This window comes from Paenibacillus sp. LS1, assembly GCF_026013365.1.
Classification (GTDB): domain Bacteria; phylum Bacillota; class Bacilli; order Paenibacillales; family Paenibacillaceae; genus Paenibacillus.
Map to the genome: position 1 here is coordinate 1,787,816 of NZ_JAPDOE010000001.1, position 377,809 is coordinate 2,165,624.

Sequence of the window (377,809 nt, forward strand, 5' to 3'; positions counted from 1 at the left end):
TCTCCATCCAACCTTTATGCTTTCCAGTTCCAGTTGATTTCCATGTTTTAGACTACGACGCAATGTGTCGAACGCTCGCTTACCGACCGCCTGCGGTCCGTTTTCCTCCGACTCGTCGATATAATCCTCCGCAGCCACTAGCGTATAATCCGTCAGTTGACGCGCTTCAAATTGCGCATTGGAGATTAATGTGTGTATCAGTTTATTTGCAGTTTTCATCCGAATCAGAATGGAAGGTGATGACGTTACCGGCACGTGACAACCTAACGGGTTACAAAGTTCGGGTGTACCTGTTCCAGCGGCCAATACCACGACATCCGACCCCACAAAACCCTTGGACGTATGAACACCAATCAGGCGGGAACCCTCCTGCTGCAGCTGTGTAACGTTGGTTTCGAACTGAACTTTTGCTCCGAACGCTTGCGCTTTGCTCAACAACAGCTCCGTTACCGCTATAGGGTCCAGCGCACCTTCTTCGCTCACAAAAACCGCTTCATCCGGATATTCCTTCAGATTCGGTTCCAATGCCTCAAGCTGCTCCCGGTTTAATTTTTGAGAGCGATGTTGCTCCCTTAGAGGCGGAGTGTCCCAAGTTAGCGCTCCATGCCAATGAATTTTCAGTTCGGACAGCTCTTGCTGAAGTGTGTGATATGCTTCCACAGCTGCATCATACAAATGCCAGTATTCCGGAGCTACCCTATGAGTCATATGTATCCAGGCAAACGATTTTTCTGTGACTTCACGCGCCGCGGCGGGGTGTCGTTCAATAACAGTGACATCTTGATTTCGTTTAGATAGATGATAGGCCATACACGCCCCAACAATCCCTGCACCAACAATCACAATTTTTTGTTTATTCAAAACCAACTCTCCCTTGTCACCCTATCACCTCAAGGAATCCATTTTCCGAAGTTTGGATGGGTTTTCTCCTATTTCGTTGATTAGACATTCTCCACTAACTTGATCATCTCGTCCAATTGCCCATCGACCGCGAGCGGTGTGTACATCCACCATTTGTCGTAGGATACCTTATGTACGTTTTTATTACGAACAACATTTAAGTTCCTCCATACTTCCGAACGACACAGCTTGCGAAAGGCGGCTTCGGCATACGGGTTTTGCCCATTGACCATGATAAACAATCGCTCCGCGTCATAATGGTGAAGTTCTTCGAATGGAAGCTTTTCCGAGAAGGCGTTATGACCATTATAGTCATTAATAAATTGCTGCACGAGCGGATGAGGCTTCAACTGAAGGGAGCGGTACAGCACATGCCCCATGTTCCGGTCGCCTGCCACGCGAAAGCCTGTATCATCGATCACTAGTGCCGCATACGTATCTTGCAATCCGATAGTGGCACAGAGACGCTCCTTTGTCTGGGTAACTTTAAGCTGATGTTGTTCCATCCATTCTCTGCTTCTCTTACGTTTGTTAACAACGGCAGATACGCTGTCTAACTGTTGGTATACGTCCTGAGATTGCCAGGGGATGCGTACCACTTCGGCGATCGTGGAAAATTGTTCGTATTCCCCAGTCGTCATATGCTCATATCCCAAAATGAGATCAGGCTCCATTTCTCGAATCGCCTCAAGATCGTATGGTGCCCACACAAACGGTTTCATCTCAGGCAAATACGGGCGAACGTACTCGTTGCGAAATAAATGATAATCCGGTGCTCCGATCGGTGTCATGCCAAGTGCAAGCAAATGGGAGGTGAACAGCAGACCGATAACACGCGGCTCATGTTTCTTGATATAGACGCTGGGAGACACGCCTTCTTGCTGTTTGAACCTGCGGCTGAAATAAAATTCGTCCTTGAATCCAACCTGTGTGGCAATGGAGTGCATGTCCCGGCTTGATGATCGCAGCAAACGTTTGGCATGATCTACTCGCACGCGATGCAAATAATCCATTGGGCTTGTTCCTGTTACCTGCCTGAAAATATGGCTATACTGCCTCGTGCCTACGCAGGCGATAGCAGCCAATTCTCCCACCTTCCAGTTGTGCTGGTAATTCTCTTCCATATGAGTGATCGTCCGCAGCACAGCCTCCTTGGTATTCGCTGGCTGATTCACACAAGCCTTGACCGCAAATTGAAAGATCGCTTCCTGCAGCAAAATTCCCCGCCTAAAGCGGCTCATGCCCATATCGGTCGTCCGTAGCTCAGCTATTTGATCCAGTAGTTCCATCAGATTGGCCAAAGGCTGAATTGCAACCACTCGGTTTCCGATCATTGCCAGTGGATGTTCCTCTGGTTCTCCTTCCCAGTCTGCATCAAACTCCAGCTTATGCGCATGCACGATATGTCCAGGCTGATGTTCCCACTCCAAGATCGTTCCGGGGAGAACCAGAATACTGCTGCTTGGAACAATCGGAAGGCGTTGTCCGTCCACAACGGCAACGCCTTCTCCCTCATCAATAACCCACATTGCATAATTGTCGGGTGCAAACATCGTGCGTTCTATACCCGAATAAAACGTATATACATCAAGCCCAATCCAACGTAAACGCACGTTATCCATGGGCAAATCGAAGTTCTGCCACTCCACCGTATGTCACCTTTTCCTAAATGAAAACAATTCTCATCTACACTTATTGTACGACAATTCAGATATGCAGAAAAGCCCCCTTGATCCAGGGAGCTTTTACACCAGTTCTTCATTATTGCTTATGTTGTTTGAACAATTCCACCGCTTCATCCAGCAAAGCATCCGTGGAGAATAACGTGTACGACCACCATTTGTCATGTGGCACAATGAAGACGTTGCCGTTTTTGACAGCAGGGAGGTTTTTCCACAGGCTAGATTCCTGCATTTTCTCATAAAATTCTGTCGAACCCGGTTGGGTATCATTGACCTTAATGATCAAATAATCCGCGGTAAGCTCCGGCAATTTCTCCAGTGACTGCGGCTCCGTGTACACGACGAATCCATCGCTTTTATCAACCTCTTCCTGAACCCATGGCATACGCTTTAATCCAAGCAGATCGTGCAATACGAACCCCATGTTTCGGGTGCCAGCGACTTGGAATGAATCCTTGAAGATTTCAACAGCCGCCACCGTCTGGTCTGCTCCAACAAGGTTACTCATTTCTGCTTTGCGTTCTGCTACTTTGGTCTCGTGTTTCGTTATCCATTCTTCAGCTTCCGCTTTTTTGCCCACGATATCGCCAATATATCTCAGTTGATCGTACAGATTATCTTCCCATGGATAGATCACCGTTGGAGCGATTTTCTCCAATTGTTCGATCACATCCGATTCAACAAAGGAGGATGCGATGATCAGATCAGGCTGAAGTGCTGTCACTGCTTCCATATTCGGTGGGTAGTCTCCGGCGATTTCAACTTCGCTGGCTGCATTTTTCAAATAATAATCCTGATCGATTTCATATTGAAGTCCACCTACTGGCGTAATGCCCAGAGCCAACAGTTGCGTTGTTGCACTGATAGAAAAAATGCGCTGCGGCGTCACGGGAATCTCTTTTGTTCCGGTAGGATCCGTGAAAGATTTCGTTTGGGAAGCGTTGGAGGATGCCGTCTCTTCCTGACTCGCAGTTCCTGCGTCCGTTGATGACGAAGCCGTCTGACTTCCGTTAGCCGTACCGCTATCGGCCTGTGTGCCACATCCCGCCATAATAAAAACCAACAGCAATATCATTGCCGCAAACATCATGCTATACGTACCTCTTCGTTTCATTGAATGAATCTCCTCGCTTTGCAGTATTCAGTAATGAGAATCAATATCACTTAGAATAGAATACCGGACATCCCTCTTCTTTGCACATGGAGAATTCGGCGATTTTCTTTAGATCATTGAGAGGTCATGACAGAATACACACACCTATGTACCAACGAAGTCTGCAATCTGATCCAATAGCGCTATGCCATACTAGTTGTGCTCACAAATAAACAGGGACCTCTCACCATGATCGTAAGGGGCCCCTGTCTATGAACTTGTTATATAGTTAATTTCCGTTAAGTGATGGTAAGGCCGCCGCTTGCATATCCGGCTACGGTTGTAGCCACATCAATTCCGGCTGTTACGGAAGCTGAGAAGACCATAAGCAGGCGGTCACCTGCAGCTACCGGAATATTTAGTCCCGTAGTCAATCCGCTGGATATTGTGCCCAGTGCTAAAATGCCAGTCAGTGGAGGAGCCAAGGTTGCTAATGCCCCCGGTACAGCTGTAAAGGAGTTATTAGGTGCAGTGGAACGGAATAATTGTGCAGTTATAGTTACTGTAGATCCAACCAAGCTAAGTCCAGCTGTCGTGCTGAAATAACCGGCCAGTGAAGTAATCGTTCCTGCACGCGATGCCGAGAAAGCAAAGTTAAGCAACGTGCCCGCAGCGCCTGTGAGATCAATAATTCCTCCGTTAACACTTACTCCTGTAGCACTGTTGCCAAAACCAACTAAGCTGGAAGTATTCAAAAGTCCACCCAAAACTGTAGTCAACACCACTGGAAGTCCTGATGCATAAGGAATAATTGCTCCAGAACCTGTTGCACCCGTAGCTCCCGTTGTACCTGGCGTACCTGTCGCTCCTGTCACTCCCGTTGTACCTGGCGTGCCTGTCGCTCCCGTTACTCCCGTTGTACCTGGCGTGCCTGTCGCCCCCGTTACTCCTGTTGTACCTGCTGTGCCTGTCGCTCCGGTTGTACCCGCTGTGCCTGTTGCTCCTGTTACTCCCGTTGTACCTGGTGTGCCTGTCGCTCCTGTTACTCCCGTTGTACCTGGTGTGCCTGTCGCTCCTGTCAATCCGGTTGTACCTGGCGTGCCTGTTGCTCCTGTCACTCCCGTTGTACCCGCTGTGCCTGTTGCTCCTGTCACTCCGGTTGTACCCGCTGTGCCTGTTGCTCCTGTCACTCCGGTTGTACCCGCTGTGCCTGTTGCTCCTGTCACTCCGGTTGTACCTGGCGTGCCTGTTGCTCCTGTCACTCCCGTTGTACCTGGTGCGCCTGTTGCTCCGGTTACTCCCGCTGTACCTGGTGTGCCTGTTGCTCCGGTTACTCCCGCTGTACCTTGTGCGCCTGTTGCTCCGGTTACTCCCGCTGTACCTTGTGCGCCTGTTGCTCCGGTTACTCCCGCTGTACCTTGTGCGCCTGTTGCTCCTGTCACTCCCGCTGTACCTGGTGTGCCTGTTGCTCCTGTCACTCCCGCTGTACCTGGCGTGCCTGTCGCTCCCGTAGTTCCGGTTGCGCCTGTAGCTCCGGTGACGCTTGGGGTTTCACCCAGCAATTCGGAAGAAACCAACCGATGGGCTGTTACCAAAGCGCCTGTGCTGCTCTTACCCCATACGGATACTTGAAGAGGATCATTAACCGTCGCTGATGTTGTAAAAGTAAACTCGAAGGCATCAAAATTGGCATAATAATTGTTGGTAATTACTTGATTGGGTGTGATGTCAAGAGATTCACTGACATACAAAACTCTTATTCCACCATCTAGGTAATACCCTTGTATTTGTACGGTTGAGGCTGTCACATCACTGCGGTTATCTATTCTGACGGTAACTGTCTGAGTCGGTCTTACACCGCTAACAGCATTATTTTCAATCGGCCCTGTTGATAAAAAGCTCATCGCTACATCTCCTTTTTTGAGTAGATTTTATCGGCTAGATGTTCTTGACTGTTTTTTCGTGCTCTACAACACGATGTGCATCAACCAATTGTCCGGAAGCTTGTTTTCCCCAAACCGAGATCCCTACTTCTTCAACACCTTCCGTACTTGTTTCAAAGACAAACTCAAAAGCATCTAAATCTGCAAAATAATTTCTGGTTACTGCTTCATTAGCCGCAATACTGAGCACTTCACTCACATACAGCGTTCTTGTTGTGCTTAGCACATACCCCCGAACGGATACTGTTATAGAGTCCACTGTAGCCCGATTTACCAATCTAATTGTTACCTGTTGTGTCGGTCTAACCCCGGAAACCGGATTGTTTTCAATCGGCCCAGTTGATAAAATAGCCATTTTCCCCATCCCACCTTTTATGAACCTCTTACTCTAGCAGTATTTGGCATTAAGCTCACTTGATAGTAATATTCATACTCTAAATCAACGGTGTGGACAAAACACAGGGGACAATTTCACCATTATGCTAGTGAAGGTTGAACAACAAGTAAGCGAGTATTTTGTTTTATAACCCAAATCGATTCCAGAAAAAAAACAAACGACCGTTCCCCCATTAGATCTCAGGGAAACGGCCGCAGCTTAAGACGCTTTTTATTATTCGTGTTTACTTGATGAGGTTATGAACAGGATGATGGGATGTACTACATTAATATCTTCCGCGAGCTCCATTTCCTATCTAAAAGACTCATCCTTCGTAATTAAAGATTGCCGGAATAGCTGGCTCAGCTCCAGGAACTGATCTACCTCCAAACGGTGTACTGGTCTGAGCTCTTCGCTGCTTCTGGCTCTGGAATGAAGCGTAAGCTTCAGCCCTTCTTGTTGCAGCAAATACTTCGCATTGACCGGATAATGTCGTCCCTCAAACAAGTGAAGTGGACCGAGCAAGGTCTGTAATCGTTCGGCTCTTGGTTGATTCTGCTGCCAATTTTCGATGATCCATACGTACAAGTCCGGATGAAAGTTAGTTAGAATGCCACTGTAGCCGTGTGCACCTGCTTGCAGCGATCTAAGATACGAAGTGCCGTTAGCGTTATAAATTTTGAGCGGTGTCCCTTGAACGGCTGCGACCTTCTGACGAATCTGTTCCAGATCACAGCTTGTTTCCTTGAGAAAGAAAAAACGGCCGCTATCTGCGCACCACTTCAGCAATTCCGGAGACAATAAGCGATGGTAAGGAATTGGACATTCGTACAGCCCCAGCTTCACATCTGGTAGCCGTTCCATGATGGTGCTCAGATTGCGTTTCCACACCTCATCGTCGTCATCGGGACCTGCTATACGGCTTGTCACAAGAATGACAGCATCGACACCTGTCTGCGCAATTGCCGTTAACTCCGTAATTTGCTCCTCCAAATCATCCGAATTATGACCGGAAGCAACAACCGGCACTCTCCCTTTTGTTTTCTCCACCACGAATTTGGCCAAGTCTACTCTCTCTTGTAGCGATAGATGGAGCATTTCACTAGAAAGACAAACCGCGAATAGACCGTGCACACCTTTATCCAAATACCACTCGATTAATTCTTCTAATGCCGTATAGTCAATCTCATTGTCCTCCGTAAACGGAGTGAGCATAACTGGCCACACGCCGTCCGGGAATAAAGTATCGTTCAACATACTGCCTCCTCGCTGACGCCAATTCCATTCTCAGAGATGGCGACCTCCTGATATAATAAGTTCATACCTATCCCCATTATAAAATTGTAAATGCTATTATCGAATGACATAATAACGCCATTTCATGACATCATGTCGCCATGCGTGTCGTGCTGGAGAGAGTGTGGGTGAATCGGAATGGACATCGTTCAATATCAATTCTCGAATTTTTCCAAAATCCATAACGTCGATCTGAAATTGTACTATTGCGGCACAGAGCAATGCTTGCCTGGGCATGAGGTAGGCCCTATGGTGCGTGATTATTACAAAATCCATTATATCCATAGCGGTAAGGGGCGTTTCCAGACTGGAGGCCGAACGTACACGTTAGAAAAAGGGCAAGGATTCCTGATCAGTCCAGAGAAGCTGGCGCATTACCAGGCCGATGATAATGCTCCATGGACATACTCCTGGATCGCATTCAACGGCATGCAGGTGGAACGCTATCTCAAGCGATCATCCTTATCCAACGAACAGCCGGTATTTTCGTCCAATCGGGACGAGTATATTCAATCCTGCTTTTTGGAGATGTTCAAAGCAACGGAGCATAACCTGACAGACGAACTTCGGCTGTTGGGCGCCCTCTATTCCTTCCTGTCTGTCATATTGGACCCAGCTTCCATGCCCGTTACCTCACCGGGTGCGAGAGGCCAATATGTGGAACAAGCCATTTCATTCATCGAGCACAACTATGCGACGGATCTAAGTGTCGAACAATTGGCCGTACGCTTGAAGATCAATCGCAAATATCTGTCCAAAATCTTCAAGGACACCACCGGGTTCACACCTCAACAGTACATGATTCAATACCGGATGAATCGCGCCAGCGAACTTATTCAGAAGTCTTCCCTTTCGATGAATGAGATCGCATGCAGCGTCGGGTACAAAGACCCTTTCCAATTCTCGCGTATGTTCAAAAAAGTGATGGGTGCAGCTCCACGAGATTACCGCAACGAAAAAAAGGAGTAACCTGTCCGAATCGTCCGTACGATTCTCCAATCACTTCAATTGTCAGGTTCTGACGATCAAGTCAGAACTGTACGTCCAGGTCGTCACCGTCATGATCAATTGAAAAAGCCCGCACCATATGGCGCGGGCTTTTTCCCGAATATACTCGGATCAAACTTTTCCGATACTTTGCTTTATTCAGCAATCATCTTAGGGAACTCATCCAGCAACATATCGCTCGTCAGCATATCTTCATAATTCCATTTGGACTCGATAAAAGTAATTTTCCCGCTTTGCACAGCAGGGAGTTTTTTCCAAAGTGGTGTTTCCAGCAGTTCCTTGAAGGACGATTCGGCTTCATCATTCTCAGGATACAATACAAACAGATGGTCACCTACCAGCATCTCGTGCATCAGCTCAGGTGATATCTCAATGAACGGGGAGCCTGCAGCTGGCTCAATACCTTTCACCTTCTCAGACATCTTATAGCCTTGCGGCTGGTACAACAGTTCAGGTACTCCGCCTGTTTTCATCAGATACATCGTCCGATCCCAATAATACATCAGCACCACAGCTGTTTCGCCTTCAGCGACTTGGCCTTGATCCCGTATCTCACTCCACATCTTCTCTGCTTTGACATTATAATCAGCCAGCAGTTGCTTGGCCTCATCCTGTTTGCCTACAATTTCCCCGATTACCGGAAGACGCTCGTTCAATGGCAGATTCTGATCAAAGACAACAGTCGGTGATATTTTGGATATTTCATCATACTGCTTATCCAGTACATAACCCAGCATGGTCAGATCAGGTTCCAGGGACAGGATTTTCTCAAAACTCGTGGGAAAGCCAATGTCCTCTGCTGGTGTGATCTCTTTATCCTCATATGCCGAATTGGTAATAAATCTACGGTCGATCCCGACAGGCTGTACACCCAGCGCAAGAAGATCTCCAATGGAATTGCCCTGAAGCACAACACGTTGCGGTTTCTCCGGTATACTGACTTCATGTCCCTGGTTGTCCGTGTATAGCCTTTCGGAAGGCGTTGTACTGGCCTGTTGACTCGTTTGTGTTCCTACAGTGGATGTAGAGGTTGTGCTTGCAGTCCCCCCGGCAGGTGCGCAAGCGCTGACCATAATGGTCAGGCATAACAGCATGACAGCCCCCAATGATACTTTGGTATTTCTGTACATCGATAAATCGTTCCTCTCCATATGTTGATAATGATTATCATATTCATTACCAATATAACCTTGTCTTCTGCGTTCTGCATTAGACAATCTAAGCCTGGTTATAGGACGATCCATTCTTTTGGTTTGATCACGAGCTTCTGACCTATAATTACCGGGTGTTACTCCGACCGTTTTCTTGAAAATGCGGATAAAGTAAGATAAATCCGTGTAACCCACGCCCGACGCCACTTCCTGTAAAGAAGCCTCTGTTTGTTCCAGCAATTCACACGCTATTTCCATTCGAACTTGAATCAGATAATCAATGAGACTGTTTCCGGTCTTCATTTTGAACTGTTTTGCCACATAAGGAGCACTATAGTTAAGCCGCTCAGCAACCGTGGATAACGTTATTGATTCCCTGTAATGTTCACGGATGTATTGAGTGGCTTGCTCAACTAGATCAGGTTTAACATTAGCTTCCGTATGTATCTTCCATTGTCTCTCGACTTCGTACGCAAACTGATACAGCTGCGATTTCACATGCAATCGTTCCAGTGAGTTAGGCTTCAGCCATATGTGAAGCATTTTCTTAAGTTGAAGCAGTAATTCCACCGAATCATAGGGAGCAAAAGCATATTGCCTTTGAAATGGACTGCTGCTCTCAAATTGCCTTTGGACAGACGGTAGAGCCGTGTTGGAGAGAGAAGTTTTATATAACACCAGATAGTATTCCATTCTCTCTCTAACCGGACCGATGTCCAGACGCCCTCCCTTCCCACTATGGATAATATAAAAACGTTCAACATCATGCTTCACACCATCGAGCCGAAAACAAGCGGTACCACGAGCAATATATAAATATCCAGATGCAGGAAAGCGGTAGGAGCTCAACGCTTCACCTGGATTCAGAAACTTATAGCGAATATCCATGAGTTGGATATTGGCATAATCCCATAACATTAAGTCATCTTCGTTCAAAATAATTTCCCCCTTTCCTATGGGAAGTATAATTGATAACGATTATCATTTACAACAAAATTTTAACTGCTACATCCTTCGTTTAGTTCAAAACGAAAGATTTTCGATTTCATAGATATATCGACATTCAACATATCTTCATTCAAGCTTCATTCTTTCCCTCTCACTTCTATAGTAAGATGATGTGGACTTACCCATGAACTAGATACTGCAATTCCACAAGGAGGATTTCCATATGAAAAGTTATCTTGTGTTCGGTGCAAGCAAAGGATTAGGAGATGCCTTCGTCAGAGGTGTGCCCGAACAGGGCGATAAAGTCTGGGTCGTTTCTCGAAGCAGACCGGAAAGCCTGGACTTGAGTGATGGTGTACAGCGGATATGGATACAGGCAGATCTTTCTGAGTTGAATGCCGCCACCATTGTTACGGACCAGTTGAAGAATGAACCTTTGGATGTACTCATATACAATGTAGGCATTTGGGAGAAGGAAGGCTTCGAGGATCACTATACGTTTGATAAAGACGAGCCTGCGGACATCAGTCAGCTGATCCATGTCAATATCACTTCAACCATCGTATGTATTCAGGTATTATTGCCTCATCTACGACAATCTGCAGCGGGCAAAATTATTCTCATTGGTTCAACAGCGGGTCTGAATAATGCCAATAGTACACAAGTATCTTTTGTCGCCTCCAAGTTTGCCATTCGAGGAATCACAGAGGCTTTAAGAGAACATACCAGACATGACGGCATCGCCGTTACATGTATTAATCCCGGAGAACTGGCAGCGGAGATCCCTTATGAAGAAGGACCGGATCGAGCTCTGGCTGAGTATGACGGAACACGTATTCCGCTTCAGGATATGGTTTCTATCGTTCGTTGTATCGTGAATTTATCCAAAGCAACCTGTGTAAAAGAAATCAACATGCCAGCACTAACGGATATGAACACCTAGCTAGAATAAGAATATTCCTATACTTAACGATGCAGAAAAAAGCCCGCTTCTCTTCAATGAGAGCGGGCTTTTGGCACAGTTTAACCATCAATACTCTATATTTTAAACCCTTTTACAAGGTCGTTAAGACGTATAGCACTTTCCTTCACTTGATCCGACTGACTCGTTACTTGCAATGATTGCTCGGTAGAGGACACCATATGTTCAGCAATATGCTGACTTGATGCAGCGGATTGCTCACTAGCCGTCGCAATCTCATGAATGGCTCTCACCAACGTCTCAACGGTTTCATTCACCTGACGCGCCGTCGTGTGGAGATCATTCACTGTGTTGGCTTGTTCAACTGCATGAGTGTAATACTCATCTGCCGTATCTTCCAACAATTTATAATCATTCCCCACCTGATTGAACATAAAGGTAAGCATTTCCTTCGCGCTAGAAGACAGAAGAGCGACAGACGCTGTAACTTCACTTGTAACATGCCGAATCTCGTCTGCCGCTTGTCTGGAGCCATCTGCCAATTTGCGGATCTCCTCAGCTACAACGGCAAAACCACGTCCTGCTTCACCTGCACGAGCCGCTTCAATGGAAGCATTCAATGCGAGCAAGTTGGTCTGCGAGGTAATATCCAGAATGGACTGGGACAGAACACCGATCTGGTCCACTGCATGGGCACGCTCCAACGCATCATTCATCTTCACGCTTGCACTTGTATACATATCCTGGGCTGCCTTACTAGACACGCTAGCCTCCTGCTTCAGAACCTCAGCTTTGCCGCTAGTAACACTAGCAGACTCGGCCTTCTCCTTGGTACGGGCGGAGATGTATTCAGCCGCTCGAAGGACCTCATTAACGGATTGATTCATATTTTCAGTATATGCAGAAGTCTCTTCCATCGTTGCCGACAACTCTTCTACCGTTGCAGACACCTCACGTATGCGCTCATTGAGTTCCGACATATTTTGATTCGTGAGGTCACTCATCTCATTGATCTGCTGAGACTCATTCACCACACTTGTAATTACATTCGAAGTGGAACCCGTCATTTTATGAATGGCACGGGCAATGACACTAATTTCATTCTTACCTTGAAGCAACTGGGGAGCAATGGTAGCTGCCAGGTTGCCTTGTGTAACCTCTTCACAGTAGCTATTGATTGCACGCATCCGACGACGAATATTTCGAATCGTCAGATAGGACATAATGACCAAAACAGCCAGTGAAGTGAGGAGAACTATACCAAGAAACAGGGCTGCATCTCGAATGGTATCTTGGGTTTGCGCATATAATTTCGCAGATTCTTCTTCATTATATGTACTTAACTTCGTAACCGTTTCCACAATAGCTGTACTGCTTTTATTAATTCGATCTCTCTCATCATCATCGTAGGTTCCCGTTGTTTTCTTGACGTTCATAATCTGTTCAATGTCCTGGTCGTAAATTTCCAGCTTCCCCTTGAGATCATTAAAGATTTCTTGTTCTGTTGCATCAAGAGTTCTTGCGGAAAACTCGTCCATCCCACCCATAACATTTTTCTTATTCTTCTGAACTTGCTCATATTGCTTGTCCGTATATTCTTGTTTGTCGAGAAGCTTCGTATAATTGGCTCTCATGTTATAGAAATCAGCCTTAATCTCCAAAATATTGGTCTGATGCAAGAATCGATCTGTATATAACGCGCCCTGTGCCAGTCTTACGTCATTCATGCCAAATATGCCGAATAAAAATAATACAACGAGTCCAATCAAACTAACGGCGATCATTAATATCAAGGTTGTCGTTATCTTCAGCTGTTGAATCCCACTCCCCCTTGATTTACTACTCCCTGATTTCTTAGCCATACATACTCCTCCGGTTCTCCATAGGTCTATATTTCACAACGTGATACTTATAGTATCGGTGCATAGTGGTCTCAATTGTTAGCTGCATGTGAAGTTCTGCATTCTTCTTTCCCCAATATGATGTTACTTCCACGCCTTTCTCGATCCAATCCTATTCCCATTTCTGTTGATTTTTTTTCGTTTAGCCTACAGGAATCTACATAAATATATATATTATTCCGACATATAATTAGGCGCTTTTAGCTTAATACACATCTGGGGAGATGGAACATGTCAAACATTTTAAAGAAGCGGGGACTAAAGAAAGCACGAACATCCAGCATCGCGAACACATTATCCATTGTGCTATTGGTCATTATCGTTGTCGTCTTTGCCGTTCTGGGGACGTTCATGTATTCAAGCACACAAAATATTCTGGTCAAACAACAAGAGTCTATGCTTCAGACCAAGACACAAGCGATTGTAAGTGAGTTCGATGCATTATTCAAAGAAAAAGGTTCACTGGTCAAACAAATGTCTACCAATAAGTTGTTTCGGCAATACATAGAAACGACCGAATCGGCAGAGGTCGCGGCCAGTTCCACATACGCAGCGGAAACTCAGGAAACGCTCGCAGCCATCGTGAAGGAAGAGCCTTCGTTCGCTGATGCCTGGATCGCAGGTTTGGGAGGTAAAGGCTTCTGGCTACAGAATGATGGTGCGGCTTCCGCCCCGGATTTTGATATCCAAACACGCCCATACTATAATCCGGCTGTAGCCGCAGACGGGTTATATTTCTCCGATCCGTACATTGATCTGGCAACAGGCAGTGTGCTCATGGGCATATTTTATCCAATCAAAGATGACAATGGTCAGCTCATCGGTTTTGCCGCGGCTGATATTGCATTCAAGGATATCCCGGCGATAATGGAGAGCTACTCACTGGGGAGCACGGGTTATTCCATTCTACTTTCCAAGACCGGAGATATTCTTTACCATCCGGATCAGGAGAAAGTGTTGAAAGAAAAGATTACGGACACTACTGGCGATATTGGGGACATCGGCAAGAAGATGATCGCTGGAGAGTCAGGTGTGCAGCTAATTAATGACAATGGGGAAAGTCGTTATATCGGCTACGCAACCAGTAAAGATACAGGGTGGTCCGTAGGTCTGACCATATCCGAGAAAGAAGTTCTTGCGGAATTAAAAACATTCACATGGATTACGCTTGGCGGATTCGCCGTTGCTACCATCCTGCTCGTGATCATCAGTTATATTACACTCCGTTATCTGCTCAGAGCAATTCCACAACTGCTTGCCAAGATCAAGCTGATTGAACAAGGGGATCTGACAGTTCAGCTGGATGCGAAGTCCAATAATGAGATCGGTCAGATTGCTCAGGGCTTGAATTCCATGGTGCAGAAGATTCAAGGAATGTTACAGATGGTCGGCAGCTCGGCTCATGTCCTGAACCAGTCTTCTAACGATCTGCAATCGATATCTTCAAGAACGGCAGGGACCATGAACGATACGTCTACAGCCATCAATGAGATTGCCAATGCGACCAATTATCAATCGATTGAGACGGAAAATATTTTACGCAAAACAGGTTCATTATCGAATCAAATCGATGAAATCGCGACGGATGCTCAAGCGATCGAGACGATGGTGCAGACATCTGTTGATCAGAGCGGCCAAGGACTCTTAGTCGTTGAACAACTCTCCAAATGGGCTGAGGAAAATCACAATTCAACACAGGCAATGTCCTCCATTATTCAGGAGATTGATCTGAGCCGTAATGAAATATCCAGTTTTGTGGACACCGTAAAACAAATTGCTTCACAGACCAACCTGCTGGCACTCAATGCATCGATTGAAGCTGCACGTGCTGGTGAACAAGGCAGAGGTTTTGCTGTCGTGGCCGAAGAAGTGCGCAAGCTTGCGGAACAAACTGCACAGGCTACAGAGGAAATCAACAAGAAGGTACGTGTGATTGAAGAGAAAACCAACATCTCGGTTGAACATACCGTGCGCGGCATGAAAATTGCGGATGAAAATGCCAAATCCGTAGAGGACACGAAACAAGTCTTCTTTAGTATTAACAAGGACCTGGAAGATTTGAAATTACGCATGGTCCAGATTACGGGCAATACAACCAATGTTCATAAGCATAAAGATGAGATTTTCCAAGCGCTGGAGATTATCTCGTCCACTACAGAAGAGAACTCTGCTTCAACAGAAGAAGTTAGCGCCAGCACACTGGAACAATTGGATAGTATTGAACAGGTGGCTGATCTTTCGAAGCAGTTGAATCAGTTATCCAATAAATTGCAAGACGAATTGAGCCAGTTCAAGGTCGAATAGTACAAGTGACGGTCTCCACCCTCTTCTCATTTGCGCCTGATCCATTTATTATAAATAGATATGTGTGTACGAAGAGGATTGGAGGAATACATCATCATGAACTTTGCTAAACGTATGGACCACTTCAGTGAAGGGATCTTCACCCGGTTGCTGGAGATCAAACGCCAGCGCCTGGAGAATGGGCAACCGGTCATCGATCTCAGTGTAGGTACACCGAATATTCCACCTGCGAAGCATATCATCACTGCACTTTGTGAAGCTGCTGCTGACCCGTTGAACTATATATACGCGGTGAATGACCAGAGTGAGCTGTTGCAAGCTACAAGTGAGTGGTACAAGCAGCGCTATGAGGTCGAATTGGACCCGAAGACACAGGTCTGTTCCTTACTCGGTTCACAAGAGGGACTGGCACATATCTCCCTCTCTATCGTGGACGAAGGAGATCTCGTTCTGGTACCTGATCCCTGTTATCCTGTCTTCGCCGATGGGCCTTTATTGGCCGGAGCAGAGCTGTATTATATGCCGCAAAAAGAAGAGAACGGATATGTTATTCAGCTTGAGGATATTCCGGAAGATATCGCTCATCGAGCGAAATTCATGCTGGTCTCCTACCCCAACAATCCGACAACAGCGATGGCACCGAATCAGTTCTATCTCGACTTGATTGCCTTTGCCAAGAAGTATGATATTATCGTGCTCCACGATAATGCGTACAGTGAACTTGTATTTGATGGAAAGTCATGTGGAAGCTTCCTCGCGTTTCCTGGCGCCATGGACGTTGGTGTGGAATTCAATTCCTTATCCAAAACCTATGGCCTGGCCGGAGCCCGAATCGGTTTCTGTGTGGGCAATGCAGCTATGGTCTCCATGTTGAAAAAGCTAAAATCCAATATGGATTACGGCATGTTTCTACCGATCCAAAAAGCAGCGATTGCTGCCATAACCGGAGATCAATCCGAGGTTGAACGGGTCAGAGCGATCTATGAACAGCGCAGAGACATCCTCTGTGAGGGCTTCAGCAATCTCGGTTGGCCTATCGCCAAACCTGAAGCGACCATGTTCATCTGGAGCCGGATTCCGGCGCACTACGACAGCTCTGAGCAATTCGCCATGGATCTGGTTACACATGCGGGAGTCATCGCAACACCAGGAAGTGCCTTTGGCCCTTCAGGTGAAGGTTATGTGCGATTCGCCCTCGTTCAGGATCATGAGATATTACAGCAAGCCGTACAGTCAGTCGATGACAGCGGGATTCTGAAATCCAGCTAACGACAGCACGATTCACATGTGCTCAACCCAAAATCCCCTCAAGGTACACAGGGAGTAAGAGCTTCACGCTTAATAACGTGACTCTCTATTCCCTGTAGACCTGAGGGGATTTTTTCATCTCCGGAGGACTAGACATTCTTTAGGTGATGCTTTGTGTGTTGTGCCAGCTAACGAGATCATAAGATCGTGAGATGAATGGTACCACTCGACAACAAGAAGCCTGCTCGGGGAGCAGGCTTCTTGTTTCAACGAATTATACAGACTTGCGCCAGTTAGAACGATACATGAGATACAGGAAGTACGGTGTTCCGATGAGCGCAATGAGTATGCCTGATGGAATTTCTGTCGGCGCCATGACGGTTCTGCCGATCGTATCGGCGAGTACCAGCATGACTGCACCCGCTAATGCGGATAAGAACATGGATTGTCTTAATTTGTGCCCCGTCAGTAACCGCACCATATGTGGTGCAATCAGACCGATAAAACCAACAGTTCCTACACAAGCAACAGCACCTGCTGCAAGTAATACACCAACTGTCATGGCCAGCAATCGTGTACGGCGTACACCCAGACCAAGCCCAGATGCACTATTGTCGTCAAATACCAACAGTTCGAATCGACGTGCCAACCACCAGGCCACAGGTACCAGAATAACTAAAAATAATCCGATAACTTTAACCTGTTCCCAGGTACGAGCATAGGTGCTTCCTGTCAGCCAGATATATCCGCTGCTACCGTATACCGCACCACGGACAATCAAAATCTGAATACCTGCTCCAGCAATGGCAGACATCGCGATCCCCAGCAACACAACCGCAGATGGATTCAGCCCTTTTTTCCAGGATAGGGAGAACACAACTACTGCAGCGATAGCTGCACCGACGATTGCTGCAATCGGCAGCAAGTAATCTGGAAGACCCGGCAATAAGATGATGACCATCATCGCTCCAAGCCCTGCACCAGAGGATACGCCAACAATTGAAGCATCTGCCAGCGGGTTACGTACCGCCATCTGAATGAGCACACCGCTAATTGCCAGTGCTGCCCCCGCACCTGCGGCAACAAGTGTACGTGGAATCCGAAGCTGAACCAACGCGGAGAACAGTCCATCCGACTGGAATAGACTCGGCAACAGATCAGCCATTGGAATCCGCATACCACCAAACATTGTACTAAGCAAGATTAGCACGACGGTAACGACTGAAAATAATACAGCTATCGGGCCAAATGCAAAACGACGTGCAGGTGCTCCTGTGCTCATCGAAGTGGACATGCCTGAGCCGTTCGCTGCCTTCATGCGTGTAAGGACAAGCCATATGAGCCACGGTGCACCAATGATCGCCATAACCGCACCTGTCGGCAGCTCCATGCTGGAGTTATGCACCATTTTGGCAAGTACATCCGCCCCAACCAGAAGTGCTGCTCCCCATATGAACACACCTGGTAACAGCAATCGGTTGGAACGTACACCACTCAATCGAACCAGATGTGGCGCAACCAGTCCCACGAAGCCAATCGGTCCAATTACACTGACGATGACTGCAGCCAGCAATACCGCGAGAATTAAACCACCCGCACGAGCCAATCCAACCTTTTGCCCCAATGAAGAAGCCGTTGATTCATCCAGCTCCAGCATATCCCACTGTCTGGACAAAATTAACGCGAGAAGGGTAATGCCAATCACCCAAGGCCAAGCATAGGACACACCACTCCAGTCATTCTGGACAAGTGTTCCGGAGCCCCAAAGAAACAACCCTTGCGTCTCCATGGAGAAAAAAATATGTAATGCGCTTGTAAATGAACCCAGCACCATCGATACAATCATACCGGACAACGCAAGCCGAACAGGGCTTGATGTTCTTCCGCCGCCCATGAAATAAGCCGCAAATGCTGCCAGCAGACCACCAAGAGCTGCGAAGAGAAAGGGCGACTGACTTAACAGGCCTGGAAAAGCAATAACTCCCAGCACCACCACAAAGTACGCTCCTGCATTAATGCCCAGCGTATCTGAAGCAGCCAATGGATTACGAGTAATCGTTTGCAGCAAAGCGCCCGCAACAGCCAGTGCGCCGCCTGCAAGAATACCAATCACTGTACGTGGCATACGCAAATCCCAGACCATATTGTGCTCTAATGTATCCTGTCTGCCTGTAAGTGCATCCCAAACGACATGCAGAGGAATGGACGCCTCTCCATAACACAGACTTACAAAAAAAAGCACGATGAGAGCGGTTAGACCGCCCCCATATATGCTTATTGTGCGCCAATTCATAGTTGGCTTAGATCCTTGAACCGAACTCATTTGGTAATCGCCTCTACTACGCCATCAACCAATACTTTGGAGGAGATTGGTCCACCAAATGTCCATGTTGTGCTATCCAGTTGATAGGTGCGTTTGTCCTTCACGAAGTTCAGTCCATTCCATACAGAGTTATCTTTCATGGCTGTGCCAAAAACGTCATCGTCTGGTTGGGTGATGTAAATGAAGTTACTGTCCTTTACAGCAGTCAAAGACTCAATGCCTACTGTGGAGAAGCCATAGTTTTCAATTTTGTCCGGCTTCCAATCGTTAACCAGACCGATTTTGTCCAATGTACCAATCACAACGGAGTTATCGGTAAACATGCGCAGGCTAACTGCATTTTGATAAGTGAACGCTTGTGTCAGTGCAAAGTTGAAGTTTTCTTTACCCGCAGCAGCCAGTTTTTCTTTGGCTTCTACATAGTGCTGATCGAGATCACTAAGAACTTCTTTTGCTTTGTCTTCTTTGCCCAGAGCTGTTGCAATGTTATTAAAGATCTCTGTCATCTTGTCATAATCATAACCGTTACCATCATACGGATCATATTCAATCGTTGGAGCAATCGCGTTAAGCTGATCGTAGACCGCCGTATTATTATCTGCATTAGCAATGATGAGATCTGGCTTCAATGCAGCAATAGCTTCCAGATTCGGTTCACTGCGTGTTCCGATATCCGTTACACTATCATCCAGTGCTGCTTCGGATGTTACCCATACTTTATAGTTAGCGTTATCTGCATTACCTACTGGTTGAACACCCAGGGCAACGACATCTTCCGTATATGTCCATTCAAGTGTAACGACACGCTCTGCTGGCTTGTCCAGCTTAAGTTCTCCACGTTTATGTTTCACGGTAACAGGACCTGCGGTCTCTTCAGCTGGAGCACTACCCGAATCAGTACCTTGACTTGTATCTGTTGTAGTCGTGGTTTTACCACAACCCGCCAAAACCAGCACAAATGCCAGCATAATCAACAGTCCGTTTAACCCTTTTTTCATATCTTTATCTCCCCTGTTTGTATGCATTTATATGATAACAATTATCATTATCACTATTGGATTATGCCGTAGGAATGGATTTTTGTCAATGCAAAGTACCCTATGATTCAGATTCTCCGAATCAAAGGAAAAGGGAATGCCATCAGGCACTCCCTTTCGCACAGGTAGATCAAATGGATGTTTAACTGAGCTGCATCGTTGTGATGCACGTATCATCGTTGTCATATGTAGATAGTTGCGTCTCAGCAACTTTTCCATCATGAAGTATACGAATGAGATATGTTCTGTCTCTGGGCACCCATAGATCCATAAATCCGTTTGCACCAGACTTTATCACGGAATCCTTCATCAAGGTGTTGCCCTCGGAATCGTGAATGGTTACATTGAACTCCTCATTGCTCAGTTCCCCCTGACAGCCAGTCAAGCTATGAATTGCACAGGGATGGGTCTGGTCCACATAAGGCGCAATGGAAAGGAAAAATTCTTTTTCAGGCAAATCGTATGTAGTAGTCTTTTTATCTTGATCAGTGACAATTAACTCTTTAGCATTAATGGAGGCAGATTCCGGTGTCTCTTTGCCTGTGCTGATATCTTCCACCAATTTTCTGATGTTGGATGCACTGACTGTACCCGGCTCATCCTTGCCCGCATTGCTTGCAAACAGGTAGGTTCCGATCACAATCACAACTGCAACACTTGCAATGATCCATATTTGTTTTTCATCTGGAGTCCATCTCCTCGTCCGTTTTGGTTTATTATAAGGGAGAACACAGTGATACGGACAGTTTACGACACCAAAGTCACCATATATTCACATTTTTGTATTGTAGTACGAGTTATCTGCAGACTGTGCACTGTATCATTGATAAGTAAGGGAGGTTGTGTATATATGCTTAAGTCTCCATCCGTATCTGACACTGATCGAAGAGTACACAAATCCAAACTGGCTCTGAAGAAAGCCCTTCTGGAATGGATGTCCCGTAAACCATTGGCCAGCATAACCATCACCGATATTGTCAAATCCGCCGATCTGAACCGCAGCACATTTTATAAGCACTATGTATACAAAGAAGACCTGTTTGATGAATTGTTAAATGACGTGATTGACGATCTAAAATCAGCCTATCGAGCACCCTATCAGCATTTTCGAGATTTCGATATGAAGGACCTTAACGCCTCAGCAATTCAAATTTTCGACCATGTGCTGGCTCATGCCTCCTTCTATACATTACTGGTTCATTCTAACGTGCTATCGGATTTCAGGGATACACTCTATATAACACTTAAGAACTTGTATCTGGAGGATGTAACCGATCTGTCGCCTGATCCACGGTTGGATAAGGAACTTCTCGCCTGTTATCAGGCCAATGCGGTTCTTGGTTTAGTAACAGGTTGGGTGCAAAGCAACTTCAAATACAGTGCCTCCTATATGGCGGAACAACTGTTGGAATTCACACGCATGAACCGATCCCAAGAAATTTATCGGTCTAATCTCCATTCTGCAACGAATCCAACATGATACTGTTACACTTAAAAGAGGTACTGTCTCCCTTGAAGCTTGAGAATACAGTACCTCTTTACTATGTCTGAACACTTATTTTAGTTAGTTACTGATCCAGCCACCATCTACAGGCAACTCAACACCTGTAATGAATTTGGATTCATCGGATGCCAAAAACAGGTAGGCGTAAGCGATATCCATAGATTCACCAGCATGTGGAGGCAGTGGTGCAAGATTTTTGTAATGCTCCCCCATCTCCACCTGGGATTTGATGCCTGCTTTCTCCACCATACCCGTAAACACAGCACCCGGATGTACGGAGTTCACACGAATATTGTCTTTGGCAAACCACTGTGCCCCGTGTTTGGTCAATGAACGTACAGATCCCTTGGAAGCACTATAAGCCGCGCCCTGGGCATCCGCGATTCCACCAATGATTGCTGCAATGGAAGAGGTATTAACGATGGAACCTTGTCCATTCTTCTGCATATAAGGAATGACTGCCTTCATGCCGAGCCATACACCTGTACCATTAATGGACATGACCTTGTCCCAATCCTCTAGCTCAGCTTCCAAAATGCCTTTGGCCATATGAATTCCGGCATTGTTGACCAGAATATCTATTTTGCCGTATTTCGATACGGTTTCTTCCACAACAGCGTTCCAGGACTCTGGGCTGGACACATCCAGCTTCAGCGCAATGGCTTCCCCGCCAGCGGCTACGATCTGTTTAACCTTTTCCTCCAAAGCTTCGACTGCCACATCGGTAGCCACTACCTTGGCTCCTTCTCTTGCAAATAATTGAATACCTGCCAATCCCATGCCACTTGCGGCTCCAGTTATGATTGCAACTTTTCCAGTTAATCTGCCCATTTCATATCATCCTTTCCTATTACGATGAATGCCTCATGATGACACCCAACCTGCTAACACCTTTAGTATACGGATGAAATGAAAGCTCTTTCAATCAGCAAATGGACAGGTTTCTGTTGGTTAACCGATAGTTTGGGCCTCCTTATATCTGTTATGTCAAAGTTAATCCACAAATCTAAACCAATCTGTTGTTTTCATCTCTCATACTGCTGTATTCTATCTCAACGTGCCATAATCCGCTCAGCCATTTCCTCGGCCTGTAGCACCGCAGACAACGGGTCAGAGAGAAAATATCTATTCCAATCAAGGTTAATAATCCGGCAGTGATCTGTCTCGATAGATTTCTGCCATGGTTTGCCTGAAGCTTGGTCAAGACCATGCCTCGGACCATTATCCAACACCAACAGGTAGTCCTCCACGTACCCTCCTACCGCACTCCGCGCAATATCCAGGTACTCCAGGCCCGGCTCCAACAGTTCCTGACGAACCTTGCCTGCCGGCTTCAAGTTCAGTAATCCATAGGCTGCCTTCCCCCCACGAGTTCCCGTATTTCCCACAAGGGTAATATGTTCTCCCCAATTCGGATCAATGACGGTAAATGTCTTCTCTGCGGATACTTTGCCTGTGATCGTTTGCTGCAAAGTATGTACTCTCCGCACGTATTCCTTAATCCATGTTTCGGCTTCTGTCCGGCGATTCAGTATACGTCCCATCTCTCGAATCTCCTCCGCGACAGAGCCATTACCACTCCCTCCATAGACCACCGTAGGTGCAATTCGGGCATAGGAAGCGTAGGCAGCAGGATTCCAGGTGATAATCAGATCCGGCTCCAGTTCAAGTACTTTTTCGAGCGAGATAAAATTATGATTGCCGATATCCTGTACTTGGTCATAGATATACGGCTCCAGCATTTGGTTGCTTTCAATGAGTGAATGTGGCGCTCCAAGAGGTGTTACCCCCAATGCCAGCACTTCTCCCAAATTCCAGTCGACGACAACACGGCTAGGCTTGTTCGGTACCGTAATCTCGCCCATACTTGTGGTAAGCATCCGAGTTCTGGCTCTTGGCAACGTGGCGGCCGAGGACTTCCTCACTTGGACTCCTTTCAAATCTATAATCTCCTGATTTGGCCGGGTCTGGTTAGCTTCAACTATGGGTAACATTCTTCCGTTCCATCCCGAAGCTACATCTGGAATACTGCTTTCTCGACGCTTTCTGTAAAACTCAGGAGAAACCCCATAATGTTTCTTGAAATAGCGACTTAGTGTATAGCCGTTCTCATAACCTACTCTCTCCGCGATTTCCTGTAAGGTCCCTTTCGTACTCACCAGTAGTTTCAATGCCTGTTCCATCCTAATCTGTGACAGCACACGACTGGGACTCGTGTTCAATTGAAGCTGAAACAATTGGTTCAGATACCTCGGACTGCAATCCAGCATGTCAGCTACCTGTTCCATCTTGAGTGGTTCCGCGTAGTGACGGTGCAGATAACGCACTGCCTGATCTACCCGATCCAGTTTCGTACGTTTCTTCCTCTGCTCTTGCATTTGTTTCAGCATCTCGGCGAGCCATTGGTAGAACAACGCCTTGGTTTGAATCCGGCCTGCTGACTGTAGTTCATTCCACTGTCTGTATATCAACTGCATGCTTTCAATTAATGGCAATGGATACGTTGGTTCAAAACCAAAACTGACTTGCAAAGACTCCGCCCCAGTATATGTTCGGGATCTTTCAGCATTTGGCTTCTCTGACTCTGGTGACGAATACGACAACACATGTATTTCCATTGGTTTCTTAGCCTCACAATCCAGACGCATTCCTTTGGAGGCGTGCAAAATATAGGTCCCTTTAATGTGATGCATCGCCTGACCAAGCCAGATCTTCCCCTTGCCATTCGTTATTAATAAAAAAGCATTCGAGGGAAACGTCCACGTATTAGAATCTTCACTGGTGTTAACCGTCATGATTCGAATATCCAGTAATCGGATCGTTATATGCTCCCATAATGCCCCGTATTCTTCTATGTTCATCGTCATGGACCTTTCTTTATTTCCTCGTTACCACATCCAAAGCTTTGACTCATCATATATGATAATCATTCTCAGTTCAACCTGTTGATTCTGTTCTGAAATGGTTATGCTTCCACTTCCGAATCGGTTATTGTGCAATCGTAAGTTTCCCTCTAGAGTTATATAAATGAAAATCATTATCAATTAGAAAGAGGGTTCGTCATGTTGTTTAAGAAATCTTGGTATCGAATGGCCCTGCCGGTTTTGCTGATCATGGCCATATTCATTAGTGGTTGTACCCAAAAAGAGACGGTGGAACCCGTCGCCACAGAAGCAGAAAACGCCACACCACAGACAAGAACACTCTCTACGATGATGGGAGACGTCACCGTACCCCTCAATCCCGAGCGGGTTGTCGTTGACTGGAACATAGGACATGTTCTGGCTGTCGGCGTAACCCCCGTTGGTGTGCCGGGCAGCCTGCTGGATTATGGAATGTTCCTGCGTGATAAGCTTGTAGATAGCGCAGATTTGGGTAACCACAGTGAGGTCTCACTTGAGAAAATGGTAGAGCTGGAGCCAGATCTGATTATCACATGGGACCAGGAGAAATTTCAGACCTATTCCAAAATCGCTCCGACTGTCGTATTCGTACCAGATCAGTATGATTCCATGGAAGCCGAAGTGACCGCCATGGGCGAGATTCTGAATCGACCTGAAGAGGCCATAGCGTGGAACGAATCATTTAAACAACGGATCACAGCTGCTCAGGCCAAAATCAAAGATGTGATTCCGGACGGCGCCACCTTTACCGTTGCCGATTTTAACTTTTTGAAAAATCCAGCCATTATCGGCAACAGCGCTAATCGTGGTGGGAGAGCAGCCTATGAATTGCTAGGACTGACTCCAGCACCTAAGGTGAAGTCAGATCTTCTGGACCAAGGTAAAGAAAACCTGGAAGCGAGCGCGGAGGTATTCGGAGAGTACGTGGGTGATTACCTGTTGATGATGGTTACAGAGGGCACGAAGGATCACTCCCTCTTGCCCAACGTCTGGGACAATCTACCTGCGGTACAGAACAACCATATCTTCAAACTGGATATCCATAAATATTTCACCGCTGATCCCTACACCTCCATTCTGCAAGCCGAAGAGATCGCAGATCGACTCGCAAGTGGACAGACTGAGCTGAATTAGAGCGAGTCTTCAAATTTAGTGAGACCCGAAACCGAACCTGAACGTGTTCAGCGTAGGCAAGCACACTGAATCCTGAGTGTGCAAGAACGTGCTCTTCAAGTGAGAGAGAGCGCTAACGAACCTGAGACGTCTTATTCAAGGATTTGAGGCGCCTGCAAAAATCTAAGGAACCTGAGACACTCTATATCCAATTAACAAGCCGTTTTCAGCGTTTTTATAAGGGGATTTTGGTAGATAAGGTGTCTGATGTTCCTTACAATTTAAAGAGAGGGCTTAAAGGCATAATAAGATGTCCTGAGTTCCTTAGAAAATCATCTATCCATTCGCCAAGATCGGCAGTCTGGGATTCAAGACTCTTTATCCATCTCAAAAAAGGTTACACAAACAGCGCCCACTAGAACGATTAAGGTGGCGCTGTTTTATTTGGTATGAATATGTAGGTGTGGTCAATAAGCATAAGCCGAATACTATATTTAATCCCACAAATAAGTGTTTATATTTCAAATTCCAAAACTTAAAATTTGAGCAACTATCTTAAAATCTTGCTACTACTGACAAGAGTCTTACGAGAATCCTTGCTCACCTGCAAAACGGGGATGGACATCAGCACAAGACAACTCCTCATTAGAAAATCGAATCCAGACATAATCATCATATAACACGCCATGTGTTTGTTTTACGATCTCCGAAGCTACATAATCATTTAGACCCATCGATTGCAAAATTTTATCAGCATGGTGTCTGGTGCGAGGGAAGCATCTGGATTCAAAGTAATCCAGTACATCCCCAACGGTTACCTTGGATTTGCTTGGAAAAGGGAGAAAAACAGGAGATACACTTTTATCTTGCCATACATCAACCGTTTGATTACTATAATCCAACTTCACTTTGGCAATCACCTGGTCATGCTCCAAGACCTCAAACTCAAGAGGAGAAGATATAAATTTGTTTATTTTTTTCATCTGCTACCTCCCATAGTGATCTTTCATATTTCTTTGTTATGATTATATCATTTCTTCAACTTGTATTTCAGTTCCTTACTGCACCATTCTATAAAAAAAAGCCCGACGCAATTTCGAGAAAATCTCGACGTTGTTCGGGCTTCTTCAGATTGCCTTCCATCCGTACAAACCTACCTAGGTATTGGAGAGCGCTTTGTTTTTCTCATAAAACCGGGCATTGTGAGAAGATACACCCGCCATATCGGAAGCAGCAGGTTCCAGATACGTCTTGGCACTGTTGACTGCGAGCACCGCATCGTTAAAAGCACCTGCGATCAGTCGAACTTTGCTTCCATAAGTGATGAAATCACCTGCTCCGAATATGCCTGGAATGTTGGTACGCATGCGCTGATCAACGGACACGCCGTAATCTTCCCGCGCCAGTCCCCATTGCACAAGGTTACCGAAATCACGGTCATACCCATGGCTTACGACAACTTCATCCACTTCAACAAGTGTGATCTCACCGGTTTCCACATGAGCCAGCTCAACACGCTCGATTTTGTCACCTGTACCGTATAAGCGAGAGATGCTAAATGGCGTCATGACGTTCGCTTGAGCTTTCATCTGGGCAACTGGCGACTCATGTCCGGTAAATTCATGACGTCTGTGTGCCACCGTAACTTCACTTGCTATTTTGCCCATTTCATTCGCCCAGTCAACTGCGGAATCGCCGCCGCCCGAGATCAGAACACGCTTACCGGCAAATCGGGACAGATCAGTTACGGTATAGTGCAGATTCGTCAGCTCATACCGATTGGCACCCTCGACATCCAGCTTTTGCACCTGCGTCATGCCTCTGCCCGCACATAACAGGATAGTACGTGTGTAGTGACGTTCGCCTGTTTTGGAAATGAGTACAAATACACCATCCTCACGTCGTTCAAGCTCTGCTATTTCCTGCCCAAACACAATCGTTGGATCGAACGTTCTCGCTTGTCTCTCCAGCGATTCAATCAGCTTCTCACAGCGAATCGGATCAACCCCGCCCACATCCCAGATCAGCTTCTCCGGGTACGTACGCATGAATCCGCCCAGTTCCTGTTTGGCTTCGATGATCTTGGTACGCATGGCTCTCATGCCACTATAAAAGGAGGCGTACATTCCAGCAGGTCCCCCACCAACGATGGTAATATCATAAATATGCAATTGAGGCTCTACAGTCATCTAAGGCACCAACTTTTCAACAACATAGTCCATCAATTTTACAGAACCAATCGGACCCACACCGGATACGAATTGGCTTGTTTTCAACGGGAAGACATGATCATTCTTCACAGCCTCCAGATTCGCCCACACCTGGCTTGCTTTCAGATCTTCCATAGATTTCTTGTTGTCATAGCCTACGAGGGTTCTGTCCTCCAGGAAAATATAATCCGGATTCATCTCAGGCAAGAATTCCAGTGAGAACTGGCTAAACCAATCTGTAGAGTCTTTGATCGCTTCAGGACTATTCAGGCCCAGGATATCATAGAAGAAAACACTGCTGCTTCCTCCTTTGGGACCCATGAAACGGTAACGATTGTGCTCTACCCGGAGAACCAATACGGTCTTGTCTCCAAGAGCTGCCGCAATTTTCTCTTTCGCCTGTTTAGCTTTCTCGTCGAATTCAGCCAGTACTTTGGCAGATTCCTCGGTCTTATCGAATATGGCAGCAAGCTTCGGCATGGCACGCTTCATTTCACTGTTGGCATCCAGTGCCACCGTTGGAGCGATTTTGGATAACTCGTCATATACGCCCTGTTCCATACCTTCGCCAGCAGTAAGGATCATATCCGGTGACAACGCCAGCAACTGCTCATAGTTATATTGATATTGCTCGACTTCCATGACCTGAACGCCATGTTCTTTCAAATAAGCAGGGCGGTATTCCGCTTCAACCTCGGGAGTTAACAAAACGATTTGGGGTGTGACACCCATCTCTATCAGATACTCGGCATAGATCGAATCGAACACAACCAGATTTTGAGGATGGGTCGGAATCGTTACTTCTCCAAACTGATCCTGCACCACTTTAGTCCCACTTTCATTCGCTGCTTCTTCCGTTGTACTTGCTTCTCCTTCAGTCTGGGCACCTGATGTTCCAGCTGTAGCGTTCTCTTCCTTGGTTCCATTGGAACATGCCGCCAGCATAATACTGATCACCAACAGCATAATGCCCAACCCTTTAAATCTTCGTGACATGATATACTTCGCCCCTTATATACGTTGATAATGATAATTATTATCAAATAGTATCAAATAAGAAGTGTTGCTTCCATAGCATATCGTGCGTATTCAGTTGGATTATTGTGCTCTCTCATGAAAAGGTTCCGTAAGATGGCGAATGATCTGATTTAGAATCAGAGTGTGTCCCGTAATTCCGTGACCGTCTACCCACAGGTGAGTATCTACGTAAAATACCCGATTATTTTTCACAGCCTTCAGGTCATTCCATTGCGGGCTCTCCCATAGTTTCCTCATATTCTCTTCAGCACTAAAGTGCTGCATGATCCGCTTCTCCACAAACAGATAATCGGGATTGGCTTGTGTGAGCAGTTCAAGCGAACAAGGGTTAAACCATGCTGTACCTGAATCCAGTGCTTGCGGCAGTGTTAATCCAAGCTGTTCATATAACAATTGTGATACCCCGTGTGAACGCCCACCCAGATATCGATAACCAAACGCTTCTACCCTCAGCAGCATGACTGTGGATGCGGATTGAATGATGGGTTGTAACTGTTGCTTAGCTACACTGACCTCATGTTTCATCTGCTCATGCAGTCGATGAGCTTCTTCTTCTTTGAGAAACCAGGCTGCCAATTGATCGAGCATTAGTTCCACATCTTGATGAAGTCCGGTAAGAATCGGTGCAATTGTGCGCAGCTCCCTTTTGACCTCTTCCGTTAATACGTTTCCAATCAACATCTCCGGTTGAACTTGTCGAACAAGTTCTATCTCCACCTCATACTGTGTAACCTCCAGCATCTGCACTCCATGCGCTATAAATTGTTCCCGATGATGTGGGGACAGCAGGATTGGGGTAACCACTACGGCATGAGGGATAACTCCGAGATGAATCATCATTTCGCCGCAGATGGGAGACAATGATACGATCTTTCGCTGCGTCATCGTCTGTCTATATTGCTTAGGTGATACGCCAGTCAGTTGTTTGAAGCGCCGGCTGAAGTAATGTGCATCTTCAAACCCAGACTTTTTGGCAATATCTTGAGAGGTTGCTGTAGTTAATAACAGTTCTTCCTGAGCGCGATAGATCCGGTAGTGGGCCAGATAATCTAGAGGTGGCTTACCATATCGTTCACTAAATTTGCGGGAATAATGCCATGGACTAATGCCAGCAATATGAGCTAACTGCGTACGAGTAATCACCTGATCATAATGCTGCTGCATGTAGTCAATGGAGCGAAGTATGCCGTGTTCTGGCTTCAACTCGTTATCCGGCTGTTTCCGATACAGATTTCTTAACAATTCATATAACAAATGCTGTTTCCCAACCCATCCTGCACTCTGATCCTGTGTATCCTCTTCACTCCAATGGTGAATGATGCTTGCCAAACTTCCACCCGATAGTTGCACCTTTTGATATGCCTCTCCTGACGGTAAACGCCATTCGAACTTCTGGGCTTCTCGTCGCTCATGCAGCACCGAATATGTATCGAACTGAACATGCCAGCCTGCCAAATCCAGATTACCACCTTCAATGACCTCCATTACGGAGTTCTCTTCGAGCGCAATTAATTCTCCAAAGGAGACGTGAACACGGTGTCCGTTTATATTCCAGACCGCTTTTCCATCAATAATAAATATCAAGGTGTGACTGAAAAAGTGGTGCAGTTCGCCTTTCGTTATCCATGCATTGGTTAATGCCTTCGTCGACTTCCACTGAGCGATCCATTCCATGTTGTCAGACATATCGTTATCCTTTCAAAGAGATTCATCATCCCGATCTATACGTTCCACTATATCAAAATACATGACAACTCCATAACCAACAAGCTATGGCTTGAATAAAATGGTGGGCAGCTACTGAGCATTTCATACTTGTATTACTCAGATACAAAAACACAAAAAGCCTGTACCATCAGGCACAGGCTCTTTCTTATAAATTTTAATAAGTACTTTGCAATAGTACGTTTTACGTATTACTCCATGCTAGCTTTCGGTGATGTCTGTCCCAATGTCTGACCTTTTCCTGCCATCCAATACGTCAGTCCACCTGAGACCACAAAAGCAATAACCACACCAATGCAGGTGTGTAACAGATTCAGGCTACTCTCTTCGATGAAGAGCGGTAGGCTGATCAAGCTCGGATTGCCAACGATAGCAAATGCCTTGACAGATAACAACCCGAAATACAGTCCACCCGCGGCTCCACCAAGCAATGCCGCGTAGAAAGAGGATCTTTTTCTCATGTTGACCGCGTACAATGCAGGCTCTACGACTCCCAACAGTGCTGTTCCAGTAGCCCAGAAAGCCAGTCTTCTGGATACTGGCTCTTTCGAGCGCAGTCCGTTTGCAAGCGAGGCCCCTGCTTGTCCAACAATCGCCACCATCATAGCCGCAATCACCATGGAACCACCATCCATAACCATTTCATTAATGATGATGGCAAGTACCCAGTAGTGTAATCCCATAACTAACATCAGCGAGAAGACCGCTCCCAATAACATTACCGTCACCACTGGAGCGTTAGCTAACAGTGAATCCAATGCCTCTGGCAGATATTCATCGACCCAGGTGCCGACTGGACCGAGGATCATTAAGACCAATGGGACAAGAATCAATAACGTCAGGAATGGTGCAACCATCCCTTTGGAGAATTTTGGACTTATTCGTTGAACGGCTTTTTCCAGATAGGAGGCTGCACAGATCGTTAGAATGACCCAGATGGTAGTAGTGTAAAAAGCCGGCTGGGACACGAGTGGCAAGCCCAGGAAATGGACGTCTTGTTCACCTGACATCATCATGGTCATCTCCGGATGGAACATCAATCCACCAATAGATGCAGCAACATAGATATTGCTCTTCAACCGATACGCTGTGCTGATTGCTACCAATACAGGCAGTAGATAAATCACACTATCTCCTATAATCCTGAATATCGTAAAGGTCTGGCTGTCCATCAGTGCAGAAGAATCCGCTGAACCGTACGTATCCATTAACGTAATTATAGCAAGTAAAATCTTAATAACGGCGGCTCCGAGAAACGCAGGCATCAAGGGCCTGAACACATCGGATACAAAATGTAAGATCGAGAATCTGTTCTTCTTCGTGTGTCCCGCTTCCTGCAACGCTTTCCCTGTTGAATCCCAAGCGTCCATACCCAGTAACGTATTGTAGATCAGGGAAGATTCATCTCTTATTACCAGATGACACTGCTCACCTGTTACCCGAATATCTGCTACAACATCTGCGGAGGCAAGAACCGACATGTTCAATTGGGTACTGTCCTTCAGTAGCAACGTCGTTGTACCCTTATTGTGTTCTACAAGTTTGATGTTCTCCTTGCCACCTGCGAGTTTCAACCAATCTTCAATCTGTGTGTCATGCATGATGTACAATCTCCTCATGTTACGGTAAACCCGTGTTTTATGATGTGATACGTTCTAATATGCCTCTATCTATATAGACATTTCCATGAAAAAACTTCAATAGGATAATAAAACTAATTTTCCTTACATTGCATGTTCGTTTATACAAGGTACATTGACCTACTAAGGTTGAAAAAGCAAAACAGCCTACTCGTATGTAGGCTCTTCTCCATCTTTATTTATAAGTCATACTCGCCGTATTCACAACCGACATTCGCAGTCATCAGATGATCGATAAGTATCACGCTACCCTGCTGCTTTTTATACAATTTGATCTCTCCCCGCCCGGTTCCACCATTCCACAGCCGATTGTGAAGTTTCTTCCCGTTCGGAGCTTCGTAATTCACCAGCAACATCTCGTTCTTCGGACATGAAATTTCAATCTCAATGGCGTATCCGCTATTTTGCGAGGACACGTTCCAGACAATCTCATCATCGGTTTCATGGCAGTCGAACTTCGTGCGGGTAAACGTCCAGAATTTGGAGAAATTGAATTCATAGCTCTGACCCTCATAATAAAAATCAATCAACAGCTTGCGATCCAATGGAACGCCAAACACTTTGGGTTTACCTCCTCCTACATCAAAAACGGAGTTTTCCAGCCGTCTGCCACTGATCTTGCTGATCAGATTACAGCTGCTGAGCCAGACCCAAGGGCTTGTAAAATCCCCACCCCAGTTTTTATCCGCATATCCATATGAAGTTTTAGGGGAAATAGTATAGATCACACCATCCAGTATGACGGTTCCCTCATATTCCGTCTTCATTCCTTCGGCGTGCCAGAACATCTCAAAGGCATTCATCGCTCGAAACATACTCGCGGCACCATATCCAACATGGAATGCAACCTGTTTGTCGATCTTAAGATCCCAGCTCATCTGCCCACTATCGCTCATATACTCCGGGTGCTTCTCACATTCTTCCTTCGATAGGGCTACCGAGCCCTTCATGCTTGTTTCGGATAACGTACAATCTCCTACAACCAAATCAAGCTGCTCCGAACGCATCTTCATATGATCGATACCATAGAAGCGGTGGATTTGTTTCGCATTTTCGCCCCAATGTCCTGCCTTGATCATGACATACGAAGGCTTGTTCGTTGTGCCCGGCAGCTGTCCAAATACGGGGTGTTCTCCACCCAACGCAGGGTTAATAATAAAATACTCAATAAAAAATGATTTTTCTTCCCCTGTCTGTTCATTCTTGCCTGTAAAAGAGTGCCACCACCAATCATAACCTCTGGATGCCAGTGGTCCCTTCTCCAACATGTATCGATTTCTGCGTTTGTCCTGTTTATTCATATGGGATGACCTGCCTTACGGAGGGATAGATTTCGTTTTACACTATAATGATTATGTATGCTACTGTTGATCCCATCCTAACTGAAGACCTTATCATATGCAATAATACGCTCCATGTTGTATCCTCATAGCAAAGAAGTCGTGCTACGCACGACTCACCTATATACTTTACTGTATCCTTTTCCCCTTATGACAGTGCCAACATCGCGTTCATATCTTCTTCTGCTGTTGTAATTAACTTCAGACCAAACATATCCACGAGCACATCCAAGACACCTTCCGATATGAACTCAGGTGGTTTCGGTCCAATCCGAATGTCCTGAATGCCTAGGCTGAACAAGCCGAGCAGGATCGCAACTGCTTTTTGTTCAAACCAAGACAGGACGATGCTGACAGGCAACTCGTTCACGGTACAGCCAAAAGCATCCGCCAAAGCCATGGCAATCTTCACCGTGGAACCGGAATTATTGCATTGACCCAGGTCGATATAACGCGGTATGCCGGTATCTCCAACCGTACCATAATCCACATCATTGAAGCGGAACTTGCCACAGGATGTTGTCAGAATAACGGTGTCATTCGGCAACGATGTGGCCAATTCACGATAGTAGTTGCCACCTTTGCCTGGTGCATCACAGCCTGCAATAACGAAGAATCGACGGATATGACCGTCTTTCACCGCCTGAATAATCTCTGGCGCAAGTCCAATCACGGTCTCATGATGATATCCTGTTGTTAAGACTTGCTCAGACTGTACATTAGCCGCAGGCAGTGACAATGCACGTTCAATCAGAGGTGAGAAGTCATCCTCTGTAATTTTGGCAACGCCCTCCAAACCCGCCACTTCGTATGAGAAAAAGCGATCTGCATATGTGCCCTTGATCGGCATAACACAGTTCGTCGTTGCCAGAATAGCACCCGGGAATTGTTCGAACAGTCTGCGCTGATCGTACCATGCTTTACCGATATTGCCCTTGAGATGGGCATATTTCTTCAGCGCAGGATAACCGTGCGCAGGCAACATTTCCGAGTGAGTATAGATGTTAATTCCTTTTCCTTCCGTTTGACGCAGTAACTCCTCCAATGCATACAGATTATGCCCTGTCACCACGATGCACTGTCCTTCGATCTGGTTCTGGCTAACCGTAATCGGTTGCGGTACACCAAAACGGTCCGTATGCGCACGATCCAGCACGTCCATAATGCGGATTGCTGCATTACCAACCTTCATTGCCATCTCCAGATGTTCTTGTACATTAAAATTCGAGTTCGTCAATGTCATATATAATGCCTCATGTGTAATCCGATCCACCTCAGGATCAGAATATCCCAACTGGCGTGCGTGTGTCGCATAAGCAGCGATGCCTTTTAACGCAAAGATCATCGTATCCTGCAAACTTGCGATCGTTTCATTTTTACCGCATACCCCAACGACGGTACACCCGCCACTCGGCGTCTGTTCGCATTGATAACAAAACATATGGATTCCCCTCCAAACATAGATTTAACACGCTTCGTTATAAAATAGCCTAACAGACCCCGATAGGAGCGAGTGTGATGGTGCACACAGTTTCTGATCCAACATCTATATATCGTTCTCTGAGACTATCATCCAATCCATACCCTTCCTCCCAACATATGCTATCCAATAGACCAATCTGTCTTATCAGCCAGGTTGTCTAAATGCAGAGGGGGAATGTACTTTGAATAAACCTGTTTCGATCTCGCGGACGTATCCACGTCTGGCCGTGTATAGTCAAGAGAATTTCAGAGGATTACGAAGAGTATACCGTGGTAACTTGGGTATTGCCGATGTTGACGCTGTCCTAACCGGGATTGAGAGTCTGCGATTCTTCTCAACCAATCCGAACGCCACGCTTGTGCTGTTTGATCGGTCACGCTTTCGTGATAATTTCTATATATTGCGGGGAAATCGCAGCATTCGCGAACTGGATGATATCCTCAGAAGAGGTGACGTGGAGTCATTAATCGCTACGAATCAGCGGTTAACAGCCGCTCAGGTTCGCCGAATCCAGCGTACAGGAAACCTGCCTCCAGGTTATCGTCTGATCTAAACTTTTCCCATTGTTATAACCAGTTCTAAGTTCCATTCCAGTGATGTCTGTTATGTCTGTGCATCACTGGAAATAATAACATTGGAAAAGAAGCATATCTCGGCTCATTCTGAAAAATACTGTGTACATAAAAAATATGGAAATGAAACGATTCTAGATTTTACCCGTAAGGGTAATACACAGAGAGAAATCTAATATTCAAGGAGCTGGTCAATTGCAACATTACAGACACAGTGCAGAGGAAACCCTTCAGGATGTGCAAAGTTCCTCCAAGGGACTCACGACCTCCGAAGCTGCGAAGAGACTTGAAACCGAAGGATATAACGAGTTAAAAGGCAAAGATGCAACGCCTGTCTGGAAACTGTTCCTCGAAAATTTCAAAGATCCGATGGTCATCGTGCTGCTGATTGCAGCCGCGGTACAGGTTGTACTTGGACATCTGATTGAATCGTTGATCATATTCCTGGTTATATTGCTCAACGCGGTAATCAGTGTTGTGCAGACCAAAAAAGCCGAGAGCTCGCTCGACGCGCTGAAACAAATGTCTGCTCCCGAAGCCAAGGTCATTCGTGACGGCCAGAAAAAGACCATTCCAGCGAGGGAGCTCGTTCCCGGTGATATTGTTATGCTGGACGCAGGTGATTATGTCCCGGCAGACGGGCGTATACTGGAATCAGGCAGTCTGAAAATCAACGAAGGTATGCTGACCGGAGAATCCGAAGCTGCGGAGAAACACGCCGATGCCATCCCGGATGAGGCTCCTATTGGAGATCGGCGCAATATGGCCTTCAGTGGCTCACTGGTCGTATATGGACGTGGCATGCTCGTCATTACGGGTACGGCACTCAAAACCGAAATCGGCAAAATTGCCGAACTGATTGAAAATGCCGAAGCCAAGAACACGCCACTACAACGCAAGTTGGAATCATTCAGCAAAAAACTGGGCTTTTTCATCCTTGGCTTATCGATTCTCATCTTTGCCATTGAAGCGGGTCGTGTATGGTTGACCGAAGGTACGGAGAATATTGGACCATCCATTGTGAATGCACTGATGTTTGCCGTAGCTGTTGCAGTTGCTGCCATTCCTGAGGCGCTATCCTCCATTGTGACTATCGTATTGTCACTCGGAACGAACAAGATGGCCAAACAGCATGCGATCATTCGCAGACTGCCAGCTGTGGAAGCACTCGGTTCTGCCAGCATTATCTGTACGGACAAAACAGGAACGCTAACTCAGAATAAAATGACTGTCGTGGATTATTACATTCCCCATGGCACCAAGGACGAATTCCCGGATGATCCCGATCAGTGGTCGGAAGAGGAACGCCGTTTGTTACATATTGCAGTGCTCTGCAATGATTCGAATATTAACCAGGAAGGCAAGGAACTGGGTGACCCCACCGAAGTAGCCCTCATTGCCTTCAGCAACCGGGTGAACAAGGATTACAATGAAATCCGTGACCAGTTCCCGCGTGAAGCCGAGCTTCCTTTTGACTCGGATCGAAAGCTCATGAGTACGGTGCATACCTTCGAGGGACAGACGGCTTTGCTGACCAAAGGTGGACCGGATGTGCTGTTCAGTCGCTGTAGTCATGTATTTATCAACGGTGAGGTTCAGCCCCTCAGACCCGAGATTCGCACACAGTTTGAAGAAAAAAATGAGGCCTTCTCCAAACGTGCCTTCCGTGTGCTGGCCTATGCGTACAAAAAATTTGATGATAAAAACCAGGTCACCATTGATGACGAGCATGATCTGACACTTGTGGGTCTGACAGCGATGATTGACCCACCGCGTGAAGCGGTATACGGCTCTATTGAAGAGTCCAAAAAAGCGGGCATTCGCACGATCATGATCACCGGAGATCACAAAACGACGGCTCAGGCCATCGGTGTGGATATCGGCCTTGCCGAACCGGATGATCTCGCCATTACCGGCGCCGAACTGGACAAAATGTCTGATGAAGAGCTGGATCAACAACTTGAACACATCTCAGTATACGCCAGAGTATCACCTGAGAATAAAATCCGGATTGTGCGTGCATGGCAACGTAAAGGCAAGGTTGCAGCGATGACCGGAGATGGGGTCAATGATGCACCTGCGCTGAAACAAGCTGACATCGGCGTAGCAATGGGCAGCGGAACAGATGTTGCCAAAGATGCGGCTGCCATGATTCTGACGGATGACAACTTTGTCTCCATCGTGAATGCGGTCAGTGTTGGGCGGATGGTATTTGATAATATCAAAAAAGCCATCGCATACCTGTTCGCCGGTAACCTCGGTGCCATTATCGCCATTTTGTTTGCCTTGATCGTCGGCTGGGTTAATCCATTTACGGCCCTTCAGCTGCTGTTCATCAATCTGGTGAACGACTCCCTGCCTGCCATTGCTTTGGGTACAGAGAAACCCGAGCCAGATGTCATGCGGCGTAAACCACGCGATATCAACGAAGGCATCTTCGCAGGCGGAACCCTGCAAGCTGTGATTACACGTGGTGTCCTGATTGGTGCGGCTGTTATTGTATCCCAATATATTGGACTTGGCATCTCGGAGGAAATCAGTGTGGCTATGGCCTTCACAACCTTGATTCTGGCACGCAGTCTGCAAACATTTGCAGCACGTTCCAATACACAGACCATCTTCCAGGTGGGCTTCATGACCAATAAATTCGTGCTTGGCTCCATTCTGGTATGTCTCTGTCTCTATGCAATCACACTGATTCCAGGTGTTCGCGGTGTCTTCGCCATCCCGGATACATTCGGCTGGAATGAGTTCCTGATTGCAGGCGGACTTGCTCTTGCTGCAGTCATTCTCATGGATGTCATCAAGTGGATTCGCAATCGCGGCAAACAAGTTACTGTAGCGTAAAATCTGCAGTTATAACATGCACAAACAGGCGCCCGTTATCGGAGCGCCTGTTTCTGTATCTAATTATCCCTGTTTGATGCGAAAAGCAATCCATCGTCCATCGACGTCCTCGATCACAAACTCCTTGTTATTGTAGTCTGTATGTTGGAAGCAACGAACAATGTTTACACCGGCGTTACTGAATTCCTGTTGAAGCTCCTCCTGGTTCTTTGTAATAAAATATGCATCATATCCATAGCCATATAATTCTCTGTTGGGTATAACTTTCTGTCCATTGCTTTGGGTTAAAATAATCTCGGTCAGATCACGATACAGACAAATATGAGGTTCCGCGGCATCATGATAATCGACCACCCGAAACCCCATCTTTTCTTCATAAAACTGCGCGGTTCGCTTCATATCAAGCGTCGGAAATACGCTGTGGGACATTAATAATAAGTGAGTCATACTGTAGTCTCCTTCAAAATCTCTTCAAAACATGATTATGTAATCCAACCATCACAATAACCAATTTCAGGGAATACGTCTATGAATTTTCGATCTATATAGAATGAAACAATAATTTGATTTACTTTTACATGACTTATAAAACGGACATACAGTATGACATTATTGCCATATAACTAAATGAAGAGTAAAATGATATATTGCTTTTCAATATTGCTCCACTGAATCCATAGACAGGAATGGTACCGTGAAAGATAAAATTGTCATGCCACTCTGGACATGTTGCCTGTTCATCGTTGTGATGAATACCACCATGTTCAATGTTTCTTTGCCAGTCATTATTCATGATCTGCAGATTACCTCGGACCTGGGATCTTGGGTCATCTCAAGTTATTCAATTGGTTACGCCCTGTCGACGGTGATTTACAGTCGATTGTCAGACCGTATCCCGGTACGCAAACTGTTAACGGTCGGGCTTCTGATCCTGGGGTTATCTTCATTGCTGGGGTTGTTCGCGCATAACTTTGCGGTCCTGTTACTGACACGTATTCTGCAATCTGCGGGTGCAGGAGTTATGGCCGGGCTGGGTCTCGTCATTGCAAGTCGTTACATCCCGGTGGAACGACGCGGAGCTGCCATCGCGCTGATCTCATCAGGTAGCGCCATGGCTTTTGGACTTGGCCCCATTGTAGGCGGACTCATTAGCGAGTACTGGGGCTGGAACGGACTTTTTGCCATAACGGTGCTTGTCCTGCTCGCCCTGCCCGTATTGCTCTATTTCCTCCCACGGGAAACGGTCAAAACAGATCAGCCGTTTGATGTTATTGGCGCCATATTAACCGTCATTAACGCCACTACACTTCTTGTCGCAATCACCCAGCAATCCTGGTTCTGGTTTGCCATCGGCGTTATCTCGCTTATTGCACACCTTTTGTATATTCGGAAAGCGACACTTCCGTTTGTGAATCCACAAGTGTTCCGAACGCCAGGATACACCCGGTTAATCCTGATCGGATTCTGTGTGCTGGTCGTGAATCTGGGCAATCTGTTTTTGATGCCACTTGTGCTCGCTGATCTATATGGGCGCTCTTCGCTCGCCATTGGTTTGCTGATTGCTCCTGGAGCTATTGTTGCAGCATTTTGCACCCGTTTCGTCGGACGCTGGATCGACCGTTATGGCAATATGCGATTTATGATCATCGGACACATTCTGCTGGCAGCTGTCCTTGCCTTATTCATGCTCGGACTTGATCAGTCTGCCTTGATCATTACCAGTGGTTATCTCTTTTTCTCGCCGGCACTCTCAGCCTCCATGGCATCATTGAATAATGAAGCGTCACGTGTGCTGCCCAAATCGCAGATCGGTTCCGGTATGGGCATGTTACAACTGATTCAATTCTTCGGTGGTTCGGTGTCTGTAGCCGTGTGTGGGCTGTTGCTTCACAGCATTCCAGGGGTCTCGGTAGAGGAAGCTTATCATGTGGTGTATGCATGTCTGTTGCTCGTCTGCGTTGTTTCACTCGGATTGACCGTCTGGCACAGCAGAGCTTCACGCTCAGGCATTAAACCTGTCACATTGGACAGTTAATCATTAAGTTCAAAACAAAAAGGCCCGCGCCAAGCGCGAGCCTTTTGTAGTTTGGAACATAATTTCTGTTTTTTTCTCAAAGTAGATCACTCCATGAACTTACCGGTTACTTTCCTTATCTCATCCAAAAGCAACATCCCAACTATTTCCCGTCCAGGGCGGACTTCCAGGCCTCCATGATGCTAATAGGTGCTTTGCTGCTGATCTCGCCGCCGCCTTCTTGCGTCCAAAGTGGTGGATAATACGCAAACACTTGTCCTGTCTGGAGCTGAGACATATCCTCTTGCCAACCTTTCCAGCGAAAGGTCTGATAGAACTGCTCCAGATCGCCATTCGCCAGCCAGTTGATGAAACCTGAATATGCCAGTTCTGTCGATTCCCATTCGAGTGTATCCGGTGCAAAATAATATATGTGTCCCGTGCGGCCATACTTGCCTGTATCCAGTCCGAAGAAACCGCCTGCTGCATCATATGCGACGACCATCATGCCTTCCAGTACGTCTACCCAAGGTTGCTCACTCACACCATTCCAACTTGTGAGACTCCCAGATGTACTGTCACCACCCGCACCCAGCAGCGTGATCCAGCCATGATCCACTACAATGCCTTCTGTCTCATAAGCAACAGCCCCCAGATAGGATTTGGTGCTTATTTGCAGACGATAGAGCGTATCCCCTCCAGCCTCCTGCTTTGCTGGAACATACTCATATGTATTTTCACCGCTATCCAAGAGTTCCTTGAGTTCTTCCCAAGCGTGATTCTCCCGATCTACTAATTCAGCTATCGTTAATGTATTCATGAGCAGTCTCCTCGCTGATTTTATAAGAGCATATCATGGGTTATTAACCCGTTCAAATCTGCTATAATCTAGCTTCAAAGCTAAATACAAGGGGGAAACGATTTGACTCGCTTAGTTTTACTTATGATTCCAATTCTGATGCTGCTCGTATCCGGTTGTCAGGATCATAGCCAGTCCATGAAGGCACCAGTTTCTGTTCAAAAATCTGATCCTCAGGTCATCCATTACATATCCCCTCAAGGAAACGACTCGAACAAAGGAACCATTCAATCTCCATGGAAAACATTGCAGCACGCTGCCGACCATGCTTCACCAGGAAGCACGATCTATTTGCGTGAAGGGGTCTATCATCAGAAAGTCAAAATCACCAGGAGCGGTCATTCCTCCAGTAATCCGACCCTATTTTCCAGTTATCCTCAGGAGAAGGTTATCCTTGATGGTAAAGATCTGTCCGTTCGGGGGATCGAAGGGTTGATTGAAATTGAAAATGCCAGTAATATCACGATTCAGAATCTCGAAATTCGTAACTTCACAACCACACAAGGGGGCCAAGTCCCAAGCGGGATCTATGTCCACGGAGCAGGTGAGCACATTCAGCTGTTAGGTAACACCATACACGCGATTGCTAGTTATGCACCTCCTGAAGGTCCCGATTTACGGGGCAGGGATGCCCACGGCATTGCCATATATGGCACAGAGCACCCTCAAGCATTACGCGATATCATCATCAAGGATAATGAATTGTATGATCTAACACTCGGTTCGAGCGAGTCACTCGCAGTTAACGGCAATGTTGATACGTTTGCCATACAGAACAATGTCATCCATGATTCCGACAATATCGGTATTGATCTGATCGGGTACGAGGGTACGTCCGAGGACGACACGTACGATCAGGCTCGGAACGGCATTGTACAAGGCAACGAAGTATACGATATTACGTCCAATAACAACCCCTCCTACGGTAAAGACCTGCCCAATGATAGCAACTCGGCGGGCGGTATCTATGTAGATGGCGGGAAAGATCATATCATCGACCAGAACCGGGTATATCGGAGCGACATCGGAATCGAGATTGCCTCGGAGCATGCCGGACGTTCAACAAGTAACATTACCGTGCGGGATAATCTGATTTATTCCAACAGATTGACGGGTATTGCCATGGGAGGTTATGACGAGGAACGAGGAGCTACCGAGGATAGCAAGATTATGTACAATACGCTGGTCGGGAATGATACGCTGAATGCAGGCAATGGACAGTTATTCATGCAATCACGGACGAAGAACAATACGTTCATGCGTAACATTCTCGTATCGGGCAGCTCGGAAGTACTAATATACAACGAATATACTAGCAATACCGGCAATGTGTTTGACCATAATGTCTATTACTCACCAGGTGAGCAGGAAGATGCCCTGTGGGTTTGGAAAAATAAAGCCTACTCCGGCATCGCCGCCTACATTAAGGGATCTGGCAACGATGCACACTCTCTATATGTGAACCCGGCATTTATGGATATGTCCAACGAAGATTTCAGTCTTCAGACGAATTCTTCGGCAAAGTCGTATGGCTACCTCGCTCCGCGTTAAAATAATGCTAAAGATCCCCCTGTTCCATTAGGACGTGTCTCAAAACTCGCTGAATTGCATTTTCGGAGTTTCCAGACACGCCCTTGTTCATTCTGTTTCAGACAAATAAAAGAAGCCTGTGCATGTGGGATCATCTCCCTCATATTGCATAGGCTCCTTATGGTTTTCTTTTGATCTAATCCAACCCTTAACTTCTTACCATCTGGGCTGCATGTGTTACCCGGTTTCGTCCTCCGGTTTTGGAGGCATACAGGGCGTTGTCCGCTTTTTGGAACAAGGACTTTTCCGTATCTTCCTCTACCACAGTGGCCACACCAATACTCACGGTAATGTTATATTCGCCCCAATCGGCTGAAGCAACCTGTGACCGATATCGCTCTGCGATGCCTCTCGCCTGCTCCTCTTCACAATCCGAAAGGATGATGACAAATTCCTCTCCGCCGTAACGCGCCACCACATCCGTACTGCGCGACACCGATTGCAACAGCCCCGCCAGATTGCCGAGCACCAGATCTCCGATCGGATGACCGTACGTATCATTAATGCTTTTGAAATGATCAATGTCCACAACCAGAAGAGAGAAATAACGTTGTTTCTCTTGGAACATCAGTAAGCTTTCAACCATTTTTTCCTGGAAAAATCTGCGGTTCTTCAGTCCTGTCAGCAAATCTGTGGAGGCCAGCGTCTCCAACTGATCATTCACTTTGATAAGGGCCTGCTCTTTAATCTTATATTCCTCGTGTAATCGTTCAAGCTCCTTGTTCGCTTCTTGGGTCGCCTGATACAGCTCCTGTAGCTTCGTTTTGGTATGCAAAATATCCTTCTCATGTTCGATTCGCTTACGCATGACTACAACGACACAATCTACCACGCTTTCCCCGTTACGGGTCTGACGAACACCGTTAAGCAGCACGGGAACAGCTTGTTGATCACGGGTACGAAACGTGAAGTACATCTCGTCCACATGTCCATATAACTGGATGTAGGGATAGAAATACGTATGGAAAAACACCTTGTTGCTCACCGACATGGTGGACTCAATATGTTGCCCCACAAGCTCATCGCGTTCATATCCAAGCATCGTAAGCAAGGTTTGATTGATCGTTTGTACGATGCCCGAATCGGAGATAGAGAAGTATCCACAGGGAGCCAGATCTAATTGTATATCCATGGAATAACGCCTTTCTGCCAAGTTTTATGCGCTCGTCAAATAATCCTTAATCATGCGGATCGTTTCTTCCGGTTGACTTAGATGCGGATAATGCCCCTTGGCCGTCATCTGTTGCAACCTGCTATTCTTCAGATGAGCGTGTAAGTACGCCCCTACTTCAACCGGAGCAATGCTGTCTTCGGAACACTGAAGAATCAGCGTTGGCACAGTTGCCTGATCCAGATCAATACGACAATCAGATAAAAACGTCACTTCGGCAAATTGTCTCGCAATATGCGGATCTCTCGAACAGAAACTTTTCTCCAACTCTTCCGTCAGATCTTTCCGTTCCGGGTAGTTCATCACAATGGGTGCCAGATAACTCGCCCACCCAATAAAATTCATCTGCATCATCTCAAGCAATTCATCAATATCATTCCGATCAAAACCTCCATAATAATTCGGAAGATCATTCACGTAACGTGGGGAGGGTCCCAACATGACGATTTGTTTGAAATATTTAGGGTTCTGAATCGATGCCAGCATGCCAATCATACTGCTGACGGAATGCCCGACAAATATGGTATCCCTTAGTTCGAGTGCTTCCATAATCTCCAGCACATCCTGGGCGTATCCTTGGAGGTTGCTATATTTGCCAGCATCATAATAGTTAATTTGAGATTCACCAGATCCAACATAATCAAACAAAATTACACGGTAGTTCTCCGTAAAACTTGGAACAATGTAACGCCACATATCCTGATCGCATCCAAAACCATGTGCAAATACAATCGTTTGGCTACCTGAACCAAGCACTTTAACATTATTTCTTACAAGCACATCAATTGTCATTTCATATCACCTCTCTGAGGTAGTACTCACTTGAGTCAATCTATCTGATTATTATATCGGAAAATGTTGGGATATGGATTAAAAATGTTTAATCACTTCTCTCATGCCTAAAAAATTAAATAAGAGGGGCATCCCGCCAGCCATGTTGATGACTTTTGGGACAGCCCCTCTATTTCTTTATTTCACAGTTAGGATCACACGTTGATAATGCTTCAACTGATGCTCTCCATCATCCTGTACTTCGGCGACGATATGAATGGTATCGCCTGATTTGGCATCGTTAGGAACGGTGAATGTCACCGCTTCGGTGTCACTTCCCTGCAATTTTATCGTATCCACCTGCTCATCCTTGGCAAGGTCTCGATGCAATCCAAGCAACAGGTCGCCCGCCATTTCTGGCTGAACTTTATTCTGTTCCACTTTGGAATCCTCATATGTGTCCGCTTCGAAATATCTCCACCACGTATAGGTCAGTTGATCACCATCCGGGTCTGTGCCTTCCGCGTGAAGAGTAACTTTCTCCCCTGGACTAACACTCAGGTCCAGCCCTTCCTTAATCGTTAATGACGGATTATGGTTGGCACCTTCGTAAGTGCCTGCAACTGCCCAGTCTGCACGTGCTGCAAAATCATCCTGCACATCGTCAAACCATCTCATCAGAGAGTATTCGGCTTCATAGCGTTTGGTGTAAGGATCGTAATCAAGCACATTGTTTCTAAACAGCTTGTCGTTCACGACGCCAAAGCGTCCACCCCAACCGCCGTAGGAAGGGTCTTCCATACTGCGCAGCCCATTATCGATCAGATAGAAGAAGGATGGAGAATCTCCCTCGGATATAAAATCATATTTGTCATATTGCGGATTGTTCTTGAGATATTCAGCACTTCCGCGCTGTTCTTCGGCCAATTCGCCTTCGATCATCTTGCCGTCACCCATCGACGCATACATATCCATCAGCTTGCCATGTCCGTCCAGAATGTTCTTGACCATCCAGTCGCCATGAAGCTTACTGTTCACTTCTTCGGCATGCATCTTCCATGCATAGGCAAAATGCCAGAAGTTCGATTGGTCGTTGAGAATGCGGATATCCGGCCAATTCTTCGCAATGTATTCGTTGTAGCTATCATCCTGATCGAGAATGATGTAGAGGACCAGTTTGTCGCTGACTTTTTTGCGAATCGTATCCCACTCAGCCGTGTCTTTGTACTGTTCCTCAATCGATTTCAGCGCTCGGGCTGTGGTATTGGTACCACCCCATGTTTGAACAATCAGATCTCGGGAATCATCGTCGAGAAAAAGAGTTTCGAGGAATTCGGAACCTTCGGTTTCCTTCTCCATCTCCCCTTTATCGGAAATATTCCCGATCTTGGTCATCGCTCGAAGCTGTTCCGGCTCCGGGTAACCCTCCGCATGTTTGGACAAGTTCGGATAGATCTCGCCATAGGCATCGATCATGTCGTACACCCACTGTGTGCCTGTCCAGCGGAACGGTTTGATCCCCGCTTCCTCGTCTCCAGCATAATGATACACGGAGCTGGTCAGTACAATGCCGGCAAGGTCCATCTCATTCGAATACAACAGGAAACGAATGACCGAGTTCATATCATCCACTTCACCGTCGGTTGTAATCACCGTTCTGCCTTTGGCAGCTTGGTTGGTTGCAGGCTCCTGAGTTTCGTTTTCCGTCTGCTCTGTCGTCTGATTCGGTGTGTCACTCGCGGCTTGTGGCGCCTTGGATGCGCATCCACTAATCACCAGTATGATACTGAGACAACCCGCGGCAAATCCATTTAACCATTTTCTCTTGTTCATAATGCTCCCCTTTCTTGTGTACAGCGTGATGTTGGTGTCGGGATAAGTACGTCCTCTGTTTTTCTATCCTTAATATGGACCGTAGAATGCAAAAAAACCCGAACAACAATACGAATGGCACAAAGTCCACGCATAGTGTGTTCAGGTTTTGCCTGCCCGAAGCAGTAACAATCCTTATTTGAATGAAATTATATCATGTTCACGAATTATTGTAAACGCATTCAAACGTTTTTTTCGAATTTATCTTTGATATAGTATAATGCTTATAGCCAAGATTCAACTCGATCGGCGTAGTACTAAATCAATTTTCCAGGAGGAATCAGACACCATGCAACAACTGGATGCGGCCTTGATCCGTTTTGTGGAACAGCAGGATCTATATAATGAAGCTTATGGACTTTTCCAAAATCATGATCTGCGTCCTCGCGAACTACATCACCATCCGGAAGTCGATTCGCGAATATCTCTTTCTCCAGAACTTCAGTACCTGTACAGTCATTATGAAATGATGGATGCCAGCGCTGAAGGTACACTCAAAATGAAAAATGCCGCCGTCGAGATCGGTGATGCAGCGCTGATCTCCTTTGTTGCACCTGAACATCTGCACCGTCAGCAACGAGGTTACCGCTGGATTGGCATGAATGAACCCTATGAAGAATCTTCCACTTGGCCAAAAAACCACGTCGTCATCGCAAATGTGAACGATGATCCGATCATTGTAGATGTGGAAGCACCGAACTCTCCCGTATATGCCGCTTTTACAGGTGGAGAAGCCAATCGTGTCGCTGATTCGCTGTCTGATTTTTTCAGTGCACTCGCTATCCTGATCGAAGCGGCACGGAGCTATGCCGGGGAAGTGAAAGATGAAGAAACCTATGAAACCAAGCCCGAGTATCTGGAGCATGTGGAACCGCTAATGAATGATCTGTTGGGAGAAGAGCATACTTCACATCTTTTCGAGTATCTGTCATTTTGTTAAATCATTGTCTTAAAGGAATTGGAGGCACATCGATATGAACTATGTAGCTTTGTTGCGAGGTATTAATGTAGGCGGGAACAATAAAATTAATATGAAGCAGCTGAAAGAAACGTTTGAACAAGCAGGCATGCTGGATGTCGTTACCTATATCAATTCTGGCAATATTATTTTTGCCGATCATCAGGAACGTGCCGATGCGAATGCGGAGATATCGCTTTTGTTAGAGCAGGCCATCGCCGCCGATTTTGGCTTACAGATCAGGGTGATGGTTCGGAATATGGATGAAATTCAAAGCGTTATTCAGGCGCTGCCAGCGGAATGGGCTAATGATGACACCGCCAAAAGTGACGTACTGTTCCTTTGGGATGAGATCAATGAGCCCTCCGTGCTGGACAAGCTGCCAATCAAACCGGAAATAGGCACGCTGATCTATGTTCCCGGAGCCATTTTATATTCGGTCAGCAGAGAAGATGCGTCCAAAAGTGGCATGAACAAGCTTGTGGGGTCCAAAGTCTATGCCTATATGACGGTTAGAAATGTGAATACCACACGTAAGATCTATGCTCTAATGCAGGCAGCCGCTGCTACTTCGCGTTGAATGGGACGCCGGATCCAGCTTCGCAGCAGCTTGCCTCTATGGCAATATTGTAGCTAAACATGCAGCTAACTAAAGAGATCCGGCTACCGATTGGGGCTGGTTCTTTCTCATTCCCAGCATCATGATTGCCATTAAAAGAACCAGAACAGCTACGAGCATAAACGGAATATGTTTGTCCACCTGGTAAAGTGTCGTTGTAAGTATCGGAGTAATGACGGCGGATATCCCTTGAATCGCTGCTACCAATCCCGCTGCACCTCCCTGCTGTTCTTTGCTGACTGCGAGCGAAGCACCTGCCATGAAGCCCGGCATCATTAGACCCGAACCCATACCGAACAGGAAGAATGAGAAATAATACATGGGCAACTGGTTGGATACAAGAAACAGGATCATGCTTGCGATCAGAAAAAGTGAACCCATCAAAATCATCGGACGTGGCTGCCATTTCAACCACTTCATTTGAATGACCTGCATGATCAACATGGCTGCTCCGGAGAACATGAGTCCAAACGAAACCATTCGGGCCGTCGCCGCTGGAGATAGAGCCAGTTGATCCTGAAAATAAAATCCCCCGACAACCTGCAATGTCATGATGCCAATCATCGTAACCAAGCCGGCAGCAAGGTACATTCGTAGACCGCGTTGGAATGGGTTGACTTTTGGCGGCTTTGCCTGAATGACGGGTTTGGCTGCTGGAATTAACAACAAAGCGATAATAAACGCAGCGATCGCTATAAAAATGCCAAAATAAAGCGGCCACAGCAGACCGATGATCGTAAATGCTCCTGCAATGGCGGGTCCAAATACAAGGCCGAGTCCATTGGCAGCGCTGATAATCGCCATCCCGCTTCCCCGCTCCTCCCCTTCTGTCACATCACCCATATAGGCTTGAGCAGAAGAGAGTACGGCCGGAATAAACATGCCGATCAGACTGCGCGTCACAATCAGAAGGGTAAGCAACACACCTCCTCCAATCCATGCATTCAATCCCCCATACAATGCCAGGGCAAATAATGCACAGCTAACAGACATCCCTATGAACCCAATCAATATGATGGGTTTTCTCCCCTTCAGATCACTGAATCTGCCCCATACCGGAGCCATGACCGCCATCATAATGGACCCAAGCGAAATAATAAGACCGGAATGACTTTCTTTCATGCCCAACTCGCGAATAAGCGGCGGCATAATGGGTGCAATCAGCATCAGACCCAACATCGCTGCAAATACGCTAAAAAAAATACTTCCTCTGATTCGGTTCACGCTTATACACTCCTCTATATTTCAGTACAGTATCCACTGTACCTGGAGTATACAAGGCCGAGAGAATCCCCACTGCCTCTATACGGAACAATTCACCGCAAGCCGGATTTATTAATAAATCTTCTTCATCTCTGAGGGCTTCACACCGAATTTGCGATAAAATTGCTGCGAAAAGGCACTGACATTGCTGTAACCGACCGCAATGGCGGCCTCGGTGACGTTGTTATCTTGATTGCGCAGCAACTTCATGGCGTTGTCGAGACGAACCTGACGCAAATATTCGAAGACCGTGCTTCCGAAAAGTGCCTTGAACCCTTTTTTTAATTTAAAATCGTTAAGTCCCACTTGTCTGGACAATGCTAGCAAGGACGGAGGATCTACCATGCAAGCCTCCATAATCTCCCGAGCCGTATGTAACTTCCGGATATCCTCTCTGGAGAACCCCGCAGGAATTGGCGCCAGATCAAACAGTTGGATCATGAATCGATTCAAGATCTCCAAGGCTGTCGCTTCCATCATTAAGGATGATCGATAACTGTTGTTTAGTTCCACAATCAAACTGTCGATCATCGTTCGTATCCGGCTATCCAGTTGAAAGACAATCGGCTTGAACACCTTTCGCCCCAATACCTGATTAAAAGCAATCGGCTTGAAACTGCCCAGTTGGGCCGCTGCATAATTGAACAGAGAAACCGGAATCCCCAGAGAAAAAGAAGTATACGGCTCCCCGGCTGGAGGATGAAACCAGGCTTCAAAATCATGCATGAAAATGAGGGCCCCCTGCCCAATGGATAACGAATAATCCATGCCGGAAATATCAACATGCCGTTGACCCGACAAGGCAAATTGCAGCTCCACAATAGGCGTCTCGGAAGCAAAATACGTTGGATACGGCTGATGATATTCAACCTGGGAATATAAAATCTCAATGCCACTGTATGTCGTTACTCTTTTAATATTGCCACTGCCCGCCTTGGGAGAGAGCAGATACGTATATTCATCCTGTTGACTGTAAGGTTCCTGGGTCAGGTAATGCTGATATACTACGCCTAATGCATCATCCGTGTGCATGGGTATTCACCTCGCCTATATCTTGATCAGACTCATCCGTAAAGAAAGCCTAAATTAATTGATAATAATTCTCAATTAATTCTACCGCAATTTCATCTTTTCGACCAGTCCCATGTGTATCAAGGTTACTGCCTGATTGCCCTTCAAGTGACAAACTATTTTATGCGTTAACTTACATATCCAATTTGGTAAAATATCTCTTGTCTAACCTTTTACACAACTTGACCTACATTTTTACCGTCCCTTAACGCTACTTTCTTATACTGAAGCAGTTGTACATGCCATCACACACGAAACGATAAAGGGGATCTGGAACATTGAAAAAGAGAAATCAATGGCTTGCCGTTCTGTCGATGACTGCCATTCTAACCGCAGGAGCAACAAGCTACACATCCATGATTCATGCTGCTGACGCAAGTAAAACCACCAATGATCATGTCGTACTGCGTACAGCCATCCAAAATATGCAGGGTACGGTCACATGGAACGGAAGCAGTCGCAGTGTTGATATCCAGATCGCAGATACCAAAGTACAACTTCCTGTAGGAACGTCCTCAGCCACCATTAATGGTGTGAAAATTCCTCTGGACACTAAAAGCTACATCACCAACGGGACAACCTATGTATCTTCCCAGACGCTAAAATTAATCACGGATCAATTGATCCTGAAACAAAATAAAACCGGTTTTGAACGGACCGCCTCCTTCCAGATGCCTGGTGGCAAAGCAGAAATATCAGCCTCTACGCCAGATGGACAGCGCCTGCTCGTAACCGAAGCGGACAATGGCAGCATTTCCGTACTGGATATTGCTGACCTGAAAAACATCAACGTATTGAAGACGGTCAGTTTCCATGACCTCTACGCCAAAGCTGAAGTCACGAGCGTAACCGTGTCCAAAGATGGCAAATACGGTCTGGCTGTTATTCGCACAGGTGATACGGACATTGAAGCGAACAAAGGGTTGCTTGCCATTGTGGATCTGACAACCTACAAAACCGTCAAAACCTATGAACTCGGTATCGGTCCTGACTCGATTGCACTGTCACCTGACGGTCTGCACGCGGTGATCGCGATAGAGGATGAAGAGCTGAATAAAGCTGCCGATGAAATTGACTATGCCAACACCAAACGTCCGGGTAGCATTATGGTTGTATCTTTTGCTGGCGGGAACGTATTGGAGGGCGAGATCACCAACTTGCCGGTATCTCTGGACAATGTTGAAGGTGCCATCTACCCGCATGATCCACAACCGGAGTATGTTGCCATTAGTCCGGATAGCAAGACAGCAGCCATCACGTTACAGGAGAACAACGTCGTTGCCATCGTAGATCTGGAGACCAAAAAGATCAGCTCCATCTTCGCGCTAGGTACCACCTCACATCAAGCCGATCTGAAAGATGACGGTATCGTTCAGTTTAAAGAGACATTGACCGCTCGTTATGAACCGGATGGTATTGCTTTCTCGGCAGATGGTAAATACCTGCTGACGGCCAATGAAGGGGACTTGGGCAAGAATGAATTTGAGGATGGTGTAAAAGCAGGCGGACGTAATATTGCTGTCTGGGATCTGCAAGGCCAACGGATGTACGATAGCCAGAATCTCATTGAGAAAGCAACCGCCATGGTTGGCTTGTATCCGGATGATCGCAGTCCCAACAAGGGAAGTGAAGTGGAGAATTTAACCGTTGCTACTGTAGATGGTACAACATATGCCGCGGTAGCTTCCGAACGGGCAGATGCCATTTTGTTCTTCGATCTTGCTGATCCGGTCAATCCGGACTATCTGGGTCTGATCCCTACAGCCGGAGAGTCGCCGGAGGGAATCCATCGGGTAAATGGACGTAGCCTGTTTGTAAGTGCAGATGAAAGCACGGGAACACTTAGTTTTTTTGCCAAGAAATAGATCGAGCGCCCTTGGTAAGCAAAGGCTGAAATGAATGGTTTCACGTTGTATTGAGTAGGAGGGGGCGTAGAGCCCCTGTCCTCTCATGCTGTTTTACATGCTATTCCACGTATCCACATATAGTAGTACACACGATTATCAACGCTTCATATTTTCCAATTCCCGCCTGTTCCGCTCTACTTCCTCTTGTAATACGCGTACTTCCATCCTTAATGCGGATACTTCCTCTTTGACGCCAGACCGCTTCATCACAAGATAGAAAGCCAGATATAATACAAGACCAATCATGATAAAGAAAATTAATAGCGTTATAATCCCAGCAATAGCAAAATTACTAGCTCCATCCATAATGTACGTTTTCTCCTTTCCTATTTTTTATTAATTTATATTTACAAAAATACCATATTTAAGCATAACGAACAGTATAAAAAGCCAAGAGAGCATACTCCCTTGGCTTTCATTCTATCTATATATACCTTCCTATCCGGTAATCCTTATTCCCAGAAGAAACGACCTGCGAACACTTTTTCCGTCAACAGTTTGTATGTTTCTTCAGGCAATTCTTTTTTCATCTTCGCCATCACGGCTTCTTTGTCTTGATTATATTGTGTGGACATGCCAATCTCTGCCGTTGTATTGCTTGCATCTAGACGCATAATTGGTGCTTGGGCATCTTTCGTCCAAGGTGTCCATGCCGCCAGATCAGGGGACCCACCCGTACTTGGATTGCCTGTGTACAGGAACTGCTTCAGATATGCTGCCATCGCGGTGGACAACTGATCACGTCCTGGTTTGTTCGTATCGCTAAAGTACCCCTCAGGGAAATAGGCTGCAATTCCGTCTGCGTGCCCTGTATAGAAGTCCATATCCGCACCATGTGGTGCGCCCAGTAACGTGAGCAAACGCTCAGAGATGACCCCAGGTTGTGTACCCCAGGCAAAACGATACGCATATACCGGTGGCTGACCTGTTTCATTCGTCAATTGCTCCGCTACACGCTCTGCATTAAAGCCTGCATAAGCTTCGCTACCGTATTTCAGAGCAGCAGCGTATTGCTCCGCCTTGGTTTTATCGGTAAACAGAGTGCCATCCGCAATGGAAGGAGCGAAGTTCGGATCACCGAAGGCAAAGCCGGAGAATTCCGTTTCCAGGCTACCGAGCAATACAGGAACTTTCGTGTAATTGCCGTTATTGATAGCGTCAAAGCCTTCTTTTGGAATCACCGTACCATCCCGGAACAGATGCGGGAATGGTTCCATACGGATTGCGGTTGCGCCAAACGCTGTGACCAGCTTGTCCGCAGGCAGTGCACGCAGGTAGCTCTCCAACTGTGCCTGAGATTGCTTGCTAATCCATGCTTTTGCTTCTACTGCGTTAGCCGCTTTCCCCTCTTGCACGAGCAACTTCACGAGTACATCCTCAGATTTTTGCTCGCCTTCTTCCGGTGATGCTGTCGTCAATCCTCCGCTGAAAGCAACTGCTTTTTGATACAGTCCTTTGCCAAGTGGAGAGATCAGAGTTGCCAGCACATCACGTGCACCCGCAGATTGTCCAGCTAATGTAACATTGCCTGTATCTCCGCCAAACCCTTCAATATTATCCTGTACCCACTCTAGTGCACGGAATGCATCTAGCAGACCGTAGTTACCGGAGTCATCCAGGGCATTGCCTGTTTTCAGCGCTGCATTCTCGAAGAATCCGAGGGCTCCCAAACGGTAGTTCACTGAGATAATGATGCTGTTGGTACTCCGTGCAAGCTGTTCACCCTGAAAATCTTTGCCTGATCCGGTCATATTCCCGCCGCCGTGCAGGAACACCATCACCGGAAGTTTCGAACTGGTTGTGTCGGGACGCCAAATATTGAGATACAACGAATCCTCGCTACCTACAGTATTTTTACCGGAAATCTGTAAGCTGTTCGCTGCAAATTCCTTAGCCGATCGCGTTCCTGTCCATGCTTCCGGTTCTTGTGGAGCTTTCCAGCGCAGTTCACCTACCGGAGGCGCCGCGTAAGGAACACCAAGCCAGCCGAGCGTGCCATATTGCTCATAGGTTTTGCCATCAATCGCACCATATTTGGTCTGTTGCAGTGTTTGAGGTTGGAACGCCCCGGCTTCTTTATATTTCAACCAGCTCTGCTCCAAGGTTCCGCTGCCATTCTTGAGCTGCGTCTGCAACGCCTGTGCGGTTGCCTCTGCCATCATGCGATTGGTAAGTTGACTCGCACCCTTCCCTTGAAGAGCCTTGATTCCTTTACCAGCCGCATAGGTGGATGCCGCTCCTTGCTCATAATCCGTACCCGCTTCATATCCAAGCACCTTCAGCAACATTCCGGCGTAACCTTCCGCTGTAAGCGGTGCATTAGGTTCAAACTTCTTCGTTCCTGTTACGATCTCAGCTACATACGGATGCTGCTTCAAGTATCCAACGACCGGTTGCAGTACTTTGCCTGCCTGAGCCGCATCATCATACGTTTCCGTTCCCTGATAAGCGAGTGCTTCTTTCTCCAATCCGGACAAACGCAAGTAAAGTACTGCGGCCTGAATGCGTGTAGCCTTTTTGTTCAGATACGCCGCATTAACACCTTGACCGCTGCCGCGAATAAGTTCGGATTGGATCAGCTTGTCCATCGCTGCTGAAGAAGAGGATGCTGTATTTCCTGCTGCATAAGCTGGTAAAGCGGATACACATAACCCCAGAATTGTTGCTACGGCAATCGAACGTTTAATGGTTTTCATGTCATAAATCTCCTCGCTGTCCAATAGTGTGTGATGGGATAATTTCATTGGAAATGATCATGTGAAATGCGTATCTGAGAATCAGTATTCCAATGTCTGGATGAGTCTATATCTCTATTTAGGAAAAATTAAACTGGCTGCGCTCCTTTCTGCTCAAAATTTCTGCTACGGCGCTTGCGGACATGCCATCAGGCATTTTTCTATATAAAAAAACCTGAACCGAAGGCAAACAGACATCGCTTTAGCGTGGTCTACTGCCCTCAATTCAGGTTTTGCCTGCAATCAGTAACAACCCTGAGGAATGAGGTTCATTCCATATGAAAATGTAAACGCAATCAATCGTTTGATGATGAAAGAACCAACGAATGAACTGACACAGCTATTGCCCTAAACGCGGTTACAATCCTGTTGTTATGGTGATGTTAGCACATAATGAAAGCGTTCGCAATATCTTTTTTTTTGAATTATCTTTAAATGATTTCTGACAGGGTTAACACTAAAAACCCGCATTCTCATGCGGGTCTGTACTTAGCTTACATCATGATTTATCTGGACCGCTAACTCTCCAACCATTGATATCTGCATCTGCCATCCTATAGATTCGTCGTTTACAGTGTTCGTGCCAACTTCTCCAGCAGTTCTACCGCAGGGGCCAATACCGCTTCATCAATATCAAATTCAGGATGATGATGCGGCGCAGGTAACTCGCTGCCAACAATCATATACGTGGCTTTGCCACCTTGCTCCTGTACTCGCCGGATCATATAGCTGGCATCCTCGCTGCCGAGAGCAGCACTATCCGATATAGCCTCCGCATGGGTGAACCCTGTGATGCCTTCTGCTTGCTGAACCGCAAGCGCTGCAAGTTCCATATCACATCGAATCGGAATAGCACTTCCGACCACCTCAACTGTAGCTGTCAGTTCGTGCATGGCTGCGCTATGCTCAATGATGTGCCGCACGCGACGCTCCAGCTCCCGATTGGTTTCTTCACTCGTCGAACGCGTCTCAATAACCATACGGGCATGCTCAGCAATAATATTGGCCCCTGTTCCACCTTCCAGAATGCCTACATTGATCCGAGTATCTGCCGAGCTGAACCGGGGAAGTGCATGAATATTGAGCATGGCGGTCGCTGCCCCCAGCAGTGCGTTCCGTCCTTCCTCCGGTGAAGCCCCTGCATGGGAAGATACCCCGGTGAAGTGTGCTTCCAGCTTGGTCGTTGCCAGGAATCCGGCAGACGCACCTCTGATATGACCGGATGGCACACCGGTACCCAAGTGCATACAGAACAGGCGATCTACCTGTTCCAGCATTCCTTTTTCGACCATGGCATATGCCCCGCGTACACCTTCTTCGGCAGGCTGGAACAGCAGCCGGATCTTGCCGGCAAACTTCCGGTTACTCAACCGTTCTGCAAGCGCCAGCCCAATCGTTGTATGTCCATCATGCGCACAGGCGTGCATAATACCTTCATGACTGGAACGAAATTGTGCCGCTTGCGGCGCATGTTGTTCCAACTTGCTCTCACGGATCGGTAGTGCATCCATATCGAAGCGGAACGCCGTCGTTGATCCCTCCTGCTCTCCCTGAAGTTCAGCAACAACGGCGGTGAATCCACCTCTCATCTGCTCCACAATCACTGAATCTGCACCTTCCCGGAGGGCACGCTGATATGCATCTTCCAACACTTCCGGCTTGGGCAGACCCCGCCGTGATGTGTCGTCAATCGCATCTTTTCCATAAGTGACGCTATACCCCAGTTCCTTCAGCACCTGCACCACTTTGGTTGCCGTACGAAATTCCATAAATCCCAGTTCAGGATGTGCATGCAGATCCCGGCGAAGCGCGATAATATCCATCATGTGTCATTCCCCTCTCTCTCCAACCTCTTTCTTATTTCATCGTGCATACCGTTCTACACTACTCATTCAACGTTATAAGTCACTAAGCCTGCTTCTGCTGATCTCCTACAATCTTGCGTTTACTCCCTGTTCCATGGGTTATAATCTTTAATTATATACAGAACCGGAGATATAAAAAAACAAGCCATAGGTGAATTCACCTATGACCTGCTCTGATATGACGTGATTTGGCGTCACACTTGTAGAATGATATCCTCTCTATTCCTGCAGCTTGCTCACTTGCTCAATCAGGCTATCCAGCCCTTTGTCGACCAGGTACGGTCCATAATTCCAATAGTTGCGAGACACATTAATGATACGATGATTTTTGATCGCAGGAATACTCTGATACACCGGTTCCTTGAATAGTTCCATCATCTGCTCCATCTCTTCATCGTCCATCTGGGTGAAGAAGTAGTCTGCAGGTTTATCCGCCAACTTCTCCAATGAGAGCACGGTTCCACCATCTGCATAGGCTTTGTACTGTTCAGGCATATCAAATCCGAAATCCTGGTATATCAGCTTGCCCAATGTGCCGCCTTCTCCTCCCAGTAATACCTCCTTATTGTAGATGACGAAGGACATGGCCGTGGTTCCCGGTTCAATATTGATGTTCAGTTCATCCCGAATCCCCTTCAATTTATCTTCAAACGCAGCAATCCATTTCTCCGCTTCCTCTTTCCGATCCATAATCTCGCCCATCGTTCTCAGCGTGTTGATGACATCCGGGTCACCGCCCCAGGCTACTGTAATCGTCGGCGCAATTTTCTCATAAGTACCGATCACTTCCGTGCTTGTATAATCCGGTACGATGATCAGATCTGGCTCCAGATCCGAGACCACTTCTACGTTCCCCGTTCCTGATCCAATATCCGATACATCAGCCATTTCTTCCGGGTACAGATCCAGCGTTTCCTTGTTCGCACCCGCCGGCTTCATTCCGAGTGGAAGTAAATACCCACCATATGTGATCACAACCGGTTTGGCAGATTGGGCCGGAATCTCAACCGTTCTCCCCGATGCGTCGGTATACATTTTGGTTGCAGGCAATGAAGCATCTTCATTTGCTGTTGGCTGTGGATCAGCCCCTCCCCCGCAAGCTGCTAATAGCAGGGATAAACTAAATAATAAACTGACTGCCAACGTAGGCTTAAAACGAACATTCAAGTCATTCACGCTCCATGTGTTGTATTGATAATGATTATCGTTATTATCAATATAGCGTTGTGCGAGCTCTCCAGCAATGAACGATTCCGACTTCTTGTTGGTACGATTTGAACCTTTAAGCAGATGGCTGTGCATTTTATATTGAGCAGGTGTTTCTCCCATCATCCGTTTGAAGATTCGGCTAAAGTAGTACAGGTCTTTATATCCGACGCTCTCAGCCACATCACGAATCTGAGCATCTGTCTCTGTTAGCAATACTTTGGCTCGGTTCATGCGGGTTTGGATGACGTATTCCATAGGGCTACATCCGAATTTGCGCTTAAATACCCGTGCCAGATAGTGACTGCTGTAATGAAATTGGGCCGCCATATCCTCCATGGACACGGGATGCGCGTAGTGCTCCTGAATGTAAGCTGCAATCTGCTCGGTCAACTCCGGAGGTTCAACCACCTGTTCTCCTGCCAGCTTCCATTGACGAAACTGTTCGTATACAAACTGATACAACAATCCTGTGACCTGCAGCCTGTCCAACTCTTCGCCGCTTGCCCAGCATTCATGCATTCTCTCCATAATGGGAATTAGCGATAATGGATATGTTGCTGCAAAATGATACTGCTGCGTGCAAAATTCATACTCCTGTTGTACGTTATCCGCTCTCGATGGGTGGGTACCCGCGAAGCTTGGCTGGGGTTTATATAGAATAAGATAATATTCCAAGGGGATATCCAGACATTGGATATGTAAAGTTGTGCCTTTGCCACCATGCAGTACCTGCGTCTGGGTGGCCCTGAGCTTTTCTTTGCCAAAATGAACAATGGCTTCTCCTCTGAACATCAGCAAAAAAGCATGGGCTGGCAGAACATACGGCTTAAGGACCTGTCCCGGCTTCAAGACCAGATGACGAATGTCCATGAGCTTCACCTGATTTTTATTCCACCACTGAATGGCTTCTGACCATTCTTTCATTACATACCACCTCAAAGCCGATCATTAGACGAGGGTCATTCCCTAGTCCGATTTTCTCCTTAACATACAAGAGTGATCCTCATTTTGTCCAGTTACCTGAATTCTAGCATTCTTCATTAATCGTAAAATTTACATATAGTTAATCCATTTCATACGTTGATTTAGCAATTGTTGTATACACTTGTTTTTGGGTACCAAACTATACATATATTCTAGGAGGATGCATTCATGTTAAACCGGTTTAATGTCCGTGCAGCCAAAATGATGCTCGCGGTGACAACGATTGTTACGGCTACACTCGGAGGAAGCAGTGCAGCGTGGGCTGTCGAAGACACGACCTCAACGACATCTGCATCACCGATTAAAAATGTCATTATACTCATTCCTGACGGCATGGCTAACGATGCGACTGCTTTGGCTCGTTGGTACAAAGGCTCGTCCCTAACACTGGACTCCACGGCAAGCGGCATGGTTCGTACACACTCCGCTGATGCGCCGATTGCGGACTCGGCTCCTGCCGGAACAGCTTTTGCAACAGGTTATAAATCGCATACCGGATTTGTCGGTGTACTGCCGGATAAGGCTACGATGCCTGGACAGAAAGCAATTGCGTCTGGAGATGCAAGAAAACCTGTTGCTTCTGTGCTGGAAGCATCCAAACTCGCCGGTAAAGCAACCGGAATTATAGCCACATCCGAGATTATGCACGCTACACCAGCGGACTTCTCTGCCCACTATCCTGACCGTAAAAACTATGATGCACTCAGCAAACAACAAGTCTACAATGGCATCGATGTTGTGTTGGGTGGAGGTAGCAAATATCTTGAGCCAGCCGGACGTAAAGACGGCGAGAATCTGGTTTCTTCCATCAAAGCACTGGGTTACGATTACGTCACTACACCGGAGGCAATGAAAGCCTCCGATTCAAATAAACTGTGGGGCATGTTCGCGCCAGCAGGCATGGCTTATAATATGGACCGTGATCCTGCGAAGCAGCCGAGCCTTGCCGAGATGACATCCAAAGCCATTGAAGTTCTGTCCAAAGACGAAGACGGCTTCTTCCTGATGGTCGAAGGCAGCAAAGTGGACTGGGCAGCTCATGCCAATGATCCCATTGGTATTATCAGTGACGTGCTCGCTTTTGATGATGCCGTAAAAGTAGCGATGGATTTTGCCAAAGCCGATGGAGAAACTGCCGTTGTGGCTGTTACGGACCATGGGAATGGTGGACTCACCATTGGTAACAACGCAACTAGCGGCACTTACGATAAAGAGCCGTTGTCCACATTTATCGGACCTTTGAAAAAGGCCAAGCTGACAGGCGAGGGCGTTGAAGCGAAGCTGAATGCCAAGCGTACAAACATCAAAGCAGTGATGAAACAATACTATGGCATTACGGACCTGACTTCCGAGGAGATTGCCACCATTAAAGCGGCCGAGCCAGGCAGTCTTAACTATGCAATCGGTCCAATGATCAGCAAACGTGCAGGGATCGGCTGGACAACCGGTGGTCATACTGGTGGAGATGTCGTGTTGTACACGTATGCTCCGAACAATGACCGTCCATTCGGTGTGATTGACAACACGGATGTCGCCAAATATATGGCTCGTGTACTGGATCTGGATCTCGACAGCGTGAGCAAACAATTGTTTGTACCAGCCAAACAGGCATTTACAGCCAAAGGCGCGACGTACAAGCTGGATCTGACTGACGTCCAAAATCCGAAGATTCTCGTTACAAAAGGTAACACCAAGTTGGAACTGCAAATCTACAAAAATATTGCACTGTTGAACGGCAAAAAGACAGCCTTGGAAGGTGTCATTGTTTACAACGGTGTAGAAGCCTTTGTTCCACAGATGGCCGTGGATCTCATTCAATAAAAAAGAGCCCTCGCATGGGTGTGCAGAAATCTCTTTTGAATTTTTTCAAGCTGCCGAGTACGTTCGGCAGCTTTTTTAGGTTTTTGTTAATTTTTATATTCCCTTCAATACTTCGTGCTCTATACTTAGTTTCTTACTTGATACCATGACAGATGAAGCCATTTCCTGTTTTTCACTTAAAATCCGATGCACGATCTCTTCAACCGAACCTTTTTTGGTAATACCTTGCGTGTCCGTAACAATAGGATAATATACCGTTACTGGCTTGTCCTGCCCGATTCGGTATACGCGGTCTGTGGCCTGATTCTCAACTGCGGGATTCCACCAGCGCGTGTAATGGATCACATGATTGGCTGAAGTAATGGTCAGTCCTGTTCCTGCAGCTTTCGGAGACAAAATCATCACATCGAAGCCAGCGTTACTGTTAAAGCGATCCACTTGCTCTTGTCTGCGATCGGTCATGCCGTTAATAATCATCGGTGTGATCTCAAAGCAGTCACGTACCGTTGTTCGTAAAATGTCCTGCATCTTGATATATTCGGTGAAGATAAGGACTTTTTCCCCTTTTGCTTTGACTTGACGAATCAGTTCCACCGTTTCTCTAAGCTTGGGTACTTGATGGTACGGTATATTCATGTATTGGTTAGCAATCAATCCCGGATGAGAGCTCAACGCTTTTAGTTTTTGAATAGCCTGCAAACCGTCCATCGTTTTATTTTTGACCAAGGTGATTACTTCGCTATACAAACGTTCCTGTTCCGTTCCCAAAGGCACATTGGTAATGACAGCCTGCTTGGTCGGCAATTGATCCCCGAGTTCTTCTGATTTCGTGCGGCGCTTGTACACCATCGCAATTCGACCCAGAAGCTGCTGCTCGACATCAGTGTCTCTTGAGTCTGTAGTAAGCTTGTTTACAAATTCTTCCTTGAACTGACTGAGACTGCCCAATAATCCTGGCTGCACATAATCCATGATAGACCACAACTCACTCAATCCGTTCTCCACAGGGGTTCCTGTCATGGCGAGACGGAATTTGGACTTCATCGCTTTCAGCACCTTGGAGGCAGACGTTGAGGGATTTTTGATGGCCTGTGCTTCATCACAGATCACCGCCTGCCAGTTCACTTGTCCAAACGACAGTTGATCCTTCACTAAGGTATGATACGTTGTTACCGTGATGCCAATGTGCCTCAGTTCCACCGCATCCTTCAACCGCTCCGTTCCCCGATGAAGGTACAGCGACTTCAACAAGTAGGGAGCAAATTTGCGTACTTCCTTCTCCCAGTTGTCCATGAGTGTCTTGGGCACCACAACTAATGTTGGCGTAAGTCTTCCGATTTCCTGGAGATAGGACAGGAAAGAAATCACTTGTATCGTTTTCCCAAGCCCCATATCATCAGCCAATAGACCTCCCAATTTGCGATAATGGAGTGATTTCATCCATACGAATCCATCTGCCTGGAATGGTTTCAGGGAAGCATTAAATGCTTCAGGCGGCTGGTTTGAGAACACTCCCAGATCCTGCATCTCTTGCTGCGCTTGCAGAATCGGCTGATTAAACTCCAGTTGACTGATGTTCTCGTAAATCTCCAACACATACGGCAGCTTCGTTATATCTACCAAGTTACCTTCACTTAACATTTCTCGTTTTGCCGTATCCGTAGTGTCTACAAAGGCCTCAGCATCTTGCGGTAATTTAAGCCAGCTGCCATTCCATTCTATGTATTCCTCACCTTGCTCCTTGGCCTTTGAGATCAAATCCAACATGTCAGAAGCTTCCCACGTTTGCTGTACTTCCCCAGTCTCGTCTTGCGCGGAAAAGCCAAAATCCAGTTCGAACCATCCTCGCTCTTGTTCAGTTGCATGCACAAATGGCTGGGCTTTATAGACTCGAATACCTAGTGACTTTACCCGTTCACCAAACAGGGACAAATCTATACCTTCCATTTCAGGTACATATGCTTCAGGATTTTCAGCAAATTTCGGGATATCCGCTCCTTGAATCTTTGGTAATTCTCGAATACGATCGGCATGATCTACAACTGAGGGCTTCACAAATACTTTTCTCCGCTGACGATCCACGGCATAACGACTAGCGGAAGAACCCATTTCATTTAACAAATCAGGGCTAATTGGATCTGATGAGTGGTACTCCGGATGAAACGAAACACCTTCCGAATTGTATTCCAATCCAAGATCCACTTTATCAACAAACAGATATTCCTGATGCAGCAGATAGTCATCCATAGGATATTCATGATGTATTGCCCAATGACGAACTTCCGCAACATAGCTGAAGATACGTTCCTGATCCAATGGATTAGGAGCCTGATCAATCAGCTGTTGAAATTGATATTGCTCCGAATCCATAAGCAATACCTGCTGATCGGGTAACACCAGCCATGGCCCAATCCTTTTTGCAGTTCGCTCCAAATGACTCCACGAACCACAAGCCTTTTCCAGCACGAATTTAAAATGAGCCGTTCCCACTGCGCTCTCGTGGCCTAACTTCAGGTCAAGCTTCTTCGATGCAGGAATGCCCAATCTCTCCCGCAGTTCTGGTGGTACATCGTCAAATTTATCTGTATTTAATACATAATTGCTATCTTGTTTATCCAAATATCCCTCGAACCACATGTCTTCGAGAGTCTCTAACAGCTCAGCGTTACTGATCTGTCGAAGTTCGGAGATTCTTAGACCAAGTGGAAATTGTAGTGCCTTTTCTTCTCTGACAATGGAATACAATAGCCCGTTCTGAACCATTTCCTTCTCAACCTGTATGTCCGAAACTATAGAATCTGTCGACTTTCGACGCTTGCTCAAGAAACCAAAGAGACCTGCCATCTGCCTTCGCCTTCCTATTCTCTAAAATCTTCCGTTTAAATACTGTCTCATATAGCTATCGAACTTATCGTCCCAGCTTCGACCATGATGACCCAATTTCTCTATAAATAGCTGGACACCTGCTCGACTGGATTCAGGTACTTTAAGCATGCTTTCTTTATTGCTGCGGCTCCTGCTGTTTCTAAAAGTCGGTGATGTGCTTATCGGACGAATGATTTTCTCAAATCCTTCACGATGATAGAAATAGGCCGCCCCCATCTGACCGTATTCAACCACAACGAAGTTATCGAAGTGTATAAAAGCGATCATGGGATCCTGGATAAGCTCTACGTCCTGCATATAATCAATGAATCTTTTCCAATAGTTCAATCGTTGGTTATCTTGGTCGTTTTCGAATAGAATCTGCAGTTTCTTCTGGATAAGCCAGCGTTTGACTTCTTCAAGAGCACCGGAACTTAGGAATTGCCAATCCGTGACGCGTTCCCTGGGATCTCTCAACCTGGCTACGGCCTGCTGAACAATTGCGACATGAAATTGAGTGTATTTACGTGGCTCAAAATAGTTTTTAATGAGCTGTTTGTATTCGTGCATTGAATAATTCTCTAGCAGTCGAACAATAAAATCGGTTCCATCCCGATTAATCATATGATCTTGCGAGAGTCCCTGCTCCAATATTTTTCGCATCAAAGTCGATTCCAACTTGGATTCTTGTTCGATCTTTAAAGCATGGAATGCGTCTGTCGTTTTGGTTCCCATCAGCAGGAGAGCAGAAGTAATCCCCTGTACAACACCAGACTTGTGGTACATCACATTATCCATATGGTACTGGATCTTATCGTCAAGCAACATAAACCCAAACTGGTCGACTTGATAGATTGAGCGCAAAAGATCCAGCAAGTAAGGTTCTTCATATTGATGCTGGAAGATTACCCATGCGGTCTTTCCTACTTCCACAGAGTAACGCGCTGTTAAAATACGATTAATTTTCTGCCTTGTATCCTGATTTTCATTAGGAAATGGATATTCGCTATAGATCAGCATTAACACTTCCATTTTCTTCAGTGAGTGCGCCAATTCCTCAACATTTTCCATGGGGGTAGCGCGAATGATCTCTAGCAATTTCGGAAGCAACATTCTACTGCGCTGCCGGATAATATCCGCCTGTTTGTTTTTGTATTTCCGTTCCATTTTAATTCTTTCTTCGGTAAGCAGTTGTGGTTTAAACGAGAATTGATAAAAGTATTGATTAATTTCCATCTCTCTCACCTAACCCTTGAAGTTGATCCAATAGTTGATCGTCTTTCAAACGGAATTTGAATTCCACTCGTCTGGACTTATTTGCATCAATTTTCCCATCTTTCTTCAAGATCGGTATACTAAAGGAACGACCATTGGCCGTAATGACTGATTTTAGCTCTTCTTTATATTGGAAATCCGGGAAATTAGGCTGAAATACTTGCTCAACAACAGAAAGTGCGCGGTCTTGTGAAAGCTTCAGATTATATAGGTATCCGCCAGCGGTATCCGTATGGCCTTCTACGATAATTTGCGATATTTCATCGCGAAAACGGTCGGACAATAGAATATTGATATACTGCGGAATGAACTGTTCCAAATACGTTCTTCCTTTAGCCGAAACTTGACTGCTATTCGAGTCGAAGAACACCCCACCAGAGAAGCGGATTGCTCCTGTCTGGGGATCGACTTCCAGAGCTAGGTCCGAATCTTTAAATGCTTTGATTAATTCCTGAATAATTTCCGATTTGACACCGATGACTTCCTCAATCATCTGATTTTTTTCATTAATTGCTGCTTCTTTCTCTTCATATGCCGATTGCGTATTATATATGGTAATCATGAGTACGAGGGCAAAAATGACAAGCAACGCCGACATTAGATCGGTATAAGATACCCAAAAACTCTCCTTTTCACCTTCATGCGCTCGTGACATATGCCGCTCATTGCGAAATCCTCTAGCCAAAATGCATCATCACCTTACTCTGAAGTTACCGGATTCATGATCCGTTTGGATTGACGATTAATCTCCAACACCGTTTGCTTCAATGTCTGCATGGCATCAGGCAAATCGATCAGACCTTCCTGAATCGCATCCACGCCACTCGCCAAGTGCTGAACTGACTTGGTTAGTTCTTGGTCAAATTGAGTAAACGTGTTTTGAAGACCACGATGCATATCGTCTGTAAACTGATTCATGGAAACTTCCAGATGCTTGTTCGTCTTGGACATCGATTCGCTTGCCGAAGTCCACACTTGCTGCAAATGTTCCACCCGTTTATCCATGCTTTCCAGTTGTTCCGCCAATTGATCTTGTACTCTGGTTGATATATTTCCCACTGCTTCACGTTCATGTTGAATTTCTCTCATCAGGGATTGCATATCTTCTTGGATATGAACAAACTCTGTATTATTATTTGTGAATTTACCAAAGATAAGTTCCAGTTCCTGATTCGACCTTTGACTAAGTTCAGCTTGCTGAGATAATGTAACAGCCAGTGATTGTTGACTCTGTGTGATACTGGATATCCGCTGTAAATTCTCTTCTAAACGTTGCTGGAAAGTAACCTGTAATCCCGTTTGGGTCACAATTGACTCCACATTTTCTTTAAGCGTGTTCATATGACTTTCAAAATAACTATTAAACGTATTGCGTTCTTCCGTCATCTTGTCTAGTAGATCTGCCGTGACCTTCTGAAGTTCGCTGTTTTTCTCCGTTGTTTCGTTCAATTCGGATACGGTTCTCTCTAAAACTGTCTGATAATCCGTAATCCGTTCCGTATAATTATGAATTTGTTCCGTAAGAACGGTGGTCTTGTCCACCATCGCTGACTGTCCAGCAGCCGAATCCTGCATGGATTGCACAAGCGCACCCATTTCCTCATGCACTTTTTTCTGCCATTCCACGGTATTGTTCAATGCTTCTCCCAGATTCTTCATATGATCTCCAGTTAGTTCATTCAATTGAGTAACGAATTGATTTACCATCTGCTGCATACCCTCCGATTGGTTCACCGTGGTTGTCTGCATTAAATCTGTCATCATTTTCTCAGTTCGTTCCATCTGAGGTGCGAGTGATTTCTGAATGGAATCCGCCACACCGTTAACCATATTCGGTATAAGTACATCTGACAAAAAAGACTGAAAATCCTGCATCTGCTTCTCTTGTCGTTGGTCCATGCTGAATAGCAATGTGCTTTGATCTTGAGTCGGAAATGCCTCGTCAAGCTGTTGGCGAATACTTCCAAATGCATTAGTGAGATTTGGATAAAAAATTCCTTTGTCGATTAACTGCCATATGAGAGAAAGCAGAACTCCCGCAATCGATGACGCAAATTTAACCTTCATCCCCGTAAGCAATGAGCTAATTCCGTCTTGCATCGTGCTTGAGTCACCATTGACATGCACTTGAGATACACCAAATGCAATCCCAAGGAAGGTGCCTACAATTCCCATGGAGAGGAAAATCCCTGCAACAACTTCTGCAAACTTTCTTTTTCCAAATTTATGTACTAGAGGCTCTTCAAAAAAGAAGTCATATACATCTGGTGTGTAGAGTATGCCTTTCTGTTGATAACTCATATACTTAACATAGAAACTCTTCCATGCGGGGAGTAAATGTCCCTTGATGTACTTATTGTCCTGATTCTCCATCCAATCATTGAAGCTATGAAACTTTGCTGTCATTTCAGTAATATTAGATAGTTCCTCAAGCTTGGCCTTGATGTCAGATTCAGCTTTTTTGCTGTTCCAGTAAGGTATGAGGACAAAAAACAAACATAGTACGAAAATCGAAACCATTAAAGCAATGTAACCCCATGCGAATTCTGTAGATGTGAAAAATGTTGCCATAGCTCCTCCTTAAGATATATAGTAGTTAACTAAATTACGGTCTTCACTTGGTACTAAATTTAAATACCCAACTCAAAGTATGGCTGTTATACTTCAATATTTTTCTTGCAAACCAAGATTATCATAATTTTCAAGTTCATTATACCTATTTTTTCCTATAAGAGAAAATAATCTTAAAAATAAATAGTCCAAACGAACCCTTCTTAATAGTAACGTGTGTCTATATTCATTCAACTTTAAGCCTATCGTATAATGAACGTAACAAAAATACATATCATACACGAAAAAGGAGAGATTCACCCATGTTGATCAAATTAAACTGGATTACGCTGAGGGTCAGTAATTTGGAAGCTTCGCTCGGGTTCTATCACGACATGCTCGGACTTCCCATTCAGCGCAGATTCGAAAGCCGTGGACGGCAGATTGCCATGCTGGGCATGGAGAATGAAGCCAAGCTGGAGCTTATTGAAGGCAGTGAATCCATTCTTAAACCAGAGGCCGGCGTGTCGATTGGCTATGAGGTGAACTCGTTGGAGGAAGCCATGGAACGACTGGCAGAGCTGAATATCCCGATTTTACGCGGCCCCATCCAGCCCAATTCGCATCTGCGGTTTATTTACATTACAGATCCAGATGGTTTCGAGGTACAACTCGCAGAGCATGCCTAATTAGGCGGGTGTGCATAAGTGTGCGTATCACGATGACCAGTTGTGTGTGCATGTGTGAAGCTAAAACTGCATACATGCACACACTACCTCAAAATGGTGTGGTATCGGTAAGCTTTATGTCTGTTTACAGCTTCATGCGGCGCATGAGCGGCACACCTACGCGGTTCAACAACCGATCAAGCAGTAGCCAGCACCAGCGTCTGCCCCAAGGAAGATGGCGCTCATAGACAGCGGAATACTCGAAATCCGCCACAGCACCACGATTGCGTTTGAACTGCGCAGCCCCGGCGCTCTCATGCAACAGATGACCGTTCTCGCGAGCCTGTCCAATCAGACAGGCCGATAACATGCGGTATAGTCCGATGGACTGGGGTAACGCCGTATCGTAACCAAACAGCGGTGTTGTCATAATTCCATTTCGGCAGAAATAACCCATCACCGCGTCCAGACGCCCATCCTTTTGCAATCCGTAGAGCCTGAGTGTCCCTGATGCCATCGCAGCAGCAACGAACTGCTCGGTGAATTGTGGATTGTGATAGGAGTATTTTTCAAGGTATAACAGCTTGTACAACTCTGCGATTCGCGGAATATCTGCATCCGTCATATCTGCTGCGGAGACAAATTCATATTCATGCTTGTCCAATAATTCGTAATCCCGCTTCAGCAGCCAGCGCGACTTCGAGTTGCCAAAATTCGGATCATGCGCTCGGTACAGATAGATTTGTCGGCTGGGAATGAGTCGACACCCCGCTTCCTTTAGTCTCGCTGTCAGATCGGGATGAAGTCCCGGGCACAAGGAGCGAAACACAATGACATGCTCAGGGTATCGCTCTCGTACCGCTGCAAGCAAACACGCCGCGTGCTCACCGGACATGGCTGGATACAGATTGGTGGACAACAGCCAGTTGTTCACATGCACGACTTTGTTGATCTGCGATTGCTTCATTCCCCAACCGATTAAACTGAGCAGCGCAGAAAGACCTTTTTCCAACATGGGCTTCTGCAACATGGTCAATTCCTGCTTGGCGTAACTCACGTAATGGGTATATGGCGAACAGACATAAGCATTATCATACTCCGTATCATTCACGGTTAGCGGAATAACGAGATCATCAATCCGGGCGAGCAGCAATGTCGTTTCCACGTTGGACATATAGCTTCGGGACTCTTGCTGCATCATAGGTTCCAGATAAGCTCTGGCATATCTGCCATCCTCCGTATTGGGCCAGTCCATGTCTTTGAACGAATTCTGATCATAAAGACGCACGCGTTCAGCGCGGTTATCATTCCTAACTTCATATGTACGGTCATCGCAGGCCGAGCTGTCTTTCATTCCTTTATTCTTCAACCTTATACTCCCCCATGAGGTAACATCTTCTCTTTAACTACCCATTTCAGGTCCAGTGCCCTTGCCTATTCTATCCGGGATAATTGCTCTGCAAGCTGACGATAAGCCGGTCCGTCTTCTCTCTCGCTGACCTCATCTTCATCCATCTCCAGCCAGTAGTCCGCATCCAGCAGTTCTGCCATATCCAGCCGCGTAATCTCTGCACATTCAGGATGTTCACATGCTGCAATCATCGGCTCAGGACTATCGTCCCAGTTGTATCCGTTCACGATGGCATGCAGAAGTACAGCTGAATCCAGTGCACGGATTTGGGCAACCGCCTTTTCTGAAGACTCCTCGTACAAAATTTCATCTACAACGCTTTGCTCCACCTGGGTCAGCTTGAGTCTGACCGCACCTTTGGTGTCCAGTAACATATCTGCTATGTCCGGATTACGTCTCGCTGCATTCCAGGCACTGGCCTGAATTCCAAGGGGAGCGTCCAGTTTGACTCCATGTTCAATTAATAGCTGAATGGCTTCAATCTGCTTGAACTTCACGGCTTTTTTCAGCGCGGTATCCCCAAGCTTGTCCTCTACTTCCAGGTCCGGACCAGATTCCAGAAGACACCGGATCGCTTCAGTCGGCATACGATTTGTCAAAAAGAGCATCAGCGGTGTACGCCCACGATTATCCTGTTCGTTGATATCCAATACACCGACGGCTGCTCTGACTTGTTCCACATCTTTGGATTTGCTAATCTCCAACCAATTCATGGTTCGTTCTCCTCCATCCTCTTCATACTCTACACAACACTGTATAGGAAAAAAATGTCGGCATCAAGCTGTACTCCATATGAAAAAAGCCCGTCCAGTACGCAAAATACGCACCGACAGGCCCTTATCTATTTATTATTAAAGTTTATTTTCAACGGAAGAAGCCTGATGATCCGAGACTAGCTCATTCAGATCCACAATCAGTTGCTCCAGTTCTCCGAAGCTCTCCACCATCTTCTGTGTCAGGTTGCGCTGTTCTTCCATGCTTGCCAGAATCTCTTCTGTCGCTGCACTCGATTGCTCCGTTACACTCGATATCTCGGAAACCTCATTCACAACTCTGGTAGAAGATTCCTTCATCGTAGCAGAACTAATCTCAATATCTGTCGCTTGATTCAATACATGTTGAGAGTTGCTGTTGATCGTACTGAACACTTCATCTGCCGTTTGCACACTGTCTCTTCCTTGTTGTAACGAAAGACGAATGCGCTCGAATCGATCCGTCAATGCCTGCGTCTGTCCTTTCAATCGAGACAGTATGGTTGCAATATCACTCGCTGATTGACCCGAGTTCTCGGCTAGCTTTCGAACTTCCTCTGATACCACGGCAAAGCCACGTCCATGCTCGCCTGCACGTGCCGCTTCAATGGCTGCATTGAGCGCGAGCAAGTTCGTCTGACTCGCAATATCCGCTATGCTGTTCAGCATAAGCGTCATGGATTCACTTTCCTCGTTGAACTTTCGCATGTCACTTGCCGTTGTATTGATCGTGTCATATAGCTCTTGCATCTGAATGTTGAGCTGGTCCATCTGTACGCTTCCTGTTTGCGTGCTCGTTGCCATACTTGTGGATAACTCTTTCATCTGCTGGGAGTATGATGCAACGTCCTTGATATGCTGATCCGACACAGACAAGGATTCGGAAATCTCAGCTACACTGGTCGCCTGGAACTCAACGCCTTTGGCAACTTCACTGAAACCAAGCGTCACCTCATTCGTGATAGAACCAGTCGCATCCACCTTTTGCTTCAATTGATCCGTATAACGAGACAAACCTTCGACGGATTCCTTCACACGTTCCAGCATGGTTTCCACTCTCTGTTTGGAGTGCTCGACCTCATTCTGACGCACTTCACTTTCATGGAATAGCCTTTGATTCAGCTGTGAGACCAACATCAAAATGGCTCCCGTGAGAGCGAATAGCCCCACATTGACGATATTACCTATTAGCTCAACAGAATCAACGGTATTCATAACAAATAACTGAAGAACACTGTTGACTAGTAATACCGAAAATCCAAACACAAAAAATTTCTTGTTAGGAAATAAAAGTAGAACTGCGGTTATGACCAAACTTAACGCAAAATTGACCGTTCCCCAACCGACATAAACTCCACATATTGTAAGTAATACGGTAATCAGCCATGGAATGAGATGAATATGTTTCTTTTTCGCATTAGCGTATGTAATCCAAACTACAAAAATTAAAGCTACTCCATTGGAAACAAATAACTTCGGCATTATAAAGGCCAGAGCCATGCCAATGGCAATGATAATCCACAAAATGATACCGATTAATTTGTTCCTTTTCCAAATAATTTCGTCCATACGATCCATGCATACCCCGTCCTTTTATGTAGGTTAAATGTGAGTTGTAGGGCCTTACTGTACTACTTCTTTTAGTCTTTGGTCCTGCTTATGCGCAAATCGCAAATACGCAGCGCCTTAACATAGTACATATTGACTTCATAAGTATGAAATCAGCGCTACTTTAAGTATATCGGTATTCAAAATTCAAAATTAATATGAAATGTAAAATGATATGCAGACATATCACTTTACAAACAAAAAAGGCCTGTCTTATACGTTAAAGCGTACAGGACAAGCCTTTTGGTCATGATATGGATGTGCAGCAACTCTTACTTTCCGAATACAAGTGTGGTATTGGATGAGCCTGCATACTTGGTGACGAACTCACGCGCGTAGCTGGCACTTTCTACCTGATAACTATAATTGGAGCTCGGTCTCCAGTTCGTTTTAGGAGAAGTCGGGCTATTCAGAGCCGGCGTACTGCCCGTATCCGTAAACTCACCATTTCCTTTGTCATCCAGGATGCCGCCCTTTTCAGCGCCAGCACCAAAGTAGTTGTTTTCGGAATAAATCCGTGCTTTTTCACCAATTGTGATGGCCTGATTAAAGTTGTTGGCATAGTTGTTTTTGAGATGGAAGTAACCATATCTTAAAAGTCCAGGACCACGTACATATAAATTTTCGAAGTAATTATTGGACATCGTCACATGAGGTACGCCATTGTAACTGCTGTTACCATCATTCGGATGACCGAGGATAACGCCATACTTATGGTTCGCAAATTTGGAATTGCTAATCGTAATGTAGTCAGCGCGATCACCTATATACAGAAGCTTGTCCAGATCACTTCCGCCAGAGCTATAACTGTGGCCAGCGAATGTCACATGATCGATCCAGTAATTGGAGCCAGAAGTGATGTACACCTGGATATCATCATTCGCATTAATATTGGAAGCATGTTCAAAGGTCAAGTTCTGAAAAATCACATTGCTTGAACTGCTTGTAGATCTGAAATGAATATTCGTTAATGTATGTTTGTCAAAGGAACCTACAAGTGTCTTGTTCGCTCCAAATTCAACCTTTTGCAGGGTGGATGAAGAAATATTCTGTTCAACAACGACAATTTTGGCTGTCGAGCCCGCCATATGTGTTCTCAGGTCATTAAGATTACTTACGTAAACCACCTGACCGTTCTTGCCACCTGTTGTGGCTGCCTTGGATACGCCACTTTCATTCTTCGCACTGCCTGCAAAACCGGTTAATCCGTTTGTACCTGTGTTCGGATAACTGGACGCGCCATATGTAGACGGAGCCGCTGAGATCGTTAACAACAATAGAGTTACCGCGAGTAAAAGCATCGAAAATTTCTTCAAAATTTCACCATCCTTTATAATATTATCCTCGAAGACAACTCGATTATATCGTGTAACTTTGACTGTGACAATACAATAATTGCAAAAAGACAACAATTATCACTTTTACGCAACAGCAGATCAGATATAGTGAAAAACGTAAAATTCAGTCTTTCTTGCACACAAAATAGAGCCTCTAATTAGCGGCTCTATAACCGAGTTCTTTTAGTTACAGCTTGGTCACTGACGAAAAACCCTTATGTGCATAATAATATGTCACGACTTCTGATAGCTGCGGCGGAAAGCGCCGGGTGTGATTCGTTCCAGCTTCTTGAAGATGGCTCCATAATAGCTGGTAGATTCGAAGCCGACTTGACGAGCAATATCCTCCATCCCCCGTTGCACATTATCGAGCAGCAGTTCCTTGCTCTTGTTGACTCTTACCTGATTAACATAGCTGATGGGACGAATGCCTGTCGTCTTCTTAAACAAATGACAGAAATATTCCGGGGTGACACGGATCAGTCCTGCCAGCGTGGGCAAAGTAATCTCTTCAGCATAATGCTGTTCAATATAGTCCAGAACCGGCTTTATTCGCTCATACTGCTGCCCGACGGTATCGCTGCCCTCAACAGAAACGCGTTGAATAATCTCTGTCAGTAAGGTATAGAGAATGGCGGAGCATGCGTAATTGCTTAATGTCTGCTCTTGTGGTGCTAAGGCAGCTTGCAGCAGCTCCCGCATGCGGGATAGAAGGTATTCAGGCGATGCAAGCGTGTATACGCATGTGTCGACAATGCCCACGGTTTCAAACAGGCTCGCTGACCCGCTGCCATCGAAAATGATCCAGTCGACTTCCCAACTCTCGGATAGCGCATAGTATTCGTGCTTCTGTCCAGGGAACAACAGCATGCCCATACCTGGCTTGACGATATGTTCCGTTTCACTTAGCTTAAGCTTGCCTACACCGCTGCGACATTGTATCCATTGATAATCCTGAATGCCTTGGTCTCGGCGTATATGCTCCTGTTCATGATGCAGACCGATGCCAAGCAGATAAAAAGGGAGCAGCTTGTCTCGGGCAGATAATACCGGGAAATTGCGATTGGGAAGAGGCATGCAACTAACTCTCCTGTTATCTTAATATTGTTATATCATATTAATTATTTAAGATATTCACTCCAATTAATATAGCATATAATCGCAATATATTGATAAATGAAGGAGATAACAGGATGACAATTAAGATCGGAATTGATTATTATCCAGAGCAATGGGCTCCGGAGTTATGGGAGAAAGATGCCGTACTTATGCAAGAGACAGGGGTTGCTGTTGTGCGAATGGCAGAGTTCGCCTGGAGCCGAATGGAACCGACTGAGGGTAATTATCAGTTTGAATGGTTGGATGCGGCTATAGAAGTATTCGCTTCGCGTGGCATGGAAATTGTGTTATGCACCCCAACCAATACCCCCCCGAACTGGATGACAACCCGTTATCCGGATGTGCTACCCATGGATGAGCAACGCCACATTATCCGGCCAGGTGTGCGTGGACATCGTTGCAACAACAGCCCTTCCTTGAGAATGTTGGGCTCTAGATTTGTGGAAGCGATATCACAACGCTACGGTAAGCATCCCGCCGTCATCGGCTGGCAAATCGATAACGAGATGCACTATCAGGAATGCCATTGTGATACATGCAATCGTGCATTTGTCGCTTGGCTGCAAAAGCGTTATTCCAATCTGGAGGAATTGAACCGGGAGTGGGGTACGGTCGTCTGGAGTGGGGAGTACAGCAGCTGGGCTGAGGTAACAACGCCGCTCGGTACCAGCAAACCGATGAATCCTTCTTATCTTCTGGAGTACAAGCGGTTTTGTTCCGACAGCGTAGGCTATCTGTTGGGATGGCAGCTTGAGATTTTACGTCGTAAGTGTCCAGATCAATTCGTGACGCATAACATGTGGCAATATCCGAATAGCCTGGACTATTATCCTATGCACAACGAATTGGACTTCGTCTCTGTCGATTATTATCCGAATGAGCTGTATCGCGATTATGGCGATCGGTTTCCGAGGAACGGAGCGCTTACACTGGACTTGGTTCGCGGCATCAAACGCCGGAATTTCTGGGTAATGGAACAGCTTAGCGGAGCACAGGGCGCCTGGATGCCGATTCAGCGCACCCCGTATCCTGGACTGATCCGAGCTCGCTCCTGGCAAACAATCGCACGCGGTGCAGATATGGTCGTCCATTTCCGCTGGCGGAGTGCTACCGTCGGAGCCGAACAATTCTGGCACGGGCTGATTGACCACAGCAATGTTCCTGGACGCCGATTCAGGGAATTCGCGGAGCTTACTCGCGAGGTGAACCAATTAGGAGAACTGCTGGCCGACTCAACCATTGTTACCCAGGTTGCGATTCTGCATTCGCATGATCAGCATACGGCGCTTTCCCTTCAGCCGCAGGCGGAAGGGGGAATGCACTATATAGACAACTTGTCCTCTATGCATAATGCATTTCTGAAAATGGGCGTCGGTACAGACGTTATCAATTGGACTGAGGAGCTCGACGGCTACAAGTTGGTCATTGTCCCTTCCCTCTTTCTGTTAAGTGAAGAAGTAGCACAGCGACTGGAGAGATTCGCAGCCAAGGGTGGTACGGTTGTCCTCACCAATCGGACTGGCGTGAAGAACATGAGGAATGTATGTGAGATGTTGCCTCTGCCGGGGCTACTGGCGGAAGCGGCGGGTGTTGTCGTAAGTGAATATGATGCCATCGGCAACAGTGAGCATCGGATACGGAACGCGGAGGGCAAGACATTCGCTGCGAAACAATGGTGTGATCTACTGGAACTGCGAGGGGCAGAGCCGATCGCCTGGTATGACAACGACTTTTACGAGGGTGTACCGGCGGTTACTGTCAATAAGCTTGGTGAAGGTGAAGTGTATTATGTCGGCACTTGGCCAGAGCCATCGTATTTCTATCAGCTGTTTGAAGACATATTGAAGGAAAAGGAATTGGCGCCCAAAATCCAGTTGCCGGAAGGTGTCGAGCTGTCGATTCGAACGAAGGGGGAGCAAAACTTCCTGTTTCTGATCAATTTGACGAATGAGCAACGAGAGATTACGCTGGACGTTCCTTATCGCAGCTTGTTGACCAGCGAGAGATTGGATCAGAAGTTGACCCTTCCAGCTCTGGGAGTAGATATTCTAACTGTATAAGATCAGCAGCTTTTCTTATTTAAGAAGGGATGTCTCACAAGGCTTACAACCTTGAGGGACATCCCTTCTCTGCTTTCACTAACGTCCAACAATTCGAATAAGTGTTTTTCCAGTTAGTTTGTATTATTTGATTTTGATTTTCAGTTCATCCTTCTTGGCTTCTTGTAAATCATCATAGACCTTATCTGGTTTGCCACTAATTTTTAATACCATGGACTCTGGATGGTCCAACAGATTGCTACTAAAAGAATACATCATTCCATCTTCCGTTCCGCTGCCGCTTACCATGGATAACTTGGTCTTCTTCCCATTACTGGAGGTCGAAATGATCTCGATAGGCCGAACGACCTCGCTGATCGACAACTTCGTTTTGTAATCAATCTCTTGATCAGGTGCATGGACAAATCTGACCCGAGTTATCAGCGGAGACACCTCCACCTCCGACAACAAGACCTCATAGCCTCCAAGAGCAAAAGTCCGATTAACGTTAATTATTTCCGTTTTGGGGATAGAAAACTTGGGATCCAGAGGGAAAGAAACATTCATTTTTTTGGAGAATTGATATTTTCGTTCCTTCTCCCCGTTGCCTGTATAATCTACCACATCTGGTACAACTGAAGACAGCTGGAATTGTAGATTCACTTGCTCAGGCAATGGTTTATTTCGATTTCGATCAATTGTACTTCGACCATACACTATATGCTTATCCTTCGAAAAATACACACCGCCTGAGCTTCCGTTGTCAAGCAAATCGCCTGTCGATGCATCCGTCATCTTCATATTGACAGTCGAATACATCTCCTGCGAAGCATCCGTTTTGGCAGTATACAATACCGTTATTCTATTCTCATCTGCCATAACTGCATTCACAGTAAACGCATATATGCCCGATGTAACCGTCTGATCTACAAGTTGCACATACCCATTATTAATTGCTGATGTTATCGTGGTTTTTTCCACATCGGTTGCCAACTCACGAAAGGGTTCAAGTACTCCCCAATGGGTCACAGGCTCAGTATATGTTGCCTGCTCTTGACCATAACTCCCAAGCGGACCTAAGAGAAACCAACCCGCAGCCAGAACCGTGACCAGCACTGCCGTAATCCATTTGATACGAATGCTCCTACCTGATCTTCTTTTTCTAGCCTTCGCGAGACCGCGTTGAATTGCCACAGTCGTATCCGCCGGATTCCATTGCTGTTTCTCTCTTTTCACCTGATATGCATCTGCAAGAAGTGCTTTCTCCTCCGGGTTAGTGGTCATGCCAATCCCTCCTATTCTTCATCAACTTGCGCAACTGCTGGAGTCCCTTGTGCTGCCAGGTCTTGATCGTCCCTTCTGGTTTGCCGAGGATCGAGGCAATATCCGTCAGTGTCATGTCGTTATAATATTTCAGCAATAATACATGGCGATATTTCGGTTTCACCTTTTGCAAAAGAGATTCCATAACAATTCGGTTATCATCCACACTGATCATCCAAGACGCCGGAATGCTGCCCTCCAGATCCTCCTTCGCCAGAGGGGTCGCCCGCTTGCGGCGCCTCTGCTCATCGATGCAGACATAGATCAGAATCCGAATGATCCATGACTTGAACGCCTTCTCATTGTTCAGCGTACGACGTTTGATCCAAGCCCGGCACGTCATCTCCTGTACCGCTTCCAGCGCATCTTGCTGGTTACGCAGATAACTGTAGGCAATGCTAATGAGCGTATCTTGATGTTCCATAATGGATTGCACAAATTCCGTCTCATCTTCGGTCTGTACATATATCCTCTGGTTCATCTCTGCTTTTGTTTCCACCCCGCATCCCTCCTTCTCTCTCTTTCTGTAGTATAAGACGGGTGAATGAAGTAAACGGTTTTTAATATTTGTTCATCAAAAAAAGCTCCGCCATCATCATGAGGGAGCTTGATTACATAGCACTTCGGCCGCCGATATACAGAATTCCGTACACGTATGAACAATCCAAGATCAACTGACTTACAGGTTGCCGGTGACTTCGATCCCGTCGGCCAATTGCAGATGATTTCTCACCCAGGTGGTAAACTGATTCAAAAAAATCCGTAATTCAGGCTCTGCAACCACCTGTTGATCCAACTCTGATAAAATCCCCACCCACACTTCCTTTGTAATCGGATTCTCCCAGCAGGGATCAAGTACCTTCATCTCTTCTCCAGTTCGCGGGTCAGTTAAGGGAAAGGCACGATCCAATGCTGGACGAATATAGTCAAAGTCTTCATTATATATGAACAGCATGTCTTCCATCTCTACTTCAACCGATTCTTGTATGTATAAAGGGGATAAAACAAAACCTACATTCCGCTGTGGGCCTTGATACTGATACATGAGCGCAGGAATAGTCCTCTTTGATTTTTTAGCCATATATGATCCTCCTGTTTCAGGCAAATCTCCTACCCATCAGAGCTCAAACCAGATCAAACCACCATCTACCTGCCTGCTTTCTTGCTCCATCTGCTGCATCCAGCTCCGTGCCTCTTCACCCCATATATGAAACAAACAGTAGATATACAACTCTCCGTCCGCAATCTCTTCCACGTCTGAAGCCTCTTCGATCCACACTTCCAGTGCTCTAGGCCAGGAAGGATCTTCACGGTTCAATACAAAGCCGTTGGCATGGTGTTCAAGACTATATATGTCGGTAAACGTTAATGCATCTGCCAGAAGCTTCACAACTTCAGATAAAATTGCAGGCTGCGTTGTTCTGATCCCATATTCCCAGCCCATATGTATAACCTCCTTCAGACTTCGTTCGCTCCAGATGATTGCTTTTGTTCGTGCATTTGATGGATTGAACGATCCATCCACAACTCATACCAGTCCAGAAAATGCAGTCGATGGGTATTTCCTCCATAGTGATCGGGGTAAATTCCGGTTCGGTTCGCCCGATCATCAATCCATATCTCTCCGTAGGAAGCTCCTTTGACGATCAGGTTGACGGAAATTCCGCAGCCGTAATCGCTGATGCGCAACATGCCTGCTGACCATTTTGGATCAAGATATTCATGTTCCAGCGCCTCCCATTCCTCTTCTTCCTTGCTGTCATCGAACCAGTCATAGTTCCAGTTCCAAGCTTCCGTGAATTGAAAAGGGTCCGAGATCGCATTCAGCTCATCATCATAACCCAGCACAGCGTATACGCCGTCATCCGGGTTTTCCAGACCATAATAAGGTCCTGCACCACCCGTTCCCATATGAAGAAGCCATACCTTATACTCCTCCGGCAACTCAATTCGCCATTTCTGTTCAAATTGCGTGACATCCCTCTGCGTCCACACAGGCGCCATTTCATATTCATGGTTTTCTGCACCAAACAGGTCCAGCTCCGGGTCCAGACTTCGGAGAGTGCTCAACTTTTCACGCATACGTTCCAGTTGTACATTGTACATGGCCTACTTTCCTCCTTTGCTACTCCATTACGTTTGTTCCACGGCGTACCCGCGTTGCTGCAACTCTTTTAGTGCTGCTACCACATCTCGCTCAGGGCACAACTGCTTGATCAGACTGGCAGTCACCGGTTTTTCTTCATATACTTCAGCTACGGCTTCCAATGGAAGATCCTGCAAGTCGTAGTACCCTTTTGCCCAATCAACGTAATCTTCCGAGTTTTTCTCTATATATCCAAGTAAAAATGCTGCACCACCTCTGGCGTCCGCTTCGTCTTCCTCGGTCATCGCCAGCTGAATCCAGTTACCAACCTTCCACTGTAAGTCGTACCCTTCCTGCCATAGGCAAAAGGTCACATCCTCCATATCCAACGTTTCCTCATGACTTCGCAGTACAGCCATCAAGGTCTCTGGTACTTCATCGTACATGCCTGGGTAGATCTCACCATCCTCACGCGCATGCGGGCTTAAAGGTGACTCATGATCATATCCCTTGATTAACGTACCTGAATTCGTAAACAAGATATGCAGATGATCACCTGCACCGTTATTAATGCTTCCCCACGCCTCACCTGGCTGAAGCTCAGCTTCATAATGATGAACACGTAGCCATTCTTCCTCCGAAAAGATAATATCCAATGCAGCAAGTATTCTCATCCGTTTACACAAGCTATCTGCATTCATCATGGTTGTGTCATTCCAATCCTGCATATGAAATGCCTCCTGTTCACATATGTACACTACATCCGAATTAATTCATCCAAGGTGTTATTTCCCTGTATACTTGGTGTCATGACAATCACGATCCGACTAGCTTCTCTGGATATGATGCAAGCATAGTTTCCGGGCTTTAACTGAAAAAGAACCCCTTCACACGCCTCATCCGGTTCCAGTTCGCCGCCACTGACATCATCTGCTGCTCCCAGATAAACGTGCCCAGATGGAACTTGCAAATGATACACTTTTCCACGTTCTGCTACACGGTCTGGATCTACATCTACCTCTACATCCTCTAGGCTCCATTCCACATCATATACTCCATCCGCACCCAGATTAAGGAACAGACAATGGCCTGCATTCACCTCAGCCAGCTCATCCTCCGGAATGGACCACCAATCCGAAGTATCCTTGACACGATGCTTTAACGCCGCCAGATCATACAGGCACAATGTTGCCGTGTCTGTAACCATTTGAAATTTTCCTCGCATATTCATCCGCCCCTTCTGTCTGATTCAGGTCTGAACTCAGAACCATATCCCATCATTATATCAAGCCATGTACATACGAAAAAGGAACCCATGAACCATCTCTGCTTTCGCAACTCTTCATTTCTGGTTCCAAACGGTCGATATAAGCATAACTGACTTTTTTGAACTTGATGGAGGAAGCCATGTCAATTAACAATAGAAAAGAACCCTTTCGCTACACATTGAAGGAACCGATCAACTTTGAGATCTATATTCTCAGCATCAATGGGGTCAACACACCACCGAAACCCATTCAGGCTGAGCTGTGTGATATCAGTCGATCCGGCTGTCAGCTGTCATTTCCGTTATCCCTTCCTGTAGAGAATAATGATATTCGGATTGGAATGAATATGTTGCTATTTGAAGACCCCCTATATATGGAAGGCACTCTCCGCTGGGGTCAAGAAAAAAACACCTCATGGCACTATGGTGTCCAACTCGAAATGCAGGACGGTAACCAGGACCGTCTCTCCCGAGAGATGCGAATGCTTGCAGGACAAGGCAAAATTATTGTGAAATAGTGAACTAGCCATATAGCCTGATAACAAAAACAAAAAAAACAGCCCAATCAAATTGGACTGTCGCATGTTGAGACTCTTTATGCCGCTTTACTGGCTGTCACTGGTTGTTCCATTTTGGACCAGTTCACTGTTTTTTCAAGCAATAATGATACCAACACTCCCATCACGAGACCATTGCTTATAATGGGAATGAGATACATGGGCAACGTTTGAAAGGCTTCTGCAGGAATGTTCATTACAGCAACTCCAGTAAGTACCGGCAACGCTACACGATAGATCGTTTTAGAATTAAACGTTGTACCTTCAAGCGTTCTTAATGCCGTGCCGAACATCTGCAGATAGGCCACGAACAGAACAGCACTGCCGACGCTTGGTGGTATTTGTGCAAAAAAGGCCGTAACCGAAGGTGTAAGACCCATCATACATAACAAGCCGGCTCCAATAATAAAGGCAGCCCGGCGCAGAATGCGAGTACTCTCTAGGAACCCGATTGAAGATGCAAATAAACCAAAGGGCAGCACACCCACACAGGCTGACAACATCGTGAACAGACCCGTTAGCGCATAGGACCGCTGATATTGACGGCTTGTTGTCTCTGCCCGATATAGCTTCTCTACTGTGCTTAATGTGGTGATCGAATTCGTCATATTCACCAGCCCTACGAAGAAAGCAGTAATGACAATGCCCGGTTCCCATCTGGGTGCTCCCCATGGAAACAACGTTAGGCCTGTTGCGATCTGATTCGGCTGTCCGCTATGCTGTCCAGGGAACAATAGACTATAAGCGATCCAGCCTGCCACAATCCCAATTAAGATTGCGTAGTTCCCCAGTTTCCCCCTGCCCTTCAATTGAATCCATGCCACCAGAAATGCAATGACAACGGATAATGCGGCAACTGGCAGATCGAAGCGGCCAAACTCCGTATATCCAATCATGCCTTTGAAAAAATTCATGGTCAGCTGAATCGTCATCAGAAACAGCATGGCACTCTTCACCATAGGTGTGAACAGCTTTTGCAGCACTTGCGCTGCCCCCAGCCAGCCCAGAACCATCATCGTTAGTCCTGCTAACAGAAAACCTGCAGCCAGTCCACCGCCAATACGCTCCAGACTCATACCTGCTGATGAAGCAGATACCGTCAAGCTTAGTGTTAATCCCCACCATAATCCTGAAGGACCATCCATGACCGCATATCGGTGACCGAATACAGCTTGAAGAATACACACTGCTCCGGTAAGTATAAAGGCGTGCTGCATCGAGGCAGCGATCGCATCCGGGGACAGATGAAAATTATGTCCAATCGATAGCGGAACAACAACGGTATTGGTAAACAGGAAGAAAAACCACTGTATGCCCGCCAAAATCAGTGAAGATACGTCCTTCATATTCTTTTGTGAAAAATGCTCTAGATGTCTGTTCATTCGTTAGGAATATCCTTTCACTGTTCTGTATCATAAATGTATAAGTCGCTTCAGACTTGGGTTAATAGTCGTTCCATCTCGGTATATTGATGCTTGCGCGCATGTGCAAGCGGTGTAATCCCGTCCCGATCCGCGATCTTTGGATCTGCACCATATTGCAAAAGCAAAGCGACAATTTCCTGATGACGTACTCCACCATCTCCCAAAATGACCGCTTCCAACAAGGCTGTCCAACCCAGGTTGTTGATATGGTTTACATCCACATCGCTGCGTGTCAGCAGCAGTTCCACGATGTTCACATGTCCCCGATCCGCCGCAGGGATAAGGGCTGTACCGCCGAAACGATTGGTTAACCTTGTATCTGCACCTGCTGTAATCGCCAATTCCACCATGTCATACATACCCTCGGCACTCGCGTATAACAGCGTATTGTCCAATCGTGCATCCTGAAGGTTAATGTTCGCACCGGCGTCAACCAGCATCCTTGCCGTATCTATCTTGTTACCGTGTACCGCAGCCATCAGAGCTGTTCTCCCCAATGCATCCTGTTCATTCAACCGGCTACCCTGTGCGATAAATCGAATGACCTCATCGGTATGCCCTGCTTGAGCGGCATCATGTATTGTTCTAACCAAGTTGCTTCATCCTCCAATTCCAGGTCTTTCTCATGCAGTAACATTCATATAGAAACCAAGCCCTGTTAGTCAGGTATGCAAATCTAATGTATAGTAACATAAGATCGTAGTATATTAAAAATACATGTTTTGTTGGCTTTCTATATGAAATACATATACATTGCAGGCGAAGGAGACAACTACTTGGATATCAAACAATGTCGCTATTTCATTGCCATTGCCGAGGAAAAACAGATTACAGCCGCAGCCCGAAGACTGCACATGGCTCAGCCACCCTTAAGCCAGCAGCTTAAGTTAATGGAAGAAGAACTTGGCGTGATTCTATTTGAACGCAGAGGGCGCATGATGGAGCTAACGCAGGCGGGTCGCAGTTTCTATGATTATGCGGTTACCCTGACCAAATATATGGAGGAAGCTGTAATGGAGATGCAAAGTTTCCGTCACGGCATACGGGGCAAACTCGCCATCGGCATCAATACCATATCGGATCGCCTGATCCCCCAAGCACTTCAAAAGTTCCGCACCACCCACCCACAGGTGACCTATAAAATTCAGCAAAATGAATCTGCTCAATTATGCCGATTGCTGGAAGATGGCAAAGTTGAACTTGCCTGTGTACGCATGCCTGTCCAGACCGAACGCTATGAGGTGCTGCACCTGCCACAGGAGCCCCTTTTCTATATTTCTTCAACACCCCTGGATAGCCCGACGGAATTGGGACCAGGAGCGGAAATGAGGACTTATTTTGAGCAACTTACAGGTATCCCTCTACTGCTTCCAAGTACAGAAGGACTCGGTATGTTTGAGCTAATTTTGGACAAGTTCCGGGAGCATCAGGTTACCCCCTCCATCATGGGCGAATGCTCGGACATTAATATGTTGCTGGAGCTGGTCCGACTCGGCTTCGCCAGTTCCATCGTGCCACATACGGTACTGCAGCTATACCAAGAGCACCCTTTCCACGTATATCGCATTCAGGATCAGCATTCCACGGTTGGCTCGGCGCTGATCTGGCTGCAGAACCGCTATCTGTCCAAGCCTGCACAACACTTTGTGCAATTGGTACAGGGTATGCTTCCCGTGGTGTAAAAGGCTATAAGCAAAAAAACAGCAGCTTTACCGGATCACATTCCGGTGAAGCTGCTGTTTCGTTCTTATGGTTAAGCTTTAGCTGTGAACAACAAGTCTTTTTCTTTGATCGTAGTGCGACCAGCAGACTCAATGGACTCATATTGATGCATGTTCGTAATAATGACTGGTGTAATCGTTGTGTAACCGGCTTTTTCGATCTGTTCCCGGTCGAACTCCATCAGTACATCGCCTACCGCAACCTTCGCACCTGCTTGAACTTTAGGAGAGAAGAATTGACCTTTCAGCTTCACGGTATCAATCCCGATATGAATCAACATTTCTGCGCCTGTATCACTTACCAGACCAATGGCATGTCCGCTCTTCGATAACGAGAACACGGTTCCGTTAATCGGAGAAACCACGCGGCCTTCAGATGGTTGAATCGCGAATCCTTTACCCATAATCTCTTCGGAGAATGCAGGGTCTGGCACTTCGCTCAGTGGTTTAACTTCACCAGTGATCGGGCTGAATACTTGCTCATCTTGTGCTTTTGCTTCTTCAGTTACAGCAGTAGCAGAAGTTGTTGCAGCTGGTGTTGCAGGCTCAGCTACTGGTGCAGCTACTGGCTCCGGTGCATTTTCTTCTTGGAATCCAAGAATGTACGTCAGTACCGCAGCAGCTACGATAGCAATCAAACCACCTGCCAGAGCATAGAGTAGTGTGCTAACTGCCGGGCTAATAAATGCTGCAATACTTGGCAGACCTACTAGACCTGTAAGTACATAAGCTTTAACATTGACGATCCCCATGAATCCACCTGCAACAGCACCACCGATAAGCGCTGCAATAAATGGTTTTTTGAACTTCATGTTGATACCATACATCGCTGGTTCCGTGATCCCCATAATAGCCGTAAGACCTGTGGAATAAGCAAGCGATTTGGTTTTAGCATTTTTCGATCTGAGACCCACACCAAATGCTGCGCCACCTTGTGCCAAGTTAGCTGCAAACATCAGTGGAATAATAAAGTCGTAACCCAGGGATGTCATCGAACCGACAATGATCGGCAACAGTGCATAGTGCATACCTGTAATGATCAGCAGTGACATCGTACCACCAATCAGGATACTTGCGAAGATGGACATGTTGTCGAACAACCATGAAATACCACCTGACAAACCATTACCAAGAACCGTACCGAGTGGTCCAACAGTCATCAACGTCAGTGGAACCATAATTAATAGAGTAACCGTTGGAACAATCAGAAGCTTCAGTGAAGCATGTGTAACGCGATCAACAGCTTTCTCTACATAAGAAGCAATCCAGATGGCGAGAATGATCGGAATAACCGTAGAAGAATACGTTGCTGCTATAACCTTAATCCCCACAAATGTGGTGTCACCATTGGCAAGCAAAGCTGTAATCGTCGGGTGCATAATGCCCGCTGCTAATGCTGCGGCAATATACATATTGCTACCCAGCTTACGTGCTGCACTGATTGCCAGAATGATTGGCAGGAAGTAGAATGCACCGTCACCGATCGCCGACAAAATGATGTAGGTCGAGCTGGTATCGGACAACCACCCCAGGGCTACCAGGATAGCCACGATCCCTTTGATCATACCTGCACCTGTAATTGCTGGCAGAATCGGTGTAAATATGCCGGAAATGAAGTCGAACAGAGCACTTACCGGATTTCTCTTTTTCTTTTCTCCAGTTGAAGCACCAGATGATGCATTATCTGCGTTTGGTGATTTGGACATGTTGCCAACAAGTGCGTTATACACTACAGGTACATCGTTACCGATGATAACCTGGAACTGTCCACCGTTCTCCATAACGCCCATAACGCCTGGTGTATTTTTTAGCGTCGCTTTGTCCGCTTTTTTGTTGTCATTCAGATTAAATCTGAGTCTTGTCATACAGTGTGTGACTTGATCAACGTTCTCTTCGCCACCAACAAGCTTCAAAATATCCTTGGACAATTGTTGTTTATCCATTGTGTTTTGCTCCTTTTATGTGTAATGAAGGTTAAAAAAAAACCTAAACACTGAATAATGACAAAGCAGATAAGCTTATCATTATTCAACGTTTAGGTTTTGCCTTTTTAGCAGTAACAATCCCAATTTTATTCGATTGTTTGTTCATTTCTGACAACTCGTTCAATATGAATGGTCAGATACAGTATTTCTTCCTTGGACAACACCCGATTATAGATCTTACGAGTATAGTCACTGATCCTTACTGCACATGCATGTGCTTCCGGATACTGCTTGCTCACCAAGTCATGAAGCGGATTATCTTCTTCTTTATCTTCAATCGCCATTCCTTGCAACACACGTTGGGCAAAGAACTTCAGATGAGTTAAAAATCGATAATAACTCAATGAATCTTCATCAAGCTCGATTACAAAACTACGTCTTACAATGTTAAGTATGTCCTTAACGATATTCGTAATGCTGATCGTTTCCCTCATCTCACCGTTCATCTGAGCATTAACCAGATGCATCGCAATGAATGCGCATTCGTCTTCGGGAAGCAGGACACCTAATGTTTCCTCAATAATCTGTAGCGCCTTAAGCCCAATGGCATATTCCTTCCGGTACATGCGCTTGATCTCCCAAAACAGTGCGTTACGGATCTGCAATCCTTGACGATGTCGATCAATGGCAAAATGAATATGATCCGTCAGTGAAATGTAGATGCTTTCATGCAGCTTCTCACCTAACACCGTCTCGGCATAACGGATAATCTCATCCGAGCACTCGACATATTCAACCGGGATATCAGACAGAAGCGTTTTGAGTTTCTGTGATACTTCCTTACTTTCAAGCGAGAATATTTTTTCGACGAGACTCTCGTCTATTGATTCACCAGTATGCTTTTTGAAGGCAATTCCACGTCCCATAACGACCAGTTCGTTTCCTCCCGGATCAATTACGGTAACTACGTTGTTGTTAAGCACCTTCTCAATTTTCATTTCTTCACATCACCTTGCACCGTCAAAGTAGTAAAAGGCAAAACCAAAGCAGGTCACGAAATATGCCCTGCTTCTGGTTTTGCCTGATTGAACAGTAACAATCCAGTATTCATTAGCCTTAGGCCCATCTTACCATATAATTATCCATATGACAACGTTTTTGTGAAAGCGGTTAATGTGCGTTAATGTGACATAAGAAGGTGCTTATACAACTATGCTTGAAGAACTAGTATTTACTCGTTGTTGTTCTTAAGACTTGCGCCATTCGTACCAATAACTTCTTTATACCAGTGGAATGATTTTTTCTTGTAACGATCCAGTGTTCCTGAACCATCATTGTTGCGGTCTACATAGATGAAGCCATAACGTTTCTTCATCTCTGCTGTTGAAGCACTTACCAGGTCAATACAGCCCCATGACGTATACCCCATCACTTCTACGCCATCTTCAAGAGCTTCGCCCACCTGTACCAGATGGTCATTCAAATATTGAATACGGTAATCATCGTTCACCGTTTTATTGCCATTTTCGTCGGTAATCAGCTCATCGACTGCACCCAGACCATTTTCGACAATAAACAATGGTTTTTGATAACGGTCCCAGTATTTGTTCAAGGTTACGCGCAGTCCTTGCGGATCGATCTGCCAGCCCCACTCACTCGCTTTGAGGTAAGGGTTTTGTACACCTGCGAACAGGTTTCCTTTGCCTTCGATACGTTTCTCGGGATCACCTGTCTCACAGATACTTACATAATAACTGAACGAGATAAAGTCTACGGTATGCTTCAGAATTTCAGCATCGCCGTCTTCAAATTTAATATTGATATTATTTGCTTTGAAATAACGATTAATGTATTTCGGATAGTAACCACGTGCATGGATATCAGCAAAGATATCATTGCGCTGTTCAGCATGCATCGCTGCAACCACATCATCCGGATTCGGAGTCAGCGGATACGTAGGCATGCTCAGTACCATACAGCCGATTTTGGCTTCAGGCATAATTTCATGACCCAATTTAACAGCCAGGGCACTGGCTACCAATTCATGATGGATCGCTTGGTACAGATCCTGCTTGGACAGTTCTGCTTTTGGCGTGTAGATTCCACCGCTCATGAATGGCTCTTCCAGAATGGAGTTGATTTCGTTGAACGTCAGCCAATATTTTACTTTGCCTTTGAAACGGTTAAACAGCACTGTTACATAGCGCTCGTAGAAATCGATCATTTTACGGTTAACCCAGCCATCATACGTTTTGGACAAATGCAGCGGTGTCTCATAGTGAGAGATCGTTACGAGTGGTTCAATGCCGTATTTGTGGCACTCATCGAACAAGTCATCATAGAATTGCAGACCTTTCTCATTTGGCTCCAATTCATCGCCTTTTGGGAAGATACGGGACCAAGCGATGGATGTACGGAATACTTTGAAGCCCATTTCGGCAAACAATTTAACATCCTCTTTGTAACGGTTGTAGAAATCGATACCGATCAGTTTCAGGTTATCTTCTGTCGGTGCTTCCGTTCTAGGCGTTGTAATCCCGTGTGGCATTACGTCCTGGACAGACAGGCCTTTACCATCTGTATTATAAGCTCCTTCAAGTTGGTTGGCTGCTACAGCGCCGCCCCATAGGAAATCCTTCGGAAATGGTGTTGTCATGTCAATCATTCCTCTCTAATAACGGTATTTTAATTCTTTGTCTAAATGCATTACTCTATCCTTTGCCGACAGGAAAAAGCGGACAATCTCCAACTAAAAGGGCCATCAGGAAAATTAGATTCCTTCCATGCCAACTTTCGCGTTAGGTTTTGCCCGCTTTACATGCGGTTACAATCCTGGAAACGAGAATTCTACAGTTGCTCACCATTGCTGGAGATTACGTTTTTGTACCAGTCGAATGAATCTTTTTTGGAACGTTTGAGTGTTCCGTTACCTTCGTCATCCAGATCCACGTAGATGAAACCATAACGTTTGGACATTTCGGAAGTGGACATACTCACAAGGTCAATCGGGCCCCATGCTGTGAATCCAATCAGATCCACACCGTCTTTGATCGCTTCTTTCATTTGTTCAATGTGTTTTTTCAGGTAATCCACACGATAGGAGTCATGGATCGAACCGTCTTCTTCAACACGGTCATATGCACCCAGACCATTTTCTACGATGAACAATGGTTTCTGGTAACGATCCCAGAAGTTGTTCAGGGTTACGCGCAGACCGATCGGATCGATCTCCCAGCCCCAGTCGGACGCTTCCAGATAAGGGTTTTTCACGCCGCCAGTCAGGTTACCTGCTGTTTCTTCCTTGTCTGCGGATGCAGATTTGGTTACGGACATGTAGTAGCTGAAGGAGATAAAATCAACGGTATTGTTCAGCAAGATCTCATCATCGCCTGCTTCTTTTTGGATCACGATGTCGTTTTCTTCAAAATAACGAGCCATGTAGTTCGGGTATTTACCACGAGCATGCATGTCCGTGAAGAAGAGGTTAATCTGATTCTCGTGTTGAGCCAGACGAACATCTACCGGATTACAAGTTGCTGCATAAGTTTCCATACGAGCAAGCATACAACCCACTTGGGAACCAGGCATAATTTCGTGTGCAAGCTTCGTTACCAATGCACTTGCTACAAATTGGTGATGCAGCGCTTGATAAGTGGTTTGCAACTTGTTGTCCACTTTATCGATCAGAATGCCGCCGCCAGTGTACGGGCTGAACAGCATTACGTTAATTTCATTAAACGTCAGCCAGTATTTTACTTTATTTTTATAACGGTTGAACACCGTTTCTGCATATCGAACATAGTGCTGGATTACTTCACGGCCAGCCCAGCCGTTGTATTTTTGCGTCAAGCCAAGCGGTGTCTCATAGTGAGACAATGTAACGAGCGGCTCGATACCATATTTCAGCAATTCGTCGAATACTTCATCGTAGAATTTCAAGCCTGCTTCATTCGGCTCTTGATCATAACCGTTCGGGAAAATACGTGCCCAGTGAATGGACAAACGGAATACTTTGAAGCCCATTTCAGCGAACAATGCAATATCTTCTCTAAAGTGATGGTAGAAATCGATACCAAAACGTTTCGGGAAACGTTCTTCGATTTTGCCGGAGAGGATCTCTTCAATTCGGGAAGAGGAAATTTCCATGGCATGTCCGCCTGTACGCTTCTCTTTAGGAACATGAGCGATCATATCCGCTGTGGAGAGGCCTTTGCCGTCCTTATCGAATGCACCCTCCAATTGATTGGCAGCTGTGGCGCCGCCCCATAGGAAGTTTTCGGGGAATCCTTTTTTTGCCGTGGTCATGAACAACAACCTCTTTTCGAAATTTATTTTGGTTTTTCCAGGTTAAAAACTGTAATTCAGAGCAGAAAACAAGAAAAACCTAAACTCAAGGTAAAATAGCACCAAAAAAAGGGGCCTTCATTTCACCATCAGTTTAGGTTTTGCCTGTCTTCACAGTTACAATCCATCAAAAGATGTTATTGCATATTCTGTTGTGCTTGCTCTTGTAATGTAAGCGTAACATATCTATTTTGCAAAATCAACTTCACGATTAGTCGAGTCCATTGGCAGGACTTTGGTCCTCTAAATTCGGGATTTTATTCTTGCCTGATCAAACTACGCCAGATGAATACCTTTCACACTCATGTAAAATTACTCCCCGTATTGCAAGATGTAACACCGAAGTCCTATCTCTCACAATTCATCCTAAAGCCGCTTGAAACCACCCTTGGAACAGGTAGACTTAATTTTAAATGTTTTTTCGGGGGAAAGACTATTTTAGGAGGATTAAGAAATGACACATGAAGAAAACACATCCGGTTGGGATGCGATTGATCAAGCGGTCGGAGAACTGTACGGAGAACAGGAGCCGCAGCATTATGGCACATCGATTCCTTATATGCTTGGAGGTCCGGACCCGCTCGACGGCATCAGCGTTTATACGGCGAACACCCCCATGCCTCATTGGCATTTTGTCACCTATGGTTTCTCTGAATTATATGAAAAAGAGATGCAGGATGCATCCAAAAGCGGGTATGGTTTTGAACTCACATTTCGACTTACGCGCAGCGAAAATGAGACTGAACCGCCAGCTTGGGCACTGAATCTATTACAAAATGTGGGACGATACGTTTTCAACAGCGGAAATGTCTTCCACGCAGGAGATTATATGGATGCCAATGGCCCGATCTGCCTGGAATCCGATACGCTGCTGACAGCTCTCTCGTTTATTGAAGACCCGGATCTGCCCGAGATCTCCACGCCCAATGGCACAGTGCAATTTATTCAGATGGTTGGCATCACAGGTCGTGAACTGGAAATGATTCAAACCTGGAACGCTCGCGGCTTCCTGTCTGCCTGCTCCAGTTTCATGCCCAAATATGTGACGGATCTAATGCGAAATTCGTATGCAGATATCCCTTCTGTTATACAAGCAGTCCAACTTGGAATCGAACAGGACGGGTCAAGTACTGCGTTTTTATTCATACAACAACTGAGCTGGGAGTCCCCGCGCAAAAAAATACTGCAAAAAACCGTTCCGGCCAAACTCCAGCTTGGAGCCAATCAGACCGTTTTAATTGGTAACATTCTTCGCAGCCGAATGTCAAAAGGTGAATCTCTGTCGTTAATCGGACCTAATATTAGTATCCTGTTCGAAGCCGGTGAACATCCCACCGTGCTGGAATCAGACAAACAAATTACACTGACGGTGAACAAGCAGATCGTTGAGGAACTGGCACAGAATCTCCGTCCGGTTGAAGGGACATTCGAGATTATTTCTTTGGATCGTCTCCTCGTTCAGATTGTTAAAACAGAGATTAAGGACCAGGAAGGACACGTCATCAAAACAATCGGCTGAGACCACTCTCAGATGTAATACAAGAACTGCTTTTTTTCGCTTAAAGACTGTGCAGCAAGGAGGAAACAACATGTCTGCCACTACATTTGCCTCACGGCACAAGGAGTCCGTAACTCGCTCGCATGCAGCAGAACGGCTCCCTTTGACTATGTTTCGAAATCCAGTCTGGAGATGATTGCGGAAGGGCTGACCGTAAAAGCCATTGCTTTGAAATTGAAGATCAAGGAATGCACCGTGAATCATCACAAAAAAGTGATTTTCAACAAATTAGGTGTGCAATCTAGCACAGAAGCTGTTTCAATTGCCAGCCGATTGTCTTATTTATAGAGGACCCCTATAGATTCCTATAGGCAGTAAATGAGAACGTTCGTGCTGCAATTTAGAGAACAAGCAAGATGTAGAGAGAGAAAAACAAACACACACACATTTCAGGAGGGTAATATGAAAATTCCAAAAAAAGTTTCTTTATTCGCCATGCTCATCATGATTATGCTGGTTGCAGCCGCTTGCGGTGACAAAGCAGATAACACAGCCGCAACAGAAGAGCCTACCCCGACAGAAACAACGACGGGTACTGATTCTGAACCAGCGAATACAGAAGAAACAGAGAACACAGAACCAGCAAGCGAAGAGTCTAAGGAAACCGATAATTCCCAAGACGTTGAGCTGGGGACTACAGAAAAAGGTTCTTACACCAATGACTATTTCGGCGTATCTCTGAAATTCCCGGAAGCATGGGAGTTCCAAGATGCTGCTGGCATGAATGAGCTGACAAGTGCTTCATCTGAAGCGATTGCTGGTGATGATGAAACGAAGAAAAAACAAATCGAACTGTCTCAGACCAAAACATTGAATCTGCTTATGGCTTCAAAGTATCCATTAGATGCAGGCGAAGTTGGTCCTTCCGCAATTGCGGTTGCTGAGAAAGTAAGCTTGCTGCAAGGTATTCGTACAGGTAAAGACTACCTGGTAGCAACCAAAAAATTCATGGAAGATAGTCAGTTCCCTTACGATTACAAAGAAATGACGACTGAAACCATCGGTGGCAAAGAGATGGATCTGATGCAAATCACGATGGATGCAGGTGACGGTTCAACGATTACTCAGGACTACTACAGCACGATTATTGAAGGATATGCTTTCAACTTCATCTTCACTTACATGGATGATAAGACCAAAGCCGAGATAGATACCATCAAGAAATCGGTTCAATTCAAATAATCGCTTTTGATGACTGCTATTATACGAAGCACATAAAACACAACCCCGATAACGATCTATGGAGATCATTGTCGGGGTTCTTTTGTAATTAGAAAGGGCTATATTCCTTTAGCTAGATATGGCTACCCAGTGTCCTTCCTTGACTTCTACCCATCTGGAATGTTCCAGATTATAACGGTCCTCTACTTCAACATTTTCTCTAGCTGTTTCTTTCACAACATGTCTCTTTTTCTTCGCTTCTACCGCCGGATCAGGCACAGGAATAGCAGACAGCAACGCCTTGGTGTAGGCATGTTGCGGGTTGGAATAGAGTTCTTCACTCTCTGCAAGCTCCACAATTTTCCCATTATACATGACAGCTACGCGATCGCTGATATGTTTGACCATGGACAAGTCATGCGCGATGAATAGATACGTCAAGCCTAATCGCTGCTGCAACTCTTCAAGCAGCTTTACGATCTGTGCTTGTATCGACACATCCAGTGCAGACAACGGTTCGTCACATACGATGAATTCCGGCTCCACAGCCAGAGCTCGCGCAATACCAATCCGCTGTCTCTGTCCACCCGAGAATTCATGCGGATACCGCTGTGCATGGGTGGGATCGAGACCCACCATCTCCAGCAATTCCTCCACCCGCTTCTCCCGCTGAGCGGCAGTGCCTGCAAGTTGATGAATATCAAGGGCTTCTCCTATGATATCCATAATTCTCATTTTGGGATTCAGAGATGCATAGGGGTCCTGGAAAATAATCTGCATATGTCTTCGCATTGTTTTCATCTCTGAAGCCGACAGACGATTAAGCGGAACTCCCTTAAACAGCACATCTCCACCTGTTGGCTCATGCAATCGCAAAATGGCACGGCCTGTGGTCGATTTTCCGCTACCGGATTCCCCTACAACGCCAAGCGTCTCTCCTTGACGAATATGAAAACTGATATCATTCACGGCCTTTAAGGTATTGCCTTTCCCCAGATTAAAATGTTGTCTGAGTGATTTAACCTCAAGCAACGGCTGATCATCCTCCAGATCTCTCGGGACCATTGATACCGGTTTGGGCTTTTTCTTCTGATCCAGACGTGGTAATGCATTCAGAAGTCTAATCGTATACGGGTGTTTGGGATTGGCAAAAATCTCTGTCGTTGTCCCGGTTTCCACAATCTGTCCTTCTTTCATAACCACAACCCGATCACACATGCCTGCCACTACGCCCAGATCATGCGTGATCAGAATAATCGATGTGCCCAGTTGGTCCTGCATATCTTTCATTAAATTGAGGATCTGTGCCTGAATCGTAACATCCAGTGCAGTTGTCGGCTCATCAGCAATGAGCAATTCAGGACGACAAGCAAGTGCAATACCGATCATGACCCGCTGGCGCATGCCTCCGGAGAATTCGTGCGGATATTGGTTGTAGCGTATTTCACTGCGAGTTATCCCCACCCGCTCCATCATGGCAATCGCCTGCTTCTTGGCTTCCCTTTTGGAAACCTTCTGGTGTTTGATCAGACTCTCGGAGATCTGTTTACCCACTTTAATAGTCGGATTAAGAGAACTCATCGGATCCTGAAAGATCATGCCAATATCACGTCCACGGATGCTCTCCATCTCTTTCTGCGTTTTATTGGCGAGGTCGACCCCTTTAAATAGAATCTCTCCTTTTTTCATCTGTGAAGGCGGCGATGCAAGCAGCCTCATAATAGAACGTGCTGTTACACTTTTTCCACTGCCCGATTCTCCTACGATGCCCAACGTCTCGCCTTTTCGTACTTCAAAACTCACTTCTCGCACTGCCTGAAACTCACTCTCTCCAGAGTGAAACGAGACAGATAGCTCATTAACTTTCAGTAAAGGTTCCATATCATCACCAGCTCTCATCCGTTTTTCACATTCACTCATCTCATATGTATACCATTTAATTCCTTGACAATTGTATAGACCCTAAATAATATATACTATATCAATCGGAATAATGCAATTTAAACCTGAATGAAAGGAGGCACGTTTGGTTTGAATCTTGCAGATAGCAGCAGACTCTCGCGGTTGGCACACAATTTAAGTTTTATTTATGGCAAAATGCTGCTTCATCCTTCCTACCGATATGTTCTGTTCATTCTTGGATTACCGATCAATTTGGTCGTGTTTCTAATATGGCGTTCGAATCGAAAAAATGACGGCTGGGTAGCTGCCAGGCAGGCGGCTGAGCAAGAACTGCTCGCTTCTTCCTACCGGAGCAAGCTTAAGTTGGAAGTAGAAGAACAGCTGCGTCGCAAACATCGTTTTTTCCAGCAGCAGGTCAGTGAGGGAGAATTCACACGTCAGACTGAGGAATGGTTGGAAGAAAGTGTTCAGACAGAGTTGAAGACGCGGACGTCCCGCATACTTCAGGAACAAGGACATCAGCGACTTACAATGGCCGATACGTTCCACACCCTTATCGACAAACCATGGTTTTTCGCGATATCCATTATTCCAGGCTGTCTGATGTATAGCATTTTGTTTTTGTATGGCAATCCTTATCTAAAGTACATATTTGAAAGAATACTGATGACGGTATTCGTCATTCTGGGCGTAGCAACACTCGTATTTACGATTTTGTATCTGTCTCCGTTTAACCCGGCAGCTAACATTCTCGGAGAAACAGCGACGCAGGAACAGATTGCAGCATTCAATCAGGTGTATGGCTTGGATCAGCCTTATCTCACACAGCTTTGGAACAATATCAAGGGAGTTGCCTTCTTCGATCTTGGTAAGTCTTTTGCAGGAAATGAAGATGTCACGGCAACGATCGCAAGGAAGTTTCCAATTACGTTGACGCTGGCGGTCATCTCCCTGCTACTGGCACTCGTCATTGCATTACCCATTGGTATCATCTCTGCAATTAAACCTAATTCGTGGTTCGACTACACCTTCATGTTTATTGCTCTGATTGGATTATCGATCCCGAATTTCTGGCAAGGACTTATTTTCATTCTCAACTTTTCGATCAAAATGCAGTGGCTTCCCGCCACCTTCAACCCGCAGAACTGGCTGTCGATCATTATGCCAACCATTGTTCTGGGTACGGGACTTACAGCTGCGGTGGCCCGAATGACCCGCTCCTCTACACTGGAAGTCATTCATGAGGATTATGTAATGACCGCCCGTGCCAAGGGGTTAAGCGAACGTCAGGTCATGCTGAAACACGCTGTACGCAATGCATTGATTCCAATCGTAACTGTGGTTGGACTTCAATTCGGAGCCATGCTGGGCGGAGCAGCGGTAACGGAGAAAGTGTTTAATATCAGCGGTCTCGGTAGTTACATTGTGGATAAGCAATTTATCCCCGATATTCCGAGTATCATGGGCGGAGTAATCTACACAGCGATTACAATCTCCATTATCAATGTAGCGGTTGATCTGCTGTACGCTTTTATTGATCCAAGAGTGCGTTCCAAGATGAAACAATATTAAAGCAGGTGTACTATGACAAAATCGGGTTCCTTAACACAAGAAATGCGTTTCCGGCTTAAGTCTTCTCGCGAATACAGTCAGGCGAGCTTTGCCTGGATCACGTCCCTTCTCTTGACTGCATTATTGCTGTTCAACAGTTATGACTGGAGCGGACAGACGTTCAAACCATTTCTGCTAACGATACTTGGGGTCTATGTATTCTTCACACTGGTCCAAAGTGTTATCACCTTTCGGATTCGAAAAGACTTGATCCGAACCGGTACGGTTTCTGCTTTGACTCGCAGGTTAGCCTGGGTTCAGCTACTTGCTATCATTTCAGGCAATATATTTATCGTAACGGCAGCCTTTCATCTGATTCGAAAATCCAGGAACGTGGAGTATACCTTTGCGGTGTACATGCTGTTAACCCAGCTGTTCGTGATTGGTGTATCCGCGTTAAATATCTTCAAACCTTATGTGGCTGACAACTTTCTGCCAGCCATGGCGGTGCTGATATTTATTCTGGTGATCGACCTGGTCGTACTGCTTATCGTATCCCGATATAATGCGACTTCTATCCTCCCTCGCTGGATGATAGGTGCCAGTGTAGTACTAATTCTTACCTCGATCACAGGTAATGTATTTGCACTCTTGCTCGGCATTTCCATTATCGGACGAATTCGCAGACAGGGGAAACAAAAATCAAACTTCTGGAACGATCTGTGGGAGCGCCTTGCTCCGAATATGACTGCCATGTCCGGTTTGTTTTTTATCATTTTTCTGTTCTCGATATCGATCTGCAGTTTCTTCACCTTTGACTACAGTATGGCTGTCGAAAATAACTACTCGGCTCTGCTTCAACCGCCTTCCCTTGCGTATCCATTGGGAACGGATGACTTCGGACGATGTTTATTTTCCCGGATTGTATTCGGTGCCCGAATCTCCTTGATCGTAGGCTGCATGTCGACCATCATTCCTGTGTTGATCGGCGGAGTCCTCGGAGCATTCTCCGGCTTCTACGGAAGGCATACGGATAACATCATCATGCGGCTGCTCGATATTCTCTATGCAATTCCGGGTATTCTGCTCGCCATTGCCATTATTGCGGCGTTCGGAGCCAATACGGTCAATCTCATTCTGGCGCTGAGCCTGGGTTCGATTCCAACGTATGCCCGTACCATGAGAGCCAGTGTACTCTATGTATCTACATTTGAATTCGTGGAAGCTGCACGTGCACTGGGGTACAACAATCGTACGATTATTTTCAAACACATTATTCCTAACTCGCTTGCGCCCATGATTATCAAATCCACACTCACGATTGGTGGAGCGGTTATCGCTACCAGCAGCTTGAGTTATCTGGGACTCGGTGTAGAGCCGCATATTCCGGAATGGGGTAACATTCTGAAGCTCGGCAGTACATACCTGGAGACTCACTCTTATCTGGCGATTTATCCAGGCTTGGCTATTATTCTACTGGTTCTTTCGTTTAACTTTCTCGGTGACGGCCTGCGTGATGCACTTGATCCCAAGCTGGAGAAAGCATAAACGACTCGTTGAACTAATACAGAAAAAAAGAATTCACACATCACACATTCAAGATATGGAGGGTAATCCCATGAAAAAACGTACACTCATCTCATTGCTATTAATTCTCGTCATTGTGATTTCCGGCTGCAGTGTAAAAACGAAAACCGAATCCCAGGCGGAGACCGCACCAGCGGACACAACAGAAACTGCACAAAAACCAGCAGACATTGAACTGCTCGCCATGAGTTCTTCCGAAAATGATGTAAACATTGTCCGCGACCAGCTGACTAAAAATGGATTCAATGTAAAGCTGAACTTGCAGCCGGATTACGGTAGCTTCAAATCCCAGCAGGATGCAGGGAATTATGATATTGCCTTGTCCAGCTGGACAACGGTAACGGGAAATCCCGATTATGCGGTACGTTCCCTTTTCAAAACAGGTGGAGATTACAGTATCCTCGCCGATGGGGAAATTGATAAACTCATCGATCAGGCAGCTACCCAAACGCCAGATCAGTACAAAGACACATACAATCAATTGGAAGATCGCTTGGTAACTGACCAGGCTTACATCGCTCCTTTGTACATTTCTCTGAAAAGTCAGGCTGTGAACAAAGACATTCTGAATGTCGACACGGTTCGTCTCTCCAAATCCCGCGCCATGGCTTGGGAACCGATTGAGTTCAACGACAGCTCCAAAAATACCAAAGATCCGTTGATTCTGACGCAAAGTGCATCCGTACTGACTTCCCTTGATCCAATCAAAGGAAACGACGGTTCCATCAACCAATTGAATACCAATATGTATGTACGTCTCGTTAACCTGACAGATGACGATCAACTAACAGCAGATGGATCATTGTCCCATAACTTCAGTATTGCTGAAGGAAATTCGGACTACTACTTCATCCTCAGAGACGATATCAACTTTGCGAAGATTGATAACAAAAAAGCTGTAGATACAGGAGAACGTGTCGGTGCAGATGATGTTATCTTCTCCCTGGATCGTGCTAAAAACAAAGATTCCGTTCCGGATCACCGGACGTACAGTTTGCATGAACACATCAAAGAAGCTGAGGTTGTAACGGATCTGAGTGCATTGCAATCTGTTAAACAATCCAGCGGCAACGGTACCATTCTGGAAGAATTGGAACAAGGGTTGGGCAGCAAAATTACAGAACTCGTGGCTGACAAAACCAAAGCAGATAATAGTGCAGGAAAATATCAGGTCGTTAAACTGACAACAACTGAACCTTTCCCGCAAGTACTGAACTACCTGGCTCACCAATCTGCTGGGATCGTGTCCAAAAAACAGGTGGAGAGCATCAACACATATGATGTAGCTTCCTTTGACGTAAACAAAGATATTCCTTACGGTGACCAGAACACGGTGACTGAAGGCGCAGCATACAATAACACCCTTTACACGAGTGGCCCTTATATTTTGTCTTATAAAAATGACTATGAAGGTGTATTCTTGAAAAACCCGGCCTACCGTAAAGGTACGGAAGATGAGCCAAAAATTTCTCAGGTTAACGTCCGATTCATCTCGGATGCAGATAGCGCCCTCTCTGCTCTTCGCAGCAGTGAAATTCACTTATACTACGGTGTACCTGAAACCAAGTATGATATCATCGAAAATGACAGTAAGCTGAAACTGCAAAGTCTTCCAAGTAACGCTGTCTCTTATCTGTTGTTCAACACGGCCAATCGTGAGGTTGCCAAGAGCAGTGACTTGAGAAAAGCCGTGCTGTACTCCATCAATCAAGATGAGATTTTGAGTTTCTACAAGAACAACAAACTCAAAGCATACTCTACAGTAAGCCCGCTCGTTCAGACTGGGAATGAATTGAAAGCTGATCCTGCAAAAGTAAAAGAATTCTTGAGCAACTATAACGCTTCCAAGTAAACGTATAACAACAAAAGGCTGCCATCAGGATCATGTATTTGACCTGATGGCAGCCTTTTTTATTCTTCCAGCACACGGCAATCTGCCAGAACATCGGGGAAATTCCGCATGCTGTCCGCTTCCGTAATTTTGCGAATAACTCGGCACGGTACGCCTGCCGCCAAAGAATGCGGTGGAATATCACGCGTCACCACACTACCTGCTCCGATGACACATCCGTCTCCAATCGTTACGCCTCCGCACACTGTGACGTTTGCCGAAATCCATACATCGTTTCCAATCATGACAGGTTTGGCATAACATAGCGACTTCACATCACCGTTCTGGTCCAACATCTGTCGCCGCTCACGGGCAATCATGGGGTGAACGGGGGTAACAATCGTAACGTTGGGTCCAAAACTGGTATAGTCCCCGATCGTCACTTGCGCGTCGTCTTGTATCGTCAGATTGTAATTACCGAAGAAGTGGTCGCCTATCCGGGTATGCACACCATAATGAAAGAAGATTGGGCCTTGCATGAATCCACCTTCACCGATCTGCCCCAGTAGCTGTTGCAATATCTGATTTCTTTCCTCAGTCTGTTCTTCAAAGGTCTGACTGTAACGCTGACTGAGATTATGGGCTCGCCTTTTGATGGCCTTTAATTCCGGATCACTTGGACTAAACAGAATCCCCTTCATGATTCTCTCTTCTTCATGCATCATGAATCCTCCTCTACAAGGGTTAGCTTATAAGGCTTCTGATAGAATGCCTGACTTCAATGCCTGAAGAACCATTCCTCGTAACCCAGCATCAAAATCATGTTGAAACGAGTCTTGATGTACGATCTCGGGCAACGACGGCATCGGATGATGCTTCCCGTACTGTTTCCATGCTAAATCCAGCTCTTCTCTCTTCACCCGTTCCTGATAAATGACAATCTGGTGAGGAGCAACGACGGCATTAATCGTTTGCAGAATATGACATACCTGCACTACAAAATCATCGTTGCTCATGTCACTTTTCCAATCAGGTGAATAAGGAAGATACTTAATCTCACCAAACATCCCTTTATTCCCGCGGATCATCTGTCCATTCAACATCATGCCCATACCCGGCGGATATCGGTTCGGAAAATAAATGCCTGCTACACTCTGTTGCTTCATATCAGCATGCTGTGTACAGTATCCGTTAATGGCTGCATTAACGTCATTTTCCACGAGAACGTTCAGTTGGAACTCGCTCTCGATCTCCCGTATCAGATGTGAATGGATAAGCTCTTCATGACTGCTCACCGTGATGTCCCCATCCACGGCTTGTCCCGGAATACCGATGCCGATCATATCAATGGAGGGATACTCCACAATGAAACGCGCGATAAGTTGCAGCACATGCTGTTTATCAAAAGCAGGCAAGATGCTTTCTTCCTTCAACACAACCTTATTCTCCAGATTCATGACCGTTGCCGAAATCAATTCCTGACCTTTCATCTCTTTGATGTAAAGAACCAGAGCAAGCTTGAAATTATAATTATATCGATATGCCTGAGCAGGGCGACCACCGTTAGACGGAAGCACTTTATCCTGAAACAACTCTCCGCCATCACATAATTCCTGAATCAGCGCATTAATGGTAACAACACTAAGATTGGTTAGTGAAGCTAATTGCGGTTTAGTCGCCGTCTCCATCTGCTGCATGACTTCACGCACATTATTCAAATTGATGTATTTCATCATTGTAGCGTTGGCTTTTTTCATAACCCTCTCGTTTCTACTCTGGTTCAATTGAGCCAAAGCAATGATATCGATGTCATTTCACACCATATCATAACATAATGCCTTACTCGAACACATGAGTTCCATCGTGCTGGCAAGGGATCGAAACGGCAGAGCTACTCTGGTTTACTCAAACAAATCATCCATCGACTTCACAGGCTTCACTTCTATCGGCTGCTTTGACAAGACCATACATGCATAGGTACCTGCCCAAATTATAACTGCCATAATAACGTAGACCATCCATGCTAACCTCCCTGTTTCCTGCGAATTATGATTTTGCGGCTAGCCGCTTCTATAGTATTTAATAAATATACTTTATAAAGTGTATATCGTAAGTATGCGAGGATGATCCTTTTTTGTCAATATGATTTGTCCGAGTCCTTTTAAATCCGAGAAACAAGTGGGAAGTATTACAAAAACACGTATTATCTCGGTGCCAATAGAAAATAGCCGCCACCAGAATCATCTATTTGATCCTGATGGCAGCTATTTTTAAAACATTAGAGAGCTATTTATTTCGAGTATTTCTTCTGTATGCCGGGCAATAAGGTCACAACCTGAATACCCACTCCCCATGCAAAATAGACCAAGTGAATGAGAGAAACATCCTGAATCCAGTACACCTGCACCATAATCCAGATGATGAGAGCAAAACCCGTATACAAGGAAAAAGACCAAGCCCAGTAACGGTCAGGATAAAGATTCAATCTCTCACCCAGCCCACAATGAACGTAGCGGAAGAGCGAGATAGCAATCATTGTAGGCATCACGCCAAGGACCAGCAATAGGATGATCCCCGGGAACAAAAAACTGGAAAACGGAGAACGCTCCAACAAAGATTCAGGCAAATTCACCATACTTCCAGATGGGTCCATGATTAAAGTGACGCCTCCAACGATTGCCCCAACCCCCAGAATTCCATTCATCAAAATGAGTAACCACGACCTACCCATACGCTGCTTCATCATGAATTGCTCCTTCCGTTCTCTTATTTCCCAACCTCATACATTCATGCATGGAGGATTATTTTCTAACCTTCTGCTACCCATTCTCACACATCACGCGCATTGTTCCTGTGCTTCTTTTCACTATATAAGGCAAAAACGTTCAAGAGAATTATTTGCCCACGAACAAATAGGGCTTAAATCGCCATTAAACGATTTAAGCCCTGTCCCAATCTAGTTTAAACAGATGACCTTGCCATCCAGCGCCTGCTCAAGACTACAAATACAGCAACACACAGAGTAGCTCCAGCGGATATCCAGAACATGTCTCCGTAACCGGTATAGTCAGCCGTCATACCTAACACGAGGCTACCAATTACGGTTCCCAAATCAGACATAGAGATAAACAACCCCATCCATACTTTTCGTCTTTCTTGTCCGAGTACGATACTCAGGTAAGCGGCAAGCACGGGATACACGTTGGCGATACCGTAGCCGATCGCGGCGCCGCCACCATACAGTACCCACGCCTTGCCTGTCAACGGGGCAATCGCCACCAGTGCCAGACCTATCGTAATTGAAACTAACAGCATACCCACATATGCGGAATGCCAGTTTCCGTCCGAAGGCAGGTTCTTACGGAAAGCAAATCTCGCCGTCACGATCACGCCCGATTGAACAGCAAAAAACAACCCCGCATTGCCAATTCCGATCTGTATCACATACAAGGCAAGAAACGCCGTTACCGCGCCAAACCCAATCGTCGCGCTCATCATCACGAGGCTGCTGAGCATGAAGTGACGGTTCCAGAGCGTAGATCGTACACCCCCAGCTATATCATGCTTGGTTGCCTTCTGCTCGGCAGAAGTCTTTGTCACTTTGATATGTTTCGTAGCTCTGCCTATTCCATAGGACGCGATGAGCGTCAACACGCCAAGAACCATAAGTCCCGTGTAAAATCCATTCATGCCTGCTTTGTCCCAAGCGATCCACCCCAGTGCGGGCATCATGACCGAGGGTAACAAACCAAATAGCAAATACAGAGACAATCCCTGAGCGCGGTCACGTTTGGACACCAGGTCCATGACGGCCATTTGCACAGCAAGCGAAAAAAAAGCGGCGACCGCGCCTTGCAAACCCCGGATAATAATGTAAGAAATATTCCCTTGCCACACAAACAATAGCAAAACAAATAGATGCCCCACCAGGATATAACGCAGAATTCGAGCAATCCCGATTCGTTCAACGACGATTCCCGCCCATGGTCGCAGCAGCATGCTGACTAGCAAATACGTCCCCACGATCATGCCGATCTGGTCGTTCCCAAAACCAATGCTTCGCGTGTAGAGCGGTAATATCATCTGAACGAAGGCGTTAGCACTGTAAAATAAAAAAGTAAGGGCATACAGGCGTAGCACCGCGGGAGAAAATGCACCGTTGCGGCTGTCTGCCAAACTTTCACCTCGATTCATGCCAATGCACCTTTCCGCTGCCCTGCCTCAACACAGAAAGGTCTGTTCTTTCGAATCGTGCCCGACTCTGGATGTCCGGACAGTGAGGCGTCTAATAACTGCTTAACCGCAGGCTCGCGGGATGTCTTCATCTCGTCCATCGTCGAGAAGTTTCCGCAGAGGCTACCCTGATCCAATACAGCCCAACGGTCACATAGCGCAAATGCAGCCTTCAGGTTATGTGTGATGAACACGTAGGACATGTCTTGTTGTTCCTTCAAATTGCGTAGAATCTGGATGATATTCACTTGGTTAGCTACATCAAGGCTGCTGACAGCTTCATCCAGCACAATAAAGCTGGGTCTGGAGATTATGGCTCGTGCAATGCTGATTCGTTGCAGTTGTCCGCCGCTGAATTGTCTTGGCAACTTGTTCATAGCACTTGTGCTTAGCCCCACCAGGTCTAGTGATTCGCCAATGCGATAATTTTTCTCCGTGTGCGTCAAACGCTCGAAATTGCCAAGCGGCTCCCCGATGATTTGTGCTACTGTCATCTTCGGATTCACCGAGGAATAACAATCCTGAAATACGGCTTGTACATGTCTTCGTAATTGTTTCTTCGTTTGTTTGTCGCTAGTGTACATATCCTTACCATGAATACGTACTGAGCCCAATTGAGGGCGTTGCAGACCAAGCATGATTTTCCCGAGGGTGCTTTTGCCTGCACCGCTCCCCCCTAACAAACCGATGCATTGACCTGCCTCCAGCGTCATGGAGATATCTTGTACCACCGCTCCCTGCGACCTCTGTTTCGATTTCCACCATGATCTGTTCACAGAATCATATGTGTGAGTGACGCCGGAAAGTTCTAGCAGTGCCATTATTTTCCCCCGTTCATTCATTCAACCGACTGTGTAGCAATTCTTGTGTATAGGCATGTTGTGGTCGATTGAATATGGATAATACATCATTATGTTCCACGACCCGTCCTTCATGCATCACGATGACCTCATCTGCCATCTCTGCGATGACGTCAAGATCATGCGTAATAAGCAGAATGGCAACATCCTGATTCATCCGCAGCCTCTCTAGTTCCTCCAATACATGGTATTGATTAATCGTATCGAGCGCTGTGGTGGGCTCGTCCGCAATGACGATGGAGGGTGACAGGCACATCGTCAGCGCAATCAATACACGTTGCAGCATGCCTCCGCTAAGCTCGAACGGATATCGTTTGAGAAGTTCCGGCGGATCAGGCAGCCTTACACTTTCAAGTGCCTGCACGGCCAGTGTTAACGCATCCTTTTTACTACACCGGGTATGTGTGCGGATCGTTTCGACAAATTGGCTTCCGATGCTATGAACAGAAACCAGCGCATTCATTGGGTTTTGAACAATATACCCGATGTCATTTCCGCGAATGGTGCGTAACTGCTCTTCAGCCATGCCGTTCAGTTCATTACCCCTCAGTCTGATGCTGCCGTTTACACGGATGGCAGGATCGAGTAGCTGAAGAATGGATCGGCAGGTTAGCGTTTTACCGCTACCACTCTGTCCTGCAATACCTACGACGCGTCCTGAATATATCGAAAACGAAACATCATGCAGCAATCGCTGAGAAATTCCATCTTCAATCACATCGGCACAGACATTATCGAGTGCAAGCAATGGTTCAGGAGCTGCCAATCTGACGTGATGTTCTTCGAACATTGCGGGTGCTCCTTTCCTTCACTTTTTTAACGCCGAGTAGTTGAGAGAGTGACTCCCCCAGTACATTGAATGCGGTGACGACAAGTAAAATACACAATCCCGGATATAACATTAGAGAAGGGTGCTCGCGCAAATAGCCGCGTCCTTCATTAATCATCGCACCCCATTCCGCAGTAGGTGGTTGAATGCCGAGTCCCAGGAAGGAAAGAGCTGAAATATCCATGATGGCCCACCCCATCTCTAACGTACCGATCACCACGATTTGCGGGAAAATATGCGGAAAAACGTGTCTCCTCAAGATCGTTAATCGGCTGGAACCGCTAATGAGGGCCGCTAGCAAATACGGCTCGGAACGCATATGCAAAACCAGCCCCCGGGTCATACGTGCATAGTACACCCACTGTACCAGTAGCAGTGCAATAATAACCTGATATATCCCTGGTCCAAGCATACCGACGATGCCAAGCACAAGGACGAGGTTCGGAAATGCAAGCATGCCATCGCAGATCCGCATTAACAGCTGATCCAGCCATCCGCCTACATAACCGGATAACATGCCTATTGATACCCCAACCAACACGGAGACCAGAAAGACTCCCAGCACCAGTCCAAATGTAATCCGAACACCATAGATGAGTCTGGACAACACATCCCTGCCCAAATGGTCGGTACCCAGCCAATGCTCAGCCGAGGATGGAACAAGTTTGTCCGCCATTTGTATCTGGTTCGGATCATGGGGAGCAATCCATGGAGCAAAGATCGCTGTTACTGCGCAAACACCCAAAAAGAAAAGGCACAAGGCTACGACCAACCGTTTACCAAAAATCAAACTTTTTAATTTCATGTCACTACCTACTCCTTTCTTGCAAAGAAAGCCTCGGATCGGCAGCCATGTGCAGAAGGTCGGTTAGGAGACTTGTGCATAAGTAAAGACAGGCAGCAAAAAAAACATAGCCCTGAATGACTGGCAAATCGCGGTTGAAAATAGATTCCACGAAAAACCGGCCCAGACCGGGCCAAGAGAACACTCGTTCCACTACAATTGTTCCCGTAATAAGCCTGCCCAGATTCATTCCGAATCCAGTAATGATAGGGAGTATGGCCAGTCGAACCACGTGTCTAAGCATGATGCTGCGCGGCTTTAGTCCTCGTGTATGGGCATAGTCCACGTAAGCCTGCTTGAGTTGTTCCAAAATACTCTCGCGAAATAATCGGGCATAGGTTGCCACAAGTGCCAAAGAAAGTGTCAAGGATGGCAAAATCAAATGCTGCCATGTGCCCTTTCCTTCCACCGGAAGCAAGTCCCAGTGGAGAGCAAACAGATAGATCAGTAAGTACCCCAGCATGAATTGCGGTAAGGAAGCGCCGATGTAGGAAAGAATGCGTACCGCGTAATCTACCCACCGCCCGGCGTGTACGGCTGAGAAATAACCTAGTGTGACAACGGCTACGAAAGCGATCAACATACTGCTGCCCGTCAACTGCAACGTTGCCGGCAGCCGTTGCCAGATCTCTCCCCAGACAGACTTGGAGGACAGGTACGACGTCCCGAGGTCCAACTTCAGCATGCGAACAGCGGATTGCACGTACTGGGACATGAACGAATCGTCCAGCCCCAGCTCTGCCCTCTTCTCTTGCAGCATTTGCGCGTTAGGCTTGATATGAGCTGCCGAGAAGTACGCCTCGGCCGGATCCACCGGGGAAAGCCTCATTAGCACGAATGCCACAAAGGTGGCGAACAGCACGAGTGGAACCAGCGTCAGTGCTCTTCTGAAAATATAACCTGCCATGAGCGGCCCTACCTTTTCTTTATTTTAGGTGAATGCTGTTAAAGGGATGATCCCATCTGCTCTCCGGGAATGAAACGTTCTCCAGTGATTTCTGGTATACATTATATTGGCGAATATAGGAAAGAGGGATAATGACCGATTCATCCTGAATTTTTTGTAAAATCTGATCATAAAGCGCCTGTCTCTGTTTCTCGTCAACGGAAGCCAATACTTGCCTGATCTGTTCATCAAGCTCTGCCTTGCCTTCAATATTGAGATGTGCCTCGGCAATGCCGAAGGTAGGCTCGGCTACTGCATTGACTAATGTATGAGGATCATAGGGCACACCGGAGTTGAACCAGAAGTTCATGTCATAGTCACCCTCACGGGCACGTTTGGTCTGTTCGGTCAGCTCAAGTCCCGTCAACTTAAGTTCAACGCCAAGTCCTGCCCATTCAGCCTGAAGTGTCTCACCCATCGCTTTCTGGATGCGGTCCGTTGTATCGTACATCAGCTCAAACGACAGCTTCTCGCCATCCTTCTCTCTGGTACCGCCTGACGCTGGAACCTTCCATCCTGCCTCGTCCAGATAAGCTGCTGCTTTGGAAGCATCATACGCAAATCCCTGGAACGATTGGCTAACGTAAGGATAATCAGTTGTAAGTACCTGCGTCGCAGGCTGTTCCACATCTGACGTAATACCTTTAACCATCGCAGCCTTGTCGAATCCGTGATGCAGAGCAAGCCTCACTCGCAGATCCGCCAGTTTTTCATTCTGCGTATTCAGGATTAAGTTACGCGTGCCCAATGGTCCCGATAATGCCGTTTCGAATTCCTCGTTCTTCTGCAAACGCGTGAATTCATCCAAACTAATGGAACCCTCTCCGAAAATGAGGTCAAGATCGCCTTTCTCAAAGGCCAGGACCCGGGTTTCGGCATCCGGTATGATGCGGACCGTAATCTTGTCCAATTCGGGCTGTTCGCCCCAATAGTTCGGGTTTTTCACGAATACGCTGTATTCGTCCTGCTTGTATTCTTCAAGCATCCACGGCCCCGTGCCGATGGGAGACTGAATGCTCTCTAGCGTATTATCCCCTTCCGGGAAGCCTGCATCAGCCAAGAAGCGGAATGGACGCACGGTCGTTAAGTCCTGCAAAACCGGATAATACGGCTCTGACATGACAAGCTTGACGGTATACTCGTCCACAAGATCGATGTGATCCAGCAATTTAGCCGTTCCCAGCCAACTATGCGTAGTCTTGTTTTGCAGGATTGCATCCATGTTACGCTTGACACTAGCGGCGTTGAACGGTGTTCCGTCCGAGTATTGAACATCATCTCGAAGATGGAAAGTATATTCTTTGCCGTCCTTACTAATCTCCCAACTGGTGGCCAAATGAGGCTTGATTTCTCCGCCTTCGCCGTACGCAACCAGCGGTTCGTAAATCATGGATTGGGAGAACAACTGTGATGGATAGTACGCGTGCGGATTAGACGGACCCAAATCCCTCATCCATGAAACTGTTATTTCTTTAACTCTCTCCTGTTCCCCGTTAGCTGACGCAGATGGTGCTGCCTCCTCTTTTTTGGAACATGCCGCTGTTACAGCAAGCAGAAGCATACATAGCATGATAATTATGCCATGGAATATTTTTCTCTTTTGCATCGTAAAGCCCCCTTAAAACATTATTGAGAATGAAAATCATCTTCAATTTATGTTAAGGAGTTTGGTATGATTGAACAATGGATATATTTCTGATTTTTTATAGCACAAAAAACAGAACAGGGCTTGCGACAATAGACTTGTCTATGCTTGTCTTGCTTGGAATCGCTGTTCAAAATACATCTGATTAAGGAGCACAGCATGGAACGTTCAACAATTGATGGAAAAGAATTTTCCTTTTTGCCGAATGAAGGATACGACATATACATCCCTCAGAGCGTAAGCTTTTTCCGCAGGCTGTCCTGCAAACAATTCATCCCCAGCTCACCCGGCGCACATCGCCTCGTTATGTTTAAGTCGACATCCGGTGTGTTGCACTTGAGGAAGCATTTCATGCAGACTGAAAAAAACGATGTGGTACTACTTGCACCTGATGCGCAGGCCAGCATTCAATTCGTCAATCCGCACGAAGAAACATTGGAGGCTTCATCGCCCGCCATGCAGCTCAATCCCGCTGGGGCCATCGTCATCGTGTTCAGTGTATACCGGCTTGGAGAGTCGAAACCAGCCAATGAATTACTGTCCATGATTCCTTACGAGACGCGGATGAACATTACTGACGAATCAAGGTTACTTGATTTGGCAGTAACGCTCGACCTCTCATTGAAGCGCACCACTCCCGTCCCCGAAGAATCGAGATTAAAGCAGCAGATTGCGTTGCAGGAATTACTGCTCTTCCTGATGGAAAACATTCGACGGAATACGGAAATATCCGATAACATTCAAGCGGTGGAACATACCGTCACTTATATCGAGTCTCACTATCAGCAAAACATTACGGCCCGCCAGTTGTACAGCATCGCAGGTGTGGCTAAATGGCAATACAGTACCTTATTCAAATCCATAACAGGAAAAAAACCACTGGATTACTTGTTGGATATTCGTATGAAACATGCCAAACGGCTATTGTTACAGACCGAGGACACGATTGCACAGATTGCCCAAGCTGTGGGATTCAAGGATGAGAGCTACTTTTCGCGCAAGTTTAAACAAACGGAAGGAATCACTCCCCGCCAGTACGAGGAGGCTGCTTCAGTCAGCTCAACTTCCGTTCTCATGCCGGAGGTTCCTTACAAACGGATTGTTGCCATTGGATATTCTCTAGGTGATCTATTGTCATTGGGGATCACGCCGATAGGGGCAGATGTAGAGATCATAGGTAAAAGAGGTCTGTATTGGGATTCTATCAATGGTATTGAGGATATTGGATTACTGGGTGAACCGGGTAAAATCCGCAAGCTTCTTCCTGACCTGATCATTCACTCTGGTTTCCGTCAAGATTGGATCGAAGAATTGGCATCTATTGCCCCAACCGTGCTCATCGATCGCTATGAACATGTCTATTCAAGAATCATGCAAACGGCAGAGCTGATGAACCGACAAAAGCTCGCACAACAATGGATTTATCAGCATCGCTCTGCAAGTAAACAATTGTGGGTGGATCTGGCGAAGCATATGGATGTCAAACAAACAGCCACTGTGTTTTCCATCGTTGAGGGTAATCTCTACATTATGAGTATGAAAGGCTTTGCAGTCACTATATACCACCCTGATGGCATGCAGCCTCCACCGAAAGTGAAGGAACTAATCCAGGCAGGCATTCCTTTCCAACTGACGCGACCGGAATATGCCTCTACCTATGAAGCCGATATTCATTTTATTCTCATGGACAATGATCCACGTACGATCCGGCTGTACAGAACACTGATGAAGTTACCTTACTGGAACTCGAAAAGCATTGACCGTATTATTCTTTCCGAGAATAAGTACAATTTCGATGATCCGCTCACGATGGACAGATTATTGCTAGCACTTCCTCAGATGCTGCTGAAGAAAAGCCACTACTGACGAAATGGATTTCTCCACACTAAAAATAGGGATGTAATCCATCGCCCTTACCAACGATGGATTATATCCCTATCCTATATTAGCCAATGAATTATGGCTTAGTTCACCATGAACATCAATTTTATTATGCAAATACCGGACATATACATCCACAAGATCGTTAATCGGGTTTATTCACTCCCAAGCTGCTGCGAACCTCCATTGCTGGATTGGTTGCCAATTTAACCACCAGATCTGCAACGCTCTTGCGTGAAACTTCAGCGCCTTTAAACAGCTCACCTTTTTGTGTAGTTTCATAGTCAATTTCATTGGAATGGGTAAACCATGCTGGTCTTAAAATTGTATAATCCAGGTCGGAGGCTTCGATGACTTGGGCTGCTTTTCGATATGGATTGAGAACACTGCCATATTTCTCACCAGGCACCTCATCATAGATACCCATGGAACTGATAAAGATGAGGCGTTTTACTTCACTGGCATCCATCGCATCTACGATATTCTTAGCCATTTTCTCCAGATCTCCGGATAGATTGGCATAGACAACATCTTGTCCTGCCATGGCTTCCTTCAGGTTGTCTACATTCATCACATCGCCTTCTTCAACTCGAATGCGGTTGGACTCCATGTTTTTCATTCGGTTTGCGTTACGCAGATAAAGTGTCAGTTGAGCATCCGTTTCTTGGAGGAATATATCAATGGCTTGACGAGCTATTCCTCCATTGGCTCCTAGAATCAGTACATTACTCATATTTTAGACTCCCTTTCAAGATATAATATGTTATTTTTCACGACGATGGGCACACACCACTGCACACCCGAAGAAAGGATAGATATGCATCCACAACCAGGTTGGCATCTACGCCTTTAGCTTGGCATTAGAATGTCATACCGAGCACTGGATGTGGCACATATGGCTCTTCCAACAAGGCCATTTCCTCGGGTGTCAATTGAATTGAAAGGGCCGCTACCGCGTCTTCAATATGAGAAATTTCAGTCGTGCCCACAATAGCAGATGTTACAGGTTCCTTTTGAAGCAACCAGGCAAGTGCAATTTGCGACATCGGTACCCCGCGTGTTGTGGCTACCTCTGTTACACGTTCAACGACCTGGCGATCCGATTCAGCCGTTGCTGAATAAATGGCTGTTGCAATGGCATCCACTTTCGCACGTTCATCTGTTTCTCCCCACGGTCTTGCCAATCTTCCCGCAGCTAGCGGACTCCATGGCATTACACCGATTTTGTCTTCCTTACATAGCGGCATCATCTCTCTCTCCTCTTCCCGATACAAGAGATTGTAATGATCCTGCATCGCTACAAACTTAGTCCAACCATTACGTTCAGCGGCATGCTGTGCTTTTAAAAACTGCCATGCATACATCGTGGAAGCTCCAATATATCTGGCCTTGCCCGCCTTCACCACATCATGCAGAGCTTCCATCGTCTCTTCAATCGGTGTGTTGTAATCCCAGCGGTGGGTATAATACATATCAATATAATCCGTGCCCAGGCGCTTGAGCGTTTTATCAATTTCACTCATAATGGCTTTTCTAGAAAGACCCCCACCATTGGGACCTGAACTTGTCGAGTAAAAAACTTTCGACGCCAGGACAATCTCATCACGATTGGCACTTTCCTTTAGAATTCGTCCAATGATTTCTTCACTCGTTCCTCCTGAGTATACATTCGCCGTATCAAAGAAATTGATGCCTACTTCAAGCGCTTTTTGTATCATAGGGCGACTGCGTTCCTCGTTAAGTGCCCATGGAAAGTCTCCCCGTTCTCCGATACCAAAGCTCATACCTCCAAGACAAATCCGTGATACATCCAAACCTGTATTTCCGAGTTTTACATATTCCATAATTATTCCTCACTCTCAAATTTTTATTTCACATCTGTGTATTATTATAAATGGATTTAAAATACCTTCAATGACCAATAGACTCTGATTCGTGCATTAGTATACAAAACTATTGAAATTGTGAATTAGCTTGCACCAAGTTCAATTTTAGCTGTTATGTTAGCACCCGCTACGCTTAGTGGCGTTATGACATCCTCATGAACATCACCGACATGCACGACTTCATAAGGAGCAATATTTGCATCACCGAAGAGAACTGTAAAAGCATTCCATCCATCATAGTAGTAGATGCCACCGGCATGTGCTTTTGAGGTCACAGGAACCCCCTCCATTGAAGGCTTGTCAGGAAGTGAACTGTAATATTCATGACCCGCATATCTTTGTAATGTTAGTTCCAGTGGCAACATATTTAATATGTCTTTTACGGTACGGTTATCGTTTAACGTAGCTGTATAGTTCTTTCCATTTAAAGTTAATTGAATTGTGTTTCTCATTATGAATTCCTCCTGCCGATTGATTATGTGACATCTGTGTATTATTATAAATGGATCTATTAAACTCACAATGACTAATTAATCGAAATTCGAGTATTAGTGCACATATCATTGGAATTTGTTAATTATCTCAAGAAAGTTCGGTGATCCTAAACGATGTCTAAAGTGGATAGAAGAATCATTAAATCAAAAGAAGCGATCAAAACAGCAGTAATTGAACTAATGACGGAGAAAAGCTTTAATCAAATTACGATACAAGACATCTCCGACAAAGCAGATGTAAGCCGAAGAACGATATATCTCCATTATCTGGATAAATTTGATTTACTCGATAAACTGATCGAAGAACATATTAATGAACTGGAGAAATTGCGTGAGGCGTCATCTGAAAAGAGTTTTATAGAGGGTGGGTTGATCTGGTTCGAATACCTGGAACGTAATTATTTATTCTTTTCCACGATGTTAGCCAGTCAGGGAAACCTGTCTTTCCGCAATCGCTTTTTGGAGTTTGTCATGCAAGGATTGAGTGAGGAAGTGGACACATCAGAAGGGAAAAATGATGGATTAAGTCATGAGATTATTCTTCGATTTATTGCAGGGGCTTATGTAGAGGTGGTGGAATGGTGGTTCAAGAATGAAATGCCTTATCCACCTGAAATCATGGCAAAACAAGTGGGGATATTAATCGAACGAATTGCCTAAAACCGATTGCAATGTCGTGAAGTATAACACCTAAACATTCAAACAGGAGCAGTGTCTGCTACCTGTTTAATGTTTATATTCGGCGTCGTTTTGGATAAAACGCTTGTTTTCATGACATGTTTCTACTATTCCCCTGCTGCTTCATTCACACACCGGAGAGCGTTCAGGCTTCGTGGATAACCGATGAAAGGCAAGCACTGGGAGATGATTTTGATCAAGAACAGCTTGTCCTGACCCAGTCTTATATTAGCAGCAGCATGACTGGTTAACTGAGGTTCACATCCACCCTGAGCCATAAGAAAGCAAAACGTAATCATTTCTCTTTGTTTAAGATCGAGCCCGCTACGGGTGTAATAATCACCAAAACAATTTGCTGCAAGCCAGTGATTAATGTGTTTCGTCTCTTCCGGACCCGATTTCCAGAAGTCTTTCATACTTTCGCCAAAAATATCAACCTGTGCTTTAATTCCTGCTTCTAAACGGTTCTCAGTAGTGGTGTTAGACTGATTCGGTAAAGGTAACGCTATGCCTCTTGCAGTCAACACATCATTTACAGCATGCAAAAAAGGAAATACTCTTCCTATGCCAAGGTAAGCAACAGACTGATAAACGATTTCTTTGGCTTCCACAGGAGTAACGCCAAAATTTAAGGCTGCTGGAAGCATGGCTTTAAACTCATCAATACCCTGACAGCCGATCAAAACAGACAATATAGCCATCATGCGAGTACGATCATCCAGATCATCCTGATTGACGACTTCATCAAATGCAAAATTATCGAAGCGCTCTATAAACTCCGGATCGGTTTCCATAAGCTTGGATTCATAACCGGGAAACATTCTTTCATGATACTGCTTGGATGCGTCCGTAATTTTCATTGTGTTTCCTCCTACTTTATTGATCACACGTCTAGTATTATAACCACATTCAGGTTTTTGCTATGGACTATTAAGAGCGATTTGTACATTAATGAAATAAAAAAGCGAAATTGTTCATTATCTAATTTTCTTCAACAGATATTATTTACACTAAAGAAAGTTTGGTGAGCACTATGCCTAAAGTCGATCGACGAATTCTCAAAACCCAGGAAGCATTAAAAAAAGCATTAATTGAGCTAATGGCTGAGAAAAATTTTGATGATATCACGATTCAGGATCTATCCGATCAAGCCAACGTTAGCCGTGGAACGATCTATCTTCACTACGCAGATAAATATGATTTGTTGGACAATCTCATTGAAACCCATATTAATGAACTTGCCGTACGATGCGCATCGGTTGCGGATTTGGATTTTGTCACAGGTTCGATCGTTTGGACGGAGTATTTTGAGAGCAATTACAATTTTTTCTCCACCATGCTGGCAAGCAAAGGAGCTCCTTTCTTCCGCAATCGCTTTTTGGAATTTCTTGTTGAAGAGTTCAAAGATGAGGTAGACAATACCCAAGGTAAAAACGAAGGTTTAAATAACGAACTTGTCGTTCAATTTGTAGCTTCTTCGTATGTGGGAGTCGTGGAATGGTGGTTTACGAACGAAAGACCTGTAACTCATCAAGTATTAGCAGAACAATTGGGAACTCTGCTGGAACGTATATGTGAATAAAATGGCGGTTTATCTCCAATATTTAAAACCAACTGCCACCTTCAACAGGTGGTTCTTTGGTTTTTACAACTCACTTTCAATACATTTGCGCAGTATCGCACAAAATAGAAGGAATTGATCATTGCATCCATCGTTTTTTGGGTATAAATTATAACACATATGTGCGATACCGCATTATTGTGTATTTATATAAAGAGAGGATGTTATCTCAAATGTCTAATATTCAAGATAAAGTTGTCATCATTACAGGTGCTTCTAGCGGAATAGGAGAAGCCACTGCAAAAGAACTCGCGGCAAAAGGCGCAAAATTGGTTTTAGCTGCTCGTCGTGAAGAACGATTAAAAGAAATTCAGGATGTAATCACTCAAAGTGGTGGACAAGTAATATATAAAGCAACGGATGTAACTTCGCTCGAACAAATGAATGAACTGGCTGCATATGCGCTTAAAGAATTCGGCAAGATTGATGTGTTAGTTAATAATGCGGGAATCATGCCTCAAGCTTTTCTCGCCAAGAATAAAGTGGATGAATGGAATCAGATGATTGATGTAAACATCAAAGGTGTTCTATATGCGATTGCTGCGGTCACTCCACACATGAGAGAGCGCAAATCCGGTCATGTAATCAACCTCTCTTCTGTAGCAGGACATAACATTTATCCAGGAGGAACTGTATATTGTGGCACCAAACATGCCGTACGAGCGATCTCTGAAGGATTACGCCAAGAAGAGGCGATGAGTGGTACGAATATCCGTGTAACGAATATTTCCCCAGGTGCGGTGGATAGCGAATTATTGGAAACCACTTCTGATACAGAGATGAAAGCCGGATTGGATGAATTTTATAAAACAGCAATCCCTGCTGAGAGCATTGCTCGCGCAATTTCCTTTGCAATTGAGCAACCAGCAGATGTGGGGATCAACGAAATGATTATTCGCCCAACTGTTCAAGTAGGTTAATTAAAGTTTACAAAAAAGCCCTGTTTTCACAGGGCTTTTTTACTTCATAGTTCCATTTTCACAATATGGTTCAACCATTTCTGAGAGGAGATTGAGTATGGAGAGACCCTATATTGTATGTCATATGTTAACATCACTGGATGGGAAAATCGTTGGAGATTATTTAGAAGATGAACGCTCCTCCTATTATACGGATCAGTACGAGAGAATTCACGAAAGTTATGGAAGCCAAGCATGGATGTGTGGCAGAATCACCTTCGAAGAGCACTATACACGCGGTCATCAATTGGATTTAAATCAAACAGATGTGCCTTCTCTTCCCAGAACGGATTATGTTGCAGACAAGGATGCCCGAAGGTTTGCTGTTGCAGTAGATCCTTCTGGAAAACTGGGCTGGACCAAAAACTTTATTGAAGATGAGAGTACAGACAGAATGGGCAATCATATCGTAGAAGTTCTGACAGAACAAGTATCCGATGCCTATCTGGCTTATCTTAGAGAACTCGGCATCTCATACATTTTCGGTGGAGAAAAACAGCTTGTTTTCAATGTAGTGGTACAAAAACTAAAACTTTTATTCGCTATCGACCATTTACTCATAGAAGGCGGCGGGGTTATCAATGGTTCTTTTCTAAATGAAGGATTAATTGATGAATTGAGCTTGATCATTGCACCGATCGCAGATGGAACCGCAGACGCTCTGACCCTGTTTGAAACAAGTTCCCATCTAAAAAAACAGCCTTTAGTCCATTTCTTTTTGAAAGACGTTGAAAAACTGGATGACGGTGGGTTATGGCTGAAGTATGTTACAAAGAACATCTAACGGTGATTTTAATAACGGATCACTGATGAAGATTGGCTTTTATTTTTTGAAATGGAAAGGTATTGGTTATGACAACGAGAGATCAAATTTGGAGCAAAGAATTCATATTTATTAGTTTAAGCAGCTTTTTTATGTTCTTGACCTTCTATATTTCAGTTACTTCTTTTCCTCTGTATATTCGTGATACGTTGCATGGAAACGCACAGCAAATGGGCTTGGTGGTTACATTTTATGTGATAGGCAGTGTGTTGGTACGACCTTTCACTGGACAATGGGTTGATCGTTGGGGTAGAGAGAAAATTGCGCTTATCGGAACAGGCATTTTCTTAATTGCTTGTGTAAGCTATTTCAGTGCAAATGCTATTGTTGCCTTTTTGTTACTTCGTTTTATACACGGTGCCAGTTATGCCATAATCTCGACTTCTACGAATAGCATAGCGGCCTCTCTTGTTCCCGATTCACGACAAGGTGAAGGTATTGGTTACTTCAGCATGTTCATGAGTGTTGCAATGGTTATTGGTCCGGCTCTTGGACTTTACATTTGGAAAGACGGAAATGCCAATCATCTATTCACTACAATCAGTGTAGTTGCAGGAATATCTATGATTTTCCTTATTTTCTCTATGAAACGGGCATCTTCCCCCGCACGCAAACCACAACAAGTACAGTCTACTGAGCCTAAAAGAGCACTTCGCTGGAATAACATATTCGAAAGAAAAGCACTTCCATTAGCCGTTGTAGGATTTGTATTGGCATTTTCTTACGGCCCCATTGCCGGATTTATCGCACCATTTACGAGTGAAATTCATGAACCGAATGTATCGGGTATCTTTTTTATTATATTCGCAGCCATGATTGTCCTTTTCCGTCCGTTCGTAGGCAGATTGTTTGACAACTACAATGAGCATATTTTATTTTATCCGGGCATGATCTTCTTTTCACTTGGTCTATTTATGTTGAGTCAGGCCCACACAGGCTCGTGGGTCATCATTTCAAGTATTTTCTCCGGCATAGGGTATGGAGCACTATTTCCTTGTCTGCAAGCTACGATATTAAAATTATCTCCAGCTGATCGCACAGGGGTTGCTAACGGTACATTCTTCTTGTTATTTGATCTTGGGTACGGTGTAGGCACCTATGTAATGGGAATCATCGCTTCTCACTCAAGCTATAGTTTCATGTATCTGTTCGCAGCGGGAATTGCCCTCGTTTCACTTATTCTCTACTATGTCCTGCATCATCGGCAGATCAGCGCCGGAAGACTCATAAGCAAAAGCCGCTAATCCGGAAGGATTAACGGCTTTTTCACTACATCATGCTATTGTCATTATCGATCATTCATGTGCTTGATGATTCTCTTTCATCAAATTGAGAGTTGAATATCGTTGTCGCTCAATCTCTTTGGCACTGAAAATCTTATGATCGATATTTTCTTGATAGTGTTGCTTAAAATAGCACGAGAACAGCACATTTAATAAAAAGTGTACCGATTCCTCTGTCGCAAAGTTAGAAATTTTGCTATACAACCGTTCTCTCGATGACATCATCAGTATACAATCCACATTTTTTTTAATGTAATTATCCCCGACACTGGTGATCCCAATCATGCTGACGCCGCGTTTTTTCAACGTTTTGATATGTGAGATGGGCTCCAGTATTTCATTATTACCCGAATATGAGATGAGAATCGCACAATCCTGATCCGTTAAAGCCTGTGCTGACAAACTTGCTTCAAGAGGTTTGGCAATCTCAATAGCGATCCCGATGGTAAGCATTTTACGTCGAAATACCTCTGCCAGATAAATATAAGGACTGATGCAAAATACAGTAATCTTTCTTGAGTTAAATAATAAGCTCATGGCCTGATCAAGCATCGTCATATCCAGCAGATTCATCGTATCGGATATGCTTTCGGTCTGTAACATGGCAATACTGTTTGCCACCACCTGATGGGTATCCTTTTCTTTAAAAGGAAAATTGGCATCAATCTCTGCACGAGATTTCTCTTCATACACCACTTCATCCATAAAAGCGACGATAAACTCACGCCATCCCGAATAGCCAACCGTTTTGGCAAAGCGGACCAAAGTGGCCTTTGAAGTATACGTGCTTTTCGCTACTTCATCCATGCTCATACGGCGCAAATTGGATCTTTCCTTGAGCACAAATTCACCAATGGCTCTCCTGGTATCATTATATTGTAATACGACCTCTTCAATTCGTTGAAATAGGTACATCCACCATCACAACCTTTGGTTAACTATAACATAGTTATGCTAAATCCTCACCGTTGCTTTGGATCACTTTTTGATACCAATAAAATGATTTTTTCTTGCTACGTTTCAATGTTCCATTCCCATCATCATCCCGATCAACATAGATGAATCCATATCGTTTGCTCATCTGACCTTTGCTTGCACTTACCAGATCGATGCAGCCCCAACTGGTATATCCGAGTAATTCTATGCCATCTTCTTCAACAGCAGCCTTGAAGGCCTTAATATGCTCACGCAAGTAGTCGATTCTGTAATCATCTTCAACGTAACCATTCTCATCTGGAATGTCCATCGCACCTAGACCATTTTCCACAATAAACAACGGTTTCTGATATCGATCATACAACATGTTCAGTGCGGATCTGAGTCCCAATGGATCAATCTGCCAACCCCACTCTGAAGAACTCAGATATGGATTTTTAACAGATTTATAGATATTGCCTGCCGTTTCATGCGTCACCGATGGGTCTGTAGATACAACCCTTGAAGCATAATAAGAGAAGGATATATAATCCACTGTGTGCTGTTTTAACAGCTCCTGATCACCGTTCTCCATCTCAATGTGAATATTCTCCCGTTCAAACTTCTTAAGCGCATAATTCGGATACGCGCCTCTCGATTGAATATCAATGAAGAGATAATTTTCCCGATCCTTTTCTATAGCTTTGGCGTAGTCCTCGGGGCGACAAGAATAGGGATAGTTGTTTCCTCCCGCGAGCATACATCCGACCAGATTGTCCCGGTCTATTTCGTGGGCGATCTTCGTTGCAGCAGCACTGGCTACCAGTTGGTGATGCATCGCTTGGTATTTAACCTGTTCTTCATCTTCATCTTCATCTGGTTCGAAGCACAAGCCAGCTCCTAAAAACGGTGCATGCAGAATCATGTTTACTTCATTAAAGGTAAGCCAATACCTCACAAGACCTTTGTAGCGACTAAACACCGTTCGGCTATAATTCTCGTAGAACTCTATCATTTTCCGGTTACGCCATGAGCCATAGTTCTTAATCAGCGTAAGCGGCACATCAAAGTGTGTTAACGTTACGAGAGGCTCAATATTATGCTTGCGTAATTCCAGGAATATCCTCTCGTAAAAGGCCAAGCCTTCTTCATTCGGTGCTACGTCATCGCCATTCGGGAAGATTCTCGACCAAGACAACGACATGCGATATGTTTTGAAGCCCATTTCCGCAAATAGCTGAATATCCTCCATATAATGATGATACATATCTATGGCCTCTTTAGCAGGATAAAAGTGCTGATCATCGAGTTCGAGCATTTTTATTTTACCAGCGCTCACTCCTGCCCGATCTTCTCCAGTTGGCACCAAATCGACATTCGCCAATCCCCTATTGCCTAAATTATATCCACCTTCGCTTTGATTAGCCGCGGTTGCTCCGCCCCATAGAAAGTCAGGCCGTAATCCCATGATATCCACCTCAACCATTTATTATTTATTTAACACAAGTTAGTAATGGTGCATTAAAATCTACTATTTTCTCTATCGTTGCCGTTACATTGGAATACTCGGCTGAATTCGTGACGATAACAGGTACTTGCGTACTGAAGCCGGCTTCTCTAATTTTTTCAATATCAAATAATACCAGCTCTTGACCCTGAACGACTTGTTGTCCCTCTTCTACAAGCGTTTCAAAATGTTGGCCTTTGAGCTTAACGGTATTTATGCCGATATGAATCAATACTTCCGTTCCGTCTTCTGATAGCAGACCAATTGCATGTTTTGTACGGGCCACTGCCGTCACTTTACCGTTGAAAGGTGCAACCACTCTGCCCTCGCTTGGTTCGATAGCCACGCCTTTTCCAAGGGCTTCTGAAGAAAATGCTTCATCCGCAACCTCTGTTAGGGGTAATGTGGTTCCTTTCAAAGGGCTTTGGATAATACTGTCTTGAATTACGGGAAGCTGTTCATCCGCCTGTTCCGGCTCTGCGGCTTCTTTACTCTCATCCTTTTCATACTTGAGCGCGAGAATATACGTTAACACAGCCGTTACAACCACAGTAATCACGAGAGCAATCAAGATGTTATACAAGTTCCAGATGTTTTCTCCAATATACAGTGGGATAGCTGGAATCCCTGAAGCCCCTGTTGCATATCGAAACACATTGGTTAATCCTGCGTACAGTCCACCTAGCGCACTACCAATCATGGCTGCGATCAACGGATATTTTTTAGGTAAATTTATTCCGTAAAGTGCCGGTTCCGTAACCCCCATTAATGCGGTTGTGCCTGTTGCCGTAGCTATTTTTTTCTGGGCAGAGTCTTTTACTTTCATACTGACGATCAGGGCTGCGACCCCTTGTGATATGTTTGAAAGAATCGCACCTGGTCCAATAATATTCTCCAGTCCAGTTGTTGCTAACTGCATTTGGCTGAGTGGAGAAATACTATAGTGAATACCGAACATCACCATGATCGGCCATAAAGTTGCTACCAGGAAAACAATAATCCAGTTGCCGTAATTGGCTAACCATTCGAATCCGATCGCAATATAATCACCGACATAAGAACCCATCGGACCGATAATTATTAAACCTAATATTCCAGAGATCAGAACCGTAAACATCGGAACAAAAATAATCTTGATGGCATCTGGAAATAGTTTTTTGAGGAAACGTTCAATATAGGACTGAGCAAAAACAATCAATAAAATAGGTATAACAGAGGTGCTATAGCTTACCAGCCTGACTGGTAGTCCAAATAGATGAACATCTTCTCCAGCAGTTTGCAATTGAATGAAATTCGGGTGTAATAACACCCCAGCCAAAGCAACTGCAAGGAAAGGACTGGTTTTCAACTTTTGAGCTGCACTATACGCCAGGAAAAACGGTAGGAAATAAAAGACCGAATCGGCCATGAATGCAATGATGTAGTACGTTTGAGATTCTCTTGAGATCAAATCGAACAATAATAACAAGGCAAGTAATGCCTTGGTCATTCCCGCTCCTGTAATTGCCGGAATAATCGGGCTAAAGGTGGAAGATATAAAATCAATGAATCGATTTAACAAATTCGGCTTCTTCTTATCGCTCTGATCCGGATTTTCATGGTCGGTTAATGTTGTATGTTTCGTGATTTCCTCATACACTTCTTCAACCTGTGTTCCAATTATGACTTGAAATTGTCCACCACTTTCAATAACGTTGGCTACGCCCTCCAACTTCTTGGCACCATCTTTATTCGCTTTTTTATCATCATGCAGAACAAAACGAAGTCTTGTCTGACAATGAGCCAAGGATGCAACGTTTTGTTCCCCACCAACCATCTCCATAATTTCTATGGCAAGTTTCTCGTACTTTTTACTCATCAGGTTATCCCTTTCTTCCTCGTTGATGTATGTGCGTCAAGTAGCCTAGTACTTGAGGTTACGGATATAACTTAACAACAATTTGAAGCGCATTCAATGCTATTTCGAGTTCATTCGACAAGTTGGAACGACGTTTTGTGAAATCGTTTACTTTGAGCGAATATTACGAAATAACATGAAACAAACACGAGTAAAAACTTGTATACTGGAATACTTATCCTTTATTATCAATTGATTTTCTGCACTGAAAAAAGGAGCAAACTCCTTAATTGAGTGGCTTCTCCTTTTAGCAAACACCGTTATAATGGTAAAACTTGATAAAAGAACGTACGTTCGGTATAATGGGATTATCCTGAATAAGCGAGAGGCAGATATGGACGACAAATTTATTAAGGAATTACGCGAGATTAGTCGGGATGACAGACGAAGATCGGAATTTATGATTCAAGGCTTGAAGGAAACGCTGCAAGAACGAAAAGAAGAAGGCATGCTCAAGCGCTGGATACGGCGTAAGAAAACAGAGAAGAAAATATCTCAAAGATTTAATCAAGATCCCTACTCGGATCAAAAGTAACAACATAAAAAGGAGGCGGAATACGCCTCCCTTGCTATTTACATATGTGTATCACTTAGACTTCGTTAGAACCTCATTATCTATTATAGATTTAGATTTTGGTCTACCCCGTTTTACGGCAAAATGGCAAAAGATCGAACTGGAAAGCCAGATGCTTTCTCCGCCTTCGGTACAATGTTGAAGATCACCGCGCCTTTAGGCGGCACCTGATCCAGATTCGTTAACAGCTCAACCTGATATGTATCCTGAGCAAGTACATAATATTCTGCCAGAAGTGCTCCATTCTTCTGATAATCTACGGCTGAATCCGTGTCAAAGGTTTCATGCCCAATGGCTTGTACTTTTCTCTCCTCAAATAAAAACATCAGCGCACTAACCGACCATCCAGGTGCATGACTGTTGCCCTCATCATCCTTGTTATCAAATGCTTCATGGCTAGGCCAGCGTTTGCTCCAGTCGGTACGTAAGGCTACAAAGCTTCCAGCTTCAATCACGCCATGCTCTCTTTCAAATTCAAGAATATGCTCCACATCCAGTGTGAAATCCGGATTGTTCTCTACTTCAGCAGAATGGTCAATGACCACAAGTGGGAGCACAAGTTCCTTCAAGCCCAACTCATCCAGATACCGGGTATTACGTACAAAATGGATCGGCGCATCAAGATGTGTCCCATATTGACCGGGAAACTTGAAGCTCTGGGCAAAGAAACCTTGATCGTGATCAAACAGGGTATCGAATTGTGCTGCCTCAAAAGCTGAGAAATGTGGAGATTCCGGTCCAAATGTATGGGTCAGATCCACCCACTTCTTTTCTTTCAATAATTGAAGGGCTTGAATGAGTTCGTTGGACATCCTAATCACCTCATGCACAGAATGGAATAAATTTCTCCTATTATATCTTATTCCACTACAATTGGGGAGCAGTCCCTATATTGGTTCTTAGGCCTGTTAATTTTCAAATTTAAAAACTTCACTGACCGTAGATGTCAGTGAAGTTTATTTATAATACAAGAGTAATCCATTCAATCATGAAAACAAAAGGAGCATGTATGATGCAAACGAAGAACGTATATCTATATGTATTTGATACGATGTCAGACTGGGAGGTAGGATATCTAACTGCTGAATTGAACTCGGGAAGGTATTTCAGAAAAGAGATCGAGCCTTTACAAGTCGTAACGGTAGGCGCAGATAAACATCCGGTAACTACCATGGGCGGATTGAACATCCTTCCTCATATTTCTATTGATGAATGCACAATGAAAAGTAACGATGTGATCATTCTTCCAGGAGGAAACACCTGGATGGACACCATCCATGATCCTCTATTGAAAAAAGTTACTGCCTCTATAGAAGAAGGTACGGTTATTGCGGCGATTTGCGGTGCCACCGTTGGACTTGCAAAAATGGGGTTACTGAACTCCAAGCAACATACAAGCAATGATTTGGAATACCTGAAGATGATATGCCCTAACTATACTGGAGAAACATATTATGAAACGGAGCCAGCAGTAACCGATGGAAATGTAGTTACTGCATCTGGCATAGCTCCGTTAGAATTTACGATGCATGTACTGAAGAGACTGGATGTCTTTGCACCAGAAACATTACAGGCCTGGTACAATCTGTATCAGACTCATCAGCCAAAATACTTCTACGAGTTAATGCATTCTATTGCACCTGAATAACAAGTTTCCCTCGGGTATGATGGGTTTCACTCTTCTCATGTGCTTCCCTTACTCCCTGTTGAGTTAGCGGGTACGTTCCATCAATAATCGATTTGAGCTTGCCTTCCGCAGCCAGTTCAGCCAGCTGATCCAGTTGATCCCCTTTGGGCTCCATCATGAAGACGTTGGCCGTTACTCCGGCCTCTTTGGCAAGCTTCTCATCCGGTTGTTGGACCAAGGATACCAGATGGCCACCAGACTTCAACACCTTGAAGCTGTCGCGCTGAATATCACCGCCCATGGTGTCCAGTACAACATCATAACCGGAGAGAATCTCCGAGAAATCTTCTTTTTTATAATTGATAAAATGATCCACACCCAGCGAGCGAAGCAATGCTTCGTTCGATTCACTTGCCGTGGACGCCACTTCAGCACCGAGAGACTTGGCAATCTGAATGGCATACGTTCCCACACCACCTGCGCCAGCATGAATGAGTACCTTCTGTCCTTTGGCTAACCGTCCATGATCCACAAGGGCCTGCCAGGCTGTCATCGCCGCCAGCGGGATAGCTGCTGCTTCCTCGAAACTCAGTTTCTCCGGTATACGGGCAATAATATCCGCATCGACAGCAACATATTCTGCATAGGTTCCGAATTGACGCGGACGCGCAAATACCCGATCTCCTTCTCTGAAACGCGTGACATTCGAGCCAGCTTCAGCCACTATACCAGCAACATCGCCGCCAAGAATCAACGGAAAACTCTCCGCTGCTTCTTTCATATCGCCTTGTCTAATTTTGAAGTCCACCGGGTTTACCGACGTGGCATGCGTTCGAATTAGCACCTGATTCACTCCACATGCCGGCTTGGCTACTTCCTGTTCCTTCAATTGTTCCGCTCCACCAAATTCCTCAATCACAATTGCTTTCATTACAGATCCCAGCCTTTCCATTGGATTATCGTTACGCTCTCTCCCTTCATTACCCTTTCCCAGCGATCACTTGACCTATTCATTCAAGAATTCAAAGAAGGTTGGCACTTACAATCCAGATCAGGAACCGTGATATAATATCGATTATCGATTAGGTTTAACCTTAACCCAATAACTGAACAAGCGAGGTAACACGATGGAAGTAGAAGTAAGTACATTACATGCATTTTCGGACAAGGCTCTTGGCGGAAACCCCGCAGGCGTTGTTCTCCAAGCAGCGCATTTATCTGAATCCCAGATGCAGGAGATTGCCAGACAAGTCGGTTTTTCAGAGACAGCATTTGTTATGCCATCGGATCAGGCTGATTTCAAAGTACGTTACTTCACCCCAAGTGATGAAGTGGATCTATGTGGGCATGCAACAATTGCTTTATTTTATCTAATGAAGACACAGCAGCTCGTTGATGTTGGTACATATACATTGGAGACACTGGCGAGAATTCTTGAGGTTGTTATCGAAGTCAATGGAGAAGTATATCTGTCTCAGACGTTGCCGGAATTTGGGAAGATCGTGGATCGACAGCAGATTGCCGATTCGTTGCGTATTTCTATAGCGGATTTGCATTCCGAACTACCTGTACAGATCGTGTCTACTGGTCTACCCGATATCCTGATAGCTGTTAGAGATGTTGATGTTCTGACCAAAATCGACCCTGACTTTCAGCGTATCACTGAAATATGCAAGGCTCATCATGCCGTAGGTTATCATGTGTTTACACTCGAATCAGATGCTGAGGACGTTCTGGCAGAATGCCGTAATTTTGCACCGCTTTATGATATACCGGAAGAGAGCGCAACAGGTACATCCAATGGTGCAATGCTCTGTTATTTATATCAATACAACCAACTCACAGATCCTCATCAGCACACGTATACGATCAGACAAGGGTACACGATGAACCGCCCCTCCGAGATCCGAGCCAGATTAACGCTGGGCAGCTCCAATGAAATCATACAAATTCAGGTTGGCGGTAGCGCCGTTCATATCGACAATATCCAAATTCACCTCCCTTAATGGGAGGTGTTTTACGTACTCAGCATATAAAAACCATCTATTAGGAAGGATATTCAAAGCTGCTGGTCATCATTGAATCTGTTGCAAAAACCGTAGCACCGCCGCCTCCAATTGCTTCAGCCCTGGCTGCTCTATAGGGAAATGGCCTGCACCCTCCAAGATCACACATTCCTTATCCACCACCAGTCGATCAAAAAAAGATTGGCTGAACCGGATCGGTGTCATGGGGTCCAATTCAGGGTGAACCAACAGGACCGGACACTGGTTGAATTGTTCCGGGCTTACCTCCGGCTCTTTATTAAGGAACGTTCTTAACAGTTCCAACGGAATACGTGTGGCTGCCGCTTGTGGATCATTCATAATAAGCCGGGTTAAGTCCTGGTTATTGGTAATCAGTTGCATCCGTGATACCTGCTTGACCGAAATACGTACATGATCCAGTAGAGCAGGAAACAGATCCATCATACGTTTTCCCACACGGCTCACCAGACGATTCGGTGCAATCTGATCCCGCATTTCCGGATTACTGGTGTCTACAAATGTAGTTGCGATCAAACCCTTAACGCGCTTGCTGCGTGCACTGGTATGATAGGCAAGCATACCTCCGATGCTACTTCCCAATACGACGATTGACTTGCCGTCTTTTTGATATTCCCTTTCAATGAGTGCAACAAGGAGGTCTATCCATAGTTCATAGTTAATACGTGTACCAGACATTGCGTAACTTAGTCCATACGGTGGAAGATCTGGCGATACCACCTCGTATCCATTCCGCTGTAACATGCGGGCATACGGGGCATGCAACCTGCCATTGCCTCCCGCACCGTGTATAAACAAAATTTTAATCGAAGACTCCGGCGCAGGTAATCGATCAATATGTAGATGAACCCCATTCGATTCCCACCATTCTTCTTCAGGAGCTGAATGATCGTCCAGCCTGACTTCTTCCGGGAAAAAATCCTGATACTGTTTCCAATAGGGATGTGTTGTCTGATAGGAAGGCAAACTTTTTTTCATGCGGTACATTCTCCTCTTTTCGTATACAAAAAAAGCCGTACAGTGTACGACTTTTCGTTATAAACCGTCTATGACCATACTTCTTTGTATAACACCTTCATATATCTGTCAATCGGGAAATTGTACATTGCCCGGTACGATATATGCAACACCCGATCCATCATTAGGCAGAGCCGGGATCGTATCGTTCAACACCTGACCACGAATATCGGTAATACGAACGTTCAGTTTTTCTTTGCCCAGTCCGGTTCCTAGGAAATGATTATAGTCTTGCTTTTCAAGATTGAGCCACGTACCATCCTTCTGTTTCACTTCGAACTTTAGCACCGGATACTTATGATTGCGAACCTGAATAGCTGCCCACCATTGACTGCTGCCTTCCTTGATCCGATAGGAGACGTTACCTTGGATTGGCGCTTTGATCACTTTCCAGCTGATATTGATTTTGCCTGCCTTCGGGTCACCGATCAGGTTAAAGGCATTAGGCGAGAGATCCAGCGCTCCACTGGCGCCCTCTGGATAGAGGTCTGTTACATAGACGGTTGTTTTGCTTTTAGGGCCCTGCACTTCGAGATAGGCTCCCGCCAAAGCGGCTTTGACACCGTTATAATTGAGCTGGAATGGATTAAGTGCAGTAATCTTCATGTCTGCCGGGATGGGATCAAGCAACACCGCACCTCCGGAGTAGCCTGAGCCCGTATACGTCGCGTAACCCTGATATGTATCATTCCATGCAGCAGATGCAGGTAGAGCAAATAATACGAGACTGAGCAACAACCCTGTACCGGCCCATTTTAACCGTTGAAATCTACTTTTCTTGTTCATCAACTATTCCTCCTCTACGTTCTCGTGTAAATGGTTAGTTCAACTACTAGATTTGAATATAGCATTATTTTACATAATAACTTTTTATTTTCAATCCATTTCTACCAAATCGCATCCAAACTCCTGTCTCAGGACTTGAACATTCACGACCACGCACAAGATATGGATACATACCATAAATTGGTGGAATGAACATAATAACAAGTCTGTATCGGATCGGTTCTTGTACATAAAAAAAACGCCACACCCAGGAGTGATTTCTCTCTCCAAAAAGTGTGACGCTTATGACGCATTACGGTCAGAATTCCCAGTCTGTCCAGTGCCAGCTGCACCGGCTCATCCTGTTTCCCTTCGTTTCATCCGCTTCCTTAGTCGCTCATACGATGCGTAGATCCGCGGAGATTCTTTCGTCAGGATAGGCCCCAGCACAGCCAGAATTAATACATATAATACGGCAAACGATTGGATGGACGCCATGAGTCCTCCGGCCTTGCCGATGTTCGCCATGATAATGGAGAATTCACCCCGGGAGACCAGAGTAAAGCCCACATTCAACGAGGCCTTTGGACTCATTCCAGCCAATCTGCCAGCGATCATGCCAGCACCATAGTTACTGGCGATCGTCAGAATAACGGCAATAATCGTCATGCCCACCGCTCCGCCAAGTGACGACGGTTCAATGGTCAGGCCAAAGCTGAAGAAGAAAATCGCACCAAAAAAATCTTTGAAAGGCATGATCTGATGCTCAATCCGACTGACATGTCTTGATTCGCCCAGCACCAGTCCCATCATCAAAGCCCCGATTGCCTCGGCTACATGTAACGTCTCCGAGAAACCTGCCACCAGGAAGAGCAGTGTCATAACCGTTAACAAAAACAACTCTGACGACTTAATGTTCAATGCCTTATCAATATATTTGATGCACTTTCTGCCAATGATCAGGAACAGCACAATGAACAGCAACGCAGACAGGGACACCAGCAGAACACTTAAGAATGAAGTTGCCCCGCTGAGCACAAGTCCGGTCAGAATCGAGATATGAATCGCGATGAACAAATCATCAAACATGATCATACCCATGACAATCTCTGTCTCCGGGTTCGCCGTGCGTTTCAGATCAACGAGCACTTTCGCCACGATGGCTGTAGAAGAACTGGTCATGATACCACAGACAACGAGTGTCTCCTGGAGCGGCAGATTCATGAACCAGCCCAGTAGCAGACCCGAGACAAAATTAAGGCCTACATAGAACATGCCCCCGGTCAGAATGGCTTTGCCAGACTTTAATAGACGGGAGACCGAGAATTCCAGACCCAGATAAAATAACAAAAACAAAATGCCAAGCCTGCCCATAAATTCAATAAAGGTCGAACTTTCGATAAAACGTAAATCCACAATACCGATCTGTGGTGCATGTGGTCCTACAGCCATACCAATCAGTATATAGAAAGGAATGACCGAAAAACGTAATCGTGAAGATATCAGCCCCGTAAGTGTAATCAGCGCAACGGCAATTCCCACTTCGAATATGAGCATATCCATAGGCTAAGTCCGTCCATCAGTCAACAATTGTTTGAGCTGTTTGATCTGATTCCGTTCACCAGCAACCACAATGGTAGCTCCAGAGGTAAAAACGTAATCCGGACCGGGATTAAATTGCTTTTCCCTGTCCTTAGTCACAACAGCCAGAATAACGGCCCCCGTAGCCTGCCGAATATCCAGTTCCCCAATCGTCATGCCTATGCTTGCCGCGTGAGGCTCAATTCGAAGCCATTCAATCAACAGTCCTTCAAGCATCACTTCACGTTCATTCTGAAACTGAGGTTTGTAGGTCATACCGCCGACGATAGCGGCTACCGCACGGGCTTCATCATCGTCCAAGGTCACAAGAGATACCATATCACCTAGCTCTTCAGGTGTATCCCCTGACTCCATATGGAACAGGTCACGTCGCTCGTCGTTATGAATCACAATAACCAAGTGCTCACCACTACGGGTATGTAGCCAGTATTTACGTCCAATCCCGGGTAAGTCCGTCTCTTTAAAGTGCATGATCTGCACCCCCTAAAGCCAACCCGTTCAGGGTTTCGCTCTTCAGCTCAATTCCCGTGATGCGTATCCGCATCGAGCCTGATGGCGTATGAACAGACCGCACTTCCCCTTTACTGCCAAGCAGTAATTGACTCCCTACCGGGGAGAGGAAAGAAATACGCCCCTCATCCGGATTCGTATCATCTGGCATGACAATCATGAACGAATCGGACGTATGAAAATCGATATATTCAAAATCAATATGACTGCCGATCAATACAGCCGAGTCCAAATCTTCATCAGGACCGAGGAGCAATTTTTCCACATACTCCGTATACGCCAGCAACTGTTTTTCCAACTGAATTCGCTCCGGATCACGCACGTCGAAATAGGCGTCGAGAAATGTTCTTTTCTCTTCACCCAATGTAAATAGCTGGCTCACCAGCTTCTCTCTGCAATTTTGGCGGGAAGTCCTATGGTTCATAATAGATTTCACCCCCTATACAAGCCTTGTTCTCCATGTTGATTGGCATGTTTCTCTTCATCATCTTGTTTTCCTCCTTTGTATTGTTAAAAGCCCCCGGAATACGAGACCTTCTTACCATCTTACCAAAATGAATATATTAATCCAGTATATTCGGCTAACTTGCTGTTTTATTCTTAATAGTGGTCATATCTTCCATTTAATAACTGAATTCTTCACATCAGATGGTAGATCCATAGAACATTTTAATTACTGTATAAAAAACTTTTTATGGATTTCCATCTCGTATTTTTATTTGCTTTCCTGTATATTTAACTACAAACTTTTATGCAATTTATACAAATAAGCATCTACAGACTTTAACACAATAAAGGAGTGCATTGAAAAAGTGTCCACGATAACAAAAGAAACTACAGAGTCAGCTCAAGTTACTGCCGCAGAATATGTCCATTCCGTTTACGAGTCGGTTGTCGCCAGAAATCCGCACGAAGATGAGTTCCATCAGGCTGTCAAAGAAATCCTGGATTCCCTGATTCCTGTTATTGAGGCACACCCCAAATATAGGAACCATAGTCTGCTGGAACAGCTGGTCGAACCCGAACGTGTAATCACATTCCGTGTCCCTTGGGTTGATGATCAAGGTAAAGTTCAGGTTAACCGTGGATTCCGGGTGCAGTTCAACAGTGCCATCGGTCCTTACAAAGGCGGACTTCGCTTCCACCCTTCCGTATACTCGGGTATCATTAAGTTCCTCGGCTTCGAACAGATCTTCAAAAATGCTTTGACCGGACTGCCTATTGGCGGTGGTAAAGGTGGTTCTGACTTCGATCCCAAAGGAAAATCAGATCTGGAAGTGATGCGTTTCACGCAAAGCTTCATGACAGAGCTGTACAAATATATCGGTTCCGATACCGATGTACCCGCAGGTGACATTGGTGTAGGCGCACGAGAAATCGGTTACATGTTCGGCCAATACAAACGTATCCATGGCGGACATGAGGCAGGCGTTTTGACAGGTAAAGGATTGCTGTACGGAGGAAGCTTGGCACGTAAGGAAGCAACTGGCTTCGGCTGTGTGTACTTCGTGAAGGAGATGCTGCAATCCAAAGGGCTCAGCTTCAAGGACAGCACAGTCGTTGTCTCTGGCTCTGGTAATGTATCCATCTATGCCATTCAGAAGGCACAGGAGCTTGGAGCTACAGTCGTGGCGTGTAGTGACTCAGGTGGCTATATACACGATCCACAAGGCATCAACCTTGATACCGTGAAACGTCTGAAAGAGGTTGATCGTCTTCGCATCAGCGAATACATCAAAGAACACCCGCATGCTACATATACCGAAGGCTGTGAAGGCATCTGGTCTATCCCTTGTGATATCGCTCTTCCATGTGCGACGCAAAACGAGATCGATGAAGAAGCTGCGGCCCTTCTGGTCAAAGGTGGCGTGAAAGCCATTGGCGAAGGCGCGAATATGCCTTCCACTCTGGCTGCCATTGACGTCTTCCACGGTGCAGGCGTGCTATTCGGTCCAGCCAAAGCGGCTAATGCCGGCGGTGTAGCCGTGTCTGCTCTTGAAATGTCACAGAACAGCATGCGGTTGTCCTGGTCATTTGAAGAAGTAGACGCGAAGCTGCATGACATCATGAAGAACATCTATACTAGCTGTGTAGAAGCTGCTGAAGAGTATGGCTGTGAAGGCAACCTCGTAGCCGGAGCGAACATCGCCGGTTTCCTCAAGGTAGCCGATTCCATGATCGCTCAAGGTGTAGTCTGATTTATCCCCACACCTAAAATGTACGAAATGATTAAGGGCAGTTCCCCGTTAATTCGGAGAACTGCCCTTTTGTGAATTCACAGACATGTTATTGTCTGACATGTAGTACCTTTTTTTATTTTACAGTGATCAAAGCTTCACCATGCTCTACGCTGCCTTGTGACTTAACCTGAATATCCGTAAAGGCGGGTGTGTTCGATACGATGACAGAAGTCGTTGTATCCAGCCCTGCGGCTGTAATACCATCCAGATCGAACTCCACCAGTTTGTCGCCCTTGCGAACGGTATCCCCATCAGAGACATAGGAAGTAAAGTGTTTTCCCTTGAGAGTCACGGTGTTGATACCCACATGAATCAATATTTCCACACCATCCTCAGATAACAGCCCGATGGCATGTTTTGTCTTGAAGATCGTAACCACCACACCATCAAACGGGGCATACGCCACGCCTTTGGTCGGAATGATCGCTGCTCCCTGCCCCATAGCTCCACTAGCGAAGGCCTCATCTCCCACCTCTGTCAACGGAATCAGTTGACCTGTGAGCGGGCTGGACACCGTTTTCTCTCCTAGTGCTTGAGGGGTTGCCTGGACCGGAGTGACAGTGGACGAAACACCATCTGCCGATTCATTTTTGTAACCCAAGATGTACGTCAGAATAAAGCCTAATACAAAAGCGATCAAGACCGACAGAATGAAACCAATGAATCCCGTATCTATCCCTTTTGGATTAATGAAGAGTGGAATACCAAATACGCCACCCCCCGCAAATCCGTAAGCATTGGAACCCATAAAACCTGCTACTGCTCCGGCGATGCCGCTTGCAATGGATGCCATAATAAACGGCTTCTTGGCCGGCAAGGTTACACCATAGATTGCAGGCTCGGTTACACCCATCAAACCGGCAATTGTGGCCGAAGTCGCAATTGGTTTCAGTCGTTTGTCTCTTGTTTTGATCGCGATGGCAAACGCCGCACCCGTCTGCGCGAACGTCGTACAGAAGAGCATACCGTTGATTGGGTCAAATCCATTGGTTACCACGTTGTTGATCAAGATCGGGATAAACGCCCAGTGCAAACCAAAGATAATGACGGTCTGCCAGATCCCTGCAAGAATGAAACCAGCGATGATCGGGCTAAGTCCATACACCCACATGGCACCTGTGGCCAGGTAATCACTGATGAACGTTGCGACTGGACCCACGGCCAGGAATACAATCGGGGTAATGATCGCCAACGTAACGAGAGGTACAAAGAACATTTTAACCGATGAAGGTGAAATTTTGGCGAGCCACTTCTCAAAGTTCGCGGCCAGATAGGATGCAATAATAATCGGAATAACCGATTGCGTATAATTGATGAGTACGACCGGAATGCCGAGAAACGACATGGCTGTGCCATCTGTAAAGGCAGCTGTCATGGTTGGATAGACGAGCGCCGCACCAATGGTTGCCGAGATGAACGGGTTTCCGCCGAACTTTTTGCCTGCAGAGAATCCAAGCAGGATCGGGAAGAAATAGAACAGGGCATCGGCTGTGGCAAACAAAATCTTGTACGTGCTCATCTCTTCGGTTAACCATTTCAAAGTGATGAACAACGCCAATAGTCCTTTCAGAATACCTGCTGCTGCCAATACACCCACAACAGGAAGGAATACGCCGGAGATCACGTCAACAAAGCGGTTGAACAAGCCCTTTTTCTCTCCTTGAGTTGTATCTTCCGATGTAGATGCTGCCGGATCTTTGCCCATCGTTTTGAGCAGGGACTCATATACTTTGGGAACTTCATTTCCGATGACAACCTGGAACTGTCCACCGCTTTCCACAACGGTAAGTACTCCGTCGATCTTCTTGATTTCTTCCTTGTCAGGTGAATTCATATCTTTCAGGTTGAATCGGAGACGGGTCACACAATGAATGACGTTATTGATATTATCATTGCCACCGACGGCGCTGAGAATTTCCTTTGCTGTTTGGTCATGATTCATGTCATATACTCCTTTACATGGATGCCATAGTTTCTTGTTATAATTTTTTTCTGGTAAACGAGTGCAATTATATCGTTGTTATACGATTATATTTGCATATCGTTCTTGGTTGGTGTAGCCCATGCTGCGACCATCGCTGCACTGATACCACCTGCCAGTTTGCCTACAATCATAGCGGTTACCATGGATTTATCCATCCCGGCCACGAAGCCCAGATGACCCCCAAGTACAAATGAGCCGCTGACTGCAAAAGCAATACTGATGACTTTACCTCTTGAATTCATATCTTTGACCATTCGAAAGGTCGGAATATTGTGAGCTAGTGAAGCGATTAGTCCAGCAGTTGTTGGAGCATCCAGGTTCAGCAATCGGCCCGCTCGCTCAAGCGGAGTTTTGCAGACTTTATTAATTACTGCGACCATCGGAAAAGCCCCCGCCAGCACAATGGCAATCGTACCAACCGTTGTGATACCTTCCGAGAGCGGTGCCATATGGGGGATTAGTTCCCATCCTGTAAGGGTTTTGACCGCTATAGCCACCAGTCCAATCAGGGACAACAAGGTGATACCGCTTCCAAATATTTTAAACAACCTCACCGTCTGAGTCGTAAAATAGCGCAAGCCGATCATAATGATTACAGATAACAGAATGGGTATGATGAGATTTTGGTATATCACTGTAAAATCAATGCCCGCCACCAAACCTCCGACTAAACAACCAACGGGAATGGTACTGATGCCGATCAGTACCCCTTTGGCAAAATACGGATGGTCCTTCCGATCCAGAATACCCAGCGCAACAGGAATGGTAAACACAATGGTTGGCCCGAACATGGTACCCAGGAACACCCAAGAGAAAAGACCAGCCTGTTCACTCTGTGCCATCTGTTCTGCCAGAGCGTACCCTCCCATATCTACCGCCAGAATGGTATTGGCGAACGATGCCGGATCGGCACCGATCGCTTCATAGAGCGGAGATATCAGCGGAATGAGTATACTCGCTAGGAAAGGTGCCAGAGATACGATTCCCACCATCACCAGCGCGAGTGCACCCATGGCCATGATGCCCTCCGTGAACGCCGCTCCAAGGCCCATCCGGTTCCCAAAAGCCTTGTCCACAGCACCTAGTACCAGGAAAAACGCAATCAGGATCATCACCATATCATTAATGGACATGATTACTCCTGTACATACTGCTTCACATGATGATGGGCTGCACTGTCATACGTATCAAATACCAGGCGAAGCGTTTTGACATTATCCGAACCACTGGTCTGGAATTCCGCACCTGAGTTCAAACATTCGATAAAGTGGGATTGCAGCTTGCGATGACTGTCCTCGTAGTTAAGCTCCGTACGTTCAGCGTGTACCGTCTCCACACCGGCATTATCAATGATGGACAACTTTCCATCTTTATAGAGCTTAATGGAAGCCTTGTCTCCTTCAATGATGAGTTGTTCCTTATGATCGGGAAGGACCTGCTTCGGCAAAGGTTCACTGAGTTCCCGGCGAGTCGCCCAGCTCATATCCATGAGTCCGACATAATCTTCGTACCCCAGCATGACCATACCGCTGTCTTCCCCCACCGTATAATCGCTAACCTTTCTCGTCTCGGCATATAGACGCTCAGGCTCACCGAACAGGAAACGCCAGGTGTCAAACCAATGCACGCCCATCTCATAGAACAGCAATTGTGGCATGTCTCTGAAAAAAGGCTGTGGCAACTTCTCTTCCGGCGCAAATCTCGGGGAATAAAAATCAGTATGAATGTACCGAATCGTATTCAGTTGCCCTACTGTATGTTCCTCAAGCAGTTTCTTGATCAATTGAAAAGGTTCAAGCCAGCGCCAATTTTCTGTCACCATCAGACGCACACCCGCCACTTCAGCAATGCGCACCATCTCTTCAGCTTCCTCAATTGAACGGGCAAATGGCTTCTGGCACATGATATGCTTGCCAGCTGCTGCAGCCATTTTTACCAGTTCCAGATGCGTTTCCGGCGGCGTGATGATATCCAGCACATCCACATCCGCTTCTTCAAGCATCACGGCCACATCCGAGTAACGGAACGTTGCCGGGATGTTAAATCGCTCTGCTTTGTCATTCAGCGTGTCTGCATGCCTGTCGCAAATACCTGTTATCTCGGCATCGGCAATGAATTGCCAAGCTTTAATATGTTTTTCTGACCAGTACCCTGTTCCAACGATCCCAATTTTCCACATACCCTCACCCCATCTATAATGTAAATCTCTATTTGTGCCAGCTTCGGCACCTCTCTCTGGTAACTCTTATTTACGTGTACCAATCACGATCACGTCATGTTCAAAAGCATGCATGGGAATTACGCCGTAATCGTCCTCGCGATAAGCTACTGTCTTGGCAAATCGGCGATGTACGAGATCAATGGTCGTAAAATCGTATTCTTCAACCGGGAAGTCCAGGCGCACCTTGGTATTTACCGGAACATACAGCATAATCGTGTCCTCCGTACCTGCCGCACGAATCTCCTTCGTCTTGTTCAATACGATATTCATCGGCTCCACACCGACCAGCTTGTACTGCTCAAAGAGATACTTGATAAAGGAATAATCCCATGCACCTTCAAACCGAAGAGCCGATCTCCAATCATAAGGGCTATCAAAACCTTCACCCTCCACAATGCCAAAAGACTTGCCTTTCTTGTGCCAGCTCCAGATGCCATGTGCACCATAAGTGACCCCGGCCCCGCCTCCGGCAAGCAAACTCTGCCATGCAGCTCTGCGGGCATCAAATGCAGAGTAGCGCCCATAGACGTTACGGCTATAACTAATCTGTTCATAACAAGGCTCACCGTTGATCACTGGACGTACAGGCGACTGATCATAGAAGTGATCTGCAATCTCATGCGCATAGGCTTGGAATTCCGAGTTATGCCCAGACTGATACATGTAAAAATCCAGCCCTTCATGGTTTGCAAACACTTCCGGAATCTCTCGTAGTCTGCCTTGGATGTGTAACGTCGTCAGACTGGATGGGCTGATGCGTTTGACGGTCTCCAGTGCTGTCTGATAGTAAGCATTCGTCTCTGCGGAAGGGAAATCCGTATCCCCACTGACCAGATAGATCGGATTAAACTCCGAGAATTGGTTTACGGCATAGGTTACATAAGGCTCTACAGCTGCCAGCGGCATCTTGCCATCCTTCTGAAACATGGTAGCCCAGGTATCGGGTACGTAGTTGCACCACAGAAGCACAAGCGCGGGTGTGAATCCACGTTCTGTTGCCATACGAACCATTGCCTGTGCACGGTCGAAATAAGCTTCATTAAATGAAAAATAGTCCGTCGAACCATCTTCTTGCTGGACAAAAGGCTCGATATTCAGATCAGAACCACTGGCATCCCATTGGCGCAAAATATTGATCTGCACGACGTTGAATCCCTGCATACTGCGATAATCGAGGTACTCTTCCCATTCTTCCAATGTAGCATTGGTAAATGCACTCCACACCGTATCGGCCAAATAAAAGAACGGTTTTCCTTCTTTCTCAAACGTTCTACGGTTGGCTGTTATTTGAACAGACATGATTTCACTATCCTTCCAACTAAACTTATTATATTATTTTAGTTAAATTAATATAAATTAACATTTAAAAAGGAACATAAATGCGTTTTCAATTTGAATATTAGCACCGCAAACCTAAACAGTCAATCAAAACTTTAGTTTTAATCCAACAATTTTAGTTAAGTTTAGTTTATTATTCAACTAAACTTAACGCTTCATTCATGGTATACTGATCCTATGTAATTCATTTAGGAGGTTCCATATTGAAGATTGATGATATTGCAAGGCTTGCTGGAGTTTCCAAAGCAGCGGTCTCACTGGCATTTAACAATAAACCCGGTGTCAGCGAACAGACACGTGAACATATACTTAACATCGCTCAAGCACATGGCTACAAACCGAGAACTGTCAAAGTTGGAAGAGAAGTACCGAAAACCAATGCTATTATTCGTTTTGTTGCCTGCAAAAATTCCGATATCGTCACAGAGCATTATGATTCTCTCCCGTTCTTCAATGAATTGATCCACCATATCACGGAAGAGGTTAAGCAACATGGCAGCACACTCGTCATCTCCTCCATTGACGTGCAAGATTTGCATCAAGAACTGCAAACGCTGGAGAAGGAACAACCGTCCACAGGCCTGCTATTGCTCGGAATCAACCTGACTGCGCCTATGATTGAAACGATTCAATCCATACATGACAATGTCGTCATTCTGGACACGTCCTATGAACATGTGGATGCGAATTTCGTGTCCATTAATAATACATTGGGCGGATATCAGGCAGGTCAACATCTGGTCAAGCTGGGGCACAGTCGGATCGGATATGTGAAATCCGGTACACGAATTCCCAACTTTATCAAACGTGAAGATGGATTTCGTGCAGCGCTGGCCGAACACCATCTGACCGTTGCCGAGGAACTAACCTTCCATCTGCAGCCCATGCTGGTGATGGCTCAGGAACATTTACAGCAATCGATCCTGCATTTAGCGGAAAGGCCTACTGCCATTTTCTGCGAGAACGATTATATGGCGATCAGTACAATCAAATCATTGCAAAATATCGGTATCCGAGTGCCCGAAGATATTTCGGTAATGGGGTTTGACAACATTTTCGAAGCCAATGTAATCAGCCCTGAGTTAACCACCGTACATGTCAAGAAAGATATGATGGCCAAAACGGCCGTTAATCTGATTATGACTAACCTGGGAAATAGCGAGAAAAACGGTGCTCACATCTATGTGAATACGGAAATTGTGGAACGCAGATCTTGTGTGCCTGTAACCGCGTCCCCTGTTGAATAATGGTTAACAAGACAATTGATCGTATTCCGGTGGGATGGTAAAGTGGTACTGACGTAATTTCATCTATTTGTACTATTATAAGGAAGTGTTTACATTGTCTAACCAACCATTTGCCAGCACTGCGAGTCCTCATCTGAGCGCAGACTGCGAGCAATGTTTTGGCCTGTGCTGTGTTGCCTTGCCCTATGGCAAGTCATCGGACTTTGCTTTTGAAAAGGCCAGCGGCACACCCTGCCCCAATCTGCGCACGGACAATCGTTGCGGTATTCATACCCAGCTTCGGCAGAAAGGGTTCAAAGGTTGTACGGTATACGACTGTTTCGGAGCTGGGCAGAAGCTGTCCCAAGTGACCTACGCGGGCAAGGATTGGCGTGATCATCCGGAGTCTGCAAACGAGATGTTTGATTGTCTGCCTGCCTTGCGACAACTTCACGAGTTGCTCAGTTATATGAAGGAAATGATGATGAGACCGGAGACATCATCTCTTCACTCGGCATTCGGTGAGTTATATGAGGAGATCGAGCGCTTGAGCAATCTGGAGCCTGCGTCCCTTCTCCGTCTGGACATCGCCGAATATCGGTCCACTGTGAATCGACTCCTGATTCAGGCAAGTGAAATGGTACGTGCGAATGTGCCACCCAGCGCTCACGGACAAGGGAAGTCGAAGAAGACTAAAAAACGTACCGGAAGTGACTTTTTTGGTGCCAACTTAAAGGGAGCTGACCTGCGGGGCGCAAGCTTCCGGGGGGCATTAATGATCGCAGCCGACCTCCGAAATGCAGATACACGGGATGCCGATTGGATTGGCGCAGATTTGCGGGATACGGATCTGGGCGGTGCAGACCTGAGAGGTGGCATCTTCCTGACGCAATCGCAGATTAATGCAGCCAAAGGTAATATGAATACCAAGTTGCCGGATCATTTAAACATTCCCTCACACTGGATGTAGGGGCGCCATCTCGGCAAGAGTAAAAGCAGGAATACCAGCCGGAATGTACCTTGTCAATTCATTCATAAGATATATGAATCGAATACAGCAAAAAACAGCTCGTCCTATATATCCAAGGACGAGCTGTTTATTATACAAACCACAGGAATGAATTACGAATTACAATAAGTCGCGGCGAAGATCTTCAGCCGATTTCGGAGACAAGTGACCGAGCGGAATATCAAATACCGTCTTCGCTCCCTTATGTCCTTCCACGCTCAAGCGTTGTGCGGCTCTGGCATACGCCACAAGTACGCTCGCTGTAAATTCAGGATTGCTGTCGAGTTTCAGACCGAATTCAATAATTTGCTTTTGACCGGCACCTGTAACCCCACTGCGAATTACAAATCCACCATGTGGCATACCTTCATGCTCGGATTTCAATTCTTCTTCGGTAATGAACGTTACCGTTGTATCGTAATCTGCAAAGTAGTTAGGCATCGACACAATCGTCTCACGGATCTCATCCTGATTAGCGCCATCTTCTGCTACCACATAACATTGACGCAGATGTTTCTCGCGTGTAGACAGCTCTGGTGTCTCCCCTGCACGAATGCGGTTGATAACCTCTTCAACAGGTACAGTATACTGTACACCCGCCTTAACACCTGGAACACGACGAATAGCATCCGAGTGGCCTTGACTCACACCTTTGCCCCAGAATGTGTACTCTTTTCCTTCTGGCAAGATGGACTGTGCAAGCAGACGGTTCATGGAGAACAAGCCTGGGTCCCAACCTGTGGAAATGACACTTACGTGACCACCTTGCTCTGCCGCAGCATTCACTTCTTTGTAGAATTCAGGAATCTTCGCATGTGTATCGAAGCTATCTACCGTATTGAACAACTTGGCGATGGCTGGTGTCTGCTCTGGAAGGTCCGTTGCAGAACCACCACAGAGGATCATAACATCAATCTTGCCTATGTATTGCTCCGCTGCAGAGATATGCTCAAAACGTACTTCTGTGCTTTCAGCGACCATCTGCTCCGGATTACGACGTGTAAACACAGCAATCAGTTCCAGATCCTCGTTCTGGGAAATGGCTTTCTCTACACCTTTACCCAAGTTACCGTAACCAACAATACCCACTCTAATCATGTTCAATCCTCTCCTGTCTTCTTCTATAGTTGTCTATTACTCTATTCTAATGATATAACATACCATGTAACCTGTCAGGTTTCCAGTTCGAAATAAAAATACCTTGCAGCGGTGCAGCAATAATGCGGCTCCGCATGCAAGGTATTTTGGCGTTCATTCGTTATTTTAGGAAGAATGAACGCAGGAATGAACAATAGCCCTTATCTTGTGCTTATGCTTCTGTCCAGGTCAACGTCAGTTCAATGACGCCTTCCTGCCCGGCTAATGTTCCTCCAATCAAGGACCAGACATCCTGCGTATCCGGGTCAGTTCCCTGAATAATAATATTTTTGTCATCAATCGTCTGACCCGCATCCGTCAACTTTTTGGCGTTAAAGTAATCTTTATACAGCTGGGATACGGTTTTCATATCTTGTTCAGTCGAGAAAATCACCATGGCTGATTGCTTTCCTTCATTCTCACCTGAATTGGCTAAACGAATCGTTGCATCTTCCGGTAGGGGGAAGTCACTTGGCAAGTTCTCTGGCAACTCATTGGTTCCAGCAGTAGTGCCTTCCGTTTCGGTCACTCCACTTGTTGCTGCTTCGCTTGTACCTTCATTAGTCGCTTGTTCACCAGTTCCGGAGGAAACTTCAGTGTCCACCTTCTCAGTATCACCTGTCGGTTCGTCTGCCGCGCTGCTGCAAGCACTCAAGGCCACCATCATCGCCAGTGCCGCACAGACTATTACATAATTCCTTCTCTTCACCATCCGTTACCACTCCTTCTTCTTCGTTTATGTGCTAATCACGTTCAAACGACTGGATCACAGGCACGGCATCAACGTTATTCTTGACCCATATGACAGATACGGATAATACACTCAATGACAATAGACAACTGGCTACGAGTATGGATAGGAATCGGGTAATTACTTTAATGTTTTTCATGCATCCCTCCTCCTCATCCTGTTCATCATGTGTTTGTGGAATTATGTTACTCATAGGTCACTGGACGGTGTCACTAATTTCATGATCTCGGCAGCGACAATATCTGGCTGACTTTTGTGAATACTGTGTTTCGCATGTGGAACTGTAAGCTGTGTTCCGTGTCTTGACCATGAAGCAAAATCCGCTTGATCGGTCTGCCATGCCTCACTGTCCGCATCCGAATCCTCCGAACCGGCTGTCAGGATGGTCAGGGGGAAGTCGAACTTCGTTTTGTTCTCAAGCACACACGCTGCATTCGTTCTGGAATTCCGAACCTCTTCCATGACATTGTCATTGTACGCATGTCTTAACGTGGATATCGTGACGGCCTTTTTCATCGGTTCCGTTACCAGTTTCGGGTCAATGACCAGAGATGCCATCATACGATCCGATTGCAGCAACGTTCGTGCGATGCCTGTTTTCACGAGAAAACGGGACCAATCCATCATCCATTCCGGTGTATCCATCTCCGTACGGCTGTAATACTCCGGGCTTCCGCCATCGATCATGACCATACCAGCAACCTCATCAGGATACCTTTGCGCGAACCTTAGTGTCTCCAGCGCACCCAGGGAGTGACCTACCATGATGTAAGGTGGACGTTGACCGGATGTTCGCAGCAATTGGTGGATCTCTTCCGAGATGGTGTCGACATCACGAGGTTCATCCGTATAATCGCTGTATCCATACCCGAACCGATCATATACCGCAATTTTCACCTGTGATTTCAACTTGTCATATAGCGGGCTGAAATCCACATAAGGATTGGGCGTACCCCAGTCTGAGGCAAATACCACCGTGACCTCTCCTTTGCCAGCAGTGTAGAGATGCATGTTGCGACCACTCACTTCATAATACTTGCCTGGCGGGGGATAGGACTTCATATCCTGCGTGGATTGATACGCTTCATACGCTGTACCTGCCAGCAGCAAAAGCCCTGTGGCGAGCATGATGCCTCCCAGCACTTTTAACCCTCTCCGTAACCCCTTCTTCATCTTCTCTACCCCTTATCCCAAAGGTTCATCTGTATATGTATGCTTCAATCGTACCCAAGAAATAGCCCAATTGAAACAATCCGGAGTCCAGTCCTTTCCCCAACCAAAGTCCAGTCTCCCTCCCCTACCTGTGACGCAAAAAAACTGCAAATCTCCGATTAAGGAAACTTGCAGTTCATCTATGCCTTTACAGCTCCAATGTAAGACCCACCGTACAATGATCACTGCCCATTACATGGCAGTCAATATGTGCATCCGCTACCTTCGGTGCCAATTGATTGGATACGAGAAAATAATCAATGCGCCAGCCCACGTTCCGCTCTCTAACCTTCGGCATATAAGACCACCAGCTATACACATCCGTACGATCCGGATACAGATGGCGGAAGCTGTCTACATAACCAGAAGCAAGCAAATCAGTCATCTTGCCACGCTCTTCAAGCGTAAATCCCGAGTTGCCCAGATTGGGCTTCGGATTCTTCAGATCAATCTCCTGATGAGCCACATTCAGGTCACCACAGACGATAACCGGCTTGGTCTGCTCCAGTTGCAGGATATATCCCCGGAATCGGTCCTCCCATTCCAGACGGTAAGGCAGACGGGTCAGATCCCGCTTCGCGTTAGGTGTATAGACGTTCACCAGATAAAAATCATCATACTCCAGTGTGATCATCCGGCCTTCCGGTTCGCTGTCCTCCTCCATCCCGTAACGAACGGATATAGGCTTGATGCGGCTAAATACAGCCGTGCCGGAATATCCTTTTTTGATCGCATAATTCCAATATTGATAAACATCTTCCCCCAGGTCCATCTCAATCTGACCGGCTTGCAATTTGGTCTCCTGAAGGCAGAAAATGTCCGCTTGACTCTCCTGATAATAATCCATGAATCCTTTGGTCACACATGCCCTTAAGCCATTCACATTCCAGGACACCAGCTTCATATCCTCATCTCCTCACATCTCTCCAATATAGCATGGGCGAATTCGGAAGGACAAGGCTGCTGCTGAAACCCAAGCTTGTACAATTGCATATCCATGAATCCAAAATCCAGAACAACAAGCGCCAATCCAGTCATAACGCCTTATTCAGCGCAAACCGCGCTCTGCCCACGAGCAGTAACGAATCTGAGGCGTCTTATTCGAGGATTTGAAGCACCTGCAGGAATCTAAGGAATCTGAGACACGCTATATCGGAATTTATGGCCTTTTATAGCGGTTTGTCAGAGGATTTATGAAAATAACGTGTCTGATGTTCCTTACAATTTCAAAAAAGGAGCGGAAGACCAAATAAGACGTCCTGTGTTCCTTAGAGAATCGTCTACTTATTCGCCAGGGTCAGCCTCAGCCTACTTGGAATTCCAGAGTCTTTAGATAAGACAACGATTATCATATAGCTTGCTTGAGTGTGAAGACTCACCCTCGTGAGTACCCTGGGTTATTTTACTAAGCTTTAATGTTATTTGAGGCCTGTTGTAGCGATGCCACGAATGATCTGCTTCTGGAAGCACAGAAAGAGAATGATCAATGGCAGAACTGAAAGTGTAGCTCCAGTCATAATCTGCACCCAGTTGCTGCTATCCTTCGCCTCGCTGGAGAAGAAAGCCATCCCAACCGGAATCGTAAACATCTCCTCACTCTGCGTAATAATGAGCGGCCAGATGAATGAATTCCAACTGCCCAGGAATGTCAGAATGCAGAGGGTGGCAAACGCTGGCCTTACCAGTGGAACAGCGATCCGAAAGAAAATACCCCATTCTCCCATACCATCAATGCGAGCTGCGTCCATTAATTCCGAAGGAAGGGATTCCATGAATTGCTTCATTAGAAAAATGCCGAACCCGGATATTAAACCTGGGAACAGAATACCCCAGTATGTGTCCATACCGTTGAAACTGCTGGATACAAGATACCATGGAATAATCAGCATTTCAGTCGGCACCATTAATGTACTCAGAATGAGTACAAAGATAACCTGTTTCCCCCAGAACGTAAATTTAGCCAGTATATATCCCGTAATGGAATCAAATACGCAGACGCTCACAGTGGCAATGACGGCCACATATAGGCTGTTCAACATCCAGCGAGGAAATGGGGTTCCCTGAAAAATAGCAGCATAATTGTCCCATGTGACCTTGGAAGGGATGAGGCTCAGAGAGTAGATTTCATCCAGCGTCTTGAACGACGTCGATATCATCCATAGAAACGGAAACACCATCAACCCAAGTCCAAGCGTAAGTAAACCATAACTGATCAGTGACCCGGAACGTTTCCAGCGGAGTGTCGTTCGGGTATCAGCCAATGCGGCAGATCTGCTCATGCTTGTAAGCACCCTCCTTTCCTTTTACTCCTGTTGAAAACGACTGCCCAGCACTTTGAGCTGAACCAGAGTCAGCATGAGTATGATGACAAACAGAATAACGGTCGCTGCCGAGGCCAGGCCCATATCAAAACTTTTGAAAGCCAAATTGTATATATGAAGCACGACAGATATGGTGGAGTCCAGAGGTCCGCCGCCAGTCATATTCAGCACCTGAGTGAAGGACTGCAGAAACCCGATGCTTGCCATGACGACAGATAGAAGCATGACCGGGTTCAACAGAGGGATCGTAATATGCACAAAGCGCTGCCAACCCGTGGCTCCGTCTATCGCAGCTGCTTCATAATACAATTTGGGGATGTTTTGCAGGCCCGCCAGGAAAATGAGCATCTGAAATCCGATATTTTGCCATACCATCACCGCAATAATCCAGAAGATGGCCTGTGAGGGGGAATAGAGGAATGACTGCGGTCCAAGACCCAACTCTATAAATAGGGCATTTACAATTCCGTTCTTCATCAGCAGCCACCGGAATATCCAGCTTACCGCTACTACACTGGTTACATACGGGATAAAGTAGGCTGTCCTGAACAATCCGCGCAGCTTCACCACTTGCTGGAGTAGAAGAGCCACGATTAATCCGGCAATCAACTGTGCGGGCACACCAACAATGACGTAGATCCCTGTGTTCACCAGCGACTTGAGAAATAGAGGGTCACTTAGCAATGTCGCATAATTATCAAAGCCCACAAAGGGTTTTTCCGGTGACAGCATGCCCCATTCGCGAAAGCTCACGTTAAAGGAATACAGAATGGGCAAGATGCGGATGACTACAAAATAAATCAGCGGAATTAACAAACCGCCATAAATGAATAACCGCTGTTTATGTCTGTAATTGAGTCTTCCTATTCCCGATCCGAACCATAAACGCCGTTTCGGCCGCGAAGGGATCACCCCGGTAGTCCTCATAGCTGCGCAGCCTCCTTGAATGAGAGCTTATTTTTTCTTATCCTGTTTCGCCCAGTAGTCGTCATAGAGCTTCTGGGTTTTGGCGACCAGATCGTTAAATGCCTGTTCTTCCGGTACCTGATTAAGCAGCACCTCGTCCACAGCATTAACAAACAACGTACGCTCCTGCGTTTCATCAATGAAAAAATGAGCGTTGGCATCGTTTAGTTGGGAGATAAACGGGCCAAGCAGCGGGTCATTCACATACTTATCCTGAAGAGCCACTTCTTTCTGAGCAGGCAGTTCGCCTACCTTCTCCACCCACTGTTCCTGAACACCTTTGCTGATCAAAAATTGTAGAAACGCCGTGGCTGCTTCCAGCTTCTCCCCGGTAACGTTGGCAGGGATCGCATTCGCCCAGAATGAGGCCTGTGTGGACTTGCCTTTATAACCCGGCAGCGGTGCGACAGCAAAATTCAAATCAGGAGCGTCTTTTTTGATGGAACCCAATCGATAGGAACCATCCACGTTAATTGCGGCATGGCCCGTTTTGAACGCATTGGCATCATCGGTGTAAAAGCCGTTAATACCCACCTTATGCACGGTTGCAAAATCAACCAAATACTTGAATGCTTCAAGCCCTGCGGGTGTATCATTCCACAGGATTTTTCGACGATCCTCGGTTGTATCCTTACCTCCCGCCTGATATAACAATCCGTCTCGGAACCAGTGATGCAGCTGCGAACCCGGTTCCCAGGCAAACCCCTCGATCACCAGTTGTCCATTTTTATCCGTCTCCGTCAGAGCCTTGGCATCAGCGACAAGCTCTTCCCAAGTCGTAGGCGGTTTGTCGGGATCAAGTCCAGCCTTGGTGAACAGGTCCTTATTATAAAATAACCCCAGCGTTCGCACGCCCGTAGGCAGAGCATAATAACTTCCATTTAATTTGGCTGTATCTACAAAAGGGAAAAATGCCTCGGCGATGCCCGGAAAGCTGCTTTCCGGCAACGGCTGTAAATAACCGGACTGCACATATTTGGGCAACCAGCCGTAATACAGATTAATGACATCCGGTCCTTTTCCAGCGGGAACAAGTGTGGCCACCTTTTGATTGTATTGGTCGTATGGGAAATTGGTTTGTTTGACTTTGATGTTGGGATGTTCGGTCTCGAATTCCTGGATTAAGGTATTGATCAGTTCAACCTTGGCCGGAAATTCGTACTGCCAGTACTCAATGGTGATCGGCTCCGCCTGGTCACCTGAAGCTGTAACAGCTGCTGAACCGGACTCTTCGGACGGCTTGGCTGAACAAGCTATAATACTCAATATGAGTATGCCTGCAATCAGAAATCGCAGGGTCTTGCTTATTCTGAATGAAAGATAATCAGATTCCATCAAGTGAAGCCACTCTCCCCTCTTTTGCACCAAAATGTTATAACGCTCTCTATTGCCTAAAATTATGCGTTGGTGGAACCGACTTCTGTGCCAACAGGTAGCTTCAACAAACGTCTGGCATTATTTCCGAAAATGAGTTCGATGTCCGCTTCAGGGAAGCGAAGTTCACGGCATACCCTGACCTGATCCTGCAAATAACGATAGGGATAACCACGCGGAAATCCATTCGCATCCGTTCCAAAAATAATCCTCTCTGGTCCGAGCAGTTCGTAAGTTTTGCGAAACAATGTCTCCAGATTCAGTTCGTATGGCATCCAGCGTACCCACTGGTTGGAACCCGATGTATCAATGTAGACGTTAGGGCAACTCCAGCTAAGATGAAGTAATTCTTGGAAATAACCTGCGCCAAAATGAGGGATGATAAATGGAATATCCGGATAAGCACGGGCCGTGTTGAAGATGGCAAGGGGATTGATGTTGGGGTGATGAACGATGCCTCCGGCATGACCAAGCATGCCAAAATGAATCAAGACAGGCAGGCGCCGCTCTGCAAGGAACTCCCATACCGGATCAAGGGAAGGCGTGTCGAAGGGAATCTGGGTAAGCGGACCGAACAGTTTGTATCCCCGTAGCCCCAATTCGTCGACCGCACGCCGCAGTTCAAGGGCCGCATCTTCATCTTCAATCGGATGGCAGGCAAAGCCGGTAAATCTGTCCGGGTCTCTGGATATTTGCTCTGAGAGCCTGTCGTTATCCAGGGCTGTCAGAAAGTTAAGCCCACCAATATGGTATTTGTCCAATTCGTCCGCCCACCGATCAATCAGGGGTCTCGACGCTTCCTCCGGATTTTCCTCACTCGTTGGAAAATCCCAGGTGAGTCGCATTCGCTCACTCCGTTCTCGCCCATAACGCGATACTAAATCATGTTTTTGATGAGGGGACAGCAGAAATTTATAAGGGAGATGGGCATGGATATCAAAAACTTGAAAATCAGGATTGGAGAACATGGTTTTGCTCCTTCCGCTTAGGTTCTGTCAGGCCGGCCGTTCAGAATTCCATTCAGATTCACATCGACGGAACGGAGCTTAGAAACGGTCTCTCGGTTCCATTTTTCTTTTGCATTCAGTCGAATTGCCTGATTTGCTAATACTCTTTTGACTTCATCCGGATTAGGCCCCCCCAGAACCTGTCGAACATATACAAAATGCTGTGGAGATAACGCGTCGCGTAAATTTTCTCGAGTTAGAGCAAGCGGCTTATCCGAAAGATCCTGTACCGCCTGATTGACCATATCCCAGGTTAATCCCGATATATGCGTTCCTGATTCTGTCAATTGGGTAACCAGGTGGCTAACGATGGAATGAGCTTTACGAAACGACAATCCGTCTGTGCGTACCAGCGTATCTGCAAGTTCGGTCACTGTAGCAAAGCTATTTTCAGCCCGTTTCCGGAGCAGAGACTCATTGACCTTTAGTGTGTCGATGATTTCGGATAGCAGACGATACACCGATTCAAGCGTATTCAGACTTTTCCATAGATAGGGTTGCATATCATCCTCAGTATCAACGATGTCCCCAAAAGGGGTGTTATGGATCATGTGAAGAACAGTCGACGTATCTCCCTTCGCACTGGAGAGTAGTGAACGAGCATGCTCAAGAGATACCGGATTCCGTTTTTGCGGCATAATTGAACTAATCTGAACGTAGGGAGCTGCGACAACCAGTCCACCATATTCCTGTGTACACCACAGCAACAGGTCCTGAACGAAACGCCCCAGATTAATGGCTGCCAGCTGTGCAGCAGATGCAGCTTCACCCGCATAATCCGCACCACTGACTGCATCATAGGCGTTCTCGATCACTTCATCAAAGCCTAACAGTTCGGCCGTTCGTTCCCTGGAGACCGGAAAACCGGATGTGGTGAGAGCTGCTGCACCAAGACTGCTGCGATTGCAGCCAACATAGGCAGCTTTCAAGCGCTCGAGATCTCTTTCTAATGAATCGTTTACGGCACAGATGTAATGAGCAAGTGTAGTAGGATGGGCTTGTTGTGTGTGGGTATGTGCGATCATGAGGGTGTGAATATGTCGTAATGCAAATTTTCTCAGACTTCTGTGCAGCGCCAGACCCGAGGTAATAGCTGTGCTCAGCTTTTCCCTCAGCACCATACGGTAGATGGCAATTCCCATATCGTTGCGGCTTCGCGCCAGATGCAAATTACCGGTAGATTCTCCTCCGAGCTGCTCCAGCTCATTTTCGACTTGAAAGAACAGATCTTCTACCCGTGAGGAATATTCACTTGTGCGGAGCTTGTCCACATCAAGCCTTTGCAAAGCAGAAGCGATGTGAAACGCCTCCTTCTCCGGAATGATGTGTTGTTCACAGAGCATAATCAGATGTGCTTTGTTTACGGCCATCATGGGGTTCAGCAGATGCTGTCTGGCCTGGTTATAGGCGGGCTCAAGTACAATCTCGGCATAGGTTTGACTGGGAAAACCAGTCGCTTGTGTGCTATCGGTTGACGTTGGCTTCACTCTCCTTAACTATTCATTCGGATTCACGAAAATCAAATACCCACTAATCCTGTAGGAATGTTTAGTTCAAAACTCTACCACTATTTTGGATTACATACAACTTTATCCTTAATCAAAATTTTCTATTATCTTATCGCGTTTCTCTATATACTGTTCTATTGACTACCACGGAAATCAAGACTACATTATCCTGTAGAATAGTAGTCTCTGTATACATTGTGAGAGGGGGAGCAATTATCACACAATCATATGACGTTATTATCGTTGGAGCTGGCTCCATGGGCATGAGTGCAGGTTATTATCTATCGCGCAGTGGATGCAAGACTTTATTAATCGATGCCTTTGATCCTCCGCATACGGAAGGAAGTCATCATGGAGATACCAGACTGATGCGCCATGTGTACAGTGGTGGGCCTGACTATATTGCCATGGCACTGCTTGCACAGAAGTTATGGCACGAACTCGAGGAAACGACTGGAGACCAACTTTTTGTTCCTTACGGTGTATTGAATGTAGTCGATCCGGAGATTCATTCCTTCCACAACCGATTGAGTGATGCAGATGATGCAGGCATTCGTTATGAATCGTTGCACGCAGCCGAGGTGATGAAACGCTGGCCAGGTATTACAGTGCCTGAACATTACGAGGGCATGTATGAGCCTGATGCGGGTTATTTGTATAGTGAACGCTGTATCCGTGCCTATCGCAAGGCAGCAGAGGCTCATGGTGCTACCTTGTTAACTCACACTCGTGTGGAGCATATCGAATACGGACCACATTCCGTGGCCGTTCAGACTTCAGGTGGTGAGACATACCATGCGAATCAAATTATCCTGAGCGCTGGTGCCTGGTTTCAGACGTTAAAACCTTTCGTGGATCTTCCGATTCAGGCTGTGCGTAAAACGGTTGGATGGTTTGATGTACCAGAGGCTTTGTATGGTGAGGAACATTTCCCCGGATTCACACTGGCAGGAAAAGAAGGTATATATTATGGATTTCCAAGCATTGGCGGATCAGGTCTGAAGATGGGGCGTCATGATACAGGTCAGGTGTGGACACCAGGAAATACAATGGATCCTTTCGGTACGGAAGAAACGGACGAGGGGGATCTACGCAGGCTGCTCGAACTTCATATGCCTCAGGCAGCTGGAGCATTGAAACGTGGTAGTGTGTGCAAGTATGAATTCACTTCGGATGAAGATTTTATTATCGACCGACACCCTGCACATGAACGTGTGTGGCTCGCAGGCGGTTTCTCCGGTCACGGCTTCAAGTTCGCAAGTGCCATTGGGCAAATTCTAGCCGACTTGGTGCAAACAGGACATACGGATCAGGATATTAGAAGGTTCGCTTTGTCACGTTTTCGTTAAGTACAAGCCCGTTGAATGAACATATGTATGTATAAAATAGCTACTTTCCTAGAGGGTGCGGTGTTGCTTAGAACACTGCACCTCCAAGAAAGAAGGACACGTAAGAACGTTAATTCTTGCTCACTTGCACTAATTCACTTTGACTAGACTCCATTGCTGATTGGCACCGCCATTGTCTGCCCACTGAATGGTGGAGGCACCTGCGGTCACAGACCCTTGATTGATGTCAACCGTCAGGCCACTGTTTCGATTCGCAAGTACCACATATCCTCCCACATCAATCGGCAGCCATTGCTGGTTGTTGCCCCCGTTATCCTGCCACTGAATCAGAGCGGCTCCGCCTTGTGTAGAACTTGAATTCACATCCAGCAAAAGCCCACTGCCCACATTGCGGATTTTGTAATATCCGTTGCCTGTAGACTCCAACTTCCATTGCTGGTTGGCTGCTCCATTATCATTCCACTGAATGATCGTTGCTCCACCTGTAGTAGAAGCAGCGTTCACATCAAGTGCAAGTCCACTATTTCGATTGATCAGCTTGTAGATAGCCCCTGCTTCATATCCTGTACCACCATTATAAGATGCACCGGAAATGACGTAGGTTGTGACCGAATTGGCCTTGGCCGTAGCCGTAAAGGTTTTGTTTTGCACCGAAATATTGGTCAGTTGCTGCAACTTATCTGTTGAAGAGGTCCGATATACTTGAGCAGACGTGCCTGTGTTCGTAAAACGACTGAGATCATACGTTACCGCTGTATCTGTCGATTCCGAATTGGTCGTAACCAGCACAACTTTGCCGGAAGATGCATCATAGGCCGCAAGGGTATTGGCATCACTCATGCCGATAATCTTGTATCCAGGGCGAATAAATTTGCTGTAATTGCCCATGACATAATATTTTTGGTTCACGGTGTAGCTGGTCGTTTGTGTATTGTTCAGCACATTCTTGAAGAATCCCCATCCTTCTGCACTATCCACGGCTTGCCAATACACCCACGCACTCGCGCCCATATTGCGAATATCCTTGAGGATGGTACGTGACATGGTAAGTCCACTTGCATCCCCGTCCCCATATTCCGAGGTCCACAGATGTTTGCCCGCAGACGTCGCTGTGTTGCGCAAAGCAGTTCGATTACTCCCACCATACGTGTGTGTGTTGATCTGACTGATTGCTGATTTCACCGCGGTGCTGTAGCTGTTGAATGACACATTGGTATCATCGATACTGTATTCTTCTGGTGCGCTCAGCTTTGTGGACAGGCCCTTCGCATTCAACGAAGCTTGTAATTGACTCAGAATCGTGTTCTGATCCGCCCGTTCAAAGTGCATGCCCTCCTGGTCATTGCCCTGCTTCCACCACGTAGAGATCGGTTCATTCAGCGGAGTTACGCTATCGAATGTGATTCCCCAGTTATCCCGGAAATGCTTCACGACCTCAGTCAGATAATCGGCAAAATCATCATAATAATCGGGCTTGAGGTTATTCCCTCCATTAGCTGCACCGGACACACCACCACTAATCGTCATCCAGTAAGGTGCGGAATTCGCAAAGGCTTCGATGACATTCACGCCTTGAGCTTTGGCAGCTTGCAGCATATAACGCTGGTTCGCATCTGCATTCCAGTCATACACGCCGGGAGAAGGCTGGTAGCCAGGAACGGCTTTTCGATATTCAAGGATATTGGAAGATGGATTATCCCCGCCTCCAATGTTGTACCGCAGGATATTCAGACCCAGTCCGGTATTCGCGTTGAACATTTTCTCTACGTACTCATCGCGATTGGAATACTCTCCAACCACTTTGCCCCACCATGCGAGAGATGTTCCCCAGCCTTCCATCGTCTGATATTGCTTTGATGGATCGGCAACAGCCGTGTAGGCTCCCGCGGCAGATACCTCTGTTCCCAGACCGAGACTGCCTGTTAGTAGACTTCCTGCCAGCAGCAGCGAGCTCATTCGCTTTAACCACTTCATCCGCTTCACTCCTTATGAATTTTTCGAAACACGAACACCAATTATTGTGCAACCTCTCGGAAGGTCGCGTCTGACTTATCGAGTGCAGTAACGACAGCTTCCAATTTCAGCACGTTATTGTAATGTCTCAGGTACAGGTTCGGGTTATTAAACGAGGCATAGGATGTCCAATCGGCGTTAGCAAGTCCATTTACACGTTTGAACGTGGCGTCATTGCGGAACGTAGCACTGCCGTCATTTTTCACCAGGGTAATGTTGCCATTATTATTGCGCAGGAAATAACCCGGATAATTCATAGACTCAAATGAAATGCCTGTTGCATTCGACAGCCCGGGAACGATACGGAATTGCGCATCCTCCACAGGACTAACACTCGCATCAATTCGTGCCTGATAGTTGTAATGACGAATGAAGCTTCCCGGTACATTGAATGACTCCAGCTTGCGGATATCACCCGGTTGTCCGGACTCTTTCAATACGGTCATATGCCGGACCAGTCCGGTAAGACCTGCAATCTCCTGCTTGGCACCCCAAGTCTGGAAATTTTCAGCAGAGTCGCTGTAATAATATTTTTGTGTCGCATAGCCGTCAAAGTAGATTCGCCATGAACCATTATCCAACTGAACAAGCGCCGGACCTTCCACCCAAGAGCCCCAACCTGCCCAATCCCCTGTGCCTTTAAAAGTATAAGGACCGGTCAGCGAGGTGGATGTCGCATATTCAATGTATTTGGTGGTCTCGTTCTTGGTAAAGGCATGATAGGTTGAGCCTGTCTTCACGATAAAGGTATCGATATAATTGGGAGCAATGCCTGCCAGTTCAGTAGGCGCGGACCATGAGGTAGACGTCAGATTGCTGCCTGAAGCGGTGATGACATAAGGTTTGAAATTCTCATAGTTGCCTGGTGAGAGGGACACGATAACGTTCAAACTTCCGTTGCTGTCTTTGAACCATTCTGGTGCCCAGGTGTGTGCAATCGTGGTTGGTGTGGATAATGTAATGTTACGGACAAACGTCCAGTTCACTTTATCCGGGCTGGAGGCTATACCGATCGTGTTGCCTGACCAGTTCGTGGTGTAGACGACGTAATATAGACCATCTGTGTGCTTCATGATGCTGGGATCGCGGATCAGATCGGCCGGAGGTGTATAGGCTGGCCCTTTTAGCAAACCATAGTGTGTCGCATTATAGGATTCGTAGATATACATATTGGACTCACTTGTGTTCGTGAAAGCGGATATCGTATAGACACTTGTCGCTGCTCTGGCTGTATTCGGGAATACCATGGTCAATAGAAGCAATGTTCCGAGCAGCAAAGTCATTACGGCTTTGAAACCGCTGAATCCTCTTGCTCTGTCTTTCCTCTTCGTTAACATCAGGTCAACTCCTTATGCATGAGTGATGAACGTGCCAACTTTTTTGTCAAAATAAATAACTTTAAACTATCCCCTGTGAGACACCTCGCGGCTGCCTGTTCGAATTCCAATTACATGAAGCATCACTCCCTTCACAGATCATGGATGAACAACCTTTATATATGTAAACGGTTACAAATAATTGAGCTATAAGTGTACCTTTGCCCATTATACCGACCTGATCACCACAGTTCCCCCATTCCCTTAGCCTAATTCACGCACAAGACTGAATCCAAAGATTCACGAACCCGGGTTATTTCGACTAAGAAAATGAGGTAGTGTGACTACGGTAAAAGGTATATTTTCACGTTATATGATGTTATTTTCGAGCCCAATCCATTTCTAGTTGATTATCTCTGCGATGCTTTTACTCCACCACAACCCATGGATAACGGGATAACTCATCCAGTAGGAATCGTACCCGTTCTGGTGTTCTGCCTTCTTCATCGAACAAAAGCAGTTCATTCTCTTCCTGTAGCCAAGCTACTGGAATTTTGTAATCCTCTTGCGGACCAATCTGCCAATAACGCCCCAGATGATGTCCGTTCAGGTGAATGGTTCCTTTGCTCATTCCCGTCAGGCGAAGCTTCAGGTTCACCTTATGGTTCTCGGAAACAGTAGGCTTCGCGAAACGCCAGCGATACCAGACGGGCTGACCATACGACTCTTGGACTGGAACAAGGTTGGATACAAGGTGAGACTTCTCGCTCGATGTAGCACAAATAACCGATCCAGCCGAGGTATTAGACGCCAGATTGGCATTCCACTTGCCACCTTGGGCGATAGCAGGCTGTGCTGCACGCTCTATTGACCCCTGTACTCTACGATGGTCCGCTCCTTGGACTACCTCGTATCTCTCCCATTGTTGCGGAAGCAATGCATCTGTCCCTGCCATACGCCAATTCTTCAGTTCTCCCTGACTCGAATACGTGATCAGTTCCAATCTATCCAGCGATGAACGGCTATATGGCATTTCAAGTGTATTCGTCTCTCCGGGCTTGATATACAAGGATATGTCCAGCGTCTGAAAGGCAAACCAGTCCTGATATCCTTCCATCGGAACTTCAATGCCATTGATACGAAGACCTTTGCTCAAGGCACCCACGAGGATGGCCCGATCCATGCTATCCAGCGTAAAACTTCTGCTTAGAAGTTTAGTCCCTTGGAGAGAATTCACTTCATCTAGATGAACACTTCCACTCTCCGTACGCCAATCCCGACGAATATCCTGAACTTTGCCGCCCAGATATACAGCACCAGCCAGACCTTTGCTCTCACCCACATATGGAGAGAAGTTCAATCTGCCCATATGCTGCACCAGAATCTGAAGTGTGTTCTGCCCTTGGGCTACTTGTAACTGTATTCCTGCGGCACCTACCTGACGCACTAATGACTGCTGAACACCGTTAACGATGATTCTGGCAGTATCCTGGATATCCGGCAAAATGAGGTTAGTGATTCCTTCGGTTGTACTCTCGAAGTCGCATTCATACAACAGATAACCAAAATCTTGTCCATACCGGGAAAAGTCCTCCGGTTGTGCACTCGCCGAGCCCTGCTTCGCAGTTAACATAACACGTGACAGCTCCGGAGAAGCAGGCAACGTTGGCGCAATCGGCGCTGTCCATGAAGGTTGCTGTTGTCTTCCTTCATCAGACTCCTGACTAAGCTCACTCGGTACAGCTTGTGGAGTGGATGGCGTTGGGGTATCTCGTCCCTCAGGATTCAACACATCGTACTGCACACCGTTTTCCTCGCTAGCAAGGAACTCACGACCTGTTAACGTCCGTTCTCCATCGGTCCAGTCACCAAGTAGCATAATCGTGCGATCCGGATCAGTGATCATGCCCTTGACCTGACCAGATGGCAGCACGTCCACGTCATCAAACCCGATCACATAACGTAGTCCCTTCTGATCTGTTGCTTCCAATCGCCATGTTCGATCCATCATCTCTTGATCCAGAATGACGAAACGGATTGGTGTGCCGTTAGCTTCCAGTTGGATCATTCCAGGCTCTTGGAAATGGAACAAATCGAAGCGGTATACGTTCCTGGCTGAATCATGTTCGACCAGCACTTGCACCGTGCTACCTTTAACGTTTAATGCCCCTGCTTCCAGTTCAACAACTGACCGCTGTCCTGCAGCGGCCACGATGAACAGGGTCAATTCTCCGTTGATCATTTCATTGCCCGTAATCATCGTACCCGCAGTCAGGTATACGTGTTCGGCAATCTGTACTCGATCCAGCAATGGAATAATCTGTCCTGGATTCAGTGATACGGGAAGAGTTCGGCCTTCCTCCAACGTAATGTGCATGGTCTCGCGTTCATCCTTGTGACTCTCCAGGAACCAAATCTTCTGGTTATCCGCCTGTCTGCCTCGTGCAGATATGCCTTCAGGATGACGTACAACGATCTCTTCTTCTGGAATTTCCTCTGTTTCCATCAGGAGTGGCCCAAATGCATGGACGAAATAGGACAGATTCTTGGTCACCGCATATTTCGGTGTCACCCGTCCATATTCATTCAGCGGTGCATCATAGTCATAGGACGTAATCATGAAGATGTCACTACTACCCATCGTTCTGCCGCCATATCCACCGAAGTTCGTGCCACCATAGAACATGTAGTGACTGATTCCGGTATACCCGGCACGCAGAATCTCCATGATGCGTCTCTCCAGCAAAGACGCTGTCTTCTGAATGGCCGAAGGTCCTCCCCAATTCTCGAACCATCCGGTCCAGAATTCCGTGACCATCTTCGGGGTGTCCGGCTGTTTGACTCGAAGTTTCTCATAATGCCCGTCAGCACCTGACCAGAAATTAGCCCCTTCAATCGTGCCTTCCGCACCGCCAACGCAAGTGATTAGTGTAGCGTCAATGCCACGTTGCAACAATCCATCTCTCAGCGTATTCATATGGTCACTTGCAGCAGCGTCATCCATCAGATACCCATATTCATTCTCCACCTGAACCAGAATGACCGTGCCCCCAGCGGATAGCTGGCGCTTTCGAATAATCGGCACAACCCGGTCAAAATACAAATTCACATAATGCAGATACGTCTCATTATTTTCCCGGAATTTCACGTTGTCCTTCGTACCCAGCCAGTATGGGAAACCGCCAAAATCCCATTCTGCACAGATAAACGGACCCGGACGCGCGATAACCCACATGCCGAGTTCTGCGCACAAATCCAGAAACGCTCCGCAATCGTTGTCCCCTTCAAAGGACCACTGTCCTTCTTCCGGTTCATGCACATTCCACGCAAAGTAGGTGTCGATGCAGTTCATACCTGCCAGCTTCGCTTTCAGCAGAATCTCCCGCCATTCCTCCTTCGGCATGCGGAAATAATGGATCGTTGCACTGTTCAGAAATACACGCTCTCCGTTCAGGAAAAAACTGCGTGCATCGTACGTTAACTCGGATTGAACACCATTCTCAGCCCTGGCGATGTTCTTCTCCTGTTCCTGGAGCAAAAGGGATGCTTTCTCTGTCAAAGATATCCCCTCCTTCTCTTTATTTTATATAAATTGAACTAAAGATTATTTACACTGCGCACTTCGATGACAGAACAACCTTCCGATCGCTGTTATCCCCAGATTTTTTTGATTCCCTCTTCTCAAAGGGGAAAATCCGGGGATAGCGTATGCTTCCGATGTAGATTTCTTGCAGAAAGCTTGTAGGCGCACGCTCCGCTTCTTCAGGTTTTTTCTGTCCTCTCCGTTTGGTGTAAATGTTTAATTCAATTTATATAGTTTCATATGTCCTATAACTCTTTTAAAAATATAAGGCAACCAAACTCGTTGAACTAAAAGACAATCTACACTGGGACTACGATGACAGAACAACCTTCCGAGTGCTGTTATCAGTTCCCCTGCAACGTCACGCCTTCGAGTACAACCGTTGTGATGGAATTGTCTGCGGTAGGCACTTCAAGTCCGTTCGCATACACCGGAATGTCTTCAAGCTGTTCCATGTTCCGATCCGGTGAAGTCTGATACACCTGAGCGGTGGATGTTTTTCCGTACGCATACCCTTCCAGTTCAAACGCCGTTGTACCCGCTGACAATTCGTTACGAATCACCAGCACCAGTCTCTGACGTTCCGCGTCATAGGCAGCCAGCGTGCGTCCGCTATCCGTTGGAATAATCGTCGCGCCTGGACGAATGTACTTTGTAAACTGGGCCATGCCATAATACTGTTTAGTCATCTCATACTGCTCTTCTCCGTTAAAGTTCGCATGAATGAAACCCCAGTTATTATTGGCGCCTTCATCTTCAACGGCCTGCCAGTATACCCAGGCAGATGGCTGCATGATTTTCAGATCAAACATGATTCGCTCTGCCAGCTCCTGCACCGAGGTCATATCCTCATGACTGTGCGGCTCGCTGCCACCTGTTCCGTACTCGGACATCCACAGCTTCTTGCCATGGCGTTCTGCCAATGTGCGCAGCTCTTCCATTTTGCTACCATTATAGGAGTGGGTATTGATCTGCTGGATTACGTCCAGCGTGTCCTGATCATAGAGGTTGAAATTAAATACCGTCTCGTCAATACTGTTATCGTCTGCGGCACTGATGACGGTTCCATCCAGTCCTTTGCTCTTCAGAGATGCAGCGACTTTCTTGATAATCTCGGCCTGTTTCTCATTCGTAAAATGACTGCCTTCCTGCATATTGCCCTTCTTCCACCAGTCGGAGGAAGGTTCATTGAGCGGATTCAGTGTGCGGAAGGTGATCCCCCACTCGTCCCGATAATGCTTCACGACTTCAGTCAGATAATCGGCAAACGCATCATACTGATCATCACGCAGATTGTTGCTGCCATCCACAGCTCCTGTAACCGATCCACTGATCGTCATCCAGTAAGGTGGTGAATTGGAGAATGCTTCAGCAATGTTCACGCCGCGCTCCATCGAGCCCTGTAACACAGCACGCTGACCTGCATCGGCATCCCAGTCCCACTCTCCAGGTTCAGGCTGGAAGCCAGGTACATCCCCACCGGGACGGAGGGCTTTCATCTCTGGATTTTCTTCACCGCCTATGTTGTAACGGACGATGTTCAGACCTAATCCTTTCTCAGGATCAAAGACCAGATCCATCACTTCACTAACCTTCGCCTGATCCTTCCACAATCCGAGATCGTTGGCCCACCAGGCAAGTGACGTGCCCCAGCCTTCAAAATGATCATAGGACTGATCCAGTTTCAGACGTACCGGTTCCTCTTGGAATACAAGTGTTTTGGATGATTCATTGGCAAAATGATTGATAACAATTCCTCCTCCTGCCAGCAGGGCAATCAGGGCAACCCCCATGAGGATATAACTCCGTTTGCTTCTGCTGCGTTGTTCTTTATGCGCCATGGGCTAAACAATCCTTTCTCCATGTACGTTGATAACTTCGTTCACTTTGCACATCAGGTTCAGACCATACACACACTACAGACACCTTCTGTTACTTGATTCCGCTACTTCCGCCGCTAATGTTGGCCTCATAGACATAACGCTGTCCGAACAGATATACCAGCACCATCGGAATGGTGAGGAACAGGGAAGCAATCATCACAAGGTTCCATGGTGGCATCTGCCCGCCACCTACCGTAGTCAACAGCTGCACTCCGAGTGCCAGTGGCATTTTCTCCGGATCATTGATATAGATGAGCGGCCCCATGAAGTTACCCCAGTTGTAAGAGAATGAGAAGATCGCAATGGCAGCCAGAATTGGATACGTCAGTGGCAGTATGATCCTCCAATAGATTCCCGGGTGGCCCATTCCGTCGATCATGGCGGCTTCATCCAGTGATTTCGGAATACTCATGACGAACTGTCGAATCAGGAATACGTTGAATGCCCCGGCGAAGAAGCTCGGCACGATCAGCGGGTAGAATGTATTAATCCAGTCCAGGTGACGGAAGATGATGAACTGCGGTACCATCGTCACCTCACCCGGAATCATCATCGTACTGAGCAACACAATAAACAGGAAACTGCTTCCTTTCGCTTTAATCCGGGCGAAGCCGTAGGATACGACCGAAGCCGATAATACCGACCCGACAATCGTAAAGACGGTAATGATAACTGAGTTTTTGAGATACGTACCAAGATTGTTATTTGTGAAGATCGTATAGAAGTTCGACCATTGGAACTCCATCGGTACGAAGGTAAAGGCTGACTTGACGGTTGTTGCGTCACTGGCCAGTGCAATGGAGATCATGTACAGGAAAGGTGAAGCAAGCAGCACCCCGACCAGAATCAGAAAAATGTAGGATATCGTCTTCTCCACAGTCGATGGATTACTCATTGGCTTTTCCCTCCTCGTAATGCACCCATAGCGCCGATGAACGGAATACAACCAGTGTCAACGCCATGATGATAATGAATAATACCCACGCAATCGCCGATGCATATCCCATTTTGTAGAATTGGAACGCATTCTGGAACAAGTAGGGAACGACCATCTGGCTTGAATTGTCTGGTCCTCCTGCAGTGACGATGAATACCTGCGCGAAGGTCTGGAGCGCTCCGATCATGCCAGTCACGAGATTGAAGAAAATGACGGGAGTCAGCATGGGGAATGTAATATGGAAGAACGATTGGGTACTTTTCGCTCCATCGATGGCAGCGGCCTCGTAGAATTCCTGCGGTATTCCTTTCATACCTGCAAGCAGTAATACCACACCACCACCCACACCCCATAAGGACATGAGAATCAATGCAGGCTTAACCCAGTTCGGATCAAGCAGCCAGGCAGGACCCTGAATACCAAAGATCGCAAGTGCCTGATTGATCAATCCTTCTGTCGGCGCAAGCAAGTGGATGAAGAGCAATGAACTCGCAACCACCGGAACGACGGAAGGCAGGTAGAACAGAATCCGGAAGAAAGTAATACCTTTGATCTTCTTGTTCAGATAATACGCGATCCAGAGCGATATCGACATGCCCAGCGGGATTGATATCAGGGCGTAGAAGAACGTATTTCCCACCGCTTTCCAGAAGATCGGGTCATCCGTCAACAGTGTTTTGTAGTTGTCTATACCGATAAATTCAGGGGACTGGAACAGATCCCAGTTCGTGAAGCTCATATAGATGGAAAATAGGATTGGTCCCAGGGTCAGCCCCAGGAATCCGATCAGCCAAGGCGAGATGAAGATGTAGAACCATTTCCCGTCCTTTTTTCTCACGTTAAGCCCTCCCATGACGCAGAGAGCAGATGGAACCCGCATTCACGCCGATTCCACCTGTCCTGCTGTCGCTGCTATTTGTGCATGTTCAGAAAAATCCTCTATTTGTAGAGTCTCTCCAGTCCACTCTGAATTTCAGTTACGGTATCATCAAGCGAGGCTTTGTTGTTGAAATACACACCCAGCTTATCGTTAATGAGCTTCATCATTTCGTTCCATTGCGGGTTGAACGGTTCTGCATAGATCGTCGATTCACTGAATGCAGCCATGTTGATTTTCTTGCCACCATATTCGGCATTCAGGAATTCATCACTGGACAGACCCGCTTTGGTTGCAGGAGCATCCTGACCGGCTTTAACCATTGGCATCTGTGCTTCAGGTGTGGTCAGTGCTTCAATTACTTTGAATGCTTCTTCCTTATGTTTGGAAGCGTTGGTAATCGTTAATCCGTTAAAGAATGCGTTCGTTTCGCCCCATACCGGAGAGATATCCCAGTTGATGCCTTCCACCTTGGCAAGCGAACCAATGTTCCAGAACCCTGTCGTTTCCATGGCGATCTTGCCTTGTGCGAACAGCGGATCAGCTCCGATATTCCCCATGTCGGCAATCTCGGTTGGCGTTGGCCCCGCACCGTGTGTGAAGGTCAGGTCATTCATGAATTGCAATGCTTTACGTACAGGCTCTGTATTGAATGTCGGTTTACCGCTCTCATCGAATATCGAGCCACCGTTCTGGTAAATCAGTTGCATCCATTGCGGCCACCAGCTGCCCGGGTAGTAACCCCATTGAGTCGTCTTGCCATTCTCCTTGACTGTCAGCTTCTGAGCTGCCGCCATCAGATCGTCCTGCGTCCAATCTTTGGTTGGATATTCCACCCCGGCTTTGTCGAACAGATCTTTGTTATAAAAGAGGACCATCGCACCTGCACGATCCGGCAAACCGAATTGTTTGCCATCGTACTTCATCAGGTTTGCAATATCATCGGAATAACGCTCAGACATGTTCACGTTGTTCGCCTGAATCATGTCATCCAGCGGTATAATCTGATTCTTGGAGGCGTACGCCTGATAGTTCTCGGCAATCATCATGATGTCCGGCGCCGTTCCCCCGGCGATCATGGTCTGTACTTTCTGGTCATAATCCCCTGCAACCACGTTCAGCTTCACGTTAATATCGGGATACTTCTGTTTCACAATGTCGAGTCGCTCCTGATAAATTTTCTTCTCATCCTCCGAGCCCCAGATCGTCATGCTCAAATCAACCTTGCCACCGGACTCGCCGGAAGAACTGTTTCTACTCCCGCTGCTACAGGCTGTAAGACCCATTACCATGACCAGCATCAATAACGAAATGACCTTTAGACTTCTTTTCATACGTTACGCCCCCTTGATATAATGAATGGATGACTACACTGAAACCCGTTTCATGAAATGGGTTTCATTAAGCTGAAACATAAAACCCGTTCCACTTTATGAAAGGGGTTTCATTCACGCACTCATTATATTTCACCCTTCAAGGAAATGTCAACGCTTTCTTTTCCAATTACAGGGCCCCTTATCTTGCAGCAGGTCCTGTACTTTGACGCACAATTAGCTCCGGTTGCAGAATGATCTGCTTCTTCGGTTTGCCTTGGTTAATCAGCTCATGAAGCACGTCCACAGCCTGTTTTCCAAGCTGATATGTGTTCTGGGATACGGTTGTCAGTTCGGGTATAACGGCACTAGCGAGCGGCGTGTCATCGAAACCCACAATGGATATATCCTTCGGAATCGAGAGCCCATGCTCAATCGTTGACTTGATAGCACCAATCGCCGTGTTGTCATTCACGCAGATGACCGCGGTTGGTGGATTGTCACGATCCAGCAGTTTGGACATCTCGCGTTTGCCATCGTCGATGGAGAAACTGCCAAGAAGCTGCCGTTCTTTTGGTATTTCCAGCCCATGTTCGCGAAGTTTCTTCTGCACAGCTCTGACCTTGACCATCGTGGTGGACAACTCTTTCAGACCGCCGACAAAGGCGATATCGCGATGCCCCAGTTCAAGCAAATGCTCAGCTACAAGGGCAGCCCCTGCCCCTTCATCCGTGTACACCCGGTGGAATCCGCCTTTGGCAATATTGCCATTGACCAGTACGATCGGCATACGTTTGCCCATATCAATCAATTCCTGAGCCATGTCATCTGGACAGACCTGCATGTTGATTCGCCCACCGAGAAAAATAATCCCGTCTACCCGCTTCTCTCGCAGGATGGACAAATATTCAGATTCCCTGTTGTAGTCCCCTGCGGTATTGCACAGAAAGAACGTGTACCCTAATCCGCGAGCCTCATTCTCCGCGCCCCAGAAGACTTCCGGGAAGAAGGGGTTTGTGATGTCTGGCAGGATGATGGCGATAGTTCCCGTCTCTTTCTTGATCAGACTGCGCGCTTGCGCGTTGGGCTGAAACTGGTGTTTTTCGATGATGGACATAATCTTCTCTCGGGTGCTTGCACGCACTGGTGCCGTGTCATTCAATACCCGGGAGACCGTCGCGACAGATACATTTGCTTCTTTGGCGATGTCGTATATGGTGATCGGTGTCATAGCGGAACCTTCCTTTTTCTCTAATTTTCCCTATTTTCCCTGCTTATCATACCAGATAAGGAATGGCGATGAAATGGGTTTCATTGGCGGGCGAATGATTTCACACTGGATCAATTGAAGTTCTGGGTATGACATTCATACGTGAATTGTTCGATGTATCACTCATTAGCTTCATTATTTTCACAGAACATGTTTGCTTTTCTTTATTTCACCTTCTAATCTGCATTTATGGTCCATATATTAAATTGTAAGCGAATTCATTGGAGATTAGAGGAGTGTGAACGACGTCATGATCATTCAAGTCAGTCCGCTGGCAGAAGCAAGACTTACTGAAAAGCTGGGAGATCGACCAGGCTATTTCAAATTGTTTTATGATACCGATGGATGCGGTTGTGACGGAATTGCGGTACTTCTGATCTTAAACGAACCGGATAGCGATGATGTTACCGTAGAAGCGGGCTCGCTTCCGTTTGTAATCAACAAACAGCAGCAGATTTACTTTGAACCCTGTCTGCGTCTGCAATCCGAGCACAGTTTCCCTTCATTTCGACTGAGTAGCGATTCCATGATCTATGGCAGTAATGTCAAAGTCCATGATCTACGAGATACTGCAGACATAGCCCCTCAACCCACTGGATGGTTTGTACGATAAACGTTGAATTCACACTATAATCAAAACCTCCCAATCCCACGTTTTCTGCGGGACGGGAGGTTTTTTTATCAAACTTAATGAGTTCATTAGGCATTATTCTTGTAACATTTCATATTCGTGCAGCGCCTCTGTACCTCTGCCAATCTATTTCCGACCATTTTTCAGGACAAAAGAGGTGAAAATTTGATTAATTAATACAGAATTTAGTTTAATTACAAGCAAACCGTATACTTATGAATTTGGGAGATACACCACATTAAATACTATTTAAAAAATTTAAGTCTGGTTGTAACAACAGCGCCAGGATTCAAATGACACAGAGACACAATATATCGCCAAGAAGAGCCTGACTTATACGTCTGGCTCTCTTTGTTTTAGTTTCCTCGCACACAATTCGGTAAGCATACTTCTTACCCGCCAGCTTCAAAAAACTTAAAGGAATCATCTTCTTTATATGCGTTCATTAATTCTGGTCAGTAATTTCTTTAAGATTTGCTTCTCCTCGTCATTCAGAGCTTGAACGATTTCATCCTCCACTTTTTGAAAAGAGTTATTAAAGTCATCAATCAATTCAACCGCTTTTGGTAATACATATATATTTTTTTGACGTTCATTATTGACCGGGATTTTACGTTCAATGAATCCTTTTTGCTCTAGACTTTGAAGCATGCTTGTAACGCTTGCCCCACGCAGATGAAACCGATCTGCAAGATCCTTTTGAATAATATTATCTTGATTCTTATAAATATAATCGATTACTTTTCCTTGTTGAGAACTTAATCCTAGCTCTTTTATACTCTCATCCGCTCTTTTCTTCAACTTAAGACCGATAATCTGAAACAAATCCATATAAGGTGTATCTTCTCGGGAATGCATGACCATCCATCGTCCCCTCCATAATTGTTAGGAATCTAATTGTTCGCAGCTAAAATATACAGTGATCCTAATAGGATTGTCAAATAAACAATAGATTGTTGACTGTTAGATATCTAACAGTTATAATCCGAAGTGTTGAATCACAAGCACATTGGGAGGAATTATGATGGAGAACGTAAATCAAAATGCTGGGTTAGAAAAAATTACGGCCATTACAAATGTACGAATCTTTGACGGATATCAAATTATTGCTCCCAGACATATTATCATTAGTGGGGAGTCCATTATTTCAGTAGGCGGAGACATCCCAAGCGATGCAACAATTATCAATGGAGACAACGGGACATTAATACCTGGTTTGATTGATGCACATGTCCATACCTCAATTGGTGGATTACGAGATGCCTTAAAATTCGGTGTTACAACAGAACTCGAAATGAACGGCGATTTTACTAAAAGAGGTCGCGAAATTCAGCTAAAAAATGTGTCTGACATCGCAGACGTCCGATCAGCTGGTACAGCGATTACCGCTCCTGGTGGGCACCCAGATGAATTACTGCCTGATGGAGATGAAATACCGGAATTCATATTAAAGGAACTAGAGAAGTTATCGGAGGAAGATCGGGAAGCAATGTTGGCTGCCTACGCTCACGATCACGACGAAATACCTCAAGTGACGACGGTTAAAGAAGCGATCAAACATGTGCATACCCAAGTAGAGAATGGATCCGACTATATTAAGATCATGATTGAAGAGGGAACGGTCATGGGTGCACCTGGCCTGCCTGTTCTAAGTGACGAGATTTTAAAAACAGCCGTTACTGAAGCCCACAAGTTCGATAAGTTGGTCATCGCCCACGTCTTGACGGCTCTTTCATCGAAAGCAGCCATCGATCTTGGAGTCGACGGTTTGGGTCACTTGTTTATCGACAGACCCGAGTACACGTCCGAATTGGTTAAATCCATAGCTGATTCTGGAGCTTTTGTTACACCGTGCTTGGTATTGAATTCATCGATTATTGGTAATCCGGCTTCGGAATTGGCGAATGATCCACGAGTTCATTCCAAATTAAGTCCGGATTGGATCGATATTTTGAACTCAAGCTTCAATACGTTTCCACAAGGCAATATGGAGAACAGCTTTAAGAATGTGATGGATCTTCACCGTGCCGGAGTTGATATTCTTGTGGGGACGGATGTTGCACCGGTTCCTGTTCCGAACCTTGGTGGCCTTGCTCATGGGGCCAGTGTCCACCACGAAATGCAGCTACTGGTGAAGGCTGGGTTCACCCCGATCGAAGCTCTTCAGTCGGCTACTGCCAAACCGGCCCGTTGCTTTGGTCTACATGATCGTGGCCGAATTACGGAAGGTGCACGTGCTGATCTTGTTCTCATAAACGGTGATCCGATCACTAATATTTCAGATACCTTGTCAATCAAATCCGTGTGGTTCAATGGTTCGCAAAAACTAGGTTAAAACTAGTAAATTATATCTTCCTAATTGCAAAATTACTAAAATCACTAAGAAGAGGGAGTGCAGAATGCAGCCCCTCTTCGACTTTAATCTATTTATTCAGGAACGATGCTCTGATCATAGTTACTCCGATTTGTGATAATTCCGATAAAATATTTTCCAAATTAAATATTCTAGACAGTTCATAATTAACGAGGTTTTTAATTCGTTCCCCACTTAATCTGTAGTGGCTTAACCACAATAACATGCACGTTAGATCAACAGTATCGTCCGGGTCTGAACCAGCTGATCCCCATAATTCCCCCTCAACCTGATAACCGCCACCACTCCATTGAAGCAAGTAGCCTCCAGTACTCATCCCCTGTGTGAAACCTTCTTTACTATTTATCCAATCTAAAGATTCCCCAGGAGCAATCGTTCTAGCGAAATACACTTCACTAGTATCTAATTGAGTTAAACTAACATTAACTTCATGGCTACTATTGTTTTTCATAAGCAGTTTTATATGTACAGATTCCGGATTTACGGAAAAGGGTTGCTGTACCGTTGCGCCTCCAGAAGCAATAAAGTGGGAGGGTTTGCTCTCTTGTTCGCTTAAAGACTTAGAAAGGGTTGTACTTTCGGCCTCGCTTGATAATACACCAGTTTTTGGATTAGACATATTCTCTTGAATTTGACTTGTTGAATCACAGGCAGTTACGGTCGCTGTTGTTAAAGCTAATGATATAACAGTAAAAAATAGTTTCTTTTTCTTCATTACTTCATTCCTCGTATTCTTTTATTAGTTATTCTTAAAACCTATAAGAAGTTCCTCGTTATTAACAACGCTATCAGTCTATAAAAGTTACAGCTGTAATTCGTAAGATGGCATTAAGTTAACCTTCCTTTAGCTGAACAAAAGCAGCCGATCGGGTTGATCGGCTACGCTCTGGGTTTTATTGAGCTATCGTATTCCTTTAATGTATCAAATGACGACGGATATAATTTGACACTTCAGTATCATCGAAAACCGAAATGCTTTTCAACTTCCAATAACATCTGCTCTTTATTGGACTGAGATGTTCTCATGAACCATTTTAATTGATACTGCTCTGCTTGTTGCAGGTAATGATTCGATGCTCTAACCACCGTGTTTAATGTTTCGTCCCGTGCACGTTGTGGATCTGATAAATTAGGGAACAAATCCTCCATGCCCCTCAGATGATCCCGATCCAGATACTCCGCTCTAATTAGGTCATCTTCTGCAAACATATAAACAACTCGGTTGGGGTTAACAATCTCCCTTAGATAAGCAGGTTCCATAAAAGTATCTACTACGATTGGCTTCTCTTTCCCCATCTGTAACAGATCCAAAATAATAAACTCCACGCTTTCATCAAACACTGAATTTAACCAGTGACTTCTATCGTTCCCACGCCCTAAAAAGAACCATTCCCAATCAATGAAGTGTCGCAAAATTGCTGGATGATCCTGCGGATTAGCCTTTTTTTGATAATCGAAAGTGTGGTCATCTGAAGAATAATAATTCAGATCCCATTTTGAAGAAAGCAACTTTGTCATCGTGCTTTTGCCGCCGCAAGGGCCGCCACATATCCAATAAACGTGATCTAAATATTGTCTTAATAGTCGGTCTGAAATTTTCATGATACAACCATCCCCTTGTCTAATATTATTTCTTAAAAGGGATAATGTCTCTTTTCCTATTTGCACTAAATGTCCAGGTCGCTGGCATTTCTACACCGCCTTTCCAAGCTTAATTTTCTGATAAATTTATTCTAGGAATCGCTTTTCACAATCACAACTAATGATCTGTATACTGCAAAGCGTGAATCGGTGTACCTTTAGTGATTTCACCTGTCAATGTATTGATTTCTAGTGGCTCTACTATAACCTTCCATCCATTTTCGCTTTTGAAAATTTTATACGGGAGTGGTGGTGACTGTTCATAGTCTTGTCCTGCATACTTTTGAACTACATAAAGTTGAACTTCATCCGTATTGATTTGTTTGCTTCCCACAATTTCATACCCTGTAGTTGGATTGGTTTTAAAATCTTTTACATATCCTTCTTCACGACTTTTCTCATCCAGATAGTTTGTATCTTTAGAATAGAACATCATTCCCTCTACATCTTTAGCAATGTAAGCCTGAAAGTACTCCGTTGCTGCTTCCATCGGAGTTTGGGCTACGACTCTTTCCGCAGTAGTAGTCGATGCTACTAAGATAGAACCAGCAACAACACTGGCAAGTAAAAGCGATACTAATCCTTTTCCTTTCATGGATCGAGAACTCCTTTTTAGTGATAGAGTTGGTAATAGTGATCATAGTTTCTTGAAATCTATTTAGTATAACGCATTGAATTATTGGAAAGTTTTTATATTTATGAGAAATTTGTTTACATCTATCTTTTAGCCCCTTTATCCAAACTCTTCTTTACGCCTACCCCACTTAATGTTAGATTTTATAACATATTATTATGAAAGCGAGTGGGTTGAAGATGGATCTGCAACAGTTATTGACTATCCCCATTCTCTCCAAAGCAAAAGTGATTGCCGGACATCGTGGACTAGATCGTTTGGTACAATCGATTAACATTATGGACGCGCCAGATATTGTACAATTCCTGAAGCCGGGAGATATGCTGCTGACAAACGGTTATATCCTGAAAGACCGCCCTGATGCTCATCTTGCATTCATTACAGACATGCATACTATTGGCTGTGCGGCACTTGCTGTGAAGACACAGCGTTTCTCTCTTGAATTATCTCCGCAACTGCTTGAAACTGCCGACAGGTTGGGCTTCCCGATCATCGAGCTGTCTGAGATAGACAATACACTCGGTGAAATATTTCAACATTCGATCAGTGCCATCCTTCAGAACAAAACCCATGAGCTTCACTACGCCCTGTCTATTCACAAGCAATTTTCCACGATGGTGATGCAGGGAAAAGGCATACCATCCATCGTAGATACGTTGTCTCAGTTGCTATCCTCACCTGTGCTGCTGCTTGGCTCAAAGAAGCAGATTACGGCAAGCTCCCATTATGCACAACAGATGGATAACCAGTCTCTCGCCGCGCCCTTACTGATATTTATAGATGAGCACCCTTCCTTCCATACCACAATCTCGATATGCCTGCTTACTGCTGATAAATATCGACATGCCGAGCTTCATCCCATCTTCACGGATCGTCACGAGGGTTATTTAATCGCACTATACGACAGTTCCACAACCTCTAAGCTCTCCACTCTGGCACTGGAGCAAGCGGTCAATGTGATCGGTCTGGAGTTAACCAAGAAACAAGCAGTCAAGGAACGCTCCCGCCGGTACAAAAATGAATATTTCTCCGATCTCATTCAAGGCTTCATTCGTTCGGAACAAGAAGCGCTGCATCGCGGCAAGAAATATGGGCTGCAAGCCAAAGGGAGCTCCGTTCTCATCATCGCCAAGATGGATGAACCCTTAACGAACAAACCTAATCACATCCTCACTCCACCTGGGGAAGAGCGGTTCATCTCGGAACGAGACGCTAATTACGAGTTGATTAAGCAGGAGTTCGCCAAATTGGATCTCTCCTTTGTCATGTTCACGAAGAACGACCAGTTCGGCATACTCGTCTTTTTGGCCGAATCGTCTTGGAACGAACATTCCGTTGTTCAGCAGCTTGAGCGGATCGCGAGCAATCTGTATATGGAGTCACAGCTCAGCCTATCCTTCGGAATAGGTAATCCCTACACGAACGTATTGGATATTGGACTCTCCTATAAGGAGGCAGTCAAAGCCCTCCAATCCGGCTATCAGATGCGAAAGACCCGCTTCGCTCACTCCTATCAAACCATGGATATAAGCCGTCTGCTGCGCATGATTCCTTACGATGAGATGCTGCAATTCCATCAAGAAACCTTCAAACCCTTTGAAGGCCGAGATCAGACCGAGCGCAGTGAACTTATGAGAACGTTGTCCTCCTTCTACGAGAATCATTGCCAGATCGTCGATACAGCGAAAGAGCTGTTCGTACATCGCAATACAGTGATCTATAGGTTGGAGAAATGCGAGAAACTAACCGGCAGGAACATCAAGGACCCGATGGAGAGCCTGCGCTTCAGACTCGCCTTCGCACTTGAGTCCCTTCTAAATGTTAATCCAGTCCCTAGCGAAGCTAATCATACGTCTTAAACCGAGAACGTGTCATGTATAATGACACGTTCTTTTATTTTCTTTTCCCAACCCAACCTCATTTGTGCATTTTAACTGATTAAATTGTATTTTTATGTTCAGAGTAACTAATGACAATTGTGCAAACAGTCTATATGATTAGGAATATATTCATCAATGTTATATTACTTAACATAAATTCACATCAAGAAATGAACACCATCAGGCTGTAGGAAAGGGGCTACCTATCATGGCTATACAAATACAAGGCGTATCCAAATCATTTGTCAGTGCAACCGGAGAAGATATTCAAGTACTCGCTGAGGTTTCGATGCAAATCAAGAAGCAGGAGTTCTTCAGTATCGTGGGACCGAGCGGCTGCGGCAAGAGTACGATCTTCAATATTATCGCAGGTCTGCTTAAGCCAACGAAAGGCAAAGTTATCGTCTGTGGCGAAGAGATTGATCAGACCACCGGGCATGTCGGCTATATGATGCAGAAGGATCTGCTGCTTCCTTGGAGAAGCATTCTGGACAATGTCACGCTAGGCTTGGAAGTGAAGGGCATGTCCAAAAAGGATCGTGGCGATATTGCCATGGATTATCTGGATCGTTATGGCCTGGCTTCATTCGCAGAAGCCTATCCCTCCACCCTATCAGGCGGTATGCGCCAACGTGTAGCCCTCATTCGTACCCTCGTTACCCAGCCCGATATCATATTACTGGACGAACCCTTCTCAGCACTTGATTATCAGACCAGACTCATTCTGGAAGATGAAATCTTGTCTATCCTGAAATCCGAGGGCAAAACAGGCGTGCTTATCACACATGACATTGAGGAAGCCATCGCCATCTCCGACCGCATTGCCGTTATGAGCAAAAGACCAACGACCGTGAAACAGGTATACGATATCGGTCTCGCTTCGCAGTATGGCTCAGCACTGAAAGCCCGCTCCGACCAGAAGTTCAAGCAGTATTTTGAATCGATCTGGTCAGAGCTTGATATCCAGATGGGGAGGATTAGCTAATGAAGAGCACATCACCTGAAATAACCCTTGCCGGGAAGCCTGCTGGAGTTGCGAAGAGCAAACGCAGACAGTCCACTTTCTCCAAAGAATGGCTGATGACGATGCTGTGGCGGTTCATTATTGTTGCGGTCATCCTGGTGATCTGGGAATCCGCCGTTCGCTTGAAGTTGGTTAACGGATTCCTCATGGGATCACCAAGCGCCATTCTCGATGCCGCCATCACCATGGCCAGCTCAGGGCAACTGCTTACAGACGCGTTCGCAACGGTGAATGCCACCGTTATTGGCTTCGTAGCCGGAAGCTTAATTGGCTCATTGGCAGGACTGCTCATGTGGTATTCCAAGTCCGTTGCCCGTGTGCTCGATCCATTCATTGTAGCCATGAACGGTATCCCGAAGATTGCCCTCGCTCCAATGATTATCATCTGGTTCGGTTCAGGCATCTTCTCCAAGATTGCTCTGGCCTCCGTGGCAACGTTTATCGTAGCATTATTATCCGCCTACCAAGCGACGCATCAGATCGACGAATCCCAGATTAATCTGATGAAATCCTTCGGTGCGAAGAAATCACAAATTTTCCGCAAAATTATCGTTCCTTCCTCTCTGCCATGGATCATCTCAGCCTTCCGGATCAATATCGGCTTGGCATTGGTGTCTGTCGTAGGTGGAGAATTCATCTCTTCTGACAAAGGACTCGGACATATGGTATTCGTCGAAGGTAACCTGTTCAACCTTCCGGCCGTATGGGTTGGCGTGTTCATGCTTATGCTGGTCGCCATGCTCCTCTACACCTGTGTCGGTTATATCGAATCCCGTCTCCTTCCATGGAATGACAACAAGACCAGCAGCAAATCCACATCTGTATAGCTGACCTACAACGATTAAAGGGGACTGATGACTCATGCGTACATTCAAAAAGATAGCTTTTCTAGCAACGATGACGGTTATGTTGACTACACTGCTCAGTGCATGCGGCAGCAATGCCACAACACCTGCGAGTGGTGCAGGTGCATCTAATAGCGGGGGGCAAGCAAATGCGCAGGTGGACAAAATTATGGTGTCCGAGGTGTATCACAACCTGCTCTACCTTCCGCTGTATGTAGCGAATAACCAAGGATTCCTAGAGGAGAATCGCATTGAGCTATCCTCCATTCGCGCTGCCGGAAGCGGACCAACAGCATTGTCTTCGGTGATCTCAGGCGAGTCTGCGTTCTCGTTCCACGGTCCTGAGCATGTCGCATTCGCTAATGCGAAGGGCGGAGATGCTCGCTCACTGGTCCTTTTATCGGGTAGTGCTCCAGTATGGGCGGTTGCGCGAGAAGGAGTAACCGTGAACTCAACAGAGGATTTCAAAGGTAAAACCATCGTTGTCGGCTTGGCACCTACAAGCTCGAACAGCTTACTGCGGAAACTATTCGCTGACAACAACATTGATATCGACAACGATGTGACGATCACTGAGGTTCAGAATGGCTCCGAGCTTGGTGCTGTATTAGCCGGCAAAGCCGATATTGCTATCGTTTACGAGCCGCAGCTGGATCAAGGCATTGCAGAGGGACTTCATATTGTCCATGATTTCACGAAGGATTATCCTGAATTCGCCTTTGCAACGATGAATACGACCGCAAGCTTCATTGAAAAGAATCCTGATCTCACCCAGCGCTTTGTCACCTCTATTGAGCAGGCCCTGGACTACATTCAATCAAATCCTGAAGGCGCAAAAGCAGTTGCCGTGAAGGAATTCCCGAATCTGGACAAAAACGTCGTGGAGCAAGCGGTACAACGTATGATCGACAGCAAGGTATACCCTGCTGAGGGGCTCATCAACGAATCCGCCTTCGAGACCGCAATCGATATGCAGCGCTTCATCGGTAATTTGAAGGAAGATCTCGCTTACGAGGACATTATCGATTCAAGCTTCACCAAATAGAGAGAGAAAGGGTGATTACTCTGAACCAAGACGACTATCTCACACACCGCCGTACTGAAAGTGCGAAATACGCAAACGGAGTTATTACCAGCGAGGAGCTTGCCCTATTTACAGCCGACTTGAAGCTGATTCGAGGCTTCAAGTTGCCAGAAGAAGTAGGACCCAATTCACCGCATAGGAGGGCTCCTCTGCGATGATTACGAAACCACTGAACGAGCTGACGATTGCTGAAGCCGCAACACTGATTAAAAACAAAACCATATCTCCTGTCGAGCTTACGAAATCCTATTTGAATCGCATTGAGAAAGTAGAACCTGCTGTGCAAGCCTTCGTTACAGTCACCGCTGAGCAAGCCTTGCAGGCTGCAAAAGAGTCTGAGCGAAAACTGATGAATGGCGAATATCTCGGTTCTCTGCATGGCATTCCCTATGGAGCCAAAGATATTATCCATACCGCTGGCATACGCACATCGGCCGGATCAAGCACCTATCCTGACTTCGTACCCGAAACAAATGCTACTGTAATTAATAAGTTGCAAGCCGCAGGCGCAATCCTGCTCGGCAAGACAACAACGACGGAATATGCCTTCCAAGGAGGAGAACCACCTACCCGCAACCCGTGGAATCTAGAACATACGCCGGGCGGTTCCAGTTCAGGTTCCGCCGCTGCAGTAGCGGCCGGCATGGCCTCCTTCTCACTCGGAACACAGACTTTCGGATCTCTGCTTAGACCCGCAGCATACAACGGATTAACCTGTATGAAGCCCACTTACGGCAGGGTTAGCCGTAATGGTGTCATCACAGCCAGTTGGAGCCTGGATCATATTGGCGCCTTCACTCGGTCCGCACAAGATAACGCAATCGTTCTGGAAGCGATGGCCGGGCAAGATGAGCTGGACTCCTTCACGCTTCCTTATGGCAAGCCAGACTTAACAAGTGCTCTTGAGCATCCTATTTCAGGAATGGTGATCGGTCTGCCCAGCAACTTCTTCCAGACGGATGAACCGGCGATCTTGTTAGCCGTAGAGTCGGCTATCGCTGTGCTTGAGAAGCTGGGCATGCCATGGAAAAAAGTTGACCTGCCTTCTTATATGGAAGAGACCATTGCTGCTCATCGTACGGTTATGCGGGCAGAAGCTGCCGCCTTCCACCAGGAACGCTTCGCGGAAGCCTCCGATCGTTACGGACATACGATGCGAGAACAGCTTGAACTCGGCTACCAGACGAGTGCTGTTGACTATTTGCAGGCACAGCGAATCCGAACGATATTCCGGAGCGAAATGATGATGCTTTTTGATGAAGTGGATGTGTTATTAACTCCATCAACACCGTATGTGGCCCCCTATGGCTACAAGACGGGAAGCCCGATTTTCAACGGACCGTTCACCAATACAGGTCTACCGTCCATCACCGTTCCCATCGGATTCGATACCACCTCTGGGAAGCAATTACCTATCGGCATGCAGCTTGCCGGTCCACTCATGAGAGAAGACCGCTTGTTGTCCATCGCTCATCATTATCAGCAGGCTACGAACTGGCATCAGTTAACAACAAATATACACACTCATTAGGAAAGGAATGACAACTACGATGTCTACCATCATACATGCAAGTGCAGCACCCAAGTTCCCGCTTCCTTTCTCCCATGCTGTCCGCGCAGGAGATTTAGTCTACGTCTCAGGTCAAGTAGGTGTCGATCCACAAACACTTGAGCCCATCGGCGGCATTAAGGAGCAGACTGAGCAGTGCATCCGCAATATTGAGGTGATCCTGCAAGAAGTCGGACTCACACTCGATCATATCGTGAAGGCAACCACCCATCTGGCCCGAGTGGAGGATCAATCAGAATACAATGAAGTCTATGCGCGAATGATTAAGCAGCCATATCCCGCCCGTATTACCGTATTCAGCGGTTTAGGCCCTTATCTAATTGAAATGGAAGTATTGGCGTACGCACCCTCCGTTCGGGGAGAGTAGCAGATCACAAAAGAGCACCGTAGCCATAGATGGGTACAGGTGCTCACTTTGTCGAGAAACCCGGTTCTCTTTTGGGAGACGGGTTTCTTTGGTGTTCCTATTTTGTTTTGAAGCGAGATGATTCCTCTGCAAGTTGTTTGGTCAGTCCATTAATGGTCTGCACCAACTCTGCCAGATGTCCAGTCATGCCGGATTGCTCTTGCATCGTTGCCGTCACTTCCTCGATGGATGCCGAGACCTCTTCCCCTGAAGCCGACAGATTCTGTGCAGCTCCAAGCACATCATCCTTATCTCGCTCAATGGACTCGATCTCCGAAGCAATCGCTTGTACCTGATTCATCATGTCCTGCATATTTTGTGTGACAAAATTAAAGGTTTCCTTGGTCTGGCTTACACTGCGCTTATGCTGTTCCGCAATCGCCTCAATGGCATGTACACTGCGGTTATTCTGCTCCACATGTGCTATCGTCTGCATCACAATACGATTGATGTCCTCTGATTGAGCAGTCGTCTGCTCTGCCAGCTTGCGAATCTCGGAAGCAACGACTGCGAAGCCACGCCCCTGATCGCCAGCTCTCGCCGCCTCGATGGAAGCGTTCAATGCCAGTAACTTGGTCTGATTCGCAATCTCGGCAATCGTGCCCGTAATCTGATGGATACCGGAAGAACTCTCGGCGAGCTGAACCGTAATCTGTGAGATGTTGCTCACTTCCGCCTCATTCTGCCCGTTCACCGCAATAAGGGCATCAATGACCTCATGATTATTTTTAAATGCGTCCGTGATCTCATCTGCCTTAAGCATAACGGACTGTGACATCTCATTCACGTTCTCAATCTTGTTCCCCACATTCATGAATTTATCCACGATGGATTCCGTGTCGTTCGCCTGTGATTCCATCGCCCGTGAGATCTCAAGGGCTGTCGCTGTTGTATCGGTTATAGAAGCTGACGTCTGCTGTGCAGATTGATCCAGCTCCGTCGTGCTTGTATTCAGGACCCCGATGGAACGGTTCATGCTGGAGATTAGTTGTTTGTTCCCCTCAGCCATCGTGTTGAAGCTGTCTGCCAGTTCTTTGAATTCCCCGGTATACTTGCCTTCTGCCTGCACAGTCAGATCTCCTCCGGCCAACTGTTTAAACAACAGCGTTATTCGGCTAATCGGTCTGGTCACCAGCTGCGAGATCAGGATACCTGCGATGATAGACACAGCAATGGCACTGAACAAAACGATGTACATTTGCTTCGCCATACCTACCAGCGGCTTCCGTACATCCGTATATGTATCCTCGACAATCACGGTCCAGTCGGAACGCGGAATCTTCGAGTAGAATACCACTTTCTCGTCCGTACTCACTTCGCCCTGTTGCAATGTATCACTTGAAGCCAGATCGATCAGAGACTGGTACTCCCCCGATTCCAGCGGTTTTCCTGCCAGGCTCTCGTCTGCCGAATGATACATGACCGTTCCGATCCGGTCCAAAATAATGACTTTACCCTCTTCGTTAATCTTGACGTTCTGCAACTGGTTCACGAAGAATGATGTAGAGGCGGTTGAGACAAGTACCCCTGCCACTTGCTTGTTCTCATTATAGATCGGGGTTGCAAACACCGTCCCCAATGTACCCAACGTCTTGGAAATGATGCCTTCGCTAATGACGTTACGTCCCTTAATGGCTTCCTGGAAATAAGCACGGTCTGCCCGTTCACCTCCAAGTGACTCCGGGTCGTTCGCCGCAACCACGGTTCCATTGCGATCCACCAGAATCAGAACACTGTTGCCCTCCATGCCCGCTAAACTATCTGCCAATATCCCACTGGCTTTATTAACAAGTTCACTGTTTTCCTCGAAAAATGCTTCGTTATCTTCGCCCTCTGCTGCATTCCGAATCTCCAGTAAATCTTGGAATGTCCGATGTGTTGTGATCAGAAACGTAGATTGCTCCTCCAGACTTAGTGAGGTAAATAGCCCCGCTCCAATACGGTCAGAGGTCGACTGAATCTCATCTCTGCTTTTGTCCAATGTAATGTCCTCTGCCACTTTGTAACATAGTACTGCCGTCACGGCCAGTACGACGCACACCAGTTGACCGATCATCAGTGGCAATTTGAAGCGAAAAGACATGTTGGTCAACCGTTGCCTCGCCTTTGCAAATAACATGAATACATTCACCATCCATCCTCATTCTTGTTGGGTCTAATATAATATGGGTTAACTTTATATCGGTTGTTATTAAATAATCATCCAGTAATAAAACGCTTACAAAAATATTTTTCTTAATCCTTCAAACCGAATGATTGTAGGTCAAAGGCCGCTGTTGACGATTGGAAAATGTAGACTTTGGGTTAATACAAAATATGACATCAACATCGTATAATGTATGAAATACATATCGTGCAGGAAAACTCTCGGGAAGAATTCAACCAGAAGAATCTGCGGTTATAGGTTCGAAGAGAATAGGAGAAGTGGTATGGTAAAAACAGCATTACCCACGTTATTAAATGTCGTGCGCATTTTATTGAGTGTAAAACTGATCTACGTGATTGTGTCCTTTATCGCGTTCCTCATTGACTTCAACCAGAACATGGAGGCCTATCTCGCCTTCTCATACAAAGGAAATGATCTGGCTTACGCATCTGGCGTAATCATAGCCAGAATATTGTTTATCATCGGTCCCAGCCTGCTCGCTGTTATATTCATTACCAAGAGAAAGTTCAAGCTTACGGTGACGTTTCTGAGTCTGGCGCTATTCGTTGCCATTCCGAATGAGAGTAACCTGTTCACCCTGGTTCATCTCTTCGCCCTGCTCATCGTACTCTTGCACCGTCCAAGCAAGTTGTATCTGAAACGAAAGGACACCCGTGTTAATGAGGCAGTAGTTGAAACGAAGGATTAATTCAAAAAGGGAATCAAATGACATTGATGTCCAGAAAAAACGGTTGAGCGCACAAGATATGATGTCATATTAAAAACAAGGACGTTCCTCAGTAAAAAGGAACGTCCTTGTTTAATAGCTTGCTATATATGAGAATGTGTAATTTGCAATTACAGCGCAGCTCGATAGATTTGTACTACATCTTCACGCTGCAATTTTTTGAAGAATCCGAACGGACCGAATCGCATTGCTTTATCAGCCATTGCATCTATCTGACTGTCGTCGATGTCATAGTCAGCCAGACGGCTAGGAGCACCAATTGAAGTCCAGAAATGGCGCAATGCTTCAATGCCTTCTTCAGCGACTTGTTTGTCCGATTTTCCAGCAGGGTTGATATCAAATACATTAACGGCCATACGTTTGAATCGATCTACATCCACATCCAGATTATGCTTCATCCAGTGTGGGAAGAGGATTGCAAGGCCACCCCCATGAGGAATGTCGTACACGGCCGAAACGGCATGTTCTATATTGTGAGAAGCCCAATCTCCGGCAAGCCCCATATTCAGGACATCGTTAAGCGCCATTGTTCCACAGTATAGAATGGTTTCACGCAGTTCATAGTTTTCCGGATCTTTGATCAGGCGAGGGGCCGTTTCCATGACGGTACGAAGAATCGTCTCACAGAACCCAAGCTGAACCGGTGTATTTGTATCCAGATGAAAATAATGTTCAAACACATGAGACATCATATCCACCATGCCGTATACCGTCTGATCCAGAGGTACCGTGTATGTGTTCACTGGATCAAGAATGGAGAACGCTGGGAAAGAATACTCGCTGAACCATGCCCATTTCTCCTGTGTGTCCTGATTGGTAATTACTGAACCGTTGTTCATCTCGGAACCTGTCGCTGCCATCGTCAGAATTGTACCCAGTGGAAGTCCGCCTTCTGGAGTTGCTTCACGTACAACAACATCCCACATGTCTCCATCGTATTTAGCTCCTACTGCGATGGCTTTAGCGCAGTCAAGTACACTGCCGCCCCCAACCGCAAGAACCAGATCAATGTTATGTGTTCTGCATAGTTCTACGCCCTTATGAACCGTAGACAGACGAGGGTTCGGTTCTACACCAGCCAGTTCCGTCACCTCTGCTCCGATTTCGTTCAGCTGGCTGATTACCTGATCGTACAGCCCGCTACGTTTGATGCTTCCACCACCATATACAAGTAAAATACGCTTTCCGTATTTTGGAACTTCGGTTTGTAGTGCTTGAAGTTGCCCTTTGCCAAAAATCAGCCGGGTCGGATTATAAAACTGAAAAGATCTCATAACGTATGTTCCTCCAAAGAAGTCTGAAATTTTGTGCATCCATCATTATAGTTCTCTTTATTCGTAAAAACAAATACAGGCAAGAAGGAAATAATAGATGAGTATGGAGTCTGTCTCGGCTAAACACTATTCTACTGGATAAAAAAGCTCCTGCCAGCAAAGTGGCAGGAGCTTACATCACAGGGATTCAACATGAACATCGCATGATTCATACTTCCATGACAAGCATGCTATACGTCCCCTCAAATATTAAAAATTCGGTACTTAGGTTCTAACCCATATCGGCAATCCGCTGTCCAATACGCGGAAATAGCTCAAATGCATTCTCGTAGAACACCTTATCGTGATGCTGCTCCGGTACAAGTCGGCGGACAAATTCGGCATACAGATCGATGGGCGCAAGCGGCCAGTCGGTGCCGAACAGCATTTTCTCGTAATGATCCGAATAGACCAAGGCCCGGCGGAAATGATCCATGAATAAAGGTTCGTTCATGAACCGTTCAAAATGAGGCCGATCCCCCACCACAAGACCAGACAAATCCGCATACACGTTAGGATTCTTCGCCACCACTTCAGCAGCATCCATCACCCAGGGATCACCCAGATGACAGATCATGAAGTTCACACCGCGCTGTTGAAAGGCTAATTCATCCACCGTCAACGGATGCGAATATTTGAGCAATCCATTCATGGAGTACGTGTCACCCGTATGAATCACGACAGGCAGGTTGTACTTGGCTGCGAGTTCATAGACTGGGGTATAGATTTTGTCGTACACATAGTGATGATAGTATCCGGCATAGAGTTTGATTCCGGCTACCTCAGGGGATTGCAGTCTTGCTTCAATCCGGTCAAGCTCTTCCTGAGCGTTTTTACCATCTAGCGCATTGGGATTGATGCCCACGCATTCCATGAGGAATGATGGGATCTTCTCTTCCAAATCAAGTCCCATCGGGTTAGGGGAACTGGAATCCGGGAACGCTCCCTTCGTCTGCTCCGTAACCCCCATTCCGATACCCAGAATGACGTCGTTCTTATCGAACTCCGCTTTAAGACCAGCGGCAGAGTAATCCACTTTCGATAGATCGATCGCTGTTCGATGAAAGCTGTCGATGTCCGACAGATGAATGTGAATATCAATGATCGTCATGTGGAGCCTCCTTTTCATCGGTAGAAGTTGCAAAATTCAGTTTGAGAAGGTCCTGCACATCCGGTGAACTTAGCGGGATTGGCCCCAGGACAAGATATGTCGGCTCCGTCCAGACTGTTTCCCCATGCTTGATTGTCAGATGATGATTCACGTTCAGACCCGTCACCTGATTATTGGCAAAACCCCATGCACTCTGATTCGGGTAACGATGGACCGCATGCAGCATGTTATCACGCGAAACCGATCCGACTCGCAAAAGGTCTTCAAGTGGCAGGCCCACATCTACCTTGCCTAGCGGGAATCGATCTTTACCCGGTTGCTCGATCCAACCTTCCGCAAAGACAGATGAAGGCTGGAGGAAACGTTCCTCCGCAAGCGAGTAATTCGTCAGCGTCAGACCGCTTTCGTTTGTCACTTCAAGCAGCGTACAGAGCACAGGAACACCGGGTAGCATTACATAATGCTGGTGGATCGTGATTCCCCGATTCGCTTCATGCTTCTCAATTCGGGTGGTCAGCTTTATGCCTTTCCAGACGTTGCCGTATTGGTCCTTGTGCTCTGTCCAGGAAGCGGCTCTTTGTTCCAACTGGCGGCTGAAACCATTCATGCCCGGAACCCCCACACCCAACCCGCCGTACCACGGATTCCACCACGAGCGTGGGGCCGGTTCAGGGTACGAGCTATCCAGCCATTCTTCTCCTGAATATTTCAGGGAGTGTACTACACTCCCGAATTCAGGAGCAACGGCGATCGACAATACTCCATTATCTACGGTGTACACAGGTCCAGATGAACTTTCTTCAATCATCTGCTCCACCTCTGTTCCGCTCTGCGGGAACCAAAGGGCAGTTCGCTCCTGAATCCGATCTTCGCCCCGATATAGCCCACGAACTTTCCAACCACTCACGTGTTGGTCTCGGTCCGTTTCGTCTGGTGAAAATGTCAGCTTGGCGGAGTTTAGATTCTGCTCCGGATTGAATTGCTTCGCATTTGCCATAACCTCAGGTTCGCCACCCTGCTGCACATACAGCTCCAGCTTGCCCGCAAGCGGAACCAGTTTGTGTTCAGACAACGTTGCTTGTAGCACGTCCGGGGCAAATGGATTCCCCTCACTCAGTGTCAGATCCAGATGACTGTCCAGCAACGGAATGATCGGGTTACGCTGCTTCCGCGCAAACGCACGGAAATCCTGCCACTTCGCAAACGTGTTCAAAGCATATACAGTTTCTTTCGTCCGCACTACGGCTCCTGCGGGAATACGACCAAGCTCATGCTGAAATCCTAGCGTGTATTCCGGGCGAAGCAGCTTCAGAGAAGGGTCCCAATAGATACCGCTGGCACCATGCGCCTCCTTACAGAACAACCAATTCTCCGTGATTTGAGAGCTGTTCCAATGGCTCGGATCGCCAGCGTAAGAATCCCCCATATCCACAAAACGATCTTGGTACGGGAGGATTAACCGGTTTCCGTAGAAACCGAAGTTGTTCATTAGGAACAGGTCTTCTTCCCAAGCGGTATCTCGTGTATTTTCAACCTCATGGTGGAATTCGGCGACTCCATTCGCAGACAACTTAACGACAGACTTGATCTGTAATCCAGGGAAATCCTCCGAGTCATACAGTGCTTCAAGAACCTGACGCTCCCCTTCGGGATAGATATTCACTTCTTTTGCTTGTTTCTTGGATAACTCTTCGGCAAACGGCTTACCCAGCTTCGGATAAGTCCACCAGAAGGAATGAATGGAGCCAGGGTATTCAATCCACATCATATTATCTTGCTTGCTCATATGAATGGAGAATGCGCCATTAACAGCCACCCATTGATCCTCAATCTGCCCACCATATTTCCCTTCGATTCCCTTCATCAGTACAGAAAGTTTGCTTGTGAAAGAGATCGCCGGGTTCCCCGCTGGGACTGCCGTCACTTCTACTTCTTGGGAATAGAGACCATACGAACGCAAGGTGAAAGGTACTGGCACAGACACTTTGCCTTTGGCAGGCACCGTAAAGCGCACCGCACGCTCCGCCCATTCAAGGAATTCATCCTCAGGCAGCTCCAAGCTGAACTCCGTTTCTGCATCCACATTATTTTCAACGTTCAGAACCAACTCCGACGGGATACCTGGGTAGAGCTCCTTCACAGGCAAGACGGTCTTGATCTTGGCCGGGAATTTCGGGGCGATACCCAACCTGAACTCCGCTTTCTTACCGCCGATCAACCAAGTGCTGGCGACAACGGGATGGGTCTTATTATTATTCTGTTCCTCTGTAATCGGATCAAGGTGAAACTCACCTTCCACGATAATGGTTTCTCCCGGAGCAACTGCCTGTGCAACGTCCAGCGCAAATCGAATGTTTTTGTTATCCTCACCCTTGATCTCGACTGCCAATTCGGACGCAGAATTGTTTTTAATGCGATAGCGAACGTTATAGCTGGAACCGAATACCAGATCATGATCGTCGACTTCTGTTGAGATTTCGTAATCCGGTGTTTCGAGGGCAGTCAGCCCGCGACCCGACTTTTCAAATACAGCCCGCAGGGAGACATCTCCCTTTTTCCACGTATAGTCAAAGAAATCAAAACCACGCTCCCGTCGGCCATCCGGCTCGATGACGAGTTCACGCGTACTGTCTGCATACCAATCCAACTCCTCGAAATAAGGAGCAAGTGCTTCGGTCTGCAAAATCGTGGGGATGAAATTCATCAGATGTACATTATCATCTTTTTTCTCCCAGAAGAATCCGCATTTCTTGTACATCGGTACAGCCTTTGTATTGCCTGCCCATGTGAACAGATCCAGGCGAGGCCATCCGGCCTCCACGGTCTTACGCACAGCATTCAGGATCAAGTTGCGTCCGACCTTATACCCGTGATAATCGGGGCGTACGTTAAGTAGCGGTACATATAGTGCTCTCTCGTCATAACGGTAATGAGCAAAACTGCAGAAGCCAACAACCTCTTTCTCATGAACAGCTAGAAATGCATAAAGATTGGACGAACTCTCCATCTCGCGGCGAACCGTTTCCTCTGTTCTAAGGTTGGTGCCACCTCCCCAGCTTTCGTTACTGCGGTTCCACATATCCGCGAGTGCGGCAGCGTAAGAGGGATTGTATTCAATAATATGGATCTGGTCGATAATCGAAGTTACGGTCATGTTCTGATCTCCTTCTCTTTCTGTACAGGATGGTGAAGAAGCTAGTGATAGTCTTATCATACTATAATTGGAAGCATTTTCAGAGCGTTATATTGGTGTTAGGGGTGATATGGAGTTCAACTTGTTCGAAGACCCACCTCCTGCTCAATTCATGTCGAATGAGATTCCGCTTATGTACGACCTAACATATCCCAGCGTGACAGGCTAAATCGGATATGCATGTGAGTTTTGACAAGCTCTATTCGCTATTGTTACTCTTTGTATAGGAGTGTTTCTTTTATATAAAAAAAGATAGATTCATGGAGGGAAAGCATGACAGAATGGATCACGCAATTTATACTCTTTTTTAAAGATTTGTCATACGCAGGTCTGGTCATTGCCTTGTCGTTTGAATTCGTACCTGCTGAACTCGTTCTGCCCATGGCGGGATATTGGGTGTATCTTGGGGATATGAAGCTATGGCTGGCAATTCTGGCGGGTACCGTAGGCGGAACGTTTGGACCTCTGACGTTGTATGCCCTGGGACGGTACGGCGGCAGGCCGATGGTCGAAAAATTCGGCAAGTATTTCTTGATTCGCCCCCACCATCTGGACGCTTCCGATAAGTTCTTCGAGAAATATGGCAGCGGGGTAGCTTTCATTGGACGTTTTGTACCCGGCATTCGGACCGTGATCTCGATCCCTTGTGGTATGGCGAAGATGAATGTGTTTAAGTTCAGTATCTTTACATTCTTGGCCATGCTTCCGATCACCTCATTGTACATCTACTTAGGCTTCAAATTAGGCTCTCAATGGGAGCATGTGGATGAAATTGTTAAGCCTTATATCGTTCCGGCAGCGGTGGTTTTCTTAGGCGCTTTTGGATTGTACGTGCTTTTGAAACGTTGGAAAAGAAGAACGGCTTTAAACAAGTCATAGGTTTGCCTAAGGAAATGCGGACTGTATAGTAGAGTGGCTGGTATATGATAAAAAAATCCTTACTTTACATGACCTGTGGTTATGATTTGTTAAGTTACTAGTGATAGATGATATACCGTACTAATCTACTCGTATATTTATATGCAAAGCCCCACCGATCATGGCGATCCGTGGGGCTTTATCATTTCAATTGATAACTAAATCAGTTCCTGCCTTCTTTTCAAATACACGTACAACACTACGCCAGATGCCGCACAGATCACAGCACATAGACCAATGAATCCATATCCCGCCTGAAGTCCACGCAGCAGCCCCAACTGAGTCGTTGGACCGTACATATTCTTCACACCTTCAATCACCCAGCCAATCACATAGTTACCGATGACACTGCCGACCCCCATCAGAGTAACTGTGAACGTAATCGCGGTGTCACTGCCGTTCGGATATCTGCGTGCGATAAACGCCATCACCGTTGGATAGATCATCGCAATACCTGCCCCCGATACAGCAAAGAAGAACGCAAGTCCCTCTCCGCCCCCAATCGCCAGGAATGTACATACCGCCGAGAAAGCCGAGAACAGAATCAGGGACAACACGAATCCGATTCGGTCCGTCAGTGGACCTAGCAGCAAGCGTCCCAGCGAGAAGCTGAGGAAGAACGCAGACAGTAGCCCAGATGCTTTGACCGTGTCCCACGTATAGGCTTTCTCCAGAAAGTTAACGAGCCAACCTCCAACTGCCAGTTCCGATACCACGCCAAAAGAAAGAATGAGCACCATCAGCCAGATGGCTGGATCACGTGTTAACGTCTTCAGTGAAGTCCGATCTTCATGAGGAAGATCATCACCCGGGAATTTGCTGCGCAGCGCCGCTATGATCGGCAGCAGACAGAGTGACAACATCACCAGATACATGCCGCGCCAGTCCAGTTCGTGTCCAAACACGCGCAAAGACATCACACCCGTCGCCAGCAAAGGTGCTACCGTTGAACTCAGCCCATAGAAGAAATGGGACAGGTTCATCATCGTACCTGTGTTTTTCACAAAAATCCGCGCACCCAGAATCGCCAAAGCAATCTCCAGCATGCCGTTACCGATGTACATGAAGAAGTACGATGAAGCGAAGAGTGGATAGGTATGAGACACATAAATGAACACACCCGAGAGGATCATCGAGGCAAACGATATGATGCTAACCGCCTTAATGCCCCATTTGCGAACCAGAATAGCGGTGAAGGAGCAGGCGATCAGGTACCCCAGTGCATTCAGGGACAATAACGTCCCGAGCTGTTTCTCATCCAGATTAAAATCGAATTGAATGCGCGGGATGGCTGGCCCCTTAATATTTTCCGATATGCCAAATACGATAAATCCCAGAAAGATCGTTGCCAGCTGCATGGCGTACAGCTTGTTGAACTTTCGTTTGTTCCCTTGCGTGCCTGCTTGCTGATTCAAAATAAGTTCCTCCATTGTGTCTAGAAAAATGAATTTAATTCATGACTATAAGTTCAACCTGAGATGATATACAGAGACACTACGCTGACAGAATAACCTTCCGATCGCTGTTATCCCCAGATTTTTTTCATCCCTTTTCTTAAAGGGAAAATCCGGTGATAAAGGCGAACGCTTCGCTTCTTCAAGTTCTTTCTGTCCTCTCCGTTACGGTATATAAGTAATTAGTTGAATCATATAGAAAGAATTGAAATGGATTATTACTCAAATAAACAAATCTCTCTTTAATTTCACTGTTCTTTTACCACTGCTTCTCAATCACCTGAATGCGGTAGGTCAGGCTCTCCAGCGTCACTGCGACCAGCCCCGTAACATATTCGCGCCGAGTGTCTCTTTGTATGATCAGCTCCGGCATGTGCTCCTGTGGGATCAGGTGATCCAGACAGCCTTGTAACAGGTCATCCCGCATAGCCGTGTCCATTGTATCGCCCGTAACGACAATCGCTGCCGGGTTAATAATTGCAATGATGGAGATCAGCGTCTTTGTGACGAGTTCCTGCAACCCTTCCGTCGTTTTCAACATTCGCAACTGCTCTTCTCGTGACACGCCAAAAGGTAAGAAGGACACCTCGCCCCCAAATTGCGTGTTCCCGGTCAGCGGACGACCATCAATGATAAAACCTGCACCTGGAAAATGGTTCTCCGGAAACGTAACTACCGCGAAGTTCTTCTCTTCCTCAAACTGCTGCTGGTTGTAAAGTCCGTAGACCGTCAGGTTCATATCATTGCCAATGACCACTTCCACGTCTTCATATTGCTCTTTGAGCCTTGGGCCGAGCGGCTGATACATTAGCTCCGGTACGTCGCAAATCCCAATCACGCCGTTGTGTGCCACCCCAGGTATGCCGATACCAATCGCCTGCACATTGTGGTGTTGTTCGATCAGATTTGTAATCAGATCCTCTACCACCGTTACATTAATCTCTTCCAAAATGAGCGTCTGTTCGTCCGCCATCTCTCCGTTCAGATTGGCATATGTATGTGTAATCGAGTGAATGCCGCCCTCTGTTCGAATAATTAGACAGAGCACACTGGCGTAGTCAGCATTAAATTGGTACCGACTGGCTGGTCTTCCCCCGCTCGATTCGTCTGGACCCAGATCGATAATCTCACCCGTTTGGAGTAATTCGTTCAGGATCGTGCCGCATGTCGCTACGCTGAGTTTGGTCAGATTCGCAATGGAAGCTTTTGTGCCTACGCCCATGGATCGGAGCGTATTCTTCACCAGTTCAACGTTAATGCGCTTCACCTGTTGAGTGTTGTGTGATGTGGGTAACATGGTAAGTTATATGCCTCCTTTCGTTCATTTCGAACCATTCAATGAATGTTTTTAAAAGTATTTTAATAATTGAAGTGTAGGGGGATTTGGGAGGAAAGTCAATGCTAAATTGAGAGTGAAAAACGTATGGATGGACAGACAAAAGGACAGCTCAAGATCATCTTATATGATCCTGCGCTGTCCTTTTAGTTAAGGTGAGTTTATGTAGACTGGCTCATTTGATTTGCCAAGATGCTCTTTTCCAGTCGGACTTCAAATAACTTTCGGTTTAGATCCTGTTCCATGGAATGAAGGTGATATGCTGCTTGTTTCACGGTATCCATCTCTAGTGCACCTGCCTGCTTTGCGATGATGTCCATGGCGTCCAGGATGAGTTTGTTGCATGTGACCAGTTGGTCGACGTAATCGTCTTCCTGTTGGACGAGTTGCGCGTACTGCGAAGTCAGGTCTTCGCTGTTGGTACTTGTCATGTCACCACTCCTTTGTTAAGGAGAGGGTAACATAACTATAGAAAAGATGTGGTACGCGAATACGTACCAATATATTTAGATTCCCGTCATCCCTTATATTGATTAAAAGTAGTCATCTATTTGACTGAATTTATAGTAATCTTTGAGCCTAGCATGTATAGAAGTAGCTGGTAAATTATTTAATATTATTTCTTTTTCAAGAGTCTCTAGCCATCCGATCTTCATCCGCTTCGAGAAAATAACAAATAGCATCTGGAACAGCATAGTAATTAAAACTAATACTAATCCATACAAACTAAGTTTCAAGTTTTCATCAGTAAAATAATTATCTTGTCCAAAAACAAAAAGGAACGGTAGAACAGAAATGATTAATAGAAAAATGCTGTAACTGGAATATTGTCTTCTAGGCTTAAAATGTTCAGGTAGAGGTTTATTGGAAAAGTATATTGCTGAGAATATTGTCCCAAAATATCTGTGTATAAATATGATTAACACTAACCAGCACTGTGGATAATAGCATAAAACAATAATATTTAGAATAAAACAAATTGCACCTTGAAGAAACTCAAAGTCTCTTAATATTATTTTACTATCGTGCAAAGCTACAATTGTTGATTTATCCCTAAAATCTATAATTTTCTCTTGCCTGAAACGAGAATTAAAAACGTCAAAAACCGCTACTAATAAATTCATAAAAAGTACATAGCAAAGTAATGTATAGGTTATATTCTCACGTATTAAACTAATTCCAGGGAAAAGAAGATAGCCTAATGCACCTATAGTTGCAAACAGAACCCAATTGCTCAATCCCATAGAAGTTATCTTTTGTCTTTCCCGATCCTGAAGTTTTCCGATATGATCGAATAACTCCTTTTGACTGAAATTCTCCCTCACGGTTATCACCTTTTTCTTATTAGCTATAAAAATCATATAGATTGATAATTAAGATTGGGCTTTATCTTTTCTTCGCAAAATCAAATTATAGGGCTCATCCTCTTTAATTTCAGAATCAGATATTCTTAGTAATAAATCCTCAATTTTCAGAAGAAAATTCTTTTTTAGACCATCCTCAAACAAAAATAATTCTTTACTTAAATGAAAAAAGCTTTTATATGTCCCAACTATAAGTGAAAAATATATAATAATTGCAACTAGAATGATTGTAAGCCAAAACAATCCATTGTAATCAGTTTCCTTAACTCCTTTGAAGATGAATACTACACATTGTGACCACAAAGGAATAAACAAGCCAATAAAAATTCCTGGAGTTAGGAAGGAAGGCGTCTTTCCTCTTTCAATGTTTTTTTCTGTGAATGAAACTATTAACTGTAGTTTCTCTTTAGAATATAAATTGTTTAATTTTAGATAATTTATGAACATTCTAGTTTGCATTGAATCAAATTCTATAGTTCTCCACCCCCCTTTTTTAACATGAATGTCATAGTGATTTAGTATAACTACTTTCGCCTTTTTACTCATATAAGAAGTAGTTAATATAGAGAATAGAAATATCGTTACAAATGCAATACAAATTCCCTTAGCTAAGTAATTTCCAATTAATAACAAAGGAAATGTAATTATAAATAAATATGCTAAAATTAGAAAAACACCAAATATAAATAAACTGAAATAATATGTTAATTTCATGTGTTTATAGACTAATGAATAAGATGTCAGATTGTCCTTATAATATTTCACGACCTCTTCCATGCTTCAACCTTCCTTATATGAATTTATTCGCCTTACTTCAACTTCACCTGAATATATCTTTCCTTTAAATATTGAATCATTCGATCTTCTGTGACCAGACAGCTTACCTCATCACGCTTATTCTTTTTATTCTTGCCAGATTTGGCTAACCAATTATGTGATCCGAGGAACAGATAACGATCATCTACCAAAAGAATTTTAGAATGGATCGGAGGGATATATTGGAGTGATTCTCCCATCACATCTTTCAGGTTAGAGATCGAAATAACAATTTTATCGTTCCCACCAAACGAATTATCTTTCTCTACAATTCCCGGGATATGATCCAATCCGACTGCTTTACCACCTTTATATCCAAATCCGATTCTCACTTCCACCTGCTTCCTTAACGCTGTCTGAACCAACTCTACGAACTCATCATTAACTACAGACGACATAATCCAAGGTGAGAAAATAACAACCGATTTGGTTGCATGACGTAAAGCTTCCATTAACAACAAGTAATGATCTCTCGGATCGAGAATGAGACGCTCAGGCAGATGTTCACGAATGTATACGGAGAACGGATCAAGCAAGCCTTGAGAACCTTTTGAAGAATCGATATAAAGACTGAATGCCATTGCATCCATATCCTCAGCAATCGTGTGGTATTTCTCTTCTAGCGGACTTATACACACCCCATTTTCTTTGATAATTTCGAATACATTATTAAGATGGTTCTGTTTGAGCTCAGAGATCACTTCGATGTTACCTACCAACACAAATTGTTCCTTAGCCCGAGACAGTGCAACATTAAGTAAGTTAGTGCTACCTCCAACAAAAGATGCAATTCCCGCTTGTTTCGAACTATCAATGACCGAGCTAAAAATAATAATCTTCTTTTCCTGCCCTTGGAAGGCATGCACAGTTCCTATATCTACACCTGGAATCTCCTTTTGCAGCTTATCCTTCTGCTTCGTGAAAGGTGTAATAATACCTATGTCCTTCTTATTCACCCCGTATTGCTCTACATAAGTCTCAACCAACCTCTGACAGACTCTAACTTCGGACATATTACTATGTGTCCTAATGTTCTTTAAGCCCCTCACATCTACCGCAACGAGATTATTACCAAACAATTTATCATGATTGTCCTGATTAACAACAGTCAGAATTCCACCATATACATGTCGATTAGAAAACTGCATGATACTTTTTTCGCATCTGCGATGTTCTGTAAGAATTAATCCTTTTCTTTTATCGTAATGATCCCACTCGTAAATATCTGAATTTCGGTCAATATAACTCTGTGCACTATTGCGCTGTACACAAATCTCCTCATGATATTCCTCAGCAATTGCTGGTATTTCATCAATCACATTAGTTTTCAAAAGCCTTACGGGTTCTAATTGTTCGATATCTCCTACAATAACCGCTCTCTGAGATCTATATAGAGGACTACTTAAATAATGCGGCATAATCTGACCTGCTTCATCCACAAGCAGTGTATCAATAAGTCCCGGTAATAATTGAAATGTTCTTTCTCCAAATGAATGAAGCGTTGACGTGACTACAGGAAAGCATAAGAATAGAGTGTCCCACAGTGCCTTAATACCTTTGCTGAATTCCCTGTCGCGCTTATTTCCTTCACTATAAAGTGGTTGGAACCACATCCCCTGACATACCATTCTAAGATTGTGCAAAACTTCCTCCGCATGTAATTTCACATATTGCTCTGTTACGCTCAATGAGCGCTGAAAGAGTTCATGCCTTTTTTCCAGAACAACTCGATCCGATGCAAAATCAAATGTGCTATATTTTGAGATATTCTTGAATCCCCACTTAATAGCAAGCTCTTTCTCCAACGACAAAAATGCTTCAAGTTTCCCTATGACCTGACCAAGAAACTGGATAGTTTCATTACAGCTTAATTGCTGTTGCTCCAGTTCGTACAGTTCCCCCTCCAAAGTTACTATCTCTGCTATCTGGCAATCTTGTTCAGATTGTTTATGAAGCAATGCCGCTCTAAGTTCAGCTTCTTCTTTTTCCTTCTTCTTAATCAACTGATCCTCAATATAGCTTTCGGAAATATGCTGTTTGAGAAACGCTCTACGTTTCGGTAATAGCCACCCTAACCAAGCTTTCTTATTCCATAATCGAAACTTCTCCAACGTTTGATATCCTTCTTTAATCGCTTCAGCGCATTCCGTTAGGTCTAATTCTCTAGATTCTAGTTGAATCTTTAAGTCTCTATTATTTTGTTTCCCTTTATAAATGGCCCTTTTTAAAATCATATTGGAATTCACAATATCATTAAGTTGACCATTCATAATTTCTAAATCTGATTGATAGGAAGACAGATCACTTGCAGGATCGTTCAATACTGTGTCTTGAACGGCAAAATAACGAATTAATTCCTCTTTAGCAGCACTCCATTGCTCAATACCCTTATGTAGGTGTTCCAATTCTTGATATGCAGAAATAAATTGCCCTCTTACTGTTCCATCCATGTTCTCAGTTTTAGCTTCTTCCAGTCCTCCAATGAAATCTGGAACAAACTCTGTAGTAAAAGCCGTTTTATTCGTCGCATTACCCAGCCTTGCACAAAAGACACCTTTTGTTTCTTCTTTCCCTTTTTTCCTTTTAACAAACTCCTCAAAGTAAGATACTTCCTTGAGTAATTCCATACCAATATTATCTACAGCTTTATTGTTGGTACTCGTGAGCACCATAGAGAAAGTTCTAGCATCTATCTCGAAAGGAATTCGATATAACTCTTTACTTCTCTCTTTCAGTTTCTCCCATGGCTTATCCCACAGATCTATCAGAGTTTTTGCCTTCATTACCATGTTATCCGCGAATATTTCTTTGAGTAATGTACTTTTCCCCGTCCCTGGTGGCCCATTCACTGACAATAGAGAGTGATTGTTAACAGCTTCAATAACATGCCACTGTTTCTCGTTAATCGGATATTTATCCGTGTAACTCCCACGATGAAAATATTGACCTGATTTTTCTTTGACATATGCTTTAGTGCTTTGACCACCCGTTAAATATGTATTTAGAGATTCAGGTAATGGAAATTCTTCTGTCGTAAGTTCAAGAATACGTTCTATTTCTTTTTGGAAGATCGGCCTAATCATTTCCTCCAACATTTCAAATGTCACAAAAACTTGCGCTGGCATCTGCCAACCTTCATGAGTCTTGAAGTCGTCTATATTTTTATGGTATTTTCTTTTCAACTCTTTATTGAGAATCTTTAAAATTTCATACATATCTTTCTGTTGAGAATAAACATTAGCATCCATCAGTTCAAGCAAATTTGCTTTTTCAATGTCTCCAACTTCAAATGTAGAATTATTCGTTAACTTGGCAACAATAATCCCCAAACTCTCACGGTTGATATAAAACTGTTCCACCTTCAATTTCTTTTCTTCTATACGCCCAATAAAAGTGATTAATGGTTTGGTTGAAGTCTCTTTTCTTGTCGTCTTTTTCAACAGTGGGTAGCAAACCGTTATGGGACTATCTAACAAGTTAGAAATGAATTGTTCCGAATTAGTCCTGTTATCCGTAAATTTAAAGGGAACTCCTGACAGGAATTCCTCTACCGACTTCATACCAGAAACAACAAGTTCAATCTCACTGTTCAGTTCATCTTCTATATATGTTCCTTTACTCAAATGACCTTTAATATCAGGGTAAGACGTTATTTTCTTGAATATATCTATCTTTCTCTTCTGATGAACTATTTGTTCCATCCGGACAGGATCATTCAGAATTTCACTACTGAATAGTTCTCCTTCTACTTGACTCAATGAGTTTCCCATCAGAGCTGTTCTCTTTTCATATTCAACGAAGTACCGCAGTACATTCCTACTATCTAACACTTAATCGCCTCCATTAATAACCATATACCTTCATTACCACACTTATTATATACGATTTGTTAAATATAGGACATAAGACTCTTACCTTTTCTGAATTACATCTAATATCTATATTGCACGTCTATTTGAGCATTATGTTAACTAGGACAAATGCTTCATTTTTCATTTGCATATTTTACTTCTTTTCGCTATAAGAAAGATCGCATATTATTGTAAAAATTTAGATTTAGGAGTTTATCCCCTTCATTTATTACAAAATTATGAATTTAATGATTATTATTCAACTTTTACTCACTGGTTTCCGTTTACATTATCGAGAGGGGAAAAATCAAGAAGATTCTTATCGTAATCATTTAAAATTTGGAGGGATTGATTTGAAAAAGATTTTCTGTTCACTTACTGGATTTTTGTTAGTGTTTACGCTGTTTTTTTCAGTTACCGGCATATCATATGCTGATCAGAACAACTTAACTTCTGAGTTTGACTCCAACAAAATGGTAGATGTTATTACTGCAAAGAAAGCGGCGGCTTCCTTAGTATTAGATGAGATTTCTTTGGGTTCTGCGGATGTGTGGACAACAGATACACTCACAGCAGATGTGGAGTATGTATATGACCCTTCTGGCAATCATGTGGCATATCAAGTTTCGTTAATTGGGGAAGCAGGCCAACCCCAAGGCTATGTCATTGTAAGTGCTTTTCTAGATGAAGAACCTATTCAAATGTGGACAACAGAAGGAAGTTCCATCGTAGAAGATTTGGACCAAAAAGAAATTCAATCTCTTGCCTCTAAAGCAAATTTAAGCACAAGCACAATTATTGACCAGAAGTTGGTATGGTATGGTGGAACAAAGCTTTCTCTAAAAGTAATAAATAGTGAAACACCAGACTTTGTAATTGATGACACTTATCACATTTCTACCGAATTACCAAAAGATGAGTATCCAATACCTGTTGAAAGTAATCATCCTAACAGGGAAAAATGGGAGACGATTAAAAACATAACGATTATGAGCCCAGGACAAAGTAACCCAAGCAATGGTGTGACTAATATCGATCCAAGTACTTGGGAAACGGGATATAACAGCATCGATAAATTTTATGTCTCTGGAGTTACTAATCAGAAACAATGGACCTATGCATCAGGACAGTATACTGGTTGTTCACCTACAGCGGCCTCAAACATTGTAATGTGGTTTGCAAAAAGTTATCCTTCTTTAAATCCTACAAATAACCAAAGAGACATAGTTATGTCTTTAAGAAAAGAGATGGGAACTACACAGACCAGTTCGGGTGAGGGTCTAACTGACTTTTATAATATAGACGATGGACTGCAATCCTATTTCAGAAAAAATGGAAGACCTAATGCTGAAGTACAAAATGGCCTCTTGCCCGATTACGACATTTGGAAAATGAGAATTAAATATAAAGGAGGTCAACCTACGCTTCAAAGTTACTGGAGTCAAGATTATTTTGGTAATCACACCGTTACTGTCGTTGGTTATAAAGAATTCGTGAGAGGAACCTTCCAATCCAATTCAAAATACCTTGTTGTAAAAAACAATTGGAGTAACGATATTGCTTCCGATTTCTACGTCAAATACGGAACTTGGAACACTAACATTGTTACCTGGGTTGTAACACCATAGTCGAAACTCAAAAGGAGATCAAGAATGATGAGAAAAAAAAGAATATTAATAGGCATTTTTACGCTGGTTGGCTTATTACTACTCAGTGAATTATTCCTTTGGTCTTCGGGAAGAGTTGGATTATTCAATACAGCAAACAGAATTTTCTCTGGTGCACCTAATGTTGAAGTACAAGGAAATAAATTATCTTATCAAGGAACAGTTCATTCTAGTCCTTCCGATCTGGATGAATATGCATCAAGTGATGAAGGTGAAGTCCTTTACAAGGCGAAAGGCACACCACTAAACCCACCATGGATTTATGTAAAAAAAGATTCGAACACTTTTTTTCGTTATAAAACGCCACAGGTTCCTTGGCGCATGTAATCTACCCAAGCAATCAAACTCATACTTCCCTCTCAATTATGATTAAATTTAAAAGACAAGAGCACCAAAACGGTGCTCTTGTCTTTTATTCATTCTTTTTCCCTTTGCACTCTCTCTCATTGACACCCCCCTCAAAAAGGTCTAACCTAATAACGAATAATCCATTCACTTTTAAGGAGTCGTTCCCTATGGTGCAAGCCAAGAAAGACGAAGTCAGGAAAGAGATTGAATATGCGGCGCTCAAAGTTTTTTTTGAAAAAGGCTATGTGGATGCCAAGATGAGCGATATCGCGAATGAGATCAATATTTCCGTGGGCAATATCTATACTTATTTTAAGAACAAGAAAGAACTATTCTACGCCGTCGTGCCGCCGGATCTGGTGGATTATCTGAAAAATGTGCTGGTGGAGACGATTCACTTTGATAACCAGACCTTGTTCGAGGAAACGGATAGCGAGCGGAAGTCGGCGCTGTTGCAGGAACAGGTGGATGTGTTACGTAAATACCGGAATCAGATTGTAATCATCTTCGAAAAGAATAAAGGAACCATCTACACCAACGCCAAGAATGAACTTGTTGAGCTGATGATCGAGACCAAAAAGGCATATCTGAAGAACCAATATAAACGATATGAGATTGGCACTGAAGAGAATTTGATCTTACTGAACATCCTCGCACACAACGTGATCGACATGAACCTGGATCTATTGAAGCGGGATATGAGTGAGGACAGCCGGAAGCAAATATTCGAAGCGTTGTATGTATACAGATTGTACGGTATCAAGAGCCTCAACGAATAACGCTCCCTCTCATTATTTATGCCGTGCAGACAAAGCGTGCAGATCAGATCAACTTCACTTGGTTTGCACGCAAAAAAACACTAACATTAAGTTACTATATTTTTTTGGCCCAAAAGTGAATTTATAATTCATTTTTTAAGACGAATAGCTACCATTTACCAAACTATTTAAGTTGAACCAATATTTACACGATAACGGAGAGGACAGAAATAACCAGAGGAAGCGAAGCGTTCGCCTGAAAGCTTTCTGAAAGAAAGCTACATCGGAAGCATAAGCTATCACCGGATTTCCCCCTAATAAGAGGGTATCAAAAAAATCAGGGGATAACAGCGATCCGAAGGTTGTTCTGTCATCGGAGTGACAAGTGTACATACCCATCATTCAACTTATATAGCTCCACCCCCACATTCTAAGGAGGAACACAACATGAACACCGCTTATGCTTTGAAAAACGTCAATCTGATCCACGGAGATCTGAACCGCGATCTGCAAAAAAACATGACGATTCTCGTCAATGAACAAGGACTTATTCAGGATATTGGCAAAGATAACGAACTACTTATCCCTAGTCACTACACAACAATCGACCTCTCAGGGAAATACGTAATGCCTGGATTGATTAACGCCCATGTACACCTCTTTGCAGATGGTAAACCGTTCAGTCTCTCGGTCAGTGAAGGTTTGTTGCAGTTTGCCTATGATCGGATATTGAACACCAAGTTTGGTAGAAACGTATTGAAAAAACGTATGAAACGTAACGCGCTGACTGCACTCCATTCGGGTGTGACAACGATGCGCAGTGTGGGCGAATTCTTTTACACGGACGTCCAGCTGCGGGATGAGATTAACAACGGTGACTTTGTCGGTCCCAATTTGCTAGTATCCGGATTTTTCCTGAGTATCACGGGCGGACATGGTGCTCCCTTTCTCGCTCTGGTGGGGGATTCCCCGTGGGAAGCACGAAAAAATGTACGCATCAATGTGAAGCACGGCGTGGATCTGATCAAAATCTGTGTGACGGGCGGCGTGACAGATGCGAAGATGGTGGGCGAAGCTGGACGTTTACAGATGACGGTCGAGGAAGTTGCGGCGATCTGCGATGAAGCGCATAAGATTGGTTTGCGGGTGGCAGCGCATGTGGAGAGCACGGAAGGCGTACGGGTTGCGTTACAAGGTGGCGTCGATACGATTGAGCACGGTTCGGAGATGGACGACGAAATCATTCATTTGTACAAAAATAATCCCAATGCCCTGAATGGCTACACCGCACTCATCCCCACCCTGCAAGCCGCTTATCCATCCGCCTCACTAGATACCAGCGTAACAAAGGTAAGTGCAACGGTGAAAGAGAACTCCAGACTCGTCTACGATTCAATGCTTAAGGGCGTCAAGCAAGCGATCGAAAACGACATCACCATTGGTATCGGCACTGATGCCGCCATGCCTTACGTGACTCACTATGATATGTGGAGAGAGATGGACCACTACATGAGACAGGCTAACCTGAACAACAAACAGGTCATCGACATGGTGACCCGAACCAATGCGAAGATCCTCGGCGTTGATGATGTTACAGGGACGGTGGATATCGGAAAACATGCTGATCTGATTATCATAGAGCAAAATCCGCTAGAACATATCGAGGCCTTGTCAGACATCTCTATGGTCATGGTCAAAGGAAATCTAATTCAAACACCATCTGTCACAAGAATCAAAGAAGTCGACGATGTTCTAAACTCAGTTTGGTGAATCAGATATGAGAACATAGAATTCATCAATTATACGTAACACTTGCTTCAATTAAGTACGCTTTATCTTTAAAGTTCAATAATTCAGGCATTATGCTTTGAGGTGGCGGAATATCTTCAACAGGTTCTCCATCCAAAAATAATTCAAGTGCTTCTTTCGCCATTACTAATGCTTCATCAACTGAATCGCCACAGGTAATACATCCAGGCAGATCAGGAAATGTAACATTAATTCCATCCTCAGCAAAATTAAAAATTGCGTAGTATTGGTAAGTTCGAATCATATGGGATACTCTCCTGTTATCTAAACTTTTAGCAAAAACGGCAAAAAGCCTTTCGGATTATATCTAAAAGGCTCTCAACTCGTTTAACTTTTAATTTCCCTCAAATTTATTGTTTTAAAATTAATCATTCAATCCTTTGCCCTCCAGGATCGGCTGCATGTACTTCTCGATTCGTGACACTTTTGTCTTGGATTGCTTCGGTTGTGAGAAATAATAGAGATATGCCCGTTGCCGTCCGGGTGTCAGTGCTTCAAATGCATCCCGGAAAGCAGGGTTCTCATCAAACTGCTGCTGAAGTTCCTCAGGAACGCTATATTCGGCAGTTTTTTTCATTTCCACCTGCAATCCGGCCTGTTCCACTTCAATTGCTTGCTGGATATGGGCTTTGATCATAGCCTCCTGCTCCACAATCTGCTCCAGACTGGTAAAACGAAGCTGACGCTCTGCCTGTACATTCTCCGTTTGCTGGACCAAAATGCCGTGTGTATCCTTCAGCAGAGCACCTTTGAAGAATAGAATGGCTACGTACTCTTTGAATCCATGGATCAGGACGATGTTTTTCCCATCGAGCATATAACAAGGGTGCATCCATTTCATATCCTCTGTCAGGTCAAAATCCCGAATAATCTCTCTCAACTTTGTGGACTCTTCCTGCCACGTTTTGAGTTTTTTTAGATAGCCGTCAACTTTGCGATTCCCACTTGTATCCGTCATGGAGAAATACCTCTCTTTATCTTATGTTCTTATAGGTTCAATTGTACTGGTTTTCAGTGGATTGTACAGCGTTGCTTACAGAGCTTTTATTGACTTTTTCACTTGAATTTAAACCTTAATCGCAACAAAGACCATCCTGTTAGATGGCCTATATTTTAATCCAATCTCATCTAATAAGTTTCAATCGACAGTTCATCATACCCATAGTAAAATAATGGAATGCCTATTGCCATAATTCCAACATACGAAAGGATGATTTAAATGAGAGAGTACACAGTTGTTCCAGGTCCCAAAAATGTTCAAGTAAACCGAGGTGATACTCAGGCTGCTGTTAATTTATTTGCCGATATCATCAATCACAAAGCACAATCCGGATGGATCTATCAATCCATGGAGTCGCTATCCGTCACTGAGAAACCCGGTTGTCTTCAGCAACCTGTTACAACGCATCATTATATGCTGATTTTCTACAGAGAGATTTAATAATAATACAACAATCATGAGAAACTCAGAACCTGAGGAACTGATATATAATAACATGCCATCCGAAGAAGAACTTATTAGACTCTTACATACACATCATGAAGAAAACGATCCTCGAAGCAGTTTCTATATAAGAACTCATGTTATTCCAGAAATCGATTGGTTGAAGTCTTTGCTTAACGTTACACTTGCATTATTCACAGGGCTAATCATCTCTATGATTTGTTTTTATCTCTTGAATCCATTCATTCCAGTATATGCTTTACTGAGTGCCCAGATTGTTTTCATAGCAAGTATGTTCTTCATCGTTCTACGACGTGTTAGAGAGATCCTAATATGGAGTATTAGAATTTATCAACGTTTTGCCCCTATTGAGGTGAGGAACAAATGTCGTTTTGAACCAAGCTGTTCTGTGTATATGATTCAAGCCATTGAGAAATACGGGGCGATTAAAGGTCTTTCCTTGGGCATTCATCGTCTTCGTAGATGTAATATCAACGGTGGCGGATATGATTATCCATAAAGCAAAAAGGTCCATAGACAATCTATGGGCCTTTTGGTTTGGTTAACATTTCAGGCTTAAGCTAATATCCAGTAGTGACCGTGCCTCATCTTCCAACATCGAAGAAGCGATCATCATGAAGTCTTCAGCCCCAATTTCAAAGTGACCTTTACGAAACGGAAACCCCCAATTGCGATTCCCGCGTGTAAAAGTGAGACGGTCTAACAACGTTGCGATCTTTACTTCTCGACATGGAAGATAACGGAGATCTCGGCGAAAGGGTATAAAGGATTCCGACATCTGATATTGGTAGACCCTGTCGTCGATAATCTGACCAATGGCGGTAAACGCCTGAAGTGGCTTTCCAGTTGATATGTCTAGAGTAGTATATCATCCAATCACCCGCAGACATCTGTCGCAACATTGCTGACTTGCCATGGCATAGCTGCGCAAACCCTCCCTCTACGGCTACATTCACATGAGAACCAGATACAACGCCAATCCAATATCTAGTATCCTGATTTGGTTTCATTGATACACCCCATTCCCTTCTCTCGTATACATTTCCAGATTCGATATCAATCGATCCAGTTGTAAAAAATGATGTCTGTAGTGCATCTCTATCAACAAAAACCACTCCTGAGCGTTTAGAGCGCCAAGCCTTGGATGACGTATTTTGTTGTTTACCGATGCTTGGTATACAAGAGGTTCTGTACTTCTCATCCGTTCCACGACCATGTGAAGACCATCGATTAACGAATCCTTGCTCTCGGGTGGTTGCGGGGTGTACTGAGGGGAAGCAGGAACCTTTACGGGAATAGGAGGGAATTGTCCTAATTCAAACACTTGCCTACCCAGTTCTGTTTTTTCCTCATCCGAGTTTAATGTTGAATCCCCGCTGCTCAAACACTGCTCAACATTATGAAGATGCATGAAAAGCGCTGATTGAATCAGATGTACATACATCTGTCCAATGGACCATTCCTCTTCACTTTGTTTTTCAAGTAAACTACTCATATCCAATTTGTTCAGTTCTGCCAAATAGCGTTCTACTGCCGTTTCCAATGATTTCAATACTTCCGTTGTACTTCTCATCCTGCAACCTTCTCCTCTTGATCTGTGATATATCAAAGTATAAAAAAACACTACTGACAGGTGTATGTCAGTAGTGTTTTAAGATATTTTTGGCTACTTCCTGCATTCGGAAGCGCAAAGACTCCGGCTCCAAGACCTCGATATCTCCACCCCATCCAAGCAAATAATGCAATATTTCCTCTGGATAGCGGACACGAAAATGAAAAATCACACCTTCCTCTTGCTCCTCAAATGCATCCATATAAAAATGAAGGGCCTCCATAACTTTGTCAGCGACTTCAGGTTTGGCCGTGATTAGTACTTGTTCGTTACGGTCGTCAGGAGGTCGATAACTGTTTAGATCAAAGTCCGACGGCAAAAGGAACTGATCCTCCAGCACGGAAAGTTCAGTCATGCGTGACAAACGAAAATGACGGATGTCTTGTCGCAGATCACAACGTGCAATTAACACCCAATTCTCCTGAACAAGTGAGAGTCCATAGGGTGAAACCTCACGCATGTTATACCGATTGCCATCCGTTCCTGGCATTTTTTTCAGATACATAAAGCTGATTTTGCGTTGCTCCAGAATGGCATTACGTATCTGGTTAAGGTATGTTTTCACCCGCGCTCGGTTTAAAGGTTCAACCGTATGAAGCAGTCGCATCGTTTCCCGAACACGCGTGGATTCGTTACGAACGGCTTCTGGTAAAATCGCTTCAATTTTCCGTTGAGCCGACTTAGCCTCCATCGCGTATGCTGTATCCAATCTCTGTTCGATAAAATCAGCTCCCATGAGCAGGGATACCGCTTCTTCTGCGGTGAAGCTTACCGGGGGCAGAAAATATCCTTCCATGAGGGAATACCCATGACCCGGAGCTCCCATAATTGGAACGCCAGCTTCACTTAATGCCTGAATATCTCGATATATGGTACGTACACTTGTTTCGAATTGAGCAGCTAAATCTTCTGCTCTTAACATCTTTCTTCGCTGCAATTCAAGCGTAACCGCAAGCTGCCGCTCCGTTTTGTTCATTTTCTAGCCCCCACCGTTTCATCGACCAAACTTAACTCATTCTATCACAGTAACTTGCCCTTTCGTTTCGTGAATTACAGCAATGGGACGCCTTACATGCCACCCGAAGATGAAAATGTTTTAATTCAAAAAACTGATACCCCAAAAGGATATCAGTTTTTTTTATCTGCTTTACATCTACTTTATCTGCTTTATATACGGTTAATTCTCTTCGTTACTCCTCACACATACATGGCCAGCAACAAATTATAGATCATCGTCGCAGCTTCCGCTCGTGTCGTTTCACTTCCTGCACGAACCGTATGGTCTGTATATCCGCTCACAATCTTGGCCTGCACCGCGGTATCCAGTGCTTCTTGTGCCCAAGATGGCGTCTGCGATGCATCGGTGAAACTTGGTTTAACGGAGGGATTACCAGACATTCCGACTTGTGCATCTGAACTTACTTTCAGCGCATTCGCCATCATCACAGCCATCTCGGCACGCGTAATCGTCCGATCGGGCTTAAATGTGTTATCACCGTAGCCTTTCACGATTCCGGCTTGGACGGCTGCGGCAATATCCCCTTTCGCCCAGTCTGGCAGAGTGCCTTGATCTGCAAATGTCAGATCGGACTCCACGGACTTCAATGCCAGCGCCTTACTGAGCAACGTAACAAACTCTGCCCGTGTGATCTTCTTCGATGGTTGGAATGTTCCATCTGTGTAACCTTGAACCACGTTCATGCCCAACAAACGATCTGCATAGTCGGAAGCCCAGTGTCCATTCAGGTCAGACAGATTCACCGGTGTGTAACTGGACACAACGAATGTACCCAGATGATTAATATTAGCCGTTATGGTTCCTGCTGCATTCGTCTTGCCACCGATAAATACCCAGCTCTGACGAGCTTCATTATAATAGTAGATTGCAGGTTGGGTACCATTCGGCAGAGCTGCCGAATCCACATTCAGGCTTAATGCCGCCTGATCATTCAACGTTCTTCCGCCACTGCGGCTGATCTGTACAGCTTGTCCAAGTACATTCAGGGAAGCTGTATTCTGCAACTTGTCCTTGGCAACCACGGACACTTGCAACGTATCCTTGGAACCGATGGCTCCCGATGGAACATTGAATTGCACGATATCTTTCAAACCGGTTTGGACCGGCTGATTCGCTTCCACCTCAACCTTCACTTCAGTGGATGAATCTGATCCCGCATCCGGGTTGGTTGGTATGGTTGGAACTGTAGGCGTTGTTGGCACACTTGGTGTACTTCCTCCAGAATTCCCACCAGAGTTGCCTCCATTACCTCCACCTGAACCCCCGCTACCATTGCCTGAGCGGCTTTGTACAGTCACGGTACGGATAACTTCCTGTGCCGCATTACCAGCGATATCCTTCACGTTATACCGAAGGGTGTAGATTCCTGCCGCTTGTGTGTTCACCGTGCCATCCACCTGCACGGAACCACGGATGCCGACATTATCAGAAGCCTGTGCTCCAGGCTCGTTATATGTGTCTCCCACATTCAGCGTCATCTGGCTGCTACCTTGCAGGGTGATGACGGGAATCTCACGGTCTATTTTAATGACCAGAGGTAAAGTATACGTTTGTTCCAGATCATCTGTTGCTCGGAATAAAAGGTTGTGCTCTCCCAGCTCCGTTATCTCCAAAGGCGTATTCTCTGTATATGGTTCATACGTCTGCCCTCCATCACGGGACAACTCGATAATTGCGGAAGTAGCAGGCGCGTATACTGCGCTGTTTACACTAACCGTTACGGACTGGTTCGTCCATGTATCCGTGTGATAAGGCTGGCCGTCAGCGGTAGTCATGTTGCTTTTTAACACCAGCACCTGATTATTCTTGCCTTCCACAATGATAGTGAACGTTTTGGGTTGTGACTCCGTGCCACGTTGCACGGTTGCCGTCAGTTCCAGTCGCTCATTATTGTCCGGTTGCATTAGCAGTTTGCCCTCGTTATTCATTAGTTCCGGCTTGGAACTGGACCAGCTAATGGTAGCCCCGTGTTTCCCTTCAGCAGGAAGGGTAAGATCGGAATGGACCGCGCTCAGATCGCCCAGATCAATTGCTTGAAGCGTGTCAGTTACCGCCTGTGCATCACTGTAAGGTGTGGCACTCACGAAGATTGGGTTGGAGTAGAACCACAGATCGCGATAGTTGCTATCGTTAATTTGATTAAAGCGTGTCGTTGCATCAGCTGTTGTATTTTTCGGATCAAGCTGTGGTTCACCATTAACAGTCTCTCCTGTCACGTTCATGCCCAGATTCGTACCGCGCAGGCGGAAATACTTGTCCTGGTCTGTGGCTTTGATCTTGGTTGTGATGACATTATAACCTTCGGCATCTGTCGTCCAATCGCTGGATGTGAAGGTAGCCAGTACTTTGGTAGAGTCGTTGGTGTCTTTGGTATATGCGGCTGTGCCCTTCTGTGCCTTGGCTGTCACATCCCCAGCGATGAGATCGACGTGATCCACCACGGGTACTTGTCCAGCAGACGTGCCGCTGTTAATTGGTTTTTCATAGTTGTTGCTTGTCGTTGGACTCTTGAAGCGAATCTTCAGCTCTACTTCATCGCCTTGGGTCACATTAAGGTCTCCGCCCATCTCAACCTGAGCACCTGCTCCGGACGCTGTGAAGTCCAGTGCGTTGATCAGATCACCGAATACGGAAAATGATTTCCCCGAACGCAGTCCATCCAATACTGCCTGCATGCCTGTACCCTCAACCCACGAATAGGTCTTGGCATATTCGCCCGGAAAATAACCACTGGAATTCGTGCCAATCGTCTTGAAATGATAGTCTGAATTGCCATAGTTCCAGAAATGACGTCCTTCTCCCAGCAATGCATCCCACAGACCGCCCACTTTGGCGACCATATAGTCTACACCGCCGTATGTACGGTATTTGTATCCATCATCAGCGGTCGGATTGGCTACATTGTAACTTGTGTTGTACCCTCCACGATCCGGTTCCATCTGGTTACCCAGCATGCCTTCGATACCAAATACAACTTGTGGAGCCAGATCGTTGAACTCACGGAAGTCCGCGATGGTATATTTGTTTTTGCCGCGTGAAGGATGGTTGATCATCGCATAACTTGTCATTGGATAGTTCGTTGCAAGCCAGTTGATGGCAGCCAACGCATCCTGATGAGACGTGTAAGCACGCTCTCCGTTTTGATCCCATTTCGTCACGTCAGCCGCATTAAACAGGTTCGTTGCCCGATTCGTGAAACGATATTCGAATTCCTTGGCAGCATTCAGCGCTTCTGTTGAGTTCGGCTCATCCGTGAGAATTCCTACCCCAACATGTTCATGTGTAGGCATGTCCCATTCGAAACCGGAGAAGATCGTTTTACCTTCGTATTTGCCTGCATTCTGTAAAGCCTTGATCTGTGGTACCTGATATTCATTCATCCCTTGAGACATGGGTATTGGTCCACCCGAAATGTCGTTCCCGTTGTGATCTCGCTTGGATAACCGCAAATGATCCGTAAGCGCGATCCAGTCCAGCCCATATTTGGTTAAACCCGCGTCGAGCACGTCCTCCAGTGAAACCTGTGCATCATCGGACTCAAACGTATGTACATGCAAATCTCCCGTTTGCCATGAACCTGTTGCCGAGCTGTTGACTGGCGAGCCATCTCCCGCATCTGCATACGTTATCGCAACAGGGAAAGCTCCCATGACCATCCCTGTAGCCAAAGGTATAAGTGTAAGCATAGCGAGCATTTTCTTGCCTTTATTATTGAACAAAATCATCCCACCACCCGTTCTGAGTTGTTGTGTCGGGAGTAAATATAAGAGACTTTTGGGACAAGGTCAACGGGCTGGAAGTATGTATTTAAAATTTTACATATACCTGCATTCTTTCATATTCCCTTAAAGGTTTTTCTAACTTATCCTAACGAAGTTATACTCTATACTGCTCCATATTGAGGGAGTGAATCTAGGGATAACGCAGCACATAGGAGGTCATACAAAATTCAGAGTTTGTTCACGATTCAGGAAAGTTCCACCACTGCTGTGGATCATTAGGAGGAGAACTAGTGTAGGCGAAATGATGAAGCGGAGTTAATAGTGGGTTTTGTAAAAATCAGAGTGACGAGTACTTTGAGTACAGAAAAAAAGCACCCACGAATCATAGGCATAATATGCCCTGAAACCGCAGGTACTTTGAGTTGGGCTGGATTTTGTTTCAGGCTTTACATCTTTACTTTTGTGAACTGGGGGTGTGTTGTTTGTGAAATGTAGGGTATAAGGACATGCTAGCTTGCTCTTAATGTATTGAATCACTTTATATTTTGTTTTTTCTAACTCACAACTGCATAAGAGCACTTGCTGCCTAATTCTTATCGTCTTAACTTGTTATATGTCCTGCTACCTCCGTCGGCCAGAGTCCACTCCACCTCAAATCGTTTGCTTTTGATAACTGCTCTCATACTCTTGCGTGAAGCTTCCGACATTCCGCTCTCAGAGATCCTTACGTTCTCCAGTTTTGGGAACTGTTTCAGCAGAAAGCTCCAATCCTCTGTATGTACCCCTTCGACTATTAAACTGCGAAGCTCCGGCAGTTCCAACAACTGAATATTCCTAATTGGGTTAAATTTCAAGATAAGCTTCCTCAACTCTCTGAGTTGATTGAGAGGAAGAATGTCTTCGATCTGGTTATGATTTGCCCTGATCCACTGTAACTGTGGGAAGTTTATTAACGGAGATAAATCAACCAGTTTGTTATTTTCAATGTGAATGGAATCCAATCTTGTTAGATGATGTAGTCCATTTAATTTTGCAATGCTAGTCAATCCATTATCGTTGATACATAATGTTTCTACATTCTCTGGAAGGTACTTCAGCTCGTCTAGATCAAACTCCGGAGTATCACGAATGCTAAAACTTTTCAGATTTTTGGCATACTGGATTCCCTCCAGATAGTAAACGTTTCCTTTTTCATGATAACGAAATATATTCCTTAATTGAAGAAGATTAATATCCGTCAGATCCTCCTTGAAAATTTGAAGCTCTGCACGAATACTGCGTTCCAGGATCTCATCCTCGAAGAGAACTTTCGTTCCTTTTAGCCCGTTTACTCTATGGGATACCTCTGCGAAATACTCTTGTCTAGCACTCTCACGTTCGGAATACTCATACATGTACCATTGCCATTGAAAATAAATGGGTGGGATATAAGTGGGCCTTATCCATTGAATAGTCTCGTTATCAAGTATTTTCCCAATCAAAAATTGCTCATCTTCCTTAAGTAATATGTGATCATCATGACGAAAAACATTTCCTAATTCGACCATGCTTCTTGCGCTTTCATATGGAACCTCCTGTCGGTCCGTAAGGGCAGCATAGTATTGATCATATGCTCTCAGACGTTCTTTTCTCATCTCCTCTGTGTTTTCTGTATCCCATACCTCAATGAATTGAAATGTCTTCAACTTATGCTCTTCCACCACTTTTTTAAATGTGTCTGTCGCAAAAAATCTTAGATGATGGTGTTGGGGTAAACAGAACAAATGCGCATCCACTTCAATTCTCTCTGGTAGGATGTGTATGTATTCCGAGAAAAAACCATACCCCATTCTTCGTTCAACTGGATTGGTCATATCGATGAAATCCTGCATCCGATTCACCTTTACAGCGAACATGTCGTGCTCCTCATGAATCAGAGGCAGAAACTCGACGTCCTTTCCGATCAAAGGAGTCAACACTTCTTTTGCTTTTTTCGAAAACACTAAAAAAGTAATAGTATATTTAATACAATCACTCTTGTTACCTTTTCGTTTAGTCACGAATACCGGTGGCTCCCAATGTTCGCTATTTCCCTTAAAATAAGCATCCATTCGTTCATCGTCTCGCTCAAACGACTCCAGTTCAATACGCATAGATTTTTCTGCTGGAACAAGCATCCAAATTTTAATAATCATCCACTCCGAAAGTACATTGTAGTATTCCCATCCTCTTATATCGGTCACCTTTCGTTTAATCCGTAGCTTTAACACTTTACTTACAACACTTCTAATCTAGTAACTGCCGAAGCATGGCGATGAAACGATCCAGTTTCTTATCACCCCATCTGGATATACGGTCATAAAAAGATTAAAAGTCTTTCAGATCAGATCTGAAAGACTTTCCACATTTCTCAATTAATAAACAATCAACCAAACCGACCACTAATATAATCCTGCGTACGCACATCAACAGGCTCGGCGAACATGCTCTGGGTAGGGGAATACTCCACGACCTCCCCATTTAGGAAGAACACGGTCTGCTGGGATACACGAGCGGCTTGCTGCATGTTATGCGTAACCATCACGATGGTATAACGCTCCTTCAATTCATGCGTCAGCTCCTCAATCTTGAAGGTGGAGACGGGATCAAGCGAGGCGGTTGCCTCATCCATCAACAGAATATCGGGCTCCACTGCCAGTGCTCGTGCGATGCAAAGGCGTTGCTGCTGACCTCCGGATAGGCTCAACGCGGAGCGCTTCAGATTGTCTTTGACCTCATCCCACAGGACAGCAGATCGCAGGCTCTGCTCTACAATCTCATCCAGCTTTTTCTTGCCATGAATACCGTGCTGTTTGGGACCGAAGGCCACATTGTCGTAGATGGATTTTGGAAAAGGGTTCGGTTGCTGGAAGACCATGCCGATTTTCTTGCGAAGGGTCTCCACATGAACTTCACCACTGTAGATGTCGGTTCCCCCTACGGCCACTTTTCCCTCAATACGTGTGCCGGGTATCCGGTCATTCATTCGATTCAGTGTACGCAGCAGGGTCGATTTGCCACAACCCGATGGTCCGATAAACGCAGTAATTGCACGCTCAGGAATTTCAATGGACACATCCTTCAGCGCTTGAAACTGACCATAATACAAATTCAATTTGTTGATCTCAATGATAGGTTGCACAAGGTGCCCTCCCGGGTTGAAATGGAATGATTTGCGGATTCAGCTTAAACAGTTAGCGTTATTATTCCTAGACGATACCGAGTTAAGGTATCCTCTCTTCATCACGCTTGATTTTTACGTGCATTCAGCCACAAGGGCACTCGGAACAGAACATTAATGAGCAACGCCACAAAGATCAGCACCGCTGTGGTTTTCTGCGCAATTTCCTCGGCATCCGGCACAATGGCTTCCGATTGAATGTACCAGAGATGTACCGCAAGGGTTCCTCCCGGCGATAGCAAATTAAAGTCCCACATTTCGCCCGAGGTAGACACCCCAGCGGTCAGAATAATGACAGCACTCTCACCGAATGCCCGGCCTGCCGTCAGGCAAATGCCTGTCATGATCCCGTTGATAGCCACCGGCAACAACACTTGGCGGATCGTCTGAAGATGCGTTGAGCCCAGCGCGAACGATCCATTGCGAAGCTCCACCGGAACTGCCCTAACGGATTCCTCCGTTACCCTGGTAAGCACAGGCAGGTTCAGGAAAGCAAGGCTGACGGCTGCGCCCAGAATGGTAAGACCAATTTCAAAAAACTCCACAAACAAGGCAATACCGAACAATCCAAAGATGATGGATGGCACAGATGACAATCCCTCCACGCAAATACGAACGGTCTCAATCAGCTTATTATTTGGTGCAAACTCTGCCAGATATATGCCTGCCGCCATACCAATAGGAATGGAGATGAGCAGGGACAGAATCAACACATAGAACGAGTTGAACAGCGCCGGGCCAATCCCTCCCCCTTCTTCAATCTCACTAGGAACACCGTAGAGGAAATCCCAGCTTAGCAGAGGCAATCCTTTGTTCAGCAGCAAAAATAACAGTCCAACGATAAACAAAATGACGACAATACCGACACCCCATACCATGCCTGTAAAGAGTCGATCCATCACCATCGATGAACTTCTCCGTTTGCCAAAAGAATAAGACGGGACGGCAGCATTCGCCTGCTTCTTCACACTCATACGTTTCGGTCCCCTCTCTTCTGAAGCAATCTTACGATAACGATCATCAGGATCGAAATCGCGAGCAGGATAAAGCCCATCATGTACAAACCATGATTCCAGGTAGAATCGAATTCGACGCTTGAGATTTGCATAACAATATTACTGGTTAGCACAGCTGTTGGCGTGAACAGACTATTCGCGAGCTGCGCTGTATTACCAATGACCATCACCACCGCCATCGTCTCTCCGATCGCACGAGTCATCCCGAGAATGACGGCATACATGATTCCGCCTTTTGCAGCAGGTAAAACAACACGAGTCACGGTCTGGAATCGGTTCGTACCGAGCGCATAGGCAGCATCACGGTATTTGTTCGGCACAGCAGATATGGCATCATCACTGATCCGGCTAATCGTGGGAAGTACCATAATGGTCAATACAATCGACGCAGCGAGCAATCCGTCAGCCAGATCACGTCCGCTAATATCCCTTAGCCAGGGGATGAGGATGGTCAGTCCCAAGAAACCGTACACCACAGAAGGAATACCCACCAGCAGATCCAATACGGGCCGCAGAATATGGCGAAGCCACTTGGGTGTCATTTCGGCCAGAAACACGGCAATGATGACAGAGAGTGGAATAGCGAACAACATGGTGAGACCCGTGAGAGCCAGTGTTCCGAGGATAAAGGTCAGTGCACCATAATGTTCATTCTCCGGGTCCCAGTTGGTGGAGAAAAAGAATTCACGCAGCGATACATCCGCAAAGGTGAGAACGCCCGTACGAAGCATGAGGATTAAAATACATAAGAGAACCAGACATACAAAGATCGTGCTGCCGATGCATACCATGCGAAACAGGTTATTGGACCACCTTAGACGCGCTTTACGGTTAAACCGCGTACCCGATTCAGCGGCCTTACCAAGGCTCGTACCAAGCTCACTCGGGGCAGGGCTGTTCGGGGATGGATTCAAATCGATCATGAAGTGCTCTTCCTTTCACATAGAGAAGCCAGCTTGCGAACGTGCGCAGAAGCTGGCTATCCCTTTTCTTATGAAATGTGAGAATGACGAACGTTTGAAGCTCCGTTATTTTACAGCAGCAAGTGGAATGAATTTCAGCTTTTTCAGGGAACCGTTCTGGAACTTGCTGCTTTGGATGTACTCAATGAACGCTTTAGTTGCACCGGTAGGTTGACCTTTGGTCATGTAATATCCGATACCCCATACTTTGTAGGTTTTGTTCAGAACGTTTTTCTCAGTTGGTGCCACACCATTGATGGATACAGCCTTCATTTTGCTAGTTACATAAGGAAGGTCAATATATCCGATCGCATTGGGTGTCGTTTCGATGGTTGTTTTCATATCACCGCTAGAGCCAACTTCTTTGTAGTTGTCACCTTTGCTCATGAAATCCTTACCGTCGAGCGCTTTTTGCTGGAAGTTGACCCGTGTACCGGAACCAAACTTACGGTTAACGACAACAATGTTGGCGTTCGCACCGCCGACCTCTTTCCAGTTGGTCACTTTGCCGGAGAAGATGTCCTGCAATTGTTTCGTGGTCAGGCTGCTTACACCCACATTTGTGTTAACAACAGCCGTGAATACCGTCACCGCTACCGGATTCGCTACCATTCCATCAAATTTCTTGAAGCCAGGTACATCCTTGGATGCGTCCCAGTCCACAGCACCGATGTCAGCAATCCCTTTACGCACGGATTGAGGACCTGTGATGGAACCTGCTGCGGAAGCCGAGATTTTGACTTTTGGATTATCTTTCTTGAATTCACTTGCAGCCTGAAGAGTCAGTGGAAGCAATGCCGAGGAACCGTTGATGACAATTTTACCTTTCTCTGTGCTCTTGGCAGCGGATGCCGTCGTTGCTCCTCCAAGTCCACCAATTAGGGATACAGCCATGAGCATTGCCGTGAAGGGTTTGATCCATTTTTTCATTTTTATAAACTCCTCTCGAATTATAAAATAGTTAATTATGATTTTGTGCTTATCACTCTTGGATCAAAAAAATTACTTCGTAACGGCTCTCCAGCTGCCACCCGCTTGAACCAGAACTCGGCCATTCTCAATTACAGCCAATTGTGATCCGGCAACGGTAATGGAAGATACATCGGAAGATACGGTATACAGTTTGGTTTGTTTTCCTGTCACCGTGTCAATGGAAATAATGACGCTATTGCTGTCATCTTGCGCAGCCAGTACGTACAAGACGCCATCCGACAGAATCGCTTGCTCTACATCGTGAACGCCATACACCGTTGTTGCCTCCTGGGATGAATCCACAGATTGCAGCGAAGCATTGCTGTCCTCGGACGGTACACTTACGTAGTAGGCTTTCTGCCCGTCAACGGACCATACAAACACTTTGTCATCGGTTGAAGTCGTTAATTGCACCGCTTCAGGTTTTGATATTCCGTTGTTATACGAAAATATTTGCTGTTGATTGGCTGAAAAGTCGATAGACACGTTGTCTTCATCTACATTGGTTGCATCGGAGGTTACCTTACCCAGTGTCGTTACCGTGTAGATGAATCTTTTGCCGTCCGCAGACACATTCAGGTTTTCTTTGTAATCCACTTTGTCTTCAACCAGCTTCTTAATTGCACCATCAGCCAGGTTCAGACTCGCAATGACCGACCCTTTATCTCCTTGCAGGAAATAAATTGTGCTTCCGTCCGCAGACCATACCAATTCCGGTTTGATGCTCGTGTCACTTGTAATCAATTTCGAAGCCTTTGTCTTCAGATCGATAACGTAGACGGCTCCATCCGCATTGGTATACGCCGCTTGATTGCCACTCGGGGAAACGATAAGATCCGATCCGCCATCTGTTGTTAACAACAAATCGTATTTACCACTCGTGGTATTCACGAGATAATCGGTTCGGCCATTGTCATCACTCTTGGAAACGATCAGCTTGTCTGTTCCGGCAAAACGAGGATTTTCCGCACCTTCGAGCAATGCTACCGTGCTAACTTCAAGCAGTCCACTTCTCTTGACGATTGTGCCACCAACGCTGGATACCAATGGTCGAAGCGCAACGTAGCTTGTACCCCCAATGATCGTAACCGGTTGATTCAAATTCACTTTGTTGCCATCCACCAGAAGTTGTTTCGCGTTGTTCTGGAGTGTCACCGTGTGACCATTTAGCTTGATCACCGTCGTTCCACTATGTACTTCCGCTTGTGCGCCAATAGCCTTGATCACATCACGGAGCGACACAAGGGTCTCACCATTCTTCACGATGGAGCGAACGACGACGCTGTTTCCGTTTATTGTAAGCGTGGAGTTTTGCACCTGAGCTGTACTAGCTGCAGGTTTCACTGCAGGAGCAGCTGATACTGCACTGACCACAGAAGTTGTTAACACTGTGGCTACCATGGACACTACTAACACCTTTTTCATTGACATTGGCTTTGGTCACCCTTCTTTTCTCCATATAATTTGCCTTGTTTTGTCATGCCCTGTTGTCTGGTATTCTGCATGTATCATCAATATGAGAGCTTGTCCGTCTCATCCCCCTTAGCTTCCACGTTCATAGTAAAAATGACCTATCACGTTTGTAATTATAGGAGCGAATTGTAAACGGGAAATCTTGGATTTGTTAACGAATTGTCAATGTTTTCATATCAACACATTCATATGATTAAACACAACAAAATGACCCATACACAATGTATGGGCCCTTGCGGTCATTATATGTTTTCTCACACATTATACTGTGGCAAACACCTGATCAAACCCAGCCTTCGACTTGGCAAATAGTTCATTCGTACCAAGATTCGATGCTGGTGCCAAAACTTCCTGAGCCACCACACCATTGTAGCCAATCGTCTGCAGATTTCTCAGAAATCCACCCAGATCAATGACCCCTTCGCCGGGATACAAACGCTCATAATCCAGTAATTCTTCCACAGGCAGATCATAGGCATCATTGATATGCACATGAACAACCTGTTCTTTCTTCAGCTTTAACAGATCTTCCATCGGTAGACCATTCGTATGCCAGTGATAGGAATCTACGAGCAGGCCAACATTTGGCGCATGGATCGTCTCGATCCAGTCCAGCGTATCCTCCACACGCCAGATAAACGGATTTTTCCATTGCGTCCGCAAATGATGGCATCCCACAAACTCCAGCCCTAACTTAATCCCGTAAGCATCCAAGATATCTGCGCAGAGTCTCAAGCGTTTCGTAGCCGCCGCCATAAATTGCGCTGCCGGTTGATCCGTTGAGGGTAAAATATACGTGCAACAGCTGTAACAGTCCAGCGAAGCAGAAGCTTCTGCCATAGCGACCAACGATTGCAATCCCTCACGAAACTGCTCGTCTGTCGTCCGCCACTCTACCGTCAGACCCGATGAACCGATGATCACCTGATTGCTTTCCAGCAGATGTTTCGCCCGTTCTTTACCATACGTTTGAATCAATGAGAGCGGATTCAAATCTACAGATCCGAATCCGTGCTTGGCCGCATCTATGATATATTGTTCATCAGACTCGATGTTGCCCAGTCCCGCATTCGTTAACCCTCTTATCATCCCAATCTCCTCCTGTGACTCTTCTGGAATTGCAGATTGTCCAACACTTTCTCGTCCCCTTAACCAACACTCTGGCTTGAACAGGGCATAATTTTATAATAACAGGACTCTCTCAAAAAGAAACCATAATGTCCCATTCTTGAAAACACTAGAGCACGCCTCTGCAACTTTTGTCCAACTTTCACGTATTAAAATCAACATCTAATTAAGGAAGGGATTGGTAATCTTAAAAATGAACTCCATACCCAAAAAACATGTCCCTACCCTAATTTTTCTGGTATGCGTTGTCGTCGTGTCCTTACTTGTCGGGATATTATCCAGACCCTATTTTACGGAGTCCATATTCTATGTAGATCAGCATAAATACACTTACGATCACGAGCAAGGTAATCAAATTACGTATAAGAGCAGTACAGCAGACCCAATTCAGGTCACCGTCAATCAGCAGAAGCGTACGGTCAGCATCGATCAGCAGAACTATGTCATTACCCAAATCTCATCTACACCTATTGCAACATATAACGTGTCTTATGCTGACGGTCGCAAATATACCGTTGAACAACAATCCGAGCAATTATTAAGCTACGATGAACAAGGAAATATGCTCTCTCCGGTCAACATGTACATCGATGGTCAAAGAGTCATTGAAGATCACGAAGAGTACTATAATCCAGCTGCGCTCGTAACTGTTGCATATCCAGAATATCATCACACGCCAGGTACACCTGTTCTCCTATTCATCGCGCTTGCCGGACTCATCTATGGATGGTGCAGCTTCTATTATCCAAGGTTTCAGAAGTTTCAATTCCTGCTCTCCCTCCGCTGGATATGGTTAAAAGATCCCGAACCTAGCGAATTTTATTACGCAATGAGCAAAATTGGAGGTATAGCCTGCATGATCGTAGCGATCTGGGGCGCGTTTCAGGCATTCTGAATCCGTTGAAGAAAGAGGCAGTTCACGCCGAATAGCACTGCGAGTCACATTACGACTCGCAGTGCTATCTTTTGATTTTCAATCAGGAAACCTAATCTGTTCATACAGCTGCCTCGTAACGGTAGAGGGCTGAATATGAAGTTCAGCCAATCTCTCTACCAAATTTCGATAAATGCGCAGCACATGATCGTGCTTACCCATCAACAAATAGGCTTGCATGGCACTGCGATAGGCTTCCTCCTCATACGGCGATTGACTGATCGCACGTTCTGCTGCCTCGACAGCTTTTTTACCATTGTTGTGGGCGAGATATGTTCCAGATAGTGTGATTATACATTCCAGTGCAAAATTCTCTAATCGATGGCTTAACCCCGACACCCAGGCGTAATCTTCCTGAGGCAGCAGTTCGCCTTTGTACCCGTGCAGGGCTTGCTCCATATGAGCTATCTCGATATTTTCCGGTTGCTGCATCAAGAACGAAAAGGCCAGAAAATCATATACATCTGCCTTAATTCGTTTCCTGTCGAGCATATATTGCTCATTCTTATAGCTTAGCAGCTGCTCAATTCCCAGATTCCTCAGATTTTTTCTTAATAGACTCACGCATGTATGCAAATAGATCTTGGCTTTCTCATACGTTTCATCCGGCCACAACTCTTCGATAATCCGGTCCCGGTGAACAGCGCTCGTTACTGGATTATCCAACAGCAAGAAAGCAAACAACTCTTTCTCCTTGGCTGTGCGCCACATCAGATTTTCTCCGTTTGCTCGTGCGACGCGAAAGGATCCAAGTACCTCCACGATTAGCTCATCCTGATTAGTCATGCCATCCAGATGACTCTGTCGTGTGCTTGGTCTCTTCTCCTTGTTCAGCCGTTCAATTGTTCGGGACAAGCGCTCCATTTCAATCGGTTTGAGCAAATAATCCAGCGCCTCATGTTCGAAGGCAGAAACGGCATACTGATCATAAGCTGTAGTGAACACAATAACCGCATCAGGATCTACCTCATGGATGTTGGCAGCGAGCTCCAGTCCATTCATTCCGGGCATCTCAATATCAAGAAACCAGATATCAGGTCGTATGTTCCTGAGGGCATCAAGCGCCTCGAATCCATTAATTGAACGCCCGATTACGTTCACTTTATCCGTTCGATTCAGAAACAACTCTAACATATTCAGAGCATGGAGCTCATCATCGACCAAATACGCTTGCAGCACATTCTCTTCTCCTCTCGCCCCATTATTGAAATGGAAATACAATCGTTACCTTTGTCCCTGTCCCCTGCTCACTCCATATGATTGGCGTCTGTCCATTCAGAAGCTTGAGCCGTCGTTGTACGTTTTGAAGACCGATTCCCTGCTCCGCAGTATTTCGATCCCATATCATCTCGACCTGCTCGGCCGACATGCCAATGCCATCATCCTCAACAATAACCTCCACCATATCCTCATATCGTTGGATGGTTAGTTGAACGGTTCCCCCACTCACCTTTTTGGATACACCATGCCTGATCGCATTTTCCACTAATGGCTCGATTAATAGGGGCATGACCTTACAGGAATATAGCGACTGATCCACATCTAGTTTAATCTGGAGTCTTGAACCGAAACGTTCTTGTTCAATCTCCGCATAAGCCTGAATAAGCTCCATCTCCTTCCGAAGTGGAATCGTCTCCTCGGTATTATCCAGCTGAAAGAGAATACGCAAGTATCGGCTAAAGCTGCCCAGCAGTTCACCTGCCCTTGGGCCGTCTGTGAAACACAGGGACATAATCGTGCCGAGGGCATTATACAGAAAATGCGGTTTGATCTGTGAACGTAAAAACGCCATTTCATTATTCGCTGCTTCCTTAACCAGCCGTTTCATGCCAAGCATCGTATGCACACGCACGAGAATTTCTCCTGCATCCAGCGGACGTGTGATGAAATCATTGCCGCCAGAGGAAATACAGGCTTCAATATCGGCAGGTGTACTACGCATATTAATAAACAATACAGGCAGCTCAACCTGACTAAATTGTTCTCGAATCTGTCTGCACAGTTCATAACCAGTGATGGATGGAAGCAGAGCATCCACGATCACCAGATCCGGCAATCGGCCACTTGCCAGCGTGGATTGTACCTTGAGATCCGAGTTCGCAAAGCACACCTGAAACCCCTCCATGGAAAGCAATGTATCCAGATGCTCCATATCCACGAGATCGGTTGTCGCGATCAGGATTGTAGCCGTATTGGCATTTAAGCGTTCCGTATGCTCGAAACTCCCTTCCATCCGCAATGCAGCAGTCTCTGCAGCAACATCCATCTCGATAACTCCTGCTGAGGGAAGCACCATTTCTATCCATTCCGATGCATCATTGATCGTAAGCTCTCCCCCCATCATGCGGATCAGCTCTGACGCAATAGACAAACCTGCTGAGACATTGTCCGGCTTAGGGGGAACATGTTTCTCTTCTCCTTTTAATGGATCATGTACCTGAGACTGCACTTCAAATCGGAGCCTGATTCGTACATGCTCTTGATCACGCTCACACTCAAATATCAATTCCCTGTGACTATGCTGACCAATCATATGGTAGACGAGGTTATATAACACTTGCAGCAGCCGATTTTCATCCGCAATGATATACCGGGCTTCGGGCGCCATCCTGTGGATCACGAGAATGCCTTTTCCAGTCGCCAGGAAGCCAAGAACCTCTGTAACTAACGAAAGACAAGAGACAAGATCTACCGTACCTACCGCAACCTTCATTTTGCCGTCTTTAAATCGGGACATATCAATCAAGTCATTCACAAGATTGGACATCCGATACGCTGTGTTACGTATGACCTGAAGTTTTTGTCGTACTTCACTCTCATTTGCACGTCGCATAGACGTTCCAAGCAACGAACGTGACAGATGAATAATGCTGTGAAGTGGTGAGTTCAGCTCATGTGAGGTTAATAGCAAAAACTCATCTTTAACTCGGTCAGTTAATTGAAGCTGACGGGTAAGCCGCTGCATGGAATCATAGGCTCTCACATATTGATAGATCAGCAGCGCGGTAAAGGCTGCAAGCATGAACAACACTGTACCATTCAGCCAGATTTGGCTTATTGGATTCCAGATGACCCAAATAGCCAGCACATGGTTAACCACCATAATCCAGATGCATGTCAGGAGCAATTGAAACTGTGATCTCGTTTTACTTCCGTATCTTCGCATGACGTATTCTCGCATGATGATGATAAAGGATACTGCATACGTTAACAGGTTAACCATGTACATGATATCCTGCAGGTATGAATAGACGCGAAACGGAGTAACTATAATCAGAATCAGATATAAAGTCAGCACGAGGCTTAATCCCTGAAGCCATTTCCATGAGGGCTTTCTTGCAACAAGTCTTAGCACAATCATGCTTACAATTACGGGAACACCGTACACGGCAACATTTTTCAGCTTGAAGGCTAATTCGAAAGGCATCTCGGGAAATAACTGCAATAACAGACGTTCTCCATTGGTGATAACCATCAGAGCATAACCCAGAAAGAACAGAACGTATAACAGTTGAACTGCATCCCGATGCAAACGCATGTACAGGTATAAAAATAACAGACCAAAGATCAACAAAATACCGATAATCAATAACTCCAGACCTGATTGAATGATCGTTCTTGCCTCAATCCGTTTGGCCTGCCCCAGTTCAATGGAGCTGTAAATGCCACCACTGCGAAAATCAAAATTGGCCACTTGCAGCACAATTTCCAGTTCTGTATTTTCGGCTTGAAAATACACGGTATAGGGCTCATTACGCGGCTGATAAACCTCTGTTGAGATGCCTGGCAAACCGGAGCGACCCATGAGCTTCCCATCCACATAAAGCGTATCAGAGAACCGGACATAGCGTTTGGATAGCCCCATCTGCTCATCTTGGGGTATGTTTCGGACAATCAGCCGGTATGTCCCGTATCCTTTGCCACTCATAGGATAACCGTTATTGATCTGCTCATCTTCCCAATTCCCCGGCACGGTCATTAGAACAGGTCTAGTTATCGTCTGATCAATCTGTTCGGGAGATAGCAACTGCTCCGGATAAAACTCCCACTCCCCGTCCAGTGGTACAATCGAGGTACCCAGTCCGCTCGCGTCCCCCAAATCCAAAATTCCATGCTTCGCCACAGGTACATCCTTTGCTCCAATCATTTGTAGCAACATCACCAGCACAAAAAGCAATGTCATACATCCAAGCCCTAGCAAAAAACGATCTTTCCCGATGACATCCATCTCTCCCTCTCCAATATAGCGCTATTCTCGCACTACCGACTCTACCTGTCCATCATTAAATTTCCATCCCCAATATGCCCATCCTATGCAAACAGATCCCACTGCCCCTAGTACTGTAGGGATATGTGGGATCTGTTGTATACAATTTTATTTTACAGATGCGGCTTGGATGGCACCAAATGCCCAGTGGCTACTGGATACATCCTTCCATAATCCGGATTTATTGAGGACAGGTTCACGGTTTAACAGTCTGTTCAGCAACGTAACAGCTTCCGCACGTGTCAATGCATCATTCGGACGGAACGTACTGTCACTGGACACCGTCATGATCCCTGACACAAGGACACGTTGAATTGCTTCACGTCCCCAATGCTGCGCAATATCGTTGACCTCTACTTCATCAGTTGCATGATTATCCAGAATCCGGTCCACAATTACAGCCATTTCTGCACGTGTGATCGAACGTTCCGGCATGAAGCTCCCGCTGTCATTTCCTTGCATATATCCGGCAGTGGTAGCCAGGCTAATCGATTCTCGTGCCCACTCTGCCACTGGCATGTCTGAGTAGTCCACAGGTGTGGTGTCCGTCTTGGAGGTGAAGACTCTGGACAGAAGAGCTGCCATTTCTACCCGTTTAACCGCTTGATCCGGTCTGAACGTACCATCCGCATAGCCTTGAATGTAGGCTGATGACTGGGTGCTATTCATCAGAATAATGGAAAATGTGCTGAACTTGGTGACTTCAAACTCAATCCCCGGTTGATCTGTTCCATTAAACTTAACAATCTTACCCTCAACGAGTTCCTTCGTTCCATCGCTATGTTCAATAAATACTTGCAGCTTGTCCAGTTCCTTCTGCGTCAGGTTTGTATCTCTGATTGGCAGCACAACCGTCACCGGACGACTGCTCATATTCGTCTCAATGGTCATTGGACGACCTACCAAGCGGAAGTCGGCAGTATTGGTTGATGGTTTGACTATTAATGGATCTTTCTGGATACGCTGTTCCACCTCTTCACGCCCCGCGGCATCCTTGATCGGCACAAGGTGGAAGAATATATCCGAGCCCAGTCCCTGTAAAAAATTCGCCGGAAGTTGCAGGGAAGCATTATCCGTTTCAATATACAGATTTATCTTCTCATCTGCCATCAGTGAAGTAGACTTGGCAGGCAGCTTCACGTTCAGTTCAGATACCTCATCCTTCTCATCCGGAATCATAATTCGTGCTATATTCGAACCGGCCTTCTTCAAGCTCTCAATCGCACGAGAAGTCTGCTCGGCCGTCAGATTCACTTCATCCTTTTTGCGTCCATCTGCCCCTGTTGTTCTTTCGATGATCGTTGCCGAAACAACAGCATTTGCATTCCGTTCATTGGTCACATTCACCGTAATCTTCTCGGAAGTGCTTGCTGGCGGCGATGTTGTTGACGAACCGCCGGAGGAGCCCGGATTGGATGGCGTTAATGGTGGTGTAACCGACTCACCAATGACAGTCACTTTGCCTTCATTCACCGACTTGACCATTTCGACGGCATCCGTATCGGTCACCGTAAAGTGTCCAGGCAGCGTGACGTCTTCTACCTTGAGAGCGTAATCACCTGTTGCTACGTTGGGAGCAATCACGAATTGCACGGTGAACAACTTTTGAGCCTGCTTGGAGGCAGGAATGGGGCTGGTTCCACCATTATCGTCACTCCATGCCACGATGAGCGATCCAGTGTTATTATTCGGTTTATACCTCGTATTCGGGAAATCACCTGTAACACTTTCAACTTGAAGTACTGCGGGATTGAATCTCAATCTTATGCCATAAGAGCCTACCGCCTGGTCAAGCGACGAAGCATTTACTGTAACGGTTACTTTGTCGCCTGCCTTGCCGCTGGCTGATCCAATCGCAATATTGGCGTTTCCGAGAGGTTTGACGGGTTGAACGACAGTAACTTTACCTGCTTCCCCGCTCACTATGACAGGCTGAGTATCAGCAAACAGCGCACCTGCCCTTATGCTCACACTGGAATCACCAGCAGCAGCACCATCGATAATTTTGAAATGCAGGGAGTAAAGAACTGTTGGCACATCGATAAAATCACGTGTAGTAAGCTGCGTGTTAATCGACCCGGGATCTGACACTTCAGCCAGCCAATCGATCTTTGTGTACGTTTTAGCAACGCCCTCGTTCAGAACCACTTCCACGAGCTGCAGTACGCTTGCATCATATGTGATGCGAGTATCGGCCCGATAGAAGGAAAACTCCGAGCCATTCGGATCGTAGGATACGGGGACTTCAACAATGGTGCCCGGCTCACCGGATACCGTACCTATGCGAATGACCGGATCAACACTTGCATTGGCCTGTGGAATATAGGAGAACATCATGGAAACGATAAGCAGTAGTGCAAGTATGCCCTTCCCGACATGTGTATCTCTTGCTATGAATTTATGAAAATAACCATTACTCAAGTGCTTCACCTCTCCCTATGTTAGTTGATCTATGCCCAAGTAGATGTTCATAATCCAGGCTGAATCTCTTGCATCCAGGACGCCATCTTCATTCATGTCTAACGCTTGAATCTGTTCTGGTGTCAGGGTAATCAACCCTTTGATATACTTGTTGACGAGCAATGCGTCGCCTGGCGTAATCTCGCCATCCCCATTGGCATCACCCTTGATTCGCAGATAAATGGTTACTGTCGCCGTATCAGAGAAATCGCGCCCATCCTTCGCTTGCCAGCTAAACGTTGTCTTTAGTCCCGCTTCTGCCACTTGCGGAATATACGTTAACGTACCCAGCTCTGCGACCGGAATAACCTGATTTTGCACGATGTCTATTCCATTCAATTGCATCTTGCCACTCTCCGGCAATGATGTGATGCGCACATCGGTCAACTCCTGACCATCTGCATCTGCATAATTACCGGTAAAGTCTGTTGAAGTAAAGGAGATAGGAAGACCTTTCTTGACTGTTTTGGAAAAATGGCCTACTTTGGGCTTCTCATTAGTCTCGCCTGAAAGTCCCAAAAATCGATCAAAGGTTCCGTCTGAATTGAACACGATAATTCGGTTATTAGCCGCATCCGTTATGTACAGTTGTTCATTCGGACCCATCGCAATCGCGTCCGGATCATCAATCGGATACTCTGCACTGGTACTTAACCACTTCTCCAGAACAGGAGGAGAACTATAGGACGCACCGGCGTAACTGGCCCGTTGAATTTCTGTGTCGTTCACGACAACATAGAGATATTTACGATTAACATCCACAGCTAACTCTCCAAAAGTGTCTGATGCATTCGACAGGATAGCTATGCCATTCAACATAATGAATCCCTTTCCGCTATACCAGGCTTCACCATTATCTCCACGCTCTATCCCAACGTTCCCCAGGAGTCCCCCAGTGCTACCACTGCCATAACCCATGCCATCCAAGTAAATATTTCCGAGAATGGTTTGCAATTCGGGTGAACTACTAAATTTCCTATAGGCGTCGTGATACACATACAAGACTTCTTTGCCATTGCTCTTGGCTATTGCCATACTTTTGATGTCCATTTTTGGTGTAACCCCTGAGATTTGTTGAAAGTCAAATTTAGATATCAAACCCGTAATCTCAGAATGAATGGTTCCATCGGGATTAAAAATGTGCACCTTGGCATTTTCTCCCGACTCTCCAGCATAGATCAGTCCATTTTCCTGTACGGTAACAGCATTCGGATGATTGACCTCCATCGTTGACAGCACTTTCCCATCAGCGGTAGCCCGAATCACACGATTGTTGCCACTATCCGCAATGACCATTTCGGTTTCCCCACCCGTGGTCTTGTAGAACTCGATATCTTTCGGTTGATTTAGTGAAAAAGGAATTGTAGCGGCATATGCCGCATGAGAGGGTGCGATCACTGTAGCTAACAACATCATTACAGAAGTTAACATCGCCCACCATATCGTCCTCTTTGACGCTCTCTTTCCTGTTTGTAATTTCAAATGATCTCCTCCTTAACATCTCTATGTACGTTCTGTCCTACTATAGCAATCCGCTCTTAACAATCACTTAACACCACGAAAAGGGAGAAAAGAATAGCCTAAAAAAAATTCCCCTCCAAATAAAAAACGATGGAATCAACCGCTGCAACAGCGTTAATCCCATCGTTTATGGTTGGTAAGGTTGTCTACATCACGAACTGTATCAAGCACTAGTATTGTGTTTATCTCACACGCTCTAACGTATGCCGGTTACGCGGAATCTCAAGGCCCAGATTACCACGCAGCGTATCCTGCTCATATTCCGTACGGAACAGCCCCCGTTCTTGCAGAACCGGAACAACTAGCTCCACAAAATCTTCCAAGCCATTGGGCACCACGGTACGAACATTGAATCCGTCTGCCGCTTCACCTTCAAACCATTCCTGAATCTGATCTGCGATCTGATCCGGTGTACCAATGAACGATGTACGCGGGGTAGATGCCAGCAATGCCACTTGGCGCAGGGTCAGCCCCTGTTCCCGTGCCTGCTGCTTAATCTTGTCTGTTGTACTGCGGAAACTGTTGCTACCGATCCCCCCAATCTCGGGAAAAGGTTCGTCCAGCGGGAACTGGGAGAAGTCGTAATGATCGAAGTAACGTCCCAGATAATTCAGCGCCTGATCCATACTCACCAGTTCGGCAATTGCCTGATACTTCTGCTCAGCCTCTTCCGCTGTTCTACCTACAATGGGACCGATGCCCGGGAAGATCAGGATATCCGCTGCCTGACGTCCATACGCCACCGCTCTTGCCTTCACATCCCGGTAAAACTCCCTGGCTTCCTCCAGCGTCTCATGTCCTGTGTACACAGCATCCGCCGATCGGGCAGCCAGATCTTTACCAGATTCGGATGAGCCCGCCTGGAAAATCACCGGATGACCCTGCTTCGAACGCCCCACATTAAGCGGACCCTGTACCGAGAAGTGCGCTCCCTTGTGATTCAGCGTATGCAGCTTGGCAGGATCGAAGAATACGCCCTGCTCCTTGTCTCCAACAAAGGCATCGTCCTCCCAGGAATCCCAAAGGCCTTTGACCACATTCAAATGCTCTTCCGCAATTTCGTAGCGTAGCGCATGGTTTGGATGTTCGCCTTTGCCAAAGTTCAGTGCCGATCCTTCCAGAGGTGAAGTGACCACATTCCATCCGGCTCTCCCACCACTTAATTGATCCAGTGAGGCGAACTGCCGCGCGACCGTGAAGGGTTCACTATATGAAGTAGACAATGTAGCAACCAACCCAATGTGGGAAGTTGCCCCGGCGAGTGCGGACAGAAGCGTCAGGGGTTCGAAACGATTGAGAAAATGAGGATTGGACTTCTCGTTGATGAAGAGGCCATCTGCAATAAAGAGCAGATCGAACTTCCCTTTTTCCGCGATACGTACTTGCTTCTTGTAGAATTCCAGACTAACGCTCGCGTTAATGGGAATATCCGGGTGACGCCAAAAGGAGATGCTGTTCCCCACTCCGTTCAGATTGGCTCCCAATTTCAATTGTCGTTGCGACATATATATTCCTCCCCATTTCATTGTGAGTGTTCACTTCTTCATATTCGTTCTGCCTGAGTCTACAGCCATGCGTAATCCGGGTTTACCCGCCTGTTTCAAATCACTTACCCGGACTGCCCAAGCTGCTCCCAGCAATACAATCCCTGTGAATAGAAAAATAAACGGAATGCCGATCCATCCACCGAGAAAGCCACCGATTAACGGCCCAAGCACGATACCGAACTGACTCGCCGTCTGACTCAGACTGACAGCCCTCCCACGAAAATCGTGATCAGCATATTTGATGATCAGCGCATTAAGCGCCGGATAAACCGCGGCAAAGAATAGACCATAAACAAATCGCAGGCTACCAAAATAAATCAGATTATTTGCTGTCATTTGCAGCAGACTGCCTATCCCACCGCCGATCAGACCGATAAACAGTGTTTTTTCGTACCCTATCCTTCCACCAATCTTGCCCCAGCGCGGACCCATAATGACGGTTGCCACACCAATCGCCGAGAAGACAATACCTGCACTAAGTGTTGCACTGCCGATATCTCCGCCAATCTGCACGACATAGAGCGTCAGCACCGGTTCGATGATAAGTACAGAGGTCGAAACTAGCAGAATCAAACCGTAGATTCGCATCAAGCCGGGCGTGGAAGCCGCTCTTTTCAAATCCCCTATGATCCTCGTTGGAACGATCGTACGAGCTTGTCGTGACTCCTTAACACCGAGGACCATCAGAGCCGCGAGGAACGTAATGACAGCTGATGCAATGAAACATCCCCGCAGTCCGATCCAGTGACTCAACACACCACCGGCAAGAGGACCAAGAATCCCGCCTGCAGCGCTGGCCGTGGAGATCATACCAAGTGCATAACCCACGTGTTTTTCCGGAGTATTGGTGCCAATCAGTGTAATCGAGGCAGGATGAAAACCAGCCATGAGTCCCTGAAAGATCCTCACCGCGATAAACGTATATGGATCGTAAACAAAGAAGTTAGCCAGATGTGCAATACCTAGCCCCACTCCTGAACGGACAAGCATCAGTTTGCTGCCATATTTATCAGCCAGTGATCCCCAGAAAGGTGCGCATAATCCACTGATCAGAAAGCTGATGGAAATGGAAATCCCCGACCAAGCTTCTAAGCCGCTCTGGATACCGAGATCATTTTGCAGGAATATAGGAAAGAACGGAACGGACAGCGAGTACGCCATATGATTGAAAAACAGGCCGAACCACAGAATATACAGATTTCGCTTCCATTGTGGCATCTTGGCATTCTCCATACTATATAATTCCTATATAAAAAGTAGGTTATTATCCATATTAGGGTAACGTCATCGGAAAGTATAATAGAAAAGTTCAATAGACCCATTCAAGAATTAAATGAATGGGTCTGTTATATAACTTGAACTAAAGATTTTACACTGAACACTCCGTTCCTGTGTAAAAGAATAGTTCAACTTATATAGATGTACAGTAGAAATTACTGAACTTGAACGGACATGAACACATCGACCTCATCTTCACTGTCCAATATAAATCCAAATCGTTCATACAATCGCCGAGCGGGACTTCCCTGCAATACATTTAAAATAACCTGTTTCCCCTGAACTTCATCCTGTTCTAGCAACATGCTCAGTACCTGCGTTCCTATTCTCTGGCCTTGGTAATCGGGATGTATGTAGAAATGTTCCAATAGATATGCCTCAGACTTGGGCTTCAATGCTACACAACCTACCATGGAACCTTCCACTTCAATAATCCTCGTATGGGAAGGGTCGAACGTATTTCGAAAACGTTCACGTACTTTCACATCATCGTATCTCCCCAGCCTGGTTAGATCATCGTACAGTACTAACGCCCGCAAATCGGCGAGTTGCTCTTGGTCTGCCTGTACAGCTTGACGCATTGTTATATGGTTCTTCATTGGTTAGATTCCTTTCCATTCGAGACGCGTTAGATTTTGAATGTCTTATCGCATGATGGGGATAGGACATTAAAAATCATACCTTTGGCAGCTCACTTGAGCAACATCGGATTTTAGAACGCACTTTTTTTTCAAACATATTAAACTCCTCAAAAAATAAAAAAAGCCCAAAAAGGACGGTGCAGTCTTGCTTATACAAATAAGCGAACGGCAACCGTCCCTTCTGGGATGTAGATTATTTAAGAAAACTATGAAACATGTGAAGCTTGTGCTGCATGTTGCAATGCTTCCAGACCCAATGCGAGCGCACCACACAGACCTGCATGCTGGCCCAATCCGGGCTGGACGATATATTGGTCAATATGTTGCGTAATTGGGGCTGCATTCACATAACCATTCAGACTCCGTACAACACGCTCCCGGATTAGTCGAAACAGCTGATCTTGCTGCATTACACCACCGCCCAAGATGATCTTCTGCGGCGAATGAAGCAGGATGGCTGTGGTGATCGACTCCGCAATATAAAAGGATTCCATCTCCCACGCCGGATGATCTGCGGGCAGTTCACTGCCGGGACTTTGCCAACGTGCTTCAATGGCTGGTCCTGCAGCCATCCCCTCCAGGCAATCGCCATGGTACGGGCATAATCCGGCAAAGTGATCGTCTGGATGGCGTCTTGTGCGAATATGTCCACCCTCCGGATGTAACAATCCGTGTACTCGTTGGCCCCCTGCTACGAGTCCAACACCAACGCCTGTGCCAATCGTGTAATATACACAGTTATCCAGTCCTTGCCCCGCTCCCCACGTCACTTCGCCAAGCGCGGCAGCATTCACATCCGTATCCCATCCGATAGGAACCGGAAATTCACGCTTCAAGGTTCCAACCACATTACAGTTCTCCCAACCTGGCTTAGGTGTAGTTGTAACGTATCCATAGGTCGGACTATCCGGTTGCAGATCAATCGGACCAAAGGAGCCGATCCCCAGGGCTTCCACATCTTTATCCCTGAAATAGTCGATCACCTTGGCAAGAGTGGTCTCCGGATGTTCTGTTGGAAAGCTGATCCGATTTTCCATCTGTCCATGTTCATTCCCTACACCACATACAAACTTCGTTCCGCCCGCTTCTATGGCTCCAATACGCATCGTTCTGCACTCCTTCCCTTCATTACAATTGACCTTTAGCCTTGGTCGGTGAGATCTGATAGATATGAAGTGAAGAGAATAGCAGATCGCTATTTTCGGCATGAACAGAGATGCCTTTGGAATCCACATCCGGATAGATCAGATCCGTAATAACGGCCTGACCATCATTCGCAAATACCTCCACAGATGAATGATCTACAAAGATACGCAAACTTTGATTCCCATTTACCTCTTTTAACTCAGCTGCATGTTGGCCCAGGAAATGTTCATGAAAATCGCCGATACCCGATCGACTACGATCGATATACACTTCACATCGGTTGGCGTCTACGCCAACGACCGTTTCGTTGTCAGCTCCGCTTCTTAAGGCAAAATGGAACGATTGATTCGGAGCCCACTCTGCATGGATCTCATAGTTCACTAGCTGCAAAGCAATCAACTGCTCACTCACTTGCTGAATCGAAGCATCCTGTAGGGACAATACTGGCGTACGGGCTTGCTCAAGCTCACGCGCAGGACGTTGAATCAGGATAACCTCTCCGGCTCTTGTCTCCAGTGTCAGCTCCCGTGCAATGGTCATTGCTCCACGGTAATCATTGGTCGGCGTTTGATTGGCATACATCCAGTTGCTCATCCACCCCATAAACAGGCGCCTGCCGTCTTCAGCCGGAATGTCAGACCAACTAACTCCCGCATAGTTATCCCGGCCATGATCAATCCAGCGAATCGTATAGGATGCTTCATCTGGGACAAATGTTCTTCCATCAAAATCTCCGGTAAAATATTGCGTTCTAGAGCCTTCTACAAAAGCGGGATCTGCACCAATGCTAACGAGCATCACCCATTTCTCTTGCCCTGAATCTCCATCCACTGCAAGCGGGAACAGGTCCGGGCATTCCCACACGCCATCATGTGAACCGATCCCTTCGCCAAATTCACTTCCTAGCGTCCAATCCTTCAGATTGGGAGATCGGTACAGACATACCGTTTGACCACAAGCGATAATCATAACCCATTCCTTGGTCTGCTCATGCCAGAACACTTTGGGATCACGGAAATCGACAAAGGACTCATGCTTTAATACCGGATTACCCTCGTATTTAATCCAGGTTCTGCCGCTGTCTTTGCTATACGCGAGACTCTGGGTTTGTATGGCATCATGGTCTTTAACTTCAAGATGGTGGGTGAAAATAGCAACCAACCCCGGCTCATCGTCGAACAGTCCTGAAGTATTGTTCCAATCCACCACCGCACTGCCGGAAAAGATCATGCCATGTTCATCCGGTGCCAGAGCTACAGGAAGTTCCTCCCAAGTGACAAGATCTCGGGTTACCGCGTGACCCCAATGCATGGGGCCCCATGTTGTTCCATGTGGGTGATGCTGATAGAACAAGTGATACTCCCCATTGAAAAACACCATGCCGTTCGGATCGTTCATCCACTTTTCTTTCGGTGAGAAATGGTATTCGTTTCTGTAATCATGTTTAAGCATTGTCGACATTATGGTTTCTCCTCCACACTTTTCTTTATTGGTTATTACGATCATACCCGGCTTGTTTAATCTGTAGCCATTCTTGTAACCCAAGGCGATCCAGCTCTTTCAGGTAAGCATCCCATTCCTGATCTACTTTCCCGTTCTGATACCATTCTGTACGCAGACGTAACACGTAGGCGAAAAGATCGGTCTCAATCGTGGACAATCGATCCAGTTCATCAATGGAGAAGAACACACTTGGATATACGTTCTCCGCTTTCATATGCGGAACCATAACCTTGTCGAGAAGTTCCATGCGCCAAGCCGCATCTTCCGGTTTGGTTGTGTATTTGTCATAATAACTGTCGAGAATGGCCAATGGTCCTGCGATACTGGTTTTTTGTCTGAGTTCCACAGGTGCAGATCCTTCCAGCGGAAGATGCTTCAGCATCCCTTTGGCTTCATCGAATTCAAAAATATTTTGCTGACTCTCATCTCCATAGGTACCCCAGTTGTTCTGCACAGATTGGAGCGGATCGTACAATTGGTCTACCCACTTCGCTGTGGATTCCAGGTTTTTATTGCTGCTGGTAATGACCATGCGACCACGATCAAGGCCAATACCATTTGTTCTTGTGACATTAACTTCGCCGTTAGGTCCAGCAACCGGAGGCAGAACATCGTACGTCTCATTCATGCCTGTAATGTTGGCCTTATCCCAAGTGAAGTACATGCCGTACTTGTTGTCCTTGCCTTTCGCAAGATACGTGTTCCAATCCTGCTGATACGACTCGACATCGACGAGACCTACCTGAACCAGCTCATGAATGTATTTAACCGCTTCCTCGTAACCTGCATCTGCTGCTGTAAAGACCACTTTTCCTTCATTGGTCACCACCGTATGGTCCCAGTTCTCTCCCAGTCCAAATGCCGCAAAGAGAAATGTCAGATCTTCTCCGCCAGGCTTGTTAATGAAAGATAACGGAATTTCGTCAGCCTTACCGTTGCCGTTCGGGTCTTGGGTTTTGAACGCAATCAGCACTTCTTTCAGTTCTTCGGTTGTTGTTGGCATCTTCAGTCCGAGCTTGTTCAGCCATTCCACATTAATCCAGGGCAAGTTATCCACTGCCTGAATCCGTTGTTTGCCACTTCCGAGTTCTTCAATCCATGGGAATGAATAGATATGTCCGTCTGGAGCCGTGATCATGCTCTTGTATTCGGGAGCTTCCTCAAGTACTTTTTTCAGATTAGGCATATATTGTTCAATCATATCTTCCAGTGGAATGATGGCCCCATCCTTCGCCAGTTTCAGGAGATCATAATCCCCGTAACCTGCATCAAAAATAGCATCCGGCAAATCACCGCTGGCGACCGCCAGGTTTCTTTTTTCCGCAAACACATCACTCGTATAGTTCTTCCAGTTGATATGCACATTGGTTTTCTCTTCGAGTCGCTTGTTAATCAGCTTGTCGTTCGGATCAGCGGGAGCCAACGGAGAGCTCTGTGTGATAAAATTTAATGTCACTTTGCCATCAGGTGATTGCGCCTCACTTGCTGCGCCGCCTCCACCCCCGCCACAGGCGGTTAGAAAGAGCATCGCAGATAACATGGAAATGGATGCCGTTGTAACGGCTTTTCTAGACTTGTTCACTTTTTTCATAATAATGACCTCCATGAGTTGGATTAGATCAACTTACTGTATCGCAGGCTGTTCACTATTTGAGGGAACCGACCATGACACCTTTTTCGAAATACTTCTGGAAGAACGGATACATGATGATGAGTGGCAGACTCGAAATGACAATCGCTGAGTATTTAATCATCTCGGAGAGCCGTTTCAGTTCTGCCATCGCAAGCTGATCACTGATCATGCCCGGTGCAGCCTGATTCTGAATCAGAATGGAGCGCAGAACGAGCTGTAACGGATGCAGGTTCGGATTATCCAGATAGATCATCGCATCAAAATAGGAATTCCACTGCCCAACGAACGCATAAAGTGCGAGTACAAAAATGATCGGTTTCGACAACGGAATGACGATCTGGAAGAAAATCTTCATCTCAGAAGCACCATCCACGTTTGCAGCTTCTTTCAGCTCCCGAGGGACCCCTTTGAAAAAGGTTCTGGAGAGAATGATGTTCCAGACGTTAACGGCTCCAGGGATGATGATCGCCCACACCGTATCCAGCATGCCGAGATTACGTATGAGTAGATACGTAGGGATTAATCCCCCGCCGAAGAACATTGTAATGATAAAGATAATCATGAAAAATTCACGTCCCGCGAGCCTATCATCCGACAATGCATAACCTGCAAATATGGATACGGTCACGGTGATCAGTGCAAAGGAAACCGAGTACAATACCGCATTCGCAAAGCCTCTAATCATGGCTGGATTGGACAAAATCATCTGATATCCGTCCAGACTCCAGTCCGATACATTGAAGGACAGTCCACGATTCAGTAGCACAGTGGGGTCCATGAATGAGGCGATAACAATATAAATCAGGGGAACAACCACAACCAGTACAGCACAGGTGAGAAAAATGGCATTGAGTGTGAGGATCAATCGATCCATTCCCGTGTGTTTAACAACCATGGATAATACTCCTTTCCTAATAGAGGCCTTCGCCTTCATTCAATTTCTTCACAATCAGATTCACCGTCACCAGCAAAATCACATTGATCACCGAGTTGAACAATCCAACTGCCGCAGAATAAGCGTAATCTCCAGACTGTAACCCCACCTTGTAGACATACGTGGCAATAATCTCGGAGGAAGGCAGGTTCATGGACGTCTGCATCAGATAGGCCTTCTCAAATCCAATGGACATAATGCCACCCGCTGCAAGAATAAAGACGATAGCCATAATTGGACGAATCGTTGGAAGGTCTATGTGGCGAATACGCTGAAGGAGATTGGCTCCATCCAGATTAGCCGCATTGTGAAGCTCTGGATCAACATTGGCTAAAGCTGCGACGTAAATGATCGAAGCCCAGCCCGCTCCAGTCCAGATATCGGACAAAATGTAGATCCAGCGGAAATATTCCGGTTCAGACATGAACATGATTGGCTGACCTGTAATCCATGTGGCTAATTGATTAATCGGCCCTGTCGGTGAGAGGAAGATGAACAACATACCCACAACCACAACAACCGAGATGAAATTGGGTGCGTACAGAAACAATTGAATATTTTTCTTGATGCCAGCTTTGCGTACCTGATTCAGCATGAGTGCCAGTAAAATGGGCACCGGGAAACTGAATATCAATCCCAAAAAGCTGAGTTTAAGCGTATTCATTAAAATGATATCAAAATTGGGTGAAGCTATAAATTTCTCGAAATGCTTCAGTCCTACCCAATCACTACCCATGATGCCTTTGATCGGACTGAAATCCTTAAACGCAATGATGGCTCCGTACATCGGAATGTACTTGAAGATAAGAGTCAAGATTAAGGCCGGTGCAAGCAACATATATAAAAAGTAATTTTTCTTGAGTTGCTGCAACCTATGCCCGCTTGTCGTCCTCACTTTCAGTACCCTTCCTTCGCCCTTTTTGCTGTCGGCTATGTTATCCAACACGATACCCCCGTTCATTCTAGAAGTTGACAATTGTTTTCAGTAAGGGCTTTCAATATTTACAATTGCCTATTTAATAATTTACAATTTATCAGGTTTCAACGGATTTAGTCAATACATTTTGTAAAAAAATATTTGTGCATTTGATCATTTTATTTTTGCATTAATGTAACTAAAAGGGATTAAATTTGCATATACACAGCACTCAATCGTTAATACAAGTATAGATATTTCCAACATCATTACTGTAATAGATTATTATTGTTACACTAGTTAACGAAACTTCTGGAACAATTATGAAAATGAGATTCGACCATCTAAATGTAAATACAATTGTGCATTTGTAAAACAGAGATTGCTATTTGTTCCGTTCTATTATACATTTGACTTAGAGAAGATTATGGATGACTATTGAGGATTAGAGGTGAAGCATTAGATGGCTAAGGAAAAAGTCACGATACAAGACATCGCTGATGCTTTGGGGATCTCCAGGAACACGGCTTCCAAAGCATTAAACGATAGCGGAAACATCCCGGATGAGACCCGAAATCGTGTAATTAAAAAAGCAATTGAACTTAAATATAAGCAATTCGCCTACATGGAAAATGAGCTTGTTCTAACGAAGACTCCGGGCAATATCGCCCTGTTAACTGAAAACCTGCCGAATACATCTCACTTTGGTTCGTTGTTGATCAGCGGTTTGGAGAAAAGAATTAGTGCGGAGGGATACAATCTCTCGATTCATATCGTGCGCGAAGACGATCAAGATACGCTTACACTTCCCAACAATTTTGATATTGCTAAAATAGACGGCATCATTTGCATTGAATTATTTGATCTGGAATACACTCAACTGATTACCGATCTGGGCATCCCCACGATCTTTATCGATTGCGCTTCCAACATATGTTATCCTGAATTCCAAGCAGATTTGCTCCTTATGGAGAATGAACATAGCATCTATCAGATAACCAAAAAATTAATTAAGAGCGGCTGCACAAGTATCGGATTCGCGGGAGATTACAATCACTGCAAGAGTTTTAATGAACGATGGGTTGGATATCATCGTGCGATGCTGGAGGCGGGGTTGCAGGTGGACCTGTCTCATTGCATCCTAGATAATGATCGCCTGTGTTTCTCCAAGCCAGGATGGTTGAACCAGCGAGTGGCAGAGCTGACTTCCTTACCTTCCGCTTACGTATGCGCTAATGATTTTATTGCGGTCGATCTAATCAGGGCTTTGAAAGCGAGAAATGTTGCCGTTCCACAGGATGTAGCCATATGCGGATTCGATAACGCACCCCAATCCCGAATTATTGAACCTCCGCTAACGACGGTTCATATTTACAGCAACGAAATGGGCATTAAGGCTGCAGAGATGCTATTATCTCGAATTAAAAACCCGACACAACCGTATCAGGTCTCGCATATTGTGACCAAACCCATCATCAGGGAGTCCACGCCAGCAATCATGGATGATCATTCTCAGATGGTTCATAGTTCCGTAAAATAAAATAACCGTATGTCTCACGAGTAACAGCTCGTGAAGCATACGGTTATTTCAGGTTTCGACTCGATTGCATGGAAATTCTATACTTCTCGTTTCTCCTCAGGAGCATATAGGATTCGTTGATAATCCGCATCCTTGGTGTCCATGTCACCCAGATACATACGTTGGTGTTCAGGCACGCGTTCGTAAGTTTCCTTCAGTCTCGCTCGATTGAACTCACTCGGGTCCTCCAGATACATATGATAGGCATGTCGGCATTCCTCTGAAGTAGATCGTTCTCCCTTAAGTTTCCTGTGCAGATCCAGTAACTCCAAATATTTATCTTCGGCCTTTTCCGCGTAGATTTCTTCCGAGAACGTAACTTCCCCCAAATCAAGTATCGAGATCACGGTTGGCTGCTTTATGGTTGTGAACAAGATTCCTTCCCTGAACCAAATTACAAGTTCATCCATTGAGGCCTCTACGAGACTCGGCAAATTATAGATGGCTACCCTGCCATCCTCATATACAACCATGTTAACCAGATAATTCAGCCCTTCGTATTTCATGAAAATGGAGAATCCGTCTCCTGTAATCGTTTGATAAAACAATTCTTGTACGACTGCAAAATCAGTCGCTTTGGGCGAGTGTGACACTCTTCTTGCATCCATCAGTTGCTGCTGACGTGGTGTGATTTCATATATATTATGAAATTCCGGATTGAGCACCCTGATCTTATGCTGAATATGTCCATAATAGCTGTTATTGTTATATGTCCAGTTCGCCTGCTCCACTCGGTAGGCACCCAGCCCATGAATGGAAAGATTCTCGCCGTTTGGTACATCAGGGACTAGCCACTGATCCTCAATCTTCTGCTTCAATCCCTTCAGATCTACCAACTCCCAGCAATTGACCATCCCGTCTTCATAGATCTGTACCGAAATGAGAAAATGCTGTCCGCCGTTATGTATAATGCCAGGGGTAGTCGTGCCCTCAATTTCTCTCGTTCTTCTAATCTTTTGCATCCATAACACCTCATTTTTTTTCCCATCATTCATACGTTTATACATATATGCACTCATACGATCATGTCTTTCAACTGTACGATATCAGAGATAGGAAATACAAGGGAGCGCATGACTATCTTAACTTGTTAATTCCATCATTTTGCCAAAACAAAAGCACTGCCCCACGGATAAACTCCGCATAGACAGTGCCCCTTGCAATAATCTCGTGATTAGATCTCTTTCAAGATACCTTTCACAAGTCCGATAAAGGTTGTTTTCACTTGCGCAGCCACTTCAATGACTTCGTCATGACTTAACGGCTGATCGAGAATACCACAGGCCATGTTGGTCAAACAGGAGATGCCCAGTACCTTCATACCGCCATGGATGGCAACAATGGCTTCAGGTACCGTGGACATACCCACTGCATCCGCACCCATCGTACGAATCATGCGAATCTCGGCTGGTGTCTCATATGCCGGACCACTCCACCATGCATAGACACCTTGCTGCAGGCCAACATTCTGCTCTTCTGCAACCTTCAGGGCAATGCTGCGCAGTTCGCGATTGTATACCTGTGATACGTCTGGGAAACGCACACCCAGTTCGGCGTTATTCGGTCCCATTAACGGGTTATTACCTACCAGGTTAATATGATCTGTAATGAGCATCAGTTGGCCCGGCTCAAAGCTTGTGTTGATCGCTCCGCAGGCATTCGTGATAAGCAATTGCTCGACACCCAGCGCCTTCATGATGCGAACCGGGAATGTCACTTCATCCAGGGTAAAACCTTCATAATAATGAAGACGCCCCTTCATCGCTACAACCGTTTTGCCCATCAGTTCCCCAATAACTAATTCATTGGCATGACCGATGGCCTCCGATTGGGCGAAATACGGAATCTCTGTATACGGAATAACGGTCGCATTTTCAATCTCGTCCGCGAGCGCACCCAATCCCGAACCCAGAATCATGCCTACGGCAGGTTTGGTATGGATTCGGTTTAATATGTAATCTCTTGCTTCCTGAATATGTGCGGATTGATGCATAATGATATCCTCCTGATGATCTGAATTGAGTTAACGAGGTGCTACTCATCAAGTGTAATGAACAATGGTCTTGATGTAAATGGAAGCTGTTCTATATACAATAAAAAAACGACCCTATGCTCCAGAATCGCTATAAACCATGGACATACCCTATTCCAATGTATATTTTGTTCTACTTTTCATGTAATCAATTGTCATGATCAGCAACAGCATGAATGTAGCAAACATCAGCGGTTTGGCAAAAGTACCTTCTTCAAAGATAAAATAACTAAATGTAAAATTTCCGGCAAAAGTAATTAAATAGTTTCGGATGTAATCCATCTTCTCATCTCATTTCAGGAAAGAATTTGGTTCACCATTTCTTCAACCCTATCACATAATTCCATTTAATACCATATTTTTATCATCCACACAAATCAACGCCTCGATCATGCACGAGATAGCCCTACTGTATAATCTATATCGACTACAGCAAAAAATCGGCCACATCGTGACCGATTCTCTCCACTTCCCTGATGTTCAGGTCATAGGGTTAATGATACGCCAAAATGATTCCTTAGGCTGGAACTGTTGATCAAATACAAAGGGCCAGTTTTTGCGTCCGCGTACCGGAAAATGATCCAGCCAGGTATAATTGTCCGCTACTCCCCAGAATGTCACAGAGGTAATGGAGGATTTATACTCACGGAACAAATCGAAGATTTCTTCATAGCGACGCTCCTGCAACTCGGCCATTTCCAAAGTGGGCGTAGTGAGATCGGTCCGACGATCCTCATAACGAAACACCGACAAGTCCAGCTCGGTAACATGCAACTGTACATCCAGTGAAGCGTATCGTTCAATAGCCATCCGGATTTCTTCAATGGAAGGACCATGGATATTCCAGTGTCCCTGCATGCCGATTCCATGTACAGGTGCTCCCTTATCCAACAAAGAACGAACCAGATTGTATATTTTCTCCCGTTTGACCGGATCCGTCTCATTGTAGTCATTATAGAAAAGAAGTGCATTGGGATCAGCTTCATGAGCCATACTGAACGCTTGCAGCAAATAATCTTCCCCCACCAGCTCTAACCACTTCGTGTCCCGCATGAACAGGTCGGTCTTATCTTCAACAGCTTCATTGACAACATCCCACGCATATATTTGCCCCTTATACCGACCTACTACCGTATCAATATGTTGCTTCAAGCGAGATAATAACAGCTCTCTGGAAGCGGGAGCACCTGAGGTATCCTCAAAGACCCATTTCGATGTTTGATTATGCCAGACCAAAGTATGTCCGCGAACCCCAATCCCTTGGGCAACAGCAAAATCAACAATTTGATCCGCCGCCTCAAATGTATACCGATCCTCTTCCGGGTGAATTTCTTCAAATTTCATCTGATTTTCAGCCGTGATGCTATTGAAGTGTTTGGCGATGAAATCCCCTTCGGACTGCAACATTCTAGTATGTACAGCAGCACCTATTTTGAACGTGTCGGCGTACGCAGCATGTAGTGATGGAATTTCGGTTGGCATTTACAATTCCTCCCTGCCCATTTTTATTCATCATATCGTTTTCTGAATACGCTTACAATGAACAAAATATACTTCTTCCCCCTCATATTTAACTATTTATGAGCCCGGACCCTGTGCGCAAAACAAAAACACCTCCAGGTTCGTTCCACTGCTTACGGCAACAGAACTATTTTCTTGGAAGGTGCTTTGTGATAATTGATGGTCCGTCTAATTCAACTCATGTACGAATAGGGTATGACACATTACAACTTGTCCACCTGTAACAAGGTCACCTGTTTCACTGTGCATGCCGGGCTGATCTGATCTTCGGACAGAATGTTCAGCTTGATCAGGCTTTTCAGCTTATGGCTATCTACCTTGGACAACAATCGCCAGATGTCCGGGTCTGGAAGAGAAGCATACAGCTTCTGATCATCGTATTCCTTCCGGTTCTGAAGCACTGTTTTCACCGTGTAACCACCAACTTGCGTCTCATAGACCTCTTGTTCTGCACAATATGCCACAATTTCATCTCGTAGTACAGACAACTGCTGCTCAATATCTTTTTGCTGTTGCTTCAGTTCAAAGTAAGTTTGCACTTTCTGCTCCATATCGATCACGCTCCTCTATTATCATAGGTATGCGAGGATCGCTGGTTTAGGACAGGCTGTTTATTTTATTTGAGAAACGTGGTCTTTCTATTACTTAATTGTATACTGTCGTTATTGTGTATCCCCGTATTAAGATTACAGCAGATGTTCATTCAAATATGGATTATGGACAACCATGCTGTGAACCCTTTCCATTACACCTGGCCCCATGGGTACATCCCCAACGCGCCTTAACAGAATCCAGCGCAGACAAGCTATAGCTTCAAAAACTCGCTCCTCTTCAAGCGTGTACTCATAACTTGAAGAACGTGCAAATTGAGCGCGATACACCTCGCCGTAACTTTCCCCATTATAGATGGTGATCAGAAACACAGACCATGCTATATCGTATCTTGGATCACCGTACTGCCCATTAGTCCAATCGATGATGGTGTAATGGTCGTGCATCTCAAGAATGTTTCCCAGATTATAATCGCCATGAATCAAGCGGTCCTGTCTGATCTGGACCTGCTGGATCAAGTTTGCCAGAAGATCATTTATATCGTCATGTAACTCAATTTGAGGAAAAAAGTATTGAACAAAATCGTACCTGAATATGTATTCTTCATCTTCTTCTCTAGTACCCACTTCATTCACCGGATAACGATGGACCTCCATTAACCGTTCAGCCAAATATGTCAGTTTGGTTTGTGTCAATTGGGTAACCGGTTCACCATCATAGCTTGTTAACAGCACTTGATTCTGTTGGTCGACTAATCCCCAACCGTAGGGCTTAGAAACACGAATTCCACTTTGATGAAGCTTAGACAATAATCGATATTGTTTGGCGATATCCGGTTTAGAATCCTTGTCCCAGACTTTCAATACGTACCGCTGATCTTCCATTTCGATTCTCATCACACTCGCTTCCAGTCCAGGTGGCAAGGGAATGATCTGAACCTCCTGTTTAATCACCTGCTGGATACGTTCGTCCAGTTCTATCCAATTCATCCGGCTAAGTTGAATCGTCATCGTTCTCCTCCTTCCATGTTATGACAGCATCTCCCTGTTAATCAGGTATGATTAGGCCTTTGCCAATGACGTTGGCGGATACTGGCTGTTTGCCCAATTCTCTGGCCCATACCGACAGCTGTCCCATATGGTGGATCTCATGGGCGATCACATGTCGCATAACTTCTCCCCATGAATCTGTAGCGACCTTGCCAGCTGAGCGTTGATCGACATAAGCTCTTTTTTCCATACTCGAATTCCAGGCTGTAACAAATGCCTCCACATCAGGACGTAACTTGCGATCCAATTGCCTTACCGCCTCAAGGTTCTGGTAGTTTGCAAAATCTTCTGCATCATCCGGTTTGCCCTGAAGTGACTGAAGCCAGCTCCACTCTACATCAATGATATGAAACAATGTTTGTAATATGTTGCCTACTCCACCTGTGCGAGGCCGCAGTAATTCTTCAAGCGGGACATCTGCACACCACGCATACCATTGCTCACGCACCATCCAGTTATAACGAAAGAATGTTTCCATTGTTTATTCCCCTTTATCGGCTATGTTTTTTCAGAGAGATTTGATCAATTCTGTATCGGCAAAGGTATCATCCGAATGTTCATGATCACCATAAATTCCGCTAATCTGATTAAATCCGGATTTGATCCAGAAACGTAATGCAGGCCAATTTTTGAGCGCCACGTTAATTCGAATTTCCTTGTAACCAAGCTCGGAAAAGTAGAGAGTTAGTGCCTGAATTAATTCTTGTCCATATCCCTGCTTCTGGATCTCGCTCTGGATATATATAAATTCGAGATAGATCGAATCCTCGGAGGGATACCCATGGTATACACTTAACAAACCAATATAGCGGTCATCCTCATTCGTGCGAATGGATTGAATTCGATAATTCTCCAGCCTCCCTCCCGGCGGAAGGTGGCCTTCTTCAAAACATTCTTTCACATAATTCCGATCATGCTCTTGTCCATCCCATTGATGCAAGTACCGACTGGTCTCATATATGGACTCAAGTTCAGGAATATCGGATTCTTCCACATTCGAGACAATAAGTCGGTCTGACTTCCATTCTACTGGAAGTTGTTTCATCGTAATCACTCCATCTTTATATTCTATATAAGTTAAACTATTGAATATTTACACTGGCCACTCCGATGACAGAACAACCTTCCGATCGCTGTTATCCCAGATTTTTTTGATTCATTTTATAATGGGAAAATTCGGGGATAAAGGCGAACACTTCGCTTCTTCAGGTTTTTTTCTGTCCTCTCCGTTTCGAGTAAATATTCAGTTAATTTATATAGTTAATCTCTTTTTTATATACAAGATCACATGAATACCTGTATAAATAAGCAGAACATTGAACAAATATAGAAGTACATTTAAAGAGATGCCAGATATAAACCAGATTGTTCCGTCAGAATTAGCATAATGATAATTCGTAAAGAATCGGATCGGGAAACCATACTCTGTTCGGAGCGGTCCATCCTCAGTATGTAAAGTTCCAGGAATACATAGGATGGCTAATACAGCAAGCCAGGCTGATAGATTAAGTATTCTTTTATGGATTTTCAATGTATTTCTCCCCCTACTCATCCCTAACAGGATCTTCACCAAAGTATGTCCCCTCTAGCTTTTGATCCATAAAATCTCTTAAGTCCTTTTGATCAACTATATATCTCGAACTTCTATTAAATCTGCTTTTTCTGGTTACAATAATCTGTTTCCGATTGTATTGAATTGTAATTTCAGCGTTATGCTTTAATCTCAAAGCAATTCCTGCACTTATGCTTCCTGTGACATCATCTACTGGTATTTTGGCCGATTCCGGAGCTGCATTCAGCCAGCCGACTATACGGCTAATGTCTTCTTTACTTAACGTAACATTGTCAATGCTAACGTGTGCTCCACCGTCGCCTGTCCTGGTGTACACGGCTATGCTCATCTCTGTGCTTATCACTTGATTTCTTGAAATCGGCTTAGTTGGATCTGGATTACTCGTGATTAGAAAATACAGAAACATGATTGCCACACCTATGAAAAACCAGAATCGCCTACGTTTTCCTAACATTACAGCGCATTCTCCATATCCATCACGTTGGCAAACAGTCTCAGTACCGTATTGTGATGTTCAATAATCTGCTCCGCTTGAAGTGTCTTTGAATTCCATGTGCTGTGTGCATCTCGAACCAGATTGACCGTGTAACCCAGACTGTACGCTCTGCGGCAAGTCGTGTCTACACATACCTCAGTCTGCATACCCGCGAGAATCAACTCCGTCACGCCGTTTTCTTGCAATTTCAGATGCAGATCGGTTTTGTGAAATGAATCCGGTGTCTCTTTTTCAATAACGAGGTCACCAGCTATAGGTGCAATGGACGGATGAATGGCCCACCCCGGAGTTCCTCGTTCCAGTGGACTGCCTGCCCCTTCGCTGTGTTGGATATATATGATGGAATGGCCTGCTTCACGAGCCTTGGCAATTAACATCTGGATTTTCTGAAGCAATCGTTCCCTCTGATACACAGGATCAGCTTCATCAAACATCGCTACCTGTACGTCAATGATTAGAAGTGCACAATGCGTTGTCATCTTGTTTTCCTCCTGACGAATCGATTTAATACTACTCAACTCTTTCTTCTTTGTATCTTTAACAAAACTTCCAATCCCATATCGATCAGCACAAATAGAATAGCAGCAAGAACACCAAATAAGGTCAGAACTAACGTCTCTTTGAAATTCAAAATTTCTTCTCCTGTGCCCATGAGCACATAATAGATACACATGCCCAATACTCCAGCACATGCATAGCCCAATATCCTCGTACTTAGATACAACACATGATTAGCGAATTGTATTCGGCTGAGCAGATAGTCCAGCAATATCGATAAAGGTAGCCCAATCAATAGGATTAACGGAGTCGCATATACCAGATAAATAACAATGTAAAAATCAAAACTGTAGGATTCATTCATCGATATGAGACTTGCAGCCAAAGTAAAACAAATGATAGTTAGAACCGTCGTCATCAGCTTTCTTCTAATGTCCATCTCACCACTCCAAGCAAGTTATCTCTACCGATTATATCTGCTCATGCGTCAGATTTTGCCGGTTGCCATCCGATATCTTGAGACCAACGATGTGCTCTCTGTAATATGCTCCACACCATTGGCCCTTTTCCTTCAACATATTTGGGACGTTGATCTTTATACAATGACATGAGTCTGTGCTTTTCTTCTGCATATTTCAAACAATCTTCTGGGTGCTCCCTTAAATAGTCTCTGAACAGCAAGGTCATCTGCTCGGAGAAACTGCCTGCCTGTCTAACGTGTACATGTATCCTTCTGCTTCCGGGTTCTTCACGAAAGTAACGTTTAGTCTTATCTGGATTTTCTGCTCTGAATACAAATCCGACTGTTTCGATCTCACGTTTGTAGTCCAACAAATTTTCATGCTGGGAAACAGATATTTGTATATCTATGATGGGTTTGGCATCTATTCCAGCAATTGAAGTGGACCCAACATGGTCAATCCGCACGGCCTTTTCTCCTAACGCTTCTCTTAATTTCGAACTCGTTTCGAGAAACAAAACAGGCCATGCCGGATCATACTTTGCAATTCTCCATTGATCTTCCATGCAACTCCTCCTTGGTTATTCAATCTAGCTATATAATTAAACAACAAGTTTTTTAACCTTTTGTTACATGTAGATTATTTAACGACCCAATAAAGATAACAGTAGCTTCTTCCAAGTTTAAATGCCTCTCTTCTATTAGCATGTATTAATATATTTAATTTTTACACAAATTCAAAAAAGAGAAGGACCCTTAGGCACTCCCCTTAACTTCTTAATGATAGTCACACTTGAAGTTTGTAAACTCAGCTACAGCATCTTTACCCGTCGCATATAGACCAATAAGCACGCCTGTAAAACCTCCAGCCACTTCCGATGACAGGTACCTTGTCTGTGCCGTGCCTAGCAGAATCTCTTCACCATCTGCTTGAAGCAAGAAGCTGTAACGTTCCTGACTTGAGCGGATGACCAGCGTAGCATGCTGTTTATTTCCCATATCCACTTCTTTTTCAATCGATTTGATATCACCGATATTCAGACGCTCGATCACCTTATAGCCGTCTTGCTCCTGACAAATTGCCACTTCATAATGATGATTCTCATCCATATAGATCGTAACACCAGCTTCCCCATTTGTCAGGCTGACATCGACTGAAATTGTGGCATTAAATTCTTTCTGACGTAGCCCGATGAACGTCGGGGATGCCGGAACATCCAGCGTTACATCAGTTCCTGTTAGCGTAAGCTTGTCTGATTCAAGCTGATAATGCTCTGCATTCGGATGACGAAGGTAACACCAGTCGAGGTTCCAATCTGTATTTTCAAACGTATAATGCTTCTTGTCCTGCTGGATCACCGTGTCCGGGATACGATTAGTCTCAAAACTCGTCAGCGTTGTACCTTCATGCCCGGCTGTAAACCATCCGTCTTCACCAAACGTAATCGGAGTCAGGAACACTTCCCGGCCCAGATGATGGAAAGTAGCCCATCTGCCAATCTGACGGAACCCTAGGTGAAAGAGCCACCAGTTCCCCCGATCATCCTGAACCAGGTCACCATGGCCCACACCCTGCAACTCATAACCGCCCAAATTACGATTGGTCAGAACTGGATTTTGTGCATAAGCTTCGAACGGACCCGAAGACGAAGTTCCCCGAGCATACGTAACCATATGACCATACTCCGTACCGCCCTCAGCTGCAAGCAGGTAATAGTAACCGTTCATTTTATACAGATGCGGGCTTTCCAGATATCGTCCACCTGTTCCGTTCCATATCGAACGACTCGGGGTCAGTTTGCGACCAGTTTCAATCTCAATCTCACACTGGACAATTCCGCCAACGCCTTCATCATCTACCCCGTTACTCATAAACAAGGTCTTTCCGTCTTCAAAATACAAATCCGGATCAATCCCGCCTTGATCCACGTAAATAGGCTCAGACCATTCTCCGTAGATATCGTCCGTCCATACATAGAAATTCTGATGTGTCGTATCATTCGTTGTCACCATGAAGAAACGCCCGTTATTGTGTCTGATCGTTGGGGCAAATACACCCCCGGAACTGCTCACGGTCTCCAGCTGAATCTGACTTTTACGAGTGAGGCAATGACCAATCTGCTTCCAATTCAGCAGATCCTTGCTTTCAAAGAGAGGTACGCCCGGAAAGTACTGAAAAGAACTACACACCATATAGTACGTATCGTTGACTTTGATCACACTTGGGTCTGGATAGAAACCTTTAACGACAGGATTATTGTATTTCACTATACTCCACCTCTTATGATAAAATTCATAAATATAAGAATCCAACTTTGTAGCAACTAAAAAAATTAAACACCATTGGCTATAAACTTGCAATGAATCTGGATTGCATCTTGAAACTAATTTTATTGAATTAATATATATGTAATTTTAGAAGATTGAGGGAAGGGAGTTGTACAGATGATCAAAGCAAATGGGGAGACCCAGTTCCTTCCTTTATATGAGGCGCTGGCAAGCGAAGTCAGATGGAGAATCATGGACATGATTGCTGATCGCGAAATGAATGTGAAGGATATTGCTGCAGTATTAGAGCTTAGCCCCTCCATTGTCACGATGCATATTCGCAAACTAGAGGATGCAGGTCTAATCGGGAGTAGACGAGTTCGGATCAACGGAGGAACGCACAAATTATGTTACCTCAAACAAAATCAGATTGAGATCGAGCTGCCATCCGCAAGCCAAACTTTACGAACCAGAGAACAGGCGATATCCGTCGGGCACTACACTGCTTTTGATATTCACCCTACCTGTGGGCTAGGCACACATGAGAAAGAAATCGGCGTCTGGGATGATCCGCGTTACTTCCTTGACCCCGAGCGGGTGCATGCTGCTATCCTGTGGTTTGGGAAGGGCTATGTTGAATATAAAACACCAAACTTTGTCCTTCCTGACCAGGCAACCGATGCTATTGAAATATCGATGGAACTGGCGTCTGAAGCTCCGGGTTTACGGGATCATTGGCCTTCGGATATTCGTTTCACTTTCAATGGTGTTTCTCTCGGAACGTGGACAAGCCCTGCCGACTTTGGCAGAGCAGCGCGTGGCAAATATACACCAGAATGGTGGCATCGCAATGTGAATCAGTATGGATTATTGAAGACCATCCGCATTGATGCCTCTGGTACGTATATGGATGGTGAGCGGATGTCGGATATTACTCTTGAGGATATTAAGCTTAGCGAACCGTTCTGGACGCTTCGTTTTACGGTTGACGAGGAAAGCCCCAACGTAGGCGGTCTAACGATCTATGGTGCCGGTTTCGGTAACCATGATCAGGATATTGTTATTCGTGTACTGGGGTAATTTGGCTAGCTGTACAGGAATCCTCCCTTTCCTGACATAAAGGAGAGGGAGTGATGGAAAATGCTGTTCCTCAGCTAATTTTGAAGTACATACCTAATCAATTTTCATCTTTGATTTTTCAACAGGTCCTTAATTTCCCTTAACTCTGATAATATTTCTTTGGTGTGCTGGCTATTTTTTGAGTTATCTATTCCAACTTTCACAACATAAATACCGAGAAACAGATACACCACCAACATAATGATCATTCCCATGTACATCTCTCCTTTACCAAGAAACAAAAACGTCGCTAAGAACGCTCACTGTCCCCCCCATACTCTCTCTCTAACTGATTCCCATGGAATGCCTTCAAAATAAAAGCCCGATCCGGAACGTTCAACCGTTCATACGATTGCAGATACTCCCTATTGTCATATGGAACGCCAATGAATTTCACATCCACTTTGCCCTCTTGGAGATCCACGATCCCGTATTTGGCAATGGCAAGATCGTTACAGCCTAAAGCTCCCGGATTCATATAGATTCGTTGATCTGTCTTATAATAATGAAGAATATGATGATGACCAAAACAAACCAAATCATGGGCCGTCCCCTGATACCTTGCGTCCAATTTAATCCCGGATGGTTCTTTATCGATGACATCCAGCTTGTCGTTGTTCATATGATAGTGAGTTAGAAGGAACCGACGTCCTTCTACCTCTTTTTCAACAAATTTCGGTAGAGCTTGTATTCTCTTGATCGATTCTGCACTTAGGTGTTGACCAATCCATTCATGATGCTCGGCTATGCCTTTATGCCCTTCTAATGGTCCCTTATTTTGGAGCAAGCTCAATACGGCTTCTTCGTGATTGCCTGCAATCGCTATAAAATTCTCACGGCTGTACAACATCTCGATCACTTCATTGGAGTAAGGGCCAATACCGATCATATCCCCCAAACAAAATGTATACTCAATGTCTCCTCTGGAATCCATATCAGCCAATACTGCTTGAAGCGCAGGAACATTCCCATGAATATCGGTTAAGATGGCAACCTTCATTGTGATTCCTCCTCAGGAATATACATCGTCTGAATCTCCTGCACACCCGGCATAAAGCCCAGATTCAGATACACGGACTCCGCATCATTTCCTTGCATCACATACAATCGCAGCACGGGATACTGACCCTTAAGCGCATTCAAAGCTCTCTGTAACATTAGTGTAGCAAGCCCTCTTCCTCTATATGCCGGCCGAACTCCTATGCTGTATACAGCAGCCTGATTATCTTGCAAGCACAAGCGACAATTTGCAATAAGCTGTCCCGTTTCCTTGTCGTATACTAGCGTGGAGGCTTGAGTCAGAATCTCATTTGTATAATTAGGATCTTCGTCAGGTATAAAGTCAGCAAGGGAGGTTTTATTTCTTCGTGTAGCCTCAAGACTTCCTGCAAAACTCTCCAAGTCACATTGAGCAATCTCATCTTCATTCACATATTTTCTAGTGCCGGTTTCACTTTCAATAATCTCTGGACTCTTCACGGTTACCCTGCTGTCCCATTCGATTTCAAAATGATCTGTAGGCCGCTGCATCCAGCGACATCTGAACTCCACTGGCCAGAACCCAGCTCTGGCGAACAGATCGACTTGATCTGGAAGAATCTCAAAGGTCTGTATGCGTTTTGTACGATCTGACCACTGTAATAATTTATGCTTCAGAAGTTTCAATACCTCAAAGCATTGCTGGAATGGCGGGATAAAAAACAAATGATACATCTGGTTTGGCTCCATTCTCACGCCGCCTATTTTGCTTTCCCCCTTGTAAATCCAGTACGCACTGATCTTTGATGAACTGAACTCTTCTTCCCTGAAAAATCCGACATAACGCATATCATAATAAACCGTGCAATATAATCCCCATTCGGCAAAATCAGCTTTGCGAATCGAATATTCATCCGACAGATCATATTGAAGAATATCTGTAGACCATTCCGTTAAACTCATACGTCATTCCTCCTCAGTTCCAATTACATGTACAGCAATTAAAGAACCTTTCTATATTCCACCCCGTGAACATGAATTAACACATGCTGTGCCTGCAAACGTTCAAAGAAATCCAACATGTCCTTAAACGGATTCTCGAAATACGCAGTTAGGTAAGCAATCTCTGGCGTTGTTTTGATAAAATTATAAAAAAAGTAGGGGTCCATGTTACCCACATCTTCTGGACTACCAAGGGAAACCTCCAATGTCTGCCCTGTTTCTGTATTCTGGAACATACAGTGCTCACCATGAACATCAAAAAACCAGTCTCCCGTTAATTCTTCTCCTCCATGGATTGCATCCGCATTGGTCAGCATATCGTACGCACCTGCCAGGATCTCCATACGATCAGGCTGATCCGTTTCCAATATCAATTGCTCGATCAATTCCCGCGCGATTCTTTGGTACATATCCATCACAGTCAATAATTCTTCTGTAATTTCCTGGGTTATCGCCTTCATACCTTCAGATCCTTATCCGGGTATCCAATTTCTGCAATTTCACCTTCGATATCACTTAATCTCAGTTCATCATTTAATTGTTGTAGTAAGATCTCATCGATCGGCTTCATATCAAATACCTGTTCAACCAGTTTGATATCCAACGCTATCTCGTAGTAATCCTGTGCCCAAGCATGATAATATTTCGCGCCGCCTACTAAAATCTCTAACAGTTCGTATTCATGATCCCCAAGCACCGTGCCCGCAGACCACCCTTCCTGATCCGCCACACTCCAGATACAGAACGTCGTCTGATCCATTACAAATGCCGGCTCTGCCAAAAATGTATTAAATGCTTCTGGAACACGCTTTACCACATCACTCCTGTCAACCTTATGCTGAAGTGCATACTCTTTATCAAAGCCTTTAATAATCAGCCCCTTCGGACTGAATATTGCAAAATAATGATCTCCTTGCCCATCTCTCATGGATGCCATTTGCTCATTCGTGTCCCACTGGGAATTATACGAGTAATACCTGTACTCCCATTCCGGCATCAAAATGGCATCCAGCATAGCTGCTGCCTTTAGAATCTGTTTGCATTCACTAATGTGAGGAAGTTTATCGATAAAATTAAGATTACCCATCGTGTGATATTGCCTCCTTGGTGTCATTTTTATAAATAAATACGCAATGGCTGTTCTTTTACCCTTTCAAATGAAGTAATTAACTGCTAGACCTTGCGGTCAGCAAAGATACGATAACGTATCCAAAAAGTTGAACCGTAAATACAATGGCGACAAACTCAACCATCATGCTGTTCGCTGCATTGAAATCATTAACAAGATCCACGAAGATCTTCCCAGGCTGGGATAATACATCCCACGAATTCCACCGATTAAATCTTCCAATGTAGACCCCTATACTGCTTAAGAGCAAAATAATGCCCACAACCATCACGCTAACGTACTTATTTACTAATTTGTTTAACATGCCGTGGATTTGAATGATCGAACAAGTCGAGAGCAGCAATCCGATGATCGCTACAGCAAACGTCAGGGTAAGACTATACCAAAAATCAATATTGACCCAGAATCTGGTCTCCCCCTGAGCATCGAAATATCTAAATGAATGCAGAATCTCCGTAAAAAGGTAGGCCGCATTGGGCAGAAAAAAGAGCCATACTCCACACATCAACCCTACACATATCGCGCTCATTTTCGTTACTTTTTTATTGAATATGTACCTAATGCAGGATGAGATGATGAAGGGTACCCATGCCAGGAACATATCCCAACTTAAAAAGCGATACATGTTCCGATCTGTTTGCTCACTTAAATACATCACAACACCTAAACAACAACAAGTAGCCACGAGCAAGGTAACGATGAATCGGATATCTTGAACCGGATGTTTGTTATCTTTCATTTTGAGCTGCCTACTTCCCTCTCCCTGATGAATGAATGTTATAAATACTTTTTAAATGCCTTGCTGGATTCTCCGTTGTATCCCAATTTCGTATAAAAGTGATGTGCCTCTTCTCTGGATGATCCACTAGTGAGAAACATCTTCACACAATTTTTCTGCACACATACATGCTCTATATGTTTCATCAATTCAGATCCATATCCCTTGCTCTGCACATGTTCCGTAATAATAACCCGCTCAACTAAGCCGAATGGTCTATTTTCCACCAAAGCATCCAGACAAATATGTAAATGAGCCGTGCCGATCACCTGATCACCCAGTTCATACACAAACAAGAAACTGTTTGGGTTATTCCGAACTTCTTCAATACGCTCTGCAAGCACCTTGGTGTTTAAGTTGTTCGGCAATAATTCTGTATACAGCCTATCTATAACCGCTGCATCTCTAGATTCCGCCTCTCTTATCATCAAGCTCCCCCCTTGCAGCTTATTCACTAGATTTTCTTGATCAATATAATCTCCAAGGGTTGTGTATCCAGCAACAGAGCCCCTGCGTCAACATACCCCAGCTTTCGATAGAAATGTTGGGCATGTTCGTCTGATTGCGTTGAAGTCATCACGGTATCGAAGCCTTGTTGCTTCATTAGACTTTCCCAGTGATGCACGACTTTTTTGCCAAATCCGCCGTTTCGATAAGGTTCTTCAATCCAAATCATATTCATAAAGGGAAGGTTGTCCCAAAAGTACCCGTACCTCATCCATCCAACTCTTGATCCCTCGTCCTCGTCCCATAGGATGAATACTTCTTTCTCACGAATCTTCGTTTTTACAAGTGGCTGATGGATATGCAGATCTCTTTCAATGATATAGTCGTAGTCAGCTTCCGTTGCATATTCAATCTTCATTTGAATTACTCCCTTCAATAACTACGTCCATCATAACCCAAAATGTGGTATATGCGAACAGTTCCTTCCTCTTTTTCTCCCATGCCAAAAAGCCACGGTTCCCCGTGGCTCTAGACGCTCTATTTTCCTCAATCCGAAGTCGATCCGCTGACCAATTGCCCCTTGTACCATACGGCCTGCCGCGCAGATCGCCTCGCAACAGCTTCCGCCGAACAACTTGCATGAACCAGTACAAAACTCGCTGCATCACCTACCTTCGGCCATACATGCTGCCCTTGTGAATCCAGCGGTGTGATACCGCCTGTTACGAATGCCAAAGATTGAGACAAGGACAGTTCATCACTATATCCGTACAGTTCTGCGAAGCGTCCTGCTTTCTCAAGCAAATCTCCATTGCCAAAAGGAGACCAATGATCCGTCAGGCTATCTGTTGCCAGCTTCACGTTCACGCCCATACGGTGGAGCATGGGAAGAGGCATCACCGTTCTGCCAATGGGCACCGTGGAAGCAATGCTCATCCCAAGCGAAGCCATTCGCTGCGCCATATCTTCTGCTTCCTGCTGCTCTGCACGGGCGAACCAGAACGCATGACTCACGGTAACTTTGCCCTGAAGCCCTGCTGCTTCGGTCAGATTCGCGAGTTCCAGCAGCGTTTGTTTCCCAGCTTGCCCGCTATCATGCAGATGTATATCAACCCCCGCATGGTGCTGAACAGCCAGTTCAACCATGGCGTTCAGTGATTTCTCGATCTGTTCATCCACCGTATGAGGATCAAGACCGCCCACATGCGTTGCACCTTCCTTCATCGCTTGGCCCATAAGCTCCACTGAATTGGAGCGAAGCAGTCCATGCTGTGGAAAAGCCACGATCTCCGAAGAGATTTTGCCCGAAAATGATTCCAGAGCCTGCCGCGTCGCTTCCAGTCTTTTCAACCCACTGACGGGTTCAATATTGCAATGACTACGCACATGAGTTGAGCCGCACCCCTGAATCAAGGCCAGAATACTCTCCGCTTGACGCTTCGCATCTGGTAACAGCTTGGGCAGTAGAACCTTCTCTTCTTCAATACGTTCGAAAATACTGGAGATACGTTTAACGGCTGTCCATGGCCCATCGTAGTACGTTTTATCCAGATGAATATGTGCCTCCTCGAACGAAGGCAGTAGCAAAAATCCCTTGCCATCTACTTGTGGTAGATCACTAGACAACGGGTTGTTTCCATCCACGATCGCCGCGATCACTCCATCTTCAATCCGCAGATGAGCAAGGCTTGTCCGTGTCCCCGTCACCTGTTCTCCTTCTCGAACATAACTCTGCTCCACAGTCACATTGGTTAACCAGTAGGCCTGCTTCATCATGTCATCCCTCTTTTCTCACCCGGCATTACGTCCCCCGGATACCGATTGTTCTATGATCCATGGTACCATACGGTTTCACCAGGCAAAAATATGTAAAACGTTGGTTTTCCATACGCGGAACGTTTGCATGCCTTCCTTAATACATGCAAAAAAACAGGCACAATAACGTGCCTGCCCTGTCCATATCACCTTAATCTGCTTGATTCCGCTCTTCCACTAAAATTGAAACCGCGCATGCCCTCCATCGGTCACGCCTTCAATCTGTTCGATATCCAGCAGTCTGCGCTTCATCTCCAGGCCTCCACGGAATCCGGTCAGCTTGCGATTGGCCCCGATAATACGGTGGCAGGGTAACAGAACCGGAATCGGGTTGGCTCCATTTGCAGCCCCCACCGCTCGTACAGCTGAGGGTCTTCCAATCGCTGCGGCGATGTCACCATAGGTCCGAATTTCACCGTAAGGCACACGCCCTAGCTCTCTCCATACCTCCTGCTGGAAGTTAGTTCCGATCAAGTCCAGAGGGATGGCGTCTGTATAAGCCACCGGTTCCCCTGCAAAATAGGACTGCAGCCAGTCCACCATGCCTGTTCGTTTCAGAGCATCCTCATTCTCTTCCAGTTCCACGCCTGGTGCAACTTTCTGTATCCAGCCGGTCCAGTCCTCCAGTGTTTCATTGGGCATGACCACTCGGCACAAGCCTTGTTCCGTAGCGAGCAACACCCATGGACGACCGTCCAACTGCATCGTGGTGTACATCAACTTTTTTCTCATCCGTTTATCGCCCTCTCCCCGGTGGAATGCTTAATGCTAGGACGTAGCCTGCTTCTTCACCTTACGTTTCATACTGCGGATCATCTGCTTGGTCTCCGGATCAACGCGATAAGATTCCGTGATTTTCTGAAGTGCCTTATTATACGTAAAATCGTCCAGGGTATTATGCTTCAGATAACGCATAGTCACTTCAGGTTGTTTCACATAAGCCATCGAGATGGCCCAGGCGACTGCCATTTTCACGTAATACGCCTCGTGCCTAATCTGATCCAATGCGCTTAGAACCTGATCGATATATCTCTCATCCAGATAAAAATTCAACAACATCACCACACCAAACCGAATCTCATATTCCTGATCTGATCTCAGATAGGGCTGCAAGAACGCCCACATTGGCTCCGAATGAACCTTCGTATATTTCAGTCCCGCACAGAAGCTATCGCATACCGACCAGTTGTCGATCTTTGGTACAAATGCTTCAATAGCCTTCAGTAGCTCGTCCAGATCGGCCTGTACATGTCCAATCACCATCGCTTGTAGCATCACTTCTTCAAAGTATTCATCGTCTGCCGTCTCCAGATATGTGCGCCAGTCCCCAGCAGCAATCTGTTTGGCAATCTTTCGTAAGACTGGCAATCTCACACCTAGTACATTCGTGATGTTGGGAATGAGCGCAGCCGAAAATTTCTGATACTCCGGCTCAGCCAAGCTGAGCAATTGTGTTCTGATATCTATTTCCACTAACGCATGTCCTCCTCGTCTGTTGCCATACAACAAGTATATCCTTGCAGCGCTCGTTTGTAAGCCCATCTCGAATGTTTGAGCAAGATTACAATATCGTTTTGAGTACTCACTTTTTCTCCATTTGTTTAACCGCTAACCCATTTCGTTTAAAAATATGAAGCTGATCGTTTAGAAAGGAGTGTCAATATGAAAGAATCTGATTCCAAGAAAGATTTCTCCGTTGAAGAAATCACCGAACAACTTGTGCAACATGTGCAATCGCGGAACCTGTCCGATTTCTATAAATTGGTGAAAGAACTGCATCCCTACGACCTCTCACTCGTATATAAAAAGTTCCCTGAAGAAGAGACCAATCGGTTTCTGCTCCTGTTCAAACCCGATACCCTGGCGGATCTCGCCGAGACCCTCAAGCTGCATGAGCAGATCCAGCTGTTTGAACGACTCGGACCGGAACGCACGCTTGAAGTCATGCAGCAGATGGACAAAAGTGATCTGATCCGGTTCATGCACGATTTGCCTGCCAAACGCAGAGAAGAATTACTATCCAACATGAACCTGGACCACTCGGCCATTATCCGGTCCGTGCTTAATTATCCGCCGGAGACGGCAGGACGCATCATGACGGATCAATTTCGGACTCTGCTCGCCCATGAAACAGCGAAGGAAGCCTTACGACAGTCGCAAGGTACCATGCATATCTCCGCCTCCAGTTATCTATATGTGACCGATAATGAAGGCAAACTGGTCGGTGTCGTGAGTTATCGATCCCTCGCCTTGTCTGATGACAAGACCCCAGTCGAAGAACTGATGACCCGGCGGGTAATCCATGCAACGGTGGATATGGACCAGGAGGAAGCCGCACAGCTTTTGCAGCGTTATGAGTTTATGGCGCTTCCGGTGGTAGATGAGAATCACAGATTATGCGGTGTCATCCAGATGGATGATGTCATTGATATAATTATGGATGAAGCAAGTGAAGATTTAGCCAAGATGGGTGGTGGCAGCAAGGATATCGATTTTGATACCAAACCGCTCGTGGCGGTCAGACGCAGACTTCCCTGGCTCATATTGCTTCTGTTGATTGGATTGATCTCGGGAAGCATTGTGGATTTCTTCGAAGATACACTGAATCAGGTTGTCGCACTGGCATTCTTCATGCCGATGATCGCGGGTATGACGGGGAACACAGGGACCCAGTCTCTGGCTGTTGTGGTACGCGGACTGATCGGACGCAAACTCGACAAAGCCACCGTACTGGCACTGATTGGTCGGGAGATCAAAGTAGGCACGATGATAGGATTGGTGTGTGGCTTATTGATCACCGTCATTGCTTATTTCTGGCAAGGGGATTGGCTGCTAGGCGCCATTATTGGGGTGTCTTTGTTCCTCACTCTCGTCATTGGCACACTGACCGGTACCTGTATCCCTCTTCTACTTAGTCGTTTTAAAGTCGACCCTGCTGTCGCTTCTGGCCCATTAATCACTACTTTGAATGATATCTTGTCCCTGTTTATCTATTTTGGGATCGCCACACGTTTTCTCGATGCCTTGATGTAGCAGCGTGACCAGGCCGCGTTTTATGAAGCGGCTGGGTTACGCTGTTTTCCTTTTCTACATATGCAGAGTCGCATGCTGCAATAATGTACTATATGATTTTTACCTCTGGACGTATGATCATGGAACTAGACTACAACCAGAGGAGAGCATCATCATGAATCTTGCATCTTTTTTAATCTACTGCATCGTCGTTACGTTCACCCCAGGCCCTAGCAATATCGTAATTCTTTCTTCCGTGCAGCAGGTTGGGGCGCGTCAAACGATGCAATATGTGTGGGGAGCTACGCTAGCATTTGGTCTGCTGCTGACCGCTTCAGCTTTTCTCAATCATCTTCTTGCGGAAGTGTTGCCCGGAATTCTGAAGGTGATGCAGATTGTCGGCGGCCTGTATATGGTGTATCTGGCGTACCAGATCTACAAGATGGGTACCACTGAGGATGCACCGAAACAAGTTACCGGATTCTGGAACGGTTTCATCATGCAATTTGTGAATCCAAAGGTGGTCTTGTTTACCTTCACTGTCATTCCAAGTTATGTATTACCCTTTTATCAAAGTTCCTTCTCATCGTTTCTGTTCGTGCTTCTCATTACCTTTATTGGCTTTCTCGCCTATTCCAGTTGGGTTGTTTTTGGCACGGTTTTCAAAACGCTGCTGAATCGTCACCAAAAATTACTAAGTATTCTCATGGCTCTTTTTTTGTTATACTCAGCCATTATAGTATCCGGATTGATCTAAAGCTTGGGAGGTGTGCTGCATGGAACGGTTTAACTATAAAAAGTCGCAAGACGTGCTGGCACTATCCGCCAGCTTTACTGATTTCACCTATAAAAAGCATTGCCACGAAGAGTACGCGGTTGGCGTAACGCTGCGTGGCATTCAACAATACAATTTGGACGGACAATATCAGGCTTCTCACCAAAATGGTGTCATGCTGTTCAACCGTGAACAGTCCCATGATGGAAGCTCCTATGATAAAGCTGGCATTGATTATGTGATGCTCTATTTGAAGCCCGATTTGGTTGAGGAGATTATAGGTAAAAAGGAATTACGTTTCGCAACTCCCATCGTCTATGAACCCGAACTTGCACGGAGCATTCTGATGCTGAACGATGCCGTTCAACTCAGACAGGACGAAGCCGAGTGCAGCGAACGGGTCTTCGATCTGGTTCATCTTCTGGCACAGAAGGAAATGGACACCAAGCTCTGGTTACCTCAGGACAACCTGGTCCGCAAAGCCAAGGAAATCATGTTTTGCAGTACCGAAGATGTGCTCAAGCTGGACAACCTAAGCTCCGAATTTGGCATGTCCAAGTTTCAGTTTATCCGTGAATTCAAATCACATGCTGGCATCTCACCCTACCAGTTTTTCTTGAATTGCAAGGTTGAGCGTGCCCGTCAGTCCATCGAAACAAACAAGGACATCTATGCTGCTGTTGCCGATTGTGGATTCGTCGATCTGACCCATCTGAACCGACATTTCAAACGGGTATTTGGTGTCACAGCATATGAATACATGTTGCAGCTAAACTAGTTCCATCGGTGTGGTTTATAACATCGATTGAGACTAGTAATATTATCGGACGAGACAACTTACAAGATCATTTATTTGTATAGAGCTTATCCACAATCAGGAGAAAGTATTACCCAATCTGTTCTGACAAGAAGATAACTTCAAGAATGGTTACCGGGCAACCTTAAACAAAAGGAATAGTACTAACTTTTAATAATACTAATGATTTGTTTTAGGGCTTTTTTTGCTTCAGGTATAGGGAATACAGGAAATACATGATTCATTTTTGGATACTCATAATAATTGATGTCAACCGATTTTTGGGATGCAATTTCTTTAAATTTCCGGGCATCAGGAAGGAAAAATTCATGGGTTCCGATAAACAATGAGATTTTCCCCAAGTTTGTAATATCACCATTAATTGGACTTACCAAATAGTGTGTCCGGGAAGTTTCACCTGCGTACCTTTTCCCGGCTTCAACTAATACTTCCCAGTCTAACATAGGTTCTTTGTCTATCATGGCTACTATTTCCGGGTTGCTTAATGTGATGTCAAGCCATGGAGACAGCAGGATAATATTCCCTGGTTGTGGCAATCCTTTTTCGGATAGATATTGAGCGAAGGCCAAGGATAGACCACCACCGGCAGAATCACCCATTAACACGATGTTTTCTGGTTCAGCTATTTCAAGAAGTTGTTTATAAATACTGAGAACACTTTCGATCGCATCCATATACTGATAGGTCGGAGCTTTAGGATAAATGGGAGCATAAACAGTACAATTTAATTGCTGAGTTAAGTTGTGTAAAAAATGCCAATGCCATGTAAGAGGCTGCTCAACATATCCTCCACCAGGCAAATAAAGAATAATTCGCACATCAGATTGAGAGTCCGATTTTAGAATATAGGTATCTATGGGAAGGTTATTATCCTTGATTATCTTATACTTATTTTTAAGCTTAACAGGCAATACATAGGGTAAACTATTAATAATTCCACGTTCCTCCATATAATCATCTACATTGAGTTTCTTTTTAGTTAGTACCAGCAACCGTTCAACAAGAAAACTTCGTATACTTCGCATCATATCGACCTCCTCTATGTAGAATACTAGATTGAAATCATAAAGGATAATTAATTATAATTTAATATCATAAATAAAAATTTAAGGATGAGTAATTATAATGAATATCTCACAGTTACAATATTTAGTTTCGGCTGCAAGTTTTGGTTCATTTACAAAGGCTGCGAGTGTGCATCATCTGACCGTGCCAACGATAAGTCAATCCATTAAACAATTGGAAGACGAAATGAATACAGTTATCTTTTATCGGACCAAGAAAGGAGTGGTTCCCACAAAAGAAGGAGAGCTTATTCTGCAGCACACTGCAGCTATTCTTAAAAATATTGAAGTCATGCAAACCGAATTATTGAATCTTAAAGAAGAATATGTTGAAAGCATTACGATCTCAACCATTCCTGGTTTTGTTCCTCAAGTTGTTCAGGCTACGTTAGAGCTAATGCTTAAATATCCTTCACTGAAAGTTCAGATGATTGAGGGAGACACTCAAACTGTAATGAAAAACGTTCATGATGGTTATGCAAACATGGGTTTAATTTCTTATAGTGAAAATCAAAAAAACTCTTCATTTGAATGGACACCCATAGCAGAAGGTAAAGCTTTATTGATCATGAACACGAATTCCCATTTACGTTTTTTTAAAACGATATCTCCTGAGGACTTGGAGAATGAAGTGTTCGTCCTATACAAGGATGAACATCTTGAAAACATCGTCCACAATTTGATGTCGGGTAATGCTACAAACCGTATTGCTTTAATTACCAATAACACTGAAGCGTTATGCCAAATGGTTGTTAAGGGAGATGCGATCACGATTGCTCCAGACTTTATAGTGAGTTCTTTGTCTTCAATCTACCAAGACCACTTAGTTACTGTTCCATTAAAGCAATTTAGTTTGGATAAAGCCATTTTAGGAAGGATCACAAGAACAAATACACAGATTCCTAAAATAGTTGAAGAGTTCACAACAAGGTTAACGGATCGAGTTAACCCTTTTGGTTCCATATAGAATGAACTGGATACGGGGATTACAAGTATAAAAGATTACACTGATGAGATTAGTTTGCCGCTTTATATAACATTGTCTGAATTGATAAATCATGCTTTTAAAAAAGAAAATCCTTCCTGTTCATGTAAAGTCCACTCCACGCTATATGTAAAATTATGTTATTCACTAAAAATGAATGGGCTGTCGATGATAGAATACACAACTGGCTCTCGATGGTCTGGGACCAATCGGATACAATTTTGATGCCACTCCTGAAAATCCCCGTATAAAACGTCAATGTACCTTAACATTCTCTACGGGGATTGACTTCTTTTTTCCTTGTGCAATCAGATTCTTTTCTTTCGTCTCCAGACCCACATGATTGCCAACGCTGCCAATAAAATGACTCCACCGTATAAGATTAGGAGGAAAGGTCCACTTCGCCCATCATTGGTTTCTCCAAAATCTTCTTTATTTACAACCTTGCCCGCGCCCAGTAATTTCAGATCATCTCCGGCTTGTTCAATAGGAACATTGCCACTGCACAGATTCGTATGAAGTTTATGATCCAATACATTTTGATAAGCAAAGATCAGATAGGACTGATCCTTCTCAAATTGAATGCCACAGGATTCAGACCCTCCGTCACTCCCAATGATCTTCATCTTTTTGGCACTGACTCCCTTCCATGCCGTATCTACATCAAAGGTATACTCTCTTAACATGCCATCATTCTTCGATTGTTGAGAATGGCCTTTGTTCACCACTTCTCCCGTAAATACCGTTGTCTGGGTCTTCAATCTCTCCTGAACATCACTCTCGACACAACTGCAAGCATACACTTTCTCTCCGGGAAATAGAGCTAACCCAGACGTAACCAACAGTAAGACCAACATGCACATCACCAACCGTCGTTTCATTCCGACTGCTCCCCTCATACATTCTCTGCTTGAACAACCGTTGTTAAGGTTACATATTTTTATTGCTGCTATATTTATTGTAAAATTATAGCACAATACAAATATCGTTATGTCCGACATACGCAAGGACACAACATACGAAATCACTCATCATGGAGGAACTCAACATTTGATGCACAACTGGAAAAAGAACATCTCATTCCCGCTGCTCGTTGCAGCGTTATGCATGATCGCTTTTGTAAGCATCGCCTTGTCCATCACTGACAACCAGATCCATCGATTTGATGATACGCTAATAGGATGGATTCAAGGGTTGGAATCCCCTGGTATGACGCAATTCATGCAGCTGTTCACTTGGATTGGCGGCGAAGTGCCTGTGGTCATCATTACAATCATTTCAATGGTTGTGTTATACGTTTGCCTGCGACACAAACGCGAACTACTCTTCCTGGCTTGTGTGCTTGCAGGTTCAACCCTGTTAAATGCTTTGCTCAAACTGGTATTCCAGCGTGCCAGACCTACTATTAACCGAATTATTGAAGTGAGCGGTTACAGCTTCCCTAGCGGCCATTCCATGGCTGCATTTAGTCTGTATGGTGGACTGGCCTTTCTGATCTGGAAACATGTGCCTACTGTCACCGGACGTGTGCTGATGATTATTGCCAGTGCCGTCTTTATACTCACAATTGGTCTAAGTCGTATCTACTTGGGTGTTCATTATCCAAGTGATATCGTTGGCGGATATTTTTTAAGTGGGTGTTGGCTCTCCACCTGCATATGGTTTTACCGGCGTCACTTGGAGCGCATGTCTCAACTGCAGTCCAGAAGACTGGCATAGTTGCCACCAGCGCGTGTACATAGAAATACCCGGCTTTCCTTAACTGAAGGATCGCCGGGTATTTTTTATATTCATATATAGTAGTCCTGAACTCTTCATCTTCAGGACCATATGAACCCGCCTGTCCCATTAAAGGGAACAGACGGATCTGATTTTTTTCACGCCAAATTATAGCTCTTCACCATTGGATTCAATAACTTTTTTGTACCAGTGGAAACTCTTCTTCGGTGTTCTGCTCAAGTCTCCGTTACCGTCGTTATCCTTGTTGACATGAATGAAGCCATAACGCTTCTTCATCTCTCCAGTGGATGCGCTAACCAGGTCGATACATCCCCACATGGTGTAGGCAATGAGATCTACGCCGTCAGCTACGGCTTCTTTCATCTGTTCAATGTGACCTTTCAGATAATCAATGCGATAGTCATCCTGAATGGAGCCGTCTTCCTCAACCACATCGACAGCGCCCAGGCCGTTCTCAACCACCATCAATGGAATTTGATAACGATCATACAGATGATTCAGTGTGTAACGCAATCCTTTCGGATCGATCTGCCAGCCCCAGTCGGAAGCTTCGAGATATGGATTTTTGATACCGCCCAGCAGATTACCTTCTGCTCTTTCCAGCGTCTGATCCGCACTTTCAACCAGAGACATGTAATAACTGAAGGAATAGAAGTCTACGCAGCCTTCGCGCAGGGTCTGTTCGTCTCCCGGTTGCATCTCGATCTGGATGCCTTCTTCGGCGAAGAAACGTTTAGCGAATCCAGGATACGCTCCACGAACCTGTACATCACCACAGATCATGTTGGACAGTTGGTCTTTCTTCTGTGCAAGCAGCATGTCGTCCGGGTTACATGTATTTGGATAAGTTGTCATGAACGCAACCATACAGCCAATTTTGAACTCAGGGTTGATCTCATGTCCCAGTTTTACCGCTTTAGCACTTGCAACAAATTGGTGATGCAATGCCTGGAAGCGAGTCTGTGGATTATCGGTTCCATCCGTCAACGACTCTTTGCCTTCGAACAAGATACCTGCACCCATATAAGCACCCATTGGCATTGTCAAAATGTTGATTTCGTTGAACGTCAGCCAGTATTTCACTTGATCCTTGTAACGGTTAAAGAGGGTTGTACAATAACGGATATAACAATCGATAACTTCACGGGAAGCCCAGCCGTTATACTTCTGTGTCAGACCGAATGGCGTTTCATAATGGGAGATCGTTACGAGCGGCTCAATATTGTATTTTTTCAACTCGGCAAAGACATTATCGTAGAACTGCAATCCCTCTTCGTTGGGCTCCAGATCATAACCGTTCGGATAGATCCGGGACCAGTTGATGGACATACGGAACATTTTGAAGCCCATCTCTGCCATCATGGCAATATCTTCTTTGTAATGTCCGTAAAAATCAACCGCTTCATGGCTTGGATAATACGTGCCCTCTTCCAATACAGGCGTAATCCGGCGTGGAATCGTGTGGGTTCCTCCTGTCATCATGTCAGACGTGCTTGGTCCCTTACCACCCTGGTTCCATCCACCCTCGAATTGATTGGCAGCCGTAGCGCCACCCCAGTAGAATCCTTCTTTCATTGTCATGATCAGTTCCTCCTTCATAATTAACTCATTTCGATATAAAGTGCTTGATATTATGCGAGTAGCCGTTCCGGTCACGAATCGTTCTTCTGATCGCTGTTATCCTCGGATTTCTTTTATTCCCATTTCTAAATGGAAAAATCCCATGATAGCGTTCGCTTCCGAAGTAGCTTTCTTACAGAAAGCTTTTAGCGAACACTTCGTTTCTTCAGAATCGATATCGTCCCCTTCACTACTTCGCAATAAATGAAGAACAAATTATAAGACTGAGTCAAAATGTCTTGGTAAGACTTTTACACCAGTGTACCACCTATACCCTGACACCTATTGTCATGGTATAATCATGGCATGGAAAATAACCGACTGTTTCGAATGTTGCTTTTGTTATTGGAGAAAAAAAAAGCCACTGCACCCGAACTCGCCCGTTTGTTCGAGATTTCTGTACGCACGGTGTACCGTGATATCGATCGGCTGAGCGCTGCGGGTATTCCCGTCTATACGACGACCGGCAAGCATGGCGGCATTCATCTCATGGACAACTATGTCATGGACAAATCGCTGCTGTCGGAAGAAGACCAGAACGAAATTTTGATGGGACTCTATAGCGTCAGTGCGATTCCCCATCTTAACAGTGCCCATATGCTGCAACGGTTAACCGCTCTGTTTGATCACAAACTGGATTGGATCGAATTCAATTTCTCACCATGGGGCAGCATTCCTCTGCAGGAGAGAGAACTGTTCAATCAGGTGAAACAGGCTATATTAACGAATCAATTAATTACGTTTCACTACATTAATTCGGATGGTGAGAAGAGTATTCCGACCGTGGAGCCACAGAAACTTATATTCAAAAACAGTACATGGTACTTCAAAGGATATATCCATGATGATCCCGACCGGAGAGAATTCGAGACATTCAAGATGAAACGGATCACCCAGTTGACTTTTCTGGCGAGAAAACACGATCACCTTGTTAATGCGGGGTCAACCCACCCTGAATCAGAGATAGCTCCTGCCCTGACTCCTCTGACACTTTTGTTCTCCAGCACCATTGCATACCGAGTACATGATTTTTTCGAACCGTCCCTCATTAAAAAAGAGTCTGATGGCAGACTCCGTGTGTCTCTGGAACTGAATGTAGGGGAATGGCTCTACTCCTTTCTGCTGTCATTTGGTTCCGAGCTGACCGTTATCGAACCTGCTCATGTTGGACAGGAATTGCTCAGGCGTCATATCAAAGCTGTCGAACATTTGCAGAACGTCATGAACAAACAACCCGACAATGAATGATATAATATAGACCTATACAACTTTTGAGCACAGCTGACTCTCTGTCATGCATCTGACCGAAGGAGGTTTATCCATGCAAGACATTAGACGCAACAATGTGGAACGTTTCAAAGGTTTCGGTACGTTATACGATCAAAATCGGCCAGCTGCTCCCACTGAAGTGGTGGATATTCTAACGACATATCTTGGCAGCACACCGCGTATGGTCGCAGATGTTGGCTGTGGCACCGGATTATCCTCGTGGATCTGGCATAATAAGGCAGAACGCATCATCGGCTTTGAACCCAGCGATGACATGAGGTTTGTCGCGGAGTCCAAGTGGGAAGTTGCTGGCAAGCCGGATAACCTTCGGTTCGTGTCTGGCTTGTCTCACGACCTCGGGCTTCCGGATGGTAGTGTGGATGTGCTGACCTGCTCGCAATCGTTTCACTGGATGGAGCCGCAACCCACACTGCGCGAGTTTGCACGTGTACTTCGTACAGGGGGCATATTTGCTGCCTACGACTGCGATTGGCCGCCAATGCTGGACTGGCAGCTGGAACAGGCCTATCTGCAGCTGAATACGGAGGCAGATCATCGAGCAGCCAGTCTGGCTTCCCGGGATAGCCAGGCACACAAATGGAGCAAAGATGGGCATCTGCAGCAGATTCAGCAGTCCGGGCTGTTCAGATATGTTCGGGAAATCGTGTTTCATCACCACGAGACGTTCACCGCCGATCGATATGTCAATCTCGCCCTGAGCCAAGGCGGCCTGCAAACGGCGTTGAAGCTCGGAGCGGATGATCTATTAACAGCTGCTGACGAGTTCAGAGCGCTGGCTAATCGTGTATTTGATGGAGAATCCAGAAAAGTACTCTTTTCTTATCGCATGCGCCTTGGTATTGTCTGAAAGCAGTACGTTGCTTGCACCTTTTGTACATACCAAATGAAATAAGGAGGTCCTACACGTCATAAACATGATCTGTAGGATCTCCTTTTTTATAGCGTTATTCTGGTCTAGCAAATCGTGAGACTCTTTGCGTTCGAGATTTGAATATATGCTTTTGTCTACATCATCAGGAGGAAAATAAGTCACTTAATTGTCTCTCTTGTACATTCAATGCCAACACCAATTTCGTCGGGTCTTGCCTTGAATAAATAACGTTAATGATATGACCTTGCTGCACCTGAGGCAGCGCAGACAATAAAATCTCTTTTTGCGTTGTCACATTGAACGTTTCACCGTTTGTCTTCGTTATGCTGAGCTTGAGCTGAAGCTTGATCTTGTTGCTACCTTCACTCCCCAGTGGAGTGACATCAAGAATCTTGGCCATCGCTTTTTCACCTGTTCTCGCAATGTCCATCATTTCAGGAGATACCCCTTGCTGTACCATCTTCTCATCCAGCAATTGCTGCATATCTTCTTGCGACAACCGCCCTTTCAGATCAAGTCCTACCTTGCGCTCATCCTTAACAGAAACCACTAACGGAATGAAACTGCCCGGTTGGAACTGTGCCATGGAGGTCAGCGGAATGACAGTTTTCATCTCCGTATCGTATTTCTCTCGCCCCTTACGCGACACCGTCAGACACAACCGAACCTCAGGCTGTTCATTAATATACGTACCTGTCTGTTGTATAGTTTTAATGACCCCAACTGCTGGTAAACCTGTCTTCACTCGACCTACGCCAAAAATATTGCTCAAAATCGCAGGAACAAAGATCAGTGCGAACCCGGCAAAGATCGCCGGAGTGTACCACCATGCCTGCATAATCATAAACGGATCATTCCACAACTGCTGTGCCAGAAATGGGGAGAACCCCACTCCGAACACCGTTAATACGCCAATGAACCTCAGGAAAACTACCATATGATCCACCCTCTCCGAACCCTTCTTTTAATATCTCTATTAATCGTTGTTATACGCATTTTAAATAGAATTTCACTGTCTTATAACCAAATACCTTCTAGATAGACAACAGCCCCATGTAGATCAACTCAGACGGATTTGCTGGATTCTGGCCCAATCCCACACGATCGCCTACTCGCGGAATCTGCATCTTCGATACCAGTGTCTCCAATGTACGCTGATACTGGTTGCCATTCGTCTCTGTCACATCCAATACAAGCACAACAATCGGATCAAAGTTGATTAGTTTGCCTGTATCGGTGATCGTCACCACCGTTGCTGTTGCCGTCAATGGAAGTGAACCACTCGCCGCCAATTGTGCCTGCTTTGCCGAATCCAGACTTTGGTTGATCGCCTCCCGATGTTCCTTCGATACAAAGCCTTTCATCATCATGCCAGTAAGTCCTTTATTCATCAATTTATCCGCTTTAGCAATCGCATCTTCCTGTTTGTTCTTTTTACCGAACCATCCCATATCAAGCACCTCATTTGTTTTATTTTATTTTTGATTATAGTTAAATTATAAACACCGCGGCTTGTCCTTGAATACCCTTCTGGCGGCATACAAAAAAAACGAAAAATCCGGCAATTGAATTACCGGATAATCGTTTCTATGGTAAGGATTAAAGCCAATTTCGCAAAAAAGATCTGCTAATCCGATCTTCATTTCACGATTTTCAGACATATTTTGTGGCAAGTAGGTTGGCAAGGCACAAAATCACACCAAAAACAGTGGGATTTAACCCATCAGCTTTCCAACATCCACACTTTTTTCAAATTTGATGTTCCCCGTTAAACAATGCAATAATCAAGTGCGCTGTTCGGTGAGATACGTTTTGACTGAAGGAGCCTTATAAATCGAAAACTGCTTCAAGATTCCCTCTGGAGTATCATCTGTAATGACCATATCACGATACTTTGATTGCATGAAATGGTCGCGTTCCATAGTATCAAACATAGATACAAGTGGGTCAAAATATTGATTGATATTCAGTAATCCACACGGCTTTTGATGCAATCCTAACTGCCCCCATGTAAAAATCTCGAAATACTCTTCTAATGTTCCAGGTCCACCAGGAAGAGCAATAAATCCATCTGCCAATTCAGCCATCTTTGCTTTGCGCTCATGCATGGAATCCACCATAATAAGCTCTGTTAAGCCCGTATGTGCTATCTCACGATTTTGGAGAAATTGAGGGAGTACTCCAACAACAGAACCCCCATGTTCCAGCACTGCATCAGCAACAATTCCCATAAGCCCGACATTAGCTCCACCGTAAATCAAAGTGATTTGATGTTTGGCAAGCTCTTGGCCTAATTTAAGTGCACCTTCTTTATAAATCAAAGAAGCTCCTTCACTAGAACCACAAAATACAGCGATTGATTTCATAATCCATCTCCGGTTGTTTATTTTATTTTTCTGAGTAACGTGCCTGAAGCTTTTGTTTATGAGATATTAGGATATCTTCAAGCGATATATCATATTTATTTGCGATCACGATAAGATTTCCCAAAACGTCTCCAAGTTCTTCTGTTAATTCAGTTTTATTCTCTTGATATGTACCTGCAACCTCATCTGGACGATCCCTACCAATCTCTAATGCACGGATGGCACGAGCTACTTCCCCGGTTTCCTCGGCGAGAAATCCAATACGGACAAAGATATCTAAGTCTGACCAGTTGCGATTCTTGTAATATTCCTTAACCCATTGTTGAAATTCAATAATATCCATGTTCCCCTCCAACATAACAAGATGACTTGATCTCAAAACTCGAAAATAATAATACCATAATGAAAGTTAACAATCTATTTCATCGTTTGTTGAAACCAGCCGACTGTATATTTAAATGATCGTTCTGGGATCTGTTTATGAGGTAAGGCTATCCAAAACCATTTCCGGCTCTATTTTTTGCGTAACAGATAGACCAGCTTCCGATAATACATGGCCGCTTCCTTGTATTTCCGCTGATTCTCAGACACTACAGCCATTCCCTCATATAAAGGTTCAAGCCGCATGACATGCTGCGCAGATTCAAAATAAGGCAGACACGCAAGTGCCCGCTCCATGAAAACCTCGCGGTCCCCATGTGCAAGAGCCAGATGGCTCTGGTAGAAGGTTGCGCTCATCTGCTGGTCCTGTGTTGTTGCACATTTCAAAAGTTGATCTACACTCTGCGCAAGCACGCCCCAGTTCTTCCGCGCCAGAGCTACTTCGCATCGATACACACCGATGAGCGGCTCCATGGCCTGCTGTGTTTCTTCCGTTTCCTGCTGCAATAGTGACTCGAATCGTTCAATCTCAGCTTGTGCCTGATCCAGTTCACCTGTGATCGTCAGCATGACAATCCGATTGTTGGCAATCGCCGTCACCAAATCACCCTGGTTGCCGGCATACACGAGATTCGCCTCCGCCATGGTTAATGCCGAAAGTGCCTCTTGAACCAGCCCCATTGCGAAGCAATAGCCACTATATGCCACATATAACCCGGACAACCGATGGAACATCCGCTGATCATAGACATGACGCATCGTAAGCTCGAATACCTGTTTTGCCTCTTCATACTGTTTGACCTGAATGTAGGCCTCCATCTTGATGTTTTGCACAGACAGCCAGAATTCACTGCCAGGAAGCGCCAGCTCACTGAGCCTGATTGCATGAGTTAATACATCCACAAAGGCCATTTTAGAGCGGTAATATTGTATTTTATAGAACAAGAGCGCCTTAACTAACGGACGCGGCAGATCAATATCGTCTGGACGACCGTATTTCTCCAGGTAAAAATTGAGGTAAGACGTATGTATATATTCATGAGCCGTTGCATCGTTTAATTGCTGATAATAGACCGCCTTCATCAAGGCCGTCGTCAGTTCTACAGTCAGCGTGTCATCGCGGTCTGCCAGCGCATGCACCGTATCTTCGGATATCGCCGACGCTGGAACTGACATTTGTTCGAAAATGAGCTCTGCCCGTTCGAGTGTTTCCTCGTCCTGATCTGCCGTCTTTACAATATAGGAAGGGGATACCCCAAGACGCCCAGCGATGGATTCTGCCAAGTCCTCAGGAAGCGGATAACGATCTGCCAGGATATTTGCAAAATGAGCCTGCGTGACCAGACCTTCCACAAGGTCTTTACGGGAGATCTGTTTTCTTTTGCTAAGCAGTTCAATGCGTTCTTTCAGCATGGTTTCCCTGTCCTTTCTATCCTAACGAGCGAGTGAATTTCTATTCACATCATCGCAAAATTAGAGATATAACGCTACCCTTCGGGTGAAATCAAACGAAACGGTTTCCGTTTCCGAGGTAATTGTTTTACAATAAGAAAGTATGTATAAGAGCATTTTATCGAAATGCTGAAACATGAGCTGAATATGAAAGGATGCAAATAAATGATTATTAAACCAAGAACACGTGGTTTTATTTGTACCACTTCCCATCCTGTAGGTTGCGCTGCGCAAGTGCAGGAACAGATTGATTATGTGAAATCCCAGCCGGAGCTGAAAGGCCCCCGTAATGTGCTCGTGATCGGTGCTTCCACCGGATACGGACTGGCGTCACGCGTTGTCTCCGCTTTTGGAGCGGGAGCGAATACAGTCGGCATTTATCGTCCAAGCAGCTCCACAGAGAAACGTACAGCGTCAGCAGGCTGGTACAACTCCGCTGCATTCGAACAAGCCGCTGAGGAAGCAGGCCTCAAATCGTACAGCATCACAGGCGATGCATTCGCAAACGAAACACGTGACAAAGCCGTTGAGCTGATTCGCAGTGAACTCGGTCAAGTGGATCTGGTCGTATACAGCGTAGCCTCGGCACGCCGTACCGATCCGAACACGGGTGAAGTATTTAATTCTGTGCTGAAGCCTATCGGACAATCCTACACGAACAAAACGGTAAACTTCCACACAGGCGAAATCAGCTCCGTTACACTGGAGCCGGCAACTGAAGAAGAAATTCGTCAGACGGTAACGGTTATGGGCGGAGACGATTGGGAACTGTGGATGGATGCCCTGCAACAAGGCGGCGTGCTTGCTGACGATGCAACAACGATCGCTTTCTCCTACATCGGTCCTGAACTTACCCATGCCATTTATCGTGATGGATCCATTGGTCAGGCCAAGAATCATCTGGAAGCGACTGCAAACAAGCTGAATGATCGTCTAAGTGCAAAAGGTGGACGTGCGTACTTAACTGTAGCCAAGGCGCTGGTGACTCAATCCAGTTCTGCGATTCCAGTCGTGCCGCTGTACATCTCAGCATTGTACAAAGTCATGAAAGAAAAAGGCTTGCATGAAGGCTGCATCGAGCAATTGCAACGTCTGTTCGCTGATCGCCTGTATGCAGGAGGAGAAGTTCCAACCGATGCAGAAGGTCGCATTCGCATTGACGATTGGGAGATGAGAGCTGACGTTCAGGAAGAAGTAGCTAAGCTTTGGAATGAGTTGACCACAGAGAACATCTACGATCTATCCGATCTGGAAGGTTACCGTCGCGAATTCTTCCAGCTGTTTGGTTTTGAAACCGATGGCGTGGATTATGATGCAGATGTTGATCCGAACGTTGAAATGCCTCATCTGGTGAACTAATTTTTAAATCAATGAAGGAGGAGCCATCTGGCTCCCCCTTTTTTGTCCTTTTTAGATCTGTTCATCCATCCCAATCTCCGTACTCTCACACTCTTTCGTGTATCCCATAGTCAAATCGATTTAAGCAGCTTTTTCAGCTCTTTCGGTACCGTCTTCTCCATACTGATTGAAAGTGCTCCATGCATGGACGCAAAGAATTGAAGCCCCTCCCGAAAATCCGTGATCCATTCCTCTAAAGGTGGAGCAGTCTCCTCCATTGATAACAATCGAACGGTGAGTGCTCCTGTTTTGCGATCAAGTCGTGGGTCCATACGTCCAATCAACCGATCACCGTGAAGAATAGGCATGGCATAATAACCGTAGGTTCTTTTGACCTCTGGCGTGTAAATCTCCCATTTATAATGAAAATCAAATAAATCGACAATACGTTCTCTTCTCCATAACAGGTTATCCAGCGGCGGCAGGAAACGTACCGGGCCTGACGGATCATAGTGTGGCTCTTCCCTTTCCATGTGCAGCAGCAAATCCTCATCTTCAGCATGAATATAATAAGGCGTGGCCACGTCCTCCACCTTAAGCGGGATTATTCGCCCATCTGACACACGGGCAGCAATATCGGCGCGTCGTTCAGCCGCTGTAGATTTTAACCAACCCAGACGAGGATCACGAGCATCTACGACACGATACGCATGAATGTATTTATCCAGCAGAGCTTGTCTCTGGGCCAACATATCGATGTCTTCTTTTATCGTAAGTCCCTGTTGTTGTAATCCAGATTCGGTAATATGAAAATAACGTTCATTCCCCTGCCTCGCCACCACACGAATCACAGCGGAGTCTAACAGTAAATTCAGAGCAAGTGTGGTATCCTTGGTCTTTGGCACATCCGCACTGTCCCAATAACCACTTACCCTTTCAACAGCACGAAAAGCTCTTGAAGGCAAAGGACCCTCTTCCTTCAAACGCTGTAACACATGCTGCACTGTTTTCTCCAGACCTTGCAAGGACGGAGCCAGACGCTGCCTTAATCCGGCACGCACAGGTTCAAAGAGAGCATAATCCTCGATTGGAATGACACAGGCAGCATTAGCAAAATATTCAAACACCTTGTGATCACTCAGCAGTGTATTTAAGCTGTCAGCAGTATAACCAGGGTCGCGAGCCCCCAGCACCAAATGCTGGTTTCCGGTTACAGCAGCCACAGGATCGATCTGCACGCAGCCAAGGGAGCGAATCAAAGTCAAAACTTGATCAGGTCCCGAAGGTAAGGAAACTGCGGGCCAACGTCCAAGTAAAGATTGCGTTTGCAGCAAAAAACGCCGAACGATTTTTTTATTCATGTGCAGCGCTGTTGTCATATGTATAGGTTCTTCCCTTCATTAGATATACAAGGATTTATAGTCCAGTCCATTTAGATACATTGATTTTAACAGTCCACATGGTTACTTTCCAACCAAAGAAAGAATTCTATCGTCTTACTTATCCAGCAATCCGCGCCTTATAGACAAAATAAAAAGAAGCACCACCATCCTGGATGATCTGCTTCTTGTGTTTGACCTTTTGCAATTTTTCCTGCTTCGTAGGCATGAGGCGTTCATGCTGGGATAACGCACCATAATCTCCGTTGACTCTCCGGCTCTGTTCCGAGCACCACTTACCTGACCGTTCTGCTTTGCGTAATGCTTTTTGTGTTTGTGTACGTGCCATAATGGATTACACACTCCTTTGGTTGATATACACTCAATATATCATGTGCAACTACGCAAGTGAAGGTGAAGCTTCATTCATTTCCTCCAATAATACATAAACTGTTCTGATGAAGCGGATAAATTAGTATAAAAGTTCTTGAAACCAAAAAGGCCGCTATTATTAGCGCCCCTTTTTGATCTTTCATCTTCTTTATTGTTCAACTTTAAACCATGGACCTGCATTTTGTATGACACCCCATAGTTTCGCTGGCAACAAAAGATCACTAACTTTGGATGATTTAATCACGTTTTGAATTTCCGATTCTCTCCCTTGTTGAACTTTTTCAATCCACTCAGGATCAGAGATTAATACACGCCCAATTACCGCTAACGAAAGTCCTCTCTCCAAGCTTTCAGAGACATCCTCTGCGCTTTCCAAGGAACCCGCTGCAATGACTGAAATTCGATTATTGGCATGTTCAACAATCAGCTCAAGATACGTTTTTTTGTTATCTTGGTTATATTTTGGTTTTGACGTAAGGGCTTGTACCAAGGAACCATGAACATAATCAACATTTTCTTCAATCAGTTTATCAATCAGTGCGTAAGTATCTTTCATTCTAAGGGCATCTTGTTGGTGTTCTTCTGGGGAAATGCGGTAACCTAAAATAAAAGGTTTTGTCGAATATTTTTCAATAGCTCTTTTCACCTCTCGAATAACAGCTATTGGAAAACTTAGACGTTTTTCCAGTGAGCCACCCCATTGATCTTGACGTTTGTTGAAAAATGGAGATAAAAAGCTTTGAAGTAAAAAACCGTGAGCTCCATGGAGTTCAACACCATCAAAACCAGCTTCAATTGCACGTCTTGTAGTTTCACCGAACGCATGAATAATTTCCAGAATTTCTTCATGGGTAAGCTCTCTAGGGGATACTGCGTCAGTCAGAGCAACACCGCTCGGACTTACCACGTCACCATTAGGAACTAGTTCAGCAATCGCTTTATCTCCAGCATGGAACAATTGAAGAATTGCTGGAGCTCCTCCACTCTTAGCAGCATCAGCCAATTTTTTTAGACTAGGGATAAATGAATCATTATATGCGGCGAATTCATGTGTAAATCCAATACCATTGGGTAGGACATGAGTACAGCCGGTGATTACTAAACCTACACCATTCACTCTTTTTTTATAATATGCAACTTCCTCATCGGAAATCGTGTAATCATCATTACTTGACCATGTCGTCATCGGAGACATAACCACTCTATTCTTTAAGGTTATCCCTTTATTGAATGTAAAGGGTTCAAACAAGTTATTAAATTTACTCATTGTACGTTCTCCTTTATATTTTGATTTCTAAGTGCTTATTCATGGAACAGATGAAGGAGGTGACCTTATTTCATCCATCCCAATCACAAGTTCTACACAAGAATATCAGGTTAACCTAAGGGGAAGTAAAGTAGGAATTGATACGTAATTTCAAACGATTTTCTTTTAATAATCTTATATGTGATAGAATAACAGTTACAGTAACTGTAACTATGGAGGCGATCAGATGTTTTTTTCAATGAAGTATGTAGTGGAGAATTATAATATAACTGCAAAGACACTTCGATTTTATGAAGAGCAAGGGATATTACCGAATATTTCGCGCGACGAAAAAGGGAATAGAGTCTATACCGAACAACAAATCGATTGGATTTCTTTTATTCTTTGTCTCAAAGAAACAGGAATGCCGCTTTCTAAAATTAAAGAATACAAGGAATCTTATGAGATGGGGAACTCCACCTATTTAGAAAGAGAGGAAATGTTAAAGAAACATAAAATTGAATTACAAAAAAAAATCGAAGAAAGTTTGAAACATATGGAAGAAATAAATTATAAATTAGCTATGTATGAACTTCAAAAAGATGAGGTTAGGAAGAATCCTAACCACAATTTTAAATGTCACGGCCTTGAGGTGAACATTGTCGATACCAAGGGGGTTGAACCAAATATTCAGAATGCTGCAACCAACAGATGAACAAACCGAGCTCGAAATACCTATCAAAAATAACCAGTCGCGGGTATTGACCTAGCGATTGGTTATCATCGATTTAATATCTGCATCTGTCGTAGTCGTCCATTTTTTTGAGGGAACTTCCACGGTTTATAACGTTAATCCTGACTACACTACTACTTTCGATTATATTAAAAAAATCTACGTTAGAGCACAGTATTACAATGGCAACCTAGCGGGATTGCCGCTTTCGCCTAGATTGCCACGTCTCGATCGGTTCGTGATCATCTTCTTCGATCAGTTCCAGCGCTTCTTCCACTCTTCTGGCTTTGAATAACAGGATTAATTCCATCAGGTCTTCCCGATCCAGTAGCTTCACTCCATTGACTGCTGCAAGCGTCCGACAGGCTTCGGTGTAACGGGCAGACGTCAATACAATGGACCGATCAGCTTCATAATAACGCATTGATGTATAGATCTCCTGCACTGCACTCAATCCTACGGGATGGTTCGCACCATATCGCTTCGCTTGTATCACACTTCGTCTGCCGAGTCTATCGACAAACACCAGATCTGCCCCAAAATCCCGGCTGCTCGTCGTCTTATGAACCTCGTCATACCCAAGTTCTTCGAATAAATGATAGAGATATAATTCAAACTCCGAACCATCCTCCATCTTGTCGATATCCTTTATCGTAATCTTCCGAGGATTGGCTTCACTTCGAATCCGCTGCCCGCGCCCGATAACACGCCGGATAATCCAGGCAAGCAGCAACAATACGATGATACATCCAATGACCCATAGGGTCATATTTTCACTCCAATTCATAACTGTTCTCCTTGTTCATTTCCTATGTTCTATCCAACGTCTTACGCAGATATGGCTTGTCACCGCACTAAATATATCAGACTTCCACCTTCATCGAAAGAAGATGAAATCCCTGTAACCGTTACACTTCACCAAACAAAGATGATACGCTATACGAATGATAAAAGGTTACAGTACGTTCGGTTGAATTCAACTTGACATCAATGGTAAAATTCAACAATCGGTTCTGTTTTGAACCGAAGAAGAAAGGTGGTTTATCACTTGCATACATTGACCAAACACAAGTCCAAAACATGGGCTGCCCTCATTCTTAGCGGCATGCTCCTCTTCACCATGAATACAACGAGTTACGCCGCTGCCTCCACCGAATCCCTGCCCAAGCCCGCGTGGACGTCATCTTCCCTGATGTTATCTGAGGCCAATACGGAGAAAGATGTGCTGATTAAGGGAATCCATGCCGTGCCATCCAAAAACCTTGTATATGTACATGCCTCCCAGCCTGTGACCAAAACAAGCAGCAAAACAACGCTGGACTGGCAACTGGATTCTCTTCAAGCATTTGACGCTACTACTGGACAATTGAAGTGGAATACGATATTCCATGAGAAAAGTGGTCCTTACACCACCTACTCCGATTCGGTATATGCCAGCAACGGTACAGCCTATGTATATATGGAATATTCGGACAAAACCAAAAAATTGTACTCATTCAATACATCCGGTAAAACCAACTGGGTCAAAACGGTGAATTCACCTGCAAGCATATCCCTACTGGATAACGATACGCTGATGGTTGCTTCAAGTCAGGGTGTGCAATCGAATGGTTCGGTTCGCTCAGCCATCTCGTTATATGACAAGAAGGGTAAGCTGATTACCGAAAAGACGATTAACGGTGCTGTGCTTAAGGCTAATCATGGTCGAATTGTAGTGGATGCCAGCAAACAAACCAAGGTAGGTAACTTCTGGCAGCCAGCAGCGAATCCCAAAGTGGAGATCTATGATCGAACGCTGAATCGTCTTTCCTTCTATCAATTCGCGGCTAATGCAAATACATTAGGAGATGGCGGCGGTGAATCTCTGGCCATTCTCGACGATGGTTCCATAATTATGCGTGCTAACTTGGAGAGCACGGGTAACCGACTGATGGGCTTTGGCACCGATGGCAAGCTCGCTTGGGGACGTGCCATTGCTGGTGATGCCTACATCCAGACGGCTGGCAACGGCTATACGGTCCTCACTGGGCAGAAGCTGGAACTGTACACGATGAAAGGCAAAGTGACTGATCGTACGTTCAAGGACGTACAACCTGCATTGATGCATGTCGACCAGACGCAGGAAGGTCAGTACCAGATTGATTTTGCCAAAACGGGATATATTCTTGATCCACTCACGCTGGAAGACGTGCATATCTACACGACCAGTGCTTCCGTTCCTTCATTAGAAGGTGTCTCTACTTATGTGGATGATGTCATCTATTCCATGAACGATGAGACATTGTCCAAATATGTACTGAAGTCCAATCCTGCAAAATAAATACTCGATGTAATAATAAGCCGGGAGAGTTCCATAAGGAGCTCTCCCGGCTTATTGCATGGACAGGATAGATTATCCTATTTCCAATTCTCGTCTATAAATTCGTCCCGTCCAGATAACGCACGGTCTTCCTTATAATGTTTCTCGTTTTTCTTGTGGTAATCCTGATGATAGTCTTCAGCCGGATAGAATACGACGGCATCCCGAATTCCCGTAACGATCGGCTGATTGAATCGTCCGCTAGCTGCCAGTTCCTGCTTGGACTGTTCAGCAAGCTCACGCTGACGTTCATTATGCACAAAGATCGCTGTACGATACTGTGTCCCCCGATCCTGGAACTGTCCTCCGTCATCCGTCGGATCAATCTGTGGCCAGTACAGCTCCAGCAGTCGTTCATAGGGGAATACATCCGGATCAAATGTAATCTCAACCACTTCGACATGACTGGTTTCCCCGGTTTTGACCTGCTCATATGTTGGATTCTCGACGTGACCGCCAGCATAACCCGATACAATACCATGAATGCCCGGTTGTTCTTCAAACGGTGTAACCATACACCAGAAACATCCGCCGGCGAATGTAGCTTTTTCCATTCCGTTCATCCCCTCTTATCGAAACTACCTATAGATAGCTATTACGCATATCTTTATATATTCTAAAACAACAAGAGGTTGATTGAAAGCCATCGTTATGGCTCTCAATCAACCTCTTCATTGGTAATGCATTTAGCTAACAACTAATTCAAGAAGTTATCTTGAATCCGTTACCCTCGACTACGACCCATTGAACGGAAGATCAAGCTTACGATCGCTACAAGAACAATCGCACCAATCAATGCAGGCACTATGTGGAATCCACCCATCTCAGGACCCATATCGCCCAAGATTACTCCACCTAACCATCCACCGATGAAACCAGCAATGATGTTACCAATAACACCACCTGGAATGTCACGACCAACGATCAAACCTGCTAACCAACCAATGATACCACCGATAATTAATGACCATAACCAACCCATATCATTCACCTCTAATTAAAGTTTTTGTTGTTGTCTGTCTACTATTAACCGCTACAGAAGCATTTAAACAATTGGCATAAAAATTTTTGCATATTACCTTTTGTTCCAATGCATCCTTCTCTGCAAAACAGGCCATAGCCCGGTATGGAAACAGATCGCGTCACTTTCCGGCATCTCACCAGCTCAGGGCTGCGTTATGTACCTCCCGAAAGTCATTGTATGTTACAGCAGACAAGGTTAGTATCACCAATTGAGGTAGGATTATTTATAAAATTGCGTCATATTATCAAATGGATTGGTTAGGGGTGATCAATAAAATCCTGCACGTCCCTTACCCGGCTGCGCCAGCCAAGTATGTTTGTGGCTCTTGTCCAGCTCGCCGCGCATTGACTGAATGACTTTCACAATGTCTGTCTGTCCATTCTGATGCCATTCCAGCGCAGCGCTGACATACAATTCACCCAGCTGCGCAAGAGAGAACGTGTCGGTCAGACGAGCAGCTTCAACTGTTCCTTCTTCACCAGCAAATACGGTGAAGCCCCGTTGCCGCAAATATTGCAGGCGCAATGCTTCATCCGGCAGTGGAATTTCATAAGCCCGGTCGAACCGTCCAGCACGGTTCATGAGGCCCGGATCTATTTTCTCCGGATAATTCGTTGTCCCGATCAGGAAAATGCCTTCTTTCGACGTAGCTCCATCCAATGTATTCAGGAAAAAGGAACGGACTTCATCCGGCATCGAATCGATGTCCTCAATGATCAACACCATCGGTGCCAGCCGTTTGGCAGCCTCGAACACTTCACGCACCGATTCACTGTTGGTATACTCCGTAATCTGCCAATACGCAGCCGGTCCCGGAATGCTTCCAGCAATGGATTTCACCAATGTGGTCTTGCCGTTTCCCGGATGCCCATACAGCAGAATGCCCCGTTTGTACGGGATATCGTAATCTCTGTAGAATGAACGATCCGCTTCGAAGAACTGATCCAGCGAACGGAAGATATCCTGCTTGATCTGTGCCGAGAGAACAACATCCTCTCTTCCCACCGAGCGAGTAATGGATTCAACATGACGATCGCTGCCATTCCGGGCATCGGTGTATACCGTCACTTTTTTCATATTTTGCTGACGTTCCCTTTCACGGACACTACCCAGGAATTGCTTCATCTCCTCATCACCGATGGCAAAGACAAAGTCTTCGCTGTAGATCCCGTTCTCTCGGAAAAATGGAACCCGCACAAGTGCTACGCCCCATTTCGGATAGGCAAATACGTTGTTGCGAATGGAGTAATGCACACCATAAGTCGGCACATCGCCATCATCGTCGTAATGCAAGGTCTGAAGCTCCAGATCTTCAAATATACGGGCTACCAATTCCACTTCGCCACTGCCATTTTGCAAATCTTCCCGAAGTAACTCCCAATATTCATTGTTCGGGTCAGAACTGGCATAGAGTTTGTATTCAACCCCATAGCGCTGATGGAGCGCCTCACTAATTCCACGGATCAGCCTTGAATAGATGGCGTACCCTTCCACTCGAATTCGGGTATCATGTTGTTCATCATAGGTATAGATCGCCTGGGTTGGATCCGTTTGTTTTTCGTTTATTGTCATTATTTCGCTCCCTTTACCGCTATAAGCGGTTTGCATTTGGCTACAACCTGAGCCAGGCCTGCGCCGGTAACACTGTCTATAATTTCATCTACATTTTTATAAGCCTGAGGTGACTCATCAATAATGGATTCAAGTGAGCGTTGGTTGACCACAATCTCATCTTCTGTCCCCACGCCCAGTGCAGATGCAAAATCTTCCACGGAAACCAGTCGTTTCGTTGCTGTCCGTGAACGGATCCGACCCGCACCGTGACATATCGAATAATAATTGTCAGCACCCTGTGGCTGACCCACCATGATATATGAAGCAGTTCCCATGGAACCGGGAATAAGCGCCGGATGTCCTGTTGCCAGATAAGGCTTTGGATTGTCCGGGTGACCTGCCGGCAACGCACGTGTCGCACCTTTACGATGCACAAAAACGGAACCTTGGTCTGCGTGGGATTCCTCCCAGGCATAGTTATGCATCAAGTCGTATAACGTACGGAATTCACATTTGGAGCCAAACACATCCCGGAATGCTTCGCGAATAGCATACGCAATCAGGTGACGATTGACAACAGCGTAATTCAACGCAGAATACATCATGTTTACATAATGACGACCTTCCGCATGCTCAAGTGGGGCAAAGACCAGTCTCGGATCGGACGTTCCCAGGTTAAGCCGCTGCATGACTTTGGCAATCGCTGACGAACTCATCTGACTTACATAACCACCCCATGCACGAGAGCCGGAATGAATCATAACCACCACTTGTCCATCGTACAATCCCCAAGCTTCGGCGATTTCACGATTCTCTTCAGCGATCTCAATCGCCTGGATCTCGGCAAAATGATTCCCTCCACCCAGTGTACCGAGCTGACGATGCGAACGATGCCACGTCATATCAGGAACGTGATTTAACACATCCTCATCGTAACTGAACTTGCTGCTTTCCACATGTGTCATTGAGGTTGATTTTTTCGGTGTGTAGCTGTCCGGAATATACTTTTTGGGTAAACCATGCAGCCCTTTACGAACGATATGCTCCAGTCTGATATCCGAGTAATGACCTCGCTGGTTCGCCTCCATCGGCAATACTTTCTCAATGGCCTTGACGAGTTTGCGACGGAGCTTGATGTCTTTCAATTCGTCCTTATGCAGGTTCGTCATATGCACTCGCATGCCACAGCCAATGTCACTGCCCACAATGGAAGGAGATACGTATCCGCTCTGTGCATCCCACACGGCTGTCGTTCCAATGCAGGTACCTACACCGACATGCACGTCTGGTGTGTAACTCATATAAGAGATTCCCGGAATCTGCAGATTATTGTTCGCCATCTCGAACACCTTGTAATCGAGCGAGGAGAAGAGCTGTTGCGCCGCATATACGGTTAGGTCACCTGCAGGTAATTTCACTTCATGCCGATATGCACCTGCGAATTCGTTTGGATTAGTAAATAAATTAAATTCTGTATTCATAAAAGTGTATTATTCCTTCCTGTACGTCCAGCAAATTCGGTTTGCTGATTCATCTGTAAAATAAAACTAAAAAAAGCCACAGGCTAATCGCCCATGACTTTTACTGAATGACAATAATGGAGAACAGAACAGCATAAACATGCTGTGTGTCTGTCATCCATCGCTATACTATTAGCGAAGAACGCATATCGATTATAAACCCACTAAACGATATGCCTATCCCTTATGTCGACCGTATGAGGCCAATGAGACGATGAGCCGGATATGCAATTGTGTCTACGTTACGCCCTGTTTGATTCATATCATAACCAAGCATCATGTCTCTCGGCCTCCCTTCGTTAATGTTAGTCTTATATTAAGGGGACTCGATTTGATGTGTCAACCCTTTTCTTGGAAATTGGTCCATGGCGCAGATTACATATATAAACAAAAACAGGAGACTGTCCTAAGACAACCTCCTGTTTTTCTAATAATAATGATGTTGTTAGCGTAACATGATTATTACAGTCCTGCTTGTTTTTCCAACTCTTCAACCGGATTCTCGTCTTCTTTTTCAGGAGCTTTGGAAGACAGGAACCAACCACATACCGCAATGGTGATCAGTACAATATAGAATCCGAATTTCCAAATTTTATTTTCCGGGAAATGCTCATCCAGAACACCCAATGAAGGGTGTGCGAGTGTAATAACTGCAAGCTTAACCCCTACCCAACCTACGATGACAAAAGCCGCAACTTCAAGCCCTGGACGGGAATGAAGCAATTTCACAAAGTATGTGGCTGCAAAACGCATGATCACAAGCCCGATGAATCCACCGAGGAAGATAACGATAAACTGTCCACCGTCAAGTCCGCCAATTGGAGGCAATCCACTTGGTGGCAACGCCACAGCCAAGGCAACGGCAGCCAAAATGGAATCGACTGCAAATGCGATATCTGCTACTTCGACCTTGAAAACGGTCATCCAGAAACCGGATTGTTTTTTCGGTTTCTTAGGCGTTGAATCAGCTGCTTCATCCGTCTTATTTCGACTACCCAGTATCTTTTTAACGATGTGGTTAATCGAAATGTACAGGAGGTACAGGGCACCGATCGCTTGTACTTGCCATACATCGACGAGGAAAGAGATCAGGAATAACGAACCTAATCTGAAAACAAATGCACCCACCAAACCATAGAACAACGCTTTTTTTCGTTTCTCCTCAGGTAAGTGTTTAACCATAATTGCGAGTACCAATGCATTATCTGCTGCAAGTAGTCCTTCAAGAACTACTAAGACGGCCAGCACCCACCCATATTCCAATAACAATGAAACTTCCAACATTGACTCCTCCTTAATATCCTTATGATGTACAAAAAAAAGGACCTTTACCATCACTGGTAAGGTCCTTTTATATCCACAAAAAGAGACCTTTACCGAGCATGAAAACTTGGTAAAGGTCTCGCTAACAACAAAATTGCTGCCAATAAAGCCGGGGATATGATCCCGAATTGACGACTTTACTGTAAAAGCTACTCCCCTTTAACAGGAATATGTAGTTTTAGTTGAAACAGGTTGTTTAACCTATACCCATAATATTTCATAACGTTAAATAAAGTCAAGCTTTATTTAGTTGACGGTACAGCTTACGAAATACGACAACATCGTAGATCATATTGCCCAGCGGAATGAAAGAAACGAAGAATAAAGCAATTGGACGGCGCAGACGCCACTTCTGTGAGGTATACAAACTCACCATAAATAACAAGTACATTAAAAACAAAAACCCGTACAAATTTCCAAACCATGTGACAGCCTGCGGCATAATCCCGGCATCTCTCAATGGAAAAGCAACAAACAGCAGCAATACGTACGAAATGCCCTGTAACCACAACATCAGCCGGAAGCGCCCCAGCATAGAATGTAACATCATTTTCCTCCTGCTTCTATACATGTAACGAACTCAATAGTTCCCGTACAGTATATCACAAAAGCCGAATATCTCCGCTCCAATCCATACAGCAGATTATTCCTGCATGCTCATATGGCTGGTTCACCGGCCTGTTCGCAGGAGCCAAATGCTTCTGCTGCTCATAGGATATATGACGAAGATTGTTACCAATGTCGGACAAGGAGGAGCCTGTTAATGAAAATAGCTATGGTTGCACCCGAGAAATTGCCTTTGCCCGGAAACGGTTCAGTGGAAATCTGCATTCTGGGGATCGCTCGTGAACTTGCACATCGTCATCAGGTGACCATCATAAGTCGTCAAATGGCAGGTCTCGCCACCACGGAGCTAATCGACGGCATTACCATACAGCGTGTTCCTGCATCGAGTCCTCTCGGGTACACCAAAGCAGCAATACGTTTGTTATCCAAACAAGCTTATGATGTGATTCAAGTGGATAACAGGCCCCGCAGTATGGCTGCCATTAAACGAGCTTTTCCACGCACTCCCGTTGTCCTTTATCTTCACTCGTTAATGTTCGCACAGCCTGGACCTTCCAGACTTGCATTGATGAAAAAAGCTGATTGGATTGCCGTCAACAGTCAATCCTTGCGACAAAGGCTAGGACGCAGATTCCCGCTCATAAAACGCCGGATGAGTGTTGTTCCACTGGGTGCAGATTTAAGCCGCTTCAGGCCTGCTGAGTCAAGTGAAGAACAGCTTCGCCTGCGTACACAATTTGCAATAACTAAACCCTTCTCTATTCTGTATGTCGGCCGACTCATCCCTGGCAAAGGTGTGGACGTATTAATACGTGCCACTGCCCTTCTCCAGCAAGAGATGCCTGTTCAACTGGTTGTTGCAGGCAAAGGTCCTCCGTATTATGTGCGAAGACTTCGTGAGCTTGCTCGAAAACAAAAAGTCCATATATCCTTCCGCGGTCAGATAAACCATGAATATATCGACCAGTTGTATCGGGCAGTCGATTGCCTGGTATGCCCCTCTCAAGAACATGAAGCCTTTGGTCTGGTTAATGTTGAAGCGATGGCTTCGGGATTGCCCGTCATTGCTTCTGATAACGGAGGTATTCGTGAAATTATTGAATCAGGGATCAATGGATACCTTGTCACCTCTTATAAACGTCCCCAACGTTTCGCTTCTTGCCTGAACAAACTTGCAAGCAATCCGGCTTCTGCCGAATTGTTAGGTAAGACTGGCCGAGATAGCGCAATGGCACATTTTAGTTGGGCTAGAACAGCCATACATCTGGAAGCCACCTATACCAGGCTCATCCGTGAATGAGCCTCCTTCCGTTTTAAGAATCACCTCTAGCCCACATGGAGGCATTCTTGTGAGATGTTTAAGCTTTTTCACGAGATTGCCACCCGCTAATAAAAGAATCCATCTGAGGAACGGGAATTTGGCTCATCTCAATTAACTCCATAATAATCATATCTCTCATCATGAAGCGTACTTTGGCACATGTTAGTTGATGAAATACATCATAGAATGCCATCCCTGTCCAACATCCATGCGGTACGACAAGCGGATCATTAACGATATAACCTACGGCTCCAATTGGGGGAATAACAACCTTAATGGCTTGATGGTCCAAGCGATTATCTGGATCTTTGACGAGATACACGGTATCCCCCACATGTAAAGCCTGCACTCCATGGTAATGGTCCATCCCATACATAGCTGCGAATAATTTGTTACTCATATCACCTGCTCCTTTTCCTGTATTTCTCCATTATGAAAATTTCACAAAGATACTTCGTTGTCATAATGCTCCAACCACTCCACGAGTTGCCTGCGTATCTCTCTACGAAACTCACGAGGTTCAAGTACCTCTGCCTCGGGTCCGAATTGATACAACCATTTCAAAAATTCTCGGCTGCTATTCAGTGTCACTTCAAATAACAATCCCCCATCCGACATATCCGTCATTCGCGGGCGAACAAACATTTCTTCTTCTTTTATGTAGGGGGCTATTTTCTCAGAGAATCTTACCTTGAAATGGATATTCTCGTCGCCACGGTCAATGGACCATGTGTTCTTCATGTACTGCGTTATGTTGAAACCACCCTTGTCGAATCCGGCATGTGTTCTTGTCACATCCAGAAAGCGGCTAATTCGAAACAATCGAACTTTTTGCAGCAAATGACAGTATCCAATCAAATAAAAACGTTGATCACGCGGAATGAGATAGTAGGGATCGATATCCCGGACTGTAATCTCATTCCTTGTCAACGTATGATATTGAGTACGAATCGTTTGCTGACTTAGGATCGCTTCAATGATGGGAATCAGCAAATTGGGATCTTTTCCTTCCTCACGATAAGCTGGCGTGCCCATGCGAATAATTCCCGCAATATTCTCTACAATGTCACTGTTTCTTGATTTTAATTTGGTATGAGCCGACATGACCTTGTCAAAAGCAGAATCGAATTCAGCAGGTAACTTGGAGGTATCAACTACGGACGGAAGCATCGAGAAGACCATCGCTTCCTGTTCAGTAAAGTCTAACGGATACATCGCAAACTCACCAATAAATCGGTATCCCTTGCCATATCCTTCGTTCATAATAGGGGCGACCCTGTCCAAAATCCGGAGATCACGATATATCGTGCGTACAGTTGTACCGCATTTCAGCGCCAACTCCTTGGCAGAAATTCCTGGATTTGCTTGTATAGCCTGAAGTATACGCAGCAGACGAATTAATTTCTCTGTCATGTAGTTTCTCCCCTTCGATATTTTATCGGCAAGGAAAACTAGTTCCTTTAGTACAGAACTAAATCTTTAGTCCCAATATTATTTTCGCAATTTCACCGTTTGTATATAGTTCAATTGCACTCTTACCCCCTTTTAATATACATTCTCTTACTTGCTTGCGTAAAACATTAACCCAAAAGACCTTATACCTAAGCCTGAAAGCCTATACAATTTTCTAAAAATAATACAAAAAAAGCCCTGATCTCTACAAAGAGACAAGGCTTTTCTCAGAATTTACTGGTTATGCAACTGTAATAATTGATCCATCACATTCGCCATATGCTCACAGAGTTCAGGAATATCTCCCATCTGGTCCTCATTCACACTGCGGTCAAAGTATATATGAGCCGTGACGTTGTACGTGATCGGCTGTTCATCAAAGATATATAGGATGTTCTGGCACACCCTTTGCTCAAGCCAGCTCTGCTGCAATATCGAACGAATAGCCGGACACTGCGTCTCAGGCTCCTTCACAATCATTCCAAACCGAAGTTCTAGGCGGCAACCCGGTTGTGCACCAGGCGTCTCCAGAATCTCTGCTGCAAGCTCCTCAAGGGAGCTGCTGAGCACGACCTCACCCGTTACTTCCGGATGATCCCTGAGACAGAATTGTAACATGAACTCTCTGGACATTACCGCCATCTCCAGCCGATCTTTACGCCCCATAATCTGAATACGCTCATCCAGGTTATCCATATCATAGAGATGATTCTCAAACCCGACTTTCAGATTGTCATACACCGTTGGATCAAACATTGAAATAAACCCACTTTCTTATCCTTTAACATGTATTGTAGTACATTCTCATTTCTCATGCGAACGAACTCTCTTTGCTCGGAAAATAAAAAAAGCCCAGTCACTAGGACTGGGCTTTGGTTCAGCATGGGATCTGACGAGATCCCTGAGCTTGGCCTATTCTTCTTCAGCTTTTTCTTCAGCTGCCGGTTCAGCTTCCTCAGCAGATGCCGTTGGCTCTTCCTCAACCGCTTGTGGCGGCATGACGGACGCGATGATGGATTCAGGTGATGTTACGAGTGTCAAACCTTTATCCAGTTTGATATCCGCAGCAGTCAAGCGATCACCAATGTCCAATCCGCTCACATCAACCTCAATGGAAGTTGGCAGATCGGCAGGCAATCCTTCTACTTCCAATTGTGTTTCTTGTGTCTGGAATACACCGCCAGCCTTCGAACCGGCTGCTGTACCCTGGAAGTCGATCGATACACTTACGCTGATCGGCTTGTTCTTGGAAATTTGCAGAAAGTCTACATGCAGCAAACGTCCGTTACGCTCTTGCTGATCTTTGATCAGCACCGGAACCGTTTTACCACCCTCAACATTCAAGTTGAACATTTCGGAGCGGCCTGTGCGTGCCACTTTCAGCATTTCTTTTTCATCTACATGTATGGAGGCACCTTCTTGTCCCGGGCCGTATACGACAGCGGGAACTCGTCCACCTTGTCTTAACAGGCGCAGTGCTGCACCTTTCTTTTCAGTTCTTGGCGTTGCTGTAAGTTGAGCCATTTTTCCGTTGGATTTCATGATTGAACATCCTCCTTCAAGGGATCACTACATTATATTTGTTGGAAAGCGCTAAGGCTTCTCTCGTAGACCATAACGGTCTTTTTTCTTTGGCCGAATCGTGGGCCATATCTATATTTACCCCAATGATAGAGGATCTCAAACACGAAACAGGACATTTCTTTATTTTTGGGCAAGCTATGCTACGTATAATCAGACCAAAAAAGCAGTCGGAATCTCTTCCAACTGCTGGTTTATCAAGGGTTTTGACGAAATACCTGATGATGTTATTCAAAAGAAAGTTATGCACTATTACGCCCCTCTGAATTATGGCTTTCACGAATGATCTGCATCTCATCTGATCCGCTACGGACAATAATGTGTACATCCCCGTCTTCAGGTACAATGTCCACATAACGGTCTCCGCACGTATCTTTAGCTTCCCATTCGTTCAATCGAATGATCAATCCCAGGTGATGCAGACCGGGAGCAACGCGGAAGCGGGCTTCGGCGGCATTTCCGACTTGTTCCAGCCGTACTGCTCCGTCCTCCATACCGGTGCCCCATACCCAGACATCCCAACCTTCATAATGCTGGTCCTCACGTTCGTATCGAAGCGTGACGGTTCGCGAAATCTGTTTATGAATCGTTACGCCAAGCGTTGCCCGAATTCCTCCAGCTTCAGCTATAATATGGGTTACTCCAGGTGTCATCGCACGTATGATTCCTGCTGCACTCACCGCTGCCAGTTCCGGATGAGAGGAGCTCCAACGTATATTTGAATCCTGAAGCGGCTGACCGTATTGATCAAGCACCAATGCACGGAAGCGACTGATTCGAGTCATGTACATGACAGGTTCGCCTACAATTTCGATTCGCTCCGCATGACGATGATCCACCTGTAACATACAAGTTGCCGTTAGGTCACCACAGTGGACTGTAATGGAGGCTTCCCCACATTCCAGCGCTTGGATTGTTCCACCAGGCTGTATCCGAATAATATCTGGCTCAGAAGAAGCCCAGCTAACTGGAGCGTTCTCTACCACATTGCCAATGCTGTCCCTTACAATTGCTCGCAGTTGAGTGGTCTCCTTCGGACTGTATACCTGACGTGGAAAACTAATCTCCAGGGTAGCCGGTTCAGCGCCTCCAGGATGCTCTGTGTCATACAAAACCATCAATGACCACCGTTCTACTTGAACAGTGCCCCGAACGGTCTCGATCAGATCTGTACCTGCCTGATGATCGTTGACCACGACATGCCAGTCACCTTCCCCCAGGTCCACATGCTGCTGATGTTCAGTTCCGTTATAGATGACCATAATTTGATTCCAGGTATCCTGATTTGCACCATCCTGAAGTATAAAAGCAACCACATTGCCGTCGCCACGAATCACACGAAGGTGATTCCGTACCTGATCAGCATCAATCATACGAAATGCCGGATGTGTGCGCCGCAGATGAATAAGACCACGGTAGTAGTCAAACACCGGTCTGAACCGCGATTTATTGGCCCACGTGATCGTATTCACCGCATCCCCGCTCCGATAACTGTTATGATCACCGGCTTTGGATCGGAGCAGCTCATCCCCTGCATGCAGAAACGGAATGCCCTGAGAGGTAAGAAGAATGCCCGAAGACAGCAACGAGCGACGAACCATCTCATGATCCATTACATCATCCGCATCGACAAACCGATAAGGATCTGCTGCTTTTACAGCCGACTCAGCACTTCCGCCACCCACGGGCTGTCCGTCCTTCCATACGGGAAAACCTAATTCATGCCTAAGGTTCATCGTAGTCGCAATTTTATCCCACAGATTGAGATTGTCATGGGCAGTCACATAATTGACGGTTTCCAAAGGCGAAGATGTAAAATCATCCAGCGCTCCCGCTAATCCCCTAATAAGCTCATATTCCTGCCCTCTGGCACCCGTGACAAACCCTCTGCCACTGTCATCACTATCCCCCTTGATTGCACTGCGAAAATGATCATTAAATACGGCAAATCCCTGACCTCGCTGGGTTCCTTTTAACGTTTTGCGGTCCAAAGTTGAGTCTCCACCCGTCCAGGGTTCCCCATAGATCAGAAAAGCCGGATCGATCTGTTCCCGCAGTTCGCGCGTTAATTCATTCATCGTTTCCGTATCAATCAGGGCCATGAGGTCAAATCGAAATCCGTCCACATGATATCCTTCTGCCCAGTATCGAAGAGAATCGAGAATATATTTTCGCACCATGGGACGTTCTGTCGCCAATTCATTGCCTACACCAGAACCATTACTGAGGGTGCCATCCTCCCGATAACGGTAATAATAGCCTGGTACAATCCGTTCAAAAGGTCCCTCTTCCACGCTATACGTATGGTTATAGACCACATCAAGTACAACGCGAATGCCTTGTCTGTGCAGTGATTGAACGAGGGATTTGAACTCTCGGATGCGAACTGCCGGATCACGAGGATCTGTCGCATACGAACCTTCGGGAACGTTATAATGCTGGGGATCATATCCCCAGTTGTATGGTGCTCTGACATTAGAACCCACATCCGCCGCAGCGAGTTCATTCACCGTCTGATAATCCGCTACAGGCATAAGATGCACATGAGTGACGCCCAGTTCGGCAAGATGGTCTATCCCAATGCTATTGCCCGCTCTGTCGGTGAGTCCGGATGCCGTGAATGCCAAATATTTTCCCTTATACGGAATGTCTGCATTTGGGTCCGAGGAGAAATCACGGACATGCAACTCATATAACACGGCATCGACAGGACGCAGGAATGCAGGCTTGACATCCAGGTCCCAATCGACCGGATTGGTGCTTTCCGGATCGATAATGGCTGTTCTTTGCCCATTAGCTGTTACCGCTCTGGCATACGGATCAGCAACTACTTCAATCCGTTGATCATCATGGATGATTCGATACATATAAAAATGTCCTGCCCAATCGCCGTTAAGCTCCAGACTCCATATTCCATCCGCATCGCGCGTCAGAGTATGTTCCTGTCCACCTTCATGATCTTGTACTTTGCCACTATCGTTGTAATGACCTTCATCTTCAAAAACCAATATATAAACCTGTTGAGCCGTTGGTGCCCACAATTTAAAAGTACTTGCTGCACGAGTATATGTTAAGCCAAGATCGTTGCCATCGTAACGAAAAGAAGTCCATTCCGGCATCGTTCCCACCGCCTTTATATCCATTAATTTCGTGTTGTCCCGATGTTACGGAGTGGGACGTTGTTTGTCAACCCGGGGTTGTCTGTACTAACATATCGGTTCGATTCGAGTATTCAATTAGCAATCGCTTTCAAAATATAGATATGTAAACAAGCGCCATAGATTGACAGCATTTGTACCTGTCCCGACAAAAAAAGTTCGAAATATATAAGAATAATTGCAGATTGAACGTACTTTGAACGAAAACTATACTTACACTCGGTATTAAATTGGCGGATTTCAGTATAGTTTCCGATCATGATGAAGCCCTCCTGAGACCAAACCAATGGTCTTTAACTCAACACAAAATCCCCCATTCTGGACGGAAAGAGGGATTTGTTTTTATTTTGTACTAAATCAACTGTTGGACATCTTGGACGCTTCCTTGTGAGCACTCTTTCTATAGCTGGCATACTTTATTTCCTGGCAAGCATTGTAGCGATCAGGACTTCGAATACATCACCGTTATGGATAAAGCATTCACATTCACCTGTCCATCCTGTACGATACGTATCGTATCGATGCCTGCTTGTCCTTTTTCTACAACCACCTTCCATGTCCCTGTGGGAACAGAGACGGTACGGGTTTCTTTTGCAGCATTATAGATGACAACAATGCGTTCCCATGAATCGCTAACGGCCGCTCCTTCCAATTCATAGGCTAGTATACCATTACCTTTTTCAAGAAGAAGAACATGCTCCTCGATCTCTTTCCGTGTACGAAGTCGAAAAGCTCGATGCTCTCGCCGAAGACGGATTAGCCCACGATAATAGTCAAACACCGGCTTGAACTGTCGCTTCTTCTCCCAATGAATGGCGTTTACTACGTCTCCACTCTGGTGGCTGTTGGCGTCCCCGTACTTGCTGCGAAGCAGCTCATCTCCAGCCGCGATCAGGGGGACACCCTGGGAGGTTAGCACGATACCATTGGCAAGCAGACAACGCCTAACCGTCTCATTCTCCAGAATGTGATCCGGATCAATCTGCAGGTAAGGCTTGGCCTTCTCAACAGCCTCTTCCACACTTTCGCATCCGCGGATACTTCCATCCTCGTCATAGGTGAGGAAATTCAGCGTATCGTGTAGTCCTTGTGTACGTGCGACTTTGTCCCACAGGTTGAGATTATCATGCACCGTTACATAGTTAATCGTCTCGGATGGACCATCCGTAAAATCCTGAATGGCTCCGCGTACGCCTATCCACAATTCGTCTTCTTTCCCGTCAGCCCCCGTTGCAAATCCCATACCCATTCCATCACTGTCTCCCTTGATCACTCCGCGGAAATTATCGTTAAACACAGCAAAACCCGCACCGCGCTGCGTTCCTTTTAGGATCATATCATCCCCAAGCGGCGAATCCAGTGCGCCCCATGGTTCACCATATAACAATATGGAAGATAACACATCCGTGTGCAATTCCGCTGTAAGCTGTTTCATCGTAGCGGTGTCAATCAGGCCCATCAGATCAAATCGAAAACCGTCCACATGATACTCCTCTGCCCAGTAACGCACCGAATCGATAATGAACTTGCGAACCATTGCACGTTCAGTAGCCACCTCATTGCCCGTACCTGAACCATTGCTATATGTCCCATCCGCATTCTGGCGGTAGTAATATCCTGGCACCAGTTTTTCAAACGAACTGCCTGCCGTATCAAACGTATGATTATATACCACATCCATAATGACACCTATTCCCTTGTTATGAAGGGCAAGTACCATGGACTTGAACTCACGAATTCGTGTATCTGGATCATCTGCACGTGATGCATAGGAACCTTCCGGGACATTATAATGAAGCGGATCATATCCCCAGTTATAGTTGGAACCATCCGTCGTATCCCCATCTACTCTGGATTCGTCCACCGTCGCAAAATCGAATACGGGCAGCAGATGCACATGGGTAATCCCGAGTTCAACCAAATGATCAATCCCCAACGTGTTGCCCTCTGAGTCACGCAGACCCGTTTCGGTAAAAGCCATGTATTTGCCTTTATTCGTTATCCCCGATGATGGGTGAATGGAAAAATCACGTACATGCAGTTCGTACAGGACTGCATCTACAGGACTGGTCAATTCTGGGCGAATATCCTCACTCCATCCCTTGGGATGTGTCTGCTCCAGTCTGACAATTACACCCATTTCTCCGTTCATGGTCACTGCTCGTGCGTATGGATCTACAGCAGTAGTTGAGTGTCCATCTTCAAAAGTAGGCTTGTACATGTAACGGTAGTTACTTAAATCGCCCTCCAGTTCCAGAACCCAGACACCTTGTTCTTTCTTTTGCATAGGTAACGCCTGCTGTTTCCGTTGATTGGGCTCTTCCTCCGGGGTCCCCCCTGTCAAAGGTGGGTACAGAAGTAGTTCCATCTGAACGGCTAACGGTGACCAGACTTTGAAGCGACAGGCTTGTGCTTCTAATGTGACACCCAGATCTCTTCCTTTGTATGTATCTTCTGAAATCAACATTTCCTGCTTATCCTCTTCAATCATATGTGTGGTTCCCCTCTCGTTGAGAAAATTAATGAATATGGATGGAACGAATGCTCCTTACCCTTTATACCCGTTCTGCTGCCCAACCATAATCCAAATTACACAAAAGAAGACAAACGTCATGTAGATTCACATAACGCCTGTCTTCTTTATGGGTAAAAACGATATCTCTCTAATGTGGTACCTGGGATTGGAAATCATTACGGCTGGATTGATCGGCATGGTACAAAACCACGTCCCCATCTAGCATCGACCAACTTCTCCCCTGACCATCTACCGGGCTGTTATCAAAACCTTCCATTTGCCATTGATTCATCAACGGTGCATGAATATATTGCAGATGGGGTGCATTTGTATTGCCGCTGCGCAATGTTTCAATATTGAAGTTAACTACAATGTAACCGTCCCTCAGAAATGCCGTTGCCTTCTCATCCAACTGATTTTGTCTGGCGAGCGATTCGAGATCGGTTCCTTTGGGCACTGCATATACATCCGCTGGTAAACTATATTCCCCATACCAGCACTGAATCGCTGCATTGGCCCGATCCACATTAACACCAGTTGGAATATCTGTTTTGGGGCCAATGAGTGTACGGATCTGTGAAGGAAGAATCATCCAGTCATAACGGCCTACCCACGTTTTCTGATGAGAGGTCTGATCCACGAAACGAACCATATACTCCGCCATTGTACCCTGATTGCGTTCCTCCTCCGACAGTTCATAGGTATATTGATAACGTGCTGTATCACCTAACTCCGTACCCGGCACATTCCTTAAACGTGAATTCAGAATAACAAAGCGTTTTTCTAAATCCTGTGCCGATCCGATACGAATGAGTCGTTCCTGTCCTCGATGATAGTATAGATCCACCTCTTGCCGAGTGGTGCCATCTTTACTCACAAAAGAGAACGTCGGGGTGATTCGAATACCATCCTGTTTCCCAAACATATTGCCCTTGGTTTTCAGATCAAACTTGAAATGGTAACCCGTCTTCACCGCTGCATTTCGGAAACCCGGTACGGGATGACTGCCGGGACGAATAGGCAAGACATAGGGTACCAAATTACCCCGGAGATCTCCGTCGATACTGTTTCCTCCGGCCCAATAGCTCACACCCGTTGGTTCCGGGCTGCCCATCCGCTTGCGAAACACATTCTCCCAGTTGTAATCCAAAATATCGGTAATGTGAAAATCATACAACCGTCCGATAACCTCCACAGCAACAGTATCTGCTGCCACATGATGGGTCAGATTTGTGTTCGCATCCTGTTGTTCCGTAAAGTTGGCAGGTGCATTTTCGGCGATATTACGGAACTCAATCTTGTAATTCCCTTCATCTACCCATACAGGAAGATAAAAAGGGGTGTCCAATTGATTTACCGGAATATCAACCCATGTCAGGGACGGGATAAACTGGCTTCTGGCACCGTTATAGACGTCGAATGGGAAACGAACCTGTTTGATACGGAAATATTTCGCATAATCACGGTTTCCATAACCAGGATAATTTGCCACATCCACATGTTGACCTGAAGTTGGAATTCGCACAATGAATGGACGCTCTAAAATAAGTGCAGCTCTGGTCGGATCAGGCGTAGTCTTCTGGTTATGCGGCTGATCGTCTGACACCCAGGCATAGTTCACAACTGGTGTATGTACCGTCACCGAGTTGATACCCAGAATGGGAAACTTCTGATCCTGCCCTCCGTTAATATTGCCAGGCAGCAGCCCATACGTAATCTCACCCGTGGACGGCTGGTTAGCTTTGTTGATCAATGTATTCTTGATCGTCAGTTGGTTCTGGTATAGAACATCATCTCCAATCATGCCAGGCTGTGGGATCGTTCCAGGTCTTGGAGCTGTTTTCTCCACCGGAGCAGGGTCCATAATCGTCGCTCCATTAAAGGTTACCTTGTCGTTATTAACGGTGTTCTCTCTAACCTCCGCTTCAGCTTCAGATTGAAACAATGACGTTTCATCTGGCGTAGAGGGTTCAGTAGAACCACCCGGAACCCCTTTGATGCCAAGATCAATTTCTCGACATGGTGCAGGTTTCACATGATTGGTAACCGCAGTATCCATACCCGATTGTAAAGTCGGTGCTGTATATGCATTGGGCACCAGGGTCACAGTGTCACCATAGCCGCCTAGCGCATAGTTAGATACCTTGGCCTCACTTAACTTGTATACCTCCAGGTTATCGATCTGCCAATAGCTATATGTCCGTGTTACTTGCATGGATTTATCTCCAGGCACATCAAGTTCTTTGGGCTCAGGAGGTGTTCCCGGATCACCCTCACCACGAGAGGGTCTTCCCGGAATCGTCCAGGTTTTATGATAAACCCTTTTCACATTCACGGTATAGGTTACTGTTCCTGTCATATTAACCCAACGGTGCTGGAACAAATATCCCTTAGCTAAGACATTGGCATAGAGATCTTCCGAGGTCGGAATACCACGAGTGACATCAAACTTCTCAGCTCCCCGGTCATCTGCCTTCAGCACGCCCCGAACAGATGGGTCCATAACAGCTGCTTCAATCACCGTACCTCTACTTGGTTGGCTGATGGTTACAGGGCAAGCGTTCACAGGGTCGCCCCCCGGATCACTACCATTACCGCCTTCTCCATTATCCGTGCAGTCCTTCACCTCAAGCACCTGAGTCCCTTGTTCATCCAGGTGCTGAGCAGAATCAAGAAAATGAGCTTTGATAGTGGTGCTACCCACGACCCCTTTCGTCGTGATTTTGCCATCTGCGCCGATCGTTGCCACAGCCAGATTCGAGCTCTGCCACGTCAATTTGGGATGAGCCGTCAGTTTATGAACTGAGCGATCCGGTTTGGTTAGAACGGCTTCTGCCTGGAGGGGTGTTGTATTGGCTTTGCAAGCATTCGGCAGGTTCACCACGAGTCCTGGCTCAGACGTCACGGTAATGTTGGCTGTATCCGAGATAAGGTATGTACCATTGTTCCAGATCGCACGCACAGTGACCGTGCCTGGACTCTCAGCTCTTAACATCCCCGTTTTCAGTTCAACGCTCGCAATCGTCTCGTCAGAAGAAAACCATTTGATCTCCGCTTCCCTGCGGGATACGTTTATGCCCTCACCAAAAGCTGTCGCACCATAACCTTTCGTCTTCACCAAGGCTTCCATCTGTTGGGTTTGCCCTATGGTAAGGGTAGAATCTGGTGTTACATCGATTTCTTTTTCTTCGTGAATCTTACCTTCCCAGAAAATGCTAACAGGGGTGTGGTATACCATCTTATATTTGGGTTTATTGCCTGGCCTAGTCCCATAAGCTTCCCTTTCAAAGAACTCAAACCCTTTGCCAGTATATGTTCTAAGATCCGCATTTTTTTCACTTGTAACTCTTGGACTACCTATTCCTTCATAACTATTTACCTGCTGATATTTTACGCCATCCGGATCGTTCTTTAACTTAATATCAGTTACCATTTCCTTATCAATTCCTATACCTCTATACGGCTTCCAACTTAGTGGCGGCCATCTACTCATATCAACATTATCAGGAATTTCTGTTTTTACAGGGTATGCATCATAGTCAGTTCCTCCGTTATCCACATCTTTGTGTGTGCCTTGATATTCTGCCCTAAATTCTCCAGAATCAAGTTGATACCAGTAAACTCCCGGTGTTCCTTGAGTTGGGTTTGCATCAACTGTTACTGCTGGCCCTTTCATGGATTTGGTACCATATTGTTCTTCTACGGCATTAGCTTTAAGAGTATCAAAAGTGCAGTAATAGACTGGTAATATCATAAATATAATTACTAAGACTTTATATAAACTGTTTAAACAACCTAATAGATAACGTTTAATATTAAATTTAAACACCACCAAAAGTTCTATTGATAAATTTGAACTTCTTTACCAGCATCATTCTTCAACATATATCCGCCTTTCACAGGATCCAGAGTATGTGATGACCAAAACTTAGTAGGCACTCCTTGCTTCAACATTGCATTCGAATCGTCTGGTAAAGTAATAAACCCTTTTTCTTTCAAATAGCTCACATTAAATAATCGTTGAATTGGAATAGCTATATTATCATTCGCTCTAGCAATAGTTAAAAGATTTGACTTATCAAATTTTGAAGTAAACGTTATCTCGGCGTAGGTAGAGAAGCGACCTCCTTGTGCCCTAGTCAAGTTCTTTGGATCTACAAATAACGTGGCGTACAGTCCCTTGGGCTTAGTCCCTCGAGTATCCACTACGATAAATCTATGGTACCTTACGACCCCCACATTATTTTTCAAAGTGTATTCTGTGTTAACTATATCTCCGAAATTACCCTTGATATATTTGTAATTTGTTACTGTCGTTAAATTCGTCCCTGTCGTGCCGACCTCTCTCATCTCATTCAGGTCACTATACTTCGCGGCATCCGTGCCCTCCACATCCATATAACGCAGCAAAATGGCTGACACTTCTGCACGAGTAGTGGAATCCGCTGGTTTTAATGTGCCATCTTGAAATCCACCTACGATGCCTGTTCCACGAACGAGGGCAAGATACGGAATCTGCTCGGCACGAATGGTGCCCCGGTTCACTTCTGGTGTAGGAAGTAGCGTGTTTTTCGTATCGTTAAAAGCATCCTGGAAGCCGCTCCCGGACTTCATCAGTCCATTGGCAATCCACTTCATCATCTCGTATCGCGTCAGCTCCGCATTCGGATTGAACCCTTTGGCGTAATCGCCAGCGTTAATGAATCCTTGTCCGACAAGCTGGCTAACCGCCGCTTCAGACCAATGTCCCTTGAGATCGGCAAAGGGATTCTGCCCCTCTACCTTCTCCAGTCCAGTCGCACGGGCAAGTATGGTCGCATATTCCCCACGCGTGATTTTGCCATTGGGACGAAACGTTCCGTCTTGGTAACCAGAGATCAAATTCTTTTCATAAGCTTTGGCAATCGTCGCTTGTGCCCAGTGGCCTTTAATATCCTTGAACTTGCTAAGGGCCGTGTCACTTGTTCCAGATGCAGCTATCGCTGTTGAGGTCAGATGTACGGGTCCAACGTTCAATAGTGTTCCTGCCAATACAGCTGTCGTTAACAACCCTACGATCCAAACATTCCGTTTTTTCTTCTTCTCATGTCCTTCGATCTGCTTCTTCAATCTACTCACGCTCCTATGTACCTTAGTATGGGGTGCTTGCTTAGTCAGCCTAGCTACTTCTCTTCATAACCAAAACCTAAATTTGCCATAATAATCAATATTCTACCATGTTGACCTAGGCTATTGGTATCATTTTTCGTCCATCCCCATCACTTCAAGGCGTGCAACCCTCCTTCCATAGACCCACTTCATTCGCTTAAAAACAAAAAAAGGCCATGAATCCGCAGATTCATAGCCTTATGCTTTAAGGGTGTGGTCTTTCTTATGATATTGGAAAATGAACTCACTCATAGAATAAACCATATCATTCCATTTGATCAACCCTTTTTTGTTCCATCCAGCCTTATTTTCCGTTTAACTCCTTATAGGATGCTTCCAGTTCTGTGATCAGTTGATCACCACCAGCTTTTCTCCAGCTTGCGATTTCCTGCTCCCAACCAGCATCATCGATTTTCCCCATAATGTACTTGGTCTGCGCATCCCAGATCATCTGATCCAGCTCCTGACCACGCTCAGTGTAGATCGCCGAAGACAAGGTGAGTGCAGGATTGGCAATGGCATACTGCTCATTCTCACGCGCCATCTTCGTCCCCTTCATGCCAATCGGAACATCGACCAGTTCAGGCACGTTATAGCCTTCAATGCTTAACAAATTATCTCGATATGGCTTCACTTCACGCTGATAAGCGTCAAAATCCTTAAGTTCGGTTTTCCCATCCGCAGTCTTGGTGTAGTGCACATCGAGCAACCCACGGAGCTGCAACGCGCTCAATTCCTCATCCATCAACTGATCCAGGAACGTGAGCACCTGCTTCAATTGCTCCTCATCCGTTACGGACGCCTTCGGGATGACCAGCATTCCATAGTTTCCTGGCTCCCCGGCGATTCGAATACCATCGGTTCCCTGGAATGGAGCCACATCAATCTCTCCGTCCGGAGCATTAGGCGTAAGCCGTTGCTGAGAGGACTTTCCGTTCTGGGCCACACCATTCAGCTTCATGCCAACCAGGCCCGAATCCATTTTTTTGTCCGCATCGGAAGGGTCCAGGGCAGGGAAGTCACTATTAATTAATCCCTCGCTGAACAGTCGCTTGAAGAGTTTCATCGTATCCACATATTCAGTGGTCAGGAACTCCGGAGTCAATTTCCCGGCATCGTCCACACCCCATTTGTTAACGCCGCCAATACTTACAGCGATCCGCGTCAGCGGGGAAGAGACACCCTCATTATACTTTTTAAATAGCAATGCACCGTACGTATCTTCCTTACCATTCCCGTCCGGGTCATCCTTGCGAATGGAACGCATCACTTCATACCAGTCATCCAGCGTTTTCGGTATATCCAGCTTCAACGTATCAAACCAGTCCTTGCGATATACGATCGCAGTCCGGCCAATATCCCGGAAGTTCGGAATACCGTAGACCTTGCCTTCAATTTTGATATTGTTAAAATAAGCCTCGGATTGGGCAGACAGGTTCTTATAATCCTTCAAGTATGGCCCCAGTTCCCAGAACAGTCCCGTTTTGGCGGCATTAAACGTTGTCGGTACATAATTCACACGCATAATGGTCGGCATCTCGCCTGAAGCAACCATAACGTTCACCTTATCATCAAAAGCAGACTGCGGAATCCACTGTACATTGACATCCGTATTCGTATATTCCTCAATCTTCTGTTCAATCCCGTTCTCCTTGGCCGGTATATCACCAACCTGCATTAAAGAGATGGAAATGGGAAGTTTACCTTCCCCTGCAGCAGGCGCTTTCTCTCCCCCGCAACCTGCAAGCAGCCCAGCGGACATTGCACCAATAACAACGATTCCGCCTAAACGGGACATTGGACCTTTTGGACTCATGAACCATCTCTCCTTTGGATAGCCAAATTGTTCAGCGATCTTGCCTCATTTCACTCAAACCAACCATGTATGCGCTATCATAAATAATCTGAAGAAAAGAACCAGCATTACGCCAGTTCAATCTCCACCCCTGCCAAAATGAACGGAGCAACCGATTTCGGATCATTGATTCGAATGGACTCGGTCACATAATACTCATAGGACCCGTCACGATACGGGCTTCCTCCAAGACCGGCTCCGCCATTACACTGCGTCAAGGACAGTACGCCTTCACGATCCGTTTGCAGCAGATGCTGTAGCAGACCCTGATACCCTTTTTCCGCAACCGCTTTGAACTTGCCACTCAGATATCCTTTACGTACACCCTTGGCCAATGCATAGACAAACATCGAGGTCCCGGATGCCTCCAGATAGTTCCGCTCACGTCCCGGTTGATCCAACAAATGTGGCCATAGTCCGGTCTGTTGATCCTGCACATGCACAAGTGCATTTGCTACCCTTTCAAAGATACCCACAATCTGTCCGCGCTGCGGATGATCTACCGGCAGGTAATCCAATGTGTCCACAACCGCCATCACATACCAGCCCATCGCGCGGCTCCAAACATGTGGAGAACATCCCGTCTCCCCCGAACTCCAGCGCTGCTCTTTGCTCTCATCCCAAGCATGGTACAAGAGACCGCTGCGCGGATCACGTGTACGTTGCTCCACCAGCAAGAGCTGCAGAGCCGCCTTGTCAAACCACTTCTCTTCCCCTGTCACTGCGCCATACTGAGTCAGATATGGAGTAGCCATGTACAATCCATCCAGCCACATCTGGAAAGGATAAATCTTTTTATGCCAGAATCCGCCTTCACTTGTATGTGGCTGTCCTTTGAGCTGAGTCATAAGCAACTCCGCAGCTTTGCGATACTTCTCTTCTCCCGTTTTTTCGTGCAGCAGGAACAGAGATTTTCCCTGATTGATCTGATCCAGGTTATATTCCTCGATCGTATAGGAGCGAATCGACCCATCTTCCTGCACGAAATGATCCATCAGCTCACGGATGTAGTCAAAATACTTTTGCTCCCCCGTGTGCGTATACAGCTCCTCCAGCGCTTTCAGCAGACAGCCGTTCTCATAATGCCATTTGGGGTACAGCTCATGATTGCGATAACTTTCCATGAACTGCTGTGCCATGCGCACGGATGTGAATTGCAATGTTTCCTTCATGATCAAGCCTCCGCTTCCGGCTCCTTATTGAGCCTGTTTTTTGTAATCTTCGGCATATTCCTCACGAATCTTGTTTCCACCCGCATTGCCCCAATTCTCGATTTCCTTTTCCCAGCCACTTTGATCGATCTTGCCCATAATGTATTTGGTTTGTGCATCGGCAATCACCTGATCCAGATCCGCCCCACGGTCACCATAGGTTGGAGAATATAACGTCAGCGCAGGGTTTGGCACAGCGTGCTCCGCCAGTTCCTTGGCAAGTGCCGTACCTTTTTCACCCAGTTCGGTATCCTTCAATTTTGGTACGTTGTATCCTTCAACATAAGGAAGGTTGTCACGATAAGGCTTCACTTCACGCTGGAATGCATCGAAGTCACTCATCTCTACCTGATCTTCGCCCACTTTGGTGTAATGTTTGTCTCCCATACCACGCATCAACAGGGTAGCCATCTCAGGGTCCATCAATTTATCCAGGAAGGAGAGCAGGTTTTTGAGTTCTTCTTCCGATTTCACCGTTGATTTAGGGAATGCCAGAATGCCGGAGTTACCCGTCTGTCCTGCAACACGATCACCGTTCGCTCCAAGCAAACCAGCGATGTCTACTACACCATCCGGATTGTTTTTGGACAGACGCTCTTGCTGACTTTTTCCGTTCTGCGCAACACCAACACGAATACCGACAACACCGGAATCATACTTTTTCTCCGCTTCTGTAGAGTCGAATACGGCAAAGTCCTGGTTCAGCAGTTTCTCATCGTACAAACGTTTCAGCAGATCCAGCACCTGCATATATTCCGGTGTCATAAATTCCGGCGTGAAGCTGCCATCATCCTCGACCTTCCACTTGTTAGGTGCACCAAAACTTACGCCAAGGCGTGTTGTGAAGGAATATTGGTCCTCATTATATTTTTTGAAAAGCATTAGTCCAAACGTATTATCCTGACCATCTCCATCCGGATCGGAGGTTGCCAGTGTCTTGATCGTTTCATACCATTCATCCGGTGTCGTTGGCACCTTGAGATTCAGCTTCTCGAACCAGTCCTTGCGATAGATCACTGTAGCCCGCGCAATATCGGAGAATACAGGAACCCCATAGATTTTGCCCTCTACCTTGATGTTGTCAAAAAAACGCTCGTTCTGTGCCGACAGATTTTTGTAGTCTTTCAGCAAAGGTCCCACTTCCCAGAACACGTCATTGCGCATCGCGCTGGTTACCGTTGGGTTATATTGCACCTTCACAATTTTCGGCATATCGCTTGAAGCGATCATCACGTTGATTTTGTCATTGTAGGCCGAAGCCGGAATCCATTGGATATCCAGTTTGGTATTGGTATACGCTTCAATCTTTTGCTGAACTTCATTGCCTTTACTTGGCACATCACCCACCTGTGCAATGGCTATGGACACATTTTGTACGCCGCCCTCGGCAGCCTGACCCTCGTCTGATCCGCATCCTGCCAGCAAACCTGTCACCAGTGCCAGTGTGCTCAAGACAGCTACGGCTTTCTTTTTTGTTGCTTTCATAACATAAAAACCTCCCTTTTTTATGCAGTCATAGTGAACTGACTTTGAACCATGTGCCGACTCAACCTTTCACCGAACCCAGCATCACACCTTTAGCAAAGTGCTTTTGCAGGAATGGATATACCAGCATAATCGGAATCGTAGAGAATACGATAACGGCCATGCGAATGGTAAGTGGCTGGATCTCGGTCTCTTCAATACTTGTGTCTCCAATTCGGCTCTGTGCCAGAATGACAATCTCACGTAGCCAGACTTGGACAGGCCACTTCTCACTATCGTTAATATAGATAACAGCGCTGAAGAAACTGTTCCAGTGGGCCACCGCGTAAAAGAGTGAAAATGTCGCCATCGCTGGCATGGACAACGGCAGTACAATCCGGAACAATACGCTGACATCGTTACATCCATCAATTTTGGCTGCATCCTCCAGTTCGTCCGGAATCGCCTGGAAGAAGTTTTTGAGTACGATCAAGTTAAATGCACTAATAGCGGTAGGCAGCATCAGCGACCATAACGTATCCGTCAAATGCAAAGATTTCACGACAAAGTATGTTGGAATCATCCCGCCACTGAAGAGCATTGTGAACAATACACCGAGCAAAATGGGCTGGCGTCCACGCAAATATCTTCTAGAGAGCGGATACGCCATAAGTGATGTAAACAGCAGGTTAATGAAGGTACCGATCACGGTAATATAGACCGATACACCCAGACTGCGAATCAAAGTATCTGTAGAGAAAATGTAACGGTACGCAGCCAGAGAGAACTCTTTTGGAAAAAGAATGAATCCTCCCTTAGCCACTTCATGTGGACTGGTAAACGAGACGGCTAAAATATACATGAACGGGATAACCGTCACAATTCCAATCAATAGCAGCAAGCCGTGATTGAGAAAATCAAAGATCCGGTTGCCCCACGTTTTATCCTGTTGCATCTTAATGTTCACTCCTGTCTGGTGAAGAACGTCTGCACCCGAGGGTTAGTAGACGCCTTCCTCCCCGAATTTTTTGGCCAGCGTATTGGCACCAAGAACAAGCGCCAGCCCGACAACCGATTTGAACAACCCGACAGCAGCACTATAACTGTACTGTGCCTGGGTAAGCCCCTTCGTGTATACGTAGGTATCGAATACCTCGCCCACATCCCGGTTCGTCGGAGTCAGCATCAGGAAGATCTGTTCAAAGCCTGTATCCAGGAAATTGCCCAGACGCAGAATGAGCAAAATGACGATCGTACTGCGGATGGCCGGCAACGTAATGTGCCAGGTTTGGCGCCAGCGATTGGCACCATCAATCCGTGCAGCTTCATAGAGCTGTGTATCAACACCAGAAAGCGCCGCCAGGAAGATAATTGTGCCCCAACCAACTTCTTTCCAGATGGATTGTCCGACAATCATTGTTCGGAACCATCCAGGTTCAAGCAGGAACGCCACTTTTTGTCCAGTCAGGTTATAGAGCAGTTCATTAATCGCACCGCCCTCGGTTGTAAACAGCATGTAGAACACACCGACAACAACAACCCAGGAAACAAAGTGTGGAACATAGACGAGCGTTTGTACAAATCGTTTGAACCGTTCACGACGAACTTCATTCATCATGAGTGCCAGTACAATCGGCAGTGGGAAAAAGAACACAATGTTATAAATCGCAAGCAAAAACGTATTCCGAAATAATGTCCAGAACTGCGGTTCTCCAAAGAAACGCTGGAAATGTTTGAACCCTACCCAGTCACTTCCCAAGATGCCCTTGTAAGGCGTATAATCCTGAAAAGCCATCGTGATACCATACATGGGTATGTATTTGAAAATAACAAAGTAAAGCACACCCGGTATTAACATGATATACAGCCACCGGTTTTTGATAATGTCTCTCCACAGCAGGTTTTTGTCACTGCGGGTAGCGGGCCGTGTTCGAGCCGCCGTTTCGGCTTTCATATTGTCTTCCTCCCCACATTGGAAACGATTACAAAATATCACTTCCTGAATTCATGTCTTCATTGTGGAGGATAAACGAATGACTGGCTATCGTCTCGTTTTAGCCTTTTGTTTCCCCTTATGTAGCAAGGGTTTAGCGCATTTTCATCACAGAATTCAAAGGAGCAATGAACTGCTTTCAACCTCCATGTTCCTGTCTTAACTTTATGGAGAAAAGCAGTCTTCTTCCTCCATCTGGACATGAAAAAGCCCGCCTACCATGGCGGGCAGAGCAGGCTTGTTTTATCGCTGCTGCTCCCGGTACTTGCCGGGGGTCGTTCCTGTGATTTTGCGAAATGTACGGATAAATGCGGTTGGATTGGTATAGTTTAATTTCTCGGCTATCTCCGATATTTTCAGATTTGTCGTCTGCAGCCAGGTCTTTGCTTTTTCCATACGATACTCTGCCAGATATTCCGTAAAATTAACTCCTGCTTCCTTCTTGAATACCCGACTTAGATAGACAGGGTGAAAATTAAGCTCAGCGGCACAGGCTTCCAGTGACAATTCACGATCATAACGTTCCTCGATCAATCGAATCATGCGCCTTGCAATGTTCATGTATTGGGATTCTTCCTGTTCTCGCCAGAAACGGATAACGGGCAGGAACAACCGCTTGCGGAACCAATTGGTCATTTCGTCCAATGTGGACAACTTCAGCAAATGTGCCATGGATGCTTTTTCACCCAGCACTTCGGCTACATCTCCGCCTTGCTCCTGCACAAGCTGATATACACGGGACAATAACTGAACCATAATAACGGGATATTCACTGAAATGAAGCTTCTTGTCTGCAAGCAGCCCCAAATATTGCTTAAAGTAGGCGTCTGTCTTCTCTTCATCTCCTTGCTTGAGCGCAGAAGCGAGCTGATCCTCAATCATGCGTAACTGGGTATACAACGCGGCCTCCATCTGACCACGTGGCTGAATATCCTCGTAATGCAAAATAATACGGCTGCCCAGACTCACCCGGCCTTGCAGAGCCTCTCGGCTCTCCTGAACCGCTCTTGGCGTATCACCAATACAAGTGTAAGAACGACTGATGCCGATACTTACGGGCAGATTCAGATAGGTTACGACACGTTCGCGAATCCAGTCTGCCTGGGTATGCATCCATTCCTTCAGCTTCACCTCATCCGTCAGTTCGGAGGCAAGTACGGTGACCTGAGCATCATCCAGCATGACAGGGGTGAACCGAACTGCCGAAGGAAGAAGCTCACCTACCATATTGTTGACAGCAAACAGCAGCAGATCCCGATCCTGTTCCTCATATCGGGTCCCTTCCAAGGTATCCATCTGGAGCATGAGTACGCCGAGACTCGCCCACCCTGTCGGAAAACCGTACAATTCTCCCTGATATCTGAAATCCTCTTCGGAGATTTTGCCTGTTAGCAACTTGGTCATAAAAAACTCTTGGAGATGCACATGCTGCCCCTTCATTTGCTCACGCATCGTTTTCTCCGAACTGAACAACGTTGAAAGTTGCTCCTCGATATAGATAAATTCATCCTGACGTCGCCCTGATGGAGCAACTGGAGCATCCAACCCCTTCGTAAACTGCAGCAATCTGGAGATCGGTGAGTACATCCGCCGACTGCCGTAGATGGCGACCAGTCCCGTTACACACAACATGACCAGTGTAGCAACGCCGGTAACCAATGCAATTTTCTGCGACTGAGCCGTGATCTGCCCTAGAGATACAACGGACACGTACAACCAGCCATTAAGCGGAGACTGCCTATAGCTGACCGCAACCTGATTACCTTCCACCTCTGCACTAAAAAATCCCTCTGGCTCCCCCGTCGTCTGGACGATCTCGTGGATTTCTTTATTTAAAGTGTCATATTTCGTACCTTGCTGGGTATCATTCAAAAAATATTTCTGTTCCCGGTCCAGAACGTACAAGTCCCCGGAATTCGGATTGCGACTCAGAAATGTACTAAGCTCCGCGTCAGCAATATCGATGACCAGAAAGCCTTTGGGTTTCACATTCGTGGGTACCATCGGAATCTTGAATACCATGCTTACCACATTATCGGATGAAATAAGGGTAGGTGCCTGTTCGGGTGTTAATTCACCCATTCCTGCTGACACAGGTACACTTTCTTTGGCAGAACTAGCATTCTGAGTGACCCAGAACAGGCTGTTGGTATAGGTTAGATAGGAGCCAATCCGGTCTCGAATGCTGAAATCATCCAATTTTCCAAAAGAACGCATCGACACGACCCAATCTTCATCCAGATTAACCAGATAGGCTTGGTCAATGTTCGTAACCGCTTGCAAGTTGTTAAAGCCGGAAGTCAGATCACGAATCTCCTGAAACTCGCTGCTGTCCAGTGGTTTCTTCATCGCTTGTAGTACCAAGGGCGAATTGACATACTGGATGGATGATAATTGCAGGCTGCGCAGAACTTGTTCTACCCGCATTTGGGTCTGATGCAATATCTGAAGATTGCTCTCACGCACCTTCTGCTCAATGTCACGCGATGCAATCGTATACGAGACGGAACCAATAACAATGACTGGAAGGGCTCCGAGAATCAGGGTAAAGCAGAGCAAACGCAGTAAATACTTCGGCAAGAAGAGCATCCTCCTTCTTATAAAATCGCTTTCATTGGATTATTTTACTATTGTTATTTTAAAACCCATTCTTATTCAAGTCCACTCATTTATTCTAAAGGTTGACTTCAAACCAATTTCCAGTTTATATTGGTTGCATATTCCTCAATCAAAGGAGAGATTTTTAATGTCGGTGAATGTTCTTAACTAACCAAGTTTCATATTCAGGAGTTTGGCCTTTCATTGCGCTTGTGCCCATATGGCATACGTGTATTTCATGATGCGCCAGATCCCTGTACTTAGTTAAGGACAGCGGATATCATAAATCGCCTCCGGGATTGTCATTGTCCGGGTCTATTTCCGCGCTGAGTTCAGCGCGGATTTTTTAATATAGACCTGTAGTGGACTCTGCTTTCCCATACGTTTAGGGCGGAGAATGACGTTTGTTCATTCTCCGCCCTTTTTGCGTTTTCCAGGAATATGTTTCACCGCATCAACTGAAAATCCAATTCAAATCCAAGGAGAGATTACGCATGAATGAGAACACATTAAACAGTTTGGGTTATCCACAAATTCAAAAAAATGTTGCAGACTGCGCCCTGTCTTATCTGGGCAAACGTTATGCCCGAGAACTAAAACCCATGAAAGATGCTCATTTGATCCAGATTCGCCTGGAAGAAACAGCGGAAGCCGCTGCGTTAATTCGTTTTGGCGCCAGTATCCCCCTCCCTTCACTGGACGGAATGGAAACCATTATGGATCTGCTCGGCACCGGTTATCTATTCAGTGAACGCGACTTCAGTCATCTCGCGCAGTTCCTGCGGAGCTGCGCACAACTCATGAAATACATGGAGGGCAAATCCGGGGCCGCTCCCACCGTCAGTCGTTATGCAGCATCCATGATTTTGATTGCACCTTTGCTGAGTGAGATCGAGCGTTGCATCCATAGTGGACGCATTCAGGATCAGGCCAGCAAGGAACTGATTCGAATTCGTAAAAAAATGACTGTGAATGAGGAGCGTATGAAACGAAAGCTCGATTCTCTCGTGAGTAAACATCGATCCATTATGCAGGAGCATGTCATTAGTCAACGCGGAGGAAGAACAGTTCTGCCCATTAAGAAAGAGTTCCGTAAACAGGTGAAAGGCAGTGTGCTGGATGAATCAGGGAGCGGGCAAACCGTATATATTGAACCCGCTGAGTTAGTAGGCCTGCAGATGGAATTGGCTGCTCTACAAGCGGAGGAGTCCCGGGAGGAGATGAAAATTCTCGGTGATTTAACCTCCCTGGCCGAATCGTATAACCGTGAAATCGCCCTTAACACCGAAACGGTAGGTGTATTGGACTTTCTATTTGCCAAAGCCAAATATGCCGCCACCATGGACGGACGCACCGTTCGAGTCAATACTCAGGGCCACATCAGCCTTCAACGTGCACGTCATCCATTCATGGGTTCTTCCATGGTTCCCCTTGATTTTGCCATCGGCAGAACGTACTCGTCGCTCATTATTACGGGCCCGAATACCGGAGGTAAAACGGTCGCACTCAAAACACTTGGTTTGCTAACCCTGATGATGCAATCCGGTTTGCTTATTCCGGTGGAGGAAGGTGGCGAGATGGCTGTTTATAACGAGGTAGCAGTTGATATTGGTGACGGGCAGAGTTTGGAACAAGCGCTCAGTACATTCTCCGCACATATTCGCAATATGATTGGCATACTGGAACAGGCCAATCCATCGACGCTGGTGCTCATTGATGAGATGGCTTCTGGCACAGATCCCGGTGAAGGCGTTGGACTTTCTATCGCCATGCTGGAGGAACTGCATAGCCGCGGAGCAACCGTTGTGGCGACAACACATTTTGGTGAAATCAAACATTTTGCAGCTGCCACGCCAGGATTCGAAAATGCCCGTATGGAATTTGACACCGTTTCTCTCCAGCCGCTGTATCGATTGCGTATCGGAGAAGCTGGTGAGAGCTATGCTTATTCCATCGCATTAAAGCTGGGCATGCCACAGCGTATTATCGAGCGATCCAAGTCCCTGTCCGATCAAAGTATTTCGAGAGATCGTACATTAGGGTTCACGTCACCTCCTTTGGAAACTAACGCCCTGCCGCCTGCTCGTTCCGTTACAGTATCAGACAGCCAAGTAGAGTTGTCCAAACGAGATAAGTGGAAGCAACCAAAAGATTCAATCAGTCTCCACCAAAAAACAACACCCAGAGAGTCAGATCCCCCTGCTCCTGCCAAAAATTTTCGCAAAGGGGATCGGGTATATGCAGCCTATCTCAATCAGTCGGGCATCGTCTGTGATGTGGAGGATAGCCGTGGAAATATCGGAGTCATGCTCAGGGGACGCAAAGTCAAAATCCATAAGAAACGCCTGACCCTGCATATATCTGCCAATGAGCTTTATCCAGGTGACGATTATGACTTGGATATTGTGCTAGAAACAAAGGAAAATCGAAAGAAGCGTAAATTGATGGGACGCAAACATGTGGAAGGCCTGCAGATCGAATTACCGCCTGAAGAATAGCCGATGGGAGAAACAGATGTAGCGGAATGGAACTCATATACACAATGAATTCCATGATCACCAGCACATTTCTGTTATACTGGAACCAGTATGTTTAACTTCAGCTCGTAGCTATTCACAGGGAGGGAAGAACCCCATGTCTGCAGAACAAGCCGATCAAGAGCGCAGCAATATCGATGTTCTTGTCTGCCCATTATGCGGGGAAGCTAATCGCTGTTCCTACGCCGCAGGACATCCTCATTCGGAATGCTGGTGTAACCGGGCTACTTTTCCCGAAGGTGTATTCGACCGCATTCCGGCAGAGCAGCGCCGAAAATCGTGCATATGTCAACGCTGTTTGGATGAATATGCCGATAAAAGACAACCAAAAGAAGAGCCACACAGTTAACAACTGTATGGCTCTTCTTCATTATGCCTCATCTATACTGTTAGCCCCGCTACCACTGCTCTTACATTTGGTTATACTGTGCAACAGCCTGTTCCAGCACCGGATGATGCTCATCCATAGCCGTATAATGGTGGAGCGCAGCTGCAATCCCCTTCTGTCGAATCATGTCCTGCAGTTCAACTGCTTCCGGATCATCCGAGACATCGAACTTGCAGGCTGCGGCCATCCCCATAGCCAGATAGGTCGTTTCGGTTCCATCCGCATAGGCCTGAAGGGCCGGGCGAACCAGACGATCATTCGGAGACAGCTTGCGCAGGGGGGAACGACCAACACGAGTAACCTCATCGGTGAGATACGGGTTGACGAACCGTCCCAATATTTTGACAATATACTGCTCATGCTCTTCTGGGTTGAATCCAAACCGCTTCACCAGAACTTCTCCGGTTTCCTGCAAAACACCATATACAATGGATTTCACCTTTTCATCGGCAATAGCCTTCTGAATCGTGTCATACCCATGCACATTACCGATGTACGCAGCAACGCAGTGTCCTGTGTTAACCGTGAACAGTTTACGTTCGATATACGGCTCCAGATCATCGACATATACGATGCCCTCAACCGGTTTGAATGCAGGAGCCATCTGGGAACGATCTACCACCCACTCGTAAAAAGGCTCCACCTGTACATGCAGAGGATCTTCATGATGCTGAATGGGTACAATCCGGTCTACAGCCGAATCTGGAAAATAAACGTACTGATCCGCAAGGTAACGTGTCTCTTCATTGAGCAGAGCATATACATGCTCTTTCAATTGTGTACTGGCTCCAATGGCGTTCTCGCAAGCAATAATATGAAGAGGGTTTTGAGCAGGACCAGAACTCAGTCTTCTCTCAAGTCCCTTCGCAATACCTGTTGCAATATGCTTCAGTACGCCCACGCCCACTGCGGTTGTAATCAGATCAGCTTCCACAACGGTTTGAGCAACCGTCTCCAGTTGGGTTCCATCGATTGCACCTACACCTGTCACGGTCTCCTGATCCTTACTCTCGTTAGCCAGTTCCACCGTATACTGCCCCCGTTGCTGAAGAGCGGTTACCAAGGTCTGATTCACGTCGGAGAAAACAACCTCATATCCTGCACGGGAGAGAATTAATCCGATAAATCCGCGTCCAATGTTACCTGCGCCAAAGTGTAGGGCCTTCATAGCTCCATTTCACTTTCCAGAATAGCAATAACTTCTTCAGCTGTTTTGGCTAGACGCAGGGCCTCCATATTCTCATCTTCAGCACAGATCACCGCAATGCTAGTCAGGATCTCCATATGTTCCCCGCCTTGAGCCGCGATACCAATGACCATATAAGCCTTTTCTTCGCCAAAATCAACACCCTGTGGATACTGAATGACAGAGATGCCTGTAGATAAAATGAAAGCTTTGGACTCCTTCGTACCGTGCGGGATCGCAAGTCCGTTCCCTACATAGGTCGAGACAATCTCTTCACGTTCAATCATCTTCTCAATGTAATCAGCGGTAATATGTCCCGCATCCTTCAGAATCTGTCCTGCCATACGAATCGCTTCGTATTTATCCTGAGCCGTCGCATTCATGATGACTTTATCTGTTGTTAACATACTCATAATGGTTGACCTCCAATTTCGGTTTTACTGCGATAAAATCCAACAAGTTCCTGGGACAGGTAATGAATGAGTTCATCCCTGATTCCCTTTTCCAGCAATGTAATCATCTCTTCCTGCAATAACAGGGCGCTGATCTCACTGAGAACCTCCAGACTTTCCTTGGATAATTCTCTGGGACCGAGCATCAAGAGAATATGAGTAACTCCTGCCGGATCATCCGGCGTACGAAGGAGTGGCTCCGTGAGCTGAAACAGACTGATAGATGGCCTGTAGATCCCCTCACTTCGTGTATGAAAGAGCGCAAGTCTTGTGCCGGGAATCTTCTGACTCCCCACTACCTCACGCGCCTCCAACCGTTTCGCGATCTCCTCCGGCTCCTTCAATACACCAGATCCATGGAGTACATTGCACATCGCATACACGGTTTTATAGAAACCAATATCTTGGTTATCCAGCGGATACACCTGAAACTTGCCAATAATTCGGACGATTTCAATCAATGTAGCTTCCATTCCGTCAGGGTCCGAGTAACGACTTGTCGTCTGAACCTCTGTTTCACGGGGCTTGTTATGCTGCTGTTGTAACGTTGTGGTTTTAATAAAATGACGCAGGCGCTCGCTCTCTTCTGCTGTAAGCAGTGGACTCACTTTGTAATACTGATGCTCATCCATCGGCAGATCGACAGTGGATAACACCAGATCATATTGATCTGTAGGTATCCGGGCAGCTTCATACCAGGACACGCTATCCATGATCCGAATCTCGGGAATCTCCTTAGACAATCGGCTTGAAAGCATACGTGATGACCCGATTCCGCTTGTACATACGATGATGGCCCTGATTTCCCGCTTCAGTGCACGTAACCTCTCAATGGAAGCTCCAAAATGCATGACCAGAAAACCAATTTCCTCATCCGGAACGTCTGTGCCTGGCCAAGCTTGATGCACGGATTTTTTGACATCTTCGAAGAGTAAATCATAATCCTTGCGAATCTGCTGCAATAGCGGATTACGAATCATCTGTTGTCCTTCAATTCGCTCCATTACAGGTTCCATATGTCCAAGTAGACCCTCACGAAGCAAACGATCCTCATGAAAGGCATAATGCGTTCTCGCCTGCATCTGATCAATCAATGAATGTACCCTGTCCAGTAAAATCAAGTCGTCTATTGGCAACAGCCTGGAAGAGTGAATCCGCTGCTCTGTCTCAACTAATAGTCTGTGAAAATAAGCTTGCTCATCTTCTGAGAATGTCAGCCCCAGCTGGGTGGATAACACACCACACAAGCGGGATGCCATATAAGGTGGAACCTTCATATCATCCTGCTCTGCAACTTCATCCCCCGTTTTCTCTCGTGGAGACATACGGCCAATACCAAAGCCTTTACGAATACGTACAACCGCTACGGACATTTGAATCAGCAGTTTCATGTATTGGCGTTCCGGGATGTTCTCCAGCCATTCGATATCTGGTTGCCATAACGCATTTTCGACCGTAAGCACATCACCGTGTCCGATCATATCCAACAGTTTTTGGTTTACGATGGAGCCCCCTTGTTCAGGCTGTCTTCCGAACAAGTCAGACTCATCCAAAAATTCCAGTGCAAGTGCAGCTATGGCTGTGCGATGAATCGTCTCACTTCCGTTAATCTTGACGCCATATCCACGTCTGCGAACCAGCTTCAGTCCCGCCTGACGAATCCGTGATTCCAAATCGTCCAGATCAGTAGTTACGGTAGATACAGTCACTTTCAGATCGGAAGCCAGGGCGAGCAACTTTACAGGCTCCGGTTCATCCAGCAGGATGCAAAGCATGAAGAGCTTACGCTCTTCTGGCGTAAACTCTACGTATTCTTTACCCTCCAATTGCTGGCGCAATACAGCCAGATCATCGGAACCAGCATCGATTCGGATACCGGTTCCTGATTTTTTTTCCAGCTTCATTCCCAGGGGTTCAAGCCATTGTTCAATCATTTGAAGCTCCCGGTGAACTGTTCGGGTACTGACCTTTACTTCAACGGCGATTTCGCCGGCTGTTACTTCATGTGGATGCTCTAGCAGGAACTCCACGATTTCACGTTGTCTTTTGGTAATACTCATATCTCAGCCTCCGGCTCAGGGAAAACAAATGCGTGCAATTACTTCAGACGTTCAACGAGCGCATCGTATTCCGGGCTTTTTAGGAAGTTGTCGATGGATATATGTTCTGCGTTCGGCGCAACGGAGCGAGCACGATCCGTTAATATTTGTTGTGTGATCACCACGTCTGCATCCGGCGGGATATCACTGATGGCCGTATTGGTCACCGTAACATCAATCCCCTCTGCCTTCATCTTCTTGCGTAGAATGGAAGCGCCCATGGCACTAGATCCCATGCCTGCATCACAGGAGAAGACAATCTTCTTCACATCTGTTTTCACTGTAGAAGTAGCCATATCCGCAGTTCTGTCTGCTTCACGTTGGTTAGCGGTAATGCCAGCGTTTGGCACAGTTCCTTGATTCTTCATGTCTTTCATCCGGCTGGATGCAGACTCCAGATCTTCGTCCTTTTGTTTACCCGTTTTCAGCAACAGTGCTGCCACCAGGAAGGAAACGACTGCTGCTACAAGAACCCCTGCGAGCATCGGCAGATATCCACCTTTTGGTGTTAAAAGGAAATAGGCGATAATACTACCCGGTGATGGTGCTGAAACAAGCCCTGCTCCGGTTAGCATGAATGTTAATGTACCTGCGACGCCACCCGCGATTGCTGCAAGAATCAGAATTGGTCTCATCAGAATGTAAGGGAAGTAGATCTCATGAATTCCCCCGAAGAAATGAATGATAACAGCACCTGGTGCAGAAGATTTGGCCATTCCGCGTCCGAAGAAGCAGTAAGCAAGCAAGATACCAAGTCCCGGACCCGGGTTCGATTCAAGCATGTATAATACAGATTGCCCTAATTCTCTCGCTTGATCTGTTGCAATCGGTGTGAGAATCCCGTGGTTGATCGCATTGTTCAGGAACAATACTTTACCCGGTTCAATAATCAGGTTGACCAGCGGTAACAAGCCCAGATTCATTAAGCCTTGTACCCCGGCAGACAATACTTTACTAATCGCTTCTACAGCAGGCCCGATGCCCAGTAGCGCAATGATCCCCAAGATCCCGCCAATGATACCGGCTGAGAAGTTATTAACCAGCATTTCAAATCCGGCTCTAACTTTGCCTTCAATGGATTTATCGAATTTTTTGATAATCCATGCTGCCAGAGGTCCGGCAATCATCGCACCGAGGAACATCGGAATATCACTACCCACGATGACCCCGATGGTCATAATGGCACCCACGACGCCACCACGCTGACCATGCACCATCGTACCCCCGGTGTAACCAATTAACAGCGGCAGCAAATATTTGATCATCGGATCGACTAGCTGTGCAAGCGTCTCGTTAGGGAACCAGCCTGTTGGAATGAACAGAGCCGTAATTAATCCCCAGGCGATGAACGCTCCCATATTCGGCATGACCATACCACTCAGGAATCGGCCAAAACGCTGCACACCTACCCGTAGCCCACCTTTGGAATTGGACGATTGGTCCAAATTACTCATTGTATTATCCTCCTTGGATCAAGTCATTATGTTTATGAAAGGGGTATCATTTCTCCCCTGCTGTAATCCTAAGCGAGAATGCTCTCCTGTTCAATCAAATGAAAGCGTACTTTCGTCATGAACAATGATGACAACATTAGGTTATGTAATCGTTTTAATCTATGCATATTAGCTGAACTCATTGGTACATAAGGCTTTTCTTGCCTATGACTTTTATCATTTCCAAAATCAATTTCTAACCTGTAGCTTGTTCCAATCTGGCGATTCACATCCATAATCTGCTTCAATCTGCATTCAAAACCATCCTCAGAAAACACAAAAAACCTGTGCAAGCCTCAGGCTCACACAGGTCGAAACAATATGAAGCATATCTCATTTTGTTATAAAATATATGTTAATAAGTACAAGTTCGTTGATACTATTCTTCCGTATGTTTACGATACGCGTCTGCATTCATCAATGTAGACAATGCTGCTGTCAGATCTCCCTCAACGCGGATCTCAATCATCCAGCCTTCCTCGTAAGGAGAGCTGTTCACAAGTTCAGGTGAGTCCTGCAACAAATCATTCACCGCAATGATTGAACCCGTGACTGGAGAAAACAAGTCTGACACCGTTTTGACCGATTCGATCGTTCCAATGCTGTCTTCTGCTTTTACATTGGATTCAAGGTCAGGCAATTCCACAAACACAATGTCACCCAGCTGATGCTGCGCGAACTCGGTAATGCCAATACGTACAGTATCCTCCCCTACGGTTTGCACCCATTCGTGCTCTTCACTGTACAGGAAATCACTTTTCAATTCGCTCATTCGATATCCGCCTCGCTTTTCATTAATGAGTGCATGCGTTCTTTGACCTTAACCTTTTTCCCAGAACATAGCGTATGATATTTTTGAATCAAATGTCAATATACCTCACAAATTATTTAATAATGGCCTCCTCAAACCGCAACCCGAATACACTCTTTCTACATATACTGGTGAATATTAGAATAGTAAGCGTAGTCTTTTTAAATACACGAACAATAACATTACAAACTCAATAAATATTCGGTTTTAAATCATTTTCTATGATATCGTTCTTGACATCAGCAGTGGATTCACGTTTTAATGAGAAGAGTAAATGTTTTTTATTGGACTATGTTATACCCGCGGATGAATGTAAAGGGAGAGATTACCCGTGACACCCGATTCGGGATGTACATGAGGTAACGCCGAAGGAGTAAACCACCGATAAGCGGGGGTGAATCTCTCAGGCAAAAGGACTTTTACGGGACGCAACTCTGGAGAGCATCTATTCGCCCTGTGCGGGCGTTATGATCACCCAAGGGGAAACCTGCTGCACTGATGCGGCGGGGTAACTCTCAGGTACAAGGGACAGAGCCTTAGAATACAGCGTGCTACTTGGCATGCCGGTTCTTTGGCCTGTCCTTTTCCTTTTTCCCAAAAAAACGAAAAACAGGATTCAGATCGGAATCGGCGCTGTCATAGCTGCCTTACCATACTTATCTACTAAAAATTTCTGCTTAGAAAATTTAAAAATACTCTGGTTCATTGATCCACGATTGCATATTCGGCCGGTTGACGGCCCATAACGAGGTGATTTGATGTCCGATTTGCTTAGAACACCACTCTTCCCCCTATATCAGCAATATGAAGGCGTACGGTGCATTGATTTTGGAGGCTGGGAGCTTCCGGTGCAATTCAGCGGAATCCAGAAAGAACATGAAGCGGTGCGTGAGCGTGCTGGACTGTTCGATGTGTCCCATATGGGCGAATTCACGGTACAGGGTGAGCAGGCTGAAGCGTTTTTGCAACAAATGACGACCAATGATGTGACCACGCTGGTTCCCGGTCAAGCCCAGTACACCCTGATGTGTTACCCAGATGGCGGTGTGGTGGATGATCTGCTCGTGTATAAGCTGGAAGATCAGCATTATATGCTCGTCGTTAATGCATCCAATATCGATAAGGATTGGGCATGGCTGCAAGAGCACCTGATCCCTGGCGTAAGCATGACCAACGATTCGGAGCAGACAGCGCTACTCGCCCTGCAAGGTCCACTGGCTGTAGATATTATCGGAAAAGTTACAGCTACGGATGTATCCACGATTGAACCGTTTCGTTTTGTGCAGGACGCCGAAGTATGTGGAGTAAAATTACTGTTGTCCCGTACCGGTTATACCGGTGAGGATGGCTTTGAACTATATGTTCCTGCGGACCAAGCCGCTGCGGTGTGGAATGGATTAATGCAAGCTGGTGAAGGTCATGGACTGGTGCCAACCGGACTTGGTGCCCGGGATACGCTGCGTTTTGAAGCGAGGCTCCCCCTGTATGGACAGGAATTGTCGGCAACCATCTCTCCGCTCGAAGCTGGCGTAGGTATGTTTGTGAAGCTGAATGCCGGACCTTTTATCGGACACGAAGCCTTGTTACAGCAAAAAAATGACGGGCCCGCCCGCAAACTGGTCGGCATCGAAGTGCTGGAGCGTGGTATTCCTCGCCCCCACTATCCGATTTACGCCGAAGGCGTACAGATTGGTGAAGTGACAACAGGCACACAATCACCTACATTGAAGCGTAATCTGGGGCTGGCCCTCATCGACAGCAAATATGCTGCACTGGGAACCCCGCTTGAGATTGAGATCCGCGGCAAGAAGCTGAAAGCCGAGGTCGTGAAGACCCCTTTTCATAAACGGACACGCACGTCAAAGACACCTACCCAAGGAGCTGATCAAGCATGAGCAAGCACCGTTACATTCCCATGACTGAGCAAGATCAGAGCGCCATGCTCGCAACCATCGGTGTGGATACGCTGGAGGATCTGTTCCAGGACATTCCAAAAGAGATTCGTTATCAGGGCGAGCTGCCCGTATCCTCCAAACTTGATGAATATGCGCTGACACGTCACATGTCCAAACAAGCTGGCGCCAACGCCAATTTCGAAACACACGCCAGCTTCCTCGGCGCAGGTATATACGATCATCATGTTCCTTCCGTCATCAATCATGTCATTTCCCGTTCCGAGTTCTACACTGCCTACACACCTTATCAGCCTGAGATCAGCCAAGGTGAACTACAGGCCATTTTCGAATTTCAGTCCTACATCTGTGAATTAACCGGTATGGCTGTAGCCAATGCCAGCATGTATGACGGCGCAACTGCTTTTGCGGAAGCAGGAAACTTAGCCGCAGCGGCAACGCGTCGCAAACAGCTCATCGTATCCCGTACGGTTCACCCGGAAGCCCGACAGGTATTGCAGGCGTATGCGCATGGACTCCGTCTGGAGATTGTCGAGATTGGCTATAAGGATGGCGTCACTGACTGGGATGCCCTGCAAGCTGCCATATCGGACGATACCGCAGCGGTCATGATCCAAAGCCCGAACTTCTTTGGTGCCGTGGAAAATGTGAAGCAAGCCGCTGACCTCGTGCATGCGCACAAGGGTCTGCTCGTTGTAAGTGCTAACCCGCTATCGCTGGGTCTGCTGGAAGCCCCAGGCAAGCTGGGTGCCGACATCGTTGTTGGCGATGCGCAGCCCCTAGGTATCGCCGCTTCACTCGGCGGCCCGACATGCGGATATTTCGCCGTATCCCAGCCTCATATGCGCCGAATTCCTGGCCGAATCGTAGGCCAGACAACCGATCGCAACGGCAAACGTGGTTTTGTACTCACGCTGCAGGCGCGTGAACAGCATATCCGTCGCGAAAAGGCGACGTCTAACATCTGTTCCAACCAAGCTTTGCTTGCGCTCAGCGCATCTGTATATATGTCCATTATGGGTAAACAAGGTATGATCGATGTCGCGGATCTGAATCTGCAAAAGAGTCATTACACCCTGAATACATTAACTGCGATTTCCGGCGTTAGCCTGACGTTTAATGCACCAACATTTAATGAGTTTGTGATTAAGCTTCCTCAAGGAACCGATGTGGATGCCCTTCAACTGAAACTGTTGGATGCGGGCTTTATCGGTGGCTATGAACTCGGACGTGATTATCCCGAGCTTGCCGGACACATGCTGATTGCTGTTACCGAACGACGCAGCAAGGAAGAGATTGACGAATTCGCACGAGCATTGGAGGGATCGCTGTGACTCAGGAAACGACGACAACGACAACATCGGTACAAGGACAAACGGAAACAGGTACCTCTTTCTCCACTTCGGCTCAAACTGAGACGGATACAACATTCAGTGCACAGACCCTGTCTCCTGCTCCGGAACAATCATTGATTTTTGAACTCAGCAGTCCTGGACGTGTCGCTTATTCCTTGCCAGAATGTGACGTTCCTCGTCAGGCTGTCGATACGTTGATTCCCCGGGAAATGCTCCGTTCGGAAGCAGCGGCACTGCCGGAAGTGTTCGAGGTAGATGTTATCAGGCACTATACTGCGCTGTCCCGTCGCAACTTCGGTGTAGACAACGGATTTTATCCACTGGGCTCTTGTACGATGAAATACAATCCGAAGATTAATGAGGATGTTGCACGTTATAACGGTTTTGCCAAAATCCATCCGTACCAGCATGAATCCAGCATTCAAGGTGCACTTGAACTGTTATATACGTTGCAAAACGACCTTGCAGGTCTGACAGGTATGGACGCTGTGACCCTGCAACCAGCCGCTGGTGCTCATGGAGAATGGACTGGACTTATGATGATTCGTGCCTACCACGAAGGTCGTGGTGAACAACGCACCAAAGTCATCGTACCCGATTCTTCTCATGGTACCAACCCGGCAAGTGCAACCGTTGCAGGATTTGAGACTGTGACAATTCCGTCCCGTGCAGATGGACTGGTTGATCTGGACGCACTCCGTGCAGCCGTCGGTTCGGATACAGCAGCATTGATGCTGACAAACCCGAATACACTTGGCTTGTTTGAGAAAGACATTCAGGAGATTGCATCCATCGTGCATCAGGCTGGTGGCTTGTTGTATTACGATGGAGCCAACTCGAATGCCATTATGGGCATTACCCGTCCAGGTGATATGGGCTTTGACGTGGTGCATCTGAACTTGCACAAAACGATGAGTACGCCTCATGGAGGTGGTGGACCAGGTGCCGGACCAGTCGGCGTGAAGAGTCGTCTGATTCCGTTCCTGCCTAAACCGATAGTCATTAAGAACGAACAGGGCGTATATGCACTGGACTGTGAAGGAGATCAATCCATTGGTCGAGTGAAAGCCTACTACGGCAACTTCGGTATTTTGGTACGCGCCTATGCCTACATTCGTACCTATGGACCGGAAGGTTTACGCCGTGTCTCTGAATGTGCGGTACTGAATGCCAACTATATGATGGCACGTCTCGCACCTTACTACGAGATTCCATATCCAGGCGTATGTAAACATGAATTCGTCATGTCTGGTCGGGGATTGAAGCAGTATGGTGTACGTACACTGGACGTTGCCAAACGATTGCTTGATTTTGGATATCACCCGCCTACGGTGTACTTCCCGCTCAATGTGGAGGAATGCATCATGATCGAGCCGACAGAGACCGAAAGCAAAGAAACGCTGGATGGATTCATAGATACGATGATACGGATTGCCAAAGAAGCGGAAGAGACACCTGAATTGGTCCTCAACGCACCTTACGGTACACCGGTTACTCGTCTTGATGAGACAACCGCGGCCCGCAAACCTGTATTGAACTGCGCTTGCAGTTAAGCACTAAGTGAATTACTAATCCATGCTCTTGCTGATGTTAACTACATCAGTAAGAGCATTTTTTTGGCTAGACATTACAGAACCTTCCTCCTTGAACTCCCCTTCTAATTCCTATACGTTCGAGCAACAAAAAAAGCCAGTACCCGCTGTAACAGCGGATACCGGCAAAATCGCTGCATCAATGCAGCTCATTATCGGAAAAAGAAAAACCTCAAATCCGGAGGAAACCCCGGCAAAATTACGCTTGAATGCTTTGAACCAATTCAACAACTTGTTCAGCCGTTTGCATATCCAGAGCTTTAGCAGCCAGTTCCTGCATATCCGCACGGGACAGCTTGGTGATCTGACTACGAGCTGGCAGAATGGATGTTGCGCTCATGCTGAACTCATCCAATCCAAGACCGAGCAGCAATGGAATTGCTGTTTCGTCCCCTGCCATCTCACCGCACATGCCAACCCATTTGCCTTCACGATGCGCTGCATCGATAACCATTTTAACCAAACGCAAAATGGCCGGGTTGTAAGGTTGGTACAGATATGCCACTCGTTCGTTCATACGGTCAGCAGCCATCGTGTATTGAATCAGATCGTTCGTTCCGATACTGAAGAAATCCACTTCTTTGGCAAACTGATCCGCCAGAACTGCAGTCGAAGGAATTTCGACCATGATTCCGAGTTGAATGCTGTCAGAAACAGCAATCCCTTCAGCAACCAGCTTCTCTTTCTCTTCGAGCAAGACAGCTTTTGCTTCACGGAATTCACCGAGTGTTGCGATCATTGGGAACATGACACGCAGGTTTCCATGTACGCTTGCACGCAGCAATGCACGCAATTGTGTACGGAAGATATCCAGACGGTCCAGACACAGACGAACTGCGCGGAAGCCGAGGAATGGATTCATTTCTTTTGGCAGATCCAGGTATGGAAGCTCTTTGTCTCCACCGATGTCGAGTGTACGAACAACGACAGGTTTGCCTTCCATTTTTTCCAGTACCGCTTTGTAAGCATTATACTGAATGTCTTCGGAAGGAAGCTTGTCTCTGCCCATGTACAGGAACTCGGTACGGTACAGACCAACAGCCTCGCCACCGTTCTCCAGAACACCTGTTACATCATTCGGTGTACCGATGTTGGCTGCAAGTTCAACATGAACGTTGTCTACCGTTACCGTTGGCTCATCACGAAGTTTTCTCCACTCTGCACGTTGTGCATCATACTGTTCCTGTTTGGTACGGTATTCAGCAATAACTTCATCAGTAGGGTTAACCAGTACGTGACCATCCAGACCGTCAACAATGATCATATCGCCTTGTTTTGCTTGAGCCAAGATGTCCTTGGTTCCAACAACAGCCGGAATTTCAAGAGAGCGAGCCATGATCGCCGAGTGAGAAGTACGTCCACCAATGTTGGTTGCAAAACCTTTAACAAATTGGCGGTTCAATTGAGCCGTGTCGGAAGGCGTCAGATCCTCCGCAAGCACGATTACTTCTTCATTGATCTCAGCCGGACTCATGAAGTCGATACCAAGCAAGTGATTTAGCACACGTTTAGTAACGTCACGCATATCTGCTGCACGTTCCTGCAGGTATGCACTCTTCATGTTCTCGAACATGGAGATAAATTGCGATGCCGTTTCGTTCAAAGCAAATTCTGCATTGATCATGTCATCTGCAATTCTAGCTTTAACCGGATCAATCAGTTCCGGGTCATTCAGAATGAGCAAATGCGAAGCAAAAATCTCAGCTTTTTTCTCGCCAAGCTCTTGTAAAGTACGCTCTTTGATCGCCTCAAGCTCAGCCTGGGATTTACCCAGAGCTGAGTCGAGTTTCGCGATCTCTGCGTCAACGTCGTTAATTTGGCGTTTTTCTACAGAGTAGTCAGGATGCTCCAAGATAAACGCCTTGGCGATAGCAATACCCGCCGAAGCCGCGATCCCGGAGACATTAAGCATTAATTTCGCCCAACCCTTCGTTAACCATAACGTCAGTCAAAGCTTGAAGAGCTTCAGCTTCGCCTTCGCCTTCAACGATGATGCTAATGGTGTCGCCTTGTTCCAAACCGAGGGAAAGAACGCCCAAGATGGATTTCAAAGTTACTTTTTTACCGTTAGCTTCTGCAAAGGATTCTGCACCTTTGAATTTGTTAGCTGTATTAACCAGGGCTGTCGCCGGACGTGCGTGGATACCATCTTCGTCTGTAATTCTGAATGTTTGTTGCATTACAATCATCTCACTTTCAGTAATTTGGTTTAGGCATTGCATATATTTACACTTGCTTGCCATCGTCGTAACACTTCTTATTTTATCTCAATGATTGGCTGATCGCCAACTTTCAGCACTCCACTCTTCTTCAAGGTCACTGTGGAGCCCTCTGGCAGGTTGGTGAAAATAACTGGTGAAATGATCGAAGGAGCGTTTGCTTTGACATACTCCAGGTCCACTTCCATAATCGGCTGACCAGCCGATACCAGATCACCTTCCTGCACCAGTACGTTAAAGCCTTGACCTTTCAGCTTCACCGTATTGACACCTATATGAACAAGCACTTCCTTGCCACCGTCAGACATGATGCCCACGGCGTGTTTGCTTGGAAATACATTAAACACTTTACCATACACAGGAGAAGTTATTGTGCCATCATGTGGCAAAATAGCGAACCCATCACCTGTCATTTTCTCAGCAAAGACCGGATCAGGTACGTTCGAAATGTCCAGTAATTCACCATTGACTGGCATCACGATATCCTCAGCAACGATACGCTCGCCTTGCTCACCTTGTGCCTTCTCCTCTTCAGGAGTTGGTTTAGCAGCTACCGGCGTTGGTGCTGGCGTTCGTCCTGCAATAATATCCTGCATTTGAGATTTAATCGTATCGGAACGTGTTCCGAAGATGGCTTGAACATTATTACCCACTTCAAGCACACCAGATGCACCCAATTGTTTCAAACGATCTTTTTTCACATTGGATTTCTCATTGACCTCAATCCGCAAACGAGTAATACATGCATCCAGATGTTTGATATTCTCTTTGCCACCAAAAGCTTCGAGAATGTTATGAGGCAGATCATCCGTTGAACCGGAGCCTCCGCCAGACGCTGTTTCAGGCGTTGCCTCTTCGCGTCCTGGTGTTTTGAGATTGAATTTGCGAATGATCAATCGGAAACCAAAGTAGTAGATCACTGCAAGAATCAAGCCGACGATAATCACGTCCCACCATGGTGTACGGTTCGGAATAATACCAAAGATCAGGAAGTCAATGAACCCACCGGAGAAGGTCATACCAATCTTGACACCCAGAATTTGCATGGTCATGAAAGACAAACCTGCAAAGATACAGTGTACTGCAAACAGGATTGGAGCTACAAACAGGAACGAGAATTCAAGTGGTTCTGTGATTCCTGTCAGGAACGAAGTCAACGCTGCCGAACCCATAATACCTGCAACATACTTTTTGTGTTCTGGTCTTGCTTCATGGTACATCGCAAGAGCAGCCGCTGGCAAACCGAACATCATGAACGGGAATTTACCAACTTGGAACGTTCCCGCTGTGAGGTCTGCACCATCACGCAATTGATTGAAGAAGATCTGCTGGTCTCCACGAATGACGTCTCCAGCTTTGTTTACGTACTCACCGAACTCAAACCAGAATGGGGAGTAGAAAATGTGGTGAAGACCGAACGGAATTAATGACCGTTCCACGACTCCGAAAATGAAGGCCGACAATGTCGGGCTTGTATCTACCATGAAGTGAGACACAGCATTCAATCCATTTTGAATCGGTGGCCAGATAATCACCAGAAGCAACCCGATTAAGAGGGAAACAACCGAAGTGATAATCGGAACAAATCGTTTACCTGCAAAGAAACCCAGATAAGACGGCAGTTCGATTTTGAAAAATCGATTGTAACACAGCGCGGCGGCGATACCTATGATAATACCTCCGAACACGCCTGTACTTAATGTTGGGATACCCAGGATGCTGGCATAACCCGGTACTTCGCCGATCATTGCCGGGGTAACCCCTACTGCGGTACCCAGTGTGACGTTCATGACCAGATAACCGATGATGGCTGCAAGACCTGCAACCCCTTCGCCACCTGCCAATCCGACGGCTACACCGACGGCGAACAGCAATGCCAGATTATCGAATACGATCTGACCTGCGTTCATCATAATTGTTGCGATCGAGTTCACCCAAGGGGTGTCGAGCGCCGTTACATATTGCAAAAAGTCTGGATTAACCAGCATGTTACCAATTCCGAGCAGCAAACCTGCCGCAGGCAGAATGGCTACAGGCAACATGAGAGCTTTACCGACTCTCTGCAATACACCGAAAAGCTTTTTAAACATCGCGTCGTATTCTCCCTTTCGTCTAAGTTGTGTGTCGTGATGCAAGCAAGGGGACACAAAAAAGGCATGAATTAATAAAGTGAACTGTACCAACCTTGGGGTATAGCATACCCTGTACAAGGAAAGAACAATCACACTCTAGTTAACTCATGCCTGATCGAGTCAGTAACACGTCGCTTTTTGTTTATTCAGTTGCTTGATTACGGAGACCATTGTAGCACCAGTTCTAATCCATTGCAAGCCTTTACAGCAAAAAAATCAATCCCGTATTCCATCAATGGAATGATTTCACTTATTCTCTTCTTCTTTCCGCTGATACAGCCGTTGGAGATGTATAGTCAGATAACCTACTTCCGCAGGATAGACAGGCAGACTCAGCCTTTTCTCCATCACTTTGGTCAGCTTCCATGCAAGCGAGTACATTTCGGGGTACTCCAATTTAAGCAGCGAATCCAATTTATGAAGTTCTTCGACTTTGTCTCCACGGCGAACACGCTCAAGGGCGAATCGAAGATGAGTCAGCAAACGGGAGTAGTCCAGCGATTCCGTTTCAAACGAATAATCGAGTTGGTTGGACACAAGACTCACCAAATCGGTGATCAGCTGTGAGTGTTCACGTACCTGGGATATATTCTGGTTGGTCATTGCGCTATAGATATGAAGGGCAACAAAACCAATCTCGTCCATCCCCAGATCTACACCCATTTTCTCCTTGATCAGACGAACAGCGTATTCTCCCATCCGATATTCTTCAGGGTAAATCTCACGGGTTTCATATAGAAACGGATTCTGTATGACAATTCCCTGCTCCTTGCGTTTTAACGCGAAAGAAATATGATCGGTTAATGCAATATGGATATGTTCATTCAGCGGAACGTCCGTACGCTCTGCGATATACGTAATGACTTCGTTAATAATCTCGATCAACGCTTCATCCACCTGTGGAAGAAGCTGCTTGTACTGTTCTTGCTCTTGCTGGTTTCTCAAAATGAACATCTTTTCCACAGCCATCAGTGGAATAATGTCATTGGTTTTCCTGTTGAAGCCGATGCCTTTACCAATCACGACGACTTCCCCATGTTCAGGATGTTGTGCAATGATTACATTATTATTTAGCGCTTTGGCTACATGCAGGCTACTCAAAGTTTGCACCTCTTTTTCACACCATCTTAGATGTGATAAGTCACACCCTAGTTAAGAACGAAAAGACATCCGGAGCAGGCAAATCGCGCCGGACGTCTCGCTTAAAAAGTAACAAAAATTCGCCTTAAGGTCAATAGAGCAACCATGCAACATTCGAAGTGCTTCTTACTCGTCAACCCCAGCTCTTTCCACAATCTTGTCGATTATCGAAGGGGTTGTAACAGCCTCGCTCTGTTGAATGGCAACCGGGGCAGGTGTTTTGGACTTGGTAAGGCCTTTAATCAGCTGCTCTACATCGATGCCGGATACGCTCTTGAGCATCTCTGGAGCCGTCGCCATGAGTTCGGTAACATAGTTACTCACTCGCGTAGCACCTTCACCTTTACCTGTATCTACCACAGTCAGTTTATCAATGGATGCAATTGGCTCTGCAATTTTGCCAGCCAGTTCAGGCAGCATTTTGACAATGATATCGAGTACTGCCGCTTCGCCAAACTTCTGGAACGCCTCGGCCAGTTTTTCTTTCGCTTCTGCTTCGGCAAGACCACGTAGACGAATAACTTCTGCATCCGCTGTACCTTTGGCAAGTTCCGCATCCGCCATAGCCTGACCTTCAAGTCGCTTCTGTTCAGCTGTTGCTTTGGCATGCGTTTCGATGGAGTACTGTACCGCATCGGCTTCACGCATTCTCTTGGCTTTATCCGCTTCGGCTGCCTGCTCCACCGCATAACGATCCGCTTCTGCCTTTTTCTTCACTTCAGCATCATATTGCTTCTCACGTACGACGATTTCTTTTTCCTGCAGATCGATCTCACGTTCTTTACGAACGAGTTCAACCTTCATTTCTTCTTCCACCACGGTCTGTCTCGCACGCGCTTCATGGATATGATACGCCTGATCGGCTTCCGCTTTTGCTGTATCCTGATCCCGCTTAAACGTGGCTACTTTCAGTTCTTTCTCTTTGGCTGCCTCGGCGATATTGGTATCCCGTAGTAACTCCGCTTTTTGACCCTGTTCTTCCGCATTGGCCTTCTGAATACGTGCATCACGCATTGCTTCCGCTTCAGCAATCTCCGCATCACGCTTCACCGCGGCAATTCTCGGTTTACCGAGAGCATCCAGGTAGCCTTGTTTGTCACGAACATCCTTGATGGTAAACGAAACAATTTGCAGTCCCATCTTTTTCAGATCTCTAGCCGCGACTCCTTGAACCTCTTGCGCAAACCGATCCCGGTTCCGATATACTTCTTCCACCGTCATCGTACCGAGGATGGCCCGCAAATGCCCCTCCAGTACTTCCTGTGCTTCGCTTCTCAGCGCTTCTACAGGTTTACCGATGAATTGTTCAGCTGCCGTAGCAACGTCCTCTACAGCGCCCCCTACCTTGATAATAGCGACACCGTCAGCAATAACTGGAACACCCTGTTCCGTGTACACTTCAGGAGTGGAGACATCCAGCTTGTGGGACAATAAGGAGATAAACTCGGATTGCTGGAAGATTGGCAGGATAAATGCACCGCCACCACGAACAATTTTAATTTTCCGGCCAGAGTCATCATCGGATATATTTTTGCTACCCAGGAATGACCCCGTAACGATCATCGCTTCATCCGGACCAACCGTTTTGTATCTCGCCCAGAAAGCCAAACCCAAAATCAGAATGACACCAACTACAACTGCAGGAATCAACAACACATCCCAATTCAAATCCATTCCACATCTCTCCCCTTATTCATTTATGAGTGCTTAAACTACTTAGATGATTAAACTACTTTATAAATCTTTAAGTACATCCTCATCCCATTCCGACACACGCAGTACACCATCTACGACATCCACTACGACAACACGCGCTCCCGCCGCAATGGGGAGGTGTTCAAAACTGGATGCCGTTTGAATCGTACTCCCGGATGCAAAGCGAATCATCACTTCACCAAAGCCTTTTTCCGGCACCGGAATGGTGATTTCCCCAATTTTTCCAGCTAACTCTTTCATTGAAAATGCAATCGAGACATCGCTGTTACGCATCGGTTTGATATATGCGAAGAATACCAGCATGGCTGCAGCAATACCTATAAGCAGGGATAATATTAGACCCGACATCGCACTTAATGAGCTATAACGTGTCAGCATAATGCCTGCTCCACCAAAGGTTGTAATGGAACCAGCTAATACAACGGGTTTGAAAAAATCAAGACCTGGCATTTCGAAGGCTCCGTCAATCAAGCCATCAATCAAGTCACCCAGCACAAGGCTAACAACCGCAAATATTGCTCCTCCGATTAGACACCCCCAATAAATTGTCTCCATCCCCTGTTCCTCCTCTCCTCTGCCGCAATTTCATCCTAACTGGGCATTCCACATGTAAATAAATACGTAGCTAACATCAAAATGTTTCAAAATCTTTCCTCAAATGTATTCTGGATCCGATAATGGGTATTACATAAAAAAAACCGCAAGCCCCCTGAAGGAGACTTGCGGCTATTGGACAACAGGATGTGTCCGTTCACTTGTCAGTTATTATAGAATTACAGAGAAGCTTTGTAGATCGATACAACATCTTCCCGTTGCAGTTTCTTGAAGTTACCGAATGGACCAAACAACATCGCTTTATCAGCCATAACGTCGATTTGGCTATCATCGATATCGTAATCAGCCAAACGGTTAGGGGCACCAATGGATGTCCAGAATTTGCTGAGTGCATCAATACCTTCTTCGGCAATCTGTCTGTCCGACTTGCCTTCAGGACTCACTTCGAATACATTGATCGCCAGACGTTTGAATCGGTCCACATTGACATCCAGATTATGTTTCATCCAGTGCGGGAACAAGATCGCCAGTCCGCCGCCATGTGGGATGTCATATACTGCGGATACCGCGTGTTCGATATTATGTGTTGCCCAGTCTCCTGCGAGACCCATATTCAGAACGCCGTTCAATGCCATTGTTCCGCAATATAGAATCGTTTCACGCAGTTCGTAGTTCTCCAGGTCTTCAACCAGACGTGGTGCTGCTTCCATTACGGTACGCAGAATCGTCTCACAGAAGCCGAGTTGAACCGGTGTGTTGGCATCCAGATGGAAGTAATGCTCCAATACGTGTGACATCATATCCACCATGCCGTATACCGTTTGATCCAGCGGAACGGTGTATGTATTCACCGGATCCAGAATGGAGAATGCAGGGAATGAATAGGCGCTGCCCCAGCCCAGTTTTTCTTGTGTATCCTGATTCGTAATAACCGAACCGGAGTTCATCTCCGAACCGGTTGCTGCCATCGTCAATACGGTACCGAGTGGAAGAGCGTCTTGTGCAACGGCTTTGCGCTGGGCAAAATCCCACATATCTCCATCATATTTCGCACCTACCGCAATGGCCTTGGAGCAGTCCAGTACACTACCGCCACCTACAGCGAGGATCAGGTCGATGTTTTTTGTTTTGCAGAGGTCTACCCCTTTATGCACCGTAGAAAGACGCGGGTTCGGTTCCACGCCTGCCAGTTCAGTCACTTCTGCTCCAGCTTCCTTGAGCAATCCGATCACTTGATCATACAGACCACTACGTTTGATACTGCCGCCACCATATACAAGCAGAACCCGTTTACCGTATTTCGGCACCTCTGTTTTCAATGCTTCCAGTTGTCCTTTACCGAAAATCAGTCGGGTTGGATTATAGAATTGGAAAGATCTCATATCTATTGTCGCCTCCAATGGAGTTTAGAATTTTAGTGCAACTCCAATTATAGTACCCCGTTTATAGAAAAACAAATCGATAGCCACTCACTTTATAACAACCCGTTAATCTCCAAATGGGCCCGGAACATCTCGCTCGTAGAAGGCAAATCCTCAGAGCCCACCCATGTTTCAGCCGACCATAATCCAGCTTGTTTGAATGCCCGCGGACAATGAATAAAGCATTCTTCCACATCCACAATGACAGCCGCACCAATCGTTTTACCGGTCCAGCCCATACTGGCGATAAATTCTTCATCCTTCGTAATGGACGCTGTACCATTAATGCGCAGCACTTCATTCAGACCCGGAATCAAAAAGAGCATACCAATACCAGGGTTAGACAAGATGTTCAACAAGGAGTCTATTCGCCGATTGCCTGGGCGTTCGGGATAGACGAGCCGATATGTATCATATACTTTTACGAATCCCGCTCCATCGCCTCGTGGGGATACATCACTTTTCCCATCACGATCGGACGTGGAGAGGAAAAATAATGGTGACATGGATAGAAAGTTCTGAACATGTGAATCCACAAATGAGATTGCCTTGTTACGCACATGTTCATGCGGTTCACCCACCATGCTTTGCAGTTCCTCTGCGTCTGTAATCAACGGAATATCCAATGCCTGCTTTTCCAAATCAATCCCCCCATTCCCTCAATTCATTGTGGTTCTCTAAGACTTCTCCCTATTATAACTGGCCCGGAAGTTCATTCCAATGCGCATAAATGACAAGAACGACTAGACGACAAGAACACCCGCTCATGATTGGGCGGGTGTTCTTGGTTTGTCGACTACTATTCAGTGTATCCCATGCTGCTTACAAAACGACGGAAAGCTTGGCGTCCTGCTTCATCATATTTGTAGACACCTGCATGCTCCAGAATCTCGGCAAATTTCAAGCCGACTTCTTGCTGTACAATGGCAACGGCTTGTTCTTTGTCTAGGTTAGGACCGAAACGTTCAATCAATTCTTCCGCCCAGCCCAGATGCTTGTTCAACACATGATCAGAAGCTTTCGCTGCTTCAGCAAGCTTGATATCTCCAGCGAGGATATCCGCGATACTGTCCAGCTCTTCTTTCAAACGACCTGGCAGTATTGCAAGTCCCATCACTTCGATCAGACCAATGTTTTCTTTCTTCAGATGGTGCATTTCACGGTGCGGATGGAAGATACCTTCAGGATGCTCGTCATTCGTGCGATTGTTTCGCAATACGAGATCCATCTCGTAGCCACCGTCTGCACTACGACGAACGATTGGTGTTACTGTATTGTGTGGTACTTGCTCCCCGTCCACTTCACTGAACGCTTCTATATCCACAGCTGAATCACTGTAGACCTTCCAAGCTTCATATACAGCGTTACCCGCTTCAAGCAGCTCTGCAGGATCGTGTGAAGCCAGACGCATCACAGACATCGGCCATTTTACAAGACTCAGTGTAAGTCCGGGTGCATCCGCATGACGGAAGACCGCCTCTGGCTGTGCATTTTGAATGGCGAATGTATGACGACCACCTTGGAAATGGTCATGTGTCAGAATCGATCCACCTACGATGGGCAGATCCGCGTTAGATCCGATAAAGTAATGCGGGTACTCCCCGACAAAGGCAAGCAGTCTGCGCAGCGTATCTTTGGTCAGTTTCATCGGCACATGATCATGATGGAAAATGATACAGTGCTCGTTGTAGTACACATACGGCGAGTATTGGAACAACCAAGGCTCGCTGTTAAGCTCCAGCGGAATGACTCTCAGATTCTGGCGGGCCGGGTGATTCACCCGACCAGCGTAGCCTACATTTTCACGACACAACTGGCATTTAGGATATACCGGTGGCGGAAGCAATTTCGCCATGGCTATTTCCTTGGGACTTTTCTCCGGCTTCGACAGGTTGATGGTAATCTCCATGTCTCCATAGGCGGTGTCCTGTGTCCAGTAGACGTTCTTCGAGATCCGATCCATCCGAATGTAGTTGGAGTTAATCGACAAGTCATAGAATTGAGATGTGGCCGCCTCAATGCCTTCCGTCTGCTCCGTGTGGCGGAAGGCGCGAACCACTTCGGATGGGCGTGCCATCAAATGACCCATGATTTTGGCATCCAGCAAATCACGGAACGTATCGCTATTTTCAGGAATAAGTCCAATGGTGAATCCATAATCAATCAACGTATCCAGCATGGCCTGTGGGCCATCGGGCACTGTCGTGTCCAACTCTCCGGCATAAGGCTCTGAGAATCCGAATTGTTCCAGCAGAAGGTTGCGGCTATAATCCCAATCCGCTTCCTCGATTAATTGTTTCTGCAAGGCAAATGCAACCAGACGTTCAATGGCATGCAGTGCTTCCTGCTGCTCCGGTGTCCGCTCTGTGGCACCTGCTGCAATATGAGTCTGTGACATAAGGTGTTCGCCTCCTAGTTTTTTCCGTAGCCGTCAGGACGTGATTGGTGCCAGCTCCAAGCGCTTTGAATGACATCTTCCAGATTGGTCCATTTCGGATTCCAGCCCAGGACAGATCTCGCTTTTGCAGATGAAGCTACCAGCACAGCCGGGTCACCTGCACGACGTGGTTCCTGTACAACCGGGATATCGAGGCCAGTTACTTTTTTAGCTGTTTCGATCACTTGTTTCACTGAGAATCCTGTACCGTTACCAAGGTTAAACACGTTACTGTTCTCACCTTTGCGAAGATAATCTACTGCACGCAGATGTGCATCAGCCAAGTCGCTCACGTGGATGTAGTCACGGATACATGTTCCGTCTTCTGTAGCATAGTCGTCACCAAACACGGCGATGTGCGGACGTTGTTTCAAAGCCGTTTGCAGCACCAGTGGAATCAGGTGACTCTCTGGTTGGTGATCTTCACCAATTTTACCGCTGTCATGAGCACCGGCTGCATTGAAGTAACGCAGTGAAACGTATTTGATATCCTGAACTTTATCGAACCATGACATCATGCGTTCCATCATCAGCTTCGTTTCGCCATATACGTTGGTTGGCTCTGTACGATCACTTTCTTCGATTGGTACTTTCTCAGGCTCACCGTAGGTAGCTGCTGTAGAGGAGAAGACGATGCGGCGTACGTTCGCTGCATTCATCGCTTCCAACAGACAAAGTGTACCAAACACGTTGTTGTCATAATATTTAGCCGGGTCTTTCATACTCTCGCCTACGAGTGAGTTGGCCGCAAAGTGAATAACTGCATCGATTGAATTTTCAGCGAACAGCTTCGCCAGAATTTCTTTGTCACGCAGATCCCCTTCATACAACTTACCGCCGAGCAACGCCTCACGATGCCCTGTCTGCAAGTTATCCAGTACAACAACCTCTTCCCCACGTTCCAACAATGCTGCTACCGTATGAGATCCAATATACCCTGCTCCACCTGTCACCAAAATTGCCATTTTACTTCGCCTCCTTCAATTCTTTAACACCGTCGCCTACGCCGCACACATAAAAATCACCTTTGAGACTGGTACGCGCTTCATACGCTGCGCCCACTTCGCTTACAAAACGCTCGACATCATCTTCATGCACAAGCGATACAGTACAACCGCCAAATCCTGCGCCAGTCATCCGAGCACCTAGCGTGCCTGGAATGCGTTGAGCTTCTTCGACCATAACATCCAGCTCATCACAGCTAACTTCATACAAATCGCGAAGCGATTCATGAGAAGCGTTCATCAGCTTGCCGAAGGTTTCCAGATCATTACCCTGCAATGCTTCTACCGATGCGAGCACACGAGCGTTCTCTTCCACGACATGCTGTGCACGCTGTCTTACTTTCTCATCCTTGATCTGATCCTGTAGCGTTACGAACTGCTCTGGCGTCAATTGAGCCAGGTAATTCAGTGCAGGCAGCTGTTCCTTCAAGATGGCAAGTGCCTGCTCGCATTGGGAGCGACGTTCATTGTAAGCCGAATCCACCAGACCGCGACGTTTGTTTGTATTACCGATGACCAGTTTGTAGGCTCCTGTACGGAAAGGAACCTTTTCATACTCCAGTGTGTCACACATCAGCAGGATTGCGTGATCTTGCGCACCGTTTGCGACAGCGAACTGATCCATGATTCCACAGTTGACACCGACAAACTCATTCTCTGCCTTCTGTGAAAGAAGCGCCAGTTGAACCGTATCAATATCCGACACACCCTCCAGAGACTGCATCGCAAATCCGGTAAGTACCTCCAGAGATGCAGACGATGAAAGTCCTGCCCCGTTCGGAATCTCCCCGTGGTACAGGAAGTCGTACCCTTTCGTTACATTCACGCCTTTGCCTTGCAGTTCAACCATGACACCAACAGGATAGTCGATCCATTCTCCGGTTTTTTCCTTACCGATGGAGGAAGTGTCTAGTACCCCTTCATAAGACATGTTCGTGGAAGCCAGTTGCAACTTGTTGTCCTGACGCTCACGAATGATCAAAGTTGTTCCGAATTCAAGTGCTGCCGGAAGCACGTATCCACCGTTATAGTCAATGTGCTCACCGATCAGATTCACACGCCCAGGGGCATGAAATACACGGATGTCCGCTCCACTCTCTCCGTACTTCTCAATAAACTTTTGTTTCAATTCAGTTACGTTCACTGCTGGTGCACCTCGCCTCGTTGTTGTGGTTTTCTTAATGTTATTATATAAGAAAGCGGTGCCTCTTGTAATGCAACCATGTGTGTTTCATATGGATAAATGTGACCTTAAGGCGTATAATGATCGGAGCATCCCGGAAAGAAGGAAACAACCATGGCAGATCAATCCAACGGCAAGAAAGACCCTCTTGCATCTACTATCGAAAAAATACAGGAATCACCTTCCGGTAAAAGTGGAGCACTCAGTTATTCGGTTGCCTCCAATCCCGTTTATTATGAACAAGGGGCACTTCATGTCCTCTTTGCCGGAGCAAGCCAGACCCTTCCGGGTCACGCCCTCGGACCCAAACTGTTTGATTATTATCTGCTGCACTATGTAGAAAAAGGGGCAGGTACGTTCCGTACCGAATTGCACACCTACGAGTTATCCGCAGGTGATTGTTTCCTCATTCATCCCGGGCAACTGGTGAGCTACCAGTCACATGCCCGCAACCCATGGCAATACCGCTGGATCGCCTTCACGGGCAGTCAGGCTGCCCAGCATGCCGAGGAGGCCGGATTCCGCCCGGAGAAGTCCGTTTTCCATGCCGGACCCTCTTGTGGCATATCCGATTGGCTATCCGTGATGCAGGATGCTTTTACCGAGCGTAAAGAAAGCTCACATTTTACATCACTGGGTACGTTATATATGATTCTAGCCGAAGCGCAAAATCACCTTTCGCAGGGCCAAACCTTAATTCCAGGTGAATCCTCCATCCGACGTACGGTGAAACAGATGATTCAATATATGTCTACCCAATATGCCTACCCTGTCTCCATTGAACAAATGTCTGCGAGTCTCGGGTACAACCGTGCGTATCTATCCCGTATTTTCAAACAGGAAACCGGACTTTCACCAGTCACCTATCTGCTAAAACTACGGATCGACAAGTCGCGCCAACTCCTGAGAGAACGCCCGGATCTGTCCATTGAACAGGTATCTGCATCGGTCGGACTGCCAGACGCGCTATATTTCTCCAAACAGTTCAAGCGATTTCATGGTGAAGCGCCCAGCTTGTATCGAGAGAAAATCCTGTCCCGCCCGCCACATCAGGGGTTACAGAAGAACACTCAACACAACAAACGATGAACAACATATCAGAACCACATACGACAAAAAAAGGTGCATTCCGCCATTATGGCTAAGATGCACCTTTTGCACTTTATTTATTTGTCATCAGGCTCCGGAGACAGAATGGATTCAATCCGTTCCAATTCCTCTGTAGAGAAATCCAATTGGCTGAGTGCAGCCACATTCTCTTCAATCTGGGAAGGACGGCTTGCACCAATCAGCGCAGAAGTTACTCTGCCATTACGTAGCACCCAGGAGAGTGCAAATTGGGCCAAGCTCTGACCACGGGCGGCTGCAATCTGGTTCAGTGCACGCACTTTGCGTAGCGTCTCTGGAGAGATGTTATTCTCATTCAGAAATACGGACGGACCTTTGGCACGTGAGTCTTCCGGGATACCATTCAAATATTTGTTCGTAAGCACGCCTTGTGCCAATGGACAGAACGCAATACTGCCTGTTCCGTACTCATCCAGCACGTCCTGCAAACCATCTTCAATCCAGCGCTCCAGCAGCGAGTATTTCGGTTGGTGGATTAACAATGGCGTACCCAGACCTTTCAGAATTTCGGCGGCCTGTCTTGTCTGCTCTGCGGGATAGTTGGAGATTCCTACATAGAGGGCTTTGCCCGAGCGAACAATATGATCCAGTGCCATCATGGTTTCTTCCAAAGGCGTTTCGGGATCATACCGATGTGAATAGAAAATGTCTACATAGTCCAGGCCCATACGCTTCAAGCTTTGATTCAGACTGGATATCAGATTTTTGCGTGAACCCCACTCGCCATACGGCCCGGGCCACATATAATATCCCGCTTTGGTGGAGATCACAAGTTCATCCCGATAAGGTTTCAGATCTTGGGCCAGTACCTGTCCAAATAACTGCTCTGCCGAACCTGCCGGTGGACCATAGTTGTTGGCAAGGTCAAAATGTGTAATGCCCAGATCAAATGAACGGGTAATCATATTACGACCATTCTCGGCATTGTTAATACCGCCAAAATTATGCCACAGCCCCAGTGAAATCGCTGGCAATTTCAAACCTGAACGCCCAACGCGGTTATATTTCATCGTTTCATAGCGAGTATCGCTTGCTACGTAGACCATTATGAATCCCTTCTTTCCCCAGGTTCCGCCTCTGTTGTCCGGTCTATGCCGGAGAATGCGGTTATTCAGTCCAAGCGTTTAACCAAGAAGCTGGTCCACATTATTCATTACCTCACCAATTGGCTCTGTAATCAGTAAATCAGCCCGGCGGTCGTAAGCGGTAGGTGTGGCGTTAAGAAGAACGGTATGTTTTCCTTGAAAATACGTAATTAACTGGGCGGCCGGATATACCGTCAGTGATGTGCCGCCCACAAGTAACAGATCGGCTGAAGACAGCGCATCAATGGAACGATACAATGTCGTCTGATCCAGCTCCTCTTCGTACAGCACCACATCCGGCTTGATCACACCACCACATGCGGTACAGCGTGGTATGGTATCTTGGGATTGTATAATTTCATTCAGCGTATAAAACTGTTTGCAATCCATACAGGCGTTACGATGAACTGAGCCGTGAAGCTCAAAGACATTACTGCTGCCTGCCTTCTGATGCAGTCCATCAATATTTTGCGTGATGACTGCCTGAAGTTTCCCCTCTTGCTCCAGACGGGCCAACAGTCGATGACACCCATTCGGTTCCGCATCTGGATGAAGCATTTTGCCACGATAAAAATCATAAAAAATATCGGCATGTTGATCAAAAAAGTGTCGGCTTAACAACTCTTCCGGTGGATAAGGTGAATGCTGCTCCGTCTGATACAGACCCGCAGCCGAGCGGAAGTCGGGAATCCCGCTTTCTGTTGAAGTCCCGGCCCCTCCGAAAAAAACAATACGGGAGCTTTCCTGAATCCAGGCAGCCAGTTGTTCTGTTGCGTTCATCCTCTCTCCTCCTTTTATATCGTTCAACCAAGCCAGGGTGACTTATATAATCACGCTTATCTCATTATAATGACGAATAATGGCATGGGCATCAACCAGGTGAGATCCTTGATCTAACTGCGGACAGTAACCGAGCGTATAAGATACTCCCGCGTGCCGCCCCATCTGCATATCCCCATTACTGTCTCCAATGACAACGGCCTCCGCAGGATCGATATTTAATTCACGGCAAGCCAACAGTGCAGCTTCTCCATCCGGTTTCCCCTGGGTCACCCGATCACAGCCCACAATGGATGTGAAAAAGGAACGGATCCCCATCCAATCCAAATGTGTTTCTGCTGCCGCTGTACTGTCTGAAGTGACGACCGCCAGTGGTATGTCTGCTGCCCTGCATTTCTGCAAGAAAGCCAGCAATCCTGACATTGGTCCAGCCAGTTTTCTCTGCCTAACCTCTCGCATGGCGACACTTGAAAATTGGCGTATCGTAGTGATCGCTTCATTCCACGGCATGCCCGCCGCATATAGCTGCCCTGCAAGTAATCCCGTGCACTCATCAACAGTGGCAATGGCCAGCGGACCTTGCGGATCATATCCAACAATATGACCTTGTTCATTATGGATGGTGCCCAGAACATGCTCCAATTCAATCGTAAAAGAAGCCCCAACCTCATTCATACGTGTTTGTAACTGATTGAGCAGCGTCTCTGCCCACGGCCCCCATAGCTGGAGGAATTCCAGCAGTGTTCCATCTTTATCGAACAGGATACCTTTACATGGAATTTGCGCTCCATGCACTTGAAGCATGGTCATCCGTATCACCTCCATCAAGTTATGCTATAAATGCATACAGCCCTTAATGCAGAATAATCAAAATCTACTTGATGGTACTTAACCAAGCCAGAACTGTCTTGACGGTCTGATTCAGCTGTTCTTCTCCACTCACTTCTGGCTCGCCATCCCCTTTTTGATGACCATAATCACCGAACTGGGCATGGTTTCCACCTTCAATAGTGTAATATACCGTGTCCTCTGGAAGATACATACGTCCACTCTGATACTTCGTGGCATTCACGACCTCATCTTTAGTACCCAGAATAGATAAAGCAGGGATTCCCAGTGACTTTACGCTTCCTTTTTCATCCGGGTAGGATGCCAAGAAGAAGATGCCCTGAAGCGCATCAGGATGTGCGGCTACATAACGTGCAGCCATGGCCCCACCGAGAGAGTGTCCACCCATAACAAATTGTTCGTCCGGATATGCGGCCAGAATCTCATCTGCCAAGTTTGGCTTGAGCACTGCCAGGTTGACTGGCATTTTGGCAATAATCGTGTGATGACCAGCAGCAGCCAATTCATGCGCAAGTGGTGCATAACTTTCCGGTTTTACCAGTCCACCAGGATAAAAAAGTACACTTTTCCCAGTGGGTTTGTCTGGCACAAAATCAATCCAGTTCTCTTGTTCACTCACCGTCACCGGATTGGCTGTTTCCATAGCGGTTTGAGCTGTTTCCTGTGGACCATATGGTGTGAATAATTTCCACGCAACAAACCCACATCCAATGACAATGAGCGCCAGAAGTACGAGCAGGAATTTCCCAATGCCCCTCTTCTTGCGCCCTGTATTATACCGATTTCTCAACGTTAATCACCTTTCTTCACTTCCGCAGGTGCCGCGGCTCACAGAAGTGGGAGCCATTCGTTTATCAGGCTCCCCTTCTCCGAATTTCAAAAAAATATTATTCAGCCTTGGCCTTGCGGTAAGCATCCATATATTGTTCCGCTTTGCGACGGACATGACTCAGGTCACCCGTCTTCACAGCTTCCGTTGTCAAATCGGAGCCGATCCCTACAGCCACTGCTCCACCCTTAATCCAATCCCCCAGATTAGACAAGGATACCCCGCCAGTTGGCATAAAATTCGCCTGCGGCATAGGGCCCTTCATCGTTTTGATAATCGAAGGATCATACAGGTTACCCGGGAACAACTTCACAATGTCCACGCCGAGTTCCAATGCGCGTTGAACGTCAGCAATCGTCATCACACCAGGCAGAATCGGAATTCGATACAGGTTACAGATCTGCACGGTATCTGGGTTCAGGGAAGGTCCGACTACAAACTCGGCACCCGACATGATAGCCGCTCTCGCCGTCTGCGGTTCAAGCACCGTTCCCGCACCAATAATAGCAAATTTCTCTGGATCTTGTGTGTTCCAATGGTATACACGGCTTAATTTTTCAATGGCTTTGAGGGCACTGGGTACCGTCATCGTAATCTCGATAACTTTGATGCCACCCGCAATCGCTTGCTCGGCCATGGCAATGACTTGATCAGCAGAATCTGCACGCAGAACTGCCACAACCCCATTGTCCGTAATCTTTTGCAACAGCTGAAGCTTCTTCATTTCATTCTCTCCCTTGTCAATGTGGTGGTTGTGTATACAAGCCTTACATTTAAGAACGAAGATGAGCCATATATGATTTCAGCAGCGACTAGCGCTCAACATGGGCAACGTTGTTCAGCTTAGCCTCGACCTGCCCCCACGTCGGGAGTGCCTCCCAATCGCCAACAGCCTGTATAACCATGGAACCGGTCAAATTACCGAGACGGGTTGCTTCCTGCGGGGAGTATCCTTTTAAAAGGCCCGATAAAAATCCCGCGCAGAATCCATCTCCTGCTCCTACCGTATCCAGAACATAATCCGCCTTAAAGTACGGAACTTCCGTTAGGGTACCATCCGCCAATACGTAGGTCAAATCAGGGCCGCCCTTCACGATGCAGACAGCTTTCATGGCAGACAGTCGCTCAAGTACTTTTTGATCATTTTCTTCGTTATATAGAAGTTTCATCTCGTCCAGACCCGGTAAAAAGTAGTCCGCCAGTTCAGCCAGTCGCAGTAAAACTGGACGGGCCTCATCCGCTGACCATAGTTTGAGACGCAGATTCGGATCAAAGCTTACTTTCACACCAGCCTGTTTGGCAATATGTATGGCAGCTTCTACCGTTTCAAGTCCAGACGGGCTTATCGCTGCGGTAATACCTGTAACGTGCAGTATCTTCGCACCGGCAATATAATCGGGATCCAGATCATCAGGTGTAATCGCACTTGCGGCGGATAGCTTCCTATAATAATGTACCGAGGCTTTCCCGGAAGCGTTCTCACGAATCATCAAACCGGTGGGCTCGTGATCACTTAACCGTACTCGGGAGACATCTACGCCTTCACCGCGAATGGCTTTCAAAATCATGCTACCGATCGGATCATTGCCCAAACGTCCAAACCAACCACTGGTATGCCCCAGCCGGGATACGCCAATGGCCAGATTGCTCTCGGCACCCCCGAACGACTTGTCCAGCGTGGCCGCATATTCCAGACCTCTTGTATCCTTGGCAGTCAGCAAACCCATACTTTCCCCAAATGTAATAATTTCCGGGCTTGGATAAGGACTCGTTGACATGATTTCTTTCCTCCTTATATTTACATTTCCTCATCTTCTGTTACTATTGTCATCCTCTATGCAACCGTTGTCAATCCCGGAGCGTTCATTTTTTGTCACAGCTTTGAGAAAAGATAACGCTTACTAATGTGAATTAAATCACAATAGACAATGTACATCCATATTACCCTTATTACAGATGCAAATGACCTTGCAAAAAGGGTCTATAAGGGGGCTGCACCATGAAAAATCAGACACTGATCCGGGATGATCAGGAATCTTTCTTTTACAATTTGCGCTTTATGCTCATCGTCTGTGTTCTTGCAGGTAATGCACTTGAACCATTAATCACACGCTTTGCAGGAGCAGAGGCTCTGTTCCTGTGGATATATACGTTTCACATGCCACTCTTTGTATGGGTAACCGGGTATTTTGCGACATACTCGCTCCAAGGCGCACCTGGACGAAACGTCCTGAAGCAGATTGCCTTACAGTATGTACTTTTTCAGTCTTTGTACGCATTAATGGACCTTACTGTGTTCCACACACCTCATATGAGGCTATCCTTCTTTGCACCTTACTTGCTGTTATGGTTTCTCGCGAGTCATTTCTGTTGGCGATTGCTGCTGCGTCTTACGATTTCATGGAAACCGATATATCGGCTGATTGGATCGATTGCGCTCGGTGTAATTGCCGGGTATTTGCCCATTGACGGGTTCTGGCTCAGCTTCAGCCGTACGTTTGTGTTCTTGCCGTTTTTTGTCATCGGTTATGACTATGGAGCATCCATCCGTTCTCGATTACTATCCGGTTGGGGGCGAAAAACCGCAGCCATCCTCTCCGCTGCACTGTTGGTATGGATCGGATATGGCGGTTTGAATATTTCATCAGGATGGTTACTCGGCAGCATGACGTACGCCGAACTGGGTCATCACGAATGGTATGCCGGAATCTTCCGACTGGGTGTCTACTTGCTTGAAATTGCATCGGCAGCACTGTTCTTGGCCTGGGTACCATCCTTGGCTTCCAGACTGACGGACCTTGGAAGACGCACACTCTATGTGTTCCTGCTGCATGGTTTTCTCGTTCGTCTCGCGATCTGGTCTGGAGTCTACAGTTATATGGGAAGCTCGGCATATATTCCAGTCATACTTGTCATCGCCGTACTCTTCGCAGTCACACTGGCTCTGCCGGCTGTACGCCACACGTTCAAACCCTTAATTGAACCGGATATATCACGCTTTACTTTCAATCGTCATGAGGTGTTTAAACGGTCGGCCTAATGCTCTGACGGATCTCTTCACCATCGATTCTATCCTAGTGTGTTGTTTCAGGCTGGAAATAAGGTGGTAAATTAGGGATACGCGCTACAAAAAACAACTTATCGTTGTAAGGAGTGATTTGTAATGGCACGTCAACCGACGTCAGAACGCAAGATGAGCCGTGAAGAAGCCGGCAGATTAGGTGGCAAAGCCACTTCCAAGAACCATGATCGAAGCTTCTATCAGATGATTGGAAAAAAAGGTGGAGAAGCGACTTCAGATGCCCATGACACTGACTTTTACAAGCAGATTGGCCGCAAGGGCGGCGAGGCAACTTCCGAAACCCATAATAAGGAATTCTATCGTGAGATTGGACGCAAAGGCGGAAGCAACTGATGAATCCCGCACGCCACATCGAAACATGATCATAGCTTTCCCGCAAATCAAGAAGTCTAATTCCATGAAAATGGTTTGAGGCTTCTTTCTATTGATTGTAGAAATATGACGACGGTTGTGATAGACTCAATAGAAAAACCGGGTGTTCACGGGTTTAAAGCAGCAAAGAATTTCACAAACTACGGGGAGCTCGACACCGGCATGCCGGTCCTTTTTTTTAGAGTACGGATGAAATTAAACGACAGATGCACTGCCATTTACTTTTCCATTCATGTTGCTCAATATTATATATTTGGGGGGAATACACCATGTCAGCCAAGAAGATGCGTTCCGATATGATCAAAAAAGGTTTTGACCGCGCACCACACCGGAGTTTGCTCCGCGCAGCGGGCGTTAAAGAAGAGGATTTCGGCAAGCCGTTTATTGCCGTATGTAACTCATACATCGATATCGTGCCCGGCCATGTCCACCTTCAGGAATTCGGTAAAATTGTAAAGGATGCTATTCGTGAAGCCGGTGGCGTTCCATTCGAATTCAACACCATCGGAGTAGATGATGGTATTGCCATGGGACACATTGGTATGCGTTACTCGCTGCCAAGCCGTGACATTATTGCGGATTCCGTGGAAACCGTTGTATCTGCACACTGGTTCGACGGCATGGTATGTATCCCGAACTGCGATAAAATTACACCCGGCATGATGATGGGTGCACTCCGCTGTAATATCCCTACCGTGTTTGTCAGCGGTGGACCGATGAAAGCCGGTCGTGACAGCAATGGTAAAGCTCTTTCCCTGACTTCCGTATTTGAAGGCGTGGGTGCTTACCAAGCAGGTAAAATCGATGATAAGAGCTTGCTCGAACTTGAACAGTTCGGCTGTCCGACATGTGGATCATGCTCCGGTATGTTTACTGCAAACTCCATGAACTGTCTGGCTGAAGCAATGGGACTGGCTATGCCAGGTAACGGAACCATCCTTGCCGTTGCTCCTGAGCGTCGTGAGTTTGTTAAACAATCCGCTAAACAATTGATGGAACTTATTAAAATGGATCTGAAACCACGTGATATCGTAACTGTAGAAGCGATCGATAACGCGTTTGCACTGGATATGGCGATGGGTGGTTCTACGAATACAGTACTGCACACACTGGCACTGGCTCATGAAGCAGGCATCGAGTATCCAATCGAACGTATTAATGAAGTAGCTAACCGCGTTCCGCATCTGGCGAAACTTGCACCTGCTTCCGATCTTCACATCGAAGACGTTCACAATGCAGGCGGCGTAAGCGCAGTGCTGAACGAATTGCTCAAGAAACCAGGCGCAATTCATGGAGACTGCATTACGGTAACAGGTAAAACAATCCGTGAGAACGTTGAAGGACAAGAAATTCAGGATACAAATGTCATCCACCATCTGGATAACCCGCATTCCGAAAAAGGCGGCCTGGCTGTATTGTTTGGTAACCTTGCACCACAAGGAGCGATCATCAAAGTTGGTGCGGTTGATGCTTCGGTTGGCGGATACCACAAAGGTCCTGCCATCTGCTTTGACTCCCAAGAGCAAGCGCTCGAAGGTATTGCTAACGGCAAAGTTAAAGAAGGTCATGTTGTCGTTATCCGTTATGAAGGACCAAAAGGCGGACCAGGTATGCCTGAGATGCTGGCTCCAACTTCCCAGATCGTAGGTATGGGTCTTGGTGCTAAAGTCGGTCTGATCACCGATGGACGCTTCTCTGGTGCATCCCGCGGAATCAGTATCGGACATATCTCTCCGGAAGCAGCTGAGGGTGGTCCAATCGCCTTTGTTGAAGAAGGGGACATCATCGAACTGGATCTGAACAACCGTATCATTGAATTGCACATCAGTGACGAAGAGTTTGAACGTCGTCGCGCAGGTTGGAAAGGCTTTGAACCGAAAGTAAAAACCGGTTACCTGGCTCGTTATTCCAAACTGGTTACGAATGCAAGCAATGGCGGCGTACTGAGTATCTAATTCATGAGATCCGTTATCTAACTCAATGGAAACAAGCTAATAAATAAAGGGTTGCTCTTCTGCCATATCTGGCGAAGAGCAACCCTTTTTCTTTCACGCTAATTAGGACGTGTCTGAAAACTCGCTGAAGTGCATCTTTTACCGCCTTTTCGCCCCCTGCTGCGTCACTTTCCCTTGACGTGCCCCGGCACGCCTGCGGAAAACTTCCTGGCTTGGAACGAAAATTCGGCAAAATCTGCCTATTAGGAGTTTTCAGACACGCCCTAGTTCCGCTCTGGAAGAATCTCTTGTTCGATTACTAGCGACCCAACTCTAGTCTCTTCTGCTGTTGCTGCCACCTGCGTTGTATGTTGACCATAACGTTCAAGCAGCAGATCCAGCGGCATGGCAATCATCTTGGGCACCAATTGTTCTGTGCGCTGTTTCAGACGTTTGGTTCCTGCCGGATGGATCACACTTAACAACAGCTTCAGGTACACTTTGGATGCAGCACTGAACGGTCCAGGGGGCAAATCTTGTATGGTAAAGCCGAACTTTTCCGGACCTCTATTAATCATACTCACACCGTATATGGCCTTGGCAGAGCGTAAATCAGGTTCGAGTGCTACCATGCGTGCCAAGTCCGGTAATTGCTGCTCCATGGTCCGAATCATGCGAATAGCCAAATGCATACTGGACCGTGAAGTCACCCCAAGTTCGAACAATTTCTGATTGTCAAAATGCAGTTCAATCACCGGATCTCCGTTTTGAATGACATGGCCGTCATTCATTTCCACCCGCGCTCCGTGATATACACGGGATCTGAAGTGCAGCATCGGGTCCTCTGGCGAAGCCGTCCGCAGATGATATACCCAGTGGAACAGCTTTTCCCAGCCCAGCCATAAGGCCACGACGATTCTTTTCCACAGCTTCAACGGTGCCTGTGATTGAGTCCTGCTCTGAGATTCGCTCACTGTCATACCTCCCATTAACGTATCTACGCGTACACTTTGCAGCCCAAGCCGTTCGGCTTCCTGCAAGACGACTTCCAGCGCCTGAAGCATCTGCTCCGGCGCGTGTGCATCAGCACCGAGAGTGGTTCCTCGATCATGCAGCAGCATGACCTCTCCACCTCTTAGTTCCTTCAGCATCCGTTCGGTCAATCTCTGGGCACCGACTCGGCTTCTCCAGTCTTCAAACATGGAAGACCACAGTACGATCTTGCGTTCTTTCTTGCTGAAAAAATCAAACAGATTCATAATCCCCCACGGTGGACGATAATAACAGGTCTTCTCTCCGGTTACTTCATGAATAATCTGACCGGTTCGCTGGATCTGGTTACGAACGGTACGTGGCCGCATGAGCCAGTTCGTTTTGTGAATATAGTTATGAATACCAATAAGATGGCCTTCCTCATGTATGCGCTGAATGAGTTCTGGATGTCTCGCAGCATGTTCTCCAACGACAAAAAATGTTGCTTTGGCTTGATGCTGACGAAGCAGATCAAGCAGTCTCGGCGTATAGTGTGGATCTGGCCCATCGTCAAACGTTAAGGCAAATTGTGTATCACTTCTTCCCCGTCTGAATACACGAAAACCGAAAAGCCTGCTAATCAAACTTGGAATAAAGGCGTAAAAAGATGAAAGATACAATAACCACAGTAGAATACTCTGAAGTATCGTTGTCATGTTGCAAGCTCCCCACTTCTCCTGCTGAATTACGGTGCGCCATGGCACTATCTAAAATAAACCGCCTTTAATTTTATCATAGTTCAGACTTTTCTTGAATCCTGTTTTCCCAAAAAGATAGCTATCGTGTACAATAAATACAATCTAATTATTGCCATTAAAGGAGCCATGTCCATGCTACCGCTTTACAAAAAATACGGGCGAACCGTCTTTGACATCGCATTGCTCGTATTAACCGTGTATGTGATCATGTACGGTTTCAGTCAATTATACCAAGTGGCTGCACCCGTCTTTTTATCATTCATCGTGTATTGGATGATTGAGCCGCTGGCCAAATTCTTACATCGCAAAGGATTGCCCAAGACGCTTGGAGCCGCCATCTCCGTCTTGTTGTTTCTTGCTTTGATTGTCGCTGCCTTTTTTGGTGTGGGTTTGATTATCATTTCACAAATTTCCAATCTACAAGATAATTTCCCCGTATACATTGAAATGATACAGCGTGAATTCACCAATCTGGTTCTATTCATGCAGGACAAGTCGGATGCTCTGCCTGATGGTATTATGGAAAAAGCGAACGAATATTTCGCAACACTGACCGGTTTCCTGTCCAAATGGGTAACTAGCGGAGCACAGTTCGTCGTCGGCTTCCTCAGTTCATTCTCTTCGTTTATTACAAACTTCGGAATTGCGATTATTCTGGCTTTCTTTCTTAGTATCGAGATTGAATCCTGGCGCAAGTTCGCCCATGCGAAAACGCCTAAAACATTGAAGTTAGCTATTGAATTCATGCGTAATCATGTGTTCAAGACAATCCGTTCGTATTTGAAGGCACAGATGATCATGATGCTTATTACGTTCGTATTGATTTATGCAGGGTTGTTGATTTTGGGAACCTCTAACGCTTTTACCATTGCAGCCATCTGTGCGGTCTTTGATCTGGTACCTTTGCTCGGTGTTCCTGTTGTATTCATTCCATGGATTGTCTACTTGTTTATTATAGGCAACAGTAGCCTGGCGATTGGCCTGATTGTCATTCTGGCAGTAACGATGCTGACACGACAATTGCTAGAACCGAAAATTTCGGGTAACTCGATTGGTGTATCTTCGGCGTACTTGATGCTTTCGTTTATGCTGATCTCCCTTTCAATCTTTGGCCTGGCTGGTGTAGTGTTATCTCCAGTGCTCCTGATCCTTCTGAAAGAACTGTTACAACAAGGGTACCTGCAAAAGTGGATTCACCTGCCAAAAGATGAATTTGAATCCTCTCCATTGGTCATGGACCCACCCGTTAACAAGGCCTCAGCGAATTCTGCCGAGTCGACGACACATCGTACTGTTCCTACAGAAGATCACGAGGACTCAGCCAAGTAATCCATGACCTTTCTGAAGAGAGCTGTCGCCTGATGATTGCTGTCTGGTGAGACATTCTGGACAAGAACAGCTACAGCGTACTTGGGTTTCTCTATCGGTCCATAACCAATGAACCATTGATGATTGAGCTTCTCCCCATGTTTCTGTACCTGAGCTGTACCTGATTTCCCTGCAATATGCCATCGTGCACGTTGCAGGGATTTTCCTGTTCCCTCACGGACTACCTTATTCATCCAGGATAGCAGTTTATGCGCTGTTGCGGGAGCAATCTGTCCGGCTGCTGAAGGTGAATCATGCAAGGGCATCTCTACCATGGTCCCACCATCAGCATACCGGATGCGCTCGACGAGACGTGGGGCACTAACCTTGCCATCATGCAATAATGTCACGATCAGATTGGCAGCTTGCAGCGGTGTGACCAAGACATCCCGCTGACCAATCGCTGTCTGGATTTTCGCCCCTTCATCGGCAGACGAAACAGCCTTTGTCCTCACACGGCCGTGATCTTCATGATCAAAGTGCCGTAACACGGGCATGCCTGCCATCTGTTTCCCCTCCCAACCAACAGGACGCGCCAGTCCAAGACGATCTGCCGTCTGCTCCAGTTGCTCCATACTAAGCCTGCGCGCCGTTTCCGCGAATACGACATTGCAAGACTCGGCAAACCCTTGCTCCAGATTCAAATTTCCATGCCCATGCTCCTTCCAGCAGGACAGTCCATATTTTCCGTACTCACCACCACAATGAAATTCTTCTCCGTTAGAAACCGCATGATAATCCAACGCGGCCGCTGCAGTGACGATTTTGAAAATGGAACCAGGTACGGCTCCCTGTACTGCACGATTCCCCCAAGCCGATTGTTTGGGGTCCACGTGTTGTGGCTGATAGAAAGGGTGGGATATCATGGCGCGAACATCTGCGTTAGCGACATCAAGCACAACAACGGCCCCCTCTTCTAATCCAGACTCTTCTGTCAGCTGCTCCAACCCACGCTGCAACTCGGCATCCACAGTAGTTTCCACACGTAGAGGGTAATGGCTATTGGCTGGTGCAATGACACGCGGCTGAATATCTGAGATTATCTCTCCACCACCCGAAACCATACGTGATACAAGCGTAGGGCCAATGCCCATTAACAGAGGTTCAAGCGTTCTCTCCAGTCCAGCTGCCCCTGATTTCATGGCAAAAGGCTGTTTCACTTCATCCTGATGCCCAGGTTGTCCTTTGAAAGATCCAGGCTGTTCAGCCAGATAACCCATCCACTGCATTCCCGTATGCCCCTGAATATACCTTGTCATCATCGGATATATGCTGGCTCCTTGCAGGTGCAAAGTACGTAGGCGCTCAACCTGAGATTCGGTCAAATGAGCAGGCTGAGATGCACCTGCTGTCCAAAAATGAGGTGCCCCCTCCTGATTCCATTCCTTGTTCAATTGATCCAGATCCGTATGTAATATAGCTGCCAACTGTGCCATCTCGAAGCCTTCCAACTCCCCATCATGCTTGCGTAATTTCTCTGTTACACCCGCCTGTGGAAAAAGAACCAAGCCCCATTGCAGCTTACCCGTCAATGCATTGCCTTTGTAATCCGTAAATTGTCCCCGCCCTGGATCAAGCATCACACCACGTTCACGCTGCAAAACAGACATTTCACGTACCGTTCGGTGAAATCCAGGCATAGTCTGATTCACCTGAACGATCTGAACCCACCCCAAGCGCAATATAAGTAACCCAAAGATGAGGCTTAGAACAATACAAGCTATATAGATTCGCCGTTTCGCAAGGAGATGCATCCCAATCTCACCTTTTGTCGTTTTGACATATTATTGCTGATAAGCCTTGGAATTATCCGGTAAACATAAAGAAAACCTGTCCCACGTGCGGGACAGGTTCTCCTCTTTTCATTCTTGGCTTGTTAAACCGTAAAGCGTGACAATGTTTCTTTCAGCTCAGTGGACACGTTCTCCAGTTTGCCAGACAGATTAACCAGCTGGTTACTGATATTTTGCTGTTCACTGCTCAAGGAAGCTACTTCTTGAGACGTTGCAGAAGATTCTTCAGCTACGGCGCTGACATTACTCATCGCTTCGGACAACGTACTTTGAGATTTGTTCAAATCTCCAATAGAACCTGTCACCATGCCCAAACGTTCTACAAATGCACCCATCTGTTCCTGTACGGAAGCGAAGATGACGTTGGTATCTTTAACCGCATCCATCTGTTCCTTGAATAACGGATATGCTGCAGACAAAGCATCCACTGTCTCATTCATTTCCGTCATGATTTTGTCTGTGATCTCTCCAACCATCTCAATGGATTGTCTGGATTGAGCCGCGAGCTGACGAACCTCATCAGCCACCACCATGAATCCGCGTCCGGCCGCGCCAGCACGTGCTGCTTCAATGGTTGCATTCAGGGAAAGGATATTTGTCTGTTTTGTTATGTTTTGCAGAACTTCAAGCACTTTCAGAACAGAAGACGTGCTCTCTTTCAGTGAATCAACCTTATTCACCAGTGCACCAATCATTTCTTCTGTCTTCTGGGTTTTGGTCATCAACTGATTCAGATGTTGTGATCCTGTTTGACTAGATTTCTCTACATGACGAGCAGAATCGCCCATCTGTTCATTAGCAGCAATTACACTCTCCATCTGACGAGAGATATTATCCGTCAATTCATTGCCACGTTCCGCTTCGGTTGCCAGACTGCCTGCACCACCTGCAATTTCTTCTGTAGCTACAGCGATCTCAGAAGCAGACACTGCCGTTTTCTTGGATGCACTGCTCAGCTCGGATGCGGTATCCAGTACTTCCTGCGCAGATCGATTGGTTTGTTCAACCAGCTTCGTGATCTGCTCCATCATCAGATTAAATGCGGATGAGAGCTGGCCAATTTCATCTTTGGAACTATATGGGGTACGAACTTTAAGATTACCTTTCGCACCTTCCTGCATCAGATCTTTCAATTTGCCAAGTGGACGAGCGATCATGCGAACCATCCAGATTCCGATCAACACTGCAATACCCGCATCAATCAGCGCCATCCACAGTGTCAAGGTCAGAATACCTTTGGCATCCTGAACCAAAACAGAGGTAGGTATCATACCAACCAATTTCCAATTGGATGTCTCCATCGTGCTGTATACAGCCAGCATTTCAGTAGGTTTGTCATCCACCGTATACTCCGTATTCGTGCTACCTGCTGGTTCGGTTAGTTCTTTGACAAATGCAAGCTCTGTATCTTGTCCCGTACGATCCGAGATGGAGGATGCAACCACTTTATTATCCGGAGCGATCAGTTGCAGAACAGCTCCTGGTCCCAGATCAAGCGATTTCAATTGTTCCTCCAGAACTTCCAGCTTCAGTTCAATCACCAGAACATACGACTGGGTAGTCCCTTGCAGGTTCTTCATCGAACGTGCAATTTTGAACGTTGGGATCGAACCATCTTCCTTAACTTCTGTTGGAAGCCAGCGATAACCCCCTGCCTCGATTAACTCAGTATACCAAGCTTCCTGGCGGATGCTGCCCATGGACGAACTGTTGCTACCCGTACCCATAATGGACTTGGTATCATCCGTAGGTACCAAATAAATCGCTTCCATAGATTTATTTGTAAATGCAATATTGGACAGTTGCTTGTTGATTGAACTTGAATTCACGAATGTATCATACGCAGTCAAATTCTTATCTGACATTTTTTGTAGCAAGGACTGCATTTCCGGATCAAAGAAAATCTGTGTGGATGTGTCCACAAATCTCTCCAAAATGATGTCCATTTTTTGTTTGGTCTGATCAATCGTCTCCTGATTTGCTCGTGACGCATTGGTCTCAATCGTGCTCTTCGCTTTCGCATAGGATAATAGACCCAAACTCACTACAAAAATCATAATGCCCGCAAAGAAGATCAAGAACAGTTTAACCCCTACGGATTTAACCGGATTCGCCTTCCTAATCTGTTTGAAAGAAGACCCCCCAAGATTTTTCCAATCCCGGTCTTTCAATTGTTTCTTCACCCAATCGGTCTTGATCCAGCCTAGCTTGAGCTTGCTGCGATCAATCTTGAACATTTTTTTGCCACTACCTGTAGTCTTGCTTTTTGCTACCTTCTCTTTCTTTACTTTCTGAACCTTCTCAGGCTTAACCTGCTCGGCTTTTGTCACTTGCTCCCCACTGTCTTTCTGCTTCTTTTGAACCAATCCCATTCACCTGCCAGTAATTTACTTGTTGGATTTTTCTTTCTCTCCCCTATAAGTATGTAGTATTCGACAGCTTTCTTCGTTCCCCTTTCACATTCCAGAAATATTTTACAACTTTATTCCTATTTTTCTATAAAAAAAAGACCCCCATATGCCGATAAACGGAGGTCCCAAATGTGAATTTCATAACACTATTTTGTTAAATCATAATACAATATTGACACATTGTAGGTATTTGAGCCTATTTCTTTTTTCTCATCATATCGAAGTACGAAACTGGCTGATCTACCTTCATTCTAATCAGTTGCAACGGGTGACGCGCAGCATCGAGAACATTGCCTTCTTCATCCTGTATTTCACCGACTACCTGTTTGAAAAAGTGACCTCCCGGACTAAAAAATTCGATTTCCTGTCCCGGTTTGAAGTGATTGCGCTGTTGAATGGTTGCCATTCCTGTTTCAGCATCATATCCCATGACCAATCCAGCGAAGTCAAAAGGTACGGCCTTTTCTTCCGGTTCATAGATATGATCTTCATGGTCTGGTGTATCATAGAAAAACCCGGTATTCAGCGGACGATTTGCCGCTTTGTTCATTTCTTCAACCCACTCAGGCTTCAGAACATAATTTTCCGGGTCAGCCATATAGGCATCAATCGCTTGACGGTATACGTTAACCACGGTAGCCACATAGTGAATTGATTTCATACGTCCTTCGATCTTGAAACTGTCCACACCCACATCAATCAACTCGGGGATATGACCAATCATACATAGATCTTTCGATCCCATGGAGAATGAATTGTCCTGTTCCTGGAAGAGGGGAAGTTGGTTCTCACCCAGTTTGAATGGCGCAGGTGCCTGCATCTGCATGTCCTCTTCGCTGACCCACACCGTATCTTCTCTCGCATCCTCGAACAGATCATACTTCCAGCGGCAAGACTGGCAACAGCCGCCCCGGTTGGAGTCCCGATCCGTAAAGTGATTGGAGAGCACACAACGGCCAGAATACGATGAACACATCGCCCCGTGAATAAAGGCTTCGATTTCAATATCCACATTCGCCTTGATTTCTTCAATCTCTTCAAAGCTGGTCTCACGTCCGAGAACAACACGCGGGAGTCCTTCATCTTTCCAGAACTTCACGGCTTGCCAGTTAAGTGTGGATTGTTGAGTACTCAGATGTACCTCAAGGCCCGGCACAGCACGAAGGGCTACTTCAATGATAGCCGGATCGGCTACGATGATCGCGGAGATTCCCGCATTATAGAGGTTCTGCAGGTACGTTTCGATACCTTCAACATCCTCATTATGTGCATAGATGTTCGTCGCTACGAACACTTTAGCTCCATACTTTTTGGCAAACTCTACACCTTCACGCATCTCTTCAAAGCTAAAGTTATCCGCGTTGGAGCGCAGTCCATAGGCCTGTCCACCGATATATACGGCATCTGCACCGTAATGGATCGCAAATTTCAGTTTTTCCAGATTACCCGCCGGAGCTAGCAGCTCCGGTTTGTCCAGACGGTTACGTTTACCCGAGAACTTCCGCTGTACCGCCACTGTTTCCATTCTGTTCACCTCGTCTATTAATACACTTGTTCTTTATAGAAAAATCCAAACGACAATTCACGTTCAGGGTCTTGTAATTGCCGCACCTCAGCGAGCCAATCTTCAGAGAACGCATATGCATCGGCATCGGCTACATAACTGTCTATCGCTGCCCGATACGCACGTACAACAGCTTCATTGTAAGCAAGCGATTTTAACATGCCTTCAACTTTGAAACTGTGCACACCCGCCTCCATCAACAGATGAAGATCTTCGAGGATACATATATCCTCAGAGCTCATAATGTGCGTACCGTTAATATCCTCATAGATCGGGAATTTCTCATCCCGGCGCTCAGCCTCGATCAGGAACAATCCCCGTTCTTTACCCAGATGTCCTTCAACCGGCCGTCCTTGATGAGCCATGTAACTTTGCACCAGACTGCGCTTCGAATGATAAATATTCGTCATACCATGCACCTGAACCTGAGCTTCTACCTTCAAAAAAGGAACCATTTCCGTCAGCTCGTCCATATTCAACTCACGGGCAAGCACAACACGACTCGCTCCCTTGGTTCCCCAATAGTTGGCCGTCGCATAGTTCGTTGAAGTCATCTCTGCGTTCCAGTGCAGCTTAACATGTGGCGCGTATTCCTTCATGGTAGCCAGCACAGATGGATCATTAAACTCCACACCATCCACACCGATTCTACCCAAAGCCTGAACATATTCAGGCAATTCTTTCAGCAGATCGTTGGACATTAGATTAGTCATGGATACATACACACGCGCCTGATGTTTGGCTGCAATGGCAACCACCTCTGCTGTCTCTTCCACACTGAAGCTGCCTGGAAGACGCATGCCGAATCGATCATCTCCAATGACCAAAGCATCTGCTCCAGCCTGAAGCAACACTTCTGCCTCTTTCACATTCGCTGCTGTAACGAGCAGTTCATGTTTCTTACTCATATAATCCCCTCCGCTTATTGCGCAGCCTTACTTTTGGCTATATTTTGCTGATGTTCCTTATACGTTTTGGCAAACAAATGTCCGGACGAACCATCCTTTTTCGTCACATAGAACAGATACTCCGATGCTTCCGGATTTAGCGCTGCCTCAATGGACGGAAGACTTGGACTGGCAATTGGACCTGGTGGTAAGCCTTTGTTCAGATACGTATTGTAGGGACTTTGCACCTTCAGATCCTTGAAAAACAATCGCTCCTTCGGCCTGTCCAGCAGATATTGCACAGTAGCATCAATCTCCAGCTTCATATCCTGATTGATCCGATTGTAGATTACACCTGCTACCAGAGCACGCTCCTCATCCACCACAACTTCTTTCTCCACCAGTGACGCAATCGTCAGCAGCTCATGAAGAGAAAGGTTCTTTTCCTGGAGCTTGGCTTCCAGACCAGGAATGGAATTGATCTTGGTCTGGAATTCTTCCAGCATCCGTTGCATCACATCATGCGTGGAACTTCCCTTTTTCAGCTCATATGTCTCCGGGAACAGATATCCTTCCAGTACATACCGAAGTTCTTCATCCACTGGAATATCTTTGACGATATCCACATCGAAGGCTGAAGGATCATTGGCCAGTTTGATGAATTCATCCCGATCAACAACATGCTCATAAGAAAGCTTACCCGCCATTTGCAGAACGTTATACCCCTCCGGAATTGTAAACTTCACCATTTCTTCTGGTACAACTTCACCACTACTCAGCTTGTTAACAATCTCATCATATGTCACGCCAGGATTCATAGAATATGTACCCGCCATGAAATTAGAACCTAGTTTTTTCCACTTTAAATACCCTTTAAAGGCTAACCCGCTTCGAATGAGCCCTTCTTCTTGAAGCTGATCCGCAATTTTCGAAGTTCCCGATCCGCTCTTAATCTCAAATACGACCGGTTCTGTAGAAGCTTCCACAGGACGCATCATACTCCATACGTATCCACCTGCGCCTCCGGCAAGAACTACAATGATAAGCAGTATGACTACTATTGCTTTCCCTTTCAAAAAAGAAACAACTCCTTTACACAACCAAAAAGAGCGGACTTCTCCGCCCTCCCGGTTTCTTCAATTTGAAGCTGATTAATCTTCGTCAATGGGGAGTGTACATTCATCATACAGTTCCGAGATGTTCTCCCACTCATCATCATCGTCAATCGTAACTAACTCCGGCATGATCTGGTCTTCACTTCCAGGCGATACCCGCAGAAGTTCAACCTCGTCATAAGGTCGCAACGAACTGCGGAGCACCGCGTATTGCTGACCGCCGACTTCGAACTCAGCCAACAAGTCATACGGTTGTGATTTACCGTTCTCTTCTTCGAGCTCAACATGAGCACCGAATGCCAGACGCAGTGAATCTGTCCATTTCAGGTCTTTGCGGCTATATTCCGTCATTTAGTTCGCTTCCTCTTCATCTTCAGCAAGAAATGTATTAAACGTCTCCTCGACGATATCCCACTCGGCATCATCTTGGATGACGAAAAGTTTAATATCGTCGCCCTCTTCTTCATAACGGAATGCATATACATCCGTTTCGCCATCTTCAGGTTCAACCGGAGCAACCATCATGTACTTGGCCTCCGAACCATCTACTTCAAACTTCATGATGACTTCGAATTCCTCTTCATTACCCTCGTCATCCGCAATGTAAATAATTTCCGCTTCTTCTTCCATACCCAGTTGATCTTCAGCCATTGTTGATCCCCCTCACCTTCTACTATTGGCATCCAAATAATTTTGCAAAATCAAGCTTGCGGCCATTTTGTCCACAACCTGCTTGCGTTTTTTCCGACTGACATCCGCTTCAATCAGCGTTCGTTCTGCTGCCATGGTTGTCAGCCGTTCATCCCAAAGGTGAACAGGTAAATTCAGTTCATCCCGCAGGCGTTCGGCAAAAGCAATACATATCTCACCGCGCGGTCCTACGGTGCCGTTCATGTTTTTGGGAAGTCCAACTACGATCTCACTAATCTCATGCTCACGCACAAGCTCGGCAATCCGAGCGAACTCGCCTTCATCACGACGGCGTTCTAGCACTTCCAATCCCTGGGCAGTCCAACCGAAGGCGTCACTCGCGGCAACTCCGATTCTTCGGTCCCCATAGTCCAAACCTAATATTTTCATCCATGCTCTCCCATCCTCAAGCCGGCTCAGGTCGATTACTAATAATCACCTTCTCAAGCTTCAGGCTGTCTTCTGTCGGTTCGTTTCCCGCTGCCTGCATGGCTGCAACACAGCGGAAGCGGCGTACATTACCGGTGATTGGCCAGATAGGAACGTACAAGCTCTTCAATCAGCTCATCGCGCTCCTTTTTACGGACCAGACTACGTGCGTTGTTGTGACGAGGAATGTATGCCGGGTCTCCGGAAATCAGATACCCAACAATCTGGTTGATCGGATTATACTCCTTATCGACCAATGCATCATATACCGTGAGAAGAATCTCTTTGGATGATGCTTCCTGCTCGTCACCTTTCACATTAAATTTAACCGTCTTATCCATGGAGTCCATTGATGACACCTCGCTCCTGCATGAACATGGGGACCATGTCCTGCCGAATTGATTTCTGTTTATATAATAACATATTCTGACTGCCACAAGTAAACAAAGGATAAGGCAATTGTGTTTTTTGCTTGTCCTTTACTGGCTAACTAACGAAACCGCCAGTTTCAGCGCTTCATCCAGCTTGGTTGCATCCTTACCTCCGGCTTGCGCCATATCTGGACGTCCACCACCGCCACCGCCGCATACTGCTGCGACTTCTTTGACGATTTTGCCTGCATGTAATCCTTGTTTTACTTGTTCAGCAGGTACAGCGACTACAAAATTCACTTTGCCATCGGCTGCGGCACCCAATACGAGTACGGCGTTAGGCAATTTGATTTTCAACTCATCGGCCACTGTGCGAAGTGCATCCATGTTCGGAGCATCTACACGTGCTGCGAGCAATTGTGTATTTCCTGCTTGTACCACTTGATCGGTCAGTTGACCTGCTTCCATGGCACTCAGCTTGCTTTGCAGGGATTCAGTCTCTCTAGCTGCTTCTTTCAGTTGCAGGTTCAGACCTTCAATCCTTTTAGGCACATCAGCCACATTTGCTTTGAGCAACGCTGCTGATTGCTTGAGCAATTCCAACTGGCTTTCCACATACAGATATGCGCCACGGCCAGTTACAGCTTCGATCCGACGAACGCCGGAGCCGATCCCGCTCTCGCTCACCAGTTTGAAGATTCCGATCTCTGAGGTATTATTTACGTGACAGCCGCCACAAAGTTCCAAACTGTAGTCTCCAACTTGAACGACTCGTACAATATCTCCATATTTTTCGCCAAACAGGGCCATCGCACCCATTTCTTTGGCTTCATCAATAGCTTTCAGCTCGATGTTCACGTTCAGACGATTCCAGATCTGTTCGTTTACCTGACGCTCAATCTCTGTCAACTCTTCCGGGGTGATGCTGCCGAAGTGAGAGAAGTCGAACCGCAGACGCTGTGGCTCTACGAGCGATCCTGCCTGGTTTACGTGTGTGCCGAGCACATCTTTGAGTGCTTTGTGCAGCAAGTGAGTTGCCGTATGGTTTTTGATAATGTCGCCGCGTTTCGCAGCGTCTACTTGAGCATTGATCAGATCGCCTACACGCAGTTCACCGGACTCCACAGTAACCAGATGTACATGTTGTCCGAGTGGAGCTTTGAACAAGCCTTGTACTTTCGCTGTTACACTAGCACCGCGCAGCAAGCCCTGATCACTCACTTGACCGCCACTTTCTGCGTAGAAAGGAGTCTTGTCCAGAACAACCTGGCACGTCTGTCCTTCGCCTACAGTGTCAACAAGGGCGTCACCGGCAACGATGGCTACCACTTTTGCTTCCGTCAACAGGTCAGTATAACCAACAAACTCGCTTTTAACCTCCAGATCAGCAAGCGGCCCACCTTGGACTTTCATGCTCTCGTTTTCTTGACGCCCAGCACGTCCAAGCTCACGTTGTTTCTGCATGGAAGCATCAAAACCTTCACGATCCACAGTCAGACCATGCTCTGCAGCATAATCTTCTGTCAGGTCAAACGGGAAACCGTACGTATCATACAGTTTGAAAGCTTCAGGTCCGCTAATTACGGTGCGGCCTTCGGATTTGGCAGTGCGACTCATATCAGCCAGAATAGCCAGACCATCCGTGAGTGTTTCGTGGAAACGCTCTTCCTCGGTTTTGATCACTTTGGCGATGAACTCTTGTTTGTCCACTACCTCAGGGTAGTACATTCCCATCACTTCACCAACGGTTGAGGTCAGTTCATACAGGAATGGACGGTCGAGTCCAAGAACTTTACCATAACGAACTGCACGGCGAAGTAAACGACGAATGACATATCCACGTCCTTCATTACTTGGCAGAACGCCATCACCTACTGCAAAGGCAACGGTACGAATATGATCGGCAATGACTTTCAGTGCAACATCGATCTCGACACTGTCGTTATATTTCACACCCGCAAGAGCGGCTGTTCTCTGAATCATCGGTTGGAACAGGTCTGTGTCGAAGTTGGAATCCACATTTTGCAGAATGGAAGCAAAACGCTCCAAACCAGCACCTGTATCAATATTTTTGTTAGGAAGCGGTGTGTAGCTGCCATCTTTGTTATGGTTGAACTGCGAGAATACCAGGTTCCACACTTCCAGATAACGTTCGTTTTCTCCACCTGGATACATCTCAGGATCACTCATGTCGTTTCCGTAAGCTTCGCCGCGGTCATAGAAGATCTCGGTACAAGGTCCGCATGGGCCTTCGCCGATATCCCAGAAGTTCTCATCCAATTTGATGATACGCTCCGCAGGCAGTCCCACTTTTTCGTTCCACAGTTTGAAAGCTTCTTCATCTTCCGGATATACCGTAACGGACAGACGCTCTGGATCGAAACCGATCCACTCTTTGCTGGTCAGGAACTCCCATGCCCAAGTAACCGTCTCTTCCTTGAAGTAATCTCCAATGGAAAAGTTGCCGAGCATTTCGAAGAACGTATGGTGACGGCGCGTTTTGCCGACATTTTCAATATCATTGGTGCGGATACACTTTTGGGAATTCGCAAGGCGCGGGTTCTCCGGCTTCTCACGTCCGTCAAAATAAGGTTTGAGCGGTGCCATACCCGCATTAATCCACAAAAGAGAAGGATCGTTGTGAGGTACGAGCGATGCGCTCGGCTCGATTTTGTGACCTTTACTTGCAAAAAACTCTATCCATTTGGACCGGATTTCACTGGCTTTCATACTGGATGCCCCCATTAAATTATAATAGTCCGTTGCGTATTCGCTCCGGTTGGTCAACATTGTTTTTCTAAAAATAAACACAAAAAACGCCCCTGAATAATCAGGGACGATGTTATCGCGGTACCACCCTGGTTATTGCTGTTCATCCCTTGCTGCCCGGACAAACAAACAATCTCCTCGTTCATGCGAAATAACGGTCGCACCCGGCAGGGTTGTCCTGCACTCCGAAATTAGCTTTCCGCCGCTTCATCTTTCAAGACTCTTCCAGCCATCAGTTCAGGCTCACCCTGATCTGAAGAAGTCTATTCTCTGAGGAAAGGAACCCTCGGCGTACTTTATTTCATCATCGATTTCATGTTCTAAACATACACACTCATTATATCGGTAGCATAAGCGGGTGTCAACGCGGCTTCTTTGAAGGTCTAAGCCTACTATTTAGTCAGTCCTTCGTTTGATGTAATAGGCGAAAAAGTGCTGCACGATCACCTTCAGGACAGCAAAAACGGGCACCGCCAGAATAAGACCTACAATGCCTGCCAGTTCACCTCCGACGAGCAGTGCAAATATAATCGACAGTGGATGCAGATGAAGCGTTCGCCCCACCACTTGAGGAGAGATAACGTTGCTTTCCAGCACCTGGCACAGTGTGTTCACAATGACAACAAGCAGCACCATTTTAAACGATACCGTCGATGCCATGACCACAGCAGGGGCAGCACCAAGGAACGGCCCCAAGTAGGGTACAATGTTAAACACCGCCACAATGCTCGCAAGCAGCAGCGCATACGGCATATCAATGACGATATAACCTATGTAGGCAAAGATACCAACAATGACACAGACAATAAACTGTCCTCGTATGTAGTTTCCCAGCGCAGTATCGATCTCTTTCATCACCGAGACAATCGCTTTGCGACGTGAACGAGGAAGATACGCCACAATGGTGCGTTCGAACACCTCAAAGTCTTTTAACATGTAGAAGATCAAGAAAGGCACGATAAACACATTGAACAACACATTGATGGTCGCCCCGATATTGTCCATTAGCACAGTAATCCCTTGAGTTAGTCGATCCTCCATCTGAAAGAACCAGCTGTTCATGCCTGTTCGCACACTTGGTGGCATTAATTTGTGATCCATATTGTTCATCAAGCTCTGGGCGCGCATGGACAGCTCTGGCATATGCTCGTTAAGTTCCTCCAGCTGTTCAATCAATACTGGAATGACATTCATCAGAATGACACCGATACAGGTCAGGAAAAAGGCATATATGAGCAGTACTGCAATCGTACGCGGCACCTTGCGTCCTCCCAGCATGCTCACAATCGGATTGAGTACATAGGATATGATAAGAGCTACGATAAAAGGTGCCAGCACTGTTTTCAGGAAAGCATATATATGAAGCAGTAAAGGCCGCAGCAGCCATATAAAATACAGAATGATCAATCCGAGCAGCAGCCAGATCGCGTAACGGAAAAACTTGTTTTTGGTTAATTGCTCCACTTGTATCTCTCCTTTTGGACTGGCTCTGAGAGTCAGTATATGTAGGAAAGGTAATATTTATTAACACAGCGCAGAAGTGGAAAGCAGCAATCATCACATTTTTTTCCTGAACCAAAAAAACGCCTCCTTCATCAGAGAAGGAAGCGCATCTTGCGGTCCGGGGTAACATATAATCAACCATGTCCCACCCGAACCATTATGTAACCGCATCTATATACACCTGCCAACAAGTAACGACAGCATCCCATGACATACATTGTCATGAAACCGCATATAGAGGAAGTTATCCTGCTTTTTAAGAAGAAGCGTGAAGATGAGGGAAGTCTTGCGGCAGCTCGTCCCCGAAAAAGAGATCATCCAGGGAACTCAGCGTACCGTCTTCTTCCACCTGATATACAGACATTTTCTCACCGTTCACCGTTAATTCGATAAAGCATCCCCAGCAATAAAACTGGTGGGAACCAATTTTCCCAATATCTTTGGAACTACAGTTTGGACATTTCATATTCATTCACCTATCCATTAACAGAATGAATGGCATTTTCCAAGCGTTGTTCACTCAGCGGCGGCACCATAATGGCACTTTCCCCGATGGACATATCGCTTGTACATGGCAGCCATTTGCGGCCCTCGATCAGATCGGACACAAAACCGTCCGTAATTTCAATCCCTACTATTGTATTTCCCAACTCCTGGTCAAAATAAACATCAGAGACACGTCCAAGCAGCAAACCTTCTTCGGTGAGCACGGACATCTCCTTCAATTTAGACCGACCGAGGAGGTACGTGTATTTTATGTCGTCGGCTCCCGTCTTGCGGACAGCCTGTTGATTACGGATCATGACGGCATCCTCGCCATAGGCAACGATATCTTGCCACTGTACGATTTTGACATGATTGGTAAACAGGCCTTTGTTCTCAAGTTCAATGCCTTCGATCTCCCAATCATCATTCACAATGAAATCCTGGATTTTACCGACCTGCTTCCCGTCCTCAACATCAAAAACGGCAAGTCCGATCATTTCCTGAAGCTTCATCGCTGGGTCCCCCTCATCTTCTTATCATTAAATAGGCGCGGCGCTATTGCTAGGTATGCCCAAAGTTGATGAGTGGCAATCAGACGCCGATCATCAAAACCGCTTCTATCCAACCGATGAAATGGAACTTCTTCCCTCCTTCTGTTCCATGTGTAAAGTTCCCCTTAGGGTCTATTACGCAGTCGCCCAAGAATGGTTCCAATTTTTTCGGCGGTTATCATGATTTCTTCCGTAGTATTACCCAATCCCCAGCTAAATCGAATCGCAGAGTGTAAAAAAGTCTCTGGCAGATCCATCGCTTTGAGCACGTGAGATACTTCAAGCGAACCGGAAGTGCAGGCAGAACCGCTTGCCACAGCGATTCCTTCCATATCCAGATTCATTAACATCGTCTCAGTGGACACTTCCGGAAAGCTGATATTCAGGATGTTTGGCAACGTATGCTCGGGGTGCCCATTCACATGAAAGTGCTCCGTCCCCACATGACTCTCGAGCTGTTCCAACAAAAGCTTCCGCAATTCCAAATCATGCTGACGATGCGCCTCCGCATGCTCTGATGCAATCTTGAGGGCCTCTGCAAATCCGGCAATACCCGCAATATTTTCCGTTCCTGCGCGTCGTTGACGCTCTTGCAGCCCACCGTGTGCTCTTGCTTCCAGCACAATTCCTCGCCGTACGTAGAGTGCACCCACGCCCTGAGGTCCATTGATTTTATGGGCAGAGAAGCTGATCAGATCCACAGGCAGTTCCTTGCAGGAAATATTCTGGCTGCCTAGAGCCTGAACCGCATCGGTATGGAACAGAATATCATGCTGGCGGGCAAGCTCACCCACCTCGCGGATCGGCTGAATCGTGCCTACTTCGTTGTTGGCATACATCATGGTAATCAGCACCGTATCCGGTCGAATGGACTCTTGCAGCTCATCCAGACTTATTCGTCCATAACGATCAACAGACAGATAAGTTACTTCGTAGCCTTGACGCTCCAGTTCCTGACACGTATGCAAAACAGCATGGTGCTCAATGACCGTCGTAATGACGTGTTTCCCTTTGTCCTGTCTTGATGAGACTGCTCCAAAAATGGCCAGATTGTCGCTCTCCGTGCCACCTCCGGTAAATACCAATTCGTCCGGGAAACAGCCCAAAGACGCCGCAATGACATCCCTTGCTCCGCTGACGGTCCGTTTGGCTTCACGCCCAAAGGCATGGATACTTGATGCGTTGCCATATTGCCCTGTCATGACGTTCATCATCGCTTCTGCGACTCGTGGATGCATAGGTGTCGATGCGGCGTGATCCAAATAAATTCGTTTCATTTATCTTCACCCCGTTATATGTTAAAATATCTTGTTTTTCTGTTAAGGCATGGATAAAGCCCCCAAATGGGGGCTCAAGTATGTTACCATGTCAAGTTCATAGAAGTCTTTTTTAAATGTAAAACATGTAACTATCTTTTTTCTCTTGATCCTGGAATGTAATCAGGTCTTTCAGTGTTGTGGAATCCAACACTTCCGCAATGCCGTCACGAATACGCAACCATAGATCACGCTTCGCCGGATCATCTTCTTCCGTGAAGTCTACTGGGGAGATTGGCCCTTCCAGTACACGGATCACGTCGCCTGCAGTCACGGTTGCGGGATCACCCGCAAGGATATAACCGCCGTAAGCACCTCTAATGCTCTTCACCAGTCCTGCATTGCGCAATGGAGCGATCAATTGCTCCAGGTAATGTTCCGAGAGCTGGTTGCGCTCGGCAATGCTTTTAAGTGATGTAGGGCCTTCGCCTGTTCTAGCAGCCAGCTCCATCATGATTGTGAGGCCGTAACGGCCTTTTGTCGATATTTTCAAAGGAGTCACCTCTTTCAATTTTCAGAAACGCTTGGAAACTTTATAATATATCCTGTGGTCCATGACCGTCTGTTTCACGATCTGTCCACAGCGGAGATGCATTGAGATTAGCATAAACCTTCTAATCCTCCGTATTCCGATCATAACCCTCAGCTAATGTTAACATATCTGCATGCTTTATGGAAAAGAAAGATTGACGATATTCCAAAATGTGCGTCTGTGGTGGACACTATCCAAAATTGGCCGGGTGTATCGTATCTTGAGTACGGTTATGATAGAATAAGAAACGAAACACATTTATATATAGAAATGGTGATAACGATGTCCAAAACAATTGAAAATACACGGGTCGTCGTTGGCATGTCCGGAGGTGTCGATTCTTCCGTTACCGCACTGCTGCTGAAAGAGCAGGGTTACGATGTCATCGGCATTTTCATGAAAAACTGGGATGACACCGACGAGTTCGGCCACTGTACCGCTGAAGAAGATTCAGAGGACGTACGCCGCGTATGTGAACAGATCGGCATTCCGTACTACACTGTCAACTTCGAGAAAGAATATTTTGATAAAGTATTTACCTATTTCCTTGATGAATATAAGTCGGGTCGCACGCCAAATCCGGATGTCATGTGTAATCGTGAGATCAAATTTGGTGAATTTCTGAACAAAGCTCTGGATCTCGGCGCAGATTATGTAGCTACAGGACACTATGCTCGCTTGATTGAAGAAGATGGCACACTCAAGTTGCTTCGTGGTGTGGACAACAATAAGGATCAAACGTATTTCCTTAACGCACTCAATCAGAACCAGCTGTCCAAAGCCATGTTCCCGATTGGTCATCTGCCCAAACCGGAAGTACGCAAAATCGCAGAAGCGGCTGGTCTGTATACTGCCAAGAAAAAAGACAGCACAGGTGTCTGCTTCATCGGTGAGCGTAATTTCAAAGAGTTCTTGAGTAACTATCTGCCTGCCAAAGGTGGAGACATGGTTGATATCGCGACTGGTGAAGTTAAAGGCCGTCATGATGGTCTGATGTACTACACACTTGGCCAACGCCAAGGTCTTGGCATTGGCGGTTCCGGCAATGGTGAACCCTGGTTTGTTGCAGACAAAAATCTGGAGAAGAATCAACTGCTTGTTGTTCAGGGCGATGCCCATGCAAGCTTGTACTCCACTGGTCTTATCGCAACAGGTGTGAACTGGATTGCTGGTGCTGAGCACATGCCTAATGTGCCATACCGTTGTACTGCCAAGTTCCGCTATCGTCAGCCGGATCAAGGTGTTACACTGACCTGGCAGGAAGATGGAAGTGTGGATGTACAATTTGACCAGCAGCAAAAAGCCATTACGCCAGGACAAGCCGTTGTTTTCTACGACGGAGAGGTCTGCCTGGGTGGGGGTACGATCGATCAGGTGCAAAAAGTACCTGTACCCGCGATGCAATAATAGAGCTTGTCCATTAAAATGCGGATTATACACAATACCGTGTATCCCTATTAAAAAAGCCGTCTTTCATGTATACCATGAAGGATGGCTTTTTTCCTGCTTTTCTTTGCAAAAAAATTAAAAATAGTTCGTTATGCAGTCAACCAGACTCCTGCCCAGGCGGCCAACAACCCAATTACAACCGAACTAACGACGTAGAGCGCCGCTTTGGCGTATCGTTGTCGACCCATAAGTCCTAACGTTTCATAGCCAAAGGTGGAAAATGTGGTGTACGCACCGCAGAATCCGGTTCCCCACATCACCCAGGTTCCATCTGAGATCATCTCAGATTGGTGCCACCCATATAACAACCCAAGCAGCAGTGAACCACTGATATTGATGATCCATGTTCCCCACGGAAAAGCCGTTCCCAGCAAGCCAGAGGCCCATTTCCCCAGACTGAAACGCAGTACAGCACCCAGCATACCTGCAAACCCAATCCATAGGATCATGAGGCATCACCCTCTTGTCTTCGTGCTCCCAACATACGCTGTCCAAGGCTCATTCCCAGCGCACAGAGCAACAACCCTGCCAATAGACTTACGATCATATAAATTGCAGCTTTGACCCATTCTCCACCCTCGGATAAACGAACAATATCCAGTGTAAACGTGGAGAATGTCGTAAATGCGCCAGTAAAACCTGTACCAATCGCCAGTCGAAGTTGTGGTGTTATTTTGCCTGGAACAGCTATGGTAAAGAACCAACCTAAAAAAAGGCTGCCAATCGCATTGATTAGCAGCACCGCCCAAGGAAAGCCCACATGAGCAGCTGGTATCCCTAACTGTATGGCATATCGGGTCATTGTACCGAGAAATCCACCTACTCCTATATACAAAAGCTCTTTCATGTTATGTGCATCTCCCGAGTGATCTGACTGATCTTACAAATCCCTGCGCCGCTGTTGGTTCAGCCTGATCTTCGATTCGTTACCCTGCTCCGTTGCCTCATAGAATATTCTCCGTGAGAGCTGCTTTGGTAAATATTCTTGCTTCACATAATGCCCAGGGTAATTGTGCGGATATTGATAGCCCTCATGTCCAAGTTTTACAGCACCCGAGTAATGCGTATCCCGTAAGTGAAGTGGAACTTCTGCTGATTTCACCTCATCAATGGCATTCATGGCTTTGGAAATGGCGGTATACACCGCATTGGATTTTGGACTTTCGACTGCAAACAAAATCGCTTGTGCAATATTCAGCTTGGCTTCGGGCCAGCCGTTATTCCTGTACGCATCAAGTGCTCCAATCGCCTGGGTCATGGCTTGCGGATTCGCAAGCCCAATGTCTTCACTGCTCGCTGCAATTAGACGGCGAATGAAGGTCATTGGGTCCATGCCGAGCTTCTCCACCGCGTATAAAAACCAGAACAGCGCCGCATCACTGGAACCCCGAATACTTTTGTGGAATGCAGACAGCACATCATACTGTGTCGATTCATCCGCCTTCACAATCGGTCGTCGAATAGACTCTTCTGCTACACCAAGCGTAATATGAATGGATCCATCCTTCTCCGGTGGCGTCGTCAACGCAGCCAGTTCAAGAGCGTTAAGTGCACGTCGAATATCCCCGTTGGCCATCGTAGCAATATGCTCAAGTGCCTCATCGTCCGCCTGTAGTTCCATGAACCCCAGACCTTTGTCCGCATCACTCAATGCTCTGCGCATCGCAATAAGCGAATGCTCCTTGTTCAGTGATTCCAGCTGGAACAGGGTGGATCTACTCATCAAGGCCCCATTGACATAATGAAATGGATTCTCTGTTGTCGCGCCGATAAAAATAATCGTTCCTTTCTCTACCGCAGGCAATAGCGCGTCCTGACGTGAACTGTTAAACCGGTGTACCTCGTCGAGGAACAGAATGGTTTTTGTTCCATACAGCTGTTTGTTCGTTTGCGCCTGTTCAATGACCTCACGCACATCCTTAACGGAAGCTTCCACTGCATTCAGGCGAACGAACTGTCCTTGTGTTTGTTGAGAAATAATATGTGCAAGGGTTGTCTTGCCGCATCCCGGAGGGCCGTATAACAAGATCGACGAAATCTGATCAGCCTCAATGGCGCGCCGAAGCAATTTTCCCGGTCCAATAATATGTTCCTGTCCAATATATTCATCCAGATGCTCTGGCCGCATGCGGTCTGCGAGCAATCTAGCTTGTGGTTTTGAGTCTTGTTGAAACGAAAATAAATCCATTGCTCATCACTTCCTTAACGAATTGCCTTGGCTTGTGTACATTACACTTCTGATGGTTCTCCACTCTCTATCATATCATACTCCCGCGGTAACATAGCCATAAATGCGCCAAGCGCACTACTCACAAACGCATCCTTTCGTGTAATAAAACGAGTCATCATGCGGCTTATACCGGATGGGAGCGAATGTTTGCGAAGGTTGCCACTTTCAATTTGCTGCCGAATCACAATCTCCGGTAACAGAGAAATCCCCATTCCCGACGTTACTCCACTAATAATCGCTTCCAAAGTTCCAAACTCCATAATCACTGGACGATTTACTCCACTTGAAAGCAACCACTCCTCTAACGTTTGTCGGTAGGAGCATCCCATACTGTAGACAAGGATCGGCTTACGGGTAAGTTCATCTTCTGGTCCCACACCTGACGAAACTACAAATAGTTCTTCATCAAATACATCGATAGACACGATATCAGGATGATCACAGGCACAACCAATAAAAGCTCCTTCCAATTCATACCCTATCACCTGATCAATAAGCATTTGCGAATTGCCAGTAACCAGTGACAAGGACACCTCGGGATACTGTTTATAGTATTTTGCAAAAAGCTCAGGTAAACGAACTGCTGCGGCAGTCTGTGTAGATCCTATTCTTAAGGGACCCGATGGTGTACTCGTCGCCCGAAGCGCCTTGGAAGCATCATTCAGCAAACCAATAATTTTATCCGCATAGGTCAGTAGCATCTCTCCGGCTGGAGATAACGTCATGCCTCGATTATGACGAATGAACAGCGTTGTACCCACTTCTGCTTCCAGATGCCGGATTCGTGCAGTTACGTTGGATTGCACATACCCTAGTTTAGAAGCAGCTTTGGTCAGATTCCCCTCCTGTGCAACACACTGAAATATTCTAAGATCCCCGCTCTCCATGGTCCCTCCACTCTGACATCATTCAAAATGATATCCACTTCATTACCAATCATTATACTTCATGTGTAAACCGGACTACAATTCATGTAGATCCCAAACCAGTCCTCTGACTGGATGATGATAAGGAGTGTTGAGCATGACATACTGGAAAAATAGAGTTGCTTTGATCACAGGTACACGCACCATAAAACCTTTGAAATATACAATCTTGATCATTTTGACAACGCTAATCATGGGTACTTCTTTTCCAGTCGGCAAGATCGGCATGTTATATGCTCCACCTTTCCTGCTCATGGGCATACGTTATATACTGGCAGGCGGCTTGATGGCCTTGTTCCTTCGTAAACGTCCTTTGCCTACTGGATGGCAGTCATGGTTGAAAATATTCCTCATTGGCCTGTTCCAATCGGCAGGAGTGATGGGTTGCGCCTACTACAGCATGAACTGGATTACATCCGGTGAATCAGCCATTATTACGTTTACCAATCCGTTGCTGGTCATTATCCTCAGTGCTTTTTTATATAGACTGACCTATCGTTTCAGCCAGTGGATTGGTGTTATGCTCGGCTTCGTAGGGATCATGTTAACCTTTGGTTGGCAGATGAGCTTTAGCCCTGGAACCTGGATTGGATTTGGCGGTGCGGTCTCCTTTGCCGTGTCCACATTACTCATCAAACGCTGGGGCGATGGCTACGATACTTTTGTCTTAACAGCCTATCAGATGCTCGCTGGAGGTGCTGCGTTGCTTCTGCTGAGCGTATGGACTGAACAGCCTCAATTTATGGTGAATACGACCTCGGTTATGGTGCTTCTCTGGTTAACGCTTGTTTGCTCCATCATCCAGTTCTCACTCTGGTTTTATTTGCTGCAACATAGTGATCCGGCCCAAACCAGTTCTTATCTGTTTCTCGCACCATTCTTTGGTGTATTGTCGAGTTGGATTTTGCTAGGAGAGCATGTTCAATGGATTGCATTGGCAGGCGGTTTACTCATTGGTGTCGGCATATTCCTGGTGAACCGTCGCTCGTCCAGAATGGGAAATAGAGTAACATAACTTGAACTGTCAGTCGTTCTTCCTCGGGAAATTAAGCGATTCTCGCACAAAAGTAACAAAAGGCATGCGCTTATGGGACTTTCCCATTAACGCCATGCCTTTTGTTGTATAAGCAAACTTTATTTACCCAAGCTCTGGCCAACCCTGAATGGTTACAGGCTCGCCGTCGGGATTATGTGTTGCAGCCGCGTATTCTGGCAAATCACCCTCGTGGAACAACCACAATTCGTGCAAGGCCCTTGTACAACCAACGTACAACAGCTTCGCATCACCTGCATTCGACAAATAATGCTTCTGATCTACGTCTGCCACAATAACGGCATCAAACTCCAACCCTTTGGACAGATAGACAGGTAAAACAGAGTGTCCACCCGTATACTGCTTTTTGCCGCCATCGATCAGGTTAAGATCCCAGCCTGCGGTCTGTAGGTCACGGTGAAGCACCTCTGCTTCATGCAGGGTACGGGTCAGGATAGAGACCGTTCGGTAGTCTTTGACGGTTAACACCTTCAAAGCCTGCTCTAGACTTGCCGTCCGACCTTCGCCTCCATAAGCCAACGTCCGAACCGGATCACCACTACGGAAAACAGGGATCGCCGTAATCCCGCTTTTGACGCCCCGTTCCAGAATCCTATTGGCATAATCGATAATTTCCATCGTTGAACGATAACTTCGGGTCAATGCAAAGTATGCATTCTGTTCCTCAGGAAATAGAGAACTCATCTCTTCCCACGCATGAACACCACGGTACTCGTGAATGCCTTGGGACAAGTCACCCAGTATGGTGAAGGAATGCCCTTTGACGAAACGATCCAATAACGCCACATGGAAAGGTGAAAAGTCCTGCGCTTCATCGATCACAATATGGTCAAATCGCTCCGAACCCTCAATATCATGGACCAGTGTATGAATGTATACCAATGCAGGCAAATCCTCTTCACGGACGATATCCTGCTTCAGATCTGCTGCGGTTTGTTTCATGACCAGTTTTGGAATAAGCCCGCTGAGCGAGGCTGGCACACAGCCACCTTTTGTAGCTTTGAACAGCTGTTTGTAAAGCGTAAGCGGCTCATATTGAGGCCATTTTTTGGCATAGGCCTTCTCACGAGTCGCTGCTTTTTTCTTGCGTTCTTTGCGCACAGATTCTGGCATCGGTTTCTTGAGTTCCATCTCAATCCAGCGGTGAACTCTCGCCATGACCCGTTCTTTGCGTTTCGCTAGTGGATAATGCTTGTATTCCTCACCGAACCAGTTCTCGATCTCCGTCTTGCTGAGCACCTTACCATCCCATGGACTGAAGTCCATATCCGGTACGGAATCCGCTTCCATGCCCGACAGCCACTCTCGAATAAGCTCCATGAAACGGATCGATCCTTTGTAACGTCCAGGTACATCATCATTCAATTCAGGCCGTGCATCAGGTGTTTCAAACCAGGTGTTCAATGTATCCGACGTATTCGCCAAAGGCATCTCCAGCCCCAGCAGGTTCATCGCCCAATCCGGGAATGTCCGCTGCTGAATGTCCCCTACTCCGAGTTCCGGGAGCACATCCGAGATGTAATCCAGAAACATGTGGTTGGGTGCAAAAATAACCATTTTCTCCGCAGATACCTGCTCCTTGTACTGATACAGCAAAAAGGCAAGCCGATGCAGGGCAACCGTTGTTTTCCCGGATCCGGCTACACCCTGAATGATTAATGCGGTGTTTCTCGCCGCACGAATGATCAGATCCTGCTCTGCCTGAATCGTAGATACGATGTCACGGAGTTTGTTATCCTTGTTCTCTCCCAGACGATAGACGAGAAATTCATCCGATACTGCTGGCTGGTCGCTGTCACGGTTGTATGTATCCGCCACACGTTCCAATATCCGCTGCCGAATGACAACGTTTCGTTTCAGGTACACCAGACCTTCGATAAGCCCTTCCGGGGCTTCATACGTAGCGGAGGCTTCGCCTCCCGTAAATGAGTAAAACAGGCTTGCGACAGGAGCACGCCAATCGATGACGAGCGGATGCTCTCCCACCTCTTCGCGGTCTACGCCGATTTTGCCAATATACAGCGGTTTCCGTGCACCACTGCCCTGTTCTTCGAAATCCAAGCGTCCGAAATAGGGTTGCTGCGCGCTCTTGGACAAGGCGGTGCGGCGCTCTTCGCGTCCAGCTTCCAGCACTTGTTCTGTGAAGTCGTGGCCGGTGTATACCGGAATATTTTGCAGTCGCTCCAGCTGACTGTCCACTTCCTCCATCGTTCGCTCTAACCTGTACTCTTCTTCTTGATAGGCACTTTGAAAGCTGTCTGACATGTTTCAGTTACCTCCTAAGAATATGTTTTGCTCTGCATCGCCTAGATCTGGCAATACAAAAGGATACTTACTATATCATATAGGGCAATTGAAAGCCACATCCGTTTTGTGAGTTATACAATGAATGATTACACAGAAAGCGGCTGTGGTCTGAATATAAATTTCAGACCACAGCCGCTTCGCTGACAAGATATACTGACGTTCATTGCAAACGATTCAATACGTCTCAACCCTATTGCCATCCCTGCTACATCGATGTTGTCATGCTGGCAAGGGATTGTTCCAACCATTCGAATTCCTTCTGAAGAACTGCATTCAGATTAACCTGGCGTTTGGAATAGAGAGGATAATAAATGACCAATGAATCGGCAAACCGATTAACAAAAATTTCATTTGTCGTACGGTAATGGTCAAGAGTCATCATATTTTTAAAGTCCTCATAAGAAAGATCAAATGCAGCTTGGAAATTCACTGACAGCAAAGAGGGTAACCAAGACATCAATTGTTCTTCAATCTCATGAACAAGTTCAAGATAATGAATACTTTGCTCCCGCTTTGCCTTTTGGATCTGTTCTACCTGTTCCTGAATAGATTGAAGTCCTGATTCTCCTGCTTCCTGCACCATAATAGGAAGCATGTCCAGAAACTCGCCCATAACTTGACTGTAGCTGCCTGCTGTATAAGCACGGTCCTCTTGAAGTATAAAAACAGGAATCTTCTTCGAAGATGGTGGGATCAGACCGTTTTCTTTAGCTATAATCTGAACGGCATGCATGAGTAAATCCCAAGGTTTTTCCTTATACACCTTCAGCAAATGAGGTCCAAGAGGAATCACCGAAGCAACCGACTGGCTGATTTCATTTGATACGTTATGATCCATATATTCATGAAGAACAGGAATCCATTTTTCCATATTACCCGGTAAAGTCAATCCGCTTCCTTTGAATAGATCGTTATGCTTGTGTTTATCCGCTATATACTGACTATAAGGGAGCAATGTTTCAGGAGGAGTATTCATCATGCTCCCTTCGTCCAACATTTCCTTAAAGATGACTGTGCTCGTCTTATCCCAGACACTGTGATGGGCAATAATATGAATGGTATGCTGCCGCTCGGCATTTCGGACAATGACCAGCTTAACAAGCAACTGTGAAGATCGCTCATTAAATTCTATATAACTCAGTTTGTTGATCTGCTGAGAGACCGCATTCCGCTCATCTAGACTTGCATATCGTAAATCGATATAAGGCATATGCCAAGCGTGATTCAACTCATGTTCACTGATCGTTCCCACTAGCGAATCCATCCGATAAGAACTTCGCAGTGCAGACTGCATTCTTATGATCTGATGACAGGCTTCGATCATTTCTTTCTTGGTCCGTGAACCCTGCAATTCAATTTTTTCCATGACCACTGTGTCTGCTGTACGAATGAACAATTGCTGTAATACAGAAGGAGCATAACTATTAAGAACCGGATAATCGGTATTACGATGAAATTTTTGTGGGTCAAGCAGTTCTGCACCATACTTTTCTTTGCCCATCGCATGGGAGCTTGCTTGTTCGGAAGTGTTCACTTCAATGCAGTGACTCACGATGTTCTTCAACTTATCCATGAACGCTTCGGCTAAAGCATGCATCTGGCGGTCATCACATA

Annotated in this window: 315 protein-coding genes, 2 pseudogenes and 1 riboswitch (1 of these 318 only partly in view); of the genes and pseudogenes, 79 read left to right on the top strand and 238 right to left on the bottom strand. The window is 45.9% G+C overall.

The features are described from left to right. The 6 genes from OM416_RS07805 to OM416_RS07830 form a co-directional block, all read right to left on the bottom strand. Positions 1-861, bottom strand: partial view of an NAD(P)/FAD-dependent oxidoreductase gene (locus tag OM416_RS07805; RefSeq protein ID WP_264928229.1) — the 5' portion only. It extends 180 nt beyond the left edge of the window; 861 of the gene's 1,041 nt are visible here — the first part of the coding sequence; the start codon lies at positions 859-861; its stop codon lies beyond the left edge, outside the window. Between the two features lie 80 nt (positions 862-941). Next, positions 942-2,549, bottom strand: a complete 1,608-nt coding sequence (locus tag OM416_RS07810; RefSeq protein ID WP_264928232.1) for an AraC family transcriptional regulator — start codon at positions 2,547-2,549, stop codon at positions 942-944. A gap of 112 nt (positions 2,550-2,661) precedes the next feature. Continuing rightward, a complete protein-coding gene (locus OM416_RS07815) occupies positions 2,662-3,696 on the bottom strand; it encodes an ABC transporter substrate-binding protein (protein ID WP_264928234.1) in 1,035 nt (344 codons plus the stop codon). Positions 3,697-3,974: 278 nt separating this feature from the next. Continuing rightward, complete coding sequence (locus OM416_RS07820) at positions 3,975-5,579, bottom strand: exosporium glycoprotein BclB-related protein (RefSeq protein ID WP_264928237.1); 1,605 nt, start codon at positions 5,577-5,579, stop codon at positions 3,975-3,977. A 34-nt stretch (positions 5,580-5,613) separates the two neighbouring features. After that, positions 5,614-5,973, bottom strand: coding sequence for a hypothetical protein (locus OM416_RS07825; RefSeq protein ID WP_264928239.1), 360 nt, complete (start codon positions 5,971-5,973; stop codon positions 5,614-5,616). A gap of 333 nt (positions 5,974-6,306) precedes the next feature. Beyond that, entirely contained in the window at positions 6,307-7,251 is a 945-nt protein-coding gene (locus tag OM416_RS07830; protein WP_264928241.1) for a dihydrodipicolinate synthase family protein, read from the bottom strand. Between the two features lie 177 nt (positions 7,252-7,428). On the opposite strand from OM416_RS07830, the gene OM416_RS07835 reads away from it, so the two are divergent. Next, positions 7,429-8,259 (top strand): AraC family transcriptional regulator, encoded by an 831-nt coding sequence (locus OM416_RS07835; protein WP_264928244.1) that lies wholly within the window; start codon positions 7,429-7,431, stop codon positions 8,257-8,259. A gap of 173 nt (positions 8,260-8,432) precedes the next feature. On the opposite strand, the gene OM416_RS07840 is transcribed toward OM416_RS07835, so the two are convergent. Further along, the gene (locus OM416_RS07840) at positions 8,433-10,385 is read right to left on the bottom strand and encodes an AraC family transcriptional regulator (RefSeq protein ID WP_264928247.1); all 1,953 of its coding nucleotides are present in this window, start codon (positions 10,383-10,385) and stop codon (positions 8,433-8,435) included. A gap of 235 nt (positions 10,386-10,620) precedes the next feature. On the opposite strand from OM416_RS07840, the gene OM416_RS07845 reads away from it, so the two are divergent. Continuing rightward, positions 10,621-11,340: an SDR family NAD(P)-dependent oxidoreductase gene (locus OM416_RS07845; RefSeq protein ID WP_264928249.1), complete on the top strand. Its 720-nt coding sequence runs from the start codon at positions 10,621-10,623 to the stop codon at positions 11,338-11,340. 95 nt (positions 11,341-11,435) lie between these two features. Here the strand turns inward: OM416_RS07845 and OM416_RS07850 are convergent, their stop codons facing one another. Continuing rightward, the gene (locus OM416_RS07850; protein ID WP_264928252.1) at positions 11,436-13,181 is read right to left on the bottom strand and encodes a methyl-accepting chemotaxis protein; all 1,746 of its coding nucleotides are present in this window, start codon (positions 13,179-13,181) and stop codon (positions 11,436-11,438) included. A gap of 270 nt (positions 13,182-13,451) precedes the next feature. Between OM416_RS07850 and OM416_RS07855 the strand changes: the two genes are divergently transcribed. Then, on the top strand, positions 13,452-15,524 hold the full coding sequence (locus tag OM416_RS07855; RefSeq protein ID WP_264928253.1) for a methyl-accepting chemotaxis protein: 2,073 nt from the start codon (positions 13,452-13,454) through the stop codon (positions 15,522-15,524). A 96-nt stretch (positions 15,525-15,620) separates the two neighbouring features. Beyond that, the gene (locus OM416_RS07860; RefSeq protein ID WP_264928254.1) at positions 15,621-16,793 is read left to right on the top strand and encodes an aminotransferase class I/II-fold pyridoxal phosphate-dependent enzyme; all 1,173 of its coding nucleotides are present in this window, start codon (positions 15,621-15,623) and stop codon (positions 16,791-16,793) included. A gap of 253 nt (positions 16,794-17,046) precedes the next feature. Here OM416_RS07860 and OM416_RS07865 read toward each other — a convergent pair whose 3' ends face one another. The 3 genes from OM416_RS07865 to OM416_RS07875 all read right to left on the bottom strand — a co-directional run bounded on the left by OM416_RS07865 (position 17,047) and on the right by OM416_RS07875 (position 20,805). Further along, a complete protein-coding gene (locus OM416_RS07865) occupies positions 17,047-19,095 on the bottom strand; it encodes an iron ABC transporter permease (protein ID WP_264928255.1) in 2,049 nt (682 codons plus the stop codon). After that, the gene (locus OM416_RS07870) at positions 19,092-20,093 is read right to left on the bottom strand and encodes an ABC transporter substrate-binding protein (RefSeq protein WP_264928256.1); all 1,002 of its coding nucleotides are present in this window, start codon (positions 20,091-20,093) and stop codon (positions 19,092-19,094) included. Before OM416_RS07870 ends, OM416_RS07865 begins: the two co-directional genes overlap by 4 nt. A gap of 181 nt (positions 20,094-20,274) precedes the next feature. Then, entirely contained in the window at positions 20,275-20,805 is a 531-nt protein-coding gene (locus OM416_RS07875) for a CueP family metal-binding protein (protein ID WP_264928891.1), read from the bottom strand. 177 nt (positions 20,806-20,982) lie between these two features. Between OM416_RS07875 and OM416_RS07880 the strand changes: the two genes are divergently transcribed. Further along, positions 20,983-21,612: a TetR/AcrR family transcriptional regulator gene (locus tag OM416_RS07880; protein WP_264928257.1), complete on the top strand. Its 630-nt coding sequence runs from the start codon at positions 20,983-20,985 to the stop codon at positions 21,610-21,612. 84 nt (positions 21,613-21,696) lie between these two features. Here OM416_RS07880 and OM416_RS07885 read toward each other — a convergent pair whose 3' ends face one another. Continuing rightward, the gene (locus tag OM416_RS07885) at positions 21,697-22,467 is read right to left on the bottom strand and encodes an SDR family NAD(P)-dependent oxidoreductase (protein WP_264928258.1); all 771 of its coding nucleotides are present in this window, start codon (positions 22,465-22,467) and stop codon (positions 21,697-21,699) included. A 221-nt stretch (positions 22,468-22,688) separates the two neighbouring features. Continuing rightward, a complete protein-coding gene (locus OM416_RS07890; protein ID WP_264928259.1) occupies positions 22,689-24,497 on the bottom strand; it encodes an AraC family transcriptional regulator in 1,809 nt (602 codons plus the stop codon). A gap of 201 nt (positions 24,498-24,698) precedes the next feature. On the opposite strand from OM416_RS07890, the gene OM416_RS07895 reads away from it, so the two are divergent. After that, a complete protein-coding gene (locus OM416_RS07895) occupies positions 24,699-25,673 on the top strand; it encodes an ABC transporter substrate-binding protein (RefSeq protein WP_264928260.1) in 975 nt (324 codons plus the stop codon). Positions 25,674-26,236: 563 nt separating this feature from the next. On the opposite strand, the gene OM416_RS07900 is transcribed toward OM416_RS07895, so the two are convergent. The 7 genes from OM416_RS07900 to hcp form a co-directional block, all read right to left on the bottom strand. Next, on the bottom strand, positions 26,237-26,635 hold the full coding sequence (locus tag OM416_RS07900; protein ID WP_264928261.1) for a hypothetical protein: 399 nt from the start codon (positions 26,633-26,635) through the stop codon (positions 26,237-26,239). Between the two features lie 174 nt (positions 26,636-26,809). After that, positions 26,810-27,841 (bottom strand): NAD(P)/FAD-dependent oxidoreductase, encoded by a 1,032-nt coding sequence (locus tag OM416_RS07905; protein WP_264928262.1) that lies wholly within the window; start codon positions 27,839-27,841, stop codon positions 26,810-26,812. Then, positions 27,842-28,858, bottom strand: coding sequence for an ABC transporter substrate-binding protein (locus OM416_RS07910; protein ID WP_264928263.1), 1,017 nt, complete (start codon positions 28,856-28,858; stop codon positions 27,842-27,844). Between the two features lie 102 nt (positions 28,859-28,960). Beyond that, a complete protein-coding gene (locus OM416_RS07915; RefSeq protein ID WP_264928264.1) occupies positions 28,961-30,586 on the bottom strand; it encodes a helix-turn-helix domain-containing protein in 1,626 nt (541 codons plus the stop codon). 230 nt (positions 30,587-30,816) lie between these two features. Next, positions 30,817-32,226: a PTS transporter subunit EIIC gene (locus OM416_RS07920; RefSeq protein ID WP_264928265.1), complete on the bottom strand. Its 1,410-nt coding sequence runs from the start codon at positions 32,224-32,226 to the stop codon at positions 30,817-30,819. Positions 32,227-32,444: 218 nt separating this feature from the next. Further along, positions 32,445-33,566, bottom strand: coding sequence for a tocopherol cyclase family protein (locus OM416_RS07925; protein WP_062835655.1), 1,122 nt, complete (start codon positions 33,564-33,566; stop codon positions 32,445-32,447). 187 nt (positions 33,567-33,753) lie between these two features. Next, positions 33,754-35,046 (bottom strand): hydroxylamine reductase, encoded by a 1,293-nt coding sequence (gene hcp, locus OM416_RS07930; protein WP_062835656.1) that lies wholly within the window; start codon positions 35,044-35,046, stop codon positions 33,754-33,756. Positions 35,047-35,269: 223 nt separating this feature from the next. Between hcp and OM416_RS07935 the strand changes: the two genes are divergently transcribed. Next, on the top strand, positions 35,270-35,641 hold the full coding sequence (locus OM416_RS07935) for a hypothetical protein (protein WP_062835657.1): 372 nt from the start codon (positions 35,270-35,272) through the stop codon (positions 35,639-35,641). 214 nt (positions 35,642-35,855) lie between these two features. After that, on the top strand, positions 35,856-38,507 hold the full coding sequence (locus OM416_RS07940) for a cation-translocating P-type ATPase (protein ID WP_264928266.1): 2,652 nt from the start codon (positions 35,856-35,858) through the stop codon (positions 38,505-38,507). 63 nt (positions 38,508-38,570) lie between these two features. On the opposite strand, the gene OM416_RS07945 is transcribed toward OM416_RS07940, so the two are convergent. Next, positions 38,571-38,954: a VOC family protein gene (locus tag OM416_RS07945; RefSeq protein ID WP_264928267.1), complete on the bottom strand. Its 384-nt coding sequence runs from the start codon at positions 38,952-38,954 to the stop codon at positions 38,571-38,573. 247 nt (positions 38,955-39,201) lie between these two features. Here OM416_RS07945 and OM416_RS07950 point away from each other — a divergent pair, with 247 nt between their 5' ends. Further along, positions 39,202-40,542: an MFS transporter gene (locus OM416_RS07950; protein ID WP_264928268.1), complete on the top strand. Its 1,341-nt coding sequence runs from the start codon at positions 39,202-39,204 to the stop codon at positions 40,540-40,542. 142 nt (positions 40,543-40,684) lie between these two features. On the opposite strand, the gene OM416_RS07955 is transcribed toward OM416_RS07950, so the two are convergent. Beyond that, the gene (locus OM416_RS07955; RefSeq protein ID WP_264928269.1) at positions 40,685-41,341 is read right to left on the bottom strand and encodes a DUF2625 domain-containing protein; all 657 of its coding nucleotides are present in this window, start codon (positions 41,339-41,341) and stop codon (positions 40,685-40,687) included. Between the two features lie 102 nt (positions 41,342-41,443). On the opposite strand from OM416_RS07955, the gene OM416_RS07960 reads away from it, so the two are divergent. Next, on the top strand, positions 41,444-42,931 hold the full coding sequence (locus OM416_RS07960; protein ID WP_264928270.1) for a right-handed parallel beta-helix repeat-containing protein: 1,488 nt from the start codon (positions 41,444-41,446) through the stop codon (positions 42,929-42,931). 187 nt (positions 42,932-43,118) lie between these two features. Here the strand turns inward: OM416_RS07960 and OM416_RS07965 are convergent, their stop codons facing one another. From OM416_RS07965 to OM416_RS07975, 3 genes are all read right to left on the bottom strand, one after another. After that, positions 43,119-44,102 (bottom strand): sensor domain-containing diguanylate cyclase, encoded by a 984-nt coding sequence (locus tag OM416_RS07965; protein WP_264928271.1) that lies wholly within the window; start codon positions 44,100-44,102, stop codon positions 43,119-43,121. Positions 44,103-44,126: 24 nt separating this feature from the next. Then, entirely contained in the window at positions 44,127-44,933 is an 807-nt protein-coding gene (locus OM416_RS07970; protein ID WP_264928272.1) for an alpha/beta fold hydrolase, read from the bottom strand. Between the two features lie 177 nt (positions 44,934-45,110). Beyond that, positions 45,111-46,745, bottom strand: coding sequence for a DUF1593 domain-containing protein (locus OM416_RS07975; RefSeq protein WP_264928273.1), 1,635 nt, complete (start codon positions 46,743-46,745; stop codon positions 45,111-45,113). A gap of 328 nt (positions 46,746-47,073) precedes the next feature. Here OM416_RS07975 and OM416_RS07980 point away from each other — a divergent pair, with 328 nt between their 5' ends. Next, the gene (locus tag OM416_RS07980) at positions 47,074-47,724 is read left to right on the top strand and encodes a hypothetical protein (protein WP_264928274.1); all 651 of its coding nucleotides are present in this window, start codon (positions 47,074-47,076) and stop codon (positions 47,722-47,724) included. 34 nt (positions 47,725-47,758) lie between these two features. Then, positions 47,759-48,322 carry a DUF1697 domain-containing protein gene (locus OM416_RS07985; RefSeq protein ID WP_264928275.1) on the top strand — a complete coding sequence of 188 codons (564 nt, stop codon included), beginning with the start codon at positions 47,759-47,761 and terminating at the stop codon, positions 48,320-48,322. 69 nt (positions 48,323-48,391) lie between these two features. Here OM416_RS07985 and OM416_RS07990 read toward each other — a convergent pair whose 3' ends face one another. Both OM416_RS07990 and OM416_RS07995 read right to left on the bottom strand, forming a co-directional pair. Continuing rightward, positions 48,392-49,585, bottom strand: a complete 1,194-nt coding sequence (locus OM416_RS07990; protein WP_264928277.1) for an MFS transporter — start codon at positions 49,583-49,585, stop codon at positions 48,392-48,394. Positions 49,586-49,696: 111 nt separating this feature from the next. Next, positions 49,697-50,656, bottom strand: coding sequence for a helix-turn-helix transcriptional regulator (locus OM416_RS07995; protein WP_264928279.1), 960 nt, complete (start codon positions 50,654-50,656; stop codon positions 49,697-49,699). Between the two features lie 317 nt (positions 50,657-50,973). Here OM416_RS07995 and OM416_RS08000 point away from each other — a divergent pair, with 317 nt between their 5' ends. Then, the gene (locus OM416_RS08000) at positions 50,974-52,560 is read left to right on the top strand and encodes a choice-of-anchor I domain-containing protein (protein ID WP_264928281.1); all 1,587 of its coding nucleotides are present in this window, start codon (positions 50,974-50,976) and stop codon (positions 52,558-52,560) included. A 138-nt stretch (positions 52,561-52,698) separates the two neighbouring features. Here OM416_RS08000 and OM416_RS08005 read toward each other — a convergent pair whose 3' ends face one another. From OM416_RS08005 to OM416_RS08020, 4 genes are all read right to left on the bottom strand, one after another. Continuing rightward, a complete protein-coding gene (locus tag OM416_RS08005; RefSeq protein ID WP_264928283.1) occupies positions 52,699-52,908 on the bottom strand; it encodes a hypothetical protein in 210 nt (69 codons plus the stop codon). 146 nt (positions 52,909-53,054) lie between these two features. After that, entirely contained in the window at positions 53,055-55,298 is a 2,244-nt protein-coding gene (locus tag OM416_RS08010; protein ID WP_264928285.1) for a carboxylesterase/lipase family protein, read from the bottom strand. Between the two features lie 608 nt (positions 55,299-55,906). Continuing rightward, positions 55,907-57,163, bottom strand: a complete 1,257-nt coding sequence (locus OM416_RS08015; protein ID WP_264928287.1) for an amidohydrolase — start codon at positions 57,161-57,163, stop codon at positions 55,907-55,909. Positions 57,164-57,421: 258 nt separating this feature from the next. Further along, entirely contained in the window at positions 57,422-59,335 is a 1,914-nt protein-coding gene (locus OM416_RS08020; protein WP_264928289.1) for an AraC family transcriptional regulator, read from the bottom strand. Positions 59,336-59,563: 228 nt separating this feature from the next. Here OM416_RS08020 and OM416_RS08025 point away from each other — a divergent pair, with 228 nt between their 5' ends. After that, positions 59,564-61,216, top strand: coding sequence for an alkaline phosphatase (locus tag OM416_RS08025; RefSeq protein WP_264928291.1), 1,653 nt, complete (start codon positions 59,564-59,566; stop codon positions 61,214-61,216). 93 nt (positions 61,217-61,309) lie between these two features. Here the strand turns inward: OM416_RS08025 and OM416_RS08030 are convergent, their stop codons facing one another. From OM416_RS08030 to OM416_RS08045, 4 genes are read right to left on the bottom strand one after another with little or no spacing between them, the layout of a single operon-like run. Then, a complete protein-coding gene (locus OM416_RS08030; RefSeq protein WP_264928293.1) occupies positions 61,310-64,060 on the bottom strand; it encodes a DEAD/DEAH box helicase in 2,751 nt (916 codons plus the stop codon). Between the two features lie 21 nt (positions 64,061-64,081). Next, entirely contained in the window at positions 64,082-65,317 is a 1,236-nt protein-coding gene (locus OM416_RS08035) for a hypothetical protein (protein WP_264928295.1), read from the bottom strand. Beyond that, positions 65,307-66,041: a flagellar motor protein MotB gene (locus OM416_RS08040; protein ID WP_264928297.1), complete on the bottom strand. Its 735-nt coding sequence runs from the start codon at positions 66,039-66,041 to the stop codon at positions 65,307-65,309. The genes OM416_RS08035 and OM416_RS08040 overlap by 11 nt, the downstream gene beginning before the upstream one ends. A gap of 14 nt (positions 66,042-66,055) precedes the next feature. After that, positions 66,056-67,927 carry a hypothetical protein gene (locus OM416_RS08045; protein WP_264928299.1) on the bottom strand — a complete coding sequence of 624 codons (1,872 nt, stop codon included), beginning with the start codon at positions 67,925-67,927 and terminating at the stop codon, positions 66,056-66,058. 302 nt (positions 67,928-68,229) lie between these two features. Here OM416_RS08045 and OM416_RS08050 point away from each other — a divergent pair, with 302 nt between their 5' ends. Next, positions 68,230-68,595: a VOC family protein gene (locus OM416_RS08050; RefSeq protein ID WP_264928301.1), complete on the top strand. Its 366-nt coding sequence runs from the start codon at positions 68,230-68,232 to the stop codon at positions 68,593-68,595. A gap of 124 nt (positions 68,596-68,719) precedes the next feature. On the opposite strand, the gene OM416_RS08055 is transcribed toward OM416_RS08050, so the two are convergent. From OM416_RS08055 to OM416_RS08075, 5 genes are all read right to left on the bottom strand, one after another. Continuing rightward, positions 68,720-69,943, bottom strand: a complete 1,224-nt coding sequence (locus OM416_RS08055) for a GNAT family N-acetyltransferase (protein ID WP_264928303.1) — start codon at positions 69,941-69,943, stop codon at positions 68,720-68,722. A gap of 65 nt (positions 69,944-70,008) precedes the next feature. After that, positions 70,009-70,698: a DUF4274 domain-containing protein gene (locus tag OM416_RS08060; RefSeq protein WP_264928305.1), complete on the bottom strand. Its 690-nt coding sequence runs from the start codon at positions 70,696-70,698 to the stop codon at positions 70,009-70,011. A 138-nt stretch (positions 70,699-70,836) separates the two neighbouring features. Then, positions 70,837-72,315 carry a methyl-accepting chemotaxis protein gene (locus tag OM416_RS08065; RefSeq protein ID WP_264928307.1) on the bottom strand — a complete coding sequence of 493 codons (1,479 nt, stop codon included), beginning with the start codon at positions 72,313-72,315 and terminating at the stop codon, positions 70,837-70,839. A 302-nt stretch (positions 72,316-72,617) separates the two neighbouring features. Then, complete coding sequence (locus tag OM416_RS08070) at positions 72,618-73,661, bottom strand: pectate lyase family protein (protein ID WP_413775754.1); 1,044 nt, start codon at positions 73,659-73,661, stop codon at positions 72,618-72,620. Between the two features lie 255 nt (positions 73,662-73,916). Then, positions 73,917-74,759, bottom strand: coding sequence for an AraC family transcriptional regulator (locus OM416_RS08075; protein ID WP_264928309.1), 843 nt, complete (start codon positions 74,757-74,759; stop codon positions 73,917-73,919). A 116-nt stretch (positions 74,760-74,875) separates the two neighbouring features. On the opposite strand from OM416_RS08075, the gene OM416_RS08080 reads away from it, so the two are divergent. Then, the gene (locus OM416_RS08080; RefSeq protein WP_264928312.1) at positions 74,876-76,861 is read left to right on the top strand and encodes a beta-galactosidase; all 1,986 of its coding nucleotides are present in this window, start codon (positions 74,876-74,878) and stop codon (positions 76,859-76,861) included. Between the two features lie 123 nt (positions 76,862-76,984). On the opposite strand, the gene OM416_RS08085 is transcribed toward OM416_RS08080, so the two are convergent. The 7 genes from OM416_RS08085 to OM416_RS08115 form a co-directional block, all read right to left on the bottom strand. Next, positions 76,985-78,124, bottom strand: a complete 1,140-nt coding sequence (locus OM416_RS08085) for a DUF4179 domain-containing protein (protein ID WP_264928314.1) — start codon at positions 78,122-78,124, stop codon at positions 76,985-76,987. After that, entirely contained in the window at positions 78,114-78,644 is a 531-nt protein-coding gene (locus OM416_RS08090) for a sigma-70 family RNA polymerase sigma factor (RefSeq protein WP_413775769.1), read from the bottom strand. Before OM416_RS08090 ends, OM416_RS08085 begins: the two co-directional genes overlap by 11 nt. Before the next feature lie 198 nt (positions 78,645-78,842). Continuing rightward, entirely contained in the window at positions 78,843-79,244 is a 402-nt protein-coding gene (locus OM416_RS08095; protein ID WP_264928317.1) for a hypothetical protein, read from the bottom strand. Between the two features lie 36 nt (positions 79,245-79,280). After that, positions 79,281-79,607: a hypothetical protein gene (locus OM416_RS08100; RefSeq protein ID WP_264928319.1), complete on the bottom strand. Its 327-nt coding sequence runs from the start codon at positions 79,605-79,607 to the stop codon at positions 79,281-79,283. Between the two features lie 14 nt (positions 79,608-79,621). Beyond that, complete coding sequence (locus OM416_RS08105; RefSeq protein ID WP_264928321.1) at positions 79,622-80,269, bottom strand: SMI1/KNR4 family protein; 648 nt, start codon at positions 80,267-80,269, stop codon at positions 79,622-79,624. A 27-nt stretch (positions 80,270-80,296) separates the two neighbouring features. Then, positions 80,297-80,977 (bottom strand): hypothetical protein, encoded by a 681-nt coding sequence (locus OM416_RS08110; RefSeq protein ID WP_264928323.1) that lies wholly within the window; start codon positions 80,975-80,977, stop codon positions 80,297-80,299. Positions 80,978-81,006: 29 nt separating this feature from the next. Next, on the bottom strand, positions 81,007-81,474 hold the full coding sequence (locus OM416_RS08115; protein ID WP_264928325.1) for a DUF6386 family protein: 468 nt from the start codon (positions 81,472-81,474) through the stop codon (positions 81,007-81,009). A 182-nt stretch (positions 81,475-81,656) separates the two neighbouring features. Here OM416_RS08115 and OM416_RS08120 point away from each other — a divergent pair, with 182 nt between their 5' ends. Continuing rightward, complete coding sequence (locus tag OM416_RS08120; protein WP_264928327.1) at positions 81,657-82,034, top strand: PilZ domain-containing protein; 378 nt, start codon at positions 81,657-81,659, stop codon at positions 82,032-82,034. Positions 82,035-82,111: 77 nt separating this feature from the next. Here OM416_RS08120 and OM416_RS08125 read toward each other — a convergent pair whose 3' ends face one another. Together OM416_RS08125 and OM416_RS08130 are read right to left on the bottom strand one after the other, a co-directional pair. Beyond that, on the bottom strand, positions 82,112-83,455 hold the full coding sequence (locus OM416_RS08125) for a uracil/xanthine transporter (RefSeq protein ID WP_264928329.1): 1,344 nt from the start codon (positions 83,453-83,455) through the stop codon (positions 82,112-82,114). A 50-nt stretch (positions 83,456-83,505) separates the two neighbouring features. Beyond that, a complete protein-coding gene (locus OM416_RS08130) occupies positions 83,506-84,090 on the bottom strand; it encodes an ankyrin repeat domain-containing protein (protein WP_264928332.1) in 585 nt (194 codons plus the stop codon). A gap of 183 nt (positions 84,091-84,273) precedes the next feature. Here OM416_RS08130 and OM416_RS08135 point away from each other — a divergent pair, with 183 nt between their 5' ends. Beyond that, positions 84,274-85,179, top strand: a complete 906-nt coding sequence (locus tag OM416_RS08135) for a LysR family transcriptional regulator (protein ID WP_264928334.1) — start codon at positions 84,274-84,276, stop codon at positions 85,177-85,179. 71 nt (positions 85,180-85,250) lie between these two features. Here the strand turns inward: OM416_RS08135 and OM416_RS08140 are convergent, their stop codons facing one another. The 4 genes from OM416_RS08140 to OM416_RS08155 form a co-directional block, all read right to left on the bottom strand. Then, positions 85,251-87,161 carry a beta-glucoside-specific PTS transporter subunit IIABC gene (locus tag OM416_RS08140; RefSeq protein ID WP_264928336.1) on the bottom strand — a complete coding sequence of 637 codons (1,911 nt, stop codon included), beginning with the start codon at positions 87,159-87,161 and terminating at the stop codon, positions 85,251-85,253. 128 nt (positions 87,162-87,289) lie between these two features. Further along, a complete protein-coding gene (gene licT, locus OM416_RS08145; protein ID WP_145323608.1) occupies positions 87,290-88,141 on the bottom strand; it encodes a BglG family transcription antiterminator LicT in 852 nt (283 codons plus the stop codon). 233 nt (positions 88,142-88,374) lie between these two features. Further along, on the bottom strand, positions 88,375-89,799 hold the full coding sequence (locus tag OM416_RS08150) for a glycoside hydrolase family 1 protein (RefSeq protein ID WP_169481316.1): 1,425 nt from the start codon (positions 89,797-89,799) through the stop codon (positions 88,375-88,377). Between the two features lie 191 nt (positions 89,800-89,990). Further along, positions 89,991-91,448 carry a glycoside hydrolase family 1 protein gene (locus OM416_RS08155; RefSeq protein ID WP_264928341.1) on the bottom strand — a complete coding sequence of 486 codons (1,458 nt, stop codon included), beginning with the start codon at positions 91,446-91,448 and terminating at the stop codon, positions 89,991-89,993. Between the two features lie 493 nt (positions 91,449-91,941). On the opposite strand from OM416_RS08155, the gene OM416_RS08160 reads away from it, so the two are divergent. The 3 genes from OM416_RS08160 (at position 91,942) to OM416_RS08170 (ending at position 94,227) form a co-directional block, all read left to right on the top strand. Continuing rightward, on the top strand, positions 91,942-93,006 hold the full coding sequence (locus OM416_RS08160; RefSeq protein WP_264928343.1) for a suppressor of fused domain protein: 1,065 nt from the start codon (positions 91,942-91,944) through the stop codon (positions 93,004-93,006). A gap of 171 nt (positions 93,007-93,177) precedes the next feature. Further along, positions 93,178-93,333: a helix-turn-helix domain-containing protein gene (locus OM416_RS08165; protein WP_264928345.1), complete on the top strand. Its 156-nt coding sequence runs from the start codon at positions 93,178-93,180 to the stop codon at positions 93,331-93,333. A 114-nt stretch (positions 93,334-93,447) separates the two neighbouring features. Next, on the top strand, positions 93,448-94,227 hold the full coding sequence (locus OM416_RS08170) for a hypothetical protein (protein WP_264928347.1): 780 nt from the start codon (positions 93,448-93,450) through the stop codon (positions 94,225-94,227). A gap of 108 nt (positions 94,228-94,335) precedes the next feature. Here the strand turns inward: OM416_RS08170 and OM416_RS31810 are convergent, their stop codons facing one another. Further along, on the bottom strand, positions 94,336-96,087 hold the full coding sequence (locus OM416_RS31810; RefSeq protein ID WP_319951894.1) for an ABC transporter ATP-binding protein: 1,752 nt from the start codon (positions 96,085-96,087) through the stop codon (positions 94,336-94,338). Positions 96,088-96,237: 150 nt separating this feature from the next. Between OM416_RS31810 and OM416_RS08185 the strand changes: the two genes are divergently transcribed. From OM416_RS08185 to OM416_RS08195, 3 genes are all read left to right on the top strand, one after another. After that, complete coding sequence (locus OM416_RS08185) at positions 96,238-97,680, top strand: ABC transporter permease (protein WP_264928349.1); 1,443 nt, start codon at positions 96,238-96,240, stop codon at positions 97,678-97,680. Positions 97,681-97,692: 12 nt separating this feature from the next. Further along, positions 97,693-99,207, top strand: coding sequence for an ABC transporter permease (locus OM416_RS08190; RefSeq protein ID WP_264928351.1), 1,515 nt, complete (start codon positions 97,693-97,695; stop codon positions 99,205-99,207). A 70-nt stretch (positions 99,208-99,277) separates the two neighbouring features. Beyond that, a complete protein-coding gene (locus tag OM416_RS08195; protein WP_264928353.1) occupies positions 99,278-101,098 on the top strand; it encodes an ABC transporter substrate-binding protein in 1,821 nt (606 codons plus the stop codon). A 59-nt stretch (positions 101,099-101,157) separates the two neighbouring features. On the opposite strand, the gene OM416_RS08200 is transcribed toward OM416_RS08195, so the two are convergent. The 9 genes from OM416_RS08200 to nikA all read right to left on the bottom strand — a co-directional run bounded on the left by OM416_RS08200 (position 101,158) and on the right by nikA (position 110,395). Next, on the bottom strand, positions 101,158-101,802 hold the full coding sequence (locus tag OM416_RS08200) for a sugar O-acetyltransferase (protein WP_264928355.1): 645 nt from the start codon (positions 101,800-101,802) through the stop codon (positions 101,158-101,160). A gap of 24 nt (positions 101,803-101,826) precedes the next feature. Continuing rightward, positions 101,827-102,834 (bottom strand): ROK family protein, encoded by a 1,008-nt coding sequence (locus tag OM416_RS08205; RefSeq protein WP_264928357.1) that lies wholly within the window; start codon positions 102,832-102,834, stop codon positions 101,827-101,829. A gap of 533 nt (positions 102,835-103,367) precedes the next feature. Then, positions 103,368-103,823 carry a hypothetical protein gene (locus tag OM416_RS08210; protein ID WP_264928360.1) on the bottom strand — a complete coding sequence of 152 codons (456 nt, stop codon included), beginning with the start codon at positions 103,821-103,823 and terminating at the stop codon, positions 103,368-103,370. Positions 103,824-104,038: 215 nt separating this feature from the next. Beyond that, entirely contained in the window at positions 104,039-105,271 is a 1,233-nt protein-coding gene (gene cntE / locus OM416_RS08215) for a staphylopine family metallophore export MFS transporter CntE (RefSeq protein ID WP_264928362.1), read from the bottom strand. Continuing rightward, positions 105,268-106,131, bottom strand: coding sequence for an ATP-binding cassette domain-containing protein (locus tag OM416_RS08220; RefSeq protein ID WP_264928364.1), 864 nt, complete (start codon positions 106,129-106,131; stop codon positions 105,268-105,270). The genes cntE and OM416_RS08220 overlap by 4 nt, the downstream gene beginning before the upstream one ends. Before the next feature lie 13 nt (positions 106,132-106,144). After that, a complete protein-coding gene (locus OM416_RS08225; protein ID WP_264928366.1) occupies positions 106,145-106,960 on the bottom strand; it encodes an ABC transporter ATP-binding protein in 816 nt (271 codons plus the stop codon). Further along, the gene (gene nikC / locus OM416_RS08230) at positions 106,923-107,804 is read right to left on the bottom strand and encodes a nickel transporter permease (RefSeq protein ID WP_264928368.1); all 882 of its coding nucleotides are present in this window, start codon (positions 107,802-107,804) and stop codon (positions 106,923-106,925) included. The genes OM416_RS08225 and nikC overlap by 38 nt, the downstream gene beginning before the upstream one ends. A 4-nt stretch (positions 107,805-107,808) precedes the next feature. Continuing rightward, entirely contained in the window at positions 107,809-108,750 is a 942-nt protein-coding gene (locus OM416_RS08235; RefSeq protein ID WP_264928370.1) for an ABC transporter permease, read from the bottom strand. Positions 108,751-108,769: 19 nt separating this feature from the next. Further along, the gene (nikA, locus tag OM416_RS08240; protein WP_264928372.1) at positions 108,770-110,395 is read right to left on the bottom strand and encodes a nickel ABC transporter substrate-binding protein; all 1,626 of its coding nucleotides are present in this window, start codon (positions 110,393-110,395) and stop codon (positions 108,770-108,772) included. Positions 110,396-110,785: 390 nt separating this feature from the next. Here nikA and OM416_RS08245 point away from each other — a divergent pair, with 390 nt between their 5' ends. Then, positions 110,786-112,300: a helix-turn-helix domain-containing protein gene (locus OM416_RS08245; protein ID WP_264928373.1), complete on the top strand. Its 1,515-nt coding sequence runs from the start codon at positions 110,786-110,788 to the stop codon at positions 112,298-112,300. A 160-nt stretch (positions 112,301-112,460) separates the two neighbouring features. Here OM416_RS08245 and OM416_RS08250 read toward each other — a convergent pair whose 3' ends face one another. From OM416_RS08250 to OM416_RS08260, 3 genes are all read right to left on the bottom strand, one after another. Further along, positions 112,461-113,048: an SDR family oxidoreductase gene (locus OM416_RS08250; protein WP_264928375.1), complete on the bottom strand. Its 588-nt coding sequence runs from the start codon at positions 113,046-113,048 to the stop codon at positions 112,461-112,463. Positions 113,049-113,175: 127 nt separating this feature from the next. After that, a complete protein-coding gene (locus OM416_RS08255; RefSeq protein WP_264928377.1) occupies positions 113,176-114,159 on the bottom strand; it encodes an aldo/keto reductase in 984 nt (327 codons plus the stop codon). Between the two features lie 125 nt (positions 114,160-114,284). Further along, positions 114,285-114,653: a cyclophilin-like fold protein gene (locus OM416_RS08260; RefSeq protein WP_264928379.1), complete on the bottom strand. Its 369-nt coding sequence runs from the start codon at positions 114,651-114,653 to the stop codon at positions 114,285-114,287. Between the two features lie 156 nt (positions 114,654-114,809). Between OM416_RS08260 and OM416_RS08265 the strand changes: the two genes are divergently transcribed. Beyond that, positions 114,810-115,355, top strand: coding sequence for a TetR/AcrR family transcriptional regulator (locus tag OM416_RS08265; RefSeq protein WP_264928381.1), 546 nt, complete (start codon positions 114,810-114,812; stop codon positions 115,353-115,355). Positions 115,356-115,480: 125 nt separating this feature from the next. Here OM416_RS08265 and OM416_RS08270 read toward each other — a convergent pair whose 3' ends face one another. Next, entirely contained in the window at positions 115,481-116,233 is a 753-nt protein-coding gene (locus OM416_RS08270) for a carboxymuconolactone decarboxylase family protein (RefSeq protein ID WP_264928383.1), read from the bottom strand. A 173-nt stretch (positions 116,234-116,406) separates the two neighbouring features. Between OM416_RS08270 and OM416_RS08275 the strand changes: the two genes are divergently transcribed. The 4 genes from OM416_RS08275 (at position 116,407) to OM416_RS08290 (ending at position 120,020) form a co-directional block, all read left to right on the top strand. Continuing rightward, positions 116,407-116,955: a TetR/AcrR family transcriptional regulator gene (locus OM416_RS08275; RefSeq protein ID WP_264928385.1), complete on the top strand. Its 549-nt coding sequence runs from the start codon at positions 116,407-116,409 to the stop codon at positions 116,953-116,955. A gap of 212 nt (positions 116,956-117,167) precedes the next feature. Continuing rightward, on the top strand, positions 117,168-117,914 hold the full coding sequence (locus OM416_RS08280) for an SDR family oxidoreductase (protein ID WP_264928387.1): 747 nt from the start codon (positions 117,168-117,170) through the stop codon (positions 117,912-117,914). 97 nt (positions 117,915-118,011) lie between these two features. Further along, the gene (locus OM416_RS08285) at positions 118,012-118,737 is read left to right on the top strand and encodes a RibD family protein (RefSeq protein ID WP_264928900.1); all 726 of its coding nucleotides are present in this window, start codon (positions 118,012-118,014) and stop codon (positions 118,735-118,737) included. A gap of 68 nt (positions 118,738-118,805) precedes the next feature. Further along, positions 118,806-120,020: an MFS transporter gene (locus OM416_RS08290; protein ID WP_264928389.1), complete on the top strand. Its 1,215-nt coding sequence runs from the start codon at positions 118,806-118,808 to the stop codon at positions 120,018-120,020. A 51-nt stretch (positions 120,021-120,071) separates the two neighbouring features. Here OM416_RS08290 and OM416_RS08295 read toward each other — a convergent pair whose 3' ends face one another. Genes OM416_RS08295 through OM416_RS08305 form a run of 3 tightly spaced genes read right to left on the bottom strand, consistent with a single transcriptional unit; the run spans position 120,072 to position 124,339 of the window. Further along, positions 120,072-120,974: a MurR/RpiR family transcriptional regulator gene (locus tag OM416_RS08295; RefSeq protein WP_264928391.1), complete on the bottom strand. Its 903-nt coding sequence runs from the start codon at positions 120,972-120,974 to the stop codon at positions 120,072-120,074. A 34-nt stretch (positions 120,975-121,008) separates the two neighbouring features. Further along, complete coding sequence (locus tag OM416_RS08300; RefSeq protein WP_264928393.1) at positions 121,009-122,442, bottom strand: 6-phospho-beta-glucosidase; 1,434 nt, start codon at positions 122,440-122,442, stop codon at positions 121,009-121,011. Between the two features lie 25 nt (positions 122,443-122,467). Further along, positions 122,468-124,339: a beta-glucoside-specific PTS transporter subunit IIABC gene (locus tag OM416_RS08305; protein WP_264928395.1), complete on the bottom strand. Its 1,872-nt coding sequence runs from the start codon at positions 124,337-124,339 to the stop codon at positions 122,468-122,470. Between the two features lie 373 nt (positions 124,340-124,712). On the opposite strand from OM416_RS08305, the gene OM416_RS08310 reads away from it, so the two are divergent. Then, positions 124,713-124,913, top strand: a complete 201-nt coding sequence (locus OM416_RS08310; protein WP_264928397.1) for a hypothetical protein — start codon at positions 124,713-124,715, stop codon at positions 124,911-124,913. A gap of 113 nt (positions 124,914-125,026) precedes the next feature. Here OM416_RS08310 and OM416_RS08315 read toward each other — a convergent pair whose 3' ends face one another. Continuing rightward, positions 125,027-125,764 carry a cyclase family protein gene (locus OM416_RS08315; protein ID WP_264928399.1) on the bottom strand — a complete coding sequence of 246 codons (738 nt, stop codon included), beginning with the start codon at positions 125,762-125,764 and terminating at the stop codon, positions 125,027-125,029. A 200-nt stretch (positions 125,765-125,964) separates the two neighbouring features. Between OM416_RS08315 and OM416_RS08320 the strand changes: the two genes are divergently transcribed. Next, on the top strand, positions 125,965-126,600 hold the full coding sequence (locus OM416_RS08320; protein WP_264928903.1) for a type 1 glutamine amidotransferase family protein: 636 nt from the start codon (positions 125,965-125,967) through the stop codon (positions 126,598-126,600). On the opposite strand, the gene OM416_RS08325 is transcribed toward OM416_RS08320, so the two are convergent. Continuing rightward, positions 126,584-127,510 (bottom strand): NADP-dependent oxidoreductase, encoded by a 927-nt coding sequence (locus tag OM416_RS08325; RefSeq protein ID WP_264928401.1) that lies wholly within the window; start codon positions 127,508-127,510, stop codon positions 126,584-126,586. The genes OM416_RS08320 and OM416_RS08325 overlap by 17 nt on opposite strands. A 196-nt stretch (positions 127,511-127,706) precedes the next feature. Here OM416_RS08325 and OM416_RS08330 point away from each other — a divergent pair, with 196 nt between their 5' ends. Beyond that, complete coding sequence (locus tag OM416_RS08330) at positions 127,707-128,585, top strand: PhzF family phenazine biosynthesis protein (protein WP_264928403.1); 879 nt, start codon at positions 127,707-127,709, stop codon at positions 128,583-128,585. Positions 128,586-128,654: 69 nt separating this feature from the next. Here the strand turns inward: OM416_RS08330 and OM416_RS08335 are convergent, their stop codons facing one another. The 5 genes from OM416_RS08335 to OM416_RS08355 all read right to left on the bottom strand — a co-directional run bounded on the left by OM416_RS08335 (position 128,655) and on the right by OM416_RS08355 (position 132,942). After that, positions 128,655-129,602: an alpha/beta hydrolase gene (locus tag OM416_RS08335; protein ID WP_264928405.1), complete on the bottom strand. Its 948-nt coding sequence runs from the start codon at positions 129,600-129,602 to the stop codon at positions 128,655-128,657. A gap of 108 nt (positions 129,603-129,710) precedes the next feature. Then, positions 129,711-130,427, bottom strand: a complete 717-nt coding sequence (locus OM416_RS08340; protein ID WP_264928407.1) for an expansin EXLX1 family cellulose-binding protein — start codon at positions 130,425-130,427, stop codon at positions 129,711-129,713. 336 nt (positions 130,428-130,763) lie between these two features. After that, a complete protein-coding gene (locus OM416_RS08345; RefSeq protein ID WP_264928409.1) occupies positions 130,764-131,969 on the bottom strand; it encodes a cation:proton antiporter in 1,206 nt (401 codons plus the stop codon). Positions 131,970-131,972: 3 nt separating this feature from the next. Further along, positions 131,973-132,479, bottom strand: coding sequence for a cation:proton antiporter regulatory subunit (locus OM416_RS08350; protein WP_264928411.1), 507 nt, complete (start codon positions 132,477-132,479; stop codon positions 131,973-131,975). Then, the gene (locus tag OM416_RS08355) at positions 132,469-132,942 is read right to left on the bottom strand and encodes a GreA/GreB family elongation factor (protein WP_264928413.1); all 474 of its coding nucleotides are present in this window, start codon (positions 132,940-132,942) and stop codon (positions 132,469-132,471) included. The genes OM416_RS08350 and OM416_RS08355 overlap by 11 nt, the downstream gene beginning before the upstream one ends. Before the next feature lie 388 nt (positions 132,943-133,330). Between OM416_RS08355 and gdhA the strand changes: the two genes are divergently transcribed. Then, complete coding sequence (gdhA, locus tag OM416_RS08360) at positions 133,331-134,716, top strand: NADP-specific glutamate dehydrogenase (RefSeq protein WP_413775755.1); 1,386 nt, start codon at positions 133,331-133,333, stop codon at positions 134,714-134,716. Between the two features lie 115 nt (positions 134,717-134,831). On the opposite strand, the gene OM416_RS08365 is transcribed toward gdhA, so the two are convergent. The 4 genes from OM416_RS08365 to OM416_RS08380 form a co-directional block, all read right to left on the bottom strand. Further along, entirely contained in the window at positions 134,832-136,700 is a 1,869-nt protein-coding gene (locus OM416_RS08365) for a beta-glucoside-specific PTS transporter subunit IIABC (protein ID WP_264928415.1), read from the bottom strand. A gap of 86 nt (positions 136,701-136,786) precedes the next feature. After that, positions 136,787-137,875, bottom strand: a complete 1,089-nt coding sequence (gene eutH, locus OM416_RS08370; RefSeq protein ID WP_264928418.1) for an ethanolamine utilization protein EutH — start codon at positions 137,873-137,875, stop codon at positions 136,787-136,789. Between the two features lie 2 nt (positions 137,876-137,877). Continuing rightward, positions 137,878-138,921 carry a Gfo/Idh/MocA family protein gene (locus OM416_RS08375; protein ID WP_264928420.1) on the bottom strand — a complete coding sequence of 348 codons (1,044 nt, stop codon included), beginning with the start codon at positions 138,919-138,921 and terminating at the stop codon, positions 137,878-137,880. Between the two features lie 66 nt (positions 138,922-138,987). Then, on the bottom strand, positions 138,988-140,262 hold the full coding sequence (locus OM416_RS08380; protein WP_264928422.1) for a DUF4038 domain-containing protein: 1,275 nt from the start codon (positions 140,260-140,262) through the stop codon (positions 138,988-138,990). Positions 140,263-140,504: 242 nt separating this feature from the next. On the opposite strand from OM416_RS08380, the gene OM416_RS08385 reads away from it, so the two are divergent. Together OM416_RS08385 and OM416_RS08390 are read left to right on the top strand one after the other, a co-directional pair. Further along, entirely contained in the window at positions 140,505-141,548 is a 1,044-nt protein-coding gene (locus tag OM416_RS08385; RefSeq protein ID WP_264928424.1) for a LacI family DNA-binding transcriptional regulator, read from the top strand. A 94-nt stretch (positions 141,549-141,642) separates the two neighbouring features. Continuing rightward, positions 141,643-142,497, top strand: a complete 855-nt coding sequence (locus OM416_RS08390) for a pentapeptide repeat-containing protein (RefSeq protein ID WP_264928426.1) — start codon at positions 141,643-141,645, stop codon at positions 142,495-142,497. Positions 142,498-142,656: 159 nt separating this feature from the next. On the opposite strand, the gene OM416_RS08395 is transcribed toward OM416_RS08390, so the two are convergent. The 10 genes from OM416_RS08395 to argH all read right to left on the bottom strand — a co-directional run bounded on the left by OM416_RS08395 (position 142,657) and on the right by argH (position 152,791). After that, positions 142,657-143,634, bottom strand: coding sequence for a diaminopimelate dehydrogenase (locus OM416_RS08395; RefSeq protein WP_405170367.1), 978 nt, complete (start codon positions 143,632-143,634; stop codon positions 142,657-142,659). A gap of 211 nt (positions 143,635-143,845) precedes the next feature. After that, positions 143,846-144,385 (bottom strand): hypothetical protein, encoded by a 540-nt coding sequence (locus OM416_RS08400; protein ID WP_264928429.1) that lies wholly within the window; start codon positions 144,383-144,385, stop codon positions 143,846-143,848. Between the two features lie 31 nt (positions 144,386-144,416). Continuing rightward, entirely contained in the window at positions 144,417-144,563 is a 147-nt protein-coding gene (locus OM416_RS08405) for a hypothetical protein (RefSeq protein WP_264928430.1), read from the bottom strand. Between the two features lie 50 nt (positions 144,564-144,613). Continuing rightward, positions 144,614-145,597, bottom strand: a complete 984-nt coding sequence (locus OM416_RS08410) for an alpha/beta fold hydrolase (RefSeq protein WP_264928432.1) — start codon at positions 145,595-145,597, stop codon at positions 144,614-144,616. Between the two features lie 187 nt (positions 145,598-145,784). Next, positions 145,785-146,540: an exodeoxyribonuclease III gene (locus OM416_RS08415; protein ID WP_264928434.1), complete on the bottom strand. Its 756-nt coding sequence runs from the start codon at positions 146,538-146,540 to the stop codon at positions 145,785-145,787. A 514-nt stretch (positions 146,541-147,054) separates the two neighbouring features. Beyond that, a complete protein-coding gene (locus OM416_RS08420; protein ID WP_264928436.1) occupies positions 147,055-147,915 on the bottom strand; it encodes a carbohydrate ABC transporter permease in 861 nt (286 codons plus the stop codon). Between the two features lie 24 nt (positions 147,916-147,939). Beyond that, positions 147,940-148,884 carry a carbohydrate ABC transporter permease gene (locus tag OM416_RS08425; RefSeq protein ID WP_264928438.1) on the bottom strand — a complete coding sequence of 315 codons (945 nt, stop codon included), beginning with the start codon at positions 148,882-148,884 and terminating at the stop codon, positions 147,940-147,942. 27 nt (positions 148,885-148,911) lie between these two features. Next, a complete protein-coding gene (locus tag OM416_RS08430) occupies positions 148,912-150,258 on the bottom strand; it encodes an extracellular solute-binding protein (RefSeq protein ID WP_264928908.1) in 1,347 nt (448 codons plus the stop codon). Between the two features lie 62 nt (positions 150,259-150,320). Continuing rightward, on the bottom strand, positions 150,321-151,265 hold the full coding sequence (locus tag OM416_RS08435) for an amidohydrolase family protein (RefSeq protein ID WP_264928439.1): 945 nt from the start codon (positions 151,263-151,265) through the stop codon (positions 150,321-150,323). Between the two features lie 17 nt (positions 151,266-151,282). After that, positions 151,283-152,791 (bottom strand): argininosuccinate lyase, encoded by a 1,509-nt coding sequence (gene argH, locus OM416_RS08440; protein ID WP_264928440.1) that lies wholly within the window; start codon positions 152,789-152,791, stop codon positions 151,283-151,285. 236 nt (positions 152,792-153,027) lie between these two features. Here argH and solA point away from each other — a divergent pair, with 236 nt between their 5' ends. Further along, positions 153,028-154,161: an N-methyl-L-tryptophan oxidase gene (gene solA, locus OM416_RS08445; protein ID WP_264928911.1), complete on the top strand. Its 1,134-nt coding sequence runs from the start codon at positions 153,028-153,030 to the stop codon at positions 154,159-154,161. Between the two features lie 129 nt (positions 154,162-154,290). Here solA and OM416_RS08450 read toward each other — a convergent pair whose 3' ends face one another. From OM416_RS08450 to OM416_RS08485, 8 genes are all read right to left on the bottom strand, one after another. Beyond that, a complete protein-coding gene (locus OM416_RS08450; RefSeq protein ID WP_264928441.1) occupies positions 154,291-156,135 on the bottom strand; it encodes an RICIN domain-containing protein in 1,845 nt (614 codons plus the stop codon). 41 nt (positions 156,136-156,176) lie between these two features. Further along, the gene (locus tag OM416_RS08455; protein ID WP_264928442.1) at positions 156,177-157,511 is read right to left on the bottom strand and encodes a glycoside hydrolase family 43 protein; all 1,335 of its coding nucleotides are present in this window, start codon (positions 157,509-157,511) and stop codon (positions 156,177-156,179) included. A 406-nt stretch (positions 157,512-157,917) separates the two neighbouring features. Continuing rightward, entirely contained in the window at positions 157,918-161,049 is a 3,132-nt protein-coding gene (locus OM416_RS08460) for a beta-galactosidase (protein ID WP_264928444.1), read from the bottom strand. 368 nt (positions 161,050-161,417) lie between these two features. Next, on the bottom strand, positions 161,418-162,914 hold the full coding sequence (locus tag OM416_RS08465; RefSeq protein WP_264928446.1) for a glycoside hydrolase family 30 protein: 1,497 nt from the start codon (positions 162,912-162,914) through the stop codon (positions 161,418-161,420). 91 nt (positions 162,915-163,005) lie between these two features. After that, a complete protein-coding gene (locus tag OM416_RS08470) occupies positions 163,006-163,851 on the bottom strand; it encodes a carbohydrate ABC transporter permease (RefSeq protein WP_264928448.1) in 846 nt (281 codons plus the stop codon). Next, entirely contained in the window at positions 163,844-164,731 is an 888-nt protein-coding gene (locus OM416_RS08475; RefSeq protein WP_264928450.1) for a carbohydrate ABC transporter permease, read from the bottom strand. Before OM416_RS08475 ends, OM416_RS08470 begins: the two co-directional genes overlap by 8 nt. A 101-nt stretch (positions 164,732-164,832) precedes the next feature. Then, complete coding sequence (locus tag OM416_RS08480; RefSeq protein ID WP_264928452.1) at positions 164,833-166,104, bottom strand: ABC transporter substrate-binding protein; 1,272 nt, start codon at positions 166,102-166,104, stop codon at positions 164,833-164,835. Between the two features lie 181 nt (positions 166,105-166,285). Continuing rightward, positions 166,286-167,314 carry a LacI family DNA-binding transcriptional regulator gene (locus OM416_RS08485; RefSeq protein WP_062835738.1) on the bottom strand — a complete coding sequence of 343 codons (1,029 nt, stop codon included), beginning with the start codon at positions 167,312-167,314 and terminating at the stop codon, positions 166,286-166,288. Between the two features lie 289 nt (positions 167,315-167,603). On the opposite strand from OM416_RS08485, the gene OM416_RS08490 reads away from it, so the two are divergent. Further along, complete coding sequence (locus OM416_RS08490) at positions 167,604-167,966, top strand: iron-sulfur cluster biosynthesis family protein (protein WP_062835739.1); 363 nt, start codon at positions 167,604-167,606, stop codon at positions 167,964-167,966. A gap of 450 nt (positions 167,967-168,416) precedes the next feature. On the opposite strand, the gene OM416_RS08495 is transcribed toward OM416_RS08490, so the two are convergent. Next, positions 168,417-168,842, bottom strand: coding sequence for a MarR family winged helix-turn-helix transcriptional regulator (locus OM416_RS08495; protein WP_264928914.1), 426 nt, complete (start codon positions 168,840-168,842; stop codon positions 168,417-168,419). 166 nt (positions 168,843-169,008) lie between these two features. Here OM416_RS08495 and OM416_RS08500 point away from each other — a divergent pair, with 166 nt between their 5' ends. Further along, positions 169,009-170,319, top strand: a complete 1,311-nt coding sequence (locus OM416_RS08500; protein ID WP_264928916.1) for an amidohydrolase family protein — start codon at positions 169,009-169,011, stop codon at positions 170,317-170,319. Positions 170,320-170,407: 88 nt separating this feature from the next. Here the strand turns inward: OM416_RS08500 and OM416_RS08505 are convergent, their stop codons facing one another. The 3 genes from OM416_RS08505 to OM416_RS08515 form a co-directional block, all read right to left on the bottom strand. Further along, positions 170,408-171,073 carry a hypothetical protein gene (locus OM416_RS08505; RefSeq protein ID WP_264928454.1) on the bottom strand — a complete coding sequence of 222 codons (666 nt, stop codon included), beginning with the start codon at positions 171,071-171,073 and terminating at the stop codon, positions 170,408-170,410. Positions 171,074-171,315: 242 nt separating this feature from the next. Next, entirely contained in the window at positions 171,316-171,960 is a 645-nt protein-coding gene (locus OM416_RS08510) for a hypothetical protein (RefSeq protein ID WP_264928455.1), read from the bottom strand. Positions 171,961-172,117: 157 nt separating this feature from the next. Then, positions 172,118-172,594, bottom strand: coding sequence for a hypothetical protein (locus tag OM416_RS08515; RefSeq protein WP_264928456.1), 477 nt, complete (start codon positions 172,592-172,594; stop codon positions 172,118-172,120). A gap of 218 nt (positions 172,595-172,812) precedes the next feature. Here OM416_RS08515 and OM416_RS08520 point away from each other — a divergent pair, with 218 nt between their 5' ends. The 6 genes from OM416_RS08520 to OM416_RS08545 all read left to right on the top strand — a co-directional run bounded on the left by OM416_RS08520 (position 172,813) and on the right by OM416_RS08545 (position 179,403). Next, a complete protein-coding gene (locus OM416_RS08520; protein WP_264928457.1) occupies positions 172,813-174,492 on the top strand; it encodes a PucR family transcriptional regulator in 1,680 nt (559 codons plus the stop codon). A 229-nt stretch (positions 174,493-174,721) separates the two neighbouring features. Continuing rightward, entirely contained in the window at positions 174,722-175,498 is a 777-nt protein-coding gene (locus tag OM416_RS08525; RefSeq protein WP_264928458.1) for an ABC transporter ATP-binding protein, read from the top strand. Next, positions 175,498-176,364: an ABC transporter permease gene (locus OM416_RS08530; protein WP_264928459.1), complete on the top strand. Its 867-nt coding sequence runs from the start codon at positions 175,498-175,500 to the stop codon at positions 176,362-176,364. Before OM416_RS08525 ends, OM416_RS08530 begins: the two co-directional genes overlap by 1 nt. A gap of 34 nt (positions 176,365-176,398) precedes the next feature. Next, positions 176,399-177,427 (top strand): ABC transporter substrate-binding protein, encoded by a 1,029-nt coding sequence (locus OM416_RS08535; protein ID WP_264928460.1) that lies wholly within the window; start codon positions 176,399-176,401, stop codon positions 177,425-177,427. A 193-nt stretch (positions 177,428-177,620) separates the two neighbouring features. Then, entirely contained in the window at positions 177,621-178,997 is a 1,377-nt protein-coding gene (locus tag OM416_RS08540) for an amidase (RefSeq protein ID WP_264928461.1), read from the top strand. A gap of 19 nt (positions 178,998-179,016) precedes the next feature. Beyond that, a complete protein-coding gene (locus OM416_RS08545; RefSeq protein WP_264928462.1) occupies positions 179,017-179,403 on the top strand; it encodes a RidA family protein in 387 nt (128 codons plus the stop codon). Between the two features lie 97 nt (positions 179,404-179,500). Here the strand turns inward: OM416_RS08545 and OM416_RS08550 are convergent, their stop codons facing one another. Beyond that, complete coding sequence (locus tag OM416_RS08550) at positions 179,501-181,561, bottom strand: methyl-accepting chemotaxis protein (protein ID WP_264928463.1); 2,061 nt, start codon at positions 181,559-181,561, stop codon at positions 179,501-179,503. A gap of 310 nt (positions 181,562-181,871) precedes the next feature. Here OM416_RS08550 and OM416_RS08555 point away from each other — a divergent pair, with 310 nt between their 5' ends. After that, positions 181,872-182,297 (top strand): hypothetical protein, encoded by a 426-nt coding sequence (locus tag OM416_RS08555; RefSeq protein ID WP_264928464.1) that lies wholly within the window; start codon positions 181,872-181,874, stop codon positions 182,295-182,297. Between the two features lie 149 nt (positions 182,298-182,446). Here OM416_RS08555 and OM416_RS08560 read toward each other — a convergent pair whose 3' ends face one another. From OM416_RS08560 to OM416_RS08570, 3 genes are all read right to left on the bottom strand, one after another. Beyond that, positions 182,447-183,610 carry an iron-containing alcohol dehydrogenase gene (locus OM416_RS08560; protein WP_264928465.1) on the bottom strand — a complete coding sequence of 388 codons (1,164 nt, stop codon included), beginning with the start codon at positions 183,608-183,610 and terminating at the stop codon, positions 182,447-182,449. A 271-nt stretch (positions 183,611-183,881) separates the two neighbouring features. Next, positions 183,882-184,760, bottom strand: a complete 879-nt coding sequence (locus tag OM416_RS08565; RefSeq protein ID WP_264928466.1) for an amidohydrolase family protein — start codon at positions 184,758-184,760, stop codon at positions 183,882-183,884. Beyond that, a complete protein-coding gene (locus tag OM416_RS08570) occupies positions 184,747-187,914 on the bottom strand; it encodes a GNAT family N-acetyltransferase (RefSeq protein ID WP_264928467.1) in 3,168 nt (1,055 codons plus the stop codon). Before OM416_RS08570 ends, OM416_RS08565 begins: the two co-directional genes overlap by 14 nt. 312 nt (positions 187,915-188,226) lie before the next feature. Between OM416_RS08570 and OM416_RS08575 the strand changes: the two genes are divergently transcribed. Continuing rightward, the gene (locus tag OM416_RS08575) at positions 188,227-188,832 is read left to right on the top strand and encodes a DedA family protein (protein WP_264928468.1); all 606 of its coding nucleotides are present in this window, start codon (positions 188,227-188,229) and stop codon (positions 188,830-188,832) included. A gap of 197 nt (positions 188,833-189,029) precedes the next feature. Here the strand turns inward: OM416_RS08575 and OM416_RS08580 are convergent, their stop codons facing one another. The 6 genes from OM416_RS08580 to OM416_RS08605 form a co-directional block, all read right to left on the bottom strand. Continuing rightward, positions 189,030-190,229, bottom strand: a complete 1,200-nt coding sequence (locus tag OM416_RS08580) for an MFS transporter (RefSeq protein ID WP_264928918.1) — start codon at positions 190,227-190,229, stop codon at positions 189,030-189,032. A 355-nt stretch (positions 190,230-190,584) separates the two neighbouring features. Beyond that, positions 190,585-191,622 (bottom strand): ROK family protein, encoded by a 1,038-nt coding sequence (locus OM416_RS08585; protein ID WP_264928469.1) that lies wholly within the window; start codon positions 191,620-191,622, stop codon positions 190,585-190,587. 200 nt (positions 191,623-191,822) lie between these two features. Beyond that, positions 191,823-192,092 (bottom strand): hypothetical protein, encoded by a 270-nt coding sequence (locus tag OM416_RS08590; RefSeq protein ID WP_264928470.1) that lies wholly within the window; start codon positions 192,090-192,092, stop codon positions 191,823-191,825. A gap of 102 nt (positions 192,093-192,194) precedes the next feature. Beyond that, the gene (locus OM416_RS08595) at positions 192,195-192,986 is read right to left on the bottom strand and encodes a hypothetical protein (protein ID WP_264928471.1); all 792 of its coding nucleotides are present in this window, start codon (positions 192,984-192,986) and stop codon (positions 192,195-192,197) included. Between the two features lie 48 nt (positions 192,987-193,034). After that, positions 193,035-193,802: a hypothetical protein gene (locus tag OM416_RS08600; RefSeq protein ID WP_072734656.1), complete on the bottom strand. Its 768-nt coding sequence runs from the start codon at positions 193,800-193,802 to the stop codon at positions 193,035-193,037. Positions 193,803-193,834: 32 nt separating this feature from the next. Continuing rightward, complete coding sequence (locus OM416_RS08605; protein ID WP_264928473.1) at positions 193,835-197,611, bottom strand: AAA domain-containing protein; 3,777 nt, start codon at positions 197,609-197,611, stop codon at positions 193,835-193,837. A gap of 329 nt (positions 197,612-197,940) precedes the next feature. On the opposite strand from OM416_RS08605, the gene OM416_RS08610 reads away from it, so the two are divergent. The 4 genes from OM416_RS08610 (at position 197,941) to OM416_RS08625 (ending at position 202,235) form a co-directional block, all read left to right on the top strand. Further along, positions 197,941-199,320, top strand: coding sequence for a hypothetical protein (locus tag OM416_RS08610; RefSeq protein ID WP_264928475.1), 1,380 nt, complete (start codon positions 197,941-197,943; stop codon positions 199,318-199,320). A gap of 24 nt (positions 199,321-199,344) precedes the next feature. Continuing rightward, positions 199,345-199,686 carry a hypothetical protein gene (locus OM416_RS08615; RefSeq protein WP_264928477.1) on the top strand — a complete coding sequence of 114 codons (342 nt, stop codon included), beginning with the start codon at positions 199,345-199,347 and terminating at the stop codon, positions 199,684-199,686. 188 nt (positions 199,687-199,874) lie between these two features. Continuing rightward, positions 199,875-200,486 carry a TetR/AcrR family transcriptional regulator gene (locus OM416_RS08620; RefSeq protein WP_264928479.1) on the top strand — a complete coding sequence of 204 codons (612 nt, stop codon included), beginning with the start codon at positions 199,875-199,877 and terminating at the stop codon, positions 200,484-200,486. 426 nt (positions 200,487-200,912) lie between these two features. Further along, positions 200,913-202,235, top strand: coding sequence for an amidohydrolase family protein (locus tag OM416_RS08625; protein ID WP_264928481.1), 1,323 nt, complete (start codon positions 200,913-200,915; stop codon positions 202,233-202,235). Positions 202,236-202,260: 25 nt separating this feature from the next. Here OM416_RS08625 and OM416_RS08630 read toward each other — a convergent pair whose 3' ends face one another. Continuing rightward, the gene (locus OM416_RS08630) at positions 202,261-202,518 is read right to left on the bottom strand and encodes a type II toxin-antitoxin system HicB family antitoxin (RefSeq protein WP_264928483.1); all 258 of its coding nucleotides are present in this window, start codon (positions 202,516-202,518) and stop codon (positions 202,261-202,263) included. Between the two features lie 120 nt (positions 202,519-202,638). Further along, positions 202,639-203,232, bottom strand: a complete 594-nt coding sequence (locus OM416_RS08635) for a YdeI/OmpD-associated family protein (RefSeq protein WP_264928485.1) — start codon at positions 203,230-203,232, stop codon at positions 202,639-202,641. Between the two features lie 261 nt (positions 203,233-203,493). Here OM416_RS08635 and OM416_RS08640 point away from each other — a divergent pair, with 261 nt between their 5' ends. Together OM416_RS08640 and yidD are read left to right on the top strand one after the other, a co-directional pair. Continuing rightward, complete coding sequence (locus tag OM416_RS08640; protein ID WP_017686982.1) at positions 203,494-203,715, top strand: hypothetical protein; 222 nt, start codon at positions 203,494-203,496, stop codon at positions 203,713-203,715. Positions 203,716-204,010: 295 nt separating this feature from the next. Then, on the top strand, positions 204,011-204,238 hold the full coding sequence (yidD, locus tag OM416_RS31905) for a membrane protein insertion efficiency factor YidD (protein WP_413775770.1): 228 nt from the start codon (positions 204,011-204,013) through the stop codon (positions 204,236-204,238). A 42-nt stretch (positions 204,239-204,280) separates the two neighbouring features. Here yidD and OM416_RS08645 read toward each other — a convergent pair. The 11 genes and pseudogenes from OM416_RS08645 to OM416_RS08695 form a co-directional block, all read right to left on the bottom strand. Further along, a pseudogene (locus OM416_RS08645) lies at positions 204,281-204,749 on the bottom strand (EVE domain-containing protein). Next, complete coding sequence (locus OM416_RS08650; RefSeq protein ID WP_264928489.1) at positions 204,746-205,312, bottom strand: DinB family protein; 567 nt, start codon at positions 205,310-205,312, stop codon at positions 204,746-204,748. Before OM416_RS08650 ends, OM416_RS08645 begins: the two are co-directional and overlap by 4 nt. A gap of 67 nt (positions 205,313-205,379) precedes the next feature. Then, on the bottom strand, positions 205,380-206,327 hold the full coding sequence (locus OM416_RS08655; RefSeq protein ID WP_264928491.1) for a helix-turn-helix transcriptional regulator: 948 nt from the start codon (positions 206,325-206,327) through the stop codon (positions 205,380-205,382). A gap of 221 nt (positions 206,328-206,548) precedes the next feature. Continuing rightward, on the bottom strand, positions 206,549-210,088 hold the full coding sequence (locus tag OM416_RS08660) for an S-layer homology domain-containing protein (protein WP_264928493.1): 3,540 nt from the start codon (positions 210,086-210,088) through the stop codon (positions 206,549-206,551). A gap of 596 nt (positions 210,089-210,684) precedes the next feature. Further along, positions 210,685-212,265 (bottom strand): leucine-rich repeat domain-containing protein, encoded by a 1,581-nt coding sequence (locus tag OM416_RS08665; protein ID WP_264928496.1) that lies wholly within the window; start codon positions 212,263-212,265, stop codon positions 210,685-210,687. Between the two features lie 230 nt (positions 212,266-212,495). Beyond that, a complete protein-coding gene (gene pstB / locus OM416_RS08670; protein ID WP_264928498.1) occupies positions 212,496-213,251 on the bottom strand; it encodes a phosphate ABC transporter ATP-binding protein PstB in 756 nt (251 codons plus the stop codon). 101 nt (positions 213,252-213,352) lie between these two features. Then, positions 213,353-214,264 carry a phosphate ABC transporter permease PstA gene (gene pstA / locus OM416_RS08675; RefSeq protein WP_169481929.1) on the bottom strand — a complete coding sequence of 304 codons (912 nt, stop codon included), beginning with the start codon at positions 214,262-214,264 and terminating at the stop codon, positions 213,353-213,355. Continuing rightward, positions 214,261-215,229, bottom strand: coding sequence for a phosphate ABC transporter permease subunit PstC (pstC, locus tag OM416_RS08680; protein ID WP_264928502.1), 969 nt, complete (start codon positions 215,227-215,229; stop codon positions 214,261-214,263). The genes pstA and pstC overlap by 4 nt, the downstream gene beginning before the upstream one ends. Positions 215,230-215,334: 105 nt before the next feature. Further along, positions 215,335-216,198, bottom strand: coding sequence for a phosphate ABC transporter substrate-binding protein (locus tag OM416_RS08685; protein ID WP_264928504.1), 864 nt, complete (start codon positions 216,196-216,198; stop codon positions 215,335-215,337). A 72-nt stretch (positions 216,199-216,270) separates the two neighbouring features. Further along, positions 216,271-217,671 carry a stalk domain-containing protein gene (locus OM416_RS08690; RefSeq protein WP_264928506.1) on the bottom strand — a complete coding sequence of 467 codons (1,401 nt, stop codon included), beginning with the start codon at positions 217,669-217,671 and terminating at the stop codon, positions 216,271-216,273. A gap of 303 nt (positions 217,672-217,974) precedes the next feature. Further along, positions 217,975-218,802 (bottom strand): sugar phosphate isomerase/epimerase family protein, encoded by an 828-nt coding sequence (locus OM416_RS08695; RefSeq protein WP_264928509.1) that lies wholly within the window; start codon positions 218,800-218,802, stop codon positions 217,975-217,977. A gap of 217 nt (positions 218,803-219,019) precedes the next feature. Between OM416_RS08695 and OM416_RS08700 the strand changes: the two genes are divergently transcribed. After that, the gene (locus tag OM416_RS08700) at positions 219,020-219,736 is read left to right on the top strand and encodes a DUF6199 family natural product biosynthesis protein (RefSeq protein ID WP_264928511.1); all 717 of its coding nucleotides are present in this window, start codon (positions 219,020-219,022) and stop codon (positions 219,734-219,736) included. 78 nt (positions 219,737-219,814) lie between these two features. Here OM416_RS08700 and OM416_RS08705 read toward each other — a convergent pair whose 3' ends face one another. From OM416_RS08705 to OM416_RS08760, 12 genes are all read right to left on the bottom strand, one after another. Continuing rightward, positions 219,815-220,954, bottom strand: a complete 1,140-nt coding sequence (locus OM416_RS08705) for a response regulator (protein ID WP_264928513.1) — start codon at positions 220,952-220,954, stop codon at positions 219,815-219,817. Positions 220,955-220,976: 22 nt separating this feature from the next. Further along, positions 220,977-224,003 (bottom strand): histidine kinase, encoded by a 3,027-nt coding sequence (locus OM416_RS08710; protein ID WP_264928515.1) that lies wholly within the window; start codon positions 224,001-224,003, stop codon positions 220,977-220,979. Between the two features lie 147 nt (positions 224,004-224,150). Beyond that, a complete protein-coding gene (locus OM416_RS08715) occupies positions 224,151-226,463 on the bottom strand; it encodes an S-layer homology domain-containing protein (protein ID WP_264928517.1) in 2,313 nt (770 codons plus the stop codon). Between the two features lie 15 nt (positions 226,464-226,478). Next, positions 226,479-227,984 carry a dockerin type I domain-containing protein gene (locus OM416_RS08720; protein ID WP_264928519.1) on the bottom strand — a complete coding sequence of 502 codons (1,506 nt, stop codon included), beginning with the start codon at positions 227,982-227,984 and terminating at the stop codon, positions 226,479-226,481. A 221-nt stretch (positions 227,985-228,205) separates the two neighbouring features. After that, complete coding sequence (locus OM416_RS08725; RefSeq protein WP_264928521.1) at positions 228,206-229,528, bottom strand: LLM class flavin-dependent oxidoreductase; 1,323 nt, start codon at positions 229,526-229,528, stop codon at positions 228,206-228,208. A 30-nt stretch (positions 229,529-229,558) separates the two neighbouring features. After that, positions 229,559-230,788 carry an MFS transporter gene (locus OM416_RS08730; protein ID WP_264928523.1) on the bottom strand — a complete coding sequence of 410 codons (1,230 nt, stop codon included), beginning with the start codon at positions 230,786-230,788 and terminating at the stop codon, positions 229,559-229,561. A gap of 215 nt (positions 230,789-231,003) precedes the next feature. Then, the gene (locus OM416_RS08735) at positions 231,004-231,447 is read right to left on the bottom strand and encodes a GNAT family N-acetyltransferase (protein WP_082762834.1); all 444 of its coding nucleotides are present in this window, start codon (positions 231,445-231,447) and stop codon (positions 231,004-231,006) included. Positions 231,448-231,695: 248 nt separating this feature from the next. Further along, on the bottom strand, positions 231,696-232,595 hold the full coding sequence (locus OM416_RS08740; RefSeq protein ID WP_264928526.1) for an ROK family protein: 900 nt from the start codon (positions 232,593-232,595) through the stop codon (positions 231,696-231,698). 22 nt (positions 232,596-232,617) lie between these two features. Then, positions 232,618-234,096 carry a glycoside hydrolase family 32 protein gene (locus OM416_RS08745; RefSeq protein WP_264928528.1) on the bottom strand — a complete coding sequence of 493 codons (1,479 nt, stop codon included), beginning with the start codon at positions 234,094-234,096 and terminating at the stop codon, positions 232,618-232,620. Between the two features lie 25 nt (positions 234,097-234,121). Beyond that, complete coding sequence (locus tag OM416_RS08750; protein WP_264928530.1) at positions 234,122-235,729, bottom strand: ABC transporter substrate-binding protein; 1,608 nt, start codon at positions 235,727-235,729, stop codon at positions 234,122-234,124. A gap of 55 nt (positions 235,730-235,784) precedes the next feature. Beyond that, positions 235,785-236,666, bottom strand: coding sequence for a carbohydrate ABC transporter permease (locus OM416_RS08755; RefSeq protein WP_264928532.1), 882 nt, complete (start codon positions 236,664-236,666; stop codon positions 235,785-235,787). A gap of 16 nt (positions 236,667-236,682) precedes the next feature. Then, complete coding sequence (locus OM416_RS08760) at positions 236,683-237,543, bottom strand: ABC transporter permease (protein WP_223200008.1); 861 nt, start codon at positions 237,541-237,543, stop codon at positions 236,683-236,685. A gap of 541 nt (positions 237,544-238,084) precedes the next feature. Between OM416_RS08760 and OM416_RS08765 the strand changes: the two genes are divergently transcribed. Further along, positions 238,085-239,161, top strand: coding sequence for a LacI family DNA-binding transcriptional regulator (locus OM416_RS08765; protein WP_264928534.1), 1,077 nt, complete (start codon positions 238,085-238,087; stop codon positions 239,159-239,161). A 77-nt stretch (positions 239,162-239,238) separates the two neighbouring features. Here OM416_RS08765 and OM416_RS08770 read toward each other — a convergent pair whose 3' ends face one another. The 13 genes from OM416_RS08770 to OM416_RS08830 form a co-directional block, all read right to left on the bottom strand. After that, on the bottom strand, positions 239,239-240,162 hold the full coding sequence (locus OM416_RS08770) for a hypothetical protein (RefSeq protein ID WP_264928536.1): 924 nt from the start codon (positions 240,160-240,162) through the stop codon (positions 239,239-239,241). 212 nt (positions 240,163-240,374) lie between these two features. Next, complete coding sequence (locus OM416_RS08775) at positions 240,375-241,193, bottom strand: purine-nucleoside phosphorylase (protein WP_062835781.1); 819 nt, start codon at positions 241,191-241,193, stop codon at positions 240,375-240,377. A gap of 150 nt (positions 241,194-241,343) precedes the next feature. Then, entirely contained in the window at positions 241,344-241,514 is a 171-nt protein-coding gene (locus OM416_RS08780) for a hypothetical protein (RefSeq protein WP_264928539.1), read from the bottom strand. 198 nt (positions 241,515-241,712) lie between these two features. Further along, the gene (locus OM416_RS08785) at positions 241,713-242,714 is read right to left on the bottom strand and encodes an endo-1,4-beta-xylanase (protein WP_264928541.1); all 1,002 of its coding nucleotides are present in this window, start codon (positions 242,712-242,714) and stop codon (positions 241,713-241,715) included. Between the two features lie 242 nt (positions 242,715-242,956). Next, positions 242,957-243,304: a hypothetical protein gene (locus OM416_RS08790; protein WP_264928543.1), complete on the bottom strand. Its 348-nt coding sequence runs from the start codon at positions 243,302-243,304 to the stop codon at positions 242,957-242,959. Positions 243,305-243,439: 135 nt separating this feature from the next. Continuing rightward, positions 243,440-244,315, bottom strand: a complete 876-nt coding sequence (locus tag OM416_RS08795) for an aminoglycoside phosphotransferase family protein (protein ID WP_264928545.1) — start codon at positions 244,313-244,315, stop codon at positions 243,440-243,442. Between the two features lie 37 nt (positions 244,316-244,352). After that, the gene (locus OM416_RS08800) at positions 244,353-244,832 is read right to left on the bottom strand and encodes a DinB family protein (protein WP_264928547.1); all 480 of its coding nucleotides are present in this window, start codon (positions 244,830-244,832) and stop codon (positions 244,353-244,355) included. A gap of 30 nt (positions 244,833-244,862) precedes the next feature. Continuing rightward, complete coding sequence (locus OM416_RS08805) at positions 244,863-245,399, bottom strand: GNAT family N-acetyltransferase (RefSeq protein WP_264928549.1); 537 nt, start codon at positions 245,397-245,399, stop codon at positions 244,863-244,865. Positions 245,400-245,898: 499 nt separating this feature from the next. Then, positions 245,899-246,381: a hypothetical protein gene (locus OM416_RS08810; protein WP_264928551.1), complete on the bottom strand. Its 483-nt coding sequence runs from the start codon at positions 246,379-246,381 to the stop codon at positions 245,899-245,901. After that, entirely contained in the window at positions 246,381-246,902 is a 522-nt protein-coding gene (locus OM416_RS08815) for a cysteine hydrolase family protein (RefSeq protein ID WP_264928553.1), read from the bottom strand. Before OM416_RS08815 ends, OM416_RS08810 begins: the two co-directional genes overlap by 1 nt. Positions 246,903-246,937: 35 nt before the next feature. Then, a complete protein-coding gene (locus tag OM416_RS08820) occupies positions 246,938-247,360 on the bottom strand; it encodes a hypothetical protein (protein ID WP_264928555.1) in 423 nt (140 codons plus the stop codon). Between the two features lie 41 nt (positions 247,361-247,401). Further along, a complete protein-coding gene (locus tag OM416_RS08825; protein WP_264928557.1) occupies positions 247,402-247,947 on the bottom strand; it encodes a GrpB family protein in 546 nt (181 codons plus the stop codon). A 211-nt stretch (positions 247,948-248,158) separates the two neighbouring features. Beyond that, entirely contained in the window at positions 248,159-249,649 is a 1,491-nt protein-coding gene (locus tag OM416_RS08830) for a glycoside hydrolase family 43 protein (RefSeq protein ID WP_264928559.1), read from the bottom strand. A 177-nt stretch (positions 249,650-249,826) separates the two neighbouring features. On the opposite strand from OM416_RS08830, the gene OM416_RS08835 reads away from it, so the two are divergent. After that, a complete protein-coding gene (locus OM416_RS08835; RefSeq protein WP_264928561.1) occupies positions 249,827-250,729 on the top strand; it encodes an ArsR/SmtB family transcription factor in 903 nt (300 codons plus the stop codon). A 104-nt stretch (positions 250,730-250,833) separates the two neighbouring features. Here OM416_RS08835 and OM416_RS08840 read toward each other — a convergent pair whose 3' ends face one another. The 11 genes from OM416_RS08840 to OM416_RS08890 form a co-directional block, all read right to left on the bottom strand. Further along, entirely contained in the window at positions 250,834-250,983 is a 150-nt protein-coding gene (locus OM416_RS08840; RefSeq protein ID WP_264928563.1) for a hypothetical protein, read from the bottom strand. A 35-nt stretch (positions 250,984-251,018) separates the two neighbouring features. After that, positions 251,019-251,768: a metallophosphoesterase family protein gene (locus OM416_RS08845; protein ID WP_264928565.1), complete on the bottom strand. Its 750-nt coding sequence runs from the start codon at positions 251,766-251,768 to the stop codon at positions 251,019-251,021. Continuing rightward, the gene (locus OM416_RS08850; protein ID WP_264928567.1) at positions 251,765-252,709 is read right to left on the bottom strand and encodes a GNAT family N-acetyltransferase; all 945 of its coding nucleotides are present in this window, start codon (positions 252,707-252,709) and stop codon (positions 251,765-251,767) included. The genes OM416_RS08845 and OM416_RS08850 overlap by 4 nt, the downstream gene beginning before the upstream one ends. A gap of 38 nt (positions 252,710-252,747) precedes the next feature. Continuing rightward, complete coding sequence (locus OM416_RS08855; RefSeq protein ID WP_264928569.1) at positions 252,748-253,209, bottom strand: DUF6896 domain-containing protein; 462 nt, start codon at positions 253,207-253,209, stop codon at positions 252,748-252,750. Beyond that, positions 253,206-253,835, bottom strand: coding sequence for a hypothetical protein (locus OM416_RS08860; protein WP_264928571.1), 630 nt, complete (start codon positions 253,833-253,835; stop codon positions 253,206-253,208). The genes OM416_RS08855 and OM416_RS08860 overlap by 4 nt, the downstream gene beginning before the upstream one ends. Positions 253,836-253,914: 79 nt before the next feature. Continuing rightward, positions 253,915-254,616, bottom strand: a complete 702-nt coding sequence (locus tag OM416_RS08865) for a DUF1361 domain-containing protein (RefSeq protein ID WP_264928573.1) — start codon at positions 254,614-254,616, stop codon at positions 253,915-253,917. 38 nt (positions 254,617-254,654) lie between these two features. Beyond that, positions 254,655-255,083, bottom strand: coding sequence for a GNAT family N-acetyltransferase (locus OM416_RS08870; RefSeq protein WP_264928574.1), 429 nt, complete (start codon positions 255,081-255,083; stop codon positions 254,655-254,657). A 26-nt stretch (positions 255,084-255,109) separates the two neighbouring features. Continuing rightward, the gene (locus tag OM416_RS08875; protein WP_264928576.1) at positions 255,110-255,520 is read right to left on the bottom strand and encodes a GNAT family N-acetyltransferase; all 411 of its coding nucleotides are present in this window, start codon (positions 255,518-255,520) and stop codon (positions 255,110-255,112) included. A gap of 128 nt (positions 255,521-255,648) precedes the next feature. Beyond that, positions 255,649-256,875, bottom strand: a complete 1,227-nt coding sequence (locus tag OM416_RS08880) for an amidohydrolase (protein WP_264928924.1) — start codon at positions 256,873-256,875, stop codon at positions 255,649-255,651. 219 nt (positions 256,876-257,094) lie between these two features. Next, positions 257,095-257,649 (bottom strand): methylated-DNA--[protein]-cysteine S-methyltransferase, encoded by a 555-nt coding sequence (locus tag OM416_RS08885; protein ID WP_264928578.1) that lies wholly within the window; start codon positions 257,647-257,649, stop codon positions 257,095-257,097. Positions 257,650-257,685: 36 nt separating this feature from the next. Beyond that, entirely contained in the window at positions 257,686-258,390 is a 705-nt protein-coding gene (locus OM416_RS08890; protein WP_264928579.1) for a DNA alkylation repair protein, read from the bottom strand. 189 nt (positions 258,391-258,579) lie between these two features. Between OM416_RS08890 and mgtE the strand changes: the two genes are divergently transcribed. The 3 genes from mgtE to OM416_RS08905 all read left to right on the top strand — a co-directional run bounded on the left by mgtE (position 258,580) and on the right by OM416_RS08905 (position 261,482). Next, positions 258,580-259,950 carry a magnesium transporter gene (gene mgtE, locus OM416_RS08895; protein ID WP_264928581.1) on the top strand — a complete coding sequence of 457 codons (1,371 nt, stop codon included), beginning with the start codon at positions 258,580-258,582 and terminating at the stop codon, positions 259,948-259,950. Positions 259,951-260,104: 154 nt separating this feature from the next. Beyond that, positions 260,105-260,686, top strand: coding sequence for a LysE family translocator (locus OM416_RS08900; RefSeq protein WP_264928584.1), 582 nt, complete (start codon positions 260,105-260,107; stop codon positions 260,684-260,686). Between the two features lie 19 nt (positions 260,687-260,705). Next, on the top strand, positions 260,706-261,482 hold the full coding sequence (locus OM416_RS08905) for an AraC family transcriptional regulator (protein ID WP_264928586.1): 777 nt from the start codon (positions 260,706-260,708) through the stop codon (positions 261,480-261,482). 182 nt (positions 261,483-261,664) lie between these two features. Here the strand turns inward: OM416_RS08905 and OM416_RS08910 are convergent, their stop codons facing one another. After that, on the bottom strand, positions 261,665-262,549 hold the full coding sequence (locus OM416_RS08910; RefSeq protein ID WP_264928588.1) for an alpha/beta hydrolase fold domain-containing protein: 885 nt from the start codon (positions 262,547-262,549) through the stop codon (positions 261,665-261,667). A gap of 97 nt (positions 262,550-262,646) precedes the next feature. Between OM416_RS08910 and OM416_RS08915 the strand changes: the two genes are divergently transcribed. After that, positions 262,647-263,552, top strand: a complete 906-nt coding sequence (locus tag OM416_RS08915; RefSeq protein WP_264928590.1) for a LysR family transcriptional regulator — start codon at positions 262,647-262,649, stop codon at positions 263,550-263,552. Positions 263,553-263,878: 326 nt separating this feature from the next. Here the strand turns inward: OM416_RS08915 and OM416_RS08920 are convergent, their stop codons facing one another. Beyond that, positions 263,879-264,451, bottom strand: a complete 573-nt coding sequence (locus OM416_RS08920; protein ID WP_264928592.1) for a hypothetical protein — start codon at positions 264,449-264,451, stop codon at positions 263,879-263,881. A gap of 172 nt (positions 264,452-264,623) precedes the next feature. On the opposite strand from OM416_RS08920, the gene OM416_RS08925 reads away from it, so the two are divergent. Continuing rightward, the gene (locus tag OM416_RS08925) at positions 264,624-265,289 is read left to right on the top strand and encodes a phosphatase PAP2 family protein (protein WP_264928926.1); all 666 of its coding nucleotides are present in this window, start codon (positions 264,624-264,626) and stop codon (positions 265,287-265,289) included. 168 nt (positions 265,290-265,457) lie between these two features. On the opposite strand, the gene OM416_RS08930 is transcribed toward OM416_RS08925, so the two are convergent. Beyond that, the gene (locus OM416_RS08930; RefSeq protein ID WP_319951895.1) at positions 265,458-266,891 is read right to left on the bottom strand and encodes a glycoside hydrolase family 1 protein; all 1,434 of its coding nucleotides are present in this window, start codon (positions 266,889-266,891) and stop codon (positions 265,458-265,460) included. A gap of 345 nt (positions 266,892-267,236) precedes the next feature. Between OM416_RS08930 and OM416_RS08935 the strand changes: the two genes are divergently transcribed. Next, positions 267,237-268,178 (top strand): helix-turn-helix transcriptional regulator, encoded by a 942-nt coding sequence (locus OM416_RS08935; RefSeq protein WP_264928596.1) that lies wholly within the window; start codon positions 267,237-267,239, stop codon positions 268,176-268,178. 73 nt (positions 268,179-268,251) lie between these two features. Further along, positions 268,252-269,067, top strand: coding sequence for a class I SAM-dependent methyltransferase (locus OM416_RS08940; protein WP_264928598.1), 816 nt, complete (start codon positions 268,252-268,254; stop codon positions 269,065-269,067). Positions 269,068-269,233: 166 nt separating this feature from the next. Here the strand turns inward: OM416_RS08940 and OM416_RS08945 are convergent, their stop codons facing one another. From OM416_RS08945 to OM416_RS08965, 5 genes are all read right to left on the bottom strand, one after another. After that, positions 269,234-270,028 carry a hypothetical protein gene (locus OM416_RS08945; RefSeq protein ID WP_264928928.1) on the bottom strand — a complete coding sequence of 265 codons (795 nt, stop codon included), beginning with the start codon at positions 270,026-270,028 and terminating at the stop codon, positions 269,234-269,236. 97 nt (positions 270,029-270,125) lie between these two features. Continuing rightward, entirely contained in the window at positions 270,126-270,542 is a 417-nt protein-coding gene (locus OM416_RS08950) for a hypothetical protein (RefSeq protein ID WP_264928600.1), read from the bottom strand. Between the two features lie 333 nt (positions 270,543-270,875). Next, entirely contained in the window at positions 270,876-271,457 is a 582-nt protein-coding gene (locus OM416_RS08955; protein ID WP_264928601.1) for a TIGR00730 family Rossman fold protein, read from the bottom strand. Positions 271,458-271,479: 22 nt separating this feature from the next. Next, positions 271,480-271,800, bottom strand: coding sequence for a MazG-like family protein (locus OM416_RS08960; RefSeq protein WP_264928603.1), 321 nt, complete (start codon positions 271,798-271,800; stop codon positions 271,480-271,482). 170 nt (positions 271,801-271,970) lie between these two features. Further along, positions 271,971-273,251, bottom strand: coding sequence for an XRE family transcriptional regulator (locus tag OM416_RS08965; RefSeq protein ID WP_264928605.1), 1,281 nt, complete (start codon positions 273,249-273,251; stop codon positions 271,971-271,973). A 204-nt stretch (positions 273,252-273,455) separates the two neighbouring features. Between OM416_RS08965 and fabV the strand changes: the two genes are divergently transcribed. Then, complete coding sequence (fabV, locus tag OM416_RS08970; RefSeq protein ID WP_264928607.1) at positions 273,456-274,649, top strand: enoyl-ACP reductase FabV; 1,194 nt, start codon at positions 273,456-273,458, stop codon at positions 274,647-274,649. A 110-nt stretch (positions 274,650-274,759) separates the two neighbouring features. Here fabV and OM416_RS08975 read toward each other — a convergent pair whose 3' ends face one another. The 3 genes from OM416_RS08975 to OM416_RS08985 form a co-directional block, all read right to left on the bottom strand. Continuing rightward, entirely contained in the window at positions 274,760-276,007 is a 1,248-nt protein-coding gene (locus tag OM416_RS08975; protein WP_264928608.1) for a DNA glycosylase AlkZ-like family protein, read from the bottom strand. Positions 276,008-276,128: 121 nt separating this feature from the next. Next, positions 276,129-276,356: a hypothetical protein gene (locus OM416_RS08980; protein WP_264928610.1), complete on the bottom strand. Its 228-nt coding sequence runs from the start codon at positions 276,354-276,356 to the stop codon at positions 276,129-276,131. Between the two features lie 192 nt (positions 276,357-276,548). Next, on the bottom strand, positions 276,549-277,667 hold the full coding sequence (locus OM416_RS08985) for an NADH-dependent flavin oxidoreductase (RefSeq protein WP_264928612.1): 1,119 nt from the start codon (positions 277,665-277,667) through the stop codon (positions 276,549-276,551). Positions 277,668-277,893: 226 nt separating this feature from the next. On the opposite strand from OM416_RS08985, the gene OM416_RS08990 reads away from it, so the two are divergent. Then, positions 277,894-278,361: a MerR family transcriptional regulator gene (locus OM416_RS08990; RefSeq protein WP_264928614.1), complete on the top strand. Its 468-nt coding sequence runs from the start codon at positions 277,894-277,896 to the stop codon at positions 278,359-278,361. A 208-nt stretch (positions 278,362-278,569) separates the two neighbouring features. Here OM416_RS08990 and OM416_RS08995 read toward each other — a convergent pair whose 3' ends face one another. Further along, complete coding sequence (locus OM416_RS08995; RefSeq protein WP_062835820.1) at positions 278,570-279,166, bottom strand: restriction endonuclease; 597 nt, start codon at positions 279,164-279,166, stop codon at positions 278,570-278,572. Between the two features lie 261 nt (positions 279,167-279,427). Between OM416_RS08995 and OM416_RS09000 the strand changes: the two genes are divergently transcribed. Further along, positions 279,428-280,699: a PQQ-binding-like beta-propeller repeat protein gene (locus OM416_RS09000; RefSeq protein ID WP_264928617.1), complete on the top strand. Its 1,272-nt coding sequence runs from the start codon at positions 279,428-279,430 to the stop codon at positions 280,697-280,699. 77 nt (positions 280,700-280,776) lie between these two features. Here OM416_RS09000 and msrA read toward each other — a convergent pair whose 3' ends face one another. The 6 genes from msrA to OM416_RS09030 form a co-directional block, all read right to left on the bottom strand. After that, complete coding sequence (gene msrA, locus OM416_RS09005; RefSeq protein WP_264928619.1) at positions 280,777-281,292, bottom strand: peptide-methionine (S)-S-oxide reductase MsrA; 516 nt, start codon at positions 281,290-281,292, stop codon at positions 280,777-280,779. A 170-nt stretch (positions 281,293-281,462) separates the two neighbouring features. Beyond that, entirely contained in the window at positions 281,463-281,720 is a 258-nt protein-coding gene (locus tag OM416_RS09010) for a GlsB/YeaQ/YmgE family stress response membrane protein (protein ID WP_062835823.1), read from the bottom strand. A gap of 309 nt (positions 281,721-282,029) precedes the next feature. Then, positions 282,030-283,334 carry an AAA family ATPase gene (locus OM416_RS09015; RefSeq protein ID WP_264928624.1) on the bottom strand — a complete coding sequence of 435 codons (1,305 nt, stop codon included), beginning with the start codon at positions 283,332-283,334 and terminating at the stop codon, positions 282,030-282,032. Then, positions 283,334-284,797, bottom strand: a complete 1,464-nt coding sequence (locus tag OM416_RS09020; RefSeq protein WP_264928626.1) for an RtcB family protein — start codon at positions 284,795-284,797, stop codon at positions 283,334-283,336. The genes OM416_RS09015 and OM416_RS09020 overlap by 1 nt, the downstream gene beginning before the upstream one ends. Before the next feature lie 501 nt (positions 284,798-285,298). Beyond that, positions 285,299-286,117, bottom strand: a complete 819-nt coding sequence (locus OM416_RS09025; RefSeq protein ID WP_264928932.1) for a TerC family protein — start codon at positions 286,115-286,117, stop codon at positions 285,299-285,301. 277 nt (positions 286,118-286,394) lie between these two features. Beyond that, the gene (locus tag OM416_RS09030) at positions 286,395-286,709 is read right to left on the bottom strand and encodes a DUF3817 domain-containing protein (protein ID WP_264928628.1); all 315 of its coding nucleotides are present in this window, start codon (positions 286,707-286,709) and stop codon (positions 286,395-286,397) included. Between the two features lie 213 nt (positions 286,710-286,922). Here OM416_RS09030 and OM416_RS09035 point away from each other — a divergent pair, with 213 nt between their 5' ends. Then, positions 286,923-288,026 (top strand): glycosyltransferase family 4 protein, encoded by a 1,104-nt coding sequence (locus tag OM416_RS09035; protein ID WP_264928630.1) that lies wholly within the window; start codon positions 286,923-286,925, stop codon positions 288,024-288,026. A 58-nt stretch (positions 288,027-288,084) separates the two neighbouring features. Here the strand turns inward: OM416_RS09035 and OM416_RS09040 are convergent, their stop codons facing one another. The 14 genes from OM416_RS09040 to OM416_RS09105 all read right to left on the bottom strand — a co-directional run bounded on the left by OM416_RS09040 (position 288,085) and on the right by OM416_RS09105 (position 311,004). Continuing rightward, positions 288,085-288,447 (bottom strand): HIRAN domain-containing protein, encoded by a 363-nt coding sequence (locus OM416_RS09040; RefSeq protein WP_264928632.1) that lies wholly within the window; start codon positions 288,445-288,447, stop codon positions 288,085-288,087. Positions 288,448-288,488: 41 nt separating this feature from the next. Then, on the bottom strand, positions 288,489-289,460 hold the full coding sequence (locus tag OM416_RS09045) for a helix-turn-helix transcriptional regulator (RefSeq protein ID WP_264928634.1): 972 nt from the start codon (positions 289,458-289,460) through the stop codon (positions 288,489-288,491). A 273-nt stretch (positions 289,461-289,733) separates the two neighbouring features. Next, the gene (locus OM416_RS09050; protein WP_264928636.1) at positions 289,734-290,255 is read right to left on the bottom strand and encodes a hypothetical protein; all 522 of its coding nucleotides are present in this window, start codon (positions 290,253-290,255) and stop codon (positions 289,734-289,736) included. 156 nt (positions 290,256-290,411) lie between these two features. Continuing rightward, the gene (locus tag OM416_RS09055; RefSeq protein WP_264928638.1) at positions 290,412-291,041 is read right to left on the bottom strand and encodes a 50S ribosomal protein L25; all 630 of its coding nucleotides are present in this window, start codon (positions 291,039-291,041) and stop codon (positions 290,412-290,414) included. Between the two features lie 281 nt (positions 291,042-291,322). Next, on the bottom strand, positions 291,323-294,199 hold the full coding sequence (gene pulA, locus OM416_RS09060) for a type I pullulanase (RefSeq protein WP_264928640.1): 2,877 nt from the start codon (positions 294,197-294,199) through the stop codon (positions 291,323-291,325). A gap of 481 nt (positions 294,200-294,680) precedes the next feature. Continuing rightward, positions 294,681-296,729: a type I pullulanase gene (gene pulA, locus OM416_RS09065; RefSeq protein WP_264928642.1), complete on the bottom strand. Its 2,049-nt coding sequence runs from the start codon at positions 296,727-296,729 to the stop codon at positions 294,681-294,683. A 172-nt stretch (positions 296,730-296,901) separates the two neighbouring features. Beyond that, positions 296,902-300,186: a DUF5704 domain-containing protein gene (locus tag OM416_RS09070; protein ID WP_264928644.1), complete on the bottom strand. Its 3,285-nt coding sequence runs from the start codon at positions 300,184-300,186 to the stop codon at positions 296,902-296,904. A 407-nt stretch (positions 300,187-300,593) separates the two neighbouring features. Next, positions 300,594-301,862, bottom strand: coding sequence for an S-layer homology domain-containing protein (locus OM416_RS09075; RefSeq protein WP_264928646.1), 1,269 nt, complete (start codon positions 301,860-301,862; stop codon positions 300,594-300,596). 343 nt (positions 301,863-302,205) lie between these two features. Continuing rightward, positions 302,206-303,717 carry an extracellular solute-binding protein gene (locus OM416_RS09080; RefSeq protein ID WP_264928648.1) on the bottom strand — a complete coding sequence of 504 codons (1,512 nt, stop codon included), beginning with the start codon at positions 303,715-303,717 and terminating at the stop codon, positions 302,206-302,208. A 107-nt stretch (positions 303,718-303,824) separates the two neighbouring features. Beyond that, positions 303,825-304,928 carry a glycoside hydrolase family 105 protein gene (locus OM416_RS09085; RefSeq protein ID WP_264928650.1) on the bottom strand — a complete coding sequence of 368 codons (1,104 nt, stop codon included), beginning with the start codon at positions 304,926-304,928 and terminating at the stop codon, positions 303,825-303,827. A 24-nt stretch (positions 304,929-304,952) separates the two neighbouring features. Beyond that, on the bottom strand, positions 304,953-306,452 hold the full coding sequence (locus tag OM416_RS09090; RefSeq protein WP_264928652.1) for an extracellular solute-binding protein: 1,500 nt from the start codon (positions 306,450-306,452) through the stop codon (positions 304,953-304,955). Positions 306,453-306,513: 61 nt separating this feature from the next. Next, entirely contained in the window at positions 306,514-307,386 is an 873-nt protein-coding gene (locus OM416_RS09095) for a carbohydrate ABC transporter permease (protein WP_017686862.1), read from the bottom strand. Positions 307,387-307,431: 45 nt separating this feature from the next. Beyond that, positions 307,432-308,385: an ABC transporter permease gene (locus OM416_RS09100; RefSeq protein WP_017686861.1), complete on the bottom strand. Its 954-nt coding sequence runs from the start codon at positions 308,383-308,385 to the stop codon at positions 307,432-307,434. 282 nt (positions 308,386-308,667) lie between these two features. Continuing rightward, positions 308,668-311,004: a helix-turn-helix domain-containing protein gene (locus tag OM416_RS09105; protein ID WP_264928664.1), complete on the bottom strand. Its 2,337-nt coding sequence runs from the start codon at positions 311,002-311,004 to the stop codon at positions 308,668-308,670. Between the two features lie 512 nt (positions 311,005-311,516). On the opposite strand from OM416_RS09105, the gene OM416_RS09110 reads away from it, so the two are divergent. Further along, positions 311,517-313,520 carry an endonuclease MutS2 gene (locus OM416_RS09110; protein ID WP_264928665.1) on the top strand — a complete coding sequence of 668 codons (2,004 nt, stop codon included), beginning with the start codon at positions 311,517-311,519 and terminating at the stop codon, positions 313,518-313,520. Between the two features lie 136 nt (positions 313,521-313,656). Next, the gene (locus OM416_RS09115; RefSeq protein WP_264928666.1) at positions 313,657-313,908 is read left to right on the top strand and encodes a cysteine-rich CWC family protein; all 252 of its coding nucleotides are present in this window, start codon (positions 313,657-313,659) and stop codon (positions 313,906-313,908) included. 61 nt (positions 313,909-313,969) lie between these two features. Here the strand turns inward: OM416_RS09115 and OM416_RS09120 are convergent, their stop codons facing one another. The 5 genes from OM416_RS09120 to gcvH form a co-directional block, all read right to left on the bottom strand. Continuing rightward, positions 313,970-315,115 carry a mannitol-1-phosphate 5-dehydrogenase gene (locus OM416_RS09120; RefSeq protein ID WP_264928667.1) on the bottom strand — a complete coding sequence of 382 codons (1,146 nt, stop codon included), beginning with the start codon at positions 315,113-315,115 and terminating at the stop codon, positions 313,970-313,972. Next, complete coding sequence (locus OM416_RS09125) at positions 315,112-315,546, bottom strand: PTS sugar transporter subunit IIA (RefSeq protein WP_017686856.1); 435 nt, start codon at positions 315,544-315,546, stop codon at positions 315,112-315,114. Before OM416_RS09125 ends, OM416_RS09120 begins: the two co-directional genes overlap by 4 nt. Then, entirely contained in the window at positions 315,543-317,645 is a 2,103-nt protein-coding gene (locus OM416_RS09130; RefSeq protein ID WP_264928670.1) for a BglG family transcription antiterminator, read from the bottom strand. Before OM416_RS09130 ends, OM416_RS09125 begins: the two co-directional genes overlap by 4 nt. Before the next feature lie 38 nt (positions 317,646-317,683). After that, positions 317,684-319,138, bottom strand: coding sequence for a PTS mannitol transporter subunit IICB (locus OM416_RS09135; RefSeq protein ID WP_264928672.1), 1,455 nt, complete (start codon positions 319,136-319,138; stop codon positions 317,684-317,686). Positions 319,139-319,556: 418 nt separating this feature from the next. Beyond that, positions 319,557-319,949, bottom strand: a complete 393-nt coding sequence (gcvH, locus tag OM416_RS09140; RefSeq protein ID WP_076333660.1) for a glycine cleavage system protein GcvH — start codon at positions 319,947-319,949, stop codon at positions 319,557-319,559. A 345-nt stretch (positions 319,950-320,294) separates the two neighbouring features. Next, positions 320,295-320,417, top strand: a riboswitch (glycine riboswitch). Between the two features lie 329 nt (positions 320,418-320,746). Here gcvH and gcvT point away from each other — a divergent pair. The 3 genes from gcvT (at position 320,747) to gcvPB (ending at position 324,809) form a co-directional block, all read left to right on the top strand. After that, entirely contained in the window at positions 320,747-321,883 is a 1,137-nt protein-coding gene (gcvT, locus tag OM416_RS09145) for a glycine cleavage system aminomethyltransferase GcvT (RefSeq protein ID WP_076333659.1), read from the top strand. After that, positions 321,880-323,235: an aminomethyl-transferring glycine dehydrogenase subunit GcvPA gene (gene gcvPA / locus OM416_RS09150; protein ID WP_264928673.1), complete on the top strand. Its 1,356-nt coding sequence runs from the start codon at positions 321,880-321,882 to the stop codon at positions 323,233-323,235. The genes gcvT and gcvPA overlap by 4 nt, the downstream gene beginning before the upstream one ends. A 110-nt stretch (positions 323,236-323,345) precedes the next feature. After that, positions 323,346-324,809 carry an aminomethyl-transferring glycine dehydrogenase subunit GcvPB gene (gcvPB, locus tag OM416_RS09155; RefSeq protein ID WP_264928935.1) on the top strand — a complete coding sequence of 488 codons (1,464 nt, stop codon included), beginning with the start codon at positions 323,346-323,348 and terminating at the stop codon, positions 324,807-324,809. Between the two features lie 238 nt (positions 324,810-325,047). Here gcvPB and ptsP read toward each other — a convergent pair whose 3' ends face one another. The 11 genes from ptsP to OM416_RS09210 all read right to left on the bottom strand — a co-directional run bounded on the left by ptsP (position 325,048) and on the right by OM416_RS09210 (position 338,616). Then, complete coding sequence (ptsP, locus tag OM416_RS09160; protein WP_145150147.1) at positions 325,048-326,760, bottom strand: phosphoenolpyruvate--protein phosphotransferase; 1,713 nt, start codon at positions 326,758-326,760, stop codon at positions 325,048-325,050. After that, positions 326,753-327,028, bottom strand: a complete 276-nt coding sequence (locus OM416_RS09165; protein WP_036617010.1) for an HPr family phosphocarrier protein — start codon at positions 327,026-327,028, stop codon at positions 326,753-326,755. Before OM416_RS09165 ends, ptsP begins: the two co-directional genes overlap by 8 nt. Positions 327,029-327,105: 77 nt before the next feature. Beyond that, positions 327,106-329,157: a glucose-specific PTS transporter subunit IIBC gene (gene ptsG, locus OM416_RS09170; RefSeq protein ID WP_264928674.1), complete on the bottom strand. Its 2,052-nt coding sequence runs from the start codon at positions 329,155-329,157 to the stop codon at positions 327,106-327,108. A 288-nt stretch (positions 329,158-329,445) separates the two neighbouring features. Beyond that, the gene (gene glcT, locus OM416_RS09175) at positions 329,446-330,300 is read right to left on the bottom strand and encodes a glucose PTS transporter transcription antiterminator GlcT (protein WP_264928675.1); all 855 of its coding nucleotides are present in this window, start codon (positions 330,298-330,300) and stop codon (positions 329,446-329,448) included. 165 nt (positions 330,301-330,465) lie between these two features. Beyond that, positions 330,466-332,013 carry a flotillin family protein gene (locus tag OM416_RS09180; RefSeq protein ID WP_319951896.1) on the bottom strand — a complete coding sequence of 516 codons (1,548 nt, stop codon included), beginning with the start codon at positions 332,011-332,013 and terminating at the stop codon, positions 330,466-330,468. 60 nt (positions 332,014-332,073) lie between these two features. Continuing rightward, positions 332,074-332,610, bottom strand: a complete 537-nt coding sequence (locus OM416_RS09185; RefSeq protein ID WP_169481855.1) for a protease — start codon at positions 332,608-332,610, stop codon at positions 332,074-332,076. A 218-nt stretch (positions 332,611-332,828) separates the two neighbouring features. After that, positions 332,829-333,992, bottom strand: coding sequence for an iron-containing alcohol dehydrogenase (locus tag OM416_RS09190; protein ID WP_264928676.1), 1,164 nt, complete (start codon positions 333,990-333,992; stop codon positions 332,829-332,831). Between the two features lie 92 nt (positions 333,993-334,084). Next, positions 334,085-334,672 (bottom strand): MSMEG_1061 family FMN-dependent PPOX-type flavoprotein, encoded by a 588-nt coding sequence (locus tag OM416_RS09195; RefSeq protein ID WP_264928677.1) that lies wholly within the window; start codon positions 334,670-334,672, stop codon positions 334,085-334,087. Positions 334,673-334,830: 158 nt separating this feature from the next. Beyond that, positions 334,831-336,429, bottom strand: coding sequence for a UDP-glucose--hexose-1-phosphate uridylyltransferase (locus OM416_RS09200; protein ID WP_264928678.1), 1,599 nt, complete (start codon positions 336,427-336,429; stop codon positions 334,831-334,833). A gap of 14 nt (positions 336,430-336,443) precedes the next feature. After that, the gene (gene galE / locus OM416_RS09205; protein WP_062835855.1) at positions 336,444-337,433 is read right to left on the bottom strand and encodes a UDP-glucose 4-epimerase GalE; all 990 of its coding nucleotides are present in this window, start codon (positions 337,431-337,433) and stop codon (positions 336,444-336,446) included. Position 337,434: 1 nt separating this feature from the next. Next, positions 337,435-338,616 (bottom strand): galactokinase, encoded by a 1,182-nt coding sequence (locus OM416_RS09210; protein WP_264928680.1) that lies wholly within the window; start codon positions 338,614-338,616, stop codon positions 337,435-337,437. A gap of 153 nt (positions 338,617-338,769) precedes the next feature. Here OM416_RS09210 and OM416_RS09215 point away from each other — a divergent pair, with 153 nt between their 5' ends. After that, complete coding sequence (locus OM416_RS09215; protein WP_264928682.1) at positions 338,770-339,744, top strand: AraC family transcriptional regulator; 975 nt, start codon at positions 338,770-338,772, stop codon at positions 339,742-339,744. Positions 339,745-339,821: 77 nt separating this feature from the next. Here the strand turns inward: OM416_RS09215 and mgrA are convergent, their stop codons facing one another. From mgrA to OM416_RS09245, 6 genes are all read right to left on the bottom strand, one after another. Beyond that, entirely contained in the window at positions 339,822-340,829 is a 1,008-nt protein-coding gene (gene mgrA / locus OM416_RS09220; RefSeq protein ID WP_264928684.1) for an L-glyceraldehyde 3-phosphate reductase, read from the bottom strand. Positions 340,830-340,907: 78 nt separating this feature from the next. Next, a complete protein-coding gene (locus OM416_RS09225) occupies positions 340,908-341,648 on the bottom strand; it encodes an NAD-dependent protein deacylase (RefSeq protein WP_264928686.1) in 741 nt (246 codons plus the stop codon). A gap of 42 nt (positions 341,649-341,690) precedes the next feature. Beyond that, entirely contained in the window at positions 341,691-342,458 is a 768-nt protein-coding gene (locus tag OM416_RS09230; RefSeq protein WP_264928688.1) for an HAD family hydrolase, read from the bottom strand. Between the two features lie 64 nt (positions 342,459-342,522). Then, on the bottom strand, positions 342,523-343,287 hold the full coding sequence (locus OM416_RS09235) for an alpha/beta hydrolase (RefSeq protein ID WP_264928690.1): 765 nt from the start codon (positions 343,285-343,287) through the stop codon (positions 342,523-342,525). Positions 343,288-343,384: 97 nt separating this feature from the next. Then, entirely contained in the window at positions 343,385-344,050 is a 666-nt protein-coding gene (locus OM416_RS09240) for a bifunctional 2-keto-4-hydroxyglutarate aldolase/2-keto-3-deoxy-6-phosphogluconate aldolase (RefSeq protein ID WP_145408163.1), read from the bottom strand. 88 nt (positions 344,051-344,138) lie between these two features. Further along, complete coding sequence (locus OM416_RS09245) at positions 344,139-345,104, bottom strand: sugar kinase (protein ID WP_264928694.1); 966 nt, start codon at positions 345,102-345,104, stop codon at positions 344,139-344,141. Between the two features lie 221 nt (positions 345,105-345,325). On the opposite strand from OM416_RS09245, the gene OM416_RS09250 reads away from it, so the two are divergent. The 3 genes and pseudogenes from OM416_RS09250 (at position 345,326) to ilvD (ending at position 348,735) form a co-directional block, all read left to right on the top strand. Continuing rightward, positions 345,326-346,366 (top strand): acyltransferase family protein, encoded by a 1,041-nt coding sequence (locus OM416_RS09250; RefSeq protein ID WP_264928696.1) that lies wholly within the window; start codon positions 345,326-345,328, stop codon positions 346,364-346,366. Positions 346,367-346,489: 123 nt separating this feature from the next. Continuing rightward, a pseudogene (locus tag OM416_RS09255) lies at positions 346,490-346,732 on the top strand (KGG domain-containing protein); the annotation flags it as partial. Between the two features lie 317 nt (positions 346,733-347,049). Continuing rightward, positions 347,050-348,735 carry a dihydroxy-acid dehydratase gene (ilvD, locus tag OM416_RS09260; RefSeq protein WP_024633084.1) on the top strand — a complete coding sequence of 562 codons (1,686 nt, stop codon included), beginning with the start codon at positions 347,050-347,052 and terminating at the stop codon, positions 348,733-348,735. Between the two features lie 263 nt (positions 348,736-348,998). Here ilvD and OM416_RS09265 read toward each other — a convergent pair whose 3' ends face one another. Beyond that, positions 348,999-350,402, bottom strand: a complete 1,404-nt coding sequence (locus tag OM416_RS09265; RefSeq protein ID WP_264928700.1) for a polysaccharide deacetylase family protein — start codon at positions 350,400-350,402, stop codon at positions 348,999-349,001. Positions 350,403-350,576: 174 nt separating this feature from the next. Here OM416_RS09265 and OM416_RS09270 point away from each other — a divergent pair, with 174 nt between their 5' ends. Further along, the gene (locus tag OM416_RS09270; RefSeq protein WP_264928702.1) at positions 350,577-351,773 is read left to right on the top strand and encodes an AI-2E family transporter; all 1,197 of its coding nucleotides are present in this window, start codon (positions 350,577-350,579) and stop codon (positions 351,771-351,773) included. Here OM416_RS09270 and OM416_RS09275 read toward each other — a convergent pair. From OM416_RS09275 to cymR, 15 genes are all read right to left on the bottom strand, one after another. Further along, positions 351,752-353,452: a peptidoglycan D,D-transpeptidase FtsI family protein gene (locus tag OM416_RS09275; RefSeq protein WP_264928704.1), complete on the bottom strand. Its 1,701-nt coding sequence runs from the start codon at positions 353,450-353,452 to the stop codon at positions 351,752-351,754. The genes OM416_RS09270 and OM416_RS09275 overlap by 22 nt on opposite strands. A gap of 236 nt (positions 353,453-353,688) precedes the next feature. Continuing rightward, the gene (locus OM416_RS09280; RefSeq protein ID WP_413775756.1) at positions 353,689-355,977 is read right to left on the bottom strand and encodes a methyl-accepting chemotaxis protein; all 2,289 of its coding nucleotides are present in this window, start codon (positions 355,975-355,977) and stop codon (positions 353,689-353,691) included. A 235-nt stretch (positions 355,978-356,212) separates the two neighbouring features. Then, on the bottom strand, positions 356,213-357,541 hold the full coding sequence (locus OM416_RS09285) for a peptidase U32 family protein (protein ID WP_264928708.1): 1,329 nt from the start codon (positions 357,539-357,541) through the stop codon (positions 356,213-356,215). A gap of 17 nt (positions 357,542-357,558) precedes the next feature. Further along, a complete protein-coding gene (locus tag OM416_RS09290) occupies positions 357,559-358,488 on the bottom strand; it encodes a peptidase U32 family protein (protein WP_264928710.1) in 930 nt (309 codons plus the stop codon). A gap of 14 nt (positions 358,489-358,502) precedes the next feature. Beyond that, positions 358,503-359,543, bottom strand: a complete 1,041-nt coding sequence (gene mltG / locus OM416_RS09295; RefSeq protein WP_264928712.1) for an endolytic transglycosylase MltG — start codon at positions 359,541-359,543, stop codon at positions 358,503-358,505. A 75-nt stretch (positions 359,544-359,618) separates the two neighbouring features. Continuing rightward, complete coding sequence (locus tag OM416_RS09300; protein ID WP_062835870.1) at positions 359,619-359,933, bottom strand: DUF1292 domain-containing protein; 315 nt, start codon at positions 359,931-359,933, stop codon at positions 359,619-359,621. Further along, positions 359,934-360,233 carry a DUF1292 domain-containing protein gene (locus OM416_RS09305; protein WP_017686820.1) on the bottom strand — a complete coding sequence of 100 codons (300 nt, stop codon included), beginning with the start codon at positions 360,231-360,233 and terminating at the stop codon, positions 359,934-359,936. It abuts the gene before it with no gap. Between the two features lie 12 nt (positions 360,234-360,245). Then, positions 360,246-360,662 (bottom strand): Holliday junction resolvase RuvX, encoded by a 417-nt coding sequence (ruvX, locus tag OM416_RS09310; RefSeq protein WP_062835871.1) that lies wholly within the window; start codon positions 360,660-360,662, stop codon positions 360,246-360,248. Positions 360,663-360,790: 128 nt separating this feature from the next. Beyond that, positions 360,791-361,051, bottom strand: coding sequence for an IreB family regulatory phosphoprotein (locus OM416_RS09315; RefSeq protein ID WP_036616950.1), 261 nt, complete (start codon positions 361,049-361,051; stop codon positions 360,791-360,793). 129 nt (positions 361,052-361,180) lie between these two features. After that, positions 361,181-363,802, bottom strand: coding sequence for an alanine--tRNA ligase (gene alaS, locus OM416_RS09320; protein ID WP_264928720.1), 2,622 nt, complete (start codon positions 363,800-363,802; stop codon positions 361,181-361,183). A gap of 435 nt (positions 363,803-364,237) precedes the next feature. Beyond that, on the bottom strand, positions 364,238-365,305 hold the full coding sequence (locus OM416_RS09325) for an AI-2E family transporter (RefSeq protein WP_062835873.1): 1,068 nt from the start codon (positions 365,303-365,305) through the stop codon (positions 364,238-364,240). A gap of 295 nt (positions 365,306-365,600) precedes the next feature. Further along, entirely contained in the window at positions 365,601-365,810 is a 210-nt protein-coding gene (locus OM416_RS09330) for a hypothetical protein (protein WP_017686815.1), read from the bottom strand. 10 nt (positions 365,811-365,820) lie between these two features. Beyond that, entirely contained in the window at positions 365,821-366,342 is a 522-nt protein-coding gene (locus tag OM416_RS09335; RefSeq protein WP_169481832.1) for a PRC-barrel domain-containing protein, read from the bottom strand. Between the two features lie 164 nt (positions 366,343-366,506). After that, a complete protein-coding gene (locus tag OM416_RS09340) occupies positions 366,507-367,658 on the bottom strand; it encodes a cysteine desulfurase family protein (protein ID WP_264928725.1) in 1,152 nt (383 codons plus the stop codon). A 112-nt stretch (positions 367,659-367,770) separates the two neighbouring features. Beyond that, on the bottom strand, positions 367,771-368,190 hold the full coding sequence (cymR, locus tag OM416_RS09345) for a cysteine metabolism transcriptional regulator CymR (protein ID WP_062835876.1): 420 nt from the start codon (positions 368,188-368,190) through the stop codon (positions 367,771-367,773). Between the two features lie 321 nt (positions 368,191-368,511). On the opposite strand from cymR, the gene mnmA reads away from it, so the two are divergent. Then, a complete protein-coding gene (gene mnmA, locus OM416_RS09350; RefSeq protein WP_264928727.1) occupies positions 368,512-369,636 on the top strand; it encodes a tRNA 2-thiouridine(34) synthase MnmA in 1,125 nt (374 codons plus the stop codon). Between the two features lie 131 nt (positions 369,637-369,767). Here the strand turns inward: mnmA and crcB (OM416_RS09355) are convergent, their stop codons facing one another. From crcB (OM416_RS09355) to OM416_RS09370, 4 genes are read right to left on the bottom strand one after another with little or no spacing between them, the layout of a single operon-like run. Then, positions 369,768-370,127, bottom strand: coding sequence for a fluoride efflux transporter CrcB (crcB, locus tag OM416_RS09355; RefSeq protein ID WP_264928729.1), 360 nt, complete (start codon positions 370,125-370,127; stop codon positions 369,768-369,770). After that, on the bottom strand, positions 370,124-370,525 hold the full coding sequence (crcB, locus tag OM416_RS09360) for a fluoride efflux transporter CrcB (protein ID WP_264928731.1): 402 nt from the start codon (positions 370,523-370,525) through the stop codon (positions 370,124-370,126). Before crcB (OM416_RS09360) ends, crcB (OM416_RS09355) begins: the two co-directional genes overlap by 4 nt. A 33-nt stretch (positions 370,526-370,558) precedes the next feature. Continuing rightward, complete coding sequence (locus tag OM416_RS09365; RefSeq protein WP_264928733.1) at positions 370,559-371,866, bottom strand: replication-associated recombination protein A; 1,308 nt, start codon at positions 371,864-371,866, stop codon at positions 370,559-370,561. Between the two features lie 41 nt (positions 371,867-371,907). Continuing rightward, positions 371,908-372,795 (bottom strand): LysR family transcriptional regulator, encoded by an 888-nt coding sequence (locus OM416_RS09370; RefSeq protein WP_264928735.1) that lies wholly within the window; start codon positions 372,793-372,795, stop codon positions 371,908-371,910. A gap of 136 nt (positions 372,796-372,931) precedes the next feature. Between OM416_RS09370 and OM416_RS09375 the strand changes: the two genes are divergently transcribed. Then, complete coding sequence (locus OM416_RS09375) at positions 372,932-373,849, top strand: DMT family transporter (RefSeq protein WP_264928737.1); 918 nt, start codon at positions 372,932-372,934, stop codon at positions 373,847-373,849. Positions 373,850-373,972: 123 nt separating this feature from the next. Here OM416_RS09375 and OM416_RS09380 read toward each other — a convergent pair whose 3' ends face one another. Both OM416_RS09380 and OM416_RS09385 read right to left on the bottom strand, forming a co-directional pair. Further along, complete coding sequence (locus OM416_RS09380; RefSeq protein ID WP_264928739.1) at positions 373,973-376,153, bottom strand: HelD family protein; 2,181 nt, start codon at positions 376,151-376,153, stop codon at positions 373,973-373,975. Between the two features lie 247 nt (positions 376,154-376,400). Then, positions 376,401-377,809 (bottom strand): hypothetical protein (locus tag OM416_RS09385; RefSeq protein WP_264928741.1); only part of this gene is annotated, 1,409 nt, incomplete at its 5' end.

Bases quoted from the DNA above. Each gene is read 5' to 3' on its own strand.
- OM416_RS07815 (WP_264928234.1), bottom strand. From the start codon at position 3,696: ATGAAACGAAGAGGTACGTATAGCATGATGTTTGCGGCAATGATATTG.
- OM416_RS07820 (WP_264928237.1), bottom strand. From the start codon at position 5,579: ATGAGCTTTTTATCAACAGGGCCGATTGAAAATAATGCTGTTAGCGGT.
- OM416_RS07825 (WP_264928239.1), bottom strand. From the start codon at position 5,973: ATGGCTATTTTATCAACTGGGCCGATTGAAAACAATCCGGTTTCCGGG.
- OM416_RS07830 (WP_264928241.1), bottom strand. From the start codon at position 7,251: ATGTTGAACGATACTTTATTCCCGGACGGCGTGTGGCCAGTTATGCTC.
- OM416_RS07835 (WP_264928244.1), top strand. From the start codon at position 7,429: ATGGACATCGTTCAATATCAATTCTCGAATTTTTCCAAAATCCATAAC.
- OM416_RS07845 (WP_264928249.1), top strand. From the start codon at position 10,621: ATGAAAAGTTATCTTGTGTTCGGTGCAAGCAAAGGATTAGGAGATGCC.
- OM416_RS07850 (WP_264928252.1), bottom strand. From the start codon at position 13,181: ATGGCTAAGAAATCAGGGAGTAGTAAATCAAGGGGGAGTGGGATTCAA.
- OM416_RS07855 (WP_264928253.1), top strand. From the start codon at position 13,452: ATGTCAAACATTTTAAAGAAGCGGGGACTAAAGAAAGCACGAACATCC.
- OM416_RS07860 (WP_264928254.1), top strand. From the start codon at position 15,621: ATGAACTTTGCTAAACGTATGGACCACTTCAGTGAAGGGATCTTCACC.
- OM416_RS07865 (WP_264928255.1), bottom strand. From the start codon at position 19,095: ATGAGTTCGGTTCAAGGATCTAAGCCAACTATGAATTGGCGCACAATA.
- OM416_RS07870 (WP_264928256.1), bottom strand. From the start codon at position 20,093: ATGAAAAAAGGGTTAAACGGACTGTTGATTATGCTGGCATTTGTGCTG.
- OM416_RS07880 (WP_264928257.1), top strand. From the start codon at position 20,983: ATGCTTAAGTCTCCATCCGTATCTGACACTGATCGAAGAGTACACAAA.
- OM416_RS07885 (WP_264928258.1), bottom strand. From the start codon at position 22,467: ATGGGCAGATTAACTGGAAAAGTTGCAATCATAACTGGAGCCGCAAGT.
- OM416_RS07890 (WP_264928259.1), bottom strand. From the start codon at position 24,497: ATGAACATAGAAGAATACGGGGCATTATGGGAGCATATAACGATCCGA.
- OM416_RS07895 (WP_264928260.1), top strand. From the start codon at position 24,699: ATGTTGTTTAAGAAATCTTGGTATCGAATGGCCCTGCCGGTTTTGCTG.
- OM416_RS07900 (WP_264928261.1), bottom strand. From the start codon at position 26,635: ATGAAAAAAATAAACAAATTTATATCTTCTCCTCTTGAGTTTGAGGTC.
- OM416_RS07905 (WP_264928262.1), bottom strand. From the start codon at position 27,841: ATGACTGTAGAGCCTCAATTGCATATTTATGATATTACCATCGTTGGT.
- OM416_RS07910 (WP_264928263.1), bottom strand. From the start codon at position 28,858: ATGTCACGAAGATTTAAAGGGTTGGGCATTATGCTGTTGGTGATCAGT.
- OM416_RS07915 (WP_264928264.1), bottom strand. From the start codon at position 30,586: ATGTCTGACAACATGGAATGGATCGCTCAGTGGAAGTCGACGAAGGCA.
- OM416_RS07920 (WP_264928265.1), bottom strand. From the start codon at position 32,226: ATGCATGACACACAGATTGAAGATTGGTTGAAACTCGCAGGTGGCAAG.
- OM416_RS07925 (WP_062835655.1), bottom strand. From the start codon at position 33,566: ATGAATAAACAGGACAAACGCAGAAATCGATACATGTTGGAGAAGGGA.
- hcp (WP_062835656.1), bottom strand. From the start codon at position 35,046: ATGTTTTGTTATCAATGCGAACAGACGCCGAGTGGCGGGTGTACCGTC.
- OM416_RS07945 (WP_264928267.1), bottom strand. From the start codon at position 38,954: ATGACTCACTTATTATTAATGTCCCACAGCGTATTTCCGACGCTTGAT.
- OM416_RS07955 (WP_264928269.1), bottom strand. From the start codon at position 41,341: ATGAATACATTAACGATAGCTGAATTAGTAGATCGGGAGAATCACGCT.
- OM416_RS07965 (WP_264928271.1), bottom strand. From the start codon at position 44,102: ATGGATATACAATTAGATCTGGCTCCCTGTGGATACTTCTCTATCTCC.
- OM416_RS07970 (WP_264928272.1), bottom strand. From the start codon at position 44,933: ATGACAATTGATGTGCTTGTAAGAAATAATGTTAAAGTGCTTGGTTCA.
- OM416_RS07975 (WP_264928273.1), bottom strand. From the start codon at position 46,745: ATGAACAAGAGAAAATGGTTAAATGGATTTGCCGCGGGTTGTCTCAGT.
- OM416_RS07980 (WP_264928274.1), top strand. From the start codon at position 47,074: ATGCAACAACTGGATGCGGCCTTGATCCGTTTTGTGGAACAGCAGGAT.
- OM416_RS07985 (WP_264928275.1), top strand. From the start codon at position 47,759: ATGAACTATGTAGCTTTGTTGCGAGGTATTAATGTAGGCGGGAACAAT.
- OM416_RS07995 (WP_264928279.1), bottom strand. From the start codon at position 50,656: ATGCACACGGATGATGCATTAGGCGTAGTATATCAGCATTACCTGACC.
- OM416_RS08005 (WP_264928283.1), bottom strand. From the start codon at position 52,908: ATGGATGGAGCTAGTAATTTTGCTATTGCTGGGATTATAACGCTATTA.
- OM416_RS08010 (WP_264928285.1), bottom strand. From the start codon at position 55,298: ATGAAAACCATTAAACGTTCGATTGCCGTAGCAACAATTCTGGGGTTA.
- OM416_RS08015 (WP_264928287.1), bottom strand. From the start codon at position 57,163: ATGATGGATATTATCGCGCTTCGCCGGGATCTGCATGCACATCCTGAA.
- OM416_RS08020 (WP_264928289.1), bottom strand. From the start codon at position 59,335: ATGAAAGAATGGTCAGAAGCCATTCAGTGGTGGAATAAAAATCAGGTG.
- OM416_RS08025 (WP_264928291.1), top strand. From the start codon at position 59,564: ATGTTAAACCGGTTTAATGTCCGTGCAGCCAAAATGATGCTCGCGGTG.
- OM416_RS08030 (WP_264928293.1), bottom strand. From the start codon at position 64,060: ATGGCAGGTCTCTTTGGTTTCTTGAGCAAGCGTCGAAAGTCGACAGAT.
- OM416_RS08035 (WP_264928295.1), bottom strand. From the start codon at position 65,317: ATGGAAATTAATCAATACTTTTATCAATTCTCGTTTAAACCACAACTG.
- OM416_RS08045 (WP_264928299.1), bottom strand. From the start codon at position 67,927: ATGGCAACATTTTTCACATCTACAGAATTCGCATGGGGTTACATTGCT.
- OM416_RS08050 (WP_264928301.1), top strand. From the start codon at position 68,230: ATGTTGATCAAATTAAACTGGATTACGCTGAGGGTCAGTAATTTGGAA.
- OM416_RS08060 (WP_264928305.1), bottom strand. From the start codon at position 70,698: ATGAATTGGTTGGAGATTAGCAAATCCAAAGATGTGGAACAAGTCAGA.
- OM416_RS08065 (WP_264928307.1), bottom strand. From the start codon at position 72,315: ATGGATCGTATGGACGAAATTATTTGGAAAAGGAACAAATTAATCGGT.
- OM416_RS08075 (WP_264928309.1), bottom strand. From the start codon at position 74,759: ATGCCTCTTCCCAATCGCAATTTCCCGGTATTATCTGCCCGAGACAAG.
- OM416_RS08080 (WP_264928312.1), top strand. From the start codon at position 74,876: ATGACAATTAAGATCGGAATTGATTATTATCCAGAGCAATGGGCTCCG.
- OM416_RS08085 (WP_264928314.1), bottom strand. From the start codon at position 78,124: ATGACCACTAACCCGGAGGAGAAAGCACTTCTTGCAGATGCATATCAG.
- OM416_RS08090 (WP_413775769.1), bottom strand. From the start codon at position 78,644: ATGAACCAGAGGATATATGTACAGACCGAAGATGAGACGGAATTTGTG.
- OM416_RS08095 (WP_264928317.1), bottom strand. From the start codon at position 79,244: ATGGCTAAAAAATCAAAGAGGACTATTCCTGCGCTCATGTATCAGTAT.
- OM416_RS08100 (WP_264928319.1), bottom strand. From the start codon at position 79,607: ATGGGCTGGGAATATGGGATCAGAACAACGCAGCCTGCAATTTTATCT.
- OM416_RS08105 (WP_264928321.1), bottom strand. From the start codon at position 80,269: ATGTACAATGTACAACTGGAACGTATGCGTGAAAAGTTGAGCACTCTC.
- OM416_RS08110 (WP_264928323.1), bottom strand. From the start codon at position 80,977: ATGCAGGATTGGAATGACACAACCATGATGAATGCAGATAGCTTGTGT.
- OM416_RS08115 (WP_264928325.1), bottom strand. From the start codon at position 81,474: ATGCGAGGAAAATTTCAAATGGTTACAGACACGGCAACATTGTGCCTG.
- OM416_RS08120 (WP_264928327.1), top strand. From the start codon at position 81,657: ATGTCAATTAACAATAGAAAAGAACCCTTTCGCTACACATTGAAGGAA.
- OM416_RS08125 (WP_264928329.1), bottom strand. From the start codon at position 83,455: ATGAACAGACATCTAGAGCATTTTTCACAAAAGAATATGAAGGACGTA.
- OM416_RS08140 (WP_264928336.1), bottom strand. From the start codon at position 87,161: ATGGATAAACAACAATTGTCCAAGGATATTTTGAAGCTTGTTGGTGGC.
- licT (WP_145323608.1), bottom strand. From the start codon at position 88,141: ATGAAAATTGAGAAGGTGCTTAACAACAACGTAGTTACCGTAATTGAT.
- OM416_RS08150 (WP_169481316.1), bottom strand. From the start codon at position 89,799: ATGACAACACCATTTCCGAAGGATTTCCTATGGGGCGGCGCTGTAGCA.
- OM416_RS08155 (WP_264928341.1), bottom strand. From the start codon at position 91,448: ATGACCACGGCAAAAAAAGGATTCCCCGAAAACTTCCTATGGGGCGGC.
- OM416_RS08160 (WP_264928343.1), top strand. From the start codon at position 91,942: ATGACACATGAAGAAAACACATCCGGTTGGGATGCGATTGATCAAGCG.
- OM416_RS08165 (WP_264928345.1), top strand. From the start codon at position 93,178: ATGATTGCGGAAGGGCTGACCGTAAAAGCCATTGCTTTGAAATTGAAG.
- OM416_RS08170 (WP_264928347.1), top strand. From the start codon at position 93,448: ATGAAAATTCCAAAAAAAGTTTCTTTATTCGCCATGCTCATCATGATT.
- OM416_RS31810 (WP_319951894.1), bottom strand. From the start codon at position 96,087: ATGGAACCTTTACTGAAAGTTAATGAGCTATCTGTCTCGTTTCACTCT.
- OM416_RS08190 (WP_264928351.1), top strand. From the start codon at position 97,693: ATGACAAAATCGGGTTCCTTAACACAAGAAATGCGTTTCCGGCTTAAG.
- OM416_RS08195 (WP_264928353.1), top strand. From the start codon at position 99,278: ATGAAAAAACGTACACTCATCTCATTGCTATTAATTCTCGTCATTGTG.
- OM416_RS08200 (WP_264928355.1), bottom strand. From the start codon at position 101,802: ATGATGCATGAAGAAGAGAGAATCATGAAGGGGATTCTGTTTAGTCCA.
- OM416_RS08205 (WP_264928357.1), bottom strand. From the start codon at position 102,834: ATGAAAAAAGCCAACGCTACAATGATGAAATACATCAATTTGAATAAT.
- OM416_RS08210 (WP_264928360.1), bottom strand. From the start codon at position 103,823: ATGATGAAGCAGCGTATGGGTAGGTCGTGGTTACTCATTTTGATGAAT.
- cntE (WP_264928362.1), bottom strand. From the start codon at position 105,271: ATGAATCGAGGTGAAAGTTTGGCAGACAGCCGCAACGGTGCATTTTCT.
- OM416_RS08220 (WP_264928364.1), bottom strand. From the start codon at position 106,131: ATGGCACTGCTAGAACTTTCCGGCGTCACTCACACATATGATTCTGTG.
- OM416_RS08225 (WP_264928366.1), bottom strand. From the start codon at position 106,960: ATGTTCGAAGAACATCACGTCAGATTGGCAGCTCCTGAACCATTGCTT.
- nikC (WP_264928368.1), bottom strand. From the start codon at position 107,804: ATGAAATTAAAAAGTTTGATTTTTGGTAAACGGTTGGTCGTAGCCTTG.
- OM416_RS08235 (WP_264928370.1), bottom strand. From the start codon at position 108,750: ATGGCAGGTTATATTTTCAGAAGAGCACTGACGCTGGTTCCACTCGTG.
- nikA (WP_264928372.1), bottom strand. From the start codon at position 110,395: ATGCAAAAGAGAAAAATATTCCATGGCATAATTATCATGCTATGTATG.
- OM416_RS08245 (WP_264928373.1), top strand. From the start codon at position 110,786: ATGCAGACTGAAAAAAACGATGTGGTACTACTTGCACCTGATGCGCAG.
- OM416_RS08250 (WP_264928375.1), bottom strand. From the start codon at position 113,048: ATGAGTAATGTACTGATTCTAGGAGCCAATGGAGGAATAGCTCGTCAA.
- OM416_RS08255 (WP_264928377.1), bottom strand. From the start codon at position 114,159: ATGGAATATGTAAAACTCGGAAATACAGGTTTGGATGTATCACGGATT.
- OM416_RS08260 (WP_264928379.1), bottom strand. From the start codon at position 114,653: ATGAGAAACACAATTCAATTAACTTTAAATGGAAAGAACTATACAGCT.
- OM416_RS08265 (WP_264928381.1), top strand. From the start codon at position 114,810: ATGTCTAAAGTGGATAGAAGAATCATTAAATCAAAAGAAGCGATCAAA.
- OM416_RS08270 (WP_264928383.1), bottom strand. From the start codon at position 116,233: ATGAAAATTACGGACGCATCCAAGCAGTATCATGAAAGAATGTTTCCC.
- OM416_RS08275 (WP_264928385.1), top strand. From the start codon at position 116,407: ATGCCTAAAGTCGATCGACGAATTCTCAAAACCCAGGAAGCATTAAAA.
- OM416_RS08280 (WP_264928387.1), top strand. From the start codon at position 117,168: ATGTCTAATATTCAAGATAAAGTTGTCATCATTACAGGTGCTTCTAGC.
- OM416_RS08285 (WP_264928900.1), top strand. From the start codon at position 118,012: ATGGAGAGACCCTATATTGTATGTCATATGTTAACATCACTGGATGGG.
- OM416_RS08290 (WP_264928389.1), top strand. From the start codon at position 118,806: ATGACAACGAGAGATCAAATTTGGAGCAAAGAATTCATATTTATTAGT.
- OM416_RS08295 (WP_264928391.1), bottom strand. From the start codon at position 120,974: ATGTACCTATTTCAACGAATTGAAGAGGTCGTATTACAATATAATGAT.
- OM416_RS08300 (WP_264928393.1), bottom strand. From the start codon at position 122,442: ATGGGATTACGGCCTGACTTTCTATGGGGCGGAGCAACCGCGGCTAAT.
- OM416_RS08305 (WP_264928395.1), bottom strand. From the start codon at position 124,339: ATGAGTAAAAAGTACGAGAAACTTGCCATAGAAATTATGGAGATGGTT.
- OM416_RS08310 (WP_264928397.1), top strand. From the start codon at position 124,713: ATGGACGACAAATTTATTAAGGAATTACGCGAGATTAGTCGGGATGAC.
- OM416_RS08315 (WP_264928399.1), bottom strand. From the start codon at position 125,764: ATGTCCAACGAACTCATTCAAGCCCTTCAATTATTGAAAGAAAAGAAG.
- OM416_RS08320 (WP_264928903.1), top strand. From the start codon at position 125,965: ATGCAAACGAAGAACGTATATCTATATGTATTTGATACGATGTCAGAC.
- OM416_RS08325 (WP_264928401.1), bottom strand. From the start codon at position 127,510: ATGAAAGCAATTGTGATTGAGGAATTTGGTGGAGCGGAACAATTGAAG.
- OM416_RS08330 (WP_264928403.1), top strand. From the start codon at position 127,707: ATGGAAGTAGAAGTAAGTACATTACATGCATTTTCGGACAAGGCTCTT.
- OM416_RS08335 (WP_264928405.1), bottom strand. From the start codon at position 129,602: ATGAAAAAAAGTTTGCCTTCCTATCAGACAACACATCCCTATTGGAAA.
- OM416_RS08340 (WP_264928407.1), bottom strand. From the start codon at position 130,427: ATGAACAAGAAAAGTAGATTTCAACGGTTAAAATGGGCCGGTACAGGG.
- OM416_RS08345 (WP_264928409.1), bottom strand. From the start codon at position 131,969: ATGGATATGCTCATATTCGAAGTGGGAATTGCCGTTGCGCTGATTACA.
- OM416_RS08350 (WP_264928411.1), bottom strand. From the start codon at position 132,479: ATGCACTTTAAAGAGACGGACTTACCCGGGATTGGACGTAAATACTGG.
- OM416_RS08355 (WP_264928413.1), bottom strand. From the start codon at position 132,942: ATGAACCATAGGACTTCCCGCCAAAATTGCAGAGAGAAGCTGGTGAGC.
- OM416_RS08365 (WP_264928415.1), bottom strand. From the start codon at position 136,700: ATGAATCATGACCAAACAGCAAAGGAAATTCTCAGCGCCGTCGGTGGC.
- eutH (WP_264928418.1), bottom strand. From the start codon at position 137,875: ATGTCCATTAATGATATGGTGATGATCCTGATTGCGTTTTTCCTGGTA.
- OM416_RS08375 (WP_264928420.1), bottom strand. From the start codon at position 138,921: ATGTGGAAAATTGGGATCGTTGGAACAGGGTACTGGTCAGAAAAACAT.
- OM416_RS08380 (WP_264928422.1), bottom strand. From the start codon at position 140,262: ATGTCTGTTCAAATAACAGCCAACCGTAGAACGTTTGAGAAAGAAGGA.
- OM416_RS08395 (WP_405170367.1), bottom strand. From the start codon at position 143,634: ATGATTAGAGTGGGTATTGTTGGTTACGGTAACTTGGGTAAAGGTGTA.
- OM416_RS08400 (WP_264928429.1), bottom strand. From the start codon at position 144,385: ATGGTGAAGAGAAGGAATTATGTAATAGTCTGTGCGGCACTGGCGATG.
- OM416_RS08405 (WP_264928430.1), bottom strand. From the start codon at position 144,563: ATGAAAAACATTAAAGTAATTACCCGATTCCTATCCATACTCGTAGCC.
- OM416_RS08410 (WP_264928432.1), bottom strand. From the start codon at position 145,597: ATGAAGAAGGGGTTACGGAGAGGGTTAAAAGTGCTGGGAGGCATCATG.
- OM416_RS08415 (WP_264928434.1), bottom strand. From the start codon at position 146,540: ATGAAGCTGGTGTCCTGGAATGTGAATGGCTTAAGGGCATGTGTGACC.
- OM416_RS08420 (WP_264928436.1), bottom strand. From the start codon at position 147,915: ATGAGCAGATCTGCCGCATTGGCTGATACCCGAACGACACTCCGCTGG.
- OM416_RS08425 (WP_264928438.1), bottom strand. From the start codon at position 148,884: ATGAGGACTACCGGGGTGATCCCTTCGCGGCCGAAACGGCGTTTATGG.
- OM416_RS08430 (WP_264928908.1), bottom strand. From the start codon at position 150,258: ATGGAATCTGATTATCTTTCATTCAGAATAAGCAAGACCCTGCGATTT.
- OM416_RS08435 (WP_264928439.1), bottom strand. From the start codon at position 151,265: ATGTTCTCCAATCCTGATTTTCAAGTTTTTGATATCCATGCCCATCTC.
- OM416_RS08450 (WP_264928441.1), bottom strand. From the start codon at position 156,135: ATGAAGTGGTTAAAGCGAATGAGCTCGCTGCTGCTGGCAGGAAGTCTA.
- OM416_RS08455 (WP_264928442.1), bottom strand. From the start codon at position 157,511: ATGTTAACGAAGAGGAAAGACAGAGCAAGAGGATTCAGCGGTTTCAAA.
- OM416_RS08465 (WP_264928446.1), bottom strand. From the start codon at position 162,914: ATGGCGCATAAAGAACAACGCAGCAGAAGCAAACGGAGTTATATCCTC.
- OM416_RS08470 (WP_264928448.1), bottom strand. From the start codon at position 163,851: ATGAGTAATCCATCGACTGTGGAGAAGACGATATCCTACATTTTTCTG.
- OM416_RS08480 (WP_264928452.1), bottom strand. From the start codon at position 166,104: ATGAAAAGAAGTCTAAAGGTCATTTCGTTATTGATGCTGGTCATGGTA.
- OM416_RS08485 (WP_062835738.1), bottom strand. From the start codon at position 167,314: ATGACACCGATCACCATATACGACATCGCCAAAGAAGCAAATGTATCT.
- OM416_RS08490 (WP_062835739.1), top strand. From the start codon at position 167,604: ATGATCATTCAAGTCAGTCCGCTGGCAGAAGCAAGACTTACTGAAAAG.
- OM416_RS08495 (WP_264928914.1), bottom strand. From the start codon at position 168,842: ATGCATTCCCGAGAAGATACACCTTATATGGATTTGTTTCAGATTATC.
- OM416_RS08500 (WP_264928916.1), top strand. From the start codon at position 169,009: ATGGAGAACGTAAATCAAAATGCTGGGTTAGAAAAAATTACGGCCATT.
- OM416_RS08505 (WP_264928454.1), bottom strand. From the start codon at position 171,073: ATGAAGAAAAAGAAACTATTTTTTACTGTTATATCATTAGCTTTAACA.
- OM416_RS08510 (WP_264928455.1), bottom strand. From the start codon at position 171,960: ATGAAAATTTCAGACCGACTATTAAGACAATATTTAGATCACGTTTAT.
- OM416_RS08515 (WP_264928456.1), bottom strand. From the start codon at position 172,594: ATGAAAGGAAAAGGATTAGTATCGCTTTTACTTGCCAGTGTTGTTGCT.
- OM416_RS08520 (WP_264928457.1), top strand. From the start codon at position 172,813: ATGGATCTGCAACAGTTATTGACTATCCCCATTCTCTCCAAAGCAAAA.
- OM416_RS08525 (WP_264928458.1), top strand. From the start codon at position 174,722: ATGGCTATACAAATACAAGGCGTATCCAAATCATTTGTCAGTGCAACC.
- OM416_RS08530 (WP_264928459.1), top strand. From the start codon at position 175,498: ATGAAGAGCACATCACCTGAAATAACCCTTGCCGGGAAGCCTGCTGGA.
- OM416_RS08535 (WP_264928460.1), top strand. From the start codon at position 176,399: ATGCGTACATTCAAAAAGATAGCTTTTCTAGCAACGATGACGGTTATG.
- OM416_RS08540 (WP_264928461.1), top strand. From the start codon at position 177,621: ATGATTACGAAACCACTGAACGAGCTGACGATTGCTGAAGCCGCAACA.
- OM416_RS08545 (WP_264928462.1), top strand. From the start codon at position 179,017: ATGTCTACCATCATACATGCAAGTGCAGCACCCAAGTTCCCGCTTCCT.
- OM416_RS08550 (WP_264928463.1), bottom strand. From the start codon at position 181,561: ATGTTATTTGCAAAGGCGAGGCAACGGTTGACCAACATGTCTTTTCGC.
- OM416_RS08555 (WP_264928464.1), top strand. From the start codon at position 181,872: ATGGTAAAAACAGCATTACCCACGTTATTAAATGTCGTGCGCATTTTA.
- OM416_RS08560 (WP_264928465.1), bottom strand. From the start codon at position 183,610: ATGAGATCTTTTCAGTTTTATAATCCGACCCGGCTGATTTTTGGCAAA.
- OM416_RS08565 (WP_264928466.1), bottom strand. From the start codon at position 184,760: ATGACGATCATTGATATTCACATTCATCTGTCGGACATCGACAGCTTT.
- OM416_RS08570 (WP_264928467.1), bottom strand. From the start codon at position 187,914: ATGACCGTAACTTCGATTATCGACCAGATCCATATTATTGAATACAAT.
- OM416_RS08575 (WP_264928468.1), top strand. From the start codon at position 188,227: ATGACAGAATGGATCACGCAATTTATACTCTTTTTTAAAGATTTGTCA.
- OM416_RS08580 (WP_264928918.1), bottom strand. From the start codon at position 190,229: ATGCAGCTGGCAACGATCTTTCTGGGATTTATCGTATTTGGCATATCG.
- OM416_RS08585 (WP_264928469.1), bottom strand. From the start codon at position 191,622: ATGTTACCCACATCACACAACACTCAACAGGTGAAGCGCATTAACGTT.
- OM416_RS08590 (WP_264928470.1), bottom strand. From the start codon at position 192,092: ATGACAAGTACCAACAGCGAAGACCTGACTTCGCAGTACGCGCAACTC.
- OM416_RS08600 (WP_072734656.1), bottom strand. From the start codon at position 193,802: ATGGAAGAGGTCGTGAAATATTATAAGGACAATCTGACATCTTATTCA.
- OM416_RS08605 (WP_264928473.1), bottom strand. From the start codon at position 197,611: ATGGGAAACTCATTGAGTCAAGTAGAAGGAGAACTATTCAGTAGTGAA.
- OM416_RS08610 (WP_264928475.1), top strand. From the start codon at position 197,941: ATGATTATTATTCAACTTTTACTCACTGGTTTCCGTTTACATTATCGA.
- OM416_RS08615 (WP_264928477.1), top strand. From the start codon at position 199,345: ATGATGAGAAAAAAAAGAATATTAATAGGCATTTTTACGCTGGTTGGC.
- OM416_RS08620 (WP_264928479.1), top strand. From the start codon at position 199,875: ATGGTGCAAGCCAAGAAAGACGAAGTCAGGAAAGAGATTGAATATGCG.
- OM416_RS08625 (WP_264928481.1), top strand. From the start codon at position 200,913: ATGAACACCGCTTATGCTTTGAAAAACGTCAATCTGATCCACGGAGAT.
- OM416_RS08630 (WP_264928483.1), bottom strand. From the start codon at position 202,518: ATGATTCGAACTTACCAATACTACGCAATTTTTAATTTTGCTGAGGAT.
- OM416_RS08635 (WP_264928485.1), bottom strand. From the start codon at position 203,232: ATGACGGATACAAGTGGGAATCGCAAAGTTGACGGCTATCTAAAAAAA.
- OM416_RS08640 (WP_017686982.1), top strand. From the start codon at position 203,494: ATGAGAGAGTACACAGTTGTTCCAGGTCCCAAAAATGTTCAAGTAAAC.
- yidD (WP_413775770.1), top strand. From the start codon at position 204,011: ATGTTCTTCATCGTTCTACGACGTGTTAGAGAGATCCTAATATGGAGT.
- OM416_RS08650 (WP_264928489.1), bottom strand. From the start codon at position 205,312: ATGAGAAGTACAACGGAAGTATTGAAATCATTGGAAACGGCAGTAGAA.
- OM416_RS08655 (WP_264928491.1), bottom strand. From the start codon at position 206,327: ATGAACAAAACGGAGCGGCAGCTTGCGGTTACGCTTGAATTGCAGCGA.
- OM416_RS08665 (WP_264928496.1), bottom strand. From the start codon at position 212,265: ATGATTATTAAAATTTGGATGCTTGTTCCAGCAGAAAAATCTATGCGT.
- pstA (WP_169481929.1), bottom strand. From the start codon at position 214,264: ATGAGTGTGAAGAAGCAGGCGAATGCTGCCGTCCCGTCTTATTCTTTT.
- pstC (WP_264928502.1), bottom strand. From the start codon at position 215,229: ATGATCGATTTGAATCCATCCCCGAACAGCCCTGCCCCGAGTGAGCTT.
- OM416_RS08685 (WP_264928504.1), bottom strand. From the start codon at position 216,198: ATGAAAAAATGGATCAAACCCTTCACGGCAATGCTCATGGCTGTATCC.
- OM416_RS08690 (WP_264928506.1), bottom strand. From the start codon at position 217,671: ATGTCAATGAAAAAGGTGTTAGTAGTGTCCATGGTAGCCACAGTGTTA.
- OM416_RS08695 (WP_264928509.1), bottom strand. From the start codon at position 218,802: ATGATAAGAGGGTTAACGAATGCGGGACTGGGCAACATCGAGTCTGAT.
- OM416_RS08710 (WP_264928515.1), bottom strand. From the start codon at position 224,003: ATGGATGTCATCGGGAAAGATCGTTTTTTGCTAGGGCTTGGATGTATG.
- OM416_RS08725 (WP_264928521.1), bottom strand. From the start codon at position 229,528: ATGTCGCAACGACAATTGAAATTGGGAGCCAATCTGAACGGAGTGGGG.
- OM416_RS08730 (WP_264928523.1), bottom strand. From the start codon at position 230,788: ATGCCACAATGGAAGCGAAATCTGTATATTCTGTGGTTCGGCCTGTTT.
- OM416_RS08735 (WP_082762834.1), bottom strand. From the start codon at position 231,447: ATGAAGAACCATATAACAATGCGTCAAGCTGTACAGGCAGACCAAGAG.
- OM416_RS08740 (WP_264928526.1), bottom strand. From the start codon at position 232,595: ATGCGTATTGGAGCCATAGAAGCGGGCGGAACGAAGTTTGTATGTGGT.
- OM416_RS08745 (WP_264928528.1), bottom strand. From the start codon at position 234,096: ATGTCGACAATGCTTAAACATGATTACAGAAACGAATACCATTTCTCA.
- OM416_RS08750 (WP_264928530.1), bottom strand. From the start codon at position 235,729: ATGAAAAAAGTGAACAAGTCTAGAAAAGCCGTTACAACGGCATCCATT.
- OM416_RS08755 (WP_264928532.1), bottom strand. From the start codon at position 236,666: ATGGTTGTTAAACACACGGGAATGGATCGATTGATCCTCACACTCAAT.
- OM416_RS08760 (WP_223200008.1), bottom strand. From the start codon at position 237,543: ATGTTGCTTGCACCGGCCTTAATCTTGACTCTTATCTTCAAGTACATT.
- OM416_RS08765 (WP_264928534.1), top strand. From the start codon at position 238,085: ATGGCTAAGGAAAAAGTCACGATACAAGACATCGCTGATGCTTTGGGG.
- OM416_RS08770 (WP_264928536.1), bottom strand. From the start codon at position 240,162: ATGCAAAAGATTAGAAGAACGAGAGAAATTGAGGGCACGACTACCCCT.
- OM416_RS08775 (WP_062835781.1), bottom strand. From the start codon at position 241,193: ATGCATCAATCCGCACATATTCAGGAAGCAAGAGATTACATATTAAAC.
- OM416_RS08780 (WP_264928539.1), bottom strand. From the start codon at position 241,514: ATGGATTACATCCGAAACTATTTAATTACTTTTGCCGGAAATTTTACA.
- OM416_RS08785 (WP_264928541.1), bottom strand. From the start codon at position 242,714: ATGCCAACCGAAATTCCATCACTACATGCTGCGTACGCCGACACGTTC.
- OM416_RS08790 (WP_264928543.1), bottom strand. From the start codon at position 243,304: ATGGAGCAGAAAGTGCAAACTTACTTTGAACTGAAGCAACAGCAAAAA.
- OM416_RS08795 (WP_264928545.1), bottom strand. From the start codon at position 244,315: ATGACGATTCAACTTAGCCGGATGAATTGGATAGAACTGGACGAACGT.
- OM416_RS08800 (WP_264928547.1), bottom strand. From the start codon at position 244,832: ATGGAAACATTCTTTCGTTATAACTGGATGGTGCGTGAGCAATGGTAT.
- OM416_RS08805 (WP_264928549.1), bottom strand. From the start codon at position 245,399: ATGAAACAACTTCCAGTAGAATGGAAGTCAGACCGACTTATTGTCTCG.
- OM416_RS08810 (WP_264928551.1), bottom strand. From the start codon at position 246,381: ATGTTAGGAAAACGTAGGCGATTCTGGTTTTTCATAGGTGTGGCAATC.
- OM416_RS08815 (WP_264928553.1), bottom strand. From the start codon at position 246,902: ATGACAACGCATTGTGCACTTCTAATCATTGACGTACAGGTAGCGATG.
- OM416_RS08820 (WP_264928555.1), bottom strand. From the start codon at position 247,360: ATGGACATTAGAAGAAAGCTGATGACGACGGTTCTAACTATCATTTGT.
- OM416_RS08825 (WP_264928557.1), bottom strand. From the start codon at position 247,947: ATGGAAGATCAATGGAGAATTGCAAAGTATGATCCGGCATGGCCTGTT.
- OM416_RS08835 (WP_264928561.1), top strand. From the start codon at position 249,827: ATGATCAAAGCAAATGGGGAGACCCAGTTCCTTCCTTTATATGAGGCG.
- OM416_RS08840 (WP_264928563.1), bottom strand. From the start codon at position 250,983: ATGGGAATGATCATTATGTTGGTGGTGTATCTGTTTCTCGGTATTTAT.
- OM416_RS08845 (WP_264928565.1), bottom strand. From the start codon at position 251,768: ATGAAGGTTGCCATCTTAACCGATATTCATGGGAATGTTCCTGCGCTT.
- OM416_RS08850 (WP_264928567.1), bottom strand. From the start codon at position 252,709: ATGAGTTTAACGGAATGGTCTACAGATATTCTTCAATATGATCTGTCG.
- OM416_RS08855 (WP_264928569.1), bottom strand. From the start codon at position 253,209: ATGAAGGCGATAACCCAGGAAATTACAGAAGAATTATTGACTGTGATG.
- OM416_RS08860 (WP_264928571.1), bottom strand. From the start codon at position 253,835: ATGGGTAATCTTAATTTTATCGATAAACTTCCTCACATTAGTGAATGC.
- OM416_RS08865 (WP_264928573.1), bottom strand. From the start codon at position 254,616: ATGAAAGATAACAAACATCCGGTTCAAGATATCCGATTCATCGTTACC.
- OM416_RS08870 (WP_264928574.1), bottom strand. From the start codon at position 255,083: ATGATAAGAGAGGCGGAATCTAGAGATGCAGCGGTTATAGATAGGCTG.
- OM416_RS08875 (WP_264928576.1), bottom strand. From the start codon at position 255,520: ATGAAGATTGAATATGCAACGGAAGCTGACTACGACTATATCATTGAA.
- OM416_RS08880 (WP_264928924.1), bottom strand. From the start codon at position 256,875: ATGAAGCAGGCCTACTGGTTAACCAATGTGACTGTGGAGCAGAGTTAT.
- OM416_RS08885 (WP_264928578.1), bottom strand. From the start codon at position 257,649: ATGAGAAAAAAGTTGATGTACACCACGATGCAGTTGGACGGTCGTCCA.
- mgtE (WP_264928581.1), top strand. From the start codon at position 258,580: ATGAAAGAATCTGATTCCAAGAAAGATTTCTCCGTTGAAGAAATCACC.
- OM416_RS08900 (WP_264928584.1), top strand. From the start codon at position 260,105: ATGAATCTTGCATCTTTTTTAATCTACTGCATCGTCGTTACGTTCACC.
- OM416_RS08905 (WP_264928586.1), top strand. From the start codon at position 260,706: ATGGAACGGTTTAACTATAAAAAGTCGCAAGACGTGCTGGCACTATCC.
- OM416_RS08910 (WP_264928588.1), bottom strand. From the start codon at position 262,549: ATGATGCGAAGTATACGAAGTTTTCTTGTTGAACGGTTGCTGGTACTA.
- OM416_RS08915 (WP_264928590.1), top strand. From the start codon at position 262,647: ATGAATATCTCACAGTTACAATATTTAGTTTCGGCTGCAAGTTTTGGT.
- OM416_RS08920 (WP_264928592.1), bottom strand. From the start codon at position 264,451: ATGAAACGACGGTTGGTGATGTGCATGTTGGTCTTACTGTTGGTTACG.
- OM416_RS08925 (WP_264928926.1), top strand. From the start codon at position 264,624: ATGCACAACTGGAAAAAGAACATCTCATTCCCGCTGCTCGTTGCAGCG.
- OM416_RS08930 (WP_319951895.1), bottom strand. From the start codon at position 266,891: ATGACAATGAAAGAAGGATTCTACTGGGGTGGCGCTACGGCTGCCAAT.
- OM416_RS08935 (WP_264928596.1), top strand. From the start codon at position 267,237: ATGGAAAATAACCGACTGTTTCGAATGTTGCTTTTGTTATTGGAGAAA.
- OM416_RS08940 (WP_264928598.1), top strand. From the start codon at position 268,252: ATGCAAGACATTAGACGCAACAATGTGGAACGTTTCAAAGGTTTCGGT.
- OM416_RS08945 (WP_264928928.1), bottom strand. From the start codon at position 270,028: ATGGTAGTTTTCCTGAGGTTCATTGGCGTATTAACGGTGTTCGGAGTG.
- OM416_RS08950 (WP_264928600.1), bottom strand. From the start codon at position 270,542: ATGGGATGGTTCGGTAAAAAGAACAAACAGGAAGATGCGATTGCTAAA.
- OM416_RS08955 (WP_264928601.1), bottom strand. From the start codon at position 271,457: ATGAAATCAATCGCTGTATTTTGTGGTTCTAGTGAAGGAGCTTCTTTG.
- OM416_RS08960 (WP_264928603.1), bottom strand. From the start codon at position 271,800: ATGGATATTATTGAATTTCAACAATGGGTTAAGGAATATTACAAGAAT.
- OM416_RS08965 (WP_264928605.1), bottom strand. From the start codon at position 273,251: ATGCTGAAAGAACGCATTGAACTGCTTAGCAAAAGAAAACAGATCTCC.
- fabV (WP_264928607.1), top strand. From the start codon at position 273,456: ATGATTATTAAACCAAGAACACGTGGTTTTATTTGTACCACTTCCCAT.
- OM416_RS08975 (WP_264928608.1), bottom strand. From the start codon at position 276,007: ATGACAACAGCGCTGCACATGAATAAAAAAATCGTTCGGCGTTTTTTG.
- OM416_RS08980 (WP_264928610.1), bottom strand. From the start codon at position 276,356: ATGGCACGTACACAAACACAAAAAGCATTACGCAAAGCAGAACGGTCA.
- OM416_RS08985 (WP_264928612.1), bottom strand. From the start codon at position 277,667: ATGAGTAAATTTAATAACTTGTTTGAACCCTTTACATTCAATAAAGGG.
- OM416_RS08990 (WP_264928614.1), top strand. From the start codon at position 277,894: ATGTTTTTTTCAATGAAGTATGTAGTGGAGAATTATAATATAACTGCA.
- OM416_RS08995 (WP_062835820.1), bottom strand. From the start codon at position 279,166: ATGAATTGGAGTGAAAATATGACCCTATGGGTCATTGGATGTATCATC.
- msrA (WP_264928619.1), bottom strand. From the start codon at position 281,292: ATGGAAAAAGCTACATTCGCCGGCGGATGTTTCTGGTGTATGGTTACA.
- OM416_RS09010 (WP_062835823.1), bottom strand. From the start codon at position 281,720: ATGGGTTGGTTATGGTCATTAATTATCGGTGGTATCATTGGTTGGTTA.
- OM416_RS09015 (WP_264928624.1), bottom strand. From the start codon at position 283,334: ATGACAATAAACGAAAAACAAACGGATCCAACCCAGGCGATCTATACC.
- OM416_RS09020 (WP_264928626.1), bottom strand. From the start codon at position 284,797: ATGAATACAGAATTTAATTTATTTACTAATCCAAACGAATTCGCAGGT.
- OM416_RS09030 (WP_264928628.1), bottom strand. From the start codon at position 286,709: ATGATGTTACATTCTATGCTGGGGCGCTTCCGGCTGATGTTGTGGTTA.
- OM416_RS09035 (WP_264928630.1), top strand. From the start codon at position 286,923: ATGAAAATAGCTATGGTTGCACCCGAGAAATTGCCTTTGCCCGGAAAC.
- OM416_RS09040 (WP_264928632.1), bottom strand. From the start codon at position 288,447: ATGAGTAACAAATTATTCGCAGCTATGTATGGGATGGACCATTACCAT.
- OM416_RS09045 (WP_264928634.1), bottom strand. From the start codon at position 289,460: ATGACAGAGAAATTAATTCGTCTGCTGCGTATACTTCAGGCTATACAA.
- OM416_RS09050 (WP_264928636.1), bottom strand. From the start codon at position 290,255: ATGTTTGATCCAACGGTGTATGACAATCTGAAAGTCGGGTTTGAGAAT.
- OM416_RS09055 (WP_264928638.1), bottom strand. From the start codon at position 291,041: ATGAAATCCAACGGAAAAATGGCTCAACTTACAGCAACGCCAAGAACT.
- pulA (WP_264928640.1), bottom strand. From the start codon at position 294,199: ATGCCGGAATGGACTTCTTTTCGTTACGATGGCAACGATCTTGGCTTA.
- pulA (WP_264928642.1), bottom strand. From the start codon at position 296,729: ATGATTGAAGAGGATAAGCAGGAAATGTTGATTTCAGAAGATACATAC.
- OM416_RS09070 (WP_264928644.1), bottom strand. From the start codon at position 300,186: ATGGTAACTGATATTAAGTTAAAGAACGATCCGGATGGCGTAAAATAT.
- OM416_RS09080 (WP_264928648.1), bottom strand. From the start codon at position 303,717: ATGAGTCCAAAAGGTCCAATGTCCCGTTTAGGCGGAATCGTTGTTATT.
- OM416_RS09085 (WP_264928650.1), bottom strand. From the start codon at position 304,928: ATGAAGGAAACATTGCAATTCACATCCGTGCGCATGGCACAGCAGTTC.
- OM416_RS09090 (WP_264928652.1), bottom strand. From the start codon at position 306,452: ATGAAAGCAACAAAAAAGAAAGCCGTAGCTGTCTTGAGCACACTGGCA.
- OM416_RS09095 (WP_017686862.1), bottom strand. From the start codon at position 307,386: ATGCAACAGGATAAAACGTGGGGCAACCGGATCTTTGATTTTCTCAAT.
- OM416_RS09100 (WP_017686861.1), bottom strand. From the start codon at position 308,385: ATGAAAGCCGAAACGGCGGCTCGAACACGGCCCGCTACCCGCAGTGAC.
- OM416_RS09110 (WP_264928665.1), top strand. From the start codon at position 311,517: ATGAATGAGAACACATTAAACAGTTTGGGTTATCCACAAATTCAAAAA.
- OM416_RS09115 (WP_264928666.1), top strand. From the start codon at position 313,657: ATGTCTGCAGAACAAGCCGATCAAGAGCGCAGCAATATCGATGTTCTT.
- OM416_RS09120 (WP_264928667.1), bottom strand. From the start codon at position 315,115: ATGAAGGCCCTACACTTTGGCGCAGGTAACATTGGACGCGGATTTATC.
- OM416_RS09125 (WP_017686856.1), bottom strand. From the start codon at position 315,546: ATGAGTATGTTAACAACAGATAAAGTCATCATGAATGCGACGGCTCAG.
- OM416_RS09130 (WP_264928670.1), bottom strand. From the start codon at position 317,645: ATGAGTATTACCAAAAGACAACGTGAAATCGTGGAGTTCCTGCTAGAG.
- OM416_RS09135 (WP_264928672.1), bottom strand. From the start codon at position 319,138: ATGAGTAATTTGGACCAATCGTCCAATTCCAAAGGTGGGCTACGGGTA.
- gcvH (WP_076333660.1), bottom strand. From the start codon at position 319,949: ATGAGCGAATTGAAAAGTGATTTCCTGTACAGTGAAGAGCACGAATGG.
- gcvT (WP_076333659.1), top strand. From the start codon at position 320,747: ATGTCCGATTTGCTTAGAACACCACTCTTCCCCCTATATCAGCAATAT.
- gcvPA (WP_264928673.1), top strand. From the start codon at position 321,880: ATGAGCAAGCACCGTTACATTCCCATGACTGAGCAAGATCAGAGCGCC.
- ptsP (WP_145150147.1), bottom strand. From the start codon at position 326,760: ATGCTTAATGTCTCCGGGATCGCGGCTTCGGCGGGTATTGCTATCGCC.
- OM416_RS09165 (WP_036617010.1), bottom strand. From the start codon at position 327,028: ATGCAACAAACATTCAGAATTACAGACGAAGATGGTATCCACGCACGT.
- ptsG (WP_264928674.1), bottom strand. From the start codon at position 329,157: ATGTTTAAAAAGCTTTTCGGTGTATTGCAGAGAGTCGGTAAAGCTCTC.
- OM416_RS09180 (WP_319951896.1), bottom strand. From the start codon at position 332,013: ATGGATTTGAATTGGGATGTGTTGTTGATTCCTGCAGTTGTAGTTGGT.
- OM416_RS09185 (WP_169481855.1), bottom strand. From the start codon at position 332,610: ATGGAGACAATTTATTGGGGGTGTCTAATCGGAGGAGCAATATTTGCG.
- OM416_RS09190 (WP_264928676.1), bottom strand. From the start codon at position 333,992: ATGAGATCTTTCCAATTCTATAATCCAACCCGACTGATTTTCGGTAAA.
- OM416_RS09200 (WP_264928678.1), bottom strand. From the start codon at position 336,429: ATGTCACAGACTCATATTGCAGCAGGTGCCACAGAGCGGACACCGGAG.
- galE (WP_062835855.1), bottom strand. From the start codon at position 337,433: ATGGCAATTTTGGTGACAGGTGGAGCAGGGTATATTGGATCTCATACG.
- OM416_RS09215 (WP_264928682.1), top strand. From the start codon at position 338,770: ATGGCAGATCAATCCAACGGCAAGAAAGACCCTCTTGCATCTACTATC.
- mgrA (WP_264928684.1), bottom strand. From the start codon at position 340,829: ATGGTCTACGTAGCAAGCGATACTCGCTATGAAACGATGAAATATAAC.
- OM416_RS09225 (WP_264928686.1), bottom strand. From the start codon at position 341,648: ATGAACGCAACAGAACAACTGGCTGCCTGGATTCAGGAAAGCTCCCGT.
- OM416_RS09230 (WP_264928688.1), bottom strand. From the start codon at position 342,458: ATGACCATGCTTCAAGTGCATGGAGCGCAAATTCCATGTAAAGGTATC.
- OM416_RS09240 (WP_145408163.1), bottom strand. From the start codon at position 344,050: ATGAAGAAGCTTCAGCTGTTGCAAAAGATTACGGACAATGGGGTTGTG.
- OM416_RS09245 (WP_264928694.1), bottom strand. From the start codon at position 345,104: ATGTCAACGAGTCCTTATCCAAGCCCGGAAATTATTACATTTGGGGAA.
- OM416_RS09250 (WP_264928696.1), top strand. From the start codon at position 345,326: ATGAAAAATCAGACACTGATCCGGGATGATCAGGAATCTTTCTTTTAC.
- ilvD (WP_024633084.1), top strand. From the start codon at position 347,050: ATGTCAGCCAAGAAGATGCGTTCCGATATGATCAAAAAAGGTTTTGAC.
- OM416_RS09265 (WP_264928700.1), bottom strand. From the start codon at position 350,402: ATGACAACGATACTTCAGAGTATTCTACTGTGGTTATTGTATCTTTCA.
- OM416_RS09270 (WP_264928702.1), top strand. From the start codon at position 350,577: ATGCTACCGCTTTACAAAAAATACGGGCGAACCGTCTTTGACATCGCA.
- OM416_RS09275 (WP_264928704.1), bottom strand. From the start codon at position 353,452: ATGCCTGGATTTCACCGAACGGTACGTGAAATGTCTGTTTTGCAGCGT.
- OM416_RS09280 (WP_413775756.1), bottom strand. From the start codon at position 355,977: ATGGGATTGGTTCAAAAGAAGCAGAAAGACAGTGGGGAGCAAGTGACA.
- OM416_RS09285 (WP_264928708.1), bottom strand. From the start codon at position 357,541: ATGGAAACAGTGGCGGTACAGCGGAAGTTCTCGGGTAAACGTAACCGT.
- OM416_RS09290 (WP_264928710.1), bottom strand. From the start codon at position 358,488: ATGAGTAAGAAACATGAACTGCTCGTTACAGCAGCGAATGTGAAAGAG.
- OM416_RS09300 (WP_062835870.1), bottom strand. From the start codon at position 359,933: ATGACGGAATATAGCCGCAAAGACCTGAAATGGACAGATTCACTGCGT.
- OM416_RS09305 (WP_017686820.1), bottom strand. From the start codon at position 360,233: ATGGCTGAAGATCAACTGGGTATGGAAGAAGAAGCGGAAATTATTTAC.
- ruvX (WP_062835871.1), bottom strand. From the start codon at position 360,662: ATGAAAATATTAGGTTTGGACTATGGGGACCGAAGAATCGGAGTTGCC.
- OM416_RS09315 (WP_036616950.1), bottom strand. From the start codon at position 361,051: ATGGACTCCATGGATAAGACGGTTAAATTTAATGTGAAAGGTGACGAG.
- alaS (WP_264928720.1), bottom strand. From the start codon at position 363,802: ATGAAAGCCAGTGAAATCCGGTCCAAATGGATAGAGTTTTTTGCAAGT.
- OM416_RS09330 (WP_017686815.1), bottom strand. From the start codon at position 365,810: ATGAAATGTCCAAACTGTAGTTCCAAAGATATTGGGAAAATTGGTTCC.
- OM416_RS09335 (WP_169481832.1), bottom strand. From the start codon at position 366,342: ATGAAGCTTCAGGAAATGATCGGACTTGCCGTTTTTGATGTTGAGGAC.
- OM416_RS09340 (WP_264928725.1), bottom strand. From the start codon at position 367,658: ATGAAACGAATTTATTTGGATCACGCCGCATCGACACCTATGCATCCA.
- mnmA (WP_264928727.1), top strand. From the start codon at position 368,512: ATGTCCAAAACAATTGAAAATACACGGGTCGTCGTTGGCATGTCCGGA.
- crcB (WP_264928729.1), bottom strand. From the start codon at position 370,127: ATGATCCTATGGATTGGGTTTGCAGGTATGCTGGGTGCTGTACTGCGT.
- crcB (WP_264928731.1), bottom strand. From the start codon at position 370,525: ATGAAAGAGCTTTTGTATATAGGAGTAGGTGGATTTCTCGGTACAATG.
- OM416_RS09365 (WP_264928733.1), bottom strand. From the start codon at position 371,866: ATGGATTTATTTTCGTTTCAACAAGACTCAAAACCACAAGCTAGATTG.
- OM416_RS09370 (WP_264928735.1), bottom strand. From the start codon at position 372,795: ATGGAGAGCGGGGATCTTAGAATATTTCAGTGTGTTGCACAGGAGGGG.
- OM416_RS09375 (WP_264928737.1), top strand. From the start codon at position 372,932: ATGACATACTGGAAAAATAGAGTTGCTTTGATCACAGGTACACGCACC.
- OM416_RS09380 (WP_264928739.1), bottom strand. From the start codon at position 376,153: ATGTCAGACAGCTTTCAAAGTGCCTATCAAGAAGAAGAGTACAGGTTA.